Origin of the sequence: Fictibacillus enclensis (assembly GCF_030123385.1) — a bacterium.
GTDB classification, from domain to species: domain Bacteria; phylum Bacillota; class Bacilli; order Bacillales; family Fictibacillaceae; genus Fictibacillus_C; species Fictibacillus_C enclensis.
Genome location: NZ_CP126109.1, coordinates 1,836,682 through 2,298,054, shown reverse-complemented (window position 1 = coordinate 2,298,054; position 461,373 = coordinate 1,836,682). Strand labels below are relative to the sequence as shown.

The window sequence follows — 461,373 nt, the reverse complement described above, 5'->3', positions numbered from 1 at the left end:
TCAGGAGTCACAGCCAGTCTCATTGCTTCTTTAATTTCTGCAGAAGAAGGCCAGATGTCTTTGAAGTATACATCATTGCCTTCGCTGTCTTTTCCAAAGGAATCCGTTTGCAGGTCAATATCAACCGTTCCTGCAAGCGCGTAAGCAACAACAAGCGGAGGAGAAGCAAGGTAGTTTGCTTTCACTAACGGGTGAATACGTCCTTCAAAGTTACGGTTACCAGAAAGTACAGAAGTGACAGTCAAGTCATTTTTAGCAATCGCTTGTTCTACTTCAAGTGACAAAGGACCGGAGTTACCGATACAAGTCGTACAGCCGTATCCAACAAGGTTGAAGCCAAGTTGATCAAGATACGACATAAGTCCTGCATTTTCAAGGTAGCCTGTAACAACCTTGGATCCTGGCGCAAGTGAAGTTTTCACATATCCAGGTACCTTTAATCCTTTTTCAACCGCTTTCTTCGCCAAGAGACCAGCACCAACCATTACATAAGGGTTGGAAGTATTGGTACAGCTTGTGATCGCCGCAATCGCAACAGCTCCGGTTTTCATCACGGATTTTTCGCCGTTTGGATGCTTAATGGTTGCTTCTTTATTGATTTCTTTTTCAGTCAGACCAAAGCCTGCATTTCCTTGTGGAGAAACAAGCGCTTTATTGAAGGCTTCTTTCATTTTAGAAAGAGGAATCAAATCTTGCGGACGTTTTGGTCCGGAAAGGTTGGACTCGATTTCAGCAAGATCGATTTCCACCACGTCAGTGAAAATTGGATCTTCAGAAATACCTGCAGTGTAGAACAAGCCGTTCGCTTTGCTGTATTCTTCAACAAGCTTGATTTGATCTTCAGTTCTTCCAGTCAGGCGAAGATAGTTAAGCGCCTCTTCATCAACCGGGAAGAATCCGCAAGTAGCACCATATTCAGGAGCCATGTTGGAGATGGTCGCACGGTCAGCCAAAGGCATTTCCGCAAGTCCAGGACCAAAGAATTCAACAAACTTGCCAACTACTTTTTTCTCACGAAGCACTTGGGTAACTTTAAGCGCAAGGTCAGTAGCTGTTGCGCCGTCAGGAAGTTCACCAACAAGCTTTACACCAATAACTTCAGGCACAGGGAAATAAGACGGCTGTCCGAGCATTCCAGCTTCCGCCTCGATTCCACCAACACCCCATCCAAGTACGCCAAGACCGTTGATCATGGTCGTATGGGAATCAGTTCCTACCAATGAATCAGGGAAGGCTTCAAGTTCTCCGTCAATTTCATGGCTTTGAACCACGGATGCAAGATACTCAAGGTTTACCTGGTGAACGATTCCTGTTGCAGGTGGAACAGCACGGTAGTTGTCAAACGCGGATTGTGCCCAGCTGAGCAGCTTGTAACGTTCTTCGTTTCGTTCAAATTCAAGATTCATGTTTACATTTAAAGAGTCAGCTGTACCAAATTTATCAACTTGGACAGAGTGGTCAACGACAAGGTCAACCGGAATATCAGGATTGATTTGTGCAGGGTCTCCACCCATATCTTTCATGGCTTTTCTTAGGGAAGCCAAGTCAACCACTGCCGGAACACCTGTAAAGTCCTGCAGGATAACGCGGGACGGTTTGAAAGGAACATCGATATTTTTTACGTCTGCAGTTCCCCATTTAGAGAGGTTCTCAATATGTTCTTTCAAAATTACTCGGCCGTCATATTGACGCAAGACAGACTCAAGCAAGATTTTAATGGAATAAGGCAATTTGGAAACTTTGCCCACACCCGCTTCTTCGAGTGCCTTTAGACGATAATAGTTGTAGGTTTTTCCATTGACGCTGAATGATGAACGCGCCTTGAAAACATCATTTTGTTGTTTACTCATTACTCCACTCTCCTCCTTCAAAAAAACCATCATACCCATCATACACTAATTCAGAGAAAAATTGTCGAAAAATTGCTAAATCCCCTGCAAAATTCGGTCTATCTATTCTACAATCATTTCCCTTTCTTATCATACGAAAGTGCTTTCAATAAGTAAAGTACAGAAAAGTTATTAAACAATATAAGTAAATCTTATAAGGTTAAATAATCACCAAACCGTTAGGTCTTCGTATGATATAAAGACTTCAATATGAAAAAGAAAGGAGTGTCGACGGCATGGCGATCTTAAAACATTTGGCCACATTGCTTGCGATTATCGGAGCATTGAACTGGGGATTAATCGGATTATTTGATACTAATGTAGTCAGCGCTATTTTTGGAAGCGGTTCCACGACCGGGCAGGTCATTTATGTCCTCGTAGGTTTGAGCGGAATCTGGCTCCTGATCGACTGGTTCAGGAAAAAATAGTTGAATTACCACTTTTAAAAAAGCACTCCAGAAATAGGGAGTGCTTTTTTTCGTGCTACTGCGCAGACTAACAGACAAGGGGGTGGAATACAAATGTCCAAGCCTAAAGGAAAAGCCAATCATGTCCGTCCGGGCATGAACGCAGCAAAAGCACAAGGCGGCGGTGCTGGTTATGATACAGAGTTCGGCAATGAACAGCTGCAGGCACAGAATGAACCGTTAACCGAAGCCCAAAAGCAAAACAATAAGAAGACGAAAAAACGTCATTAATTCGGGTACTGGTTTATGTAGCCCTGAAGCTGCGCACGGTATTGCTCAAGCTGCTGTCTTTGATGTTCGGAAGACACTTCAAGTGCATTATCGATCTGCTGCAGAGCTTCCTCTGCCTCTTTTCTCAGTTCTTTAACCCTTGTGCCATAGTCCTCAGCATCTGACTGAATCAGCTGATGGGCTTCAACGGCCTGCGAATACCCTTTTTCTGCATCCTGAAACGCTTGTTGCTTGTCTTTATGATACGGCATTGTTGTTCTCCTTTTTGATTGAGATGCCTTTACTATGCCAAAACAAGCGGAAAATTATTCAATTTCGGAGGTCACCTATGACAGAGCACAACCGGTTTAAAGATATTCGAAAAAATGCCCCGAAAGGTGAAAACCCCGGGCAGCCGGAACCGTTAAGCGGTTCAAAGAAAGTGAAAAACCGAAATCATACGCGCCAAAATCACGGCGGAAAAATGTAAGCCAGCCAAAAAGCTGGCTTTTTTTAAAGGGAAAGAAAAGCAGAAAGCAGTGCAGCCTCATCCGCTTCATCTACGGTCCTTGGATCGATGTGGCAACAGTCATTTTTGACGGTGACAATCACTGGTACAGATTGTTCCCTGAGCCTCCTTGAAAGCTCGGGAGCAGAGAAAGCGGGATGAGTTACTTCTATAATATAGGTGGACAGCACAACGTCAGGCATTGTTCCTCCGCCTACCATGGAATGTCCCTTCCTGATATGGCATTCATACACTGATTCGAGCTTCTCTTTAATCCGTTCGGCTTGAACCCTTATTTCTTCTTCTGCCCTAATTATGTCGCGAATAACAGGAATTTCTCTGGCCGCCTCTTCCTGGTGGTAGGAAAGCAGGGTGGCTTCAAGGGCCGCCAATGTCAGTTTGTCGACACGAAGCACCCTTGCCAGCTGATGTTTCTTAAGTTGATTGATCCATTTACTCTTCCCTGCAATGATGCCTGCCTGCGGTCCCCCGATCAGTTTGTCCCCGGAGAACGAAATAAGATCAAGCCCAGCAGCTATACTTCTTTTTATTTCTGGCTCTTCTCCAATTCCGTATCGGGCAAAAGGAAATAATGAACCGCTGCCCAGGTCTTCGTATACGATCAGCTCTGGGTGCTGTTCTTTTAAAGCAAGCAGTTCCTGTGAGAAAACTGTTTTGGTAAATCCTGTAATCTTAAAGTTGCTTGTATGTACTTTCATCAGTATGGCCGTTTCCTCATCGATCGCTGAAGCGTAATCATGAAGGTGTGTCCGGTTAGTTGTTCCCACCTCTTTCAAAATTGCACCGCTTTCTTCCATAATTGAAGAAATGCGAAAGGAACCGCCGATCTCCACCAGTTCTCCCCTCGAAACGATTACTTCTTTTTGTTTGGCCAATGCCGATAAAACCATATATACAGCAGCGGCATTATTGTTGACCACCATCGCCGCCTCACAGCCTGTAATATCGCAAATTTGATTTTCGATAATGTCATGGCGCGATCCGCGTGTTCCTTGTTCGAGGCTGTATTCCAAATTGGTATAAGAAGAGGCAGCCTCAAGCACATGTGCCATTGCAGCCGAACTTAAGCGTGCCCGTCCAAGATTTGTATGTAGGACTACCCCTGTTGCATTAACAACTTTTTTTAAAGTATAAGCCCCATTGATCTCCATCTTTTTACGGACACCAGCACTTACAGCAGCCAAAAACCGTTTCCTCTCCCAACCATCCTTATAACTTCCATTCATCAAGGAAAGGCGCAGGACATCTAATTCTTCTTGCACCCATTTTTTTATAACAGAGGCGGGAATGCCCTTTTCCCCGCCTTCCCAATCGTTCTGTTGCAAAACGGCATGAACAGAAGGCAGTAATCGTAACTCTTCCATAAAGCTTACTTCCTTTCATTTATACATCATTGTAATTTTTCCTCAGGTCATGTGTTTCGCACTTTCGCCCGAAAATGATTATACTAATTGTTAAGGGGGTGCAGCACATGACAAGCCAGGATAAAATTCGATTAACCCAGCTTTCCACAAAAGGCGGCTGAGGCTGCAAAATTGGTCCAGAGGACCTGGCACAAGTTTTGTGTCATTTACCAGAACGAGAACCGGATCCCAACCTGATCGTGGGACTCGAAACATCCGATGATGCCGGGGTTTATAAAGTAAGCGATGAACTTGCTTTGATCCAGACGGTGGACTTCTTTACTCCAATCGTCGATGATCCTTATATGTTTGGCCAAATCGCGGCTGCCAATTCGTTAAGTGATGTATATGCGATGGGCGGCACGCCAAAGACCGTTCTTAATATTGTCGGGTTTCCATTAAAGAAACTTGGACATGACGTATTGGCTCAAATCATGAAAGGCGCTGCCGATAAGGTAAAAGAATCAGGTGCAGCCATCGTCGGGGGACATTCCATTGACGACCAGGAGCCGAAATTCGGACTCTCCGTTACAGGATTTGTCCATCCTGACCGCATTTATAAAAATGTCGGTGCCAAGCCCGGTGATGTGCTTATTTTGACCAAGCCCATTGGCATTGGTATTCAGACGACCGCCATTAAACAGGGACGGTTGAATGACGCACAAATTCAAGAGGTTTCTGAAATCATGGCCAGTCTTAACAAAAAAGCGGCCGAAACCTTGGGTTCTTATCATCCAAATGCCGTGACAGATGTTACAGGATTCGGGCTGCTCGGGCATGCAAGCGAAATGGCCAAAGGCAGTCAGAAGGTTTCAATGAACATCACGTATTCTGCTGTTCCGGTCGTAGAGGGAACAAAAGAGCTCGCTCATGATGGCGTGGTTCCCGGGGGAACCAAAGCAAATCACCGGTGGATAAAAGATGTGATCACCTATCACAGCGATTTGCAGGAAAGTGATCAATGGATCTTATGTGATGCCGTTACATCAGGCGGGCTACTGATCAGCATACCTGCAAAGGAAGCGGATGACTGTCTCGCTGATCTTCACAGAGCCGGCGTGGTTCATGCCGCCAAAATCGGAACGGTATCCGAACGCAGCGAAAAACTGATTCATGTCATTTACTAAAAAAACTCCGTTATTTCGGAGTTTTTTTATTTTTCCACCGTCGTTTCCCCTCATCGCGTACGGTGTACCCCATCCTGTCTAATAGTTCGAGATATGGTATCAAAAACTTTCGTGAAACCCCAAGCACCACTTTGGCGTCTTGAACAGAAAAGGATTCAGGGAATGTGTTCTCCAATACTTCCATTTGTTTATGAACCACAAGGGCATGGATCAGCCTGTCATCATCAAGTTTATAAGCGGCATCCGAGTTGGTCATAAACCGGACAACCTCCTGATAAAGGTCAGATGGAAGCTGCCCTTCCTGGTAAAGCTCCTTAAACGGCTGAGCTTCCAATCCCTGACTGAGCATTGTTTTCTCAAGCTTCTCAAAGCGTTTTTCCCACCCTGCCGGCACATGGGGTGCGAATGAATAATGACGGATAAACTGGTTCTCCTGTACAAGAACCTCCTCGGCAAGCACTTCTTTTAGGCCATACTGCATTAATTCTTCCTTTTCATCCCGGAAGCTGTGAAGCAGTTCCGCTTTGTCCATCCCCTGGCGAAGAGTATGCCCCTGTTGGTATTCTGTTACACGACGGGTCAGCGCTTCTTTTATTTCATTCACTTTTTCAGTGAGCGCATAAACACCCTTTTGAATTTCTGTGATGAAAGAGGTTAATAGTAGCTCTTTTATGGTATCTGAAAAATCATCATTCATGCCGAGTACTGTGTAAAGTTCTTCTTCTGATAAAGCGCCGCTGCGTTTTAGTTCCCTCGCTGCCCACTCCACCGGTGTTCCTTCCTTTTTTTCCTTTAGACGATTGACGGTAGACATGCCAAATCGATATTTCCCTCCCATAGGATCGATGATTTCGCCACCACCTATGGTTTCTTCAGGGGAAGGCCGCCTGAGAATAAACCGATCGCCTTTTCTGGCAACTACCGTTTGCACCAATCTCACCTGGCAATAGATTTCATTCTCTTTTTCCCTGGTTTCATTCCGGTCGAAGAAAACAATTTTCCCCATTACTTCAGACGTTCCTATGTAAAACTTTATGAGCTGGCGCTGCTTCAAATTTTTTGCGTTTTTCGAGAGATTCAGCAGAACGTCCAAACAATCACTTACCGGATACTGACCTGGAGAAACGAGCACATGTCCCCGTTTAAGCTCTTCCCTGCTTACACCCGCCAGGTTCAAGGCTGCTCGCTGGCCGGCACCGGCCGTCTCAACCACTTTATTGTGTACCTGCAGCTGCCGAATCCGCACGTGTTCCTCCCCCGGCTCCAATGCGACCAGGTCACCGGTCGTGACAGATCCTTCAACAATTGTTCCCCGCACCACTGTTCCCTGTCCTTTAACGGTAAAGGCTTGGTCGATAGGCAGCCGGAACGGACCGGAACGGCTTTTTGATGGAACGGTTTTCGCCAGCTGAACCAGCTGATTTTTTAAAGATGCGATTCCCTTCCCGCTCAGGCTGTCGACAAAGTGAATGGGAATCTCCTCGAGAGCCATCCCTTTTGTGAGCCCTTCAATCTCGTCTCTCAGCAATTCCCTCCATTCGGGATCGACTTTATCACTCTTGGTTACGGCACAAACCGTTTGTGTAACACCGAGGAACTGCAAAATTTCAAGGTGCTCAAGAGTTTGCGGCATGATGCCTTCGTCAGCCGCGATGACAAGGATCACCAAGTCAATTCCGGCGACACCGGCAATCATCTGGCGGATAAATCTTTCATGCCCCGGCACATCGATGATGGCGGCGGAAATACTTTCGCTTAACGAAAAAGGGGCGATCCCCGGTTCAATCGTAATGCCTCGTTCTTTTTCCTCTTTCAGCGTATCGGTATCCACCTGGCTGAGTGCTTTCGTCAAAGCGGTTTTTCCGTGATCAATATGGCCGGCAATGCCGATCGTGACATGTTTTGTTGCCAAAGTTCCCGCCTCCCTTTTTGTTTTCATTTGGGTTCATTTTATCATGCCGTACAGTGATCATGTTATCAAAACTATCTATCCTGCCTGCATTGTGCTATACTTAATAAAAGTGAGGTGGCGTTTTGAGCAATTATAAGCCGAAGAAAAGCAACCTGAAATCATTGATCGCGAAGAAAAAAATGAAGATTGAAGTTCTTTCTAAAAGTACGAATATTTCAGTGGATCAATTAAACGATTATCAATCTAAAAAAGTTATGAGCTTGAGCAATGCAATGGCCATCGCAAAAGAACTTGACTGCCAGGTTGAAGATTTATATGACTGGAAAGTAGTAAAAGAGTGAATTCTTCACTCTTTTTTCACGTCAAGAATAATTAATTTTTATAATGAACAAAGGAGAGAGCGAAACTGAAAACAAACCTGTATACCGCGGGAGAATCCGTTAAAATCAAAGCAACCGATGAGATGGTTACAGTATTACGCTGCAAATTTATCAAAAATATGAAACGCTATTCTTATGTGGTAAAAGAAAACCCATCCACTTTTTATTTTGAAGAAGAACTGATCAAAAAATAAAGTTACTATCTCGGGGCCAGAAGCGCAGCTGGTGCTCGCCTGAGTCTTCAAAACTTTTTGGGAGGCGCGTGCCGTCTCCGGTGGGTTCGATTCCCACATGGTCCCGCCAATATAAATGATTAGATCATAAATAAAAAGATAAAAAGAAGACGGCAGCGCCGCCTTCTTTTTTTATTGTCTCTCGTAATCCCCTGCAATCACATCGGCAAATGCTTTCACATATGGCGGCAGGTCCGGCGGACGGCGGCTTGAAACCAAATGACCGTCAACCACTACGGCTTCATCGAGCCACTCCGCACCTGCATTCTCCATATCATCCTTAATTCCAGGTGTGCTTGTTACCTTTTTGCCTTTAAGAATTTTAGCGGAAATCAGCACCCACCCCGCGTGACAAATCTGTCCGATCGGCTTGTGGTGTTCTTCCATGTGCCTCACGATTTCGATCACTTTCGGAAAACGCCTCAGCTTGTCCGGCGCCCAGCCTCCCGGAACGAGCAGCGCATCATAATTTGACGGATCAACGTCATCAAACGAAAGCTGAGCAGTGGCTGGCACTCCGTATTTTCCTTTATATACTTCTCCTGCTTTTTCCCCAGCAAGTTCCACGGAAGCTCCTTCTTCCTGCAAACGCAAAATCGGATACCATAATTCCAGATCTTCAAAGTCATGGTGCACAAAACTTAAAACTCGTTTGTTATTCAACCGCACGCTTAAAAGCACCTCCATAAAAATGATTGCTTGTATGGACAGCGTACCCTTGCTGATGGATAGAAGTCAAGCCGAGGACCTACTATTTCCCAAACACAATACACAGTAGGGGGGTATCGTTCCCTTTCCTCCGGAACAAAACCAATTTTATGCATCAATGTATATTTATTTTATGCAGCGGTGAATATTTATGCATACCGAGTTTTCCCCATGTTTATCCACAGTTTCGGTTATTCACACTTATCCACATCTCACCCTGTATCATTGTTTATAACCTTCTGTACCAACCTGCAAACTGTTATAGTTTGAATTTCTTATCTGTTATAGTCTAAAAACCATGTCGTTTGCTGTCGTTTTGAATTATTTCCCGAGCCCCTCCCCTCTCTACACTCACTGACAGATGGATATTGATTTAATGCACTTTCCCCCTATATAATGAAGAAAGGATACATAATGTGGTTTCTGGCAACCATATCGATCGGGGTGACAAACATGTCTACAGGCTTTTTTTTGTTCATCGCACTTTGGACCGTTTTTTTAATCTCCATGTTTGCGATCGGCGGATATTTTATGTTTCGGAAGTTTTTAAAACGCCTTCCGAAAGAAGACGGCAGGTCCATACTTGATTGGCAGGAGTATTACATCTCCCAAACGAAACACCTATGGACACCAAAACAAAAGGAATTTTTGGAAGAACTCGTCTCACCGGTACCCGAATTGTTTCGGGACGTGGCACGCGAAAAGATAGCGGGGAAAATCGGGGAACTTGCCATGACCGAAAAAGCTTCGGTGATGACTCAGGATTTGATTGTTCGCGGTTACATTATTGCAACTCCCAAACGCGACCACAAATGGCTGGTTAAAAAACTAAACGAAAAGCAGATCGACCTCTCCCCTTATCAAAGCTTACTGGGATAATAAAAAACTCGACCACCAATTGGTGATCGAGTTTTTTATGATTGCAGCACTTTTTTGTAGCCAAAATACATGGCAACCCTCCAGGGGAGGATCATGCCAAACGCCACGATAAAAAACAACCCGCTTGTTTCCGGATAAGAGATCTGATGTCCAAGGTAGGTTTTCATCGCCATACGGACCAAAAACAAAATGATCAAAATCGCGGCAAACGCCTTGGACCGGATCAGGTAGACTTCCCCTCCCCTCTTCTCAAACTTACTCGTTTTGATAAGGAATATGGAAAAAAGACAGCCTACCAGAAAGGCCTCCCCTGCTTCCATCCATGTGACCCGAAACACGGGAACCACAAACATCAGAAAGCCGGTCGACATGAAAAACGGAGGCAGGATAATTTTTTTTAAAGATGCCGGTTTTTTCGTAGCTTTTAAACGAACAAAAATAACAGTTACAGCCATGACAGCTGCCAAAATACTGCTCGCAATGAAGAACAACATTCTTTCCTTCTTTCTTAATCGGATGTATCCCCATCATCCTCTGCGATCGATAAGATAATTGTCATGGTTACGCCAAGGACCGTCAGATAAACGCCAAGATCAAACAGCATGGCTGTGGCAAGCTCAGTATCACCGAGCAGCGGCAGGTGAAAGTGTCCAAATGAATGGCTTAAAAACGGAACGCCAAACACAAACGAGCCCATGCCTGTCAAAAAAGCAATTAAAAGGCCCGCTGCGAGCACAATTCGATAATTCACCGGAATCACACGATTGATCGGCCCGATACCGTATGCCAGATATAAAAGAACAATCGCTCCCGCTCCCATCAATCCTCCAATAAATCCCCCACCCGGCGCGTTATGGCCGGAGAAAAAAGAATTGACCGAAAAAGCAAGAATGATAAACACGATAATATTTGTGGTGGTTTTTAAAATAAGATCGTTACTGCTTCTCTCCAAGCTGTACCTCCCTAAAATCCTTGAAAGCCGCCAAACACCCGGTTCACAAGAAATGATGTAAATTTCGTCATCCAATCAAAGTATAACACGACCCCCATGGCAACCATAAGAAAACCGCCTGATTTCATGATCTGCACATTGTACCGTTTAATACTGCTTAGTTTATCCAAAAAGAAGCTTAAAAAGAAAAACGGAACAGCAAAACCGAGCACATAGCAGCCCATATACAGCATCCCAGCTCCCGGGTTGGAGACCGCGAGTGCAATCACCGCACCGAGGATGGGTCCGGTACACGGTGTCCATCCGGCAGAGAATCCAATTCCGATCAACACTGAACCCAGATATCCCGTCGGCCGGTTTCTAAATGTGAGCTTCCTGTCTTTCATTAAAAAAGCAGGCTTAAATACACCAAGCACCAGAAGTCCAAAAACGACGATGATAATAGCGCCAAACTGACGGAGGAAATCTTTGTATTGCGCAAACAAACCGCCGATGTACGATGACGATAGTCCAAGCACGAAGAATATAATCGAAAATCCGAGCAGGAAATAAAACGTGTGCAGCAGCGCCTGCTTCTTTTTCATCCCATGTTCTTCTTTCAGATCCCGGACCGAGATACCGGTGATGTAGGAAAGAAAGGCTGGATAAAGCGGCAGACAGCAGGGTGAAATAAAGGAAAGCAATCCTGCTCCGAAAGCGAGCCAAATATTTAAGTCCATTGTGTCGACTCCTCTATATGTAATACTTTAAGTTTAAATGAAAGTGGACCTGTTCTTCAATGAAAAAAGGATTTTCTAACCCACCTCTTCCGAAAGTTTGTCTTTTTGTTGAAGAGCATACATTTTATAATAAAGCCCTTTCATTTGAATCAATTGCTGGTGAGTTCCCCGTTCCACAATTTCTCCTTTGTGAAGGACAAGAATCAGGTCGGCATCCTGAATGGTTGACAGCCGGTGGGCAATGGCGATGGTGGTTCTTCCTGCCCTCATTTTTTGCAGGGCATGCTGAATCGCATTTTCTGTTTGCGTATCGATATTCGCGGTGGCTTCATCCAGAATAAGGATCTTAGGCTCAAAAGCCATCGTACGGGCAAATGTAATGAGCTGGCGCTGACCAGTAGAGAAGGTCGACCCCCTCTCGCCGATTTCCTGATCATAACCTTCTTGCAATTTTTCGATAAATTCGGAAGCCTGTACGAAAGCCGCTGCCTCCTTCACCCGCTCCCTTGTAATGTTCGTATTGAATAAGGAGATGTTATGAGAGATAGTACCGGCAAAAAGAAATGAGTCTTGCAGTACCAGTCCCATTTTGCTTCTTAATTCATGATTATCGTAAAATGACAGCGGAACCGAATCGATTGTAATCTCTCCCTGCCCCAGTTCATAAAACCTCATCAACAAATTGGTGATCGAGCTTTTGCCGCTGCCGGTATGCCCGACAAGTGCCACCGTTTCACCGGGGCGGACATGAAACGAAATATTTTTTAGAACAGGGTGCTTGCCATCATAGGAGAACGTAACATTTTTAAACTCAATGTCCCCCTCGGTAATGACAGGATGACAGTCGCCCTCTGCCCCTGGAGCTTCATCATTTTCGTCCAGCAGTTCAAACATCCTGACTCCGGCAATAATCGCCTGCTGAAACATCGACAGCCTCATCATGAGCATGTTGACGGGTTCAAAAAAGCGGTCCATATAATTGACGAACGCATAAATGACGCCAATTTCAACCGGGCTCGAAAATGATTTGATACCAAAAAATGAAAGAACAATCATGATGGCGAGAACATACACAAGATCCACCGCGGGCCTAAGCAATAGGCCATTGTATTTAATATTTTTCATCCATGCTTCATTATGTTCCCTGTTCACATCCGCAAACTCTTTTTTGAGCCGCTTCTGCTGGTTAAAGACTTGGACAATGCTCATTCCCTGCAGAGACTCATTAAGCTTGGCATTCAGTTCACTGAGTTTTTCGCGCATATGCAAAAACGATTGGGAGCTGAATTTTCGGTACAAGACCATGATGAAAGCAATCACCGGCAACAGCACCAGGCAGAACAATCCCAATTTTACGTTCAAGTAAAACATCGCGATAAATATGCCTGCTAAATATACGATATTCTGGACAAACGCGGAAAGAACACTCACATAAAAATCCTTGATCGCTTCTGTGTCGTTCGTTATTTTTGAAACAAGACTCCCCACAGGTGTACGGTCAAAAAAACGAAGCCCCAGGCTGTGCACCTTGGTAAACACATCGATTCTCATGCGCTGAATAATGTTCATAGCGGCCGTTTGGAACAAAACAAGCTGAATGTAATTCAAAATACATGACAATATGATAATACTGATGTATCCCAATGCCAAAAGAAGTATCACGGTATGATCAAAATGGCGCGGTGTCAGGTGATCATCGATAAATATTTTAATAAGTATCGGACCAAGAAGATCGGTTCCCGTCGCAATAATCAACAGTACAAAAGCTGCAATAAGCCTTTTCTGATCGCACTTTAAATAAGAGAGAAGCCGGTTGAACACAGCCCGCTGCTTGATTTCTTTCGTATTTGCCCGGTCCATGTTCATCCTCCTTTGGCGATCAATGATTCCAATGCCTGGCTTTCGTACGTATCCCTGTACCAGCCCGGTACCGCAATCAGTTCTTCATGTGTTCCTTTTTGGATTATCCTGCCCTCATCCAGCACAATGATCAGATCGGCATGGTCCACACTAGACAGTCTGTGAGCGGTAATGATCGTCGTTTTATCTTTCCGCTTGCCTTTCAGGTTTTTCAGAATGTTTTCTTCTGTCCTGGCATCAACGGCCGACAGGGAATCATCAAGAATAAGCAGCTCGGGATCGGTTAGCAGGGCACGCGCGATGGAAATCCGCTGTTTCTGCCCGCCGGAGAGAGTCACGCCGCGCTCGCCCACGACCGTTTCAAACCCGTCTTTAAATTGAACGATATCCTCGTAAACGGCCGCATCCTTTGAAGCCTGTTTGATTTCTTGAAATGAAGCATGATATTTTCCAAAGGCAATATTCTCCGCAACGGTTGCAGAAAAGAGAAAATGGTCCTGCGGCACATACCCGATGGCTTCTCTTACCGCATGAAGACGATAATCGTTTATATCATGTCCGGCCAGTATGATCTGATAATCTCCCACTTGAAACTCTTTGAGCAATAGCCGGCAGAGGGTTGTTTTTCCGCTGCCTGTCTTGCCCACAATCCCCATGGTTTTCCCTTCCGCCAGTTCAAAGTAAATGTCCTTTAGAGCCGCTGGACCATTTTCATCATATGAAAAAGATGTCAGCTTCATCTCAATCGATCCGGCAGGCGGCTCCTGTAATCCATCCTCTTTTTCAGAGATCACGTCATTGACTTTTAATAGAGCTGTCACGCGGTCATAGGAAGCTCTTCCTCTTTCAACAATATTAAACAACCAGCCAAATGCCAGCATTGGCCAGATCAGGAGACCAAGGTAGCTTGTAAAAGAGACAAGCTGTCCGATCGTGAGCTCTCCGTTTAAAACAAGGGAAGAGCCATAGGAAACCGCAAGAAAAAAAGAAACGCCGACAACGAGAGATATCGTCGGATCAAATAAAGCATCCACCTTGGCCACGGAAATATTTTTTTGGACCACATCCTTCGATAATGCTTTGAAGGCATCCACGTCCTGCTCTTCCTGTCCAAACGCTTTGATGACCCGTGCTCCCGAAATGCTTTCCTGCACTTTATCGTTCATCTCAGAGAAAGCTTCCTGCGCTTTATGGAAGCGCTCGTGCAGCATGGTACCATACCGGCTGGTTGACCAGGCCATGAACGGAAGCGGGAGCAGACTGATGAGCGTCAACTTCCAGCTGATGGTAGCAGCCATCGTAATCAGCGTAAAACCACCCATCATCGAGGAATCAACGAGCGTCAGCACCCCGTCCCCTGCTGTTTGCTGAATCGCCTGGAGATCATTGGTGGAGTGGGCCATCAAATCTCCTACTCTCTTTTTTTGATAAAAGCGGGGGGACATGTTCGTAAAATGGGTATAAAGCCGGTTCCTCAGCAGCAAAGCCAGTTGAATGGAGGCTCCGTAAATCAGAACTCTCCAGAAAAAACGCAATAAGTATACAATAACCGCGACCAACGCCAGAATCAGCATGTAACTCCCCAGCTGTTTTCCGGTCAACGAATTACTTTTTATATGATCAACCGTATAGCCAATGATTTTTGGCGGAACCAGAAGGCACAGCGACACAAGCGCAAGCAAAGCAATTCCGGTCAGGTACCTTCTTTTTTCCTGTTTAAAGTACCACATCAAATCCATAAACACATTCAAGCCCAACATCCCCTTCCCCCAAAAACACCCTCTTTATTTTACCAAATAATGAAAATTTTAAAAATCATTTCTGCAATAAAAAAAGCCACCCTACAGTCCACATGGACCATAAGGCGGCTTATTACGAGATCTAAGAAGAACAAATCCGGTATCAAGGATAAAGATGAACTTAACCAGTGACGTAAGAAATGATCAACTCTCTATCGTCGTTGAAGATAAATCAGCTTGTCACTGATTTATTACTTCATTTGTTTGTTCATTGCCTGCATCATTTGGTTAATTTTCTTTTGGGGAGTTTGCATCAAAGTTGACCCAAATCCCTTGGTATTATTGGCTTTTTCTAACCCTGTCCGAAGCCTATTTCCTATGAGAAAACTGTACCATTTTACATAAAGCTTGTCTACATTTATTCCCTTATGGCTAAAAGCATTGGTGTATCTTTCGTTAGTTGGTTGATGAATCTTCCCCAAAATCTTTCTTTTAGAAAAATCACCCTATGGAAAATTAACCTTGTGTAATTGTTTTGTGTAAATCATGACATAAAAAAAGAAGCCCGTTAAGAATTCGTAGCAGCCAGTAGGTATAAGCTAGAATAAGGTGGACATAACTTTAGAAGTAGTCCTCCTACCTCTTCTTTGGATAAGCAAAAAATACTTCCTAAATTCTTTAAGTAAACTTGTTTGAAAACTCCTTGCCCCCGTAAGGCTTTTCAAGCGGTTTGTTCAAAGAAATAAACGGAAGTATTTTTTGTTATGGATGGATTTATGGTTGGCTGTAGCAAGGGATTGTTTCGGGAAACCTTTTTCGATTTTTTCTTACTTGTTGATGCCCCCACCTATGCCTTTTGAGGGTAATCTTTATCATTAGTTAAGGTGACATAACCTGCTTTGTCTCCTTTACTTTGTATACTTTTTAAAAAGATAAACTTTCTTACTCTAGTTGTTTCGTAAAAATGGGACTCCTCATTTACTTTAAATGTATTTTGAATAAATTGGAACTTTTCACCTACTTGTGTTTCATAGTCAATCTTAACGTGTCTTACAAAATACCCTGAACCCTTCATTTCTAAGCTATCGAGGGGTATGTATACTTCTTCTTCCTTATTGAGTATAGGTAAAGAAATATCCAATAACCATATTTGCGTTCCATTTTTAGCCTCTTTTAAAACCACCTTAACACGACAACTTGTAATTATACTCTTCCCGAACGGTTTAATCTGAAGATAGGTTATAGGTACGGGAGGTAAAGTATTGTCTAATAATCCCTCTTCTAATGTTGCAAACTGTTTAGGTGTAATCATTTTACTGCCCGTCTTTAATGTTGGACAGCCTTTCAGCCTATAGTTATGAACTATTGTACCAACGTCAAGGAAAGTACGATACTCTAACTTCTTGTCCCAATTACTTCCTAGCCTTGCGAAGAAAAATGCCAGTACGGGAACAATGAATACTGACCAATCTTTTATCCAACCCCATACCCCTTGTAATGTCACCGTTAACCAACCCGCTTCCATCATAATAATTCACTGTCCTCTTTTGATTACAATTGTCCAAAGCGAGGAAATATCCGACTTATATCTAATTTTTTGCCGTCAGATTTCAGACCACCCTTTACTCTTTCCTGATTCAACTTCCTGCCCTTGGTTGAAACTAAGTTAATAAATACAGTCTCTTTCAAAATTTTTTTATCGTTAAAATCAGCAGATATTAACAATGCATTATTATCAGTAAACTTCTTAACTAGGACATATTTTTGACTTTTCAAATTAATCGTTAAATAATCCTCTTTATGTTTTGCTTGCGTATACCCTAAATATGGACATAACCACATAAGCCCTGTTATAAATACAGGAATAATAAATGCCATTAAAAAGATTAATTTATTTATTTTTATCGTACTTTTAAAGTTCCAAAAATCACTCTTCTTAACTTCAAATTCTAATCTCTCTAATTCCAGTTCCTTTAAAGCAACTATTATAACTAGAATGGCACATATAAAAGAAATAAATGGTATAGAGGAACCTATCACATCGCTTACCCCTACTTCTATAAAATCAGCATTATAAATGCCGTAATAACTTAAATATCCAAATTGACTGAGAAACGAACTCACATATGATATGAGGGTTATAACTGCTAAAATAATGCCCGAATCCGTAACCATTTTTTGTAGAGATTCCACTTAATTTACCTTCTTTCAAATTCAATTTATCCTAATTTAATTCTACATGATAAACCCACATTTTTACATTTATTTTTTTACATAAAAAAGGGAAGCTACCAGTTTTAGGTAACCTCCCGTTAAATCATACTTCAATAAATTCAGCGTCAATAATCGTTCTATAGTCTTTTTCGTCTTCTTCAATGATGTCAATAACAAAATGTGTTTGCTGAACTTCAACCTTGTTAACAAATGCCCCTTGGAATTTACCAAGCAACTCTACTGCCCTGACTCTATCCCTTAACGGTGGTTTAACCTTTCGTATGTTCCCCTTAAGGTCTATCATCTCGTCCTTATAATCGGGGTCAAGCATGAAATTCAATTCTTCCTGAAGCTGTACGGCACTTCGTATCTTCTCCACTGGAACAATGGACATAAGGTGGTTTACCTCTTGCTGTACAAGTTCATTTTGAAGATAGCCATAACAAGTTTTATTGGATAAGCCTATTTGTTTCGCTGTTTCTGCTACGTTTCCCCTATTCGCTATATAACTAACGGCAAACTTTCTCATATTTTCGGTTAATGTTTTCTTTCTAGCCATGATTAGAATCTCCCTACATAAGTTTTTATACCGTTATCCTCAAGGCTGTATACGTATCCTGAAGCACATTCCTTAGAATAGTACGATTGATTAAAACGTCTGTTTGCTTCAATAATGACTTCCTGAAGCGTTCCTTCTATATAGTAATGCAGTAGGCACTGCCCATTAAGCTTGAATTGTATCTGAAACATTGTCTTTTACTTCCTTTCCTAGATACTTCCAGTCAAATTTAAACGGTTCGGGTTTAGGCATTGGTTTAGGCTTCCGTTGTCTGTCACCTGTTTGAATAAGCTGTTCCTGAAGTTCCTGGGTGTATCGAATCCATCGTTTTGGACAGCCTTTCTTGTCATTAATAATTACTGAATACCAGTTTAAAGAATCAATGTTCGTGTATTTCTGAAGCTTAGAATAATATCTAAGGTAAACATCATCATTCGGGTATACCGTTACTGATTGGAAATGTAGTCCTCTTTTTTTGTCTACCCTTGAAGCAAGCCGTATCTTTTTAAATGTGTGAATCATCATGCTGTCCGTTCCCCCTAAAATTAAAATAAGGCTGCCCGAAGGCAACCTGTCTTTATTCGATTCCTGTATCAAGATAGCTTGCTGACATTCCAACTTCAGTTTCAAGTTCTGATATTTCAGCATTAAGCTGTTCTAGTTCACGACCAATTGCCATTTTACCTTCTGTAGAAGTTGCATGCTGATATTCCTTCATCTCTCTGGTTAAACCCTTTTTGTAATCATCGAATGAGTCATAAGCATTACTTACTTCAGGTGTAGCATGATACTCCGCTTCATATTCCACTGTGGGCCTGTTTAGTCCCATTTCAAACAGTTTTGAGTCCATTCCATTAGCTATAACTGCACCGTCAAAGTAACTTTGTGTCATTGTCGGATTGTATGCACCATGTTCAATAGCCATTGAGATAGACGGGAACTCACTGTCAAAGGCTTTTCTTTCTGCATCACCCATAGCTGAATACGTCATAGCGGTAACAGGCTTCATTTTGGTTACCTTGCCATTGTCAGATACTTCATACATTGAAACAACATCGTATAGCTTAACGAACTTAGTTTGACCACGTTCACTTGAGAAGGTTGTCCTATGGTTCATGGCTTCAAGTTGTTGTTTACGTGCCTGTTTTTCCATCAAGCTAGTCTTAAGGGTGTTCATTTGAATTTCTGCTTGTTTTCTAATTTGTCTTCCTAGTGGAGTATTATCCCGTTGCTGTTGCAACTGTACCATTTTTGTCAGGCTTGCAATTTGTGCTTCCATTTGTTTCATGTTCATAATTATTCAATCCCCTTTTATATTAGTTTTTAGCGGTTAAACCTCTATCAAATCGTTTTAAGATTCTTGTCAATATTTTGACTTCTTTTTCTAAATTAGTGTTTTCTTTAGTGAGTCGCTTGTTATCTTCAATTAATTTACCCATATACCGGAAATCCTCATTGTTCAATGTCTCTGACCTCCTATCGGTTAAAAGTGTAGCTATTGGGCAGTTTTTTAACTTTAATACGGTAAGCAATAGTAACACCCTCGGAGTCTTTTTCATCCTGTAAAAGTGAAGCTATAGCAACGTTTTTTAGACGTTTGATATGTTTTGGTACTGTGCTATAAATAACAAATTGTTTGGTAACCGGTTCATACAAGATAACCGTTTCCTGTTCCTCTAAGCTGTAGTAACTCATGTTTCTTCCCCCGTTAAACTCATATTGTTTATTCAACCCATGCCGAAGAATGGGCTGTAAAGTGATACGAATCATGTTCATACCGGGAAGGTGCTTAAGGTGTTAACAGAAGTGCTTTGTCCCACTCCAAAACACTCCATAGAAGAACCAACCGTTTGCTTAAGGTGACTCTACGTACTGTTCACCACAGTTGGTTATTTTAGCAATGCTTAGAAATAGAATGGCTTGGATTTCATCCAGAAAGAAGTCTTATTACAACTCCTTTGTAATGTTATTTAAAGGTATTTAAACCTCCATAGAAGGAACCTTATGCAACTAAGATTCCCTCTAGCAAGTCTAAAAAGGGTAACATCCTATGGCTGTAGGAAGTATGCAGAAAAGATTATTTCTAACCTCTCCAGTGAAGCATTTAGGAAAAGGGAAAAACCTAAATACTTCTAGCAAAGGAGGAATAATCATGACTGAGTTTCAACCGTATTTCTACGGCCTTTGAGAAGTCCGTTATTTAAACAGGCTTCCTAAGACTTTAGAAATGTTAGTACATCCAGTCCTTCCGTAACTCTTTACACAAGGAATAAGCATTTGACTCCCTGCTATCGATACCGTTACGGGACTTGATAAGGATTCCTTTCTCACATAAGCTTGCTACCTGCTTACGAACGTTACGGACATTGTATCCAGTTAACTCTGCTAGGTCTGAATAGGAAGCACATACTGTACTGCATTGTTCCTGCTTCATAATTGCCATGATAGTTGAAACTGTTTCCGCTTCACCTTTACTGATTCTTAAAATTTCCATAATAATATCGAACTCCTTCTTAAAATACTTCTGCATAGTCAGTTAGTTCCTTGCCATCAACTGTGACACCCAGAACCTCTTTTCTAGGTTTAACGGTGTACCGTAACGGCTTTTTAGGTGCTTGGGATGGAATAATTTCATTAACGAATATCTTTGTAGGTTTGTTAGCACCTTGTGACTTCATTTCCCACAAGCCATACTTTTCTAATTCCTTACGAATATTGATAGCCTTTTGCTTACCACATTCCATATCTTCCATCACCTGAACAACGGAATAGAATATAAAATGCTGTTTATGTTCATAATCAAACCATGTTCCATCTGAAGCATGATTTAATTTAGAAAGTTGTAATGTATCCAGTGAGTAAGAATATACAATCTTCGCATCTGAAGATAATCCTTTATAATGTTTGTTGCCTTTGAATACTTTCGGTAATTTTACAAATGATTGTGTTACGGATAGCGATTTATCCATGAGACATTCTCCTTAGTTTTATTTAGGGTTTAAATAACCCTTATACTTATTAATCAAGTGGACTACCTCATTTTGCACAATGAAATTGAAAAAAAGTTTGAATTTTTTTTATCCTCATTGCCCCTACTATATAAACGAGTGAGACCGTCAGCTATACACAATGAAATCAGGATATTTTTTATCCCTATACTTATATAACGAGTGGTGACTCTACTTCTGTACCCCTGTTAGGAAAAATAAGTTAGGATATTTTTTATCCATACTAGTTAATAAAGTGAGACCGTCATCTTTGCACAATTTTTCAGACAATTTGTTAGGATTTTTTTTATCCCATACTATATAAGCAAGTGAGACTGTCAGCTATACACAATGAAATTGAAAAAAAGTTTTATTTATTTTGGGAAAATAAAAAAGGCAGCCGTTCCGGGCTACGCTGTGTTTTCTCTCTTATATAAACCTTTATTCTTATTCTCTTCTTTACCGTCTAACGGTGTATTATCTATAAAGCATTATTTCTTAATCCATATATAGTCCGTTAGGACAGTCACTTATTATTTAAGTCTTGTTTATTAAGTCTTATTAATTAAGTCTTATTCGGGTATGAAAATCGTACCTCAGGGGTATGAAAACCGTACCTCAAGGGTATGAAAATCGTACCTCAGGAAATTTCCCAATAAAAAAGAGACTGCCGTCAGGCAACCTCTTTTATGTCTTTTATTCATTTTTCCCTGCTTCAATAAGAAGAAAAGTAGCTGTAATTATGTGAAGAATCATTCCCACAACGGGGATAAAACCAACACCTGAAGCAATAATACCTAGAATGTGTCCTGTTCTTTTTCTGCCATCCTTTATTGTCAGTATTAACGACACAATATGTAAAGCTAACATTATTACTAACGGTGTCCAATAAAGACTGACGATAAACATTCCACCAAGGATTGGTATTCCCCAAAAGGCTTCTAAGCCACCTGCTACCCATTTTAAAATTCTAGTTGCACCCATCCTGTTCACTCCCCCATTTATAATAAAAAGACTGACTTTCTAACAGCCAGCCTTTCACACACTTATTTCAGTTTAATTTGCTTATATTCTCCACCTGACCAACCAAAGCCGGAAGATACTTCAAGGTTGTACTTCTTAGCTTCTGTTGGTAGTTCAAATACTACTTTACCCTTTTTTGTCAGGTTTGGATTAATATCCTGTAAGAAGAAACCAATATCCCCATCATTTACATACATGTCTAGTTCAGCATCTGCTTCATATTCGGTATCATCAGCAGTTTTGATTTTGAACATGTTAGAATCAGCCATACGTGCCTTCTTGTCACCGTTCTTAATGGATAGTTCTACTACTGTATACTTGCCTTCAGTTGTTTTATTGCCTAATGGTGAAGTAAGCTTATTTGTCTCGTTTACACCTAGAACCTTATATGTAAACTTACCTACTTTTACATCCTGACCAACCGCAAAAGATTTCTTAGCAGGTGCTTTCTTAACTTCCTTCTTCTCAGCAGGTTTAGCACTTGCAGTTTCTGTTGTACCAGAAGTTGAAGCACTATCATCTCCACCGCCCATATTAGCAGCGATGATTACTACAAAGATAACTAATACCCAAAACCAAACCCTTTTGAAAATTGGCTTTTTAACTTTTTCCTTTTTTGCCATTATCCCTATAATCCCCCTATAAATTGTTTTTGTTCCCAAAGTGAATTGTAACACGTAAGAAACATTATTGGAATATATTTTTATAAGCCTTTAGTACTAAAATTATATTTTAAGGGCATGAAATTATGTCTATTTAATGAAATGGTTTTGTAAAATAGACGGTATTAATTACATAGAGAACTATTGTTTACCAAGTTCTATAGTTTCATTTTACCAAGTTCTATAGTATTTGAATGAAATGAATCACCAATTTATATTTTGGGAAAATAATTCCCAGCCCCGATTTAGAAAATGAGAATATTATATACATTGATACCCACACCCAATTTAATTCGATTTTTTAAAGCACCCCCTACCGGTAGTCGGACTGTTCAAATAACAAAACTTAAGGCAAGGTGTTAGTGTTAATGATTAGTTAAATGCCTTAGTGTTATGTGTTGTTATAAGACTTGTATGAAGGTGGTATATGAATAGACATGTTATATTCATACAGGGTTATGCGTGCAACAATAGTATTGTCTTATGTAGCAAGGATGTCGGTATTCCCTTTATATGTAAGTGGTTCTAAGGTTGCAGAATGATAACTTTATTTTCAGAAGTTACGGTTACGCATATGGCAATAACCCTAGTCATATCAAGGGTTCTATAAATTCCATACATAAAATCTTAAGGGTAATTCCCTTCAATATTTTTACCCATAAAAAAGAGGAACCCGTCAAAGGTTCCTTGTCTTACGACTTTTCAGTTTCAGCTGAACGGCTTGGAATAACTCTTCATCAATAATAGCAGTATGTGCTTTATAATTAATAAAGGTTTCCTCAAGATACTTAGATGTATAGGCAGCTTCCCCCAAGTATGTCCTGTTCCTCAATATCCGAGATACCTTGGATGAAGTAAACCCAGGCAACTCCCCTGCTATTCCCCTTGTAGTATAGCCTTCCTTGTATTTCTGGAAGACATAACCCACTGTGTTAGCATCCTTATTCGGTACAAGCTTCTTAGTAGCTAAATCGCGGGTATATCCAAAAGGTACTTTACCGATGAATGCCCCTGAATTTATAGCCCTTCTCTTTCCATACTCAATTTTTGTGACGGTGTTATCATACTCAAAGTCATTGAAGATTGCCTTAATTTTGCTGACTAACATGGATTGTTTGTCCAAAAGGTTTATCTCACCATTCAATAGCGTTATAAGACGTACTTTCTTCTTCTTAAGAAAACTATAGAACTGCAAGGCTTCAGAATCGGTACGTGTTAAACGAGAATCATCTATAATATAGACTACCTTTATCTTCCCTGCTTCAATGTCCTGCTTCATTCTGACATACTCTTCCCTTAATTTATTCCGGGAACTGGCTTCATTATCGTTGTAGACCTCATAAGGTTCATCTAAAGCCTTTACAGTATCAACTAATTCCTTGACCTGTCTCTCAAATTTATTCATTTCCTTGATGGATGATTTACGTAAGTATACGGCATTAGTCTTCATACTATCTGTTCCTACCCATGTTCATTAATGGACTTGAAGCAATGGCTTTATCGAATAATTGTTCTTTACTCATGGACTGTAAATATCGTTGTGTTACGGTAATATCTGAATGTCCCATGATTTGGCTTAAGCTATATACATCGACCCCATTAGTTAAAGCTTGGACAGCATAGAAATGACGGAAAGTATGTGGACTGACTCTTTTGTTTTGAACTCCTGCCCGTTCCCCTGCTACCTTTACCACTTTGTGAAGCCCTGTATGAGAGATTTCCCTGCCTTGATAAGATAAGAAGTACCTATCATCATAAGCAATGTGTTCTTTGAAATACTGGCTTTTAAGCCGTTCATACTTAATCAAGATTCTCTTAAGAGTAGGGCTGACAAATACCATTCTTTGTTTGTTACCCTTCCCGTCTACAAGAAGAGAAGTATCCTTAACATTCTTTGACTTCAGTCCTCTTATTTCCATAGCCCTTAAACCACAATCAGCCATTATAGCAATCATTGCTTTGTTTCTTGCTTCAATGTAATCCTTATAAGAAAAGGCATCAATCATCGTCTGAACTTCTTTCTCGGTAAATCCATTCAGAACTTTCTTAGGAACTCTTGGCAGTTCTACCCTTCGAGAGATGTTTTCTCTCAAGTATTCCTCTTTGTAACACCAATTGAAGAATGCCTTAATCATTTTGAACATGGTAACTATGCTTTGTGGCTGTAGTCCGTCCTGCTGCTGTTTGTATCTCATGTATGCCCTTAAATCATGGACGGTGATGCTTTCCAGTTCGGTAAGACCTCTCTTCTCCTTAAGGAAAAGATTTAACTGCTTATACTCCTGACGTTTGTTTATCATCGTCTTTTTCGTAAATCCTTTGGCAAGACAGTGATACAAGTATTCTTCTAAAACTTCTTCGAACAACATAAAAAAACCACTTCCTTTTGGTTAAGTTTCCATAGGAAAAGTGGTTTCGGACTAGTTAAAATGTAAGCTTAACCAAACTGAAGTAAAATCCTGATGTAAGATTCACTACTACGGATAATTTGGTGTAAACCGTAGTGTAAATTTCACATCAAGCTTTACAAAACCCTTGATGTATAAGGATTTCTTACTTCATTTGTTTGTTCATTGCCTGCATCATTTGGTTAATCTTCTTCTGGGACGGTTTCTGGCCCATTTGCATCATCATGACCCGAAGCATGTTTTCATTAATTGGCGGATTTTTTTGCAGATAACTCATCATGTATTTGCGGGCAATGAAAAAGCCGATAGCTACGCCTGCAAGAAGCGCTAGAATACCCACAAGGATATAATAAAACATAGTAAAACTTCCTCCTTCATGTTGTCTAGCACTAGTTTACTATAAAGTGATAAACATATACAAGATGGACACTAAAATATTTATGAGCCGTACCCTGTCCTCGGTTTCAACGGATTCAGCCACCCATAACGGTAATATTTAAAATCCATGGCAAAAAAACAGCGCTCGTATTTGCGCATCGTTTCAAAAATGATCGTTTCCGCCTCAAAACCACCCACACTCTGAAGAATGAGGTAGCGTTCTGAGAAGCTGAGCCGGGCAGAACTATTGTCACTTTCCAGTAAAAAGGAATGAATCTCTGTGTGAAACCCCTTCTTCGAGAGGAGCATTTGCTTTAAAAAGGTTTGTAAAGGATCAACATGTAGCGGAGACGTGATGTACTCGATTTGCTTTTGCAGGACATCCTTCTGAGCGGTAAAGGTTTTGTATTCCTCTAAAAAGAGCTGAAAAAGCTTTGACTCTTTTCCAAAGTATCGTTCAGCAACTTCATCTTTTAGCTTATAAATGAAATACTCTCTCAAGCCCCCGCCACCTACTCTCTCTTTTTTCCCCAGTATAAAGCATGTCCTAAAAAAAAGTTGTCTGATGTTGAAGATTGAAATCACTACTTTTGTCGAACGCAAAAAGACCCGGAGGATTTCCTCCGGGCCATTTTTTATTATTTCAACAATGCTTTAACTTTGTTAGAAACATTTTCAACAGTGAAGCCGTACTCTTCGATGATTTTGTTTCCTGGTGCAGAAGCGCCAAACTTATCAATCGCTAATACGTCTCCTTCAAGTCCAACATATTTATGAAGGCCTTGAGAAGCAGCCATTTCAATGCCAAGGCGTGCACGCACAGAAGAAGGGAATACACTTTCTTTGTATTCAGCAGATTGCTGTTCAAATCGGTCCCAAGAAGGCATGGAAACGACAGAAACGTTGATTCCTTCTTCTTTCAGTGATTTCTGAGCTTCAACTGCAAGGCTGACCTCAGATCCGGAAGCAAGAAGAATCGCTTGTGGAGTTCCTTCCGCTTCTGAAATGATATAAGCACCTTTTTTAACGTTCTCATATGCATTTTCTTTTGTTCCAGGCAAAATCGGAAGAGCTTGCCTTGTAAGCACAAGAGCCGTTGGTGTATCTGTGCTTTCAAGAGCCAATTTCCATGCTGCCACAGATTCATATGCATCCGCAGGACGGATGACAGACAATCCAGGCATCGCACGAAGTGACGCAAGCTGTTCAACCGGTTCATGAGTAGGTCCGTCTTCCCCAACAGCCACACTGTCATGTGTGAATACGAAGGTTACAGGAAGCCCCATGATGGACGCAAGGCGAATGGCCGGACGCAAGTAATCGGAGAATACGAAGAATGTTGCGCCAAAAACTTTTAATCCGCCATGGAGCGCCATACCGTTGACCGCAGCACCCATTGCGAATTCACGAACACCAAACCAGATGTTGCGTCCGCTGTAATCTTCGCGGCTGAAATTGGTTTCACCTTTTAGCATGGTGTTGTTGGATCCCGCAAGGTCAGCAGAACCACCAAACAGCCAAGGAATGTTTTGAGCAAAAGCATTTAATGCATTCCCTGATGAAGCACGTGTTGCGATCGCTTTATCAAACTCAGGAAGGTTTGCATCAAAGTTTTCTGGAAGCTTGTTGTCAATTGCCAACTTTAATTGAGCAGCTGCTTCGCTGTGCTCTTTTTCATAGCGGGCAAACAAGTCATTCCATTCTGCTTCTTTCTTTTGGTTTTCTTCTTTTACTGAAGCAAAATGATCTCTCACTTCGTCCGGAACGTAAAAGTCTTCTTCAAATACCCAGTCATACGCTGCTTTCGTCAGTTTAACTTCATCTGATCCAAGCGGTGCACCGTGGGAAGCTGATTTACCGGATTTGTTTGGAGATCCAAAACCAATAACGGTTTTAACTTCAATAAGTGTTGGATGTTTTGTATCTTTTTTCGCTTCAGCGATCGCATTTTCGATCTCTTTCAGATCAGTGCCGTCTTCGACACGAATCACTTGCCAGCCATAGGCTTTAAAACGATCCTGCACGCTTTCAGAGAAAGAAAGGTCCAAATCACCATCAAGTGAAATATCGTTGGAATCATACATAACAACCAGTTTACCAAGACCAAGGTGTCCTGCAAGAGAAGCTGCTTCAGCAGATACACCTTCCATTAGGTCTCCATCACCACAGATAGCGTAAGTATGGTGGTCAACCACTTCAAAGCCATTCTTGTTGTAAGTCGCAGCGAGGTGGCGTTCAGCCATTGCCATACCAACAGCCATCGCAATACCTTGTCCGAGTGGTCCGGTTGTGGCATCAACACCAGCAGTGTGACGGTATTCCGGATGTCCAGGGGTCTTGCTTCCCCACTGTCGGAATTCTTTAAGGTCATCCATGGAAAGATCATAGCCGGATAAGTGAAGCAGGCTGTATAAAAGCATGGAACCGTGTCCTGCAGACAGTACAAAACGGTCACGGTTGAACCATTGCGGGTTCTCAGGATTGTGGTTCATGAACTTTGTCCAAAGGCTGTAAGCCATAGGTGCGGCACCCATAGGCATTCCCGGGTGACCCGATTTGGCTTTTTCGATGCTATCTATAGCCAAAGTTCGAATTGTGTTAATTGATAATTGATCAATTGAAGCAGTAGACATTAATTTCATCATCCCTTCATCTACATATGAACATATGTAAAAGATTTGTCGATTCAATCATAAACATTTTGGCCTGTTTATACAAGCACAATGCCCTTCATTAGTTTCCCTTAAAGTATTCCCTTCATACAAATAAAAAAGCCCGCATTATAACTTTTGTTATAATACAGGCAATATCACTTACGCCAGTGCGGGAAGGTCACAGTAAAAGATGTCTTCGGTTTCATCATAATCCAGCTTCATTTCCTCAAGAATCCATTCATCATCCGGTCTAAAAAAAAACGTCAGTCCGCTCACTTCATGGATTTGATCACCATCACCAGGCATTGCGGGAATTACGCCTACAGAGTATCCGCCATGGCTAGTGCTTCCTGCATACCTTGCGAAAAGCCGAATGGCTTCACCTTCGTTCAAATCAATTTCACGATACAATTTTACAACAGAATCCGTTATTGAAAAAGCCACTTTGATCTCCCCTTCCAGAGTTGTTATAGTACAGTATATAGGAAATTCAGAATTTTGCAACAAGAAAAAAGCCTGATTTCATTTGAAATCAGGCTTCCTTTTAATGCTTTATATTTTTTTGGCTTTTTTTGCTTTCTTTCAGCTTCTCCGGTGTCACATCATTGCCTTCAGGGTCAATGATGGTCAATGAATGCAATCTATTTTGAAAAGAAGTTCTGACATTCTTCAGATATTCTTCTCGTAATTCTTTTTGCTCTGCAGCTTCTTCAGTGGATAAACCTTCTTGTTTCGACTTCTTTGCAAGAAAGTTGAGCCGTTCCAATTTGTCTGGTGTAAGCATGAACACCTCTCCTTTTATATTCGATATGCCTATCATAAACGAATATCAGGTAGGGTTTCCAGTCACAGCACTTTCTATATACTCTTTATACCGCCGGTGAACCGTTGCTTTCGATGCTTCATATCCAAATCCCCGGAGGGTTCCTGCAATCTCAGCGAACGTAAGATCCATCCTGCGAAGACGAATGATTTCTTCAATCGGCAATTCTTTGCGCTCCCTGCCGCCATTGTGGATATTCTTTAAATTTTTCTGCGGCTTGTACCCTTTTTGAACTGCTTTTTTCATTCCACGTTTAATTTTCAAATTATGGAGCTTTCTTTGGTACTCCTCTACCACCGCCACAATTTCAAGCACCATCGATTCTGCCTCGGAAAGATGATACTCTCCCTGGCTGCTGAAGGTATACACTTTAATTTCACGTTTCAGCAGTTCATGAAGCAGTACAATTTTGGCATTCCCCCTGCCCAGCCGGGTATCATCTGATACCAAAAGAACTTCAAATTCACCGCTCTGGGCCATTTCAATGATGCACAGCAAGCCTTCTCGTTCGAGGCTGTACCCGCTTTCCCGTTCCTTGATGACAGAAACGATCGTAAAATCATGCTCTTTAGCCAATCTTGTTAATTCTTCTTCCTGCCGGGAAAGAGAAGCGGCCTGCTCCTCCTTCTCTGTGCTTACCCTGCAATAAATAATGGCGTTCAAGTAACATCACCTGTCTTTTTCTGCTTTGATTGGAATGATGAGCTTCTGGCCCGGTGTAATGGCCCCTGCCTGTATTCCGTTGTTCTTCTCCACCCAGTCTACAAATGCCCAATTGCTTTTATGGTCCTTAGTATATTCTTCTGCAATTTTCCAGAGTGAATCTCCCTTATTAACTGTTATCTCCATATATTCCTTCGAGCCTTCAACATGTGTCTGGTGGGCAAACATAAAAAACCCTGCTGCAACAATAGATATTAGCATAACTACCGGTGAAAATCCCTTCATTTCCTATCACCCCTGCGAATGTTTGTTCTTATTTGTTCTCATTATAATGGGAACAGCTGTTCTTTTCAAGGGTTTTTTTCGAACTTATGTTTGTATATCTTGCTTTTAAATGCTATACTTTTTTCAAGAGTATTCAGTGAATGAGGTGCGAATATAATGACAAAGTTATCCAGAAGACAGATTGATATCCTGGAATTTATTAAAGAGGAAGTTAATGCAAAGGGATACCCTCCTTCCGTTCGGGAAATCGGGGAAGCCGTCGGGCTGGCGTCCAGCTCTACCGTTCATGGCCATCTTTCTCGTCTGGAGAAAAAAGGGCTGATTCGCCGTGACCCTACCAAACCAAGGGCCATTGAAGTATTGGGGCTTGAATCCGACCAGATCATCACAAAATCACGATCCGTCAATGTGCCGATCATCGGTAAGGTTACTGCTGGATCTCCGATTACTGCCATTGAAAATGTGGATGAGTACTTCTCTCTTCCAGAGCATGTAGTAGGAGACGATAATGTTTTTATGTTAACTGTAGAAGGAGACAGTATGATTGAAGCAGGCATTTACGACCGGGACTTGGTTGTCGTAAAGCAGCAGCCTACAGCGGAAAATGGTGATATCATCGTAGCGATGACAGACGAGAATGAAGCAACCGTCAAACGGTTCTTTAAAGAGAAAGACCATATCCGTCTGCAGCCTGAAAATTCTTCGTTATCACCCATCCTTCTTCCAAACGTGACCATCCTCGGAAAAGTAATTGGTGTGTACCGCACCTTACATTAAAAATAAGCAAACAGCGGCCCGGCATAACTGCCGGGCCGCTGTTTTTAGGATTAAAAATGAAAATTGGTGCCATCTGTTGTGGCTTTAATAACTCCGCTTCGAATGACAAAGTCTCCAAAGTGTTCGCCTTCAAGACGCTCTTTCGCATATTTCGGGAAAAGAACTTTTAATTCCTTTAGTATTTCTTCCTCCCCTATGTTCTCGCGGTACATTTTGCTCAAACGGCTGCCATCAAAAGCCGCACCCAAATACATATTGTATTTGCCCGGTGCCTTGCCGATAAAGCCAATTTCACCGAGTGCATGCCGTGCACATCCATTAGGGCAGCCGGTCATCCGAACGGTTATTTCCTTGTTGCGCAACCCGTTTTCATCCGCAATCTGATCAATTTTGTCCATCAGCACCGGCAGATAGCGCTCCGCTTCAGCCATAGCAAGGCCGCACGTCGGAAGTGCTACACAAGCCATAGAATTTCGGCGGATAGCAGAAACGTTCTGGCTGTTGAGCATTCCATATTGATCGAGAAGATTCGTGATCTCCTGCTTCTTTTCCTCGGACACATTAGCAATGATCAAGTTCTGGTTCGCAGTTAAACGGAACTCCCCAGTGTGAACCTTGGCTATTTCACGCAGGCCGGTCATCAGCTTGTAGTTTTCAAAGTCTGTAATACGACCACCTTCAACAAACAGCGTAAAATGCCATTGATCTTGAAGACCCTGAACCCAGCCATATCTGTCTCCATTATCCTCAAAGGAAAAGTCTCTAGCTTCGGGCAGGCTCCAACCGAGTCGGTTTTCCAATTCTTCTTTTACGGTTTCAACCCCCAGGCGGTCAACTGTATATTTAAAACGGGCGTTTTTTCGCTTGGAACGGTTTCCGTAGTCTCGTTGAATGGTAATGGTTTTTTCCGCCACCTCAAGAATCTGGTCAGGCGTGCAAAAACCAATCACTTTGGACAGCTGCGGGTAGGTTTCCTTATCTCCGTGGCTCATACCCATGCCGCCGCCAATTGCAATATTAAAACCAGTCAACTTACCATCTTCAATAACCGCAATGAATCCGAGATCCTGTGAAAAGACATCAATATCATTTGATGGAGGAACAGCAATGCCGATTTTAAATTTACGCGGCAGGTAAAGCGGCCCGTACATCGGTTCCACTTCATCTGCATCCGGTGTGCCTGCCACCTTTTCTTCGTCCAGCCAGATTTCGTGGTACGCTCTAGTTCTTGGCAAGAGGTATTCGCTCAGTTTCTTGGACCATTCGTATACTTCTGAATGAATTTCGGATTGGTAAGGGTTTGAAATGCACATCACATTCCGGTTTACGTCTCCGCATGCGGCAATCGTATCCATAAGTGAAGCATGGATGGCCTGGATCGTACTTTTCATGTTCCACTTCAAAATGCCATGCATCTGGAAGGTCTGCCTTGTGGTCAATTTCAGTGTTCCATTTCCATACTGATTTCCCAGCTGGTCCATGGTGAGCCATTGTGATGGTGTGGCAACACCACCCGGGAGTCTCACGCGCAGCATGAATTGATAAGCAGGCTCAAGCTTTTGTTTCTGCCGCTCAGTGCGAAGATCACGGTCATCCTGAAGATAGCTGCCGTGATGCTTCATGAGACGGTTGTCATCGTCCGGGATACCTGAACTGATCCTGTCAAGCATCACTTCCTTCAGCGTACCCCTCAAATAATTACTTTCTTCTTTTATACGTTCAACATCACTCGGCTTGCCGTCAGGGGCTTTTAATTTAGGATTTGACATCTTTAAAACTCCTTTCTGTTCCCGCTTAATACACATCACGCTGATATCGTTTTTCCTGCTGCATACGGGCCACATAGTCTTCAGCTTGTTCGCGTGTCATGTTTCCTTCTTTCTCAATGATGTCGATCAATGTTTCATGTACATCATGGGCCATGTTTTTCTCATCTCCACAAATATAGAGAACCGCTCCATCTTCAAGCCACTGGAAGAATTCCTTGCTCTGTTCAAGCATGCGGTGCTGAACGTATACCTTTTCCTCAGTATCACGGGAGAAGGCCACATCCATCTTCGTCAAAACACCGCCTTTAAGCCATTTTTGCCATTCTGTCTGATAGAGAAAATCGGTGACGAAATGCTGATCGCCAAAGAACATCCAGGATTCCCCCTCTGCTCCCCGCTCCTCACGCTCTTGCATAAAGGCTCTAAATGGTGCCACCCCAGTTCCGGGGCCAACCATAATGATCGGTGTTTCGCCATTTTCAGGCAACTTGAAATTCTGGTTATGCTGGATGTAAACCGGAAGCGTGTGACCAGGCTCCAGCCGCTCCGCACAAAGAATGGAGCATACACCGTTCCGGTTTCGTCCAAACGATTCATACCTTAAAGCGCCAATGGTAAGATGAACTTCATCCGGATTGGCTTCAAGGCTTGAGGCAATGGAATACAAACGGGCAGGCATCTTTCTCAGCATGCTGACAAAGTCCTGCGGTGAAGCTGCCCACGGACCAAAGTCCTGAATCAGATCCAGCAGATCGCGGCCGGAAAGGTAGTTTTTCAATTCTTCTTCATGTCCAGCCGACAACATTTCATGAAGTTTTTCATTTTCGGTAAATTGCGCTGCCTGCTGAAGAAGCGGCTTGGTGAGAACCGTAATTTCAAAATTGGTAATCAGCGCCTGTTTCAAAGGTGCTACATCGCCCTGCTTGTTTACAGTAACGATTTCTTCTGGATTCCATTTGAGCTCATCCAGAAGCATATCGACCAAAACGGCGTCGTTCTCCGGATAAATGCCCAGGCTGTCTCCCGGTTCATAGGATAAATTGGAGCCTTCAAGAGAGATTTCGAGATGCCGTGTTTCTTTATTCGATCCACGGCCATTCAAGTTGATGTTTTCAAGTACCTCAGCTTGAAATGGATTGGTTCGAGAGTATTGCGATTCCCCGGAGGTTGCAGGAACATTCGCTGATGAAACACTGCTGACCGCTTCGTCCTGTGTATCATTTAATGATTCCACCACGTTCGAAATCCACTCAGCCGCCGGCTCATCATAATCAAGGTCACAATCCACACGAGGCGTCAGGCGAGTTCCGCCAAGATCTTCGAGCACTTTATCGAACTCTTTTCCTGTCTGGCAGAAAAACTCGTAAGAGCTGTCGCCAAGAGACAATACGGAAAAATGAAGGTCTTCAAGCTTTGGAGCACGTTTGCCATGGACAAATTCATGAAAAGAAATTGCATTGTCCGGAGGATCTCCTTCTCCATGGGTACTGACGATGATTAAAAGGTTTTTAAGCTTTTTCAATTGATTGGGTTTAAAATCACTCATGGATGAAACAGTCACATCATACCCTTTTTCCTTCAAGGTTTTGCTGCTGCTTTCAGCAATACCTTGGGCATTTCCGGTCTGTGATCCGTAAAGAATGGTAATTTCTTTTGATACCGGTTGAGATACTGGTGCAGGAACCGCTTGCAAAGTTTCGCCGCTTGCTGAAGGCATCGCCTGGGATGCAGCAAGAAAGCCGGATAGCCATACTTTTTGAGCTTCTGTCAGGTTCGGCAAAAGCTGGTTAAGCAGCTCTGCCTGCTCCTGGGTAAATGGACTGTTTGTTGCCAGAAGTTGCAATGATAACACCTCACATTTAAATTTCCCGTCATTTTATGAATTAAGGTTTCACCCTACTAAGACTAAATTAAATCGATCTATTAAGTCGGTTTTAATCTTAAAAATAGTCAGAACCCTTAAAAAAATTTACAGTATCTACTTTACCGCAGACCATAACATTAGTAAAATACATATTAATTATTATTACTATTAAAAATCCTAATCGATGAGGACGTTTTTCATTATGTATTATGATGCCTTAAAAACATTTGTTACCCTGGCAGAAGTAAAAAACTTTACGAAGACCGCCGAACGGCTCAGGATGTCACAACCGAGCGTCAGCCTGCACATTAAAAACCTGGAAAAGGAATTTCGAACCCAGCTGTTCATCCGGTCTCCGAAGTTTCTTCAGATCACGCCAACCGGTGAACTTTTATACGACCGTGCAAAACAGATTTTGACCATTTATGAACAAGCGAGGCAGCAAATCCTTGAGCACCACACAACCATAAAGGGAGAACTGAAGATTGGAGCCAGTTTTACCATTGGTGAATATATTCTCCCTGCGCTCTTGTATCAGCTGCAAAAAAACCACGCTGAGCTGGAGCTTCAGGTGCTGATCGGGAACACGGAAGAAATTGTGTCCTCTGTCCGAAACTATAAGGTGGATTTCGGATTAATCGAAGGACAGACGAATGAAAAAGAAGTTTCCGTCCACCCTTTCATGAAGGACGAACTCTTTATCGTTTCCTCTCCAATTCACCCGCTTGCCTCCAAAGAAAGTGTCACCATGGATGATCTGCAAAACCAGGCATGGGTATCTAGGGAAGCGGGTTCGGGGACACGCGATTATTTAAATCATGTGATCCGCTCCAACGGTTTGAAGACAAAATCGCTTCTTACAATCAGCTCCAATCAAGGCATTAAAGAGTCAGTGATCCACGGCCTTGGGCTTTCTCTTCTATCAAAAAGTGTGATTGAGAGGGACCTGCAATCTGGCAATCTATCCATCATCAAAATTGACCAGCACTCCTTTCACCGTAAGCTTTCCTATATTTTTGCCCCGCTGGCCCAAGAAAACAGAAACGTCTCCGCTTTTTTGCAGGTCATTCATCAAGCGTACCCTTCTGCAATTTAATAGAAGATACACGAAAAAGACACAGCGTAATCTGTGTCTTTTTTTACAGTAATAACACTTGACTATCCTTTCATTTAAGTTTAGAGACCGCGTTGTTTAATTTAAATCTATTGCAATTCTAACCTGAATGTCAGAGAATAAGATTATATTTTACATACTTAAATGTTTTTCTAAAATGGGAGAGAGCGCTCTATGAAAAAAACGTCTCCATGGTTAAATGCATTTTTTATTGCTGTTCTGGTCATGACCTGGGGGGTCACATGGCCGATTTCAAAGGTCGCTTTGAATGACTGTCCTCCCATCCTTTTATCCGGCTTTCGCTCGCTCGGTGCAGGCATTTTGCTGTTTCTTTTTTCTTTGAATCGTTTGGACAAGCTGCACTTTAGTGAAAAGTGGAAAATGTACTTTATTTCTGGTCTGTTTAACTCTGTGCTTTTTTATGGTCTTCAAACGATTGGCCTTCTTTTCGTTCCTGCGGGACTGTTCAGTGTGATCGTCTACCTGCAACCTGTACTGATCGGCATTATCGCCTGGCTTTGGATCGGGGAAGCGATGACCGCCCTCAAGTTAACCGGGCTGTTGCTCGGCTTTGCAGGTGTAGCAACAATCAGTCTTGGAGGTCTGTCTTCTCATATATCCTCCATCGGAATTGTATTGGGAATTCTCACTGCCTTAAGCTGGGCGGTTGGCACGGTTTATATGAAGAGAATCAGTGTGAAGGTCGATGGCATCTGGCTGATCACCATCCAAAGCATCTTTGGCGGTTTGATCATGACGGGAGTTGGAAGCGGATATGAAGGCTTCTCTAGCATCGTCTGGAGCACACCATTGCTGCTGACGCTATTGTTTCTGGCATTATTTTCAGTCGCCATCGCGTGGCTCATTTATTACCACTTGATCTCTAATGGAAATGCCAGCAAGATCGCCTCCTTTAATTTTCTCGTTCCCTTGATTTCCATTTTGATTGGTATTTTGTTTTTGGATGAACCCTTTACCTATTACCTGCTGGCTGGCCTGTTTCTTATCATTGCAAGCATCTATCTAGTAAATCGTAAATCCATCATGGTCACAAAGAGAGCAAGAGCAAACCTTCATGCTCATAAATAGGAAAAAGGTGATTCCTACACAGAAAGGAATCACCCTTTTTCTAACCCACTACCCATTTTTGGTATATGAGCAACTTGTCCCTTTCAAAATCCCTACTACCTGCATTTACCAGAGTAGGAGCTGGTTTTCAATGGGTAAAAGGAAGAAAATGAAAAGATCTTCCTCTTCCTCTCACTTAAAACATGCTCCATTTTAAAATCTAACGATAACCTTTACAAGGTTGATGGTACTTCCATCCTTTGCCCTTAAGCTATAGACTTACAAAACACCTGTGTCTGCAGTTGGTACAGCAGAGTTAACGTAAACTGTTAAACATCATGATATTTATGTAAAATGTTCGTTTAACCATAACGTCGATGCGGCAATAAATTTTTCGGCAGCCGGTGGAAGACTTTTAAAGGATAAGGAACCAATCCCAATCGAGGAAATGGCACGATCTTCTGAGAGAGGTATTTTTTTTACACCTTCTGGAAGGTGATGCAAAGCGATCTCCGGAAGGATGGCAACACCAAGTGAATGTTTCACCATTGCGATCACAGCCTGTTCATCATCTAATTGAAACGAAATTTCAGGGAAAAGTTTATTTGTTTTAAACAGGTTGCGGATGGTTTTAAGAGTAGAATTTTGGAGAACCAGCTTCTCTTCTATGAGTGCATTTGGCTTAATAGATTTTTCAGCTCCAAGATGATGGGTTTCCGGAACAACACAGTATAACGGCTCTTTTTTTAAATGGAAAATCTCCAAATCCGCTGCAGGCAGCATCAAAAAACCAAAATCTATGATCCCCTGAGAAATCCATCGAGAAATTTCCTCCTGTTTCCCTTCCGCAATGTCTACTTTGATATGAGGATATTGATCGGTAAACTTTTTTATTATTCCAGGAAGCCATACGGCAGAAACAGATGAAAATGTACCAATCCTCACCGTCCCAATTTCAAGTCCTTTTATTTCCCCGGCCTCCTGAAGCATTTTTTCATTTAATTGCAGAATCTCCCTGATATACTCCAGCATGCGCTCACCGTTTACGGTTAGCCTGATGCCTGCTTTGTTTCGGGTTAACAAGGAAAACCCCAAATCCTTTTCCAGGCTGGAAATGGCATGACTTACCCCGGATTGGGAGATATTTAACGATTCACTTGCTTTTGTTAAGCTGCCTAGTTCGATTACTGTTTGAAAGATCTCGTATTTTGCTATCGACAAATTAATCCCTCTTTATATTAGTTATTCTCATAATATAACACATTAAATGAATTATTTTCATCAAACTTCGACAAAAAAGACTGCAGACCGCAGTCTCATTATTATCGCAATGTTTCTTGAATGGTTTCTTTCCACCTTGTAAGTACCGCCGACGGATCCTTTAAAGAGATTTGTATTCCCGAAGTGATGTCTGCATATTTCGCCTGATCCTCTTTATAAAACTCTAGCTTGCCTGAAAAACGCTCCAGCGGATGCTTTGTGCCTTCGAGTATACCCAATGGGGATAATGCAAGGCGGGTATAATGAACCCTACCCTTATAGACCACTACTAATGTAGCCTTTCTCGTTCTGATGCAATTTTTGGTTGTCGTGGTTCCTGGCCATAGTGCCAGTCGCAAATTTTCTTTGTCGAGGGCAACAACCTCTCCTGCACTGACCATCGCATTATGCGGCCAGCCATCCTCCGTTACTGTCATTAAAAGCATCGCCTCATGCTGTTTATTCTCTAGATTCTCTCCATTCAGTAGTTCAAACAATTCATCCGATAGTTCCAAAGGTCTGCACGTCCTTTCAAAAAAATCAATAGATTTAAGGATAGGGCTAGTCTGAAAACAGACTAGCCCTGCTGGTTTACTACATTTATTATTTTATATACTTTGCCGGAAGAGCAGGCACATTTTCTGCAAATGGAATGTCAGCCGGGTTCACCTTAAACGCACGATTATATTTTTCAGGATTCGTGATGGTTTCAGGCTCAATGGAACGCCATGTAAAAATACAAACCGGACACATATAAACCTCCCATGCACCTTCCACCGGTGACTTTGATACAACTTCGGCTTTCTTTGATTCACATCGCGGACAAGTATGCATATCCAACACTCCTTTTATCGTAATAATTCCCGTAAACGTTGTTCCCACTTCTCAACATTAAGCGGAGAATCAAGTGGCTGTGAGTAGTGGCCTCTTGTTTCAGGCGCCACTGGCGTAGTGGCATCGAGGACCATCTTGTGAGTGATCCCTGAAGGTGATGAACCTGGATCCAGAGCAAGGACGGAAAGGTCTGGAATGATTACCGCATCGTGTTTTGGATGCATCTTGGTCGAAAGGGCCCACATGACCTGAGGAAGGTTAAACGGATCTACATCCTCATCAACAACAATCACCAGTTTACAATACCCCAAGCCGTGCGGCGTGGTTAAGGCGCGCATTCCCACTGCCTTCGCAAACCCGCCGTAGCGGCGTTTGGTGGAAATAATCGCGACCAGTCCATGAGTGTACATGGCATTTACCGCCTGGATTTCATTAGGAAATGCTTCTTTTAATTGCTGGTATAAAGGCACGCTTGTATTAATACCAATCATATAATCTGTTTCTGTCCAAGGCATTCCAATATAAAGGTGTTCAAATATCGGATTCTGACGGTGATAAACACGGTTAATCTTTATAACCGGCATGCTTCTTCCTCCTGAATAGTGGCCGGTGAATTCACCAAACGGCCCTTCAAATTCACGGACACCTGCCAAAAGCTCTCCTTCAAGAACAACCTCTGCTCCCCAAGGAATATCGAGATCTGAATCTCTCGCTTTTACAATACGGTATGGCTCTCCCTGAATCGCACCGGCCATCTCGTATTCAGATTGATCGTAATGTAACGGCGTAGCCGCTGCTGTTGTAATGGCGGGTTCGTTGCCAAGCGCAATCACAACAGGCAGGTTTTCACCGCGTTCTTCAGCCTGGCGCAGGTGAATGGCAATATCATGCTGAGGAACCGGCTGGATTCCCAATCGGTCTTTCCCTTTAACCTGCATGCGGTAAATACCTACATTTTGCTTTCCGAAGTGCTCCGGATCATCAAGGTCACGTGAGATTACACACGCTTTATCAATATAAAACCCTCCGTCTCCCTGGTTTAAACGGAACAACGGCAAAATATCAAAAAGGTTAATGTTTTCTGTAATTTCGACTTCATGAAATGGTGCGGTTTCCTCTCGCTGAGCAGGCATTGGAAACTGATCATAACGACGGGCAAATTCAAAGAATTGATCTTTTAACGGTGTATTTTTAGGCAAACTCATCATCAGGGCATGGTTTGGCCAAGAGCCCATTACATTCATGGCTACTTTAGCATCGTTATAGCCATAAATGTTGTCAAACAGCATAGCCGGAGTTTCTGCGCCAAGCTTGCTCATCGCTTTGGTTGCTGCAGCAATATCCGGTTCAGGCTTCACTTCATCATTGATGGTAAGAAGCTGCCCTTCTTTTTCTAATGTCGCAAGAAAATCACGAAAATCTTTATAGGCCATTATTAGTCCTCCTGTTTCTTAGGTTTCATACCTTCCCAGCGTTTTGTTTCAGATAAATGAATATCGAACTGGTCCAACGCCCGAAAAGCAATATGATCTACCATATCTCCAAGATCTTGTGGATGATTGTAGAATGCAGGCATGGGTGGAAAAATGATTGTGCCCATGCGGGAAAGTTCCAGCATATTTTCAAGATGAATGGTATTCAACGGAGTCTCCCTAGTCATTAAAAGAAGTTTTTTTCTTTCTTTCATCATGACATCCGCTGCACGTGTCAGTAGATTATCCGCAAGCCCCATGCGAATCGAAGCCAGTGATTTCATACTGCATGGTGCCACAATCATGCCATCAACCCGGAAGGAGCCGCTGGAAATCCTGGCTGCCTGATCTTTGTAGGAATAGCTGAAATCAGCCATTGCTTCTACTTCCTTCACGGTATAGGATGTTTCAAAAGGAATGTTAGCTGTTGCCCACGGGGACATCACCAGGTGGGTTTCTACATTCGCCTGCTTAAACAGCTGAAGAATGCGAATGCCAAAAACGACGCCCGTCGAACCAGTAATACCAACTATAATTCTCATTTGTTCCCACCTTTCTCGCTCTTAACGTATCGCGTGTTCTACAGAAATAAGTATACTCTCCCCATTTTAATAAAAAAAATATATATATTTTATGCAATGCATATGTTTTACTTATGGATGTGGAATACTAAAGTTAGAATTCCATTGTTCAAAAATAAGAATCCGGGGTACTTCAGGACTCCTATTTCTGGTGATCGCAAATTAAATGGCGTCTGCTCAATCTGAATATGATAAATGCATTTTAGCCCGCAATGATAAAGTTAAAGGAGAACTTATGGATATTCGTCAGCTCCGCTATTTTCAAACCATCATAGAAGAAAAACAGATAACAAAAGCTGCTAGGATCCTGCATATTGCCCAACCGGCATTAAGTCTGCAGCTCAAACAGTTGGAGGAAGAGCTCGGGGTACCCTTAATTATTCGAGAAGGAAAACAGTGGCAAGTAACAGAAGCCGGACAGAAACTTTATGAGCGGTCCAAACAGCTGCTTCAGTCGATCGATTCCATTAAAGGAGAATTATCGGAAATAAAAGAAGGCATTACAGGCACGGTCACCATTGGCACTTCAACCATTTGTGTTTCACACCTTGCCCCCCATTTAACTCAGTTTCATAATGAATTTCCGAAAGTGTATGTGAAGATTTTCAATGGCGATACTTATTATCTCGAAGAACTTCTGCAGCAGAATATGATTGATATTGCGCTCCTTTTACTTCCAGTCGAAGGACGCGATTATGAAATCGTTCCGCTGGAGGAAGACCCGTTTGTAGCGGTTATCCCAAGACAATGGGAGAATCTCTTTCCTAAAGACTCTATCAGCCTGAAAGATGTAGCCCAACAGGATCTCCTCTTGGGAAAAAGAAGATCCGGAATAGGAATTTACGAAAATATTCTCTCCCATTTTCATCACTATGATCTTCAACCTCAGGTGGTTTTGGACGGACCGGATATCACGACCATCCTGACCTTTGTGGCCACCGGCATGGGGATGACCATCATTCCCCGCTCAGAAATCCATCAGGCATATGATGGAAAATTCAAGGTGCTCACCATTGAAGAACCTTTTCTGCAGGCAAAGCCGGCGATTGTCTGGATGAAGGACAAATACATGTCAAAGGCAGCCAGGAAGCTGATTGAGTATCTGGTACCCGAAAGATCAAAAATAGACCAAAACAGAAAAAACCCCTGATACCAAAGGCATCAGGAGTTTTCGGATTTTAATACATGCTCATGTATTGTTCGCGTTCCCAAGGGTGAACTTGTGTACGGAACATATACTGCGTGTTTTTCTATGCTTGATGATGACTAAAACCCGCATGAAATCAGCACTATTGCAAAGTAAGCACATATTTAAATACATTAAAGTTGAAGTTCAGGTGGTCAAAAAGTGGTCAGTTTGGTGGTCAATTTTTCGCTCTTTAATTCCGCGATAGCTCCACGCATACTATAGAAAAGGTTACCTTTAGGAGTCTTCGTGTACTCCCCATTTACAAAAACGAGCTGTACACCCCGTTTTTCAATTTCATCAGTAATGATCAGCTGATTCATCAACTTTCTGGATAGTCTGTCTGGATCTAAACATATGACTTTAGTGTTCAGCCCATCTTTAACATCATTGCGTAATTTAGTCAGTGCATGACGATTAAGTATTTCCCCTGGAACTCCTCAATGTACATACTCCATCATTTTATCCGTCTTTGCTTTCTTCCGACATTCCTTGATCTGATCTTCCAAGCTGAAGCCTTTCTTTGCCTACTCCTCCGTGCTCACCCTTGCAGATCGCGATCATTGAGCTTCTCCCTTCTGTACTTATCTTTAAGATAAGAGTAGCAAGAAAACCTTATTTTATCAGTAGAAGTTCCTTCAATGATTTTGATATGCACCTTGCATCACCTCAATTAAAGGTATGCAGTTATGGCTTGGGCACTTTTATGTAGTCTGTAGGACAAAACTTACAAAAAATCGGCACATCAAAAGAGGCGCATAAAAATTTGGTAGTTAAGTATAACGCCTGCGATTAACAAGCAAATATGTTATGTAATTAACTTTCTTTCGAGTCTAGTAGCTTTTTTGGGGATATTGATAATGTCCCAAGTAGTAATAATACCAAGTAATTTTTCATTTGATTTTCCACTGTGTGTAATTAGTATGGCGTCCAATCTTGTTCCCTGTTTTATTGATTCTTTAAATTTCTCCTCAGCAATATAAATAGATTCATTTCTACCTATAAACTGATAATTACCTACTTCTCCTATATGGGGCAAGATATCATATAATCGGGTATCTGAAAATTGGATTATATCTTCGTCTACATGCTTTGCCATCCAGTTGGTGATACCATGTTCTGTTATCAACCCTCTAAAAGTATTACCTTCATAAATTGGAAACTGGGAAAATTCTTTCTCACGTATCACAGACAACATATCTGCAAGAGAGTTAGCAGCTCCAAATATCGTAACTTCAGTTTGGAAGAATGGTATAACTGTGTTAGGTTTAGACAACTCTGATTCAATCGATTGAATATTTTCAACTGCCCAATCATTAGGTTCCGCTATTACGAAAGCTGGGTTTACTAATTCATGTACTATCGCATTTCGTAAGTCAGCAAATTCGAGAAGTATATCTTTGTACCGACGAACTACTGCATCTTGCTTTTGAGCTATTTTTATTTTTTGAGAAAATGCAGTGTTTCCATTTCCAGTTGTGAAATTGCCCAGAATTTTATCAATTTTATTAAAGGATGAAAGAAACTTGTCTGAGTTTTTAATAATTCATCAAATCCTTTGCTTATTTTTTCTTTTTATTCTCTCGGGCACTTTCAATAAATTGCATTATTAAAATGTGTAAAAATTTGTTCCTCTAATTTAAATATACTATAAACGAGGTTATCCCAATCAGATAAACTAACTTCATTTTCAACTGCTTTAGGAAAATCATTAATTTGCCAAGCGACTAAAATCCCCATCCCTTTTTTAGTATTTTCTAAAGGCAATTGAAAATCTTTTGTATAACCCAAAAGTTTATATAATCCGTCAGTAATGTAGCCTTTATTTTTAGATCTTTTAACTTCAATAATTGTATATTTTTTGGTCTTTTCTTTTACTATCCATTCAAGTATGATGTCGGGCCGTCTGTTTTGGATACCCAAATTATAATCATTCATTAGGTTCATATATACGCTATTTTGAGCAAACTCATTTGGCAATTTCTGATAGAAAATACGAATTTTGAAATTCCCTTTACTTAATATACTTATTGTATCTTGTTTTTCACCAATTAAGCTGACGTCAGTTTCTTTCCATCCATTCCCTTTAAGACATTCAATCACTCGAAATAAAACTGCAATCTCGTATAATGTATCCTTGCTAAGAGGCCGTAATATTTGTTTAGAGAATCGTTCATATAAGAATTTTAGAGGATTGTTTTTTTGCCGCATTATTAACTCAGATAGCTGTGCAACCTTATAATAATTTTCCCCTCTGCTTAATTTAGTGCTTTGTATTAACTTTTCATTTATGTCGTGTAAATCACTTATTTCTCGAAATAGTGGTTTTTTTAATAGACCTTGGCTTTTAAGGATTATATCTTGTATTTGAGTTAACCACTTTACATTATCTGATCCCACAAGTTCAAGAGATGAATTCTCAGAAGTTTTAAATCCCTTACTTAAAAGCAATTGGCCAGTTTGATAAATGTATTTTATGCAGTAAAGTAAGACTTTGTTTTGGATTAAATCAAAAATATTCGTGTTTTGTTTGCAGACAAAAATTGAGGGATCCCTAGTAACTGTCTGAATTAAAGCTGTTCTTGGCCAATTTACTGTCCCTTTGATTTTTCCTTTTTCAGTTTTAACTTTAGTATAAGAAGTTTTTGATAACCTTTTTATAATATTAGGGGCGATGATACTAATAAAGTTGGATACTTCTTTCGTAAGTAAAAAATGTATATTTGAAAGTGTCTGGATTTGATTAGCATTTAAGCCTGTCAGGTTCTCTACAACTTGCTGCTGATTATGAACGGTTCCAAATCGTTGGATGAATCTCCATAATTCTTTACTGGAGTAATTAATAATTCTTGCATGGTCACTGTCATTCCAGCAATCATTTTGGAATTCAAGCATTTTTTATACCTAATTCAATTTCGAAAAAATCAAAAACGCTGTTTGAAACGATGTTAAATTGTGATTCAATAAGGGTCAAAAGGAAACCGCCTTCCTGAGAAGGCGGTTAATTTAACCTATCGTTTCCAGTTAGGAATATGAGGACTATAACATTTTCTTAGGCAAGTTAAGTTCAATTCAGGTTTATTATTGCATAAGTTTATTAGGTATAAAAATATAATGGAGGGATACTCTTGATTATTTGGAAAAGGAGGTAGACATATGTCTTTAGAGAAGTTTGTAGACGCATTACCTATCCCGCCTGTCTTAAAAGAAAAAGGTAAGCGTAAAGGCATCCCCTTTTATGAGGTAACTATGAAGCAAATCCGTCAAAAGTTACATCGCGATTTGCCGCCAACGACTGTCTGGGGTTACAACGGTATGTATCCTGGCCCTACATTCGAAGTACGACGGAATCAACCTATTTTTGTCCAGTGGGAAAATAAATTGCCCTTTGAACATCTGTTGCCTGTGGATCGAACCATTCACGGTGCAGAACCCGATCAGCCTTCTGTTAGGACTGTTGTACATTTGCATGAAGGTCGCGTGCAGCCGCAAAGTGACGGACAGCCAGAGGCATGGTTTACGCGAAATTTTGAAAATGTTGGGCCGAAATTTGAGCGTAAAGTCTACTATTATCCAAATTGTCAACGCCCAGCAACGCTATGGTATCATGACCACGCTATTGGAATCACTCGTTTGAACGTTTATGCCGGCCTTGCAGGCTTCTATCTCCTCAGAGATGAAGAAGAGGAAAGTTTGAATCTTCCTAGTGGAAAATATGAAATTCCGCTGGTCATCCAAGATCGTTCGTTTTATCCTAATGGTGAATTGTTCTATCCAACCCAGCCAGGCCATGAGCCACCCCCAGCTCCACAGCCACCTCCACCAGTAGATCCAGCATTACCATATCCATCCGTTGTCCCGGAGTTTTTCGGTAACACAATCTTAGTCAATGGAAAAGTATGGCCCCATCTTGAGGTTGAGCCACGGAAATATCGGTTCCGCATCCTTAATGGCTCCAATGCTCGTTTTTACCGTATACGGCTGAGTTCTGGCCAAAATTTTATCCAAATCGGCACGGAAGGAGGCCTTTTGGATAAACCAATCAAAGTATCCCAAATCATTCTTGCACCGGCTGAACGTGCCGATGTCATTATCGATTTTTCAAACCTTAAAGGTCGAAGTATCATCTTAACAAATGATGCACCAGCCCCATTCCCAAGCGGCCCCCCACCTTCTCGAGACCTTACACAGATTATGAGATTTCGTGTCAAACCATATCTCTTACAACGTGACAAAAGTGAAATTCCAAAAAAGTTGAGTTGCTTGGAACAACTTAATCCTAAAGATGCTGTAATAGTACGAAAAAACCTGTTAGTTGAAACAACCGATGAATTCGGGCGTTTAAAACTTTTATTAAACAACATGGAGTGGGATCAATTGCCACTTACAGAAACCCCTTGTAATGGGGCCATCGAGATTTGGGAGCTGTTCAATACTACACCGGACACCCATCCGATTCACTTGCACCTTGTGACGTTTCAAATTTTGAATCGTGCTGCATTTACTGGCGATCCAAATGGTCCCACCCTCAAAGTCAGGCCTTCACAACCACCCGATCCAAACGAGAGGGGTTGGAAAGATACCGTCCGTGCCAATCCCGGGCAGGTTACCCGTATCATTGCACGTTTTGGGCCATTTACAGGAATCTACCCGTGGCACTGCCACATCCTTGAACATGAAGACCATGAAATGATGAGACCATACGAAGTTCGCGATAATCACAAGTTTAACCCATGTAAACCGATTCCTGAGCAGTGTCCTGATGATTCGTTCGCTCAATGTTTTGACTGTGGTCAAATTCCAAAACGGAAATAAAATCAAAAATACATGAAAAAGATGACAAGCGTCCGGTACTACAAAAATTGAAAGTTTGCTACTCCACAATCTGGCCCGATTGCTTAATAAGGTTGTAAAAATAAGAGACCAAAAAATTGATCTCTTGCATGACTTATTCTCTTAACACATCTGTTAGCATTCCTAAAGTGAATTATGTTTGGGCTTGTTAAATAAAATAACATCCATTAAATTTTGGTGGTCAAAATGTGGTCAATGAGCATTTTGACTAATAAAACTGACCACAAAACAACAAACAAAAACCCCCTAACACCAATGGTGTCAAGGGGTTTGGGTTTTAATACATGCTCATGTATTGTTCGCGTTCCCAAGGGTGAACTTGTGTACGGAGCGGTCTCCCAATCTACGATAGGAGCCTTATTTTTATCGTAACGAGTAGGCGGATCATCTGGTTCCGATGTGGTAATTACGGCAAAGGTATAAAATGTATTACCGCTTATGTTTTGAATGTTTGTAACAAGTACCGGCCTAAAAACCCCCGGACCTTTTGTTTTTTTAAACCGAGCATAGGCGGTGTAAACGTCCCCGATAGATGGATGCAACTTAATTATCTCCCCTGATATTTTCTATTAAAATCCAATCTTTATGTTGCTGGTTTTCCGGATCTAACTCTATTACGTCTTCTTCGTTATTTAAGATTGGCAATCGATTGCTTTTTCTGAACACTCATCTTAGCGAATGTATGGCGCATAGTATGGCATGAACACCTAACGTCATCTATCTTCGTGTTACGCCCATATTGCGTTATCCTGCCTTGCAATTGGCGTTTGGTAAGAGGTGTATGTATGATTAGCGATGCCTCCGTCACAGCAGAATTGGATGTGCATGTTAGTTTAATCCTCCAATTTAGATAAGTTAAGGCGGTAATCCAACTGCATGAAAAGCAGATTCTACTGTTTTTGTAGCCGTTTGGGGAATTTTTCCGCTATCAGCAAGTTTTTGTGTTGCTTTTAATACGAGTTGGACAAATTGATTGAAATTTGTCGCGGCAAACAAGTTTTGCATGGCATGGTACCATATCTAAGCTGCCTTGTCAGTGTCAATCTCCATAGACACCAGGTAAAATACTTTATTTGGTATACCGCTATTGATATGGACACCATAGTTATCTTGCGACCCTTCAAAGTAGTTTCTCATATGATCTGGCTGCAAATCCTTGCCTATTAATTTATTGTCGAAAGCTGTTCCAGGTGCTTACATAGAACGAAGTGCTTGCCCTTTTAATGAGGGTCCCATTATCTCAGCACCGATTAACCAGTCTGCATCCTGTGCTGATTGTTTTAATGATATTGCTTTATAGCAATCATAAAAACATCAGAGAGATGTTCGTTTAAAGCTCCAGGCTGCTTTTCATATTCTAGCCCGCTTGTGAACTGGGTAACTCCATGTGTAAGTTCGTGCCCAATCACATCTAGTGAGTTTGTAAAACCCAACAAAAATAGTTCGCTGATTAATATATGATATTAATGATCACTGGTCATGACTCATGCCTCATAAATTGGATCTCCGTGAACTGATATTCTGCCTTTTGCTCATACTATTCCTTTACAGGGACACTCTATAATCAAAATAAACTTCTATAGGTTGGAGGCTGTCAGAATGAAGGTTTTATCAATGATCCAGCCGTGGGCAAGCCTTTTTGTCCTTAGAGAGGCAACATATGAAACAAGGTCATGGAGAACGAATTATCGGGGGCCACTTGCCATTCACACAAGTAAAAAAATAGATAAAGACGTCTCTAACCATATAGCCATAAAGTCGTTGCTTGGTAAGCACGGATACACACCAGAGAATCTTCCAACTGGCCAGATCATTGCTGTATGCAAACTTGTAGATTGTTTGAAGGTAACTGAAAACAATGAGACATGGGCCATTCTGGAGGATGGTCGAATCGTATCAGGGAATGACTATTTTATGGGTGACTTTATAGTGGGAGGTTATGCTTGGGTAGTTGAGGATATGCAGATGCTGGATGAATTTATTCCAGCAAAGGGAAAGCTAGGATTATGGGAGCATGTTTTAATTTTATAGGAGCTGATAGCCCCCGAAGACACCAACCGGAGGTTCACATGGGTAAGAAGGACGGCAAGCCGAACCAGAACGACGTCGGCAGCAACATGAATTTTTTTACTAACCTTTTCTATATTACAAAGTGACTTACCTTTTATTTATTAGAAATAAGTGCGATTCCTATTTTCTTATTGATTCCTGTTCTGTATCATCGGGAAAGCTTTGTCGATGATACAAAGTCATATGTTACGCATGGGCAAATTAAAATAGGCCCGGGTTTAAGCATACCACCCAGGCGATCATACTTTAGCTTTGTTATTTTTCTCGCAGAGATTAAGCTTCTACAATCCAAGCTTGCCTTTCGCCGGGATCAAATCACGCCGCCTCGGAAAATACAAGCCGAAACCGGATACTTACTGGCCGAAATGAAAGATTTACTGGCCATCCTCCCTGTATTTGGAAAATAAAGTAGCAGTCTACTTGATTTTGATCAGAGCCCCGTCAAACTTAGTGAATGAAAAACCAGAGAATTTCTCATGGTAAGTCGCACTGTAGTCTCTAAGAATGCTTATTGCGACAGCTTCACCGAGCTTCATCCCTTCAATCCCATCAGAACGCCAATGAACGCCGGCTGTGTTGCGGCCCAGCGAGATATTGGCGGCAAGTTTATTCAATTCCCCGCCTATGGTCAATGATTTTCCCGAATAAGGAAGCAAGGAGATCCCGTCAGAACTGGCGGTGACTGGATCTGGAATTTTAAACGATTCTTTGAAGAAGGCTTTAAGAACAGTGGCACCAGCCCCAACGATGGCTGCGTGGCCAGCCGGATAAGCCGGATGGATTGGGCAGCCTTCCGGATAAGACATAGGAAGCAAGTAGCTGCGGTACTCGCTGAACACTTTTGAAAGGACATTCGAATGGAGCAGTTCGGAGTTTATCGGATAGCTTGCAGCACCTGTCATATGGTTGTGAACCCGGCCGCCGAACTCCTCGGGGCGGAGTCTCCGGTGGACAAGATATTTTTGGAACCAGGCGGCCTCCAGTGCTGCACGCCCCACTTTCGTAACAAAATCCAGAATATGCGGGGCACCAAAGGTAATAAAACCATCCTGGGTTTCTGATTTAAGATAAGGGTTGTATATATCCAATGCTTCTCTGCCGAAACTGGACAGAATTAAACAAGCGGAGAGAGGACTCTGGAAGGAAAAGTCCTGATGAACATATTCACCCAGATCCCTACCATTGCGGATATATCGGGCTTCAGGGTCGAATAACGGTGCCGCAGAAGCTGAGCCGTTCTGAATATCCAGCCATTTTTTATAAGACGTCATATGATCAGAACCAGCCAAAGTTGTACGATAACGTTGAATGATCGTTGTCCCGCCATATGGGATGTTTTTCCAAAGGAATTGTGAGATATAGGGTCCGGTCAGGTCGCCAGGTGTATTCCCCCGGAATAGCGTAGCCGTTGTGACTTTGCCGCCGGCTTTCGGCCCGCGAAAATCAGAGAATGACGATAACTCTGAAGCGGCCTCCCTGATCAGTGAATTGGTGCGGTACTCATGAAAAGGCACATCTCGGGTCAGCGCCTGCCAATATAATTCAGCCATTTCACCGGCCGCCCAAGCACTATTGAAAGATGGAGGCGCAGAAATTTTTAATTTATGACAATCCGTTCCAGCAAGATCAAAGGCATAAGCGGCTTGAGAATTTGCAAGCTTGGCGTTACCGCCGAGAGGAATGGATTCAAAATGGTCTTTATCACCGGTTTTTAGAGCTTTAATAAATTGGCTATAGGCCTGAAGATCAACCTCACCAAGGGAATTATGTGGCAGCCCCTTAGAAAAGCTGGCAATTTTAGTTGTATACAATTGTTCGTCACCATTACATGGCTGATCAAGAAGGGGAAGTTCCATCTCGGAAGATGCCGCCTTAAGACGAACACGAAATGCTTTCTCAATCCGCTTGTGTTTATTTAAAGGTCCGATTAAACACTTTTTTTTATTATCAGACTTGTATTTTTTCGCCATATTATCACCTTTTTTAGTTATCATATATAACCATCCTGATTTCTAACTTCAATTGATTCATACTATTCATTTTTCTTTAATCAGCATAGGTTGTACACCAGTATGAATGACCCGTTTGCTATTATTTGGCTGGTTTTGATTTTATGAGCATAAGGTGACAGACATTATACGAAGGAAATTCGTTACAAAGAATACAAAAGAATTCACAGATGCAGAAATACTAAACCATCTTACCGGTAAGAAAAGGCTGAATGATCAAGATGTAGAGGACTTGAAGAGCTCTGCGAAATACAGAAAAAATTTGTAAGTAACGAAAAACAAACCGATTCCCTTCAGGGTGATCGGTTTGTTTGGTTTTAGTTGAATTATTGTCGGCCGTTGTGTTTTATACCAGTGGATGCGGGACATAAAGTTCTTCAAACTCTTAATTTCTTGGGTATCAATTTGTCAGACAACGCCGACAACGCATCTTCAGGTTATTTTGTTAATCTACTGCTGCACGATCTGAATATAGTTGCCGCAAGTGTCGTCCAAGACAGCTAGTGTGACTTCACCCATTTTTGTCGGCTCGATGGTAAACTTCACGCCTTTTTCCAGCAATCGTTCGTACTCTTTGTTAATATCTGCAACGCCAAACATGGTGGCTGGTATTCCCTCGGCAAATATTTTCTGTTGATACTCTTTGGCGGCAGGGTGTTCATTTGGTTCGAGTAAAAGCTCGGTACCGTCTTGTTCATCAGGGGAAACAAGCGCAATCCATCGAAATTCTCCTATGGGAATGTCGTGCTTTTTTACAAAGCCCAGCGTTTCTGTATAAAACTCCAATGCCTTGTCTTGATCTTGAACGAAGATGCTGTTAACAATGATTTTCATCATAGTTTTGCCTCCTTTGATATTTGTGATGTATGGTCCTTTATTTTTCAACCAGAAAAGCCTTAAAAAACTACTCTATCCATCCTTTCAACAAATTTTTCAGTGGTTCGTTGTTGAATATAATGACTCGGTATTTTCCTTTTCTTTTAGATATTACGAGCCCGGCAGCTTCCAATGCCGAAAGATGTTTCGCTATCGCTTGTCGTGAAATGGAAAGTTCGTGCTTCATAATAAGACGTGCTGAAAGTTCATACAACGTCATCTCATTACGTTCGGATAGTTCGTCTAAAATAAGCTGCCGGAAATATGTACAAGACCGCCTTGGACACGGCAGCATACAAAATACATCTGATATTTATGCTCATATAAGTAAAAAAATAGATCAATCATCAAAGGAAAAATTTGAATCCTACACTAATAAATTGCTAGATAAATGATTATTAAGTTTTTGAAATAAAAATTTTACCATTTTATCCCTTTTGCTTAACAATCGCGCCCGATTGTTTAATAATTTTGCTTTACTTACTTTCCTTAATATTGGAGATATTAATAGAAAACTCCTCAAAACTCAATTGTCCTAAGGCAAACTTCGTACTTTGAACAAATATACGTTCATTTTTAGTTAGTTCACGTTTTGCTACCCTTTCAATCCATTCATGCTCTATGTCTAAAATATCTAAAACATGCTTTTGTTTTGAAAAAGCTTCATAGTATCTTAATCCAAATTTCCTTTGAGAGGTACCATCAATATGAATGCCATCTGGATTTGCTGTTAAGCCTTTTGAAGTTACAAAATAGCAATTTTTTTCGTTATGAGCAACTTTAGATAATATCTGGTTTATTTGTTTATATTCTACAGCGCTTTTTCCAAATCCGACCTCTCCAAGGTACTGTCCCAACTCACCGATAATAATCGGGATATCTGGTGCATTCAAATCTTCTCTCAAGTGTTTAAATAACGAGAGTAATTTATCTTCATACGTCTTATAACGTTCTCCGTAACTGTCGCTTTCTCCTTGATGCCACAGAATTCCCACTATTTCACTTGTTTCCATAGCGAATTTTGCTTCTGAAATCGCATGTCTTGTTAATAGTCCATCAATTGCCCAATCATCAATAGAGCTTCCTCCCTCAGCACAGGGTATGACCCCAATGGACTCGCCCGGATGATCCTCTGTCCAAGCCTGAGCAAAAGAGGCTGCCGGCCCAACACCAGATACGTGACGATCAAAATTCAGAGGCTCTGCCATCATTTGCCATCTACCGTTTCGCAACATATTTATGTGCTCATTATAAATTGGAGGTACATCCTCAATAAATCCTCTGCCTGCCATATTTGATTGTCCGATTAATAATATAGATTTCATACAAAAACCTCTTTGTTTGTTTAAAGGTCTAATTAGACTAAATAAGATTAAAAACATAGCTTATTTAGACTTTTTTTGTCAAATCGATACCATATTGACACAACATAAAATATCCCACTCTATATAGACTAATTTACCTAATCAAACTAATTCAAACCTTAGTCTGTTTAAAATGTAAGATAGCTTACATACTCGGTTACAAATCACTTAAAAAATAAAAAAGTAATTCACATTACATATTTTTTATCAGGAGTAAGATAATATTGTGGTCAACACTTGCAAAGTGAATTAAGATATTGGAGGTACCAAAATGACTCAATTAAAATTGAATGAAAACATCCCTAACTTTAATCTCCCTTCCACTACAGGTGAAACATTTTCATATGAGACTCATCAAAAAGAACATCAAAGCTGGCACTTAATTATTTTCTTCAGAGGGGCGTGGTGTCCAGTCTGTGTCCAAGATTTAAAAGACTTAGAAGAAAATAAGAGTTATTTTGAAAGTAAGAATGTGCATTTAATCACTATCTCTACGGATGAACTTGATAATTTAAAGAAAATGGCAGCTGAAAACAACCTTTCATATCCTGTCTTATCAGATCAAAATTTAGAGGCTTTAAAAGCTTTTGACGTATTCTTTCATGGTGAAGACGCTCCATATGAAGACCATGGAGCTCACGGGGAACCTGCCTATTTCCTTGTAGATGAGAAAGGACGTCTTCTTTATCAACAAAAGCAAACAAGCCCTTTTGGTCGCCCTACAAGTACAGAGCTAAGAAAAATAGTACAATATATAAGTAAAAATCTTAAATAGTCTTTCCGTACATTAAAGAGTCGGCATTTTGTGCTGACTCTTTACCTTTACGGCAATGTAATATGTATTACAGAATGTTTTTGAACGATAAATTATTCTATAAATAATTACGAATGTAAGGAGGAAAAAGATGAAGAAGATTCAAACAGACTAAATGGTGTAGACGTCAAGTAGATTTTTACACTTTTTGCTCGTTTCCCTTTTACACTTTTGCTGAAAATACGCTTTTCCGGTTCTTCATACGAAGACTTTCCTCATTCTCTCCGCCATGTATGACTTCCACACGATGAAGTAATAACAATTAAAACGGACCAATTTTGTTCCATCTTATATGTTAAAAATTAACCCAACAATAAAGCAAATAAAAATAAAAGGACATAATATATTTTTTTAAACCTTACAGATTGGTAGAACCTTTTATTGGTAAATCTTATAATTGCAAGTCACCAAACTGTTACAGTAGAACATGAAACTAAGATTATTAGTATGAAATAAAATTTGAAAACTTGCACCAATTTAACATTTGACTACCAGAATTTTAACACTCATTTAACAATCAAATTCTATATTTAATGTAGTACTAAGTAAGTATCATGGAGGTTAAAGAAAATGTTGAAGAAATGGAAGCAAATGAAATCCAAGAAACCCATTCTTAGACTTGCTGCTGGTGCCGTTGCATTGAGCGGTCTACTTGCAACACCGAGTTTTGCAGAAACACCAAAATCTACTTCTTATAAGATTATCAAAAGTACCAAGGTTTCTAATGCAGTGCCAAGTATTGATAAAGAGGCAGAAATGGTAAAGCTATATGTACAGAATGCCTGGAATGCCCGTATGTTCCAGTTATACGATAAGATTCCAATTGGAAAATCAGTCGATGATGAAATAAAATCCGTCCCCTCTATACATACAGGCGATGAATTATATTTAGGCGGATTTTCAGGACTGGTTCATTTGCCAAAAGATCCAGAGAATGTTTTTTATACCATCACTGACCGAGGACCTAACGGAGATTCTAAATACGGCAAGTTTTTTCCGGTCCCAGCCTTTTCTCCTCAGATCGTTAAAATTGAATTGGGTAACGGGGCAGTTCATGTACTGAAGCAGATTCCGCTAAAACTGCCTAAGGGATATACAGATCCAATTACCAACTCCAGAAACATTTCCGGTATTTCTAATTTTCCTGGTGAGAATACTACTAAGCTTGCAGGCTTTGGTACGATGGATGAAATTTCTTACGGTGCTGCCGGCCAGGTCCTCCCCGCTGATCCTTATGGTCTTGATACAGAAGCCATCAGCTATAATCCCAATGATGATACTTTTTGGGTGAGTGAAGAATACAGACCGAGTCTTGTTCAGGTAAAAAGAGACGGGACAATCATTCAGCGGCTTGTTCCAAAAGGGGAAAAAGATTTATTTGCCTCTTCTCCAGTTGTTCCGGTCCATGACACTCTTCCAGCTGTTTTTGCTATGCGCAATCCAAACAAGGGACTGGAAGGAACGACTGTTACACCTAATGGTAGATATCTGTATACCGCACTACAAGGACCCATCATTAATCCTTACAGTGATGGTTCTGCCCCGCCAAAAGGATCAACTGCCATCCGTGTCCTTCGCTATGATCTGAAACACATGGATAAAGATCCAAAGGAATTTTTATATGTATTGGACGGTAAACACTTGATCTCCGATATTACTGCTGTAGATAATGATCATGTACTTTTTGATGAAAGAGACAGCGACTACAGCTATAAAAGTATTTTCAAAGTTGATTTTTCAACAGCGGCCAATCCTACCAATATTTTTGGTCTCCTGGACGGCGAAAGCTTAGACAAAACAGATGTAACACTTGAAAACACCGTCACGACTCCCTACGCTCCAGATAAAACCTATACTGTTACGCCAACAGGGGGTACTACGGTAACTGTAAAACCTTTACAAAAAACGCTATTTGTAGATGCCAAAGAGCGCGGATACAATAACTCCAAGCTTGAAGGGATCGCGATGCCAAATGACCATACCCTGGCACTAGCAAATGATAATGACTTTGGTGTTCAGGACCCGGACCCTGAACAAGTGTGGCTATATAATCTGACGGGCACCGCTCAAGAGCATAAGCCGTTTTCCAAGCCAAGTAAAGCCGGCAAGGTTTATGTTACGCGCTCTGCAAACAACCAAGATATCACAATCACTGATGTACTAGGTGAAAAGAGTCTGCTTGGCACTGTGACATTCGTACTTCCTGAAGGAGTTAAGGCTGCACCCGGAGATGCTGTTATCTACGGAAATAGAGATCCTATTCCATTAACGGCTTCACAGCTTTCCGATACAGCAGGTGGCGGTCAATTCATTACAGTGGATGGAGTCTGCCTTCACAAGGGAGAATCAGTAAAATTGCTGTTGAAAGGTAAAAGTGTTTCGCCACAGACGTTTTCACCAAAGGTTTATGTCGACTCTGACGGTCCTGAGAATGAAAAAGGACTGAGCGCAGGCTTTACAATCCACTCTCAACAGCCTAAGGGTTCAAAGATGAATGATTGAAGAAAGCATATCAACTTGCAAATAAACTTGAAATAATAATTATATAGTCTGGCACAAAAACTCACAGTTCTTAAATAAAAGATCATACGCCCTGACTCCGTTACTTTTATCTGAGTTCAGGGCACTGTTTATTATGAAAATAGTAACTCAACCTTATTACATTTCCATCAGTTAAAAAGCTCCCTATCCCCCGTATCAATTGCTTAATACAGATTCATTCTTATCCCTTTATAGGGGTACCACCACATGCCCATCAAGCTAAGGCAAATCATTCCCCCCATAACGAAAAAAATGCTATTCAAAATAGGCATGATACGACCACTGTAAAACATTTTGAATCTTTTTTGCAAGCTACTCCATAACTTAAAATGGAATTAAAACACAACTGAATTTTAAATGAACACTAACTGTCTATTCGCATATTTTTACGGTTTATTTTCACAATCTACTAAATTTCTACATACTATATTAAGAGATTAAGAGATGCTCTCTTATTCTCAAATTGATATGCGAGGAGGTGAAAAATAATGTCATCTTCTCATAAAAAGAGAAATAGATGTAAATTCAAATGTAAATGTAAATGTAGACGCCTACGTTCATCTTCAAGCTCATCTTCAAGTTTCATTTGTAAAAGAAAGAAAAAGTGTCGTTGTCAACATCATAACTAATGGTTTAAAAGCTGAGTGTTAGTAAAAGTCTATCTCTTCGGAGGTAGACTTTTCGAACTTCTAAAAGAATGATGTTTTTGTACATAAAATGTTAAAAAGAGAGGATATCTATCCTGGCCCCCTAAAACAATTATCTACTGTTTTTCTGTTTCACCACTAATGAAAAATTTCATAGAACTCTTTCTCCACCTAAAAATTCAATTCAAATAATCCTTATTCAACAATCCTGCTACGTTTGTTTAATAAGTTCCATAAAAAAGAGCATTTCTCCTTTTTAAAGAAATGCACTCGATTGTGGAAGACTATAACATAAATTTAAGCTTATTTTAATTAGTTCTATTATGACTTGTTTATCTCCGCTTAATCACTTTTAATATTTGTCGAATTGCTCCAAGATGATATGTTGAATGAGCCAAAGAACCTATAATCTCATTTGCAAGATATTCGTTCCAACTAATAAATTCAAATGCTTCCACGATCCTAAAATATTCATCTCGTAATTCTTGTTGAATTCGATTCCATTGCAGTTCATTTACTACATTAATTTCCCAACTTTTTCCCCAATTCATTTTAGGATAGGTGCCAGTTGTTAATAACTCATTAGTTCCCCACATGTGATATCGGAGGTGGTCTACATGTGCTGCTAAAGTAACTTCGTAAACAGAAATTGAAGCTTCTTCAACACTAACTCCATTTAAGGCACCAAAAATTCCTGAATTCGGTTCAGTATTTGTAAACCAACTTTCTTTTATCGGTATGGGTGGCCCTTCAAATGCTTCTTTTATTAGTTTCTTTACTGATGCTTCCAGAGGATTGAGCATTTTATCCCTCATCTCTTACTATCATTTTAAACTTCAAAAAGTAACTAAAATTTGCGGATCTCATAATGTTAAAGCACCCGATAACGGAAAACGAGCGAAATCCAATACCTTAGAATTGCCTCCGATTGCTGAGAATATAAATTCACTTGAAGAGGATCCGTGCATGGAGTACCTCCTTAATTTTGTTACCAGAAACGACAGTGCATCGTCAGAGATTTTTCACAATCTGAATTGGATTCCCGTCCGGATCTGCTACCCAAGCAATGAGTAGTCGGCCGAGCCATTCGTACGGTGAAACGAGGACTTTGGCACCCTTCGAGATGATGGTTTTAAAAGCCGCGTCAGTGTCATCGGTCCACAAAATCACTGCAGCACGCTGCCCATGGGACAAGGGGTCGAGGCCGTGATCATCTCGCGTAGAGGAAACAGATGCGATGCCGATTCTGTAGCCATCGAGAACCAAATCAATATGAATCGGTTCGCCATCATTTGGTACTCGAAAGGTCTCGGTAAAACCCAGACCCTGATAGAACGCAGCTGCTCTAACTACATCCGAACTGAACAGAACAACTTGAGGATTACGAAAAATCGACACTTTGATACACCTCCTTTACAAGTTGAACGTGAGCCATTAATCATTGGTTCAATGTATGTTTCTTGAAAAATCCTTTTTCATTTAATTAGTTGGCCATTTTATAATATAGGAACCTCTTTCCACAATTCTGCACGTTTGTTCAATAGATTCAATAAAAAAGCGCAGATCTCCTTCTTGAAGAAATGCACCCGATTGCAGAAGATATTGAAAAAAACTTCGAATCAGAAAAACATAGGGAGAATTTAATCTTCCTATGTTTTCATTCCTTTTATTTATCTGTTTGTTTTTGCTTCTTTTTCAAATACTCCGCACGTATTTTTTCAAGGTGCTTCTTTTTATCAAATTTGGCAGGCGTCTGTTTTTCATGAAACTTTGTCACAGCTACCTGACTTTTGTAATCCAATTGATATTTTCCCACTTTGTTCACCTACTTTTCTTATCTTTAAAGAGAATCTATTCAACAAATATAATATACCTTATTTTACTGAAGTAAATTTTATTACTTTATTAGTACTTCTTCTAGTTGTTCAGCCTTTGATTGGTCAAATCCAATTCCCTTCATTTTGGATCTTAATTTATCACCTTTGCTTTTGAACACATTTTTCGTCGCAGTGCCCAACCCAGTTAAGATTGTTTATATACCTAAGGATAAAATAGAGGCTCAGTCCCAATTGCACGGTCTACGTCATAATTTTCTAGATAAAAATGAAATTATTACAATATGTATTCTTGTTTTCGTCGAGGTGCAACTCATCTCCTTTATTTAGCGTTGTAGTAATAAACCATTAAACCATAGACAAAAATAAAGAGGCTGACTAAAAAGGATTTACTATGATATTAGAGATTAATGACAACTGGACTCCTCCTTCTTTTTTAAAATAGGTATTTATATATGTCCACTCCGATTTTGGATACATATCTTAGTAAGGGAGTTTATTTTGAGAATTTTGAAAGGAGAGGTTATTTATTTATCAATACGGTTCTCAACCATATGTCCAGCAGCAATACGGTGCTTATCAACCATACGTCCAGCAACAGCAATACGACCCTTATTCACAACAGTCGAATGATTATTATCCCCATCAGCAACATGACCCAGATAGACAGCCTCCAATAAGGCAGCTTGAAAGACGGGTTAATCAGCTGGAAAACCGAGTCGACCAGCTTAATCGGGAAGTTAACCAACTTGAAAACACTGTTGAACGCCATTCACGCCAGTTAAACCGATTAAACCAACGCCTGCGCATAGTGGAAGAAAGATTGCGAATTCCTTTTCATCCTTTAGAAGGCGGCTTTTAATTAATTGGGGCTGTCTAAAAAGTCCATTTTAGGATGAAATTTGCCCAAACTAAAAACCCAAGAATGTTGATACAACAGCATCCTTGGGTTTTACTTTTTCCAATTTGAGCTTAAAAAACTACTTTCCGGACAGCCCCGTATTACTCATTTTTGTATTTTTTACTCCTATTATTTCTTTCTCGATTAGTAAAACCCTTTTAAGTTTTATTTATCTACTAGCTGTTTAAGCTTCTTGTACTCCTCTTCTTTAATATCCCCTGAAGCAAGACGGCGTTTCAGTATAACGGAAGCGTCGTTTTGACTGTTCATATAGGAATGGCACCTCCGAAATGCTATCATTTTAAAAATGATCAGTACGGTTACTAGACTCAAAAAAATTAAGCCGAAGAATGGAAATGGAAATCCGTGATGTTCCCAGCCCATACACTTTCCTCCTTTTATGTGATCATGGTTAACTGCTGCCAGTCCGGCGTCCCAATGGTTTAAATACTGACAGGATGAACATCGTCCCAAGGGAAAGGATCTGAAAAATAATACCTATGAACAACTGCAGCCGGTTCACAAGGAACCCCTGATCATGCAGCGCACGAAGACCTTCCGTTGCCGTTATAGAAGAGGCATCGAGCGTCCAGTAGTACATCCCGAAGATTCCTAGCCCTATAGAAAGAAGCGTTAAGACTTCCTTCACGATGATCCAGTGGAACTTGAACAGCCCCCATTTCGTCCAAACCGACAGAAAGATTCCCGTTACGACTACACCGATCGTTGATGCACGTACTGACGAAGCTGCAAGAATGTACATGACCTTATAACAGCTCTTCAGTATGGTCACGTCATCCGTAGCAGCTGCGGTAACACTTAGTACAAGAAAGGATACAGTGACTCCAAATAAAATAGCAGCAAATAAAAGATGGAGGATTACCAGTCATTTTTTTGCCCTGCCTGTCAACTGCTTCATCATAAACACCTCCTTTTCGTCACTAATCCCTTTCACCTCATGGTATCCATGATTTCTAAACCTCTTCTAAACAAAATCTTAAATTTCAATAAACTTGCTGTTGCATTCTAACGAAAAAAACCCGGACTATACCGGGATTAACCTCTGAATCGATAGCCGGCCCCCCAGATTGTCTCAATGTACTGTGGATTGGAGGGATCAATCTCTATTTTTTCACGTAGCTTCCGGATATGTACCGTAACCGTCGCAATGTCACCCATCGAATCAAGGCCCCAGATTCTTTCGAAAAGATGTTCTTTGCTGAACACATGATTCGGATTCATCGCCAGAAAGAAAAGCAGATCAAATTCTTTTGCCGTAAAGATCACTTCACGCTCATTCATAAGCACCTGACGGGAAGCTTTCTTTATGTGAAGGCCGCGAATATGGATCTCATCAGCCGGATTTTCCCGTTTACTCAACCGATCATATCTTGCCAGGTGTGCCTTCACTCTCGCCACGAGTTCGCCCGGACTGAACGGTTTTACAATAAAGTCATCCGCCCCAAGCCCAAATCCCCGTATTTTATCAATGTCATCTTTTTTGGCTGATACCATTAATATCGGGATATCTTTTTCCTGCCGCAGCTTTTTGCATAGTTCAAATCCATCCATGTGTGGCAGCATTAGGTCTAGGAGAACGAGGTCAAACGGTTCAGAACATGCTTTTTGTAGGCCTGTATCCCCTGTTAAAGCGATTTCGGCCGCTAGCCCATTGATCTCCAGATAGTCACGCTCCAATTCGGCAATACTCACATCATCTTCAATAATTAACACCTTTTTCATGGGCTTGCCTCCTCATTCACGGCTTTTTTCAGCGTGAAAAAGATACTGGTCCCTTCATTCTCATGGCTTTCCGCCCATATTTCACCGCCATGATCTTCGATGATCCGTTTTGCAATAGCCAGTCCCAGTCCCGACCCGATTGTATTCCTGGATGGATCCGCCCGGTAAAAACGATCAAAGAGGTGCGGTAAAGAAGATTCCTCGATCCCAGGGCCGTTGTCATGCACTTCAACCAACACGGTTTCTTCATTGGAGGATAACACGATATCAATCGACTTTTCTTTTTTATCCATGTATTTGAGGCTGTTCTCTATAATATTGGTGAAAACACGTTTTAGTTTATCCCGGTCAGCAATCACTTCGAATTCTTTTCCCTCCTTAATCGTAAGGGACAACTTGACCTGACCAACTGTATCATCCATTCTTAATTCTTCGATATAATTCTTGATATACTCGCTGGTTTCCATTTTTTCAAAATGAAATGGGACTTTTTTTAAATCCAGTTTGGAATACAAAAACAGTTCATCAATGAGATGGTCGAGTTCGTTTGCCTTTTTGTAAATCGTCTGTGTATACCGATCCATTTTTTCTTTGGTATTTGCCACGCCGTCACGGATACCTTCCACATATCCTTTAATGGCGGTTAATGGCGTTTTTAGATCATGGGATATGTTGGAGATCAGTTCTTTCCGGTTTTCCTCGTACTGCAGCTGGATTTCCGTTGAAACTTTTAGCTTTTTTCTCATCGTCTCAAATGCTTGGCAGAGCTGGCCAAGTTCATCGTTTCTTTTTGATACTAATTGAAAGTCCAGATTTCCCTCACTGATCTTCCTGGCCCCTGCCCTTAGTTCGTTCACAGGATATAGGATGCTTTTGGATACAAAATAGGTGAGCAGCCCATTTGTAATGAGCATGATGAACAGGAAACTACCAAAAAGAAGGGGGAAGATCCGTTTTACAAAATCAGCATCTCGAATAAAAAACAACGTCCCTGTTGATCCATTTGAGAAGTAAAAATCATACTTTTGCATGGAATAAAGCTTATTGCCCAATCGCGAGACCGGGCGGTTCGATCCCTCGAATCCAAAAGGTGGAAGATCCTTGATTTCCAAGGATTTGTCTTTTACGGGACGGTAAATGACTTTGTCCCCTCTTCTTACGACTAAAGCTGCACCCTGTCCATTTAATTCCTTATCTGCCCGGATTAAATACCGGACGTTCAATAGTTTTTCCGGTGCTAAGGCTGCTGTCTTCTTTAATTCCATGACTTGCTTGTCCGCCGGCCGGGCACCTTCCGTCGAACCCAACGAGCCAAAAATGGAGCGGTGATCCTCGTGGTCGACAAAGACGAACGAGAAGAGCAAAAAAGCAGCCAGAACGAACAAAATGACGGGCATTATGATCATGGCAAGATTGGATAAAAGCAAACGTACTCGTATAGACATAATACTTCCTTCCTGTTCCCTAATGATTAAAAATGTCCATTTAAGTATATCCTTCAAATCTAAAATTTTTCTAAACTCGAATGAAATAAATGTATAACACTTGAAAAAAATGCGGTTTCGGTTAGAAAATGTTCTGTGAATCTTAGTTCTCCTACTTGTACCTAGCAACTGTCCCCGCGATAGAGTCATAAACAGTTTGTTTATTTTTGCTTTTCAAGGGACTAATCAAGTAAATAAAATAAGGCCTCTGAGCTGGATGAAATTCGCCAACTGGGCTATCAAGGAGGAAAAACAATCCTGAAAGATTACTTAAAGGCTTTTCGGGACAATGCGAGAAAAAAATACACCATTAGATATGAAACTCTGCCAGGCCTTCAGGCCATTTCTCAAGGGTATAAAACCTATTTTGTATCTGCTCACGACCTAATTATTCAGCTGAGAAAAGCCGATTCCGATGGTAAATTGGAAAAGAAATTACGTTCTTTTGTATAACCTAGGCTTTTAATTAATCGATGAGATGGGCTATATGAAACTGGATATCGGAGATGCCCACTACCTTAACAGACTGCTCCTATCTTCAGCTAACGCACCCGTTTGTGGAAGATCCAATCTTAACGACACGATCACCCGACAAACTGAATTAGACTGACTCGTAAAAAAAGCAGTGACGGACTAGGAACTCGAAAGACCTAGACTGCCGCTGTTTTTATTGTGCTAACGTAATCCGGCTAGCGTAATCTACTTTAGGAGACAAGTTCATCTAACCGTCTGGTAAACGAGGCCTATGGCTCCAGAATCAAATGTCTTGTTTTCGATAAGTTTAAGATTGATCTTCTCCTTGAGACCTTTGAATAACGGCAACCCGCTGCCAATCAGGACGGGTGAAACCGTAATTTTATACTCATCTATTAAATCAAGCTGCATAAGGTAGTGTGCGAACCTAGGACTTCCGAGGATGACCATATCCTTGCCTGGCTGCTCTTTGAGGTTCTTGATCTCTTTCTCGACATCTTCTTTCACCAGTCTGGAATTGTTCCATTCGACTTTCTCCAGCGTCGTGGAAAAAACGATTTTGGATGTCTTTTCGATCCACTCGGCATGATCCCGTTCATGCTGCGAAGCTGATGGGTTCGAAGGCACAGATGGCCAGTAATTGTGCATCATCTGATAAGTCCCACGTCCCCAAATAACAGTGTCGGCAGTACTCAGAATTTCTTTCGCGTGTTTCTCCAATTCAGCATCGTAGGAAACCCAGCCAATGTCCATTTCACCGTTCGGCCCTTCTACAAAACCGTCAAGCGATGCGTGCAGAAATAGAACGAGCTTTCTCATTTTCAGTTCTCCTTTGTTCATAATATTTTTGAATTAGATATTGAAGAGGGTGCATATGACGTTGTTTATGATTTGGGTTGCTTTCACCATATTGCTCCTCACCGTAGAATGAACTACATAGGTCTAATCAAGAAAGCTTTAAAACCGAATGGCTTCTTTGCAATCACCTGTTTTCTACAAGGTGGAGACTTAGGCGTAGCAGACATATACGATTGGAAAGTCTTGCAACAAAGAATCCAACATTGTTAAAACATCTTCATACCCATAAATTGTCTCGTCCAAAAATAACCCTTCCATCATATCCACACCCCACTGACCCTAATGTCTTAATATTAGATCTATTCTAACTTAATTTTTTTTAATTAACAGAGATATCCAGTGTCCGTTATTCCATAATCCTGCCCGTTTGTTAATTAAGAAAAAGCTGCCTGATTCAGAAGCTAATCTTGAATATAAGCACCCTTTAGCTAAATAAAGCAGTTAATACTTTTTGATTTAAATAGTTATACTGTTCGGCATTAGTAGCAGCAAATGCTTCTTCTCTATTTGAAAGTAAATCTTGATTTGTAATGTTCTCTAAAAATTGAGTTTTATCGTATTCTAATTCAGGGAGACAAGATAGTCGGCAAGTTTATCGAAAGTACCCTCAAGATCTTGTTGAAGCTTTGGAGCCATACCTTTGTAGGTTTCTTGTTCCTCAGCTGAAGCGTTCACAGGGCAACTTTTCAGTTTTAAAACAGTTTTACCTTCGTCATCTTCTAGCGTTATGATATTCATAATTTCAAGAGGCCAGCTCAAGCTAAAAGGCGCTCGGACCGTATTGCCTTGCTCATCGGAAAAGGATCGGATATAAGCCACTTTCTCAGGTTCGACAACCTCCTGGTATGCCAATTTCCCCCACATAACCCGATTTCCGTCAGGAGACGTCTGAATACCTAAAAACTCGCCACCTGATCGAGCGTCCATTTTAATGATTTCGAGGGTGACCCCCTTTGGTCCCCACCATTTCGCGAAATGCCCGAGCTCTGTCCATGCTTTAAATACGAGTTCGCGACGGACATCGAATACACGCGTAATTGCAATTTCGAACGATTGATTCAGATTGTTATCCATGAAAATCCTCCTTGTTTCTTGAAGGAACTATTCCCCTACTTTGCTACAGAGTGCTTGAATCCTGAACCAGAAGATCGGCCAGGAGATCGTAATCGGGTTATATCTTCGTCTGGCCCGCCTGGGGCTTGTATGAAACCATCAAGAGATACATGTTCAAGCACAATAATTTTTCTCATAATTGATCTCCTCCTAAATCTGGATTACTAACTGACTTAATGTACAGCATTATCTGGACATCCCAAACTAAGCAAGCCTATTGGGTTCCATTCAACAATCATTTCTTTTACAAGAATATATATATTCACAAAATTACCACCTTAAAAGTGCATTTTTAGATAATAATATTCGTCTTTCTTGTTCAACTATCCTTCCCCGTTAGCGGAATAAGAAAAGCGATTGCTCTTATTGAACAATCGCCCCGGTTAGCTTAAAAACCGTTTTAATAATCATTATCTAACGCATCTCAAGAAAAGACTTTTTAAATTACCTGTCACTTCATATTATGAGACAAGTATTTTATTCGGTGACTAACACCTTACTCAAACTGGCCCGATTGTTTAATAAGGTAGTAAAAATAAGAGACCAAAAAATTGATCTCTTGTATGACTTATCCTCTTAACATATCTGTTAGCATTCTTAAAGTGAATTATGTTTAGGATAGTTAAATAAATTATATCCATTAAATTTTGGTGGTCAAAATGTGGTCAATGAGCATTTTGACTAATAAAACTGACCACAAAAACAACAAACAAAAATCCCTTAACACCAATGGTGTCAAAGGGTTTGGGTTTTAATACATGCTCATGTATTGTTCGCGTTCCCAAGGGTGAACTTGCGTACGGAACATATCTCACCCTTTTTTTCTTTTTCAAATATGGCTTAAAATGCTGTAATATCAGCAGATTACTTTTTTGGGTTTTCAAAATATATCTTATCTTTTTAAATAATTTTGGTCATTTTTTGGTCGAGATTTTGGTCAATCATTCTACCTTATTGATTGTTCAGGTAAGGTAATGATCGAGAATAACCATACTTATGCTGTATGAGACTCGAGGATTGTATTGTGTCTTATCAATTTAATCGTGAACAGCATCAACTGAATACACCTATTCGATGCTTTAAACTAACAGTATGCAATGTTGGTTAGCTCTACTTGTAAGGTTTTACTTATTTTGTTTCAAGATCAGTTTTATCTCTTCCACTATGCCATAAAGACCAACAGAAATAGCAGAGTTTCTTATACATTTAAGATCCTCAAGCTGAACCATCATGTTCCTTGCTTCTGCCAAATAACAGATAGCTTCCTTCATTTTATCTTTGTAAACCTTGGTTGTTCTTTCGATTTCTGCAGCGAACTTTTCATCCGTACCGGGTGTAATACAAGTTTCGTACATATCAATGATTTCATCTGTTTGTCGTTCAGGCTCATATTCATGAGGTGCTGTACTATCAAATATTGCGATGCCCTTTTCACGAAGGATGACCATGTCTATACTGTTTGGATCAAATCCGCAGTAGTAAATCTCAACGTCGTATCCTTTTTCCTGTCCAGCAGCTGCAATCTTCTTCAGCATTGTTGATTTCCCTGATCCCGCTCTGCCTTTAATCAAATAACGTTTCGATATATCTTCTGTTAGATTTTGAATATAGTCAACTGCGCCATTTGGAGTTGCAGCACCTAGGAAACGATGTTTTACATTTGAAGTTTTTTCAGCTGTCTCCTCTCCAAAGAAAAGGTCAATCAGCTCATTTGTCAATTGATTGGCTTTAGCAAAACTCATGTTAGAGATATAGATTTCTTCTATGTCATCATGTGCTTTAAGTGATTCTGCAAATGTAGTATATGCTTTTTGAAATTTTGCAAAAATGTCCATATTAAGCTGATGCATTTTATCATGATGTTCAAAAAGATATTTAGTGGTCTTTAGACTTTCAAGAATGGTTATTTGCAGATTTTCGCTTGCTATCTCATTGCCAATATCAGGCACTGCATCGTCAATAATTCCAATACCGGCATCAGGAACGATTAACCCTTCTATCCATTCATTATTATATGCACAATGCAAATATTCAATAGGATGTCCTTCTGCTCTTAATGTTTCACCTATTGTATTCATGAATGCAGATTTATCTGATCGTAAACCCCCTTGAAGCAAAAACACACGATTTAAACCCCTTAATGCAGAGTGATAAAGACTAATATATCCTTTAGCTGTATTTCCACCTGCATAATAATGAAGTACTTTTCCGCTCATACAATCACCCTTTCCCTTTTTTGCTAACATATGTTCACCATGAATAAGGGTGTATGCTTACCGTTAAAAGATAAAAAGCGAATTTGCAAGCTTTTCTCTAGACCAATACTTCACTTTCCAATGTCTTATGTTTTTTACAAAAAAGAAGAGCAGCTAACGTGTTCTCTTCTGGGGATTTTGGTTATGCAAAGGGACTTAATAAATTAGGTAGGTGGGATAGAGTCCGGAACAGATAAGCTTGCAAGTTTGAAAGGTAATTTTACAGTTACAATTGAAAAAATTGATTAATAAAAAAAGGAATCATCTTCTTTGTAAAAAGGAAGACAAAAGAGACAATGAACTTCTGGAAAGGCTGAAGTGGAAAATACCACTTTTCAGCAAACTTAATGAAGTTCTCAATTAGTTCCTCATCAAAATAAAGGTCATCCCTGGAGAGAACATGTTTCTCCAAGTGACGGATCAGTAGCTTCCGCTCTTTATTGAGCTTTATCTTTTTTGATTTGTATAACTGGATATATTCATCAACGTATCGAACAGACTTCATATAAGATCACTCGCATCACGCTTGCTTGTTTTTGGCTTTTTTTCCTCTTTCTTATTATTCCAGCCAAACGACTTTTCTAAATTCAGCAAGGAAGCGCTGATCTTGTTCCGCTCGCTTAAGTGATCGGTGCCAGAAGCGATTCAGAGAGGATTCATCAGGTTCATCAAGGTGCCATCGAAGTATGGAAATGATGAAATCGGAACGTTTGATCTATCTTTCTGAATTTGTATCGATCGGGATAATGGTTCCTTTTATGTATCCTTATTTGACTCTTGATCATAGCAAAGAAATAAAACCTCTAAAGTAAACTAATCTTTACCCTGTTTCAAAGGGCAGGTTTAGTTTTTTGTCTACTTTAGAGGCACTTTATCCAGATTTTTTCTTGTTATTTATTGAGTCTAGTAATCTTTTAGTTCTATCTTCAATCGTTACGAGGTTTTACAAGAATCTTGACATGGCTCTTATCATTCACTAATGCTTCAAATCCTTCTTTCTCAATATCATCAATCATTATTTTTTTTGTAATCAGATCTTCCGCCTTCATTTGCCCTTCAGAAATCAGCTTAATGACGGACGGAAATATATTACGGTATGCCAATACACCAATCATATCACGCTCTTTGAGTACCAATTCGTTTGGCGGGATAGACGCTGTGTCTTCCCAGATGCTGATGATAACGACTTGCCCATCAAAACGGGTGCTTTGAATGGCGCCATTTAACGTCGGCCCAACACCCGCTGCATCAAAGCTTACTTCGACTCCTAGATCATTAGTTAGATGCTTAATTTCCTGTACAGCGTCCACTTCAGCAGGATTTAGTATAACATCTGCGCCGATTTTCTTAGCCAAATTCCTTCTTTCCTCTGAAAGCTCTACAACAAACACTTTACTTGCTCCAGCAGCTTTCAACGCCTGAATCGTTAATAACCCAATAGGTCCGGTGCCGAATACAGCAGCTGTATCGCCTGGTTTAAATTTGCTTTGTCTTACAGCATGCAGGGCAACTGCTGCCGGTTCCACTAATGCTCCCTGTTCATAGCTCATATTATCCGGTAACTTATGTACCATGTTTTCATTCACTACTGTATATTCCGCAAAACCGCCGCCTCCGCCTGCAAGCCCGTGAAAACCAAGCTGTTCGCAAACATTATAGTGTCCTGCTCTACAAGGCACGCATTCTCCGCATGCATAAATGGGCTCAACGGCAACGCGATCACCAACAGACACCTGGGTAACCCCTTCGCCAATTTCTGTAACCTCACCTGAAAACTCATGCCCAAGAACAATGGGAGCTTTATCCTTTGTAAGAGGATGAGGTTCTTTCACAGGAATGAAAATGGGTCCAACTAAATATTCATGCAAGTCACTTCCACAAATACCTGCCCATTTTACTTTAATTTTAACCGTTCCTTCTTTCACCTGGGGCTCTGGAATTTCTTCTACTCTGACATCTTTGGCTTGATACCACAATACACCTTTCATGATCGTATCAACTCTGGTCACATAGAATGTTTAACATTTGTAGTGTATCACACTATTGCAAACGCTTTCTATTAACCCTATTATCCTTCAGTGGTTTACAATTTACTGTCATCACTAAGAAAAACAGAGAAGAACATAACAATTACAACGCTTCAATTTTAGAATCAAGTCTCTTTATCTCTTCTTGCGATTCTAAAATCTTACTTCTGATCCCGTTTTTTTCGGTATTTAATCCAATTAATCGACTGACCAAAAATCCTCGATAATCGCAACTAAACCCGCACTAAAAACTGTTGCCAATAATTCCTACTTTTATTTTCTCCAATAGTTTCCCTCCTTTATTTAATTGCAACTTACGGAGGTTTATCCCTTTACTGAACCTGCGGTCATTCCCTCAATGAACTTTCGTTGGAAAATAATATATACCACAATAATTGGGACAATCGAAATACTCACCCCTGCTGCGATTAAAGATTGGTTTGCTGTATATTCACCAGAGAAAAACATAAGGCCTAAAGGAAGTGTTCGATATGTATCATCATACACGAACAATAATGGAAGAAGGAAATCATTCCAGGCCCACATAAATTCAAAAACAAATAAGGAGGTAATAGCTGGCACCATTAGCGGCAGATACACGTGAAAAAATGTCTGAAATTCATTACAGCCGTCAATCTTCGCCGAATCCATTAATTCGTCAGGTAAGTCCCTAAAGAAAGCTCTCATCATAAAGATCGCAAACGGCATGGAAAGGCCGAAGTTAGGAATAATCATCGCCCAGTAGGTGTTAATTAGACCCATACTTTGGATGTTGTAATAAAGGGGAATGATCATTGCTTGAATTGGTACCATTAAACCCAACAAGAAAAAATAAAACAAAGCATTCCTGCCTGGAAACTTGAGCTTGCCGAAAGCATAACCTGCTAAAGATGATAAGATTAAGATCACAATAACCCTCGGAAAAGCGACAATGATACTGTTTATGAAATATTTCCCCATATTTCCTACGGTCCAAGCCTCCACAATATTTTTCAATGTAAGGGAGTGAGGAATGGCGAAGGGGTTTCCGTTAAGTTCGTTTGAATCCTTTAAAGCAGCCAGAACCATATATAATACCGGCATAATCGAGATGAAAAAAAATGTCATTAAAATGAAGTAAATCATGAGTTTACTCATTTTAAATTTTTTAAGGACCCTGGGCATTAGTAATGTCCTCGGCTTTTGGCTTTCCATCTGGCCGCTGTATTCCTGTTCGGTATTCATTGTACTCATCCCTCCTAATCCTCCTTTTCTACAAATCTCAAATAAATAATGGAACAAACCCCTATAAGCAATGCGAGAGCAATTGAGATTGCTGCCCCATACCCAACATCGTTCATCGAAAAAGCTTCGTTAAACATATAGGTTCCGATTACTTCTGAAGAATGATAAGGCCCGCCCTTTGTCATTAAAAAGATCAGGTCAAATACTTTAAAAGAGCCTATCAAGGAATTAAGAACCAAAAGCGTAATGGTTCCCTTCAAAAGAGGTACAGTTACGTAGAAAAAGGTTTGGAATGCGGTCGCCCCTTCAATCTTTGCTGCTTCATAGTATGTTTTATCAACTCCCTGTAAGGCGGCTAAAAATACCACCATGCAGAAACCATAATACGTCCAGCTTCCCGCAATCAATAAAGCCGGCAGCACTGTTTTTTCATTCCCTAACCAGGGTTGTGTTAACGGGTCTAACCCAATTGATCTTAGGATGCTATTGACGATCCCAAAATCCGGATGATAGATCCAATTCCAAATAATCCCAACGGCTACCAATGAAATGATAACAGGAAGGAAAAAGGATACTCTGAATATTAGTTTGCCTTTAACTACTTTATTCGATAATAGAATGGCCAACAAAAGTCCTACTCCTAGCGGCAGGATTATGGTCGCGAGGATCCAAAAAATGTTATGCCCAAGCGCACTCCAAAATATTGGATCATGGATCAAACGGTTATAGTTCCTGAGTCCAACAAATATCATAAAGGGACTTGCGCCATCCCATTGATAAAAACTGTATTGAACAGTTCTGATAATTGGGATGACCAAGAAAATGACATAACAAACCAATGCAGGAAGGATGAAAACTATTGGCCTGAATTCCTTAAGCTTTTTTATGGCTAGATTCACTACTTTCCCCTCCATATTATCAAATAAGTGATAAGGCTTAAAAATCAACCTTATCACTCCTCACTGTTAATCAATTAGTAATTTCCCGCCTTTATTTCTTCATCCAATGCACGCTGTTTTTCCTTTACAACCACTTTGCCAGTCACCTTGCCTGCAATTAACTGCTGCATAATATTCTTTGTTACATCATTTACTTTTTGTGGCATCAACACATCGATGTTATAAGAAAGCCCGGCTGGCGAATTTGCCATTTTAATAATGTCCTTTGATAAGGCGGGAATATTTAAAGCATCGGGATCGATTTTCACAGGTGCAATTTTGCTGTGTTCATACCATACCTTCGCAGATTCCTTATTGAACATATAATTCAAAAATTTTGCAGCCTCTTCAGGATATTTTGTTTTTGATGAAATGACCATTGCTGACCCAATTCCGCCAGGTGCTGATAGCGGTAGATTCGGCTTTACGGAAGGCAGTAGGAAAAATCCAACATTGTCCTTCATTTGTTCAATCGCACCTGAAGCTAACCAGGTACCTGTGATCCGCATGGCCGCTTTTCCTGAAAACAATTCTTTATTCCCATCATCATAAGATACAGACAGCGGGCTTTTTGAGGTGTAACCATTCTTTATCAGCTTTTGGAACGTATCCAACGCATTTGCAAATACCGGCTGGTCAAAACCTTCTTCTTTATTTAAAACCTTTTCAATCTTTTGTTTTCCTGCTACTGCCGTATAGAATACACTTTCTAGATGGAAGGCTGGCCATTGTTCTTTATCATCAAATGAAAGAGGTATAAGTCCCTTAGCCTTAGCTTTTTCACATATTTGTAGGAATTCCTCATATGTTTTGGGAACCTCAACACCCAGATCATTAAAAATCTGCTTATTATAATAAACGCCAATCAACTCGATTTCGTTGCCGATTCCAAAACGTTTGCCATTAATTGTTACCAAATCATTTACCCACTTCGGGAAATTGCTGCTCCACCTATATTGTTGGTCATATTTTGTTAAATCCAAAGCAAGTCCGGATTTTGCAAGAACCCCCAAATATCCCGGCCCAGAGTCATACATGAATAAGTCGGGACCTTTGTTACTGGTAAGCGCTGGCTTTATAGTATTTCTGATATCTTCATTTTTCATAGAGTTTCTTTTAATGCTTACGTTCGGATTATCTTTTTCATAATTTTTAATGATAGTATCCATAATGATTCCTGAATCCGGTTCTGTATAGGGATCCCAAACCGTCAGGGTGATCTTTTCATTTTTTCCTACTTTTTTGTCACCCGTTTTCGTTTGGGAGTTTGGTGCGCTCATGGAAGAAGAACAAGCTGTCATTAAGGTACTTATCAGAAACACCAATAAAATGGATAATACAGATTTTCTCTTTTTCATGATTCCCCCCTAAATATTGACCTTATGCAAGCCTTTTAGATATCCAAGTGTTTCAACTAAAGCTTTGGATCCCTGTTTTTCGCTTAGATCACATTCCAGAGATAAAAAGCCTTTGTACTGTAATTTCTCCAGTTGTGAAAACGGACCAACAAAATCGGTATGTCCTTTTCCCGGTTCCAAACGGTTGCTATCTGCTAGATGGAAATAACCGATCACATCACGAAAATCTTTGATGGTTTTTTCAATATTGGCCTCTTCAATAGACATATGAAAAAAATCCGCCATTACTTTTATATGGTTACTTCCAGTTTCTCTTATTAGAGAAGCTGCATCAGAAACCGTATTCAGCATATGGTCCTCATAGCGGTTTAAGGGTTCCAAATACAGATAGACATTATATTTTTCAGCATCCTCTGCGATCCGCAACAATGAATCAGTCAGCGCCTTCCGATCCTCTTCCTCACTACGTGCTGGATTAAAAGGAGGCAGCCGTTTTGAAAACATGCCATATGCGGCAGGTGCAATCAAACCTTCAGCTCCAAATTCAGCAAGATATCGGAGTGATGTTTTAATGTCCCCGATCGCTTTTAATCGATTGGATTCATTAAAGTCTCCAATCCAGTGCTTATACCCTCCACAAACCGCACTTACGGGAATACCGGTTGACTGGGAAGCTTTCAGGATTGATAGAGACGTGTCCTTGGAAATAGCCCCTTCAAAATGAGTAATTTCTACCCCATCAAAGCCCAGGTGTTTTGCTGATTCAAATATTTCTTTACATTCCTTTAATCCTGTTAATTTATCTTGTAAAGCAAATCTCATTTTCCTCACCCTCTTTCTTAAAATTGAATTCCTAGCTTAACACTTTGCTCAGGATGCTGATCTACATAGCTTTCATATCCAGCTGCTGATTCTTTGAAAGGCACGACCGGATTGATAATACCACCACAATCAAGTAGCCCTTCCGAAAGCATTTTCCAGCAGGTTTCTTCAATGCGCCTCCAGCTCCAGCGGGGATAATCGGGATTTGGTTCACTGCATGCCCTGGAAAATACGATTTTTGCATTGTTAAAGTGTGCTTCCCTGCCAAAATCCAGTCCGCCTTTAAATGGTCTTGCCCAGCCTACGTACGCAATAGTCCCACCATATGCCAGGCCTCTTAACGCCTGCTGAAGAGCAATTTCATTTGCGCTGGTTTCAATTACAACATCCACACCCAGTTTATTTGTTGATTTTTTAAGCTCCAGACCAACATCCTGGTTTATAGGATCGAAGGCTTCCTCTGCCCCAGCCCGTAAGGCAACTTGCCGGCGTATCTCAATTGGATCCACTACCGCTACATAGCTTGCCCCAGCTAATTTGGCCATCTGCGCAACAAGCTGACCTATGGCACCTAATCCAATTACTGCGACACGGTCACCCGCCCGAACATGAGCATCCCTAATTCCCCCTAAAGCAAACTGTGCCGGGTCAAAGCAGACCGCACTTTTCCATGACATGCTTTCTGGCATTTTTAATAAATAGAAGTTATTCGATGCGTTTACTATATGCGTCTCCCGGATTCCACCATATCCGCATACCCTATCCCCAAGCTGGTATTCCGTCACATCCGTGCCCATTTCTGTGATTACTCCTACCCACTGGTTTCCTAGATTCCAAGACCCAAACTCCACACCTTTCTTATTTTGTTCTGCCCTCGCCAGGAAGGTGTGCCATTCCTCATCATAATAATCATCCATATGTGGGCTTTCCCCTCGAAATCCTGCTAGTTCTGAACCGTGCTTGGGGGAAGCAAACTCCACCTGAACCTTTACTTCATTTGCTTTTATGGGCCGGTCTTCATAATCTAGAATTTCAGCCTTGTGCGGAGCAGCTGCAATCAATTGTTTTAACATTCTGTATATCACCTCGAAAAATATTCTTATATGGTCATTCAGCTTCCATATCCCTTAGTAATTACATAGCGGTATACTTGTCATTCCATTTCGCATTTAAATTGCGGAATTGGCTGGGAGCAATCCCTACATAGTTCTTAAACAACCTTGTAAAGTTGGGAACTGTCGGAATCCCGACTTCCTTGGCTATTTCAGAAACGGATAATTCCGTCGATTTAAGTAATTTCTTTGCCCGGTCGATTTTCAATTCCCTCTGGACCTGGATCGGCGATTTCCCAAATAGCTCCTTAAATCGGTTGCTGATATATGTAGGATGCAGATGAAACTTTTTAGAAAGTTCTTTTAAAGATAGTTCGCTCTCTGGGTTCTTCACAATCTGATTCAGCATGCAGATAAAACCTTTGGAATGTTCTTGTTCATAAACCTCTTCTTGAGCACTCATGATGTTATTCATCAATAAATAGAGGAGTTCATAAGATTTAGCTCTTTTTAGTATGGTTTTAATTAAAAAGTTTTCCGAGGAGGTCAGGTTCTTAAACTCTATAAATACTCTCTCGAATATTTCAGAGTTTTGGAGTTTAAACGTGATGGGAAAATTAATAATCTTCATTACATCAATGGCATTCCCGATTTTATAGGTGAAATGGCACCATAAAAATGTGGTTTCCTCCTTGTTAGCCATATAGTGATCATGTTGTACATTTGGAGGTATGATCACTGCAGTACCTGGTGTGAGATTGTAGACTTCACTGCGGACCCGCAGCTTAGCTTCACCCTTCTTAACATAAGACATCACATAGTTAGGAAGAATACGGTTATAAGTCTGCATTTCATTCCTAATATGAATATCAAAATCTTCTATCAGAAGTTCAGCACTCTGCAATAAAGCGTCCATTCTTTCATGCAATGTATGACCCCCTTTCCACCTTTAAATTTGAAGGTTAAGATTTATTTCAAGTTATTAAAGCGCTTACAATGTAATTATATCGATAATTCAGAAAATTAATAGTTCACTTTTACAGTGATATTTATCACTGATACAGGGGTTGCGTCAACAGCTACAATCCGATGGAGTTATTGGTGTTTTAATAACGGACTCCAGAACCATTGATCCGGCAATTGTGCTCATACACTTGATTTACAATATCCATATTAAAGTTGCCTAATATGAGAAATTCTCTTACTTGGCGATTGATTTAATAGATTCCAAGTATATGGGTACATTAATTCGAACGACTGTCCCTTCGCTTTCCCTATTTTTAACCTCTATTCCATAACTCTCTCCAAAAAAGAGCTTGATTCTGTGATGAACATTGATTAATCCTAACTCTTCTTGATGCTTATGTTTTTTTGTTTCACTTATTCTATCAACTAAAGTTCGAACTGGTTGATTTAGTTTGCGGTCAATTTCTGATAAGGTTTCTTGCGATATACCTTTTCCGTTATCTTCAATATCAATGATAACGATATTATCTGTTTTAAACGCTGAGACCTTAATCCATTTATTGGTCACATTATCTTCAAATGCGTGCTTGATAACATTTTCTACAATTGGCTGAAGTGTTAAGCGCGGGATAACGGTATTTGCTACTGAATTATCCATATTGAAAATTATTTCAATATCTCCGTCGTAGCGGAAATCGATTATTTCTCCATACAACATCAAATAATCAAATTCGTCTTTAAGAGTTACTAATTTAGAGGGATCTCCCAGACTGTAACGAAGTAAGCTGCTAAGCGAACTAACAACAACCTCTATTTCTCGGATGCCCTTACGGTTTGCGACCCAGCTGATTGAATTGAGTGTATTATATAAGAAGTGAGGAGTAATTTTTTCCTGCAAAGCATCTAATTCCGCTTGTTTTTGAAATAGCAACGCCCTTGATTCATTCAATTCAACTTGGTAGACGCGTTCTATAAGATCCTCAATTTTTGTGACCATACCATTAAAGTTATGTCCCAGTCGGCCGATCTCGTCGTTTCTTTTAAAGTTGACCCTCGCACTAAAATCTCCTTTTTGCACCCTGCTCATCATCAATTGCAGTTTACGAATAGGCTTAACAAATAACTTTTGCAAGAAAACAGCGACAAAAAAAATGGCGACAAGCATGAGTGCGATAAAAATAAAAAATTTATTAAAAATGGATAGCAGCTTTTCTAATACCTCATCGTATGGTAGCACTCCAATAAAGGTCCAATGTGGACTGGACATAGTGGTTTTTATATAAAGGGATTTCTTTCCTTTTTCATTTTCCTTTAATAGGTAAGGTTCGGGAAATTGTAACGGAATATCTTTTTCCAAAATGGATTTTCCTATTTTCATATTGGGATGGTAAATAACCTGATGGTTCTGATCTACGACCATGACATGTCCTGACTTTAAAAACTTTATCTTCTTTATTTCTTCATTCAGATATTTTAAGTCAAAATCCACTACTGCTAATCCTATTGGCTTGCCTGTTTTGAGGTCCGTAATTTGTCTTCCAAACGAAATGAATGGCTGCCCTAACACACCCTTTTGGATGGAACTTGTTGCGATGAGCCTATTTTTTAACTGTTCTTTTAACTCCTGAACAACTTTGTCCTCTTTTCTCAGAGGGATAAATCTCCCTAGACTATCCACTCGTTTGTTCTTAAAATTATATACCGTGACCCTGATAATCTCCGGGTGCCCCACTAGCAATAGGCTCGAAAAATCAGAGAAGAAACGAGCGTCATTGTATGCCTGCCAGCCATTAACCGGGTCTTCCTTGATAATCCTCTGGACTTCAGGATGGATAGACACAATTGTTAGGATATTTGATAAATCATCGTACACATCCTCTGAATCCGCACGTACCTGCTTCAATGTTTGCAAGTTAGAATCGGCAATCATCTCAATGAGAACTTTCGAAAATGAATGGTATCCAAAAACGCTAAATAACATAAGCGGTACTAATGTGAAGCTAAACAAGATGATAAGCAGTTTTTGATATAATGTAAGTTTACTGTATCGCTTCTTCATCCCTTCTGTACTCTCTGCAAACGATAATTATTTGGAGTCATGCCGGTCACCTTCTTGAACATTTTTGAGAAATACTCCGCATTATTAAAACCTACTTTACTGGCGATTTCTAAAATTTTTATGTGAGGTATTTCCAGCAATTCTATAGCCTTTTCGATTCGAAGCTGATTGAGATAATCGGTAAAATTTATTTCTAGCTCCTTTTTAAAGAGACGGCTCAAATAAGACGGAGTTACACCAACCATCCCCGCAAGACCCATTAATGTTATATCCTGATTATAATGTTCATTCAAGATTTCTTTACAACGGAAAAGAATGTCCGGACATGGTTGTTTCCTGCACATGATAACCGTGTTGGTACAGAACATAACAAATTGTTCTACTTGAGAGCGAATTGATTGAATAGAATCATGGGGATGAAATCCGCTTATCAGCCTTTTTAACTCCTGGTCATAAAAAAGATGTACATTATCGATGGATGACAAGCGTTTCCTAAGAGATGCAAGCGTGTCAGTTATAAAAGGAATGAAACGCAGATTATCATTTCCCACTCTCTTACAAAAACCGTCTAAAAGAGATTGCAACGTTTCCATAACAGCTTGAATATTCCCTAATTCAATTGCGTCAAATAGCTTTGTTTCCAAACGAATCAGCTTCATGTCCCACTTGTCCTGGTTTATGAGAAATGAAAGGTTATCCTTGGAATTAAGTAAAGAAGAAGTCACCTTCATAATGGCAGCATTTAGTTCTTGCATGCTGACTGGCTTCAATAAATACTCCTTAATTCCATATTGCATGGCCCGGCGAGCATATGAAAACTCATCATAGCCACTTAAAATGATGGTTTGTGTATCAGGCCATCTTTCATAGACTGAATGAATCAGTTCAAAACCATCAACCTTTGGCATTCTTATATCTGTTAATAAAATGTGTACAGTATTTCTCGTGAAAAAATCAATCGCTTCACTGCCGTCGCGAGCGCTTCCAAGCAACCGATATTGATTACCAAGATCGTTAATAAAACCTGAGATGCTTTGCCTCACGCTTTTTTCATCTTCTGCAATTAAGACATTAAGCTGCATATATGGCCACCCCCTAAAATAATTATAGGAAGTATTTAATAAGTCGGCTATAAAAATTCTGAAAATTAAAAGAGAGCCTTCCTCACAAGGAATGGCTCCGACTTTATACTAGGCTAGATGCCTTTTACCTTAAAGCCAGCATAATGGGTATGACTGCCTTTGAAATTAGAAAATCCGACCTGTCCTGTTAAATAAGGTGAATCCTCATCCTTATAACTTAAAATTAGCTCGTCATCAATGAAAATTCGATAGTTGTTATCAACTGCTTCGACTTTAATATTGTAAGAGTTGCCTCGCTTCCAATTATAGTCGGCTGAAACCAATTGTCTGTACCCGTTGACGTTTTTATAAAGAGTTACCTTGTCGTCATGTGCAAAACCCACGGCATATGAGCGGATTCCTCCCTGAACCCTGAAATTAATATGATGCTCATTGCCCAGCTTCGGAATGACAGTTGATTCAAAATGGTAGTTTTTCCATGTTAGATCGCCAGTATATGCCTCAGCTGGTTCCCCATAAAAGCTTCCACTTAGTTCACCGTTCTCTAATGACCACAGTCCTCTCAGATACGTTAATTGACTCACTTCAATGTGAAGCTCATTCCACTTTTCCAGTCTCTCTTTGGAAAAATCAACTTCATAATCAGGGTTTCCGCTGAAATTGAATTGGTCGATATATACGATTAATGAAGGCAAATTACCTACTCTACGTTCCTCTTGAACAGGAATGAATTCCACCCCTGCTTCCTCAATACAAACACCGCTAAAATGAGGAATGGTAAACGTAAGGTTTTCCCAATTACCAATCGTAAGCTTAACTTTCTCACCGTAGTGTCGCGTTCCCTCATTCCGGTCTTTCACATACAAACGGGCAAGGACGTCCTGTACTCTACCCTCTGGCAACAACACCTGACAATCAATCGTCTGTCCAGGATACAATGTCGGTGAAAAGCTTGGATCATATCGGCTGTCGTTAAAGTCTTCTGGGGTATAATAGGTTTTAACAAAGGTCCGGTAACCATTCCCGCCATTCACATAATCAAAGACGACTTTTAAAGAACGTTCCCCTTCAAATGAAACTTCCTCAGTGTTTTGCACGTAACCCTTGATATTTTCTACATCACTATTTACTCGGAAAGCATGAGTTGAACCTGCATATTCAAAATGGTACTTTGCGCTTTCTCCCTTTAATATAGCTGCCCATTTTCGCGGTACTTCCACACCGGCTATTTTATAACCCAAATTTGATATATAAGACGCACACCAAGGAATATCCAAGATGTTTAGTGAACCGATTACACTTGAGCAGCATAAGAAGTCATTGATCGGCTTTCTCCAGGAAACATCAATTCCTTCCAAGCCATTACGAACCCCTAAAACAGTTCCAACATTCCCAACATTACAATCGGTATCCCAGCCACACATGTTACAAATATTGATCGTCTTGGAAAAGTTTCCTTCTCCATAAAGAAGGGATAATACCATCACTGCCGCATTAGGGATGATGTGGCAATTTCCAGGATAACGATCATATCCATAGTTTTCAAACACATATTGGAAACAATCTCTCCAATTGTCAGGATGTTCATCGTAAAAGCGGATTAAGTCTTTAGTCACCTTGGCATATTCGCAATCAGAAGGGATCACATTTAAACCCGCTTCGATGATTTTTTTCATGTCTTTCATTGTAAAAGCGGCGGCAATACTGGCTGCAAGGAACATCCCACCGTATTTTCCGTTACCATCATGGGATACACTGGCAATCTTCTCAGCATATTCAGCTGCAAGTTTCGGCTGTCCTGGTGCAATAAGTCCCCAAACATCGATAAAAATTTGTCCGCCAATTTGTTCAGCTACCGTCGTTCCATTTTGTTCAATTGAGCCGGATCGAGGAGCACTTATTCCGTTTTTAAGATTTAAGTAAGCTGTGTGTTCACTAGATTTACCATAACCGCCCCACCAATAGAATCCATGTCCATCTGGAGCATAGTTCAACCAGGTAAGTCCCATCTGTTCAGGTGTAATGTCACTTGTATGAGTATAATCCTCTAAGGCCCTTAAGAAGAACATCGGACCATTTGTATCATCATCTGCCGCAAAGTTTTTGAATTCATGAAGGTAGCCAGTGATTTCCCCAAAAGCTTTTTCAATACGATCATGTGTCCACTGCTCAATATTCCCGCCGTGACGGACTCCGATCACTTTACCGAGCCAACCAGCGTAAACGCGTTCTACATAATCTGTGGGGATGACCTTAACCGCATCCGTGTTTTGCAAAACATTGGTCACACTTGAGTTCATATTATCTACTCCCATAGTCTTATTTTCATCCCTTGACACTGCCTTCTGTAATTCCTTCGATGAATTGTCTTTGTAGTATCATGAAAATTAACATAATTGGCAGGATCGTAATAACACCAGCCGCTGAAATCATCGTCCAATCAGAGCTAAAGCGGCCAGTAAACACGAGGTAGCGCGTAGCTACAGTTTTTATTTCTTCTGACTGTAAAAATGCATTTGCGAAGAAAAATTCATTCCAGGTCCATAAACCAACTAACAATACAACGGTTAAAAACGCTGGACTGGCCAGGGGCAAAATGATTCGGTATATAACTTGCAGTTCATTGCATCCATCGACCCTTGCACTGTCCAGCAGCTCATTTGGAATGGATACGAAAAACGATCGTAGAAGAAAGATATTAAAGGGCAAAAAGATAGCTGAATAAATCAGTATCAAACCCATTAATGAGTCCATTAAATTTAGATTTTTCCAGATAAAGAACAAAGGAACTAGAAACAATCCTATTGGAACTGACAAAGTAAAAAGCAGGAATCCCATGATTGCATTTGAACCTTTGAATTCTAACTTAGATAACGCATAAGCGGCTAATCCAGCGGAAATACAGATAATGACAATACATGCTACTCCCACAATCGCACTGTTTAAGAATGCCTGCCCGTACGCCCCCTTTTCCCACGCATCTATCAAATTCTGAAACTCAAGACGGGACGGGAATCCTAACGGGTTTTTCTGAAATTCCTCACGGGGTTTCAAGGCATTGCTGAACAACAGAACAAGTGGTCCGATCGAAATGGCTACAGTTGCAATCAATGGAATGTGTCGCCAATCCAACAGTTTTTTCATTACACATCCCATCCTTTTTTCTTTAAGGATCCAAATCCAAGAATGACAAGTAAACTAAAGATTCCCATTGTTAACGCTACCGCACTTGCATAACCAGGCTGTTGTCCATAGATTGCTAGTTTATACATATATGTCGCTAACAGCTCTGATGCATCTCCAGGTCCTCCTTGGGTCATGACAAACACATAATCGAATGCAGCAAATGACCAGATAATCAACAGCATGTACACGAGTGCCAGGGTCGGGCGCAGCTGAGGAAGTGTCACATGCCAAAATATTTGAATCTTATTCGCGCCTTCAACTTTCGCAGCTTCTTCCAGACTTTTGTCCAACTGTTGAAGCGCGATAAGAAAAAGTACAACAAGAAATCCGAAGAAATGCCATCCATCCGCAACCGCTACGGCTAAAAGCGCAATTTTACCATCTCCCAGCCATGACAGTGCAAGAGATTCTAAACCCCAGTTTTTTAATAGGACATTTATACCGACGTAAGGATTATAAATTCCTAACCAAATCTTTGCGGTAACCACTGTCGCTATAATATAAGGAAGAAACACCATGACACGGTAAAATGTTTGGCCAAACTTCACTTTACTGACTAGAAGAGCAATTCCTAATCCGATAAAAACTGGGACTGTAAGGAAAAAGACCATCCATTTTGCGTTATTGAACATCGCCGCATAAAACCTCTTGTCCTGAATCAACTGAACAAAGTTTTGCAAACCTATAAAATCAGCTGATCCGATGCCATCCCAGTTCGTAAAGGAAAGCAATAAGGTACCAGCAATCGGACCTCCCACAACAAGCAGTAGTAATAGCAGTGCAGGAGTAAGCATCAACCACGGTAGCAAGGTCTTCTTCCACGGCTTCTTATTCTTGGCAACCGCTGGCGTATAGGATGATGATGTAGTTGTTGTTACCTCCATCTCGAGCACACTCCTTTCTAGGAAGGGAGATTTATTCTCCCTTCCCCTTAATCCTTAAATGGGAACAATAATCCGTCTTTTTTATCTTTTTTAGCGTTTTCATCTGCCTTTTTCAAGTATTCATCAACTGAAAGCTGCCCCAGGAATACCTTGTCAATGTTTTCCCATATCGACTGTTCTACGTTGGGTCCCCAATATGTCCATGAAGCATATCCAGTGTTTCCTTTTTCAATAGCTTTGTTTAATTCTTGATAAACTTTAAGTACCAGAGGATCCAAGTCCTTTACTGAATCTACTTTAATATTTTTATTAGGATAGAAGATTCCTTCCTTAACCTTCAAAGTTCCAACTTCATCACTGAACAGCCAGTCAAGGAATTTTGCTGATTCCTTAGGATGTTTTGTTTTCGCATTGATTCCTCCTGATTCGCCAAGTGCCATCGGAAAGTTTGCTTGAACTCCGTCTCTCCATGAGGGCATCGGGAAGAAATCAACTTCAAACGGCGGGCGTTCGGTGGTTATATTACTTGTTGCCCATGTACCCTCCATTTTCATCGCCGCTTCTTGATTTCTAAATAATAACCATGCATCATCTAAAGAAATGGCATGCGACTGTTTGTCGTTAATATAGCCTTTCTGCCAAATGTCCTTCCATTTTTCTGTAGCCTCTTTTACTAAAGGACTGTTCCATGGAACTTCATTTGTTAATACTTTCTTCATTTCTTCTGGTCCCAAGTAAGAGTTGTAAACCAATGTCAGCCACCACTCGTTTGAAGGTCTAAAGTCTGTAGTTCCAAAGGCAAAAGGCATTTTACCTGCTTTTTTAATTTTTTTATTCAAATCCATGAATTCATCAAACGTCTTAGGCTCTTGCCATCCATTTTTTTTAAACATATCTTTGTTATACCAGACGGCTAACGATTCATATTGGCCTGGAAGACCGTATAACTTGTCATTTACAAAACCAGTTTCGTAAGCCCAATCAAAATAGCGGTCATTCCAGCCATATTTATCTGCGTAATCATCTAACGGCTTTAAATAATCAGACTTAGCAAATTGCACGAGGGTTGTGGGTCCATCTACAAGCACAACATCCGGACCTGCTCCAGCTGCCATCTGTTGGCGAATAAGTGTAACCGGATCCTGGCTTTGAACCCATTTGACTTTAATATCTGGATTTTTCTTCTCGAAGGCACCGATGATATCTTCCTCAATGACTCTCTTTTGTTCTTCCGTATCCGGAGTATGGGTCATATATACGATCTCCACTTGATCATCTTTTGCGTCCCCACCGGATTTTGAATTGCAAGCCGAAATGATTAAGAACAACGATAGAATAAGTATAAAAATTTTAACCCTCTTCATACTAACCCCCCTGAAATATTTAATTTTGACAGCGCTTTCTTTCATTCATTATCTTTCTTTTCATAGGTCTTGTACACCATACAAAATTGCACAATTCCTAGTACAAAATTGACATTACGTTCTGGTAATCATCCAAGGAAAAACAGACAAATTTGTTTCAACGACTAAAACCTCTGTTAAATAAAAGAGTGATTTTGGTACTAGTAAACACCTATTCTTCAGTGCTCTTATCAAAAAACAATGCTGTTTCTTGCTCTTCTCGGCGATATCCTATTAGGACATTTCTACCCCTCTTTCCATTAGTTCCCAGTATCTTTTTGCTATCTATAACAAAACCAGTAATGCACGCTTTATCTGAGGTGTTCTATATGTTAGTTAGTCCAATGCTTCTACAAAAGATCGAGAAGCCGTTTAATGATGACAATTACATTGCAGAGTTAAAACTCGATGGATCCGTGCAATCTTTTCACAGTAGGTAACAAACCTAAGCTTTACACTAGGCACAGTAATGATATTTCGGCTCGATTTGCTGAGCTTCTTTCTTATCCGTTACCAGATGGCACTATTTTGGATGGTGAGCTTGTTGTAACAGATGAGACCGGCAAGCCGGACTTTGAATCCTGCATGCAAAGGTTCTTTCGTTCTAAAGGTCATACTTACTGCGTTTTTGATATTCTCTATTACAAGGGCAGGGATGTTACCTCGCTGCCTTTAGAAGAACGGAAACTGCTGCTGTTTGATGTGCTGCCGGATGATTCATCTCTTATGGCTAAGGTAAAGACACTTTCTGGATTGAATGGTGAGCAGCTTTTCTCTTTATGCTGCAGTCAATCTTTAGAGGGGATAGTCCTCAAAAGGAAGGACTCTGCTTATACTGTCGGCCAACGCTCTAAACACTGGCTGAAGGTAATCAATTTACTCATTTGAGGATGTACTGATCACCGGATACCGCAAGTCAGAATTTGGTTGGATACTTAATTTTGACGATGGCTCCCAAGCCGGTACTTTGGAACCGCATCACGCACGCAATTCAGTGTATAGGATGGCTGAGAAATTCAACTATGAAGAGTTCGGTGATTTTGTTCTTTTTCCGGCAAATCCTATAAAAGCAAAGATGAAATTCCGAAACTATACAAAAGCTGGTTATTTGAGAATCCCTTCATTTGTGGAATTTCTCTAATCTGTTTCTTCACTCCGATCCAACAGCTTGGAATATTAAAGCTCCAGTTCATCATCTTCAACTCCCTAAGTGAATCGATGGGTACAAAAGTCGAAAATAAAAACAGCATTGGAGTGAATTCCAATGCTATTTTCGCTTGCCCAGGCTAGTTTGGAGAAGAACGATTGTCATTCTTAATTTATTTTTACATCGATTAACTCTTCTAGACTGATTTTATGTATATCAGCGTGGAAATCTACAATCCGCAATTCTTTTTAAACGAATCGACATAATGAACCTTCCCAATCAACAAATGAAAATCCCCGTCTCTAAAATAGGAAAAGGAAAAATCCAAGTTTTCAGCCATGGCTTCGCAGATGGTTTCCTCCATAATCTCCAGTTGCTGCTCTTCCAATTCAGGCTTCTTTTTTCTTTTATTGTCCCAATCAAATTCTCGCAAGCTTTTTACATGTTCAGGCATAAACATCCCTTGCCATTTCATCTTCCCTCGGTCACGAAGCATATTCATCACCTTCCTGATTTTATTATATACGAATATATGTTCGTTTGAGGAGAAAAAGATTGAAGTACTTGAATATGGAACTCAAGAAGGATACAATGGCCTTAAATATACCTGGAAACTTAAATAATCAGGTTCATCTTTTGCGTAAGCTGTTAACTGCTTCAGGTTGTCCTCTGTAATCGTAACACCATCCTTGCTCTCTACAATGTCCTTTAACGAATCAATATCCCCTTGCTTTACAGCAGTCTCAAACTTTTTTACCAATTCATCCCCACGGACGCGAAAAATTAAAAATGATGACAGCGATCAGCCCTACCAAGAATAGGCTTAAAACGATGAGACTAATCTTCTTTCCTTTCTTAGGTACTTTCTCCGTTTCCATTTTAATCCTCCTTTGGATTTTAAAACCTTTTTGTTAAAAATATCTAATAAAAGAAAGAGAAAAAAGAAACAAAAGTCCCTGTTCTTGCGAGGTTTTAGTAGTCTTACAAAAGGCTGACCGGTTCAGTTATCCTTAGATCTAACCTAGAAAGATCGATCCTATTTAAGCGATTTAATCTTCCTCCACCATATCCGAGTTCATTACCTTTTTCATCCAATAATTGAATCCCTAGAGCTTGTGCCTTTCCAGCACCACCATCGTTGGTATGTTCTCAATTGCTTGTGATGTTGATAATCCTCTATACGGCCCAAACGGCGCAAGTTACATATTCGGACCACAAAAAGGAGCAACTCCAAAAATCGTTCTCGAATTGGACCGGAATCTGGATCATTTTTCAAATATCATACAGCAAGAATTGGGCATAAATGTTAAGTATTTAGCCGGTTCTGGTGCTGCGGGTGGTTTAGGCGCTTTTTTAGGCCGATGACGGTCTCTTTACTTATGGTTTTGGTTTTAGTTGTTTGTGTATGTGTGTTTAAACATTGAGTTTCTGGTTCAATTTTGGAAAATTTTTCCCTAGAGCTGGCAGGAGTTTCAAGGCTTGGACAGCCTGTCAGATTTTCGTCTAGCGGTCTGTCAAAACGATGAAAAACAAAAACGTTATGCCGCGTATCCTCCCTTGCTGCGTAGAGTGTGATGGACGGAGATGATCCCAAGCCTTTTCGCTTTGCGAAACATACGCTCTATCGTGGAACGGGAAATAACGCCTTTTTTGTAACAGGCAGAAACCAGTGTACAAATCTTTGCGTTGCACACCCCGATGACTTTAACGCAATATCGTGTTAATTGCTGAAACGCGATCAGTTCCCCTTTCGTAAACCTCTTTATGTACCTCCAAAAATCGTTTGTTCGATTCATTGAACTCCTTCACGGGTGTGAAACTCACTTAACTCTTTAAAGTTCGTAATCTTTCCACGCACCATTTTGATCTTCCTCTCTCTATATCGTTCTTCTCTCTTACTTAAATAGAGAAAAGAGGAGAAAAAGAGGCATGGATCTTTCAGTTTTATATCTATTTTATAAAAAATCTATTTTACTAAGCAAACCGGTACGGTTCTTGACATCCAGCTTACTAAATATATTTTGAATGTGTCGTTTTACAGTATTAATGCTGATACATGACTGTTCGGCAATTTCCAAGTTTGTATATCCCTTTCGAATAAGATGACAAATTTCCATTTCTCGTGGTGTTAAGAGGGAGAGTGTATGATCAATCGTTGGTGTGGAGGTGTTGTTATTTGTGTTTGGTATAAGATGGACAATATAGACGGGTTCCTTTTGAAAGTCGGATTTCGGATCAAATTGAATGGTGTATTGTTGAAATGAAGGAGAAGAAACGAATCTTACAAATCCCAATTGTACATAGCTTTGGCTCAAAAGGTACTTTTGCACAAAGATATCTATTGTTTTTTCACTCTTGTTGGCCAATAGATCTGACGTGATGTCCCTAGCAGAACTATTGTAATAAAGGGGACGGAAGGTCAAATCTAAAATGATAAGACCATGAGGAGATCGATCTGCATGCGCTTCGAAAATTCTTTTTTGATATTCGGCTTTCTCCAACATTATTTGGCTGGAAATTTTTAGAGAAATAAATGTGGATATCGCTTCAAATCGCTTCACATCTTGCTTGTCAAAAGGACGATCACCTTTCGATCTTAACAACCCTAGCGTTCCTACTAATTTGTTTTGGTAGGTAAAGTTGACTACCATTTCATCATGATAATGGTGCTTTTTCATAAAGCCTGTATAAAATTCACTTTTCTCAAATTTAGCATTTGGAACGATATCGCTGATGCGAAAAATCGTTTGCTCAGAGATATTGTTTAAGTGCTTTTTGGGATGAAGAAAGTCTAGTTCATCATAATTGGCTAAATAATCAAAAATCACCTTATCTTGAATTTGATATAAATGTGGATGGGAAATATTCCCCGATTCGTCCGTGAACCATAAAACAGAATGATGATACCCCCACATTTTACATAGGAAATGTTGAATCTGCTGCCGGAAATGTTCAGGGGAATGTTCCAGATGTTTTAAAAATTCCATTATTCCGTGATAGTCTTTTGTAGATAACTGGTAATCTTTAATAAGGTTCCACCCCTCTAATAGTAAAATTATTATGAATATTATAACATTAATTTTTAATAGTTATCACTCGAAAGTACTAGTTATGGAATCAAAAATTTAGAGGATGGGTTAGTTCTTTCATTTAAGTTTCTATACTTTAGTTTTATAATCAATTCCCTACACCTGTTTATTAGACTCGAAACTATAAGATCAATCTATTACAGGCGTGACTCAAAAGTGTTACTATTGGTCAAAAAAATCCCCCTTTTTAGTAATAGGTCTAGTAGTTAAACTCTGAGATAATGCAGATGAGAAGGTCAATAAATCATAAGGAGGAAAAAAAATGAGGTTTTCTGAGTATTCTCGCTATGATGCAACAGGTTTGGCAGAACTAGTTAGAAATAATGAAGTTACTCCCAAGGAATTGAAAGATACGGCTGTTGAAGCAATTCGAGAATTGAATCCAAAATTAAACGCTGTTAATAATGTTTTGGCAGAGTCAGGTCAAGAAATTGAAGGATCACAGGAAGGGCCGTTCGCAGGAGTCCCATTTCTGATTAAAGAGGCTTTATTACATGCTGAGAATGTGCCGTCAAATCTTGGAAGCCGATTAGCTGAAGGTTTAGTTTATTCGGATGATACTGAATTGATGACCAGATTCAAAAAGGCGGGATTAGTAACTGTAGGAACAACTACGACTCCTGAATGGGCTTATAACGCGACAACAGAATCCATTTTTTATGGGCCGACCCGAAACCCATGGAATATGGATCATAGCCCAGGAGGATCTAGCGGCGGGGCAGGTGCAGCTGTAGCGGCAGGTATTGTACCTATAGCACATGCTAATGACGGAGGAGGTTCCATCCGTATTCCAGCCTCATGTAATGGATTGATAGGGTTGAAACCAACTCGAGGACGCACTCCAACAGGGCCTTTCGGAGAACTGCTTAGCGGTATCGGAGTGGAATTTGCTGTTTCTCGGAGTGTCCGTGATACAGCGGCACTGTTGGATGCTGTCTCCGGTCCTGATATTGGTGCTTACTCGTTTGCTCCGCCTCCCAACAGGTCATTTTTGGAAGCGGTTACAGAACCACCTAAACGGCTTCGTATTGCATTCATGGAAAAGCCGCTTACTGGAGTTCCGGTGAATCAAGAGTGCATAAATGCATTACGTGAAACAGCAGCACTTTGTCAGGAACTGGGACATGAAGTGGTAGAAGCTTCCCCGCAGATAGATGTTGAATTGCATAATCTTGCTACACTTCGAATTTGGACCGCGCACGTGGCCCATATGGTGAACGGAGTAGCTAAAGCCTTAAATCGTGTTCCGTCAGAGGAAAACCTGGAAACAGCAAGCTTCGCATGTTATCAATATGGTCAGGCAATCACAGCTCCACAGTTACTTGAAGCAACCGACATCATGGCAGCTGTTACTAGGTCGGTAGGCCGCTTTTTCACGGAATACGATATTTTATTATCACCGACAACAGCCCAGCCTCCTCTCCCTCTTGGTGAATTAAATCAAAATGCTCTAGGAATTAATGCAGAACAATGGACTGAACAAATATTTACTTATGCCCCATTCACTAATCTATTTAATACAACGGGTCAACCCGCGATATCTCTTCCGCTTGCCTGGAGCAGCAATGGCCTTCCGATCGGAATGCAGTTTGGCGGACGATTTGCTGATGAGTCAACTCTCATTAATCTAGCAAGTCAACTAGAACAAGCACGTCCGTGGAAAGATAAACGCCCACCTGCACTTGTTAATGCTTCATTAAATTAAAAAAAAGCACCTATCTAAGAAAGACTAAAATTACAGTCGTTAATGGAGGGAAGAACAATGTCTCAAGAAACGAGAGATAAAGCAGTCTATTTGGATATAGACAGGCGGATTTTTGAAACGAAAATCAAGCCTCTCATTACAAAACAGTTATTGGACGAATACAAATTAAATCCTATTGGCAAACATAGCGAACAGCTTGATGTCGTATTAAATTACCTGCGAAGACATCATGAACAAATGGAAGGGAAATATGTCATCGTATGTACCGAGCCACATAAGGAGTGGCATATAGGAGAACACCCAGGCGTTCGAGGAAAACATCCTAAAATTTTCTGGGAGGAAAGTTTTGATTCAAGAGAAGCAGCTGAATACGGCCTTTTTCTTAAGAGATTACAAAAATATGGTGTGGAAGTATAATTCAAAAAAAGGAGAGAGTCATAGTGACAATTCATGGATATCCAGACAAACTAAGCGTAGAACCAGGACAAAATGTTAAATTTATGATCAATAGTGAGGGGAATGAAAGCTATCAGGCCGAAATCGTTCGACTAATACATGGGGATACTAATCCTGATGGACCAGGATGGAAAGTTGAATTGATTGATACTGACCTTAAAAAACAATACAGGGGGAGAGAACAGAAAATTTATAGCGGCTCGTATGTCGCCGTACCGGATAACTCCTTGTTAAGGGACATTGAAAGTTTTTCATTACAGGCGATGATTTGGCCAACTACTCCTGATAAGGGTGCTCAAGGTCTACTCACAAAGTGGTCTGACTCGAAAAAAACTGGATATGGTTTATTTATCGATGAAAGCGGTTTCCTTTCATTATGGATTGGTGATGGCAGCGGTAAAGTGGAGAGAGTAAACACGGGGAAAAAATTAGTAGAGAGATGTTGGTTTTTTGTAGGGGCGTCTTTTGATGCAACTAATGGTACAGTTGAAGTATTTCAGCAACCTTTAGTAGATAAAACTAATGGGAGATTCTCACTTGCATATTCGTTAGAGACAATGACAGCACATGTTAAGCAAGTAATTAAATCAAAACCTGATACTGATCATGAAGCCCCTTTTATTATGGCTGGCTATTTAGAAACTATCGTTGAAGGCAAGAACATTGTTAGAGGCCTTTATAATGGAAAAATAGATAGGCCTCGCATGGCTGACCGTGTGCTTACTCGACAAGAGATGGAACAATGTATAGAAAATCCCTTTGTGGATTTGCTAGCAGCATGGGATTTTGCAGCGAATATTGGCCCTAAAGGTTTGGAAATTCCCAGCCAGATTATAGACAAATCGCAAAGTGAACTTCATGGAAAGGCTACTAATCTTCCAACTCGGGCGATGACAGGTTATAACTGGACATCTAATGAACAAAATTTTATCCATGCTCCAGAGCAGTATGGCGCTATTCATTTTCATGATGACGATCTTTCTGATGCCGACTGGAAAGTAGATTTTGAATTTACCATCCCAGATGATCTAAGAAGCGGTGTGTATGCAGCACATGTAAAAGCTGGAGAAGATGAAGACTACGTTACATTTTTCGTAAGACCTAAAAAGGGAACTGCAACGGCTAATATTGCATTATTAATCCCCACAGCAAGTTATTTAGCGTATGCTAACACTAGATTTCAAGATGTCCCCCTTGCTCAATTGATGTTTGGCCGGGCGCCGGTTATACAAGCAGAAGATTTATATCTTATGGAACATAAGGAATATGGTCTTTCCACATACGATGTGCATTCCGATGGCAGTGGTGTCTGTTATTCATCAGGACTTCGGCCGATACTTAATATGAGACCCAAGTACAGGCATAATCTGTCGCCTTCATTATGGCAATTTAATGCCGATCTTCATTTAGTAGATTGGTTGACTGAAAAGGGATATACATTTGATGTAATTACCGATCACGACCTCAACGAAGAAGGGGTCGACCTTTTAAAACCATACAACGTTGTACTTACCGGATCTCACCCGGAATATTATTCAGGGGCTATGTTAGATGCAGTTGAGGATTACCAACAACTGGGTGGAAGATTTATGTATATGGGAGCTAATGGCTTTTACTGGATCATTCAATTTAATCCAGAAAACCCTAATATCATCGAAGTGCGAAAGCAATTTGGTTCAAATGCATGGAAAGCAAACCCCGGCGAATTACATTTAAGCTTTAGTGGGGAACAAGGTGGACTATGGAGAAACAGAGGCAGAGCACCACAAAAAATTGCCGGAACAGGATTTATTGCCGAAGGATTTGATGTGTCTTCCTACTACCGTCGGAACCCAGTTAGCTTTGATCCAAGAGTCTCCTGGATTTTTGAGGGAATTGGTGAAGACGAGCTAATTGGCAATTTTGGCTTAGTTGGCGGTGGTGCAGCAGGACTTGAAGTGGATACTTATGATCTTGAATTGGGGACACCACCGGAAACACTTATTCTTGCATCTTCGGAAGGCCATTCTAATGCGTACATGCAGGTTGTTGAGGAACTGTATTTTAACGTTCCAAGTATGGGAGGTGCGGAGAATCCTAGGGTTCGGGCAGATATGGTATATTACCCGACTCCAAAGGGAGGAGCAGTTTTCTCGGTGAGTTCTATTGCTTATTGTGGAAGTTTATCCCATAACAATTACGATAATAATATATCCCAACTAACGGACAACGTACTTCAAAAATTCATGTCAGACGAACCGTTGCATTGGGAAGAACAATCACCTCAAATTGCAGGTGCTAAAAGTATTAAAAACTAACTGGGTCACTATTGTGAAACGAAAAGCCGGTATACACATGGTGGGTGAATATCAGCTTTTACGCTTTTAAAAAAAGTAGATAAATAGCGACCAAGGATTATTTCTTGGTGTTTTGCTTCACGATAAATCCAGATAAAGACTTATCCGGATAAATCATGACATGTCCTGATTTATCCCCCAACTTCGTCAAGGGATAAATCGAACATGTCGTCCGTCGTCGGACCCGTTCCCTCCAGCGGACCGTCGTGGTGCCCCGTCTGTGGCATGGTTGGCTGCAAGTGCGGTGAGTAACTCTAAGTAGAAGAGGGCAGCCCATCATGGGGGCTGCCCTCTTCTATATTTTTGATACACTACAAAGAAGAAATTACTATAAGAAAAAGAAAAATGGGACGTGACTACATCGCTTTTGATTTACCTACAACAAAGGAAAGCCCCCCACCCTCCTCTTCTGGCTTTGGCCAAGGCAACTACGTTCTTTATATAGTTATTTATTATGGTAAATTACATTGTCGTTAAATTGGATTCCTATATCAATAACTAGACAAATTTATCTGGTTCCCTTTTTCAGTAAGGTATGAAATCCATTGGGTTAGCACATGTAGTGGACATGCCTCCTCTTGATTTTTTGTATAAAGTAGTTTTTCTTGGATTAGTTATATAAACAAAAACACATACGCGTATATGTATGTGTTTTTGTTGTAGGATAGATAAAACCATTCTCATATGAACTTCTTGTTGTGAATGTGAGGAGTATAGAGTCTGCATCCTATAATATGGCACAATAGGTGTCTTTATCTCTCACTCTTCTATTTCAAGGACCAGCTCAATTTCAACTGGTAAATTTAAGGGAAGGACATTTGTTCCAATCGCAGACCTTGCGTGTTTACCATTTTCTCCATAAACTTCTACCAAAAGATCTGACGCACCATTGATTACTTGTGGATGATCATAAAAGTCATTTGTACAACTTACAAATGCAAGTAGTTTCACTACTTTTTTGACTTTATTTAAATCTCCGACTTCTTTCTTTACTATACTGAGTAAATTTAAAGCCGTAATTCGAGCAGCATCATACCCTTGCTCGATAGAAATATCTTCACCAAGTCTTCCTTGATAAAGGGGCTTTCCGTCTTTAAAGCAACCGGAGCCAGAAGTAAAAAGAAGGTTTCTAGTACGATTAATGGTAACATAATTTGCAAGTGGTGCTGGTGCTTCAGGTAACTCATATCCAAGTTCTTTTATTTTAGACTCTACCATTCTTATACTCCTTTCATTTACTACATTTTTATTTGTTTATTATTGTAATATTTCTGTTATTTTATATAGAAGGATCTGTTCTCTCCGCTGCCTTTTCAAATAACTTGATGACGGAAGCTGCTAAAATCGCTACACCATTCCCCATCGCCGTTAAGTCAAATTTCATATTTGGGTGATGTAGACCTGGTTCTAAGTCTGTACCTAAACCCACCATCGTGGCTTGAATATGAGGTCTTTCCTTTGTATAGAAATGAAAGTCTTCGCCGCCTGGCGTAACCGGAGGACTGACGAGTGACGTTTCACCAAGCATCTGTCGAACCGCATCTCCCACTATTTCTTCCATAAAGGGGCTTTTCTCTGCTGCTACCATCTGTGCCCGAATTTCAAGTTGCACTTCGGCACCATTGGCTTCTCCTGCATATTGAACCGCTCTCATTATACTGTCTGTTAAACTTTCCATGGCCCTATTCGTTTGTGCTCTAAGATCGATACTAAACTCGGCTTCATCTGGAATAATATTGATGTTTTCGCCTCCAGCTTTCACTTGTGTCACCTTAGCTGAGGCTGGTAAGGTTGGATCCACTTTCACCGAATTCACAGCACTTATGATCGCACCAAGGGAATCTACTACATTAATGCCCATGTTTGGTCTTGAGCCATGGGCTTGTATCCCTTTAATTTTCCCTTTTAATAGAGTGGTAGCTCCATGATAAATCGCGGAAGAGGCCTGCCCCATTCCAATTTCGAATGCCGGTCTCACATGGATACCGAGCAAGTAATCCACGTCATCCACTACGCCATCTTTAATGATGGCTTGAGCACCTTTCCCCGTCTCTTCAGCTGGTTGGAAAATAATTTTGAGACATCCATAATTCGGGTGAAAATTGGACTCCTTTAAACAACGAAGTGTATTAAGCACCATCGTCATATGTGAATCATGTCCGCACGAATGGTTTGCTTTCCATACACCTTCAACATTTTGCCATAATGCATCCATATCCGTCCGTAACCCGATCGTTGGGCCGTCTGAATCACTGTTCCATGTGACGACAATCCCATAGTGATCGGGAAACGTTTTATAAGAGAGACCGAGTTTATTGAGTTCATTACAAAGGAAATCCCTTGTAGTTTTTTCCTTCCAACTGACTTCAGCCAAGTCATGTAAGTGGTTGTAAGTATCTAGCAGAAGAGTATGGTTGTTCTTCACCCATTCTTCGATGCTATTTAGATTGGTATTTCTCTGTGTATTATGCAGGAGGATCACTTCTTTCTAGTACGTAATAGGCAATATCGTCTTCCGGGATCACCCCTGTCACGTGGTAGCCGTTTAGGAGGGCTTCGTTTAGTTTATTGCGAGTGCGTAATCGCCACTCTTGGACCAGATCAGGGGTATCTTTCTTCATTTGTTGTACCTCTTTTGGAATAGGCAACAGATAGCCAGAAATATAATACTCCACACTTTTATCCTCACAAGGAATCGGATGTTTACCGTCAAATCGAATATCAAATAGTTTTTCATACTTCTTCCATCTGGCCTGATTTCGGTTTCCTCTAAGCGCATAGTTAACCTTTTCAGATAGAAGATCCCATTCCACTAAGAATCGGTCGGAGGGTGTGTCTTTGTTCAATTTATCATTCATGTAACCATAATAAGCTTCAATATACGTTTTTACATAGCCACCGAGTTTCGAGAGATTAAGATACCCATTTTTAACTTCCAGAGGGTCAAATGTCCAAATGATTTTTTCATAACCATATCCGATGGCCCACTCTCGTTGTTTTAATTTCAAATGTTCACCGATTCCTTGATTTCGATAGTCTGGATGTATGGCCATCATATGTGAACACAAATAGGGCTTTTTACTAAGCTGACTGTAACCTGCAAATCCATAACAAAATCCCACCAGTCGATGACTATCCTTATCAAATGCACCAATGACGACCCCGCCGTTGTGAATGGCAGCCACCATTTGCGGAAGGGAGGTGACTACCTCTTCTCCCCACACCATTTTTTGTAAATCAACAATGTCTGAAAGGGGTTCGAGTTCGGTTACAATCTTATAAGTAAACCTTTGCATAACTGTTCTCCTGTCGCAACACTTTGCCTGCCGTAGTGCCGGTATACTTGCCCTCTTTTACGGCCAACTGCCCGTTTACAAGAACATATTTAATTCCAACCGGCTTTTCTAGTGGGTTTTCGTACGTTGATTTATCATTGACCGTTTTGGGATCAAACACCACAATATCCGCGGCATAACCTTCTCGGATGAATCCTCTGTCTTTTAAACGAAGCAACTGCGCAGGTGCTCCTGTCATCTTACGCACTGCCTGTTCAAGGGTAAGTGCCTGTTTTTCGCGCACATATCGTCCTAATACACGTGGATATGTTCCGTAAAGTCGAGGATGGGGCTTTCCGCCAAAAATACCGTCCGACCCCACGATCTGTAGGGGGTGTCTCATTCCATAAATGACATCCTCTTCATCGCCCCAATGAATGACCATCGTAATACCTGCATTTTCCTCTATAAGTAAATCAAAGGCTGCGTCTGCAGGATCTGCTGCTTCTAATAATTCAGCTACTTCATTCATGTTTTTGCCTTCGGCCCAGCGATTTTTTTCTGTGGAAACAGCCGTAATAATAATGTTTTCCCAACCACAGGTAAGGACCCAGTTTTCGTAGTCCTCATTATTCTTAAACTCTTGTTTTATTTTTTCTCTGATTTCCGGTTCCTTTAATTTTTCTAACAGAGCAGAGGTTCCTCCAGAATGCATCCAAGGAGGTAAAATAGCGTGAAAAACGGTTGATCCGGCGGTATACGGGTATTGATCAAAAGTAATTTCAATTCCTTCGTTACGGCCATCGTCCATTTTTTCAAGAGCTTTTTCAAACTTATCGCGATTCGTTTTACCTGCGACTTTGAAATGAGAAACATGAAGACGAACGCCTGATTGACGGGCGACATCAATGACCTCATCCAATGCTTCTAAGGAGTGGTTGCTTTCGTTTCGAATATGGACCACAAAGCAGCCGTCATATTTAGCTGCCCCTTTGCAGATTGCAATTAATTCTTCTTTATTGGAAAACACATTGGGAGGATAGACCAAACCCGAAGAAACCCCTACGGCCCCCTGCTTCATTCCCTCTTCAACAAGGAATTGCATTTGCTCCATTTCCTCTTGTGTCGCGTGACGACCATCAAAGCCCATGACAAGAGTCCGTACAGCCCCATGGGGTACAAGGTAGGTCGCATTCCCTGTTATATCAGAATCTTCCAAAAACTGAAGATATTCATCGATGGAGTTCCATGGCCAATCACCAATATCTCCGTTAAGTCCTTTTAACTGTTTTTGCCATAACGGCTTGGTTTCTTCCGAAACCGGAGCAACCGAAATACCATCCTGGCCAAATAATTCAGTCGTAACACCTTGTAATACTTTTATATGGTGGATCTCTGGTTTTGTACAAAGCAAATCCGAGTGGACATGCGTATCAATAAATCCGGGTGAAACCGCCAAGCCCTTAGCCTCTATTTCCGTAGTAGCCTTTTCGTTACTCAGGTTCCCTATTTTACGAATGACCCCATTTTTAATTCCAACATCAGTTTTAGTCCACGGATTTTCTGTTCCATCATAAACGTGGCCACCTCTTATAATAAAATCAAACAATCTAATCCCTCCTATTAGTTGTTCTACTGAAACTACTGCAGTATCAATTCGTTTGTAAATGTCTCTTTATTGATCAAATATTGATCAAATATAGTCTTGTTAATTTCATAGCCAATTCCATGAGATGTTGGAACCTCCAGCTTGCCCGGTTTTGATAATATGATCTCTGGTTGAACGATATCATAAGCCCAATAACGATCAGAGGCGGATGTATCCCCAGGGATGCTAAAGTTGTTAAGCGACGAAAGTGCAATATTGTGTGCACGACCGATCCCTGCTTCCAGCATCCCTCCACACCAAACAGGAATATGATTTGATTTACATAGATCATGTATTTTTTTGGCTTCCGTTAGTCCGCCTACACGGCCAACCTTAATATTGATGATTTTGCAGCTTCCTAATTCGATTGCTTTCCTAGCGTCTTCGGCCGTATGAATGCTTTCATCCAAGCAAATGGGCGTAACTAGCTGTTTTTGAAGTTTAGCATGATCAATAATGTCATCGTGAGCCAAGGGCTGCTCAATCATTATAAGGTTATACTGGTCCAATTCTTTAAGGATATGAATGTCATTTAAGGTGTAGGCTGAATTTGCATCAGCCATTAAAGGTAGATCAGGGCCATATTCTTCCCGAATGGCACGAATCACTTTGACATCATGGCCGGGTTTAATTTTCACTTTAATTTTCTTGTAGCCTTCTTCCGTAAACTTCCCCACTTTTTCAAGCACTTCTTCCACAGTATCTTCAATACCGATACTGACCCCTACTTCAATCTCTCTTTTTTCACCTCCGAGAGCTCTTGCAAGTGACACACCTTGATGTCTAGCATATAAATCCCAAATCGCTCCTTCAAGCACAGCTTTAGCCATGTTGTGCCGTCGGATTGGCTTGAAAAGTTCATGAATTTCACTGGGATGGGTGATGCTTTCAGAAGAGAACAATTTAGGTATGAGAAATTCCTTAAGGATATAGCTGATGGTTCCTGTAGTTTCTTCATTATAAACAGGGTATGGAAGAGAAGCACTCTCAGCATAACCTGTTAAGTTTCCACTATGAACACTTACGACGAGAAAATCTTTAAACGGAATGAGGCCGAAGCTGGTTTCAAACCGTATTTTTAGTGGCATACGAAGTCTAGACAATTCCACTTTATCTATTTTCATATCAAAGTCCCTTTCTCTATCTCTATTTGCTGTTAGCGGATCAATCGGTTTCCTGCTTAAAAAACGGAAAAAACTGTTCGCTCGTTTGTTCGTAGTCATTGATACGGTTATGTACCTCTTCCCACTTCGATGAGGCAACGCCAGATACTATGACATTAAGCAACGAAAACATGGTCGCCATCCCATTCAGACCGGTAGGCGAAGGGGTGTACACTTTAATCAACAAATCTGCAAATGATCCTAGGGGAGATAATTCGTTATCGGTGATGGCGATGATTTTTGCTCCCTTTTTCTTCGCGGCCTTTACAAACGATATAGTCTCCTGAGCATAACGCGGGAATGAAAACGCGATGACCAGGCTTTCTTTATCCATGTCTGAAATCAAAGAAATCGCGTCGTCAATTTCTCCTCGATACAGATGGGTATTGCCTTTTACAATGTTTAAACTAAACGCCAGCCAATTGGCTGCTGCATATGAGCTCCTTAAGCCCACAATGCATCTTTTTTTGGAATACAGAATCGCCTCAATAACTTTTTGGACTAAATTCGGGTCCAACGCGTCCAGGTTTTTTTCAATAAAAGCAATCTCCTGCTCCTTAATATGGTGAATAAGATCTACGCTGTTTTGACTGAGGGCTCCAGTAGATACTCTATATTTTTCTAATGGATCAGTTTGTCCATTATCTAATAAATTGGACTGAATCTCCTTTTGCAAATGAGTAAAGCCTTTATATCCAAGCGCATAGCATAAACGGATCACTGTTGTCTCACTAGTTTTGGTCAACTCTCCGACTTCTTTTGCCTTTTGAAAAGCGATATGTTGGGGATGCTCCAGAATAAATTGGGCTACCATTTTTTGACGATTCGTTAGCGTATTGAAATTCTTTCGAATGACTTCGTTGATAGGTTCCATCCGTGATCTTCCTTTCTAGATGTTAGGGTGCTAGGATTGGCACCTACTGTTACATCTCTCACTTCGAATAGGGTTATGCCTTTGTTGTCTGCTTTCTATATTCTTGAACGGAGTCTAAAGGAAAGATCGGCCGATTGATTCGTTCATAATCAAATGACGAAAAAACACAAGTGCTTAAACCAGGTGAATCGACAGTAATAATTTCCTTTGCGATGGACTGGAAGGCAGCTCGAAAGTGCTGACTTGATTTTAAGGCTACAATTTTGTAATTGGCTACATCGATTCCATGAAGCAAGAAAACCTGCTCATCAAAGGTTTGGGCTCTGACGGAGCACACAATAATATCCACATTGCCGGTTTTTAATCTCGCGGATTTTCCAAGATTTACTTTTAATCCTCGCCACATGGGAGAAGATTGAAAAAACTGGCCATCCGATAAACTCTTAACATAAACTTTTAGAGGCAAAGGTTCTCCATGTAATAAATCGGTTTTGCCTCCTAATTCTACATCGATATATGACCCTACCCCAACTTGATGGGCCAACTCTGCTACTTCAGGATCATAAATAAATCCAAAGCACGTATTGGGAGCATTCGCTTCAACCATCGCTTTTAATAAAAATGTTCCATCTCCTGGTGTCCCTCCACCTGGATTATCGGACGTTTCGTTGATAACGATGGGGTAGTCGGCTTTATATAAAGCCTGTTGAATTCCTTCCTCAGGATTGGGGAGATCTGTTTGAAACTCCATTCTCTTCTCCCAGATCATTTTGGCTACCTCGTTCCCCACTTGTTGGGCTAATGAAGGTTTTCCGTTGGTAATGGTGACTACGGAAACGCCAACATCAGGAATATCGGTATAAGGGAACCCGTGGAAGAACGTGCAATCCACCACATCCTGTTTCTTTTCCCATTCCCAGCAAATCTCATTGAGATCCTTGGCTGGAGAATGATAGGTTGTGGAGGTGGGAATCATAAGCGGCAGCTGTTCTAGATGCATAACAGGTTCTATTTCGCCTTGAATAATTTGTTCTAATAACTCAATGGCTTCCCTTCCTCTTTCATGAGAATCCGTATGGGGATAAAAATGAACGCCTAAAAGGGCATTGGCTTCTTGTACCATTAATTCTGTTACGTTAGCATGCAAATCTAATGTTACAACAATAGGAATCTCATATCCTATGGAACGCCTAAGAGCCTTTAGCAAAGACCCCTCTAAGTCGTCCACTCCTTCAGCAACGCCAGCCCCATGTAAAGCAAGACAGATTCCGTCTACGTCTCCTGCATTTTGGATGCTGGTGATTAACTCGTTCTCTAATGTTTCATAGGTTTCTTTCGTGATCATGCCTGACGGCCCTGTAAAGGTAGAAAAGGCAGGTGCGATTTCGATACCAAGCTGGTTGCATTTATCAATAATGCCCCCCACGTAGTCATCAACCCCTAAATGTCTTTCAATAATTTTTTCCTTATAATCCCATTCCCAGCTTTTAAAACGTTCTACTGTCGTTGCCACATTAGAGAATGTATTGGTTTCATGAGCAATCTGCCCTATCGCAATTCTCATACAGTAACTCCTCCTATATAAAATTTTGTACAGTATAAATCAACCTTTTTTCCACGAACGAAGTAACGGTCGAAATAAAATGTTTGTATTCATCTTTAATGACGTTATGGCTGCTTTTTTCGAATATCACTAACTCGTTATCTGGAATTTTTTCGGCAAGTACAAAAGACTCTTCTACTGGCGTAATCCAATCATGACGGCCTGCTATTATCAAAGTAGGACATTTAATAGATTTTAGTTGTCCGATGACATTATACGTTTTTAAGAATCCTTTAAATCCTGCATTTAAAGCTTTAAAAGACCGATTCGATCTTTGATAAGCTTCTGTTCTTTTTTGTAGTTCTAGTTGAGTTGGTTTTGGATTAAATGAAAATGAATATAAAGGTTCCATTACTTTGTAGTATTCCGTTAACTGTTCTTGGGATTCAAATTCTCCGTTCCAGAGGATTTGTGCCATTTTTTGCTGTTCGTTGGTCCCTTTTTCCGATACAATTTTCTTTGCCTTTTCAATAAAATTGAAACTAGGTGATGTTGTGATCAATAGAAGACTGGAAACGTTTTGAGGATATGCAACGGCATAGCTTAGTGCAACCATTCCTCCATAAGATTGTCCCATAAGAACAATCGTCTTTAACCCTAAATATTTTCTTAATGCTTCTAAATCCTCTACATTTTGGTTCAAAGTATAGGTCGATGAAGATTGGCTTTCTGAAAAACCACTTCCCCGATTATCGTATAGACGAGTTGCATCAAATCGGATAATGGGGTTAAATGTGGTTTGTACACCGTGTGATCTCCTCCTGGACCGCCATGGAGGACAAAACAAGTTGGTTTCTCCCTTAATTTCCGCCCTTCGGGGACGAATCCTGAACCTTCAATATCAAAAAATAGACGTGTATCATTTACAATTGCGTACATTTAGTACACCTCCAAACCGATTACTGTTCACTGTGTTGAATTCTCCCCCTTCTTAAATGTTTACTGCTCTTGTTTCTAAGGAATTTTTTGCGTCACCTAAAGTTAAGCAAGCAATAATGGAAATAAGTGAGGAAAAAATTAAAAAGAAAAAGGCCGCATCATAGGATCCATTAAAAGCAGTGATTAAATAGCCCATAACCAATGGAGAGACAAAGCCAGCTAACTGACCACCGAAATTGACCATTCCTGCTGCTGATCCCATTACTGCTGTAGGAAGAATTTTTAGAGGTAATGACCAAATCCCTGCGAACCCTGCATATAAGAAAAAAGCTGAGAGTACTTGATAGGTAATAGCTAATTCAATTGAAGGTGTTTTAAACATTAAGTAAAGGAATAATGCTCCGAGTACTTCTACAATAATCGCAAAATATTTTTCTCGGTTAATAAAATACTTATCTACTAACCAACCTCCTAAAATCATCGCTATTCCTCCAGCAAAGAATGGTAATGAGGCAACGAATCCGGCCTGAAGTAAATCTAAATGACGAACTTTTAACAAGTAAGAAGGTAGCCAGGACGCAAATCCCCATATAACCACATCCAATCCAAACCAGGCTATGACAAGTTTCCACATCGTTGGTGTTGTCAATAAATCTTTTATGGAAATTTTTTTCCCCAGACTTTGACTCTTATCGTTTTCTGGTTGATTTGGCTTCTTTAGAACCAAACCATATACAACCACAAGGACCAATCCAACTAATGCAATGACAATAAACATGTGTCGCCACCCCAGCCACAGCATCATTGGTGCTGCAACCAAAGGAGCTACGGCAGCGCCAAATGCGTTGGAAGATAACATACCCGACTGAGCCTTCGCTCGTTCAGCTTTTGGAAAATATTCGGCAACTGCTTTTGAACTGGCTGCAGGGAATCCGCTTTCACCAACTCCGAAGAAAAAGCGGATGACGAGCAAAGAAGCCAATGACCATGCAAAGCCCGTAAACGCCGTAAACAATGACCATGCAATAAGTGATACAATCATGACTCTTTTTGAACCGTACTTGTCTGCCAAAAAACCTCCTGGAATTTGCATTAAGGCATAACCCGCAAAAAAACTGCTAAGAACAATCCCTAACGATGCAGCACTTAGATGAAGGTCATCACCTATGGCTGTTAGAGCAACACTCATTACCATACGGTCTAAATAAGCAACCATCCATCCTGCAAAAAGAATAAAAAGGATAAAAAACTTATTCTGAGAGAACTCTTGCAAACGCCCCATAATATACCTCCCTAATGATTTTTAAATTAACACGCGGTTTGACTTAAACAATAACTATGGAGTTCATATTCTTTTTTAAAAAGTTTGAACCGAATTTGTGTTTCGGCAGGAGAAGAGTAAATCTAACTTCTGTAGGATACTTGCTGAAGGTCTAAGGGGCGATTCTTACAAATGTCATAGATATGATTCCAGGGTTTTAGTTTTTCAAATACAGCACTAGCTGTTATGACATCGGTATCTGCGTAACGTTTTCCAATGATTTGCATTCCGACGGGAAGTTGGTCTGCAAGCCCTGCAGGTATGGATGCACATGGATGACCCGTAAAATTAGTGAGGTATGTCATACACCATCCAATTAATGAGTCGATATCCTCACCGTTAATTTGACTCGGCCCGACCGTGTTTCCACCATGGCCGTTCTCCGTTGGGAGGGATGCTACAGTTGGTGTGATTAATAAATCATACTTTTTAAAAACGTTTTGAATCTTGTCATAAATGGTAGTACGCATAATTTGATCTTGGTTAACATCAAGCATGTTCATCTGGTAAGCCTTCTCAATCCATTCAAGATACTGAGGAGGTAAATCTTCTCGATGATCCTTTAATAAATCAATTCCCTTACTTTTATAATTTTCGAATATTGAAATGGACCCTCTCATTACGATCCGATTAAAGAGTTCGCTTAACTCACGTTGATCGTAAGGAATACCAATATCCACTTCTTCAACTGTAGCTCCAGCCTGCTCGAATAATTTTACGGATTGGGCAACGGTTTGTGCAACACGACTATCAACCGGGTAAACGTCAAAATTTGGACTGTAGGCAATTCGCCAATCTTTGATAGAACCCTTTAATGCCGAGAGGAAGTCCACTTTTTGATTTAGACAATAAGGATCCCGATCGTCATATCCAGTTAACATGTCAAGACTTAGTGCGCCGTCTTCGACAGTCCGCGTGAGGGTTCCCTCTGATGAGAAAATGTACGTTCTAAAACCATCAGGTCGTCCTAGGAAAGGAACGCGTCCTCCAGAAGGCTTAAAACCATAAATTCCACACCATGCGGCTGGGATTCGAGTGGATCCACCGGTATCCGATCCTTGAGCAATGGGAACAAGGCCATCAGCCACTGCAGCGGCGCTGCCACCAGATGATCCTCCTGGATTTCTTCTTAAATCGAATGGATTTCGTGTAGGTCCAAACAAGTAATTATCTGTCACCCCACGAAAACCTAAAACGGGACTATTCGTTTTACCTAGTAAAATACCACCTGCCTTTTCAAAACGTTCCCCATAAGCACAATAGTGGTTTACTACATTATCTTTAAATGCTCTGACGCCTCCAAAGGTAGAAATCCAGCCGGGCTTCGCACCGAACAAATCTTTTAAAGCAGAGGGCACACCATGAAAAATGCCAACATCTTCTCCGGCTAGTAAAGAACGTTCTGCCTCCTTTGCTTTGTTCAACGCGTCATTATAACCAAAGTAGACAAAGGCATTTAAACTTTTATTTCTTTCCTCAATACGACTGATAAAGGCTTCTGTCACTTCTACAGGAGAAAATTCACGGTCTTTGATTTTAGAAGCTATCTCACTTGCAGACATAAAGGCCACTTCATTATGAGAAATCATATAAAACCTCCAACTAATGACTTTAAATCATACTGGATATCCAATCCACTATAACCCCCTTTTTGAAGTCTAAACTTCAATAAAATTAATAATTTGAAGTTTAAACTTTATGCATTAAAGTTTAAACAATTTAGAAGATTTAGTCAATTACTATTTTATTTTGTAGAACGTTATAACGAATTGTACATTTTTGGTGAACCAAAAAAAAAAGGCGAGATTGGAATGGATTCTTCCAAGACTCGCCTCTTTCTATAATTTGAACCAAATATAATTGAATATGTAACTTTCTCCTTTTGATCAACATGCCAGTGCATATAATAATTATTGATTTTGACAAGCATATTCTTGTTGATACAGTATCTTAAATTTCTTGATACCCTATTATTAGAAAAGATTAGGAAATCTTAAATCGCTAGTTATACTATAAGGAGCTAAAGATTTAGTAAAGAACTTTTTTAGGCGGTATTGGTCTGCCGTAGTTAACTTTTGAATTTCAATGATAATGTCCTTCAATGCAGTACTAAACAACTCTCTCTCGTAATATTTTCATCCATTATAGAACAAGTGTTCGTTTTATTCAAATAGAGTTATTTAACATAGCTTTAAACATAAAAAGAGATCCTTTTAAAAAGGACCCCAGCTTGTAGACAAAGTATATGTCTACAAGCTGAAAGACCCCCAAAAGGGGTCTTTTTTGACTTGTATTGAATTCTATATACAGTATATATCGTTGCATGAAACCATAAATAAAATTTTTAATCTATAGAAAAAACCTTCTAGTCCTTTGGTGAGAATTACTTATATGAGTCCTCATTAATTTCTCTGCCATTTGATGATTTCGTTCTTTAAGGGCCATAATAATTTCTTGATGCTCGGACCATTCCTTCTTTACCGTTTCAATATCTAAATCCCGACGTGCATAAATCAAGTACCTTTCTATTCTTTGCAAAAACTGTTCAATAAGTTTTCGTAAATTTTCATTGTGAGCATACTTTAAAATCGTACCGTGAAGCTCTACATTCATCTGCATGACCGTTTCCAAGTTACCTTTACAGCTTTCAATTGAGAAATAGCGCTGCTTCATTTCTTCATGTAGCCAGTTTATTTCGGCTTCAGGGATTAGCAGTGTGGCCTTCCGCGCGGCAAAGCCTTCCAACTCAATCCGTAGCTCATATAATTCATCGAGCTCTTGCAAACTCATTTCTGCAACGGTAACCCCTTTATATGGGATAATGTGTACGAGTCCTTCTGAAGCCAATCGGGTTAGTGCCTCGCGTATCGGGATATTGCTGACATTTAAATCCCGTGCCATTTGGTCAATATTAATCTTTTGTCCTGGTGAAAGACTGTAAGAGTAAATTTGGTCTTTTATTACTGTGTATATGTCTTCAGTAATTAATTTTCGTTTTGTTGGTCCATTCTTTTTCATATACAGTCACCTTGCAATTTTTTGATGTTATTCCCATTATTACTTAAGCCAGATATGGTCGGGCTCATCATATGGTTTCAAGTTTCTCCCTGTATCTCCGGCCATGAACCACAGATAATACAAACGATATCCGCCGGCAGCGCTAATAGGATGATATCCCTTATCAATGGCATAACTATCTCCATTTCTTATGATATATGCCTGATCGATGCTTTGGTCCTTAGTGTAGTGCATCTGTATACCAAAACCTTGTTCCGGTTGAAATTGATAATGATACACCTCTTCAAAATCCGGCTCTTCTGGATAAAATTCCCCATCGTGCTTATGTGGAGGATAACTTGACCAATTGCCAGTTTCATTGTAGGTCTCACCTAATACCATACGATGTACCCTACCATCCCCATTTTCAGTAATGATATCATGTACTTCGCGTATCCAGGTATCTTTTCCCCTAAGATTAACAGTAATATCATTAGGTCTAATGACAAAAGGGGAGAATTTGTTTTCTGCTTTTACTTTGCATACTGCGATTTGTAGAAACTTAGTCTCAGCAATTACTAGATATTCCGATTGGTAAGGTATATAAACTACGGTAGCTTTCCCATCAAATACGTCGCTTCTCCCACCTAAATTTCCCCATTTCTCTTGTTCACTGGAAATGGTCGCCATGCCTGATAGAATTACTAAAGCCGTTTCATAATTGCCCGTTTGGGTTGTAAACGTTTCGCCTTCCGTTAAAACTATTTTTCCTAATGCAAGAAAATTTAATATGTCATTATCTTCCTTGATAATATCTTGATAACCTGTTACTTCCGATGATTTAAATAAACACGACATATCCGCTCTCCTATCATAACAAAAAGTTAGAAGAAATAAAGCGGTCAAAACTTGACCGGTTATCTCAAAATATATACTCTTACCAATGATTTCGATAAGGAAAATTGGTCATTGATTCTGCCCCATCTTTACGGATGACAACGCTATCCTCAATTCTTAATCCACCAACTCCAGGGATCAGTAATGTAATGACATAAGCTAAAGTCTGATTTTCCTTGAGTACTGATTTCATTCCAGGTGCCAAAATAGGGAGCTCTTCTTCGGGATCCATACCTAGTCCATGACCCACACCTCTCCCTTCGCCAGGTGAATGAATATAACCGTATTTAGCTAAAACTTCATTGGCGGGATAGCTAGCTTCTTCCCCAGTTAAACCAGGGCGTAAGTACTTAAATCCAGTTTCATACGCTTCTAAAGCTGCATCGAACATAGCTTGCGCCTCTTTAGATACACTTCCAAAGGTAGCACCACGTGCCATGTCAGATGCGTAACCATTATATCTGCAGCCCATATCTATTAGAAGGGTATCCCCATCCTTAAGCTTCCGATCAGTTGGTCTGGCTAAATAATAATCGGATGAGTTCTCACCAGTTTGTACCATAATATCAAATGCGACGGTATCTGAACCATTGGCAAACATGGCAAGATACGCTTCCTTTGTCAGTTCTTTTTCAGTTGCCCCTTCCCTGGCAGCATCTTTGATTGCTTCAATCCCCAAATCCGCTAAATATCCGGCAACTTTCATGTTTCGAATTTCATTTTCACTTTTAATCGATTTTAATACATCAATGATCACAGTCGGTTCAATTAGAATATCAGGCAATGATTTTTGAACCACATTCCAGAATTCCAATGCCATATACTTGTACCCGGCAATACCGACTCTTTTTACATTACCCGATGCAGCGTACTCATCAAGTACGGGACCCAGATCCTGTCTGATTCCACGGACGTCCTTCACCACCGAAGCTGCTCCGATGGAAGTCAAGCTACTTTCGACAAAAAGAATAGGGTCTCCCTTTAACGGCACTAATACAATTGCAGGGTACGGAAATATCCCATCAAATGCTCGATAATTGGATAACCAGCGAACATTGCTCATTCGATAACTATCGGACCACGCGATAATGAGATCATATCCTTCTCTGGCCATTTCAGCTTGGGTACTGCGGACACGATCCATGTATTCTTCTTCAGGGATTTCATGGAATTTACTATTTAATTCAATGCTTGGGTGCATGTTAACCATCCTTTTTTTCTTTAGTTAGTTTTTGTCTTTAAAGTATTAGGTTCGTTATTTTGTGATGAAACTTTATTCAGATCTTTTCGATAAGTTTCGCTCGCAACAAAGATGGACACAAAACTTATGACGCCTAATATAATCATAAACAATGCGATTGGCCAATAGTGTCCTGACCAAGATAGTAGGGCTGTGGCAATAAAAGGTGTTGGACCGCCTATTAACATACCTGAAAGTTGATAACTGATAGAAGAACCAGTGTATCTTGTTTTTGTGTCAAAACGTTCCGCTATGAAAGCTGACATTGGCGCAAATGTTGCTCCATGTCCGACAGCAATCCATAAAACTAGAGCGATCCATATCAACAGCATATTTTGGGTCTCTACCAACCAGAAAAATGGGAATGAGAATAATACAAAAAATAGAGATCCAGCCATAAATACAGGTCTTCGACCGACTTTATCAGACAGGGCACCGAACAGAGGAATTGTAAAGAGTTCGACTGCTGCCCCTACAGACACACCTGTTAAAAACAAGGTTTTATCCAAAGACAAATATTGAGTAGCGTATAATAGAACAAAAACATTTGAAATATAATAACTTGCGTCGTTGGCGAAGCGGGATCCCAAGGCGATAAATATATCTTTTTTGGAGGTCTTCCATACTTCTTTTAACGGATTCTTAATTTGATTTCCCGCCTCTTTGGCCTGAAGGAAAGCAGGTGTCTCCATAACTTTTAAACGGATAAACAATCCAGTAGCTACCAAAAGTATACTTAGCAAAAAGGGAATTCTCCATCCCCATGCCAAGAATTGATCCCGTGGAAGAGCTGAAAACGCAGAGAAAACCACAGTTGAAAGTAGTAGTCCTACAGGAACACCCATTTGAGGAAAACTACCGTAAAAACCTCGTTTGTTTTCAGGCGCATGTTCAATTGCCAACAGTACAGCCCCACCCCATTCTCCACCTACGGCTATTCCTTGCACGACTCTAAGGAATAAAAGTAAAATTGGTGCCCATACTCCTATTTGTTCGTAGGAGGGTAAAAAGCCAATAAAGAAGGTACCGAATCCCATTAACAATAAGCAAATAATCAGTGTGGTTTTACGCCCTAATTTATCCCCATAATACCCAAAAATAATCCCTCCAAGCGGTCTCGCAAAAAAACCAGCCCCGAAGGTCGCAAACGCTAACAAAGTACCGACTAGCGGATCATAGTCAGGGAAAAATAGAGTATTAAACACCAAAGCTGCTGCAGTTCCGTAAAGGAACCAATCGTACCATTCAATTGCTGAGCCAATTAAACTTGCCGTGGCAACTTGTCTCATCTCTTTTTTCGAAAGAGCCATATTTCACCATCTCCCAAGCTAAAATAAATTTAAAAAATCGTAAATCATGTACGATTTACGATAATCATACATTAAAAGCGCTTTCAAAACAATATATAATTTATAATTTTCTAACTTTTTTGTTAACGTCCGATTATCATTCCACGGAATTAGGTGTTATTGCTGTTTGAATCGTCCGATTGCTGACTGCATTTCATTTCTATATTATTACATTAATAATATCCATCGAGCATCTGAAGACAGGAAAAGACGCCTTCCAAGTATACCTTTTTCAGCTTCGGCCAATTTATCTACACCACGAAGCATGGCCCGGCAGGAATCCTCGAGTAAAAAAACAGCAGCCTGTTTTAATAGGGTCGAATGGCCAAGAAAGATCTCGGTGAGACTAAATATTTAGTCTTGTTAAATAAATTAAATCCATTAAAATTCGGTGGCCAAAATGTGGTCAATGCTCTTTTTACTAATAAAACTGACCACCAAAAGAATAAACAAAAGCCCCCTAATACCTATGGTATCAAGGGGTTCAAGGTTTCATCGGTGAGTTTATACACATAGACTTGCTCTTCTTTTCTCTGCTTTCTTCCTCTCCTTCCAAGAAGCGAAAGGTCTTTCGCTTGATCGAATGTCATTTCTAAATACTTATAGACAATCGATCTTGAGATCTTAAGCTCTTTAGCGATTTGCGCTACTTTAAACTAAACTTTCTCTTCTTTTTTCATCAGGACAAGTTTGACAGTATTACTTGTTTATACAAAAAGCATTGGCTTAAAGGGCCAATGCTTTTAACTTATATTGTAATCACTTTAAATAGTTATTTACTTAGTTATCAATTACTCTAAACGCTGCAGAAGTTGGCGTGCCTCGTAAAGGGCCCAAACAATACGATTTTGCCCTCTGGTTAAATGGGTTTTTAACACTTTGTATTGATGTGAGCCATCCGTTAATTGATTAAAGCCTGTTGCCGGCGCGATATCAGGAAGAGCTGGAACATTCAGTGCTGGATCATGACGAAACTTTCCTTTTCTTGAGAAATTTATTGGCACAAGAATACGTGCTAATTTCTCTATGACCTCATTCGCTTTCTTATCTTTAGGGTCAGTGACATCTAATCCTTTTAGCTTTTCTACTTTTTCATAAAACGCGACTAAATCCTGCTGAAGGCTGTCGACTTCATCTTGTGCGGGACTAAAATCAAAGTGTGAACCGGCTTGTTGCTGTTTACCATACTCCTCGTTTCTTTTCAGTTTATTAGAGGCGGAAGTCGTTGAAAAACAAGTTCGATCAACAACCACCCTTCTTAAACTGTCGAGGCTGCCGTTTAGAAAAACAATCGATGAGTTTAATTTTTCTATCCAGCCCACGATTGATGAGCGAAGAATTCGAGAACTAATGACTCTTTCTTTCTTGAAAGAACATGAAAATCCTATCTTTCTGGGACCGCCTGGCATTGGAAAAACACACTTAGCTGTGTCCATTGGCCTTCAGGCCATTTCTCAAGGGTATAAAACCTATTTTGTATCTGCTCACGACCTAATTATTCAGCTGAGAAAAGCCGATTCCGATGGTAAATTGGAAAAGAAATTACGTTCTTTTGTAAAACCTAGGCTTTTAATTATCGATGAGATGGGCTATATGAAACTGGATATCGGAGATGCCCACTACCTGTTCCAGGTCATCGCCCGACGTTATGAGAAGGGATCCATTATCTTAACGTCCAATAAATCATTCGGTGAATGGGGAGAAATGGTCGGCGATCCGGTTATCGCAACAGCCATATTTGACCGACTGCTTCACCATTCACGCATCTTTAACCTGAATGGTGAAAGCTATCGGCTGAAGGAAAAACGCAACAAGGATAAGCTCGAAAAATAGAAAACTGGGGATTTTTATACCGGACATTTTGGGGAAGTTATAACCGGCCTTGATCCACCCATACGATTTATTGTTATTTATATTGTACAGCACTCGTTTTGCATTAATTAATAACCACATCATTTTTGCATAAGGTAACAAAAGCATTCATTGCTCCCGTATCTAATATAACAACATACTTAGTTTAAACATCGGTTAAATTCGTCCGAATTTCTTTAACAGTTCCTCAATACTAGCGCCTTTTAAAATTTCTTCACGGGTGGCGGTTTCTTTATCCGCTTGCTCACGAGCCTTAATATAGACGGCTTCTAAATCCTGATATGGCACTACAGCAACACCAATTTCATCTGCAACGATTAAATCACCAGGATTCACAATAACTCCACCACAATTAACCGGTACATTAATTTCAAGTGGTTCCTTACGCCCCGAATAGGCGGTATGTGCAGCACGAGGGCCGCATACCTTTGCAGTTATAGGAAAATCAAGCATTCTAGCTTCATCTGTGTCACGGCAACTTCCGTCAATAACAGCACCAACTACCCCAGCATTTCTTGCTAAACCAGACATTAAACCTCCCCAGATAGAAGTTTCTGTTTCACCAAACGCATCAATAACTATTACATCACCAGCCTTAGCAATCTGAAAAACATCTAAACAATCAACGATATCTCCTGCAGTTAACTTGACAGTGATAGCAGGACCAATGATTTTCTTATCTGCTGCTTTCGGTTTCATATCATGACGCATCACATTAGCGCGTTCCATCGCATCGCTTACGACGCAAGATAACGATAATACATCTTTCATTTCGCGAAATGGATTAATCAGATTTCCATTAATTTCTGGTCTTGCATTGATAATTTTTTTCATAGGAATTTAACCCCATTCAAATTTTTGTATTGTTTAGCTTTATTTGTGATTTTCTCGAAATTATGAGCATTGATTTTCCCAGCCTTCTTTTTAGCATCGTTACTCTTTTTATCGTTCCTATGCAACCTCAAATTTTATAAGAAAAATCAACTACTTTGTTTATATTGCCTTCAAAATTACCATGATACGCATTTTCAATAATAGATTTTATATCGTTTGCTTTGGTAATTCTAGGGTTAATAAGTACATTGCCACTTCTCATTGAATCCTCTACTAATTTGGGCAATAAATCCAGTGAGACTCCCAACTCTTTTATATTAAGGGGAATATTCATCGCTCTGTTCATTTCAATAACAGTGCCAATCGCTTTTTTAGCTGCCTCTAAACTAGATAATCCAGTCACGTCTTGTCCTAAGGCGATGGCTATATCTTTAAATTTCTCAGGACATGCTGGGAGATTAAATTCCATAACAAATGGTAAAAGTGCTGCGTTTGCTATTCCGTGTGGAATATCAAAAACACCTCCAAACGTATGAGAAATAGCATGTACATTTCCTAAGCGAGACTGTGAAAATGCAGCCCCTGCGATCATAGAGGACACAAGCATTTTTTCCCTGCTTTCTATATCAGTTCCTACAAAGTAAGCTTTCATTAAATTTTCTCCAATTATTTTAACTGCATAAATGGCTAAAGCCTGGCTAACGAGATTTGAAGTTTTTGATGTGTAAGATTCAATGGCGTGAGTTAATGCATCCATACCCGTCGAAGCTGTAATGTCTTGGGGTAAATGCAGAGTGAGGGTTGGATCTAGTATAGCTAAAGTCGGAAATAAGTAGGGGCTAATCACTGCAGCTTTAAATAATGAATGTTTATCAGTTACAATAGTCGAAGCCGTTACTTCACTCCCTGTCCCTGCTGTAGTTGGTATGGCTATGATTGGTAGTGAGGGATTGGTAAGATTGCCAACCCCTTCATAATCCAAAATATCGCCTGGGTTGGTAGCCATCACTGCTATTCCCTTCGCAGAGTCAATACTACTTCCACCACCTATTGCTAATACAGCTTCACTTTTATGGTGCTTAAGATACTCGGTTCCCCTATGAATCGTTTCAGCTGATGGATTAGGTTCTACCTCATCATAAATTTCATAATCTATGTTGACAGCAAAGAGTGATTTCTCAATTCCTTCAAGCAGATTAGCTGATCTTACTCCTTTATCCGTGATGATCAATACTCTGGTAACTCCTAATTCTTTAATCATTTCACCGGTTTTATTGGATAGTCCATTTCCGCATTCCACTCGTGTCGGCAAAAAGTATTTATATAGAAATAAAGACATGACTTTTGTCGTCCTTTCTGTTCTCGAAATTTAATAAAGTCGATTTTCCCCATATCGTAGGAAGAACCGACTCTCTAATCCATCTTATAGGTTTACAACAATTCTGTTATTTTCAACCTCTACATCGTAAACCTTTACTTTATATTTATTGGGGTCAACAAGTGACTGACCTGTCTTAACGTTGAATTCCCATCCGTGCCAAGGACACACCAAGATTTCTCCATCCATTCCATAAATATATTCATGTGGTTTTGACGCCAATGTTGTTCCTGTAAATGTACCTTTACACAACTCCGCTTGTTCATGGGGACATACATTACGAATAGCAAAATAATTCTCACCATCGTAGTAAATACCTATGCTTCGCCCCTCTATATTTAATATTTTGCAATCTCCAACTTCTATCTCTCCAACTTCAGCAGCATTGTATTTTCTCATCTAGAGACACCCTCTTTTTCAAGATGACTATGGTTAAGTTCGTACAGTTCCGCTGCGTTTTCATAAGCTATACGTCGACGCAACTCGCCTGGTAGCTTATTGAGCACAAATGTCGGACTATCATTGTCCCAATGTGGGTAATCTGTAGCGAACAAGACGGTTTTTTCAGCTCTCATCATGCTGAGCATTTGTATAAGTTCATGATTTTCAGGCTCTTCAATCGGTTGTGTAGTGAAACGACAATGTTCAATAATATATTCACTCGGTTTTTTCTTTAACCATGGGACTTCATTCCTCATACCCCGAAAATTCTTATCCATTCTCCACATCAAATGAGGGACCCATGCTAAACCTCCTTCTATAAAAATCACTTTTAATGTTGGAAATGTTTCAAATACGCCTTCACAAACGATACTGTTCAATTGTGACATGTGGTGGATCGCCAAAATATTGTGTCGTTCAAAATTGGTCGTTGGTTGGCCAACTGCTGAAATTGGAGGATTAATGCCGTCCCCTTCACCGCCACCATGAATAGCGACAACCAAATTATTACGTACAGCCGCTTCATAAATCGGGTAAAATCTTCGTTGTCCAAAAGGTTCTCGAGATCCTACAGGCAGAAGTACCTGAACCACTTTAGGATGGGAACCAAGACGATCAATCTCACGCGCAGCCAAGACCGGATCCTGCGTCGCTACTAGAATAGAAGCTAAAAATCGATCATCTGTTGGTATCCAATGATCAAGCGTATAGTCATTGAAAGCTGAGGCAATTGCCGCAGCATAATCCGGATTATTATGTGCTGAAACGGTGAGGAGACTACCTGTTAGAACAGCTTTTGAAATATTATAACGATTTAGTGCATCTTCTATAGCGTATTGTGGATCTGAGCCTGGTGGTAGACCCTTACCAGGTGATGCATCCCTTCGTGATAATGGAATAGGTTTAAAGATAGTGATGGGTAATGTTGCTTCCGGGGCACATAATCTAGGCCACCATACCCTGGGAAGATAAGGTTTTAAATCTTCAAAGCTTTTTAATGTTTGATGAAAGTCGCAATCGATAATACTTGATGATTTCGATTTTGTAGGGGCTAAATCCATACAAACCACCCTTTTATTTAAATTTGTGATGTATTTCAATCCTATAGAACTAATTTTAAATATTATCCGACAGTTTTTGAACTACCTGAATCTAATTTTGATCCCGTTAATTTTACTCCTCGGTGCCCTTTCCACAATGGGATGACTGCGATTGCCGTTAAAATGAGCCAGATGTCTAGCAAATAAAAACCAATGTTAAATGAGTTGGTTTTATCCACAATCATTCCAAACAATGCGGGTCCAAAGCTTCCAACGATGTAAGTTAAACCATTAAAGACTCCGAAAGAGATTCCCGCTACATTATGCGGCACCATTTCCTGAATAACTGCATACATAGGCCCTAACGTGAATGCCAATAATCCCACAGCCAATGAAATTAACAGGACTGACATGCCAACGTAGCTTGTAAGTATACCCATATATGAGAGAGCTGCCGCCAGCACATATCCGATTGACCAAAGGAGGGCTCTAATCCGAACTTTCCTGTCACCGATCAATCCACCAAGTATCGTTAAGATGGTCGCCGCTATCCACGGTAGGACTGCTATTAAGCTTGCTAATTCAAAACCTAGATGACGCTGTTCTTTAAGATAGGATGGCATAAAAGTACCAATGCCCCAGAATCCTACAGTGTACCCACAATATGAAAACACACAAAGCCAATACCTGTAGTTTTTGAAGACTACACCGGCTTGCTTCCAAAACCCGTCCTCCTGGATAAATTGCTTTGCCACAATCTGTCCAGAACGGATATACAGAAGCTCATTTTGAGTGATGTAGGGATCCTGTTCAGGAGTGTCTCTAGTCCAGAACCACATAAGGGGAAGAGCAATAAATAAACCAATCGCCCCCAGGACATAGAAACTCATTCTCCATCCGAACGCAGAGATGATCCATGCTATCACTGGATAAGAAAAGACCGGAGCCAGATATAACCCTGCCAACCATGCAGAGTTGGCTCGCGCTCGCTCTTTGTCCGGAAACCATTTGGCAACAATCATATTGCAGGCAGGTGTCATAATAGATTCACCAATACCAAGAAGGATTCGAAGAACAATTAAAAAGAAATAATTACTCGTTGAACCCATTAATACCATTAAGACCGTCCAAATTACGATAGATATTGAAACAGCTTTGCGACCACCTATTTTATCGCCCAATGGCCCTGTCGCAAAATTAGCAAGCCCATACGGAAATAAAAACGCGGTCAATAATAATCCCTGTGAAGCTTTATTTCCGTCAATGCCAAAAGTCTGATTGAAATCTTGATTTGCAATAAGCACAGCCACGTTCGTACGGTCAAAATACGCGACAAAAAATGCAAAGGAGATCGCAATTGCCACTCTGAATCTGATTTTTGTCGGAAATAGTATAGGTACGTTCCTATTAACTTCCATCACTATCCTCCCTTAAGTCCCTACACCCCTGTTTGAAGTGTAGGGTAGATATTAAGCGCTATACAAATCCCTATAAGTGATCTTTAGGCTTATCAGTATATCAACTCTTTCATTTCAATATTGTTTTCTTTACAATAATCCTGATACAGTTTAAGCTTCCTAAACACATCATCCTGATAGGTAATCTTATCTTCATCATCTAAGTATTGTACGGTCCCCTCGAGTATAAAGAGAGTAATCATTTCTTCTACGCCATCTACAACCAAAGTATGGATATCACCCGGTGGTTCATAAACAAATGTACCCGGCTTCGCTACCCATTCTCTTTCCAGATACCGCCATTCTCCCTGAATGGTATATGCCAGTACTTGTCCACCCGTATGACGGTGACGGTTGACTTGACCTCCTGGTTTAACTTTAAGTAGGTTAATCCATCGGCCTGTGGCAATATCAAAGCGAACTGGTTTAAACCACGCACGTTCTGTCTGGGGAATCCAGGGGATTTCGTTTAAATCAATCGCCCTATCATTTAATTGAATTAATTCGGTAAATTGATCAAGTGTTTGTTCCATCGGTCTTTCCTCCTACAGTTATTTTGTCTTTTTCATAAGAACTCGTTGGCGGAAACAAGACTGGATCTCCAGCCAACAAACCACCATCCACCGGAAGATCAACTCCTGTAATAAAACTTGCATCCTGTGAACAGAGGAAATCAATTACTGAAGCCACTTCATCAGGGGTGCCAAATCGTCGTTGAGGTGTTCGTGATAATATCCGTTCACGAAATACACTATCTTTAGTTGCCCCGGAGGATAATGGTGTCTCTATATAGCCTGGGCTAACTGCATTGACTCTGATGTTGTATTCTGCCCAATCTACGGCAAGGCATTTAGTGACTTGTACCACACCTCCTTTGGAAGCAGCATAAGACAATAAGTTTTTACTTCCATAATGGGCTAGCATGGAACCGAAGTTCACAATAGCTCCGCCACCTGCTTCAATCATAAATGGCTGAACAGCCTGACACATGAAAACGGTTCCAATTAAATTGGTATCTAAAACAGCACCTATTTCATCTTCACTTACATGGATGGATGGACTTCGACGGATAATTCCCGCCGCGTTAACCAAATAATCAATGCGTCCAAAATCTTTTGCAACATCTGATGCAACCTTCTTAGCAGTCTCTTGGTCAGTAACATCTGCCTCATAAAAACGAACTGTTTTTCCCTGTTCTAAAAAAGAGGCCTCCAAACACTTCCCATTTTGCGCTGAAATATCTACTACTGCCACAGGAAATCCCTTATGGGCAAACCTCTCTGTCACGGCCTTTCCTAAACCAGAAGAGCCTCCTGTTACCATAATCACTGGTCTCTCATTCATTTCTTTACCTCACAATCAAAATAAAAAATTTAATGTAAGCGGTTTCAAATAAGTTATCATTCAACTTATCGTTCATTGACCACATGATCACATACTCGAAGACTGTAAAAACGATTCATTTACTACTTCTTAGTCCCTATTAATCATCTCCTTCACAATATCTGATATCTAATATATTAGTTATTATATCATTTTAGATTAGTCTGTCAATTATGTTATTTTCAAAATAAAATTTTTTTTTTGCTCATTTCTTGATATATTAGAGATTACCACTAATTTAATGATCTATAATGTTGAAAGGATACCTACTATGGAGTTTGATAACAGTAACTTATATGATCGTGTTTATATATATCTTCGTGATAAAATTCTTTATTCTCAACTTAAGCCCGGTTCAAGGATTGATTATCATCAAATTACCGATGAACTAAAGGTCAGCAGAACACCTGTACGCGATGCATTAAACCGTCTTCAACAAGATGGATTGGTCGAAGTTAAACCTCGATCGGGATCCTATGTTAGTACACCTCATGTTAAAGATATTGTTGATATCTACGACTTAAGAAAAGCACTAGAGCGCCAGGCGGTTGAGCTAGCTGCATTAAATATCTCTAAAGATACATTAACCTCATTGCTTGAAGAGGCAAATCAAGTAGAGTCTGCCATCAAAGGTGGAGAAACTAATTCATTTTTTCAAGCGGATAGAAATCTTCACCGGACGATAATTCGGCATTCTAACAATCAAAGATTAATTTCAATCATGGATAATTTAGAGATGCAAATTAAATGGTTTGGAATTATTATGACCAGAAATTTGGACAGACCATTACAAGCAAACGAAATGCATAAAAAGATACTACATGCGCTTCTTCATTCGAAAATAAATAAAGCGCAGCTTTTAATGGAAGAGCACATAGAAGAGATTAAGCAATCTATTCTCAGTGATTATTCATAATGTTCTTTAACAGCCATGTGATGATTAAAGTCGTTAGTCATCTTATCGCCCCCTTTACGTTGAAGTTCCTAAAAAGATATATCTAAATACATCATAGGGACCTATATCGACAAACAACCATCCTTCTGAGCTAGCAGATACCATTTGCTTCTTTGTTTCACCTTGGGGAAGAGCAGTATCTGGGCAGAATCTTATTGTAGATGTTATGTCGGTAGTAACATTTAAAACAATACATACTAAATTTACTTTCACACTTTGTCACCAAGGTGAGTATCTGCCTTAACTACATCTTCTTACATTCACTTTATGGAACATAAAAAGGCAACTTTGCCAAAGGGGCAGTTGCCTTTATTTTCTATTAACTTTACCACGATCTCTACGTGTCAGGTCTGTATATGTGGCAACACATGTGACGTCAGTGAGACTAAATGTTTAGGCTTGTTAAATAAATTAAATCCATTAAACTTCGGTGGTCAAAATGTGGTCAATGAGCATTCCACTAATAAAACTGACCACCAAAAGAACAAACCAAAACCCCTTAACTCCAATGGTGTCAAGGGGTTAGATCTTAATACATGCTCATTTATTGTTTAAGTTCCCAAGGCGTCTCTCTAGGTTTGATAATGACTAAATCCACATAAAACCAACACTTTCGACAGGTAAGTGTTCATATACGCCGACCACATATCGGACAGGGGATAATAAATCCTTATTTCTTTTCTTCACTTTCTTTTCCTCCTGATGTATGTATTTTAAATCTATAGTATAATTTCATTATACTTACTAAAAATCACAAATTTTTAATATTTAAGGAAGTGGACGTTTGAGCAAGAAACTTAGATTCAGAATAAGTCTAGTCCTTACAGTCATTTGCTTTTTTATTCCTGCACCTAATACTGAACAATACCCGGGAGCAAGCTACTATGGATGGCCATTGACATCTTTTGTCCATCACACGTGGGGAATGAATTTATATACCCCTTATGGATTGAATCCATTTGGTAACTTTATATTCTTTTATTTTTCACTATGGCTACTCATTAAGATAGTCTCATCCATTTCCCATTTCCATTCAGACAGGAAAAGTAGTTCCTAAGACACAAATGCACAGAATTGGGACAATGTAATTCAGCAGTATGGGACTGTTAAACATATTTAATCTCCGCCTTTTTTTTAAGCTCCTCTTAAATCATTATATATATCGCGAGCGTCATCAACAGGAACATAAATATTATTGTAGATATGATATGCAACGTGCGTTCCATACCCAAGACCAGCAACAATAGCTACAATTATAAATCCCGTCCCCCCTGTAACTGCACCTACTGCAGCAGTATGCGCAGTAGCCTGTTCTAAAGGAACAAGTATTGTTAGATTAATATATCCTCGTTAACTTGATTTCCTTCTGATTTTGGCTTCCAGAGCAAAAAAACCGATGAGGATAATTACACTAGCGACCATACCGGTATTTGCAGGAATTACCTTCCCATTTGACAGGCCGAACATTAAAATTAATAAAAGAGTAGCAATAATTCTTAAATACAAAAGCGAATTATTCATTAATAATTCTTCCACCTCCTTCTAAACAAGTAAAACATTAAGGAACCAATAGTAGAATTAACATATATAAACCAATGAAAATCATAATCACCTTCAGGGGAAGGATCTATGTATCCAAGCAAGACAAATATACTCCCATAGAAGTACTTCACCAATTAAACAACCTGGTAGAAAATAAACGAACCAAATGTGATAATCGATGGTATCTCCATGGCAGAAAGACCTGCCTTGAAGTTATCAAGTGACTGCCTTCGATAAGGACTAAGTAAGACGCCCACTAATTGATAAATGATCACCACAAAGTATGCAGCAATACACCCTCTTAGAAAAAATAACCACTCTCCCAAAAATTCTTTTTTCTCCATTTTGACTCCTTCCCATATACCGTACGATACATTTAATTTTACCATTCTACCTTACCTTTTGTTAAAATTTACCATTATGTATTGGTGAGTAATCTTCGGTTCCAATAAATTGGTTCCAATAAATCGATTATGGTAAACTTCTTGTTGGTGATGAACATGTTTATTAAACCAATGTTATTGCATACTTCCCCTGTCCCCTTCTCAGATCAGGATTATATATTTGAACCAAAGTATGATGGAATCCGAGGATTCCTGTATTTGTTGACAATATATAAAAAGACGAGGGTTTTAGACTGCCATATTGAAATGAGACAAGAATAAAACACCTTTATTAGGCTGCCATTTGACCAAATTCTATGGGTGAATGGTAGCCTGATTTTTCTTGTATTCTTTCTTCATTGTAGTATTTGATATAGTGATCAATTTGTTCTCGCACCTTATCTAAAGATAAAGAATTGAATTTTACATACTGAAATTGTTCCGATTTTAAATTAGAATGAAACGACTCAATAACGGCGTTATCCCAACAGTTTCCTCTCCTCGACATGCTGCTGACGATCTTTTCCTCTTTCACGAAGTTCTGATAGGCATAGGAAGTATACACACTGCCCTGATCAGAATGGAGAATCACCCCTTGCGGGTTCCCTCTGTGGGCCAATGCCTCTTTTAGTGTATCCATGACTAAAGGGGTTTGCTGATGCGTATAGAGCTTATACGCCACAATTTCGTTATTATATAAATCCATAACCGTTGATAAATAAAGCGTAGACGATCATATTGTATGTAAGTAATATCCGTCACCCATTTCTGATTGGGAGCACTGGCCCAAAAATTGCGCTCTAATAAGTTGGGGGCAATCACAATCGTTTCACCTTGGGATTTCCATCGTTTTTTTGGCTTTACCCTGCATTGGATGATGTTTCTGCATCAGGCGCTGAACGGTATTTCGATTGAGCTTTACTTGATGCTGACGCCATAATAAAGCCTTGATTTTGCGGTGGCCATACCGATATTTTGTTTCCTTGCACAAGGAAATAATGATCGTTTCTTCTCGGCTTAATGATTTCCACGGAAGCGTCTTGACCCAGCGATAGTAATTCGCCCGAGGGACATTTAATACAGATAAGATGGCAGAAACCGTAAACTTTTTCCGCAGCTTTTCTACAAGCTGCAGGACTATTTCTCTTTCAACTCCTTTACCATCTCCAAGTACTTTTTTAGGATTTCGTTCTCCTGTTTTAAATGGGCATATTTTTTCTCTTTTTTCTCTTCTTCACTGAGGATATCTGGACCAAGCCCATACGTGTATTGCTTTCCAATCGGTTGATCCAACCGATGAATCTCATTATTTTTATACCATTTCATCCAGGTCTTAATTTGCGTTTTATTCTTAATCCCGTGCTTATCCATAATCTCCTGGTTGGTCAATTGGCCGCTCATTTTATCTTTAATCACAGCCCATTTTACTTCACTTGAATATACGTTTTTGCCCATGCAAAAACACCTCCGAATTCTCACTTGGTTAAAAAGAAATTAACCTTTATGACCAAAAAGCAAAAACCCCTTGATACCATTGGTATCAAGGGGTTTGGAGTTTTAATACATGCTCATGTATTGTTCGCGTTCCCAAGGGTGAACCTGTGTACGGAACATATCCCACTCAATTTCTTTTGCTTCCACAAAGTGTTCAGCCGCATGCTCGCCAAGCGCTTTAATCAGCACTTCGCTCTTCTTCAAGCGGTCGAGCGCTTCTTTAAGCGTTGCAGGAAGATCTTTGATTCCTTCTGCTTCACGCTCATCTTTATCCATAACATAAATGTTGCGGTCAATTGGTTCTGGAGTTTGCAATTGGTTCTTGATTCCGTCAAGACCGGATGCCAGCAATACCGCCATAGCAAGATATGGGTTTGCTGTTGGGTCAACACTGCGAACTTCAACACGAGTGCTCAGTCCGCGGGAAGCCGGGATACGGATCAGCGGGCTGCGGTTTTGCATGGACCATGCCACATAACAAGGAGCTTCATAGCCAGGAACCAAACGCTTGTAGGAGTTTACAGTCGGGTTGGTTACAGCAGTAAAGTCTTGAGCATGCTTCAGGATTCCAGCAAGGAACTGCATCGCTGTTTCGCTAAGTCCAGTTTCAGTGGACGCGTTGTAAAATGAGTTCTCTCCGTCTTTAAATAATGACATGTTGGCGTGCATTCCGGAACCGTTCACACCAAACAGCGGCTTCGCCATAAAGGTAGCGTGAAGTCCATGCTTGCGGGCGATGGTCTTAACTACAAGCTTAAATGTTTGGATGTTATCACAAGTTGTTATAGCATCCGCATATTTAAAGTCAATTTCATGCTGTCCAGGAGCTACTTCATGGTGAGATGCTTCGATTTCAAAGCCCATGTCTTCCAGCTCGAGAACGATGTCACGGCGGCAGTTTTCGCCAAGATCTGTCGGCGCAAGGTCAAAATATCCGCCCTTGTCGTTAAGCTCAAGTGTCGGCTCGCCTTTTTCATCATTTTTAAAGAGGAAGAATTCCGGTTCTGGTCCAATGTTGAAGTCCGTGAAGCCCAAATCTTCCATTTCTTTCAGTACTCGTTTCAAAATTCCGCGAGGGTCGCCGGCAAATGGTGTGCCATCCGGATTGTAGATATCACAGATCAGACGGGCTACTTTTCCTTTTTCAGAAGTCCAAGGGAATACAACCCATGTGTCTAAATCAGGGTAAAGAAGCATATCGGATTCCTCGATGCGCACAAATCCTTCGATAGAAGAACCGTCAAACATCATCTTATTATCCAATGCCTTTTCCAATTGTCCGATAGGAATTTCTACGTTTTTGATTACGCCCAAAAGATCGGTAAACTGAAGGCGAATGAAACGTACATTTTCATCTTTTGCAATTTGCATGATGTCTTCTCTTGTAAATTTAGCCAATTGTTACTCCTCCTTAGAAATTGAATACAGCATTCGTTGGTAAGATTAGTGGAAAAAGCGGGATAGTTCCCCCTGGATCAAGGACGTCTTCCCTAGTCTGCCCGCATGCATCAAATCACGCTTTAATCGGCGGTGTATGGCAGCGTCAGACACTTGCTCGTTCTTAACCTCATTTTTCAAAAGGCTAACCGCTTGCTGGTTCAGCTCAAACACACGCTTGATCCCTGCAAGATTGACGCCTTGTTCAATCAGAGACTTGATTTCCAGCAATTTATCCACATCGTTGAAAGAGAACATTCTCCGGTTGCCGTCTGTACGAGCCGGGTTAATCAGTTCATGTTCTTCATAATATCGAATTTGCCGGGCAGATAATTCAGTTAGCTTCATAACAATACTGATCGGAAATAAAGGTTGATTCCGTCGTGTATCATCATTCATCATCGTAAGCCCTCCTTCCAACTACTTTTATCTTATGTCACATAACCTAACATGTCAATACAATGTGAGAAGAAATAACATAAAATTATCAAAAAATATTTTATATTCGTTTAATGGAGTAGATTTTGTTCCATTAATTGGTCGAGCGCAGTCAAAATCGCGATTTTGACATGCTCATAGGTAAGGCCACCCTGAACATAGGCGATGTATGGCGGACGGATCGGTCCATCAGCCGTGAGTTCAATACTCGCTCCCTGGATAAAGGTTCCTGCGGCCATGATCACATCATGTTCATAGCCGGGCATATATCCGGGATAAGGAACGGCATGGGCATTAACCGGTGAAACAAGTTGAATCGCCTGGCAAAACGCCACCATTCGTTTTTCATCATTGAATTTAACAGACTGAATCAAGTCAGTACGCTTCGCATTCCATGCCGGATTGGTCTCCATTCCGAGAATTTCAAGAAGAGCTGCTGTAAAGACCGCTCCTTTTAAAGCCTGTGCGGTAACGTGCGGTGCCAAAAAGAACCCTTGGTACATTTCAAGCAGGCTGTATAAAGAAGCGCCTGCTTCCGCTCCTATTCCTGGTGATGTGAGCCGGTATGAACACCGTTCCACCAGTTCTTTCTTTCCTGCTATGTATCCGCCGGTCTTGGCAAGCCCGCCGCCCGGGTTCTTGATCAGTGAACCCGCAATGAGATCCGCTCCAACTTCGCATGGCTCCTTTTCTTCCACAAACTCTCCATAGCAATTATCCACAAACACCACTACATCGGGCTTGATTTCCTTTACAAATGAAATCATCTCCCGGATTTCTTCAATTGTAAAAGATGGCCGGTCCGCATATCCTTTTGATCGCTGGATACCGATCATGCGCGTTTTGCCATGAATAGCATTTCGAATCACTTCAAAATCCGGACGTCCCGATGGAGTCAGTTCGGTATGCTGGTAGGTAATACCATACTCTTTTAACGAACCGGTCCCTTTTCCGCGGATCCCCACAATTTCTTCAAGTGTGTCATACGGCTTTCCGGTGATATAGAGAAGCTCGTCCCCCGGCAGTAAAACACCGAATAAGGACAGGGAAATGGCGTGAGTGCCCGAGATGATCTGCGGCCGTACGAGCGCTGCTTCGCCTCCGAATACCTGGGCATACACCTTTTCGAGCGTATCCCGGCCGGCATCGTCATATCCATACCCGGTGGAGGGAGTGAAATGAAAATCACTCACCTTTTGTTCTCTGAAGCTTTTTAACACTTTTAACTGATTGAATTCGGCGGTCTGCTGAATCCTCTCGTGCTGATCGCAAATTTTTTCTTCTGTGGCTTTTGTTAAGCTTTGTAATCTTTCTCCGTTTTGGAACTGTGAAAACATGTGGTGCTCCTTTTATTGTAATTTCGTGGATGGCAAGGCATAGCCTTTACATTCATACGCTTGATTTTCTTCTTGAAACTTTTGCTCCATTAATATGGTCGTTGTTTTCAGCATGGACAGTGTTTTGCCTTCTGAAGCCGGAACAAAAATATGATAGTAATCCATTTGCTTTTTCATTTCTGTTTCGATGACTTCTTTTAAGCGCTGCAAATCCTCGGTCTCAAAGGCAGAGATGGATATGGATGTTGAAGCAGCCGGAATAAAGCCTTCATTAAATTGATCCTTCTTATTAAATACGGTCACCATGGGAATCGATGCGGCGCCCAGTTCCTTTAAGATCGACAGCACCGTTTCTTCATGCTGCCCGCGGTCTTCGCTCGACCCGTCGATAACATGAATGAGCACATCCGCTTCTTTTACTTCTTCAAGTGTCGAACGAAACGCAGCAATCAGCGAAGTGGGCAAGTCCTGAATGAATCCTACGGTGTCAGTGACAAGCACCTGCAATCCCGAAGGAAGACGCATTTTTCTCGTTAATGGATCAAGAGTGGCAAACAGCAGGTTTTCTTCATAGCTGTCTGCCCGCGTCAATCCGTTGAAAAGCGTGGATTTACCCGCGTTAGTATAGCCGACCAGAGCTGCTTGTATGGCCTGGTTTTCCTTCCGCCTTTCTCTGTACCGTTCCCGGTGGTGAACGATATCTTCCAGCTGGCGTTTAATATCGGTAATCTTCGTGCGGATATGCCGCCTGTCCTGTTCAAGCTTGGTTTCCCCGGGACCTCTGGTGCCGATACCGCCCCCAAGACGCGACAAAGACGCACCAATACCGGCAAGCCTTGGCAGGATGTATTGCAGCTGGGCCAGTTCGACCTGCAGCTTACCTTCCCTGGAGCGTGCACGGGTGGCGAAAATGTCGAGGATCAGCTGTGTGCGGTCAATGATCCGTGCTTCAAAGTAACGGGACAAATTCCGGTTTTGCGCCGGTGTAAGCTCATCATTGAAAATAATAAGATCGGCCTCCAGCTCTTCTTCAAGAGCTACAATCTCTTCAATCTTCCCTTTCCCGATGAAGGTGGACGCGTCGTATCTTTCCCTTTTTTGGGTAACCGTGGCCACAGCTTGTCCCTGAGCTGTTTTGGTCAACGACTCCAGCTCTTCCATGGAATAAAAAAATCGCTCGTCGGTTTGCCCTGGCAGCTGGCAGCCAACGAGGATGGCTTTCTCTTGTTGAGAATGCGTAGTATCTTCCAAAAAATCGACCTGCTTTCGTTTTTTATGATACGTTCATCATATCAAATTCCTTGTTTCTCTTCCAGATGCAGGTCATCTGCCATGAGTGTCATCAATGATTTTTTGTCCGTCCGTTCCTCTTTTAACAACCGGACCGATTGTTTTCTCACCGCTTTTTCAATAATGTTGCGGATGTACCTTCCATTTGAAAAGGACTTTTCACCGGCCGCACACACGCGCTGCAGGTGCTGCCGCAGCTTCCACTCCGAATCTTTGGCCATGATATACTGCCGTTCGGCAACCATTTTCCGGGAGATTTCCATGAGTTCATCAACCGAGTAATCGGGAAACGTGACCATGATTGGAAATCGTGACGGCAAACCTGGATTCAGTTTCAGGAATCGGTCCATCTCTCCCGAATAACCGGCAAGAATCAGAATAAAATCATGCTGCTGGTCTTCCATCGCTTTTACAAGGGTATCAATCGCTTCTTTCCCAAAATCCTTTTCGCCGCCGCGGGCGAGCGAATAGGCTTCATCAATAAACAAAATCCCGCCCATCGCCTTTTTTAGCAGATCTCTTGTTTTCTGGGCGGTATGACCGATATATTCTCCGACTAGATCGGCACGCTCCACTTCAATCAGATGCCCCTTTGAAAGAACATTCATTTCCAGAAACAGGTTTCCAAGCAAACGGGCTACCGTCGTCTTTCCTGTTCCCGGATTTCCCTTAAACATCATGTGAAGCACTTGTTTTTCAACCTTCAGCCCTTGATTTTCTCTGCATTTATTCACATAAAGCCACGCATAGATTTCCTTAATGAAATTCTTCAGTTCCTCCATGCCAACCAACGACGACATTTCCTGTTCCATTTTTTTTAACGGAAGATGCTTTTCAAGCTGCCGCCCTTCCTTTGGTGCAGAAACAGGCGCGTCTTCCACTTTCTCTCTTTCTGTATTCTGATTCAGGATAATGTTGATCTGGGTCTTCTTTTTAAATGTCATGGAATCATGCAAGAGATTCACCTCTCTTTAGCTGTCTAGAATTAATATACGCATGACATTGTTTATGGGTGACAAATGCCTATCTTTTCCTGCCCTCATTCTAATGTATTCTTGAGAGTGGCAATTATACGGGCTTGGAGAACAACTCGGAATCCCTTAATCTTTATAATTAATTTCGTATTTTTATACAACAAACACGCTATAAATGTTCAGATAAACAGTATTTTCAGAAATTTCAATGTATATTTAAACGAAAAATTGTATTGACTAATATTTCTAGCTATCTTATTGTTGAAATTAGTTGCGAATAAAGGAACGATGAAAATGTATTTTATCAAAAAGGCTTTACTAGTGATTACCGGATTGTTTTTAACCGCTTTCGGGACAAAGCTGCTGACCATTTCCCATCTCACGTTTGGGGGCACAGCTGGCATCTCTACTTTATTAACCTTTTCAACGGGGATTTCCTGGGGCGTTTGGTTTTTTATGATTAACCTTCCCTTCTTTATTTTATCGGTAAAAAGATTGGGAATATTGTTTTCTGTTTACACATTGCTTTGCATCTCTCTGATTTCCATCCTCAGCGGCTTTTTGAAGATTGCTCCGACAAATGGTGTCCATCCGATATTTATTGCTGTTGCAGCTGGATTGATCATTGGAAGCGGAGTGGTGCTCGTCCTCAATAACGGAGCTTCTCTTGGAGGCATCCACATTTTGGCCGTTTATATGGATCAGCATCTTTCCATCAATCGCGGAAAGACACTGTTCATTACCGATTTTCTTATTGTTTTGTCCGCCTCATTGATGGTCGGAATAGTGAACGCACTCTATTCCGTGATCACCATAACGATTGCAAGTTTCCTTGCCGGTAAGTTCAAACCGCAGCAGGGGGCTAAATCGGACGAAAATAATATTCCGGTCGAAGCTTCTCTTTAATCGAAAAATCCCTAAAGTTTTTCTAAAATTGACAAAAACCCCTCAAACTTTTTTGAAAAAGTTTAGGGGTTTTTGTCATTTTCTGCGCTTCTCCGGGAAATAGTTTTATTCGTACACTTGCCTCCCCTGATTGTTGCGCTTCATCCGGTCCATGTCTTTTTGTTCGTTTTTCTTTGCCTGATTGGACGGCGGGACTATTTTGCCGATTAAAATCCCCAGCCTATTGTAAACATCATCCGTATTTAGCGTATCGCCATCATCAATTTTGCGCTGAATCCCCCTCATTTCCTTAATAAGTGCGGGATCAGCTGTAATCGCAGCATTCTTTCCGTGCTCATTGCCTTTTATGTTCTGGTAGACCTTCAACCGCAACCGGTCCTTTTGTTTCTGAGAAAGTTGTTTGTCGGGTGTAATTCCCACGAGCGTATAAATGCCGCTCACAATGACATCTGCTTGTTTCACCCCTGGTACGGTTACTGCCAGATCATGAATTTCCTTCGCATTTTTCGCCTCATAGTTTTTTTCATTCACATTGGGAGCATCATTTTGGGAGTTCGGCAATTTCTTCATGTTGACCTTCGTTGGTGCCTTGTAGTTTTTATCTTGGTCCAGATCCAGTTCTTGTTCTGAACAGCCCGAAATCATGATTACCGCTCCAATGACTAGCAAATAGTTTCGCATGGAATAACCCTCTCTTTTTCATTGTTATGGTTAGTGTTCAATCTTCCACACGCAAATATTCATTTTGTTAATATGTGCCCTTGGAGGTACATATTGGTATAATGAAAAAAACGCCATACGGAGGTTGCTATGTTTCCGCTTATCGATTCCTTGCCGAACTATTCGGCTGTTTATTTAGAAGCATTGGAGAAGAAAGGCAGACAGGAAAGTACCATCAGGCGATATTTTTATGATGTGAATGACTTTTTGGCATGGATGCGTGTCGTCAAAAAAGAGGACAGCTTTTCAGCCTTTCAGTCACTGCAAACCAGAGACTTTCAATTGTATTTTGATTTTTTAATGAACGAGCGCCACTATTCGCTTCGCACACTTCAGCGTGTACTGACAGTGCTCAAGCAGCTCGTCCAGTTTCAGATCGGTTTAGGGAACCTTTCTTTCAATCCGGTAAACGGCGTTGAAATCGGTCCTAAGGATGATCCTTTTTTTACGGAAGAGGACTTTATCACAAATGAAGAGCTCCAGCGGCTGTTTGAAACCGTGCGTTCGTATGAGGGCTTAACGGAAAATCAGCAAAAATACCGTCACATGCTGATCGACCGCAACCAGTCGATTATTACGTTGCTTGCCTGCTATGGATTAACGCTGCATGAGCTCACATCACTCAGAATGAAACATATCAACTTCACAAAAGGGTATGTTCATGTTCCGTCAGAAACGAGCCTTACCCGAGACATACCATTAGAGAAAAATGACCAGATGTTGCTTTATTCTTATTATGAGACCATTCCACAGGCCGTTCGTCCGGCATGGTATTCCAACGACCACTTCCTGGCCGCTTTTGACTATCAGCGGGGAACCTACCGCTGGGTATACAAAACACGTTCCCCAAAACCGCTCACCGAGATTGCGGTACAAAAAATGATCCGGCTTGAAATCCAAAGATCCGGTTTGCGCAAGGGGATATCGGCGCAGCATCTGAGGAGAACGTGCATTCTGAATGATGTAAAGGCAGGACTTGATTTTGAAATCATGAAAACCAAATACGGATTCAAATCTCCCCTAAGCCTCCGCCGATACTATGATTATCTTCAGGCCATACCAACATAAAAAAAACCTTGCTGAACGTTCAGCAAGGTTTTTTTTCAGTTCCCAACGTACCTATGTATCAATTTTCAGCCGGCAGCTCCACCGGACGATGAGGTGTGAAAGTTGAGATGGCATGTTTGTATATTAAGTGTTGTTTTCCTTCTGATTCCAGGATGACCGTAAAGTTATCGAACCCTTTCACCAGCCCTTTAAGTTGAAAACCATTTAGTAAATATACAGTCACATAGATATTTTCTCGTCGTAATTGGTTCAAATACTGATCCTGGATATTGATCGCTTGCTTCATGTATACAGTCCTCCTCATTTGCCATTAGAATAGTCATTCGACAAGTTCTTTTCTTTTCCTTCTACAAATAATCTGATTTCATTAAATTTCTCGTAAAAGTTTAAAGCGGACATATCAAACCATTGAACATCCATTTGATTTCTGAACCAGGTGTACTGGCGCTTGGCATATCGTCTAGAATTCCGCTTCAAAAGTTCGACAGCTTCTTCTAACGTCATACGCCCATCAAGATATTCATAGATCTCTTTATAGCCGATTGCCTGAACCGATTGGCAGTCCCGGACCCCTTCTCGATATAAACGCTCCGCTTCTGCCAAGAGTCCCTGGGACATCATTTGATCCACACGTTCATTGATTCGTTCATACAACAGGCTGCGTTCCATCGAAAGTCCGATTAAGCGTAAATCGTAAGGACTCTCTTGAGATTGTTCCTGCTCCTTGAGTGTCTCTGTCATCGTTTTTCCTGTTACATGATAGATTTCAAGCGCACGGATTACCCTTCTCACATTGTTTGGATGGATGCGAGTTGCACTCTCCGGATCTTTTTCCTGCAAAATGGCGTATAGCCAGTCCGCGCCTTTTTCTGAAAGCAGATCCTCAAGCTTTTCGCGGTAATGTTCATCGCCGGATGCGGTTGAAAACATATATTTATGGGTGACCGAACGGATATACAACCCGGTGCCCCCGACAATAATGGGCAATTTACCGCGCTTGTTGATATCCGTAATACAGGTTTTAGCCAGTTCCTGGAATTCTGCCGCAGAAAAAGAATCACATGGATCTTTTATATCAATCAAGTGATGCGGAATACCTTCCATCTCATCTTTTGAAATTTTCGCCGTCCCGATGTCCATGCCCCTGTAGATCTGCATGGAATCCCCGCTGATCACCTCACCGTTCAACGCTTTAGCCAGTTCTATTCCGGTTTTTGTTTTACCGACCGCCGTGGGACCGACAATTACAATCAATCGTTCTTTCATAAAAACTCCTATCAATCGTCAATTGATTTTAACTCTGTTTCTTCCTATCATATACGAAAACTCTCAAAAAACCAAAAGGGTAAAAAACCGGTGCCTTTATAAATGAAGCACCGGTTTTTGGGATTACATGACGCGCTTAAACATCTTTTCCATTTCATAGGTTGAAAAGTGCACGATGATTGGCCGGCCATGTGGACATGTATAAGGATCTTCACTCTTTCGGAGTGTCTCAAGCAGCGAGAATATTTCATCATTGCGCAGATGATGATTGGCTTTAATGGAGCCTTTGCACGACATCATAATCGCTGCTTTTTCACGTAATTTTTTAATATCCGCCTTTTTATCTTTTAATACCTGACCGATAAGGTCTTCAATGCTTTCCTGTTCATAGCCTGACGGAAACCATTGAGGGTGAGCTTTAACAATGAATGTACCCGATCCAAAGGGTTCAAGAAAAACCCCCACCTGCTCAAGAGCTTCAAGGTTGTCATTAATCGTCAGCGCTTCTTTGCTTGTAAACTGAAAGGTGAGCGGGATCATCAGCTCCTGCAGCTCTGATGCGACCTGTCCTACTTTTTCTCTGAAAAATTCATATTTGATCCGTTCCTGTGCCGCATGCTGGTCGATAAGATACATGCCTTCTTCATTCTGAGCAATGATATAGGTTCCATGCATTTGCCCGATCGGATACATGACAGGGATTTTTTCATTCTTTTCCTCCGGTTGTTCATTTGGCTTTACCACCGGTTCCGGTTCAAATGAGGGTGCTTCTTCCTGTATAAATGGTTCTTCAAGGATGTCTGCTTCGGAAGCCTTTTCCACCTTAGAAATGGAGTCGAATGCCGGGATTGTGGCCGGCTGGACCGGGCTGAAACCTGCTGGTTCTTCCTGCAGCTTTGCTGTTCCGTTCCATACTTGAGCCTTTTCAGGAGTATCTGCTTCTTCAATGATGGTGTTCGTGTTCCCCGGAGAAGATAACCGGTGTTCAAACGAAAAGGATCCTTGTTCTGAGTAATCCTTTTGCGGTTTCCGTTCAATCCCAACCGGTTCGGGAATCAGCCTGAGGGACCGAAGTACGTTTCTCACTTCTTCTTCAATGAGACCGGTGAGCTCCGGTTCTTTGCTCAACCTGGCTTCCAGCTTGGAAGGATGAACGTTTACATCAATAATGGACGGGTCCATTGTGATGGACAGAGAAACAACCGGATGCCTGCCAATCGGCAAGAGTGTATGATACGCCTGCTGGATGGCACGCTGGACATTGTAATTTTTGATATATCGGCCGTTCATGAACAAGGAAACATAATTTCTTGAAGCTCTTGTTATTTCCGGTTTTGCAATATAACCATTGATTTCATAGTCCAGGGATTTGGCGGACACCGGGACCATGTTTCTGGCAACGTTCATTCCGTAAACGGCTGCGATGACATTTAACACATTCCCGTTGCCATTCGTGTTTAATATATCGCGTCCATTATGGCGCAGTCGGAATGAGATTTCCGGATGGCCCATCGCCAGCCGGTTGATCACATCTGAAATGTTTCCAAGCTCTGTATTGATCGTCTTCATGTGCTTCAGTCTGGCCGGTGTATTATAAAATAAATGGCGGACGGTAATGTCAGTTCCTTTTCTCGCGTTAGTGGAAGAAAGAGACTGAACCTCTCCATTTACCAGCACAAGTGTTGTCCCCGGTCCATTTCCTGTTCCTGTACTCATTTCCATATGGGAAACAGAAGCGATGGAGGGCAACGCTTCTCCACGAAAGCCCATTGTGCGGATCTGAAACAGGTCCTGCTCTTCTTTTATTTTACTCGTGGCGTGCCGGCTGAAGGCAAGCTTGCAGTCCTCGGGTTCAATGCCGTCCCCATTGTCAATGATCCGAATGAGAGAGAGTCCTCCCTCTTCCAGTTCGATTTCAATGCGGGTAGAGTGGGCATCGATTGAATTTTCCACAAGTTCCTTCACGACTGATGCAGGGCGCTCAACGACCTCACCCGCCGCAATTTTATTGGATAGGTGATCGTCCAGTTGGATAATTTTTCCCACTTGATCGTCTCCTTTATTTCACTTTCTTTTGCAGTTTAAACAACGCATTCATTGCATCGAGAGGTGTCATCTCCAAGAGATTCAGAGATTTCAACTCTTGCTCCACCACTGAAGTTTCCCTCTTTTTGCTGGAATGGGTTTCTTCAGCAAACAGACTTAGCTGGGTGTCCTCTTCCGCTACCTTATCAATCTCTTTTACTGCTTTTTTAGGAGAATGGTCGAAGGATTCGAAATCCAGCAAAATTTCTTTCGCCCGTTCGATGACGCCTGTTGGCAATTCTGCCAGCTGCGCGACATGAATACCAAAGCTTTTGTCGGCTTGGCCATCGATAACTTTATGAAGGAACACCAAATTCCCTTGCTCCTCAATCGCTGACACATACACGTTTTTCAATGAATCAAGTTCGGATTCCAGTACGGTCAATTCATGATAATGGGTGGAAAACAGCGTCTTGGCTCCGATATGGTGATGAATGTATTCAACGATGGACTGTGCCAAGGCCATTCCGTCATAGGTAGATGTTCCTCTTCCGATTTCATCCAGCAGAATGAGGCTTTCGCTCGTTGCTTTTTTCAAGGCGTACCGCGTTTCAAGCATTTCCACCATAAATGTACTTTGCCCGCCTACCAGGTCATCCGCCGCTCCAATCCGGGTGAAAATTTGGTCGAAAAGCGGGAGCTCTGCCTGATCGGCTGGTACGAAGCAGCCGATCTGCATCATGATGGCGGTCAGTGCCAGTTGTCTCATGTACGTGCTTTTTCCGGCCATGTTCGGTCCTGTTATCAGCAGCATGGACCGATCGGAGTTTAAACTAATATCATTGGGCACGTACTCTTGGGCGTCCATCACCTTTTCCACCACCGGATGGCGGCCGTTGATGATTTCCACGTGGTTGGAATCTGAAATAACCGGCTTCACATAGCGCTGCTCCTCACTGACTGTGGCAAACGCCTGAAGGACGTCAATTTCACTAAGCTGTTTGGCCAGCTCCTGAAGGGACTGGATATAGCTTTTTACGTGTTCTCTTACCTGTAAAAACAAATCATATTCGAGCGCAATCATCTTTTCCTCAGCTTCAAGAATAAGACGCTCTTTTTCTTTAAGATCCGGTGTAACAAACCGCTCAGCATTGGCAAGCGTCTGCTTTCGCTCATAGCGGCCTTCCGGGATCAGCGAAAGGTTGGACCGGGTAACTTCTATAAAATATCCAAAGATCCGGTTGTAGCCGATCTTTAGAGATTTGATTCCCGTTTCATTTCGTTCTCTTTGTTCAAGGGAAGCAATCCATGCTTTTCCGTTCACACTGGCATCCCGATATGTATCCAGTTCTTCATGGTAACCATCTTTAATGATTCCTCCTTCTTTGATAGAAAGAGGGGGATCGTCATGCAGCGAACGCTCAAGATAGTCAAATAAATCTTCGTGCAAATCCATCTTATATGAAATCTCGAGGCTGTATGGATTTTTCAGCTGTGAGAGACTCTGTTTGATTCCCGGCACGCTTCCAAGAGTATGCTTTAATTGAATCAGGTCGCGTGCTGTAATGTTCCCGAACGACACTTTTCCTGCCAGCCGCTCCAGGTCATACACTTTTTTTAGCTGGTCGCGAAGCTCCTGCCGGACGAAAAACTCCTGCATCAGTTCTTCCACTACCCCAAGCCGCTGTTTGATCCGTTCTGGTATAAGCAGAGGCTGTTCAATCCATTGTTTCAGTCTTCGGCTTCCCATCCCTGTTACTGTACGGTCAAGAAGCCATAACAAAGAACCTTTCTTGCCTTTTGCCCTGTTCGTTTCCACCAGCTCCAGGTTTCGTTTCGAGAAGCTGTCTAGCTTCATGTATTCATTGAGATGCTGAACACTGACCGGCTGAATATGATCCAATGCCCGTTTTTGGGTGTGCAGCAAATAGTGAAACAAACGTCCGCATGCTTCCTTCAGTAGCGGACTTTCATTTTCCCCGAGTAAATGCGCAAAGGGATCGGGTACTTCCCCCTCATCCTGAATGGAGCTTGTGATCTGATAACGAAGCCGGAGTGGTTCGGCAATCTCTTCAAAAACCGGAGCAGACAATATAACTTCCCGTGCATGAAGGGCCTGTACCTCCTGAAGCAGCGTGGTGGAGTCTCCCCTGAACTGATAGCCTTTCAGTTCACCGGTGGACAAGTCATTCAACACAATGCTGTATTCTTCCTCGCCGCAGGCAACCGCGGCGATAAAATTATTTTCCGTTTCTTTGAGAAGGTTGTGATCCATGACCGTTCCCGGTGTAATGATTTGTATCACTTCCCGTTTCACGACTCCTTTTGCCGCTTTCGGGTCTTCCACCTGCTCGCAGATGGCCACTTTATGGCCTGCTTCCACGAGCTGTTTAATATAGTTGGCGGCAGAATGGTGGGGCACGCCACACATTGGAATGCGGTCGGACGTTCCGCCGTCTCTGCTTGTCAGTGTAATTTCAAGGAACTGAGATGCCTTCACCGCATCCTCAAAAAACATTTCATAAAAATCACCGAGCCTGAAAAATAAAAAAGCGTCCCGGTGCGACGATTTGATTTTTAAATACTGCTGCATCATGGGAGTATATTGGGCCATGCTTTCACCTAACTTCTAAGTACTTTTTTCAATAGTTCATTATAGCATAGTACGATTGCGAAGACTCAAGAAAACAAATCCTTTCCCACAATAAAAAAGCAAGGAAGAAGGCCCCTTCTTCCTTGTGCTTTTATTCCTCCAGTTCGCCCATGAAGAACTGGTCGATATCTTCAACATCCTCATCGTCGAGCCCGTAATCCCAATCCTTATCTTCCCACTCATCTGGCTTGGCATCGGAGTTGACATAAACACATACCTTCGTTTCGCCAATCACATCACACACAAATTCCCGTTCACACTGAATGACCACACGGCTGCCGTTCGGTGAAATGGTGCATTCGAGCGTGTTCGGGGCCTGAATGCAGCGTGCAGATACCTCAAGTTCCTTGCCCGTGGCATGTTCATCTTTTGTACTCAGAATAATTTCATCCTTATAGCCCACGGTTTCCGTGCATACTTCCGTTTTGGTGTTATTGTTGTATGAATACCAAATGTTTACATCATATCTGCCTTCCACTGTCACGCTGTCATCCGCCGACCTGGTAGCTTTATAGGTATGATTGATGATCCAGCTTCCCAGAATGCTCGTCGGTTTATGACTCGGAGTGATCGTATGTGTCGACTGAGAGAATTTCCGTCCCTTGCCGCATACAGCTTTGCAGATTATCTCTCTGTAATTCAGATCTTGATCTATGTTGGCCATAGACTTAACCCCTCCTCTTCCAATCTTCATTTCATCCTATGCAGGGCGAATGACTAGTGTGCTAACTATTTTTTTTATGAATCCCGTTAATACAGTTTATGTAAGATGCCCAGATGGTGACCTGTTTTTTAAAATTTTTATATTAATAATACGGTACGTGAAATTTAAAAAAGCATAAAAAAAGACCAAGAGAATGTTAGCTTCTCCTGGTCTTGCGCCTTAATGGCATCCGCAGTTGCCGCTTGCGCAGCTTTCAGCTGATCCGGTGGTTCCTTTTAACTGGTCTCCGCCGGTCGATTCGATGATCTCGTCGGTAACTGTATTGGAAATCGTATGAGACACCATCTGTAATATGTCATTCACATCCGCTTGTGACTGCTTGAATTCCTGAACAACCGGAATGCTGTCCATTTCTGCCATAAGGGAGTCAATCTTGGCTTCCATATCTTTATGTGCTTCATGCTTGCCATAATGCTGAAGATTGACGGCTTCTTTTTGTAATTGCTTAATCCGGGCAACCAATGTAGATACATTGCTGTTTTCATTAATTTGCTGTTCCGCCCTTTTGAAAAAATCCACTTCTTCGGTTTGAGCAATCATTTCCGCCAATTCTTTTGCTTTGTCTAAAATATCACTTTTTGTATAGCTCATCCTTAAACCACTCCCGCCTTTTCGTCTGCTAGATCACCGCTTAATGTCCACGTTTTTGCATCCGTAATATGGACTTTAACAATCTTTCCAATCAAATGCTTCGGCCCTCTGAAGTTTACTACTTTATTGGAGGCCGTATGACCGGACAGGACATCCGGATTCTTCTTGCTTTCCCCTTCAACGAGTACCTCGACCACCGTGTCAAGATAAGCCTGGTTCTTGCGGAGGGAAATTTCATTCAGGACGGCATTCAAACGCTGCAGTCTGTCCTTTTTCACTTCATGCGGCACATTATCCTTCATCTTCGCTGCAGGTGTCCCCTCCCTTGGTGAGTAGATGAACGAATAGGCTGCGTCAAATTCCACTTCTTTTACAAGAGATAAGGTGTCCTGAAACTGTTCTTCAGTTTCGTTTGGAAACCCGACAATAATGTCTGTCGTAAATGAAGCATTCGGGATCGCATTCTTGATTTTGCCCGCCAGCTCAAGGAAATGTTCACGGGTGTATTTTCTGGCCATGAGCTTTAAAATATCACTGTTCCCGTGCTGGACTGGCAGGTGAATATGTTCTACAAGGTTTCCTCCCTTGGCGAGCACTTCGATCAGATGGTCATCAAAGTCACGGGGATGACTGGTAGTAAACCGGACTCTCGGGATATCGATTTTACGGATTTCATCCATAAGATCACCGAGGCCGTATTCTATGTCCTCAAAGTCTTTACCGTACGCATTGACGTTCTGCCCGAGCAGTGTGACTTCCTGATAGCCGTTCCGGGCCAGGTGCCTTACTTCCTCGATAATATCCTCCGGACGGCGGCTTCGTTCCTTTCCACGGGTATACGGAACGATGCAGTACGTACAGAACTTGTCACAGCCGTACATGATGTTGACCCAGCCCTGAATGTTGCCTTTGCGCACACGCGGGAGGTTCTCTACGATATCTCCCTCTTTGGACCACACTTCCACGACACGCTCTTTGGAAAAGTAGGCTTCTTTTACAATTTGAGGCAGTCTGTGGATGTTATGGGTACCGAAGATCATGTCCACCTGATCATACGTTTTAAGAAGCTTGTTCACGACTGATTCTTCCTGGGACATGCAGCCGCACACCCCGATTAAAAGATCGGGATTTTCAACCTTCATCGGTTTTAAGTGGCCCAGTTCACCAAACACTTTGTTTTCCGCATTTTCCCGGATGGCACAGGTGTTCAGCAAAATCAAGTCAGCTTCCCTCATGTCTGTTGTTGCTTCATAACTCATATCGGACAGGATGCCGGCCATGACCTCGGTGTCATGTTCATTCATCTGGCAGCCGTATGTTCTGATATAGAATTTTTTTCCGGCACCGATTTTTTTCAAGTCTTCATCCACGGCAAAATCTTTTACGATGTTAATTTGTTCTTTTCCGCGTTTCTTCGCGTCCTTCAATGACGGAGGCTGATAGGTTGTCTGAAAATAGCTCGCATAATCCTTCGTCGTTTTTTCTTTATCTTTCGCAGGTGTTGATCCTGGTTGATTCACTGCAATTCCTCCCTAAACGTTCTGGGGCCGTTTCTTTCATAACTTCAATATTATAACAGACTTCCTGCTCAAAAGGAATGTTTGCCATGGTAATGCTCTTGTATTTAACCATACTTATATTTCACTTTATTAATAAACAGGAGTAAAATAGAATCAGATACTTTGCAAACGAAAGAGATGATGGTTTTATGTACTGGAAACGCTCCCTACGGATCCTCTGGCCGGCCAATTTTCTCATTGCGGCCGGCATGAGTCTGATCATCCCCTTCTTACCCCTTTATATCGAAAAGCTTGGCGTTCATAACCTCCAGCAGGTGGAGCATTGGACCGGCTGGATTTTTTCAGCCCAATTTATTACCTCTTTCTTGTTTCAGCCGCTCTGGGGCTCGCTTGCCGACCGCTACGGACGAAAAGCCATGCTCATCCGCTCTGCGATCGGAATGGGAGCTATTACTGCATTGATGGGCTTTGCCACCGGGCCGGGCCAGCTGTTGATTCTGCGCCTGATCAACGGTTTGTTTTCGGGCTTTATTTCCATGAGCATCTCCCTTCAAGCCTCCGTTACGCCTGATGAGCACGCCGGCAAATCGCTGGGCACCCTGCAAACGGGCCAGATCGTCGGAACCCTTGTCGGTCCTTTAATCGGTGGCTTTTTATCGGAAGTGTTCGGCTTTGAAGGCGTCTTTTTCGTAACGGGCGGGCTCACTTTGATCGCCGGCCTGGTCGTTCTGTTTCTCATTCATGAAGATGTAACCGTGAAAACGAAAAAGGGTCAAAAGCAGAAAAAGGAATACAAAGCATTGCGACCGCTTTTTCCTGTTTTTATTGCGGCTGCCATTACTCAGCTCGCCATGATGAGCATTCAGCCGATTATCACACTTTACACGAGAACGATTTATCACGGCCAGCATTTAACCCTGATTGTTGGTTTGATCAGTGCGGTAACCGGGATCGCCAACCTCATTGGTTCACCCATACTGGGAAGGATCGGTGATAAAATCGGCCAGCGAAAGGTGCTCATTTTCTCCCTGATCATGGCCGCCCTCGCTTTTCTGCCGCAAGTCCTGGCCACCAACGTCAAGGTGCTTCTTGCAGGAAGGTTTCTGCTCGGCCTCTTTATCGGTGGGATGATTCCTTCGTTAAATGTACTTGTAAAAAAACTCGCTCCCGCTCATCTTCAGGCGACAGCATTCGGTCTCAGTTCATCGGCACGCTTTCTCGGAAATCTGCTGGGCCCGCTGCTCGGCACCTTTATTGCAGCCACCTATAATATTAAAGACATCTTTTACATTACGATGATCTTTCTCTTGATCAACATGGTTTCCATCGCAAGAAACAAAAAGCTCCGTCTGGCGCTTTCACAGCAAAAAAAGGCATCCTGAACATTGTTCAGGATGCCTTTTCTTTTTTTACATAAATTCCGCGAGCAACTCATTGAATTTCTGCTCATCCATTTTGAGGTCAGCATGAGCGAGTGCGTCCTGGCTGTAGCCGTGAGCCAATTCCTGGTAGGATGGCTTCTGTGTGTTTTGATAGATGATTCCCTTGACCAGTCCGTCATGCTCCATTAAGGTTTGCATGGCCTGCATACGGTTGGAAGAATCATATCCTTCGATCGTATCAAGACTGGTTAAGTGCTCTTTAAACCAGTCATACGTGTTCACTTTATTGTATGTCACACAAGGCGAGAATACATTAATCAGGGAGAACCCTTTGTGCTCGATACCTTTTTGAATGATCGCAGTCAATTCTTTTAAATCACTGGAAAAGCTCTGTGCAACAAAAGTGGCGCCTGCGGTAAGGGCAAGCTCCATGATTCCGATGGCTGATTCCACAGAACCTTCTGGTGTACTTTTCGTCTTAAAGCCTTCAGCAGATCGCGGAGACGTTTGCCCTTTGGTTAATCCGTAAATTTGATTGTCCATAACGATGTACGTGACATCAATGTTTCGGCGGATCGCATGAACGGTATGGCCCATACCGATGGCAAATCCATCGCCGTCACCACCGGAAGCAATAACGGTCAGGTCACGGTTTGCCATTTTAACGCCCTGAGCAATCGGCAGCACGCGTCCATGGATGCCATGGAAGCCATAGGATTTGATATAACCGGAAATACGTCCGGAACAGCCGATACCGGAAATGACAGCGAGATCATCCGGCTCAAGACCGACGTTGGCTGCTGCCCGCTGTATGGATGCCTGAACGGAGAAATCTCCGCAGCCGGGACACCAATTCGGTTTTACTGAGTTTCTGAATTCTTTAAACGTCGCCACTTAAACCAGCTCCTTGCATTTATTGAAAACTTCCGATGGAAGGAAAGGATTACCATCATATTTCAAGATGCTTTCAATCTTTTCGTGTGATCCAAGGTTCATCTTGAGAATGTTGGCAAGCTGACCTGTTGCGTTATTTTCGATAACAGCTACTTTTTTCGCTGAATCCACCAATTCTTTCATTTCTTTAAGCGGGAACGGATGAATCAGGCGAAGGTGTGCATGGTTCACCTTAAGTCCTTCTGCTTCCAGAAGAGGAATGATTTCTTCAATCACACCCCGGGTGGAATTAAAACCAACGAGCAGCAGGTCCGCTTCCTCATTCGGCGTGTATTTAACGACTGGTGTATTGAATGTTAAATTCTTAAGCTTTCTCAAGCGTTTATCCATTTGCTTCAGGCGGTTGGCTGCCACCTCGGAAGGCTTGCCCGTCTCATCGTGCTCTACCCCGGTTACGTGATGAATACCGTTTTTCATCCCAGGGATGACACGCGGCGAAACGCCTGATTCTGTTACTTCATATCGTTTGAAATAACCGCCTTCCACTTCAGGAAGCTCAGCGTTCAGGTCCAGTGCGCCGCGGCGAATTTCCACTTTTCCAAAGTCAAGCGGTTCAACGGACTGCTTGCCGAGTGAAAGCTGAAGATCGGTCAAAAGAATAACAGGACATTGATATTCTTCGGCAATATTTAGTGCTTCCACTGCATCATAAAAGGCTTCCTCTGCGGTACTTGGCGCCATAACGACCTTTGGAATTTCACCATGAGTACCGTAAATCATAGCCATCAAGTCGGACTGTTCCTGTTTGGTAGGAAGTCCTGTACTCGGGCCTCCGCGCTGCGTATCGACGATTACGAGCGGCGTTTCGGTCATGCCAGCAAGACCGATAGATTCCATCATGAGGGACAAGCCCGGTCCTGCAGAAGAAGTAACTGTACGAACACCGGCATAGTTCGCGCCGATTGCCATTGTGGCTGCCGCAATCTCATCCTCTGTCTGAATAACAGTTCCGCCAAACTGGGGAAGCTTTTTAATCAGGTATTCCATAATTTCAGACGCCGGTGTAATCGGATAAGCAGACATGAAACGCACGCCACCTGCCACAAAACCAAGAGCGATCGCATCATTGCCAATCATAAACATCCGTTTTTGACCATCCGCCTTGTTCAACTGGAAGCCTGCAAGAGGTCCGCCGGCTGCCTCCATAAAGTAAGCCGCACCCCTTCGGATGGCTTCCATGTTCTTTTCAACGACTTTAGCGCCTTTTCGTAAAAAGATTTCTTCCACTACTTCGGTATAAGCTTCAGCGGGAAGATCAAGAACCGCACTGGTTGCCCCGATGGCTACCATGTTTTTCATGAGCGATGTTCCGAGCTCATTGGCAATCTCCGTAAACGGCACGGAAAAAAGCCTGACCTTTGATCCTTCTGGTACGACCGGATTGAATTTAGCATCACCGATGACGACACCGCCGTCCCGCATTTCATGTATATTAACATCGATCGTTTCCTGGTCAAATGCGACAAGAATATCCAGATCATCGGAAATCGATCTGGTTTGCTTTGTGCTGACGCGGATTTTATTATTCGTATGGCCGCCTTTAATTCGAGAAGAAAAGTGCCGGTAGCTGTAGAGATAGTATCCAAGCCGGTTTAAGGCCATGGCAAAAATTTCACCGGTACTGTCGATTCCTTCCCCTTGCTGTCCGCCAACTTTCCAGGAAAGTTGATCAATCATGTACTCCACCCCTTCTATTCTTTTCATCCGTATACTCATCCACAGCTTCATTGGAGAAATAAAAATAAATCTCAATGTATAAAAATACGCTCTTTTCCTGTCGAAAATAAGCGCGCTGATTCTTGAGATGGGTATCAGTTTGTGTGTTTAAATATGTACTAAACGCTTACAATTCTAGCTCTATCTTCGGAAAAAAGCAAGTATTCTTGGAAATAAATCCAGGACCCATCCGTGAAAAAGGCCTGTTCACATGAATTCATGCAAACAGGCCAGTCCATGGTTTTTTCAATTATCGAGGTTCCACGATCAACTTGATCGCAGTCCGTTCCTCTCCATCGATCAGAATATCCGTAAAAGCAGGAATACAAATGAGGTCGACTCCGCTGGGTGCTACAAATCCTCGTGCAATGGCTACTGCCTTAACGGCTTGGTTTAATGCACCTGCCCCAATTGCCTGTATTTCAGCCCCTCCACGTTCACGAAGGACTCCGGCAAGCGCACCAGCTACAGAATTAGGGTTGGATTTTGCTGAAACTTTTAATATTTCCATTAATTTGTACCTCCTTAGAGATCTGATACCAATTCTACTATATTCATTGGTAAGAGCCCGTATTCCTGCAGATGGAAAAGTTTCATTCAGATCAATGAGCCTGAGCGTGTATATACGGCATGACGATTCGCCTCTTATTCAAAAAACGGATGGTCATCGTTAATAAGAATGGTCTTGATACTTTTGGCTTTTCCAGTTGCAGGATCACACTCTATTAATACGCCACTTAACTGTTCCCGTCCGGAAGATACTTCAAACCTTACCGGTAAACTGGTAACAAACTTTTTTATCACCGCTTCCCGGTCCATACCAAGGATTCCGTCATAGGGGCCGGTCATGCCGACATCGGTCAAATAAGCCGTTCCTTCCGGCAAGATCCGCTGATCGGCGGTTTGAACGTGTGTGTGGGTTCCGACAACCGCCGTCACCTTGCCATCCAAAAACCATCCCATTGCTTGTTTTTCACTGGTTGCCTCTGCATGGAAGTCCACAAAGATAATAGGCGTCCGTTTGCGCATATCGCGGATCAGCTCTTCGGCTGTTTCAAACGGGCAATCGAGGGGTGGCAGGAAGGTTCTTCCCTGCAGATTGATTATACCAACCTCAAGCTGGTTCATCTTTAAAATTGCGGAACCACTGCCCGGTGTCCCCTCCGGAAAGTTGGCCGGACGGACAAGCTGGGGAGTCGTATCAATAATTTCAAAGATCTCTTTATTGTCCCACGCATGGTTGCCAAGGGTAATCGCCTGGGCTCCCGCTTCAAATATTCCTTTTACGATTTTGCCGGTAATTCCTCTGCCATGGGCCGCGTTTTCACCATTTACAATGGTGACAAGCGGCTGGTACTTACGTTTCAGCTTCGGCAGGTACATATCGATCATCTTTCTTCCCGGGGCCCCTACAACATCCCCTATGAATAAAATCTTCATCAGGCTCTCCTTTTTCATTCAACCTCTGCATAAAAACAAAATAAAGTGGTTTTCACCACTTTATTTTGCGTACTCAACTGCTCTTGTTTCCCGAATGACTGTAACTTTAATATGTCCCGGATAATCCAGTTCATTTTCAATTTTTTTCGTAATATCGCGTGCCAGACGGTAAGAAGCCACATCATCGATTAAATCAGGTTTAACCATGATTCGGATTTCTCTTCCTGCCTGAATGGCGAAAGATTTTTCCACGCCGTCGAAGGATTCGGAGATCTCTTCGAGTTTTTCCAAACGGCGAATGTACGTTTCAAGCGTTTCACGGCGTGCGCCCGGCCTTGCTGCCGATAATGCATCAGCTGCGGCTACAAGCGTCGCAATGATGGACGTTGGTTCTGTATCACCATGGTGGGATGCAATTGAATTGATCACCACTGGATGTTCTTTGTACTTTGTCGCCAATTCCACGCCGATATCCACGTGGCTGCCTTCCACCTCATGGTCAATGGCTTTTCCGATGTCATGAAGCAAGCCTGCACGGCGTGCCAAATGAACATCTTCTCCAATTTCTGCAGCCATCAGCCCGGTAAGGTAGGCCACTTCCGTTGAATGCTTCAACACGTTCTGACCATAGCTTGTACGATATTTCAATCGGCCTAAAATCTTTATCAAGTCAGGGTGAAGGCCATGAACACCTACTTCAAATGTAGTCTGTTCACCGACTTCACGGATGTATTCATCCACTTCACGGCGGGATTTCTCCACCATTTCTTCAATGCGCGCCGGGTGAATCCTTCCATCCTGGACCAGCTTATCAAGCGCCAGACGGGCAATTTCCCGACGGATCGGGTCGAATCCTGAAAGAATTACCGCTTCAGGTGTATCATCGATGATCAAATCAATACCTGTGAGCGTTTCCAGTGTTCGTATGTTTCGCCCTTCACGCCCGATGATCCGTCCCTTCATCTCATCATTTGGCAGGTTAACGACGGAAACCGTCGTTTCAGCAACGTGGTCAGCCGCACAGCGTTGGATCGCCAGAGAAAGAATTTCTTTCGCTTTCTTGTCTCCTTCTTCCTTGGCACGGTTTTCCATATCTTTCACCATCATAGCCATTTCGTGTGAAACTTCGTTTTCCACTTCTCCCATGATGATCAGCTTTGCTTCTTCACGTGTAAAGCCGGATATGCGTTCCAATTCTTTTTGCTGCTCTCTGAGCAGCTCCTCCACTTTGCTTTCAATCTCTTCAATTTGTCGTTGTTTTTTGGTGAGAGACTCCTCGCGTTTTTCCAATGATTCCTCTTTTTTATCAAGAGTCTCACTTTTTCTGTCCAGAATCTCTTCTTTTTGAACCAATCGTTGTTCTTGTCTTTGAAGCTCATTTCTGCGATCTCGAATTTCGCGCTCTGCTTCTGTTCTGAGCTTATGGATTTCATCTTTTGCTTCAAGCAGCGCTTCCTTCTTGCTGGCTTCACCGTCTCGTTTTGCATCTTCGACGATTTGGGCTGCAGCATTTTCAGCGCTCGAAATTTTCGCTTCGGCGATCTTTTTCCTAACAAGATATCCGACAACTGCACCGACACCTGCTGAGACAAGCAAACTGGAGATGAAGACAATAAATGTTGTTTCCATGTTTCCACCTCCTCTTGCTATCTACTTTTTGTACTGGGTCATAAGCATCATTCGTGTAACAAAGTGTTGTGCACTAGTCATGCCATTCTCAATTTAAGCTCATATCATTTAATTTCGAGTGAAATCAAAGTATATCTCCATTTTATAAACTACAGCCCGTTATGTCAAGAGATGTCAAATCACCTATAATAAATCTTCCTTATGAAATTCGCAAGTTTTAATTCCTTCCAATCTGCAAAATCTGCACACGACCGTTTTTAACATACTGCAAAAAAAGGCCGTACATTCGGGATGTACGGCCTTCGGGTGCTATTCGGTTAGCTCAAATTCCTCTTTTTCTTCCGGCCGGGCAGCAGCATCAACGGTGTTGACTTCCCCACCCAATTGATAATAGCTTCTGATTTGGGTGATGATTTCTTCAGCCACTTCTTCATTTTCCTTTAAGAATTGCTTGGAGTTCTCTCTGCCCTGGCCGAGACGGTCTCCATCAAAGGAGTACCAGGCGCCACTCTTTTGAACCACGTCAATATCGGAACCAATATCAAGGATTTCCCCTTCTCTTGAAATCCCTTCGCCGTACATAATGTCCACCTCTGCCTGTTTAAACGGAGGTGCAACCTTGTTTTTAACCACTTTGATTCTTGTTTTGTTTCCTACCATATCGGTTCCCTGCTTGAGGGTTTCCGCACGGCGGACTTCAAGACGGACAGAAGAATAAAACTTAAGGGCACGTCCACCCGGAGTGGTTTCAGGGTTTCCAAACATAACGCCCACTTTTTCACGAATCTGGTTGATAAACACCGCGATGGTTTTGGATTTGCTGATTGCTCCGGAAAGCTTACGCAAAGCCTGGGACATCAATCTTGCCTGAAGACCCACATGGGAATCTCCCATTTCGCCTTCAATCTCTGCTTTTGGCACAAGAGCCGCAACAGAGTCAATGATCAGAATATCCACTGCACCGCTTCGGACTAGGGCTTCAGCAATTTCAAGCGCCTGTTCGCCTGTATCCGGCTGTGACAGCAGAAGCTCGTCGATGTTTACGCCAAGTTTTTGGGCATACACCGGGTCAAGGGCATGCTCCGCATCAATAAAAGCAGCTTGTCCGCCGTTTTTCTGGACTTCAGCTATCGCATGAAGCGCAACGGTTGTTTTACCGGAAGATTCAGGTCCGTAAACTTCAATGATTCTTCCCCGTGGATATCCGCCTACACCAAGCGCGATATCAAGCGCCAAAGATCCGCTCGAGATGGTGGAGACTCTCTGTTCAGCCTGCTCGCCAAGTTTCATGATGGAACCTTTTCCGAATTGCTTTTCGATCTGGCGCAAGGCCATGTCAAGTGCCGCTTTGCGGTCGCTCATGTAATCACTCCTCAAATTTATATCATTGCACATGTAAGTACAAAATGATGTCATATCCTATAGTTCTATTTTACTTCTTTTTTGCTCATTTGCCAATCTTTTTGCGAACATTTATTCGATTTTTTATTGACCTTTTTTGACCTTTGTCAACAAAAAGAACAATCCGTGCTTTACCGACCGCTCTCTTATGCTTGCCCGTGACCCGGAGAGGCTGAGCGAAAATACCTCTGTTCCGTTCTTGTCCGACAAACCGATAAAAACGGTTCCCGGCTCCTTGCCTTCACTTTTATCCGGTCCTGCCACCCCGGTAAAACTGATGCCGATATCCGAACCAGTCAGTTTTCGGACGTTGTCCGCCATTTGTTTAGCCGTGTCAGGACTTACAGCTCCATGGGATGCGAGAACGTCCGGGCTGACATCGAGCAGCTTTTCTTTCATCTCATTGCTGTAGCAAACCACAGAACCTTTGTAGAATGCTGAACTGCCGGGCAGCTCGGTCATCTGCTGCCCGAACCAACCGCCAGTAAGGCTCTCGGCAGAAGAAACGGTCAGTTTGCTGCTTTTTAAATATTCTGCTGTTGTTTCTGTCAGACTTGTTTCACCATATCCGTACAAAAATTCACCAACCCGCTCGTTAATGCGTTCTTCAAGCAGGTCCAGCTGAATGTGTGCCATATGTATATCTTTGAATTTGGCAGACAGTCTCAGGGTGACTTCATGACTGCCGGCGAGCGGCGCTACGGTCGGGTTGGTCTGCTCATCGATAATGTCCTGCAGTGTGGCTTCTAGGAGCGACTCACCAATGCCAAAAAAACGAAGGACTCTCGATACGATCGGTTCCACGCCGGGAAGCTTGGCGGTGAGATAGGTGATACCGAAATTCCCGAACATCGGGCGCATTTCCTTTGGCGGTCCCGGAAGAAGCATATACGTTATTCCACCCGCTTCAAGGGCCATGCCCGGCGCCATTCCGTTTTTGTTGGACAGCACATCTGCCCCTTCAAGCACAAGCGCCTGTTTTCTGTTATTTTCGGTCATCGTTCTTCCTGTTCTCTTGTAATAGAGCTCGATTCCTTCCATTGCTTCCTCATCATACACCAGTTGTTTTCCCAAAACCGCGGCAATGGTTTCTTTGGTTAAATCATCTTTTGTCGGTCCGAGACCGCCGGTGAAAATGATCAGATTGGACCTCGTCTGAGCGTTCTGGATGACCGTTTCCAAACGTCCCGGATTATCACCCACTACGGAATGGTAAAAAACATTGATTCCGGCCTCAGCCAGTTCCGATGAAATAAATTGGGCATTGGTGTTTGCGATCTGTCCTAAAAGAAGCTCGCTTCCGACAGCAATAATTTCTGCATTCATTCGCGTATTCCCCCGTATTAATGTGTTATAAACTTTCGGTCTAATAAAAAAAACAGGAGAATGATATGGTTCTCCTGTTCATGCTGTTATTTTGATTTTAGCATAACTTCTTTGTTTTGAATAAAATATTCCCACCCTGAATAAAGGGTAATCAGTGTAGCAGCCCACATGCTGATTTGGGCGAAAGGTATCCCGATCCATGCAAACGGAATATTGTGCAATAGCAAGGCAGATATGGCAATAATCTGGATCCATGTCTTCAGTTTCCCCATCTGGCTTGCTGCGATGACGGCCCCTTCTGCCGCTGCCACAAGACGGATGCCGGTGACGGCGAATTCACGGCTGAGGATAATGATGACCATCCAGGCGGGTGCGTAACCAAGCTGGACAAGCGCCACAAACGCAGCAGTTACGAGCAATTTATCCGCCAGAGGATCCAAAAATTTTCCGAAATTGGTCACCAGGCCGAGCTTGCGGGCGTAGTAGCCGTCCACCCAATCGGTACAGGAGGCAACAATAAAGATCAGAGCAGCCACCAAATGAGTGACCGGTAGATCCACGCCCATCCATGTGACGGTTCCCCATTCGAAACCGGTTAGTAGCACAATCATGAAGACTGGGATTAAAAAAATACGTGAAATAGTAATTTTATTTGGCAAATTCATTTTCTTTCCTCCAATTTTGACAGCGCGTACACGGCGTTACCTGTAGATTATTGTTTGCTGAAAGCCGTGTTTTTAATGACAATTCTCTGGTGGATCCCACGTTTTTCGGTAGGAATCGGGTAGGAGAACGGTTTACCATTAATCGTTAACTTCGCAAAATTGGCGGCTCCGATATTCAGTTCAACCTCTTTTTTACCGGTTAAATCATACTTGGCGGTATCTCCTTTTTTAAACATCTTGCTTGCCAGTTGTTTTGAATCTGCTTTTACATCCATATATACAGGTCCGTTCATTTTAAAGGCAATCTCGAATGCATCCGCTTCCTTGAGTTCGTATGTAGTGGTAATTCCCTGAGTGCCTTTTTTTACCAGAACCGCTTCTTTCTTTTCAGGTTGCTTTTGCTCTTTCGGTTTTTCCGGTGTTTTCTTTACCGGTTCTTTCTTTTCTTCCTTTGCCTTTTCCGCACTGTCTTTTTCTGCGTTTTTGCTATTATCGATCTCTACAGACGCGGGATTCGAGCCATTAGAATTGCCGTTGGCTCCTGAGTCACGATTGGCAAGATATGCCCAAACGCCGACAAGGACAGCAAGAATTACGACAGAAACCAGCACTATGGGAAGCCAGGTTTTAAAAACAGATTCTCCGCCATCAAGCGGCTGCTTGTTTCGTTCCGAGCGGGGAATAAACTCCGTTGGCTCCTTTTCGGCTTTTGGGATTTCAGATTCAAACCGCTCGAATACTTCTTCATAATTCAACCCGACGGTTTCGCTGTAATTTTTTATAAACGCTCTGGCATAGAAGGAACCTGGCAGGACTTCATACCGCCCTTCCTCAATCGCCTGCAGGTAACGTTTTTGAATTTTAGTTTCCGTTTGGAGCTGTTCAAGGGAAAATCCTTTTTCCTCCCTTTTCTCTCGCAAAAAATTTCCTAGTTCAGTCAAGTTTACCACCTTCCACTAATTGAAGTCATTCAAATGCGGAAAATCCTACATCTGTTTCGATTACTTCGTATGTGATTGCTTCATTGGGATCGTTTCGCAATTCAATGATGTAATCAAAATCACCCATGCTGTATTCCGTCTGTTGAACAAAAACATCAGGATGCTCAATTACTTTTGCTGTAGGCATGCGCATAATTTCCCGGATAAGCTGCCAGTGCCGCTCATTGGAACGGCGTGATGATACAATGCCATCAATAATATAAACATTGTTTGTACTATATTCATCATCAGCCAGCTGAACACGCATGGTTTGTTTAAGAAGCGTAGAAGATATAAATACCCATTTCTTGCTCGCACAAACACTCGAAGCAACAATGGACTCAGTTTTGCCTACGCGCGGCATGCCCCGGATTCCAATCAGCTTATGGCCTTCCACTTTATAAAGCTCGGCCAGAAAATCGACAAGCAGGCCCAATTCATCCCTGACAAACCGGAATGTTTTTTTATCGTCCGCATCACGTTGTATGTATCGTCCATGCCGCACAGCCAAAATATCGCGCAGCTTTGGCTTCCGGAATTTTGTAACCGTAATATTATCCATGGATTGAAGGATTGAGCGAAGTCGTTCCACCTTCTCCTGCTTGTCTACCAAGAGAAGAAGTCCCCGTCTTCCATTGTCCACGCCATTGATCGTCACGATATTGATTCCAAGCATTCCCAAAAGAGATGATATATCACCAAGGAGCCCAGGACGATTCTTATTGATTTCATATTCAAGGTACCATTCCTGTTCGCCCATTCTTCAGCTCCCTTTCATTTTTCCGTATTGATTGCCACTTCATTACTTAATAATATCTGATTTCAAATTATTATGAAAGAAAAAATAAAAGGATGTTAAGAAAAATTCTTAACATCCTTTAAAGTCAGCTATCCTTCTGAACCATTTTCACCATCATGTTGGCGATGGCGTGTTTTTCCTCGTCGCTTGCCACACTCCAAAGATCAGCAAGAACTTTTTCCTCAGCATTTTTAGGGTCAACATGGGATGCAAGGTATCCACCGATCTCTGTAGCGAGGTTGGAAACGGTTGATTGATCCATCCCTTGCCCTTCAGCATGTTCAAGGCGGTCAGAAAGAAAACTCTTCCATTGTCCAAAGTTATCTAATACAGACATGTTTGTTCCTCCTTAAAATATGGTACATCCCTTAATATTTCAAGAAGAAAGGTGAATTATGCATGCCCTAGGACAAATTTTAAGTATGCCATCCTCCACTCGCCGTAATCACATGGCCATTGATATAGGAGGATTTATCGGAAAGCAAAAACAGCGCAATTTCGGCGATCTCTTCCGGTTTTCCGAGCCGTCCTGCGGGGATCTCATCGTTCAGGTCCTGAAGCTCCTCTTCAGAAAACCCGCTCATCATTTTCGTTTCCACAGCTCCTGGCGCAATACCGTTCACCCGGATACCGCTTGGGGCGGCTTCTTTCGCCATCGCTTTCACAAAGGTATTCAATCCGCCTTTCAAGGTGGAATAAAGCACTTCGCAAGAAGCACCAGCAGCTCCCCAAACCGATGAAACAGCGATGATATTCCCTCTTCCTCTTTTGACCATTTGCGGCAGCACATGCTTCGTGATCATAATGGGGCTGGTCAAATTAAGCTGGATCATCCTTTCCATCGTTTCCTGCTTCATATCGGTCAACAGCCCGTAATAAGAGGAGGCACTATTATGGATCACGGCATCCACTGGAACAAACAGGGAGGAAAGCAGTTTTTCTGTGCCTTCCTTCAGCGATAAATCTGCTTGCAGTAGTAAAATTTCGATCTGGTATCGATCAACAAGCTCTTTTTCAAGCAGTTTTGCCTGCTCTGCCCCCTGATTGTAATGAAGAATGAGGGAGTAGCCGGCCCCTGCCAGCATGCGGGAAATGCTGGAGCCAATTCCGCCGCTCGCCCCGGTCACAAGAACCCATTTTGACATTTATTGTTCACCTGCTTAAAAAACATCCCTGCTCGGCGCAGGGATGTTTGTTTTACTTTCATTATGACTGTTTCTTCTTTACCTGGCAAACGGTCAGCTGACTTTCCTCGAAATGGTCGTTTAACGCGTCCTGAAGCTGTTTGACGGTCAGTTCCTCAAAAGTAGGAATCACATCAAAAAGGTTCATCTCATTAAATTCATACCGGGTAAACTGGTTGGCAATAAATTCAGGAGAATTCAGCGCTCTCAGAAACGAACCAATTTTCTTTTTCCTCGCCCTTTCAAGATCTTCTTCATTCAGCGTCTTCTGTTTGAATTCATTCACCATTTCGGAAATACGCTGCGCAAACGTATCCGGATCGGTTGTATCCCCGCCTATCATGGAAAAACCAAATCCCATCTCTTCGGTATAATCAAACGAAAAGGAAGGATCAATCAGGCCTTCTTCATACAGCTTCTCGTAATTTTTGGTGCTTTTGCCAAACATTATCTCCAATAAAAGGTTAATGGACAATTCACGGACAAGAAGGTCCTTCCCGCTTCGCTGCGGGCGCTTCTCCTTATAGCCCATATAGCACTTTGGTGTTTGCACTGGCATGTGGAGCACTTCTTTTCTGTTGGCGGGTTCAGCCGGTTCCTCATCAAAAAATCGCTCGATCGGCGGCTGATCATTATAATCCTTGCCCGCCTGGTTTTTTTCGACAAGACCCATAATTTTTTCTGCATCAATCGGGCCGACAATAAAGAGGAGCATGTTGCTCGGATGATAAAAGGTATTGTAGCATTCGTACAGATTATCCTTCGTGATTTTCGCAATGGATTCCACCGTTCCTGCGATATCAATAGCCACAGGATGATTTTTGTACATATTGGCGATCAGGCCAAAGTACACGCGCCAGTCCGGATTATCATCATACATCCTGATTTCCTGGCCGATTATGCCTTTTTCCTTTTCCACCGTTTTTTCTGTAAAATACGGAGCCTGAACAAAATCAATAAGGGTGGTCAGGTTTTTCTCCACGTCGCCGGTGGTTGAAAATAAGTAGGCGGTGCGGTTAAACGTGGTAAACGCGTTCGCGGATGCTCCCTGCTTACTAAAGTCCTGAAAAACGTCTCCATGTTCCTTCTCAAAAAGCTTATGCTCAAGAAAATGGGCAATACCATCCGGAACTTTCACTTTTTCCTCTTTCCCAAGCGGGACAAAGTGGTTGTCCACTGAACCATAGTGGGTCGTAAAAGTGGCATAAGTTTTGTTAAAATCCTTTTTCTCAAGGATATATACTTTCAGGCCGTTCGGAAGCGTTTTGTGGTTCAATGTTTCTTTAAGCTGGTTAAAATGGATTTGTTCCATCATTCTCCCCTCCCTTTTAAGAAATAAATGGTATCGAGCTGAATCTTTTGGGATACATCCCTGACTTGTTCCTTTGTGACATTCTGGATGCCTTCGAGCCATTCCTCAATGGTTCGTTTGTGGCGGGAAACCACTTCATGATAAAGAACCTCCACCAGGCCTGTTGAATCATCAACGGTTTCAAGGATTTGGTTTCTGATCATGGCTTTCGTCTGTTCGAGTTCCCCATCGGTAATGTTGCCGTTTCGGATTTCCTCGAGCTGTTCATTGATGATCTTCACGGTTTTTTCATAATTTTTGGTCTCAATGCCGGACATCACAAAAATGATGCCTTTATGGCTTTCAAAGCGCGAAGCAGCATAATACGCCAGGCTCTCTTTTTCACGCACGTTCATAAACAGCTTGGAATGTGAAAATCCGCCGAACACCCCGTTGAATACCTGAAGGGCAAGGTATTCCGGATCGCTGTAAGTAATATATGTTCTATAACCCATATGCAGCTTTCCTTGCTGCACTTCCTGTTCTTCGAAAACTTCCTTTACTTCGTCCACCCTTTGCTTGCCTGTTGGAGATGTTCGTTTCGGTTCCATTCTGTCTTGCGGAAACACAAAATGTTTTTTGGCCAATTCCTGCAGTGCATTCCTTGAAACATCACCGACCGCAAAAAGATGAATTTCATCTTCTTTCATGACTTTTTGATAATAGTCATACAGTGTTTCGGGCGTAATCGAATCCACTTCCTGCTCATTGCCGTACACATTGAAGCGGTACGGTTCCTCATCAAACATTTCTTCAATCAGGCGCTTGTTGGCATACCTCATTTTATCGTCATAAATCGATTCAATCTGCTGTTTTAACGACCGCTTTTCCTTTTGAACAATCCTGGGCAGGAACCCTTCACCTTGTTTGGCCGGCTTCAGAAGAACCTGGGAAAGCAATTCAAACGCCCGGTCAAGCAAAGGCGTGTTGTCACTCAAAAACTTTTCATTCGCCACATCCATTCTCAGGGTGATGATCTGGTATTCACCTTTTTTAGAAAGATCCACCCCGAGAGTTGCCCCGTAAAGGCCATCAAGTGCCCCACGAAGCTCTTTGCTGCTCGGATAGCGTTCTGTGCCGCTTTGCAGCACATAGGGAAGCAAGGCCCTTTTGGTTACTTCTTCTTCTGTAATCGGGCTTTTAATTTGCAGGATTAAAGAAGTGGTTTTATATTTGGTAGTTTCGATCGTATGTAAGGTCATTCCGGGCATATCCGCCACGTGATGGTCTACAAGTGTCATTTCGGTTCCTCCCTTTTATGAATATGAATCATACGTTCTAGTGTACCCACTTTCCATAGCAAACATGACTTTTCCTGCCTGAAGAAGAAATAAAGAGCCTGATCCCCGAGGGGAAACAGGCTCTGGTTCTTATCGTTTGCCTTTTTCGTAAGGCTGTCCGGATGCTTTTGGTGCATCCGCTCTGCCGACAAACCCGGCAAGGGCAAGAATGGTCAGTACATAAGGCAAAATCAGAAGATACACATCAGGGATATCTTTCAGGAGCGGGATTTGTTCTCCTGTAATACTCAAGCTTTGGGCAAGACCGAAAAAGAGAGCCGCACCCATAGCACCCAGCGGATGCCATTTCCCAAAAATCATGGCGGCAAGAGCCATGAAACCTTGGCCGGAAATGGTTGAACCTGTGAAGTTCCCTGCGATGGAAGCCACATAAATGGCTCCTCCGAGTCCTGCAAAGGCTCCTCCCATGATTACTGAAATGTAACGCGTTTTGATCACGTTGATCCCCATAGTGTCTGCAGCCATAGGGTGCTCCCCGACAGACCGGAGGCGAAGCCCGAACGGTGTTTTATATATGATATACCACACAACAAAAGCAAGGAATACGGCAACAAATGATGTTGAGTATGCGTTGGAGAAAAACAGGTCTCCGATCACCGGGATCTTGGACAGCACCGGAACATCACCTTTTCCGATCCGTTCCTGTATATCCGGCGTCTGGCCAGCTCCAAACAGCTTCTTTGTCAAAAAGATGGAGAGTCCAGCAGCCAAAAAGTTAAGCGCCACACCGCTGACCACCTGGTCGGCTTTCAGCGAGATGCTGGCCACCGCGTGCGGAACAGCAAAAAGAGCTCCGGCGACAATAGCTACCACAAAACTCATCCATGGAGAACCACCGCCAAGTCCCCACTGTTCCCCATAATGGGTAAAAATAGCTCCGATAAAGGCACCGAACATCATCAGCCCTTCAAGTCCAATGTTTACCACGCCTGAACGTTCACTGAGCACTCCGCCAAGCGCTGTAAGAATAAGTGGTGCTGCCGATACGATCGCGGCCGGAACGATAAGGGCAAGAATTTGAAAGAAATCCATCAGATTTTACCCCCTTTTGTAAATCGGTTGGTCAGCCATCGAATCAGGTAGCTTGACGCCACAAAGAAAATGATAAGTGCGATGACAATTCCTACGAGTTCGGTTGGCACGCCTGCAGCGGATTGCATGGTAAGCGATCCAATCTTTAGCCCTCCAAACAACAAGGCAGCAATAATAATTCCGACAGAGCCATTGGCACCAAGCAGGGAGACCGCAATACCGTCAAAACCAACCCCTGTAAACGCATTATTAATGGTCATGTATTGATAGGTTCCAAGTCCTTCCATCGTTCCTGCCGCACCTGCAAATGCACCGGAAATCGCCATGGCGAGCACGATGTTCTTGGACACATTGATTCCTGCATATTGTGAAGCATGCTGGTTGAAGCCCACGGCCCTTAATTCATATCCGGTCGTAGTCTTCCATAAAATGAACCACATGATAACAGCAGCCAGAATGGCTACCACAATACCATAGTGAAGACGTGAAAACTCGGTAAGCTGCTGCAGCCACGGTGAAGCCAGGGATGCGGATTCTTTAATGTCCTTTGTCCGCTCGCCGGGCGCCAGCATGTAGGCGCGAATGATACCGTTGGTTGTATAGAGCGCAATATAGTTCATCATGATCGTTGTGATAACTTCATGAACTTTAAACTTCGCTTTCAAAAAACCAGGAATGACTCCCCATAGTGCACCCGCCGCTGCACCTGCCAAAATGGCAAAAGGAAGATGAATCACCTTGGGAAGATCAAAATGAATGCCTACATAAACCGAAGCGAGCCAGCCGACAAGCAGTTGCCCTTCAACCCCAATGTTAAAAAGGCCGGTTCTGAACGCAAACGCAACGGCTAGACCCGATAAAATGAGCGGAGATGCCGCACGAATGGTTTCACCCAGGTTGTAGCCATTTCCAAATATGCCGTCGATCAGCGCCGCATAGGCGGAAATGGGGTTGTAATTGCTGACAAGCATGATTATGCCGCCGATCAAAAGCCCCAATAAAACTGAAACAACGGGTACAAGAATATGAAATAAACGGCCTTTAATGAGATTCACTACGATCACCTGCTTTTTGTTTCTTCCCGCCTGCCATAAGCAGTCCGAGCTCTTGTTCCGTCGTTTCCTTCGGATCAACGATGGCTACAATTTTTCCTTCATAAATAACAGCGATCCGGTCACTGACATTCATGACTTCATCAAGTTCAAAGGAGAGCAGAAGCACCGCTTTTCCTTTATCTCGTTCCTGTATGAGTTTTGAGTGGATAAATTCGATGGCCCCGACGTCAAGGCCCCGGGTCGGCTGGGCAGCAATCAAAAAGGCGGGGCTTCTGTCCACTTCCCTGGCAATGATCGCTTTTTGCTGATTGCCTCCCGATAACGCTCTGGCCAATGTGTGCTCACTTGGCGTTCGCACGTCAAACTCTTTGATGAGTTGATTGGCCTTCTCAAAAATCACCGGAAATTTAAGAATTTTATGTTTGGAAAAAGGCTGCTGATAGTACGTTTGCAGAACCATATTTGTTCCAATGGAAAAATCCAGAACGAGACCGTGTTTATGCCGGTCCTGCGGGATATGGCCAACTCCTTCTTCTGTAACCTTTCTTGGCTTATGGTTGGTAATGCTTTTACCGTTGAGCTCAACGGTTCCCCTGACAGCTTTTCTTAGGCCTGTAATGGCTTCTAACAACTCCGTCTGACCATTGCCATCAACCCCTGCAATACCGAGGATTTCACCCGCTTTAATCTCCAGGTTAAGGCCATCGACAACCGGTACTTTTCTCGCATCCTCTACAACGAGGTTCTGGATCTTAAGAACGGTTTGCTTCGGTGAAGCGTCCGTTTTGTCCACTTTAAAATTGACTTCGCGTCCTACCATCATAGCCGCAAGCTTATCTGGATTCGTCTCTGCCACATCGACGGTGCCGATGCCGCGTCCCCTTCTGATGACGGTGCATCTGTCGCATGCCTCCATAATTTCTTTAAGCTTATGCGTGATAAGGATGATGGATTTCCCTTCGGCCACGAGTTTTTTCATGATTTCCATCAATTCATGAATTTCCTGCGGCGTGAGTACAGCTGTCGGCTCGTCAAAGATTAGAATTTCAGCTCCGCGATACAACGTTTTCAAAATTTCCACCCGCTGCTGCATACCCACCGAAATATTTTCAATCTTTGCGTTTGGATCTACCGATAAACCATAACGGTCAGAAAGCGCCTTGACTTCCTTGGCGGCCTTTTTCAAATCCACACGGCCTCCGGTAGTGATTTCTTTGCCTAGTATAATATTTTCTGTTACAGTAAAGTTTTCAACGAGCATAAAGTGCTGATGCACCATGCCGATTCCAAGCCGGTTGGCGACATTCGGATCGGTAATGGAAATGGGTTTTCCTTTTACATAAATTTCACCCTGCTCTGGCTGATACAAACCGAAGAGCACGTTCATCAAGGTTGATTTTCCAGCTCCGTTTTCGCCCAAAAGCGCATGAATCTCACCTTTTTTTACCTGCAATGTGACATTGTCGTTGGCAACAATTCCAGGAAATTCTTTGCGTATGTTTCTCATTTCAATAACATATTCCACCGAGTTCACCCCTCAATGACTTTTATTCTTGGTCTCTCTAGGAGTCAGAAGTCTAACCTTTTATGGCGTAAATAAAGGCCAGTAAACGAATACCAGCCTTTACTTTTTAGCATTTACTTTTTCATGTTAGCTTCAAATGTCTTATACTCTTTGTCTGTCTTAGGGACCGTGATGTCACCGTCCTGTATTTTCTTTTTATACTCATCGACTTTGGCAAGAGCGTCTTTTGAAACATTCTCTTTATGAGGGGCGATTCCCACACCGTCTTGATCGAGTCCGAATTCAACTGTTTTTCCGCCAGGAAACTTTCCGTCCATCGTTTGCTTGGAAACTTCTTCAACCGCCTTGTCCACACGCTTAACCATGGAAGTCAGTGTTACATTTTCTGGCATTCCTTCTTCGTGCTGGTCACGGTCAACTCCGATAACCCAAACCTTTTCGCCATTTTTGGAACGGTTCTTTGCTTCTGTAAATACGCCTTTTCCGGTTCCGCCAGCTGCATGATAGATGATATCAGCGCCTTTTCCATAGAAGGTGTTGGCAATGGCTTGCCCTTTTTCTGCTTTGTTGAAGTCACCGGCGTATTGAACAAAAATCTCAGCCTTTGGATTCGCTGTTTTTACACCGGCTTTAAATCCATTTTCAAACTTTTTGATCAATTCACTGTCCACGCCGCCGACGAATCCGACTTTGTTGGTTTTAGTCTGCATACCGGCAATCAGACCTACAAGGAATGAACCTTCATGCTCTTTGAATGTGATACTGGCCACGTTCTTTTCCGGAACAACAGAGTCAACAAGAGCAAGCTGTGCTTTTGGCTGTTGTTTGGCCACTTTTTGAATATCCTGCTGCATCAGGAATCCGATTCCGTATACAAGCTTGTAGTTATCGCGAACTAATGAGTTAAGGTTGGGAGCGTAATCACTAGCAGCCGTGGATTGAAGATATTTAAAGTCTGTCCCTTTTTTCATTTTGTTGTCTTTGCCGAATTTTTGGAGCCCTTCCCAAGCGGATTGGTTAAAGGACTTATCGTCTACACCGCCAGTGTCGGTGACCATGGCCACCTTAAATGCATCCTTCTTACCGTCGGCATTTGATCCCCCGCCGTCATCTTTCCCACAGGCAGAAAGCAGTGTACCAGCTGCTAAAGCAAGACTTAATAAAACCCCGGTTCTCTTTTTCAATTGTTTTTCCCCCTAATTTTTTATACGGATAACACTCTTAACACATCAAGCAAACGGTGTAGCACATCACCCCCAATATAGGATAAACCTACTATAATCGTTTTCTGACTACTGTGAAATTAAATTTATCGGCTCTAAAATAATTGCAGGAATATAAAACCGGCTCGTCATTCTGGTCGTAATGCATCTGCTTTAAAACAAGAAGCGAGGCTTCTTCGGGACATTCCAGGATTTCAGAAATTCGTTCATGAAATCCGAGGGGTTCAATCGTTGTAACAGCATACATAACACGCTTGCCGGCTTCTCTTTCAAGCATTTCGAGCATGGAAAGGTACTTATGCTGTGATTCGGCAGGCATAAACGTTGCCGGCATTTGGTCAATGCAGTAAACAACAGGCTCGCTGTCAGCGGTTCTTACCCGTTCCACTACATTGATTTCGCCGTCCGGCGGAAGTTTAAACTGATGTTTCAGGTCATCCACAGCAGGGACCACCACCGACGAAATAAAAACGGTGTCAGCCTTTTTGCCTGCCCGTTCAATCATTTCAGTCACACTGAAGAGTTCTTCAATTCCGGAAGAAAATAGGGCTCTGGTCCTAACAAAGGTTCCTACACCATGTTTTCTGATCAGAATATTTTCGTCTTCAAGGATGCGCAGCGCTTCTCGTAATGTTGCCCTGCTAATGCCCAACTGCTTTGACAGCTCAAATTCGGATGGAAGCTTTTCTCCTTCCTCATAAGTGCCATTTTCGATGTCGGCTTTCAATTTCTCAATGACTTTTAAATACAGCAGACGATGATCCGTCTTAATGGACACGTTTTTACTCACCTCAATAGACAATCAAAACCATTAATAATATAGTGTTTTTCAAGTGTAAAATTTTTTTGACAAATAAATAAAATAATCGACATTAATATATCATTTTTATCATGAGAAATAAATACTATTTTTTGAGATTTTTTTAAAACGGGAATATACACATTATTCAGAAAAAGCAGGTTAAAAAATAGAACCCCGCGTTCTGGGGTTCCGTTTTTTAGCTTGATGCCTGGTTTTGTTCCGGTAGAGACGTAAGCAGCACTTCTCTTGGCTTGCTGCCCTCATAAGGACCGATAACTCCCTTTGCTTCCATGGCATCCACCAGCCTGGCTGCCCGTGAATAGCCGATTCGAAAGCGCCGCTGGAGCATGGAAACCGAGGCCGTCTGCATGTCCACCACAAGTTTTACCGCTTCAGGGAACAAGTCATCCTCCACTTCCATCGTCACCTGCGCTTCTTCCGTTGGAATCATGTCTTTCTGGTATTGCGCTTTCTGCTGCCCGATCACGAATTCCACAATTTTTTCCACTTCCTGATCCGATAGAAATGCTCCCTGCACCCTTGTAGGTTTAGATGTTCCTGAAGGGAAAAAGAGCATATCGCCGCGGCCCAGCAGCTTTTCTGCGCCGCCCATATCAAGAATGGTACGCGAATCTGTCTGGGAAGAAACACTGAACGCAATCCTGGATGGGATATTGGCTTTAATAATCCCCGTAATAACATCCACCGAAGGCCGCTGGGTTGCGATAATCAGATGAATTCCTGCCGCTCGTGCCATCTGGGCAAGACGGATAATGGCATCTTCTACATCTCCTGAAGCCACCATCATCAAATCTGCCAGCTCATCCACAATCACGACAATATAAGGCAGGGTCGGCTGTTTCGCATCACTTTCATTGTTTGCTCTGCGTATGCCTTCATTGTACCCCTCAATATTCCGGGTCCCTGTGTGGGAAAACAATTCATACCGGCGTTCCATTTCGCTGACCACCCGTTTCAGGGCCTGAGCTGCCTTTTTCGGCTCCGTTACGACCGGAGCCAGGAGATGAGGAACCCCGTTATACACGTTCAGTTCAACCATTTTCGGGTCAATCATCATCATCTTCACTTCATGTGGTTTGGCTCTCATCAATATGCTTGTAATGATGCCATTGATACAAACGCTTTTCCCGCTTCCTGTTGCCCCGGCTACCAGAAGGTGAGGCATTCTGGAAAGTTCGGCAAAAATAGGTTCCCCCGAGATATCCCGCCCGAGCCCAATCGCAAGTTTGGAGGTTTGTTTCTGATATTGACTGGATTCAAGGACTTCACGTAGCGTAACCGTAGCTACCTCCTGGTTAGGAACCTCAATACCGACCGCTGATTTGCCGGGAATAGGAGCTTCAATCCGGATATCTTTGGCGGCAAGTGCCAGGGCGATATCATCGGCGAGGTTGACGATTTTGCTTACCTTTACTCCTACATCGGGATACACTTCATATTTCGTTACTGCCGGGCCAAGATGAACCTTCAGCACTCTTGCTTTTACCCCAAAGCTTTCAAAGGTTTTCTCCAGTTTTTTTGCGTTGCTTTTGCTCGCCGAATATTGCCGTTCCTTATGCTGGCCAGTGGAAGTCGGTCTGACTAGCAAATCCATGGAAGGGAGCAAATAGTTTTCGTTATGTTCTTCTTCTGTCTGTTCAAAGCTTGCAGGAAGTCCGTCCTGCTTATCTTCCGTTGTGGCATGGCTGGTTTCCGTTTGAGTCTCCGGTTCTTCGTGAAAGCCTTTGGAACCAAATTTCAGTTGGACCGCTGGACTTTCATCACCATGAACGTTCCTTGTGAAGTCTTCGATAATGGGTTCGTATTCTTCATCCATTGTCCGGGTTTCATGATGGGCTTCAGCCGGCTCTTGTGATCTTGTGGGCGCTTGTCTCTGTACCTTTTTTCGGTTTTCTTTCAGTTCCTGCCGTTTGTTTTGAAACGATTCATAGGCCGTTGAAGAAAGGCTGCCGGCTGCTTCGGCCAATTTGGCGATGACACCTGACAATGACTTTCCGGTAATTAATATAATGGCAATGATCATAACAAAAACGAGGATGACTGCAGAACCTTGCACACCAAACAGAAAATGAAACATTGCAAAACCCACTGCTCCAATCATGCCCCCGCCAAGATCTCCCTGCGGGATACTTCCCGACAGCTGAGACCAATATATCTCCCAGGTGTTTCGGATGACGGAAGGATCCGACCATTTTCCCTGCTTGGAAAGAAGAGAAAACAATTTCAGATGACTGAGAATCAGCATGGATATGTAAAATAAATAAAAGCCTGCCAAGCGTTTTCCCCAAACGGGCGGTGATTTTCGCTTCCAAATCAGATAGATGGCAATAACAAGGGTTCCGATCAGCAGTACACCGTACCATTCTCCGCTGAAAAATTTTAAAAACTGCACAAACGCCTGCCCGACTTTCCCCATTTTGGCAAGGGCAAGCAATGTTAAAGCAAGCAAAAGAAGGCCAGCGAGCTCAAAGCTCAGCTGTTCTTTCCAGGCTGATGTCTTTTTCGATGTTTTTTTATTGCGTTTTGCCATTCTTTCACCTCTTTTTCCTTAAACCAACTAAAGCAGCCGCTAAAGGGCTGCTTCTTTGTCCATTATTATATCACAGGGGCACACTTGTTTTCTATGGGTTTACAAATGTGTTCATCGACAGAATCTGCCCGGGTCCGCACGATTCGTCCATAAAATGCGCCGGATCTGTGCTGATGACGCGTACTACTTTATATTCCATCGGTGAAACTTGCTCCACAAGAATCGGAATGTTGTTATAAAGAACGGTCATCGGCTGGGTTTGTTCTTCTGCTGTTGCGTCCTGTGGAAACATCAATTCAAAGGGCATGAGTGTATACCATATCATTGGATCACCTCTAATCCATCCTCGGGTTTGGATTTCCGGTTCTGTTCCATTAGTTCATTCAGCTTCGAGATGGCCTGACCCACGCCACCAACTTCGTTGATCAGTCCGTCGTTGACGGCATCCTTTCCTATCACGTTTGTTCCGATGTCGCGCGTTAAATTGCCTTTGGAAAACATCAATTCCTTAAACTTTTCCTCTGTGATATCCGAATGTGAGGTCACAAAATTGATGACCCTGTCCTGCATTTTATCCATATATTCAAACGTCTGTGGAACACCAATCACAAGTCCGGTCAGCCTTACGGGATGAATGGTCATTGTTGCGGTTTCCGCTATGAAAGAATAATCGGCGCTCACGGCTATCGGCACACCAATGGAATGGCCGCCACCAAGTACAAGAGATACGGAAGGCTTTGAGAGGGAGGCAATCATTTCTGAAATCGCAAGTCCTGCTTCCACATCACCACCAACCGTATTCAAAATAATGAGAAGCCCTTCAATTTTCGGATTTTGTTCGATTGCCACCAGCTGTGGGATTAGGTGTTCATATTTGGTTGTCTTGTTGTTGGGAGGCAGTTGGACATGTCCTTCAATTTGGCCAACAATGGTCAGGCAATGAATGCTTGAGCCTTCCATTTGTGGAACGTTGGTTTGGCCAAGAGACTGGAGCTTGTTAATCAGACTGCTTTGTTCGTTATTTTCTTCGCGCTTTGGTTCTTGTTCTTCATTTATGTCATTCGTCATGTGGTTCATACAACAACCCCCTCGGATGATATCCATTTTCTTTTAGTATGAACGCAAGGGTTATTTTCATTCGGACGAAAAAAAGCCTGCGGTATCGCAGGCTTAAATTTCCATAATAATGGGCATAATCATTGGACGGCGCCGTGTTTTATCAAACAAATATTGACTTAATGAATCACGCATATTGGATTTTAAGGAAGACCAATCTTTTACTTTTTCCTGCATGCATCGGTCGAGGACCTCCGTTACAAGTGAATTGGCTTCCTGAAGAAGCTCTTCGCTTTCGCGTACATACACAAAGCCGCGAGAGATAATTTCCGGTCCGGAGATGATCTGGTTGGAAGCTTTGCTGATCGTAACGACAACGACTAGTATGCCATCCTGGGATAGCAGTTTCCGGTCGCGGAGAACGATGTTGCCAATATCCCCTACTCCAAGGCCATCAACCAGTACATTTCCGGCTGGTACTTTTCCAGTTCGTTTGGCCAATCCATCCGTGAATTCAACCACTTCGCCTTTTTCGAGAATAAATATATTTTCCGGGACCACACCTACCTGAAGTGCCAGGTTTTGGTGGGCTTTCTGCATTTTATATTCACCGTGAACGGGGATGAAATATTTAGGCTTCATCAAGCTTAGCATCAATTTTAATTCTTCCTGGCTTCCGTGACCGGAAACGTGAACTTTGCGTTGTCCGAAAACAACATCTGCTCCCGTCCGCATAAGAAGATCCACAATGCGTGCCACAGATCGCTCGTTCCCCGGGATCGGAGTGGCGGCAATGACTACAGTATCAGTATGTCTGATCGCAATTTGTTTGTGGGCTTTATGGGCCATGCGTGAAAGAGCGGCCATTTGCTCTCCCTGGCTGCCGGTTGTAAGTATAACAATCCGGTCTTCGGCGTAATTGTTTATCTGATCCATGGAGATAATACTGTCTTTCTCAATGTTCAGGTAACCTAACTCTGATGCGATATCCACGACCTTCACCATGCTTCGGCCGGTAATAACGATCTTTCGGTTGGTTTTCGCAGCCGCAGTGAAAATCTGTTGGATTCGATGGACGTTGGAAGCAAATGAAGCAATAATTACACGGCCCTTTGCTTCCTCGAACACATTGTCAATTTCGTAGCCCACAGATTTTTCCGACCCTGTCATCCCTGGTCTTTCAGCATTCGTGCTGTCGGAGAGAAGACAAAGCACCCCTTTTTGGCTCAGCTCTGAAATTTTGGCAAATTCCGTATGCTTACCATCAATCGGAGACTGGTCAATCTTGAAGTCCCCTGTATTCACAATGACTCCCTGCGGCGTGTGAACGGCAATGCCGACGGAATCAGGAATACTGTGATTGGTTCCAAAAAAAGTGACTTTATGTTCGCCAAAGTCAAGGACGGAATCAGAATTCACCAAAAGGGTCTTGGTGCTCCGTTGAAGCCCAGCTTCTTTAAGCTTTGCGTCTACAAGCCCAAGGGTGAGCTTCGTTCCATAAACCGGAACAGGAAGCTGCTTTAAAATAAAAGGAAGGCCGCCGATATGGTCCTCGTGTGCGTGAGTTAGAAAGATCCCCTTTACTCTGTCCTTGTTTTGCACAAGGTAAGTAATGTCAGGAATCACAATATCGATGCCCAGCATCTCTTCCTGCGGAAACATGAGCCCCGCATCCAGGACAAAGATATCTTCCCCCGCTTCGACCACATACATGTTTTTGCCTATTTCCCCTATACCGCCCAGGGCAAAAACTCTTACTTTATCGCTATTTTGTTGTTTTGTTGTCAATGTAATAATCCTCCTAGTTGTTGGTTATGTATTTCTCCGTTCACGTCACTTGCATTTATTATAGCTTATGTTCGAAAGCGAATACAAGGAGAACTGTTTTTTTCTTTTTTGCATTTCCTGTCTCGATGACTTAGAGGGTTGCGAGCAGAGTTATAAAAAAAAAAGCGGCTCGATGGCCGCTTTTTTACAATGAAATATTCATAACTTGAGATAGTGATTCCCGCTGCTGATGGTTTAGAGGCAATAAAGGAAGTCTCACACTGCCAACATCAAGCCCTTTAAACTGGAGGGCCGTTTTTACCGGAGCAGGACTCGGTGCCTTGAACAGCTCATCCATAACGGGAAGAAGCTTCCGGTGAAGTCTTGCTGCTTCTGTTACTCTTCCTTGTTTATAGGCTGTAACCATTTGTTGCATTTCGTTTCCGATCACATGGGAGGCAACCGATACTATACCAGTACCGCCGATGGATAATACGGGCAGTGTCATGCCGTCATCACCGCTGTAGAGTTGAAAATCCTCTGTCTCTTCAATGATCCGGCTCATATCTCCTAGATTACCTCCTGCATCCTTAATCGCGATGACATTCGGGATTTTGGACAGCTCGATCACTGTATCTGCCGTAAAATGAACAACCGTACGGCCGGGAACATTATACGCCATGATCGGCAGGGAGGTTACTTCTGCAATCGCCTTGAAATGGGCAAGGATTCCTTCCTGGCTCGGTTTATTATAGTACGGAGCAACGATCATGATCGCGTCGACGCCTGTTTCTTCCGCCTTTTTTGTTAAATCGATGGAAGCTCTTGTGTTGTTGCTGCCTGTACCGGCAATTACCGGCACTCTCTTGTCTACCACTTTTACAACATGGCGGAACAGGGCAAGTTTTTCTTCTGTGGACAATGTTGGAGATTCACCGGTTGTCCCTGCGACCACAAGGCTGTCACTGCCGTTTTCAATCAAATAATTGACCAGCTTTGTTGTTTTGGTCAAATCAATGTTTCCTTTACTGTCAAAGGGTGTAACCATGGCAGTACTTACATTTCCAAAATGCATGAATATCAGCTCCTTAAATCTTGCAATCAACATCCGTTTTTCGTACTTATTCTGACAGCTGCCGGCCTTTTGAATGGATGTTGTGCAGCTCAAAAGCTCTGTGCAGAGCATTCACCGCTTTGACCATATCATCCTGTCTGACAAGCACCCAAATGGTAGTATGCGAATCTGCGGATTGCAGTATCTGTATGTTTTCATTGACCAGCGCTTCAACGATCCTTGCGGTTACACCAGGAACGCCTGACATACCGGCACCCACTGCCGACACTTTGGCACAGTTTCTGGTGATTTCTGGTGAGTAGCCGTGTTCGCGCAACACCTTTTCAGCATACTCGGCCATATTTTCCATTACCGTATACACGACGCCTTTTGGACTAATGTTAAAAAAGTCCACAGATATCTGCTCTTTCGCCATTGCCTTAAAGACGTTCGTGTGCAAATCATATTGGGCATCCTTGGCGAACACCTTAATCTGAGTCACCTTTGGAACATGGGCAATGCCGGTTATGACATGATCCTGGACATCTCTTCCTGCGCCCTTGGACGTGGCTGAAGTCACGAGTGTTCCCGGAAGTTCTGAATAAGTGGACCGGATTCTGAGCGGAACCTTCGCCTGCATGGCAATCTCAACTGCTCTCGGGTGTATCACTTTTGCTCCCTGATAGGCCATGTTGCAGATTTCATTATACGTGACAACAGAAAGCGGCTGCGCGTCCTCTACAATCCGCGGATCCGCCGTCATGACCCCTTCTACATCTGTAAATATATCAATATATTCAGCGTCAAGGGCAGCACCTAAAGCAGAAGCAGAGGTGTCGCTGCCGCCACGGCCGAGCGTAGTGACATCACCGTTGGCAGCTTCTCCCTGAAATCCTGCAACAACCACCGCATCATAAGTTTCAAGCATGGATTGCAGACGTTCACACTGCATATCGGTAATTCTGGCATTTTTGTGCTCATCATTGGTCCGGAATCCCGCTTGTGAACCTGTAAGCGCAGAAGCCGAAATCTCTTTTGATTTCAGAAGGTTGGAAAACACGACAGAAGAGATAATCTCTCCACAGGAAAGAAGCAGATCATATTCTCTGCTCTCCACATGCTGATTATTTTCCCCTAGTAGCCGAAGCAATGTATCGGTGGCATACGGATCGCCCGAACGTCCCATGGCCGATACCACACAGACTACCTTGTAGCCTTCACTTATCGCCCGTCTCACATGCTGTGCAGCCAGTTCTCTTCCATTTTCATCTTTTAAAGATGTGCCGCCAAATTTTTGTATGATTATTTTCATGAAGTTAGCACCTTCTTTAATTAGTTCAGCAATCCGAGTTTAATGAGGCTTTCTGCAATCTGAACCGAATTCCAGGCAGCACCTTTTAACAGATTGTCGGATACAATCCACATATGAAAACCATTTTCGCGGTCCAAGTCTTTTCTGACGCGTCCCACGAAGACATCATTTTTGCCAACACAGTGAGCAGGCATCGGGTAGACTTGATGATCCGGATCATCCTGGAGAGTAATGCCGGCAGATGCAGAAAGAAGCTCCTTAATTTCATGGACAGAAGAAACATCTTCTCCAAGCTCCACATAAACAGATTCGGAATGGCCCGTCTCTACCGGAAGCCGGACACAGGTAGCCGCCACTGCGAGTGATGGCATATGCATGATTTTTTTCGTCTCATTAATCATTTTCATTTCTTCAAATGTATAGCCATTATCCTGGAATTTATCGATTTGCGGTACGGCGTTGAACGCAATCTGATAATGCTTCTTGTCACCGGCACATGGCAGGATTTCTGGTGTAAATTCTTCTCCGTCCAAAATCGCTTGAGATTGGGTTCTAAGCTCCTGGATGGCTTTCGCGCCTGCTCCTGAAACTGCCTGATAGGTGGATACAATCACTTTATTCAATCCGTACTTCTCTTGCAGAGGCTTTAGTGCAACGACCATTTGAATGGTTGAGCAGTTCGGATTGGCGATAATACCCTGGTGTTTGGCAATATCTTCTTCGTTTACTTCAGGTACCACCAAAGGCACATTTTCGTCCATACGGTACGCACTGGTGTTGTCGATTACCACAGCTCCGCGTTTTACCGCTTCCGGGGCAAGTTCCTTTGAAATGGATCCGCCCGCAGAGAACAAGGCAATATCAACCCCTTCAAATGCGTCCGGAGCTGCTTCCTGAATGACAACTTCCTCCCCTTTATACTCAACACTTCTTCCGGCAGACCTGCTGCTCGCAAGAAGAGACAACTTTGCGATTGGAAAGTTTCTTTCTTCAAGTGTTTTAAGCATTTGTTGTCCGACTGCGCCTGTTGCTCCGACTACAGCTACATGAAATCCTTTTTGAGTCATTTTAACACTATCTCCTTTTTGTTCTCCATACTTGACTTTAAAACAGAAAGGGAGAAACAACGAGTGTTTCTCCCCTTATGAAACATCATTGTTCCCTTCACTGCTTCAAATGAGAGATTACTTCTTCCAATAAACATTTTATTTCACATTTTATCATAATTCGCGCCATTGGTAAGCTATTTTTCACATTTATTGCGATTGCGACATCCTGAGAACCGGCTGCAGCTGTTTTCCATCAAGTGCAGCCTCAACCGTTTCAAGGAGATATTCCATATGGGCGACCAGTGAATTTTGTTTGTTTACCGGATCATCCTGGCCGTAGGGCACAAAATAAATGTTTTTGGCAGCCATTAACTTCATAATATTAACTCCGTTCAATCCTAGACCGTCATTGGTCGATATTCCGAGAACGACCGGTGACTGGTTCCTCATGGTGGCTTTTGCCGCCATTAAAACGGGTGAATCTGTCATGGCATTGGCAAACTTGCTGATAGAGTTACCCGTCAGCGGTGCGATGATCATGCAGTCCAGAGGAGTCCTCGGCCCGAACGGCTCCGCTTTGACAATCGAATTAACAGGTTCAGTTCCTGTAAGTTGTGTTATCTTTTCAAGCCACTCTTCTCCATCGCCGAACCGTGTATTTGTGTTTTGCACGGTATGTGTAACGAACGGAGTGACCTTCGCCCCCTCTTTTACCAGCCGTTTGATTTCGGGGTATACAGCATCATACGTGCAGTGTGAACCGGTTAAACCAAATCCTATATGTTTACCATGGACCTTCATTCCACTTTCCCCTTTCGAGTACTCATTTGTTCACCTATTAATTGGGAAAGAACATTGCCAAGGATCTGCCCTGCTGTCTTCGGTGCGACGATGCCCGGCAATCCTGGGGCCAGCAATGCCTTAATGCCTCTTTTTTCAGCATACTTAAAATCAGTACCGCCTGGCTTGGAAGCCAGATCTATGATCAATGTCTGAGTTGGCATTTTAGAAATCACACCGGAGGTTACAATTTGAAACGGAATTGTATTGATGCATACATCCGTGTTGGTCACTTCTTTCTGCAGATGATCAAGATGAAAAGGTATAAAGCCCATTTCGCTGATTCTTGCCAAATGTTCAGGTTTTCTTGCTCCAACTTTCACATTGGCACCAAGCGCATCAAACGCTCTTGCCACACTCATGCCCACCCGGCCAAAACCGAGGACAACGGTGTTTGAATTATGAATGGTCGTATCCGTGTTCTGAATCACCATCATTAACGTACCTTCGACTGTCGGAATGCTGTTATAAATGGCAACGTCATCCCGGTCAAAAAGCTGGGTATGCCCTTTGCCGCTTTGTGAGACAATTTTATCCAAATAGGCATTCGTGATACCCGAATACACATGGCAATGCTTCGGGGTTCTTTTTAAATGCTCAGCAGTAAGTATGATGCGTTTATTTGAGAAAATGGTATCAATTTCTCCATTCGGACCCGTTCCATTCACCGGAAGAATGATGACATCCAATTTGGAAAAGACGACTTCACCAATATCCATTTTCGAAGCTCCTGTAAATCCGTGGTCGAGCTGGTCAAATCCCACAAGCACAAGATTTGCCCCTTGTTCAGCCAACTTACGAATTACTTCCAGCTGTCTGGCATCACCGCCAAATATGGCAACTTGCAAGTCAGTTAACATGCTTCCTCCCCTTTCTCTGTCGCTCCGTTATAAACAGGGGAAATCCTTGTTCATGTTCGCAAAACCATCATATGAACACTTTGCCTAGATGGTTACAGTGCCAATCCGGAGTCAACAGGAATAAAATCGGTTATTCGTTCTCATTTGCTCTATCATTATATTCAGGAAAAAGATTGGGGATTGAGTAGACAACCTAGGTCCAAGCCTGAATTTTACTGTCTCTCCCACCATAATAAAAAACCTCCAGCTATTGTCAGCTGCACCCTGACATTGAGGGTGCAGCGACATGCTGCAGGCTTTATTGCAATCCTTTTGGAAGTTGACCGGTCGGGCTGACAAGGGAAGCGGAGCATTCCTTGCTGAATATCTTTTCAATCAGAGAATCGACCTTTTCTTTTGTTACCCCGTCGATCAATTGAACCATTTCATCAAGTGAACGATGGTAATTCAAAATGAGCTCATTCTTTCCGTTTCTGCTCATTCTGCTGTTGGTGCTTTCGAGACTGAGCATCAAGCTGCCTTTGATTTGTTCCTTGGAGTTGACCAGCTCTTTATCAGTGATTCCGTTATCTTGAAGATCGTTGACGATCATCGTCACGGTATCATACAGCTCATCAAGTTGATTGGGAGCCGTTCCTCCATAAATCGTAAACAAACCATTGTCCTTATATGCCGAATGGTAGGAGAACACGGAGTAGGCCAGACCGCGCTGCTCACGGACCTCCTGGAACAACCGGCTGCTCATGCTTGATCCAAAAATATTATTCAGCACAATCAGAGAGTAGGTATCCGGATCTTTCAGGGACAGCCCTGGGAAACCGAGACAAAGGTGAGCTTGTTCTGTTTCCTTCTTGCGGGCAATCTTTTGACTGTGAAAGACTGGCGCCTGCAGGCTTGAAGCCATCCGGCTCCCTGAATAGCTTCCAAACAGATCCTCTATTTCCTTAATAAAGCTCTCTTCTACATTCCCGGCCACTGAAATAACCACATTTTCTGGTGTATAGTAGTCTTTCATATAATTGCGAAGGGTTTGCCCTGTAAATGTATTCAGAGTATTTTCCGTACCAAGAATCGGATAGCCGAGAGAATGCTGATGAAAGCTGGCCCTGCTGAGAAGATCATGAACAATATCATCTGGTGTATCTTCATACATTTTGATCTCTTCAAGCACCACATTCTTTTCTTTTAACAGCTCCTGCTCATCAAACGCGGAGTTAAAAAACATATCGGACAGTACATTTAGCGCTCTCGGTGCATGAGTATCCAGCACCTTGGCATAGTAGCATGTATATTCTTTGGAAGTAAACGCATTGACTTGGCCGCCAATGCTGTCAAATGATTCAGCGATTTCCCTTGCACTGCGGGTTTCTGTCCCTTTAAAGAACATGTGCTCCAAAAAGTGAGAAACCCCATTATTTTCGGGAACTTCAAACCGTGAACCTGTGCCGATCCATACCCCGATCGCAACGGAACGGACGGTTGGAATCTTTTCCAAAACGACCCTCACGCCGTTTGGACACGTATGTCTAGTAATCAAACCTGTTTCCCCCTAGCTGTAATTCCATCTCTAGGAACAATATATCATTAACATACCTATCATACAACAATGTTATTCAGCGGATGACTTGAGGTGCAGGCGTTTTTCATCCATCAGGTCGCTCACCGTTCCAATAGCGTATCCTTTTGCTTTTATGCCGTCGATGATTTGCTGTAAGCCATCAGCGGTTGATGACGTGGGATGCATGAGAATCATCGCTCCCGGATGCAGTTTTCTTATCACCGACTGGGCCATTACCGCCGGGTTCGGCTTCCTCCAGTCTACCGTATCCACCGACCACATGATGGTTCTCATTTTTTCTTCGGCAGCAATTTTAACGACATCATCACGATAGGACCCGCTTGGCGGTGCAAACCATTTTACAGGAACTTTCTTCCTGTCTCCAAGCGTCGCCTGGATCACTTGATTGGTACTCGAAAGCTCTTCCCTGATTCGCTTGTTCGTCAATTGCTTCATATCAGGATGGGTATATGCATGATTTCCGATTTCATGCCCTTCATCCAGAATCATCTTTGCGAGACTTGGATTCTTCTTGACCCACGACCCGTCAAGAAAAAAAGTGGTATGAACATGGGCATTTTTCATGATCTTTAAAAGTTTAGGCAAGTATTCATTCCCCCATGCCACATTCACAAGCAGCGTTACCATGGGTTTTTCCGGGTTTCCTTTATAGATTGGTGATGGCGGCAGATCCTGCAGCTTCACTTTTGGCGGAATTTGTTTAAACACCAGTTTTTTCTTGTCGATCGTTTTGCTTCCTTTTAATTTTTTGTACGAAGCATCAATATCCAGTTCCATGCCGTTATAACCGGGAATCGCCTTCCACACCCTGTCAATTTTCGCATCGATCGGTGCTTTATGGTAGGATGGCGCTTTTTGCTGAAGCTCTTCGTACAGGCTGTTTTCCTGCATTTTGGACACTGTCGCTGTCTGGTCCTTCATCTTTTCGATATACGTGGAGGTAAACGGGTTTTGCACCATACCGACAGCAAACGCAAGAATCAGGGCAGCCATGCTCATATGCAGCAGATTTCTCTTCATGTCACTTCCCTCCCATTAAAAAGGTATGTCCAATCTGGAAGGGTTAGAACATGGAGCCCCGCTCTATAAATGGTATTTTCAAGCTTCAAAACAAACAAAAAAAACCGTAGTAATGAACGGCACCCCTATTATTGGAATAGGGGTTACAGTCCAAAACCGGTTTTGATTATTGTTCGCTATTCTTTTGTTCCTGTTCTTTCTTTTCCTCTTTCAAAACAACTTTTCTTGAAAGGTTTACACGTCCCTGGTTGTCAATCTCAGTAACCTTGACACGAATGATATCTCCGAGTTTGAGTACATCCTCGACTTTGCCGATTCGCTCTTCGGCAATTTCAGAGATGTGAACAAGCCCGTCTTTTCCAGCGAAGAGTTCAACGAATGCACCGAACTTTTCAATGCGTTTCACTTTTCCATCATAGTATTCGCCCACTTGCACTTCACGAACAAGATCAGCAATGATTTTTTGCGCTTTTTCGTTCATCGCCTGGTCGGCAGATGCGATAAATACAGTGCCGTCCTGTTCGATGTCGATTTTCACGCCGGTTTCTTCAATAATTTTATTGATGATTTTTCCGCTTGGCCCGATGACGTCTCTGATTTTATCCGGATTGATTTTCATCGTGATAATTTTCGGAGCATAAGTAGACAGTTGTTTTCTAGGTTCAGACAGTGTGTCAAGCATTGAGGAAAGAATGTGCATTCGGCCTTCTTTTGCCTGTGTCAGCGCCTGTTCCAAGATCTCACGGTTGATCCCGGAGATTTTAATATCCATCTGCAATGCTGTAACGCCTTTTTCAGTACCGGCAACTTTAAAGTCCATATCTCCCAGATGGTCTTCCATGCCCTGGATATCAGTAAGAACCGTTACATCTTCGCCGTCGCTTACTAAGCCCATCGCAATACCGGCTACAGGAGCTTTGATTGGAACACCTGCATCCATCATAGCAAGTGTGCTTGCGCAAATACTCGCCTGAGAAGTTGAACCGTTGGATTCAAGGACTTCAGATACAAGTCGGATGGTGTAAGGGAAGCTTTCTTCTGACGGGATAACCGCTTCAAGAGCACGTTCTCCGAGTGCACCATGTCCGATTTCACGGCGTCCAGGTCCTCTCATAAAGCCGGTTTCGCCGACGCTGAATGGAGGGAAGTTATATTGATGCATGAAACGCTTGGATTCTTCCACACCCAAACCGTCAAGAACCTGTACATCTCCCAAAGCTCCCAGCGTACAAACGCTCAATGCCTGAGTTTGACCGCGCGTAAACAGCCCGGATCCGTGCGTACGGGCCAGCAGGCTGACATCAGAGGAGAGTGGACGGATCTCATTGATCTTTCTTCCATCCGGACGAACTTTTTCCTTGAGAATAAGTCGTCTAACTTCGCCTTTGATCAGAAGCTGAAGCACTTCTTTGGCTTCATCCACCTTTTCTTCATCGGTTTCTTCATAATGAGCAACCACTCGTTCTTTTAACTCATCAAGCGCACTTTGTCTTTCCTGCTTATCAAAAACGGAAACAGCTGCTGCCAAATCCGAACCGATAAAGCTGCGCACTTCCTCCACAAACTCCTGATCAACTTCGTGCAGCACGACTTCCATTTTTTCTTTTCCGAGCTCTTCCACAATCTTATCCTGGAAAGCAATCAATTTCTTGATTTCCTCGTGGGCGAACATGATCGCTTCTAGCATGACTTCTTCAGGAACTTCCTTTGCTCCCGCCTCTACCATATTAATGGCATCCTTTGTGCCTGCTACAATAAGATTAATGTCGCTTTTCTCGTTCTGTTCGACCGTTGGATTCACGATAAATTCGCCATCGATACGGCCAATGGTGACCCCGGCAATCGGTCCTTCAAACGGGATGTTTGAAATGGACAATGAAAGAGATGATCCAATCATCGCAGCCATTTCTGAAGAACAATCTTGGTCTACACTCATCACTGTGCTGACAACCTGAACTTCATTTCGGAAGCCATCAGCAAAAAGCGGACGGATTGGACGGTCAATGAGACGGCTGGCGAGAATAGCCTTCTCGCTCGGGCGGCCTTCCCTCTTGATAAATCCGCCAGGAATTTTACCGACCGCGTACAGACGCTCTTCATAGTTTACTGTAAGCGGGAAAAAGCTTAAGTTCTTTGGCTCCTTTGAAGCCACAGCTGTAGAAAGAACGGCAGTATCACCATATCTGACAAATACAGCTCCGTTCGCTTGCTTTGCAAGATTTCCAATTTCAAAAGACAGTTCTCTGCCTGCCCAGTCCATAGAAAAAATACGTTTCTCTTGTTCCATTTCTATTGGTACTCCTCTCGACAATAAACGAAAATATTTATGTCTCTATTATATCCTAAACTGAACGTTCCTAAAAAGAAAAACTAGGCCAGCTCTTTTAAGTATACAGTTAATCTGCTATGTACGCTTTTTTTAATCGAAAGAACTTTATCTAAAAAATTGTTGCTTTGGAAACAATCCTGCAATTTACATCATTGACAGGTTGATTGTAGTGCAAGGTGCGAGACTCCAGCAGGAAATGCGGGACAGGTAAGACCGAGAAGGCGCTTGCGCCTGATGGGCTTAGCGCCCGCCCTGCGGAAAGCGAGCATCCTGGAACGGAAATCAACAGCTTTCAAGGGCAACAATGTTCAAGCATAAAGTTTTTTCTACAGAAAAAAAGCGGGAATTTATTCCCGCTTTTCCGATTAACGACGCAATCCAAGCTTTTTGATAAGCTCACGATAACGTGTAACATCTTTGTTACGAAGATACGTTAGCAAGTTACGGCGTTTACCTACCATTTTCAAAAGGCCACGACGTGAGTGGTGATCCTTTTTATGAGTACGCAAATGGTCATTAAGAGTGTTGATCTGCTCTGTAAGGATAGCGATCTGAACTTCTGGAGATCCAGTATCAAGATCATGCGTTTTGTACTCGCTGATCAGTTCATTTTTACGTTCTTGAGAAATTGCCATCCTGTTCACCTCCTTTAAAATATAAACCCCGTCTACCGAGCAAGCGTCGGTGAATCGCCCTGCCAAGCAGCGGTTGTTTGTACTTGACGTACAGGTAATAGATTACCTCTTTTTTAAGAATAATGCAAGAGCAAGCCTACTTTTCATAAAAATAATTTATGCCTGCCTGTTTGTCTGCGCCAATTTGTTCAATAAGGGCATCCACGGATTCAAACTTCTTCTCGTCCCGGATTCTGGAGAGCCAGTAAACTTCCACATCTTTACCATAGATATTAGAGGAAAAATCAAAAAGATGCACCTCGATCGATGCCTCCCGTTCTTCATGAAAGGTCGGTTTGGTGCCGATGTTGGCTACTCCATTCAACAGACGACCATCCACTTCGGCCTGTACAATGTACACCCCGTTGGCGGGAATCAAATAATCAGGAACAGGATCAATATTGGCCGTTGGAAAGCCAATGGAGGTTCCTCTGCTCTCCCCGTGAACCACCTTGCCGGTAATGCTGTACGGCCTTCCCAGATATTCAGGAATGTCGTCAACATTTCCCTCCTTTAGCAGGTTACGAATAAGAGTGGAACTGATTTTCTGTCCATTTTTCTCCAATTTTTCAATTACCGTTTGAGAAAATACACCCCTGGCACTTTCCTCCATCATCGCCATGTTTCCTTTGCCAAATTTACCGTACGTATAGTCAAATCCTGCAACAACATGCTGTACATGGAGGCCAATAAGATATTCCTCAATAAACCTCATCGGTGAGAGAGAGGCAAACTCTTCATTGAACTCTACAAGATAGAAGATATCAATCCCGAGTTCACGCAAAAGTTCCTCTTTCTTTTCAATTGGCGTCAAATATGAGACGTAGGCTTCCTTTTTCCCAAGCACAACGGACGGATGCGGATGAAAGGACATCACTGCCGATGCCATGTTTCCCTGCCGGGCAATGGCGGCTGCCGTCCCGATTACCTTCTGGTGCCCCAGATGCAGGCCGTCAAAATACCCCAGGGCCATGACGGTTGGGGGAAGGTCATTCTTATTGAATTGATGCGGATGTGTAAGCGTTATTGTTTTCAAAATTCCACCTTCTAACTCTATGCGTTACTCAACGGCTAAAATTTTTTCCGGTTTCATCATACCTGGTTTCTCCGGATGTTGTTTATAAAGAGCGATACACTTTCCATTTTTATTATAAACGGCAAACGGGCTGCCTTGCACCTCAGACGCCATGGGGAGGACAGCACCATTCTTTATGCGCGCTTCCATCTCCTCATCACAGGTGATCGCGTCAAAATGAGCGATGGCCTTTTCGATGGGAAGAAAAAGGTCGTTCGTATTGCCATCCTGTATGGCCTGCTCAATCTGTTCAAAGGTAAAGCAGTCCCCTATCTCAAAAGGACCGGAGCTGGTGCGGACCAGGTGAGACATGTGAGCGGGATACCCCAGTTTTTTCCCGATGTCTACAGCCAGTGTTCTTACATAGGTTCCTTTGCTGCATCTGACAAAGAAGGGGAAAACGGGGTAAGGGCCGGAAAAGTATGTTTCCTCTGAAAGCAGGTTCAACTCGTAGATCGTCGTTTCCCTTGCCGGCCGTTCTACTTCAATTCCCTCTCTTGCATATTGGTACAGCTTTTTCCCATTCACTTTGACAGCAGAAAACATGGGTGGAACCTGCATGATTCTTCCTGTCAGCGAAACCAGTGCATCTTTTACCGCTTCAGCCGACAACCCCTCAGGTACAGGCTGGTCTTCCACCACATCGCCATGGGCATCCTCTGTGGTTGTCGCTTTTCCGATCATGGCTTCCGCCTGATAGGATTTTGGATAGTCGGACATATACTGTGCAATTTTTGTTGCTCTTCCGACACAGACGGGAAGCACGCCCGTCACCTCGGGATCGAGCGTGCCCGTATGCCCCACTTTTTTTGTTTTCAGCATTTTTCTTAACTTTGCCACGCAGTCATGGGATGTCATTCCCGCCGGCTTCAATAAAGGCAAAATGCCTTCTGGCTGTATACCTGCCATTTGTTGATACCCACCTTTATTTACATCAAAAAAGAAGAGACAGACAAACCAAGGCCTGCCTATCTCTTATTGTAATCACTATCTTCATCTGAACTTTTGATATCAGTCAGCAATGTTTCAATTCGGCTTCCATATTCGATGGATTCATCAAATTTGAAAGAAATTTCCGGTGTTTTGCGCAACCGGATTCGCTTGCCGATTTCAGTCCGGATAAAACCGGAAGCCTTGGCCAGACCCCGCAGCGTCTGTTCCTTTTGCTCATCATCGCCAAAAACAGAAATAAATACAGTCGCCTGCTGCAGATCGCCCGTTACCTCGACACCGGTAACGGTCACAAACCCGATGCGGGGATCTTTCAGCTTTCGGCCAATGATATCTCCCATTTCTTTTTTCATTTGTTCTCCAATGCGATTGGATCGGATTTCACTCATTCTTACACCCCGTTTCTATCTAGCCATTATAACCATTCGATAACCGAGGACGTAACTTCAAGCTCAGGTATACTGCTGATCAGCTTTATAGCCTTTTGAAGTTCCTGTTCCACGATTAGTTTGTCCTTTGAAATGGTTACAATTCCAAGTTCTGCTCTCTGCCATAAATCATGAAAGTCGGTCTCGGAGACAGCAAGATTAAATTGCTGTCTTAACCGGGTAACGACCTTTTTCACAACGGAGCGTTTATCCTTCAGGGAATGGGACTCATAAATGAAGCATTCCACAGTCAGGAAACCAATCATGCCCGTTTAATTTCTTCCATGATGTACGCTTCGATGACATCTCCTTCTTTGATGTCATTGAACTTTTCTAATGTTATACCACATTCGTAGCCTGCACTAACTTCTTTTGCATCATCTTTAAAGCGTTTGAGGGCATCTATTTTCCCTTCATAGATAACAACGCCATCACGGATCAGGCGAACGGTCGAATCACGGGTAACTTTACCATCAGTTACATAACAGCCGGCAATTGTCCCCACTTTTGATACTTTAAACGTCGTACGGATTTCCACCTGTCCAATAACCTTCTCTTCGAACTCTGGGTCTAGCATACCTTTCATTGCTGACTCAATTTCTTCGATCACGTTATAAATAATTCTGTGCAGACGCACATCCACTTTTTCAGCATCTGCTGTACGTTTCGCATTGTTGTCAGGGCGTACGTTAAATCCGATAATAATCGCATTGGAGGCAGAAGCAAGAATGATATCCGATTCAGTGATCGCTCCTACTCCCGTATGAATGATCTTTACCTTGACGCCTTCCACATCAATTTTTTGAAGGGAACCGGCCAGCGCCTCGGCGGAGCCTTGAACGTCGGCTTTAATAATCACATTGATTTCTTTAATATCGCCTTCTTTGATCTGATTGAACAGATCTTCAAGGTTCAACTTGGAAGATTCCTTACGTTGGGCTTCCAATTGCTTTTTGGAGCGTGCTTCACCGATCTGGCGTGCTTTCTTTTCATCGGTAAATACCATGAATTGATCGCCGGCCTGAGGAACATCATTTAATCCAGTAATCTCAACTGGAGTAGATGGACCGGCTACTTTTACACGTCGGCCGATATCGTTGACCATGGCACGGACACGTCCGAAGGTATTTCCGACAACAATTGGATCCCCCACATTCAGTGTTCCGTTTTGAACGAGAAGCGTAGCTACTGATCCACGGCCTTTATCAAGCTGTGCCTCGATAACTGTACCCTGTGCTGCACGGTTTGGATTGGCTTTCAGTTCTTCGACTTCCGCCACCAACTGAATCATTTCGATCAAGTCGTCGATTCCTTCCCCATTGATCGCAGAAACATTAACAAAAATCGTATCGCCGCCCCAGTCTTCCGGAATCAGAGCATGCTCGGTCAGTTCCTGCATAACCCGGTCAGGATTGGCTGCTTCCTTATCCATTTTGTTCACTGCAACAATAATAGGCACTTCTGCAGCTTTTGCATGGTTGATGGCTTCAACGGTTTGCGGCATAACACCGTCATCGGCGGCAACCACAAGAATCGTGATATCCGTTACTTGAGCTCCTCTTGCACGCATCGTTGTAAACGCAGCATGCCCCGGTGTATCAAGGAACGTAATTTTCTTGCCTTTGTCTTCGATCTGGTACGCACCAATATGCTGAGTGATTCCGCCTGCTTCACTTGCGGTTACTTTTGTGTTTCGTATGGAGTCCAGCAAGGTCGTTTTCCCGTGGTCAACGTGACCCATGATGGTAACCACCGGTGGACGAATGGAAAGATCCTCTTCTTTATCGTTATTTTCATAATTTTCGAATTCGGTTACGTCGATGATAATTTCCTCTTCGACTTCCACATTGTAATCTGATGCAATGAGCTCAATGGTTTCTTTATCAAGCTCTTGGTTGATTGTTGCCATAACACCAAGAGTCATCAATTTTTTAATGATTTCAGATGGTTCTTTTGCCAGTTTCTTCGCCAGTTCACTTACAGTAAGTGATTCGGAGAAAGTAATCTTATCCGGTGTTACCGGAGTCGGCTTCGGCTGAGGAGCCGGTGCTGATTTTCCTCTGTTGTTGTTTTTGTTGTTTCGGTTTTTATTATTATGATTGCTGTTGTTGTTTCTGTTCCCCGGTCGGTTTCCGCCCTTTTGGCCGGGTTTAGCGTTTTGCCCGGGTTTAGCGTTTTGCCCAGGTTTAGCGTTTTGTTGACCACTGTTATTTTTTTGACCCGGTTTTGAGTTATTGCTGCCATTATTCTTCTTGGGTGCTTCGTCTTTTTTAATTTTCATAGTGTTCTCTTTTTTACTCTCATTTCTATTTTCGACTTTGTTTACATTGGTTGGGTTCTTTTTATGTTCTATTTTATGTTTCTCCTCTGTATTCTTATTTTTGGGTTGATAGGCATCATTTAATTTACGGATCGCTTCTTCATCGATCATCGACATATGATTGGATACATCCACATTCATGTTTTTCAGTTTATCAATGATATCCTTGCTTTGAACATTTTGTTTTTTCGCATATTCATATACACGCATCTTACTCATATGTTCACCCCCGAATGATTTAATCAAGTAAAGCTGTTAACTTTTTGGCAAATCCTTGATCGGTTACGGCAACAACCACGCGCTGGTCTTTGCCAATCGCATTTCCGAGAGAATAGCGGTTCTCTATCCATTTTACCTCTACCCGGTAAAACGAGCATTTATCGGTTATTTTTTTCTTCGTATTGTCCGACGCATCCATGGAAAGAAGAACGCATTTCGCCTGTTGCTTCTGTACCGCTTTAACAACAAGCTCTTCCCCAGAAATACATTTTCCTGCCCTGTTGGCCAATCCAAGCAATGAAGCCCATGGTGATATATTCAATGAGTCATACTCCCTTTTCCAGTTCAGCAAACACTTCATCCGGAACCCGAGCTTTCAGTTGATTGTTGAGGCTGCCTTTTTTCTTCGCCAGAGCAAAACAGGACGCCTGATTGCACAGATACGCGCCTCTTCCTGATTTCTTTCCCGTTGGGTCAACGAAAACTTCGCCTTCAGGAGAGCGGACAATCCGGATCAATTGCTTTTTTTCTTTCATTTCCTGGCAGGCTACACATTTCCTCATCGGAATTTTCCGTGTTTTCATCCGGCTCACCCCCATGTATCTTACAGTTCTTCTTCAGTAGATTCAAACTCTTCTTGTGCAGCTTCACCAACATAAAGTCCCGATTCTTCTGCATCGGACTGACTTTTAATATCAATTTTCCAGCCTGTCAGTTTAGCTGCAAGTCTTGCATTCTGTCCTCGTTTCCCGATGGCAAGTGAAAGCTGGTAATCGGGAACGATAACGGTCGTCATTTTTTCATCTTCATTCACTAGCACTTCAAGCACCTTGGCAGGGCTGAGCGCGTTCGCTACATACACAACCGGGTCTTCAGACCATCGGACAATATCAATTTTCTCGCCATTGAGCTCGTTGACGATCGTTTGAACGCGTCCGCCTTTTTGACCGACACAAGATCCTACTGGATCCACTTCCGGGTCTGCTGCATGAACAGCAATCTTGGAACGGTCTCCCGCTTCTCTGGCAATTGATTTTACTTCAACCGTACCATCATAGATTTCCGGCACTTCAAGTTCGAAAAGGCGCTTTAATAAACCAGGGTGTGTTCTTGATACAAGAATTTGCGGGCCCTTCGTTGTTTTTTCAACCTTGGTGATGAATACTTTAATACGGTCGTTTGTTGTATATTTCTCACCCGGCATTTGTTCGGCGGCTGGAAGCAATGCTTCAACACGTCCAAGGTTAACATAGATGTAACGATGGTCCTGACGCTGGACCACACCTGTAATGATATCTTCCTCTCGGTCGATAAATTCGGAAAAAATAATGCCGCGTTCCGCTTCTCTTACCCTTTGAGTCACAACCTGTTTTGCGGTTTGGGCCGCAATCCGGCCGAAATCACGTGGAGTTACCTCCAGTTCCACAACATCTTCTAATTCATATTGCGGGTTAATCTTGTGCGCCTCTTCAAGTGAAAGCTCCTGCCTTGAATCGGTTACTTCTTCAACAACGTTTTTTCGGGCGAATACTTTGATGCTTCCTGTTGTTGTATTAAAATCCACTCTCACATTTTGTGCCTGGTGGAAGTTCCGTTTGTACGCAGAAATCAAAGCGGCTTCAATCGCTTCAATTAAAATATCTTTGCTGATTCCTTTTTCTTTCTCCAAAAAAGTAAGTGCATCTAATAGCTCGCTACTCATCCATCTTCTCCCCTTTGTTAATTGAACACAACCGCAAGTCTGGCACTTGCTATCTTGTTGTATGGCAGTTCCACTTCCGTACTGCGTGTTTTCACTTTCATTTGCAGTTTGACCGTTTCACCATCGAATTCCAGCAGTTTGCCTTCAAATTCTTTTGAGCCATCAATCTGTTCATACATTTTGATGTGGACATTTTTCCCTACGGCCTTAGCCATGTCCTCCGGTTTTTTCAATGGGCGTTCAACACCGGGTGAAGAAACTTCAAGAAAGTATGCCTGTTCAATCGGATCGATAGCATCCAACTTTTCACTGAGGCGTTCACTTACCGTTCCGCAGTCTTCAATGTCTACACCAGTTTCATTATCAATAAATACGCGAAGGAACCAGTTTTTCCCTTCTTTTACAAACTCGATATCTACCAGCTCAAGGTTTAATTCTTCCAAAATCGGGGTTACGATCTCTTCGGTAGTTTCCGTGATTTTCTTGCTCATAAACATCCTCCCTTCAACCAAAAAATCCTTTGCCAAAACGAAACGAAAGAGTGGGTTTCCCCACTCTTTTCCCGAAAGGTATTCATAAGTATTTCCAAATTTACTATATCATAATCTTCGGCTTTGTGCAACTTGCCAGCCGTCTGTCTGTCCCCTTCAGTCTTTAGAAAAGAGAGAGCTGGTTGGCTTCCGGCATACCGGCAAGACAGCCTTGCTCATCCAGATAATCGATGATGGTTTTAGACAGGCGAGCACGCTGCTGAAGATCCTCTTTTGAAAGGAACTCTCCATCTTCACGCGCCTTCACAATATTGATGGCAGCATTTGTGCCAAGTCCCGCAATAGAATTGAAAGGCGGAATCAGTTGGTCGCCTTCTACTAAAAATTCAGTGGCGCTCGATCGGTAGAGGTCTACCTTGCCAAATGAAAAACCGCGTTCGCACATTTCAAGAGCAAGCTCCAGCACTGTTTGCAGGTTCTTCTCCTTGGTGGAAGCATCCAGCCCTTTGCCCGAGATTTCTTCAATCTTTGCGCGGATAGCGGCAGATCCCTTTACCATGGCGGTAATATCAAAATCATCAGCGCGGACAGTAAAGTAGGCTGCGTAAAAAAGAATAGGATAATGCACCTTAAAGTAGGCGATGCGGACTGCCATCAATACATAGGCAGCAGCATGGGCCTTCGGGAACATGTACTTGATCTTCAAGCACGACCCGATATACCAGTCTGGTACGTCGTTCTTTTTCATTTCTTCTACCCATTCAGGGATCAGACCTTTACCTTTACGCACGCTTTCCATGATTTTGAAGGCAAGGGACGGTTCAAGGCCTTTATAGATCAGATACACCATGATATCGTCACGGCAGCCGATCACGTCTTTCAGCTCGCATGTTCCATCGGCGATCAGCTCATTGGCATTGTTCAGCCACACGTCTGTCCCATGGGAAAGACCGGAAATCTGCACTAACTCGGAGAAAGTACTTGGTTTGGTTTCCTCAAGCATCTGCCGAACAAACTTCGTTCCAAATTCCGGAATGCCAAGCGTACCCGTTTTGCACATCACTTGGTCTTCGGTCACCCCGAGCACTTCGGGACCGGAAAAGATTTTCATAACTTCCTGGTCGGAAGCCGGAATCGTTTTTGGATCAATGCCGCTCAAATCCTGCAGCATACGAATCACGGTTGGATCATCGTGCCCGAGAATATCGAGTTTCAGCAGGTTATCATGGATGGAATGGAAATCAAAATGTGTCGTTTTCCATTCAGAATTTTTATCATCGGCAGGAAACTGGATAGGACAAAAATCATAAATATCCATGTAATCCGGAACAACAATAATCCCGCCCGGATGCTGTCCTGTGGTCCGTTTCACACCGGTACAGCCCGATACAAGCCGGTCGACCTCGGCAGAGCGGAAGGTCAGGTTATGGTCGGAGGCATACCCTTTTACATAGCCATACGCCGTTTTCTCAGCCACAGTTCCTATCGTTCCTGCACGGTAGACATAATCTTCACCGAACAGTTCCTTTGTGTAATTATGGGCACGCGGCTGGTATTCACCCGAGAAGTTAAGGTCAATATCAGGTACCTTGTCCCCTTTAAAGCCAAGGAATGTTTCAAACGGGATATCCTGGCCATCCTTTTTATAGAGCACATGACAATTCGTGCACTCTTTATCCGGAAGGTCAAACCCGGAACCGACAGATCCATCATCAAAAAAGATGGATTCCTTGCACTCAGGACACACATAGTGCGGAGGAAGCGGATTAACCTCAGTAATCTCTGTCATGGTGGCAACAAAGGAAGATCCAACGGATCCACGTGAACCTACCAGATAGCCATCCACCAGGGACTTTTTAACAAGTTTATGCGAGATTAGGTAGATAACGGCAAATCCATGACCGATAATGCTGTTCAATTCCTTTTCCAGCCGCTTTTCTACAATATCGGGGAGGTTTTCCCCATAAATACTGCGAGCCATGGAATAACTCATATTCCGTATATCATCTTCCGCCCCCGGAATCTTCGGGGTAAACAGATCGTCAGGAATCGGTTTGATCTCCTCAATCATGTCTGCGACCTTTTGGGTATTATCGACAACCACTTCCCTGGCCTTTTCGTCACCCAGGAATGAAAAGCATTCCAGCATTTCATCTGTGGTACGGAAATAAACATCCGGAAGTGTCTGTCGGTTCAACGGATTGGCTCCGCCCTGGCTTGAAACCAAAATCTTGCGGTAAATGCCGTCATTGGGATCCAGGTAATGTACATTTCCCGTGGCAACAACCGGTTTACCTAGCTTTTCACCGAGCTTCACAATGTTGGCAATGATTTCACGCAGCGCCATTTCATCCTGTATTAGTTCTTTTTCAATCAGATGATAGTAGTTTGATGGCGGCTGGATTTCAAGATAATCATAAAATTTCGCGATTTCTTCCACTTCCGAAGGCGCTTTTTGCATCATTCCTTCAAATACTTCGCCTTTATCACACCCGGACCCGATCAGTAAACCTTCACGATGTTTGGAAAGCCTCGAACGCGGAATTCTGGGCGTTCGGTAAAAATAGTTCAATTGCGATTCTGAAACCAATTTGTACAGATTCTTCAAGCCTTGTTGTGTTTGGGCAAATAGTATGCAATGGGATGGACGGCTTCTCATATATCCACCCTGGCCCATGTTTTCGTTCAGCTGGTCATGGAATTCTATTTCTTTCTCGAACGCTTGTTTTAATAGTTTCCAAAGCAGGTAGCCTGTCGCTTCTGCATCATAGATTGCCCGGTGGTGCTGGGTCAGCTCGATATCAAACTTTTTACAGAGCGTGTTCAATCTGTGGTTTTTCAGTTCCGGAAGGAGAAAACGGGCAAGTTCGAGGGTGTCAACCACCGGATTTTGGGCAGCCCCTCTCCCTATCTTGCGGAATCCTTCGTTCAAGAATCCCATATCAAAACTGGCATTATGGGCAACAAGAATGTCGTCTCCCATAAATTTTTCAAAATCCCGCAACACGTCCTCTATTTCAGGAGCATCCTGTACCATATCATCGGTGATGCCCGTCAGATTGATCGTTGTATCCGAAAGAGGCTCATGCGGATTGGCAAACCGTTCAAATTTATCGATGATTTCACCGTTATGCACTTTGACCGCCGCAAGTTCGATGATTTTGTTGTACACGGCGGACAATCCCGTTGTTTCCACGTCAAATACAATATAGGTATCATCCGATAGCTTCCTGTGCTGTTCGTTATAAGCGATAGGAACTCCGTCATCCACCAGATTGGCCTCCACGCCATACAAAACTTTGATACCATTCTTTTTCCCTGCTGAATATGCTTCCGGGAAGGACTGAACGGCAGCATGGTCGGTCACCGCTACAGCAGGATGGCCCCATTTGCTGGCCTGGCTGATCAGGCTGGAAGCAGAAGTTACGGCATCCATCTGGCTCATCGGAGTATGTAGATGAAGTTCCACTCTTTTCTTTCCTTCTTCGGCAAGATCATTTCTGGTTTCAGGCGTAATTTGATTGATATCATTCGCAATCATGACCAGGTCACGAACGAAGGTATCGTTTTGTATACCACCCCGTACTTTGACCCAGATGCCTTTTTTCACGGCGTTCAGAATCGGTACATCTTCTTTGTCGCGGGAGAAGATTTTAACCATGATGGAATCGGTATAATCGGTAATCTTAAAGGTCAGCAGCGTTCTTCCGCTCCTGAGTTCTCTAGTTTCCGCATCAAATACATATCCCTGAAGCGTTACTCTGCGTTCCTCGTCCTGAATGGTTTCAATCGGAACGGGTTCATCCGGAATCTTGTAACCTATTGTAACTTCAGAAGGCACAGCAGCTGCTTCCCGCTTGTCCGCTTTTTCTTTTTCGATCAATGCAGCGAGTACTTTATCCGCATCTTCTTGCTTTTTCTGCTCCACAAATTTCTGGAATTCTTCCTCACTGTGTTTGACTTCAATTTCAAGTGAGACGGAGTCCATGCCAAACGAACGGTAGACCTCCGTCATTGCCGAAGATAATTTACGTTTGATCAAGAGCCCTTCCGCTTCATTCCGGACGGTGACTTTAATTTTATTCCCGGTTACCTCAGGAACCTGTCCCATCAATCCGGACACAAGTGAGCTTGCCGTTCCTTTCAGCTGTTCACAGCATATGCTCCAATACTCGCCGAGTAATGCTTCCTCGCATTCCCTGCTCTCACATTGAATAGTAAATGTTACTTTCGCTATATGTTCAAATGCCTGTGTAATTCTCGCCTGAAAAAAGGTATACACATTGGCAGGCATTGGTTTCGGCAGGGAAAAATAAAAATGCCAGCTTCTGTTATTTTTATCGATCGCCAGTTTCTGAACACGGCCATCACCCAGATGCGGGCGCAGCTCACCGGGTATGCCGATCTGGTCGAGCAACAAGAGAAACCGCTCTTTTCTTACCTGGTCGTCACTGTTCATGATGCCCTCCTTCCACAAATAAAGGGATGACTTGGGTTAGTGAGCCTGACGGTCAGGCTCATAAGTCATCCCCTGGATGCTAGCGCGCTAATAATTCTCGTTGGCTTTTAATCGCCTCAATTAATTCTGAAACATGGATTTCATTCATTTCACCGGTTTTTCTGACTTTCAATTCCACAATGCCCTCAGCAGCTTTTTTCCCAACCGTTACTCGGACAGGAACCCCAAAAAGGTCTGCATCGGCGAACTTTACACCGGCGCGTTCTTTACGGTCATCGTATAAGCAATCATAACCTGCACCCTTAAGTTCATCATACAGCTTTTCACTTAAATCTGCCTGTATTTCGTCTTTGCTGTTGGCTGCAATAATGTGCACATCAAAAGGTGCCAGGGATAACGGCCAGATCAAGCCTCTTTCATCATTGTTTTCTTCTGCAACTGCGGCAAGCGTACGGGAAACACCGATTCCGTAACAGCCCATCGTCATTGTCTGGCTTTTTCCATTCTCATCGAGAAAGGTTGCATTCAATGGCTCGCTGTAAACTTGTCCAAGTTTAAACACATGCCCGACTTCAATTCCTTTGGCGAAGCGGATAACCCCTTTGCCATCAGGAGAAGCATCTCCCTCCTGGATAAAACGAAGATCAGCAAAATCAGAGACCTCAAAATCGATGCCAGGATTCACATGCTGATAATGATGACTTGCTTCATTTGCTCCGGCTACGGCATTCACCATGTATTCCACCGCATGGTCAGCAATGATCTTCACGTTTTCTGGAACAGACACAGGCCCAATGTTTCCAGGTTTGCAGGAAAGCACTTTTTCCGTTTCCTCAGGTGTGGCCAGTTCGGCAGAAGCTGCTCCGAGAATGTTCTTCACTTTAATGTCATTTACATCATGATCACCGCGGACAAGCACCAGAACCGGCTCTTCATCAGCAATAAACAGAACCGACTTGATGACTTTGGCGGCATCAATGGTAAGGAGTGAAGAAACCTCTGCAATGGTTTTTGCTTCTCCCGTATGGATTTTCTCCATTTCCTTTTTGGATTCGGTGGAAGCTTCATAGGTTACGTTCACTGGTGCCATCTCAATGTTGGCAGCAAAATCAGATTCTGAAGAATAAGCAATCAAATCTTCACCGATCTCGGAAAGTACCATGAACTCATGATTATCCTTTCCTCCGATTGCCCCGGAATCAGCCAGGACCGCTCTGAAGTTCAGACCACAGCGTGAAAAGATATTATTGTATGCTGCTTTCATATCTTCATAGGTAACATCAAGGCTCTCCTGGGAGGAATGGAACGAGTACGCATCTTTCATAATAAATTCCCGGCCTCTAAGAAGACCAAATCGAGGTCTTTTTTCATCCCTGAACTTCGTTTGAATTTGGAATAGATTAAGAGGCAGTTTTTTATATGATTTTACTTCATCGCGAATGAGACTGGTAATGACTTCCTCATGAGTTGGCCCGAGCGCAAATTCACGGCCATGGCGGTCTTTTAAACGCATAAGTTCCGGTCCGTAGGAATACCATCTTCCCGATTCTTGCCAGAGTTCCGCAAGCTGCAGGGAAGGCATGGTCATCTCGTTGGATCCTGCGTTTTCCATCTCTTCACGAATAATCGCTTCTACTTTGTGAAGAACCTTTTTCCCCAGCGGCAAAAAAGAATAAATACCAGCTGCATTCTGCCGGATAAATCCTGCTCTGAGCAGAAGCTGGTGGCTGACGACATCCGCGTCAGCCGGAACTTCTCTTAATGTTGGTGCAAACAACCTGCTTTGCTTCATTTCTCCACCTCAGTTAATCACTTATTGGTCAATTTTGTCTAAAAAGAATTTATGAATGTCATTCCATGTTACGACGAGCATCAGGAGCATCAGAAATGCAAAACCGATAAAATGTACAAGCCCTTCTTTTTGCGGATCAATCGGTTTGCCCCGCAGCGCTTCAATCAGTAAAAACAACAGCCGCCCGCCATCCAGTGCCGGTAGCGGCAGCAAGTTAAAGATCGCCAGGTTAATACTCAGGACAGCGGCCCATTGCATCAGCATTGGAATACCGCCTTCTGTCGCTTTGTTTGTGTATTCGTAAATTCCAACTGGTCCTGAAAGCTGATCGAATCCGTGCTTCCCGGTAATGAGCTCACCAAGTCCCACGAAAATCATTTTTGTCATGAACCATGTTTGCTTTGCTCCATAGGACAGGGAGCCCAGTAAAGAAAACTCTGTGGAAGGATAGGCTCCAATAAATCCTTCTTTGGTGCCTTTGTTAATCTCCCGTTCACCCGGCGTTACTTCTTTTTTAAGAATTTTGCCGTTCCGGTCAACTTCAAACACAAGTTTTTCTCCAGGGTTTTGCTGGATAAAGGAAACAAGCTCTTCCCAATTGCTGACTTTATCGCCATTTACGGAAACGATCCTGTCCCCTTTTTGCAGCCCAGATTTCACCGCAGCTTCACCCGGTGCCAGATTGCCAAGTCGTGCTTCCTTTGTAGGAATGCCCTGGAACAAAGAAAAACTCATTAATACGATGAACGCCAGCAGCACATTCATGAACGGGCCTGCAAAAATGGCAAGCGTCCGCTGCATGAGAGTTTTTGAGCCAAACTGCCTGTTATACGGAGCAATTTGCATTTCCTGATGATCGGCCACATACATTGCCTGCGGGTCTACGCTGTAGCTTTGGCGTTCTCCCTCTTCATTTTCATATCCGGTAATCACCAAACGGTGCTCCAAGTCAGCGTTTTCCACAGTAATGACTTTTTGGATGTCATATTTTTCTTTATGGTTGACAATAATCTTTTGGACGCTGCCTTCCGGGTTAAAAATCAGTCCTACCCTGTAACCTGGTTTCAGTTCGATCCCTTCCGGATCCTCTCCGGCCATCCTTACAAACCCGCCCAACGGCAATAGCCGTACGGTGTATGTTGTCTCACTCTTTTTAAACGCGAAGAGCTTTGGACCGAAGCCAATGGCAAATTCCCGGCACAAAATGCCGGCTCGTTTGGCGAGCATCAAATGGCCAAGTTCATGAAAGAAAACAAGAGCACCCAAAATAATTACGATGGAAATGACTGTATTCATAACCTTTTACCCACCTTTAATTTAATAATGACTGAACATATTGCCGTGTGTGTGTATCAATGGCCTGTATTTCTTCCAGTGTCGGCTGTTCAATAAATTCATGGTGCTCCAGTGCTTTTTCAATGTATTCTTCGATCGCCAGGAACGATATTTTACGTTCAAGGAACAATCCGACCGCAGCTTCGTTTGCTGCGTTCAGCGCGGTTGTCATTGTTCCGCCTTTCTCTCCTGCGAGATAAGCCAGTTTCAGGCAGCGGAACCGTTCCATGTCCATTTTTTTAAAATGAAGCTTTCCAATCTCCCATAAGTTTAACCTTTTGGAAGGCGGAAGTTCAAGTCTGTCAGGATAGGTCAGCGCATACTGAATGGGAACCCGCATGTCGGGGTTTCCCAGGTGTGCCAGCGTGCTGCCGTCCTTATACTCTACCATAGAGTGTATGATGCTTTCTTTATGAAGAATGACGTCTATTTTTGAATAGGGCATATTAAAGAGCCAATGCGCTTCTATCACTTCCAGGCCTTTGTTCATCATCGTTGCCGAATCGATGGTGATTTTGGCTCCCATGGACCAGTTCGGATGATTCAATGCCTCGTCAACAGTAACATCAGCCAGCTGTTCCCGCGTATAATCCCGGAAACTTCCTCCAGACGCGGTAAGAATGAGCCGGTCAACCTGTTGGGCATTTTCTCCGTTAAGACATTGGAAGATGGCTGAATGCTCGCTGTCCACCGGCAGGAGGCTGACGTTATGTTTTTCAGCCAGCTCCATAATGATATGTCCGGCAGTAACCAGTGTTTCTTTATTGGCGATGGCTATATCCTTGCCGGCCTGAATGGCGTTGATGGTGGGCACCAAGCCTACACTTCCCATGACCGCATTCACCAGAATATGAGCTTCCCGAGCGACAGCTGCTTCAATCAGGCCTTCTTGTCCATAATAAACAAGTGATTGGTCCCCCAGACGCAAACGCAGGTCATCAGCGTCTTTTTTATCTTGAACCGCAATGATCCGCGGTTTAAATTTCTCTATTATCTCCATCCCTTTTTCTACATTCTTTCCAAAAGAAATGGCCGTTAATCGAAATAGCTCAGGGTGTTGTGCGATTACATCAAGCGTTTGTATACCGATGGAACCTGTCGCACCCAACAAACTGATATTTTTCATAGAGCACTCCTTGTTTTTTCGCTACGACAGCAAGCTCAGGATATGGAGGAGCGGAAGCACGAAAAGCCAGCTGTCCGTACGGTCCAATATTCCGCCATGTCCCGGCAGCAGATTGCCAGAATCCTTCACCCCGTAATGCCGCTTAAAGGCGGATTGTGCAAGATCGCCAATCTGTCCGAAGATCCCCACAATCAAAGCCATGAACAGCACCTGGTTCAGAGTAAAAGGCACAAAATCTGTAAAGTAGCAGATTACGCCAACCACAATGCTCGTAACGATGCCCCCGATTGCTCCTTCGATGGTTTTGTTCGGACTGATCACCGGCCACAGTTTTGTTTTTCCGATGGATTTCCCGGTAAAATACGCACCCGAATCAGCTCCCCAAATCATGAAAAGGACAAAGAATAAAATCGGAAGGCCATGTTCAAGCATTCTCGTTTCGTATATATAGTGGAATCCGTAACCCACATACAGAGAGGAGAGGATAACAAATCCCGCATCATCAAATGTAAAGCGGTTCTTTGTGATGACGGTAACCACCAGGATCAGGAGCATCGCAAGTACAATGGGTTGCGAGCCTGTGAAACTTCCAAGGTACTGCTCTTTCCAATCCTGCGGGATGACTGTTGCCAGTGTCAGCAATAGAGCGATGATGCCCTCAGCCGACAAAAGCGGAATATGCTTCATTTTCAGCAATTCGTGGATCCCGATCACTGCCAAAGCGATGATAACGAGGGTAAAAGGCAAATGGCCGTAAACCGTAACTCCTATAAATAGAAGAGCGGCTATTACTCCCGTAATGATGCGTTCCTTCATAAATCCTCCTTCTTATTATACACCGCCATAACGGCGACCGCGATTCTGATAGTCGTAAATGGCTTTTTTTAAGTGTTCTTCTTTAAAATCAGGCCAGTTCACCTCGGTAAACCAAAATTCACTGTAGGCGAGCTGCCAGAGCATAAAGTTGCTGAGGCGCACTTCACCGCTCGTCCGGATCAACAGATCAGGATCCGGAAGGCTGGATGTCATTAAATACCGGCTTACCAAATCTTCATTAATCGCATCACGCCCGATGGTTCCGGCTTCAACATCGCGGATAATTTCGGTTAACGCTGTTGTTATCTCGTTCCGACTGCCATAATTCAGGGCAAAATTCAAAATAAGGCCAGTATTGTTTTTGGTTTTTTCTATTGCCTCGTCAACAGCCTGAATGGTATGTACCGGCAATACTTCCTTATGGCCCATGATGGTCACACGAACATTCTGTTCAATCAATTCAGGCAGAAAGCTGTTTAAAAATTCCCCAGGAAGTCTCATGAGAAAGTCCACTTCTTCACGGGGTCGCTTCCAGTTTTCCGTTGAAAAGGCATAGAGTGTCAGCACCTTAACGCCGAGATTGTTGGCATACTTCACCACTTTTTTTACTACTTTCATGCCTTCATGGTGTCCTGCCACCCTGGGAAGCCCGCGTCTTTTTGCCCAGCGTCCGTTCCCGTCCATGATGATGGCCACATGAGCCGGTATTGTATCCTGTCTTATGTTCAGCTCTGTTTTCTCTTCTTTTTTCCAGAATGAAATTCTGTCAAGCATGGCAAAGCCCCCATTATCGTCCAGACTTAACAAAAAAACCCCCTGTATAAAGAGGGCTTTTCTTATTTTATTTTACATGGAAATCAATTATACTTCCATGATTTCTTTCTCTTTACTTGAAGCGATTGTATCTACTTCGCTAATATATTTGTCTGTAAGCTTCTGAACATCATCATTGTAGCGGCGGAGTTCATCTTCAGTGATCTCCCCATCCTTCTCAGCTTTCTTCAGCTCATCGTTGGCATCACGGCGAACATTGCGAAGAGCAACCTTGGCTTCCTCTCCATATTTCTTAACAAGTTTGACAAGCTCTTTACGTCTTTCTTCTGTTAGAGGAGGAATCGCAATGCGGATCACTTGCCCATCATTGGAAGTTGTTAAGCCAAGATCGGATTTTTGGATCGCCTTTTCTACATCGTTCAGGGCCGATTTATCATACGGCTGGATGACAAGCAGGCGTGCTTCAGGCACTGAAATCCCGGCAAGCTGGTTGATTGGTGTCTGAGCTCCGTAATAATCCACTTGAACACGATCTAAAAGTGCAGGGTTTGCACGGCCGGCGCGGATGGTCGAAAGCTCACGCTGAAAAGATGAAATGCCTTTTTTCATTCGGTCTTCTGCGTTTGTTAAAATTTCCTTTGCCATTAATTATTCCCCCTAATCGTAGTTCCAATTTCCTCACCAAGAACTGCACGCTTAATGTTGCCTTCTTCCATAATGGAAAACACGATAAGCGGAATATCATTGTCCATACATAATGAAGATGCCGTCGTATCCATGACAGCCAGGCCTTCTTTAAGCAAGTCAAGGTAGGATAAGGTATTGTATTTCACAGCATTCTGATCGATCGTCGGATCGGCTGAGTATACGCCGTCCACATTATTTTTCGCCATCAGGATCACTTCGGCTTCGATTTCCGCCGCGCGAAGAGCAGCTGTTGTATCCGTTGAAAAGTAAGGATTTCCTGTTCCCGCAGCAAAAATAACAACACGTTTCTTTTCAAGGTGACGAATAGCTTTTCTGCGAATGTACGGTTCAGCAACCTGGCGCATCTCGATTGACGTTTGTACCCTAGTCTGCACACCGATATTTTCCAGGCTGTCCTGTAAAGCCAGGGAATTCATAACAGTCGCCAGCATCCCCATGTAATCAGCGGATGCGCGATCCATTCCCATCTCGCTTCCCGCTTTGCCTCTCCAGAGATTACCGCCGCCGACAACAACGGCCACTTCCACTCCGAGCTCGACAATGTCTTTCACCTGATGGGCAATCGATTGAATGACACCAGGATCTATTCCGCTTCCTTTACCGGCCGCAAGAGCTTCCCCGCTTAGTTTAAGAACTACTCGTTTATATTTTGAAGTGCTCATAATTCCCTCCGTATCCATCACCTGTAATTGCTTTTTTTAATCCTAAGCTCTTTTAAAAAAAGGGAACACACTGTGCTCCCTTTTTTTACTTTTTACACCATTACTTTTTAACTTGAGACATTACTTCTTCTGCAAAGTTGTCTTCGCGCTTTTCCATACCTTCGCCAACTTCGTAACGTACGAATGCGATAACCTTACCGCCTTTAGAAGCTACGTACTTACCAACTTTTTGGTCTGGATCTTTAACGAAAGACTGATCGTTCAAGCAGATTTCTTCAAAGAATTTGCCAAGGCGGCCTTCCACCATTTTAGCAACGATGTTTTCAGGCTTTCCTTCGTTAAGCGCTTGTTGAGTAAGCACTTCACGTTCATGAGCCACTTCTTCTTCGCTTACAGCGTCACGAGAGATGTAACGAGGGTTAACCGCAGCAACGTGCATTGCCACATCTTTTGCAACCGCTTCGTCTGTTGTACCTTCCACTACAGAAAGCACTCCGATGCGTCCACCCATGTGAAGGTATGCGCCAAACGCTGCATTTTCGCCTTTTTCAACGATTTGGAAACGACGAAGTGAGATTTTTTCACCAATCTTAGCAATTGCGTTGTTCAAATACTCAGCAACTGTTGTGTTTTCACTTTTAAGTGTAGAAGCAAGCGCCTCATCAACAGTAGATACATTGGATTCAAGAAGGTGCTTACCAAGTACAGAAATAAGCGCGGTAAAGCTTTCGTTTTTTGCCACGAAGTCAGTTTCAGAGTTCACTTCAAGGATAACAGCTTTGTTGCCTTCTACAACAACAGAAGTAAGACCTTCTGCTGCGATGCGGTCCGCTTTTTTAGCAGCTTTCGCAATTCCTTTTTCACGAAGGAAATCGATCGCTTTGTCCATGTCCCCGTTCGTTTCTGTCAATGCTTTTTTACAGTCCATCATTCCTGCGCCTGTTTTTTCGCGCAATTCTTTTACCATTTGAGCTGTTACTGCCATAATGAAATTCCTCCTTTGGTTTATGTAAAGCTAAGGTTGGCATTAAAAAAGGGTGTGAAAGGGCATATCCCCTCCATCACCCTTTTAGTTTATATTACTTATGCAGATGTTTCTTCTTCGTTTTGAGCTTCTTGCTCTTCTCCACCCTGGTTGGCTTCGATGATCGCATCAGCCATTTTACCTGTAAGAAGTTTAACCGCACGGATCGCATCATCGTTACCTGGGATAACGTGGTCAACTTCATCAGGATCACAGTTAGTATCCACGATAGCGATAATTGGAATGTTCAGCTTGCGTGCTTCAGCAACCGCGATGCGTTCTTTGCGTGGATCTACGATGAATAGCGCATCTGGAAGGCCGTTCATTTCTTTAATTCCACCCAAGAACTTTTCAAGACGATCCATTTCCTTTTTAAGAAGGATAACTTCTTTCTTAGGAAGAACATCGAAAGTTCCGTCTTCTTGCATTCTTTCAAGCTCTTTCAAACGGTTAATACGCTTACGGATGGTTCCGAAGTTTGTTAGCGTACCGCCCAGCCAGCGTTGGTTGATGAAGTACATGCCGGAACGTTCTGCTTCTTCTTTTACAGAGTCTTGAGCTTGTTTTTTTGTACCAACGAAAAGGATTTTACCGCCGTTTCCTGCGATATCTTTCATTACGTTGTAGCACTCTTCAACTTTCTTTACTGTCTTTTGAAGATCGATGATGTAAATACCGTTACGCTCAGTGAAGATGTAACGGGACATTTTCGGATTCCAGCGACGTGTTTGATGTCCAAAGTGTACGCCGGCTTCCAATAGTTGTTTCATTGAAATTACTGCCATGATGGCACCTCCTGGTTTTGTTTTCCTCCGCCTGCTTCCACTTTAATCAAAACTGCAAATGCAGCACCAATGATTAAATCCACAAACGTGTGTGATTAACACCGAAAGTAACTATACCATACTTAGTCAGAATGTAGCAAGAAAAATGTTGCCGTTTTGAATATTTCTCATGAAAGGCTGTTCATTTTTAAAATCAGGCCGACTTCACCCTTGCCTCTTTCGAGTTTTTTGGCAATTTCTTCAGAAGTATAACCTTTTTTGGCATAAGTTAATACCTTTTGATGCAAAATGTTTTCTTCCTCTTCTTGATCATCATGCCCATCCGCTTTTTTGTCGGATGATTTCACATCTTGCTCCTGTCCGTCATGTTTCGTTTCGTATAGTATTTCTCTGATTTCTTCGTTCTGTTCCTTCATTTCACTGACAAACGCCAAAAGCATCTCCTCCAGCTCCTGGGTCTCCCCGTCATCGAAAGCACCGGCAGCCGTTGTTTTGAGCTTCATCCACAGAACAGCAACAAGAAACAGGCAAAGGGTGTTCAGCAATAAACTTAAAACCGCTATAAAGTAAAGCAAGTGATCCCCACTCTTTCTTCCGTTCCCGGTTACATATATCGCGCAAGAACCAGTCTCAGGCGAGATAACGCTTTGGAATGGATCTGCGAAATTCTTGAGGTGGAAAGCTCCAGAACATGACCAATTTCAGTAAAGGTCAGTTCCTCATAATAAAACAGAGAAATCACCAGCTGTTCTTTTTCATTCAGCTCCCTGATCACCTGTGCAAGTTCCTTATGCAGCTCGGCCTTAACCACTTCCGCCTCAGGAGACAATCCATTTTTATCTTCTATTGTATATCCGAGCTTTTCTTTGCTTTCACTTTCTCTTTGGTCTTCATCGATTGAAAGAACATTGGCAAAAAAGCTTTCGGACAGGGCAGAAACCACTTCCGTTTCAGGCATACCCAGTTCTGCTCCTATTTCATAGGTTGTTACCCGGCGGAGTTTTTCCTGTTCGAGCTTTTCAATCGTACTTTCAATCTTTTTTGTTTTTTCACGCAGAGACCGTGGCAGCCAGTCCACTTTACGCAGTCCATCGAGAATCGCTCCCCGGATCCGGAATGTGGCATACGTATCAAATTTAAGGTCCCGTTCGGGCTGGAATTTTTCAAGCGCATCAAACAGGCCCAGCATTCCCAAGCTTTTTAATTCATCACGATTAACGTTTTTCGGCAAACCTGCCGCAATCCGCTGAACATGATACTGAACAAGCGGCATGTATTGTTTGAGCAGAGAATCACCTGCATAACGGTCACGGCATTCATGCCACCTTTTCCATATTTCCAGTTCATCCGCTGCTGCTGTAGATGAAGATATCATGCTACTCCCCCTGAAATCATTATTAAATCACTAACTCTCCCTGACGTACTATTTTTATTTGAAGTTCACATGTGTCTGTAACAAATTCAATGGTCCTCCCTTTGCTGCCGCCTGTATGTTCCGCGATCAGGGGGATTTCCCACTCTTTCAATCCGCTTTTTATCGCTTCCACGTTTCTCGGGCCAATGCGCATGGCATACGCCTGGTCAACCATTTGAAACATCTCGGCTCCTCCGGCTAGCTTTGCCTTCAGCGCTCTTCTCCTGGCTCCCCTCTCCTCCAGGCCAAGGACGAGCCTTTTGATGGCGGTGTCAGCATATTTTGCTTCGTTTATTTCCCTTGATCGTGCCAAAGAAGAATGTGGAAGCATAATATGCGCCATTCCGGACAGCTTCTTATCTGCATCATACAGCACAAGACCGACACAGGAGCCGAGGCCAGCTGTGCGAAGGACAGTGGAACCCGCTCCGAATCCCAACTCGGACAAGCCGATTTTTACCATTTTAACGTCCAACCGAAACCGCACCTCTATGATTCATCAGCCGCTCCCTGAAGCTCCATTATTTCATCCTTGTCGAGCACCTTGTCCAAACGGAGCAGAATGAATAGCCTTCCATCCATTTTGGCCACTCCATCGAGATACCGGGCGTTTATGCCACCCGCCACTTCCGGTGTAGGCTCAATGTCAGAAAGAGACAGATCCAGCACGTCGTTCGCTGCATCCACCATCAGTCCCACATCCATTCCTTCCGTATTCACGATGATAATCCGGGTGTCGTCATCCGCATCCTTCTCTTCCATGCCAAACCGGCTCCGCAAATCAATAACCGGTGTTACCGCCCCGCGCAGGTTCATCACCCCTTTAACAAATGAAGGTGTTTTCGGAACCCGCGTGATTGGTGAAACACGTTCGATGGATAGGACATTAAGGACATTCATGCCATATTCTTCATCCTTTAACCGGAACACGACTATTTTTAATTCCTGCTCACTCATACTCATTCTCCTCTCTGTCACCGTTATATAAATAGCGAATTGCAATCGATAATGAGGGCAACCTGGCCGTCTCCCAATATTGCCGCTCCTGAAACAAAAGGAGCATCGAGATAGCTTCCAAGCGGCTTCAGGACAATCTCCTGCTGCCCGATCAGCCCGTCTACGATCAAACCGGCCAATTTGTTTTCTTTTTTAACAATAACAACCGCTCGTTTGGTCTCTCCTTTTTTGGCCTCCTGCGGCACTTCGAGCCAATCATTTAATGAAACCAGCGGTATAACCTTTCCGCGGAAATCCATCATGGGCTGCTTATGGACCATGATGATATCCTGAGGATCGACCAATGCGGTTTCAATGATCGATGGAAGCGGAACAGCATATGTTTCTGTTCCCGCTTCGACCAGCAGAGACGGTATGATGGAAAGGTTCAGAGGAAGCTGGATGGTAAAGGTTGAACCTTGTCCGGCGGTGGAATCCACAGAAACCGACCCTCCGAGCGATTCTATTTTATTTTTAACCGCATCCAGGCCGACGCCGCGGCCGGAAATATCGGAAATCACTTCAGCTGTAGAAAAACCAGGGGCGAACAGCAGCTCATAAACGTGCCTGCCAGTCAATGTACGGGCTGAATTCTCACTGATAATCCCCTTTTGAACAGCCCGATTAAGCACCTTGTCGGCATCAATGCCTGCCCCGTCATCCTGAATCTCGATAAATACACGGTTGCCGCTGTGGTACGCCTTCAAGGTTATTGTGCCTTTTTCGCTTTTCCTTGAACGGATTCTCTGCTCCGGATCTTCAATACCATGATCCAATGAATTACGCAGCAAATGAACAAGCGGATCTCCGATTTCATCGGCAACCAGACGATCCAGTTCGGTTTCTGCTCCCTCTACCTGCAATTCCACCTTTTTATGCAGATCTTTGGCCAATCCGCGTACCATTCTCGGAAACCGGTTGAATACCTGGTCAATGGGAACCATCCGCATATTAAGAATTAATTCCTGCAAATCCGATGAAACCCGTGAAACCCGTTCTACCGTTTCCTGAAGTGCAGCATCCTTCATCTCGCTTGAAATCCTTTCAAGACGGCCTCTGTCAATCACCAGCTCTTCAAAAAGACTCATCAGAAGATCCAGCCTCTCAATGCTTACCCTGATCGTCTTTGCAGATTTTGGCGGGGAATTCTTTTTAGGTCCTGTTGTGGTGCCTTTTTGATCATCCACCTGCTCTGCCACAGCTTCCTTTTGTTCGCTGCCCACCGGCTGAAGCGGCGTTAGTGCCACTTTTTCGATTTCTGAGATTGATAACAATTCCGACTCAATTGTCGCCGCTTCTTGTTGTGTTATGAGCGTAACGAAAAAGCTTTGATTGAATTGTTCCTGTTCAATCAGGTCGGCTGAAGGTTCTGACTTTATGATGTCGCCGAGGTTTTCCAGCGCATTGAAAACCATATAGGCCCGCACTGCTTTCAGCAGGCACTCTTTATCGAGCTCAACTTCAATCCTGTACACCAGAAAACCTTGCTCAAGGGATTGATGGATCGCCGACCGCTCAAATTCATCATAACTGCTGAAATCTTCATTACTTGTATCTGTCTGGGCCTTATCCTGGGTATCCTCCCCCAGTATCCCGTTCAAAAGGCGTATCAGTTCTTTCGTATCTTTTTTTCCATCGCCGCCAGCTGCTATCGACATGACCATTTCTTCCAAATGGTCAAGCGAAACAAACAGCGAATCCAGCAGTTTCTGTGTCACGTGCAGTTTACCATTTCTGATTCCATCCAGAACGTTTTCCATCGCATGCGTAAGATTTGCAAGATCGTCGTAACCCATGGAAGCTGACATGCCTTTTAATGTATGAGCAGAACGAAAAATTTCCTGAATGGTTGCCAGCTCTTCCGGTTGTTTCTCCAAAAGAAGCACATGTTCATTTATCGACTGGAGATGTTCTTTACTTTCTTCAATAAAAATATCCAAATATTCACTTGTGTCCATCTTTTTCCCCCTCGTGCACAACGCTAGCTTTTACTCAAAAAACTTAAAAGTTTACTAATAAAAGATTGGTCAACTGCTCCCTTTTGGACCTTGGCGTTCCCCAATAGACAATGAGCTGCCTTTTGAATTTGTCCGCTCGCTTCACAGCGCGGACTTTCCAGCACAAACGGCGATTGCTCCATAACAGCCCGCCGCACGGCCGGGTCGAAAGAAACTTGCCCCAAGTTGGCCAGTTGCTTTCCAAGAAACCGGGAGCTCACCTCGTTCAAGCGGTCATGTACTGCCCTGCCTTCCCGTTGGTTTTCACATTGATTAATCATGGTCCAGACAGGGAGTTCAGGCCGTTCAGCATGAAGCAGCTTAATCATGGAATACGCATCAGTAAGCGATGTAATTTCCGGGGTAGCAACCAGGATGGCTTCATGACCGGCCAATACAAACTTCAAGCTCGCTTCTGACAAACCGGCACCAATATCGAATACGATATAATCATAGGCTGACGATAATTTCTCAAGCTCTCTCACAAAATGAACCTGACTGTTGCGGTCAAGCTCTAACAAAGAGAGAAGACCGTTATCACCACCAAGATAATCAAGGCTGCCTGGGCCTTTTTCAATGATCTCCCTGACGGAAAGATGATGTTCAAACAGATCGGCGATCGTGTGGCGCGGGGTCAGTCCAAGCAGCAGATGAACGTTGCCCATGCCGATATCCAGATCAACCAGCACCACTTTTTTCCCAAGTCCTGAAAGGGCAAGGGATAAGTTCACCGCTACATTTGTTTTCCCAACCCCGCCTTTTCCGCTGAGCACCGAAACGACCTTCGCTTTTTTCGCATGTAATGACGTCTCTTGTACTCGTAAACGAAGTTGTTCTGCCTGATCACGCATCTCTTTTCTCCTGCAGGAACATGCTGACGATCGCTTTCGGTGTAACGGTTGAAATGTCATCTGGAACATTTTGTCCGTTTGTGATATAAACCGGGATGGTGTTTTCTATCAGCAATAAATTGATTAACGCTCCCAAAGAAGCTGTCTCATCCTTTTTAGTCAGAATCAGCCGGTTGACTCCAGCCCGGCTGAAATGCTGGATTACGTGTTTGAGATCCTCGTATTTTGAAGTTAACGATAAAACCAAATACTTTGTGTGATCCATCTGATCTTGCAGCAGGCCGCCCAGTTCATCCATGGATTCCGGATTCAGAAAGTTTCTGCCCGCCGTGTCGGTCAACACCAAGTCATAGGAAGAGAGTTCTTGCTTGGCCTTCTCGTAGTCTTCGGTGTTGTACACCACTTTTAGCGGCATTTTCAGAATTTCAGCATAGGTTTTTAGTTGTTCCACCGCACCGATCCGGTAGGTGTCCATCGTGATGAAAGCGACACTTTTGCCATCTTCGAGCTTCGCCTTTGCAGCCAGTTTCGCGAGCGTAGTCGTTTTCCCTACACCCGTCGGGCCTACCACCGTTAAAAATTGTGTGTCATACAATGAGCCTGGAGATGAGGGAGTAGATGCACGACCAAGCAGCCAGTGTTCCAGCCAGCGTTTTGTGTCCCCGTTTTTAGCGGTTCCCTGCATATTGGCGATAATTTCTTCTATTAATAGATGCGATACACCCTGGTCGTTAAAGTAGGATTGCCACGACGGAATATCTTCCTTGTTGATGCTTTTTTTTACAAGTGAAGAGCTCTGCGCTTTTTCTGCTTTGTGAGCGGACTCTGCTCCCTCTTCAACATCCAGCAACGCGATAACCTCAACGCTCTGCTTGGTGAAAAAGCCAAAAAAGCCACCCGTCCGCACCTGTCTTGACTGAAGGATAAAAGCTTCGCTTCCCAGATCATTGCGTATCTTTCCCATTGCTTCTTGTATAGTGGGTGCTATATACTTCTTCACCTTCATAGATTGACGACTCCTACACTTTGTACTTCGAGATCAGGCTCCAGTTCGTTATAAGATAATATCACCAGGTCAGGCAGGTGGCGCTCAAGCAGCTGCCTCACGTACATGCGCACGGCAGGCGAGCATAAAAGGACAGGCAGCTGTCCAAAATTCCTGCTTTGATCCATTTCTTTCATCACCTGGCTGTATATTTCCTGAGCATCTGCCGGATCAAGGGACAAATAATTTCCGTGTTCCGTTTGCTGCACATGGTCCGCAATTCTTTTTTCAACTCCGGCTCCAAGCGTGATTACATTCAATGGCTCATTTTCTGTTCCATATTGCTTTGAAATTTGCCGTGATAATGCCTGCCGGACATACTCTGTCAATAGATCCACATCACGTGACATCTTTCCGAAGTCCGCCAGCGTTTCAAAAATTACCAGCAAATTGCGTATGGATATTTTTTCTTTTAACAATTTGGACAACACTTTCTGGATTTCTCCGACAGATAATGGATCAGGAGTTACCTCTTCGACGAGGCTCGGATAGTTTTCTCTCATATGGTCCACCAGTTGTTTCGTTTCCTGTCGGCCGATCAGTTCATGTGCATATTTCTTTAATATTTCTGTCAAATGAGTGGAAACGACCGATGGAGGATCTACAACCGTATAGCCTGACATTTCCGCACGGTCCTTCATGTCTTCCCCAATCCAGAGGGCAGGCAGACCAAATGCCGGCTCCACCGTTTCCTTGCCCTGCACTGCTTCATCGTCAATACCTGGGCTCATTGCCAAGTAATGATCGAGCAGCAGCTCTCCTTTTGTGACTTCGTTTCCTTTGATTTTAATGCGGTATTCATTGGGCGGCAGCTGAATATTATCCCGGATGCGGACCACCGGCAAAATGATGCCGAGCTCCAGTGCCAGCTGCCTGCGGATCATCACTACCCGGTCGAGTAGGTCTCCTCCCTGGTTGGTATCAGCCAGTGGAATCAGACTATACCCAAACTCGAATTCAACAGGATCCACCTGCAGCAGGTTCATCACGCTTTCAGGTGTTTTCAACTGTTCGGTCTGGATGTCTTCTTCCATGATTTCGTCCTGCTCTTTTTTCTCTTTATCTGCTTTTAACAGAAGGTATCCCCCGAGCGAAATAAGTCCGCCAACAGAGAGGGTGACCAAATCGTTGATCGGCGTAAACAGACCCAGAACGATGATGGTTCCACCTGCAACAATGAGCATTTGCGGATAGGCAAGAATCTGGCGTGAGATGTCGTAGCCCAGATTTCCTTCCGATGCTGCTCTTGTTACAATAATCCCTGTTGCCGTCGATATAATCAGAGCGGGAATCTGGCTCACCAGGCCGTCACCGACCGTAAGCAGTGTGAATGTATGGGCGCTTTCGGCAAATCCCAGCCCCATCTGTGTCATGCCGATAATAATGCCAAACAGCATGTTGATGAGAACGATAATGATCCCGGCAATCGCATCTCCTTTTACAAACTTGCTGGCCCCATCCATCGCTCCGTAAAAATCGGATTCTCTTTCCACTTTTTCACGGCGTTCCTTCGCTTCCCTGTCAGAAATCATTCCGGCATTCAAATCCGCGTCGATGCTCATTTGTTTTCCAGGCATGGCATCGAGTGTAAAACGGGCTGCTACCTCGGAAACCCTCTCTGATCCTTTGGTGATGACAATAAACTGAATGACGACAAGGATAAAAAAGACGACGATTCCGACCAGAATGTTACCGCCAACTACAAATTCTCCGAATGTATGGACCACGTTCCCTGCTTTTCCGGAACCCAGGATGGATCGGGTCGTCGAAACATTCAATCCCAGCCTGAAGAGGGTGACAAGCAGTAAGAGAGACGGAAAAATGGAAAACTGCAATGGTTCCTGCATATTCATTGAAATTAAAATGATCACGAGTGCCAGTGTAATATTAATAATGATGAAAAAGTCGAGCAGCCAGGGCGGCAAAGGGATAATCAGCATGGCGATGATCATGATAACCCCGACTAGAACACTCATATCTCTTGCTTTCATCAATTCCTTCTCTCCTTACCGATGCACCTTATTCTTTAAGTGGTAAACATAGGCCAAAATCTCTGCCACTGCCTTAAACAGATCTTCAGGAATGGCATCCCCAATTTCGGCTCTGCTGTACAAAGTTCTTGCAAGCGGACGGTTTTCTACCATCGTCACTTTATTTTCACGAGCAATTTTTTTAATCTTCAGGGCCATTAGGTCAGCCCCCTTGGCCACCACTACCGGTGCTTCCATTTTTTGATCATCGTATTGCAAAGCTATGGCAAAGTGGGTGGGATTCGTAATGATCACGTCGGCGTTCGGGACGCTCTGCATCATTCTCCGGTTGGCCATCTGGCGCTGCTTTTCTTTAATTTTTCCTTTAATTTTTGGATCACCTTCGGATTTTTTGTATTCATCTTTAATATCCTGTTTCGACATTCGGATGCTTTTTTCAAAATCGTATTTCTGATACAAATAATCCAGCAGGGAGAATAGAAGCAGCACCAGAGCCGCATAGAACCCCATCTGAAACGCCATCTTTCCATACATGCCAAGAGCAGACTCAACGCTGACCTGAGATACTTTCAACAGCTGGTCCTTCTTGCTCCATATGACAAAGAAGGTAACACAGCCAACAACGGCAATTTTCAAAACCGACTTGGTCAGCTCAACGAGCGCCCGGAGGGAATAGATCCGTTTAAATCCTTGTAACGGATTGATCCGTTCAAATTTCATCCGGACAGCTTCACCTGAAAACAAAAAGCCGACTTGGATAAAATTAGAAAAGATGCCCGCTGCCAGCACCGTCAGCAGCACCGGAAGAAGAATTCCTGCGGTTTCCTTTACCAGCTCGACAAACAGCAGCTGAATGTTCTGCTCCGTCAGGTCAACGGTCAGATTGCGCTGAAATGTGAATTCCATCAGATGAAACAATTTTTGCGCAGCGGCACTTCCGGTAAACCAGAGCATCAAAAATGCAGCAAACAGTGTAACCGCGGTATTTACATCGGCACTCTTGGCCACCTGTCCCCTTTTTTTGCTTTCCTCGCGTTTCTTTGGTGTGGCCTTTTCTGTTTTTTCACCCGAAAAATATTGCAAATCCAGCCTTCGCGGCATGCGATCACTCTCCAAGCAGCAATAGAAGCTTTCTCATGGCCTGTGCAGTCTCATCACTCAAATGCTGGATACTCATAAAAAACACAGGCAGGATAATCAGCAGAATACCGAAAGCCACTATGATTTTCAAAGGGAGGCCTACGGCAAAGATATTGATTTGAGGGACCGTCCGGGCAACAATGCCCAGAGCCAGGTCCACCAAAAAAAGAGTTCCCACGATGGGAAGTGCCATCTGAAAGGCAATAACAAACATGGCAGTCACGACAGATACCGCATGCCTTGCCGTTTCTGCATCCCCCAAACCAAAATGAACGTCAGTAAGCGGCACAAAGGAATAACTGTAAAACAGGCCATCAAGAAGAAGATAATGGCCGTTCAGTGCCAAAAGGAATAAGAGTGCAAGCTGATACAAGAATTTCCCGAGCAACGGTGTCTGCACACCCGTCTGGGGATCGAAAACACCGGCGATCGCAAATCCCATCTGAAGATCGATAAAGCCTCCTGCCACCTGAATGGAATAGAACAGGATGGAGGCAATCAGGCCCAGCGATAAACCAACGAGCGCTTCTTTAAAGACCAGCAGGATAAACTCACCGTTCACGGCCACCTCTGGAGCTCCCAAGGCAAACAGCATAATCCATGACAAAAAGGCAGCCAGCCCGATCTTATGGACATTAGGAATATTCCGGTAAGAAAAAATCGGAACCGTTGCGAAAAAAGCGCCCACTCTCATGAAGATCAATAAAAAGGCTGGAAAAGAATTTATAGCATCCATGAATTACAGTCCTACAAAATGATTCAAATTGTTAAAAATGTCATACGTAAATGAAACGAGCTGTGAAAGCATCCAGGGTCCAAAAAAGATTAATGCCAGTAACACAGCCGCAATCTTTGGAATAAACGCAAGCGTCTGTTCCTGAATTTGTGTGGTCGCCTGAAAAATACTGACAATCAGGCCAACAGCCAAAGCGATTGCAAGCAAAGGTCCGCAAAGGAGGAGAGTCATATAAACACCTTTTTCTGCAATGGATATAACGACTTCAGGATTCAACGAAAACACCTACTTGTTTAATAGCTTGATAACAGTGACTTGACAATCAAATACCACCCGTCCACAAGAATAAAGAGCAATATCTTAAACGGAAGAGAGATCATGACGGGCGGCAGCATCATCATTCCCATCGCCATCAGCACAGAAGCGACCACCATATCAATAACAAGAAAAGGAACAAAGATCATAAAACCCATTTGAAACGCGGATTTCAATTCACTAATCGAATAGGCCGGTACAAGCGCAATAAGGGAAATATCCTCTATCTTCTCAGGGCGTTTGGCTCCGGAATAATTTAGAAAAAGCTCCAGATCCTTCTCACGCGTATGCTTTGTCATAAACTCCTTTAAAGGAAGCGTCCCTTTATCAAAAGCCTCTTCCTGGGTGATTTTCCCTTTGATAAGTGGACCAATTGCCTCCTTGTTGATTTCCTGAAAAGTAGGAGCCATTACAAAAAAGGTAAGAAACAGCGCAAGACCGATCAACACCTGGTTCGGGGGCATTTGCTGCGTGGCCAGTGACGTTCGTACAAACGACAGAACGATTACAATTCTCGTAAAACAGGTCATCAAAATGAGAATGCTTGGCGCCAGTGAGAGAACGGTAAGAAGGAGCAGCAGCTGTATCGTTGTTTCCATTCCGCCTGTTTGGTTAGTAAGATTTGGAAGTAAATCAGTCATCAGCTTTTCCTTTCCGCACGAAACGCTTCAGCAAATCTCCACGTTCACCTGAAAGTTCACCAAGCTTAGCCTTAAAAACATCGGAAAAACCAGATGTTTTTTTCAAACGGCTGCCCGTTTCCTGTTGAGACGAAGAAAGCAGCTGCTTCACTTCCTCTTCTTCATTAATTTCTTTTAGCAAGGTCACCGTTTCCCCCACACCGATAACAAGGACACTTGAACCGGCCTTGATTATCTGGACAGAACGGTTCGACCCCACACTCAATCCCCCGATAGATTGCAATACTTTGCCTTCTTGATAGTTTTTTGTCCGCTTTTGTATCATTTTCAGAAGAAAGAAGAGCAGGAACAAAACCAATCCCAATGAGAACAGCACTTTAATAAATGTGACCACACCGCTTCCCCCTGTGGCAGAACTCTCCGCTTTGGTTTCCTGCTGCTGCTTCGCCTGGTCTTCTTTCCCTGCTTTTGTATCCAGACACTCAAATACCGTTTTGCATGCTGCAGGCGCTTTGGTCTCCTTGTTTTCTGCTGCCGCTGCCTCAGTTTGTACAAAACAATTGAGGAGGACAGCGACAACAAGAACAGCGATGCATCTAGTAAACTTCCTCAATTGCTGCACCACCTGTTATTAATTCAACGCTTTGTTGATCGCATCAATGACGCGGTCAGCCTGAAATGGCTTTACAATAAAATCCTTGGCTCCAGCCTGGATCGCATCAATAACCATTCCTTGTTGTCCCATCGCGGAACACATGATGACCTTTGCACCGGAATCCACCTTTTTAATTGCTTTTAAAGCAGTGATTCCGTCCATCTCCGGCATCGTGATGTCGAGCGTAACAAGGTCCGGTGAAAGCTCTTTGTACATTTCAACCGCCTGTTCTCCGTCTCCGGCTTCCCCGCAGACCTCAAATCCATTTTTGTTCAGAATATCTTTTACCATCATTCTCATAAATGCTGCATCATCTACTACTAAAATACGTTTGGCCATTTGTTCTCACTCTTTCATTTATAAATTTTTAAGTCTGTCTTTTCTGCTGACAATCTCTGTTACCCTGACACCAAAGTTTTCATCGATAACAACGACCTCCCCTTTGGCAATCAGCCTTTCATTCACCAGGATGTCCACCGGTTCTCCTGCCAGCTTGTCCAGTTCCAAAATGGACCCCGGCGACAATTCCAAAATCTCTTTAATGCTCTTTTTCGTCCGTCCCAGTTCAACCGTTACCTGAAGCGGAATATCCAGCAGCATATCAAGGTTCTTTGTTTCATGATACACACCAGAACTCTCTTCAAAATCGGAAAAGACAGCGGGCTGAACAGATACTGCTGTATCAGGTTCCACACTTTGCGGGCGAGCTGCGTTTGAAGGAATGTCATCCAACACCAATGGCTCTTTGCCTGCAGAGATTTCGCTCTGTAATTGATCTTCATAAGTTGCAGCAGCCTGCTCCATGGGAGGGGACATAAGCTCGGAAACCAGGTTTTGAGAAAAATCCGTTTGCATCAGCTGCATAATGCTGGAGTCAATCAGTTCCCCGACCTTCAGCCGGAAGGACACTTTGATAAGAATATCCTGATCGGCAATCATGTCTGAAGAGTCATTAAAATCCAGTACATCAATAACAGGTGGTGAAATATCCACTCGTTTATTAAATATGGAAGAAAGAGAGGTTGAGGCAGAGCCCATCATCTGATTCATCGCTTCTCCAACGGCACTTAGCTGCATTTCTCCAAAATCTGCAGAAGGGCTCGTCCCGTCACCGCCGAGCATCAAATCAGCAATAATCTGGGCATCGGTTGTTTTAATCACAAGCAGGTTTGTGCCTTGTATTCCTTCTACATATTCCACTTTTACTGCTACATGCGGAATGGGAAACTCACCCTGCAATTCTTCTTTTTTGATTACTGAGACCGTCGGCGTTGTAATCTGGACTTTTTGATTCAGCAAGGTTGATAAAGCGGTTGAGGCACTGCCGAATGAAATGTTGCCGACTTCTCCAAGTGCGTCTTGTTCCATTGAATTCAGAAAATCTTCGATGATTGGATCATCATCAGATGTCACGCTGCCTCCACTCAGCAACGCATCAATCTCATCCTGAGAGAGCATATTTCCGCTATTCATTTACTCGTCCCCCTCTATTTGTTCTAAAATCTGGACTGCCATTCTGTTTTTTGCTTTTCCAGGCTGGGCCATAAATTTTTTATTGTTCTCCACATACACAGCCAACGGCTGATTGATCTTTTTGTTCAACTGAATGATATCGCCCGCATTCAACTGCAGAAACTCTTCTACATTCATACTGGCCGAACCCAGCTGAACGGACACGGGAAGCGGGGTTTTCCGGATCTTTTGTTCGATCAGTGCCGCTTCTTCGGGCAACAATTCCTTTTGGCTGTTTTGCATCCAATTATGCACCGAAAGCTTGGAAATGATTGGATCCAACAGAACCTGCGGAAGACAAACGTTCATCATGCCGCTCGTTTCACCCACCGTTGTGGAAAGTGAGATAACAACCACTGTTTCATTCGGCGACACCATTTGCAGAAATTGGGGATTCACCTCAAAATCTATTACCGCAAAATCGAGTTCAACCACATTGCTCCAGGCTTCCTTGTAGGTGGATAATGCATTTTTAAACAGACGGGAAAGGATTCTCGTTTCGATTTCGGTTAAATTAGTCACCTTGTTTACACTTGCTCCCCATCCTCCCATCAGCCGGTCCATCATGGAATAGGCGATATTTGGATTGACTTCAACGAGAAGGCTCCCATCAAGCGGCTTTGCATCTACAATGTTCAAAATGGTCATTCGCGGTATGGAGCGTATGAATTCCTCATATGGCAGCTGGTCAACCGATACGACGGAAATTTCCACATATGTTCTCAACTGTGCCGCAAAAAAAGTGGTTAACAAGCGTGCGAAATTCTCATGTACCCTTGTAAGACTTCTGATCTGATCTTTCGAAAACCGCAGAGCCCGTTTAAAATCATAGGTTTTTATTCTTTGTTCTTTTTCTTCTCTTCTCAATTCTTCAGCATCCATTTCCCCCGTGGAAATGGCAGAGAGGAGCGCGTCTATTTCATTTTGGGAAAGTACTTCCGACAATCGCCTCACCCTTTATATATGATGAATTCCTTATTGAATAATTTTCTCGGTCGTATAAACTTTTTTGATGCTTCCTTCCTGCATCAGTTTATTGATCCTTCCTTTTAAAAGGTCTTCCAGATGGCGGATACCTTTTTGGCCTTGCAAATCCCCGGTTTTCATGCCGGACAATTCATAGATAATAATATTATTGACTTGAAACAGCCTCTTTTCGAGTTCGGTCTTGCCGTCATCCCCGTCGGCCTGGATTTTAAATTTGATCTTGATAAACGATCGATCTGCCAGATTAGTTGTAATTTCCTCGGTTTCTACTGTTATTTTTTCCAGCTCTTCCGCCGAAGGTTCTGCGGCCTCCGTTTTAGGAGCCAGCTCTTTAATGACAAAGTAGGCTGCAATTCCGCATACGACCAGGACAGAGAATATAATAAGGATCGCCCAGTTCTTCGGAGACTTTTTGACTTCGTTTTCCATTCAATCCTCCTCCCTTTCTGTTGGTGATAGAGAAAAAAGGGAAATACTCTGATAAAAGGCTGCTGCTTTTTGGACAACTTCACATTCTGCTTCTTTAACAACAAATTTCGTTCCCGAAGTCAGCGTAACCGTTGTATCCGGAAAGGATTGAACCTGTTCAATATAAATCGCATTCAGGGTAAAGGTGTCACCGTTTAATTTAGTTAACATAATCATATTATGGTTTATTAATAAGGCTCCCCTTATTTTTCCTCCATTCTTGCCTATCGTTTAAGATTCACAAGCTCCTGCAATATTTCATCCGAGGTTGTAATGATTTTCGTGTTGGCTTGAAACCCTCTTTGCGCCACAATCATGTCTGTAAATTCTTCAGAGAGGTCGACATTGGACATTTCCAGAGCGCCGGATACCAAATCTCCAGCCCCACCTGTACCAGGAGAATTATTGGAGACAACCTGTGAATTGGCGGTTGGACGGTAAAGATTGCTTCCTGCCTTTTCAAGTCCCCCGGGATTCGTTACCTTCGTAATCCCTATAGGCGCACCCGGACTGGCAGCACCCACGACCGTAATCTTTCCGTCCGGTCCAACGCTGAAGCTGCTGGCGTTTTGCGGTATGTTAATCGGGTTGTTTCCTGAATCGAGCAGCTCGTATCCGTCTCCATTTACGATCGTACCGTCATTGTTTAAATAAAAATACCCTGCACGTGTGAGCAGATCTCCATTTGAAGTTCTCACCTTGAAATACCCGTCACCTGAAATCGCTAGGTCGAGGGCTCTTCCTGTGGTCTGAGTGCTTCCCTGAGTATCGATCGTATCGATGGTTGCCAGCTGGGAGCCAAGTCCTATCTGTTTAGGATTCGTTCCGTTGGATGCTCCCGCAACTTGCTGGCTGACAAGATCCTTAAACGTTGCCCTCCCTTTTTTAAAGCCATAGGTGTTCACATTGGCAATATTGTTTCCAATCACATCCAGCTTGGTTTGAAAGTTCTTCATCCCGCTGATTCCAGAATACATTGAACGTAGCATTTGAAATCCCCCTATTTTGTTAAGTGAATATTAACTGTTCTTGTTTTCGAACTTCGTAATGGATGACGGATCAACCACATTTCCATCCTCCAATTGGAATTTGGAGGCACCATTTTCAAATAAAACCGCTTTAACTGTGCCTGTTTTTCTCTCTTGTTGTGTTCCAGCATCTGTCGTTTCCACTGTATAGGACACGCTTTTGCCGATCATTCCGCTCTGCAGCATGAACGTCTGTGCCGATTGTTTTGAAATCATTTGATCGATGCTGCTGTTCATATTGGTCAATTGCTCCAAGGAAGAGAAAGTTGCCATCTGGGAGATAAATTCTTTATCTTCCATGGGGCTTGCCGGGTCCTGGTTTTGCAGCTGGGTCATCAATATTTTCAAAAAATCGTCTTTGCCCAAAATAGATGATCCACCAGACTGTGTGTCCCTTTTTTGAAGCGAAGATAAATACAAATCATTGTTTATCGTTGAAGACATCTTTATCCCTCCTTCACCATGTCTTGAAGCAAGTCGTCAAATTCCTCTTCTGTCCGCCTCTCCTGCAGTGGCGGCCGGCCACGGTCCTGCTGCTGTCCGGAATTTGATCCCTGCTGCGTGAACCCCTGTTCAGGTGACTGGTCTACTACAACCACGCGGTCAAGCTGAATATGGCTGGTGCTCAAGTTATTCTTCAGCAGATGAATATGGGACTCCATCATTTCCTTTGCACCCAGTGAGCTTGTCATGATTTTTGCTGACAGTTCACCATTTTTGGAGATCAGTTCAATATTCAAAGTTCCAAGATGTTCAGGCGTCAGCCGGATGTTTAGTTTTGCCATTCCATTTGTACTTGCTGAAAATTTGCCGCCAAGAATAATTTTTTCAATCTCTTGGACAAATGTTTTTGTACTGTCTCCTTCTATTTCGGGTTGAACATGAAGTTCAAATTGCTTCAGTACTGGAATAAAGCCGCCCTGCCCAATAAAAGATACCGGCCGGTTGGTATGCTGCTGAACATCCGTCTCACTTGTCTTTTGAGATATTGCAGGTACTATGTTTTTCTGATTATTTGCTATGACAACAGGTTCAAGAAAAGGTTTTGCGTTCAAAGTTGCACCAGGTTTTGTTTCATGACCTGCCAATCGCTGCTCCAGCTGTTCGGCCAGCATCTTCACAGAGACATGTTGCTGCTCTTTTAAAAAGGGAAACAATTGTTTGATTCCTTTATGAATGCCGGATATGAAGTCATCCGTTGCTTTTATAGCAGTGAGCGTTGAATGTTTTCCTTCTACCGACTCCAGAAGAATGAATGCCGTGATCATTTGTGCAGGTGGCGATGATCGTTCCTTTTCCAAGGAAACGGGCAATTGAACATTTTGGACGAGATTGGTAATTTCGGAGATCCATTCAGCAGGCAAATGCTGCAACAGACTTTTGACCTCCGTCCTATCCAGCACTTCTTCTTTATGAGATTGACCTTCTTCTCCCAGTAATGCGACCCATCCTTTAATCAGGCCTTTGAGCTCCTCACTGATTGTCCCGGAAGGTAATTCGGCATGTTTAGGCGATTGTATATTTTTTTGGGACTGTGCAAGCTCTTCGGAAAAAAGGGAAGAACCGGGAGACGCGCAGCCAGGTAAAGCACACCTTTGTACCATAACCGGCAAGCGATCCATCCCTACGATTTCAGCCATTTTCACTCTGCTTTCCCTCCGTTAGTTTGATTGCATTTTTAACGTCAGATCTGCCGCCTTGCCGGGATCCATCTTGGCCAGGATGCTGCTCGTCACTTCTTCATCCAGCTCTTTCATGATGTCGGCCGCATCTTTTATATCCATCTTAGACAAGATGGCCGCGGCATTTTTAGAAGACATCGCATTATACCAGGCGGTAATTTTCTTTTGCTTCTCATGTCCATCGTCTTTGGTGACAGAACCGTCGGTTTCGGTTGTATTTTCTTCCGGCTGGTTTTGTGCTGCGGTCAAATCCGCTTTCAGGCTCTGCACTTCTTTCTCTTTTTTATCCACATCGCTTTGAAGAAGCTTGATCATTTGATCGCGTTCCTTAACTTTCTTTTCCCAGTATGTCTTTTCTGATTGAACGGTATTTTCGCTAACGGATGCAGAATTTTGATCCTGTTGCGCCAATGACGACAGGCCAGGAAGATGGCTGCCAATATCCTTTGCCTTTCCAGCAATGTCAACGCCAAGAAACATAAGGATCATTCCCATGATGACGACAACGAAAAGGGCGGGCATGACGATCACAAACAAAAACCAGGAAAACTTTTTCGTTTTTTCTTTTCCTTCCAACCTCTCCACCTAATTTCAATGGTTTATATAGCGCAAAACAGAGTATTCATCATTCTGCTTGTTTTCAATGGCTGTCAGCGTTTGCTGATAGACGGAAAACTGCCGTTCCTTCATCTTTTCAATTTTTTTGACTTCCATTGTTTTTTCGAGCAGCTGAATATGCACATGATTCATCTTCTCTCTCGCTCTTTGCACTTGTGTTTGGATACTGCCGATCTGCTGTGTAAGAGAAAGCAGGAACCGCTGAGTTTGCTGAATCTCATTAATAACCATTTTTGTTTTAAACTGATTGCCGGAATGCTGCTCGATTTCTTCCTTTTTTTTCAGCAATTCGTAAAGCGACTGAGCCAGCTGTTCAAACTTTTTTACACTTTCTCCGTATTCGGATTGAACAACTTCTTTTTCCTTTGTTTTAATGGATAATATTTTTTCCATTTTAAATTGAAATGCCATAGTTACTGTTCTCCTCCAAACTCGCTCATCAGTCTGTAGATCGAATCATAAAAAGAAACCTTTTCATCTACATCCTGTTTTAAAAAGGCCAGGATGCCAGGATGGAAATCAATCGCCTCATCAATTTTCCTTGAAGAACCCCTCTTATAGGCACCGATGGCTATAAGATCTTCTGCATCGGTATAAACAGCGAGCAGATCCCGAAACTTTTGGGCTGCCTTTTTATGGCTGTCATCCACGATGTCATTCATGACCCGGCTAACACTTTTCAGCACATTGATAGCGGGAAATTGGCCTTTGTTTGCAAGATTCCGGTCAAGAACAAAATGACCATCCAAAATCCCCCGTACAGTGTCGGATATAGGTTCATTCATATCATCACCATCCACTAGCACAGTGTAGAAGGCCGTAATCGAACCTTGCACATCGGTGCCCGACCGTTCAAGCAATTTGGGCAATAGTGCAAAAACGGAAGGCGTATAGCCTTTTGTGGTCGGCGGTTCACCGACAGCCAGGCCGATTTCACGCTGGGCCATCGCAAAACGGGTAACAGAATCCATCATCAGCATGACATCTTTCCCCTGGTTTCTGAAATATTCGGCGATCGCAGTGGCGGTGAGCGCCCCTTTGATCCGCATCAGGGCCGGCTGGTCCGAGGTCGCGACCACAACAACCGATTTTCTCAATCCCTCTTCTCCCAGGTCCTTTTCAATAAAGTCCATCACCTCACGGCCCCGCTCACCAATCAAAGCAATAACGTTTAAATCTGCTGTTGAGTTTCGCGCGACCATGCCCATCAGGGTGGATTTACCCACACCGCTTCCGGCAAAAATCCCTACTCTCTGTCCTTTTCCTACAGTCAGCAGACTGTCAATCGAGCGGATGCCAAGGTCGATGCTTTCCTTGATTCTCGGCCGTTTCATGGGATTGGGCGGTTCATTTTCTGTCGGAAAATGGCTCAGCCCCTTTGGAGCGGGACTGCCGTCAAGCGGATTGCCCAGTCCATCAAGCACCTGGCCAATAAGAGCGTGTCCGGCTTTAATCTGCATTGGCCGGTGGGTGGCTTCCACCAGGCTCCCTGCACAAATCGATTGTATTGCCGTGAAGGGCATTAACAGTACGTTTTCTTCCTTGAATCCCACGACTTCGGCTTTGATCTTCTGGCCGTTTCCTGCATGGATATAGCACATGTCTCCAATCGATGCCTGCGGTCCCCTTGATTCAATCATCAGTCCAACCACCTGTGTTACTTTTCCATATCGTTTATAGGTATCCAGCCGGTCGATGGCCTGGTGCAGTTTATTCATGTTCAGCATGATGCTCACCCAACGTTTCGATCAGTTTTTTCTTTAGTTCATTCAATTGGCTGTCCAGTCCGGCTTCTATTTTGCCGAACGGAAATTCCACCACACAATTATTTTCGTTTAGCTTAACGTCAGGATAAATGAACAAAGTGGCCGAATGCATCAAAACCTGCTGAATCTCTTGTTTGGCATTTTGCGTGGTTTCATACCATTTAGGGTGGACATAAAGTTTAACGTCTGGATGTTCCCTTATTTCATTCAGCAATCTTCTGACGAGTTCTTTCCAGGCTTCAGGATTTTCTGTCAGCACATCTCCCACGAGTTTCCTAGCCATTTTGCTGGCCAATTCAATAATCATCGGTTCCGCACTTTCCAAATAGCGGAGATAGTCCTCTTTGGATCGGTCGACCGTTGCTTTTGCCATGGTCAACAAATTTTCATAAGTTGTCCGGCCTTCCATTTCACCGGCCGAAAATCCTTCCTGATACCCTGTTTGACGGGCGTTTTCCCTCTCAGCAATTACCTGCTGCTGCCATTCCTCTTTACTTCTTAAAAGAAATTCTTCATGCTGAAGCCGTTCCTGCTCCATTTTTTGCTTGGCTTCCTGATACTCTCTTTCAATTTCTTTTAAAAGAGCATCCGCTTCGTTGCGGGAGTGGTCACCGTCAGACAGGCAAGAACGGTCATCAAGCTTGCCTGTTTTTGGCATCACACGTTGAATTTCTATTTTGCGGTTGATATCCTCTTGTAAAGCAAGGGAAGACTTTATGATCCTAGACAACGATATCATCTCCCCCACCTCTTGCTATCACAATCTCACCCGCATCTTCAAGTTTGCGGATCAGACCGACAATTCTCGACTGGGCGTCTTCCACATCACGAAGCCTCACTGGCCCCATAAATTCCATTTCTTCTTTATAATTTTCAGCCATTCTCTGCGACATATTGTTAAATAGGACTTCTTTCACTTCTTCACTGGCCGCTTTCAAGGCGAGCAGCATGTCTTCATTAGGCACTTCTCTGATGATTCGCTGAATGGCCCGATTGTCGAGACTGACGACATCTTCAAACACAAACATTCGTTTCTTGATTTCCTCAGCCAGTTCTGGATCCTGTATTTCGAGGGCATCGAGGATGGTTTTCTCTGTTGCCCTGTCCACGCCGTTAAGCACATCAACCACCGATTCCACCCCGCCAGCCTGTGTGAAATCATTGCTTACGGTTGCAGACAGCTTTTGTTCGAGGATTTGCTCCACCTCGCTGATAATCTCCGGAGATGTACGGTCCATCACCGCAATCCTTCTTGCGACATCGCCCTGCATGGCCTGAGGCAATTCGGAAAGAATTTGTCCGGCCTGACCTGCGTCAAGGTAAGAAAGGATCAGAGCGATCGTTTGCGGATGTTCATTTTGAATAAAATTTAAAATCTGGCCCGGATCGGCTCTTCGTGCAAAGTCAAAGGGCCTGACTTGAAGAGTGGAGGTGAGCCTGTTAATAATATCCATCGCTTCTGATTTTCCCACCGCTTTTTCCAACACTGTTTTGGCATAGCCGATCCCGCCCTGTGAAATATAATTCTGAGCAAGAGCCAGGTGATGAAACTGTTCCAGAATGACTTCCTTCACCTCTGCATCCACTTTTCTGATCTGAGAGATTTGAAGAGTCAGACGCTCAATTTCATCTTCATGCAGGTGTTTATAAATTTGCGCTGCTGCATCTGGCCCCATAGAAATCATCAGCATGGCCGCTTTTTCTTTTCCACTTAATTCTTTAACACTTTTAGCCACAGCCATCCTCCTATTCTTCTGAAAGCCATGTGCGGAGCAGTTTTGCAAATTCCTCCGGCTTGTCTTTTGCCATTTTTTCGATTTGCTCTTTTCTTGTATTCTCTTCAGCTTCGAGAGCCATTTTCACTTCCGGCACGCTATAGAATGTTTTATCGGTGAGGTAATCCCCCACATCCAACTCTTCATTCGTATTTCTTCTCCGCATGAGTTGGATGGCCAGAACAAGAATCACCGCGACCAATAATCCTCCAGCTATATAGATCCACATTGGAAGGCCTGCCTTTGCCGGTGCTGTGGTTTGCTGCTTTCCATTGAACGGCTTGGCGGAAACAAAAATTTTGTTGTCAATTTGCTGCTGAGTAAGATTCGGAGAAGTCTCTTTCGAAATGCTTGTGCGCACGATATTTCCAAGCATCTTTTCTATATCGTCCAGCGTTCCCTGCGGAAGAGAAGATGGATCATCCGGTTTTGGAGGTTCAACCATCACTTGAATGCCGAGGTCTTTTACTTCATACGGACTTTTTACAATTTCATTTTTGATTCTGTTGACTTCGTAATTGATCCGGTCTTCCGTTTTTTCATAGTCTCCATGGCCATTCCCATCGCTGCCCTGATACGTGGGGATGTCACTTTCTCCAGTGTTATCCACACCGCCGGCCTGGGCACCATTTCCGCTATAAGTCTCTTTTACCTTTTCAGCACTTATCTTGATGCCTTCCATTTTTTCTTTGTCCACCGGCTCGACAAGTTTTTCTTCTGATTTTTCTTTTGTAAAATCAATATCAGCTGTCACCGTGGATACCACTTTGTCAGGTCCCACGATCGCTCCTAACATCTGCTGGACCCTTTGCTGCAGGTCTTTTTCTATATCCTGCTTGATTTGTCGCTGCTCTTCATAGGCGGTCATGTTTGAATTTGTCCCCGCCTGGTCCAAAGAAAAAGTATTCGAGTACTGGTCGGAAATCACAATATTTTCAACCGGCAGATCAGGCACACTTTTGGAAACCAAATGATAAAGGGACTGCACTTGGCTTTGGTCCAGTTTATAGCCCGGCTTTAGGGTAAGAACGACTGATGCAGAAGAGGAGGCTTTTTCATCTGCTACCCATATGCTTTTGTCAGGAGTGGTAATCATTACGCTTGCCTCTTGGATGCCGTTGATGCTTTTGATCAGCTTCTCAATTTCGGTTTGTGTAGCTTCTTTTTCGATCACATTAAACTCATTGTCTGTCATGCCAAAGCCTTTATTTTCACCGAAATAGGAGTAATCGATGCTTCCGCTTTTCGGAATACCTTCAGCGGCAAGGTCCACTTTCAACTGATCCACCACACCCTCTGGCACAGAAATGACCTGGCCTCCGTTGGAAAGCTCAGAAGTGATTCCTTTCGAATCCAGACTTTCTTTTATCTGCCCCGCTTCTTCAGGGGAAAGATTCGAATACAAAGGAACCAGCCGTGGCTTTAACAGAAAGGTGGCTAAAAATGAAGCTACTAGAATAACAAACACTATCGAACCAATAAGAATCACTTTTTGTTTTTTCGGTTTCTCTTTAAACGTTGTATACATGCTCGTCATGGCGTGTTTCAATTTATCAATCATACTTTCCCCCGATTAACTTCTATGAAGGACCCTCTATGCTTTTCAAATAAAACGATCAACCTACCCCTACAAACAAGGATAGCTTTTCGAAATAGTTTAATAATGAATGCTATAGTTGTGTTCTCATTACTTCCTGATAAGCTTCAACTACTTTGTTTCTGATTTCCAATGTCGTTTGCAAGGTAAGACTGGCTTTTTCTGCAGCAATCATTACTTGATGCAGGTCGGTGGTTTTTCCTGTTACCAGCTGCTCTGTTGCCTGGTTTGAGGCACGCTGTGAATCATTAACATTCTTAAGCATTTCCCCGAGCATCGATGAAAACGACTGCTCTGCTGCTGAGGGACTCTGTTTTTGTGCCGGATAGGCGGCTTTTGGCAAATGGGCAGCTGAAGAAATAGTAAATGAGCTCATATGTATCTCCTATCTTCCGATTTCCAGTGATTTTAAATAGATTCCTTTTGCCGCATTAAGAGCGGTCACATTCGCTTCATAAGAGCGCGTGGTGCTGACCAAGTCGACCATTTCTTTTAAAGGGTCCACGTTTGGCAGCCGAACATACCCATCGGCATCGGCATCTGGATGATCCGGCTGGTAGACCGTTTTAAACGGAGTTTTATCTTCGACGATGCCATTAACCTTCACACCCCCAACCCCTTTTGCCGATTGAAACAGGGAGTTGAATGAGTTTTCATTCGGGCTGGTGACCACCATTTTTCTTCGGTACGGCTCCCACTTGCCGTTTACCATGGTTCCGTGTGTAGAATCCGCATTCGCGATATTCGAAGACGTCACATCCATTTTCAAGCGCTGTGCCGTCAAGGCTGAGGCTGAACTATTTAATGCCGTAAACATCCCCATCTTACGCTCTTCCTCCTTTAATCACCATTTGAATTGAATTGAATTTCCCGTTCAGCTGCTGTACAAGCGCCTGATTCATGATTTGATTTTTTGCAAGTTCGGACATTTGTTCATCTAAATCCACATTATTGCCATTGTTATTGATCTCAGTACTATTGCTTGTTGTCACAGAATAACCGGACATCGGTGCTGAACTGAAGTCGAGATGTCTGCTTTCGGTACGATAGGCCTGCAAGCTCTCCTGGAGCTTGGAATGAAATTCGACATTTTTCGCTTTATAGTTGGGTGTGTTGATATTGGCTATATTATCTGATATCGCTTTTTGCTTTAATGCTGTGCCATCCAGGCTTCGTTCCAGCATTTGAAAAACAGGACTTGAAAACATTTAAATCCCCTCTTTTTTACTACTATTATTTTAAAAGAGTGCCAAATCTTACCGTTCTTACATATTCTAAGGGATAAAACCAAAAAGTGTCTATGTATTTTTTCCTAAATCGACTTTTTTCGATAAAAAGGCCTAATTAAATAATAGGTCTTTCTTCCTGATGTTTTTTTACTAAAACCCTTTCATAGAGTGAATGGACTATACCTTTTTACCTGTTATCGTTCTTCAAAATTCGACAAAATCCTTTATTATCCACAAAAAAAGGCCATCCTGCCTATCAGGCAGAATGACCTATTCATTTGAGCTTATTAGCTCGTTTTTAATTTGGATAGTTCAAGCAGGAATTTATCGTTAAGCACTTTAATATACGTACCCTTCATTCCAAGTGAGCGGGATTCGATGACACCGGCACTTTCAAGCTTACGGAGAGCATTGACGATTACCGAACGGGTAATCCCTACTCTGTCCGCGATTTTACTTGCTACCAGCAGGCCTTCATTCCCCTCGAGTTCTTCAAAAATATGCTCGATCGCTTCAAGCTCACTGTAAGAAAGGGAGCTGATCGCCATTTGCACGACGGCTTTATTTCTCGCTTCTTCTTCAATCTCTTCCGCTTTTTCACGCAGAATTTCCATTCCTACAACCGTTGCACCGTATTCGGCCAACAGAAGATCATCATCGTTGAACGAGTCCGTAAGGCGGGAAAGAATTAAAGTCCCAAGACGTTCTCCCCCTCCAATGATCGGTACGATAGTTGTCAGGCCAGAAGAAAACAATTCTTTGTTTTCAACTGGAAATGCTGTATATTCACTGGCAATATCCAGATTGGACGATGTTTCAGTCACATTAAATAGTCCTTTGGTATACTCGGAAGGAAATTGTCGTTCCTCCAGCATTTTTTTCATACGCTCGTTTTCTATTTCCTGTTTCAAGGAAATACCAAGAAGCTTACCTCTTCTGCTGACAACAAAAATATTTGCTTCAATCACATCTCTTAGCGTTTCTGCCATTTCTTTAAAGTTAACGGGCTTTCCGCCAGATTGTTGCAGCATCGCGTTCAGCTTTCTTGTTTTTTCTAATAAGTTCATTTCATTTTCCTCCTACAGAATGTACTGGCTTAAATCCTTATTCTTTGCGATAGACGCAAGTTTTTCTTCTACATACTCTGGTGTGATTTTTATCGCATTCATCGTAACATCCGGTGCCTCAAAGGACAAGTCTTCAAGCAAGCGCTCTAAGATTGTGTGAAGTCTCCGTGCTCCAATGTTATCCGTTTCCTGGTTGACCTGAAAGGCTATACTTGCAATCTTAGAAATAGCTTCGTCAGAAAATTCAAGATTTATACCTTCTGTCGCAAGCAACGCCTTATATTGTTTTAAAAGGGCGTTATCCGGCTCTATAAGAATTCGTGTAAAATCTTCTACCGAAAGTTTCTCGAGTTCTACTCGGATGGGAAAACGGCCCTGCAGCTCGGGGATCAGATCAGATGGTTTCGCCATATGAAACGCACCTGCTGAGATGAAAAGAATATGATCCGTTTTGATGGAACCATATTTGGTCATCACAGTTGACCCTTCCACAATGGGAAGGATGTCACGCTGCACACCTTCCCTGGATACATCGGCGGTATTTTGATTTTTTCCTGCGATTTTATCAATCTCATCTATGAATATAATACCTGTTTGCTCCGTTTTGTAAACCGCATCACTTGTTACTTCATCCATATCTATCAATTTTGCCGCTTCATCCTGGGTAAGAACCTTTCTGGCCTCGGAAACCGGCAACTTGCGCTTTTTCTTTTTCTTGGGCACAAGACCGCCTAGCATATCCTGCATGTTCAAACCGAGCTGGTCAAGTCCTGCGCCCTGGAACATATCCATCATGGAATGATTTTGTTCTTCGACTTCTACGGTTACCAGATGATTTTCAAGTTCGCCCATCGCCAGCTTATGGGCCATTTGCCGCCGCTGCTGGGTGATGGATTGGTCCTCTTCGCTATCATTGGATGTTTGTGATGGGCCATTTCCTGAACCAAAAAACATTTCAAGCGGATTTTTGTAGCTGCTGTCTTTTTGTTTCCCGGGAACGAGCAGTTCAACAAGCCTTTTGTTGGCGTTTTCCTCGGCTTTGTCTTTCACTTCAAGCATTCTTTGTTCTTTAACGAGGCGGATGGATGTTTCGACCAGATCCCTGACCATGGATTCAACATCCCTGCCCACATAGCCCACTTCGGTGAACTTGGTGGCCTCCACCTTGATGAACGGTGCATTCACAAGCTTTGCGAGCCTTCGGGCAATCTCGGTTTTCCCAACACCAGTCGGGCCGATCATGAGGATATTTTTAGGCGAAATTTCATCTCTCAGTTTTTCGTCAAGCAGCGCTCTGCGGTACCGGTTTCTAAGCGCAACGGCGACCGCTTTTTTGGCATCCTTCTGACCGACAATGTATTGATCCAGCTTTTCGACGATTTGCCTTGGAGTTAACTGAGTATTCATCTCTTCCCACGCCCCTTCTACAGCTCTTCAAGAATAATTTGGTTATTAGTATAAACACAGATCTCTCCGGCAATTTCCAGAGCTGCTCTGGCAATCTCAGCAGCGGAAAGATGGGGAGCATTCCTTTTTAACGCTCTTCCTGCAGCAAGCGCATAATTTCCGCCCGAACCGATAGCCAGAATGCCATCATCCGGCTCAATCACTTCGCCGGTGCCTGAAATGAGCAGGAGGCTTTCGTTGTTCATCACAATCAGCATGGCTTCAAGTTTTCTAAGCACCTGATCCGTGCGCCATTCTTTGGCAAGCTCTACACTGGCACGGGCCAGGTTTCCGCTGAATTCCTCAAGCTTAGCTTCGAATTTTTCGTATAATGTAAAGGCATCCGCCACCGATCCGGCAAATCCGGCGAGCACTTTTCCACCAAAAAGCCTGCGGACCTTTTTAGCAGTATGCTTCATCACTACTGCATTTCCCATTGTTACCTGCCCGTCTCCCGACATGGCAAATTTCCCATTGTGATGGACGGCAAAAATCGTCGTTGCATGGAATGTTTGTGTCATAAGAAAAATCCCTCCTTATTCTCATTTATGCACGAGGATGCGTGTTATTATAAATTTTTTTTAAATGATCTTTTGTGACATGAGTATAAATCTGTGTGGATGACAGATGCGAATGCCCAAGCAGCTCCTGGACGGCCCTCATATCGGCGCCTTCGTTCAGCAGGTGGGTGGCAAACGTATGGCGCAGTACATGGGGGCTGATATGTACGGTCAATGTGGTCTGCTCAATAAGGCGGTTTAAAATCGTTCTTACACCACGGGGGGTTAAGGGGCCTCCTTTGTAATTAAGAAAAAGCGTTTTTGCGGGATGGCCTGCTTTCTCGGACAATTCCTTTCTGCCTTCTTCTATATACCGGCTGAGTGCTTCAATCGCATAACTGCCCAACGGCACATACCGTTCTTTTCTGCCTTTTCCTTTGATAAGAACCGTTTCAATATAAAAATCAATGTCCTCAAGCTGGATCTGGCAGCATTCGCTGACCCGGATTCCTGTGCCATACAAGAGTTCCAGTATCGCCTGGTTTCGCTGGCCAAGCGGAGTGGACAGATCGCTCACATGAAAAAGCTCCGCCAACTCTTCCTCGTAGATAAAATGCGGAATGCTCTGGCCCTTTTTTGGGAGGGAAGCCAAAGCAAACGGGTTATGTTCAACAATCTTTTCCCGGTTTAGAAAACGATAAAAGCTTCGGAGAGACGATATTTTCTTGGCAACAGTCCTCCTGGAGTACGACTGTTCATGAAGCCACGTCAAATAATGTCTCACCAAAAGATAAGAAACAGCAGCGAATCCTTCGATTGCTTGCTGTTTCATAAACGACTTAAAATGCAAAATAGCTTTTTCGTAGTTTTCCGTTGTATGATGTGAACTATTTTTTTCTATTTGCAAATACTCGATAAACATCTTCAAATAGCGGTCATTTAAATCCACTTATCACACCTCACAAAGCCCCTAAATCTTATCACAGATCAGGGGCAATAACAAGCAAGTTCACAATTTTGTTATAAAATTCTGAATTGTTTCCAGCGCTCTGCCAGCTAATGCTTCATAACGTTCCTTTTTATTCCTAATTCGCGTTTCAAGCGCAGGCAGCAGGCCAAAGTTGGCATTCATCGGCTGGAAGTTCTTTGAATTGGCAGTCGTAATGTAGTGTGCCATGCTTCCAATCGCCGTTTCCTGAGGAAACTCCAGCAGTTCCTTGTCTTCCATCAGCCGGGAAGCATTAATCCCTGCAATCAGACCGGAGGCCGCACTTTCCACATACCCTTCCACACCAGTCATTTGACCAGCAAAGAACAAGTCTTCTCTGTCTTTAAACTGATACGTCTTTTTCAGGAGATTCGGAGAGTTGATGAACGTATTTCTGTGCATCACTCCATACCGGACGATTTCTGCTTTTTCCAGCCCCGGAATAAGCTGAATCACTTCTTTTTGCGGTCCCCATTTCAAATGCGTTTGAAAACCTACTATATTATATAACGTACCCGCACTGTTATCCTGTCTCAGCTGGACAACCGCATATGGCTGTTTCCCAGTTTTCGGGTCTTCAAGACCTACCGGTTTGAGCGGGCCAAACAACATGGTTTTTTTCCCTCTCGATGCCATGACCTCGATCGGCATGCAGCCCTCAAAGAAAATTTCCTTCTCAAATTCCTTGAGAGGCACCGTTTCAGCAGCAATGAGCGCTTCATAAAAACGGTCAAACTCTTCTTCTGTCATCGGACAGTTCAGGTAAGCCGCCTCCCCTTTGTCATAGCGGGACTTTAAATAAACCTTGTCCATGTCTATGCTCTCCACATCAAGGATAGGAGCAGCTGCGTCATAGAAATACAGGTAATCTTCCGAGGTGAGTGCTTTCAGGGAATCCGAAAGCCCTTTCGAAGTCAGAGGGCCTGTGGCAATGATGGTCGGACCATCTGGAATGTTTGTTACTTCCTCTTCAAACACCGTTACGTTCGGATGATTTTTTACCCGTTCTGTAACAAGAGCCGCGAATTCATGGCGGTCAACGGCAAGAGCACCGCCTGCCGGTACCGAACAGTCATCTGCTGACGCAATGATGACTGAGTCCAGTTTTCTCATCTCTTCCTTCAGCACACCTACCGCATTGGTCAATGTGTTGGAACGGAGTGAATTGCTGCACACCAGTTCCGCAAATTTATCCGTATGATGTGCCGGGGTTTGTTTTTTGGGTCTCATCTCATACAGATGAACCTTTATTCCCCGCTTGGCGATCTGCCAGGCTGCTTCACTTCCTGCAAGCCCGGCGCCGATTACGTTCACATAATCTTTCATACTGCTTAATACTCCCCTTTAACCTTGCTCCTCAGCGTAATCACAAGAAATACACTGCACCACTTTTCCTTTTTTCGTTTTCTTTTCCACAAGCATCTTGCCGCATTTCGGACACGTTCTTCCCACCGGTTTATCCCATGATACAAATTCGCAATCCGGATAGCGGCTGCATCCATAAAAAATACGGCGTTTCTTGCTTTTTCTCTCCACGATTGTTCCCTTGTGGCATTCCGGGCATTCGACACCCGTATCTTTTACAATCGGCTTGGTGTTTCGGCATTCCGGAAAGTTGGAACAAGCCATAAATTTACCATACCGGCCCATTTTATAGACCATTTCATGTCCGCACAATTCACAGTCCTCACCGGCTGGCTCATCTTTTATTTCTACTTCCTTCATTTCCTCTTCTGCAACAACAAGCTGTTTTTCAAAGCTTTTATAAAATTCATCGATGACTTCGTTCCAATGCTTTTCCCCGTCTTCGATTTCATCCAGATCGTTTTCCATTTGCGCGGTAAATTCGACGTTAAAGACTTGCGAAAAGAACTCAAGCGTCAGCTCAAGAACTACTTCACCAAGTTCTGTCGGCTGGAACTTCTTGTCGTCGAGCATGACATACCCGCGTTTTTGAATGGTATCGAGTGTCGGTGCATAAGTGGACGGACGCCCGATTCCGAGTTCCTCCATCGTCCGGACAAGCCTCGCCTCACTGTATCTTGGAGGCGGCTGCGTAAAATGCTGGGTAGGCTCTATTTCTTTCTTTTTAACGGTTTTGCCTTCCTCCAGGTCTGGCAGCAGACGATCTTCATCTTTCTTTCCGTCATCGTTTCCTTCGATGTACACTTTCATGAATCCCGGAAACTTTACTTTAGATCCGTTTGCACGGAAGATTACACCTTCATTTTCAAGGTCCACGGTCATCGTATCAAGAACAGCGGAGGACATTTGACTTGCGATAAAACGCTCCCATATCAAACGGTACAAGCGAAGCTGGTCACGGCTCAAGTATTCCTTCAGCTCTTTCGGATGTTTCGAGGCAGAAGATGGCCGGATGGCTTCATGGGCATCCTGGGCATTTTTCCCCGGCTTCTTTTCCCCGCGGTTCACCCGGTTAACAAATTCCTTGCCATATTCTTCGGTAATGAAGGCTTGTGCTTCTTCTTTTGCCAGATCGGAAATACGGGTGGAATCCGTTCTCATGTAAGTGATCAAACCTACAGTGCCTTCCTTGCCAAGGTCGATTCCTTCATAGAGCTGCTGTGCGAGCATCATCGTTTTCTTCGCCCTGAAATTCAGTTTTCGGGCAGCTTCCTGCTGCAGGGATGACGTGATGAAAGGAGGAGCAGGGTTCCGTTTTCGTTCCTTCTTTTGAACAGAAGCAATGGAAAACGTATTTCCTTTCAACTTGCTGAGAACTTCCTTTACTCCCTCTTCATTCGCCAGTTCCCTTTTCTTGCCGTCAACTCCATAAAAACCGGCTTCGAATTCTTCTTTACCATAAGAAAATGATGCCTTGATTTTCCAGTATTCCTCAGGAACAAATGCTTTGATTTCTTTTTCACGTTCCACAATGAGCCTCAGTGCTACCGTTTGGACACGGCCGGCGCTTAAGCCTTTTTTCACTTTCTTCCATAATAAAGGGCTGATTTTGTAACCGACAAGACGGTCCAAAACGCGGCGGGCCTGCTGAGCATCCACCAGATCCATATTAATCTTTCTAGGCCGTTTAAAAGAGTCTTTTATCGCATTCTTCGTAATTTCGTTAAATACCACACGGCACTCTGAATTCAGATCAATGTCGAGGCTGTGGGCCAGATGCCAGGCAATTGCTTCTCCTTCTCTGTCGGGGTCAGACGCGAGAAAGATTTTTTTTACCTTTTTGGCCGCAGTCTTCAATTCTTTTAAAACCGGTCCTTTGCCCCGGATGGTTATATATTTTGGATTAAAATTATCATTTATCTCTACTCCCATTTGGCTGCGGGGTAAATCCCTCACATGTCCCATCGAAGCCTTTACGATATATTTGCTTCCCAAATATTTTTTTATCGTCTTTGCTTTGGCGGGAGATTCAACGATTACTAAATACTCTTCCATTTACAGTGCATCCCCCTTTAAGGGTATATTCAAATCTTCCCTATTATTAAATAGACTTTCATCATTTGTCAAACGGTTTTCAGTTATTGCCATTGAAACTCATTCAATAAACAGGGATTAATATTTCATTCTGACCTAATAAACCAAACTTAATTCATGAAGGATGTCTTCAGCCTCCATCACAAGTTTGGCGCCTTGCTGAATCAGGCGGTTTGTGCCTGCCGCACACTCATCCAGAATGGATCCGGGTACGGCAAATACCTCTCTGCCCTGTTCCATGGCCTGATCAGCAGTAATGAGCGAACCGCTTCTCTCTCGGGCTTCCACCACAAGTGTTCCCCTTGTAAGCCCGCTTATAATCCGGTTTCGTTCTGGAAACTGCCACCTTCTCGGTGGAGTCTCATATGGATATTCTGACAAAAGCAGTCCGCTCTTGGTAATCCGGCGGGCGAGAGCCATATTGGACTTAGGATAGACCTGGCCGATCCCTGAGCCAAGTACTGCAATGGTACTTCCTGAGTGCGTTAATGTCAATTCATGGGCATGTGTGTCAATCCCGGCCGCCAGCCCGCTGACGGTCATCCATCCCTTTTGAAGCAGCGGATTCAAGATCTTTTCAAGACTTTTTAATCCGCCGCCTGTGGGGTGCCGCGTTCCTACTATACTTATGGAAAGAGGCACCGATAACGCTTCCATGTTCCCTTTGCTGTATAACACCCAGGGCGGATCAAAAATATACCGGAGAGCACCGGGATAATGACTATCAAAATATGTAAGTATTTTTATATTATGCTTCTCGTATGTTTGTTTGATTGAACGATACGACAGATTTCGGATATCCTCCCAAAAATCATTGCTGTTCCGCTGGTTCATCCGTAACTGCTCCCGGAGTTCAGCCTTTGTCAGCTGAAAAATGCTTTTTAAGTCGGGATCGACTGCTAAAATTGACTGGATGGTCTTCCATCCGGCGCCGCGGCAATGATGAAGAAGAATTAACCGTTCTCTGTCCATACGTCTCCTCCAATAACTGTTTTTTTATATCGTTGCTCTTGTGAGTGGTTGATTTCCGTTTCAGGGTGCGCGCTTTCCGCAGGGCATTCGGTGAGCCTTTTTAATAAAGTATTTTTTAAAAAAAGCTCCCTGAAATCAGGGAGCTTTTTTGATTAAACATTCGCTTTGTGTGTTGTGCAGGATTCGAGGAGACCTTTTTCTTCAAGAACGGAAACAAGTGTCTCACCCATAACAGATGGTGTCTCAGCGACTTTAATACCGCACTCCTGCATTGTTTTGATCTTTTCGGCAGCTGTGCCTTTCCCGCCGGAAATAATTGCTCCAGCATGGCCCATACGCTTTCCTGGAGGAGCTGTTTGTCCGCCAATGAATCCGACAACTGGTTTTGTCATGTTGGCTTTTACCCATTCAGCTGCCTCTTCTTCAGCTGTTCCGCCAATTTCACCAATCATGATAACCGCATACGTATCTTCATCTTCGTTAAATGCCTTAAGAACATCGATGAAATCAGTACCGTTAACCGGGTCTCCGCCGATACCAACAGCTGTTGACTGGCCGATTCCGCGCTGAGTTAACTGATGCACAGCTTCGTATGTCAAAGTTCCGGAACGGGATACTACACCAACATGTCCTTTTTTATGGATGTATCCTGGCATAATACCGATTTTGCATTCTTCCGGTGTAATAACACCCGGGCAGTTCGGGCCAACAAGACGTGTTTTCTTGCCTTGCATGTAGCGCTTTACATTTACCATGTCAAGAACAGGAATACCTTCTGTGATACAGATAGCAAGGTCAAGTTCTGCATCTACCGCTTCGATAATAGAATCAGCAGCAAATGCCGGTGGAACGTAAATTACAGAAGCGGTTGCTCCAGTAGCTTCAACAGCTTCTGCCACTGTGTTGAATACTGGGAGTCCTTCTACCTCAGTACCGCCTTTTCCTGGTGTTACACCGCCGACAATTTTAGTTCCATACTCAAGCATTTGCTGGGTATGGAATAGGCCTACAGATCCTGTAATCCCCTGCACGATGACCTTTGTGTCTTTATTGATAAAAATACTCATCTAATTCTCCACCCTTCTTCTTTATTTCCGGGAATTATTTTACTAGTGAAACGATTTTTTCTGCACCGTCTGCCATGGAATCTGCAGAAGTAATATTCAATCCTGATTCGTTAAGGATTTTCTTTCCTAGATCTACGTTTGTTCCTTCAAGACGAACAACAAGCGGAAGGTTCAATCCTACTTGCTTGGTTGCTTCTACAACACCGTTGGCAATAACATCACACTTCATGATGCCGCCAAAAATGTTAACGAAAATACCTTTTACATTTTTGTCGGAAAGGATAATCTTGAACGCTTCTGTTACTTTTTCAGCTGTTGCGCCGCCCCCAACGTCAAGGAAGTTGGCAGGATCACCATTGTAGTGTTTGATGATGTCCATGGTCGCCATCGCAAGTCCTGCACCGTTAACCATGCAGCCAATATTTCCATCAAGGGAAATGTAGCTCAGGTCATATTTGGAAGCTTCGATTTCTTTTTGATCTTCTTCTTCCAGGTCGCGGTATGCCAGAATGTCTTTTTGGCGGTAAAGCGCATTGGAATCAAAGTTTAATTTCGCATCAAGCGCCATTACATTACCGTCGCCAGTTACAACAAGCGGGTTGATTTCTGCAATAGAGCAGTCTTTTTCAACAAAAGCCTTATAAAGGCCAAGCATGAACTTTGCAGCCTTGTTTACAAGCTCTTTCGGAATATTGATGTTGAATGCCAAGCGGCGTGCCTGGAACGCTTGAAGACCGATTGCCGGGTCAATGACTTCCTTGAAAATTTTCTCAGGTGTCTTTTCAGCTACCTCTTCAATTTCAGTACCGCCCTCTTCAGAACCCATCATAACAACGCTTGAAGTTGCGCGGTCAAGAACAAGGCCGATGTAATATTCTTTTTTAATATCGCAGCCTTCTTCGATAAGCAAGCGCTTAACTTCTTTGCCTTCAGGACCAGTTTGGTGTGTAACAAGCACTTTCCCCAAAATTTCATCCGCATATGTACGAACTTCATCAAGGTTTTTAGCTACTTTAACACCGCCAGCTTTTCCTCGTCCGCCAGCATGGATTTGTGCTTTAACAACAGTTACAGCGCTTCCTAATTCTTTCGCAGCTTCTACTGCTTCTTCTACGGAATACGCTACTTTACCGTTTGGAACAGCCACACCGTACTTTCTTAGTACCTCTTTACCTTGATACTCGTGGATATTCATTCTCCATCCTCCTATCATCTTTAAAACTAAACTACCGTTTACCATTTTATATAATAGAAGCCGAACTGTCCACTCTTCTTCGAAAGAAATGCAAACGTATTCACCTAATTTCGACAGAAAACCGCACAATTTCCTACACAATATGTACTATTTCCGACATCTAAGAAAATTTTACGGCACGCAAAAAGCAGGCTATTTACGCCTGCTTTTTTCCTTTGTGTCTTTATCATCCGTTTTGCTTTTTTTCACCGACTCTTTCACCATTGCATCACGCTCAGAAACGGGACGGTAGATTCCAAATTCTTCTCCGATTTCCTCGCGGTATTGATCAAGCATCGGTTCTACCCCGGGAACAAGCAATTTTCTTCTTGGCATCACAATCGCCTCCTTTTCTTGTAGGATATCCAATCCTTCAAAAAATAGGCAATTGCGCCTCTACAGCAACGTACCCTGCTGAACAGGCGAAAAGGAGCGCCGGTGTTCTTCCACCGGGCCATGTTCGTCAAGTGCTTGCAAATGGTCCTTCGTTCCGTAGCCCATATTCTTATGAAACAGATACTGCGGATACTTGCCATGCAACTCTTTCATGTACCGATCTCTGGTTACTTTAGCCACAATCGACGCTGCAGCAATGGATACACTTTTGGCATCTCCCTTGATTATTTTCGTTTGAGTGATAGGAAGGGGAAGCTCCATGGCATCGATGAGCAGGTGGTCAGGCTCCTTCTTTAATGCCCTTACTGCTTTCACCATTGCTTTTTTTGAAGCCTGATAAATGTTGATTCGATCGATTTCAGGCGCCGATACCAGCCCCAATCCAACTGCAATCGCCTGATTCAATATCTTTTCGTACAACTCTTCACGTCGCTGTTCACTAAGCATTTTGGAATCATTGATTCCTGGTATGTAGGTTCCGGGAGCCAGAATAACGGCGGCGGCAACGACAGGGCCGGCAAGCGGCCCCCTGCCGACTTCATCTATACCGGCGATTAAGGATTTACCCTGATTGGTCCATTCACGTTCAAAGATCAGCATCTCCTCATACTTCTCTTTAAGCAAACGCGCAGACTTCAACTCTTTTTCGTGCCTGCTAATGATCTTCTGCACACCTGCCCTGCCGTCTTTTCCGAGTTCCTCCAAAAATTCCTGCAATCGTTCCCCGCTCTCCTTCAGTTCGAGCAGCTTATTTTCGATCTCTTTTATTGTAAGCTTCATCATCAACCTTCACTTTCTATGTAGTTGAACGCCGTGCTGGTTCTCATTACAAAAAAAGGCACGCGGATGCGCACCTTTACCATTAAACTTGATCAGGCCGCTCGTAGGAGAGCCTTCCCAATTTCTCGGCCCGGATATCGCGCAGGACGATTTCCGCCGTTTTTTCATAATCAATGAATCCGCCGCTCATCAAACAACCACGCTTCTTGCCGATTGCATCAAAAAGCTGGATAGCTTCGTCCGGAATATCCTCGAGGTTATATCGTTCCTGAAGTCTTTCCGGATAGTGATCCTTATAATAATTCAAAGCGAATAAGACAATCTCCGAAAAGTCGAGCAGCGTTTCTTTTATCGCTCCGGTAACCGCCAATTTAAGTCCGATCGACTGATCTTCAAATTTTGGCCAGAGAATACCTGGCGTATCCAGCAGCTCCAGGGAAGAACCTACCTTGATCCACTGCTGTTTTTTTGTCACACCAGGTTTATCCCCTGTTACGGCAATATTCTTTCCTGCCATGCGGTTGATCAGGGTGGATTTCCCTACGTTCGGAATACCAAGAATTAATGCCCGCACAGCTCTCGGCTTAATAATACCTTTTGCCTTCATTTTATCAAACTTTTCTTTCACCAGCTCTTTTGCCGCGGCTTCAATCTTGTTGATGCCCTGTCCGGTTTTGGAGTTGAGCACAAGGACAGGAAGGCCTTTCCCTTGAAAATATTCAACCCAAAGCCTGGTTACTTCGGGATCCGCCATGTCTGCTTTATTGAGCAGCAAAAGACGTGGTTTCCCGGCAGTAATTTCATCGATCATTGGATTACGCGAGGCCAGAGGCACCCGTGCATCCACCAATTCAAATACAACATCAATCAGTTTTAGTTTTTCTGTTATTTCGCGCCTGGCTTTTGCCATATGGCCCGGAAACCATTGAATGGTCATTGCTACACCTACTTTACTACTTTACAACACCGATATCGTTAAGCGGCCAAAATCGCACCGTGGCTTTTCCGATGATATTATCCATGTCTACAGTGCCGATATTCCGGCTGTCACTGCTGTGCCGGCGATTGTCGCCCAATACGAAAACCTGGCCTTTAGGAACGGTTTGCTTGCCTGTTACTTCAAACAAAGTGAAATCATAGGTTAAGTCTCCGTCTTTTGTTTGCTCTTTATACGGTTTGAGGTACTTTTCGTTCATCGGCTTGCCGTTGACATACAGCGTGTCATGCTTATACTCAATCGTATCTCCCGGCAACCCAATCACACGCTTAATGTAATCTTTTGTTTCTGTCGCCTTAAACACCACAATGTCAAAGCGTTCCGGTTTATCAAGCTTGTTTACTACCAGCCTGTCCCGGTTATGTAGCGTAGGCATCATGGACTCGCCATCGACAACAATGGGAGCAAACAGAAAATAACGGACGACGCCGGCAAGAAGCAAAGCCACGACCAGCGCTTTTACCCATTCCCAAGATTCTTTTTTCTTACTTGCCATACTTCATCCTCACATTCAGGTTTTATTTAGATATATAAAAAGGAGCTTGAGATGAGTCAAGCTCCTTTTTAGTGCAATTAGCGAATCTCTTTGATACGCGCTGCTTTACCGCGAAGTGCACGCAAGTAGTAAAGCTTAGCACGACGAACTTTACCGCGTCGAACGACTTCAAGGTTCGCGATCTTAGGAGAATGTAAAGGGAATACACGCTCTACACCCACACCGTAAGAAATTTTACGAACAGTGAAAGTTTCGCTGATTCCAGTTCCGCGCTTCTTGATTACAACACCTTCAAAAAGCTGGATACGTTCACGAGTTCCCTCGACAACTTTTACGTGTACACGAACAGTATCACCAGAACGGAACTTAGGAAGATCCGATTTTAGTTGTTCTTTAGCTAGATCTGCAATAATCTGTTGCATAGTTATTGCCTCCTTCCGACAGATGTTCTTGCCGCGCTTTCATCAGCAGCGGAACACCTTAATACTGGCCTAAGCCACGAAATATATCTTATCACATGAAAGAAATGAAAAGCAAGTGGTTATGCTAAAATTCACTTCTCTTTTTTAACCTCTTCCAGCCACTTTTTTTCCTGTTCTGTCAGGTCTGCAGACTCCAGGAGATCAGGTCTTCGTTTCCATGTACGGCGCAGCGATTCCTTTGTCCGCCACTCTTCAATATGCTTATGGTTGCCTGAAAGAAGGACATCCGGAACCTTCATGCCTCTGAAGTCGGCAGGCCGGGTATAATGCGGGTGTTCAAGCAATCCCGAACTGTACGAGTCTCGGACGGACGACTCTTCATTTCCGAGCGCGCCGGGTAAAAGGCGGGTCACGCTGTCAATGATGACCATCGCCCCCAGTTCGCCACCGGTGAGTACAAAATCGCCGATGGAGATCTCGTCGGTGACCAGGTTCTCCCGAATGCGTTCATCATAGCCTTCATAATGGCCGCAAACGAAAATCAAGTGCTGTTCTTCGGAAAGTTCTTCGGCTTTTTTTTGCGTAAAGCGTTCTCCCTGAGGACAGAGAAGGACCACCCTTGGCTTGGCCTCGCTTTTGTGGGTCAGATCTTCCACCGCGTCAAAAAGCGGCTGGGGAGTCAGCACCATGCCTGCTCCGCCGCCATACGGATAATCATCGACCCGGCGGTGCTTATTTTCCGTGTACTCCCTGAAATCGGTAACATGGTATTCCACAAGCCCTTTTTCCTGTGTCTTTTTTAAAATGGACGAACCAAACACACCGGCAAACATTTCAGGAAAAAGCGACAACACATCAATTCTCATCTAAATCAAGCCTTCCATCAGATGAATGATGACCTGCTTGTTTTCAACGTCCACCGATTTAACCACCGGAGGGATATACGGAATCAAGAGGTCCGGACCAAAATCCTTCTGTTTGATGACCCAGACATCATTTGCTCCCGGAGAAAGAATTTCCTTCACCTTGCCTAGTTCTTTTCCATCATCCGTAATCACGGTACAACCGATGATATCACGATAGAAAAACTCGCCTTCTTCCATTTCTACGGAATCGTCCGCAGATACCTTTAAAAGGTGTCCTTTATATTTTTCCACATCATTGATATTCGAGTGACCTTCAAATTGCAGGAGATCAAACTGCTTGTGAACACGGTGAGCCGCAATGGTCACAGGCACCATGTCGCCGTCCCCTTGTTCCACAAAAAGTGTGTTGCCTAATTTGTACCGTTCTTCCGGGAAGTCCGTCCTGGAAATGACCCGGACTTCACCGCGTATTCCATGCGTATTGACGATTTTTCCGACATTTAACCATTTCGTCATCTCTATCCACCCTTGCCGCCCTTCTCTTTTTTAACAGTGTGGGCTGAATGATCGCAATCTATAATCATTTTTTTTGAAAGTGAAAAAAAGGGTGAGGCTACCCCCATCCCTTTTTAGCTTAAGAAGTTTATACTGCATTCCCAAATCTATACGATTTCAAGTGAAATGCGCTTGTTCTGACTCGTTCCTGCAGCGTTGACAACAGTTCGGATGGCTTTTGCCACCCTGCCCTGTTTACCGATGACCTTGCCCATGTCTGAGCTGTGGACGGTCAATTGGTAAACGAGCTTTTCCCCGTCTTCTACTTCTTTTACGCTGACTTCTTCTGGATGATCAACAAGAGCCTTAACAATCGTTTCGATCAACTCTGTCATCATATCATCACCCATTATTTTTGTAGTTTAGCGTTGTGATACTTTTCCATTAGTCCAGCGTTAGAGAAAAGGTTGCGTACAGTGTCTGAAGGCTTCGCGCCATCAAGCATCCATTTAAGAGCCTGCTCTTCGTTGATTTTAACTTCTGCAGGGTTTGCAACCGGATTGTAGGTACCAATCTCTTCAATAAAGCGGCCATCACGCGGTGCGCGGGAATCTGCTACTACTACACGATAAAATGGAGCTTTCTTTTGCCCCATGCGTTTTAAACGAATTTTTACTGCCATTGTAAAAATACACCTCCGAAAATTGTTCACACAAATCAATATAATATAATAAACTTCCAGCTTTGTAAACCAGAAAATTCATCCAATCTTACATAAACGGAAATTTCATTCCGCCTTTCTTCTTGCCTTTCATCATGCCGGACATCTGCTTCATCATCTTTTTCATTTCATCGAACTGCTTGATCAGCCGGTTGACCTCCTGTACAGTGCGACCGCTGCCCTTGGCAATCCTTCTTCTTCTTGAAGCGTTAATGATTTCTGGCTGCTCTCTTTCAAGCTTGGTCATCGATTTGATAATCGCTTCGACATGGCCGATTTGTTTATCATCGATCGAAACATTCTTTAAGCCCTTCATCTTGTTGGCGCCCGGCATCATGCTGAGCAGCTCATCAAGTGGACCCAGGCTTTTGACCTGCCCCATCTGATCAAGAAAATCATCAAAGGTAAAGGACATGTCCCGCATTTTTTTCTGCAGTTCTTTTGCCTTTTCCTCATCCACATTTGTTTGTGCTTTTTCAATCAGCGTCAGCACATCACCCATGCCGAGGATTCTCGACGACATTCTGTCTGGATGGAACGGCTCGAGAGCGTCCATTTTTTCTCCCATACCGACAAATTTAATCGGAAGGTCAGTAACCGCTTTAATGGAAAGTGCGGCACCGCCCCGGGTATCGCCATCGAGTTTGGTCAGCACAACGCCCGTCAGCCCAAGCTGCTCATTAAAGCTCTCGGCTACGTTCACTGCGTCCTGCCCTGTCATGGCATCCACCACCAGGAAAATTTCATTCGGGTTTGAAATTTCTTTGACCTTTTGAAGCTCATCCATCAGTTCTTCATCGATATGCAGGCGTCCTGCCGTATCTATGATTACATAATCATGATGCTCTTCCTTCGCCTTGGCGATGGCCTGTTTGGCAATCTCCACAGGGCTTACCTGATCCCCAAGTGAAAAAACAGGAAGATTCAGCTGCCCGCCCACGGTTTCCAGCTGTTTAATCGCAGCTGGACGATAAATATCGGCAGCGACCAAAAGCGGGTTGCGGTTATGCTTCTTGCGAAGGTGGTTCGCAAGCTTTCCGGTTGTGGTCGTTTTACCCGCTCCTTGCAGACCCACCATCATAATGACGGTCGGCGGCCGGTTGTTCACTGCAATCTTGCTTTGCTCGCCGCCCAACAAGGTGGTAAGCTCATCATGAACAACTTTCACAACCTGCTGCCCGGGAGTCAGGCTCTTCAGCACTTCCTGCCCCACAGAGCGTTCGGTCACCCGTTTAATAAAATCTTTGACAACCCGGAAGTTAACATCGGCTTCAAGGAGCGCAAGACGGACTTCGCGCATCATTTCTTTTACATCTGCTTCCGTCACCTTGCCCTTGCCCCTGATTTTCTGCAGGGTGTTCTGAAGCCGGTCGGCCAATCCTTCAAATGCCATAGTATTGTCGCCTCCTATTCCATGTTTTCAAGGCGATCAATGATCTCAAGAACTTTATCAGACGAATTTCCGAGCAGTTCTTTTAATCTGGAAAGTAACTGATCGCGTTCCTGAAATTTCGCAAATAAACCGAGCTTTTCCTCGTACTCTTCAAGCATCGCCTCTGTCCGTTTAATATTATCATAAACGGCCTGGCGGCTTACATTATATTGTTCAGCGATTTCTCCAAGAGAAAAGTCATCCAGATAATAAAGAGCCATGTAATTCTTTTGCTTCGGGGTCAGCAATGACTGATAAAAGTCAAACAAATAATTAATTCTCGTTGTCTTATCCAGCATTTCAACACCCCTTGTTAAGTGAAAAGCCTTTACGTTAAATTATAGTACACTGGACATAGCCCAATGTCAAGTTTTTTTCTTGATAGCAAAGAAAAGCTGAAGGGACCGTTTAGAGACGAAAGGCGTTGGAACTTTAACACAGCAACACGCTCTTTGTGTTGGGGTGGTAAAGTGAAACGACAGAGTCTCTGGTCCCTGAAGCTGGATCATAAAGAAAAGCTGAGGCGGCCGTCTAGAGATGAAAGGCACTGGAACTCTTGAACTAAAACACGCTCTTTGTGTTGTGGTGAAAGAGTGAAGTGACCGAATCTCTGGCCGTCGAAGCTGGATCACATAAGAAAAGCTGAGGTGCCCCGTTCAGGGACGAAAAACATTGGAGGGCTTTGGCATAAAACGCTTTTTGTTTTCTGACAAAGACCGAAATGATCGAGTCCCTGGGCGCCGAAGCAAGATCATTACGAAAAGCTGAGATTAACCCATAACAAAGTGGTTTACTTAGTTCGTTTTGGACATTTTGCACACAAAAAAAGCGGAATTACTCCGCTTTTTCTTCATCCTCCAGGCCGGAAAACAAGCCGTAAACAAATTGATCGGGATCAAACGCCTGCAGATCATCAATTTTTTCTCCCAAGCCGACAAATTTCACAGGAATATCCAGTTCATTTCGGATGCCCAGAACAATGCCACCCTTCGCCGTGCCGTCCAGCTTGGTTAGGACAAGCCCTGTCACATTGGTCGACTGGCTGAACGTTTTCGCCTGGTTCATGGCATTTTGTCCGGTGGTTGCATCCACAACAAGCAAGACTTCATGAGGTGCTCCCGGCACTTCACGTTCGATGACGCGTTTTACTTTTTCAAGTTCGTTCATCAGGTTTACTTTGTTTTGGAGCCTCCCTGCCGTATCGCAGAGAAGAACGTCGGCATTTCTCGATTTTGCTGCCTTTAAACTGTCATAGATCACCGCTGCAGGATCAGAACCTTCCTGGTGCTTGATTACATCTACACCAGCACGCTGCCCCCAGACCTCTAGCTGCTCGATCGCTCCTGCCCTAAACGTATCTCCCGCTGCAAGCAGAACCGATTTCCCCTCCTGCTTCAACTGGTGGGCGAGCTTTCCGATGGTGGTCGTTTTTCCGACACCATTAACACCGACAAACAGGATGACGGACATCCCTTCGGTTTGCAGATTCAGTTTACCCTCCTGATCACCTTTGTGCAGCATACCGGCGAGCGTTTCAGAAATCGCCGATTTTAAATCCTCCGTATTTTGGATGTTTCTTGTTCTGGAAACATCTTTGAGCTGATCTATGAGTTCCATGACCGTATGAACACCAACATCAGCAGAAATCAAGATTTCCTCCAGTTCTTCAAAAAATTCCTCATCTACTTTTCTGTAGCGTTTCACCAGGTCATTGACTCGTGTTGAAAATGAAGTTCTTGTTTTTTCCAGTCCGCTTTTGAATTTTTCGGATACCGAATCGGATTGTGTCGTAAATTTTTCTTTTAATCGTTTTAAAAAGCTCATGCTTTCCTCCTATGTTCTCTATTGGTCAGTTTGTACCGACAAGTTCCTTTGATTCCTCAAGTTTCACAGAAACCAGCTTGGATACACCAGATTCCTGCATGGTCACACCGTACAGAACATCTGCTTCTTCCATCGTACCCTTTCTGTGGGTTACCACGATAAATTGCGTCCCTTTGCTGAATGTTCTTAAATAGCTGGCATACCGGCCAACGTTGGCATCATCAAGCGCAGCCTCTACCTCGTCAAGAATGCAAAAAGGGACGGGACGCACTTTCAGGATGGCAAACAGCAGGGCGATCGCTGTCAGCGCCCGCTCTCCTCCAGACAACAACGCAAGATGCTGCAGTTTTTTTCCTGGAGGCTGGGCTAGAATGTCCACTCCTGTTGTCAGCAGGTTTTCCGGATTGGTAAGAGAGAGATCGGCTCTGCCTCCCCCGAACAGCTCCTTGAAAATCTGTCCAAAATGAGAGCGTATGCCGGTAAACGTTTCTTCAAATCTTTTTTTCATTTCGATGTCCATTTCATCAATGACCCCATGTAGGGTTTCCTTTGCTTCCACCAAATCCTGTTTTTGTTCGGTAAGGAAATTGAACCGCTGGGACACACGTTCATATTCTTCAATGGCTCCAATGTTGACCAGACCCAGTTCTTCAATGGCCAATTTGATCAATTTTACTTTTTTCCTTGCTTCGTCTGCTTCTATGGAAAGCGCAAACTTTTCCTTGGCGCCTTCAAATGACAGTTCATATTCTTCGCGCAAATGGGTGAGGCGGTTATCAAGTTCAACATCCAGCCGGTTTATGCTTACTTCTTCGGTGCGGAGTGCATCATTGAGCTGTTTAAGAATTCGTTTCGATTCTTTAAGCTCCCTGTCACGGTCCTCCGACTTCTGGTAAAGTTCAAGCCTCTCCCGCCTGCGCTGTGAGATCAAATGGAGAACCGCGTTTTTATCCTGCCGTTTGGACGCAATATGCCCGTCCAGTACTTCTTCACCGGATGAATTACTGTTCATTTCTTCCTCAAGCATCCAGAAGTCCTGATCGGTTTCCTCAAGCTGGGCCGTTACATCCTTTAATTCCGACCGGAGTCGGACCAGCTTTTCCTGCTGATTGGCGGTCTGCTGCTCCTTTTCGGCAATTTTGATTTTTATTGCGGTGGCAGACTGCTGAATTTCTTCCTTGGATGTTTGCTGATCTTTTTTGCGAATCGTAAGCTCCTCGATTTTCTGCTCGAGCATTTCAGCCTCTATCTTGTTGTCTTCAAGGGAGGCTTCAAGCTCGGTAATTCGTTCAGCAATGGAATTTTGCTCCGTATGATAGCTATTTTTTTCGCGGTCATAAAGAGATAGCCTGTCATTCAGATTTTTCTCTTCTATCTCAATTTCCCGCAATTTGCTTTTGAGCGATTGTTCTTCCAGGCGGCTGTTTTCCCCCTCCTGCCTGAACGCATCCAGCTGTTCACGCAATTGGAGAATCGCCGCTTTGGAATCTTTCACCTGGGCCTCGGCAAAAGCCGTCTGGTGTTCCATCTTTTCCAGCTTTTCGGTCACCTGGTCCAGTTCACGCTGCCGTCCCAGAAGTGAGGAGTTCTTTTGTTTAACACTTCCTCCTGTCATCGAGCCGCCGGCACTTACGACATCTCCTTCGAGCGTGACAATACGATACTTGTACCTAAAGATTTTGGCGATTTCATTGGCGCCTTCTATTGTTTTGGCAATAACAATGTTCCCCAAAAGGTTGGCGATAATTTTTTCATAGCTGGAATCGGCAGCCACCAATTGGCTCGCCACTCCAACAAAAGCGGGGTGGGACGCAGCAAGACTGAGATCAGAAGGCTGAATATACCGTCCTTTGATCACCGACATCGGCAAAAAGGTTGCCCGCCCATACCTTTTCTTCTTCAGGAATGAAATGGCGGCGACGGCATCCTTTTCACTCTGTGTCACGATGTGCTGCATGGACCCGCCGAGCGCCGTTTCAATAGCGGTTTCCACTTCGGCCGGTACACTGATTAATTCAGCAACCGCTCCTTCAATGCCGGTAAGGGTGCTTTTGGCCTTTAGCACCTCTTTTACGCCCTGCATAAAGCCCTGGTATTCGTCCTGCATGGATTCAAGCCATTCTTTTTTCGATTTGAACTGCTGAATAAACTGATACGCTTGATACAGTTTATCTTGTTTTTCCTCATTTTCATTTTCTTTTTGTTCGAGTTGTTTTTTCAGTTTGGCATACTGCTCGAGGTGGCCCGATATTTTTGTCTCGGCCGCTTTGACCTGTTCAAGGAGCGCAAGCTTTTCCGTGTGGACGTTTTCCCGCTGTTCAATATAACCTTCATGTTCTTTGTCCAGACGGGTGGATTTAAACTGCTGCTGACTCTTCTGGTCTGTTAAATATCGCATCTCATTTTTGATCGATGCTGAGCTGTTCAGAGCCTCAAAGTATTCACTTTTCAGCCGTTCGATCTCAGCTTCAAGATCCAGCTCCATAACAGACAACCGGCTTTCTTCTTCTTTCAGCTGATTCCTAAGTGTTCGGAGTTGTTTCTTTTGCTCGCCGAATAAACGTTCCCCTTCCGCTGAAGCATGCTCCAGCTCCTCCTTTTTTTTCTTGAGGTTCTGAATCTGCTGTTTCAGGGATTCTTTATTCTGATGATAGTTTTTCTTTCTTTCCTTTAAAACCTCACGTTTTCCTTCGAGTTTTTCCAGTTCCTCGCTCGCCACCAGCAAAGACTGCTGCAGCTCGTCGATCGATTCGTCAAGCGCCTGGATATCCGAACGCATGCGTTCAAGCGATGCCTCTTCATTTTTCACCTTGGCCGCAAGTGCAGAATCCTTTGTTTTCAGCTCATCCACAAGTTTGGACTGTTTTTCCCATTTCCCGTGCAGTTCTTCAATCTCATACACCGTTAATGCGACTTCAATTTGCTCGAGTTCCTCTTTCTTCTCCAGAAAATCCTTGGCAATGGAAGCCTGGATCTCGAGCGGCTCAACCTGTCCTTCCAATTCATAAATAATGTCTTCAACGCGATTCAGGTTCTCTTGTGTTTCATACAGCTTGGCTTCTGCTTTTTGTTTTCGTGTTTTATATTTCAAAACACCGGCCGCTTCTTCGAAAATCTTCCGCCGGTCCTCGGCCTTGCTGCTTAAAATTTCTTCAATTTTCCCCTGGCCGATAATGGAATATGCTTCACGGCCAAGTCCCGAATCCATAAACAAATCCACAATGTCCTTCAGCCGGCATTGCTGTTTATTCAGCAGGTATTCACTGTCACCTGAACGGTAAACTCTTCGGGTTACACTGATTTCATTATATTCAAGCGGAAGGTGCTGATCCTCATTGTCCAGCGTGAGGGTCACCTCAGCCACATTGAGCGGCTTTCGGTTGTCGCTTCCCGCAAAGATGATATCTTCCATTTTCGATCCGCGAAGTGATTTGGCCGACTGCTCCCCGAGCACCCAGCGGACAGCATCTGAAATATTACTTTTCCCGCTGCCGTTCGGGCCAACCACTGCCGTCACTCCCGGCACAAATTCAATATTGATTCGATCCGCAAAAGACTTAAAACCTACAACATCTAATCGTTTGAGGAACATCTTAATCCCCCTTATGTATTCTTAACTAATTTATTTTACCATAGATCAACATACAAATAGATTCATTTATGCTACAATTAACAAGAAAGAGGAAAGAAAGGGTGCTATGATGAATTTAACCACTCCCAGCCAGGAAAATATAGAGTTCATGATTGAAGCCGTAAAAAGAAAGCTGCAGCTCGTAAATTCCGGCTTGATTCAGGGTGACGATTACACCGTTGACCAATATGAAGACATTAAAGACCTCTATGAAATGGTCATGAAAATGCCCGGTTTCAGTGTTCGTGATATGGAAGGCATTGTGTCCGAGCTTGGTTCACTGAAAAAGAAATAATGACTACATAATGAAAAAACACCCTCATGCAGGGTGTTTTTTAATGTTTCATTATTTTCTCCAGCGCTTCCTGTGCAGCATGCTGCTCCGCTTCCTTTTTTGAGCGGCCATAGCCTACGCCAAAAGGGTCTTCGTTCAGCTTGACCTCTGAAACAAATTCACGGTTATGCGCCGGCCCTTTTTCCTGAATGATCTTATAATCGATCGTACCAAGGCCTTCCCGCTGTACATACTCCTGAAGCTGGCTCTTAAAATCCATCACATGAGAAAAAGCACCTTCATTGATTCGGGGAAATACATGAATTTCCAAAAATTCCCTGACGGCTTCGAGTCCTTTATCCAGATACAGTGCACCAATAAAGGCTTCAAAGACATCAGCGAGCAGTGCAGGCCTTGTACGCCCGCCTGTATTTTCCTCACCCTTGCCGAGCTGCACATAATCCCCAAAATGAAGCTCATTGGCCAAAATAACAAGAGAAGGCTCGCATACGATTGCTGCTCTCAGTTTTGTCAGTTCACCTTCACTCATGGTGGAAAATTTGGAGTAAAGAAACTGAGAAATGGTTAATTCCAGCACGGCGTCCCCCAGAAACTCAAGCCGTTCGTTGTCTTCATACGGACGTCCCCGATGCTCATTCACATATGATGAATGTGTAAATGCCTGTACCAGCAGTTTTTCATTGTCAAAAAAAAGATTAATTCGTTCCTGCAAAGGAGCTACCTTTTGTTTTCGTACTTTTTCGTCCATTAATTTTCTCGACGGGTGTTTAAACCGTTGTCGGGAACCTTTTTTATTGTTTGGCGTTTGTTTCTTTGAACCTTTCATCATTGCCTCCTGCATAACACTTAGAGGGTACCTGCTCATTCTTCTGCGAATAGGTTAAAGTCCCGCACGAGTCGTTACGGGACTTTTTAAAACATGATTAGTTGTTGTTGCTGTTTATGTAATTAACAACGTCTCCAACCGTTGTAATTTTTTCAGCATCTTCGTCAGAAATTTCCAAATCAAATTCGTCCTCTAGTTCCATTACTAGTTCAACAACATCCAAGGAATCCGCACCAAGATCTTCTTTAAAAGAAGCCTCAGGCTTAACCTCTGCAGCGTCTACACCAAGACGATCTACGATAATCTTCGAAACTCTTTCAATTACGTCTGCCATGTGTATTCACCTCCTTTCAATACTATATACCATTTAAGAAAAAAAAACTAGATAGAATAAGCGGTTCAGTTACATTACCATTCCGCCGTCCACATTGATGGTCTGTCCGGTAATATAAGAACTGCTGTCGCCTGCTAAAAACGTCACAAGCGAAGCAATATCATCTGTGCTGCCAAAACGCGCTAGCGGAATAGCTTTCAGCATTTCACCTTTAACATTTTCCTCAAGCACTTCAGTCATTTCCGTATCAATGAAACCTGGTGCAATGGCATTGACCGTAATGTTGCGGCTCGCCAGTTCCTTTGCCGTCGTTTTTGTCAGTCCGATCACACCAGCTTTGGCTGCAACATAGTTGGCCTGTCCAGGATTTCCTGAAACACCAACAATGGATGAAATGTTAATGATTCTTCCTTTTCTCTGCTTCATCATCTGGCGGGTGACCGCTTTTGTGCACAAAAACACACCTTTTAAGTTCGTATTGAGCACAGAATCCCATTCTTCTTCCTTCATGCGCATGAGCAGATTATCCTTGGTAATCCCTGCATTGTTAACAAGAATATCAAGTGAACCAAACTCTTCGATTACCCGTTTGACCATTCCGGTTACGGATTCACTGTCAGCAACATTCGCCTGAACAGCAATGGCTTCCTGCCCCATGGCGATAATTTCTTCCACGACTTCTTTTGCCTTCGCTTCACTGCCCGCATAGTTGACAGCGACTTTTGCTCCGTTTTTCGCCAATTCAAGTGCGATGGCTCTTCCGATTCCTCTTGATGCTCCTGTAACCAGAGCTGTTTTTCCGTTTAGCATGGAGTTACTCCCCCTTCAGCTTTTCAATTGCGGCATTCATACTTGCTTCGTCACTGATCGCGATGGTTGTTGCCCTGCGGTTGACCTTTTTCACAAGCCCTGAAAGAACTTTTCCCGGCCCGATTTCAATGAATGTATCCACTCCGAGCGCCATCAATTCATTCACTGTTTCTTCCCAGCGGACAGGAGAGTATATTTGTTTTACCAAGTTTTCTTTAATGACCGATGCTTCTTCTACAGGCTTGGCAGAAACGTTGGCAATGACCGGAACTTCAGCATTGCGAATCTCGATCTTATCAAGCACTTCCTTCATTTTTTGAGCAGCAGGTTCCATCAGCGATGAATGGAACGGACCGCTTACTTGCAGTGGAATGACCTTGGCTCCATTTTCCTTGGCAAGACTGGCGGCATCTGCCACTCCTTGTGCCGTTCCAGAAATCACAATCTGACCTGGGCAGTTTAAATTCGCCACTTGAACCGCATGGCCATTTTGAGATACTTTTTGCGTAATATCCTCCAAATCAGCCTGTTTCATTCCCAGTACTGCAGACATGGCGCCAACACCGGCGGGTACGGCTTCTTCCATAAAAAGCCCCCTCTGTCTTACTGCATACACAGCATCCTCGAATGACAGGCTTCCCGCTGCCACTAATGCCGAATACTCACCCAGGCTGTGGCCCGCAGTGTAATCGGCCTGGATGCCTTGCTTTTTAAATACAGCAAGCACAGCTGTGCTTGCTGTAAGCAATGCAGGCTGCGTATTTTCCGTACGTTTCAAGTCCTCTTCCGGTCCTTCAAAGATCACAGAAGAGAGGGAAAAGCCGAGCCTGTTGTCCGCTGATTCAAAAATAGTTCGGGCTTCCTCGAAATTTTGTGCCAGTTCCTGTGCCATTCCCACGCTTTGGGATCCCTGGCCAGGGAATAAAAAAGCAATTTTACTCATTATTCTTCCCCCTTTTTCTCGTTTTCTACTTCTTTCATTTTTTCGGCGATGATGGAAACGACCTTTTTCTCCACCATGGTTCGTGTTTGTCGAACGGCATTAAAAATGGCGTTCTCATCGGATGATCCGTGTGCTTTCACGACAGGAGCAGCAAGACCAAACAGTCCCGCGCCGCCATACTCCGAATAATCAAGTTTGCTTTTCAGGCCTTTCAGCCTTGGCTTCAAGAGACCCGCTGCCAGTTTGCTGACCGTTGTGGCCGTCAGTTCCTGCTTGAGCATGGAAAACATCATCAATGCCGTGCCTTCGATCGTTTTGAGGACGACATTTCCTGAAAAGCCGTCACACACCACCACATCCGCTGCTCCGTTCAGCAGATCTCGCGCTTCCACATTTCCGATAAAATGAACGGGCGCGTCCTTCAGGAGGGAAAAAGCAGCCTTACTTAAGGCATTTCCTTTTTCATCCTCTGTGCCTACGTTCAACAGTCCGACTTTTGGATGTTTGATTCCGCGGACCTGCTCCGCATAGGTGCTGCCCATAATGGCATATTGAAGCAGATGCTCCGGCTTAGCGTCCATATTGGCGCCAACATCCAGGAGCAAAAACCCTTTGCCATCCATGGTGGGCAATGTCGGAGACAGTGCCGGGCGGTCAATTCCACTGATCCTGCCGACGTTGAACAGACCGGATGCCATAAGCGCCCCCGTATTTCCCGCTGAAATGCAGGCATCTGCCCGCCCCTCCTTCACTTCTTTGGCGGCGAGAACCATGGAAGCATTCTTTTTCTTTCGCACGGCACGAACCGGCTCTTCATCGCTTCCAATTTTCTCCTCGGTATGCATGACCTCCACCCTATCTGAAGAAGTCAGATAGGGTGAGATTTTATTTTCATCCCCAATTAAAACAATGTTCAAATCCTCAAATGCAGAGAGTGCCTTTAATGCTCCCTTCACTTGAGCTTCAGGAGCGTTGTCTCCGCCCATTGCATCGATCGCAATTCTCATGTTGCACTTCCTTCCCTTCCTTCTCCAGTCGAACGGAACATAATGAATTGACCGGAAAAGACCGCTTCCTTTTCTACGTAGCTCGTAACCTCAACCGTAGTACGGTAGCCTTCTATTCTGTTTACTTTCGCTTTTGCCACCACCCGTTCCCCTTCTTTTACCTGCCGGGTAAAACGGATATTGGCTTTTGAGGTGAGCGCCAGTTCATCATTGATGATCGCTACAGCGAGCGAATTCGCCTGCGCAAAAAGATGGTGCCCCCTCGCTATTTTTGTTCGGGAAAACACATGTTCACTTTTAATATCCAATATGGAAATAGCCGCTTCATCCAGCTGAAGATCAATAATTTCCCCAATCACTTCTTCCAGCGGAAGCGCTTTGACCGTATCAAGCTGCTGCTGCGCTACATTTTTTATCCGTTCCCTGAGTTCGGGAATGGAAAGTTCCAACCGGTCCAGCCGGATCGTCTGCACACTGACCCGGAACTTTTCGGCCAGTTCTTCATCAGTTATGAAGGGCGTAGCCTCAATTGTGCTTTTCAGCAATGCCTGTCTTTCCTTTTTTGTTCTCTTCATGTATCCACACCATCCAGATATGCCAGTTCAGCATCAGCACGGCTAACCATTTTTTAAGAGCTGGTACTAATAGTAGTATATAATAGCAGCTATACCATTTCAAGAAAGGATAAAAGGGAAACCGCTGAGCTTCCGTGCTCAAAAGCGGGTCAGTCCAGGCGTTCGGAAGAAAAGGCTCCGGTCTGTTTCAGATAATCCCTTAGCGGTGCATAGGTGTCCTCTGTATAGAAAGCATTGGAGTTTACGAGCTTGGAAGCATCGTTTCTCGCCACTTCAAGCACCCGGTAATCATGAACGATATCGGCAATTTTGAAATCAGGAAGCCCGCTTTGTTTGTTTCCGAAAAAATCGCCTGGACCCCGAAGTTCAAGGTCCTTTTCTGATAAAACAAATCCATCGGATGTTTCCGTCATGATTCTCATTCTTTCTTTTCCTTCTTCCGATTTCGGGTCAGCAATCAGTATGCAGTAGGATTGGTCGCTCCCGCGCCCTACCCTGCCCCTGAGCTGATGAAGCTGCGAGAGGCCAAAACGCTCAGCGTCATAGATGACCATAATGGTCGCATTGGGTACATTAACCCCTACTTCCACCACTGTTGTGGATACGAGCACATGGCAGCGATTCTCCGCAAATTCCCTCATCACTTCTTCTTTTTCCGATGAGTGAAGCCTTCCGTGCATTAAGCCAACGTTATATTGTTGAAAATACTGCTGCAGCTGGGCATGTACATCGATGGCATTTTGAACATCCAGTTTGTCCGATTCCTCGATTAAAGGGCAGATGACATAAGCCTGTCTCCCCTCATCGAGCTCTTTTTGTACAAACCCAAGCACACGGTCCAGCATGTGGTGTTTTGCCCAATACGTTTCAATGGCTTTTCTGCCGGCAGGCATTTCATCAATGACCGATACATCCATATCTCCGAACACGGAAATGGCCAATGTTCTGGGAATCGGGGTAGCCGTCATGAACAGGACATCGGGGCTTTGTCCCTTTTCCCGCAGCACCCGGCGCTGTTTGACTCCAAACCGGTGCTGTTCATCGGTAATTACCAATCCCAGCTTCAAAAATTCCACTTCATCCTGTATCAATGCATGAGTTCCGATTAACACATCAACCTCTCCTGAAGCAAGTCTTGAGAGGATATCCGCTCTTCTTTTGCCTTTTACCGAGCTGGTCAGCAATTCAACGGTCAGATCATGGAGGCCAAGCAACTCACCGAGGGATTGAAAATGTTGTTCGGCCAGTATCTCGGTCGGCACCATCAGTGCTCCCTGTGTGCCCGATGCTATAGCTGCATACAGTGCGATTGCTGCCACAACCGTTTTCCCGGAGCCCACATCTCCTTGCAACAGCCGGTTCATTCTATAGGGAGAGGACATGTCGTTCAGTATTTCCTGGGTTACCCTGCCTTGAGCTCCTGTCAGCGGAAAGGGTAAAGAGGAGATAAACTTCTGCACATCTTCCTCCTTGAAATGCAAAGTTTCTCCGGCAGATTGTTCCCTGTTAATCTTTCGGAACATTTGCATCTTCAGCTGAAAAAGCAGAAATTCCTCATACACCATCCGTCTTCTTGCCTGCTTTAGATGTTCAAAAGTTTGAGGAAAATGGAGGCTATACAGTGCTTTGCTCCGCGCCCACAATTTGTAGGCGTCCCGTGTGGATGCCGGGAGCACTTCTTCCACTTGATCGCCATATTGGCTGAATCCCATTTTAATGAGCCTTCTAACCTGTTTGACGCTCATTTCTCCTTTTACCGGATACACCGGATCAATGCTTTCGTCCTGAGCTTGTATACCAAACTTGATGTCATTCACCGTCAACGTCATTTTATGAGCATCCCATTTTCCCGTAAGTGTTACCGTCTGGCCCGGTGTCAGCTGTTTTTTTAAATATGGCTGATTAAAAAAGACCGCTGTGATCAAATAACGGCCGATCAGCACACGGATACTCAGTTTTGATTTTTTCCTTGGAAAATAACGGAGAGAAGGTTCACTGTGAACCTTCCCTTCAATGGTTGCTCTTTCTTCATGTTTAACGTCCGCCAGATCCTTAAGCTGGTGATTATCATAACGGAACGGCAAGTATTCAAGCAGGTCCATAACTGAGACGATGCCAAGCTCCTGCAAAACCTCACGCTTGCTCTCCCCGATTCCGCTGACTTCTGTTACGTTCAGCTGATTCAGATTCATTTTTTGTTAAGGGCTATACCAAAAATCTTAGCTTCAAGCTCCCGGCCTGTTGGTGTAGCCGCCAGCCCTCCTTGTGCCGTTTCTTTTAAGGCCGTGGGCATGGTTTGTCCAATTTTATACATGGCATCAATGACTTCGTCGCAGGGAATTCTGCTTTTTATTCCGGCGAGTGCCATATCCGCTGCAACAATCGCATTGCTTGCACCCATTGCGTTACGCTTCACACAAGGAACTTCCACAAGTCCGGCCACGGGATCGCAAACAAGACCAAGCATGTTCTTTAAGGCAATGGCCATGGCTTCAGCCGACTGGGAAGGCGTGCCCCCTGCCAGTTCAACAACCGCGGCAGCGGCCATACCTGTGGCAGAACCTACTTCCGCCTGACAGCCCCCGGCTGCGCCTGAAATAGAGGCATTGTTGGCTACTACAAAACCAAAGGCTCCTGATGCAAACAAAAAGGCAACCATCTGTTCTCTCGTAGGATTTAATTTTTCCTTTAAGGCAAAAAGTACTCCTGGCACGACACCTGCCGAGCCTGCGGTTGGAGTGGCGCAGATGGTTCCCATCGCCGCATTCACTTCATTGGTGGCAATGGCTTTACTTACAGCATCGAGCATAAATTCACCGGACAGGCTTTTACCGCTTTTCATATAGTTTTGAAGGAGAAGAGCATCTCCGCCTGTCAAACCGGAGTGTGATTTAACATCCTGGGTGATACCCCGCTCTACTGCTTCCTCCATCACTTTAAGATTACGGTCCATCTGACTGATGATTTCATCTTTTGTCCGTCCCGTAATTTCCATTTCCTGTTCTATCATAATATCCGAGATTTTGCAGTTTTTCGCTTCGGCAAGTTCCACTAACTCGGCTACATTTCGAAACATACGACGTTCTTCCTTTCAAGGTTACTCGTTTATTTTTACTACTTGCTGAACAATGGGAAGAGCTTCGATCTCTTCAACAAGTACTTGATGCACGTTCTGGTCCACTTCAATAATCATTAGCGCTTCCTGCCCCTTTTCCTTTCGCGAGACACGCATATGTCCAATATTGATCTGATGCTTGGCCAGAACATTTGCCACACCTGCAATGGCGCCATAACGGTCATTATGGACAATAAGAAGGGCGGGGTGTTCACCGCTCAGCTGCAGATCGAATCCATTCAGTTCTGTTATTTCTATTTTTCCACCGCCGATTGAAATTCCAACCAGCTCAATTTTACCATGCTCATCTCCGAGAACAATCCTGGCTGTATTCGGGTGATCGGTAATCGCATCTTCTTCCGTCATTTTGATCTCAATGTTCTGCTCCTTTGCCAATGAAAGCGCATCCACAATCCGAGTGTCAAAAGTATCAAAATCCAGGATGCCTCCCACGATCGCAACATCGGTTCCATGACCCCGGTATGTTTTGGCGAACGATCCATAAAAAGAAATATGCGCATAGTCCGGTTTCCGTCCGAACAAGTCGCGGGCTACTCTTCCGATTCGTGCGGCACCCGCTGTATGAGAGCTTGAAGGTCCTATCATTACCGGACCAATAATATCAAAAACACTTTTGTACTTCATCTTTGTCCCTCCGAAAAAGAATATTACACATAAAAATATTCCCTTCATTACTGTATCATATCTGAACAATAATGAAGAGAACATCTTTCTTACTCAACCGAGATAATATACGGATAAATAGGCTGATTTCCGAGATGAACTTCCACTTCAACAGAGGGGTATGTTTCTTCAATGTACTGTACCAGTGATTTTGTTTCTTCCTCAGTTGCATCTTCTCCGGTGATCAACGTAAGAATCTCTGAATCCTCATCAACCATTTCTTTGATGAGCTGATGAAGAGCTTCTGTTTGATCAGGCATGGAAGCCACGATTTTTCCGTTCATAATTCCCATAAAATCACCTTTTTTGATCTCTATTCCGTCAATGGATGTGTCCCTGACAGCATGGGTCAATTGTCCGGATGTTACATGGTTCAGTGCCTCTGTCATCCTGCCCTGGTTTTCCTTCAGATTTACTGCCGGGTTGAAAGCAAGCAAGGCGGCCATTCCCTGAGGAACGTTTTTCGAGCGGACAATGGCAACATCCTGGTCGGCGACCGTGGCTGCCTGTTCGGCGGCCATGACAATATTGCCGTTATTCGGAAGAACGATGACCTTCTCTGCGTTCACTTCCTCAATGGCTTTCACGATGTCTTCCGTACTTGGGTTCATGGTCTGTCCGCCTTCAATGACATAACCTGCTCCAAGCGAAGTAAAGAGCTCCTTAATTCCGCTTCCCATGGCAACCGTTACGATTCCATATTCCTTTTTCTCGCTTTTGGCTGCCGGGCTGGCGGCCGGTTCGTGCATCGCCCGGTCGGATTCCAGGATGGCTGAATGCTGTTCTCTCATGTTTTCAATTTTTATGTTAATCAGGCTTCCGAAGCGCTGTGCCAGTGACAGCATGTCTCCAGGCTGTTCGGTATGAATATGAACCTTCACGAGCTCCTCATCAGCAACAACAAGCAATGAGTCGCCGTGCTGATTCAGCTCGTTTCGAAATTCATCTTCACTGAATGGTGCTTTTTTTATTTTATCATCTTCGAATCTCACCATAAATTCGGTGCAGTATCCGTAATGAATATCTTCGGTCTTCATATGGATCTGAGCTTTATGATGCTCGGCATTGACCATATCCTTCATGGAAGGTGCCTGCTGGGAAATTTCAGACAGTTCCTTTCCTTCAAGGGCAGAAAGAAATCCTTCATACACCGTCAGAAGCCCCTGTCCGCCGGAGTCCACCACCCCTACTTCCTTCAGTACAGGAAGCAAATCAGGAGTGCGATCAAGAGAAACTTTGGCTTCTTCAACAATCTCATACATGACGAGAAGAAGATCATCATTTTTCTTTGCTGACTTTACGGCTCGTCTGGCCGCATCTTTCGCCACTGTCAAAATGGTTCCTTCGATCGGTTTCATCACAGCTTTGTATGCTGTTTCCACTCCGTTCTCAAATGCTTTTGCAAAGTCAACCGAAGTAATCGTTGCCTTCCCTTCGATTGATTTTGAAAAACCACGGAAAAGCTGGGATAGTATTACCCCAGAGTTGCCTCTTGCTCCCATCAGCAGGCCGCGTGAAAAGACTTGAGCAACCTTGCCGATATCGGCGCTGGTATTTTGCTGAACTTCTTTTGCCCCGGAAGTGATGGTAAGGTTCATATTGGTCCCTGTATCTCCATCTGGAACAGGAAAGACATTGAGTGCATCAATCATTGCTGCATTTTTTGATAAGTTTGCGGCACCGAGTGCAACCATGGCCGCAAACTTATTACCGTCTAAAACTGTTAAAGACACAAACTTTCCTCCTAACTAAGGGGTTGTAACCCTGACACCTTGAACAAAGATGTTAACCGAATCCACAGACAGACCCAGCATTTGATCAAGTGTATACTTCACTTTGGTTTGAACATTATGGGCTACTTCTGAAATCTTCGTTCCGTAGCTTACGATAATATACATATCAATATGTACTTCTTCTTCTTCCTGTCGAACCACAATTCCCCGAGAGAAGTTGTCACGCCCTAAAAGCTCGGTAATGCCATCCTTAAGCTGCTTTCTTGACGCCATGCCAATAATTCCGTAACAGTCAATTGCGGCTCCTCCAGCAATGGTTGCGATGACTTCCGTAGAAATGTCAATCTGGCCGTATTTGTTCTTCATTTCAATGGACATGATGAATCCCCCTTTTTATGAATCAATTATGGCTAACCCTCATTTTACTATATAACTAAGTTTTTTAAAAGGACATCTCCATTTGACAATAGCATCAAAGTTATGTCAAGCATTTTTACTTGAAATGCATAAATTCATTTGTTGCTTTTCTTTAGTGGTCATGCTACTATAGGTTAGTATTTAACATACGACTGATATGATACAGTTTTACTGTTATAAAGGAGGTACACAATATGTCACGCAAATGCTACGTTACTGGAAAAGGCCCTAAAACAGGAAACAAGCGTTCACACGCCTTGAACAAAACCAAAAAGAGCTGGGGAGTTAACGTTCAAAAAGTCCGCATTTTGGTTGACGGCAAGCCGAAACGTGTATATGTTTCTGCACGTGCCCTTAAATCCGGAAAAATTGAACGTGTGTAAATGCTCATAAAACAACGGGTTCCCCGTTGTTTTTTATTTTGCAAAAAAAAGGAAAGGCACCCTCTTTGACAGGGTGCCTTTCCTTTTTTAATAAATGTTGTACATAAAATAAGGTGCCGGTCGTCCTCTTTTATCCTTTTCTAAACGAACCTAAAACCGCACGTACAAATCCTCCTAAAAACCTAGGCAGTTTAATGGTGTAAAATTTCATCATACCCCTCCTCCAGGCCCTTAAAAAATAAGACATTCCTTGTAAATATATTCATCATATAAAAAATAGTACCATGCGGCCTGACGTTAAAGATTAATTTAATCATGGCTCTTTATGAACATTAATATGCCGCCAGAGAAGGAATAAGTACCATTTTTATTTACAAGCTCATTGGATATGCAAAGGGTGGAACCCATTGGCAAATATTGCTGTTTCAATGGGTATTTAAATCCGGAAAGCGAGAGGCCATTCACCGGCCCGTTAAAGGGAAGAAAGGAATGATAGGGGTACTCCGGTTCATTCACGGCCTCATATGTCCCGGGTGCTTTCAGGCTGATTGAATTTTGACTGTCGCGGATCTCGATCGGCACACTCTGTTCAAGGCCCAAAAGCAGAAGCTGGATATTGGCCAGTTCATGATCGAGCCTGCCGCCAGTCGCACCAAGCAATATGATTCCCTCCGGCTGTTCGGCAACCGCCCATTCGAGGGCCAGTTCCAGGTCGGTTTTGTCCTTTTCTCTGTCATATTCAAATAACGGGAGTTCATAAGAGGACATCCATTCCCTTTCCCTGCTGTCCAGTGAGTCAAAGTCACCAAAGGCATAATGAGGCTTGATGCCTTTTTTCAGCAGATGGTACACGCCACGATCAACTCCTACCCAGACGGAGTCATTTACAGGAAAACAAGAAAAGTCCGGATGCTTCTCTTCCGGACCTCCTGCTACAATGATGATATTCATGCTGCCTGTGTTACTCCGCGGCCCGTGTGATGAAGAAGGCGAGGCGCGGTTTTCGTTAAGAAAAGGAACGCCGCAATGGTGATAAGAGCAACCGGAATCATGTAGGAAACATTATAGATTACTGAATACACAAAAGGATTCATTCCTTTCGGAGCGTATGCTGCAAAGAAAATGACACCGGAAACCACGTGAGAAGCAAGACGGAGCACGCTTCCAAACAAGATTCCAGCCACAATGGCTGACATTCTTCTTTTTGGCGAAGATACGGCATTGACTCTGAAAACTCCTGCAAAACCAGCAAGCAAAAAGGCCAGCGGATAATCAAGAATCAAGGAAGCCGGATGAATGCCCGCTGTTCCGTCAATCAGCATTTTGACCATTCCTACGATCAGGCCTGTGGCGACCCCCCCGGATACTCCTCTGCGGAACGCCATTAGAAAAATCGGCAGCATTTCCAGAGAAACCGATCCCCCATAGGCCCAAATCCCTTTAAATTGTACAAAGCTTAAAATGATGGCCAGTGCGGACATCATTGCGATTTCGGTTAAAAACCCAATCCGTTTTGTCATATTGTTCTCCCCCTAACATGGTTAAGAAAAGAAAAAAGCAACCGGCATGTGAATGACGGTTGCTTTTTAATGAAACAACAGCGACTCCACATTCCTACGCAAGCATGATCTTGCTTCAGGTTCTAAGGGTCGGGAACTTACTCCCCTCTCAGCCCCTGTATGGGACTCCCCCTGTGGTTACTTCTCTCAGTTCTTTATACCCATCTATTATACACCACGAATGGCCTGAATTGCACCTTTTATGTCCTTTTTCCCATAAATGGCCGATCCCGCAACAAGGACAGTCGCTCCCGCTTTTTCACAAAGGCGTGCGGTCTCTGCATTTACGCCCCCGTCAACCTCGATCTCGACATCAAGACCCTTTTCGTCGATCAGTGTTCTGAGTTCCTTGATTTTTGATAAAGATTCTTGGATAAAAGACTGTCCTCCAAAGCCCGGATTGACCGACATGATTAAAACAAGGTCCAATTCAGGAAGAACATGCTTAATCGTATCGATCGGAGTGGCAGGGTTCAGTACAACCCCCGCTTTTTTTCCATGCTCTTTAATCAGCTGGATGGTCCGGTGCAGATGGGGGCACGCTTCTACATGAACCGTAATGATGTCGGCTCCTGCCTCTGCAAAATTAGGAATATATTGATCCGGATTTTCAATCATCAAATGGACATCAAATGTCAGATCTGTGAACGGGCGTATCGCGTTTACCACAAGCGGGCCCATCGTAATGTTTGGTACAAAATGACCGTCCATCACATCTATATGGATGTAATCGGCCCCGCTCTCATCAGCTGCCCTGACTTCTTCGCCCAGCTTCGAAAAGTCAGCGGAAAGTATGGATGGCGCAACTTTTATCATGTTAGTACCTCCGTTTTTGTTCCTTGATTTCCTGTAAAAATTCCAAGTAGTGGTCATAGCGGAAGCGAGGAATATCCCCTTCTTCCACGGCTTCTTTTACCGCACATTTCGGCTCCGAGCTGTGTGTGCAGCCCCGAAACTTGCAATCCGATACTCTTTCTTTCATCTCCGGAAAATTATAAGAGAGCTCTTCGGTTTCGATTTCAACAAAATCCAGCGAACTGAATCCCGGTGTATCGGCAATCAGTCCTTCACCATATGGAAGGAGTTCTACATGCCTGGTCGTATGCTTTCCCCTGCCCAAATGGTCGGATATATCATTGGTCTCCAGCATAAGCTCAGGCATCAGTGCATTCAATAGAGACGACTTTCCAACTCCCGACTGTCCGGCAAACACACTGGTTTTGCCTTTAAAAATGGGTTTGATGGCTTCCATTCCAGCGAGCGACATGGCAGAGGTTGGAAGGACATCATATCCCAGCTTGCGGTAGGCTGTGATATAATTTTCAATCTCCTGCTGGTACTCGTTACTCTCGATCAAATCCATCTTTGTAATGCATATAACCGGCTGTATGCCATTATCCTCGATGTGGACAAGAAAACGGTCGAGCAACGCTGTTGAAAATTCGGGCCGCACCGCAGAAAACACTAAAATAGCCTGATCGACATTCGAGATGGGCGGCCGGTTCAATTCATTCTTTCTCTCTTTTACATCGAGTATATACCCATCCGTAGGGTTGGTAGATTCAAACACAACCCAGTCCCCCACCACAGGAGTAATTTTTTTCTTTCTGAAATTCCCCCGTCCTCTGCATTGAAAGACCTCGTCATTGAAAAGCACATAATAAAAACCAGCGACTGATTTTATAATTCTTCCTTCAGTCTTATTATTCATTATTCTCTCCTTTGAAATTTCCTTCCTTTGCATCTTTATAGTTAAATGTTTTGGCCGCTTGCTCTTTTCCGTTTAAATATACCGTATAGGACGCATCCTTTTCTGGTGAAACCGTGAGCGGCACCATATATTCTTTCGTTTTCGAAATTTGTTCTTCCACAAATACAGCATTATCCTTTTTGGCATCACTGTAAACAATTCTTACCTGAAATTGTTGGTCCTCATCTTCTTTGGACACTTCCACGGTAATTTTGTTGTTAAACGTGATTTCCTGGTCCTGTGGTTCTTCGCCCGAATCTGGCTTTTCCGGTTTATCTTCCGGCTTTTCTTCTGGCTTCTCTTCAGGCGGTTTAGGTTCAGGCTTCTTTCCCTTGGAAATGACGACATTTACTGTTGATCCCTTTTTTACAGTGGTATACGGAGAAGGCTTTTGTGAAATGACTTTTCCTTCCTCGACCGAATCCGAATATTCTTCTGAGAAATCAACATTTAGTCCTTCCTGGGAGATGTAATTTTGCACATCTTCTTTGGATGAATTCGCCAAATTTTCAAGCTGAACGGTTGGCGGCCCTGTGCTTACCCGAAGGATGACCTGAATTTCACTCGGATTGACCTTTTCGCCTTTTTCGGGACTCTGGGATACTACTTCCCCTTCTGGTGTTTCTTCTGACTCTACTGGTATCGTTTCAATATTTTTCGTATTATATCCTTTTTCATTCAGCAAATCTCTTGCTTCTTCTTCCTTCATGCCAGTCAAATCTTCCATGTCTACCTTTTTAAATCCTTTAGAGACATAGAGCGTGACCGTGCTCCCCTCTTTTACCATGGACTGGGCTTCAGGGTCCTGTTTGATGATTTTGCCTTGTTCAACTTCATCGTCATACAGGTCTTTGCGCTCCACTTTAAGTTTCAGGTTAACAAGCTTGTCATAGCCGTCGGCGTAGTCTTTATGAACTACATTGGGGACTGACACGTCTTTAACTTTAAACATCCCTGGCATGACAAAAGCGGCAACCCCCGCAACAGCAAGCAAAAGTATAAGAATGAGCAGAATCATTCGCCACTTTTTCTTCTTTTTCTTTGGTGCCGGAGGCTGATCCGGTTTAGGCTCAGGTTCTTTTGCTTCCGCCTCTTTTGTCATGGAAACCGGAGCCATAATCCTTGTCGCATCGGCAGATTCATCAAAATCACTCCACCGGTCCTCATTCAGCCGGTGAGGTGACAACGCCGTGTCAAGGTCATCCATCATCTCAAGGGCACTGTCATACCGGTAGACCGGGTTTTTGGTCAGGGCTTTAAGGATAATGTTTTCCACGCTTTGCGGAATTTCCGGATTAATTTTCCTCGGTTCCGGAACATCTTCCTGCAAATGTTTTAATGCGACAGATACAGGCGACTCTCCAGTAAACGGGACTCGGCCGGTCAGCATTTCAAATAGTACGACTCCCAGTGAATAAATATCCGATTTTGCGTTGGCTACGCCTCCGCGGGCCTGTTCGGGTGAAAAATAGTGAACCGAGCCCAAAACCGAATTGGTGTGTGTGATGGTCGCCGATGTGATGGCAAGTGCGATGCCAAAATCGGTAACTTTGGCCACTCCGTTTTCATCAATGAGAATATTATGTGGTTTAATGTCTCTGTGAATGATTCCATGTTCATGGGCAGCTACCATACCCGAAGCGATCTGCTTAATAATCTGGATGGACTCCTCCACAGACAGCCGCCCTTTTTCACGTATATATTGCTTTAACGTTTTCCCCTTTACGTACTCCATCACAATGAAATAGACATTGTTTTCTTCACCCACATCAAAGATGCTCACAATATGGGGGTGATCCAGGCTGGTTGCAGCTTCTGCCTCTCTTTTAAACCGCTTGATAAACTCCTCGTCGTCCGAAAACTCCGATCGAAGGATTTTCACGGCCACATCACGGTCCAAAATAAGATCTTTGGCCCGGTAAACAATGGCCATTCCGCCATCTCCTATGACTTCGAGCAGTTTATAGCGGCCGCTGATTCGTTTGCCAATCATGCTAATTTACTCCCTTTTGCTGTTCATCGGGAGGGTAACGGACAAGCCCAATCGTAATATTGTCTTCTCCTCCGGCTTCATTTGCCAGGTTTACGAGGCGGTCCGCTTTTTGATCCAGCGAGAGGCTGTCATCACTTACAATGGATTCCATCATATCCCGGGATACTTTATTCGATAATCCGTCCGAACATAGAAGCACAAGGTCGCCTTCGCCCCATGAAATGGTCTGGATATCCACCTCAATGACATCGTCTGTTCCCAATGCCCGGAGGATGACGTTTTTTCTGGGATGGTTTTCTGCTTCCGTTTCGGACAACTGTCCTGAACGGACGAGTTCATTGACAAGCGTATGGTCCTCCGTTTTTTGAATAAGCTTGTTTTCGGAAAAATAATAAACACGGCTGTCGCCTATATGTAATATCGTTAAATAAGAAGGGGTGCACAGCGTTCCGACAAGAGTCGTACCCATTCCATTGCAATCGGCATTGCTGTTGGCATACTGAAAAAGCTCTAAATTCGTATTGGTTACCGTCTTTAAAAGCCATTCTTCTGCTTTTACCGGGGTTTCAATTTCATCTTCTGATATCGAATTCCACGCCTTTTCAAAAAGCTGAATCGTTTTGGAACTTGCCACATCTCCGGCCTTATGGCCACCCATCCCATCGGCAATAAGGGCAAGAAAGTGTTCACCTTTTGTGAACACTCCCCCGCTGTCTTCATTATGCTGACGAACTTTACCTGTATCTGTCTTAAATGCGTACTGCAAAATACGTCACCTCGTCTCTTCCTGACGCTCCTTTGCCCGTAACTGCCCGCAAGCTGCGTCAATATCATGCCCCTGCTCTCTTCGAAGAGTCGCATTGACACCACGTTTTTTTAAGGTTTCCAAAAACTTAAAGATCTGGTTCTTTGGCGTGCGGACATAATCACGCTCCGGTACATAATTCACTGGAATCAAGTTTACATGGCATTTTACACTTTTAATGAGGTCTGCCAGTTCCTCGGCATGTTCTACCTGGTCATTCACGCCGCCGAATAATCCATATTCAAATGAAACCCTGCGTCCGGTTTTTTTAATGTAATAACGGATGGAATCCATGAGCTCATTCATCGGATACATCCGGTTCACAGGCATGAGTTTGCTTCTGATTTCCGTATTTGGAGCATGGAGTGACACCGCAAAATTGATCTGCATGCCTTCATCGGCAAATTTATAAATATAAGGCACGATTCCACTCGTTGAAACCGTAATATGACGGGCTCCGATATTGAGGCCCTTATCATGGTTGACGACTTTCAAAAATTTAATAAGGCCGTCATAGTTATCAAAAGGTTCTCCGATTCCCATGATGACAATCGAACTTACCCGCTCCTCTGTGGCATCAAGGGCACGCTGCACCTGAAGCACCTGGGAGACAATTTCACCAGCCAGCAGGTTCCGTTTTAACCCGCCGAGCGTTGACGCACAGAACGTACATCCCAGACGACAGCCTACCTGTGTGGTCACACAGACGCTGTTGCCATAATCATGGCGCATCAAAACAGTTTCGATGGAATAGCCATCCTGCAGCTCAAACAAAAATTTGATTGTGCCATCGGAGGATTCCTGGCGGGCCACTTCTTTCATCGGATGAATATGATAGGTTTCTTCCAATTTCTCACGAAGCCCTTTTGGCAGGTTTGTCATTTCTTCAAAGCTTGTTACCCGTTTCTCATAAAGCCAATTGTATATCTGTGCTGCCCGGAATTTCGGTTCTTTAATTTCAGATAGCCAGTTTTCCAGATCACTTAACTCAAGTGAAAAGATGGACGGCATAATCGCCGGGTTCTGCTGTTTTTCACTTAACGGTTTTAACATTGGGTTTCACCACCAGTTGTAGTCTTTTTCTTAAAGCATGCAAGGTAAAAACCATCACTGTTAAAATATTGAGGAAGGATCTGTACTTGGGCTTGTGCAGGCATCACAAATGGTTTTAATGGTTCAGGCAGCCTCTCACTGAACTGGCTGTCCCATTCAAAATCCGGATGCTTATCCAGGAACGCTTCGGCAATCTCATGATTTTCCTCTTTATCGACGGTACATGTACTGTAAAGCAAAGTCCCGCCTGGTTTTAACAGTTTTGCTACTTTAGCTAAAATTTGCTGCTGTATCTCAGCAATTCGATGTATATCTTCTTCTTTTTTGGACCATTTAATGTCCGGTTTTTTCCGGATGACACCAAATCCGCTGCACGGTGCATCCACGAGTATTCTGTCAAACGAGCAGGAAGCAAATTTTTCTCCTGCTTTACGGCTGTCCAGCGCCTCTGTTGCTATGTTGCCCAAATGAAGGCGCCTCGCCTGCTCGTCAACCAGTTTTACCTTGTGCGGATGGAGGTCAAGCGCCGTCACCGCGCCCGTATTGTTTAACAGTTCGGCGATATGCGTTGTTTTTCCTCCAGGAGCCGCACAGGCATCCAGTATTTTTTCACCTGGCAACGGACCAAGCGCCCGTGCCACAAGCATTGAGCTTTCGTCTTGTATTGTAACATATCCTTCCTTAAATAAAGAAGAATGTGAAAGGCCGCCTTTATTTATCCGGACGGCATCAGGAGAAAGTTCCCCCTTGCTTCCCGCAATGCCTTCCTTTTCAAGGGACTTAAGCACCTGGTCACGGTTCGTCTTCATCACATTGACTCTTCCTGTAACAGGAGATGGCTTTGTATTGGCCATACACATTTTCTCTGTTTCATGAAGTCCGTATTGTTCAATCCACCGGTGAACAAGCCACTGGGGCATGCTGTATTGAAGGGACAGCCGTTCCTCATCGTTTTCAATGACTGAGATATCTCTTGTTCCCTCCCGCTGTATTTTTCTCAATACACCGTTAACCATGCCAGAGATCCCTTTATGGCCCCGCGCTTTTGCGATTTCCACGGCTTCATTGATAATGGCATGATCCGGAATCCGGTCAAGATACACCATCTGATACAGGGACATGCGGAGAAGAACAAGCACCCATTTGTCCAGTTTTTGAAGGCCTTTTGCGACAAAAGGCGCCAATAGATAATCCAGCGTGTTTTTCCGTTGAACGGTTCCGTATACCAGTTCGGTTAAAAGGCCTGTATCCTGCTGACTCAGTTTTGCTTTCTGGATCGACTGGTTGAGCAAAAGATTGCTGTAAGCCTGGTTCTGTTCAATCTTTAACAGCACATCCACTGCTGTATTCCTCACATTTTGTTTCAAGCGTCTTCACCCAGCCTTATCCCGGGCTGAAGCTTAGCACCCTGTAAAAACTGGGTGGCAGCCATGCGTTTTTTTCCGGCAGGCTGCAGGTCAGTAATGAGTATCCCTGTGGAATTCCCGGTGTTGACAACGAACCCTTCTTTGTTCGTTTCAAGAACTGTACCGGGTTCAGCTTCTGCACCTGTTCTTACTTTTTTTCCCCACCATACTTTCAAGGGTTGTCCGTTTAGTTTCGTAAAGGCGACCGGCCAGGGATGCATGCCCCTGATCTGGTTGTAAATGGCTTCACCGCTTTTGGACCAGTCAATCTCTTCCTGCTCTCTTGAAATATTATAAGCATACGTTACTTTTGATTCGTCCTGCTTGATGGGTCTCAGTCTGCCCTCAATCAAATCAGGCAATGTTTTGGAAAGCAGCTCTGCACCGGCAATGCTTAATTTTCGGAACATGCTATCCACATGGTCCTCTTCTTCGATCGGAACCTTGACCTGTGTCAGGATATCTCCTGCGTCAAGCTTATCGACCATGTACATAATGGTAACACCGGTTTCTGTTTTTCCATCAATGATACTTTGGTGAATCGGTGCTCCACCGCGGTATTCAGGCAAAAGCGAAGCATGGACATTAACACAGCCGTATTGAGGTGCCTGCAAAATTTCAGAAGGAAGAATTTGTCCATAAGCAGCCGTAACAATCAAGTCCGGCTTATACTCTAGTACTTCTTCATATTCAGCTCTCAGTTTTTTCGGCTGCAGCACGGGGATTCCGTGTTTCATGGCCTCTTCTTTTACCGGAGTCGGCTTAATTTCTTTTTTTCTGCCTTGAGGCTTGTCCGGCTGCGTTACCACTGCGGCAACCTCATAGCCATCTTCTACAAGTCTTCTTAAAACACCGACCGAAAAATCCGGGGTTCCCATAAAAACAATTTTCATTTGTAACTCCTACCTTTCAAACTCTCCAGGTTCGTAGTACGAACTGACCTTGGAGGTGAACAATATGCCGTTCAGGTGGTCAATTTCATGCTGCAAGGCGCGCGCAAGAAAGTCTTCCGCCACTATGGTAAATGTTCTTCCGTTTCTGTCCTGTGCCCGTACGGTTACTTTTTTGGATCGTTTCACATCACCGAAGATACCGGGAAAGCTAAGACAGCCTTCCGGTCCATCCTGTTCGCCTTCGCCATGCTCGATGATTGGGTTCACCAATTCTATCTTGCCGGTTTCATCACCTACATCTACAACAGCAACCCGCAGATCGATACCAATCTGAGGTGCGGCAAGCCCAACACCTTCTGCTTCATACATGGTGTCGAACATATCGTCGATCAGCTGGTGAAGTTCATGATGAAAAGATGTGACTGGTTCACAATTTTTTTCAAGAATTGCATCAGGGTAGCAGACAATCTCCCTAACTCCCATCTTCTTTCTCTCCTTCTGTACAACTTACATTATATTTTGGGCATTCATATCCACCGAGATCTGGAGGCCGTTGGCGTCCATTTCAGGCTGAAAATGCTGAAGTAATTCAGAGATCATTTCGCTCAATCCAGGTTCATTTTTGTATTTTATCATGACCTGGTAGCGATATCTATCTTTGATGCGGGCGATCGGCGATACGACCGGCCCAAGAATGATAGTTCCCCGTGAAACCCTCTGTGAAAGGTAGGATGCTGATTTCTCACTCGCATCCACCACCTTCATCAATTCCGGATGCGAGAAGGACAGCAGCGTCAAATAATAATAAGGGGGATATTTATGGTCCCTTCTGATTTTCATCTCATCGTCATAAAATGCAAGATAATCGTGCTGAGAGGCAAGATCAATGCTGTAATGACCGATCGTATAGCTCTGGACCACCACTTCTCCGGTTAACTCATGCCTGCCGGCTCTTCCGCTCACCTGGGTCAGAAGCTGAAAGGTTTTTTCGGACGCTCTGAAATCCGGAAGATGAAGCATCGTATCCGCGGCAAGAACACCGACAAGCGTAACTTTTGGAAAATCCAATCCCTTGGCGATCATTTGTGTGCCCAGCAAGATATCTGCCTTTCCCTGTCCGAATTCATTCAGCAACCTCTCATGGCTTCCTTTCCTTCCTGTTGTGTCAACATCCATCCGGATCACCCTGGCCTCCGGGAGAAGTCTGGCAAGCTCTTCTTCCACCTTTTGTGTACCGGTACCGAAAAAGCGGATGTATTGGCTCTCGCACATCGGACAGCGCGAAGGCATCGGCTCCTGATGCCCGCAATAATGGCATTTCAGCAAATGCTGCCGCTTATGGTACGTTAGCGAGATATCGCAATGCGGACACTCACCAACATAGCCGCAGTCACGGCACAGAATAAATGATGAATAGCCTCTGCGGTTTAAAAAGAGTACCGCCTGCTCCTTCCGGCTGAGCACTTCCTTGAGCTTGGTGAACAAATCCCGTGAAAACATGGAGCGGTTACCGGCACGCAGCTCCTCTCTCATATCAACAACCGACACGGATGGGAGTTCACGCTGATTGACCCTGTCGCTCAATTCACAAAGGGTGTAAACCCCTTTTTGTGCTCTGGCATACGATTCAAGCGAAGGAGTCGCACTTCCCAGTATGACAGGACACCGGTGGTATTCTCCCCGATGAACGGCTACCTCTCTGGCGTGATAGCGGGGATTTTCCTCCTGCTTATAACTGGATTCATGCTCCTCGTCTATTATGATCAAACCGAGGTTTTCAAAAGGGGCAAACACTGCGGAACGGGCTCCGACAACTACAGATACCTCTTTCCGTTGAATTTTCCGCCATTCATCATATTTTTCTCCCGCGGACAAGGCGCTATGCAGCACAGCAACGCGCGAGCCAAATCGTGCTTTAAACCGGTTAACCATCTGAGGTGTCAACGATATTTCAGGAACAAGGACAATCGCCTCCTGCCCTTTTTTTATCACCTTGTCGATGGATTGAAGATAAATTTCTGTTTTGCCGCTTCCTGTTACACCGTGAATCAAAATTGTTTCATGCCGTTCTTCCTCAAGTGCTGACAATACCGGCCGGATACATTGCTCCTGCTGCATGGTAAGCGGCAGTGGCTCCGTTGGCTTGATATCCCGGTTGGCATATGGATCACGGTAAATTTCTTTTTCGATTGTTTGTACATACCCTTTTTGTTCCAGCGACTGTATCGCCGAACGTGTGGTCTCCAGGATCTCAAGCAGATCCCTTTGCACGACCGGTTCCCCGGACTCCAGTAAAAACGAAAGGATTTCGCGTTGTTTTACCGCCTGTTTGGAAAGGGACGCCATGTGTTCCAGGATCTCTTCTTTCGTTCCTGAGGCCTGCACAAGCTTGATTTTTTTCTTGGTAACCTTATCTGCCATCTGATAGATGACTTCCAGATGATTTTTTTGAACCAACCGCTGAAACAAGCCAAGCGGTGTGGGTGTGACCTTCAACAAATCCTCCATGGGTATGCGGTCACGATGCCTGAACCACTCCGCTGCCCCGGCTGGCAAATCTTCCAAAGAAATGCCATCCACCATTTTGAATTCTTTATTATAGGTCGCTTTCAACGCAGCAGGGATCATCGCCTGATAGGCGGTAATCAAAAAGCACAACGTCTTTTGGGAAACCCACTGGCCGAGCTGTAAAAGCTCCTCTGTTAATACGGGTACAGGATCAAGCAGTTCATTGATTTTTTTCAGCTTTTTTACGGATGGCTCGTCAGCCAGTCCCATGACAAACCCCTGAAGCTTACGGGGGCCAAACGGAACAGAAACCCTCATTCCCGGTTTTACCGTATCCTCCAGCTCTTGGGGAACAAGGTAATCGAAGGTGCGGTTCACATTGCTGGCCGGCACATCCACGATCACTTTGGCTATCATAAAGCCATCAATTCCATCGCCTGAAGAAGCACTTCCTCGGCAACTTTTTCTTTCGACTGCAGCGGATATTCAATCGATGACCCATCCTTCTTATAAATAATGACTCGGTTGGTGTCCACACTAAACCCTGCGTCTTCCTGTGCCACGTTGTTGGCGACAATCATATCGAGATTTTTACGCTTCAGCTTATCCAGTGCGTACTTTTCCAAATTGCCGGTTTCCGCGGCAAACCCTACAAGAATTTGCCGTTCCTTTTTCTGGCCGAGCACGGAAAGAATATCTGTTGTTTTTTCCATTTCCACCGACCAGTTTTCCTTGTTTTTCTTCATTTTTTCATCATATTTAATACGCGGGGTATAGTCGGCGACTGCTGCCGACTTAATGACAAGATCCTGCTCAGGATATTCCTTCATAACCGCCTGATACATATCCTCGGTGGATATGACTTCGATAACATGTACACCTGCCGGTTTTTCCAGAGCTGTCGGACCGCTTACCAGCGTTACAGAAGCACCCATTCTGGCTGCCGCTTCTGCAATGGCATACCCCATCTTTCCCGAAGAATAATTGGTAAAATAACGCACAGGGTCGACCTGTTCCCTTGTCGGGCCTGCGGTTACCAGCACATTTTTCCCCTGAAGAGGCAAATCTGCAACGGGTTCCGCTCCCGAAAAATGTTCCTCTATACAGGCGATGATTTCTTCGGGTTCGGCTAGCCTTCCTTTCCCGACATACCCGCAGGCAAGCAAGCCCTCCCCCGGCTCCACAAATCGATAGCCAAAGTCTGCAAGCTTTTGCATGTTTTGCAATACAGCCGGATGCTGATACATATGCACATTCATGGCCGGGGCAATCATTATGGGTGCCTGTGCAGCCAATAATGTCGTTGTGATCATATCATCTGCAATGCCATTGGCCAGCTTGCCAATGAAGTTGGCCGTTGCAGGTGCCACCACAACAAGATCTGCCCAGTCAGCAAGGTCAATATGGGCAACTACATGTGGATCGCGTTCTTCAAACGTGTCTGTGTATACTACATTTCTGGACAAGGTCTGCAGAGTCAGCGGGGTAATAAATTTTTGAGCGGAATCTGACATAATCACTTTGACATGAAACCCTTTTTGAAACAGTTGGCTCGCAATTGTCGCTGCCTTATAAGCCGCAATTCCGCCTGTCACACAAAGGAGTACATTTTTTTGAGATGGAGTCAAGGTTTGTTCCTCCCGTCTTTGTTTACATAATATATTTATAATCGATCTATTTGTTATTCTGCAAAAACTGAAAAAAATAACAACCTATTCTCATAGGTTGTTATTGTTCTCATTCCGAGTCAGTCTTTTTGGACGTTAGATAACCAGCGTAAATTTCTTCAAGCGCTTTTCCAACATATTTATGGGAAACCGGCTTTTCAACAATTCCGTTATTGCTTCTTTGGATCTCTCTTGCCCGTTTCGAAGAAAGAGTGACCAGTGAGTATTTTGAATCGATTATGTCCATGAGGGCATCAATTGAAGGATAAAGCATAGTTATTCATCTCCCAGTAATTTTTTATAGCGGTTCGTGACCCGGTCCACTTTACAGTGTTCGGACGTAATGATGGACTGGATCCTGCTGCAGGCACTGCTTATTTCATCATTGACTACCGAATAATCGTAGTGCTGCATCATTTCGATTTCTTCCCTTGCAACGGTCATCCGGTTGTTAATAAGGTCCTCGGTTTCTGTGCCCCTGCCCACAATGCGGCTTCGCAATTCTTCAAGGCTTGGCGGTGTCAGGAAGATAAATACACCCTCAGGGAACGTCTTTCTCACCTGCAGTGCCCCCTGGACTTCAATTTCCAAAATAACATCCCGGCCCTCATCAAGTGTCTGATTCACATACTCGATTGGTGTACCGTAAAAATTGCCAACATATTCTGCCCACTCAAGAAGCTCATTATTTTCAATCATGTGTTGAAATTCTTCTTTAGTTTTGAAAAAATAATCTACCCCGTGAACTTCTCCGGCGCGCGGAGTGCGGGTAGTCGCTGAAACCGAATATTGGATATCCAGTTTTTGCGCACGCAATGCTTTGCAAACAGTTCCCTTGCCGACACCGGAAGGTCCTGAGAGCACAAACAAAATGCCCCGTTCTGTATCCATACTTACCTCCACCTAATTTTCTTCCGTTCCCTCTTCAATTGAGAGCAGCCGCTGTGCCACTGTTTCAGGCTGGACAGCAGAAAGGACAACGTGATCACTGTCGGTAATGATAACTGCTCTCGTCCGCCTGCCGTAAGTGGCGTCAATAAGCATGTTTCCGTCCCTCGCCATCGTAATAAGGCGCTTGATCGGTGCTGATTCCGGACTGACAACGGATATGATTCGGTGTGCTGCAACAATGTTTCCATAACCAATATTTATTAACTTCATGTATATAACCGCTCCTAACGTTGGTAGTTCTATTCTAGCCAGAACGAGCAAGATCATAATCATTTATGTACAAATTAATTACATGTATGGATATGTCCGTACCCAGCACATTTATATCATTTTAACATATTCCTTCGTTATTCTAAACAATTTTAGCTTTGTATACAAGCCAGAACCAAAAAAAGTGATAAAAACAGGTTTACTGTTCTTATCACTTTCAGCTCTTTGCCTACAGTTTTTTGAAAGCTTGAAACCCTGTAAGGGCAAAAGTCGGTATGGCCGCCATTCCCATGACAAGAAGCCAATCACGGAACGACAGTGGTACCGTGTGAAAAATTCCCTGCAGCGGCCCGATATACATGACGACAAGAAGAAGGGCGACAGAGGACAGCACAGCCAGTACAAGGGCGATGTTGCCAAACGGATTCCGGTGAAGCACCGACCGCTCGCTCCGGCAGTCAAACACATGAATGAGCTGGGCCATAACGAGCGTACAAAAAGCCACGGTCTGGGCTTTCATAAGCTGATCGGGATGCTCGTTCAACGCCGTCCAAAATGCCAGTATGGTGACTGCGCCAATCATGAACCCACGGGAAATAATCTTCCAGCCCAAGCCCCTTGAAAAAATCCCTTCGTTTGGTTTTCTTGGCGCCCGCTTCATGACATTATCCTCCGCCGGATCAATGCCGAGTGCCATCGCAGGCAAGCCGTCTGTCACGAGATTGACCCAAAGGATCTGAATGGGAACGAGCGGCATTGGCATGGAAAGTATCATGGCAAACAGCATCACAAGAATTTCTCCGACATTGGAAGCCAGGAGGTAGCGGATGAACTTCCTGATATTTTCATAGATGTTTCTGCCTTCTTCGATCGCTGCCCGGATCGTTGCAAAATTGTCATCGCTCAACACAAGAGAGGATGCTTCTTTGGCCACGTCAGTTCCGGTGATTCCCATCGCGATGCCGATATTGGCAGATTTAATCGCAGGTGCATCATTTACTCCATCGCCGGTCATTGCCACAATGTGCCCTCTTTTTTGGAGTGCTTTCACGATTTTGAGCTTGTGTTCCGGAGAAACGCGGGCGTAAACATAAATATTTTCTGCTTCCCGGACGAGATCATCCTCAGACATGAGCGACAGTGCCGCACCGTCAACGACTTTTCCTCCGGAGGGAAGAATGTTAAGCTGTCTGGCAATGGCACTCGCCGTCACCGCGTGATCTCCTGTAATCATGACCGTCTTGATACCCGCCTCATGGCACCGTTCAATGCTCTCTTTCACTTCCTCTCTCGGCGGGTCAATCATTCCTTGCAGCCCGACAAATGTCAGATGATTTTCATAGGATGAACCGGACACGGGGCCGTCCTTGCCCAGGATCGGTTTATAAGCAACCGCGATGGTCCGGAGCGCCTGGCTGCCAAGGCCCATGATCGCTTCTTTAACCTGTTCGGTATGATTTTGTTTCAGTAGCTGGCGCCGGCCATCCCAAAGCACATAGTCACTTTTCTCGAGCAATACATCAGGTGCTCCTTTAGCGATTAAAAACGTTTCCCCGTTAGTATTCCTCACAATCACACTCATCATTTTTCTTGTGGAATCAAAGGGAACTTCGTCTATTATTTCAAGTGCATCGAGCATCGTTTCTTTGGCCAATCCGGCCTTGGCCGCACTGATCAGTAAAGCAGCTTCTGTTGGGTCACCCATGATTCTCCCGCTGTCCTGTAGCTCCGCGTTGTTGCAGATGACCCCGTATGAAAGCAGCTGAAGCAGCCCATCATGCTGATCCACTCTTGTTTTTTGTCCGTTTCTTAAAAAATCTCCTTCTGTATCATAGCCGCTTCCTGTTACGTTCCATGTTATACCCTCACTCCACAAATGAGTAACTGTCATCTTGTTTTGTGTAAGTGTACCGGTTTTATCCGAGCAGATTACCGTTGCGCAGCCCAATGTTTCCACGGATGGAAGCTTGCGGACAATGGCTCTCCGCTTGATCATTTTCTGTACGCCAAGGGCAAGCGCAATAGTGACGATGGCTGGCAAGCCTTCGGGAATAGCGGCAACGGCCAGTGATACTCCTGCAAGCACCATGCTGTATAAATCATGTCCTCTGTAAACACCGGTCAAGACAACCAGAACTGTCAGAAGCAGGGCAAGTCCGATCAAAACTTTTCCAAGCTGCTCGAGCTTCAATTGCAAAGGGGTGGCAAGCGCATCTGCATTTTGAATCAAATGGGCGATTTTCCCCATTTCCGTGTTCATGCCTGTTGCAATCACAATGCCTGTCCCGCTGCCGCGTGTAGCCATGGTGCCCATAAAAGCCATATTGCTTTGGTCGCCAAGCGCGAGACCGGTGCCCCGGATGGCTTCCGGTTTTTTTTGAACTGGAATAGACTCACCTGTCAGCGCCGATTCCTCAATATATAATCCTTTGGCTGAAATCATCCGGATGTCCGCACCCACCCTGTCTCCCGCTGACAATCTCACGAGATCTCCAGGCACCAGTTCTTTCGCCGAAATTGGGCTCCAACTGCCGTTCCTCATAACCATGGCGGAAGGTGCCGATAATTCCCGAAGAGCACTGAGCGACTTTTCCGCCTTCCGTTCCTGAATGAATCCCAAAATCCCGTTCATGATAACAATGAGGATAATCGCGATGGCATCCAAATACTCCCCAAGCAATCCGGAAAGGAGCGTGGCTGCCAGCAGCACAAGAACCATAAAATCTTTAAACTGAGCAAAGAAAACGAGAAGTGCGGACGGCTTTTTCCCTTCCTGCAACTGATTATAGCCTGCCGTCTTGAGCTTCTTCTGACTATCCTTTTCGCTCAGCCCGGTCTCCAGATTGCTCCCGGTCAACCGTTCAACCTCTTCCTTCGAAAGTTCATACCAATTCATTTCTCCACCTCTGCCTTGTAACGTATATAGCCATTTATATGCAGGCATGTCCGCAATAATGCTATACTATTATGGAGAGAAACAGAGGTGAGATTATGAGTTTTGACGGAATTGCAACACGCGCAGTTTCCCACGAAATCAAGAATAAACTTCAATCCGGTAAAATCACAAAAATCTATCAGCCTGATAAAACCGATTTGCTGTTTACCGTAAGAGCCGGCGGAAGAAATCATAAGCTGCTGGTCTCCGCCAATCCCTCCTTCAGCAGGGTTCAATTGACGGAACAATCCTATGACAATCCCGCCATCCCTCCTATGTTCTGCATGCTGCTTAGAAAGCATATGGAAGGATCAGTGATCGAATCGATCGAACAGGTGGATCTGGAACGGATTATTCATATTAAAGTAAAAAACAGGGACGAAATTGGTGATATCGCCTATAAAACACTCATTATTGAAATCATGGGCAGGCACAGCAACATCATTCTTGTAGATGACAAAACAGGATTGATTTCGGACTGCATCAAGCATATACCGCCTTCTCTGAACCGGTACCGCACTCTGCTGCCCGGGCAGAAATATATTGCCCCGCCCCCACAGGAAAAACATTCTCCTCTCACGGAAACATCCGAGGGTTTCACCCGGAAAATCCAGTGGAACGAAGGCAAAATTGACCGGCAGATCGTCCAGCTGTACAGCGGACTGTCCCCCCTTCTTGGCAAGGAAATCATTCACCGTGCGGGATTATCAACAAAAGAAGCTCTTTCCGATGCCTTTATCAAGATGATGGAGGAAGTGAATCACCACAACTACTCTCCGCAAATGGTTGTTTCACTGGGAAAAGAGTATTTTTCCGTGGTGGCCCTTACCCATCTGGATGGCGAGAAAAAGGAATTTTCATCCACAGGAGAGCTGCTCGACCGTTTTTATTATGGCAAAGCCGAGCGGGACAGAGTGAAACAACAGGCTGCCGATCTTGAAAAGCTTCTGCACAACGAATATAACAAGCTCGGCAAAAAGGTGAAGAAGCTCAACGCCTCGCTTGCGGATACCGAGAAAGCGGACAGGTTCAAGGTTCTGGGTGAACTGTTGACCGCCCATCTTTATATGGTAAAAAAAGGCCAAAAGGAGATTGAAGTCGCCAACTATTACGAAGAAGATCAGCCGATGATTACCATTCCGCTGGATCCGCAAAAAGGCCCGTCGGAAAATGCTCAACAGTATTTTAAAAAATATAACAAACTCAAAAGCTCTGTAGCTTATATTGAGGAGCAGTTGGAGAAGACGTATGAAGAGCTGGCCTATTTTGAAAGTCTGATCCAGCAAATGGAATCAGCCTCCGTAAGGGACGTGGCCGGCATTCGTGAGGAACTTGAGGAACAGGGATATGTTAGAAGAAGAAAAGTTCAAAAATCCAAAAAAAACGACAAGCCAGTCCTTGAAACCTATCAATCTTCGGATGGAACAACCATTCTTGTTGGCAAGAATAATAAGCAAAATGATTATTTGACATTTAAAGCCTCCCGCCAGAATGAAACATGGCTCCACACGAAGGATATTCCAGGATCCCATGTGGTCATAAAGGGTGAGGATGTAAGTGAGACGACTCTTCTTGAAGCTGCCGGACTCGCTGCTTATTTCAGCAAAGCCAAACATTCCGGTTCTGTCCCTGTTGATTACACGCTCATACGGCATGTGAAAAAGCCGTCAGGCGCCAAGCCGGGCTTTGTCATTTATGATCAGCAGCAAACGTTATATGTGACACCGGATCAGGATCAACTAATGAAATTAAAAAAATAGCCGGGAGCATAAGCTCCCGGCTATTTTTTTGCGATGGTGACGATAGCCAGACCGGCCAGCACTTCATGATGCTCCACATCAGAAAGGCCATTCTTCTCCAGGAGAGCAGTGAGCTCACGGGAGGAGTAACGGTGCCTTCTTGTTGATACATTGGCCCATTTCAGCATAGCTGTTTGTTCAAACCCGCTGATCTGGTGGTCTTTGCAATACTGGAACGCTTCTTTTTGGTTCATCTTTTCTGACGGATTCAGCATCCCGATCGTCCCACCGGACTTCAGAACACGAATCATTTCTTTGATTCCCAGTTCAGGTTCAGGAAGCAAAAACATGACACAGGTCGATAGCGTCAAATCGAAGGAGGCATCATCAAAGGGCAGATCACAGGCATCCCCCACCACAAATTCGCTCTTTTCGCTTCGATTGTGAAAAAAGAAATTCTGAATACTGGCTTTTACCATTTCGGAGGAAAGGTCGATTCCCGTCAGCTTGGCGGCTTCATCTGCTCCCCGGAGCAGCAGTCTTCCCGTTCCGCAGCCCACATCTAGCACGTTTTTTCTCTGCCAGGAACCTGTTTTTTCTTTAAGTGTATCGTGAACCCCTGAAAGCCACTCCGTTCTGGCCATACTGTCAAAAAAAGAGACCAGTTCATCAAATTCTTCCCCATTCATTTTTCTCAATCAGAAGCGCTCCTTCCATTTTACCGTTACGCCTTCTGCAGCCAGTTTTCCGGATCTTCTTTCCACTGCAGCAAGTGCGATAGGTTATCCTTTGTAATATAGCCTTCTTGTGAGGCCGTTTCTATTAATGTACTAAAATCGGTTAGAGTTTGCACCCTTATTTCGTGCTCTTTCAGATTGGCGGCGCCTTTTGAAAGTTCATAGGAGAACACGGCGACCACTCCGAGGACGTTGCAGCCTGCTTCTCTTAACGCGTTTACCGCCGTAATGACGCTTCCACCGGTTGAAATCAAATCTTCCACAACTACCACATTCATTCCCGGCTCCGCTTTTCCTTCAATTTGTTTGCCTTTACCATGGGATTTTGCACTGCTTCTTACATAGCTCATCGGAAGATTCAGCCTGTCTGCAAGCAATGCCGCATGCGGAATGCCAGCGGTTGCCGTTCCAGAAATCATTTCCGCCTGTGGAAAGTGTTCAAGTACGAGGTTTTCCAGTCCTTCTGCAATATGATTGCGGACTTCCGGGTGAGACAAGGTTAAACGGTTATCGCAATAAATGGGAGACCGAAGTCCTGACGACCAGGTATACGGCTCTTCGACAGAAAGTGTGACCGCTTTGATGGAAAGCAAGTCTTTAGCAATTTGTTGTTTCATGAAAAATCCCCCATTCTTTTTGTATCGTCATGTAAGTTTCTAATGGATTGGCTGATCCGGTAATGCTTCTGCCGACCACAATAAAATCTGATCCCAGCTTTTTTGCTCCAGCAGGATCAGCCGTTCTGATCTGATCATTCTTATTGTCGCCTGAGAGACGGATTCCCGGTGTTACCGCTAAAAAGTCTTCACCGCAGACAGCCTTCATGTGAGGCACTTCCAGCGGCGAACAAACGACTCCGTCAAGCCCGCTTTCTTTAGCCAGATAAGCATAATGGCTTACCGTGGATTCCATCGATTCCTTGATCAAAAGCTCACTTTGCAGCATTTCCTGTGAGGTGCTGGTCAACTGAGTGACCGCGATGCACAATGGCCGCCTAGCCCCAGGGCTTCCCGAATTAAGCCCCTCAATGGCCCGTTTCATCATTTCGGTACCTCCTGCCGCATGCACATTGACCATATCCACACCAAGCCCTGCAATGCGGTTCATCGCTTTTTGAACAGTCGTCGGGATGTCATGAAGCTTTAGATCAAGGAAAATACGGAAACCTTTTTCTTTTAAAAAGGAGATGAGCTGAGGGCCTTCCTGGTAGTACAATTCCATTCCAACTTTAACCCATATTTGTTGTTGTTCTACCGTTTCCTTCAAAAAAGGATCGACCTTTTCTTTCACAAAAGGATCAACCTTTTGTTTTACAAAAGGATCAATAAATGCTTTGACTTCCTTTTTGCCGGGAAAATCTAGCGCGATAATGACGGGGTTCCGCATTCCTTCCAGCTCCCTCCAATAAGTTCAGTGATATGGTTAACGTTCATTCTTTCCAATAGCTCCGGCAACCGGGAAATGATTTCCGGGCAAATATAAGGGTCAACAAAGTTTGCAGTACCGATGGCCACCGCAGAAGCGCCGGCAAGCATAAATTCAATCACATCTTCAGCCGAGCTTACTCCCCCCATGCCAATGATGGGAATGGAGACCGCCTGGCTGACTTCATGGATCATGCGGATGGCTACCGGTTTGATGGCAGGGCCGGACAGGCCGCCGGTTTTATTGGCAATCACCGGTTTGCGTGTTTTTAAGTCAATTCGCATGCCGAGCAATGTATTAATCATGGAAAGGCCATCTGCACCAGCCTCTTCTACCGCAAGCGCCATCTCCGTAATATTTGAAACGTTTGGTGACAGCTTTACATAAACCGGCTTGGCTGAAACAGCTTTTACTTTCTTTGTAAGCGCGGCTGCCGTCGCCGCGTCTGTTCCAAACTGAATTCCGCCTTCTTTTACGTTCGGACAAGAGATGTTCAGCTCCAGAACTGAAACCTGGGGATGCAGAGAAATCTTGCGGGCGACTTCACAATAATCTTCTTCGGTTGATCCCGCGATATTGGCGACAATCGGCAGGTCATACGATTGAAGATGCGGAAGTTCGTTTTCCATGATCTGGTCCACACCAGGATTTTGCAGACCGATGGCGTTGAGCATTCCGCTGTGGGTTTCTGCCACCCTTGGTGTGGGATTGCCAAACCTGGGTTCCCGTGTTGCCGCTTTGATAGCCGCTGCCCCGAGCACTGACAGATCATAAAACTCCGCATATTCTTTTCCAAAACCGAAACAGCCGGATGCGGGCATGATTGGATTTTTCATCTCTAATCCCGGCAAGCTTACAGACAGTTTGTTCATAGTGCCACCCTCCCGATCGGAAATACCGGTCCATTGCTGCAGATTTTCACATAGTCCGAAGGTGCTCCGCCATTTACATGGCAGACGCAGGCAAAACATGCCCCAATGCCACAGCCCATTCGTTCTTCCAGAGAAAAGAATCCCTTCGCATCCGGAATCTGCGCTTCCAGGGCTTTCAGCATAACCGTCGGCCCACATGAGTACAGCAGGTCATAATTTATATCCTCATTTTTCAGTACATCAGTGACAAACCCATTGGTTCCAAGTGATCCATCGACTGTGGAAATAAAAACTTCCCCCAGCTCAGCGAACTTTTCATTGTAGAACGCGTCTTGCTCCGACTGAAATCCTAATACCGATACAATATTCATACCGCGTCTCTTAAGCTGTTTTGCCAGATAGTACAACGGAGGAACGCCGATTCCTCCGCCAACAAGCAGTGCCGTTTGTCCAGCAGACAATGTATCCAGAGGAAAACCGTTTCCAAGCGGTCCGAGAAGATCGACCGTTTCTCCCTCTCTTTTTTGGCTGAGCAGCGCTGTACCTGCCCCTTCTTTGCGGTACAGCATCGTTAATGTCTTGCTTCCCACATCAACATCACAGATGGAAATCGGCCTTCGCAGGAGCGGCTGAAAACTGTCACTGACCCGTAGGTGGACAAACTGACCGGGAGAGGTCATTTCGGCAATGACTTCCCCCTGCACTTTCAGTTCAAAAATTTGATGTGCGATTTCCTTTTGAGAAATCACCTGTACGAATTCTTTTTTCATACAAGAACACGATCCTTTTCAAAAGCCGGCATTTGTCTCGCTGTAAAGGTAAGAGACTCCAGCACCCCAAGCAGTGCTTCAGCGGTGTCAAGACTTGTCAGGCAAACAACTCCGTTTTCAGAGGATTCCCTTCGGATGCGGAAACCGTCGCGCGCCGGTACTTTTCCTTTTGTTAATGTGTTTACCACAAATTGTGCTTCTCCCTGGCGGATGACATCCAGGAGGTTTCGTTCCTTGCTGCCAATCTTATGAACGACTGTGACCGGGATCTGTTGTTCTTTCAGGTAGTTGGCAGTACCTTCTGTGGCCATAATCGTATAGCCAATCTCATAGAAACGCTTCATGAGACGCAGCGCCTCCGGCTTGTCCTTGTCAGCAACTGTGAACAACACCGTTCCATAGGTTGGTATTTTCATTCCCGAAGCCACAAGCCCCTTGTAAAGCGCTTTTTGCAGCGTTGTATCTCTTCCCATTACCTCTCCGGTTGATTTCATTTCCGGGCTCAGGTAGGTATCCACTCTGCGCAGCTTCGCAAAGGAGAAAACCGGCACCTTAACGAATACTTCCTCTTGTTCTGGTGCATATCCAGTAGAATAGCCCATTTCACTCAGTGGAGTTCCCAGGATCACTTTAGTCGCAAGATTAGCCATCGGAATTCCTGTGATTTTGCTTAAGAATGGCACAGTTCGGCTCGAACGAGGGTTTACTTCTAATACGTACACTTCATCTTTGTGCAGAACAAACTGAATGTTCAACAATCCGACAATGCCCAGTCCGCGTGCCATTGAAATGGTACGGTCAATGATCTTTTCTTTTTGCCCGGATGTAAGACGCTGTGGCGGATAGACGGCAATCGAGTCGCCGGAGTGGACGCCAGCTCGCTCAATGTGCTCCATGATGCCAGGAATAAACACATCTTTACCATCAGAAATCGCGTCAACTTCCACTTCTTTTCCTTCAATATACCGGTCGATCAGTACCGGATGCTCCGGATTCACCCTGACCGCATTTTCCATGTACTGAAGAAGTTCCTTTTCTTTATAAACGATTTCCATGGCTCTTCCACCCAGTACATACGAAGGACGCACCAGAACCGGATAGCCGATCCTTTCTGCAATCAGCTGGGCCTCTTTCACCGAGAAGGCCGTAGCTCCGTCTGGCTGAGGAATATTCAGCGACTGCATCGCCTGTTCAAACCGGTCACGGTCTTCTGCACGGTCCATGCTGTCGAGGGATGTTCCTAAAATGACCACTCCGCGGTCATGAAGAGCTTCTGCCAGGTTAATCGCCGTTTGCCCGCCAAATTGCACGATGACCCCTTTAGGTTTTTCCTGGTCAATCACATGCATGACATCTTCAACCGTCAGCGGTTCAAAATACAGTTTGTCTGATGTGCTAAAATCCGTAGAAACGGTTTCCGGGTTATTGTTGATAATAATCGCTTCATAGCCTGCTTCTTTAATCGCCCATACCGTATGCACCGTTGCATAGTCAAACTCAATTCCCTGTCCGATGCGGATCGGGCCGGAACCGAGTACCAGCACACTTTCTCTTTCCGTCAGAAGGGATTCATTTTCCTCGGCATAGGTGCCGTAGTAGTATGGTGTTTCCGATTCAAACTCGGCAGCGCACGTGTCCACCATTTTATAAACCGGCCGGATTCCTTCATTTGTACGAAGGGTATACATTTCTTTCTCGGACATGTTCCACGCCTTGGCAAGCCAAATATCGCTGAACCCTTTTTCTTTTGCAGTTTTGAGCAGCTTTATGTCTCCTACATTGTTGCGCAGATTTTGTTCGAGATCGATGATTCCCTTGATCTTTTCAAGGAAGAATACATCAATTTTGGTTAGTTCCCAGATTTCCTGTACGGTCATTCCAATTCTGAACGCCTGTGCCACATGATAGATTCTTTCATCATCTGCATCCGTGAGAGCTGGAATCAGCTCTTCTCGTGATTGCTTTGGCCGGTCAAGTTCAAGATGATAGCATTTGGTTTCAAGTGACCGGACCGCCTTTAAAAGGGATTCTTCCAGATTTCGTCCAATCGCCATCACTTCGCCTGTGGCTTTCATTTGCGTGCCAAGTTTGCGGTTGGCTCCTTCGAATTTGTCAAATGGCCAGCGCGGAATTTTGGTTACGATATAATCAAGCGTCGGTTCAAAGCTAGCATAAGTGGAACCTGTTACCGGATTTTTAATTTCATCCAGTGTATAGCCCACCGCAATTTTTGCGGCAATCTTGGCGATTGGATACCCGGTTGCTTTGGAAGCAAGCGCAGATGACCGGCTCACCCTTGGATTTACTTCAATGATGTAATAGTTGCTGCTGTCCGGATCAAGCGCCAATTGAACGTTACAGCCACCTTCAATCTTCAGGGCGCGGATGATTTTAAGGGAAGCGTTTCTCAGAAGCTGATAATCTCTGTCGCTCAGTGTCTGGCTTGGTGCCACAACAATCGAATCACCTGTATGGATGCCAACAGGATCGATGTTTTCCATGTTACAAACCACGATGGAAGTGTCATTGCTGTCACGCATCACTTCATATTCAATTTCTTTAAAGCCGGCAATGCTCTTTTCGAGCAGCACTTGGTGCACCGGGCTTGCATGCAAACCGCTTGTAACGATTTCGTTCAGCTCTTCTTCATTGCTGGCAATTCCTCCGCCCGTTCCACCAAGAGTGAACGCCGGGCGGATGATGACCGGATATCCGATTTCTGCGGTAAAGGCTTTTGCTTCATCCAGGTTACGAATGATTTCACTTTCAGGAACCGGCTCATTCAATTCATTCATCAGCCCTCTGAAAAGTTCACGATCCTCTGCCTGCTGTATGCTGGCAAGAGTGGTTCCCAGCAATTCCACGCCGCATTCTTCAAGAATGCCGCTTTCGGATAGTTCCACGGCAAGGTTAAGTCCTGTCTGCCCGCCAAGCGTGGCAAGAACACCGTCCGGGCGCTCCTGGCGGATGATTCGGCTGACAAATGGTACCGTAAGCGGTTCGATAAACACTTTATCAGCCATCGTAGTATCCGTCATGATAGTAGCGGGGTTGGAGTTGACCAGAATCACCTCATAGCCTTCTTCCTTCAGTGCCTGGCATGCCTGAGTACCGGCATAATCAAATTCTGCTGCTTGTCCGATCACGATAGGACCGGATCCGATGACTAGTATTTTTTTAATATCTAAGCGTTTAGGCATAGTTGATTCCCCTTTTCCTTGGCAGTTTCCATCATATTCATGAACTTTTCAAACAGCGGATTTGCGTCCATTGGCCCAGGTGATGCTTCCGGATGGTATTGGACAGAGAACGCAGGCTTTGTTTTATGCCCGAGCCCTTCAGCCGTTCCGTCATTCACAGCGACATGTGTCAGTTCAAGCTCTGTATGCGCAAGAGATTCCGTCCGCACGGTATACCCATGGTTCTGGGCCGTCATTGTTATTTTTCCGGTTGCAAGATCCTTGACCGGGTGGTTGGACCCTCTGTGTCCGAACTTCAGTTTTTCCGTATTCGCACCGTGTGCCAGTGCAAACAGCTGGTGCCCCAGGCAGATTCCAAACAGCGGAATATTTTCCTCCAGCATAGTTTTGATCATTGGAAGTGCTTCGGGAACATCCTTTGGATCCCCAGGTCCATTGCTTAACAAGATGCCGTCCGGATTTAAAAGCAGAATTTCCGAAGCTGTGGTGTTGTGGGGTACCACAATGACATCGCAGTTCCGGCGGGACAATTCCCGCAAAATGCCGCTTTTTGCGCCATAATCTACAACCACCACTCGTTTTCCTGTATTCGGCAAATGATAAGGCGTTTGTGTGGATACTGTTTTCACCTGGTCCATACGAAGCGGTGAAGACTTTAGTTCTTCTACTACAGCTGTAATGTCAGCATCTCCTGCAACCAGCTTGCCCTTCAGTGTTCCATGCTTACGGATGAGACGTGTCAGTTTTCTTGTATCAATCCCTTTGAGTCCGGGAATGTTCTTTGCTTTCAGCAGTTCATCCAGCGTTCCGAGCGACTGATAGTGGCTTGGCATTGAGCACGCCTCATGCACAATCAATCCGTGGACAGCGGGAGAAATCGATTCAAAATCCTGGCGGTTTACGCCATAGTTACCGATGAGGGGATAGGTCAGAGTTACGATTTGGCCGCAGTAAGACGGGTCGGATAAAATTTCCTGATAGCCTGTCATTCCGGTATTGAATACAACCTCGCCATCTCTTTCTTCTTCGCTGCCAAAGCCTGTCCCGGCAAATACAGTACCGTCTTCTAAAACAAGATTCCTTTTCATGCGTGAACACTCTCCTTCTCATACTTGATGCTGCCTTCCACTATTGTAAGAACCGGCCAGCCTTTGCAGTTCCAACCGCCAAACGGGGTATTTTTTCCTTTTGAAAGGAAGTTATCAGGATTGATTTTTTCTTCATGCTCAAGATCAATGACGGTCAGATCGGCAATTCCGCCAATTTCAATTTTTCCAAAGGAAAGTTCAAAGGCTTCAGACGGTTTGCTTGTAAATCCGTCTACCAATTCCTGCAGGGTTAAAATTCCCTTTTGAACAAGGTGGGTGTACAGAAGCGGGAATGCTGTTTCAAGTCCCACGATGCCAAACGGCGCAAATTCCATCCCCTGGTCTTTATCCTCCTTTGTGTGCGGTGCATGATCCGTTGCTAGGAAATCTATGACACCGGTTCGGTAGGCCTCAATCAATGCCTGCCGGTCCTCCTTGCTTCTGAGCGGAGGATTCATTTTGTAATTGGTATCGAGCCCGGGAATGTCTTCATCACAAAGCAACAGATGATGGGGCGTAACTTCTGCTGTCACTTTGATACCCGCCGCTTTTGCATCTTTTATCACTCGTACCGATTCCTTGGTGCTGACATGGCAGACATGATATCGTGCGCCTGCCGCTTCTGCCAGAAGCACATCACGCGCAATCTGAACCGCCTCACATATCGACGGGATGCCATTTAAACCGTGCTTTTCTGAAAAGACACCTTCATGCACAGAGCCTTTATGGATGAGCGTATTTTCCTCACAGTGAGCCACAATGACCGCATCATTCTGCTTTGCCAGATGCATGGCCTGCAGCATCATATCTGCTGACTGTACGCCCACTCCATCATCAGTAAACGCAAAAGCTCCTGCATTTTTTAATCCTTCAAAGTCAGTCAGTTCTTTTCCAGCCTGTCTTACAGTAATCGAAGCATACGGAAGCACCCGGACATCTCCAGTTTCCTTGATCCGCTCGTTGACCCATTGAAGCTGTTCAACGTTATCGGGCACCGGCTTCGTATTGGGCATTGCTGCGACTGTTGTAAACCCGCCTCTTGCGGCTGCTTTGGTTCCTGTTTCAATCGTTTCCTTTTGTTCACCACCAGGCTCCCGCAAATGAATATGTAGATCAACAAGTCCGGGAGTAATGAGTTTGCCGGCCACATCGATGACGGTATGGCCTTCTTCCCGCAGGCCGTTCCCCAACTCTGCAATGTTTGTGCCTTCTACCAAAATATCAAGGTCCTTCTGTTCATTTGCACCGGTTAAAACCTTACCACCCTTTAACAAGATACCCATTTGCTGTTTCCTCCTTTAAATTTGCTTCAAGCGCCCATTTCAAAACGGCCATTCTTACGTTTACACCATTGTTCATCTGCTTGAAGATTCTTGATCTCTCGCATTCCACCAGTTCGTCTGCAATCTCTACGCCCCGGTTCACAGGGGCTGGATGCATGATGATTGCCTGATCCTTCATTCTTTTTTCACGAGCCGGAGTTAAACCATAGGCCTCATGATACTGCCCGGATGTCATTCCGCTTTTACATTCGTGTCTTTCATGCTGGATGCGGAGCATCATCAGCACATCTGCCATCTCGCAAGCTTCATCCATTGAGAGGTACTGGTCTTCTGCAAGCGATGTATCGTACCACTCTCTTGGCCCTGAAAAATAGACCTTTGCGCCAAGCCTATGCAGGATTTCTGCGTTGGACCTTGCCACCCGGCTGTGCCGGATGTCGCCAACGATGACTACTTTCAAACCCTGAAGAACGATAAATTCCTGTTGGATGGTGAGCAAATCAAGTAACGACTGTGTCGGATGGTTCCCACATCCGTCTCCTGCATTAATGATCGGAATGTTTACTTTTCCAGCCAGTTCCTCAAAATACCGGTCTTTGCTGTGGCGGATCACGGCAGCCTTTGCTCCTATTTCCTCCATTGTCCTGACCGTGTCATACAAGGTTTCACCTTTTTGAGTGCTGGAAAAGCCGCAGTCGAGGTTTAATACCTCAAATCCCAATTTCTTTTGTGCCACTTCAAAGCTCATTCGCGTTCTTGTGCTCGGTTCAAAAAACAAGTTAGCGGCAAAGGTTTTTTCAGCCGGGTTCCATTTTTCGCCCTTGGAAAAACCTTGGGCATCATGCAATATTTGTTCAATTTCCATTAAAGAAAGGTCATTCATTGTAAGCAAATGTTTCATGAGATCAGCTCCAATCTTCATTTTTTTATAAAAAAACACCCTGACTTGAGTTGTCAGGGTGCAGCCGGACAGAAAGAAGCTTACATTGCCTCTTCCTAACCGGATTCACCCTTTCAAGTCTCTCGTACTTAGTTAAAAGGTGACCATTATGCAGCTGGATCGTTATCTGAAACGCCAAACATTTTATTAAGCAGTTCTGAGTCGTTTTCCCTGCCTGGCAGCACCAGATTCAAAAACACTCCAATCAGCGTCGCAAGCGCCATGCCGGCAAGCTGAAGAGTTTCGGTGAACTGCAGGACAGCTCCGCCGATTCCGGTTACCAGGATAACGGATGCAATGATCAGATTTCGCTTGTTTCCAAAATCAATCTGATTGTCAATCAGCATTCTCAAACCGCTGGAAGCGATAATCCCAAACAGCAGGATGGATACTCCGCCCATGACCGGGGATGGCACTGAGCTGATCAGCGCTGTCACCTTGCCGGAGAAACCGAAGCAGATGGCAGCCACTGCCGCACCGCCTATAACAAACACCGAGAATACCCTTGTAATGGCCAGTACTCCGATGTTTTCCCCGTACGTTGTAACCGGAGGCCCTCCGATAAGGGAACCAATCATGACCCCGATACCGTCTCCCAGGATGGAACGATGCAGACCCGGCTTCTCCAAAAAGTTCCGCCCTACCACTTTGCTCAGAACAAGCTGGTGGCCGATATGCTCGGCAATCGTTACGGTTGCCACCGGCATCATGATCAGGGCGATGGACCAAGTAAAATGCGGTGTGTAGGAGACAAATGGGAACATGAATTCCGGCGTATCAAACCAGCTTGCGGCTTTGACACCGGAAAGGTCCACCATTCCTCTGGATAGAGCAAACAGATAGCCTGAGATGATGCCGATGAGGATCGGGATAATTCCCAGAATCCCTTTAAAGTACATGGAACATACGATGGTTACTGCGAGAGTAAACAATGCCACCGTAAAGTGTGACAGGCTGTATGCTTTAGTTGCCGGATCATTCATGGCCATGCCCACCGCTGTGTTCGCAAGGCCCAGCCCAATAACGATGATTACTGGCCCAACAACGACTGGCGGCATAATCCTCATAAGCCATTTCAGCCCGCTCGTCTTGATAATCAAAGCAACCGCTCCGTAAACCAGACCCGCAAGAAAGCTGCCGAGCATTGCAGCTTCCGGGCCTCCGAGTGCTTTTACAGCGATGATCGGGGAGATAAAGGCAAAGGATGACCCCAAGTACGCCGGTATTTGGCCTTTCGTTACGAGAAGGTAGGCCAGTGTTGCCAATCCGCTCGATACCAGAGCAACCCCGGGATCGAGCTTTACAAGGAAAGGCACAAGCACTGTGGCCCCGAACATTGCAAACAAATGCTGCAGGCTCAAGGTCAGCCACTGATGAATCTTCGGGACATCCCGGACGTCAAGCACAGCCGTTTGGTTATTTTTTTCATGGTTCTCTTGTTGTTTGTGCATGTTTTTTTGCATAAAAAATACCTCCTATGCCAGATAAGGAGGTGGGTTGAAGACACAGTCATGAAGAATCACCTGTGTTTCGGTCCTCCCTTGCTGGTCTCTCTGGACTCGTTTTTAAAGGGATGTGCATGATTTATTTTTCGTTGATGGATACTTCGTCCGTGCCATCCACTTCCGCCAATGAAGCGGTGATGATTTCAGTATTAGAAGTTGGAACATTTTTTCCGACAAAGTCTGCCCGTATCGGCAGCTCCCTGTGCCCTCTGTCGATAAGGACAGCCAGTTGAATGGAAGCTGGCCGGCCAAGGTCCATAACGGCATCCATAGCTGCTCTCACGGTTCTGCCCGTATAAAGAACATCATCCACCAGGATGACTTTCTGATTGGTTATATCCGGGATGTCTGTTCCTTTTAGTTCCGGTTCAAGATTTTCCGTCTTTACTTTCAGGTCATCACGATACAATGTGATATCAATGTCCCCAACCTTTACGGCCTTGCCTTCGATGTTCTCGATCCGTTCGGCCAGCCGCTTGGCCAAAAACTCTCCCCGCGTTTTGATTCCGACCAATACGACATCATCGATTCCTTTATTCCTTTCGATAATCTCGTGGGCGATCCTCGTTAATCCCCTGCGGATGGCCTGATCGTCCATAATGACGGCTTTTTGCATGTTCTGCTCACCTACTCTGTAATTGGTTATGGCTTATCTTGCGCGAATGTCCTTTTGTTTACACAAAAAAGTCCTCTCGCCGTATAGACGAGAGGACATAGTTAGGCCTATAGCCTAATTCCGTTTTCCTTCTCAGCCTCACGGGACTGTCGTTAAAGGATCATTCAGTTGTTTATATTATTGCAGACCCAATGGGTCCTGTCAACCCATTTTTCGTCGAAGCTTGTCGAGCAGGGCTTCCATGTCTTTTGGAAGTGGTGCTTCAAATTCCATATAAGTGTCACGTCTTGGATGCTGGAAACCGAGAACTCCGGCATGAAGAGCCTGACCGTTGATGTCCAGTGTTTTTTTCGGACCGTATTTCGGATCTCCTGCCAAAGGAAAACCGATATATTTCATATGCACACGGATTTGATGGGTTCTTCCCGTTTCCAGCTGACATTCAACAAGGGTAAATCCGTCATACCGTTCCAGGACGTTAAAATGAGTGACGGCGTCTCTGCTGTTTTCATCTGTAACGGTCATTTTCTGACGGTCGGTCTTATCGCGGCCAATCGGTGCATCAATGGTTCCGCGATCATGAGGCATGACACCATGTACGATCGCTTTGTATTTCCTTTTCGTTGTTTTTGCTTTCAACTGATTTACCAGTGATTCATGGGCCATATCGTTTTTGGCGACCATAAGGAGTCCTGTCGTATCCTTATCAATACGGTGAACGATTCCAGGACGGAGTACGCCATTAATACCCGAGAGGTCTTTGCAGTGAGCCATAAGACCATTTACGAGCGTACCTGTATAGTTCCCGGCGGCCGGATGGACAACCATTCCTCTTGGTTTGTTCACGACGAGTACATCGTGATCTTCATATACAATATCAAGATCCATTTCTTCCGGTACCACATCAAGTGGCGATGGATCAGGAATCGTAATGGAAACCACATCTCCTGTGCTGACCTTGTAATTGGTTTTGATTTGCTTTCCGTTGACGGTGACATTTCCGTCTTTTACCCAGTTCTGAACCTGTGAACGCGACCAGCCCGGATCAACGGACGCAATGACTTTGTCAATCCGTTCGGATTGATGCTCTTCTTCAATGTTAACTTCTATGTGCTCCATTCATGTTCTCCTTTTTACTCTTGCTTTCCATTAGGGTTTGTATAAATATCAGAATCACCCCAATGACGAGGGCGGAATCTGCTACATTAAAAATCGGATAGTTATAGCTGCCTATTTTAACATCCAGAAAGTCCACCACTTCCTTGCGGATGATGCGGTCCAAAAAGTTCCCTGTGGCTCCGCCAAGGACCAGTCCCAAAGCGAGACGCAAGAGCGGCTGGTGTTTGGCATGCTTTTGCATGTAGTAGATCACTGCAAAAATCACGGCGATGGTAATGATGATAAAAAACCACATCTGATTTTGCAGGATACCGAAGGCTGCCCCTCTGTTCCGGTGGGAGGTAATGTAAAAAACATTTTCAATCACAGTGATGCTTTCTCCAAAATGCATGTTCTTCACGATCATCCATTTTGTAACCTGATCCAGGCCAAGTACGAAAAGGGCCAGTATATAATAGAACACTCGATTTCCTCCGATTCCTTAGTATGTTTCTTTCAAATTTTAGCACATGCAGAAGGATCCGCACAATGTAAAGGACAAAAATCTGCAAGCTTCGCTGAAGCCAAAAGAAAAAACTCCCTCCAAAGCCGCAAGCACGGCCGCAAGGAAGGAGCTTCTGTTCAAACTATTCTTTATCGTAATGGTTCGCTACAATCTCTGCACAAGACGGGCAAAGTGTAGGATACTTTTCATTTGTGCCGACTTCTGGAGATACGACCCAGCAGCGTTCACATGTTTCACCTTCAGCGGGCTTAACGGAGACAGCAAGCTGATCATACTGAACCGCTTCTTCTGGTGCTTCGTCCTTTGTTCCTCCAATGCGCGCTTCTGAAACGATGAATAATTTATTGAGGTCTTCCACGTTCTCAAGCCAGGATTTCACGTCTGCTGATGGATAAAGGGTAATCGAAGCGGTTAACGATTTACCGATCACTTTCTCATTACGTGCTACTTCAAGGGCTTTTAGCACTTCATCCCGAAGATCCATGAAACGATCCCACTCCTTGACGAGCTCTTCTTCACCAGGATAGGAAACTGATTCCGGCATACTTGTTAATTGTACGCTTTCCTCTGTTACACCCGGGATATATTTCCAAACTTCATCTGCTGTGTGAGTAAGGATTGGAGCCGTAAGCTTCGTGATGGCCATAAGAGCTTCATACAGAACCGTTTGAATGCTTCTGCGTTTGATGTCATCTTCAGCCTGGATGTACAAGGTGTCTTTTGCAATATCCAGATAGAATGATGAAAGATCGATGGTACAGAAGTTATGGATCGCATTGTATACGGCCAGGAACTGATACTCATCATACGATTTTTTGACGCGGTCGATCAGTTTGTTTAGCTTCACAAGCATGTACTGATCAATTTGTCCCAGCTCTTCAAATGGAACCGCGTTGGTTTTTGGATCAAAACCATTAAGGTTGCCAAGCAGGAAGCGCATTGTGTTACGGATTTTTCTGTAGACTTCCGCCACTTGCTTCAGAATTTCGTCGGATACCCTGACATCTGCCTGGTAATCAACGGATGAAACCCAAAGACGGAGAATATCCGCACCCAGCTGGTTCATCACTTTGATCGGATCCATTACATTACCAATGGACTTACTCATTTTCCGTCCTTCACCATCGAGTACAAATCCATGGCTCAATACCGATTTATACGGTGCCTTGCCAGTAATCGCCACTGAGGTGGAAAGGGAGGAGTTAAACCATCCGCGATATTGGTCAGATCCTTCAAGGTAAAGATCAGCAGGACGGGTAAGATCGCTGCGTTCCTCAAGTACGCTCCAATGAGAAGAACCAGAATCAAACCATACATCCATAATATCTGTTTCTTTCGTAAATCGGCCATTCGGACTGTGCGGAGAAGTAAAGCCTTCCGGCAGAAGATCTTTTGCATCTCGCTCAAACCACACATTGGAACCATGCTCACGGAACAAGCCCACCACATGATTGATCGTTTCTTCGGTCATAATCGGTTCGCCGTCTTCACCGTAAAACACAGGAATCGGAACGCCCCATGCACGCTGTCTGGAGATACACCAGTCTTCACGGTCTTTGATCATGTTGAACAGTCTTGTTTCTCCCCAGTTCGGAATCCAGTTTACTTCTTTTACCGCATTCAGCATATCTTCTCGCATTCCTTTGATGGAAGCAAACCATTGAGCAGTTGCCCGGAAAATAACCGGTTTCTTTGTTCTCCAGTCATGCGGATAGGAGTGGGTAATGAACGATAATTTCAACAGTGCCCCTGCTTCTTCAAGCTTTTGGGTGATGTTTTTGTTCGCTTCATCATAAAACAGGCCTTCAAAACCAGGCGCTTCTTTTGTCATGACTCCGCGGTCATCCACAGGGCAAAGGACGTCCAGGTTGTATCGTTTTCCGACAAGGAAGTCATCCTCCCCGTGTCCTGGTGCAGTATGAACAGCTCCGGTACCCGCATCCGTGGTTACATGCTCTCCGCACATCACCAGTGAATCACGGTCATAGAATGGATGCTTTGCCACCACATATTCAAGCTCTTTTCCTTTTACCGTTTGGAGAACAGAAACCTCGTTCCACTCCAATTCTTTTTGCAGCTGTTCCAGAAGTGCCTGGGCGACAAGAAGCTTTCTTCCTGCTGCCTCTACAACTACATAATCCAGATCAGGGTGAACAGAAATCCCAAGGTTTGCAGGAATTGTCCACGGTGTTGTGGTCCAGATCACGATGCTCACATCCTGATCCAGTACGCCTTTGCCGTCTTTTACCGGAAATGCCACATAAATGGAGGCAGACCGTTTGTCGTAATATTCGATCTCAGCTTCAGCCAAAGCAGATTCTGAGGATGGTGACCAATACACCGGTTTTAAGCCTTTGTAGATAAATCCTCTCTTTACCATCTCGCCAAAAACCTCGATCTGGCGGGCTTCATAGGCTTTGTTCAGTGTGATATACGGGTTTTCCCAATCACCGCGCACGCCAAGGCGTTTGAACTGCCCGCGCTGGCGGTCAACTTGTGTCAGAGCATACTCCTCACATTTTTTGCGGAACTCCGCGACCGACATTTCTTTCCTTTTGACTTTACCGCTTTTAGTTAAAGCCGTTTCAATCGGAAGTCCATGGGTATCCCAGCCCGGAACATAAGGTGCATTATATCCATTCATTGATTTGTAGCGGACGATGATGTCCTTTAAGATTTTATTTTCCGCATGGCCAACGTGGATATCGCCGTTTGCATATGGAGGTCCGTCATGAAGAATAAACGAAGGACGCCCTTTTGTATGTTCCTGAACCTTTTGATAGATGTTCAGTTCTTCCCACTTCTCTTGTACCTGCGGCTCCCTTTGAGGCAGGTTTCCCCGCATCGGAAATTCCGTTTTTGGCATCAATAATGTGTCTTTGTAATTCATTGTCATCCTCCTGTATCAATAAAAAAATCATTTCAAGCATACAAAAAGGCCTTCTCGTCACATAAAGGGACGAGAAGGCCACCCGCGGTACCACCCTAATAGGTTTTCAAACCATATTGAAAACCCGCTTTGTCGTCGTATCGTGAAGTAACGCCAGGCTTACTTTAATCCGTTCAGCTTGGAAACTCCGGGGTGATCTTCTGTACAGGCCATTTACCGGTCTTCCACCATCACCGGCTCGCTTTCTTCAAAATGGGTGCTGTTCGTACTTTCCCCTTCATCGTTTGCTCTATATGATAATCTTTTAAAAATTATATGCGCAGGAAGCTTAAACGTCAAGCGTTCTACTTCATCTCCAGTTCATATTCTTCCGCCGGGTCAGCCGGCTGAAGGGCATCCCAGTCCTCATTCTTCAGCATTTCCAGCTGTGCTTCAATCAGCATGCGAAACCGTGTACGGTAGACCGAAGACTGTTTTTTCAATTCTTCAATTTCCATGGCGACTTTTCTGGATTTTGCCAGAGATTCATTGATGATGCGGTCCGCGTTCTTTTCCGCTTCCTTTACAATCAGCCTGGCTTCCTTGGTCGCACTTCGCTTAACTTCCTCGCCTGTTTCCTGAGCAACCAGAATGGATTTGTTGAGTGTCTCTTCGATATTTTTAAAATAGGAAAGCTTCTCTTCCAATTTTTCGACTGTCTCTTCAAGGTGTCTTTTCTCACGGATCACGAGCTCATAATCCTTAATCACCTGATCAAGAAAATCATTTACCTCATCTTCATTATATCCGCGAAATCCCCTTGTAAACTCTTTATTGTGTATATCCAACGGTGTTAAAGGCATTTAAGCCACCTCCACTAATGATGCTTTCTCTTACCTACCTAGTTTCGACAATCGCAATGCCATTCCTTCTATTGGGAATAAATTATTGTAAAATTCCATATTGAATACGCCATTTATCTTTTTTTGTTTTTCCTTCGATGGCCATAAGCTTGCTGCGCCCAAATCCTCTCACAGATAAATAGTCACCCGCTTCGACCGGGAAAGACACCTCTTCGGTCAATCGCCAGTTCACTTTTACTTTAGAACTCTGAATGAGCGGGTTAACTTTGGAACGGGACAGATTGTAGATTTCCGACAAGACAACATCAAGCCTGAGGGACGATACGGTGCCCTCCCTTATTTCATAAGACTCTGTTGATTTCATCAAATCGCCTTCTGAAACTCTTTCAAGCTTTACGCCCGCTTTGCCGATGCGATCCACATTCAGCAGTACATAATCACTGATTTCTTCCGCTGCAATGAGCTGGAGCTTGTCCCCATTTTGGATGATGTCACCAAATTTTCCCCGCTTGATTCCGAGGTTCATGAGAGAACCAAGAACATCACGGTGTTCAATGCTGACGAATTTGGATGGATAGCGGACTTCCAGGATCGACACCTCAAAATCTTTGGGCTCGGGCTGGAAATAGGAAGGATAGATGAGGGCTCTTTTTCTCTCTGAAAAAGAAGAGCCTCCCCAAAACGAAAGAGAGGCTTCTGAATCCTTCCCGATGATGCTTTGGGCGATATCCTGCTCCCTCGGATCAAGAAAATCCGTCAGCTTGACCGAATACCGCTCCTCAGCTTCATCTTTCCATTGCAATACCTGATCAATAAAAGGATATTCTTCTTTGCGAAAATGTTGATATATACTCATTTTTCCACGCTGCCTTTAATAAACGGACTGGGCGATCCAATTAAATACAATTCGAACACCGGCAGAGGCAAACGTTAACGCGAATAAGGCCACAATCGGCGAAATGTCGATCATGCCAAGCGGCGGAATGATCCTTCTGAAGGGAGCCAGATAGGGTTCTACAATTCTTGCTATGAATTGTCCGATCGATGATTCCCTTGCGCTCGGGAACCAGGACATTAATATGTACGCGATAATAACATACCGATAGATGCCGATAAGTTCAGTAATTAAATTTCCAATCTGGTAAACAACCAATAAATGCCACCGTCCTCGTTCTTTTTATTCGCCTTCAAGCATTTCTGAAATCGAGCCGGATACATCTACGTTTTCCGGTGTGCATAGAAATGTATTCGGACCTAACTTTTGAATGTCTCCTCCAATGGCGTACACGGTCCCACTTAAAAAGTCAACGATCCGCTTCGCCTGGTCATGGGGAATGCGCTGCAGGTTCATAACAACCGCACGCCTGTTTTTCAGCTGATCTGCAATATCCTGCGCCTCGGCATATACTCTCGGCTCAAGCAGCACCACCTTGGACTGCTGGTGAACACTTTGCAGACTGACAACATTCTGCTTGTTTTTTTTGCTGTGGGCAGGCATGGTTTCACCTTCTTCCATTTCCGCCCCGTTTTCTTCTACAACCTCTTCATATACATATTCGTCTTCTTCAAGATCAAAGAACCGCTTGAATTTGTTTTTTATACTCATGGATTGGCACCTCCTAAAATTCTTTGCCGACCAGGCTGGTCCCAATTCTGACGAAGGTTGCTCCTTCCTGGACAGCTATTTCGTAATCATTGGACATTCCCATGGATAATTCCGTGCATGGCGCATGCTCGTATTGCTTTGACTGGATGTCCTGCTGCAGCTGTTTAAGTGTTGAGAATACAGAACGAAGGATCTCTTCATCTCCGGTATGCGGCGCCATGGTCATCAGCCCGACAATCCGGATGTGAGGATACTCTTTTATTTTATCGACAAAACTGACAATATCTTCAGCCGGCAATCCGTGTTTTGATTCTTCTTTGGATACATTAACCTGAATAAAACAGTTAATGGTCCGGTCTGCTCTTTTTTCAATTTCCTTGGCCAGGGAAAGCCTGTCCAGGGAATGGATATAATCGACATACGGAAGGATTTCCTTCACCTTTCTGGACTGAAGTGAACCGATAAAGTGCCAGGTGGCATCTCTGCCGAGGGCATTATGCTTTTCCAAAAGCCCTTCCTGGCGGTTTTCACCAATGTGTTCCACTCCGGAGGAGACTGCCTCCTGTGCTGTTTCTGTACTCACATATTTCGTAACTGCAATGATTTTAACGTCCTGTGGATTTCTGTTTTTTTTCTTGCAAGCTTCAGATATATTGTTTTGAATGACTGACAGATTCTGCTGGATATTCACTTTCTGCTCCTTTCAAACGACCGATGTAGCTCATGATTCTGCCTGCTTTTCCATTTTCCCTGCGGTGGGAAAAGAAGTGATGGTTGCTGCAGCTCGTACAATAGGAAGTTTCGATGATTCTGCTTTCATGAATTCCGGACTGAATCAGGATTTGCTTGTTGACTTCCCTGAGATTGAGCATGTAATGACCAGCACCATTTGACTCATAGACAAGTGCCACCTTGTCTTTTGGCAGGACTTGCTGCACTCTTTCCATCACATAATCATCTACCTCGTAACAGCAGCTGCCAATGGATGGGCCCATTGCAGCAAAAATGTCATCAGACGGAACCCCTTCATTCTTTACCCATAAATCAACCATTTTAGCCCCGATTCTCCCTACTGTACCTTTCCAGCCTGCATGAGCAAGACCGACAAGCTGTCGGGAGGGACTCATAAAGAAAAGCGGCACACAGTCGGCGTATAAGGAAGTTAATAGCACGTCTTGTTCTGCTGTATATATTCCATCGGTGCCTTTTATTGCGCTTTCCAAGTCTTTTGCGCCTTTTCCGATATCCTTTTTGGTCACTTTTTGGATCACCGAATCATGAACCTGTTCTGTCCCCACCCAACACTCTAGCGGGACATGAATGGCCTTACTCGCGCTTTGTCGGTTTTTCAGAACATTTGATGGATCGTCTCCAACATGGAACCCCATATTCAGGGAGGAATACGGAGTCTGGCTAAAACCATCATGCCGTGATGTAATTCCTGCTGTTAAACCGGGCAGCTGACTCATCCAGTCATCCAGTTTGAACAAGCTATCTTGCTGTACAAATGGTTCAGCTTTCAACACACACACTTCCTTCTGAAAATTTTCTCCTTTTACAAGGAATATTGGGTTATTATGCTATTTATTTTATCACAGAACGGCCATGTGCGTATAATGCTATTTATTTTTTCAGCTGGTCAAAAGGCTCTTTAATATACTCTGTCGCTTCCTGGGCATCCATATAGCGAACAAGTATGACATCTGTTCCAATCTTCACGATATTTCGCCAAGGAATGACAATGTCGCTCTCCCTTGCGAAAAAGCCTAGCATCTTTCCCGGCCCCGGGATGATCAGTGCTTCTATTTTGCCTGTATTTAAATTTATTTCCAAGTCTGCAATGTGTCCAAGCTTTTTGCCGTTTGACATGTTCACAACGTCTTTGACCTGAAAATCAGAAATTTTGATCATGATATCCCCGCCCTTCTGTTACCACTATATGAGCGCGCAGTCCTTTTCATGTACAACAAACAGCCCGCTTGTATAAGCGGGCTGCGATTAACTGCTTTGAATATTTTTGTTCATTTGAGAGATGGCCGCTTTTTCAAGCCTTGATACCTGAGCTTGGGAGATTCCAATCTCATCTGCTACTTCCATTTGTGTCTTGCCCTGGAAGAATCTCATGGTCAGAATCATTTTTTCACGTTCATTCAGCCGGCGCATGGCCTCTTTCAGTGCGATTTCCTCAATCCATTGAAAGTCTTTCGCTTTATCATCAGAAATCTGATCCATTACATAAATCGGATCTCCGCCATCATTATAGATCGGTTCGAAAAGGGAAACGGGATCCTGGATGGCATCCAGGGCAAAAACCACTTCCTCCTTCGGCACATCAAGCACCTCGGCGATCTGCTGTGCTGTTGGTTCCCTGGAAAGCTTGTTCATTAACTGATCCCTTACCTGCAATGCTTTATAAGCAATATCACGAAGTGAACGGGATACCCGAATGGGATTGTTATCCCGCAAATATCTGCGAATTTCTCCGATGATCATTGGAACAGCGTAAGTGGAGAACTTTACATTCTGTCCAAGGTCAAAATTATCAATGGATTTCATGAGGCCGATGCATCCTACCTGGAACAAATCGTCTACAAACTCCCCGCGGTTGTTAAATCGCTGTATAACGCTCAACACTAAGCGAAGGTTGCCGTTTACAAGCGTTTCGCGGGCAGTAGGATCCCCATTCTGCATCTTGGTGAACAGTTCACGCATCTCGGGGTTCTTTAATACTGGAAGTTTGGATGTGTCCACTCCGCAGATCTCTACTTTGTTTCGGGTCAATGGATTTCCCTCCTACCGGGAGTTTTTAAGTCAAAATCAGTATCTCCCCGGCAGGAATTTTTATGCAGCGGCACTGCATCGCCTCCAGTTAAAAAAACAGCAGCAATTCATGTATCTGTAAGGCGGATCAATATGGAAATATATTTCAAAATAAAAAAAGAGGCGGCTGCCCCTTTTTAAACCATTTTGTTAAATTCCTTTTGAAGCCGTTTGATGATCCGCTTTTCCAGTCTGGAAATATAGGATTGCGAAATTCCGAGCATATCGGCGACGTCTTTTTGAGTTTTTTCTTCTCCTCCGGAAAGCCCAAACCGGAGCTCCATGATCTGTTTTTCCCGGTCATTCAGAGTAAACAAGGCTTTTAGCAGCAATTTGCGATCCACATTGGCCTCTAGTCTCCTCGTAATAATATCCTCTTCCGTGCCAAGCACATCGGACAGCAACAGCTCGTTTCCGTCCCAGTCTACATTCAGAGGTTCATCAAATGACACTTCAGACCTCGTTTTATTGTTTCTGCGCAAATACATCAGAATTTCATTTTCTATGCATCGGGATGCATATGTAGCCAGTTTTATTTTTTTCTCGGGATTAAACGTGTTGACGGCTTTGATCAAACCGATGGTCCCTATGCTGATCAAATCTTCAATGTTGATTCCTGTATTTTCAAACTTTCTTGCAATATAAACCACCAACCGTAAATTCCGCTCAATCAGCAAGGATTTTGCTGCTTTATCCCCAGTAGGCAGCTTTTCCAGCAGAACGGCTTCTTCTTCCTTGCTAAGTGGCGGCGGAAGTGCCTCGTGGCCGCCAATATAGTGGATTTCCTCTGTTTTGATCCCCAGTTTCATTAACAGTTTGTACCACAATAGTGTCAGTCTCAGCCGTATTTTTTTCATGTTGCTCTTCTCCCTTCTCCCTAAAATCGTAAGCGTTTGTCCACCATGACTGCTCTATGATGCAGCAATTTGTTCCATTCCGTTTGACATCACCTCAGGATGAACAATACAACTGAAATTGTTCTCACTGGACAGGCTTGTATAGCTAAGGCCAATCAGCACTTTTGTGCATGAAAACTCTCCTGCTCTACTGTTGATCCTCACTTCATCAGGCTTTATGGCCGGAAGAAATTCATTGTCTTTCCCCACCGCACGAAACGGAACAATTCTCAACCGGGCTTCCCAAGGATGGGCACAGGCTTCACCGTCAGGAAATGCATGAATATCCTTTGAGAAAGAAATGATTTCCTCTGGAAAGTGCTTATCATGCTGATTCATATCCAGAATCATGACAGGGACCTTGGTGATCGGGTCATGAAGTTTATTTCCGCTGTCGATCAGGCCTGTCGCATGTATGGTGGTGTCATCCATGCGAATCTCCACCTGGACCAATTCGGTATAATGGAGTTTTTGTACCTTGATATCATCAACCCTCTTTTTTGAAAACAACCAGACTGCCGGAAATCCAATGCAGACAAACGTCCAGCTTAGCACGTCCCCCATTCCAGTCCCCTTCGTGGCCAGCATCCCATGCATAATGGATAAATCACTCTGCAAAAAATAATGTGCGGCAAACAATCCCCCTCCGGTTACAAAGCTTACAAAGTAAAACATGGCAACATTTTTAAAAAAGTATGAGAACTTTTGAAACCCGAATGAAACGGCCATGATGAGGAGCGAAAAACCAAATTTAATCAATGGATGGTACATGCTGATTTCACTTGGAACGAAAAGCAGCAATACATACAAAGAACCGATCAAGGAACCTGTAATCAGTCTCCATTTTTGCATTTTTCGTTTTAACACCATCCCAGTAAGAACAATCAGCAGAAAATCAATGCAAAAATTAAGAAACCAAATGACATCGAGGTATAGTGCCATTTGTTTTCTCCTTTCCTATGAGATGAACCTAGTATAAAACAGGCATAACAGGAAGTCTGTCAATTCATGAGACAAGATTTCTTGTAATTTTAAGAGATTTTGTCACAATTTTTTTATTCATAACAGCAAAAAAACACCTTACTCATGGAGTAAGGTGTTCTTTAATCGTTCTCTTGCCTGTTATCTTCTGCGATTTCGGTTACGGTTGCGCAGGAATGTAGGAATATCAAGCGTGTCCGCTTCATGCTGGGAAGGCGGAGCCTGTCTGCTTTCGTTAGTTACTTCCTCGCGCTGGCCGTTCTGGCTTGCCGGTGCTTTCGGAGGCTGCTGCTGAAATTTAGGGCGTTGAGCCTGTGCCTGCATAGCCTGCATGTTTTCTCTTTCATCAAATCCGGTAGCAATTACCGTAACCAGGATCTCATCTTTTAAATCCTCGTTAATCACTGAACCAAAGATCATGTTGACTTCAGGATCGGATGCTGTAGAAACAATATCCGCCGCTTCGTTGACTTCATAAAGGCTGAGGTTCGCCCCGCCAGTAATATTCATCAGCACGCCTTTTGCACCGTCGATCGATGTCTCAAGCAATGGTGAAGAAATGGCTTTACGCGCCGCTTCAGCTGCACGATTTTCACCTGTCGCAATCCCGATACCCATCAGTGCGGAACCTTTTTCCGTCATGATGGTTTTAACATCGGCAAAGTCAAGGTTGATTAGTCCAGGAACGGCAATCAGGTCGGAAATCCCCTGAACACCTTGGCGCAATACATTATCTGCTTCACGAAATGCTTCAAGCATCGGTGTGTTTTTATCCACAATCTCTAGCAATCTGTCATTTGGAATCACAATCAATGTATCTACTTTTTCTTTAAAAACGCTGATTCCCCCAATGGCTTGAGTGGAACGCTTGCGTCCTTCAAAAGTAAACGGGCGTGTTACTACGCCTACCGTCAATGCGCCCATTTCCTTGGCGATTTCAGCAATAACCGGAGCTGCGCCTGTTCCGGTTCCGCCTCCCATTCCTGCTGTAACAAAGACCATATCGGCTCCACGCAAGGCCTCTTCAACCTGTTCCCTGCTCTCTTCCGCCGCTTTTTTCCCGATGTCAGGATTTGCCCCGGCTCCCAATCCTCTTGTCAATTTGGAACCGATTTGCATTTTGATCTGAGCTTTAGAAAGATTAAGCGCCTGTGCGTCCGTATTGACGCAAATAAATTCTACACCCTGTACTCCATGCTCAATCATACGGTTAACAGCGTTGCTTCCGCCGCCGCCAACTCCGATTACTTTAATTGTCGCTAATGAATCCATGTTCATATCAAACTCTAACATGAGCGTTCCTCCTAATGACTAGTTAACCCTGTCTCTTATTCGAAAAATAAACCAAACCAGTTTTTCACTTTGGATTTCATGCCGCCTCCAGCTTTTTCGCTTTGCTTGGCGGGCTGTGGCTGTTTCTTGCGGTGCTGCTGGATTTCTGCACCTTCTGTAAGAGCAGAAGCGACCTCTTTACCCTGTACCTTAATATTTCGGTACGTAAACTGTATGAGACCGATTCCTGTAGTATATTGCGGCTCTCTCACCCCAATATAATCCGGCAAGGAAACTCTGACATTATTCTGGAAGATTTCCTGTGCCAGCTCAAGCAGGCCAGGCATGGCTGCTACGCCTCCGGTGATAACAAATCCTCCCGGAAGATCGCCATAACCTTGCCGAATCAGCTCTTCATCCGCCAATTCAAGCATTTCAGCGATACGTGCTTCAATAATTAAAGCCAAATCATACTGGCTGATTTCCTGTTCTGATGATGATCCGATTTGAGCTACTGAAAACGTTTCATCCTTGGACGCATGGTCCACAAATGCATGTCCATGTTTCAGTTTGATTTTTTCTGCATCTTCTGCCGTCGTCCTGAGGCCGATCGAAATATCTTTGGAAATGAATTCGCCGCCAAAAGGAAGGACAGTGGTCATCTGCATGGTGCCTTGATCGAAGACCGAGACCGTAGTGGAACCGCCTCCGATATCAATTAACGCCGTACCCAAATCCATTTCATCTCGTGTCAGGGCAATGGATGCAGTCGCCAGCGGTTCAAGGCAGATATCCGCCACCTGCAACCCGGCTCTTTCCACACACCTTAATAAATTATGTAATATGGTCTTGGATCCTGTTACAATTGTACCTTCCATTTCAAGCCTGACTCCAAGCATTCCGCGTGGATCAATAATTTCATCTGTACCATCTACAATAAACTGCCCAGGTATGACATCAATAATTTCCCGTTCAGGAGGAATTGAAACCACTTGCGCTGCATCAATCACACGTGCAATGTCTTCATCTCCGATCTCCCGGTCCTCGCTGGAAACGGCGACAACACCATGGCATGGCTGAAGCTGGATGTGGTTTCCTTTTACACCTACTATTACTGCATTAATCGGTATACCAAGCATTCGCTCTGCTTGATCTACCGCTTTTTTTATGGAACGAACTGTTTCATCGATATCAACAATAGATCCCTTTTTTATTCCTGCTGATTTTGAGTGACCTACACCAATTACATTAAAGGATTCACTGGTCATTTCTCCAATGATAACTTTAATATTGGATGTACCGATGTCTAAACTAACATAAATCTCATTGCTGTTCATTCTTTGGCACCTCCCTAAGTTTAAAATGTCCGTTATACACTATTCGTTTATCCGTTATGTAATTATATCGGTATACGAGTGGGTTAATTAAGAAATAAATTCCACAAACAAGGAATATTCCCTCTTTTTTTTCTTAAGTTTTTAAGAAAAGTTAACTCTTTTTTCTTGAATCGCTCCATTTCGAAATAACAAGCCGCCGAATGACAGCTATATTATTAAACAATCTCACGCCAAATGCAAATATAGCAGCTAAATATAAATCAATTCCAAGATGCACACCAAGATAAGCCAGTGCGGCAGCAAGCAAAATATTGAAGAAAAATCCGCTGATAAATACTTTATCTTCAAAGTTCCCCTGCAAATGGGCACGGATACCGCCGAACAATGTGTCCAGGGCTGCCAGTACTGCAATGGACAGGTAATTGGAATATTCGAGGGGAATACGTATCTCTGATAAAAACCCCAAAACCAAACCAATGATTAAAGCCAAGACCGGCAGCCACATTTACAATTCCTCCTTTGCCTGCTTCATGTATTTCACACGAATGGGTTTGTCATAAGCGGGCAGTGTCAGCTGGTTTTCAGGCTTTGAATCAATATAGAGGTTTTCCCTAACAAAGTCTTCGGCAGATTCTGAGGCAATAATCTTATTCTGAAGTTTCTGTGCATCATCGGACAGCACTTTTATCTCAATTGGGAAGGATGAAATGGGCTGGTTGTTAATATACGTTTCCCCATTTACCTCCCGGATGGGCGTGGTCGTGATGATCCGCTGTCCATCGACTGAAATATCTCTAGCATCATATCTGTTCAACTCATTGATTAACCTTCTGATTAATTCTGGATACACTTTAGGCATTTCACCCTCATTAAAGGGTTCGATGGTGATTACAATTCCTTGTCCGCTCACTTCTGTCAAACCTGCTTCTTCTTTTAAATCATCGAGGGCTTTTTGCATGGCCTCTATTTTTTCTTTCTTCCGTGATTGCTCATAATTGTCGAGCAGGGCCTGGTATTTCTTGATTTCATTATTCAAATCCTGCTGCCGCTGTTTTTCCTTTTCCAAATCCGCACGAAGCTCCCAGGTGTCTCTGGTGTCCCGTGTGACCGGATTGTTGGTTGTCTGAAACTGAACAGCAAGCATCAGGCCGAGCACACAGGCAACACCAGAAAACACTGCCCTTCTTTTTCTGTTCAATTTACTCATCCTTCTTTGCTTAAATAAGGATCCATTGTAATTTCATCCTTCTTTGCGATTCGAACCTCTACCCCATCATTGACCAGCTCATTGACGACAGAAAGGTTCAGGGATTTTTCAAGGACAGTTTTGTCGCCAATCGCCGTAATCGTAAACGGTGCCGGATACTGGTTTCCGTCCACACTGACTACAGGTCCGATGCAGCTGATATAGCTGGTATGGGATATTCTCTGCCCGTTGACCGCTACCGCTTCGGCACCAGACACGAGCATTTCATAAATGACGCTTCGAATATGTTCTTCATGAACGATATAATTGTTTGGATTTTCTCCTTCCGGAACATAGGAAGCATCCGATAAGGTCACTTCAATTCCAGGACCTTTAACTTTTATTCCGCCGGTTACTTCTCTCAGTTTCTTCAAATCCTCCACAAGGTTAAACGATTTTTTCTCCTGATCGGCCAATTTGTTTTCCCGGTTTTGAATCTGAAGCTGGATTTTTTTTAATTCATTGTTTAACTCTCTGTTCGTTTTCTGGGTTTTCAAGATTTCACTGCGTAAGCTGTCTTCCTGTTTCCACTCGCTGCTGGTCTCATGTGTACCCGCTTCTTTCTTCGTCGTCTGGTAAGAATACGATAAAAAAAAGCCGGTCACGAGCATGATGATCGAAAAAAAAACGTACTTGCCAGTCGGTCTCACTCTTTCGGTGCCTCCTCATCGCCGTATTCGCGGAAGTACGTACTAATATCCATATTGATGACCCCTTTCCGATGCGGGCCAAGCTGCTGGACAATCGAAGGGTATTCCTCCATTTTTCGTGAGAAATGGCTGATGGAAGAACGGACCACGTAGCCATCCGTCATGTATAAAATGACTTTTTTGCCAGCCTTATCCTTGCTGTCCAAATGAATCTCGGAAATACGGTGTGCGACCCCCTGTGATAGTTTTGCCAGCTCCTTTGCCATTGATTTCAGCTGGCCTTTATCCTTCCAGTCCGCAATGATCGGTGCGTTTACAGGCATGAATTTCTTACCCATGGGAGCAAGTGCTTTACCGCTCTCCAACACAGGATAATATTTGCTTTTCTCCTCCAGGTAAGCCACTCTATGATATTCCTTCACTTGAATTTGGAGATGATTATAAAACGATTTATGTACTGCAACAGAGGAAATTTCCTGCAGTTTGCCAATATTTTTTTCGATATCTTTATCCGAAAGATTCAGGAAACTGGTATGGGGTTCGATTTTTCCGGCCTTGATAATCGCCTCGTCGCTAATATTTTCATTTCCGGTTACCGTTATTTTTTTTACATCACTGAAACTGGATTGAAAATAAACAAAAATCATGATCAGCAAAAAGAAAAGGGACAAGTAAATAACCATTCTTCTGTTCGTTTTTTGTTTCCGCTGTGTCTTTAATTTGGGAATACGGTCTTCAATCGGCACAACCTTATGCTTGTCCATGTCCTTCCCCCATGTAAATGCAAATAACTGAACACTTTCCTTCTTATGGAAAGAGGAAGAAAAACAGCGTTTTGTCAGCTGTTCTTCTTCTTCTTCAAAGGTCAACATCCAGTTTGAGTCAAGTCTATTAAATTATAACATAATTCGAAGGGCTCAATGTGGCATTTTTTAGCTTTTCCTGCCGATTATCTCCACTTCGGTTTCGATATCAATATTATGCAGCTCTTTGATTTTTTTCTTAATGAGAGAAATCAGCCCCAGCACATCTGCGGCCTTAGCATCCCCTGTGTTCACAATAAAGTTGGCATGCATATCCGAGATTTGTGCACCTCCCACTGAGGTTCCTTTTAATCCCGAAGATTCGATCAGCTGGCCGGCATAATTAGGGAGCGGATTTCGAAACACACTTCCACAGCAAGGGTAATTCCAAGGCTGTGTATTTCTGCGGTAATCCTTGTTCTTTTTCAGCTCTGCCATAATGGTTTCACGGTCGCCTTTTTCCAATACCAGCACCGCTTCCACACAGATTCCTCCTGTTTTTTGAAGGATGGAGGTTCGGTATGAAAATTTCATTTCTTCGTTCGTATACCACTTTAAATCTCCATCAGGCAAGAGTACGAGAGCTTTCTTCAGAATTTTTGACATATCGGAGCCGTGGGCACCGGCATTCATGAAGACCGCCCCACCGACTGAGCCAGGGATTCCTGCGGAAAATTCAAGACCGGAGTATCCCTCTCTGGACAATACAGTTGCCAGTTTTACGATGGAATATCCGCCACCAACTGTAAATTCATCCCCATTTCGTTCAAGTCCGTCCAGCCCGTCCCCGAGCTTAATGACAACTCCCTCGATTCCTTCATCGGAAACGAGCAGGTTAGATCCTCTCCCAATCGCCCGGAAAGGAACGCCTGAATCCTTAATATAGTTCATTGCTTTTTTCAGAGAATTTGTGCTGTTTGGTTCAAAAAACAGATCGGCAGGTCCTCCGATTTTTAATGTTGTATGATGTTTCAGCGGTTCGTTTTCCAGAACTTTTCCCAAGTTCTCGCCCCGCAGCTGTTCTGCAAGTGTCGTCAAAAAAATCCCCCCTATATTCTTTTATATCAACGCTTTAGCGTTTTATGTTTTCCATAAGTTTAACCACGTTGGCTGCCGCCTGTGGCATTCCAAGCTCTTTGGATGCCTGGTGCATATGGCTCCAGTTTTCCTGGTTATCCAAAATACGGTCTACTTCTTCAAGCAGACGGGAACCGTTCATATCCTTTTCAAGCACGACAACCGCTGCCCCATTTTTTTCCAGAGCACGCGCATTCTTTTCCTGATGGTTGTTGGTTACATAAGGACTCGGTATTAAAATACTAGGAATTCCGAGCGCCGTCAATTCCGCGATGGAGGTTGCGCCGGCACGGGCCACCACCAGGTCCACCCCTGCAAGAAGTTCCGGCATATTGTGAACGAAAGGAACAATGGTCACGTTCGCCGGACTGCCTGACTCGTTCACGGCTTTAAGTACATTTTCGTAATGGACATCTCCTGTCACATAAACGAACTGGTAGCTTTTTTGGCCTGCTTCCGAGAGCACATCAAGAAAGGCTTCGTTGATCGGCCGTGCCCCGCGGCTTCCTCCGACAATCAATACCGTCTTTTTCCCGGGATCAAGGTTTAAAGAACGTTTCCCTTTTGCGCCGTCCGTGCCCATCACTTCAGATGCACGAGGATTACCGGTAAATACCACCTTTTCCTGTGGAAAGAATGATGCACTCTCTTCGAACGAAATCGCAATCTTCTTCACATAACGGCTCAAGAATTTATTCGTAAGACCCGGCACACTGTTTTGTTCGTGGATCAAGGAAGGGATGTTCAGACTGCTTGCTGCATATACAACCGGTCCGCACACATATCCCCCTGTTCCTACTACCACATCCGGCTTAAATTCCTTCATAATTTTCTTGCACTTTGAAACTCCTTTTAAAAACCGCATCACAGTTTTGGCGTTTTCCATTGAAAGGCTTCTCTTGAAGCCGGTAATGTGAATGCTATTAAAAGGGATGTTCTCCCTGGGCACAAGCTTGCTCTCCAAGCCTTTTTCCGTGCCGATATATAAGATCTCCGCATCCGGATGAATTTTTTTAATTTCCTTGGCCAGTGCAAGTGCAGGATATATATGTCCCCCTGTACCACCGCCGCTCAATACAATTCTCATAAAGCACCTCCGTTACCGTATATAAAAACAAGACAGCCCTGTCATCACAATGACAGGGCATGTGAAAGACAAATAAGTTATAGCCGCTAACACCGTTGACCCTGAAACTGCAGCTGTTTCACTTCTTTGTCCATAAAATTCCGGCACTACTTGTTGCATTTAATGCTTGGCGTACCGACTGATGTTCAGCAAAACACCGATGGAGGCAAGCATCAATGTCAACGACGATCCTCCATAGCTGATCAGCGGGAGCGTAATCCCTGTTACTGGTATCAAGCCTGTAACAACCCCTATATTGATCATTACCTGAATGGCAACCATTCCGATGATCCCAATCGCCAAAAAACTGCCGAACAAATCCGGAGCCCCAAGAGCAATACGTACACCACGCCACAGCAAAATGCTGAACAAAAGAAGGACGAGTGCCCCGCCGATGAAGCCTAATTCTTCTGATAGAATCGCAAAAATAAAATCAGTCTGCGGCTCGGGCAAATAGCCAAACTTCTGCCGGCTTTGTCCGAGTCCAAGCCCCATCAAACCGCCCGGTCCCAATGAATAAAGCGACTGGATAATCTGAAAACCGCTGCCCAGTTCATCGCTCCATGGATCCAGAAAGGACGTGATCCTTTTAATGCGGTAAGGAGCTGAGATAATCAGGCCGGCAAATCCAACCAGCCCTACAAATCCCAAGCCAACAAAATGGGAGATTCTTGCTCCTGCTACAAAAATCATGACAATGCTCGTACCGACCATCACCGAGCCTGTTCCGAGGTCAGGCTGCAGCATGATCATGGCGAAAGCAATCATGACGAGTCCAAGAGTTGGAATCAGCCCTTTCTTAAAGGATGTAATCTTTTTCTGGTGTTCTGCCAGATATTTAGCCAAAAAAGTGATCATTGCAAGTTTCATAAATTCTGAAGGCTGAATGGAAAATGCGCCAACGCCAATCCAGCTTCTTGCGCCTCCGCGCACCATTCCCACACCGGGAATCAACACACCAATGAGCAAGACAAAACAAATAATTAAAAGGATCTTGGCCCAGGTGCGCCAGGTCATATAATTCACATTCATGATGAAAAACATAGCAGCCACCCCTACCCCGGCAAAAAGCAACTGCCGTTTGGCAAAGAAGAACGGATCATTGAACTTTACTAAAGCCCAGTCCGCACTGGCGCTGTATACCATTACGATACCTATAGATAACAAAAGCAAGGTGGTGCCAATTAAAATAATATCCGGTGTGCTTCGTGTCGCAGGCAAAAGAAACACCTCAACTCTACTGTATTTGCTCGTTCCAAAACCAGCATGTACAAACTCTATTTAAGTTTATGCACAGAGTTGATAAAGATGTCCCCTCTTTGTTCAAAAGTTTTAAACTGGTCCCAGCTTGCACAAGCCGGTGAAAGAAGGATAACGTCGCCTTCAGTAGAGCTCTGATAAGCGGCAGGAACGGCTTCCTCCACATTATCAACCAGTTTGATGTCTTCTATTCCCGCAGCTTTGGCTGCACGCTCAAGCTTTGGAGCAGTCTGGCCGAACAAAACGATCGTCTTGACCTGCTTCAGCTGCGGAACGAGATCGTCAAATTCATTTCCTCTGTCCAGCCCGCCGGCAAGCAGGATGATTTTTTGGCCAAATGCCGAAATCGCTTTTTGTGTAGCCAGAATGTTTGTGGCCTTAGAGTCGTTATAGAACTTTCGTCCCTGAATGGTATCCACATATTGAAGGCGGTGTTTAACTCCGGTAAAGGTTTTTAATGTCTTTTGGATCTGCTCATTTTTCGCACCCGCCAGCTTGGAAGCTGCAACCGCTGCAAGAATGTTCTCCAAATTGTGCTGACCTGGCAGCACGATCTCTTTCAATGAAATGATTTCTTCACCTTTAAAGTAAAGGCTTCCTGCTTTTATGTATGCCCCTTCCGGACATTCCGACTTCACAGAAAACGGTACTTTTGTTCCTTTTGACTGAAGAACAAGATTTAACACCGCTTCATCGTCCTGGTTATAAACGGCAAAATCGCTTTCCTGCTGGTTGCCGAAAATTTTCCCTTTGGCAGCTGCATAGTCTTCAAAAGACCCATGATAGTCAAGGTGGGCCTCAAACAGATTAAGAAGCACCGCAATTTTTGGTGCAAAGGCTTGGGTGCCCATCAATTGAAAACTGGACAGCTCTGCCACAATAATTTCCGATGCCTTGGAACGATCCGCCACCTCACTAAGAACGGTGCCAATATTCCCGGCAACAACCGGTTCTCGACCGCTGTTTTTCAGCATTTCTCCAATAAGGGTTGTCGTCGTTGTCTTGCCATTTGATCCTGTAATGCCGATCATTTCCGCGCGCGACACCAGCCCTGCGATTTCTACCTCAGTGATCACAGGAATCTCCCGCTTTACGGCTTCACTCACAATTGGATTGCTATAAGGGATTCCAGGATTCTTAACCACAAAATCAGTAGGACGGTCCAATAAGGAAAGAGGATGTTCTCCGCAAATCACCTCATATCCTTCATTGGACAAAACCTTAGCCTGCTCATTTTCTTCGAATGGAGTTCGGTCATTAACAACGACTTGAGCTCCATAAGACTTAAGAAGTTTGGCTGCAGCAAAACCGCTTTTAGCCAACCCGAGAACCAGCACATGTTTCCCTTGAAAAGCATTCATTTCATTCATTTTATACCCACACCTCTAAATAGATTCCAAGGGCTGCAAACAGCAGACCAACGCTCCAGAACGTTACTACAATTCTCCACTCCGACCAGCCGCTAAGTTCATAATGGTGGTGAAGAGGACTCATTTTAAAGATTCGTTTTCCTCTCGTCTTAAATGACGCAACCTGAAGCATAACCGACAAGGTTTCAATGACAAATACCCCTCCGATAATCACCAAGAGCAGCTCCAGCTTTAAAATAATGGCGATGGCACTAATCGCTCCGCCAAGCGCGAGCGACCCGGTGTCTCCCATAAATACTTTTGCAGGATGTGCATTAAATACAAGGAAGCCCAAAACGCCACCAACCACTGCCACAGAAAACAGAGCAGTTTCATAATGATGAAGGTTCGATGCAAGCACTGCAAAAGCGCCAAAGGCAATTGCAGCTGTACCGGAAAGAAGCCCGTCAAGTCCGTCGGTCAAATTGACAGCGTTGCTAGCCCCAATCAGCATAACGACAACGAGAACAGGATAAAACCAGCCGACATCAAAAGAAAAATCGGTTCCCGGTACATTAATTTCAGTTGAAAAGCCGGTTTTGATCAAGCCAATGTAGAAGATGGCTGCAATAACCAGCTGGCCCACCAGCTTTTGCTTGGAGGTAAGCCCCAGATTTCTTTTCTTGGCCACTTTAATAAAATCATCAAGAAAACCGACAATGCCATACCCGATGGTCACCAGCAGAAGGAGGTATGTTTCTGTTTTCAATCCGAAGAACTTCCATGTCATGATATAAGTGGCAAGCGCGAGCGCGACAATGATAATAATGCCGCCCATTGTTGGCGTACCTGACTTTTTTTGATGCGATTTCGGCCCCTCTTCACGAATGCTTTGCCCGAATTTCAATTTTCGCAAGAAAGGAATAAAAAATGGCGAGCTTAATACAGCAATGAGAAAAGAAGCAAGAAGTGTAAATAATAATACTTGTTCAATCATTTTCCTGCCTCCTGGACATCATCAATAAATGGTTTCACAATGGATTCAAGCGCCATACCGCGTGATGCTTTAAACAAAACAACCGTGTCTTCTGATAAAAGAGAGGAAATGGCCCCGGCTGCTTCTTCTTTGGTAAGGAAAACAGAAACATTCTGGCCCGGAATATTTTTTTTCTTAATCTCTTCGCCAATCCATTTGCCTTTTTCCCCTACCGTTATGACCTCTGAAATGGTTTCGTCAATATGGGCAGCGACTCCCCGGTGCATCTCTTCCTCGGAAGGGCCAAGCTCATACATGTCCCCAAGCACCAATACTTTTTTCTTGTAATTTGGCAAGTCTTTAACAGCCTGGATCGCAGCTATCATACTGGTCGGGCTCGCATTGTAAGCATCATTGATTAAAAGTGCTCCGTGCTGCCCGCGATATTTTTCCAGACGCATGTTCGTGAGGGTAATATTTTTCAGTCCTTCATTAATCGCGCTGTCTTCGATATTCAAATAGTGACCGACCGCAATGGCATAGGCAGCATTCTTCACATTATGTGTACCTAAAAGCGGCAAGGAATAGATCGTTGATTCTCCCTCAAGGCCAAACGTGAATCCATCTTCGTCGCCTTCCTGATTCACAATTTTCACCGTGCAGTCTTCATCATATCCGCATTTGAGAACGTTCGGTGAGGAAAGATGGGAAAGCAAAGGCTCATCTCCATCTACGATTAAAAGGCCGCCTTCTTTCAAACCATCTTTAATCTCGAGCTTCGCTTTTGCGATACCTTCCCTGCTCCCCAAATATTCAATATGCGACTCACCGATGTTGGTCACAATCGCCAAGTCGGGCTGTGACAGCTTGCTGAGCAGTGATATTTCTCCGAAGTTGCTCATTCCCATTTCAAGAATGATCACTTGCGTATCATTGTCCATGGATAGAATCGTAAGTGGCAGACCAATATGATTGTTATAATTGCCTTTGGTTTTGTGTGTCTTAAAGGAGGTGGAAACTACCGCTTCAAGCAGATCTTTTGTTGTTGTTTTCCCATTGGAGCCTGTTACACCAATCACAACTGGTTTGACCTTTTTCAAAAATACCCTGGCCGCCTGCTGAAGCGCTTCAATGGTGTCCTTCACAATGAGAAGAGGAAACGCTGGGTCCAGCTCTTGGGGAATCGGCGTACCTTCCTGCCAAAGTGAGGCTACCGCTCCCTGCTCAATCGCCTGTAATAAGAAGTTATGCCCATCAAATTTCTCTCCTGCAATCGGAATGTACAGCGACTGAGGGGAGTTCTCCCTTGAATCCTTGGTTACTTCCTGAATCACTGTACTCTCAATATTTCCGCGTGTGGACGCAGCTATCCCTATCAATTCTTTTAAATCGAGTTTCATTACTATTTCGCTCCAATCGCTTCTGCAGCTACTTTCCGGTCATCAAAATCCAGCACATCTTTTCCGATGATCTGGTAGGTTTCATGTCCTTTTCCGGCAATTAAGATAATATCATTTTCTTCTGCCAGGTTAACTGCATAGTTGATCGCATCTCTGCGGTCCAGTATGACTTTATATTCTCTGTCTTCCACTCCGGCTTGCATATCCTGCAATATGGCTTCTGGATCTTCTGTCCGTGGATTATCTGAAGTAAAGATGGCGATGTCGGAATACTCCGCCGCAATCTTTGCCATCAGCGGCCGTTTGGTGCGGTCACGGTCTCCGCCGCAGCCTACTACTGAAATCACTTTTCCGACCGCAAACTCCTTCACGGTAACGAGAGCATTCTCCAGGCTGTCGGGTGTATGGGCATAATCCACAATAACCGTGAAACATTGGCCTTCATCCACCGTTTCAAACCGCCCCGGTACTCCCTTAACATTTTCCATGGTTCTGATGATGGAGTCAATCGGAATTCCGGATAAAAGCGTGGCCGAAACAGCAGCCAGAACATTGTATACTGAAAATTTGCCAACAAGCTTCAGTGAGACCTGTTTTTCTTCAAAAGGTGTAACCAGCGTAAAGGTCGTGCCTTTTCCGGTCACCTTAATATCCTTCGCCATAATATCACTTTTTTGTTCAATACCGTAGGTTAAAATTTGAGCGGCTGTCATTTTCTCAAATTCTTTGGATGCTTTGTCATCTCGGTTTAGAATCGCGATTTTTTCCTTCTTCCCGGCGTATGTATTGCCAAGCTGTGCGAACAGAAGGCCTTTTGCCCTCAAGTAGGTTTCCATATCCTTGTGATAGTCCAGGTGATCCTGTGTTAAATTGGTAAATACCGCAATATCGTAATCACAGCCCCGCACACGGCCCATATCAAGAGCATGGGATGAAACTTCCATAACGGCGGCTTCCACTTTCTGGTCATTCATTTCTTTGAATGCCTTTTGCAGAAAAAGAGATTCGGGTGTGGTATTGGCGACTTTATGGCTCACACCGTTTATTTTCATGTCGATGGTACCGATCATTCCTGTTCTTTTGCCCGAATCTGCAAATATCTGCTCAATCAGATGGGAGGTTGTTGTTTTCCCATTTGTGCCCGTCACGCCGATCAAATGAAGTTTCGTAGTGGGATGATCATAGAAGACATTGGCCAGAACCGCCAGAGACCTTTTGGTATCATTAACAATAACGACCGGCACAGAATCAATTTCCTCAAGCGGTTTTTCAGCAAGAATCGCTGAAGCACCGTTTTCTACCGCCTGCCTGGCATAGTTATGCCCATCTACGGTGTAGCCCTCAATGCATACAAACAGACTTCCTGGCCCTGCTGTTCTTGAATCCATTTCAATCGATGTAATTTCCACGTTCATTTCATCATCTGTTTTATAGTTTATTAAATGATTTACTAGTGTTTTAAGTTCCACGTTATCAAGACCTTTCTAAAAGTGTTCTCATCAGAAAAAGAAGCCATGGCTTGCGCCCGGCTATTTTGCATTCTTATCTATTTTAATCCTCCGAACCCGGTTTGTCACCCATAAACAGGCGAATAACCGATCCGGGTTTCAGTTTTACGCCAGGAGCAGGTGCCTGTTTAACAACATACTTTCCGCTACCCGAACTCTGGATTTTCAAATCATACAATGAACCCTTTATTTCTTTGGCTGTTTTTCCAACCAGGTTTGGAACCTTGATCAGCTCCTGATCCAGCCAGGATTTTTTCTTTTCGATCTGATTCTTTCTTTTTTCAACCCCCATGGCGCGCAGGCTGTCATCGATGATTTTCCCTACAATTGGAGCAGCCACTGTTCCACCGAACTGTATGGTGTCTTTCGGGTTATCGACCGCTACATACACAACCAGCTGTGGGTCATCCGCCGGCGCCATACCGATAAACGATACAATATGGTTGTTTTGAAGATATTTCCCGTCTTTGGCTTTCTGTGCTGTTCCTGTTTTGCCTCCAACCCTGTAGCCATCGACAAAGGCATTGCCACCAGTTCCTTGGGCAACTACTGTCTCCAGTGCATGGCGGACTTCTTCGGATGTTTTTTCCGAGATAACCCGCCTCTTCAGTTTAGGCGTTTGCTTCATCACGGTTTTCCCTGTTGCCGGGTCGACGAGTTCTTTGGCAATATAGGGTTCATACAGAAAGCCGCCATTTATGGCTGCAGATACCGCAGTGACCTGTTGAATCGGTGTCACCGACACCCCCTGGCCAAAAGCTGTGGTCGCGAGTTCAAGGGGTCCAACATTTTTTAAATTAAACAAAATCCCGGTTCCTTCTCCCTGAAGATCGATGCCCGTTTTCTGGCCGAAGCCAAAATTTTTGATATAGGAAAACAGCTTTTCCTTGCCCAGCCGCTGTCCGAGAATGACGAAGCCGGGGTTGCATGAATTCTGTACACCTTCTAAAAATGACTGGCTGCCGTGTCCTCCTCTTTTCCAGCAGCGCAGCTTTCTGCCTCCCACCTCAATGGAACCGGGATCATGAAAGTGATCCTTTTCAAGGTCGACCTTATTTTCTTCAATGGCCGCTGCCAAAGTTATAATTTTAAACGTAGATCCTGGCTCATAGTTCGCCCAAACCGGCAAATTCCGGTTATAAACCTCCGGTGATACTTTCCGGTATTCTTCAGGATTAAAATCCGGCCGGCTCGTCATGCCCAGAATTTCCCCTGTATTCGGGTTCATCGCAATCGCTACAGCGCCGTCTGGATTATATTTTGCCTGTGCAATGTCCAGCTCCCGTTCAATGATCGTTTGTACTTTGGAATCAATGGTCAATTTAAGGTTGTATCCATCTTTCGGGCGTTCATAATCATCGGAAAGCGAAGGCATTCGGCGTCCCCTTGCATCAGAGAAAAACGAGACATGCCCCTTTGTGCCTTTTAGTTCTTTGTCATAGTATGCTTCAAGCCCCATAAGCCCCTGATTGTCGATCCCGGCAAATCCGAGAACATGGGACAGATAGCTGCCAAAAGGATAATGTCTTTTGCTGTCTTCTGCAATAAAGACGCCGGAGAGGTTAAGCTCCCTCACTTGGTTTGCCTTTTCATTGCTGATTTTTCTCCCACCCTGATCCATGCGGATGATGGAAGACTTTTTTGTTATTTTTTTATATACATCAAGCTGGGAAATATCCAGCGCAGCAGCCATTTTTTTTGATGTTTCCACAGGGTCCGAAATCTGTTTGGGGATGACAAAAACGGTGGGGGCACTGACATTGGTCGCCAGCGGTACATCATTCCTGTCCAAAATTTCACCCCGCTGCGGTTCAAACGGGATGTTCCGGCTCCATGAGTCCAAGGCTTTTCCCGTAAGCCAGTCACCAATCACAAATTGCACATATCCCAGGCGGACACCGATGATAAAAAAGATACAAAGACCGAAAGTTAACACCAAAATTAATCGCCTACGCACCGTCACATTTGAAACACGCACATGATTACCTCCTCCACATGGCTCGTTCCAATATATGCTTGTACATAGGCGATTAGAACGAAGGACAGTGTTGTTCAGTCCTTCATCGTTGCTATTGAGATGTTCCGCTTTCCTCTTCGTCACTCAAATTGACAGACGGCATTTCCGGTTTTTGAAAATCAACAGTGAGATAATCCTTCTCTTTGACGATTGAACCCTTTTTCAGGCTTTGGCTAACGGCGTAGCCTGTTCCTTTAACCGATGCATCCAGATCCATCATCTTGGAAAATTTCAAAACGTCGGAGAGTGACCAGCCCGTAAGATCCGGCATTTGCACATTACCATCCGTGCGCAAAATAACCCTCTCTCCAGGAAGCAGGCGCGACCCTGCGGCAGGCTGTTGGGAAACCACTTCTGAACCACTTCCCAGCGTCACAGGTTTCATCCCTGAGCTCCTCAGTTCACTTTCAGCAGCGGATGCCGCTTTACTCGTATAATCATTTATTTTGACAGAGCTGTCAGATACCGTTTTTTTCTCTTTCTTTTCTTCTTCCGGCTCAATATTCATATATTGCAGACTGTTTTTCATAACGGTCGTAAAAATATCGGCAACAGGGTAGGAACCCAGCTCCGTCGGCTTAAGATGAGGCCGATCTACCGCCACATAAACAAGCAATTTAGGATCATCTTTCGGGGCCATGCCCATGAAGGAGAATATGTTTTGTCCCCACCCATGTGCATATTGACCCGTCTCTTTATCTACCACCTGTGCGGTTCCCGTTTTTCCGGCGATGGAATACCCCTTAATTTGGTAGGGCTTTCCGGTCCCTTTTGTTACAACCGTTTCCAGGATATCTCTTTCTTCTTTTGCTGTTTCTGCCGAAATAGGATTTCCAACAACTTCCGGTTTATGCTGCAGCAGGACTTTTTTGGTTGCCGGATCTACCACCTTGTCGATTACAAACGGCTTCATCATCTTGCCTCCGTTGGCAATCGCAGTGGCCGCCTGGATCTGTTGGATCGGCGTAACCGTGGTACCTTGTCCGAAGGCGGTTGTCAGCTTTTCAATTTCATAATTATATAGAATTCTTCCGGATTTTTCGTTCGGCAAATCAATTCCTGTCGGCTTGTCGAGTCCGAACTTTTTCAAATAGTTCAACAGCCGGTCATAGCCCAGCTTCTCCCTTGCAAGTTTGGAGAACAGAACATTGGAAGAGTTTTGGACCCCTTCATTGAAGGTTATGGTTCCCCAGCCCACCTTATTATGGTCACTGATCGGGCGGTTGTGAGGAATTTTATATTGCCCGGATTTGTAGGTTTCGTTACCGTTGTAAACGCCCTCTTCAATCGCTGCGGCCAGTGTAAAGATTTTCATTGTGGAGCCGGGTTCATATGGATCCGAAATGGCACGGTTTGTAAAATCTTTAATATCCCGCTTGTTCGGATTAAATGCAGGCCTGTTGCTCATGGCAAGAATCTTCCCAGTTTTTGGATCTGCCACGATGCCGATGATCTTCTCTGGGTTGTATTTCTTATCAGCCTTCGTCATGGCCTGTTCCAGGACAAGCTGTATTTTTTCATCCAGCGTCAGGTATACATTTGATCCATTTTTAGGCTTTTTCACTTTTTCTTTCGGATCTGGAAGCTTCACTCCTTTTGTATCGCTTTTAAACGACAGGCTTCCATTGGTTTCTTTTAAATATTTATCGAGCGTCTTTTCGAGCCCCAATGCCCCTGTGATCTCATTCTGCCCGGTTTCATTGGTATAACCGAGGACATAAGGAGCAAACGTTTGATTCGGGTAATATCTCTTGGTTTCTTCTTTGAACTCAAGGCCGTCAATTTTCAGTTTGTCGATTTTCTCCTTTTTGCTGTGGCTTAACTGTCTTCCTCCTGGTACCTGTACTTCAAACCGTTTCGGTTTGGAAAGTGTTTCTTCAATTTCATCCGGCTCCCGATCCAGAATGGGAGCTAACTGCTCCGCCGTTTTTTCTGGATCTTTAATATGCGGAAACTTTTTATCCAAAACGGCATAGAGCGTATAAGAAGGAATGTCCTCAGCAAGCGGCTGTCCGCGGTGGTCGTAGATTGTCCCGCGGTTTGCATCCAGTGTCTGATACCGTGTCCACTTTTTTTCTGCATAGGCGACCAAATCGACATTCTCTATATTCTTTGTATAGGCAATATAGAAAAACCTTCCCATCAACACAAAAAAGAGCAGGATAAAAACAGCTAATATCGCCCCTGCTCCCCAATTGAATTTGAATTTTTTCTCCATTTTCAACACCTGAATCCCGCTTAGTTTTCCAGCACTTTTACGTTTTTATCGTTAAGAGTCATCCCCAGCTTTTCTTTAGCGATTTTTAGAATGCGGTCTGGTGCACTGAGTTCAGTAACCTGGAGCTTTAGGTCGTCCACCACTTTGTTTTCGTAAGAAATTGAACGTTCAACCGATTGAATGCTGGAGTTCACTTTGTAGATGGAGGCATAGTTGGAAACCATAAAGATCGCACCGGCAATCAATAATAGGGAGGCAAAACTCCATAGAATTTTTTCCCCTTTTGTTACACGTGAGGTTCTGACTCTCGGCTGTGCCTGAGGCTGTTGCACGTAAGTTTGTTTCGGTTCTTGTTGTTGTCTCTGTGTTTGATACGCTAAATTACTCACCCATAACTCTCCTTTATTTTTGTTTTTCTGCGATTCGCAGTTTGGCCGAACGTGAACGTCTGTTGACATCAATTTCTTCTTCACGTGGTAGTATCGGCTTTCTCGTGATGTTCTTTAACACCGGTTGGTATTCCTCCGGTATGATGGGTAGCCCCGGCGGTAATGCTGGGCCTGTGCTGTGTTTTTTGATAATCGTTTTGCAGGCTCTGTCTTCAAGTGAATGGAAGGTGATGACACTGAGCCTGCCTCCCACCGACAGCAGTTCAACAGAATTTTCAAGTGCTTCTTCGAATGCCTTCAATTCATCATTTACCGCTATCCGGATGGCTTGAAAGGTTCGCTTTGCCGGATGTCCTCCCGTCCTTCTGGCCGGTGCAGGTATTGCATCTTTAATCAATTCAACCAGCTCACCGGTCGTCTCAATCACATGACTTTTGCGGGCAGCCTCAATTTTCCTTGCGATTTGCTTTGCGAACTTCTCTTCGCCATATTGAAAAATAATCTTAACAAGCTTTTCATACGGCCATTCATTTACGACTTCATGAGCTGATAAGGCTGCGCTTTGATCCATTCTCATATCTAGCGGCGCATCATACTGATAGCTGAACCCCCTGTCTGCTTCATCCAATTGAGGAGAAGAGACGCCAAGATCAAACAAAATTCCATCCACTTTTGTAACTCCACGTTCCTGCAGTTCTTCTTTAATGTAGCGGAAATTGCTTTTGATGATGGTGAAGTTTCCTTCATATTCTTGAAGTGCAGCTTTTGCATGGTCAATGGCCGTGTCATCCTGGTCGAAAGCAAACAAGTGGCCTGATGTCAGTTTTGAGAGTATTAATGCGCTGTGGCCTGCTCCTCCAAGAGTGCAATCAACATAAACTCCGTCTGGTTTCACATTCAATGCGTCAACGGCTTCTTCTTTCAGTACAGTTATATGGTCAAACATGTTGTTATCCTTCCTTGTATGTAGTCAGAGAGCTTGGGAACTGTTACAGGTCAAAGTCCATAAGGCTCTCGGCAATTTCACCAAAAGATTCCTCGGAAGCTGCAAAATAGTTCTCCCAAATTGGTTTGCTCCAAATCTCAATTCTATTCGATACACCTATCACTACGCAATCTTTTTCTAGTTTGGCGTATTCTCTGAGCTGTGGAGCTACATTTACTCTCCCCTGTTTGTCCAACTGGCATTCTGCTGCACCGGAAAAGAAGAAGCGGGTGAAAGCTCGTGCATCTTTTTTGGTAAAGGGCAGACTTTTCAGCTTTTCTTCAATAACCTGCCATTCTTCCAGGGGGTAGCCGAAGATACACTGATCCATACCTCGTGTAAGAATAAAGGTTGAGCCCAGGCTCTCACGGAACTTAGCAGGAATGATCATACGTCCTTTTTCATCGATGTTATGTTGATATTCACCCATGAACATAGGACATCCCCCACTTTCTCCCCTAACTCTACCACAATACCCCACTTTCCACCACTACCAAATTATTCGCCGACAAAAAAAAGAATCCTGCTGTCGCAGCAGGATTTTTTTACAGGATAATTATGTTTCATTTTGAACTGCCAAACTATGGCAGGTACACCAGCTTATGCATGCCGTTAAACGCCAGGTTTTCGTTTGCGAGCCGTCCGATCCAGCCGCTCCCATACTGGTTGATATAAAGGAAGGCATTCCAAACTCTTTCCTGGAGCACACCGGATGGAGCAAGGTCATTTTGAAGCTGATCAAAAACCGAGAGAGGCTCCACAAATTGCTTTCGAACCGCATGGTCCATCTTGGTGTGTAAATACGCGATTTCTTTTTTAATGCGGTTCAAATTGACTTCCGACACCTTTTGAAGGGAAGGGCTGATCTCAGTTGCCAATGTTCTCATGCGTTCATGCGCCCTTTCCATTTCGGCAATCGTCTCCGCATACACCTTTTCCGTTTCATACGGCTTGTGGGTTTCGTACCACTCCTGTTTACTGGAATCTGTTCCTTGCTGAAGAACTTTTCTTGGAGTTAAACCCGTTTCTTGCATCTGTTTCTCGTTTTTCTCGGTTATAAGTGTAATGGACAGCCTTGGAACGAGCGGAGGCATTTTAAAGCCAAAAAGATGAAATACTTCTTTCAGCGCCGACCAATAGGCAATTTCACCAGAACCGGCTATGAAAGCCAAGGTTGGAAACAAGCTTTCCTGCATGACGGGACGTGTAACCACATTGTTGCTGAACAGTTCTGGCTTATCTTTCGTACAGGACAAAAGCTCCTGGGCACTATACGAAACTTCATTGCTTTTCGTGTGAAAATCTCCGTTTTCGTTCCGGAACAACAGCTGCCTCTCCTGATTATGATAAATAAACAGATGGGCATTATTTTCCTGAAGCTCCACCGGTGCTGGCAGCCCTTGTTCTGCGAGTTTTTCCATCCCTTTTACAAATGCCTGATCAAGGTCCTTGTTCCGGGACACCATTTTTTCCAGCATGCCAGTTTGAAGCCGCTTGAAATGAGGTTCACCGGAATCCACTACAATTAAGCCGAACTCCCCAAACAGTTCTGAAATTAATTGAGCAAAGGAATGAACGACAGTTTTTGAAGAGGCAAAGGTTTCTTTTACCTTTGAAAGAAGCGTTTTGGTTTCAGCCGTCTCTCCGAATTCCCTAAACACCGTTTCTGCCCACTCGGCCGCTTTCCCGCTGTCCCATTCCATTAATGTGGCAGACGTTTTCAACGAATTTAGAGGAGGCAATGAAATTTTTTCCGGATGCCCATTTTTCAGGACATTCACATGGTTAATTTCATCATAATCATGATCTTCCCCCGCAATCCAGAACACAGGGACAACAGGAACTCCGAGCTGACGTTCCTGCCATCTGGCAAACTGGATGATACTGATGCACTTATGAACAGTAAGAAGAGGCCCGGTCAATAGGCCGGCCTGCTGCCCGCCGATAACCGCTACTGTTTTAGGATCTTTCAGTTTATCAATATTTTGCAGAGTTTGTTTTGAGCAGGAAAATTGAAAATTATAATCAGAAAGATAATTCGCCAATTTTTCACGCTCAAACTCACGGCTGCTGAGATCCCGCATTCTTTGTTCCATGATATCCTGGGAAAACCGAGGATAGTCATAGAGGTGCTCAACTGTAGGGGCAGCAGCTGAATAAGTTGATGCTATTTGATTTTTATCTTGCAGAGGGAATTCATCGATCCTCATAAAAGTACGTCCTTTCTCTATGTATGCAACTGCTTATAGAGTATAGCAAACTACAGTATCTCCACCAAAATGAAATGCTCGCGTTTTCAGCACACGTTATTTTCTTACTGTCACTGTATGCAAAAGAAGGGGCAGCAATCACCCGATTACTCTTTGTTCTTCTGCTCAAGTGCTTTTATCCCGTAATAAACAAATGAGGTATACGGGAGATCAAAACCTTGCTTTTTGCCCTGCGACATCAGGTAACCGCTGATTGCGTCTATCTCTGTCTCACGTCCATTATCTATGTCCCTGAGCATGGATGACCGGTTTTCTCCTGTTTTTGTGCAGATTTTCAGAACATACGACCAGAGAGACTGCCGATCGGTTCTTCCTAGAGAGATATAAGCTTCATCAAAAAGCCTTTCTGCCAGTATTTTTAAATGAGGGTTGGTCAACACTTCGCCATTCTTTACGCCGAACAAGGCAGTGATCGGGTTAATCACACTGTTTACGACCAGCTTTTCCTGCATGATTCCAGACAATTGCTCTGCCAGTGCCACTTCGAAGCCATACTTTTTCATTCTTTCCCAAAACAGCAACTCGATGCTTCCTCTGAAGGAAGATGCCCTCACTTTCCCCCATCCGGTATGGTTTACCTTGCTTTCAGTCATTTTGCTCACCCCGTGCTCCACTACAGCTGCGATGATGTTATCCTGTGGCAAGGTTTGCAGCTTTTCAAGATGACTCATTCCGTTCTGGATAAAAACCAGGGTGCTTCTCTGAAATTCCTGCCTTTGGCGCAAATCACAAATAACAGTTTCCAATCCATTCTGCTTCACACAAACAACCGCATAATCCGGGAGTTCATGGTACTCGGGCAGAACAGCTGCACAAATTTTGTAATTCTCCTCTTCCTCTGTTCCCGTTTTTACGCTAATCCCGTCTTTATTTAGAAGATCTGCTTGATCTTTTGTTCTTGTACATACTGTTACGTCAAATCCCTCTTGACTGAAAAAGGACGCAAAAAGAAGTCCAATAGCTCCCCCTCCTATGACCGCAACCTTCATTTTGTTCGTCCCCTGTCTTTTTGTATTATTCTTCATCTTATCACAAAGAAAGATTTCAGTTAGTGTGCTAAATCTTTCAAAGGGATATTCCCGCCATCAACGAAAAAAGCCCCGCTGCTTACCAGCAGCGGGGCAACATTTATGTTATACAGGGTAAACAGGATGCTTTCTTTCGCTGAATACCATTTCTTTTGAAGCAAAGAAAACAAGTCGTTGATAAAGCGTTTCTCTTAAATGAGACGGCTCAACAATATCATCGATGATCAGCTCGGATGCGAGCTTATAAACGTCAATATGTTCTTTGTACTCCTGCTGCTTTTGCTGAACATACATCACGCGTTCTTTCGGATCTTCAATTTCATTGATCTTGTTGGAGTATACGGCATTAACAGCTGCCTCCGGTCCCATTACAGCAATCTGTGCAGTAGGCAGGGCAATACAGCAGTCCGGTTCAAACGCCGGACCGGCCATCGCATAAAGGCCTGCTCCATAGGCCTTCCGCACAATAACGGAAATTTTAGGCACAGTCACATCACTCATCGCGGCAATAAGCTTCGCTCCGTGGCGGATAATTCCTGCACGCTCCACTTTTGTACCAATCATGAAGCCTGGTACATCCGCGAGAAAGAGGACCGGAATGTTAAACGCGTCGCATAGCGTGATAAATTTAGCTGCTTTATCAGCAGAGTCAACAAACAGCACGCCGCCTTTTACTTTCGGCTGGTTGGCGATCAATCCTACCGGCCGACCTTTGATCCTTGCAAAGCCGGTGACAAGTTCGGCCGCAAAAAGTTTCTTGATTTCAAAAAAGCTGCCTTCATCCGCTACCCTGTTGATAAACTCGTACATATCAAAAGGAACGTTCTGGTTTTTGGGTACGATCTCGCCAATTTCCCTTCCGGGCGCAGGTGGTTTTTCCTCCGTAATTTCCGGCTTGTGCTTATAATTGGCTGGAAAATACGATAAATAGGTTCTTGCATGAGCGATGGCTTCCTTTTCATCCGCTGCGAGAATATCTCCGCACCCGCTTACTGTACAATGCATTCTTGCTCCGCCCATTTCTTCCAGCGTCACTTTTTCACCAATGACTTTTTCCGCCATTCTCGGTGATCCAAGATACATGGAAGCATTTTGATCCACCATGATGACCACGTCACAAAACGCAGGGATATAAGCCCCTCCTGCTGCTGAAGGTCCAAATAACAGGCAGACCTGCGGAACCATGCCGGACATTTTCACCTGGTTGTAAAATATTCTTCCTGCCCCCCGGCGGTTGGGAAACATATCAATTTGGTCTGTAATCCGTGCACCGGCCGAGTCGACCAAATAGAGCATCGGAACCTTCAGGCGCTGTGCCGTTTCCTGAATGCGGATAATTTTTTCAACTGTCCGCGCTCCCCATGACCCCGCTTTGACAGTCGAATCGTTAGCCATGGCACAAACGGTCTGACCGTTTATTTTTCCTGTTATCGTAATGACTCCGTCTGCCGGAAGATCGCCAGCCTGATTATTCGCGAACAATCCATCTTCCTCATAAAATTCCCCTTCATCAAATAATAGCGAAAGGCGCTCTCTGGCAAATAGTTTATTTTGAGAAGCATTTTTGGCGTGATACTTTTGTGCCCCGCCTTCCTTAATCTTGCTGACTAGTGTTTCGTACGACACATCTGTTTTTGTAGAATCCATGGTATCCCTCCGTTTGCATTAAAGAGTGAGCGCTCGTTCAGCCCATATACATCAGGCCAGAGTGACCAGCACATCTCCTTCATTTACGAAATCCCCAACGGCTACTTTTATTTCTTCTACCGTACCTGCTGCTTCCGCTTCAATAGGAATTTCCATTTTCATGGATTCAAGAACAACCACACTTTGCCCGGCAGTGACTTGTTCCCCCTCTGAAACCGCGATATTCCATACTGTTCCTGCCATAGATGCTGTTACCTGTTTCATGTTCAAACACTCCACTCTTATTGGTTTTGTTCAATCAGCTTGGGCTTTTCCATTAAAAAACCCGTTGTATAGTTTCCTTGTTGAAAATCGATATCTTCCAGTATTTTTTTGAACAGCGGGGCGTTGGTTTTGATTCCTTCCAAATAAAATGAATCAAAGAATTCAGAGGCTTTTTTGAGACAATCCGCCCTGTTGGAATCGCTTACAATAATTTTCGCAATCATTGGATCGTAGAAAGGCGAAACCGTATTTCCTTTTTCATATCCAGCGTCGATCCGGATTCCTTCTCCTTCCGGAAGGCGCAGATCCTTAATCTTTCCTGGTGATGGCAGGAACTTTGCCGGATCTTCGGCATACAGACGGAATTCGATACTGTGGCCTTGCTGCTGCACTTCATTCTGCAGGAGTGCCAGTGGTTTTCCTTCAGCGACTTCGATCTGCCACCTCACCAGGTCAAGACCTGTTGTCATTTCGGTAACCGGATGCTCCACCTGCAGCCGGGTATTCATCTCCAGAAAAAAGAAATTTGCGTTCTCGTCGACAATGAATTCGACAGTCCCGGCATTGGTGTAAGATACCGACTGAGCTGCCCTTACTGCGGCTCTTCCCATCTTCACGCGCAATTCCTCTGTTAAATACGGGGATGGCGATTCTTCAATAACTTTTTGATGACGCCTTTGAATGGAACAATCTCTCTCGAACAAATGGATGACATTGCCCTGTTGATCACCAAACACCTGAACTTCAATATGCCGTGCCGGACTGATGTATTTTTCAATAAACATGCGGTCATTGCCAAAATACATCTTGGCCCTTTGCTGGCTGGATACAAATTGTTTTTTTAATGTTTCTTCATTGTCACACTTTACCATTCCGATTCCGCCGCCACCTGCGCTTGCCTTCAGCATCACTGGGTAGCCTATTTGACTGGCAATGGTCAGTGCTTCTTCTGCATCATTAATTGGATCGATCGTTCCCGGCACTACCGGAACCCCCGCTTTTTCCATCGTTCGTCTTGCCTCTACCTTATCTCCCATAGCTTCTACTACTTGCCATGACGGACCGATAAACGTGATTCCGAGCTCTTCTATTTGTTTAACAAATGTTCCATTTTCAGAGAGGAAGCCGTAGCCCGGGTGGATAGCGTCCACATTTTCCTTTTTGGCAATTTCAATGATTTTGTCCTGATTCAAATAGGATTTTACAACCGGAGGCTCCCCAAGATGATAGGAGCGTGTGGCCTGCTGTACATAAGGCAAATCTTTGTCAGCATCCGAATATACCACTATGGATTCTATCCCCATCTCTTGACAGGTGCGTACAATCCTGGCCGCTATTTCTCCCCTGTTTGCAATTAGTATTTTTTTCACTATATATCCTCCCTTCGCTGCCTAAATAAGCTATTTCGACAAAACCAACCAAAATTCCTTTTGCGGAAACGCCAACAAAACGAATATTTCTTTTTTAAAGAATTTTTAGCATAATTAGTATATACTAAAAGTGAGATCTTCAACAGAGTCATTAGAGGGGGAACTGAAAATGAACACCAAAGAAAAGTACGCCGTAAAACGCCTGGTAGTCAACTATAAAACACTTGAAGAGTTCAAGCAGTTCAAGGAATATGGCATACAGGAATTGTCGATGCTCGAAGACCTTCAGGACAACATTATTGAAAATGACAGTGAGTCTCCATTTTACGGTATTTATTTTGGCGACAAATTGGTTGCCCGAATGAGTTTATATCGAATTGAGGCTGCTTACGACCGTTATTTTAGCCCTCCGCAGGATTATTTCGAATTGTGGAAGCTTGAAGTACTGCCTCAATTCCACGGCAAAGGCTATGGAAGAGCGCTCGTTCAATTTGCGCAGTCATTTAACCTTCCTGTCAAAACGAATGGCAGACAGCAATCAAGCGGTTTTTGGGAGAAGATGGGCTTCGAAGCGGTAACGTATAATGAAGAACGAGACCGTGGGGAAAATCCATATGTCTATTTTCCAAAGGGTGTTACAGAACAAACACATTAAAACCGATCTCATGACAGCAAAAAGATGGCGGGTTCGCCATCTTTTTTATTTTTCCAGTTTCTGAAGTCCTTCCACCTGAAACATGAGAGAACCGGATTCTTCCTCTGTCCCGACAATTTTTCTGGCCCGGTCCATAATTTCAATGAGCGCCTTATAGTCCTCACATACCAGTTTGTATTCATGATTCAGTTTTTGAAGGTGGGTCTGGTATTGGGCATTTTGGGACTTTAGCTCTTCCACCTGGTTCCGGAGTTTAATCATTTCTTGATCGGAACGCCTTTCTTCGGAAGATTTGAAATTTTTCAGGAAGACAATAACATCATCCAACGACAAAACCTTTTCTTTTGCAACCCTATAATCTTCCTGTTTTGCAGCCTGATCTACCATGTGGTCATTGCTTTCCTCGGACGTACTTTTGCCTTTGCTTCTTTCTTTTCTTTGCCTTTTGGCAATGGCAATTGCAGATTCATACCGTTTGCGAATCAGTGAGTTCCATCGGAACCCACAGGCAGCAGATGTTCTTGAAAGCTTTTCTCCCACTTCTTCAAATGCTGCAAGCTGTGTGCTCCCTTCTCTGATATGGTGAAGAACAACTTCTGCTAGCAATACATCCTCTTCCTGGTTCCAAGCATCCTGGCGAACTACAGTCAACCTAATCCCTCCATTGTTTATGTCGTTTTTACATAGATATGCTATTACTAGATAAGATAGACTTTAGTTCTAGTAAGATGAACGTCTCCATCGTACGTTTTCCCATTCGCCAGGATACTATACTTAGCAATTTGACCGTATTATCCGCTTAAATATTGTTATTAAAGAAGGCTGAAACCGCATGGTGATGAACATCCGATTCCCACAGTTGGGCACACGCTTTTATTTCATCCTCCACCCTTTTGTCGACGTTTCTTCCTTGCAGGCTGTCCAGATATACTTTTTTATAGGCCTCAAGTACTTCAACTGCGTGTTCTGTATATCTGTTCAAATAGCTGCAGCATTCTTCAACCAGGCTTCCATTTTTGATTAAATGCTGCAAAAATCCTTTTTCTGCTGCTTGTTTGGCCGTGATTTTTCCGGCTGACCACAACAAATCAAGAGCTTGCAGTTTTGGGATTCTTTCCATCAGATAAGTGCCTCCGCCCCATCCTGTTGTAATCCCCAGTGTTCCTTGAATGAAGCCCACCTTGGCATTTGCCGAGGCAATTCGCAGATCACAGGCCGCGGCAATCTCACACCCTCCTCCAACTGCTGTTCCATTCAAAAGTGCCACAGTCGGCTTTGGAAAGTAAAATAGCTTTTTTAAAACCTTTCCCATCTTGGATAACATGCTATATGCCTCATCTGAGGTTTTTAGACCGGAAAATGCTTTCAAATCACCGCCCGCGCAGAATACATCATGACCTGCTCCCCTGATGACCAGGATTTTAATATCGCCATTATGGCGTGCTTGGTCTATGTAATTCTCCAATAGCTGGATGACTTCAAAATCCACGGCATTTCTCACGTGGGGCCGGTTGATTGTAATCCAGCCTATGTTTTGCTTAATTTCATACAAGACTTTTACCATAAAAATTCCCCCTTCGCTTCATCCATATAGTTCGTTTTTCAACTGAAAAACTCCTTTAAACAAGCAAAGAGTTCACCACTGTGTAAAAAAAAATAAAAAAACAGGAAACCTCATAGGGCTTCCTGTTCTTCATTATTTGCTGATTACTTCTTTTCCTTTGTAAGAACCGCATTCACGGCATACTCGGTGAGATAGTTTGTATTCTCCACATTGTGGACATTTTACCATACCAGGCATTTCAAGCTTGTAGTGTGTACGGCGCTTGGCTTGGCGGGTTTGGGAAGTTCTGCGAAAAGGTACTGCCATGTTATCCACCTCCTTAAAATAGGTATGGGTCCGAATCATTCAGATCACCAATTTTTTACGATTTGTCTTTGTCAAAAAACTTCGCAAGATCGGCAAGTCTCGGGTCAATCCGGTTCTTGCGGTCTTCCTCGGTAACGACCTGCCATCCTTCTCCCTCAGGCGGTGCTTTTTTATCCGGCGCATCAGCCCCGGCAACCACCTTGATCGGCTTTTCAAGCAGAATTTGCTCTTGTATATATGGCATCAGATCGAGAAAGTGACCTTCTACAGTATGAAGGTTCTCCTCATCCACCGGTACCGTATAGGAAGGATCAAGAAGAAAGATTTCGGTTGTTTTTATCGAAAATGGAAAATGGACATCCGCTAATGTATTCGCACAAGGAAGCGTCATTTCTCCCTGAATGTTCAGGTAAAAGGTAGCTCTTTGCTGTGTTACATCAGCATGTCCGCTAACATGAACAGGTGGTATATCGCGTATTTCTTTATCAAGCGACTTAAGTTCACTTGCATCAACATACTCATCAAATTCAAGCGGTTTTCGATAAAAGTTTTTTAATTCCTGTAGTGACCATTTCATATCGTTTCACCTCAAGGCAACAGTAATAATTATATCGGCCATAAAGAGAAATGTCAACATAATATCTTTACAGCATATTCTTTCAAGCTTAGGCATTTAAAGTTAAAATAAAAGTACCATTACAGCAATCAACAAGGAGGCAGATCATGAAAGCCTGTGGCATCATCGTTGAGTACAATCCATTTCATAACGGTCATTCTTATCATTTACAACTATCAAAAAAACAAACAGAAAGCGATTGTATAATCGCAGTCATGAGCGGCAACTTTCTTCAGCGTGGAGAACCTGCCATTATGTCTAAATGGGAAAGAGCAAAGACAGCCCTTATGGGCGGCGCGGATCTTATTATAGAACTTCCCTATTTGTACGCGGTGTCGCCTGCTCCGGTTTTCGCACAAGCGGGGGTCAGACTGCTTCAGGCCTTAAGAGCAAAGACTCTTTGTTTTGGAAGCGAGTCCGGAAATATTGATTTATTTTACCATACGATCTCCCAATTGGAGAAGCAAAAGGATTTATATGATGAAGCGTTCCATTCATACAGCAAACAAGGATACTCCTTTCCTAAAGCTTCCTCTCTTGCCGCGGATTCCCTATCATGGGATTCCGCTGCCCTGGATTTATCACAACCAAACAATATATTGGGAATGGAATATGTAAAAGCCATCGTTAACAGCCATGTACCAATGGAGGCACATACCATCAAACGCATTGGTGCGTCTTTCCATGAAGAACGCATGGACGCCCATAAGATTGCCAGTGCAACTGCCATTCGAAAAACCTTGAACAGCTCCAAGAAGCCTTGCGTTTCTTCCATTGAACAAGCTGTTCCTTCCGATACATCCTTGATCCTTTCACACTACCTGAAGGAAAATGGACAGTTCACGACATGGGATTCCCTGTTTCCCCTCTTGCGTTACAAGCTGCTGGCTACATCTGCAGAAGAACTGCGAAACCTTTATGAGGTTGAAGAAGGTTTGGAATACCGGCTGAAGGAGACCATCCGGCACGCTGATTCTTTTCATTCTTTCATGGCTGCTTTAAAAACCAAACGATACACATGGACAAGGCTGCAGCGAATGTGTCTTCACATCCTGAATCATATCTCAAGACCCGATGCAGAGGCGGCTTTAAAGGAAGGTCCCCCTTACCTCCGGATACTGGGGATGAGCGATGTAGGACAATGCTATTTAAATGCCGTTAAAAAGCAGGCGGATCTTCCCGTTCTTACGACTCTTTCCAAAATGCAGCACCCGTTGATCGACCTGGAAAAGCGTGTATCGGCGGTTTACTTCGGCGGTTATCCGCAAACCATTCTTACAAAAAAAATAAAGGAGGAATACAGTACCCCTCCTTTACGCTTTCAAAAAGATAAGGGTCTATTCATTTGACCCTTATTTTTTAGTTTTTAATTTTTTTAAATAATCCAGAGCATCATCCATTTTCTTAACCGGAACAATTTTCATGGAGGTGTCAATATCCTTGGCGGCCTTTACGGCATCTTTATAATTATTGTCGCTTACAGGTGCGAAGAAGATTTCAGCTCCCGCTTTGTCAGCAGCAACAATTTTTTGCTGGATGCCGCCAATTGGACCAACCTCCTCATTGATGTTGATGGTACCGGTACCCGCAATTTTATGGCCCTTTGTCATGTCTCCCTCAGTTAACTGGTTCAAAATTTCAAGAGAGAACATAAGTCCGGCTGATGGTCCTCCAATTTCGCTCGTTTTTATGTTGATTGGTGGGTCTACCTTGATTTCTACGTCTGTCACAGGATATGTAATACCAATTCCCGCCCGTTTTTCGTTATTCTGGCTCAGCTTTTTCGGGAATTTTTCAAGCGCCACCGTCCGGTTCAGCGTTTTCTTGCCTCTTAGCACCTTCAGTTTTACTTTGTCTCCCGCTTTCTTATCGGCCAACCGTTTCAAAAGCTCCTCTGTTGTTTTAACCGGCTTTCCTTCGAGCTCCACAATTTCGTCTCCGACCTTCAGTTTCCCTTCGGCAGGCATGCCGGAAATGATGCCGGTAACGTAGACACCTTTGCTGATGATATCCACTTTCTTACCGGCCTTCCTGTAGGCAACAACAGTAGCAGCGTGCTGGGAGTCCTGCATCATTTGCAGCTGGCGCTGATTGTATTCTTCGTCAGTTTCGTCTTCTGCTCTTACATTATCAGCGGGAAGCAGTTCCCTGTAATCACTTACTTTTGCATACAAATACTGCGGAATATTGGCTTTGCCAATTCGGACAGTCGTCAGCATAAAGCTTCCTTGTTCTTTATCCCCGCCTTTGACATGGATAATCGGTGCCAGTTCATTGGCACTGCCAGGTGATGTTACGTAGTAGGGCAATGGGTACAAGCCAATCACTAGGGCAATTACGATAATGCCAATCAGTGAAAGTCTATTGACCCATCCCATCTTCCGGGGATTCTGTGTATCTTTCATGATTGTTCTCCTTCCAGGTCTCAATTTTATGCTTAATGCTCTCAATTTTGCTTTTTCCGGCCTCTTCCCCGATTGATATGATTTCGTTCACATTTTTAAAAGCGGTGGAACTGAATTGTTCAACCATGGGCCGCACCATAATATCAGCAGAGATTTCATGATACCGCACAATCTCTCTTTGCATAATATCAATGCTTTGAACAATCACGTCCAAAATGGAAGCCATCTCAGGCTGAGCTTTAAAATGGGAAATGTCCACAGCAACCACGATATCCGCACCCATTTCCCTGACGACTGCAGCTGGTACCCTTTCAATGACTCCCCCGTCGACCAGCAGCCTTCCATCTATCTTTTCGGGAACAAAGATACCCGGTATAGAGATGCTGGCCCGGACTGCTTCAGCAATCGGTCCATTTCGAAAGACGATTTTTTCGCCCTTGATCAGGTCCGTAGCTACTATGGAAATCGGAATAATGGTATCTTCTATCCTTTTATTTTGTGTAAGGAGCCGGATCAATTCCTTTATTTTTTTGCCAGAAACAAAACCCATTTTTGGAACTGTATAATCCATATAATACTTTCTTTTAAACAAAGTTGCCATTTTTATGAGATTTTCATTATTATGGCCCATTCCCACCATCGCTCCCACAAGTGCACCCATGCTGCTTCCCGCGATCATGTCAATGGGAATTCCCGCCTCACGGAGCGCTTTGATCACACCGATATGTGCAAAGCCCCGTGCTCCTCCTGAACCTAGTGCCAAACCGACAATTGGCCTGTGCATTGGGGTTACCTCCTAACTGTTGTCCTTTTTAAGATATGGTCTAAAAACCTAAGCTATACGTATAAATATATGGATGGACAAGGGATGTATGGTCAGAGCTTGTTCTTTATGATCGGGGGGATCAAAGTGAAATGGAATTTTTTTAAATCGATCGCTCTTTCGGTCGCGGCGATTATCCTTGCAGGTGCAGTCATGATATTTCCCAAAGAGGCTTTCGGCGCCTCACTTGACGGACTAAAATTGTGGTGGGATGTAGTTTTCCCTTCTCTTTTACCCTTTTTTATTTTATCTGAAATCCTCATCGGATTTGGAGTGGTTCATTTTTTTGGTGTGCTGTTCGAACCTCTTATGCGTCCTTTATTCAGAGTGCCGGGATCCGGAGGGTTTGTATGGGCGATGGGACTTTCATCCGGCTTCCCGGCAGGTGCCAAACTGACCGCAAGATTATGGCAGGAAAAGCAAATTACAACCATTGAAGCAGAGCGTCTCGTCTCGTTTACGAACTGTTCAAATCCCCTCTTTATTTTTGGCGCGGTTGCGGTTGGGTTTTTCAATAATCCTTCCCTTGGAATTGTTCTTGCTTTGAGCCACTATGTGGGAAATATACTTGTCGGGCTTGCCATGAGATTTCATGGCAGGCGACGTTTAAAAGAAAAGAATACTTCCACCCCATTGCACAGGGTTCAGCCACTTCGCGCCTTACAAAAAATGCACGAGGCCAGGCTTTCTGACGGCCGTCCAATCGGCAAGCTTTTGGGAGATGCGGTTCAGTCATCCATTTCTACCCTCTTGATGATCGGTGGATTTGTTATATTATTTTCAGTAATCAACCGGGTACTGAGCCTCCTGTCGATCACCCCGCTTTTTTCCAATATCCTTGAGAAAGGTCTTTCTGTCTTTTCTATTTCGGGCTCTCTCAGTTATCCATTCATCTCAGGATTATTTGAAATCACAATGGGAAGCAAGCTGGCGAGTCAAAGTCCGTCCTTATTGATGCAGCAATGTATCGTCGTGAGTTTTATCCTGGCATTCAGCGGATTTTCGGTTCAGGCTCAGGTGGCAAGTATACTATCGGAGACCGATATCTCGTTTCGGCCTTTCTTTCTTGCCAGACTGCTGCATGGTGTGTTTGCTGCGGCTCTTTCCGCCATTCTGTTTCCGGTGTTTCTCTCCCCACATTCAAAATCAGCCATCGCTGTCTGGGCGGATGGACATCTAAAGCAGTATCCCTGGTCTCATTATTACCATTACTTCTTGCAAATAGGTTCCTTGCTGACACTTACTGCTCTTATCCTCTCCATATTCCTGTGGGGCCTCAAACACTCAAAAGAGAAAAAACACCCCCGTTTTCATTAACGGGGGGTGCCAAATTTTTCTTTCAATGCATCTTGGACAACAGGTGGAACAAGGTCGGCTACAGAGGCATGATATTTTGCCGCTTCTTTTACTATACTGGAGCTTAAAAAGGAATATTGATTGTTTGTCATCATAAAAAAAGTTTCAATTTCTTCATTTAGTTTTTTGTTGATCGAAGCAATCTGCATTTCATATTCAAAATCCGAAACCGCCCGGAGTCCCCGCAAAATAACATTGGCCCCTATACTTTTGACATAATCAATCAAAAGTCCGCTGAACGAGTCCACCCTCACGTTAGGAAGGTCTCTCGTTACTTCTTGCAGCAGAGAAATTCTCTCTTCCACAGAAAACAGCGGCTTTTTGCCCTGATTGTTAGCAACCACGACGATTACTTCATCAAATACGTTGGCTCCCCGTTTGATAATGTCCAAATGTCCGAGGGTAACAGGATCAAAACTTCCCGAACACACCGCTTTTTTATTCAATGCAACCACCTCATGCTCTCTTCATAACTTCTCTGTATTCACTGACCTTGCAGCCGGTATAACGATATCGTCGTACTGCCGTAGTTTTCTTCTCTGACTTTCTTTAAATTTCCGATCGCTTGTGGCAAGCGGACAGAAGGATCATGCTCAGCCACCACCTGCACATCACGATTCAATAAACCGTATTCATCGAGTTTTTTGATATCCTCAGTGATACGCTGTCTCGCATAGGGCGGATCAAGCAAAACCAGATCAAAGGCGAACTCCCTTTTTTTCAGGGCCTTCAATGCACGATGTGACTCTATTTTATAAACCTCGCTTTGTTCTTCATAACCGCATGCTTTCAAATTACTTTTCATAACTTCTGTTGCTTTGGCATCACGGTCGACAAATATAATCTTGTCCATTCCCCTGCTTAGCGCTTCAATTCCGAGACCGCCGCTTCCACCATACAAATCCAGTCCGAGACCGCCCTCAAAATAAGGGCCAATAATATTAAAAAGGGATTCTTTGATTTTATCAGTTGTAGGCCGCGTTCCTTGCCCCGGTACTGCCTTCAAAGGCCGCCCTTTGCATTCACCTGAAATGACTCTCATTTTTCCACACCTTACCGTTCATAATTACTTGTCTGTAGTTCTTCATTATCCTATCACAAATTTTTCAGAATAAACACTGCAACCCGTATAGAAAATGCCCGCCCGGTCATACTAAAGATAACAACATCCCTAAGATGTTGTTGCCAACCGCGGAGAAGACTTACTTCCCCATAAGTTCTTCCTCCGGTTTCTCCTCTCCCATCGCCTTAACGATAGTGATTGTTTACTAATCCTAAAGGCACCCCGCAGATCGTCTGCGGGGTTTTTTTTATCTTTATATGTCCCGTTTTCATACCCTTTTCAGCCTGTACCTTCTGTGATACAGTTTTAACATGAAGGAGGCTTTATTTACTTATGATCCAGCGATTTATTGAACTTGGTGAAGGATATTCCGATATTTACGAACTGTTGGAAATTGCACGTTCCAACCAAAATAGAATCAGCCAATTACTCTGCCTTAAAACTGATATAAACGGACGATCTCAAGCATCCCTACTCGTTGTTCTTCACCCTGCCCCAGAAGGTAACTTCCAGCCGCTTTACCTCTGCCGTGAAGGCGTTCCTGTTCCATCCAAACGCTATGAGCTTTTTGAAGATCTGGCCAGAGCCGTAGAAAAGGACATTATCACCTTTGATGTTAAGTCTTCCGGCGAATTTCAGGAAAAGGAGCTTTATTACCATTACCTTACGGGCATCTTGCGTTTGAATTACTTGATTCCCCCGTTAATTTAAGAATCTCTCATGTAAAAAAGATGACCCCTTCCAAAACACGTGGGTCATCACTTTTTATAATCCCATTTTATAATCGTATTCCTTGGCTTTATCCGGGATTTTGCTTTCATATTCTGTTTTAATTTCATGCTTATGGGATCTCTTTACTTCTTTAACGAAATGGAGGGATTCCAGTTTGTTGGCTACTTCTTCAATTTTTGCAGCATCACAATAAATGACGGCATATTTCATTCGTTTTGAAATGTAATGGACATTTCCATAGCGCCTTAGCTGCTTGGAAAATTTCAGAGAATGCAAATAGACCGCAAGACCCATTCGATTACCTATCATAATGTACTCCTTTAACACCATCTTTTCATTCAGTCTAGCATGATTATGAGCGTCCTGCAATTTAATCCCAGATTGGAAAGGAGAAAGCAAAAATGAACCTGGATGACATATGGACCCGTTTTCTCACCGCATTTCGCCAGGCAGATTTTATCATGTCCATTGAAAAAAAGCTGGTTGCCGGCCTCCCATTCCTTTATATCCTGACCAGTGGCACTGTCTCAAAAGAGATGATTGAAGAAACGATCAAACAGGAAGCCATCCGTGCCATGAAAGGAATGCGGCTCAATGCGGAAATCATTTACGTACGAAAAGAGGCTTTACTATATGTTTACCGTTTTCGCTTTCTTGTTCCTCAGGAAAAAATGTTTTGCTGCGGCAACCTCTGTGAAGATTGTATACGCTACCAATCCGCCACATGAAATAAGAGCTCGGTTTGAGCTCTTATCCGCAGCTGCATGCGCCTCCGCTTCCGCATCCGCCAGAACAGCTTCTTGAATCAAAAAAGGGATTCCCGGTGGGAACTTTAATTTGTTCAGATACACTGCCCGCAATGAGCGAGCTGCATTCGTTTAACAGATTTTCCAGCTCCTTTTCAGCTTTTTTAAAGCTGGAGATGGTCTCATTAAAGTCAAGCTCCCGTTTTAACACTCTCACATTCGTGGAAACCGTTTTATAGTCTGGATGATATTTTCCAAACCGCTGAACTTCTTCATACAATTCTTTCACCTTGTTGAATTCTTTGATCAGGTTTTGTGCTTCTGTATCTTGTTCCAGTTTATATTTAGTTCCCCGGTATTGAATAGCGGCCTCTGATTCGGCTATCATTTTCCCGAGAAAATAAGATTCATCCAAAAGACTTACGTCTAATACTGTTCCCAGCATCCTCTCACTCCTTGATGGGTTTACTCAACTATAAATATTTCTATCATTATAACTGAATATGAAACGAGTTAAAAGGAAAATGACATTCAGGATTGACTCTGATCTCAAAAAAAACGTATAATACTCTCGTTTGTATGATATTGAGAGTGAGGACAAGAATGAAACTTGTAACGTTTAACCCATTCCGGACGATTGGCATTCCCAACGTCCAATATGTAAAACCCGATCATATGTTCAAAGAACTTGAAAAGATAAAACAAGCGGATGTTCTTTTATTTCCTGAAAACTGGCAAGTCAACTCCCTGGTCTATGGAATGAAAAAAAGAATTTTCCCAAGCATTGAAAGCATCCAGCTGGGCTACAGCAAAATGGAAATGACGAGGGCTCTGTGGACAGTGTGTCCAGAGAATGTACCTTATACTGAGATACTTGGCAATTCAAAAGATAGCAGACAAAAAGTCCTGGAAACCTTCTCTTTCCCATTTGTTGCCAAAGAAATCAGAAACTCCATGGGCAAAGGCGTTTTTCTTGTTAACAATGAAGAGGACTTCTACAATTATGCAGAAGCGAACGATGTACTGTATGTTCAGGAATATTTGCCGATCGACCGTGATCTTCGTGTGTGTGTCGTAGGAGATGAAATCATTGGCAGCTATTGGCGTATCGGAAGCAACGGCTTTCACAACAATGTCAGCCAGGGAGGGTCTATTTCTTTTGACCAGATTCCGGAAGAGGCACTGGAGCTTGTCCGGCAGACAGCCAAAGCGCTAAATGTCAATCATGCGGGATTCGATATTGTAGCCGCCAATGGCAAGTACTATATCCTTGAATTCAATGTCCTTTTTGGGAACCATGCATTTAACCACCTTGAAGTTTCTCCCGAGAAAAAAATATATGAATACCTGGTAAAGGCAGAAGCCTGACAGTAAGCATGCTTTTATGTTTGAGGAGAAGCCTATTCCTTTATAGGTCTTCTCCTTTTCCCATCATGCTTAAAAAATCCATCATAAGTCCGACAGTTTTTACCTGATTGTGAAACTTATCGACGCGCTGGCCAAAGGTCCTTCCAAAGAAAACATCCGCTTCCTTTACCATTACTTCCAAAAGCATGGGATTCCTTGAAAGATCCCTGTACCATTTGGGCTGCTCCCTCATAAAAAACTTCAAGTCCGGCCGGCTGTGCAGATAATCAATGATCTCTCTTCTCATTGGTCACACTCCCCATTAGTCTTTATACGATGAAAAATAATTGTCTTTGGATGTGGATGACGGACTATCATACGTTTTGGAACCTTGAAATTGTTTTAATAACTGGTGAATCCCTTCGATTGCACCGCTGAACTGCGCTAAATGCTGGCCGATCTCACTTACATTGATATCCCGGAACATGCTAAAAAGGTCCCCGACGGTGATTTCTTTTTTTGTTTCTGAAGCGTCAGGCTCCTGCTTCTGTTTTCGTTCCTTCAGTCCTCTAAAATGAGTATACTCTTCCTGGCTTTTTTGTTTAGGTTTATATTCGTTCCAGATGTCATGGTGTTCTCCAAGGACTACCCAATCTTCGTACACATCCCTCCACGAACGCGTATTTGAACGGACTTCTCTAATCAGCTTAGGATGCTTCTGAACAAATATTCGAAATGCCTCAACGTCTTTTTTCATCTTCTCACCCCCGGCTGTCCTTCAACGACTCCAATTCACCTATTACATGATACAGTTCCGCCTATAAAAAGGTGCGCCTATTTTTTTGCAGAGTCCCTCATTGTGAAGCGATTCCATTTATGTCAATATAAAAGAGCAACAGTTCGCTGCAAGGCAGAGAGAGAGGGTTAGAACATGGATTTGAAGAACGAAATGGAAGCCTATTGGAATGAAGCATCAGAGGAAGAAAAAATGGTGCTTACCGGGATTATGAAAGGCCTGAAAAGGAAAAGAGAAAATACATATTCAACGTATATTTCCAGCCTGATGGATATGCAGCTGAGAAAGCTGAACGAAAGCACAGTGGAAATCACTATACCTGTTACTCCTTTTTTAGATAATACAATGGGAATTGTTCATGGCGGCTTAACCGCTACGTTAATGGACACGGCGATGGGAACAGCTGCCAACCTTTCACTGCCCGAAAATTCAGCAGCCGTCACCTCGGAAATGAAAATCAATTACACATCCCCCGGAACAGGAAAATTCCTGCGCTGTATTGCCCAGGTGCTTCACCATGGCAAAAATGTGATCGTGACAGAAGCGAAGGTATACGGCGATCAAGAACAGCTCATATCCTTATCAACAGGCACATTCTTCATCATAAAAAAGTAAGGAAAAGCCAAATGGCTTTTCCTTACTTTATGGTTTTATAAAATTTTGCGTGTAGTAGCTGTCATAAACACCTACACCGAGTTCTGTATAGTTCTCATTTAACAGTGCTTCACGATGCCCCTGGCTGTTGAGCCAGCCACCTACTGCTGCAAGTCCATCCGTATACTGGGCTGCGATGTTTTCCCCGGCCTCGTTGTAACTTACACCACCATCTTTCAGCCTGTCAGACAAGTCTCCTGCCTTTGGGGATGTATGGGAAAAATAATCAAGCCTCGCCATTTCCCTGCTGTGAAGATAGGCGACTTTGGCTGTTTTGGCATCCCATTTCAAAGGGGTAAGCCCATGGTCTTTCCTGATCACATTGGTAAGATCAAGAATTTGCTTTTCCTGCCCTTTTTCGATTTTGCGCTTCATGCTTCCCTTAAACTCAGGCTGTGGCTTCAAGCTGCCTCTGTAAACAACAGAGTACGGTCTTTGTGCCAGTAGCGTTTCTTTATCCATATATCGGATACTGAACAACTTCTGAGAAAATTTATCAAAATAAAGCTGGGCAAAAATATCATTTAACGGAATGAGCGGGCGGGTGTTCATTTCTTCTTCCGACAGTTCAAAACGATAAAAATCATCACCCTGCTTTACGGTTATCTCACTTTTAACTTGTAACTTTTTAAGGATGGAAGTGACAGACTGGCCGATTTTGAAAGGTTTTACCGGAACTCCTTTACCTGCGGCAAAAACCGTGACCACTTTATTGTTTTTAACACCGGCCTGCAGATAGCCATCTGTGTTGGAGTAAACATACCAGTCATAGCCATAGCCTGAAGGTTCTACTCTGTCGGCCGGGCCAAGACGGTCGTTTAAGTAATCCTTGCTCTTGCCCATAAAGTTGGCGACAGTGGATTTTTCAACTCGTAATGTTTGGATACTTTCCTTTGGGATCTTCTGTTTGGTTTCCTCAGGTGAATGATTGGGATGCTGTTCACGGGTATCCAAAAAGAAAAAAATTGCAAGCAAACCCAAAAGCGTCAGAATTGCTGTTTTCTTCAAAAGCTGTACTCCCTTCAAAATACATACCTTTCCTAACTGTACTGTACTTTAAGGGATTTTGTCCATTAAAGCGAAAAAACACCCATTTTCCAGGGTGTTTTTTCAAGTTCATGGGTTATTGAAGCTGGTCTCTCTGCTCGGAAATTTCACTCAGAGCAACACCGGCTTTGGAATCGGTTTGTTTATGCACCGCGATGTCCCCCAGAGACACAATTCCTACCAAATCGCTGTTTTCAACGATCGGAAGACGGCGAATTTGATCACGTGACATCAACTCGGATGCTTCTTCCACGCTCATATCGGGAGATCCGGTTATGAGGCGGCTGCTCATTACATCGGTGACCTTCGTTGATCCCTGTTTCTTTTCAGCCACTGCGCGAATAACAATATCGCGGTCGGTAATGACGCCAAGAAGCTTTTTCCCTTCACATACTGGAATCACTCCTACATCGTCCTGCTTCATTTTAACCGCAGTTTCATAAATGTTGTCTTGTGGCGAACAAGTATCCACATTAGTGGTCATTATATCTCTTAAAGTTTTCAAAAGGATATCCTCCCATTCAATTTTTCACATTTAGTATGATCTGCTGATGAAAAATTATACAAGGATGGATAAAGGGGAAATATTTTGACAACGATTGCATCTTCAAGATTTTCATACTATCATAGAAAAGTGAAGGTTTACATGAACATTGGGAGGTAGTGTAATGGTATTTGAAGAAAGCGGCCTAAAAGGGCAAGTTGTCCAATTTTCAATCCTGGAGCATATCATGAACAACCACGGAATCGTCCGGGCAGGACAATGGGATTATGAAAGAATTACATACGATTATAAATTTGAAGACATGACAAATGGAGACGTTTACTACTTGCGCTTCCCTTGCATCGTGGCCGAAGGTGAGATTGAACGTCCCTTTGCAAAAATTGAACTTGGCGACCCATACCTTGGAAAACACTATTACCCGCACGGTGTGGAATATGACGAGGAGTTCCCAAAGAACATCGTAGACCACTGTAAAAAAACCATTAACCTGGTTGCTGAAGAGATCAAATAAGCTTCTTCCCAGCAACTCGGTTACTGAAGAGATTAAGTAAGCTTTCTTGCAGCAAAGTACAACCGAAGGATGCAAACAGAAAAAGAGTAACCCTTCCCGGCTGGGAGGGGTTACTCTTTTGGTCTGCTTTTTCCGATCGAGTAGCCTTCAAACAGCCGGCCGCCATACGGCTTCAGAACATTGTCGGCAAATCCGATCACCCGCTGTTTTTGGCGGGTCTTGTAATATTCATCAAAGATAGAGACAAAGCACTCCGCAAACTCTTCATTAAATTCCTTGAGCGCCCTGACAATCCATTTCCCTTCTCCAATCCAGCAGCCGTTGACGCGGAGAACAAACTCATGAATTTTGGCAGCGAGCCGGGATACTGTAAATAAATCTTCTGCCGGGTTGGTTGAACCTTCTAGATCATCGAGCAAGTTGGTGATTTCATACCGCGCCGAATCCACTTCCTTTGATTTCCAAGGCAGTGGACCTCTCTTCAAGAGGGCAAGTGCTTCATTTTTAATGGATGCCGCCTGACCGTTATCCTTAAGTATGATACCTTCTGCACACATTTGAGGAAGCGAGGGGCGTGCACGGTCCCTGTTTTCCTTAAAGAAGTCTTTATACGTATGAAAGCTGTGGACAAACACTTCGATAGGCCAGCCGAATTCGACAAATGACTTTCGATAAGAATGGTCCAGGGATCCGTCAAACACGATAATGTCCAAGTCCGAGCTTTCAGTTGCTTCACCTCTCACAATGCTTCCGGCTAAAAATACAACCTCAGCCACTGGAAAATATTGCTCAATAAATTTCTTTGCAGCATGGACTGCACTGTCTCTTATTGTCATTGGAATAATCTCCTTAAAAAAAGTCGTATATAAAAGGGGTCCCTGCCGGCATAATGGATTGCAGCAGCTTGATGTCTTCGTCTTTTCCTGAAATTCTCCCAAAGCGGTGCAACTGATCCGGTGTTTTATAATTGAACAGAATAGCGCTCAGTTCCTGTATGTTTAGGGATATGCCTCTTTGAGGTGTCATCGTGCAGGAAGAATTTCCTGTTTTCGCCGGGAAAAAGTTAATCGATTTTTCTCCTTTCTGAAAAGAAATGGAATACGATCCTTCATTCCAATCGGCAACCGGGTCTTTTACATGAAGAAACAAGGTTGCATTGCTCTTGCACGTAAAAGGATAATCCTTCAATGCTTCGAGAACGTTCACAATTCGCCCCATAAAATAGCTGCCCTGTTCTTGATGAATCTTCGGGTCCCCCAAGAAATACCCCATTTCATCGTCAGGAGGAACCACAATGGTCACATTCTCAATCATCGAATCATGGTTACCTATAAAGTTCCACAACCCGGTAAACCCTTCTTTGTCCAGGAAGACAAATTCTTTAATTTCCATTTCATCTTCTTTAATGGAATAAACAATATAGCCGAGCGCCTCACTTCTGCTGTTTTTATAAACCGCTATCCGTTTTTTGTTTAATATGTTGTTCTTCCACCAGACTTCGGTGCGTTTCAGCGTGCCATTATATCGAGCTGCAAATTTCTCATAGATGGGCTTTAGTGTCATCCAATCCTCAGAACCATGCCTCACCACCTTGCCTTCCACTCTTTCAAAAGGAGGGAACTGCTTTTTATGTATGTTGTACGTTTTGTAATCACAGGTGAGTTCCCACCCAAAGCCCCGGTAGAAAGGGACCGAGAACGGATGAAGCATGGAAAGGTAGATTCCTGATTGGTTCATTGTCTGTAAAGCATGCATCAGCAGCTTTCTGACCAGTCCCGTTCTTCTATTTTCCGGCCAGGTGGCAACCCCTGCCAACCCACCCATTTTTACTGCTTTACCAGAAAAATAGGCGTCAAATGGCAGCAGATGATATTTTGCCAGCAATCTCTGTTCTTGATCAAAAGCACCATAAATCGTCATCGGGTCAGTATTTGACAGACGTTTTTCAACCTCCTCAGGGGTTAAGGAATACCTGAATGCATATTGTGAAAGCTCAATCGATTCCAGTAATTCGTCGCGTTGAAGATTCCTGATCAATGCTTCTCCTCCTGTTCTCATTACCAACTACTTCGACATCATGACGTTTAATCATCTATTTTTCCAAAAAAAGATAACCGGTTGCCCGGTTACCCTTCAGGAATTCTTGGCTGCAGCAGTCAACTTGATCTTAACCAAGTCTTCCTTGTCTTTTGCCCGCTCTTTTTTCACCCATTTGTAAAAAATATGGCCAAGCACGGTACCGTATACCGCTTCCTGCAATACCTTCATTAAGATTCCGCCAGAATTTTGGTCTTCAAGCGGCGGCAGGAATGAAAAAAGCAGAGGCGCATGAGCGTAAGTGTCATACAGCACATGGCTTGAAAACATAATGAGAGCACAGGCAGGTGTCAACAGGACGCCGCTGGCAAACACATACCCTACTTTTTTCAGTTCGGACAGAGTGGTTAGTTCTTCCACCGGACAAAGTACCGGCCACCACATCGTAAATGCGGTGATGAACAATAGTGAGTGGCTGAAAAACATTAATAGGCCGTTTGCCATGATGGCATCAAAGATCACCGGCATATGATAAATAGAAAACAACGCGATAAAAACCAGAATGGCAATAAGCGGTTGGATCAGGAAATGAATAAGTCTGATCAGACCTTTGTCCCTCTTCATCCATTTCAAATAAAAATCATGAGGCATTCCCAGGATAAGAAATGGGGGTACAACAAGATAGCTGATGGCCATTTCCAGCATGTGCACACTAAATAAATAATGATGGCCAATCACATTCAGCGGACTTCCTTTGGAAATATAAAGAAAAACAAGTCCTACAGTGAAAAATATTTTTTGAAGCAGGGTCGCTTTTATCTTGCTGCTTTGGACTCCGTAAAACCGGTAATACAAAATGCCAATGACGAGGATAATCAAAAAAATATCCGGCCGGTACAGACTGTAAAAACTGAAATCGCTCAGTTTTTCAGGTGCCATCATATGATGGTTCATTATAGCAACTCCTTTCCCATGGAAAGCAGGGATATTCGATAGTTATGAAAAATGGCTGCCGATACAGCAGCCATTTTTCGTTTTAAGACGTCCAGATCAATCCTGCAATGCCAACCACGGTAATGGCAGCGAATAATATACCGCTGATCATTCCCCAAAGAGGAAAATCGTGGCCTTTATGGCTCAAATGCATCCAGATATACAATTGGAAGAAAACTTGAACAACAGCGAGCACCAGAATAAACAGTACAGCGAACGAATCCGCTACCTTATCACTCCAGATGGCGTAAAAAGCAACCAGTGTCAAAAGAATCATCATAATGAATGAAACGTTGTGATGTTTTCTTTCTTCCTTGAATGCAAGCTTCCGCTGCAGTGCTTCATTGCGGTGAATATTGGTTTCAGTGTTGTTATGATCAGCCATAGGTTAACCCACCTTCCCCATAAGATACACTACCGTAAAGATGAACACCCACACGACATCAACAAAGTGCCAGTATAAGGCGAACAAATAATACTTTGGTGCATTAACAAGGGTAATTCCACGGTTCCAGTTCCGGATAAGCAATGTGATGATCCAGAGACATCCGAACGCCACGTGTCCGCCATGGAACCCGACCAGCGTGTAAAAGGCAGAACCAAAGGCACTGCTCGTAAAAGTATGCCCTTCATGCACATATTCCATAAATTCATATACTTCAAGTCCAAGGAAACCAAGCCCCAGGATGAGCGTGATTATAAACCATTTTTGCAGCGTGCGCACGCGATTTTGCTTTAAGGCAAGCACAGCATACACACTGGTTAATGAACTCGTTAAAAGAAGCATGGTTGCCAGGAACACGGTAGGGAGCTTGAACAGCTCCTCCGTGGATGGCCCATCCATATTCATATGGCGCAGACCCAGGTACGTACCAAACAATGTGGCAAATAATACGGTTTCACCACCGAGGAACAGCCAGAATCCCAGAAACTTGTTTTTTCCTTCAAGGGTGGCTTTTTCGGGATGTTCCGGAAAATTAGCATCCGTTAAACGTTGTCCAGCATCCATTATAGCTTAACCCCCTTAAGATCTTCTTCCACTTCTTCTTTATGAATATGAAAGCCATGATCATCAATAACAGAACGAAAGAACATGCTGATAAAGGTTATTGCCATCCCAATTACAACGACTGTCATTGTGTCATAAATTAAACCGAATGCAGCTACAAATAATCCGATGGACATGATTAGCGGAAGAATTGATGGGTTCGGCATATGAATGTCTCCCACTGGTTCTGCCGGTGTCATGCCTTTATTACCTGCTGCTTTTTCAATCCAGAATGCATCCAGACCACGCACAAGAGGAGTTTGGGCAAAGTTGTATTCAGGTGTTGGATACGGGATCGCCCACTCCAATGTGCGGCCATGCCATGGATCAGAAGATGGTGCATACTTTTTAGAAGTTGAGATGATAACATTGACAAACAAAACAATGGTTCCAATTGCCATCAGGAATGCACCAATCGTACTGATAAAGTTTAACTGGTCAAGATCCTGTCCGGAAAGATATGTAAATACCCGGCGCGGCATACCCATTAATCCTAAGAAATGCTGAGGGAAGAAAGTTAGGTGGAAGCCGATAAAAAACGTCCAGAAGTGAATTTTTCCCAAGGTTTCATTAAGAACACGGTTGAACATTCTTGGATACCAGTAATACAATCCGGCAAACAGACCCAGAATTACCCCACCGACAATAACGTAGTGAAAGTGGGCAACAACAAAGTAGCTGTCATGGAACTGGTAGTCTGCAGAAGGAATCGCAAGCATAACTCCTGTTACTCCACCCATAACAAAGGTAGGAATAAATCCAACCGCCCATAACATAGCAGTCGAGAAAACGATTTTTCCTCCCCACATGGTGAAGAGCCAGTTGAAGATTTTAACACCCGTCGGTACTGCAATCGCCATCGTTGCTACGGCGAAAATGGAGTTGGCTACCGGTCCAAGACCTACAGTAAACATATGGTGAACCCATACCATGAAACCTAGGAAACCGATGAGCACCGTCGCAAATACCATTGCACTGTATCCAAAAAGGCGCTTTCTTGAAAAGGTTGCCACCACTTCACTGATCGCTCCAAAGGACGGAAGAATCAGGATATAAACCTCGGGGTGGCCGAAAATCCAGAAAATATGCTCCCAGATCAGAATGTTACCGCCATTGTCAGGGTTAAAGAAATTGGCATCAAAAACCCTTTCAAACATAAGCATGAACAATCCAATGGTTAGTGGAGGAAACGCGAACAAAATCAAACCAGAAGTTACAAATGCTGTCCAGGTGAACAACGGCATACGCATGAAGGTCATCCCTGGTGCGCGCATGTTGATAATGGTAACGAGGAAGTTAATCCCCCCTACTAACGTACCCGCTCCGGAAATCTGCAAACCAAGCACGTAGAAATCCACACCGGACCCTTCGGACGTGGTAGAAAGAGGCGCATACGCTGTCCATCCTGCATCAGGCGCGCCGCCTAACAGCCAGCTCAGGTTGAGGAGAACTCCCCCAAAAAAGAACAGCCAGAAACCGAGCGCATTAACGAACGGGAACGCTACGTCCCTTGCTCCGATTTGTAACGGAACAACAGCGTTCATAAAGGCAAATATAAGTGGCATGGCCGCAAAGAAAATCATTGTGGTTCCATGCATGGTAAGCAATTGGTTAAAAGTTTCAGCTGCTACGAAATCATTCTCCGGTTTAAACAGCTGAATTCGCATGAACATGGCTTCAAGTCCACCGATGATGAAGAAGAATCCCCCGGCAATTAGGTAAAGTATACCTATTTTCTTGTGATCGACAGTAGTGAGCCAGTCCATCAGCCCGCTTCTCTTTTTGTGACTTGCATGAGTAGACACCTTTTTACCTCCCTTTTTACAAACAGCTCCTAATGTCTATTGAAGTTTTAGACTAAGAAGATAGTCAGCAACTGCATCAACTTCTTCATCGTTAAGGGGCACGTTCGGCATGTTGTTGCCTGGTTTTACTTTTTGAGGATCTTTAATCCACTTTTTAACATTATCTTTGTCGTGCTCGAGAACACCCGCTACTCGCTGCTTGTCACCAAACCCTGTCAGGTTAGGACCGGTGTTTCCGCCTTCTTTTCCAACAGCATGGCAGGACAGGCAGTTCTTTTCAAAGATCTTTTGTCCTTCAGCAGCATTGCCTGTTGCTTTTCCGCTTGCTTTTTTGAAAGAGCTTACCCAGGCCTGATACTTATCCTTGGACACGACCTTTACTTTAAAGTCCATCAAAGCATGTGAAGCTCCGCAAAGCTCGGCACATTTACCCTTGTAAACTTGTTCCTTGCTTCCTGTCTCGATCCACATGTAGTTTTTGCTGCCGTCACCAGGATTGGTGTCCGTTTTCCCGGCAAGTGAAGGAATCCAGAATGAATGGATAACATCAGCAGACGATAATTCTACATGGACTTTTGTATTAACCGGAAGCACAAGTTCCTGGGAAGTGATAATTTCCTCTTTAGGATACTCAAACTCCCACCAATACTGATGGCCCGTTACTTTTAGCGCCAATTCGCCCTTTTTCGGCTTATCCTTCGCTGATAGATCAAAGGTTTGCATAACCGTTGGCACTGCAAGTATGATCAACAGCAAAATTGGAATTGCTGTCCATAGAATTTCAAGCAAATGATTCCCTTCCACTTGCTCAGGGATAGTGTCATCACCTTTGCGTTTTCTGAACTTAATAATGACAAATACATAAATTACAAATACGACCAACAAAACAAAGATCATGATTGCCAAGCTGAGAACCATTAATGAATATTGCTTGTCGGCAACTTCACCCTGCGGCATAAGCGCAGAAAGCGTTGGATCACCGCAACCCATCAAGAGAAGCGCCAACATTGCAAACAAAGGAACCAGCCGCCCTTTACGCAGCAATTTTCTCATCACTTCATAAAACCCCACTTTCTCGTTGTAGTTCAGCTGTTATTATCTATTACCTGCTTAGCATAAACGTCGAATGTCTCATTTACATTAAGCAGCAAATAGCTAGAAAAATGTAAGCCCTTTTATGTAAAAGGTCTTCAAGATCTGGATTTTTCCAACAAGGGCTTCCTCATTAAAATCCAGTATCATATGTTCACGAGAATCATAGCCACGAAGAGAATCGTCAAATAGTTGAGCGAGTAGACAAACATCTGTCTTGCCCATTTGATGTCATTCGTTGACCTGAGTCCGGATAAACCAAGGGCCAGCCAGCATAAACCCATGATGGCAGCTAAGATGGTGTACACTTTGCCAAATGGATAAAGATAGAGAGAGACTGGAATTAAAGCGGATACATACCAGATCATCTGGCGTTTTGTCATTTTAAATCCCGACACTACAGGAAGCATCGGAATGCCTGCATTTCTGTATTCTTCGCAACGCTTCATGGCGAGGGCAAGAAAATGAGGAGGCTGCCATAAGAACATGATCAAGAACAGGATCCAGGCCGTATGAGCAAGACCCGGGTCCACTGCCGCCCACCCGATCAGCGGAGGCATTGCACCGGAAATTCCTCCAATCACCGTGTTGATAGAATGGGTTCTCTTCAGCCACATCGTATATACAGCCACGTAAACAAAAAGTCCAATCAGTCCAAAAACAGCAGCTGTTAGCGTTGTCATTGCAAGAAAGATAACGCCCAGGGCAGATAATATAATTCCCATCCACAGCGCCTGGTTTGCTTCTATTTTCCCGGTTACTGTCGGTCTTTCCTTTGTTCGTTCCATCAGGCCGTCGATATCACGGTCTATGTAATTGTTGAGACAGCAGCCCCCGGCAATGACAAGTGCGGAACCCAATACAGCCAATGATAGAACTGCAAGCTTATCCATAAACAGGAGATGGTTGTACTTGATTGCAAGGAAGGATCCTGCAAAGACGGTAATAAGGTTGGAGATTACAATTCCCATTTTCGCAAGGGTTAGATAGTCTCTCCACGTACCTGCCGGATTTGCTTCGGTTAAAGAGTTCGACTTCACCACTTTATCAGCTGCACCAAGAGTTGTTTCCGTTTTGCTCACCGCATACACCTCCTTTACAGGTAAGTTTCCATCCATTTCAAAATTATCCATTTAAAATGCCATATTTTATTCTAAATAGTAATGAAACGGAAATCAATATGTAAAATGCCTATCTTTTTTCACATAATGTCGAAATTTATCACATAATGATGTGATATGATAGACAGGTTTCAAAATCATTATAAAACAATTTAGAAGGTTTGTATACTTCATCCCAGACACCTTAGGCTCCCTACCATATCTATGATTTGGGAGCCATTGGCATATGTTTAAATTTTAACAAATTTGTGAATTTTCTTGTCGATCTCTCACTCCAACAAAAAAGAAGCTGATGAGAAGAAGGATAACATTCTCTTCATCAGCTTCTTTTAGGGAGTCTGAACTACTTTTCCAGCTCGATCAATAAATCTCCCGGACTTATTGGTTCACTGTTGCTTGCATAAATCTCTTTTACAACACCGTCAAATGGAGCTTGTACCGTGGTTTCCATCTTCATGGCTTCAGTGATCATTAAGTGATCTCCCTTTTTAACCCTTTCCCCTTTTTCAACCAGTACCTTTACGACAGTCCCAGGCATTCCTGCACCAATATGGGCCGGATTCGCCGGATCGACTTTTTGCTTGGCTGCAACTGAAGACTTTATGCTTTCATCTTTAATTACCACTTCCCGGGGCTGGCCGTTTAGTTCAAAATAAACGACTCGTGTACCGTCAAGCTGTGGCTCTCCAATAGAAACAAGACGGACGATCAGTGTTTTACCCTGTTCAATCTCCACATTAAGTTCTTCACCCAGACTCATTCCATAGAAGAAGGTCGGAGTGTCAAGGACGGAAAGGTCACCGAATTGGTCGAACATTTTTTCCCGATCCAAAAACACCTTTGGATACAGCGCATAGGATATTGCGTCGAAGCTCGTGACCTGCCGGTTAAGTTTATGGAACAGGGTTTCCTTAATATCCAAAAAGTCGGCCGCTTCAAGTAATTCTCCAGGGCGCTTGGTGATGTGCTCCCTTCCTTTTAAGATCAGCTGCTGAAGCTCTTTAGGAAAGCCTTGGTACGGCTGTCCGATGTACCCTTGGAAGAACTCCACAACAGAATCCGGAAAGTCAAGCTTCTCTCCTTGTTCATACACATCATCCTCGCTCAATTGGTTTTGAACCATAAACAAGGCCATGTCACCCACAATTTTAGATGAAGGTGTCACTTTAACCACATCACCAAACATATCGTTTACACGACGGTACATTTGCTTGACAAGGTCCCATTTCTCTTCCAGTCCGACTGCTTTGGCTTGCTGCTTCAAATTGCTGAATTGTCCGCCCGGCATTTCATGTTCATATACTTCCGGATCCGGAGCGTTCATGCCGCTTTCAAACCCTTGATAGTAATGGCGGACATCCTCCCAATAGGAACTTAAGCGCTGCAAGTTATTGATGTTAACTTCCGGCTGGCGTTCATGGCCGGACAACGCATAATATAATGAATTAGCTGAAGGCTGGGAAGTGCCTCCTGCCATGGAACTGACCGCAACATCCACAATGTCAACGCCTGCATCTATAGCCTTGGAATACGTAAAAATACCATTTCCGCTCGTATCATGGGTATGGAGGTGAATAGGAATCCCCACATTATCCTTTAATCGTGAAACAAGTTCATAGGCAGCCTGTGGCTTAAGCAGCCCTGCCATATCTTTTATGCCGAGAATATGGGCGCCAGATGCCTCCAGCTCCTTCGCCATATCAATATAATATTGTGCATTATATTTGGTACGGCCGGGATCGAGAATATCTCCGGTATAGCATACGGCTGCCTCTGCAACCTTTCCGCTTTTTCTCACCGAATCGATGGCAACTGTCATGCCTTCGATCCAGTTCAGGCTGTCAAATATCCTGAAAACATCAATACCGGCTTCACTTGATTTTTCAACAAATTCTTCGATGACATTATCGGGATAGTTTTTATAACCAACTGCATTGGATGCCCTGAGAAGCATCTGAAACAAAATATTGGGAACTCTTTCACGAAGCTTCAATAGCCTTTCCCATGGATCTTCATTTAAAAAACGGTAGGCAACATCAAACGTTGCTCCTCCCCACATCTCCATGGAAAACATAGCGGGCCACAGTTTTGCCGTCGGCTCTGCCGCTTGAAGAAGGTCGTGCGTTCTTACTCTTGTAGCCAGGAGAGATTGATGGCTGTCCCGAAATGTCGTATCGGTAAGTAGAACGTTCTTTTGTTCCTGAATCCATTGAGCCAGCCCTTCGGCACCTTTGTGTTCAAGAATTTGCTTCGTCCCATCAGGGAACGAGTCTGATATGGAATCAGATAGCGCACTGGGCTTTTGAAATGCTTTTACTTGCACTTTCTCAATGCCCGGAAAACCATTAATGGTCGTAGAACCTATGTAACTGAGCATCTTCGTTCCGCGGTCTTTTTTCTTTGGAAAAATAAACAGCTCGCTCGACGTGTCAATAAAAGAAGTGTCATAATCGCCTGAAAGGAATGACTCGTGTTTTACCACATTTTCAAGAAATTCAATGTTGGTTTTAATCCCCCTGATCCGGAACTCCTTTAAATTCCTCAGCATTTTGGCTGCAGCCTGTTCAAAGGTAAGCGCCCATGTTGAGAGTTTAACCAGCAATGAGTCATAGTGTGGGGTAATCACAGCCCCCTGGAATCCGTTTCCTGCATCAAGCCTGACCCCAAATCCGCCCCCTGACCGATACACATTGATTCTCCCTGTATCGGGCATAAATTGATTGGACGGATCTTCAGTTGTCACCCTGCACTGGATGGCATAGCCATGACAAGCGATCTCTTCCTGCCTTGGAACACCGATCACGTCACCATGCAGTTCATTCCCTTGGGCAATCAAGATTTGTGATTGAACAATGTCGACACCTGTAATCATTTCGGTAATCGTATGTTCTACCTGCACTCTTGGATTCACTTCAATAAAATAAAATTCACCGCTGCCGGTTACCAAAAACTCCACCGTTCCTGCATTCAAATAGCTGATATGCGACATTAGCTGAACAGCCGCCCGGCAGATCTCATCGCGCAAGCCGGTAACAAGACCTACACTCGGCGCAACTTCAACCACCTTTTGATGTCTTCTCTGTACGGAACAGTCCCTTTCAAAGAGGTGAACAATATTGCCTGATGAATCCGCCAGTATTTGAACCTCGATATGTTTTGGCTTTTCAATAAACCTTTCAACATATACCTGATCCTCCCCAAATGCTGCTTTTGCTTCAGATTTCGCACGTTCATAGCCCTCGGCGAGTGAATTTTCGCTTCGGACAATTCTCATGCCTCTTCCGCCGCCTCCGAGCGAGGCTTTAATAATAACAGGATATCCATGGGCTTGGGCAAAAGCTTTTACTTCTTCCAGGCTGCCTACCGGGCCATCGCTGCCCGGTATAACCGGCAGCCCGGCACTGACCGCCACTTCTCTTGCTTTCACCTTGTCACCAAACATGATCAGATGCTCTTCTTTGGGCCCAATGAAAACAATGTTTTCCTCGGCGCAGCGTTTTGCAAAATGAATATTCTCAGATAAGAAGCCGTACCCGGGATGGATCGCATCAATCCCGTTCTTTTTGGCAATGCCGATAATGCCTTCTATATCCAGATAAGCATCAATTGGCTTTTTTCCTTCTCCGACCAAGTAAGCTTCATCTGCTTTGTAGCGATGATATGACCCAGAATCTTCCTTTGAATATACCGCTACAGTCCGTATCCCCAATTCCGTGCAGGCACGGAAAATACGAATGGCAATTTCACCGCGGTTGGCCACGAGTATTTTTCTGATCTGCTTTTGTGACATCTGTATCTCTCCCTCTTTTTACCGGAATCAGACCGCTCGCAAATTTTCCTTTACGGATGCTTGTTCCGGGTTTTGATGCTTTCTTTTATAATTCACATGACAGGATATATTGACGAGAATCCCCATGGAAATTAACAGCAAAACTAGAGATGAACCACCATATGAAATAAACGGCAGCGGTACACCGGTAACCGGAAGAAGGCCGATTGCAGCCCCCAGGTTTACAGTCGCCTGAATGCCGACCATTCCCGAGATGCCAAACGCCAGCAGGCTGCCGTATGTATCCCTGCTGCGTAAACCAGTAATAAACCCTTTGATCACAACAAAAGCAATTAACCCAACTACAATCGCCACACCCCAAAAGCCAAGTTCTTCGGCAATGACAGCAATAATAAAGTCAGTTTGCGGTTCAGGCAAAAACCCATACTTCTGTATGCTTTGCCCTAATCCAGTACCAGTTATTCCGCCATGGCCGATGGCCAGATAGGAGTTTACAAGCTGAAATCCTTTTCCTTCTGGATCTGAAAAAGGTGCATAGGCTGCAGTAAACCTGGATTTTTGTTCATCAGATATGAATTGCGATCCTAATCCCATTATGAACACTGCTGCAACAATAAGCATTAGTTTATGAACTGGCTTCATTCCAGAACTTAGGATGATAATTCCTGTAGTGGCGGCAATAATCATACCGGTCCCCAAGTCAGGCTGCTTCATAATCAGTATAAAAATAATACCGAATATACTGATAGGCGGAGCACTGGCTGCAAAATTTTCGAGCTTGTCCTTTTTCTTTGAAAAAATGGCTGCCAGATAGATCGTCAGTCCAAGTTTGACAAATTCCGAAGGCTGGAATCCGATGCTTCCGATATAAATCCAACTCTGCGCATTGTTGGTTGTACGTCCGATAAAAAGAACAGCTACCAATAGCACGATTGACCCAAAAACAATAGGAATGATCAATTTCTTATATAGATGGTAGGGTATGATCATTGCGATCAAGAAGCAAAACAGACCAGCAACGAGAAAGACAAGCTGCCGAATAAAAAAGAAGTTGCTTTCATAGCCAAAGCGGTTAATCGACACAATAATACTTGCACTGTACACCATGACAAGCCCGATTGCACACAACACTAAAATAGCAATGACGAGTGAATAGTCATAGTGGCGAAACATTTTCTTTAACATGCTCTTACATCCTTTATGTAGTCTTTTCCCTAACAGTTTTCGTACCTGCTCTACGCTTTTCCACTGTATGATGAAGTTAAAAATAGTTTAACACAGATTACGACAACAAAAAAAAACTCAAACCAGTCGCCGACGGTTTGAGTCATTTATTATTTCCGCATGGATGCTTCATGCAAAGCGGTTAGCTGGCGTTCAAGTGATTCTAGCAAACCTTTTCCATCTTCTTCATCCACCAGGTTCAGCCTTACTGCAAAATCAATCTCCCGGGAGAGTCCGAACATCTGGGTATCCAGCACTTCCTCATAGAGGGGACATTGCGGCATTGTCAGGTTTTCCATCTGCACTTCGATTAATTTCAGAATCTTCGCTGCATCTGCCTGTAACAGTTCAAATGCCTTTTCACGATGTCCTGTTGCCATCTCAGGTGACAATATAATCCCTCCGTTCTACTCTGGCTTTCTACTCTTTAATATAGCGCGACACAGGCAAAAAATCAACAAATTACCGTATTATGCTTATTCATGTTAGAATGAATGAGGATATAACATAACTATACAACATATAGGAGCTTGGTACTATGGATTTTGTTCTGGAAATGACGGGAAACGTAAAATACAAACTTGCCATCGATCCGGGTGTTTTTATTTTTGATGAGAGAAAATTTGATTTGACCACTTATTTTGACCGCGACGAAGATCTGGAAAGCGAAGAGGAAAAATATTTAAAAGCAGTATCCTCCCATTGGGACAGAGAATTGATAGAAGGCTCTGCTCCTCCGGAAAAGAAAAGCAAACCCAATAAATCGTTAAAAGAAACGATTTCAACCGGTACGTTTGCTATTGCCCTGTCCCATTTTATTAAAAATGCCGTACCTGATGCCAATGCGTCTGTCCTTGAAGTGCAGTCAGAAGATGGCTATGTGGAACTGTCGTTGGAAGATGGAATGAAGGCTATATTGGGATTCTCTTTAAAAGGAAAACCGCTTAGAGAAGACGGTCCTGTCCATTTTTATTATGGAGACGGAAGAAACAAGGATAACCCAATAAAAAACATTCGAAAATTCATTATTAAATAAACCTGATGCACCTGCATCAGGTTTATTTAATATCCCGATTAAAGCAAATCGGCTGCCAGCTGCGCCAGGCTTGATCGTTCACCCTTCTCGAGCCTCACATGACCGCTGATGCTTTGGTCCTTGAATTTTTCAACCACATACGTGAGTCCGTTCGTAAACTCATCCAGATACGGATGATCAATTTGCTTTGGATCTCCCAATAGGATGACTTTGCTTCCTTCTCCCACCCTTGTCAGGATGGTCTTGACCTCATGCTTGGTCAGGTTTTGTGCTTCATCGATGATGATAAATTGATCCGGAAGGCTTCTCCCCCGTATATAGGTTAACGCCTCGACATGAATGGAGCCGATTCCTGCCAATATTTTTTCAAGCTCACCCTGTTTTTTTGCATTAAACAAATACTCCAGATTATCGTAGATGGGCTGCATCCACGGCTTCAGCTTCTCATCCTTTTCCCCAGGCAGATATCCAATATCTTTCCCCACCGGAACGATGGGCCTTGCAATAAAAAGTTTAATATAATTCTTCAGGTCTTCAGTTTGAAGCAAGCCCGCAGCCAGAGTTAGAAGGGTTTTTCCCGTTCCCGCCTTACCGATCAGCGTCACCAGGTGCACATCATTTCTCAACAGCAATTCGATCGCCATCTTTTGCTGGACATTCCGTGGCTTGATCCCCCAGACCGAATCCCCGTCAAACAGAAGGGGCTTGATTTTCTTTCCGTTATCCTCCACTCTTGCCAGTGCTGAAACTGAGCTTCTGTACAGATCTTTCATAATCAGAAACTGGTGAGGATAGAAGGAATGATTGGCAATTTCGATCGTAGCCAGTTCATGCTTTTCATAGAATTTATCGAGCACTTCGCTCGCTACATAAATTTCTTTGTACCCCAGGTAGGTTTGTTCATCCCTGTCCACCACGCGATCACTTAAAAAATCTTCTGCCTGAATGCCGAGGGCGTCAGCTTTTACTCTTACAAGAACGTCTTTACTGACCAGAATAACCTCTTTCCCATTTTCCTTTCCTTTTTCTTCGACTGCCAGGTTCAGCGTAACAGCAAGGATTCTGTTATCATTTGTATGTTCCGAGAAAGTTTCCTGAAGCCTCTGGAACGATTTATGATTTAGTTCCACGCGCAAAGTACCACCATTCTCGAGCGGAACATTTTCATGAAGCTTCCCCTTAATTCTTAGCTTGTCGATCAGCCTTGATACTTCACGTGCATTTCTTCCGATTTCATCCATGTATCTTTTTTTCGAATCCACTTCCTCAAGTACAATTGCCGGGATTACCACTTCCTGATTGCCAAATGAAAATATAGAATGGGGATCCTGTAAAAGAACGTTAGTATCAAGGACACATATTTTATCCAATCCTACACAGCCTCCTGACATTATTTGTTAAGAATGGGCAGTGTTAATAAATAAAAGGAAATGTAATGCATATTGCATGGACCGGGGGCCGGATGGATCCGCCCGGACGGACTATAGTCTAATGTATGAACACAGCAATAAAGTTAGAAGAAATCAAGGGAAATTACAGGAAAAAGAAACGATAGCATTTGGTAACCCTTGTTTTCGGACCATTCAGAGAATGATTGGTGCTTAGCGCCCATTATTTGCTATAATAATAACAGCACCAAAAAATAGAGGTGATTTAATTATGCGCGTAAAATGTGTATTGTGTGATACGATTCAATCCATTGAAGATCAATCCTCACTGGCCAAGCGGCTGAGAAACCGGCCGATCCATACCTTTATGTGTGAAAAGTGTGAGGAACGGATTACTGATAAAACCAATAAAAGAATATCGACCGGAAATTTTCTTTTGTACCGGACACCTGCCAAAGAAAATGAATGGTAAATCAGTTGCTGCCGGCCTGTGGGCCGGCTTTCTTTCGGGCTGTGTGTTGGGGCTTTTTCTCCTGGGTGTACAGCTGTTAACGGGTATACGTGTTTACACGCTTCTCATCAATATTGATTTCCTTCCATTCCTTCTTCCTGTATTCTCTTCAGAATGGTCCCAGTTTTTATTGCGTTTGCTGGTCTCATGTGTGATCGGGATAACTGCCCTTTTTCTCGGATGTCACCTTGCATTGGGAGCCTTTCGGGTTGCCTTTTTGCTCAGCCTATTCGCTGCCTTTTTATACTTTCCCCTGACGAAGTTATCTGTTATGCCCCCTGCGGGAATGACTGGTTGGCTATTCTGTTTTGGTTTTCGGGGCATATGCTGTATGCCCTCGTTTTGGGACGAATGATTCAAGAGTGAAAGCTGCTTGCTCCAGGAAGTGATTGATTTCCGTTTCAGGAGGTTCGCCCCTTCCCCTACAAGCAACAGGCCAGGTTGAAAAAAGAGCTCAAAGTAAAAACGCCCTGACATGGATCGTTTTCCATGATCAGGGCGTTTTTTCATTTAATTATATTTGGGTTCTGCCTCAATGGATTCCCATAAAGCATCAATGTAGTCACGGGGGAATGACGTTTTGAAGTGGGTGGTTTCAATCATGTATCCCACCTCATAATTCTCTTCCTGCAGATTAACTGAAGGGTTTGACACATGGTGATCTTCACGCAAAATCTCATCAAAAAACTGAAGGGTATCTTTTGCAGCTTGATCTTCCGGTCGTTCTTCTGACACTTTTTTAATACTCAGCCAGTTGTAAAGCGCGTCCTGTAAGGTCATTATTTTTCTCCTTAAAGGTTTTCAGCTTTGTTTCGTTTGCTTTGATGCAGACGGATTTTATAGATGATAAGCACCGCTGCTGCACATAACAGCCCTTCGGCAACCGGAAGTCCGATTCCAAAAAACGTAAGCGGAAAACATCCAAGAACCAATAGAACATAAATGATTGCTGACTTTAATGGAGGAAGCTTTTTTGCAAACCCAAGCTTATAGACGAGAATCGTCAATAGTGTGATCACCAAATATAACAAAAAGAATCCTGCTACTGGATGTTCATTGATTCCTAAGAGAAGAGCGATGGGTGAAGAATCTTCACCCGTCGCAGACATGACTTTTTTATCATTCATCACTTACACCCCACCCGGCACATCATTAGTTTTGACTGGCTAGTTTGTTCTTCTTGGCCATTCGTTCACGTTCATTTTTATCAAGGATTTTTTTACGAAGACGGATGCTCTCCGGTGTTACCTCACAGTATTCATCTTCGTTCAGGTATTCCAGTGATTCTTCAAGGGACATAACACGCGGTTTTTTCATACTGACGGTTTGGTCTTTGTTGGCAGAACGCATGTTGGTCATTTGTTTCACTTTTGTAATGTTAACCGTAATATCATTTTCACGAGTGTGTTCCCCGACGATCATTCCTTCATAAACCTCAGTTCCCGGTTCCACGAAGATCGTTCCGCGGTCCTCCACATTAAGAATGCCGTACTGGCTTGCTTTACCATGTTCCATTGATACAAGAACACCCTGTCGGCGTCCTCCAACCTGTCCCTGGTGAATCGGCTGGTAGCTGTCGAATGTATGGTTCAGGATTCCGTATCCACGGGTTTGAGAAAGGAACTCTGTTGAATAACCAATCAATCCACGAGCTGGAACCATAAATTCAAGTCTTACTTGACCCGATCCGTTATTGATCATATTTAACATTTCGCCTTTTCGTGCACCCAGGGATTCCATAACCGCTCCGGTGTATTCTTCAGGCACATCAATTTGTACACGTTCTACCGGTTCAGACTGAACACCATCAATCATTCGTACGATAACTTCCGGCTTTGAAACTTGAAGTTCATAGCCTTCACGTCTCATATTTTCAATCAGGATGGAAAGGTGCAATTCACCACGTCCGGAGACAATCCATGCATCCGGGGAATCTGTGTTATCCACTCGTAAAGATACATCAGTTTCCAACTGGGAACGAAGACGTTCTTCAATTTTTCGAGCTGTTACATATTTCCCTTCACGTCCAGCAAATGGGGAGTTGTTCACCAAGAACGTCATTTTCAATGTAGGCTCATCAATACGAAGAACCGGAAGTGCCTCCTCCTGGCCTTCGGGACAAACGGTTTCTCCGACATTGATTTCTTCCATTCCCGAAACAGCAACAAGGTCGCCCGCTTTGGCTTCCTGAATTTCTACACGCTTTAGCCCTAGGAAACCAAATATTTTGGTTACACGGAATTTTTTCAGCGATCCATCCAGCTTCATAAGTGATACCGACTGGCCGACATGCATGGTTCCTCTAAATACGCGGCCGATTCCAATACGACCAAGGTAATCATTATAATCCAGCAGTGCAACTTGGAATTGTAGCGGTTCAGCACTGTTATCCACTGGAGAAGGGATGTTCTCAATGATGGAATCAAAGAGAGCTTTCATGTTTTCATCCTGCTGACCCGGGTCATTGCTTGCGGTACCGTTAATGGCTGAAGCATACACAACCGGGAATTCCAGCTGGTCTTCGTCAGCACCCAGCTCGATAAACAAGTCGATCACTTCATCAACCACTTCTTCAGGACGTGCAAATTCACGGTCAATTTTATTCACGACAACAATAGGAGTAAGTTTTTGCTCAAGCGCTTTTTTCAAAACAAAGCGGGTTTGCGGCATGCATCCTTCATAGGCATCAACCACTAAAAGCACACCATCCACCATTTTCATAATACGTTCAACTTCTCCACCGAAATCGGCGTGTCCTGGTGTATCCATGATATTGATTCGTGTACCTTCATAATTGATGGCTGTATTTTTAGCCAGGATGGTAATCCCGCGTTCTTTCTCAATATCATTGGAGTCCATAGCCCGTTCATTTACATGTTCATTCGAACGGAATGTTCCTGACTGATGAAGCATTTGGTCCACGAGTGTTGTTTTCCCATGGTCAACGTGCGCGATAATCGCGATGTTCTTAATGTCTGTTCTTAAATCCAAAGTAATCTCTCCTTAAAAATCCTATCTTTTTATTTATAAAATTCCCAGTACCAGTCTGGATATTTTTTCTCAATTTGGTTATTGGTTTTCAACTTTACTATTATACCACAAAGTACAACAGTCTTTTTCTTTTTTGAAAAATTAGTTACACTATACTTATAATGCGGAAGATTGGAGGGTTTATCATGAAAGCTGAAAATATCATTTTTTTAGTGATCGCCGTATTAACGACGTTCAGTATTGCGCTTATCGGTGTTGCCATAGGACAACACAGCTGGCTCATCGCCATTATTGCCATTGTCGCTGTCTTCTTCCTAATGGGCTTTGGCTTTTCTTTGAAAAAGAAGTTCAGAGAAAGAAACAATAATGCTTAAGCCAGAGAAACAGCTTTAGCGAACTTTATATATTCTTTTCCTTTTTCATCTTTTTCCAGACCTATTTGCTCAAAACCGTTCCTGTTTAAAAATAGGATCCAATCGTGGTTTAAGACAGGTGCGGCAGAAAATAGAACAGAGCTGAGGGTTTCCACTTTTCTGCAGCAATCAGCCACAATTTCCCGGGCGTGACCCTGATTTCTCTGTTCCGGATCAACAAGAATGGTACCAAGCCATGGCTTTCCATTAGAAGGAGCAGCGTATACAAGATACGTTGCTCCTATTTTTTGTCCGTTTATACTCCAGATCAGCCATTCTCCACCCGTCTTATCGTACGTTTTCATATAGGTTTCAAGCTCAGCTTCACTTTCGTTACCTGTCAGCCCTTCCTCCTCCAGCCAGCGCGGAGAGGAGAGAATCATTTTCTTTAAAAAAGGAAGATCTTCTGTTACAAACAGTCTACTGTCCATTGGCACTTGTTCCTGGTGAAATGAGGCCAAGGATTTCCTGATGCAAGGAAGGCTTTGCTGCGAAAATGCTTGTTTTATCGAGTACATTGACTGCCTTCCCATTCACGTCCGAGATAATCCCGCCAGCTTCTTTAATTAAAATATAGCCAGCAGCAAAATCCCAAGGCGACAGTCTCAATGTCACATACGCATCCAGGCGTCCGCATGCCACATATGCAAGCTCGATGGCTGCTGTGCCATACGATCGTGTTCCCCGTGACTTTCTCACCAGAGGCAAAAGAAGCTGATGGTCAATTTTCGGGTTCGGTGTAATCCATGTTGCATTCAGGCCAATTACCGACTTATCAAGTGTGGTATCTTCCAGCCTCGGCAATTTTTCTTCATTGAGATACAGTCCTTCCCCAGCCTTGCAGTGAAACAGCTCATTGCGAACCACATCATAAATGAAAGCCAGCTTTTCTTCTCCGTCATGAAACACGCCGACCGAAATGGCAAAGTTCAATTGCTGGTGAACAAAATTCGTTGTACCGTCAATCGGATCAATGATCCATACTGTGCCATCAAGGTTTTTAACCTTGTCTCCATATCCCTCTTCACCCAAAATTTCATGATCCGGGTATTTATTTTTGATTTTATCAATAAAAAACTGTTCAATTCCCTTATCCATATCCGTCACAAGATCCGCAGCATGTGATTTGTATGTAATGTTCAATTCGTCTGAAAACGAACGTTTAATGACTTCACCAGCTTCAAACACCCAGCTTTTTGCCGTCTCATAAAGTTCCGTGAGCTTTGCGCTATCCATTTTTATATCCACTCCTTGTCTCGTGATTCCTTTACTATATGTTACCACTACTTGCCCCCAACATAACCATACAATGCTTATTGAAAAAAAGGAGGTTCCCCCCTTACACCAAAAAAAACGACCCTGCATAAGATCAGGTTCGTTTTTTTTACCCTGTGTCAGTTGTGATCATGCCTCTAGTCTCACTAGCTCTTGACGTAATTTCTCCAGCTTACGCTTCGACTCATTGATTTGTTTTGTGTTTTTATTTTGTAGCGCATCGAAAAGGGTGGACAATTCATAGTCGATTTCAAGTTTTAATACAGGGATTCTGCGTTCTGCATCCGTTCGTTTTAGGGTTTGAATGACTTGTTTCATACACTTTACACATCCTTTCTCTCTTTTGTAAGAATACTAAATATTCTGATTTCGGATATTGTCTTCTATCATATGATTGACTTTGGCTTAATGCAACCTTATTCTCTTTTTTTCATAAAATTATATAAAAGTAGCATATATTGCGAACTGTGGTAAACTACTAACCTGAACGACAATTACGTTTTTTAGCAGGAGGAAAGACAATGCAATTTGATGGATTTAACGAGAAAGATTTTTCTGTATTTACCATTGATGGCCTAGAGGCGAGAATGGAGAAACTGATCGAACAGGTCAGACCGAAATTGGAGGAGTTGGGAAAACATTTTGCTGCGGAACTTTCATCATCCACTGGAGAAGAAATGTTTTATCATGTGGCCAAACATGCCCGCAGAACCGTCAATCCTCCCAATGATACATGGGTGGCCTTCTCAAGCAGCAACCGCGGCTATAAAAAGCTCCCTCATTTCCAGATCGGGCTTTTTGAAACCCATATTTTCATCTGGTTTGCTGTCATTTATGAATCTCCCGTAAAAAAAGAATTTGCAGCGTTATTAAAAGAAAAGCTGGATTCAATCAATAAGAATATCCCTGATAACTTTGTCTGGTCGCAAGATCACATGAAGCCATATGCCCTTCCACACCTCGATGTGAAAAACGGCAAACTTTCTGATTTTATCAATTCCTTGGCAAATGTAAAAAAAGCTGAACTTCTGTGTGGAATACATATTCCAAAAGAGGAAGCCATACAGATGGATGGAGACACGTTTATACATAAAGCGGATTCTGTTTTTCAAACCCTTATGCCTCTGTATGAGCTGAAAAAGAAGATATATTCCGAATAAGTTTGATTAGGCAAGAAGTGGAGAAGGTTTCTCCTCTTCTTACCACCATTATATTGTTGGCTAAAAAAAAGGTTTGGGTAGATTGTTTTTTATTTTTCCAATCCCACCTTAGCCCATTTACTGCGTATTTCGATTGCCTCATCAATGATGCGGTCCATCAGTTCCCCGACCGAAGGAACATCATGAATTCTTCCCATCACCTGGCCGGCCCAACCAAATCCTTCATCTGCTTTTCCTTCATAGATATAATTTTTATTCCGCTCTCCACTAATCAGGTCTTTCAAGTCTTCATACGCTGCACCCTCTTCCTCCCGTGAGAGAATGAGGTTGGTCCAACTGTTGGCGACAGCCCTTCCAGGAGCCCCGAGTGTTCGTTTTATAACGGCCGTATCCGTTTCTAGGCCGTTAACAAGTGCCTCTTTATAAGATGGATGGGCGTGCTCACATTCCTTTGTGGCAATAAACCTTGTACCCATTTCAATGCCTTCAGCTCCAAGAGCCAACGCTGCCATCAATCCTCTGCCATCCCCTATTCCTCCTGATGCAATAACCGGAATGGACACCGCATCGACAATTTGCGGTATGAGGACCATCGTTCCTATATCGTCTCTGCCAATATGCCCTCCTCCTTCTTGGCCAACTGCCATTACTGCATCCGCACCAAGCTGTTCTGCTTTTATAGCCTGCCTGGCCGATGCCACAAGAACGAGTTTTTTGACGGGTATTCCTTCAAGCATCCGAAAAATTCCCGCAGGGTTTCCACCTGTCATACTGATAACCGGGACACTTTCTTCAACCGCCGCTTCCACCATATGCTCGTAGGGGCGGCCGTGCTGTCCGATGGCAAAATTCACCCCGAAAGGAAACGGCGTCATTTCTTTTGTTTTTCTGATTTCTTCTTTTAAATGAATCGGAGTTTCAAGCGACATGGCGGTGATTTGACCGAGGCCGCCGGCATTCGATACCGCAGAAGCTAGTCTTGAATAAGCAAGATAGGCCAAGCCTCCTTGTACAATTGGATATCGTGTGCCCAGCATTTTCGTAATTCTCGTATTCATCCTCTTTTCTCCCCTATCCTTCTTTTTTGGTTTTCTTTGCATACAAAACTGTTAGAATCTGATATACTGTCTTTTGTTTTACTATGTACAAATATACAAAGAAACGAATTAAGTTCATTATAGATGAGGTGTCTGAATTGTCACAACATGAAACCCCTTTATTTACCGGCTTGAAAGAACATGCCAAACGTAACCCTTACCAATTCCATATTCCCGGTCATAAGAAAGGCCAGGGAATGGATCCTGAGTTCAGGGATTTTATCGGCGAAAACGCATTATCGATTGATTTGATTAATATTGCACCACTTGATGACCTTCATCAGCCCAAAGGGATGATTAAAAAGGCGCAGGATCTTGCCGCCCAGGCATTCGGAGCAGATCACACGTTTTTTTCTGTCCAGGGGACAAGCGGAGCCATCATGACCATGATTATGTCCGTTGTTTCGCCGGGAGATAAAATTATCGTCCCGCGCAATGTGCATAAATCCATCATGACGGCGATCGTCTTTTCCGGAGCCACCCCTGTTTTCATTCATCCGGAAATTGACCGGGATTTGGGGATCTCTCATGGCATTACACCTCAGAGCGTGAAAAGGGCGCTCGAGCAAAACCCGGATGCCAAAGCGGTCCTTGTCATTAATCCAACGTATTATGGCATTTCAGCCAACTTAAGCGAGATTGTGGACATTGCCCATAGCTATCATGTTCCTGTTCTCGTGGATGAAGCTCATGGCGTACTCATTCATTTCCATGATAAAATGCCTCTGTCAGCCATGCAGGCTGGAGCAGACATGGCCGCGACCTCTGTTCATAAATTGGGCGGATCCTTGACCGGTAGTTCAATACTGAATATAAAAGAAGGGCTTGTTTCAGCAAAACGCGTGCAAACCATTTTAAGTATGCTAACCACCACATCCACTTCTTATATTCTGCTGGCATCACTCGATACAGCCCGCAAGCGTCTTGCTACTGAAGGATACAGCATCATTGAAAAAACCATTAAATTAGCCAATGAGGCAAGAGAGAAGATCAACCAGATTCCCCTGCTGTACTGCGTGGGTGAGGAAATACTGGGAAAAGAAGCAACCTATGATCTTGATCCTACAAAACTGCTGATTTCAGTAAAAGATCTTGGCATCACAGGTTACGATGCAGAAGTATGGCTCCGCGAGGAAAATAACATCGAAGTAGAGCTTTCCGATCTGTATAATATCCTCTGTTTGATTACTACTGCAGACCACGAAAAAAATATTATGGTCCTTGTTCAGGCATTAAAAAAAATGGCTGAGCACTTCGGAAAAAATCCTGGCGGCAAACCGGTTCAGCCACTCCCGGTACACGTTCCGGATATTCCGGTTCTTGCTTTGTCACCGCGCGATGCGTTTTATGCCGATACGGAAAGTATTCCATTTGAAGAATCCGCCGGAAGAATCATTGCGGAGTTTCTGATGGTGTATCCTCCTGGTATTCCAATTTTCATTCCAGGAGAAATTATTACTCAAGAGAACCTGAATTATGTTAAAGAAACGATTGAAGCTGGTCTTCCAGTTCAAGGACCTGAAGATCCGGATTTGAAAATGATCAAAGTCATTAAAGAGCATATCGCAATCCGTTAAGAACAGACGCCTGGATAAACTTCCAGGCGTTTTTCAATATAAAAGGACCCGGCTTTTAGTATGCCGGGTCCTTTAACTTCCCTATTTTTTTTCGTTTTTGCTTGAGCAGTTCGGGCATTTATTGGAATATAACTTCGTTACTTTTTCATCTTCAAAATGTTCAATAGTGTTGTCACATGTTTGGCAAATGATTTCTCCCATCACAAAACATCTCCTTTTCATGTAAGCGCTTTTATTCTTATCTCTATAATATTATGTCACATTCATTTTGTCAACCTTTAATTAGTGTGTCATATTTATTGAATTAGGATAATTAATCATATTGTTCAGAAGCAGGTATATGGGGAACCGACTCTTCAAAAAATAAGGACAAATCTTTCGCTTCCTTTAAAGAATGAATTTGGAATACCCGTTGCAAGTACTCATAATTTTGCAAGTCATTGGCATCTAAAAGTGCAGAACGCCCTGTCTGCATACAGATGACCAGCGGCTTTCCGAAAAACATATTAGTGTGAACAATTCCAAAATCATAACGAACATCTTCCGTTGTAAAACCAACGAACCTGACCCCCACATTTTCTTGTTCATCGTATAGCTTTTCAAAAATTTCCACAGTAACCCCTCCTTTAAATTCATTCGTAAAACGGGCTGCTATGCTTGCAATATATCACAACTATATTCGCTGAAATGTGTTTTATAACATCTTGCAATTTATATCTTTTTCCCCTCTGACTCCACACATAAACCTTTATTGTCAAAATATTTTAAATAATGATAAACTTAAAGGTATATTATATAATGGATGATTTTAAAGAAAGCGGGGATTCGCCTTGCAGGAAAATGCTTATATTAAGTTAGTGCCGGCTTCAAAGCAACAAACCATTTCAATCGATGAAGTAAAGGATCTCTTCCATTATTACAAGGACATCACCAGCAAAACCGGTTCCCAGCTGGGTTGGCAATACGGGGAATCAGCTTTCCCCTACACCATTGAAGAGAAGAGCCATGCAAAAGGCCAATGGTTTTATTTAAACAGCAATGATAAAATGCGGTTTAAATACATTATGGTTGGGGTAGATAATGAAGCAGGATCCCGTTCGTCCATCCCCTATATTCAAGTTACCCTTCCTGAAGGATTTACCCATGGTGATAAAGGAAAAGCAAATGAATTCTGCAAGTTCCTGGCTAAGCATCTGGATGCCGAGCTTCATTTATTTAATGGAAGGATTATGTACTACTATAAAAGAAAATAAAACGGGTTAACATCACAGGTGTAATTTTAATGGGCGAAGTCCTACCTTTTGGTTAGACTTCTTTTTTTATGTTCGATATCCTATTAACTTGGGGGATGAAGGCAATACTATGAATGGACCTGAAACTAAAAAAAATTTCTTTAGTAAAGGTGTGAAACATTATCAAAAAATCGAACACAGTTTTTATCGTATCCTTAATCATATCATTAATATTTATTGCTCCAGGCATAATTGCTCCTAAACAATTTGCCGAGAAAGCAACTGCGGTTCAAAATTTCCTTCAGGATAAATTCGGCTGGTTTTATCTTTTGTCTGCAACCGCCTTCCTCGTTTTCGTCCTTTTCCTTGCATTCAGCAAGTTTGGAAGAATTCGTTTAGGAGATCCTGATGACCGTCCAGAATACAGTACGATTACCTGGTTTGCCATGCTGTTCAGTGCAGGGATGGGTATTGGTCTTGTTTTCTGGGGAGTGGCGGAGCCGATCAGCCATTATTTTACTCCGCCAAGTGGCGAGGCTGCCAGCCCGCAGGCTGCACAAAATGCTCTTCGCTACAGCTTTTTCCATTGGGGACTCCATCCGTGGGGAATTTATACCTTAATTGGATTATCACTGGCCTACTTTAAATTCCGAAAAAATGCGCCTGGATTAATTTCCGCCATTTTCACCCCGCTTATTGGAGACCGGGTCAATGGGCCAATCGGAAAAACTATAGATGTAATTGCCGTTTTCGCCACTGTCTTTGGTGTGGCCACTTCGCTTGGTCTTGGAGCTATTCAGATCAGTGGAGGGATATCTTACTTAACAGACGTCTCAAATAACTTTCAAACACAGTTTATCATTATTATCATCGTTACTTTCCTATTTATGTTCTCCGCTCAGACGGGCCTGGATAAGGGTATTAAATATTTAAGTAACACGAACATCATATTAGCTATCCTTTTAATGGTTGCATTGCTCTTTGCAGGCCCAACCAATTTCATTATGGATGCTTTTGTCCAGTCTCTAGGGAGCTACCTTCAATTCCTTCCAAGCATGAGCTTTAACCTTAGTACATTCAATCCAGAAAATTCTTCCTGGATTCAAAGCTGGACCGTCTTTTACTGGGCATGGTGGATTGCATGGGCACCATTTGTTGGTACCTTTATTGCACGAGTTTCAAAAGGAAGAACAATCCGGGAGTTTATCATTGGAGTCCTTTTGGTTCCGACCATTTTTGGCGCACTTTGGTTTTCTGTCTTCGGCGGAACAGCGATCAACCTGGAAATGTTTCATGATTTCCATATTAATGACATCATTAACAAAGAAGGATCTGAAGTTGCTCTGTTTGCAATGCTTGGCCATTTGCCATTGGGTAATGTCATGTCGGTGATTGCAATCCTGTTAATCGCCACATTCTTTATTACATCTGCGGACTCAGCAACATTTGTTCTTGGCATGCAGACCTCCAACGGCAGCCTTTATCCGCCAAATAAAATCAAATTTGTCTGGGGAATCGTTCAGGCAGCCACAGCTGCTGTTCTTCTCTGGTCAGGAGGACTACAGGGACTTCAGACCGCTGCAATTATCGCTGCCTTCCCCTTTGCCTTTATCCTTATTGCAATGATGTTCTCAATGGTAAAAACATTGCGTGAAGAACTCGCCAGCATAAGAAAATCAGAGCAAAAAAGGTAAAGACAGCATTGTCAATTTTGTTAAAAGAAATAAAACGGATGAACATAACGTACTTTTTAAAGCAGAAAATGTTGACTGACACACCCTTACAGATACCAAATAGGAAAAGTACAAAAACATGAAAAACAACATCACTTCAAAAAATGACCTGTCGTTTTGAGAAAGTTCAATGACTGTAAAATAACCTGCCCATAAAAGTACATGAAGCAGCGTCAATAAGCTAAAGGTTCTCATAGACATCCCCCTTTCCTACTTTATGCTTCATGGTGGCAGTCAACCCATAAATAGGATAAATAGCGGCTCCTGTTTCCCAAGGACCGCTTTTTTCATGTGAATTATGCAACAAAAAAACCTTCCCAGCCGGAAGGTTTTTTCTATAATAACTATTATTTAACGATGTGAATTGGAGAACCAAGAGCAACTTCGGCTGCCTCCATGGAAATCTCACCGAATGTTGGGTGAGCATGGATGGTCATTGCAATGTCTTCAGCTGTCATTCCAGCTTCAATCGCAAGTCCAAGTTCAGCGATCATATCAGAGGCGTTACCACCTGCAATTTGAGCACCAAGAAGTAAACCATCTTCAGCACGAGTGATCAGTTTCATGAAACCGTCAGTTTCGTTCATGGAAAGAGCACGTCCATTTGCAGCAAACGGGAACTTGGAAGCTTTCACTTCAAATCCAGCTTCTTTTGCGCTCTTTTCATCATAACCGACAGTAGCCAATTCAGGATCTGTAAATACTACAGCTGGAATGGCAAGATAGTCGATTTCAGAAGGATGGCCGCTAATCGCCTCAGCCGCAATCTTACCTTCATAAGAAGCCTTATGAGCAAGAGCAGGTCCTTCAACGATATCGCCGATTGCATAAATGCCTTTAACATTTGTTTGGCATTGCTTATCAATCTTGATCAATCCACGCTCAGTCATTTCAATTCCCACTTGTTCAAGACCGAGTTCTTCAGTGTTTGGACGGCGTCCCACAGTAACCAATACATAATCTGCTTCAAAGGTTTTTGTTTCACCCTTGATTTCAGCCGTTACTGTAACTCCATCTTTGGTTTCTTCTACGCCTTTGGCAAGAGCTTGTGTAAACACTTCTACATTGCCTTTTTTCTTCAGACGCTTGGAAACCACTTGGCTCATTTGCTTTTCGAAGCCAGGAAGGATTTGTTTGCTTCCTTCAAGCACTGTTATTTCAGTGCCAAAGTTTGCAAATGCAGTTCCAAGCTCCATACCAATGTATCCACCGCCGATGACTACCATCTTTTTAGGAACTTCCTGAAGAGCAAGTGCTCCTGTTGAGGAAATAACACGGTCACTCCATTTAAATCCAGGAATTTCAATCGGACGGGAACCTGTTGCAATGATGCAATTTTTGAAAGTATATGTTTGAGATGATTTTTCATCCATGATGCGTACTGTGTTTTCGTTAACGAAGTAAGCTTCCCCGCGAATGATTTCCGCTTTATTCCCTTTAAGCAAACCTTGAACTCCAGAAGTCAACTTTTTCACAATACCGGATTTCCATTCTTGAACCTTGCCAAAATCAACAGTTACGTTCTCTGCTGAAATTCCCATATCATCGGAATGCTTAGCATGTTCTACACGGTGTCCAGCATTGATCAAAGCTTTTGAAGGAATACATCCAACGTTCAAGCATACGCCGCCCATTTCACCTTTTTCGGCAACAGCAACCTTTTGGCCAAGCTGTGCAGCACGGATTCCAGCCACATATCCCCCAGGGCCGGAACCAATTACGAGTGTGTCTAATTCAATCGGAAAATCACCTACAACCATTTCTCTACGCCTCCATTACTAGTAGTTGTGGATCGTTCAATAAACGCTTAATATGATTCATTGCATTTTGAGCCGTTACACCATCGATCAAACGGTGGTCAAAGCTTAATGATAACGCAAGAACAGGTGCTACGACAATTTCCCCGTTTTTCACCACTGCTTTTTCTGCAATGCGGCCAATTCCAAGGATGGCAACTTCCGGATGATTGATTACCGGAGTGAACCATTGTCCGCCTGCTGAACCAATGTTGGAGATCGTTACAGATCCGCCTTTCATCTCATCAGCAGAAAGTTTTCCGTCACGCGCTTTAACCGCAAGCTCGTTGATTTCCGCAGAAATTTTAAAGATGGATTTACGGTCAGCATCTTTTACGACAGGAACCATTAGACCGTTGTCTGTATCAGCAGCGATTCCGATGTTGTAATAGTTCTTCCAAACGATTTCTTCATTGGCATCATCAATGGATGCATTAATTGCCGGGAATTCCCGAGCAGCAGAAACCAATGCTTTTACAACATATGGAAGGTAAGTAAGCTTGATTCCTTTATCAGCTGCAACCTGCTTAAACTTCTTACGGTGTGCCACAAGCTCAGTTACATCGATTTCATCCATCAATGTCACATGAGGAGCTGTGTGCTTGGAGTTCACCATCGCTTTGGCAATGACTTTACGTACACCTTTAATTTTTTCACGTGTTTCGTTTTGGCCCGCAGGAATTGCTTTTGGTGCTTCTTTCGCAGCAGGCGCTTCAGCAGGAGCCGTTACAGCTTCCTGATCTTGACTAGTTGTATCACCGCTCAAGAATTTTTCGATGTCTTCTTTCATAACACGGCCATTGTCTCCAGAACCGGAAACTTTGCGGATATCTACGCCTTTTTCACGTGCATATTTACGAACAGAAGGCATAGCGATTACACGCTTGTTTTCATCCACAAACTCATCAGCAGATGGTTCTGTTTTTGCCGCTTCTGTTTTTTGCTCAGGCTCAGCAGCAGGTTTTTGCTCTTCGTCTGCTTTAGGCTGTTCTGGTGCTTCTTCTGTTTCTTCAGATTCAGGCGCACTGTCGGATTCGATGGTTACAAGCACGTCACCAACAACAGATACTGTTCCTTCGTCTACTTTTACTTCAAGAATTTTCCCATCTACTGGAGAAGGAATTTCAACTACTGCTTTATCATTTTGTACTTCAAGAAGAATGTCGTCTTCCTTGACTTCATCTCCTGCTTTTACAAACCATTTAACAATTTCGCCTTCGTGGATACCTTCACCGATATCGGGAAGCTTAAATTCAAATGCCACTAACAACGCCTCCTATAGTAAAAAATTAATCATGCTTTAATGGATAAAAAGCCGAAAAAGAAATCAGAAAGATTTCTTTTTCAGACCTGTTGTTTAGCATTAGAAGTTATAAACTGTCTTCGCCTTTTCAACGATATCCTTATAATCAGGAAGCCAAACGTCCTCTGCTGCTGCAAACGGGAATACAGTATCAGGAGCAGCGACACGAAGTACAGGAGCTTCAAGGCTTAGGATGGCACGGTCATTGATTTCAGCAACAACAGTTGCACCTACACCTGCTTGTTTCTGTGCTTCTTGAACAACAATGGCACGTCCTGTTTTCTCAACAGAAGCAATGATTGTATCAATGTCAAGAGGGCTCACTGTACGAAGGTCAACCACTTCTGCGGAGATTCCTTCTTTTTCAAGCTCTTCTGCTGCCTTTAGAGAAGAGTGAACCATTGCACCGTAAGTGATGATGGAAACATCTTTTCCTTCACGTTTTACATCAGCTTTTCCGATTTCAATTGTATATTCTTCTTCCGGAACTTCGCCACGGAAAGAACGGTACAATTTCATGTGCTCAAGGTATACAACCGGATCATTGTCACGGATTGCAGAAATTAACAAACCTTTTGCATCGTATGGTGTAGAAGGAATAACGACCTTAATACCAGGAGCCTGAGCCACAAGACCTTCGAGGTTGTCCGCATGAAGCTCAGGAGTTTTTACGCCGCCGCCAAATGGTGAACGGATCGTGATTGGAGAGTGGTATACTCCTCCAGAACGGTAACGCATACGTGCAGCCTGAGCCACCACGGAATCCATTACCTCAAAAACAAAACCGAAAAACTGAATTTCCATAACTGGGCGGAAACCAGTTAGTCCAAGTCCGATCGCCAGACCGCCGATTCCGGACTCTGCAAGCGGAGTATCGAATACACGATCTTCGCCAAACTCGGATTGAAGGCCTTCTGTCGCACGGAAAACTCCGCCGTTTTGACCAACATCCTCACCGAATACAACAACATTTTCGTTGTTTTTCAATTCAGTGCGCATTGCATCTGTGATTGCTTGAATCATGGTCATTTGAGCCATATTACTTCGACTCCTTTGCTTTGTATTCTTCAAGTTGCTCTTTAAGATTGTGAGGAAGCTCTTCGAACATAAAGCCGATTAGATCAGTTACTTTCTGTTTTGGAGCTGCATCGGCTTTTTTGATCGCAGCTTTAATATCATCCTTCGCCTGATCAATTACTTTATTCTCTTGCTCTTCAGACCAAAGTCCTTTTCCTTCAAGGAAGGTGCGGAAACGAACAAGAGGATCTTTCTTCGTCCATTCACTGTCAAGGTCTTCTGTACGGTACCGTGTAGGATCGTCTCCAGCCATAGTATGCGGACCATAACGGTAAGTAAGAGTTTCGATTAATGTTGGACCGTCTCCGTTTAATGCGCGCTCACGTGCCTGCTTGACTGCAGAATAAACAGCGAGTACGTCCATTCCATCCACTTGGATTCCTTCGATACCTGCTGCAACCGCTTTTTGAGCAATTGTTTTTGCTGCGGACTGCTTTTCTACTGGAACAGAGATCGCGAAACGGTTATTTTGCACAACAAAAATCGTCTGTGCATTATATGCTCCAGCAAAGTTCAAACCTTCATAGAAGTCACCCTGGGAAGCTCCGCCATCACCTGTGTAAGTAATAGCAACATTCTTTTTGCCTTTTTTCTTAAGTCCGACACCGACACCAGCTGCTTGAATAATTTGTGCACCGATGATGATTTGCGGCATAAGAACATTTACGCCTTCCGGAATTTGGCCGCCTCCGAAATGTCCACGGGAGTATAGAAAAGCTTGATATAACGGCAGTCCGTGGAACACGATTTGCGGGATATCACGATATCCTGGAAGAATCCAGTCTTCTTTATCCAGCGCATATTGAGATCCAAGCATGGAAGCCTCTTGACCTGCAACCGGCGCATAAAATCCTAACCGTCCCTGACGGTTTAGGGAGATTGCTCTTTGGTCCCAAATGCGCGTATATACCATACGTGTCATTAATTCCTGTAATTCTTCATCTGAAAGTTCAGGCATAGCAGATTCATTAACTACTTTCCCGTCTTCTGATAAGATTTTAAAGGTTTCAAATTGTTTTTCAACCTGTTCAATCAAACTCATTAACCTTCACCTCTTCCTTCCTTACACCAATGTTATCCGCCATGTATGTAATAGGCGCTTCTATTAGATTGCCCAAAATTTACCGTATACATGACATGGTTTATAAAAAAGCCTTGAAGGGTCCCGATGCACAAATCATTATTGCTGTTTCCCTATTTAACCCAGGGTAAACATTAAGCTTGTACACCCTTCCTTTATATAAGGGCTTTCATAAACTGTATTACTATTTTTTTGAATATAGAGTAATACAATCATCTTAAACACATCATTAGTTTACACCTTCGTATATTGACCGTCAATTGTTTAATACCAATAAGTTATTGAATTATTTTTCCCTGGACTATTGCTGTTGCACCTTTATCACAAAGCGCTGTATCACTATCTGTATTCATCTGTTTCAAAACACGTTTTTTTCAGGAAATGAGCGATCTCACCTCCTTTTTCTAGCGTTTCGGACTCATAAATATGGTAGAATACAGAAAAAGCGATTGTCATATGAATAAGAGAAATCACCATAATGGGAGGAAAACCTATGCTAACCATGAAAGATATTGTCCGAGAAGGCAACCCCATTCTTCGCGAGAGGGCAACAAACGTTGAACTTCCTCCTCAGCAAGAGGATATTCAAATTGCGAAAGAAATGCTTAAGTTTTTAAAAAACAGTCAAAATCCCGAGCTGGCACAAAAATACAACCTTCGGCCTGGAGTAGGTCTCGCATGCCCACAGATCGGAATTCCCAAACGGATCATCGCAGTACATACCGAGGATGATCAAGGTGAATTATACAGTTATGCTCTTTTCAATCCGAAAATTGTCAGCCACTCCGTTAAAGTCACCTATCTCGAAGGTGGCGAAGGTTGCCTTTCAGTTGACCGAGATGTTCCCGGGTATGTTCCGCGCTACGCGAAAGTTACCGTCAGGGGAACTACAATAAAAGGCGAACAAGTCGATTTAAAATTAAAAGGCATGCCCGCCATTGTGTTTCAACATGAGATTGATCATCTTGACGGCATTATGTTCTATGACCGCATTAATAAAGAGAATCCTTTTACACCCCCTTCCACTGTAATCCTGAACCGAGCATAAAGAAAATCCCTGTCCATGTGACAGGGATTTTTTTGTCTATTCCACTATTTTCCTCGCAATCTGAAAAAAACAGGCGGCATACTATAACCAATTATAAAAAAAGGACGGTTATGACCACATGAAAAGGAAACGACGAATCATCAACAGATTAAAAAAACTCATTCATGAATATCCTTGCCTTAATCCAAAAAAAACGCGCATTTTGCTTTCGATCATCGATAAAATTCCCTGTATTTCCGCCTGTCATCGTGCCAATAATGAAAAAAACATGAAAAACATGCTTATTTCATTTATAATAGAACGAAGATATTGTTAATACTAGCACGGTAAGGAGACGAAAAAATGATTTTTAAAGTTTATTATCAAGAAAACAAAAATGAGGTACCTATTCGGGAGAACACTAAATCTCTATATATGGAGTCAACCTCCATTGAGGAAGTACGAAAAAATCTTGCGAGTTCAAATTTTAATATTGAGTTTGTTCAGGAGATTAAAGGGAAATTCTTAGAATATGAGCAACAATCAGACTCTTTTGAAGTGGAGAAAAGATAATTTATGAAATTTGTTAAAAACCATCAAACTGCAGTCTTTGCCCTCGGCGGCATGGGTGAGATTGGAAAGAATACGTACGGTATTCAATTTCAAGACGAAATCATCCTCATCGACGCAGGAATTAAATTCCCGGAGGACGAGCTGCTTGGCATTGACTACGTGATCCCGGATTATACGTACCTGGTGAAAAATGAAGACAAGATCAAAGGGCTTTTCATTACCCACGGCCATGAAGACCACATCGGAGGAATTCCCTACCTGCTTCGTCAGGTTAATATTCCGATTTATGGCGGAAAGCTTGCCATTGCACTGATTAAAAACAAACTTGAAGAACATGGTTTGCTAAGACGGGCAAAATTATATGAAATTACCGAGGACCAGGTAATTAAATTCAGAAAAACATCCGTTTCGTTTTTCCGAACCACTCACAGCATACCGGAATCGTTCGGAATTGTTGTGAAGACACCTCCCGGGAATATTGTACATACCGGCGACTTCAAGTTTGATTTTACCCCGGTCGGCGAACCGGCAGATTTAACAAAAATGGCCGAGATCGGAAAAGAGGGTGTTTTGTGCCTTCTTTCCGACAGCACCAATGCTGAAGTTCCGGGCTTTACAATGTCCGAACGCCGCGTGGGTGACAGCATCAATGATATTTTCCGAAAAGTGAACGGCCGGGTGATTTTCGCTACGTTTGCTTCTAACATCTACCGCCTGCAGCAGGTAGTGGAAGCTTCTGTACAAAATAACAGAAAGATCGCTGTCTTTGGCCGGAGCATGGATTCAGCCATTACCATCGGGCAGGAACTTGGATTTATAAAGGCTCCAAAAGGCACCTTTATCGAGTCTTCTCAAATTAACAGGTTACCAGATAACCAAGTCACGATTCTGTGTACAGGAAGCCAGGGAGAGCCGATGGCGGCACTTTCCAGAATTGCTAACGGGACCCACCGTCAAATTCAAATTATCCCTGGGGATACGGTCGTATTCTCTTCTTCTCCAATCCCAGGAAATGCATTAAGCGTAAACAAGACAATCAACCAGCTGTTCCGTGCAGGCGCTGAGGTGATTCATGGATCCCTCAATGATATCCATACCTCCGGTCATGGGGGCCAACAGGAACAGAAGCTGATGCTCCGATTAATGAAGCCGAAGTATTTCCTTCCGATTCACGGAGAATACAGAATGTTAAAGATGCACATTAATCTTGCCACGTCTTGTGATGTTCTGCCTGAGAATTGCTTTACGATGGATAATGGCGAGGTTTTGGCCTTATCGAGCAATGAAGCATCCGTCGCAGGAAAGATCCCTTCTGGATCTGTTTATGTAGACGGAAGCGGTATTGGAGATATTGGAAACATTGTTCTCCGAGACCGTAAGATTCTTTCCGAAGAAGGTTTAGTTGTTGTTGTTGTCAGCCTCAATATGAAAGAATTTAAAATTGAAGCTGGCCCTGATATTATTTCCAGAGGGTTCGTCTACATGAGAGAATCCGGCGATTTGATCAATGATGCACAAAACCTTTTGAATCAGCACCTGAATGGTCTTATGGAAGAAAAACGAACAAGACAATGGTCTGAAATTAAAAATGAAATCACCGATGTCCTTTCACCATTTCTTTACGAAAAAACCAGAAGGCGTCCGATGATCCTACCGATTATTATGGAAATCTAATGAATAAAAGCATGAGAGGAAAATTCCCCTCATGCTTTTTTTGATCGATTGATCATGCCATCAAATTATCTTCGAGCCGGTTGATATCCTTTTCTGCACCAATGACAATCAAAACATCGCCTTCCTGAACAGGCTGGTTGGCATGCGGTGAAACAATGACTTCATGGTCTCTTTTGATAGCGACCACATTGCAGCCGTACTTTGCCCGAATATCCATTTCTAACAGGGATTTTCCTTCTATCTTGCTTCCGGCCACCATTTCAACGATACTGTACTCATCCGATAATTCCAGATAGTCAAGAACACTTTTTGAAACCACCTGATGGGCAATTCGTATACCCATATCACGTTCAGGATGAATAATGCGGTCCGCACCAATTTTTAATAACACCCGTTCATGATAATCATTCTGTGCCTTCACCGTAATTTTATCAATACCCATGTCTTTAAGAATGAGCGTGGTCAAGATACTGGATTGAAGGTTCTCCCCGATCGCTACAATGACATGCTCAAAGTTTCGAACTCCCAAACTCTTGAGCACCCCTTCATCCGTTGAGTCCGCGACCACAGCATGAGTAGCGATTGAAGAATACTCATTTACCCGGTCTTCATCCATATCGATCCCGAGCACTTCCATCCCCTGCTCAACCAATGCCCGGACAACCCCTCCACCAAACCGGCCTAGCCCTATTACGGCATACTGCCGTTTCACCTGTCGTTTTGCCACATTAATTCCTCCAGCATATCATGTACTATTTTTTATTTAGCATATCACATTGTCCCCTCTTCACAAAACTACCATTCTCAATGCATTGAGAATAAACAAAAAAAAATGGCCAAGATAAATCTTGGCCATTTCCTTATGAAACAGGTCTTATACGTTAAGTGTTTCTTGTCCTGGTTTCCAGTTTGCCGGGCAAAGTCCGCCAGTTTGAAGTGCTTGAAGTACACGCAATGTCTCGTCCACATCACGGCCGATATTGTTGTGGTTAACTACTGCATACATTAATTCACCTTCAGGAGAAATAATGAACAGTCCACGAAGGGCAACGCCTTCTTCTTCAATCAATACGCCATAGTCACGTGCTACAACATGATTTGTGTCTGCAGCAAGTGCATAGTTAACATCACCAAGACCATTTGAATCACGTGGAGTATTGATCCACGCTTTGTGCGTATGAATAGTGTCTGTAGAAACACCAATTACTTCTGCATCCAAATCTTCGAACTCGTCAAAACGATCGCTCAAAGAAGTGATTTCAGTAGGACATACGAATGTGAAGTCCATTGGATAGAAGAATAGTACTGTCCATTTATCATTCTTCATGTTTTCTTCAAGACTTACTTTGCCAAATTCTTTGTTTGGCATTACAGCGTCCATTTCAAAGCGCGGAGCTTGTTTTGCTACCATGCGTTCTGCCATGTTAAAATCCCTCCAACTAATTAAGTTATTGCTTCACTATTATTATAATGCACCCTTACTTTTTAGTCAATGTTAAATAATAATTAATTTAAATAAGGGCCTTATAAATGACAACCATATTTACTTTCCCCCATATCATAACAAGTTAATCAAAAGAAGTGAAATAATTGGATTGCGGCGTTTACTCGGTTATACTGTTATGCATACTAAACATGTTAACAACAGAAGGAGGAGCAAGTATTAATGCCAGATTACAGAAAATTTACTGAGGTGGACTGGGCAGCTATGGCGATCAGCGCCGGAATTTTAGTGCTAAAACTCATTGCAATCTATATTATTTATATAGTCATCCGCAATATTGGAAAGAAAATCATCCGAACAGCCTTTGAACGAATGATGCATCGAAAAAACATGTCCAATTTCAGGGCAAAAACTTTGGAGACACTGGTTATCAGCATTTATACATATGCCTTAATCTTTATGGCTTTTGTCACCGTTTTTGGTCTGTTCAACATTGATATCCGAGGGCTGCTTGCAGGCGCGGGGATCGTTGGACTTGCCATCGGCTTCGGAGCACAGGGACTTGTCAGTGATATTGTTACAGGGTTCTTTATTCTCCTGGAAAAACAAATTGATGTTGGTGACTACATCACAACCGGCGTATTTAACGGGATCGTAGAGGATGTAGAATTGAGAACAACCAAAGTAAGAGGCTTTGACGGTACGCTTCATTATATACCGAACCGGTTAATCACAAGTGTAAGCAACCATTCCAGAGGCAATATGAGGGCTCTCGTTGATTTTAAAATCCCCACCACACCCCAGGTTGAAAAAGCATTGAGAATTATTAAAGAAGAAAGTCTTGTACTTCAGCAGGAGGAGCCCGCCATCCTTGAAGGGCCGAATGTTCTTCCAGTGATCGAAGAAGAAACTGGCCTAACTGTATTGCGCATTCTTGCAAGAACCGAAAACCTCAAGCAATGGAGCATGGAGCAAAAAATCAAAGACCGCCTTCATCAGAAGTTTAATGAAGCAGGTATTCAGTTGCCTTCCCCGGAAGAAGATAAAGCCGGCGAGCCTGGTACCGAATGATTATTAAAAGGGATCAAAGGGTATTCATGATATAGAATCCCATACAAAGGAGGTTTCGTATCATGCCTTATGATTCTCTTAAAGAACTGCCAGATTCAGTAAAAGACAATCTTCCGCACCACGCACAGGAAATCTTCAAAGAAGCCTTCAATTCTGCTTCTGAAGAATACAAAGAAGAAGAAACGGCTTTCAAGGTTGCATGGAGTGCGGTAAAAAACAAGTACGAAAAAAACGATAACGATGAGTGGGTAAAAAAAGAAGAGTAATAAAAAAAGGCAACAACATGTGATATCATGTTGTTGCCTCTTCTTTTTCTCTTTTTATCACTTTTAACTTTTTGATTTGATGTCCGTCCATTTCAATCACTTTGAATGTATAACCTTCGTGTTCTACTTCTTTATCAAGGTCCACATCAATTCCCTGGCTTAAAAACCAGCCTCCGATTGTATCAAGATCCGAATCATCAAGATCCAGATGGAACATTTCATTCACTTCGGAAATAAGTACCTTTCCTTCAAGAATGGTCACTTGATCATTTACTTTTTTGATTCTCGGCTCTTCATCTTCATCAAACTCATCCCGAATTTCACCTACGATTTCTTCAATAATGTCCTCAACGGTAACAATGCCCGAGGTTCCTCCATACTCATCCATTAATACTGCCATATGCACCCGGTCTTTTTGCATTTTTACGAGCAGCTTCTGTATCGGAAACGATTCATGGACAGAGATGATGGGCCGTATGTATCGTTCCAGCTCCTCTTCTTCATTGGTTACATGTTCATTAAAGAATTCCTTTATGTTCACCAAACCAATAATATGGTCTTTATCCTCATCGGCAACCGGATATCGCGTAAACTTTTCCCCTCTCATGATATCAAGGTTTTCCCAAAAGGTATTTTCTTTATATAAACAGACAATCTCGGTACGGGGAACCATAATTTCCTTCGCCAGTCTGTCATCAAACTCAAATATCCGGTTTACATAACGGTATTCGGATTGGTTGATTTCCCCGCCCTCAAAGCTTTCGGATAGCAGGTGGCGCAATTCCTCTTCATTGTGGGCCATTTCGTGTTCTTCCCCGCGCTTCAGTCCCATTATTCTGGTAAGGATCGCAGCGGAACGGTTTAAAAGGAAGATAAACGGAAACATAATAACGCTGAAGGCAATTAAGGGCCTTGCAACCGCCAAGGCAATAGCCTCAGACTTTCTGATTGCAAATGACTTTGGAGCCAATTCGCCAAGTACAACCTCAAAATACGTAATAACTGTAAATGCAATGATAAAAGAAATGGTGTGGATTAATTGCGCTGGCAGATCTACATGCTGAAAAACGGGATGAAGCAGCGTTTCCACTGTCGGTTCTCCCATTCCACCCAGTGCCAGTGATGTTATCGTAATTCCCAGTTGTGTAGAGGAAAGATAACCATCGATATTGGCCAGAATTTTTTTAACAGCTTTTGCATTTCCGTTTCCCTGTTCTGCCAGAAAATCTATTCGGGTTGATCGGACTTTTACGATGGCAAATTCAGTAGCCACGAAGAATGCGGTTATTAATATTAGGATGATAATAATGATGATATTGAATAATGCCATGTGGTTATCCCAGATCACTTATGTGACCAAGGAACGTCACCTCCTGCTGAAAAATAAGAGTAAAGATAATAAAGATTACCCTCTCCACCTAGCAGATAAACAAAGACAAATGAGGAAGGAACAGCTTAATCGCTGTTCCCCTCTGTTTTTTATTGCTGAAGCTTGCTTTGTACTGCCTGACAAACATCATCAGCACTCATACCGTCTGCGTTAATGACAGAGCCCTGCACAACTGCATTTTGCATGCCCATCACATTTTCATCCTGACCAGAGATCACACAGCAATCACAGCCGTTTGCGTCATTTTCCTGACGAAGCATAACCACATCAAAACCTTTAGCTTTTAAAGCATCGGAAACATTAGTTAAGGATTCCTCCACACCAATTCTTGCCATCGTTTCCACCTCCTTAGCATTTTTAATTTTTCCTAGGAGAAGGCGACTTATTCCTCTGACAACGAAAAAAGGACTACTCATTACGAGCAGCCCCTTATTTAATATGTTTTCTAATTTCATTTTGCTTTCCATTCGATATAAGAAACAAGCGTACGGAGAGCGACAGGAATCGCTTCTTCTTTCGGCTCGATCCTGGAATGGTGAAGACCGAACTCGCTGTCTGCTCCTAGCCAAAACATAAACCCTGGAATTTCTTTTAGAAAATAGCCAAAGTCTTCTCCTGTCATGGCTTCTTTGCAATGGTAAAATTCAGCTGTTTTTTCTCGCTCGAGGAAGGCAATGAATTCCCTCGTCAGTTCTTCATGATTGTACACCTGATAATAATTGGCGCCATAATCAATCTCGGCCTGGCAATCAAAAGACATTTCGAGACCCCTCACAAGGGATTCGATCCTTCCTTTGACCTTTTTCATGGAGTCGGAGGAAAGAGTACGGATGGTCCCCTCCAAACGGGCGGTTTCCGCAATGATATTTTGCTTTGTCCCGCCGGTAATTTTACCAACCGTCACGACGGCTGAATCAAGAGGATCAATGTTTCGTGCCACAATCGACTGAAGCTGGGTCACCAAATGGCTGGCCGCAACGACCATGTCATTGGCAAGGTGAGGATAAGCAGCATGTCCGCCTTTCCCTTTAATATCAATAAACAGCTCAGACGTGTTGGCGAACAAAAGCCCTTCTTTGACCGCAATTGTGCCAACCGGATATTCCGGAGCGATATGCAATCCGAGGATCATATCGGGTTTTTCGGACTGAAACTCTTCGCTTTGAAGCAAAGGAAGTGCCCCCCCTGGTCCTTCTTCTGCCGGCTGAAACACAAACAGCAAATCATCCTTCACCGGGTGATTGACAAAATAATCGAGCAACCCCAATGCGACGGACATATGGATATCATGTCCGCAGGCATGCATGAATCCTTTATGAAGAGAAGAAAATTCATAGGTGGTTTCTTCCTTAATCGGCAATCCATCCATATCCGTGCGATAAGCAATTGTTTTTGAAGGATGGGTACCTGACACCTTAGCAAGTAAACCAGTCTTCCATTTTTTTACGCTCAGGCGTTCTTGTGGCAGCTGAGTTATGAAATCTAGAATAAACTGCTGTGTTTTGAATTCCATAAAACCCGGTTCAGGAATTTGGTGCAGCTGTCTTCTAATGTCAATGAAACGTTGAGCTTCCATTCAATATCATTCCTGTCCAGACAAGATTAATCGTTCAGTTGACGCAATTCATGCTTAATTTCTGTTTTGGATTTTGTTTTTTCATCGATTTCTTTAATCACACGTGCAGGTGTGCCGGCTACCACCGTGTATGGAGGTACATCTTCGATGACGATGGCACCTGCTGCAACAACAGCTCCTTGTCCAACTGTAACTCCTTCAAGAATCACCGCGTTCGCCCCAACAACGACATCATCTTCAACAACAACAGGTTTTGCAGATGGCGGTTCGATCACACCAGCCAAGACGGAACCTGCTCCGATATGACAGTTTTTCCCGACAGTTGCACGTCCGCCAAGAACCACATTCATGTCGATCATAGTACCTTCACCAATTACTGAACCGATATTGATGGAAGCGCCCATCATGATTACAGCGTTGTTTCCGATTTCAACCTGGTCACGGATAATCGCACCTGGTTCAATACGCGCGTTAATATTTTTCATATCAAGCAACGGGATGGCTGAATTGCGGCGATCATTTTCCACCACAAAATCTTCAATTTTGCTTTCATTGGTTTTCAGTACGTCCTGGATTTCTTTCCACTCCCCAAATAGTACCCCGGTGTTCCCATTGATGAACGATTGAGTGTTTTCACCGAATTGGAGCCCCTCCAGATCCCCTTTTACATATACTTTTACAGGTGTTGATTTTTTACTGTTACTAATAAAAGAAATAATTTCATTTGCATCCATCATTTTCATGGTGTGTGCTCCTCCTTTAATACGTTCTGTATTGTATTAAACCACTAATTCAGCCAACATTCAAACCAAATTGTTTCAATCTTCCTTCACCAATTTCACGAAAGCTTCGACCTGTTTCAATTCAAGTGAAGCACCATGGCAGATCATCCATGTGTCACGCTTCATCTGCTCGCCATTCTTATTATGCAGCGGAACCTGATGAAAGGCATCCGCTTCACGTAAGGAGATGGAAGGCAGAATGGCATATCCAATCCCGTGAAGAGCCATCTGTTTGCATGTTTCGATCTGATCAACAATGATGGTTTTTTTCGGAGGAATGGAAAAGTGGTCCTGCCACCACTCCTGGATATCCTGATAATAGGTGGAATGGCTTTTAAACTGGATGAAAGGCTTTTCTGTTTTCTGTAACTCTTCAATAGAAGAAATATCCGTATCCACAAGGTACAGACTGTCAGAAAATAAGTGTATTTTTTCTCCCCGCCATTCCGGATTCCCTCGAACGATCCCAATATGAATCTGATCTTCATACAGATGCTTGATGATTTCACTGCTCCAGCCCGTAATGAGAGAGATATTGACCTGCGGATACAGGTTCACATATTTTTTTAACGTGTTTGGAAGCCAGTACTGCCCTATGATGGATGCCACCGCAAGCCTGAGTGTCCCAAACACTTCTTTGGAAAGGGATTGCAGTTCCTCTCTTACACGGCCTTCGTCTTTCAGCGTCTCATTAACATGGGATATAATTTTTTCTCCTGCTGCCGTGATTGCCAGCCCTTTTTGCGATCGTAGGAATATTTTTGTCCCCCAGCTGTTTTCAATGCTCTGCAAGCGCTGGCTCAGGGCTGGCTGAGAAACATACAGGCGCTCGGATGCTTTTCTCATATTTAATTCCTGAGCGAGCACTTGAAGGATTTTAAATTCAGATAGCTGCATGCTGCTCCCCCCTTCGGCTAAACTTCATAAGCAAAACTTATAAGTCTAACCTATTATATTCTATTTTTCATCTCTGCACGAAATATTTAAGATAAAAAGTAGAGATGAATCATAATGAGAGGATGAAAACCATGAAAGTAGAAGTAAAAAGCATTCACCATGTACAGCTTTGCATTCCCCCTGGTACTGAAGATCAGGCTCGATCCTTCTTTTCGGGAATCCTGGGATTTCAGGAGATTGAAAAACCCGAGAGTTTAAAACCAAATGGTGGATTATGGTATCAAATGGGAGAACAGGAACTGCATCTTGGCATTGAAAACATTCGTCTCCAAAAAGGAAAAAGCCACCCCGCATTCGAAGTGGCCCAGCTTAACACTGTAAAAAAATATCTTCTTTCCCATGGAATAGCCGTAAAAGAGGAAACTGAAATTCCGGGGTTATCAAGGTTTTCATTTCGCGACCCCTTCGGCAACCGTATTGAGTTTCTTGAAAAAACGACATAACCATAGAAATCAGTACCAGGAATTATCAACTTCTTTTTTTGGATTTTCTGTTTTGGGAAGCAGAATGGAAAACAACAAACTTAAAAACGACAGGATAAGAACACCTTTATAAACATCCGCAAGGGAAAACGAAAGGCCATTTTGCAGCAGCTCCAGAACCGAACTGCTCAGTTTGCTTCTTTTTTCTTCATCCAGCAAAATGTTAGCCGCATCAAGTGTGACCTTCTCATTTTCATTTCCATGACGGTCAAAATACGTACTCAGCCTGGTGTTCAGAATACCGCCAAGAACGGCAGCTCCCAGTGCGCTTCCTACGATTCTCATAAACATATTGGATGCCGTGGCAATCCCCCTCGTTTTCCAGTCCACTGTATTTTGAATGGCAACAATATAGGTGGTATTCGTCAGCCCCATGCCGCACCCAATAAGAAAGGAACCAGCACCAGCCCAAACCGGGCCTTTGGCAGGGTCCATAAAGATAAATACTAGCGAACCAAGAAGCAAGGCAATACCGCCTGCAACTGCTACGGGGCGGAATCCTATTTTCAATAGCAGCTTTCCGGCAATCGTTGAACAAATTGGCCATCCAACCGACATGGCAGTCAATGTAAAACCAGCCACAACGGGTGGCTGTTCCATCACCCCTTGAATATACGTGGGAAGGAAACTGGAAATCCCGATCAACACAGCACCGTTCGTTAGCGATGCGGCATTTGAAAGCGAGATTAGGCGGTTGTTCCATAAAGAAATCGGCATCAAGGGTTCAGGAATCCTTGACTCATGCTTGAAGAAACCGAACAGAATGAGCACCGAACCGATTCCGAGAACGTAGGTTTCCCATGAATTCCATGGCCACGCTGTCCCTCCCTGTATAAGAAGAACCATCAGGGAACTTACCCCAATCAAAACAAGGAGCGAACCAAGGTAATCGATATGTACTTTTTTCCGCTCTACGTTCTCATGCAGGAATTTTCCAACTCCCGCCATAGCTAGAATTCCGAGCGGGATATTCATCCAAAATACTAATGACCAATGGGAGTATGTAACAAAGAAACCTCCAAGCAACGGACCGACAATCGCTGAGATTCCCCAAACACTTGCAAGGTAGCCCTGAATTTTCGCCCGCTCTTCAATCGTGTACATATCCCCAACAATTGTAGTTGCGATTGGCTGCACGGCTCCTGCTCCAAGACCCTGAATCAAACGGTAAATGATCAGCTGTTTCATAGAGCCTGCCAGCCCGCACATAACCGATCCTATTAAAAAAATGATAATACCAATCATGAAAACCGGCTTACGGCCGAATAAATCGGACAACTTCCCATAAATAAGAATAGTGACCGCCTGCATGAGCAGATATGCGGAAAATACCCAGCTGTACAAAGCAAATCCACCCAAATCCCCAACAATGCCAGGCATGGCTGTAGAAACAATCGTTCCTTCGATGGCTGCCATAAACATGGCAATAATCACCGATGCAAGAACATACGGCCGTTTTGTCTGCGGTTCTTCTCGGCTTGCGGGCTCTTTCCTTTGGAAACTCTCATTCATTTGTCTCAACCTCTTTTCGTATCTCATGCGGCTCTACATGAACAGAAATACTTTCTACTTTATATTTACGCCTGAGTTCGGCTTCAAGCTTTTCCGTAATCGAGTGGCTTTCAATCACATTCAGATCCGGGTGAACATGGATGGTTACATCAAGAATCACCGAATTCCCGTGTTTTCTGGCTTTTAAATCCGTTACTTGCTTCACCCCTTGCACGTTCAAAATTTGCTTTTCTATCCTTTTCCCCTCTTCATAATCAAACCCGTCGGAGAGATTATGTGAAGTTTCGTAAAAGATATCCCAGCCGGTTTTGATGATCATGATGGCAACAAGGATTGCCGCCAATGGATCCAGCCAAACTACACCGAGCTGTGCTCCAAAGATTCCCACAGCCGCACCAATGCTGACAAACGCATCGGACCGGTTATCTAAAGCCGCTGCTTTTAAACCCTGGCTTTCTGTTTGGCGGGCAAGCCTAATATTGTACCGATAAACTCCCAGCATAACCAAGGCAGAAAAAATGGCCGTCATTCCTGCAATCATGGATGGAGGCTCGATTTCAAAAACCACAATACTTTTGATGGCAGAAATCAATACCTCGAGCCCAATTACTACCATTATAAAAGAAGCGACCATGGATGCAATGGTTTCCGCTCTGAGATGGCCATAGGGATGGTCTAAATCCGCAGGTTTTTTTGAAATTTTCAACCCGATCAGAACAGCCAAAGAGGCCAGAATATCCGTTGAGTTGTTTAATCCGTCTGCTACCAGAGCTTCGGAGGAATAAAGCCAGCCTATGCCCAGTTTTAGAAAGGATAAAACGATATAGGCTGCCAAACTAAGATAAACGCCTCTCTCCACTTTTGCCTGCACCTTCTGCTCTGCCATGTCCTAATCTCCCTTTAACCATACTCCTGTATTTGCAGTTAGGATGTCTAAACTTACTAAAAAACATCCCTGTTCAAGATCATTAATGGTGATAAATCATTTTCCGTGTCATTCCGCCATCAATAACAAGATTTTCACCGTTGATGAAGTTATTCTCCGGATTCGTTAAATACAAGCAAGCTCTTGATATGTCAGAAACGGTTCCAACGCGTTTTGACCAGTGCTGTTCATGGTCCACATCACGCAGGCCCTCATAGTCCTTTGTTTCAATCCAGCCAGGACTAATGGAATTAACTGTAATTCCCTCTTCGCTCAAGGAAGCGGCCAGCGCATGGGTTAAAGCCACAATGCCTCCTTTGGTGGCAGCATATGCTTCACTGTTGGGTTCTGACATGGAAGCACGAGTCGATGCAATATTCACAATCGATCCCCCTCCCTTTTGCTTCATTTGTTTTGCCGCTTCTCTGGAACATAAGAAAACGCTGCGGAGATTTGTTTGAATGACATCATCCCATTCATCCACACTTAGTTCGAGTGGTGATTTCCAAATCCCCTTTCCAGCATTGTTAATCAGAATATCAACTGGTCCAAAAATAGTCTGTGTCCTTTCCATTAATGCGACGATATCCTCCGGTTTCCGGACATCGGTTTCGATAAATTCAGCCTTTCCATTTGCTGAAGAAATCTCTTTCAGCGTTCCCGCCGCTTCTGCCTCCTTCACATCCGCAATAACCACACGAGCACCCGCATGCGCGTAATCAATCGCAATTTGCCTTCCAATCCCCTGCCCTGCACCCGTTACAATCACTACCTTGCCTTTAAACATATGTGGAACATCTCCTTTTACATGGATTTAGCTTCATTCGATTCCTGAAATATTCCCTTAAATTCTATACCAATAACAGGAATGATCTAAAAAAAACAGCAGCTGGCTGCTGTTTTTAAAGGTAGAAACTACTTTTATTTATTTGTTATTACTTACAACTACTTTTCCAATCGTTTTACCTGATTCCAGCTTGGAATGCGCCTCTCTCATGGTTTCTGCATTGAAAGGTCTCAATGTTTCCGTTAATGTGGCTATAATCTTTCCATCGTCGAACATTTTACTCATTTTTGAGAGAATCTCATGCTGTTTTATCATATCTTCCGTTTCGAATAGAGAGCGGGTAAACATAAATTCCATAATAAATGTTACACTTTTCTGCTGCAGTAAACTGATATTCAGCGGAGTTGATGTTTCTACGATGGAACAAACCTTACCTTGGGGTGATATAGCTTCCATCATTCTTTCCCAGTGCTGATCGGTACTGTTCAGACAAAATATATAGTCCGCCTCATAGAGACCTAATTGCTTCAACTGCGGCAAAAAATCCTCATAGTGGCTGATCGCATAGTCTGCACCATGTTTTTTCGCCCAACCCTTTGTTTCAGGCCGAGACGCTGTGCCAATCACCGTTAATCCCGACCATTTTGCAAGCTGAAGTGCAATTGATCCTACTCCCCCTGCCGCACCTATGATCAGTATCGATTTTCCCTCATTTACCTCAGGCTGCAAAGAGATTCCCAATCGGTCAAATAACCCTTCCCAGGCTGTCAGGCTTGTGAGTGGCATTGCGGCAGCTTCTTCATAACTTAGCGTTTTTGGTTTATGGGCGGCAATTCGTTCATCCACGAGATGAAATTCACTGTTCCCTCCTGGCCTATTAATGGAACCTGCATAATAAACTTCGTCACCCTCTTTGAACATCGTTACATCAGATCCTGTCTCAGCCACAACCCCTGAAACATCCCAGCCTAGGATTTTCGGCTCCTTTTCCACCCTGTCTTTTGGTCCCCTTACTTTCGTGTCCACAGGGTTTACAGAAACGGCTTTTACTTTTATGAGAAGATCTTTTTTTCCTGGAACCGGCTTATCAATTTCAACATCCACCAAACTCTCTGGATGGTCGATTGGGAGATACTTGTACAAACCCACTGCCTTCATTTTCTGACTCATCAACATTCATCCTTTCTTTTTTGTTACGTTACCCCAACATGCCAGAGAAAAACATAGGTCCAAAAATTCGCTGCCCGTCCAAACCAACATCGGACGAGATGCATAAGCTATCACAAGTACAAGTTCTAATCCTAAAAAAGGTGGTTGGCAAATGAAGTTCCCCCAAAAACATTCACAGGTTTGCATGCGGTTTAAACACCTGAAACCTGGAAATGTGGTGCGTATTCATTTACATGGTACGTCCGTTCAAGTGACCTTCAGACAATATGATCCTACTACAGGGATTGTTATAGCAGCAATTTCTGATGGCAGTCTTGTTAAATTCAAATGCTGTGACGTAAATAACGTTGAAAAGAACCCGACCCAAAATTGGTTGCTAGAAGGGCGAAGCTAATTGGATCCAAATAAATAGGGACAGCCGAGCTGGCTGTCCTTTTTAGCATATACCTTATTTACGTTTCGTATATCATACAATCTGCTTTCGCTGTTTTTTCTCATAAATTAATTTATGGGATATTTGTTGTATAACGATGTTGACGTCGTTGTTTTGTACTTAAACATGATATCTCAGAAACAAGTTACTAATAAGGATTACTATAAAATGAAAGTAAGAGAAAACAACAGACTTCATCAAGGACTAACAGGCTGATCTATTGTATAAGTTATGGTGATTTAAAAGAGTACTAAAAAAGCCAATGTTAACATCTAACATACTTTCTTTTAAAACCAAGTTTCCCTCTTTCCATTTGTTTTTGAATACTTTCGTAAGCGTTTAGGAAGCTGCTTTTCTTCTTATCCCGTTTTACTTCTACGATACCCACTTCCTTCGCGGTCTCGACCGCCTTTTCATGCAGCGGCAAAAATGAAACCCCCACCGTGTTTAAAAAATTATTCATTGCAGATTTTGTTCGTTCTGGCGAAGCATGAATAGAACCTTTCAAAATATCTAGCATATTTGAAATCTTACTTTCTGAAAACTCATGGTCTTTGCGATTCCCTAACAGCCAGCAGTAACAACTCCAGCCGGCAGACATTTTAAGTTCTTCGTCGCTTGCAATCCATTGATCAGCAACGTCTTGTGCAATTTCTGACTCTGATAAAGTTACTGCCACTACATAATCAGAAAGCATATAAAAATATGCTTCATCCAACCATCGGTTATAGTCAGCCTCAGTCATGCCATTTGGGTTTGCAATGATGCCTGCAAAATACATGGCATCGTAGTTACCTGTGGCATAAAGCTCTTCAGCTAAACGTTGATTTATTTTTATTATCTTTGCGAGTGGTTTCATAGCACCTGTAGCCACACCAAAAAGCGGCTCGTGCGCACCATTTGATAAGTAGATTTTTTTTGTTCGTTCCTTACCGAGCACTTCAAGTTCCTGCATAACTGTTTCAAAGTCCATTGTGCAATTCCTCCCTTACTATTTTTCTCGTTTCATTGTAACCGAATCGATTATTTTTTTATCAAGTCTTTTATTCCACACAATTTTAGCACTACCCTTTTGCCTTCACGAATCCGTCATACGCAATCCTCCAATCTGATTGCTCAAGGTGCCTCAGGATCACTTAGTACTTAAGATTGATCAGGTCATAAACTTTGATTTTATTTATGATGCCATTGAACATACCTATTCTCTGGACAATGGACGACCGAGAGAAATTGTTTGCCTATTCTTTTCACACTGCTAGTGACTCCAAAGGATTTATACTCGGCAGTTTAGTTACCGGAGCCAATGTACACGACAGTAGAATGCTTGAGCCACTAGTGAATCAATTAATTGAAAAGGTCGGAAAGCCTACCGCCTTAGCTGTAGATGCCGGCTATAAAACACCACCGATTGCCAAGTTCTTGATTGACCAGAATGTTCGTCCCGTTATGCCTTACACCCGTCCCAAAAACAAAAGAGGGCTTCTTTAAGAAATATGACTCAGAATATTTGCCCGGAAGGGGAAACTTTGCCTTATCGAACGACGAACCGCGGAGGCTATCGTCAGTTTGCTTCCGATCCTAGAGTAAAGACCCTAATTCATCAAGAGCTGCCAGTGTAATTTGGTGACGTCCATCAGTAGAATGTTTCGATAACATCTAAATTCTCCCCTCAAACCGTATCTGGTTTCATTCTACAATAAAAAAAACTTGTAGACATGAGACTTTGTCTACAAGCTGAACCGATCTTTTTAGTAAGATCGGTTTTTGCTCTTCAATGATGACTTTCTGCTAGTGAACAGAGCTTCAAAAAGAAGAAATTCATTGTTATGAGTACGTATTTTTTCTGCTTTATTTAATTTGTTTTAAAATAGGTGGTTAATGTTTGCTGAAGAGTACCTTTAGTTGATGCATACTGATCAAATGATATATCTAAATGAATCATTTTTCTAACTAGTTCGGCACGTAGACCAGTAATGACCGCCTCACATCCCATCAAGGAAACGCCGCTCAATACTTTTTGAAAATGATGAATGACCTCAATATCCATATCCGTAATGCCTGATAGGTCAATAATCAACGTTCGAATTTTCATCTTGGAAATCTCCGTTAAGACTTTTTCTTCAATCGTATCTATACGGTATACATCAATAACGCCAATTAAAGGAAGAACCGCAACAAAAGGACTGATTGGTATGATAGGAACGGACAAATGCTCAACCATTTTTCGCTGAGCGCTGATCAATTCATCTTTATAAGTAGAATAGCTTATAAAGAAACTATTGAGAAATTCATCGATGCCGTCATTGACCAGCTGCTCCATTTGAAAGATCGTTTCTCTATAGTCTGAAATGCTGCGTTCATTGGTGTTATTAAGATCAAATTCATACAAATAATGCCATATCGTTCTTCTAATGGCATGCACCCACTCCAACTTAAGAGTAAGGGTTAAAGCATGCTTCGCCCAGGCTACACCTTCTTGTTGAGCAAAGGATATAAGTTCGTTGTCTTTCTTTTCCACAACAAACATGATCATCTTCTCTGCGTTTTTCAAAAGATCGATATTTCCAGATTGTAAAATATCATTTATTTTACCCGCGACATTACCAGCCTCAGATAAAAGTTTGGTTTGAAACTCTTCCCTGTGGTATTTAATAAAATCCGTAATCTGTTTTTGCTGAAGCTTTTCCATTTGGTTTTACTCCTCCCAGCAGTTTAGAAATAGTCTCTTCTCAATATAAAAACTTTCTTGATTCCCGAAATCCTCTATTACATTCTTTATGAAGGCCACTTATTGCTATTTAACATTTTTACCACAGAAGTTATATATCCTATAAAGGATAATCAAACTTCATTATACGGTATAATCATATTTTAATTGTAGCAAATGAATAGCAAACAACTTCTTTAAATGCTCAAGTAAATATTGGTAAATAACAAAATAAACCGTATATCAAACATTCCAAAATCTTCAAATCATAATGTTAGAGATAACTTGAACCTTACTTATCACTCCTGACAACGCAATCACAAATAGCGACAGTACCATATGTAATGACTAAACGACTTCCTTTTTCAGTCCCATACGCCAATGGCGGAGAACAACTTTTTTCATTTTTTCGTATTGCATATCGTATAAAAATTTGAAGGATTATTTTTGGTATTTCCTGGTTCGAGTAATTAAGATACATAAGGTTCCTGTCCCCTAACGATAAACTGGTTGCAGTTAGGAAGTTGCTGTACATTCTTCTGGCTTGCAACAAATAGCGGAGGGTCATGGTAATACATAGTGGAAATGCCTCTATTCTACCTATTTAAATGCCCAATCTGTAAAAACATGCAGACAAAACGCCCATAAGAAGATATCATTAAAGTTAAGAATCATCGGCATTAGGAGGTATGAATAGATGTCATCTGAAAAAAAACTAAACTTTCAAGAGGCGGTTAAGCAAAGACTGGCTGAAAAAAAACAGCAGCAGGCAAACGGGAAATTTTCTACGAATCCTGTAAAATCTACAAAGCAAATGAAGAGCCAGCAGACGAAGAAGGCAAACAACCAACACCGTCGCACCGGCGTTTAATAATCATTTAAAACCCTTTCTAAAGGGTTTTTTTCTTTGTCTCTTTTCGTATAGATTGTTGCTATTTTGACCATCCCATTAGCTCAATTAGCAATATAAGTTAATCCATACTCTATTTAGACTTATCGTATTATTTTTTTAAATTTGCGACAATATTATTAAATTGATTAATGTAGTCAAAGAGTTTATTTACCCAGTCTTCCTCTATTTGTCTGTTCTTAAAAAATAATAAACTCATCGATAAGGGGAAAAACTTCTGCTTATGAAGTGATCGCTCCTCCCTTCAAATGAAGGAAGGAGCGCATCAAAAAACAAAAAAGCCCGTAATCCTTGATATACAAGGCGTTACAGACTGTTAATATGTATAAGTAATGGTGACCCGAGAGGGGCTCGAACCCACGACCTCTACCCTGTCAAGGTAGCGCTCTCCCAGCTGAGCTATCGGATCAATAATTATGTATCGGACAAATAGAATTATATCTCATAACAAGCTATCTTGACAACCCTTTTTATCAAAAATATTTAAAAAGAAATAGACCCTGAAAACAGGGCCCTTTTGATTCCATTATTTTTCTTCCCATTCAAAGGAAACTACGGATTTTAAGTTACAGTCGTTGCAGTGAGCGGTCAGATAGACCATGACGTTCGTACCCTGACCGATCACCCACAGGCCATCGAGATCAACCGTAATGGAAGTATTTGCTGGAATTACGCGTGTGGCGGCAATTGTCCCATTGACTGGGGAATTGGGAAGAATTCCGTACTGGATTTGCCCTTTTGGCCGTTCAGGCGGATTTTTTGAAAGATCTGCCGGTGTTACATTTGAGGACATTTTCCCGTTAAACGGAAGCGTTGGCTTGAAATAGATTTTAGCAACCATGGGATTGCAGGTCATGTTCGAGATGGTGATCCGCTGCAAGGAAACATCCACGTTAGAGCTTGCCGGATTGACAAGCGATGCCCATACATTCTCACCTGGCGGGCATGGACAGACCGAAAGCGTATCGGTAGACCCGAGAAAGTTGTTGGCCTTCGTTTCTTCTGCAGGACTGACCTCCGTTTTTTTCTCCTCTTTTGGATACTTGCCAAAACCCATATTTGGCATCTTGGGCTGTACCGGGATATTTACATTCATATTAGGACTTACCGGATAGTTCATGTTGGGACTGACCGGATAGTTCATATTCGGGCTAATGTTGGGATTCGGATAGTTCATGTTCGGATTCATATTCGGATTCATGTTTGGATTCATATTTGGATTCATGTTTGGATTGCTTCCCTGACCATAACCATATCCTGCCCCCTGGCCATACGGGTACATTCTATTTAGCATATGCATTTTCCCTTCTTTAAAGTTTACACATTATTACCATATGTAGATAAGCTATACTTGGTCAGTCTATTTGGAAAAATGGGTAAAAGAAAAAGCTGTCCCATAAGGACAGCTTAGTTAGCCTATTTTTTCTTCTTGGTCGTTCATGGCGATTTCTTCCTTGGACAATCGTTCTTCCTGGTCTCTGAGGCGATGAGCAAGACGGCTGGAAGCATTGGCGGCAATGCTTGCCACCAGATCGTCAAGAAATGTATGAACACCTTCGTTTGTTTTCGTATCCAGCTTGCGAATGATTCCCAGTTTGTACTTGTCGAGATGACCGAATGTCGTTACCGCAATACTTCCATAGCCGAAAACCGCACCAAGCGCAATCGTTTCGTCCACGCCAAAAAGACCTTCATCCATTTCAACAATGGCCTGCAGTGGTTCCGACAGCATTTTTTTCTCTGCCAGTTTATCCAGTTCGATTCCAACGAGCAGGGCGTGCTGCATTTCCCGTTTTGTCAGTACTTTATCTACACTTTCAATGCATTCAGTCATCGTTAATTGAGGAGAGAACGGAGACTGCATTTCAAATACAATTTCAGCTATATCGGGTATTGTGACACCGCGCTCAGCCAGCAATGTCCTCGCCGCTGCCTCTACATCCCGGCTGTGTACTCTCTTTGTCATTATGTTCACCTCATGTGCTTTCCTTGGATTTTTGCACAATAATCATAAATGTTGATTACATTATACCACTGTATGATAAAATAAAACGAATACTATGAAAGCGCTCTTTTCAAGATAGGAGAATTAGATATGCCCTTTAAAGGTACCATCGATGAACAAACCCTACATAGCAAGGAGCTGAACGAACAGGTTCCTTTACTGGTCTATTACCCGCCAGCATTTACCACTTTAAAAAAATACCCGGTGCTGATCGCGCAAGATGGTCCCGATTATTTTCAATTGGGAAGACTTGCCTCAACAGCGGACGAATTGATTCAATCTCAGGACATTGAGCCCATGATCATTATTGGAATTGCCCATCATCGTGGAGATGACAGATATCAAAAATACCACCCCAACGGCTTAAAACATTCCTCCTATCTGAGGTTTATGTCAAATGAACTGCCAACCTACATTAACCTTGAATTCAATACGTATCTCCTGGGTTCCGGTATGTGCTTGATTGGAGATTCACTGGGTGGGTATGTTTCGCTTGTTTGCGGATTAACTTTTCCTCGTACATTTGGCCAGTTGATTTTGCAGTCGCCTTATATTGATGCAAATGTGCTGGACATTCTGTATTCCTTTTCGGGATATGAATTACTAAAGTTTTACCACGCTGTGGGAACGAAAGAAAACGAATATGCATCGCCTAGCGGTGTAAAAGATTTTCTGACTCCCAACCGGCAATTGGCCAGCGAACTGAAAACCAAGAATTTCGAGTATCGATATGAAGAATTTGATGGAAATCACCTTTGGTCGGATTGGCAGAAGAACTTGATTCCTGCATTAAAGTTTATTTACGGGAAATAATCAATTTGTGAAGTTATAAGAATTTTTGATATACTAATCCAAAAGATAAGGGAGGAAAATTAAATGAACTATGGTATTGCCATTTTCCCATCTACAGACCTGAAAGATAAAATAAATTCATACCGCAAACGTTATGATCCTCATTATTCCATTATCGATCCTCACATTACCCTGAAGGATCCGTTTGTCGCGAGTGATTCTGAAATTGATGAAATTGTAAGTTATATTGAAAATGTGGCCAAGACTGTTCCTCCTATCAAGATTCATATTTCTCGGGTAAGTTCATTTCATCCGGTTAACAATGTTATCTATTTAAAAGTAAACAATACCGAAGAGCTTATCTCTCTGCATGAAAAGCTTTACGAGGGGCCGCTTCAGCATGAGCATCCTTATAATTTCGTCCCCCATCTGACGCTGGCTCAAAAGCTTTCTGATGTAGAGCATGCCGATGTTCTTGAACGTCTTAAAATGGTGGAAGCAGAATATGAAGAAACCGTAAATGAATTTCACCTTCTCAAACGGGATGAAGAATCAGACCGCTGGAACGTATACAAAACATTCACACTGGGGAAGGAAGCATAAACTTGAAAATCAAAGTCATTACTTCGAAAGATGAAGCATACAAGGATGCTTTATTTGTTCGAAAAGAGGTATTCGTTAACGAACAAAACGTATCAGAAGAACTCGAAGTGGATCATCTTGAGGATACGGCTACTCACTTTGTACTCTATGATGCCGAAGATCAACCGATTGGTGCTGGACGAATGCGTCCCATTGCAGATGGTGGAAAAGTGGAAAGGGTTTGCATTCTCTCCAGCCGGCGCAAGCAAGGTCTTGGTGATTTACTGATGAAGAGCATGGAACAGGAAGCCTCCCGGCTGAACTATCCCGCGTTAACATTATATGCGCAGGTACAGGCAGAGGATTTTTATAAAAAGCTGGGATACACCACAACATCAAAACAACCCTTTATCGACGCTAACATTCTCCATGTGGCGATGAAAAAAGCATTGAACAGATGACCATTGGTTCAATGCTTTTTTCTGTTTAATTATGAGTAATTTACAGTCCAATAGTGAACACTATCGGTAATTTCGCATCTTTTGGGGGATATCATGAACCTTGGTACAATTACAATTGAAATGGTCGTAGGCTTTTTCGCACTATTTTTCCTGACGAAAATTCTTGGAAAAACGCAATTGTCCCAATTGACACCCTTTGATTTTATTTCTGCACTCATTCTTGGAGAACTTGTTGGTAACGCCATGTATGATCCCGATGTCCATATCTGGATGATATTGTTCGCAATCAGTGTTTGGGGAATTCTCATGTACTCATTGGAAATCCTCACTCAAAAATCCATGAAATTTCGAAAGATTTTGGAGGGTTCCCCTTCGATTGTCATTCGAAATGGGACAATGGACCGGAAACAAATGAAAAAAAACAAAATTGATATCAACCAGTTGCAAAACCTGATCCGGCAAAAGGGATATTTCAGTATAAGAGAAATCGATTATGCCATTCTTGAGACGAACGGTTCGATCTCTGTTCTTCCCAAAAGCGATAATCAGCCAGTCACACGCCAGGACATAAAGCTGTCACAAGAAGAAACCACCCTCCCAGTGACTTTAATCATGGATGGAACCATTCTAACTGATAACCTCCCTACAGCTGGTGTTAACGAAGAATGGCTGTTAAAACAGCTTAAACAGCAAAACATTCACTCAGCTAAAGAAGTATTTTATGCAGAATGGAAAAAAGACGAGGGTCTGTTTGTGATGAAGGAAAATTAAAAAAGAACACGACATGTGTTCTTTTTAGGTTTTGGATATGATCAGAAATTGATAGCGATATGATTTAAGGCCTTTACCTTGTATTGCTGTTTGTTGAAAAATACAAAAGCTTCAATGGTCAGATTTCCGATTGCTTCTTTTTTAAACGGAATAAGATAATCTTGAATGACAGCTTTTTCCCCAGGATCGATGGAAAGGTCGCGAATGGGGCATATCCACAGTTCTCCTCTTTCCTTTGCCTCTTTTGACCAATCATTATCAATAAACATCCACTGATAGTTTGCTAGATTATCCTGATTCGTTTCATTGTTTTCGGTGGAGTAGATTTTTCCTTTTAGGACATTGGCTTCGTTTGGCTGGAACCTGAAGCAAATGGACGGGTTATGCAAAGATACAATCCCCGTATTTTCGATCAAAAATGACCCTTTGATCAAACCGCTTAGATCTTCCTTCATGATCATGGAATAATCAAACAAGCAAAGACATTCATAATCCCGTTTTACAAAGATGCTGTCTTCTTCATCTTCCGCTTTTTTCAGGAATGGATCGGGACGTCCATGAAGAGACAGCTTTTTTTCCAGAGCCTTGATTTTTTGCATGCTGTTTTCCAGTTTGACTTCCTTCTCATTAATTTCTTTCTGAACTGCAGTCAACAAATTTTCATAATCGGCAACTCTTTTTTCATAATCTACACTTTGGGCATGTGCCAACTGTTCCCTCAGCTGGATGACCTCTTCTTCAAGTCTTGCCCTGTGAGCGTCAAGTGCCTGAAATTCAGCCTCTCTTGCCGCATTGTTCACTTCTTTCTCAAGGGTCTCAATTTGTTCTTCGGCAAAAACCAGTTTTTTTTCAAGAGCTAACGATTTTTCCTGATAAAATTCAGCACGGGCAATCAGACGGTCATAGCTCAACCGCTCTTTTTGAGAATGCATTTGCGTCCCTCCCTAAATAGGCTCCCATCTCTATCTTATGTAATATGGGGTGATTCGTTCACTGAAATACAAAAAAAGAGCAGGCGATCCCTGCTCTCTAGACAGTTCATGAGATTATTTCATCTTGATGTCGTCAAAGGACACGCAATTTTCCACTTCAAGGGTGCCTTCTTCGACTTTTACAATGCCTGATTCAAATACCGTTACACCGCGTTCATTCACTAGCTGCAACTGGAATAAGGTTCCGGAATGTTTGCTGACGGTTGCAAAATTAAAGTCAAACTCCTCACCTTCATCGGTTGTACCTGTACCTGATACTGTAAATTTAAGCCCTTTTCCTTCAGAAGGTTCGCAAACCAGACTATCCTGATCGAAGCTGTCTGCCGTGAAGCTAAAGTTGTTCATATCGCCGTCTTCTTGATCAAACGTAAATTGTAATGAGCTGTCACTCAAGCTGCAGTTCTGGCAGATTTCTGCAAGGACGCCAAGACGACCTTTTTCCGTGGCATTACTGCCTGTATAACCACTTGCTTCACCAGATACACTGCAGTCGCAGCTCGGTCTAGGAAAGATATCCGGACATTGCGCCGGGAATACAATTTCAGGACAAGCGAACATTTCATCTTCTTCAGCTGAAAGATCATTGTTACGAGGTGCGCAGAATTTAGCAAGCACTTCAAGTTTGACTTCTGCTTCAATTTGGATATCGACACAGAAGGTGATGGTTATGGTGAAAGATCTTGGAGCCGGACTGTTTAGAATGACTGTTCCTGTTGGAATTTTGCAAAGAATGCGTGTGATGCGGCAGAATAGATCCGTTCCATCAGGATAACATAACACGAATGGTTCAAGGACAGATGCATCGGTCCTTACACAAGTAACAACCTTTCCGTTTCTGTCGACGACTGCAACTTCCACTTCGGAAGTAAACAAAAGCTCTACGAGCTGTGCTTCCACGAAGCTGCCATTCAGTGAAACGGTAACATCTCTCTTGTCTCCCACCTGCTCACACATAAATGTTTCAGTCGCCGCCATGGTTTCATCCCCATTAAGCGGAAAAACAGGAGGAGTAACCGGTGTCTGGCAGGTCAGACGCAGAGGACGGCGAGCCGGATCCGCTAAAGCTTCTTCTATCCTTCTTATCTGCTCTGGATTGAAACTAACTTGTTTGGTTACAGAAAATGTGTCTGTTAACCAATCGTACACCTTCTGCACCCTTATGCATTCTTCTTGGAGACTATTGGTAGCCTTCGGTATCGATTTCTTGTGATTTAAACCCATAGTTTCCCTTCCTTTCCTTATCATGTTCTGAAGATTCCATACATACTATGGGAGTACGATAGGTTATGACACAAGAATGAATGCCTATTTTTCGGGCGGTTAGGAGGATAGACAATATGATTCTTACATTTGAAGGCAAACAGATCGGACAGGTGGACACCAATTTTTTTCAACATATAAAACCCTTATTAAATTACTGGGGATTGCAATGGAATGAGAACTATGATGAAATCGAACCGGCTTTGTATGGCCAGTGTTATGTGATCTCAGGTCTTGAGCAAAGGGACCTGGAAAGTGTTAAAAAACTACTTAAGCATACGGATGTTATTATAGAAGAAAACCCCTCGGGAGTGAACATAACAGCCACAATATCGGTTTCGTTTGTTGCAGATCAGCCTGTACCCATCATCGTTCAAACAGAAAATTCCAAACTCCTCTATATTACTCCAGCCGAGAATACCGAAAACGCTGTTCAAAACATTATCCATAAGAACATCCTATGTAAAAGAAAATCAAATCACTATTCTTTTTCCTTCAGATGGAGGGAGAAAGAATATATTCCTGAATGGATTAGCTACCTCATCCTACAGATTGGACTCTCCAAGACATTTTCTTCCCTCGCCTCCATCTCTTTTGGAGAATTCCAAACAGGTATAAACCACATCTTAAGATCGATAAATCCCATGCTCGCTGATCTGCAATGCGAAAGAGAAACGAAAAAAATGAAAAACCCAAAAATCGAGCCTGAATTGAAGGTGCCTGACACCTTCATCGCTCCTCAACAGCTTATACCTATCCGAAGCAGTCCCGCAACAGTGTCACGAAATAAAAATCTTCATAACGGGCCAGCCATTAACCCATTTAAAAACATACAAATCCCAGAATCGACTATCAATCCGTTTAAACAAAAACAAGGCAAAACTTCAACCGCCATTAATCCCTTTCAGCCAAATACCTATACCACTCGGAGCAGTAAAGAATAGTATAAAATCAACTTACTGAAAAGGTGTTGGTGGAATGGATAAATCTCAAATGCGCAGCAGGCTATATCGTGATCGCCAGCAGAAAAAGTCAAAAAAATCACAAAGCAAACCGTCATTGTTTGACCCTGTGAAAAAAAAGAAGGGCTGCAAAACGTGCGGAAAAGTAACGTGGAAGCCTAAGAAAAATCAATGATGGCCACTAAAAAAGAAGGATCCCCCCCTTCTTTTTTTCTATTTCTGGTAGATAAACCTATTTTTTGTACAAGTAGGTACTTATCTATGCAAATTTTAAAAAACTCAATATATTATATTACCCCCTGATTTAACAGGAGTGAGGGAAAACAATTGAGGAGGAAAAGTAATGGGTTCATTATTTAATAACCACGGGTGCAGCTGCAACGAAGAAAGTTCCAGCTCCAGCTCCAGCTCCAGTTCCAGCTCCAGCTTTATACACAAGAAAAGAAAAAAAGAAAGCTCTAGTTCTAGCTCAAGTTCAAGCTTTATACAAAAAAAGAAAAAACGACAAGAAAGCTCTAACATCTGTAAAGGCTGTGCATGTAATCAGATTAGAAAGTTAACACCTGGTGCATTGGTACAAATCGTGCTAAGAGGCGGAGAAGACTTCTTTGATGGCGAGATCACATTCGCATGTTTCGATCATAAGACTTGCTGTGCGACTTTCATCTTGGATGGATATCCGATCATCATTGACTGCCGTCAAATCGTTGCAATCCAGCTATTCACGTAATAATTGATTACGAAAAAATCAGGCCATTTGAGCCTGATTTTTTTCCATTTAGAGAATAGGTTTTTTCGTAATATAAGGCCTATAATCATCGGTTTTAGCAATCACAGTGCAGAATTTCAAGATCGTATCATTTTTAATCCTCCATGTATGGCTATCCGGTTCATAGCTTCTTAAATAAACATAGTTATCTTTCGTTGCTGAGTATACACGGATTCCATTCTCTATACATAATTTACAAAAAGCTGCATCCTCAGCAATATTGGTGGAACTGAATTTTACCGTATTAAAAATTTCTTTTTTAAAAACCAACGTCCCTCCCATTAATAAATGATTATTGTATGTCCCCTCATTTTTCGCAACTGCCCCCCCAAACTTATTCGGATTAAATTCGGTAAGCAGACTCTGATCTTTAAAATACATAAAAATGGAGGTTTTTCCCACCACGGACGCTTGAGAATCCCTTAAAGCCTGAAGGGAGTGCGTCAAGTAATAAGGCGAATAGTAATCATCATCATCAAATTTAGCGATATTGCTGTATTTTGCTTTTTCCACACCAAAGTTTAAACATTCCCCCAATGTAATATTAGAAGGCAATTGATAAATAGAAATTCCAGAAGAATCAACAGCTCTTCTTTTCCATTTTTCAGCATCCATATTATCTTTATTTAAAATGATAATCAATTCTTTTTCTACATCTTGCTGACGATCAAAATTAAGGAAAACCTCTTCCATACAACTATCCCTGATTGTGCAAGTGATGACGGAAACCATACAAGCCTCCTCTATTCCTATGACATCAATGCTTCGATACAAACGGTTTGAAATCATCTGTCTTTGTAATAAATTGGCTTATACTTAAAATAACATCCACCGGCACCTTCCATGTGTGCTGTTCCTGGTCATCATCCCTTAAGTATGTGAAATTTTCTTTTGTTGTTGAGTAAACCCTCAACCCCGCCTTTACACAGTCTCTACAAAAAATCCGGTCTACTTCTTTGATCTGATCTGGAAACCTTACTTGATCCAAAATTGCTTTATAAAATACTAACGTTCCTCCTTGTAAATATTGCTTTGCAAAGCTGGTTTGATGATTGACATATTGATTTTCATTGCCTGGATTGAAAACAGCCAATACTTGCTTATTTTTCAAGTATATATATACCGATGTCTTTCCAATCACATCCGCTTTCATAGCATTCAATGCTGAAAGAGAATGTTCGAGATAAGCCGGTGAATAATAATCGTCATCCTCAAAATTTGCAATAATATCATATTTTGCGTGCCCCACAGCGAAATTGATGCAATTACCTAAAGAAGTATGTTGCGGGACTTGATAAACAGACACATTCTCATAATTCTTTGCTTTTTCACGCCATTTTTGTAAACACATACTATCTTGATTTAGTACAATGATTAATTCTTTTTGATCGTAATTTTGATTCTTGTAATTATCAAATATATTTTCCATGCAAGAGTCCCTAATTGTACAGGTAATAACAGATACCATATTATCTCCTTTTTATCTATGGCTTTTTATAACCGCTTGGATGATTTAAAAACCACTGCCATGCGGATTCAATCATATCTTTCAGGTCAAACTGTGCCTTCCAGTTAAACTCTTTTTTCAACAAATCTGCACTGGCAATGAGTGCGGGAGGATCTCCATCACGCCTTTTTGCATATTCCACAATGGCTTTTCTGCCGGTAATCTTTTCGCACATTTTTATGATTTCATTCACACTTATTCCTTTTTCATTCCCTACGTTATAAACTCTGTTGGCAACCCTGTTATCCAGCAATGCTTCAAGTGCAAGGAGGTGGGCATTACTTAAGTCTGTAACATGGATATAATCTCTAATGCAGGTTCCGTCTTTTGTCTCATAATCATTGCCAAACACAAAAATTTTTTTCGTCTCGCCTAGTAAATGTTTTAATATATTTGGAATCAAATGGGTCTCAGGTGTATGGTCCTCTCCCAATTCTCCCGATTCAATGGCACCTGCTACATTAAAATACCGCAGAGCAATATATTTTAGCGAATAGGCTGATGAAAAGTCTCTTAAAAGCTGCTCGCCAATTAATTTGGTCCAACCATAAGGATTAATAGGAATTGCAGGAGTAGTTTCATTTATTATCTTGCACGGTGGTTTCCCGTAAACTGCACATGAAGAAGAGAAAACCATTTTCTTAACATGATATTGCTCCATCATTTTCAATAGGGTTATCATTCCATTGACGTTGTTGCTATAATATACTGCGGGTTTTTCAACCGACTCTCCTACGTATGCATTTGCTGCAAAATGCATAACTGCACGAACAGGGTATTTTGAAAAGATTTCCCCTAAGTCTTTAGGGTTTCTTACATCCCCTTTTACAAATATTGCTTTAGGATCAATCGCTTCCTGATTGCCTGTTGACAAATTATCAATTACAACAACCTGATAACTTTTCATGATTAAAGCTTTGACTACGTGACTCCCAATGTATCCTGCTCCTCCAGTCACAAGAATCATGGCATCTCTCCTATTCTCCTCATTTATTATCCTATCCTAATTTCTTTTTCGAATAAGTGCAGAGCCCTGCCTACGATTTGGTCCATATTATAATACTTGTATTCTGCCAATCTTCCGGCAAAAATCACTTTGTCTTTAATCGTTTGCGCTTCCGTTTCATATAACCTATATTGCTCCCTGTATTCTTTTTTGGGAACCGGATAATATGGGTCATTAATGCCTATTTTATAGGCTTCCGGATATTCTCTTGCAATCGTTGTTCCCAGGATGTTCTTTTGGTGTGTTAATTTTTTAAATTCCGTAATGCGCGTAAATTCATACTCATTTGGATAATTGATCTGGCCTGCTTCTTGAAATTCCTCCTTATTGTGGAATTCAAATTCGAACCGTAAGCTTCTGTAGGGCAGTTGGCCAAATTTATAGTCAAAATACATATCGATAGGGCCGGTAAAAATTAGTTTGTTATAATGAACATCTGTTATGATTTCTTTGTAGTCGGTATTTAACAATACTTTGATGTTTGGGCTGTTTATCATTCTCCTAAACATTTCAGTATATCCATGCTTTGGAAGTGCTTGATATTTATCTTGAAAGTACCGATTGTCTCTGGAAATGATAATAGGTACCCTTCCTGTTACAGACGCATCCAGCTCTTCGGGCCTTACCCCCCATTGTTTTACCGTATATCCATGAAATACCTTTTCATAAATGTAATCTGCGAGAGTTTTCAGCTGTTTATTTTTGTTATTTTGAAGCTGTTGAATCGTTATCTTTTCGCCAAACTTATATTGTTCCAACAAGGCGTCTTCAATTGCTTTAGCGTTTGATGAAGGAAATAGTTGATTTAGGGAGTTGAGGTTAAAGGGAATGGGTACCATTACTCCATCAAGCATACCAAGCACTCTGTGATAATATGGAGTCCATTCCGTATAGGTTGAAAGATAATCCCATACTTTCTTCGAATTCGTGTGAAAAATATGCGGACCAAATTTATGAACGAGTACTCCATGTTCATCAAAATGATCATAGGCATTACCTGCAATATGGTTTCTTTGTTCCACAATGAGGACCCTTTTTCCCAAAATGCTGGAAATTCTTTCAGCCATTACACAACCCGAGAAACCCGCTCCTACAATTAAATAATCGAATTTCATCTTTTCCTCCCCAGAATTGGGATTATATGCTTTATGTATGCAGTAAAGGAGTTTCCTATGTATTTTCCAAGGAAATAAAAGAAAAAAATCCTGTTTTTTATACAGGATTTTGATTTGGCAGCAGTTGTGCCAGCTGCTGCCAGCCACAATATTTTCTAAAAACTGGACGATATAAATCACCCCATTTTTTTAACGTATGATAGATGTGCCATTCAAAAACTTCATTATAAAGATCTATTTTTTTTGTGGCATTATTTGCATGCTGCCTGTAATTATAGAGCATCTCATCGATCCAGTGAATAGTAAAATGTTCAATAAGCAAGGCATCCATTCGTTTATCTTCAAGATGACGTCCATCCCATGGATCATCGGTCGGCCATCCACCTACTTGTTTCAGAGCTGACGTTCTGTAAAAACGGGGAAAAGGTACATCGTTAGATAATAAAAATTCATACCTATCACTATAGGAACGTCCACCAATGCGAGGTACTTCCAATAATTTATTCCCTTCTCGATCTTCATAAACATCTGTTTTATTGCCCCAAATCAGTGCCACTTGCTCTGAAACCTTTTCTGCTTCATTTCTTAGTTTTTCAATGGTATCAAAAAAAAGCCAATCATCTGCATCAAGCTTCATTATATAAGGCGTATCAATAACGGCTAGACCCTCGTTTTGTGCTTTTGACTGACCGACATTTTCTTTCAAACGGATTAATGTAACCCTGGGATCATTTAAATAGTGCTCGACAGAAGCAAGGCTTTTATCTGTGGAGGCATCATCCACCAAGACAATTTTCCATTTATTGTACGTTTGTCTGAACACACTTTCCAGCGCATCCTTTAAAAACATTCCAGGATTATAGGAAGGGATCAAAACGGTAACATCATAATTTTTCATAAATCGCTCCATGTTCTTCATTATTCTTATCTAATCTCATAAAGACGATAACTGGTTATTGGGGTGTACTTTATTTAATAATACCGGATTTACATCTTCATAAAGAGACAACAGAACCGGGTGGTTAAATAAATATGCCCTATTTACGAATAAAAACATATTTTGAGCATACCACCATCCAACTGTATCACTGTTCCACACCTTATCCCTTATACAGTCAATGACCAGGAAATCGTGTTTTTTAAATTTTTCTATCCAATAATCAGGCCACTGTTCGTTTACATGGTGATCACCGCCCTGATCAGGTATAGCTGCTGAAAATAATACAATTGAACCGTGATTCACAAGGGATTGCACAAAGGTATCAGCACAATGCTCAGGTAGATGTTCCGCTACTTCAAGCGACATGACCAAATCAAATGATCTTCCTAAATCAAGAAGATTCTCCAAGTTATACGGGAAGAACTTTCTTCTCGGTATATCCAGCTGCCTCCTGTCCACATAATCACCATCAACACCAAGAATATCTCTTATTCTATATTTCTTCTTAAAAACCGTTAACCACGTTCCCGTCCCACATCCAACATCTAAAACTGATTTTGGCTGGATTAATTCCATTACGATGGGGACAACCCCATGTGCGGATGATAATGAATCTTGCCTTTTGCTTTTAAAGAACTCTTTCGAATACATTTATTTGCTCTCACCTCAAATAAAAATCCTCTTTCTCTTTTAAATTATTCCAAAAACAATAAATTGGTTGGGCATTAAATAGTTTTATATCCTTCAGACATCACCTATTTATGTAACGTTTTTCAGTATAAATGCATAATGTAACATATATTTTTATGATAGATAAAATACTAATTTGTGAGTCTGGTGGTGTTTTTTATTGAAAGGAATAATTTTAGTAGCCGGAAAAGGTACAAGACTTCAGCCTTTTTCGTTATCAAGGGCCAAAACCTTAATCCCAGTTGCTAATAAGCCCTTACTAGAATATTGTATTGAAAGCCTGAAAAAAATAGGCATAAACGAAATTGGCATTGTATTAAACCCTGCACAAACAGATATTTGTGAGTATATAGATCATCGACCGACCGACAATACTTCGATTACACTGATTTACCAGCCGAAAGCAAATGGAATCGGAGATGCGGTGAAGCAAGCAGCGGATTTTTTGAAGACGGAGCCATTTATTCTTTTATTGGGAGATAACTTAATCAATGAATCGCTTTTATCCCTTAAAGAAGCTATCCTGTCAAGTTCAATCAACGGTGCTGTACTGATTACAAGGGTCTTTAATCCTAGTGATTATGGAATCGCCCACGTAGAAAACAACAAAATCATTAAAGTGGAAGAAAAACCAATAAATTCAACCTCAAATCTTGCCATAATTGGAGCATATGCGTTTGACTCCAATGTGCTCACTGCCATTAACCATATACAGCCCTCCTCAAGGGGAGAGTACGAAATTACTGACGCCATTCAATGGTTAATTAATCATCAATATAATATCTCTTATCAAATTACTAATAAGGAATACTCCGATGTAGGCACAATAGAACGATGGTTTGAAGCAAACCGCTGGGTTTTAGATTCCCTGAATCGATCAGAGGAGACAACAGACCCTTCAACCATCATCAAAAACTGCAAGTTGATTCCGCCCGTTCATATTGATAAAAACTGTGTGCTAACAAATTCGACCATAGGTCCGTATGTATCTGTTTCACAGGGTGCCGTTATAGATAACTGCAGGATTCAAGACAGTATAGTTTTGGAAAATGTTTATGTGAGTGATGTCTCTTCTTTAATTACTCATAGTATTTTCGGAAAAGGGACAAAAATCGATAAACTGCACATAGAAACTGCTTCCGTTGAATGTATTTTTTTTGATGACACTAAAATAATATCCAAGTAAGGTGATGTGAAATATGATTTTTTGTACATCTGTCTGTTTAAATCATTTGGCAAAGGCAAAAATATTGGCCAATTCACTAAAAAAGCATATGCCGGAAAGTAAATTGGTTATTTGTTTACTCGAAAAAAGCTTGCCTGCCCATTTATTGGACGACCAAGATTTTCATGAAGTGGTATTGGCTAAGGATATGGGCTTTACAAACTTCGAATCCACTATATTTAAATATAATCAATACGAAGCGGCATGTGCTTGTAAAGGACAACTTATAAAATATGTCTACAGCAAGTATAAAGATGTGGAATTTTTTAGTTATATTGATTCAGATACTCAAGTGTTTTCCCGTTTTGATGAAGTATTTGCTGCCTTTAAAACGCATTCTATTGTATTGACTCCCCATTATAATGAACCGCCAAAAAACACATACACCATTTGGGGGGAAAATGCAGAAATTCTGATTCTAAGAGTCGGTATCATTAACGGCGGGTACATTGGAGTTAAACGTTCAATGGAAGCAGAAGCAATGCTGGATTGGTGGACAGCAAGACTTGAACACTATGCTTTTAATGATGCGGAACAAGGACTGTTTACCGACCAGAGATGGCTAACAGCAGCCTTAATATTGTTTGATAAGATTTATGTACTGAAACATGACGGTTATAATGTGGCATTCTGGAATATAAACCAGCGCAGCATCAGCATGAAAGATGGCGTAAATTATGCTAATGGTAAACCTTTTCGATTTTTTCATTTTTCAAACATACATTATCTCCGGGATAACCTTCCAGACAATCCGTCTATATATAAAGTAGTACATCATTACATTACTCTAATAGAGGAGAATGAAAAACTCTATCCTGCCCATTTTGAATGGAGTTATGATTTTTTTGATCATGGTGAACGGATAGAAGATAACTCACGATCAGTGTTTAAATATAATACTAAATTTAATGCACATAATACAAATCCCTATTCTCTTACCAATAAAGCCATTAAACGGTTAAAACGTAAGAGGCAGGTGAGAAAACATTGATTTTCTGTACTTCTGTTTGCATGAACCACCTGGCAATGGCCAAGGCACTGGCACAATCCATTAAAAAGCACCATCCAGAATCAAAAATCGTTGTCTGTCTGATTGAAAAACACCTTCCTGTTTCTGTAGATGGATTAGACCTGTTTGATGAAATCGTTTTGGCGAAGGATATGGGATACCTTCATTTTGAACAAACCATATTTAAATATAATCAATATGAAACAGCAGGGTTCAGCAAAGGACAGCTATTTCGGTATATTTTTCAAAAGTATCCAAATGAAGAACATGTCGTTTTCCTGGATGGAGATACCCTAGTTTTTGGACCTTTCATAGAGATTGAGGATGCCTTGCGCTTACATTCGATTGTTTTAACACCACATATTTTAAACCCCGTAACAAACCAAGCCTATTTATCTTCGGAATTAGCACTCTTGTACACCGGAAATTTTAATACAGGTTTAATTGCACTTAAACGATCCAACGAGTCTTTGGAATTTTTGGATTGGTTCTGCTCCCGGTTGAACCACTACTGTTATACCAATCCTCCAAGAGGATTATACAATGAACAAAAGTGGATGGAACTTGTCCCTGTTTTTTTTGATAAAGTCATGAATGTAAAACACCCCGGATACAATGTAGCGAATTGGAATCTATTTGAAAGAAATATTACACAAAAAAGCGGCAACTATATAGTAAATGATCACCCTTTACGATTTTTTCATTTTTCTGGGCTGGATTTTATAACTGACACCCTGTATTTAATAAACAATGAAACAACAACCCACGGTATTGACATTCTGAATGAATATCAAAGATTGTTAAAGCATCATGGCCACCTGGATTTATTAAACATTCCGTGGAGTTATGATTACTTTGATAACGGCAGGATGATAAGTGATCAAATACGTACTATTTATAAAAATAATGTTTTAGTACAATCAGAAATCATCAATCCCTTTAGTGAAGACCGGCGTGCTTTTAAAAAATATACAAACTAATTAAAAGGTTGAAAGCAGGAACCGCGTTAAATTTTAGCTATAGCCGTTTCCTTTTATTGGGTATATTCATATTTTATAATAGTTAAAATTAACGGGGGTGTTTTATTGAATGTTTTAATTATCGGGGCAGGTTATGTAGGAACAACTACCGGTTTAATATTTGCTGAATTGGGACATTCGGTAACAGTGATAGATGTTGATCAAAAGAAAATAAATGATTTGCAGAAAGGCATCCTATTTTTTTACGAACCCGGTTTAGATACGCTACTTACTAAGCACTTAGCTTCGGGAAACATCACCTTTGAAATGGATCATCAAAAAGCTATAAAAGATAATCCCCTTATTTTCATCTGTGTCGGTACTCCGCAAAATCAAGATGGAAGTGCCAATTTGGAATTTTTACGAGAAGCTTCTGAATTCATTGGTTCAAACCTGTATGAATACAAAACTATCGTCATCAAAAGCACTGTACCTGCGGGAACCTCTAAACAAGTAAAGCGGTGGATCGAATATACAAAGAAAGATCCTGTCTCTTTTGACGTATTATCCAATCCGGAGTTTTTAAGAGAAGGCAGTGCTTTACATGATGCCCTTTATCCAGACCGAATCATTCTTGGAAGTGAAAATGATAAAGGAACCGCACTCCTCCAAGAGCTATATAAGGGAATAAAGGCACCATTTATAGTTACTTCACCAAGTGCTGCAGAATTAATTAAATATACGGCTAATTCATTTTTGGCAACTAAAATTTCATTCATTAACGAAATAGCCATACTTTGTGACAAATTGCATATTAATGTGCAGGATGTCGCTAAAGGGGTTGGATTGGATTTAAGAATTGGCCAATTATTTTTAGATGCTGGTATTGGCTATGGAGGATCTTGTTTTCCAAAAGATGTGCTGGCCTTGATCGATACTGCAAAGAAAAATAATATCGACCTTTCGATTCTGAAGAAAGTTCATGCTGTTAATGAGAATCAGCCGGGCTATCTCTTTAAAAAAATAAAAACAAGATTAATCAGCTTGTCAGCAAAAAAAATGGCTGTATTGGGTCTTTCCTTTAAGGCTCAAACAGATGATATAAGACAGTCGCCATCCTTGAAGATCATACAAGACTTAATAAATGAAGGAGCAATGGTAGAAGTCCACGATCCCGTCGCCAGACTCCCTGGCGATCTAATAGATAAGGTTTTTCAAAAAGATTCTCCAGAAGAAGCAATGACAAATGCAGATGCCATCTTAATCTGTACGGACTGGCCTCATTATAAAAATATAGATTGGCCTGATATAAAAAATAAAATGAAGTCCCCTATTGTTTTTGACGGGAGAAACATGCTCGATGCAGCTGAGATGAGATCCATTGGCTATATTTATGAAGGAATAGGCTACGAATAATCACATGAGAGGTGATGGTGCATTGGAGAAAATAATAATTACCGGGGTAGCTGGTTTCTTGGGATATCAGCTGGCAGAAACACTTTTATCTGAAGGCTGCTGCATTTTAGGAATTGATAATCTTTCTACTGGCAGGATGCAAAATATTGATAAGTTAAGTATTCATCCAAACTTCAGCTTTATAAAACATGATGTTTGCTCAGAAAACCTCTTTCAACTAAAAGAAATAACAGGCATAGACCAAATTTATCACCTCGCTTCTCCCGCATCCCCCAAATACTATCAAAAATTCCCTTTTGAAACCATAGAAATTAATACCCTTGGAACTAAAAACATGTTAGAACTGAGTAAAATTCACAATGCCAAAATGGTATTTTTAAGTACAAGTGAAGTATATGGGGACCCAGAAATCCATCCTCAGATTGAAGATTACAGGGGCAATGTTAATACCTGGGGACCGAGGGCCTGCTATGATGAAGGAAAACGGCTTGGTGAAGTGTTCTGTTATTTATACCACAGACTCTTCGGGGTGCAAATTAAGATTGCCCGGATATTTAACACGTATTCTGCTGGTTTGAGAAATGACGATGGTCGTGTAATTTCTAATTTTGTAAATCAGGCTTTAAAGGGAGAGGAAATTACGGTCTATGGAGACGGCTCACAGTCAAGGTCATTTTGCTATGTCGATGACACCATCCGTGCCATTAGGTTAATGATGAAAAATGATGCCGCAAACGGTGAAATTATAAATATAGGCAATCCAAATGAGATTACCGTTTTAAATCTGGCTAAATTAATAAAAGAACTCACCAATTCCCCCAGTGATATCGTATTTCTGCCTCTGCCAAAAGATGACCCCAAACAAAGACGGCCAAACATTGACAAAGCAAAAAAAATACTTGACTGGGAACCTAAGGTAAGTCTGGATGAAGGATTACGAAAAACAATAAATGTTTATCGATCCTCATCTCCCAACTAAATGAATCAAGACAGGGTCTTCAGAAACAACCAAATAATAAACAGAAAGCTGTCTCATTCAGATCGTTTTGAAACGAACCTCTTGAGACAGTCTTTTTTTAGGGGTCAGAGTCAATTTTTTTTCTTAGGTATAAGTGAGCTTAATTCAACCCAGCCGTATTTATTTATTGAGAACTGAGGCTCAAACTTATTCCCCCATTTATTCAGCGCATAATGAATATTCCATTTAATCATTTCATTTAAAATAGCTTTCTTATTAACTGTCACATTGTTGATATGTTTTCTATAATTATAGAGCATCTTATCAATCCATTGAATTTTATAGTCTTTGATCAATAGAACATCCATGCGGCGGTCCTCCAGATAACGCCCCTCGTATGGGTCATCCGTTGGCCAGCCTCCTACTTTTATAAGCGCAGATGTCCGGTAAAAACGGGGATATGGAATGAAATTTTCCAGCAAGAATTCATAAGGATCGTCAAATGAACGACCCTTAATATCCAGTATCTTATATAGCACTTCACCATCCTCATTTTCTATTACGATTGTTTTTTTTCCGCAGATCAAACCTACCTCATCAGGCACACTTTCTGCCTCATTCATCAGAATTTCAAGGGTGTCAGGAAAAAACCAGTCATCACTGTCCAGCATCATAGTAAAACGAGTATCTATTTGCTCTAAACCAACGTTTTGAGTTTTGGACTGACCTAAATTCTGTTTGTTTTTTATAAGGATTATACGGGGATCGGATAGATAGTCTTGTATCGTTGATAAACTATCATCAGTCGAAGCATCGTCTACGATGACCATTTTCCAGCCTTGATATGTCTGGTTCATTACACTCTCTACTGCATTTCTTAAATACTTGCCAGGGTTATACGAGGGGATTAAAACCGTTACTTTTTCGTCCATTTTCACCGACCCTCCCTATTCAATCCGCTTTAACTTTTTAACTACTCTCCAACCGCCCCTGATTGTCTTAAATACTGGTTCATATTCATTTCCCCACCTATGAAGAGCATCGCGAACGATCCACTCTACAGCCTCTTTGTAAACGTCTTTTTGATGGGTGGAATTTGTGGCATGTATTCTATAGTTTAATATGGTTTGCGGTATATAATAAAAACGGTATTCTCCGATTAGCCGTAAAAACATACGAAGATCTTCTGCATGCCTGCCATTAAACGGGTCATTGGTTGCCCATCCACCCATCTTCTTTATTAATGCTGTCCGGTAAAACTTTGGCCAAGGAATATAGTTTGAAAGCAACAGGTCATATTTATCCTGCTTGATATTGTCCCATTCATTAGAAACATATCTGTATCTTTTTCTATTTCTGATTTCAGTCACTTCTATAACATCGCCAACGATCAATGCTACGTCTTCGGGTAAATTCCTTGCTGCATCCATTAAAACATCCAATGTGTTTTCTGGAAGCCAGTCATCAGCGTCTAATTGCAAAAAGAATTCTGTATTTATTTTTTCAAGCCCAATATTTTGTGACATCGATTGGCCTGCGTTTTTTTTATTCTGGATAAGTGTAATTCTTTGATCTTCCAACAGATCCGCAGCATAGGACAAGCTATCATCTGTTGATGCGTCATCTACTAAAATGATTTTCCAATTGGGATACGTTTGATTAAACACACTCTCTAAAGCTTCTCTTAAATAGATTCCTGAATTAAATGAAGGTATTAAAACGGTCACTTCTTTATCCAACTACTTAAACACCTCCTAAAATTTATAATATCCTGTAAATAAAAATATTCTTGTTATTTTATATGCACTTTATCCAGGCCTGATTGTACTGATGTTTGTATCAAATAAAAAAAGAGCAATTCATCATTTGCTCTTTTAATCGTTATTTTTTAACTTTTGCAGTTAAAATTACCTGGTAATGGTCATCCTTAATGCCTAAAATGGCTTCAGGGATTTCATGAATGGCCAAACCGTCAAGAAATGCTTTTGCTACAGCAACATTGCCAAATACATCGATTTCTATCCTTTCTTCATCAACAAATTCATTCAACAGCATCCTTAATGAAGTATCCGTAAATCTCCAATAGTCTCCATGAAAATCTGTTCGACAGCTTGAGCTTAAACCAGAAGTCGTTAACAGCAATGTCCCGCCTGGTTTTAACGCGTTGAATGTATGGTTTAATGCCATTTTAATATCATAAATGACATGAATGACCTGGGTAAGAATAATACAGTCAAAAACCCCATGAGGAATATTTTCTCCTGTTGCTAAGTCACCAACAATGGTTGCTTCATTTGAAGAAATAAGGTTCAGCACATCGCTTTTCGTAACGTTATCTCCATAGGTCCTCGTATAAAAGTTATCTCCTACTTCAAGAACATGTCCTGTTATCTCTGCACGGTTATTCTCTAAAAATTTCTCGATGTAAAATCTATCAATAGGTTTTCCCCGGTCGAAACCAAAATTTCTGCTTTTGGGTCTTATTGAAAAGTTATTCAGCAAAAGCTCCTCCTTAATGACTTTTTTAATCCTGGAATGATGCTAGAAAAGCTGTGCACGTAAAATATAATATTTCTCAGCATATTGGCACCCGTTCTCCATCCCTCTTTTTTCTGCCCATTTCTTTATGCTTTCTGGTGAAATAAGATGTTGGGACTCACGGATTTGGGAAACATGCATTTTCATTGCTTTTACCTTCATTTCTATTTTTTCACTAAGATCCAAGAATAGCTCACCAGCATTGTTAATTCGAGGATACTGCCAGACGATTAAAGGGTATTCATACATAGCAATCAACTTATAATTTTGATGCGGCTGCGGCCTTAGGCTGGCCATGCAGGCATGAAAAAGCGCCTTATGATCCTGATGAAAACTCGGATAGGGTATGAAAACCATTGAGGGTTTAAAATTCATCAAGATGTCATCAATTTTTGAGACTAATTGTTTTTGCGGAATGGTGTCCAATATCCCTTCTTTATCTTCAAACATTACTTCATAATCTTCACAACCCAGAAACGATAAGGCATCGGATAGTTCCTTTTTTCTAATATCGGCCGTCACTTTCATTCCAGAATGGATGAATGTAGTTTCTCCTAGTGCTGCAATGACAACTTTCACTTGATTTCCTAACCTGCATGCTCTCTCAATCAATCCTCCACAACCCAATACTTCATCATCGGAGTGTGGCGCTATGATTAATATCCGTTCCTTCCCAGTGTTAAGCATCGTACACCCCCGAAACCTAAATACGTCGTATTAGTTTAATCTATTCGCCAACCACGGGGATGTATAGGCAAAAACCACGATTATACACTACAAATTGCATTTTAGTAAGAAGATATCAAACCATGATCCTGAACAAATTATGGTTAAAAATCAATCCCTGTTGTTTTAACTCCTCATAAACTCCTAATAATTTATAACAATTAAGAAAAATTACTGCATCCCTCTTACAGGTGCAATCGCAATCCAACTACCATTAGCCTGCTTAACCCTTAAATTTAAGCAATAAGCTGCCCCCTGATTTTATCTAAATGAATAATTTCACCTTGGCATCTTTTATTGACTCACGAATTTCATAAGACCGAGCAGTAAAATACTTACTTTTTATAGCCTCTTCAACATAGTCTTCAGCATTGTAAACTGCCATTACAATTGAAACTAGCATTCATACTCTCCTTTGTTTTTTATTATTGAAGCCAGGAAAAATTGTTCTTCTGCCATTTCCAAGCATCAGCACACATTTCATCAAGACCCTTTTGTGCTTCCCAACCGAGTACTCTCCTGGCTTTAGCAGGGTCTGCATAACTAACAGCAACGTCACCAGGACGGCGGTCCACCACTTTATAAGGTATCTTTTGTCCTGTTACTTTTTCAAACGCTGCAATCATTTCCATCACACTATACCCTTTTCCAGTCCCAAGGTTATAAGCTTCTATACCACTGCCTGCCAACACTTTATCTAGCGCCTTCAGGTGTCCTTTTGCAAGGTCAGTGATATGGATATAATCCCTTACTCCTGTACCATCTTTGGTAGGATAATCATTTCCAAAGATGTTAACTTCCTTCAATCTCCCGATAGCGACCTGTAAGATATACGGTGTTAAGTTGTTAGGTATTCCGTTCAGATCCTCCCCAATCCGGCCGCTTTCATGTGCTCCTACGGGATTGAAATATCGCATGAGAGCAATGCTCCATTCATTATCTGAAACATACAGATCTCGAAGTATTTCTTCGATCATCAGCTTCGTCCGGCCATACGGGTTGTTGGGACCAAGCGGTGCATCTTCTGCTATTGGCATTTGTTGGGTTGTACCATAGACTGCGGCAGAAGAACTAATCACCATATTTTTAACACCAAACTGCTGCATTGCCTCACAAAGAACAATCGTACCCATGACATTATTTCGATAATAATCAAGAGGCTTTTCCACTGACTCCCCAACTGCTTTTAATCCGGCAAAGTGAACCACAGCTTCAATCTTATTCTCAGTAAAGACTCTTTCAAGTTCCTTTTTCTCTACAAGATCCACATGCTCAAATTTAAAATTTCTGCAGGCGATCTCCATTACTCGGTTGACTGATTCTCTTTTTCTATTAGACAATTTATCTAACACGACAATGTCATAGCCTTTTTTTAAAAGATCCACACACGTATGTGTGCCAATATAACCTGCGCCTCCCGTAACTAAAATGGCCATGCTGCTGCCTCCAATCCAAAACGATTTTTAATTTCTCATCCTTGCACGAGTGTTATTTATAATATCCTGCCCAAATTTTATACAGGTTTTTATTCAGCTCTAGCCCTTTTTCCTGCAGTTTATAAAACAAGCTTATCAGGCTAATATCTTCCAAAAAAATAATCCCATCAATGTACCTCTCTTTATAAAGCTGTAGCATATCATCATCGTCAAAATCTTTATGAAAATATCCTGATACATCTATCCTGTTAATTAAACTGACTTGTTTAAAATCCTCGCACGCCTCTTCTATGCCAAATACTATAAAACTTGGCTCTCTTTTATACTTATCCTGTAATCGTTTTTTTATATGTTTAGATGCTACTAGCCAATCTTCATTCAACGTTACCTGATTGTTCCGGCTGATCGAATCAGAATGCACACGATACTGATACAACACAATGGGTATTTTATGAATAGAGGTTCTCTCAAGCATCCTTAACCATAAATCATAGTCATAACATATTTTATATTGAAGGTCATAGCCGCCTATTTGATCAAAGATTGATTTAGAAAATAAAACGGATCCGTGGCAAAAGGGGTTTAAATAGAAACGATAAGCGTTTATATGCTCTTTAGAAGATAGATGATTTCTAGTGGCTTCTATTTGCAGATTTCTCCTAGAAACTTCAGCATGACCAGAAATACATTCTATAAGAGAACCTACAGCGGTTACATCCTTATGTTCACGGATATAACGTATCTGTTCCTCTAACTTGTTTGGTAAACAGATGTCATCAGCATCCTGAATAGCGATCCACTCCCCTTTCGCTTCTTTAATGCCAATATTTAATGCATTTGCGGCTCCACCGTTGTTTTCAAGATGAATAATCTTTATTCGATCATCATTCAATGAATTCAAAATATCTTTCGTACGGTCTGTGGATCCATCGTTTACAACGATTAATTCGAAATGTTTATAGGTTTGATTTAGGACACTATCAACAGATTCCCTTAAATAAACTTCACCATTATAAACAGGCATTACAACAGATACTAGCATAATACACCTCTCATTCTCTTCAACAAAACCATCCCTCTTTCCAGATGCATTACCCTACAATCACTTTATGCTATCCGCTTGTCTTCGGTTATTTATTCGGCCATTTTTCTGCATCGAAACCTTTTTATAAACAAGTCCCTATACAATTCTTCTTACAGTTTCATATGATATAGTATGCAAAACGCTGGAAAAAATCTTTGAGGAAGGAAGGTTTAATGGACGGCCATACACAATTCAATTATAAAATGGATCAATCCCTCATTGAGCACCTGTTGACCTTGACAGATTCAAACGATGAATCAGTTCCAGTCATTATAAAAATTAAAAACCTCCAATCACCAGATAAATTGCATCTTCTTCTATCTCCTACCCATGACGTTATAAAATACCAATACGCCAACTTACCTTTTATTAGCGGTCAACTATCTTTAGAGACAATACGTATTATTTCATCCCTTTCTGAAGTGGAAGGTCTCTATCTAGATCGTCTTTTATATGCCTTCTGTAACAAAGCTAAAGTAACAATGAACGCAGATTATATCTATAAAGAACATGGTTTGACAGGTGAAGGAGTTACCATTGCTGTTCTGGACACAGGCATTTTCCCCCATCCAGATTTTACAAATCCTTTAAACCGTATAAAAGAATTTAAAGACTTTGTCAATGGCATTTCTCAGCCGTATGATGATAACGGGCATGGGACGCACATTTCCGGGTGTATAGCCGGGAATGGTTTTGCTTCAAAGGGGAATTATGCTGGCCTTGCTCCTAAAGCTAATCTTTTGGGCATCAAAGTGTTGGATAAAAACGGAGTTGGTTTTATGTCATCTGTTATGGCAGGAATCGATTATTGCATTCAGCATCAACAAAAGCATAATATCAGAGTTATAAATCTTTCATTAGGACTTGCCCTCCAGCAGAAAGCTCGCCACTATGACCCTTTAAGTCTTTCTGCAGCTCTTGCCGTTGAATCAGGTATAGTAGTTTCTACTGCAGTGGATAATGTTTCCTCTGGTGGAACTATTATTTCCCCCGCTCACCATCCTTATGTAATTGCTGCTGGTGCAGTAAATGACAGAGAAACATCTGAAATAAGCCCAGTGGTTAGCAGTATTTTCACAAGTGTCCTCCCCAATATTTCAGAGTTTAAAAAACCGGATTTCCTATTCCCTGGTCTTAGCATCGCAGGGCCCCTATCGCCGAATTCCATCCTTGCAAAACAGCTTGAACCCTTTGTTCTAAACTCAGATTATATTTCACTCTCCGGTTCTTCCATCGCTGCCGGATTCTGTTCCGGAACCGCTGCCCTATTATTACAGGCGTATCCGCCGTTAAAACCCGAGGCTGTTCAAAAATATATGCGTTTGGCAATGGTTGGAGCGAAAAGAGGAGATTGCTTTAACCTGAAACATTTATTTCCAATAAAAGTTAAGGAGTAATATACATTTATGACCAATACGTCTTTACCTCCGTTTCTAATGACCTCAGTTCCGAAAAGCGGGACTCATATGCTTCATCAAATTTTAAATGGAATTCCAGGGATCTCCATGGATATCCAAAACGGGAAAAAGAAATTTTTTTTTGATACCATCACCCAGGAACCTGAATTTTTTCTGGAATTGTATAAAGACCACCATTTGCGCTTAACCAAGCTTAAAGCAAATGAGTTTGGGCTTGGCCATGTGTTTTATACAAAGGAATATGTTAATATTCTTCAATCTTTAAAAATAAAACATATCTTCCTATATAGGGATCCAAGAGATGTACTGGTCTCACTAGCATATTTCATTGGGAAGAACTGGTCTGAACATCCTTTGCATACCCTTTTTAACTCCCCTGAAATGACTGTAAAACTGAAATTGATTACTTTATTATATGGAACTCCACGTTGGCCCGATTTTCAAACGTATATGTCACGGTTCTATCGTTGGCTTGAAGATGAAAACACTTTACATGTATGCTTTGAGGACTTAATCAGAAACGAAGAGGATCGAAAAGAAACTCTATCGAGAATTGTTAACTATTTATACGGGGATTTAGTTTCACTAGTTTCCAAGGAAGAAATGCTAGAGTATATGATCGGAAATATTAATCCCCAATCCTCGGCAACCTTCCGTTCAGGAAAAATCGGCTCGTGGCATAATGAATTTGATGGATTGATTAAACAAATCTTCAAAGAAAAAGCAGGTGATTTACTTATTCGTTCCGGCTATGAACATGATTACAATTGGTAATTTTTAAAGGAGCATCCCTGACCAAGCGATGCCCCTTTAGAATGCGATTAGGTACCTCTATCGCTCCATTCATTGTTTTTAATAGCATAGAGTCACCTCTGATTTTCCGATTTATTTACTCTGTTAACTTTATGATGATTAGAGAAGAATGTGAAGGCGAATTCAAGACTTTTATTCAGAAGGGAGTACATGATGAAAATATTATTTATTTATTATTACCCGAGTGGTGGAGTGGAAACGCTTGCCAGACAGCGGAGCATAGCCTTGCAGCGATATGGAATATCCTTTCATTTCCTTTACTTTTGGGAAGGTCCCGGGCTGCAAAATATTAAAGATGAAACAACTTTTCTCACTGAAGAAGAAGACGAGATTCAGCGAATTATTTTTGAAAATGAATATGATGCCGTTTTAATCTGTTCGCACTTTCCTCTTGTCTCAAAGCTGAAACAATGGGGATATAAAGGCAAAGTTATTTATGAAATTCAGGGGCTTGGAGATTTTGCTGCTGCTGAACAATGGTTCCTAGGAAGTCTCCCTTATGTATTAAATCATGCAGACGCAATTCTCATCCCCAGAACTCCCCATATTATCGAGTTATCTAATAAATATTATCCAGATATACTTCATTACTGCTTTCATAATTGCATTGATACCCAAACCTTCCGCCACCATAAAATGCCGAAGGTTTCCTATCCGGTCATTGGCTGGGTCGGCAGGATTGAAGAAAACAAAAATTGGAAAGATTGCCTTGCTATCGTCCATGATCTTAAAAAAGCCTATACGAATCTGCAATTATGGATGTTTTTAGACCTTTCTGTAGTAAAAAAGGAGGAACAAGAAAACTTTACCACGCGCATTCGCAATTTGGGACTGCAGGATTCTCTTACAGTTTTTGAGAATATTCCCCATGGAAAAATGCCTGAGTATTATTCACAAATTGGGGATTCTGGAGGTTTTTTGCTGTCAACATCGAAAGTAGAAGGATTCGGTTATGCTGTTCTAGAGGCCATGTGCTGCCGATGTCCGGTATTATGTACAGATTCAGACGGTACAAAAAGTTTTATCATCCATGACCGTACAGGCAAACATTACCCTGTTCATGACGTTCATGCAGGAATTAAGGAAGCTTTGGAACTTCTCGAAAATCCTGTGATAAGCAACCGTATAAAAAGAAACGCCTATGAACATGTACAGCAGAATTTTTTACCGTCGCAATACGCCATGCGCTTTATTGCGATGCTGCGTTCTCTCGGATTATATTAAAAAATATTTTTTAATAGAGTTAAACACAATCACCTCTTAATCTATTATATAAACTAATAGAAAGGAGGTGATTGGTATGCCAACCTATCTAGGATCTGGTTCAAGCGTTCCCACTGCTTCCAGTGGTTCTTTGAATATTAACGTTCCTTCCACTCCTATTAAACTGGCAGCATTCGGTATAGGGATTCCTGTTCCCGACAACAGAGTAATCTTGAATGCAACGGTTGGTATCAGTGCTTCGTTAGGAAATCCTTCTGTGCTATTTAAAATATACCGAGATACAGGCATCATTTTTTCCACGGTAACTGAACTCCAGCTCACTGTCGCCCAAAATGAAACCGTAACTTTTCAAGCGATTGATCTAAATGTTCCGGTCGGAAGCAACTATGCCTATTCAATGACCGCAGAGCTTGTAAACTCTAATCTGCTGAATAATGCCTTAATTACAGGCCCTATCACTTTTTCTGGCATTGCGACTTCCAGGTTCTAATACTTTTGCTATCAGTAGAAAACGGGCTCTGATTGGAGGCTTTTAAATAAAAAAGGGGCTGTTCAGAAAGTCTGTGTAAACTGACTTTCTGGCAGCCTTTTTTTAAAAGTATTAAAAAAACAAACGAACAGTTCGGAGATCGGAACAGTTACTCAAAAACAGACACCGACGCGACTTTTATGCGAATAAAGAAGATCACATGAAGAACGGCCAGCTGAAACCAGGGTATAACGTACAGATGGCGACCGAGAACCAATTTGTTTTGTTTTATTGAATTCACCGAAGCGCGACGGACACGCGGAAAGAATTCTTAAATACATATATTACACTCTAACTAACGATTACGTTAGGTTGTAGTAACTTCTCTTTAATGTTCCGTTCTATAATAGTGAAATACATCGGATATAGACTTAGAAAATGAAAGGGCAGGTTCCCATCCTAAGTCTTTTATGGGTTTAAGATCCTGTGTAAAAAAGTGATCTACAGCTGAAAGGGGATGAGGTATTATATTCAACTTGATGGCAGTATGGTTTTGGAGCTCTTCTAGAACCTCGCCTAATGAACGTGTGATCCCTGATCCAATTTCATAACTGCTCCCTTTTTGACCTTTTTCAAACAAAACCTCATAGGCAGAAACAGCATCTCTAACATCCAGAAATTCACGAGTGCTGTCAGGATTATTAAGGAGTAACTGATTTTCAGCTTTTTTTTGCTCGATGTCTATAATTTTCTTTACTAACAGGGAACAAATTCCCGTGGAGGAGCCCGGTCCAATCAAATTACATGGCTTAGCCACGATGATATCCATATCATAAAAAGATGTCCATGATCTTGATAACAGGGTCTGAAATGATTTGCTCAGGCTATATGGATGAGGCGGGAGCTCTTCTGATTGAAGGCTTTTTTCGAGAATGGAGCCAGTAACGACAATTCTGCAACCAGGGGCAAATTTTCTTATGGCTTCAAATAAATGAAGAGTCCCCATCACATTTACGGCTATTGAGGTTTGAGGAGAAGTCCAGGATACAGGAACTGAATTAACGGCTGCCAAATGCAGGCAATAATCAGGGCAGTAATCAGAAACCAGTGTTTCCAGTTTTCCGGCATCAGTTACATCGCATGACACCCCCGCGGAACGTGATACACACAAGATATCCCATCCCTTGTATGAAAAGTAACGGCTTGCGTGCAATCCTGTATATCCACCTGCTCCGGTAATCAGCAATTTTTTTTTAGTCTGCACGATATGAGATCCAGCCTTTTAATTCTTCAAGCATCTCAATATATGAAGGCACGTTATAGGTAAAATCTTTTCGAGTGCATTTTAATGTCCGGTCAATCTCAAATTCATCGCAAGGCAATATTTCTGTATCATATTTAGAAAAGACATTCTGAAAGAGGTGAAGGAGTTCATACTTGGAGATTTTAGAAGGAGCTGTCAGATGGTATAATCCTGAAATCCTTTGTTCAATAGCAATTTCAACGGCTTTTGCCAGTTCAAGGGTAGTGACCCCATTCCAATACACTTTTTTGTAACCTATTACTTTTCCTTTTTGAGCCATAAACCATTGGAAAAGGCCAATACCTTCTTTGAGTTCAGGTCCTATAATTGAGGTTCGTATTGTAAGATGATTCGGAGAGTTGATCTCACCAAGTATTTTTGTTCGCGCATAAATAGAGGTGCCATCGGGAATATCTTTTTCACTGTAGTCGCCCTTCTCACCCGAAAAAACACAGTCTGTACTGATATGAATTAATTTGCCACCTGTTTTTTCTAATATAGACACAATTTTGTGAGGGAGCAAACTATTTACCTGTATAGCTTCTAATGGATGCTTTGCAGCTTGATCGTTCAATATCCCAATGCAATTAATAACAATATCAGGCTTAATGGAGAAAAGCATCTGTTCGAGCTGCGATTCAATTTTTGCATCGAAAAAAAGTGAGTCGTCAGTTCCCCTCCTTGTTGTAGAGAACACCGTGTATTGTTTTATCTGTTTGAAGTAGTGATAAATTACATGGCCTGCCATCCCTGCGCCTCCCAAGACTAAGAGTTTCATTCAATGAATCCGCCCTTTTTGAGCATTTCACGAATATCTTCTTGGGACATCAAATCTTCGCTGGAACTGTAGCTCTCCAACTCTACTTTTTTGTAGTCTGCATAATATTCATTTAACCCTTTAATTTCGATGGTTGGCAAAATAACAAAATACTCTTCATCAAAATAAACAGTCGTAATGCTTTCATATTCCGAAAGAAGGATTTCATGCATCTTCTCGCCTGGACGGATCCCGAGTTCATGAATTCCCACGGCTTTTTTTCCTGAATGCGAGATGAGTACTTTAGCAAGATCAAGGATTTTGCAGGTAGGCATTTTCATCACGAAAATTTCCCCACCCTGGCTTTCATACGTTGCCTTAAACAGAAGCTTAATGGCATCTTGCAGGGTTAAAAAGAAACGAGTCATTCCGCGGTCAGTTATCCCAATCATACCCTTTTTTTCAATATGGTCCTTGAACACATGAATGACACTTCCATTCGTCCCCAGCACATTCCCGCCTCTGACACAAACGAACTTTGTATCTTCGCTCAATAGATTAGCGTGAATGATGAGCTTTTCTCCGATTGCCTTCGTCATTCCATAAAAGTTGGCAGGATTTGCAGATTTATCAGTGGAGATATAGATTACTTTTTTTACTTTATTGGCAATTGCGGCCTCGATCACATTCTGGGTTCCATATACATTGGTCTTTAACGCTTCATATGGCTGGTGTTCACATATGGGAACATGTTTTAATGCTGCAAGATGATATACGTAATCTACATTTGCGCTTGCTTTGTCAATGGCCTGACGGTCCCTGATGTCACCAATCATGAACACAAGCCTTGGATCATGGTCAAATTGCCGTTGCATGGCAACTTGGCTGGCTTCATTTCTCGATAATATCCTTATTTCTCTTGGCTGCTTCTGCAACAATTGTTTTACGAGTTCATAACCCCATGAACCTGTACCTCCAGTAATTAAGATCCTCTTGTTAAACAATTTTACTTTCCTCCTAATAGGTATTTCACAACTTTATCTGATACGAGCGGATCATCATAGCCTTCAGGAATTACCCAGGTTGTAGGCTGTCCGGCCATTACTTTTACTGCACTTAAAATGGGTTCGGATTGAATCCCTGACACTATATTACTTCCGCATTCTACTGTTTCCGGCCTTTCAGTTGTTTTCCGGACGGTTACGGTTGGAACATGAAAAATACAACATTCCTCTTGAACGGTTCCGCTGTCTGTCAGCACACAGAAGGCGTTCTTCTCCAGGTTGACAAAGTCAAAAAAGCCAAATGGTTCATAAAACTCTAGCTTTGAACTCATCCGAATGTCTGTTCTATTTTCAAGTTTGGACTTGGTTCGTGGATGAATACTGACGATCATTCTCTTGCCAAATGTATCCGCGACCCGGTTTAGCCCTTCGAATATTTCTTTTAAATGATAAGGATCATCCACATTTTCCGCTCTGTGAATCGTGGCTAAAAAATAATTATTTTTTTCCAGAGAACATGTGTTCAGAATGTTGCTGTTATCAATGGACTCTTTGTAAAAAGAAAGAACCTCATAAATTGGGTTACCGGAAACAAAAATACGCTGAACAGGAACGCCTTCCCTCATCAAGTTCTCCCTGCTCTTTGGAGTATAAGGTAGATTAAAACTGGAAACTGCGTCAATGATCTTCCTGTTCTTTTCTTCAGGCACCTTCCAATCGAAGCATCGGTTGCCTGCCTCCATGTGATAAACCGGGATATCCAGTCTTTCAGCGATCACTGCTCCTAGCGCACTGTTGGTATCACCCAGCACCAAAACCTTATCAGGCTTTTCTTTTATTAATACTTTTTCAATCTCCCTAAACATTACAGAGAGCTGCTCGCCGACCGTTTGTTTTTTTTCACTGATCACATAATCTGGATTCCTTATGCCAAGCTCCTTGAAAAAAACATCACTTAATGAATACGTAAAGTTCTGTCCTGTATGAACAAAGATATGCTTGCCTGCCAAAAGATCAAGTTTTTTAATAATAAGGCTTAATCTTATAATTTCTGGCCGTGTTCCAAGAATAGTAAGAATTTTCATAGACTTCTCCTTTCTTTAGTAAATTTGCTCTAATACTCTATGAAAATCAAATGAAGATGAATAGACAAGTCTCATGGAAGTTTAAAAATCTGCTAAATATTTTTTTTAATCATTTTTTCTATGTTTGAAATGAGCTCCTGAGCCCGCATTTGAGTTGTGTGGGCGGCCATAACCAATTGATAACCGTTATTTATAATGTGTTCACGTTCTACATCGTTAGCTAAATAATATTGAGCTTTTTCCAAAAAATTATAGCGGTCGACAGCTACAAAATGAACACCATTAATCATTCCAAGGTCGATGGTTTCCTTGCTCTCAGGTGCTAGTAGCAATGCTTTGCACGCCATGACTTCAAAATATTTCATTAACGTATACTCGTAAACTGAATTACAAGTTAAAAAGATTTTCGAACGGTTGATTTCCTTCGCATACTCTTCTCCAATTAATGTTCCATTAGCTATATTTTGCACTGTGGTATAACCAGGATGGCCATGATGGACGAAACCGGGATAGTTTTTCAGCGTATTTAGCATTATGACTCTTAGAGGATAGATGTGGGGCACTAACGCTCCCATCATCAGCCAGTCAATCGTTTTTGGCAGATGATAGTCTTTGTACACATCCGGGTTGGCATGATGAGGAAGCCAAATCATCCGCTCGGATAACTCAGGATACCATTTGAGAAAGGCGTCACGGTAGTGAGTAAAAATGCAGTCAATTCTTTCTGTTATTGCGTATCGTTTTCGGATGTCCAACTCATATGAAATATCATGGTAAATCATGCCTTTAGGGATATCTACAGTGTTTAAACCGTGTATAGAAGGACACAATCGGGGATCGAGAAAGTCATTCATCAATATAAAATCAGGGGTAATTGAAAGGTGTGATAAAATCCTTTGAATATGGCCGTTTTCTGTCCACATAACAAGGTTACAATGTTTTTTTAACTCTTCCATTAGATAATAGCTGCTTTTTTCCATTTGCTGTGAACGATCCCGGGTAATGCATAAAATAGTTAATTTACAATTGCCAGGAGTTTTTTGATATTGATGACGTCTAATCAACAAGGGTGAACAGCTCTCTTTTTTTCAGATATTCAATGATTTTCTCTACCGCTTCATCCAGTTTTTCACGGGAGGTATCCACTACAATTTCTGGATTTTCCGGCTGTTCATAAGGGGATGATATGCCTGTAAATTCTTGAATCTCTCCGTTGCGTGCTTTCTTATATAAACCTTTGGGATTCCGCTGTTCGCAAATATCCAAAGAGCATCTCAGATATATTTCGATAAACTCTCCTGGATTTACAAGCTCTCTCACCATTTGACGATCCACTTTAAATCGTGAAATAAAGGCTGTTGAACAACTAAACCGCTGTCCATAAAAAGTTTAGCCACTTCAACGATTCTTCGAATGTTTTCTTTGCGGTCAGCCGGATTAAAGCCTAGATCCTTGTTAAGTCCCAGCCGGACATTATCTCCATCAAAGATGTAAGTGCTAACGCTCATTTCATACAGTTTTTTTTCCAGAGCATTGGCAATGGTGGATTTCCCTGATCCTGAAAGCCCCGTCATCCATAAGATAACTGAGCGGTGTCCATGAAACTTGCGACGCTCTTTTTTCGTGATCAATGTTTCATGAAAGACTAGATTTTTCTTTTTCAATGGAAGCGCTCCTTCGTGTTAATAGATCCGCCTATTAATCGGCTGTGGACGTATTTTAATCGCTCCTGAATATCTTTCTTCCAGTGAAAATAAGAGTTTCATCGATGCGGCATGCCGCTGCTGTACTTTTCTTATTTCTGCACTGATCTCATGTGCATGCTTTTTAGTACCCATCTCCTGATGTACCCTATAATTTAATAATGGGTCTGGTATATAAAGGAATTCATACTTATGCAAGATTCGCAGCCAGAGATCATAATCGTGTGTAAATGGAAGACTCTCATCAAATATACCCATTTCTTTAAAAATATTTCGGTCAATCATGACGGAACAGCCGTTAATGATATTTCCAATTTGCATCCTTTGAAGAAAGGGAATACGTCCTTCAACATAAACCCCTTGAAGAGGAGCGAATATTTCTCCATTTTCGTCTATTGGATAGTAATTGGTATAGCTTACGGGTGAGTTCATCTCATCCATTCTCTTTAATTGAACTTCTGCTTTTTCGGCATAAAAGACATCATCCGAGCTCAACCAGCAGAAATAGTCACCCGTCATGTTTTGAATCCCTTTGTTTAAAGCGCTTGCTGTACCTCCGTTTGGTTTTTCGATATAAATAATCCGATTTAGATAAGGTGATATCTCTTCTGTATATTTTGTTGAACCATCATTCACCACGATCACTTCTACCGACTGGTGTGTTTGGTTCATTGCACTTTCTATAGCCTGGCCAACGTATGGGCAGTTATAAAAAGGGATAATAATTGAAATCTTTTTAACCATTGGATCGCCTCACAATTTCCTCAATATGTGTTAATAATTGGTGGACACGAACTTCTGTTGAGTGCCTTTCTCTTACCATGTTGTATGCTTTCTCGGCAATGCTTTCTCTTGCTTCCTTATCGTTAAGATAATACATGGCCTTTTCTTTAAAATCATGTTCTGATACTGAAATGAACGTCTGTCGGTCAATAAAACCAAGAGCTTCAAGTTCTTTTGAGGAAGGACCAAGAATTAACGTTTTGCATGCCGCTGCCTCAAAGTACTTCAAAACTGGAAATCGATAAACAGAATCACAGGTAAGTAGCATCTTTGAACGGTTAATTTCCTTCGCGTAACGTTCACCAAGCAGCCAGCCATTCTCATCCATAATATTACGGTATCCAGGATGGGCATAACTGACAAACGCTTTCTCATTCTTTAACAAATGATGCATCCGGGTGCGAAAAGGATATAGATGAGGATTTAATGATCCTGCCATAAGCCAGGAAATTTCTTTAGGCAGTTGATAATCTTTATAAATGTTTATATTTACATGATGCGGGAGCCAGATCAACCGATCCGTGTATTCCGGATACCATTTTTTGAACGTATCACGGTATACTGAAAAAAGGGTTTGAATGTTTTCCTTTTCAATAAATTGTTTTCTGCGGTAGATCTTGTATTGCAAATCATGGATGATGATTCCATACGGTACAGGTGATTCTTTTAATCCCCATATGAGCGGACTATAATCCGGCTTTAGATCATTGACAAGAATAAAATCAGGCTGAAATGGAAGCTGAGGGAGAATGTCTGATAATTTACCATCAAATTCCCAGACAGCCAGATGGCACTTCCTGGCCAGTTCTTCTTGTAAGTAGAAGCTGCTTTTTTCAATATAATGTTCATGATTCTTGGTAATAAACAATACCTTTAGCGTTTTAATTCCTCCTCATTCTTTAATCCGTACAAAGACTCCAACAGTGTTGGAGTCTTTTGGTCACATATTTGCCGCAACAACATTATCAATGTTAACGACAAAGGTACCAGCACCACCGGAACCTTCCTGCGTGACAACAATGTATTGTCTTCCGACTTCTGTAATGACCACATTTAAAAACGAAACGCCAGACGTACAAATAAGCTCAGTTAGGAGAACTCCTTTTAACTGTCTAAAACGTGCCATTCGTGTGCTTGCTGCCATTTCCCTACCTCTTTTCCTTTATAATGAGAGCTTTAAATCTCTCTTTTATTTATGTATGAAGAAAATGGGATTTGGTTTGGACGAACCGTTAATACTCCCAGAAAAACTAGGTGTTACAGCCCCATTTTACAAAAAATAGGGGATAACATATACAAAAGTTTGTCCACTTCAATATAGTATAGAAACTTGAATTCTTACAGAGTAATCTATTTAAGGAGGAGTAAATATGGGAAAGAATCATTGTGACAGTTGCATATGCCAGCGGCTTCGCAAACTAAAAAGTGGTACAACAGTTGATGTAATATTAAGTGGCTTGGAATTTGCTAATTTAGTTTTTATCGCTTGTGATGACTCAGAAAATTGTTGTGTAGAATTTGCTGACGGAAACAATCCATTAATTTTGGACTGCCGAAAAATCGAAGGCTTCCGAGTGGTAGTAGTTTAATACAACCAGAAACTGATTTGACTAGTCAAATCAGTTTCTTTTATTAGTACAGAGAAAAACAAATCAAAACCAAAGCTTTCTATGCCTGTCGGATTCTTTGCCTGTTTATTGGATGCTATAGGTGGAGGAGGATAGGAACCGATCATAACCCCGGACCTGCTATTGGAGGAAATGGAGCCAGGAAAATCCATCGGCTCTGTAAATTTCAGTGAATTTGCCATTTGATGATCGGCTACGATAGGTTTTCTATTCTGCATTAGGTTCCGATTATGAACTATCCATTGTATTGCCTATTATGATAGGTGGTTTGCTCATCGCTCCTTTTGCAAGATTCATCGTAAAAAAATACCAGCCAATATACTGGCTGGCGGATTAATTATTATCACTAATGTGAAGGATATTTCTGCATCTGTACCGATTTTATCGCTTATTTATTCTGTCATTTAGAAAAATAAAAAATTAAGATATGACAAGGATTAGTTTCCTAAAATGCTGTACCCACTGTCCACATGAATCGTTTCCCCTGTGATGCCTCTTGAAAGATGACTCATTAGGAAGAGTGCGGTATCGCCGACTTCTTCTGGTGTTGTGTTGCGGCGGAGTGGCGCTTTTTCTTCTATTTGTTTCAAAATACTGTTGAAGTCGCCGATTCCTTTTGCCGCGAGTGTACGGATTGGTCCTGCAGAAATGGCATTTACTCGAATATTATCTTTGCCCAGGTCATTGGCAAGGTATTTCACGCTGGCATCAAGGGACGCTTTGGCCACACCCATAACGTTGTAATTTTGGAGAACACGTTCTCCTCCAAGATACGTAAGAGTTACGATGCTTCCTCCTTCTGTCATCAGTCCTCGTGCTTCCTTTGCGACAGCAGTCAACGAATAAGATGAGATGTTGTGTGCAAGAAGGAACCCATCACGTGTAGTGTTCAAATACTCGCCTTTTAGTTCATCCGTATTGGCAAACGCAATACAGTGGGCCAATCCATGGATAACGCCAACTTCGCTTTTGATCTGTTCAAATGTCGATTTGATTTCATCATCATTTGTAATGTCACATGGCAGCACGATAGAATCTTTGCGTTCCAAGCTTTCGGCAAGATCTCTTACATTCTTCTCCAGGCGTTCTCCCGCATACGTGAAGATCAGGCGGGCACCTGCATTGGATAGAGCTTGGGCGATTCCCCAGGCGATGCTGCGTTTATTGGCCACACCCATGACCACATATGTACGATTTTCAAGTGAAAGGTTCATATTGTATTTCCTCCTTAGACCTTTTTTTAGCATTTGTTATTAGTACCTAGTCCTAATATTAGTATAACAGATTTTAAAAGAAAGGAAATACCGATCCTCTTTCATTACGTTTTAGCCTTTGCTGGTTTCAATGTTTCTTGCTTCATACCCGCATCCGGAACAATGAAAAATCACATTTTGATTGGACTGAGCAGTCAGAACGGTGTCGATTTCTGCCTCTCTGTGGCAACGGGGACAGCGAACGGTAGGCATGGTCATGTATATCACTCCTTTTTCAATAGTATGAACAGATTTCCAAAGAAAAAACGCAGAAAAATGGCTTAAGTCAATACCTAAGCTTTTTCTGCGTTTAGTTTTATCGCAATACTCTTTTTAATTGCTTGATATGATCCCGGCTTCCAGTCACAATCAATTTATCGCCGAAAAGGATCTCTGTGTCACCGTGTGGCACGATAGAGTCCTTGCCCCGGAAAATGCGCACAATAATAGCATCACCGAAATGCGGGAAATTTCGAAGGGCTGTTTTATGATAATCCATATTTTTAACCGGTATATCATAAAGCGAGTTGTCATTGCGTGACAGAAAGCTCGCGACCGAAGGATTTTCGATCATCATTTTCAATAAGACCTGCGAACTGAAGAAAGCGGAATAAACTTCGATGTTTTTATTGGATAGCTCTTCCCTTTTGACTGAATCCTCTATTCGGGTAATTACCCTCCTGATCCCATGGTCTCTCGCTTCCTGGGCGATCGCTTCGTTTACGCCGTCTTCCCCTGTTGCCACAACGAGAATCTCGGACTCAAACACGCCGCATTCTTTTAATGTTTCTATTGAATAATTGTCCAGCTCTATGATATCAAAGGTCTCAAGCTGTTTCGGATCTTTCTCTACCTGCTTGGTATGATAGATCTTTTTTTCATAACGGCTGCTGTCCAGCTCTTTGGTCACTGGAAGCGTAAATTGGTTGGCACCTATAATAGCAATAACTTCTTTCGGTGTTTCATTGTTCTTCCGTGGAAGCAGTTTTTTAAAGAACACCGGAGTTATAATACAGCTGATCACTGCCGTCAGGATAAGCGCGGATGATGTTCTAGTATCAATAACCTTGATCCGTTCACCGATTTTAGCAGCGGCAATAACCAATGATAGGGTTGAGGTCAAAAGGAAACCGGATGCAAGTACCGTCTTCCAGTCATACCATTTTCTGAGCACCAGGATCGGGATAAATTTTGATATCAATAAACCAATCAATAGCAACGGAATGAGAATCAGCGCTTTAGGATCTTTAAGGATCGAAATTAAATCCAGGTCCACACCGACCATAACAAAAAAGATCGGAATCAAAAACCCATAGCCAAAAGAGTCCAGTTTATGGACCATGTGCTGGTTCGGTGAAAGCAGGGAAACCAAGACTCCTGCTAAAAAGGCGCCTAAAATATTTTCCGCTCCCACCGATTCGGATACCCCAACGAGTACGATAATGAGTGTAAAAACAGCTCTTGTGTCAATTTGCACCGTACCTTTGGACAGCGTCTCAAGGAACGTATGATGACGCATGTATTTTCCGACAAAATAGAGAATAATCCCTGCTCCAAACAGGATAAGCAGCAGCCACATCTGAGCGCTGTTCCCTGATTGAAGGGAAACAAAGACCGCAAGCAGAATCATAGTCACCAAATCGGCAATAACAGCAATTAGCAGAATGATTTGGCCAATGCCAGTGCGTGACAATTCTTCTTCTTTAAGTGTCGGCACAACCACTCCCAGTGATATCGTGGAGATGATCAGCGTCATGAAAAACGCATCGTCCGTAAACCCTGTCCAGACAAAAATTAAGGACAAACCAAATGAGACGATAAAAATCAAGGCAAATATAATCGTAGATATCTTGAGCCGGTTCGGTTCACGTTTGCCGTTTGGCAGCTTATTCTTTTCTGAGCTTGGCGCGAATACGGAGAAATCAATTTCAAGTCCGCTTAAGAACATTAAAAAGATGAAGCCGAGCACAGAAAGAATATCGAGCCATGTTCCAGCATGAACGATGTCAAATCCGCTTTTTCCGATAATGATCCCGGCAATAATCTCCGCTACCACAACCGGTAAAAACTTGATCCTCAGTTTGCTGAGAATGATTGGTATGAAAAATGCCGTTAAAATAACAATTACGAGTGATGTGATTGAAGCATGGCCTCCCATAGCTACCTCCTTTTTTACATTAATTCTTATTACCCAAGATAAATTTTATGAAAACCCTTCTTACTTTAGTATGCACCATTTGATTTTGTCCACTATAATGAAGAAGTAAAGGAATTGTCAAATTAAATCTCTCCTTATTAGTAGGCAAACCTGAAAAATTTCGGTAAGATAGAACATGTTATCGAAATAAGGAGTATGAATGCAATGGAAACTAACAGGCAGTCCCCGCTGCAGCAGCTTGATTATAATTTAATATTTTTGTTGTTTTTGTTGATGTGTGTGAGCTGCTTGGGTATTTACAGTGCTCAGCAGGTTGCTCAATATGATTCGAACTTTGTGATCAAACAAATCATGTGGTATGCCATCGGCGGTTTCGCCGTCGTTGGGGTCATGATTCTTGATTTTGATCAGTTTAGAAAACTTTCATGGTATTTATATGGACTGGGTATCGTGCTCTTAATTGGTATTATCGTCGCTCCCGAATCCATTGTTCCGAACATTAATGGTGCACGGGCATGGTTCCGCTTTGGCCCTTTTGCCCTTCAGCCTTCAGAGTTGATGAAAGTAGCATTGATCATTTCGATCAGTAATTGCATCGCTACACACAATGAAAAATATATTGTGCGTACCCTACGTGAGGATTTACTTCTGATAGGAAAAATCGCAATGATTGTCATGCCCCCCATGCTGCTCATTTTAATGCAGCCCGATTTGGGCACAGGATTGGTATTTGTTGCAATCACGCTAAGCTTGATGCTCGTTTCAGGAATTAGATGGAGGCTTTTATCTATTATCGCCCTGATTGGAATTCTTTTTATCAGCCTGCTGGTATGGCTTTACTTTACGTTTCCTCAGTTCTTTCTTGATTATATTTTGGATGAATACCAGCTTCAGCGATTCTACGCTTGGCTGGATCCTTACGGTCATAAGGACACAGGATATCAAATTCGTAACGCACTAATGGCTGTTGGATCTGGCCAGCTTTTTGGTAAAGGTTTTACTAATGGTTCCGTTTATTTTCCAGAAGCACATACCGACTTTATTTTTTCCATGATCGGTGAAGAATGGGGCTTTATCGGTACAAGCGTCCTGATCTCCTTGTTCTTTTTATTCGTCTACCGAATGATCAATACAGCCTTGGAAAGCAATGAAGCGTTCGGCAGCTACCTTTGTGCGGGTGTCATCGGCATGATCACCTTCCAGGTATTCCAGAACATCGGAATGAACATTCAGGTCATGCCGATTACCGGGATCCCCCTCCCCTTCATTAGTTATGGAGGAAGCTCGGTTCTCGCCCAGATGATTGCCTTTGGTCTCGTCCTCAATGTAAGGTCAAGAACAAGAAAATACATGTTCGAATAAACACCTGCCTTGCAGGTGTTTTTTTTAATGATTTGGGGTTATAGTAATAACCATCAAGGACGGTGAATGAAATGAAGTATGACATTATAGGCGATATCCACGGCTGCTGGGATGAATACAGGCAGCTGACGGAAAAGCTTGGATATGAATGGAACGAAGGTGTGCCGGTTCATTCTGGCCGTCAGCTTGTCTTCCTTGGGGATTTGACAGACCGCGGCCCAGAATCGGTGAAAATGATGGAACACGTATATGAACTGGTGTCGGTGAATAAAGCGTTATATGTGCCTGGTAATCACTGCAACAAGCTTTATCGTTACTTGATTGGCCGCAACGTGACGATTAATTACGGACTGGAAACGACGGTAGCTGAGATACAGAATCTCCGCCGTCCTCTTTACAAAAAGGTCAAAGAGCATTTTATCTCACTGTATGAAAAAGCTCCGCTCTACCTCGTTCTTGATGGCGGCAAACTTGTGGTTTCTCATGCCGGGATTCGAGAGGACCTGATCGGCAAACAAGGAAAACAGGTAAAAACCTTTGTCCTTTACGGCGATATAACCGGAAAACACAACCCGGACGGCACACCGGAGCGCCGTGACTGGGCCGCAAAATATTCCGGAAAAGCGTATATTGTCTATGGACATACTCCCGTTCAGGAACCGAGGGAGCTAAATAACACCATCAATATTGATACCGGCTGCGTATTCGGCAACCGCCTTACCGCATTGAGATATCCAGAAAAGGAACTCATCTCAGTCTCTTCTTCCATGCCTTATGCCGAGGAAAAGTTCCGCAGTTTCTCAAGGTAAGGGACAGAAACAGTAAGCTCTTTGTTTTGGCCGGTAAGTATCGAAATCCCGCCAGCAAATCTTCCATTCCAGCCAGTAAGTTTTCGATTTCGGCTCGTATTTTCATCGTAAGCCTTATCTTAACCGTAAATTAGGAGCATGTGTCCTTCCAGAATCCCTTTTTCGTAAAAAGACAGAAAAAAAACAGCCTTCTGGCTGTTTTTTTCACTAATTATATTCGTTTTTTCATCAATCCTCAGCTTCAATATGACCAAATAAACGATTTAAATCTTCGGGCAACGGAGCGATTAACGCCATTTCTTTTTCCTCAAACGGATGATAAAAAGATACCTTCCAGCTGTGAAGCGCTTGCCTGCCGATTACATCTATTGGGCCTCCGTATAAGTCATCTCCAAGTAATGGATGACCGATATGTGACATATGCACACGGATTTGATGGGTCCTTCCGGTTTCGAGTTGAAGAGCAACCAGACTATTCTGCCCCAATTCCTTCAATAGCTCAAAGTGGGTAACTGCCACTTGTCCGTGCTCACTGATAATCCGTTCAACAAGGCTTTCCGGATTTCTTGCGATATTAGCGGATATGGTGCCTTTTTTTTCGTTGAACGTTCCGCTTACACCGGCAAGATAGGTCCGTTTGATTTCTTTGTTTCTTTGCTGTATTGAGAATAACGAATGAGCAAAGCGGTGCTTCGCAATCATCACCAGCCCCGAAGTATCTTTATCGAGACGGTTGATGGCATGAAACGTGCTTTGAATTTCTTTTTCTTCATAATAGTAAAGAACGGCCTGTGCAAGTGATCCATACGATTGATAACGAGACGGGATCGTTGGCAGGCCTGGTGGCTTGTTCACGATCAAAAGGTGGTCATCTTCAAAAAGGATATCAAGCGGGATCAGCAATGGAGTCATCGAGGAACTGATTTCTTCCGGAGGAAAACGGACCGAAATTTCGTCACCTGTTACAACTGATTTTCTTACCGTCGACGGCTCCCCATTCACAAGGAGTTCACCGCCGGCAAATTTGATGTCAGCTAACGCACTCTTGGAAATTTTTTTATGGACCCGTAAAAACTCACGAAGCAAGCCGGCTTCGTGTTCCTTTACCATCCACTTGATTACAAATGTTGTCATACGTTCTCCTGTTAGTCCGTAACAAATGCTTCTTTAACCCGTTTCCAAAATGGGAATGGGCGAAACCGGGCAAAACGGATTTTTTCCTCTGCAACGCGGCATTGTATGGATTTAACTTTCTTTTGCAGCAAAAACAGGTGATCAATTGTAATATGAAAATCAACATCATTCACCGGTTTAAGCATGCAGGTGTGGTGCTGTGGAAGCACAAGGGGTGAACCGATGGTACGGAACACACGGTTGTTGATGGACGCCATCTCTGAAAGCTGGATGGATGGCAGCGAAGGATGAATGATCGCCCCGCCAAGAGCCTTATTGTAGGCGGTACTGCCAGATGGAGTGGAAATGCAAAGGCCATCTCCCCTGAACGTTTCAAACAGATCACCTTTAATCTCTACATCCATCACCAGTGAGCCTTCGCCGCTTTTCACAGTACATTCATTTAATGCAAGATAGCTTTTTTCGTCCACATCGTCCAAATATCGGACAGTTACCTCCAATAGCGGATACTCCACGATTTGATAAGGTGTTTTTGCAATATGAATCACCAGTTTTTCAACTTCATCCGGCACCCAGTCCGCGAAAAAACCCAAGTGACCAGTATGGATACCCACGAATGCTGTATCATTAATCCGGTGTACATAATGATGAAAGGCATGGAGGAGGGTTCCGTCCCCTCCTACCGTTATGACAATATCCGGTTCTGTTTCATTGTATTGCAATTCAAATTCCTGAAGATAGGTTTTGATCTTTTGCTTCAGTGTATTCGATTTTTGGTCGCCTTTTGAAATAATGGCAAACTTCACGTGTGAGTCACCTGCTTTCAAAGAAGTTATGTAGTTGGAGCCGATCCAGGTCCGTCGTCCGTCCGTTCTGAAAAAACGATCTGGGCTTCCTGAACTTCCCCTCTGATTTCAGCCATTTCCTCATCCAGCCGGCCAGCTGCCTCAGCGGCGCGCTGAAGACGAAGCTGAATATCCTTTGGGATCTGGCCCTGGTATTTATAGTTTAATGAATGTTCAATTGTAGCCCAAAAATTCATCGCGAGGGTCCGGATTTGCACTTCTACAAGAAGGGGCTTTTCTCCATCCAGGGTTTGTACAGGATAGCGGATCACCAGGTGATAGGATCGGTAACCGCTTGGTTTTTTATTGGTAATGTAATCGCGCTCCTCTACAATCTCAAAATCCTTCCGATTTCTGAGCATGTCGATTACTTTTTTAATATCATCCGTAAACTGGCACATGATGCGCAATCCCGCCAGATCCTGAATTTCTTCCTCAATTTTATCCAGCGGAATATTCTTTTGCCAGGCTTTATTGAGGATCGAATTAATAGGCTTTACCCTTCCAGTCACAAATTCAATCGGAGATTGCTTGATCGTTTTTTGATATTGTTCGCGAATGCCCCTGAACTTCACTTTTAATTCATCAACAGCTTGTTTATAGGGTGCGAGAAGGGTTTCCCAGTCCATACTCTCATTCACCTTCCTGTCTTTACTTAATATGAGCCGAAAACGCTTTTTCTACTGCTTCCAGCATCTCTTCTCCATAATTACTGTTATCTTTAATGTTCTCTATCAGATAAGACAGTTCAGAATGAAGAGCTCCGAGCGGTAAGGCTTCCTCTCCTCCGGCTACCTGCAGTACTACAGGAAGTCTGGCTGTTAAGGCTTCGCTTAACTTGCCCCAGAATGGTTCTGTCAGCCCGATATAAACCAGGTCATCCTCCGTTTCCAGAACATAGATAAAGGACAGCTGATCGGAATCCACCAGCATCCTTTCCCCATCCTTCCATTGGGAAATACCGTTCTGATCAATCTGAAGAATAAGCTGATCACCCGTTTCTGCGTGTTGTATGTCATGTCTGATTGCCATGTGTACCTCCTAAAAAAACAAATATTCTACACCCTAGTTTAACATAAGTATGTGTACATTTTGTCATTTGAGAATCAAAATGACCTGTGTCATAATGAGATTCGTGCATAACAACCAAAAAGGAGTGCTGGCCATGGAGCAAGAAGTTGAAATTGAATTTAAGAATTTACTGACTCCTGATGAATTTTTTCGAATCTCGAACGATCTGTCCCTTAAGGAAGAATCTTTTATCACTCAGATCAACCACTATTTCGATACCCCCTCTTTCTCATTAAAGCATCATAAATGTGCTCTTCGTATCCGCGAAAAGAACGGCAGCCGCATACTTACCCTGAAGCAGCCCCATCCCGACGGCCTTCTTGAGACCCATCAATCCCTGACAGATTCAGAATTTGATCAAATCATGAAGGAAAACTCTTTGGTGAATGGCGATATCCCCTCCATTCTGATGGAGTTGGAAATTCAGCCCAAAGACATTGCTTACCTCGGCACACTAACCACCAGGCGGGCGGAATTGCCTTATCGAAACGGAATCCTGGTTCTGGATGAAAATCAGTATCTTTCAAATACAGATTTTGAACTTGAATACGAGGCAAAAGAAAGACTGCAGGGTGAGAAGGATTTTAAGGATCTTTTGATATGCTACGGAATTCCTGAACGGACCACATTAAACAAAATTCAGCGCTTTTTTGAAGCAAAAAACCACTAAGAGCCAATTGTTTATATCTTCCTCATTTGGTATGATTAGTTCTATAAGATGAGGAGAGAAATCAATGGAAATTAATGCGATAAAAATGATGCTGCAGCTTCAATCCCTAAAGCAAGTGAGTGCTGCTGGCATCCAATCCCCTTTTGCATCTTCACCGTTTGCCATGATTCTTGAACAGCTTTTTGAGGCTGCGGGCATAATGCCCGAGCAGACAACGGCGGGATCCCAGGAGAGATTGAATGTACCTGCTTTTTCCCAGCAGGAGCAGTTGCCTGTAATGCGAACTACAGCACCCCTTGCTTCCAAACCGCATCAGGATATACACCAGCTGATTGATCAAATCAGTTCCAAATACAATATGAATCCCGCACTCATTACATCGATTGTACAGCATGAATCAGGGTTTAACCCCATGAGCAAAAGCCCTGCAGGAGCAATGGGACTTATGCAGCTTATGCCTGAAACCGCCAGAGGCCTGGGGGTCAGAAATCCATATCATGCTGAAGACAACCTTGAAGGCGGAATCAAATACATCAAACAGTTGCTCGACAAGTACCACGGTGATGAAAAATTGGCTCTGGCGGCATACAATGCCGGCCCGGGAAACGTAGCCAAATACGGAGGCATTCCTCCCTTTAAAGAAACCCAAAGTTATGTAGCCAAAGTATTACATACTTATCAAAGCCTCAACGCATAAACGCCCTTAAAAAAGGGTGTTTTTTTTGATGTAGTACAGTCCACAGACCTATTGTTTGCTAAGACTGCCATACCCTTGCTACAATAAGTTTACACAAATGAAAAATGGGAATACTATTCTTCCGGTTTTTCCAGGATGGATGAGTAGTCTGAACAGAAGCATCCCTATTATTTTTCTTATTTTGATATAAGCTTGAAGGAGTTTTCACCATGAATGATATGGACATGACCCCTTATGAACATTTGGGTGGAGAAGCCGTTTTAAAGGAAATGGTTACAAACTTTTATGGTTTTGTGAAGCAAGATGAGGTTTTGGCTCCGCTTTTTCCAGATGATCTGACTGAAACCGCACGTAAACAAACACAATTTTTAACTCAGTTTCTTGGAGGTCCCTCTTTATACACGATGGAGCATGGGCATCCTATGCTTAGAGCAAGACATATGCCTTTTCCCATTACAAACCGCCATGCCAAAGCCTGGCTCGGCTGTATGGAAAAAGCGATGGACTCTGTATCCCTGCAAGGCCCTTTACGGGATTTTATTATCAGCCGTCTAACCATGACTGCTTATCATATGGTAAATACGTCCGATGATAGCCATGGAAAGGAGAATAACTATTGACATTTTCTGAAGCCGGGTATCCTTTTGAAGCGAAGCAGAAGGGGAATATCGCTGCTTCCAACTGTCATAAACCATTGGAACTCTATTCTGTTATTGATCCTTTGAGCCCCGAATGCTGGGCACTTGAACCTATATTAAAAAAGCTGCAAGTAGAATACGGCCAATATTTCACATTAAGGCATATCCTCGGCGGCCGGTTGGATTCCCTGAACTCTTTTAGAAAAAAGGGGTATACATCTGCAAAACGTATTGCAGAGAGGTGGGATAAGACTGCCAACATGACAGGCATGAGCTGTGACGGCGATTTATGGCGGGAAGATCCAATACTCGCACCTTATCTGGTTTTTCTTGCCATCAAGGCAGCCGAGCTTCAAGGCAAACAGTCAGGAAACAAATTTTTGCGAACACTGAGAGAACATTTATTTTTACAAAAGCAAAATATCTCAAAAGAAGACGTTCTTTATTCCATTGCCGAAATGGTTGGATTGGACGCCTGTGAGTTTATGAAAGATATTCATTCACAATCTGCCATCAAAGCATTGCATTGTGACTGGAAGTTTGCCCACGAGATGGAAATTGACCAGATACCAACACTGATCATGTTTAACGATAAAGCTGAAGAAGAAGGCTTAAAAATTGCAGGAAGCTATCATTATTCCATTTATGTGACCATCATAGAAGAAATGCTCGGTTTTCGGCCGGAGCCCAGTGCCCCTCCTGCGATAGAAGAATTTATGAAAACTTATCGCTTTGTGGCAACCAAAGAACTCGCAGTCGTCTACAATATGACGGAAAGCGAAGTCGAAACAATAATGAAGAAACTGGTTTTGCAGCAAGTTGTGAAAAAGGTGCCTGTTAAACACGGTACTTTTTGGAAATATACCCATTCTTAAAAAAGACGAACCCTATATGGTTCGTCTTTTTTGTGCTTTAAGCAAATAGAATAATGCCAAGGAGGTTGTTCATTGTGTTTCTCATTTTATTCCTCTTATGTGCATTCATGCTTGCTGGCGGTTTTTATTTCTTTCTTTTATCGTTGTTGAAGATGATATCCTTTGCTCTTTCAGTCCCCATTCTGTTTGTGACCATCCTGTTATTAATGTTATGCCTGAACTATCGTTATAAACTTAATAAGCTTTTTCATCAATGAAAGAAAGCTCCCGGCCGGGGAACGGCAAGGAGCTTCTTTTTATTGTTCAAACAGCAAGCTTTCCATCTCATCCAATATTTCTTCAAAAACTTTCAAAGCATCTTCCACCGGCTTGGAAGTTGTCATATCCACTCCTGCTTTTTTCAGTACCTCAATCGGATAATCAGAGGACCCTGCTTTCAGAAAGTCAATATACCGGGAAACCGAACTCTCGCCCTCTTCCAGGATTTGCTTGGAAAGTGAGGCTGCCGCACTGAAGCCTGTGGAATATTGATACACATAGAAATTGTAATAAAAATGCGGGATTCTGGACCACTCCAGACCAATCTCCTTGTCAATCACCACATTCTCGCCAAAGTACTTTACATTCAAATCGTAATAGATCTGAGTCAGTAGTTCTGGCGTTAACGGTTCCCCATTCGCCGCACGTACATGGATTGCCTGCTCGAACTCCGCAAACATGGTTTGCCTGAAAACGGTCCCCCGGAACCCTTCAAGATGGTGATTCAACAAATACAATTTCTCCTGCTTATCCTTTGTTTTGTTCAGCATATAGTGATTTAGTAAGGCTTCATTGCACGTAGATGCCACTTCCGCTACAAAGATGGAATAATCGGCGTACGGATAAGGCTGAGATTCCCTAGTATAATAGCTGTGAACAGAATGTCCGATTTCATGAGTCAATGTAAAAAGATTATTGACATTGTCCTGCCAGTTAAGAAGAATGTATGGCATTGTTCCGTATGCTCCGGAAGAATAGGCACCGCTCCTCTTTCCAGCGTTTTCATGAACATCAATCCACCGTTTTTCAAAGCCTTCTTTTACGATGTTCTTATATTCTTCACCCATCGGATCCAGGCTCTCCAGTACGAGCTTCTTGGCTTCTTCATAGGTTACTTCCATTTTCACATCCTGTACAAGCGGTGTATACAGATCATACATATGCAATTCATCCAGATTAAGAGCTCGCTTCCGTATATCCACATACCGGTGAAGCAAATGAAGATGATCATTTACGGTTTTAACCAGATTCTCATAAACCTCTTCCGGAATGTTGTTATCATTCAATGCCGCTTGTCTGGCTGAATCAAACTTTCTCGTTCTGGCAAAAAAGTTATCTTTTTTCACAGTACCCGCCAAGGTGCTTGCGAAGGTATTCTTAAACTTGTCATACGTGCCGTACACTGCTTTAAAGGCATCTTCCCTTACGCGGCGGTCGCTGCTTTCAAGAAAGCGAATATATCTTCCGTGGGTTACCTCGATTTCTTCGCCATTTTCATCTTTAATCACAGGAAACTTTAAATCTGCATTGTTCAGCATGCCAAAGGTTGTACTCGGGCTTGCCGTTACTTCGCTGACATCAGCCAGCAATGCTTCCTCCTCTTTAGAAAGAACATGCGGTCTTTGGCGGTTAATTTCATCAAGGACATGCTTGTACAACCCAAGATCCTTGTTATCCTTGATATAGGAGTCAATCGTTTCTTCCGGGAGTAACAATATTTCCGGCACGGCAAATGATAATGAACTGCCCACTTGTGTGGCAAGGTTAGATGCCCTGTCGTTCAGTCCCTGATAAAGTGAGTTTGTTGTATCCTGATCATATCTCATATGGGCGTATGTATACAGCTTCCCAAGCTTTTTTGTCAGCTCATCCTGTTTTTGAAAAAACTGAAACAGCGTATCTGCTGATTCACCCAGTTTTCCTTGGAACTGCTTCACTTCCGGCAATAAGCGTTTAACTTCACTAAATTCTTCTTCCCATTTGTCATTGGTTGCATAAATCGCTTCAAGATCCCATGTATCCTGCAATGGCAGCTCTTCTCTTTTTGGAAGAGACTTGGATTTGGTTTGAGCCATTTGGCTGCACCTCCATCTGTAGTATTGTGCATAACTACATTTTACCAGAAAACAGTGGATTCAAACCATGTTTTACACTGAACTGCATGATATGGAAATCATTTTTTAACGCCTTATCCATTGTGCTCGGGAACACAGGCTGGCGAATTTTAATAAATTGATGTTTCCCTGCCGGCTTTAATACACCGTAAGCACATAAAAGATCGAGATAGTTCAAAACAGCATGCGAATAGTGGGTTTCAATCAGGGGCAGCTGCCTTGTTGTCAGCAGTTTTTTCTCAACCAGCCATTGCATGGATTTATAGGCACGTGAAAAACTGATGGGCTCTCCCATTTTTAAAGGAATGATGCTTAAAAGCAGAAGGTAGGATTGCCAGACATAAGAGGGCTCGGTCAACGTGTAGGAACCCAATACAGGCATACCGGCTTCAGAAGGGAAATAGGCTATGGAGGATCCATTTTGAAGAAAAAGCTTTTTTAAGTAGTAAAAGGTTGGGTGATTTTGTTTAAAGGCGTAGAGTCTCCACTGTTTTTTCATGTGAAGCCAGGAGGTAACAGGAAATAAGGAGTTGGTGTTTTTTTCTGATGGCGGGGTTTGTAATTCTTGAAAGGAATACTCTTTTAGTGGAGTTTGAAAAAAGGTTCCGTAAACACGGGTTGAGGTAACAGGAATGATCGAAGTTAAATGAAGCACTTTTGCCTCTTCCGGGCAAAAATAAGTGAGGGATGGAAGTTGAGATGATGAAAGTTTCGCAGTAAGCCAATCAAATGAGGAAAGCTGAAACATAAAGGGGCTCAGTATCTTCAGTCTTTTTTTGCCCAAAATCCATTTTGGTGACATTCCCTTGCCGATATAACCTTTCGTCCGTTTCATAAAAAGGGATGGAGACATGGTCGAGCATTGAAACTCAATGGGAGAGTTGGTGGGGATAAAAAAATCAGGCCGCTGGGAGATATCCGGAAAGAACGGTTCCAAAAGCACATCAGAATATTGCCTGGTGGCCTGTTCATACAGAAGTTTTTTGCCGAGAAGGTGATACATGGACTCCCCTTTTAACATGGAGCAATCACTGACGCCGGGAAGGTGGGAAAAATGCCACACTTTCATCGTACCTGCTTTAATCTGCATCCTGCTGCGGCATTCCGGACAGTAAAAACCGTTTTTGCGCTGCATTTCTCTTAGCTCATCTTTCGTATAACCGGTTAACAGATTAACCCGGGTCCCGTTGTCCAAATAAGCAACGAGCATGACATCACTCCTTTTTCTTTTAGTTTAGGTTACCTCTCCAAAGTTTTCAATAACAAAAAAACCGATTCCAGTTATGAAATCGGTTTTTGCTTAAAGGTTAAAGTGAGTAGAGACCTCTTCGAGCGCGTGCTCTGCAATGATTTGCTTTCCGTATTCTTGAATCCGGTGGATCGAAGCATCCGAATCAGCACCATATTCAAGCAATTGAGACAATAAGTCATCTTGTTCCCGATCTGTCGTCTCTGGATTGAAAGTCACATACAAGTAATACTTATTTTCAAAGTGGTACAGGGAGTTTGCAAACAGGGTGCTGTCAACATTATGAGAGAGCATGATCATGTCCTCGAAATCCTTAAACGCCAGCAGGAATGAGAGATAATCTTCATCTGCGAGCTCAATATCTTCTGCTATATCTGAATCATCTGTAGCAAATTGCTGATCCAGTATTTTTTCGATATTTTTATCCACAGGAAGATCAATTTTTTCATCACCTAACGGCAGCTCCAGTTTCGTGCCATCCTTGGACATTTGGGCTCTGGTTACAATGATTTCAAGTCCTTTATCCAATGCTTGAACCTGAATCCATAACGGTCCTTCAAGCGGAAATTGTTCTTGTTGATGGGCTTCGTCCATCATTTCCCAGAACAGCTCTTCCCCCCGTTCACGATCTGACCATATTTCTTCTCGGTCAAAACCGCGGTCTTCTATATCTCTGTACGTAATGAAAAACTTTATGGTAAATTCATTTACTCTTTCGATTTCCATTTCGTTCTCTCCCTTCTTTCCGTATTGTATCCTATGAAGGGATATTTTCCCCTGAGTATGATGTATAGTCACTTTTCCCTAAAATAAGAAAATTCAATCCAAAGTTGCTTCATTCTTGTACTCTTATTCTATGACAAAAGTTCAAAGTTGGAAATAAAAATGCTGACCCATTTTTCTGCCCTTTTTTTCATCTAAAAGAGCTTTTCTTGACGCCCTATATCTGCTGTCATATAATTCAATGGTCTTTATTAAAACATTTCGTATATATTAACACACATGATGGGGTTTATCACCTGAAAGGGGTTTTAGATTCGTGGAAGCCGATTTTTTGATCGCACTGTTGCAAATTATCGCGATAGATATTCTTCTTGGAGGAGATAATGCCATTGTCATTGCCTTAGCCAGCAGAAATCTTCCGGAGCAGCAACGCAATAAAGCGATCTTAATTGGGACAGGCCTTGCCATCGTTGTAAGGGTAATCTTAACTGTACTCGTTGTTTATTTGCTGAAGGTACCATTTCTTTATCTGATTGGCGGATTGCTTCTTATTTACATTGCTTTTCAGCTGCTTGTTGACGATGATGAGGAAAACGATATCAAACCTGGAATGTCACTGATTGGGGCTATACGCACGATTGTTGTGGCCGATGTTGCCATGGGCCTGGATAATGTGTTGGCAGTTGCCGGAGCGTCACACGGCTCCATTCCGCTCGTTATTATTGGACTGCTTGTTTCTGTGCCGATCATTATTTGGGGAAGTAAAGCCATTCTTCACTTAATGGAACGATTTCCTTTTTTGATTTATATCGGTTCGGCCATTCTTGCTTATACAGCGGCTGGCATGATTATATCCGAAAAGGAACTGCAGCCCTTCTTCAGATCAAATCCCGCTTTGGAATACGGCGTAATCATCTTTGTCGTCCTCGGCGTCATGCTTGCAGGTGTATTCATTAAAAAAGCAAAAAAATCCAAATAAAAAAGCTTCTACAGAACTTAATCTGTAGAAGTTTTTTTAGTTAACCATACGCTGTGCTTCAAGAAGCTGGTACGTACGGACTTTTCTAGGTAAAAACCTTCTGATTTCATCTTCATTGTAGCCTACCTGGAGTCGTTTTTCATCCATGATAATTGGCCTTCTTAATAGCCCTGGATTGTCAGCAATTAACTGATACAAATCCTGAAGAGGCATAGTTTCAACGTTCAAGTTCAATTCCTGAAACGTCTTTGAACGGGTAGAAATGATTTCATCCGTTCCGTCCTCTGTCATGCGAAGAATCTGTTTAACTTCCTCTATGCTTAAAGGCTCTGAAAAAATATTTCTTTCTTGGTATGGAATTTCATTTTCTTTTAACCACGCTTTTGCCTTACGACAAGATGTACAACTCGGCGAAGTAAATAGAGTAACCATATGGATCTTCTCCTTCCCCATACTCCTGATTTAGTATCTACTTTAAAATAGTTATTAAATCATATTTTTTATTATACTACATTTTCTTTAAACAAGAAAGGTCTTCACAAAAATGTAATAAAACTTATACACCATAATCGAAATTATGTAATTCAATTATATAGACGTATTACCCTGTAAAAAGTTTCACAAAACATAAAAAAAGAAATAGGATGAAGAAATTTTCATCCTATATACTTGATTATGCAATTGATTTGACTTGCGAAGCAGGACCTTTTTTGGGAACATTTGATAAGCCTCTAAGATTCTTTTTCAGCATCTCTTTAAGCATTTCCCGTTTGGTCTGTTTTTTCTTTTCCTTGGCTTTCATGCAGATACCTCCTTGCCATAGAAATTACTCGGTTATGGCGTCTTTATCGTGCTGAAAGGTTAATACATCGGATACATCCTCATATGCTTTACCGTACAATTCTTTATCTTTGTACGTGTGTATTTCATTATACGTCTTTTTCATGTTTTCATAAACACTTTCTTCACTTTCTCCTTCGGGAGCCCAGTAAAGAATCTCCATTTCGTTCACTTTGTCGGTTGCAAGGGATTTTCGTCTGTACCCGATTTTTGAAGCATGGGTAAAGTCTTCCCTGCGATAGAAACGCTGCCTTTTTTCTGTATCTGTGTCTTCATAATCGATGGGTTCGACTTCAAGAATGATCGGCTTTCGCTTTTCTTTCAGCTGCTGCAGCAGTTTTTTTCCAAGCCCCTGACCTCTTGACTCTCTTGCTACAAATAAATAATCAATAAAGATAAAGTCGTCCAGTTCAACATACATTAATACATGATGAGGACCTTCATCTTTATGGTAGATGTCTCCTTTATCCTTCAAAAGGAGTTCCATGTGTTCTTTTGATTTCATTTCCTCAATCGGAAAGTATTGATTCAATTTGTCATACCAGTTCATAATAATAAGCCAGCTCCTAACGCAGTTATTTAGTTATAGAGTTAGTAAATTCACCACCAACTAGTTTTCCCTCTTTCCAAAGGGATAAACATCTTATACAATGAAGAGGAATGAATGCCTTTTCACTGGAGGGGATTTGATGGCCTTGTTTTTCCGGGATTTGCTTCTGCTCGCCGTTTTTGTCATCGGTTTAACCGCTTTCATGGGGATCATTTCACATTGGTTTTCACTTAAGTTGTTTGGCGGAAAGTCGGTTTTAAAATTTGTGGATCGTACCAAATCGTTTCAGTCCAGCTGGAGAAATGTAAAAAGAAGAGACCTTTGAACAGCTTCTACTTTACGGGAAGTTGTTTTTTTGTGAAGATAAAGATATTACTTACATACTAGAGGTGGATACATGCATATTAACATACGTACCTTTATACAACAACTTCGACAAGAAAATGAACTAATTGAAATAAATGCACCGGTTGACCCTTATCTTGAAATCCCCGAAATTCATCGGAGAGTGATTGACGAGCAGGGTCCTGCTTTGCTGTTTACCAATGTAAAAGGCTCAGATATCCCTGTGGTAACCAATTTATTCGGCACAATCCGGCGCGTGGAGCTCGCATTCGGTCCCAAACCAGAAGTTCTCGTGCAGCAGCTGGTTGACTCAATCGATGATCTCCTCCCTCCTTCCCCGTCAAAATTATGGGGAAAAAGAGGAATGATAAAAGATGTTTTGAAAATAGGAACACGAGCAGTTAAACCTTCTAAAGCTCCTGTTATGGAGCACTATACAACAGACGTTAATATGAAGAAGCTGCCTGCCTTGACAGGATGGCATCTGGACAGCAATCCTTTTATTACGCTTCCTCTTGTGTATACGGAGCATCCCGGAAAACATGAACACAATCTTGGTATGTACCGCATTGAAATTAAAGAAGAAAAGAAAACCGGGATTCACTGGCAGATTCATAAGGGCGGCGGCTTTCACCACTATGAAGCAGAGCAGATGAATCAAAAGCTGCCTGTGACCTTATTCCTTGGAGGTCCACCAGCGCTTACCATCAGTGCCATCGCCCCGCTTCCTGAAGCTGTCCCTGAGCTTATGTTCACTTCCATGCTCATGGGTGACAAGCTGAATCTTACTCACGCTCCCGGGTATCCACATCCATTGATCGCAGAAGCGGAGTTCGCGTTTGGCGGTTATGTGCCTCCGCATGTTAGAGAACCAGAAGGACCGTTTGGAGACCATTATGGCTATTATTCATGGGCACACGATTTCCCTGTTTTTGAAGTTGGCCGGATGTGGAAGCGTAAGGATGCCATCTACCCTGCTACAGTCGTGGGAAAACCAAGACAGGAAGATTACTTTATCGGAGAATACCTGCAGCGCCTTATGAGCCCCCTTTTCCCAGTGGTAATGAACGGGGTTAAACAATTGTGGACATACGCTGAAACAGGCTTCCATGCCCTTGCTGGTGCAGTTGTCCGTGAATCCTATTATAAAGAAGGACTTGCCCATGCGCTGCGTATTATGGGTGAAGGCCAGCTGACGTTAACTAAGTTCTTGATGGTGACGAATAAAGATGTGGATTTGCAGGATTTTTCTCAGTTGCTCGAAGCTGTGCTTGAGCGCTTTTTGCCTGAGCGTGATCTCCTCATCCTTAACGATACCTCGATGGACACCTTGGACTATACGGGGCGAAAATTCAACACCGGCAGCAAAGCGGTCATGACAGGCCTTGGTGAGCCTGTCAGAGAACTGGGGAGGACCTATGATGGTGGAACCATTCCGGGTATTCATGATGTCCAGCTGTACTGTGGAGGGTGTATATGCCTTTCCGGTCCATCTTTTGAAGACGATCCTGATTTTGCTGAAAAACTGCTGGAAACTGCAGCTCGGCAGCTTAGCGACTGGCAGCTTGTTTTCCTGGTGGATGATGCCTCCATTGCAGCTTCTCAATCACAATTTTTATGGACCACCTTTACCCGGTTTGATCCTGCCTTTGATCTGTATGCGAAACATGAGGTGGATCGGAATAAATTAAAATACAGCGGCCCTATCATTATTGATGCACGAATGAAACCTTTTTATCCTGAAACGGTTGAAACACGGCCAGATATCAATGAATTGGTAACCAAGCGCTGGAAGGAATATTTTTAATAAAGAAGGGAGAAATCCCTTCTTTAATTTTTGATTCAAATGAGAGCGCTGCCAATTATTTTACATTTTTATTTGTTGATACACCTCCATTTTGGTGGTATAGTATATAACAATATACATTTCTGGAGAAACAAGCCCTCTCAATAAGGTGGGGTTTTTTAAAAAAGAAAAAAGGAAGGAGAAATTGCGATGAGAAATGTAACGTTAACGGATATTTTTCAGCAACCATCCGCCCAAAAGTACTTGAACAGGTCTGGTGTTGTTCATGCGATTGCTACCGCCTATCATGCCTTATCGTTTGCAAAAGAGTATGGAGTCGATCCAGATCTTGCCACAAAAGCGGCATTGTTGCATGATGTCGGACACTATACCTGGTATACGAATGGCCAATGGGACTACTCGCTTTACAAAGAGAATGATATCCATGCCATAAAAGGAGCGGAACGAGCACATAAGCTGCTGATCCGGCTTGGAGAAGATCCTCGTAAAGCCAAAGAAATTGCTTTAGCCATCTTACTTCACACCGATTCCTATCTTCCAAAAGGACAGTTGGACCTGCTGCCTCTTCAACGGGTAGTAGCATTGGCAGATGAAGCAGACGAAGAGCCAGGCGGAATGCATCATTATCGAAGTCTGGATATGAAGACCGCACTTTCCCGCATTAAAAAATTGGACCGATTGGTGGATGCTCAATATGAGACTGAAAATCTAAAACACTCCGTATAATTAAATCATACGGAGTGTTTTTTATATTTAATGAAGGATAAATCCTATCGCGTTTTCACTGGCATAAGTTCCAATGGTACTTCCAAAGCGTGTAAATGTAACCGATTTAAATTTGGAGAATGAGAAAAATTCGCCAAACTCTTTGATTACTTCCTGCTTTGACGGAAGGCTGTGAATGATAAAGAGTTCTTTCTCAGGATGCTGATGGTGCCAATCCTGCAGGATCTCTTTCAGCTTGCAAAGTCCCTTTTTCTTTCCCCTAAACTTCCCCACTGTTTCAACGATTCCATTTTGTACTGATAGGAGCGGTTTAATATTTAAAAATTCCGCAATAGCACCTTGAACTGCTGAAATACGCCCGCCTTTTTTAACATTCTCCAATGTCTCCAGGAGCACGTAAGCAATAATGGTTTCCTTTTGTTGTTCAATCTCCTCAACAACCTGCTTTGCATTTTTGCCTTGGCGGACCAGAGAGTCTGCAAGTTTAATCAACACTTGAACCCCTGCAGAAGCAGTACCTGAATCGATAATGTGGACGCTGTTCTGGATCTTTTCATCAAGCATCCCTTTAGCAATGGACGCGCTTTGCACAGTTCCGCTCAAATTCGATGAAAGCCCTACATATATAAGCTCATTCCCTTTTTCAATCTCTTTTTGGAATACATTCAAAAAGGCTTGCGGGGATGGCTGGCTGGTTTTTGGAAGGTGTTCTTCTTTTGCCATTCTCTCATAAAACATATCCGTGCTGATCGTTTCGCCATCTAAGAAATGGTCGCCGCCAAACGTAATATTAAGAGGAACGACGGCTAAAGGAACGGATAACACATGATGCTCTGCACAATAATCGCTGGCACTATCCAGTACAAACGTAATATTCATTCAATGACCTCACTAGAAAAGATTCCTTGCTTCCTTAACATAACACAAAACGATCTCCCGATATACAGGAGATCGCTGTATTTACTGCTGTTTATTCTCAGTGTTCAACTCATTGTCATAAAGATGGCAAGATACCCAGTGGCCTTCCCGCGCTTCCAACCATTTCGGTTCTTTGCTGGCACACACATCCATTGCGTGCGGGCACCTTGTACGGAACCGGCAGCCGCTTGGAGGGCTGATCGGGCTAGGGAGATCGCCTTCAAGAATGATACGCTCCCTGCTGCGTTCCACTTCCGGATCAGGAACAGGAATAGCGGAGAGAAGAGCCTGGGTGTAAGGATGCAATGGTTCTTCGTAAAGCTCATCACTTTCTGCCAGTTCTACAATGTTACCAAGATACATCACACCTACACGGTCAGAAATATGCTTAACCATGGAAAGGTCATGCGCGATAAACAAATACGTCAGACCGCGCTCTTTCTGAAGTTTCATCATCAGGTTGACCACTTGAGCCTGAATGGAAACATCCAGCGCAGAAATTGGTTCATCCGCAATAATGAAATCCGGGTCTACAGCAAGCGCACGGGCAATACCGATACGCTGGCGTTGTCCGCCGGAAAACTCGTGCGGATAACGGCTCGCATGTGCACGGTTCAAGCCTACTGTTTCAAGAAGCTCATAGACTCTTTCCATACGTTCTTTATCGTTTTTTGCCAGACCGTGTATGTCTATTCCCTCGGCAATAATATCCTTGATTGTCATCCTTGGGTTCAATGAAGCATACGGATCCTGGAAAATCATTTGCATCCGGCGGTTAAACGACTTTAAATCTTTTCTGGACTTTTTGCCATGAACATCATTGCCTTCAAAGGTTACATTCCCGCCTGTTGCTTCATAAAGGCGAATGATAGTCCGTCCTGTCGTCGATTTTCCGCATCCGGATTCTCCAACCAGTCCGAGAGTCTCTCCTTTATATATATCAAAGCTGACATTATCAACCGCTTTTAAGACAGCATTTTTCCCAACATTGAAGTGCTTTTTGAGATTTTTTACTTCCAATAATTTTTCTCGTTCAACGACTGCCATTAACGGGCACCTCCTACTAATGCGGCTTCAGGCGGTTCAACCTGAGGCGCGCGCTCATCCAGAAGCCAGCATGCCGTTTTATGCGTGGAAGTAACATCGGTCACATCCGGCATGTTGTCTACACACACCTGCATTGCATAAGGGCAACGGGCAGCAAAAGGGCAGCCTTTTGGAGGATTAAGCAAGTTCGGTGGTGTACCTGGAATGGCCATTAATTCTTTATCCGCAGAATTCAACTTCGGCATGGAAGATAATAACCCCCATGTATACGGATGCTTTGGATTATAAAAAACTTCATCGGTTGTTCCTGTTTCAACAATGGTGCCGCCATACATAACGGCTACCCGCTGAGACAGATTCGCCACTACGCCAAGATCATGCGTGATTAAAATAATGGCAGTTCCTGTCTTTTGCTGCAAATCTCTCATTAAGTCGAGAATCTGTGCCTGAATGGTTACATCAAGAGCTGTTGTTGGCTCGTCGGCAATCAATACCTTAGGGTTACATGCCAGCGCAATGGCAATCACCACACGCTGTCTCATCCCACCTGAAAATTGGTGAGGATATTCATTAATACGAAGCTCGGGATTTGGAATACCAACCAATTTCAACAGATTGATCGCACGTTCCTTCGCTTCATTTTTGGATAAATTCTGATGTTTTCGAAGGCCTTCCATGATCTGCTTCCCAACTGTCATCGTCGGGTTAAGAGAAGTCATCGGGTCCTGAAAGATCATTGAAATTTCAGAACCGCGAATTTTTTCCATCTCACGGTTGGAAAGCTTGGTAAGATCTCTTCCTTCAAAAAGGATTTCTCCTTCTTTAATTTCACTCGTTTTTTCAGGCAGCAATCTCATGATGGATTTTGAAGTAACGGATTTTCCGGAACCTGATTCTCCTACAATTGCAAGAGATTCCCCTTTTTCAAGATGAAGATTGACCCCCCTGACAGCTTTTACTTCGCCTGCAAACGTATGAAAGGAGACATTGACATTATTTAGTTCTAGAATATTTTTCATCTATTTCTCCCCCTATTTACGCATCTTAGGATCTAGTGCATCACGCAAGCCGTCACCGAGAAGGTTAAAGCTGATCATGATTAAAGAAATAATTACAGCCGGGTACAATACAAGGTGCGGATAAATTTGCAATGATTTAAACCCTTCGTTTACCAATGATCCAAGAGACGCAGTCGGCGGTGAAATCCCGAGACCAATGAAGCTTAGGAACGCCTCTGTAAAGATTGCACTCGGAATGGTAAACATAGATGTAATGATGATGGACCCTAAAATATTTGGAAACATGTGCTTGGTAAGGATTCTTGAACTCTTCGCACCAAGCGTAACAGATGCAAGAACATACTCCTGAGTTTTCAACTTTAAAATCTGTCCTCGTACGATACGTGCCATCGTCGTCCAACCCGTAATAACCATAGCGAAAGTAATGGAGAGGATACCCGGATCAAGAATCAGAATCATCAGAATAACAACAATCAGGTTAGGGATACCAATAAGAATCTCGATAATCCTTTGCATGATATTATCCGTTTTTCCGCCATAGTAACCTGAAATAGCACCGTAGGCGACACCAATCACCATGTCAATGGCAGCCGCCAAAAACGCGATGTATAACGAGATCTGTGTTCCTTTCCATACCCTGACGAACTGGTCTCTTCCCAGAGCATCTGTACCAAACCAATAGTAATTATCTTTTTGGTTTTTCATTTTGTACTGATCTACACCGCGGATGTCTACTCCATCGAGACCGAGGAAGCCTACCTTTTCAAGAACAGGAACTCTTGGAGGCAGGTTGGTACGGCTTGTATCCTGGTCATCAAAGCCGTTATGGCTGAATAGCGGTCCAAGAAATGCAAGGAGCAAGATCGCCACAATGATGATCAGCCCTGCAACGGCTCCTTTGTTTTCAAACAATCTCCGTCTGGCGTCCTGCCAGAAGGAGGTACTTTCTTTTGTAATTTTTTCGGCATCGTCAGAAGACCTGACCGCAGGTTGGAATAAGTCGTTGTTTAGTTGTTTTTCATGCATGCTCATTATCCCTTGCCTCCTGCAACCCTGATTCTAGGGTCAATTACTCCATATAAAATATCCACAATCAATATGACGATGATAAAACACACACTGTAAAAAATGGTCGTCGCCATAATGACTGGATAGTCATTCAGTTGGATGGATGATACGAACTGAAAACCAAGACCCGGCACGGCAAAGATTTTTTCGATAATGAGTGTTCCTGTAATCAAGTTGATCGCCAACGGCCCCAAAATTGTAACAACAGGAATCAATGCGTTCCGGATGGTATGTTTCCAAATTACGACCAAGTTAGAAAGTCCTTTGGATTTAGCAGTTGTAATATAATCTTGTCCCAACACTTCAAGCATTTCCGTTCTCATGAACCTGGCCACAGTTGCTATTACAAAAACAGATAACGAAAGTGCTGGCAGAACATGATATTTCGGACCGTCCCAAAGGGCAACGGGCAGCCATTCTAACTTAACCCCTACGTAATATTGTAAAACTCCTGCAAAAACGAAGGATGGAATGGATATTCCCAAAACCGCAATCAGTGATGACAAATAATCAATTGACGAATTGTGTTTTAAAGCTGCAGCAATTCCCAAAATTAAGCCAATGATCGTTCCTATAATCGTTGCTTCAACACCAAGAACAGCGGAAGGCCCGATTCTTTCAGCAATCATAGTAGAAACAGGACGGTTGTCATATTGGAAAGATACACCCAAGTCTCCTTTAACCAGATTACCCATGTAGTTGAAATACTGAACAGGTACGGGATCATTCAATCCATACTTTTCATTCAAAATAAATTTTTGTTGATCTGTCAGTTTCTCCTCATTGTTAAACGGAGAACCTGGCAGCAGTTTCATAAGGAAAAACGTAAATGAAGTAATAATAAATAGTGTGATCAGCATGTAAAGCAATCGTTTTAGTACGAAACGAGCCACTATTGCACCTCCTAAAAAAATAAACCCCTGCTTAATACCTATATCTCTATATTAAGTGACAAAACAATATCCTACAATAGTTTCGTTGGAATTTTCGACAAATTTTTACTAATAAGTCATTGGCAGTTAAAAGGAGAGTATATGGCTTACTGACATATACTCTCCTGGTACCGCTATAAAACAATTTGTTTTTTACTCAACGTCCCAATATTTGTAGCTATAATCCCCACCAAATGAGTGGTTGTGGATGTTTTTAATATTAGATTTTGTGATAAAGGCATATCCACGTTGGTACATTGGGCTGATTGCCGCATCGTCTTCGATTAGGATTTTTTCAGCTTGCTGCATCATTTCCCAACGTTTTTTAAGATCTGTTTCAGATGAAGCCTTTTTAATTAGCTCATCATACTTTTTGTTGGAGTAGTTCATTTCGTTGTGAGAACCACCAGTTACAAACATGTCAACGAATGTCATTGGATCTGGATAGTCAGGTCCCCAACCAGCGTATGAAATGTCATAATCCATGTTTTCTTCAAGCTTAAGCTTTTGCTTGAATGGTTGAGCTTTGATTTTCAGAGATAGACCAGGAAGGTTTTTCTCCAATTGGTTTTTGATGAACTGTGCATCTTTTTGAGCCGTATCAGTGTCATAGTTCAAAAGAGTAAGGTCTAATTTCTTAACTCCAAGCTCTTTCAAACCTTTTTCCCAATATTCTTTTGCTTTCTTAGCGTCACCTTTGTTCATGTCGCCGTTCTTTTCACGGAAGTCAGCTCCGTCTGGACCGTTAACAAACTTGGAAGGCACCAAGAAATATGCAGGAACAGATCCGTTATTCAACAATACGTCTGTTAATTGCTTCTTATCCCAGCCCATGTCAAGCGCATGGCGGATGTTATTGTTTGCTAGTGCTTTGTTCTTTTGGTTCATACGAAGGAAGAACACAGAAGATTCAGGCACTGTGCTGAAAACGTCTTTTTTATCTTTATATTGGTCAACATATTCCGCAGAAATCGTGGTGCGGTCTAGTTTTCCAGTTTCAAACAAGTTAATACGAGTTGCTTCGTCTTTAAGAATGTTCACGTTGATTTTGTCAACTTTTACGTTCTTCTTGTCCCAATATTTATCGTTCTTTTCCAATACCCATCCTTTTTCATGCTCCCATTTTGTAAGAGCGAAAGGACCGTTGTAAAGAGCTTTGTCAGCTTCTAAAGCGTATTGTTTCCCTTGTTCTTTAACAAACTTTTCAGGTTGTGGATAGAAAGTCGGGAATGAAAGAACCGCTTTTAAGTAAGGTTTTGCACTGGTTGGACCAGCGAACTTCACTTCAATTGTATGTTCGTCAATAGCTTTGATACCAAGCTTATCAGTTTTGTTATACATTGGATCTTCAGGGTTTAGAATTTTGTCAGCATTCAGGATGCCTGCAACTTGATAGATGAAAGAGTATTGAGTAGCTGTGTCTTTGCTTACAGCTTTTCTCCAGGCAAAAACATAATCGTTTGCTGTTACAGGATCACCATTGCTCCACACAGCATCATCGCGAAGTTTAAATACCCAAGTCTTGCCGCCATCTTTCTCTTCTGGTTCTTCAGCAGCACCGGATAGAACTGGCTCATCCTTGTCGTTCAAGGTATAAAGACCTTCGTATACATTGTTTGCCAAGTTTAGAGAAACTTGATCGTCTGCCATGATGTTGTCAAGATACGGGATTTCGGAAGTTTCCATAAGGTTTAGGACCTTTTCTTTAGAACCCCCACCGTTACTTGAACCGTCCCCGCTCGCTTTTTCCTCTTTTTTACCGCTGCACGCAGAAAGGAAAACGCTCAAAACGAGCACGATCGTTAGTAATAACGACCATTTTGACTTCTTCATTGATTGACCTCCCCTTTTTCTGTTTACCTAATTAGTGAGCCAAAGCTTCGTGAATTATCAGACATTTTGCCCACATTCGTATTATACAAGTTTTCATACTATTATGCATATACTTTTTTTTACGACTTTTACAAAAAGCCCAATTTATTTACGTTTCTTTAACAAAAAATAAGACTAAATACCTATGATTGTTCAGCGTTTCCATCCCTTCTGTTATCCAATAAATTCCATAAAAATTAGCAAAATATCCTCCTTTCTTACCCTTCATTATTTATATTTTCTAACAACTCTGAACCTATATGCACTCTCCTTCCGTAAACGTTCGGATAATTGATAGGTATAAAGGAGTATGCTCGCATCTTATGTTCATGGTAAAATGAATAATACAGCTATGAATTTGAAAATGATGGGAGTAAATCGATGTCACGTTTTTCGGCTTCAGCACTATTGACCGCAGGGTCTGTTTTACTATCACTTATCATTGAATTTTTGTCGGATAAAAAGCTTCATCTCATTCATGTGGTGGACAACCTTTTTATGGTGGGGCTTGCTCTGGTCCTGATCGGCTTAGTGTTATTTGTTGTTAGGGGCGGATTCTTCGATCTTTTTTCAAAGACAGTCAAAAAAGTGATGAAATCATTCTCGAAGTCAGCCGAGTACGCAGAGAGCCAGGGAGAAGCCTCAAACTTCAGCCTGTCCGAACGGGTATCTGGCAATTTTGTCTTTCCTCTGCTTTGTTCCGGAGCTGTGTTGTTTGTTTTTTCTAGTCTGGTTGCAATTCTATTGTAACTTTTATATACTATTTTTAACTTAATGAATAATATTTAAAGGCGATGATAAAGAAAAGTACATGTTTTTGAAGCTCCCAGAGAGCCTGTGGCCGGTGGAAACAGGCAGTGAATGAACATGGAATGGGCTTTTGAGCTCCTGTCTGAACATTGTTTAGTAGGAACAGGCGTGTGTGTCCGCACGATAGAAAGGGCGCCGTATGACAGTACGGGTTAGAGATATTCTTTTTTTATGGAATAACAAGGGTGGCACCACGGTCCATTCGTCCCTTTTCACGGGATGAATGGGCCTTTTTTGTATGTATATAATTTATTAAAAGGAGAAATTTTATTATGGCAACTATTTTTTCAGGTATCCAGCCAAGCGGTACGATAACATTGGGGAATTATTTGGGGGCCCTGCAGCATTTTGTGGACTATCAAGAGGATAATCACTGTTATTTCTGTGTGGTGAATCAGCATGCCATCACTGTTCCGCAGGATCCGGTTCAGTTGAAAAAGAACAGCCGCAGCCTTGCTGCCATGTACCTCGCTGTCGGCATCGATCCCGAGAAATCCACTCTTTTCATCCAATCGGAGGTTCCTGCCCACACCAAAATGGGATGGGTTCTGCAATGTGTCGCGTACATCGGAGAACTGGAGCGTATGACGCAATTTAAGGATAAATCCAAAGGCAAGGATGCCGTTTCTGCAGGGTTACTGACCTACCCGCCGCTCATGGCTGCCGATATTCTCCTTTATGGTACGGAGCTTGTTCCTGTCGGAGATGATCAAAAGCAGCACATTGAGCTGACACGTGACCTAGCCGAACGATTCAATCATAAATACCGTGAAATCTTTACCATTCCGGAGCCGCGCATTCCTAAAGTGGGAGCAAGGATTATGTCTCTTGTTGATCCTACAAAAAAAATGAGCAAATCTGATGCAAATGTGAATGCGTTTATTTCTATTTTGGATGATGAAACGGTCATCACGAAAAAAATCAAACGTGCCACTACGGATTCCGATGGTGTTGTAAAATATGATAAAGAAAACAAACCCGGCATTTCCAACCTATTAACCATCTACTCACTATGCTCAGGCGAATCCATCGAGGAACTGGAAAGAAAGTATGAAGGGAAAGGTTACGGA

General features: G+C 43.0%; 462 protein-coding genes, 2 tRNA genes, 9 pseudogenes, 1 riboswitch and 2 other annotated features (2 of these 476 cut by a window edge). Of the genes and pseudogenes, 85 read left to right on the top strand and 388 right to left on the bottom strand.

Annotated features, from left to right (window positions below):
- Positions 1–1,850: the 5' portion of an aconitate hydratase AcnA gene (gene acnA, locus QNH15_RS12190; protein WP_283894960.1), read on the bottom strand. 883 nt of this gene lie to the left of the window's left edge; 1,850 of the gene's 2,733 nt are visible here — the first part of the coding sequence; its start codon is at positions 1,848–1,850; the stop codon falls past the left edge of the window.
- Positions 1,851–2,125: 275 nt separating this feature from the next.
- Between acnA and QNH15_RS12185 the strand changes: the two genes are divergently transcribed.
- Positions 2,126–2,317: a DUF378 domain-containing protein gene (locus QNH15_RS12185; protein WP_129475798.1), complete on the top strand. Its 192-nt coding sequence runs from the start codon at positions 2,126–2,128 to the stop codon at positions 2,315–2,317.
- A gap of 93 nt (positions 2,318–2,410) precedes the next feature.
- Positions 2,411–2,587, top strand: a complete 177-nt coding sequence (sspO, locus tag QNH15_RS12180; RefSeq protein WP_061969792.1) for a small acid-soluble spore protein SspO — start codon at positions 2,411–2,413, stop codon at positions 2,585–2,587.
- Here sspO and QNH15_RS12175 read toward each other — a convergent pair.
- Complete coding sequence (locus tag QNH15_RS12175; protein WP_061969790.1) at positions 2,584–2,838, bottom strand: hypothetical protein; 255 nt, start codon at positions 2,836–2,838, stop codon at positions 2,584–2,586. The two genes, sspO and QNH15_RS12175, sit on opposite strands and share 4 nt — an antisense overlap.
- Before the next feature lie 77 nt (positions 2,839–2,915).
- Between QNH15_RS12175 and QNH15_RS12170 the strand changes: the two genes are divergently transcribed.
- Positions 2,916–3,056 (top strand): small acid-soluble spore protein P, encoded by a 141-nt coding sequence (locus QNH15_RS12170; RefSeq protein ID WP_061969788.1) that lies wholly within the window; start codon positions 2,916–2,918, stop codon positions 3,054–3,056.
- 23 nt (positions 3,057–3,079) lie between these two features.
- On the opposite strand, the gene selA is transcribed toward QNH15_RS12170, so the two are convergent.
- Positions 3,080–4,459 carry an L-seryl-tRNA(Sec) selenium transferase gene (selA, locus tag QNH15_RS12165; RefSeq protein WP_283894956.1) on the bottom strand — a complete coding sequence of 460 codons (1,380 nt, stop codon included), beginning with the start codon at positions 4,457–4,459 and terminating at the stop codon, positions 3,080–3,082.
- A 107-nt stretch (positions 4,460–4,566) separates the two neighbouring features.
- Between selA and selD the strand changes: the two genes are divergently transcribed.
- Positions 4,567–5,625: a selenide, water dikinase SelD gene (gene selD / locus QNH15_RS12160; RefSeq protein ID WP_129475802.1), complete on the top strand. Its 1,059-nt coding sequence runs from the start codon at positions 4,567–4,569 to the stop codon at positions 5,623–5,625.
- A gap of 10 nt (positions 5,626–5,635) precedes the next feature.
- On the opposite strand, the gene selB is transcribed toward selD, so the two are convergent.
- Positions 5,636–7,537, bottom strand: a complete 1,902-nt coding sequence (gene selB / locus QNH15_RS12155; protein ID WP_283894953.1) for a selenocysteine-specific translation elongation factor — start codon at positions 7,535–7,537, stop codon at positions 5,636–5,638.
- A 122-nt stretch (positions 7,538–7,659) separates the two neighbouring features.
- Between selB and QNH15_RS12150 the strand changes: the two genes are divergently transcribed.
- Entirely contained in the window at positions 7,660–7,878 is a 219-nt protein-coding gene (locus tag QNH15_RS12150; protein WP_283894952.1) for a helix-turn-helix domain-containing protein, read from the top strand.
- 245 nt (positions 7,879–8,123) lie between these two features.
- Positions 8,124–8,220, top strand: a tRNA-Sec gene (locus tag QNH15_RS12145).
- A 62-nt stretch (positions 8,221–8,282) separates the two neighbouring features.
- On the opposite strand, the gene QNH15_RS12140 is transcribed toward QNH15_RS12145, so the two are convergent.
- Positions 8,283–8,819, bottom strand: coding sequence for a type 1 glutamine amidotransferase domain-containing protein (locus tag QNH15_RS12140; RefSeq protein ID WP_283894951.1), 537 nt, complete (start codon positions 8,817–8,819; stop codon positions 8,283–8,285).
- A gap of 492 nt (positions 8,820–9,311) precedes the next feature.
- Here QNH15_RS12140 and QNH15_RS12135 point away from each other — a divergent pair, with 492 nt between their 5' ends.
- Positions 9,312–9,737, top strand: a complete 426-nt coding sequence (locus QNH15_RS12135; RefSeq protein ID WP_283894949.1) for a DUF2621 domain-containing protein — start codon at positions 9,312–9,314, stop codon at positions 9,735–9,737.
- Between the two features lie 35 nt (positions 9,738–9,772).
- Here the strand turns inward: QNH15_RS12135 and QNH15_RS12130 are convergent, their stop codons facing one another.
- The 25 genes from QNH15_RS12130 to yneA all read right to left on the bottom strand — a co-directional run bounded on the left by QNH15_RS12130 (position 9,773) and on the right by yneA (position 29,663).
- Entirely contained in the window at positions 9,773–10,231 is a 459-nt protein-coding gene (locus QNH15_RS12130; RefSeq protein WP_061969777.1) for a CcdC family protein, read from the bottom strand.
- A gap of 14 nt (positions 10,232–10,245) precedes the next feature.
- On the bottom strand, positions 10,246–10,689 hold the full coding sequence (locus tag QNH15_RS12125; RefSeq protein ID WP_061969775.1) for a Na(+)/H(+) antiporter subunit B: 444 nt from the start codon (positions 10,687–10,689) through the stop codon (positions 10,246–10,248).
- A gap of 11 nt (positions 10,690–10,700) precedes the next feature.
- Complete coding sequence (locus QNH15_RS12120) at positions 10,701–11,408, bottom strand: cytochrome c biogenesis CcdA family protein (protein ID WP_090233442.1); 708 nt, start codon at positions 11,406–11,408, stop codon at positions 10,701–10,703.
- A gap of 75 nt (positions 11,409–11,483) precedes the next feature.
- Positions 11,484–13,274 (bottom strand): ABC transporter ATP-binding protein, encoded by a 1,791-nt coding sequence (locus tag QNH15_RS12115; protein WP_430667144.1) that lies wholly within the window; start codon positions 13,272–13,274, stop codon positions 11,484–11,486.
- Positions 13,271–15,019, bottom strand: a complete 1,749-nt coding sequence (locus tag QNH15_RS12110) for an ABC transporter transmembrane domain-containing protein (RefSeq protein ID WP_283894941.1) — start codon at positions 15,017–15,019, stop codon at positions 13,271–13,273. The genes QNH15_RS12115 and QNH15_RS12110 overlap by 4 nt, the downstream gene beginning before the upstream one ends.
- Positions 15,020–15,854: 835 nt before the next feature.
- Positions 15,855–16,535, bottom strand: coding sequence for a hypothetical protein (locus QNH15_RS12105; protein WP_283894939.1), 681 nt, complete (start codon positions 16,533–16,535; stop codon positions 15,855–15,857).
- A 23-nt stretch (positions 16,536–16,558) separates the two neighbouring features.
- Positions 16,559–17,200 (bottom strand): hypothetical protein, encoded by a 642-nt coding sequence (locus tag QNH15_RS12100; protein WP_283894937.1) that lies wholly within the window; start codon positions 17,198–17,200, stop codon positions 16,559–16,561.
- Positions 17,201–17,324: 124 nt separating this feature from the next.
- Positions 17,325–17,780: a terminase small subunit gene (locus QNH15_RS12095; protein ID WP_283894935.1), complete on the bottom strand. Its 456-nt coding sequence runs from the start codon at positions 17,778–17,780 to the stop codon at positions 17,325–17,327.
- Positions 17,781–17,945: 165 nt separating this feature from the next.
- Positions 17,946–18,305 (bottom strand): hypothetical protein, encoded by a 360-nt coding sequence (locus QNH15_RS12090; protein ID WP_283894933.1) that lies wholly within the window; start codon positions 18,303–18,305, stop codon positions 17,946–17,948.
- 52 nt (positions 18,306–18,357) lie between these two features.
- A complete protein-coding gene (locus QNH15_RS12085) occupies positions 18,358–19,074 on the bottom strand; it encodes a hypothetical protein (RefSeq protein WP_283894931.1) in 717 nt (238 codons plus the stop codon).
- Between the two features lie 22 nt (positions 19,075–19,096).
- On the bottom strand, positions 19,097–19,243 hold the full coding sequence (locus tag QNH15_RS12080) for a hypothetical protein (protein WP_283894929.1): 147 nt from the start codon (positions 19,241–19,243) through the stop codon (positions 19,097–19,099).
- Positions 19,244–19,256: 13 nt separating this feature from the next.
- Positions 19,257–19,475 (bottom strand): hypothetical protein, encoded by a 219-nt coding sequence (locus QNH15_RS12075; RefSeq protein ID WP_283894928.1) that lies wholly within the window; start codon positions 19,473–19,475, stop codon positions 19,257–19,259.
- A 535-nt stretch (positions 19,476–20,010) separates the two neighbouring features.
- Positions 20,011–20,214 (bottom strand): helix-turn-helix domain-containing protein, encoded by a 204-nt coding sequence (locus tag QNH15_RS26320; RefSeq protein ID WP_488259975.1) that lies wholly within the window; start codon positions 20,212–20,214, stop codon positions 20,011–20,013.
- Positions 20,215–20,293: 79 nt separating this feature from the next.
- Positions 20,294–20,749 (bottom strand): replication initiator protein A, encoded by a 456-nt coding sequence (locus tag QNH15_RS12070; RefSeq protein ID WP_283894927.1) that lies wholly within the window; start codon positions 20,747–20,749, stop codon positions 20,294–20,296.
- A gap of 714 nt (positions 20,750–21,463) precedes the next feature.
- Positions 21,464–21,751, bottom strand: a complete 288-nt coding sequence (locus tag QNH15_RS12065) for a hypothetical protein (protein WP_283894925.1) — start codon at positions 21,749–21,751, stop codon at positions 21,464–21,466.
- Positions 21,752–21,813: 62 nt separating this feature from the next.
- The gene (locus QNH15_RS12060; protein ID WP_283894924.1) at positions 21,814–22,413 is read right to left on the bottom strand and encodes a DUF4352 domain-containing protein; all 600 of its coding nucleotides are present in this window, start codon (positions 22,411–22,413) and stop codon (positions 21,814–21,816) included.
- Between the two features lie 715 nt (positions 22,414–23,128).
- Positions 23,129–23,902: a recombinase family protein gene (locus QNH15_RS12055; protein ID WP_283894922.1), complete on the bottom strand. Its 774-nt coding sequence runs from the start codon at positions 23,900–23,902 to the stop codon at positions 23,129–23,131.
- 1 nt (position 23,903) lies between these two features.
- Positions 23,904–24,821, bottom strand: a complete 918-nt coding sequence (locus tag QNH15_RS12050; protein ID WP_283894920.1) for a tyrosine-type recombinase/integrase — start codon at positions 24,819–24,821, stop codon at positions 23,904–23,906.
- A 184-nt stretch (positions 24,822–25,005) separates the two neighbouring features.
- A complete protein-coding gene (locus tag QNH15_RS12045; RefSeq protein WP_061969769.1) occupies positions 25,006–25,218 on the bottom strand; it encodes a YneF family protein in 213 nt (70 codons plus the stop codon).
- Positions 25,219–25,298: 80 nt separating this feature from the next.
- On the bottom strand, positions 25,299–25,739 hold the full coding sequence (gene sirA, locus QNH15_RS12040) for a sporulation inhibitor of replication protein SirA (RefSeq protein ID WP_061969767.1): 441 nt from the start codon (positions 25,737–25,739) through the stop codon (positions 25,299–25,301).
- 137 nt (positions 25,740–25,876) lie between these two features.
- Positions 25,877–27,871, bottom strand: a complete 1,995-nt coding sequence (gene tkt, locus QNH15_RS12035; protein ID WP_283894917.1) for a transketolase — start codon at positions 27,869–27,871, stop codon at positions 25,877–25,879.
- Positions 27,872–28,051: 180 nt separating this feature from the next.
- Positions 28,052–28,336 carry a HesB/YadR/YfhF family protein gene (locus tag QNH15_RS12030; protein ID WP_283894916.1) on the bottom strand — a complete coding sequence of 95 codons (285 nt, stop codon included), beginning with the start codon at positions 28,334–28,336 and terminating at the stop codon, positions 28,052–28,054.
- Positions 28,337–28,436: 100 nt separating this feature from the next.
- A complete protein-coding gene (locus QNH15_RS12025) occupies positions 28,437–28,676 on the bottom strand; it encodes a DUF896 domain-containing protein (protein ID WP_129475816.1) in 240 nt (79 codons plus the stop codon).
- A 45-nt stretch (positions 28,677–28,721) separates the two neighbouring features.
- Positions 28,722–29,378 carry a YneB family resolvase-like protein gene (locus QNH15_RS12020; protein ID WP_283894912.1) on the bottom strand — a complete coding sequence of 219 codons (657 nt, stop codon included), beginning with the start codon at positions 29,376–29,378 and terminating at the stop codon, positions 28,722–28,724.
- 6 nt (positions 29,379–29,384) lie between these two features.
- Complete coding sequence (yneA, locus tag QNH15_RS12015) at positions 29,385–29,663, bottom strand: cell division suppressor protein YneA (protein WP_283894910.1); 279 nt, start codon at positions 29,661–29,663, stop codon at positions 29,385–29,387.
- Positions 29,664–29,819: 156 nt separating this feature from the next.
- Here yneA and lexA point away from each other — a divergent pair, with 156 nt between their 5' ends.
- The gene (gene lexA, locus QNH15_RS12010) at positions 29,820–30,440 is read left to right on the top strand and encodes a transcriptional repressor LexA (RefSeq protein WP_061969754.1); all 621 of its coding nucleotides are present in this window, start codon (positions 29,820–29,822) and stop codon (positions 30,438–30,440) included.
- Positions 30,441–30,490: 50 nt separating this feature from the next.
- Here lexA and cysI read toward each other — a convergent pair whose 3' ends face one another.
- Together cysI and QNH15_RS12000 are read right to left on the bottom strand one after the other, a co-directional pair.
- Positions 30,491–32,209: an assimilatory sulfite reductase (NADPH) hemoprotein subunit gene (gene cysI / locus QNH15_RS12005; protein ID WP_283894906.1), complete on the bottom strand. Its 1,719-nt coding sequence runs from the start codon at positions 32,207–32,209 to the stop codon at positions 30,491–30,493.
- Between the two features lie 25 nt (positions 32,210–32,234).
- Entirely contained in the window at positions 32,235–34,052 is a 1,818-nt protein-coding gene (locus QNH15_RS12000) for an assimilatory sulfite reductase (NADPH) flavoprotein subunit (protein WP_283894904.1), read from the bottom strand.
- A gap of 223 nt (positions 34,053–34,275) precedes the next feature.
- On the opposite strand from QNH15_RS12000, the gene QNH15_RS11995 reads away from it, so the two are divergent.
- Positions 34,276–35,169 carry a LysR family transcriptional regulator gene (locus QNH15_RS11995; RefSeq protein ID WP_283894903.1) on the top strand — a complete coding sequence of 298 codons (894 nt, stop codon included), beginning with the start codon at positions 34,276–34,278 and terminating at the stop codon, positions 35,167–35,169.
- A 192-nt stretch (positions 35,170–35,361) separates the two neighbouring features.
- The gene (locus QNH15_RS11990; RefSeq protein WP_283894902.1) at positions 35,362–36,276 is read left to right on the top strand and encodes a DMT family transporter; all 915 of its coding nucleotides are present in this window, start codon (positions 35,362–35,364) and stop codon (positions 36,274–36,276) included.
- 324 nt (positions 36,277–36,600) lie between these two features.
- Here QNH15_RS11990 and QNH15_RS11985 read toward each other — a convergent pair whose 3' ends face one another.
- The 5 genes from QNH15_RS11985 to QNH15_RS11965 all read right to left on the bottom strand — a co-directional run bounded on the left by QNH15_RS11985 (position 36,601) and on the right by QNH15_RS11965 (position 40,363).
- Positions 36,601–37,476, bottom strand: coding sequence for a LysR family transcriptional regulator (locus QNH15_RS11985; RefSeq protein WP_283894901.1), 876 nt, complete (start codon positions 37,474–37,476; stop codon positions 36,601–36,603).
- A 101-nt stretch (positions 37,477–37,577) separates the two neighbouring features.
- On the bottom strand, positions 37,578–38,030 hold the full coding sequence (locus QNH15_RS11980; RefSeq protein ID WP_283894900.1) for a pyridoxamine 5'-phosphate oxidase family protein: 453 nt from the start codon (positions 38,028–38,030) through the stop codon (positions 37,578–37,580).
- Positions 38,031–38,118: 88 nt separating this feature from the next.
- Complete coding sequence (locus QNH15_RS11975) at positions 38,119–38,349, bottom strand: non-oxidative hydroxyarylic acid decarboxylases subunit D (RefSeq protein WP_061969738.1); 231 nt, start codon at positions 38,347–38,349, stop codon at positions 38,119–38,121.
- Positions 38,350–38,363: 14 nt separating this feature from the next.
- The gene (locus tag QNH15_RS11970; protein WP_283894899.1) at positions 38,364–39,782 is read right to left on the bottom strand and encodes a non-oxidative hydroxyarylic acid decarboxylases subunit C; all 1,419 of its coding nucleotides are present in this window, start codon (positions 39,780–39,782) and stop codon (positions 38,364–38,366) included.
- 2 nt (positions 39,783–39,784) lie between these two features.
- Entirely contained in the window at positions 39,785–40,363 is a 579-nt protein-coding gene (locus QNH15_RS11965; protein WP_283894898.1) for a UbiX family flavin prenyltransferase, read from the bottom strand.
- A gap of 274 nt (positions 40,364–40,637) precedes the next feature.
- Between QNH15_RS11965 and QNH15_RS11960 the strand changes: the two genes are divergently transcribed.
- Entirely contained in the window at positions 40,638–41,552 is a 915-nt protein-coding gene (locus QNH15_RS11960) for a LysR family transcriptional regulator (RefSeq protein WP_283894897.1), read from the top strand.
- A 191-nt stretch (positions 41,553–41,743) separates the two neighbouring features.
- On the opposite strand, the gene QNH15_RS11955 is transcribed toward QNH15_RS11960, so the two are convergent.
- The 3 genes from QNH15_RS11955 to QNH15_RS11945 all read right to left on the bottom strand — a co-directional run bounded on the left by QNH15_RS11955 (position 41,744) and on the right by QNH15_RS11945 (position 44,483).
- Positions 41,744–42,013 carry a recombinase family protein gene (locus QNH15_RS11955; RefSeq protein ID WP_283895541.1) on the bottom strand — a complete coding sequence of 90 codons (270 nt, stop codon included), beginning with the start codon at positions 42,011–42,013 and terminating at the stop codon, positions 41,744–41,746.
- Between the two features lie 383 nt (positions 42,014–42,396).
- The gene (locus QNH15_RS11950) at positions 42,397–42,864 is read right to left on the bottom strand and encodes a hypothetical protein (RefSeq protein WP_283894896.1); all 468 of its coding nucleotides are present in this window, start codon (positions 42,862–42,864) and stop codon (positions 42,397–42,399) included.
- A 317-nt stretch (positions 42,865–43,181) separates the two neighbouring features.
- Positions 43,182–44,483: a hypothetical protein gene (locus tag QNH15_RS11945; RefSeq protein ID WP_283894895.1), complete on the bottom strand. Its 1,302-nt coding sequence runs from the start codon at positions 44,481–44,483 to the stop codon at positions 43,182–43,184.
- A gap of 261 nt (positions 44,484–44,744) precedes the next feature.
- Here QNH15_RS11945 and QNH15_RS11940 point away from each other — a divergent pair, with 261 nt between their 5' ends.
- Positions 44,745–46,403 (top strand): multicopper oxidase family protein, encoded by a 1,659-nt coding sequence (locus QNH15_RS11940; RefSeq protein WP_283894894.1) that lies wholly within the window; start codon positions 44,745–44,747, stop codon positions 46,401–46,403.
- Between the two features lie 1,059 nt (positions 46,404–47,462).
- Here QNH15_RS11940 and QNH15_RS26190 read toward each other — a convergent pair.
- Together QNH15_RS26190 and QNH15_RS26185 are read right to left on the bottom strand one after the other, a co-directional pair.
- Positions 47,463–47,579, bottom strand: coding sequence for a M4 family metallopeptidase (locus QNH15_RS26190; RefSeq protein WP_283894893.1), 117 nt, complete (start codon positions 47,577–47,579; stop codon positions 47,463–47,465).
- A gap of 143 nt (positions 47,580–47,722) precedes the next feature.
- Positions 47,723–47,851, bottom strand: a complete 129-nt coding sequence (locus QNH15_RS26185) for a M4 family metallopeptidase (RefSeq protein WP_283895539.1) — start codon at positions 47,849–47,851, stop codon at positions 47,723–47,725.
- Positions 47,852–48,041: 190 nt separating this feature from the next.
- On the opposite strand from QNH15_RS26185, the gene QNH15_RS11925 reads away from it, so the two are divergent.
- Positions 48,042–48,473: an ASCH domain-containing protein gene (locus QNH15_RS11925; protein ID WP_211079357.1), complete on the top strand. Its 432-nt coding sequence runs from the start codon at positions 48,042–48,044 to the stop codon at positions 48,471–48,473.
- A gap of 455 nt (positions 48,474–48,928) precedes the next feature.
- Here the strand turns inward: QNH15_RS11925 and QNH15_RS11920 are convergent, their stop codons facing one another.
- The 4 genes from QNH15_RS11920 to QNH15_RS11905 form a co-directional block, all read right to left on the bottom strand.
- Positions 48,929–50,506 (bottom strand): vanadium-dependent haloperoxidase, encoded by a 1,578-nt coding sequence (locus QNH15_RS11920; RefSeq protein ID WP_283894889.1) that lies wholly within the window; start codon positions 50,504–50,506, stop codon positions 48,929–48,931.
- A gap of 465 nt (positions 50,507–50,971) precedes the next feature.
- Positions 50,972–51,355, bottom strand: coding sequence for a VOC family protein (locus tag QNH15_RS11915; protein WP_283895538.1), 384 nt, complete (start codon positions 51,353–51,355; stop codon positions 50,972–50,974).
- A 70-nt stretch (positions 51,356–51,425) separates the two neighbouring features.
- Positions 51,426–51,692: an ArsR/SmtB family transcription factor gene (locus QNH15_RS11910; protein WP_283894887.1), complete on the bottom strand. Its 267-nt coding sequence runs from the start codon at positions 51,690–51,692 to the stop codon at positions 51,426–51,428.
- Between the two features lie 181 nt (positions 51,693–51,873).
- A complete protein-coding gene (locus tag QNH15_RS11905) occupies positions 51,874–52,722 on the bottom strand; it encodes a sialate O-acetylesterase (RefSeq protein WP_283894885.1) in 849 nt (282 codons plus the stop codon).
- A gap of 310 nt (positions 52,723–53,032) precedes the next feature.
- Between QNH15_RS11905 and QNH15_RS11900 the strand changes: the two genes are divergently transcribed.
- Positions 53,033–53,536: a peroxiredoxin family protein gene (locus QNH15_RS11900; protein WP_283894883.1), complete on the top strand. Its 504-nt coding sequence runs from the start codon at positions 53,033–53,035 to the stop codon at positions 53,534–53,536.
- Between the two features lie 202 nt (positions 53,537–53,738).
- Here QNH15_RS11900 and QNH15_RS11895 read toward each other — a convergent pair.
- Positions 53,739–53,831: pseudogene (locus tag QNH15_RS11895) on the bottom strand (ATP-binding protein); the annotation flags it as partial.
- Positions 53,832–54,145: 314 nt separating this feature from the next.
- Here QNH15_RS11895 and QNH15_RS11890 point away from each other — a divergent pair.
- Entirely contained in the window at positions 54,146–56,077 is a 1,932-nt protein-coding gene (locus QNH15_RS11890) for an esterase-like activity of phytase family protein (protein WP_283894881.1), read from the top strand.
- A 1,018-nt stretch (positions 56,078–57,095) separates the two neighbouring features.
- Here the strand turns inward: QNH15_RS11890 and QNH15_RS11885 are convergent.
- The 3 genes from QNH15_RS11885 to QNH15_RS11875 form a co-directional block, all read right to left on the bottom strand.
- Positions 57,096–57,566 carry a hypothetical protein gene (locus QNH15_RS11885; RefSeq protein ID WP_283894879.1) on the bottom strand — a complete coding sequence of 157 codons (471 nt, stop codon included), beginning with the start codon at positions 57,564–57,566 and terminating at the stop codon, positions 57,096–57,098.
- Positions 57,567–57,774: 208 nt separating this feature from the next.
- A complete protein-coding gene (locus tag QNH15_RS11880; RefSeq protein WP_283894877.1) occupies positions 57,775–58,161 on the bottom strand; it encodes a VOC family protein in 387 nt (128 codons plus the stop codon).
- Positions 58,162–58,429: 268 nt separating this feature from the next.
- Complete coding sequence (locus QNH15_RS11875; protein ID WP_061969706.1) at positions 58,430–58,579, bottom strand: hypothetical protein; 150 nt, start codon at positions 58,577–58,579, stop codon at positions 58,430–58,432.
- Positions 58,580–59,127: 548 nt separating this feature from the next.
- Between QNH15_RS11875 and QNH15_RS11865 the strand changes: the two genes are divergently transcribed.
- Positions 59,128–59,460 carry a hypothetical protein gene (locus tag QNH15_RS11865; RefSeq protein WP_074440525.1) on the top strand — a complete coding sequence of 111 codons (333 nt, stop codon included), beginning with the start codon at positions 59,128–59,130 and terminating at the stop codon, positions 59,458–59,460.
- A 204-nt stretch (positions 59,461–59,664) separates the two neighbouring features.
- Here the strand turns inward: QNH15_RS11865 and QNH15_RS11860 are convergent, their stop codons facing one another.
- The 4 genes from QNH15_RS11860 to QNH15_RS11845 form a co-directional block, all read right to left on the bottom strand.
- Entirely contained in the window at positions 59,665–59,883 is a 219-nt protein-coding gene (locus QNH15_RS11860; protein WP_061969704.1) for an SHOCT domain-containing protein, read from the bottom strand.
- Between the two features lie 28 nt (positions 59,884–59,911).
- On the bottom strand, positions 59,912–60,262 hold the full coding sequence (locus tag QNH15_RS11855; protein ID WP_283894870.1) for a hypothetical protein: 351 nt from the start codon (positions 60,260–60,262) through the stop codon (positions 59,912–59,914).
- A 293-nt stretch (positions 60,263–60,555) separates the two neighbouring features.
- Positions 60,556–61,242 carry a response regulator transcription factor gene (locus tag QNH15_RS11850; RefSeq protein ID WP_283894868.1) on the bottom strand — a complete coding sequence of 229 codons (687 nt, stop codon included), beginning with the start codon at positions 61,240–61,242 and terminating at the stop codon, positions 60,556–60,558.
- Positions 61,239–62,687, bottom strand: a complete 1,449-nt coding sequence (locus QNH15_RS11845; RefSeq protein WP_283894866.1) for a sensor histidine kinase — start codon at positions 62,685–62,687, stop codon at positions 61,239–61,241. Before QNH15_RS11845 ends, QNH15_RS11850 begins: the two co-directional genes overlap by 4 nt.
- A gap of 258 nt (positions 62,688–62,945) precedes the next feature.
- On the opposite strand from QNH15_RS11845, the pseudogene QNH15_RS11840 reads away from it, so the two are divergent.
- Positions 62,946–63,065: pseudogene (locus tag QNH15_RS11840) on the top strand (IS21-like element IS5376 family transposase); the annotation flags it as partial.
- Positions 63,051–63,179 (top strand): ATP-binding protein, encoded by a 129-nt coding sequence (locus tag QNH15_RS26180; RefSeq protein ID WP_430667163.1) that lies wholly within the window; start codon positions 63,051–63,053, stop codon positions 63,177–63,179. The pseudogene QNH15_RS11840 and the gene QNH15_RS26180, both read left to right, overlap by 15 nt.
- Positions 63,180–63,443: 264 nt before the next feature.
- Here QNH15_RS26180 and QNH15_RS11835 read toward each other — a convergent pair whose 3' ends face one another.
- Positions 63,444–64,019 (bottom strand): dihydrofolate reductase family protein, encoded by a 576-nt coding sequence (locus tag QNH15_RS11835; protein WP_283889321.1) that lies wholly within the window; start codon positions 64,017–64,019, stop codon positions 63,444–63,446.
- An 18-nt stretch (positions 64,020–64,037) separates the two neighbouring features.
- Here QNH15_RS11835 and QNH15_RS11830 point away from each other — a divergent pair.
- Positions 64,038–64,241, top strand: a pseudogene (locus QNH15_RS11830) (methyltransferase domain-containing protein); the annotation flags it as partial.
- 378 nt (positions 64,242–64,619) lie between these two features.
- On the opposite strand, the gene QNH15_RS11825 reads toward QNH15_RS11830, so the two are convergent.
- From QNH15_RS11825 to QNH15_RS11750, 16 genes and pseudogenes are all read right to left on the bottom strand, one after another.
- Entirely contained in the window at positions 64,620–65,132 is a 513-nt protein-coding gene (locus tag QNH15_RS11825; RefSeq protein ID WP_283894864.1) for an SRPBCC family protein, read from the bottom strand.
- A gap of 1,163 nt (positions 65,133–66,295) precedes the next feature.
- Positions 66,296–67,387 carry a hypothetical protein gene (locus QNH15_RS11820; protein WP_283894863.1) on the bottom strand — a complete coding sequence of 364 codons (1,092 nt, stop codon included), beginning with the start codon at positions 67,385–67,387 and terminating at the stop codon, positions 66,296–66,298.
- Positions 67,388–67,664: 277 nt separating this feature from the next.
- A pseudogene (locus tag QNH15_RS11815) lies at positions 67,665–67,931 on the bottom strand (terminase large subunit); the annotation flags it as partial.
- Between the two features lie 421 nt (positions 67,932–68,352).
- Positions 68,353–69,414 carry a 2,3-butanediol dehydrogenase gene (locus QNH15_RS11810; protein ID WP_283894861.1) on the bottom strand — a complete coding sequence of 354 codons (1,062 nt, stop codon included), beginning with the start codon at positions 69,412–69,414 and terminating at the stop codon, positions 68,353–68,355.
- Positions 69,415–69,777: 363 nt separating this feature from the next.
- Positions 69,778–70,647, bottom strand: coding sequence for a carbohydrate ABC transporter permease (locus QNH15_RS11805; protein ID WP_283894859.1), 870 nt, complete (start codon positions 70,645–70,647; stop codon positions 69,778–69,780).
- A gap of 44 nt (positions 70,648–70,691) precedes the next feature.
- On the bottom strand, positions 70,692–71,576 hold the full coding sequence (locus QNH15_RS11800; protein ID WP_283894858.1) for a carbohydrate ABC transporter permease: 885 nt from the start codon (positions 71,574–71,576) through the stop codon (positions 70,692–70,694).
- A 74-nt stretch (positions 71,577–71,650) separates the two neighbouring features.
- On the bottom strand, positions 71,651–72,973 hold the full coding sequence (locus QNH15_RS11795; RefSeq protein ID WP_283894857.1) for an ABC transporter substrate-binding protein: 1,323 nt from the start codon (positions 72,971–72,973) through the stop codon (positions 71,651–71,653).
- Positions 72,974–72,982: 9 nt separating this feature from the next.
- Positions 72,983–73,795 carry a sugar phosphate isomerase/epimerase family protein gene (locus QNH15_RS11790; RefSeq protein WP_283894856.1) on the bottom strand — a complete coding sequence of 271 codons (813 nt, stop codon included), beginning with the start codon at positions 73,793–73,795 and terminating at the stop codon, positions 72,983–72,985.
- Between the two features lie 17 nt (positions 73,796–73,812).
- Entirely contained in the window at positions 73,813–74,868 is a 1,056-nt protein-coding gene (locus QNH15_RS11785; RefSeq protein WP_283894855.1) for a zinc-dependent alcohol dehydrogenase, read from the bottom strand.
- 61 nt (positions 74,869–74,929) lie between these two features.
- Positions 74,930–75,775, bottom strand: a complete 846-nt coding sequence (locus QNH15_RS11780; RefSeq protein ID WP_283894854.1) for an AraC family transcriptional regulator — start codon at positions 75,773–75,775, stop codon at positions 74,930–74,932.
- 273 nt (positions 75,776–76,048) lie between these two features.
- Positions 76,049–77,872: a cache domain-containing sensor histidine kinase gene (locus QNH15_RS11775; RefSeq protein WP_283894853.1), complete on the bottom strand. Its 1,824-nt coding sequence runs from the start codon at positions 77,870–77,872 to the stop codon at positions 76,049–76,051.
- Positions 77,869–78,954 (bottom strand): response regulator transcription factor, encoded by a 1,086-nt coding sequence (locus tag QNH15_RS11770; RefSeq protein WP_283894852.1) that lies wholly within the window; start codon positions 78,952–78,954, stop codon positions 77,869–77,871. The genes QNH15_RS11775 and QNH15_RS11770 overlap by 4 nt, the downstream gene beginning before the upstream one ends.
- A gap of 113 nt (positions 78,955–79,067) precedes the next feature.
- Entirely contained in the window at positions 79,068–81,293 is a 2,226-nt protein-coding gene (locus QNH15_RS11765) for an ADP-ribosylglycohydrolase family protein (RefSeq protein ID WP_283894851.1), read from the bottom strand.
- A complete protein-coding gene (locus tag QNH15_RS11760; RefSeq protein WP_283894850.1) occupies positions 81,280–82,098 on the bottom strand; it encodes a carbohydrate ABC transporter permease in 819 nt (272 codons plus the stop codon). Before QNH15_RS11760 ends, QNH15_RS11765 begins: the two co-directional genes overlap by 14 nt.
- Positions 82,098–83,024 (bottom strand): carbohydrate ABC transporter permease, encoded by a 927-nt coding sequence (locus tag QNH15_RS11755; RefSeq protein WP_283894848.1) that lies wholly within the window; start codon positions 83,022–83,024, stop codon positions 82,098–82,100. Before QNH15_RS11755 ends, QNH15_RS11760 begins: the two co-directional genes overlap by 1 nt.
- Positions 83,025–83,071: 47 nt before the next feature.
- Positions 83,072–84,388, bottom strand: coding sequence for an ABC transporter substrate-binding protein (locus tag QNH15_RS11750; RefSeq protein WP_283894846.1), 1,317 nt, complete (start codon positions 84,386–84,388; stop codon positions 83,072–83,074).
- A gap of 447 nt (positions 84,389–84,835) precedes the next feature.
- On the opposite strand from QNH15_RS11750, the gene QNH15_RS11745 reads away from it, so the two are divergent.
- A complete protein-coding gene (locus QNH15_RS11745; protein WP_283894844.1) occupies positions 84,836–85,315 on the top strand; it encodes an ATP-dependent DNA ligase in 480 nt (159 codons plus the stop codon).
- Positions 85,316–85,803: 488 nt separating this feature from the next.
- Here the strand turns inward: QNH15_RS11745 and QNH15_RS11740 are convergent, their stop codons facing one another.
- From QNH15_RS11740 to QNH15_RS11730, 3 genes and pseudogenes are all read right to left on the bottom strand, one after another.
- On the bottom strand, positions 85,804–86,070 hold the full coding sequence (locus QNH15_RS11740; RefSeq protein WP_283894842.1) for a YolD-like family protein: 267 nt from the start codon (positions 86,068–86,070) through the stop codon (positions 85,804–85,806).
- Positions 86,071–86,151: 81 nt separating this feature from the next.
- Entirely contained in the window at positions 86,152–86,334 is a 183-nt protein-coding gene (locus QNH15_RS11735; RefSeq protein WP_283894840.1) for a TcaA second domain-containing protein, read from the bottom strand.
- Between the two features lie 239 nt (positions 86,335–86,573).
- Positions 86,574–86,717 (bottom strand): annotated as a pseudogene (locus tag QNH15_RS11730) (glycerate kinase); the annotation flags it as partial.
- 9 nt (positions 86,718–86,726) lie between these two features.
- On the opposite strand from QNH15_RS11730, the pseudogene QNH15_RS11725 reads away from it, so the two are divergent.
- Positions 86,727–86,930: pseudogene (locus QNH15_RS11725) on the top strand (glycerate kinase); the annotation flags it as partial.
- Between the two features lie 182 nt (positions 86,931–87,112).
- On the opposite strand, the gene QNH15_RS11720 reads toward QNH15_RS11725, so the two are convergent.
- Positions 87,113–87,370, bottom strand: coding sequence for a hypothetical protein (locus tag QNH15_RS11720; protein ID WP_283894838.1), 258 nt, complete (start codon positions 87,368–87,370; stop codon positions 87,113–87,115).
- Positions 87,371–87,529: 159 nt separating this feature from the next.
- Entirely contained in the window at positions 87,530–88,561 is a 1,032-nt protein-coding gene (locus tag QNH15_RS26175) for a response regulator transcription factor (protein WP_430667143.1), read from the bottom strand.
- A gap of 364 nt (positions 88,562–88,925) precedes the next feature.
- On the opposite strand from QNH15_RS26175, the gene QNH15_RS11710 reads away from it, so the two are divergent.
- Genes QNH15_RS11710 through QNH15_RS11700 form a run of 3 tightly spaced genes read left to right on the top strand, consistent with a single transcriptional unit; the run spans position 88,926 to position 93,121 of the window.
- On the top strand, positions 88,926–90,368 hold the full coding sequence (locus QNH15_RS11710; RefSeq protein ID WP_283894836.1) for an amidase: 1,443 nt from the start codon (positions 88,926–88,928) through the stop codon (positions 90,366–90,368).
- A gap of 57 nt (positions 90,369–90,425) precedes the next feature.
- The gene (locus tag QNH15_RS11705; RefSeq protein WP_129479418.1) at positions 90,426–90,785 is read left to right on the top strand and encodes a N,N-dimethylformamidase alpha subunit family protein; all 360 of its coding nucleotides are present in this window, start codon (positions 90,426–90,428) and stop codon (positions 90,783–90,785) included.
- A gap of 23 nt (positions 90,786–90,808) precedes the next feature.
- Positions 90,809–93,121 carry a N,N-dimethylformamidase beta subunit family domain-containing protein gene (locus tag QNH15_RS11700; RefSeq protein WP_283894832.1) on the top strand — a complete coding sequence of 771 codons (2,313 nt, stop codon included), beginning with the start codon at positions 90,809–90,811 and terminating at the stop codon, positions 93,119–93,121.
- A gap of 798 nt (positions 93,122–93,919) precedes the next feature.
- On the opposite strand, the gene QNH15_RS11695 is transcribed toward QNH15_RS11700, so the two are convergent.
- The 14 genes from QNH15_RS11695 to QNH15_RS11630 all read right to left on the bottom strand — a co-directional run bounded on the left by QNH15_RS11695 (position 93,920) and on the right by QNH15_RS11630 (position 110,367).
- Entirely contained in the window at positions 93,920–94,378 is a 459-nt protein-coding gene (locus QNH15_RS11695; protein ID WP_283894830.1) for a RidA family protein, read from the bottom strand.
- A gap of 61 nt (positions 94,379–94,439) precedes the next feature.
- Entirely contained in the window at positions 94,440–95,585 is a 1,146-nt protein-coding gene (locus QNH15_RS11690) for a M20 peptidase aminoacylase family protein (protein ID WP_283894828.1), read from the bottom strand.
- Between the two features lie 40 nt (positions 95,586–95,625).
- Positions 95,626–96,456 carry a GNAT family N-acetyltransferase gene (locus QNH15_RS11685; RefSeq protein ID WP_283894827.1) on the bottom strand — a complete coding sequence of 277 codons (831 nt, stop codon included), beginning with the start codon at positions 96,454–96,456 and terminating at the stop codon, positions 95,626–95,628.
- Complete coding sequence (locus tag QNH15_RS11680; protein ID WP_283894826.1) at positions 96,437–98,044, bottom strand: N-acyl-D-amino-acid deacylase family protein; 1,608 nt, start codon at positions 98,042–98,044, stop codon at positions 96,437–96,439. Before QNH15_RS11680 ends, QNH15_RS11685 begins: the two co-directional genes overlap by 20 nt.
- Positions 98,045–98,076: 32 nt before the next feature.
- A complete protein-coding gene (menC, locus tag QNH15_RS11675) occupies positions 98,077–99,207 on the bottom strand; it encodes an o-succinylbenzoate synthase (protein WP_283894824.1) in 1,131 nt (376 codons plus the stop codon).
- 40 nt (positions 99,208–99,247) lie between these two features.
- Complete coding sequence (locus QNH15_RS11670) at positions 99,248–100,120, bottom strand: MurR/RpiR family transcriptional regulator (protein ID WP_283894822.1); 873 nt, start codon at positions 100,118–100,120, stop codon at positions 99,248–99,250.
- A 73-nt stretch (positions 100,121–100,193) separates the two neighbouring features.
- Positions 100,194–101,684, bottom strand: a complete 1,491-nt coding sequence (locus QNH15_RS11665) for a M81 family metallopeptidase (RefSeq protein WP_283894820.1) — start codon at positions 101,682–101,684, stop codon at positions 100,194–100,196.
- A 13-nt stretch (positions 101,685–101,697) separates the two neighbouring features.
- Positions 101,698–102,510, bottom strand: a complete 813-nt coding sequence (locus QNH15_RS11660) for an alpha/beta fold hydrolase (protein WP_283894818.1) — start codon at positions 102,508–102,510, stop codon at positions 101,698–101,700.
- 144 nt (positions 102,511–102,654) lie between these two features.
- Positions 102,655–103,884, bottom strand: coding sequence for an MFS transporter (locus tag QNH15_RS11655; RefSeq protein WP_283894816.1), 1,230 nt, complete (start codon positions 103,882–103,884; stop codon positions 102,655–102,657).
- A 122-nt stretch (positions 103,885–104,006) separates the two neighbouring features.
- A complete protein-coding gene (locus QNH15_RS11650) occupies positions 104,007–105,512 on the bottom strand; it encodes an amidase (RefSeq protein WP_283894814.1) in 1,506 nt (501 codons plus the stop codon).
- A gap of 760 nt (positions 105,513–106,272) precedes the next feature.
- On the bottom strand, positions 106,273–106,941 hold the full coding sequence (locus tag QNH15_RS11645; RefSeq protein WP_283894813.1) for a GntR family transcriptional regulator: 669 nt from the start codon (positions 106,939–106,941) through the stop codon (positions 106,273–106,275).
- Positions 106,942–106,980: 39 nt separating this feature from the next.
- The gene (iolB, locus tag QNH15_RS11640; protein ID WP_283894811.1) at positions 106,981–107,778 is read right to left on the bottom strand and encodes a 5-deoxy-glucuronate isomerase; all 798 of its coding nucleotides are present in this window, start codon (positions 107,776–107,778) and stop codon (positions 106,981–106,983) included.
- 79 nt (positions 107,779–107,857) lie between these two features.
- Complete coding sequence (locus tag QNH15_RS11635) at positions 107,858–109,018, bottom strand: M24 family metallopeptidase (protein WP_283894810.1); 1,161 nt, start codon at positions 109,016–109,018, stop codon at positions 107,858–107,860.
- Positions 109,019–109,038: 20 nt separating this feature from the next.
- Entirely contained in the window at positions 109,039–110,367 is a 1,329-nt protein-coding gene (locus tag QNH15_RS11630) for an MFS transporter (RefSeq protein WP_283894808.1), read from the bottom strand.
- A 1,161-nt stretch (positions 110,368–111,528) separates the two neighbouring features.
- Between QNH15_RS11630 and istB the strand changes: the two genes are divergently transcribed.
- Positions 111,529–112,239, top strand: a complete 711-nt coding sequence (gene istB / locus QNH15_RS11625; protein ID WP_283895537.1) for an IS21-like element helper ATPase IstB — start codon at positions 111,529–111,531, stop codon at positions 112,237–112,239.
- A 195-nt stretch (positions 112,240–112,434) separates the two neighbouring features.
- Here the strand turns inward: istB and QNH15_RS11620 are convergent, their stop codons facing one another.
- The 7 genes from QNH15_RS11620 to QNH15_RS11590 all read right to left on the bottom strand — a co-directional run bounded on the left by QNH15_RS11620 (position 112,435) and on the right by QNH15_RS11590 (position 118,772).
- A complete protein-coding gene (locus QNH15_RS11620; RefSeq protein WP_283894806.1) occupies positions 112,435–113,112 on the bottom strand; it encodes an RraA family protein in 678 nt (225 codons plus the stop codon).
- Between the two features lie 127 nt (positions 113,113–113,239).
- Positions 113,240–114,451, bottom strand: coding sequence for an iron-containing alcohol dehydrogenase (locus tag QNH15_RS11615; RefSeq protein WP_283894805.1), 1,212 nt, complete (start codon positions 114,449–114,451; stop codon positions 113,240–113,242).
- Between the two features lie 84 nt (positions 114,452–114,535).
- Positions 114,536–114,889: a Rieske (2Fe-2S) protein gene (locus tag QNH15_RS11610; protein WP_061971317.1), complete on the bottom strand. Its 354-nt coding sequence runs from the start codon at positions 114,887–114,889 to the stop codon at positions 114,536–114,538.
- Positions 114,886–115,992, bottom strand: a complete 1,107-nt coding sequence (locus QNH15_RS11605; RefSeq protein WP_283894803.1) for an amidohydrolase family protein — start codon at positions 115,990–115,992, stop codon at positions 114,886–114,888. The genes QNH15_RS11610 and QNH15_RS11605 overlap by 4 nt, the downstream gene beginning before the upstream one ends.
- A gap of 62 nt (positions 115,993–116,054) precedes the next feature.
- Positions 116,055–117,389 (bottom strand): MFS transporter, encoded by a 1,335-nt coding sequence (locus QNH15_RS11600; protein ID WP_283894801.1) that lies wholly within the window; start codon positions 117,387–117,389, stop codon positions 116,055–116,057.
- 92 nt (positions 117,390–117,481) lie between these two features.
- Complete coding sequence (locus tag QNH15_RS11595) at positions 117,482–117,961, bottom strand: 2,4'-dihydroxyacetophenone dioxygenase family protein (RefSeq protein ID WP_061971325.1); 480 nt, start codon at positions 117,959–117,961, stop codon at positions 117,482–117,484.
- The gene (locus QNH15_RS11590) at positions 117,945–118,772 is read right to left on the bottom strand and encodes an SDR family NAD(P)-dependent oxidoreductase (protein ID WP_283894799.1); all 828 of its coding nucleotides are present in this window, start codon (positions 118,770–118,772) and stop codon (positions 117,945–117,947) included. Before QNH15_RS11590 ends, QNH15_RS11595 begins: the two co-directional genes overlap by 17 nt.
- Positions 118,773–119,082: 310 nt before the next feature.
- Here QNH15_RS11590 and QNH15_RS11585 point away from each other — a divergent pair, with 310 nt between their 5' ends.
- Positions 119,083–119,727, top strand: a complete 645-nt coding sequence (locus tag QNH15_RS11585; RefSeq protein WP_283894798.1) for a GntR family transcriptional regulator — start codon at positions 119,083–119,085, stop codon at positions 119,725–119,727.
- 1,715 nt (positions 119,728–121,442) lie between these two features.
- Here QNH15_RS11585 and QNH15_RS11580 read toward each other — a convergent pair.
- The 7 genes and pseudogenes from QNH15_RS11580 to spoVK form a co-directional block, all read right to left on the bottom strand.
- Entirely contained in the window at positions 121,443–121,652 is a 210-nt protein-coding gene (locus QNH15_RS11580) for a hypothetical protein (protein ID WP_283894796.1), read from the bottom strand.
- 331 nt (positions 121,653–121,983) lie between these two features.
- Positions 121,984–123,146, bottom strand: a pseudogene (locus tag QNH15_RS11570) (IS3 family transposase).
- 102 nt (positions 123,147–123,248) lie between these two features.
- The gene (gene glnA, locus QNH15_RS11565; protein WP_283894795.1) at positions 123,249–124,583 is read right to left on the bottom strand and encodes a type I glutamate--ammonia ligase; all 1,335 of its coding nucleotides are present in this window, start codon (positions 124,581–124,583) and stop codon (positions 123,249–123,251) included.
- A 45-nt stretch (positions 124,584–124,628) separates the two neighbouring features.
- Positions 124,629–125,021, bottom strand: a complete 393-nt coding sequence (locus QNH15_RS11560; RefSeq protein ID WP_090236721.1) for a MerR family transcriptional regulator — start codon at positions 125,019–125,021, stop codon at positions 124,629–124,631.
- A gap of 110 nt (positions 125,022–125,131) precedes the next feature.
- Complete coding sequence (locus QNH15_RS11555; protein WP_283894794.1) at positions 125,132–126,397, bottom strand: methionine gamma-lyase family protein; 1,266 nt, start codon at positions 126,395–126,397, stop codon at positions 125,132–125,134.
- Between the two features lie 12 nt (positions 126,398–126,409).
- On the bottom strand, positions 126,410–127,648 hold the full coding sequence (gene hflX, locus QNH15_RS11550; RefSeq protein WP_283894793.1) for a GTPase HflX: 1,239 nt from the start codon (positions 127,646–127,648) through the stop codon (positions 126,410–126,412).
- Positions 127,649–127,689: 41 nt separating this feature from the next.
- Positions 127,690–128,643: a stage V sporulation protein K gene (gene spoVK / locus QNH15_RS11545; RefSeq protein WP_129475906.1), complete on the bottom strand. Its 954-nt coding sequence runs from the start codon at positions 128,641–128,643 to the stop codon at positions 127,690–127,692.
- A 312-nt stretch (positions 128,644–128,955) separates the two neighbouring features.
- Between spoVK and QNH15_RS11540 the strand changes: the two genes are divergently transcribed.
- A complete protein-coding gene (locus QNH15_RS11540) occupies positions 128,956–129,567 on the top strand; it encodes a YitT family protein (RefSeq protein WP_164988864.1) in 612 nt (203 codons plus the stop codon).
- 105 nt (positions 129,568–129,672) lie between these two features.
- Here QNH15_RS11540 and QNH15_RS11535 read toward each other — a convergent pair whose 3' ends face one another.
- Positions 129,673–130,248, bottom strand: a complete 576-nt coding sequence (locus tag QNH15_RS11535; protein ID WP_283894790.1) for a YhcN/YlaJ family sporulation lipoprotein — start codon at positions 130,246–130,248, stop codon at positions 129,673–129,675.
- A gap of 129 nt (positions 130,249–130,377) precedes the next feature.
- Between QNH15_RS11535 and QNH15_RS11530 the strand changes: the two genes are divergently transcribed.
- Positions 130,378–131,355, top strand: a complete 978-nt coding sequence (locus QNH15_RS11530) for a tyrosine-type recombinase/integrase (protein ID WP_283894789.1) — start codon at positions 130,378–130,380, stop codon at positions 131,353–131,355.
- Positions 131,356–131,413: 58 nt separating this feature from the next.
- Here QNH15_RS11530 and hfq read toward each other — a convergent pair whose 3' ends face one another.
- The 7 genes from hfq to miaB form a co-directional block, all read right to left on the bottom strand.
- Entirely contained in the window at positions 131,414–131,641 is a 228-nt protein-coding gene (gene hfq, locus QNH15_RS11525; protein WP_061969616.1) for an RNA chaperone Hfq, read from the bottom strand.
- Between the two features lie 14 nt (positions 131,642–131,655).
- Positions 131,656–132,621: a tRNA (adenosine(37)-N6)-dimethylallyltransferase MiaA gene (gene miaA / locus QNH15_RS11520; RefSeq protein WP_283894788.1), complete on the bottom strand. Its 966-nt coding sequence runs from the start codon at positions 132,619–132,621 to the stop codon at positions 131,656–131,658.
- Positions 132,622–132,744: 123 nt separating this feature from the next.
- Complete coding sequence (gene mutL, locus QNH15_RS11515) at positions 132,745–134,667, bottom strand: DNA mismatch repair endonuclease MutL (protein WP_283894786.1); 1,923 nt, start codon at positions 134,665–134,667, stop codon at positions 132,745–132,747.
- Positions 134,668–134,680: 13 nt separating this feature from the next.
- Entirely contained in the window at positions 134,681–137,260 is a 2,580-nt protein-coding gene (mutS, locus tag QNH15_RS11510; protein WP_283894785.1) for a DNA mismatch repair protein MutS, read from the bottom strand.
- Positions 137,261–137,390: 130 nt separating this feature from the next.
- Positions 137,391–137,963: an outer spore coat protein CotE gene (cotE, locus tag QNH15_RS11505; protein ID WP_283894784.1), complete on the bottom strand. Its 573-nt coding sequence runs from the start codon at positions 137,961–137,963 to the stop codon at positions 137,391–137,393.
- 219 nt (positions 137,964–138,182) lie between these two features.
- Positions 138,183–138,614, bottom strand: a complete 432-nt coding sequence (locus QNH15_RS11500) for a YlbF/YmcA family competence regulator (protein WP_283894783.1) — start codon at positions 138,612–138,614, stop codon at positions 138,183–138,185.
- A 2-nt stretch (positions 138,615–138,616) separates the two neighbouring features.
- On the bottom strand, positions 138,617–140,134 hold the full coding sequence (gene miaB / locus QNH15_RS11495; RefSeq protein WP_283894781.1) for a tRNA (N6-isopentenyl adenosine(37)-C2)-methylthiotransferase MiaB: 1,518 nt from the start codon (positions 140,132–140,134) through the stop codon (positions 138,617–138,619).
- A 188-nt stretch (positions 140,135–140,322) separates the two neighbouring features.
- On the opposite strand from miaB, the gene QNH15_RS11490 reads away from it, so the two are divergent.
- Entirely contained in the window at positions 140,323–141,516 is a 1,194-nt protein-coding gene (locus QNH15_RS11490; protein WP_283894779.1) for an MFS transporter, read from the top strand.
- Between the two features lie 27 nt (positions 141,517–141,543).
- Here the strand turns inward: QNH15_RS11490 and QNH15_RS11485 are convergent, their stop codons facing one another.
- The 103 genes from QNH15_RS11485 to smc form a co-directional block, all read right to left on the bottom strand.
- The gene (locus QNH15_RS11485) at positions 141,544–142,410 is read right to left on the bottom strand and encodes a 2-oxoacid:ferredoxin oxidoreductase subunit beta (RefSeq protein WP_283894777.1); all 867 of its coding nucleotides are present in this window, start codon (positions 142,408–142,410) and stop codon (positions 141,544–141,546) included.
- The gene (locus tag QNH15_RS11480; RefSeq protein WP_283894776.1) at positions 142,411–144,147 is read right to left on the bottom strand and encodes a 2-oxoacid:acceptor oxidoreductase subunit alpha; all 1,737 of its coding nucleotides are present in this window, start codon (positions 144,145–144,147) and stop codon (positions 142,411–142,413) included.
- 289 nt (positions 144,148–144,436) lie between these two features.
- The gene (spoVS, locus tag QNH15_RS11475; RefSeq protein WP_010193268.1) at positions 144,437–144,697 is read right to left on the bottom strand and encodes a stage V sporulation protein SpoVS; all 261 of its coding nucleotides are present in this window, start codon (positions 144,695–144,697) and stop codon (positions 144,437–144,439) included.
- Between the two features lie 134 nt (positions 144,698–144,831).
- On the bottom strand, positions 144,832–145,626 hold the full coding sequence (locus QNH15_RS11470; protein ID WP_283894756.1) for a TIGR00282 family metallophosphoesterase: 795 nt from the start codon (positions 145,624–145,626) through the stop codon (positions 144,832–144,834).
- A 60-nt stretch (positions 145,627–145,686) separates the two neighbouring features.
- Complete coding sequence (rny, locus tag QNH15_RS11465) at positions 145,687–147,255, bottom strand: ribonuclease Y (RefSeq protein WP_283894755.1); 1,569 nt, start codon at positions 147,253–147,255, stop codon at positions 145,687–145,689.
- A 309-nt stretch (positions 147,256–147,564) separates the two neighbouring features.
- Positions 147,565–148,617: a recombinase RecA gene (gene recA, locus QNH15_RS11460; RefSeq protein ID WP_283894754.1), complete on the bottom strand. Its 1,053-nt coding sequence runs from the start codon at positions 148,615–148,617 to the stop codon at positions 147,565–147,567.
- Positions 148,618–148,740: 123 nt separating this feature from the next.
- Positions 148,741–149,982, bottom strand: coding sequence for a competence/damage-inducible protein A (locus tag QNH15_RS11455; RefSeq protein ID WP_283894753.1), 1,242 nt, complete (start codon positions 149,980–149,982; stop codon positions 148,741–148,743).
- Positions 149,983–150,068: 86 nt separating this feature from the next.
- Positions 150,069–150,647, bottom strand: a complete 579-nt coding sequence (pgsA, locus tag QNH15_RS11450) for a CDP-diacylglycerol--glycerol-3-phosphate 3-phosphatidyltransferase (protein WP_129475933.1) — start codon at positions 150,645–150,647, stop codon at positions 150,069–150,071.
- Positions 150,648–150,694: 47 nt separating this feature from the next.
- Entirely contained in the window at positions 150,695–151,588 is an 894-nt protein-coding gene (locus tag QNH15_RS11445) for a helix-turn-helix domain-containing protein (RefSeq protein ID WP_283894752.1), read from the bottom strand.
- A 25-nt stretch (positions 151,589–151,613) separates the two neighbouring features.
- The gene (locus tag QNH15_RS11440; protein ID WP_283894751.1) at positions 151,614–152,387 is read right to left on the bottom strand and encodes a DUF3388 domain-containing protein; all 774 of its coding nucleotides are present in this window, start codon (positions 152,385–152,387) and stop codon (positions 151,614–151,616) included.
- A gap of 124 nt (positions 152,388–152,511) precedes the next feature.
- Complete coding sequence (locus QNH15_RS11435; RefSeq protein WP_283894750.1) at positions 152,512–152,763, bottom strand: DUF3243 domain-containing protein; 252 nt, start codon at positions 152,761–152,763, stop codon at positions 152,512–152,514.
- Between the two features lie 79 nt (positions 152,764–152,842).
- Positions 152,843–153,571, bottom strand: coding sequence for an elongation factor P 5-aminopentanone reductase (gene ymfI / locus QNH15_RS11430; protein WP_283894749.1), 729 nt, complete (start codon positions 153,569–153,571; stop codon positions 152,843–152,845).
- A 61-nt stretch (positions 153,572–153,632) separates the two neighbouring features.
- Entirely contained in the window at positions 153,633–154,922 is a 1,290-nt protein-coding gene (yfmH, locus tag QNH15_RS11425) for an EF-P 5-aminopentanol modification-associated protein YfmH (RefSeq protein ID WP_283895535.1), read from the bottom strand.
- Positions 154,922–156,202, bottom strand: a complete 1,281-nt coding sequence (gene yfmF / locus QNH15_RS11420; RefSeq protein ID WP_283894748.1) for an EF-P 5-aminopentanol modification-associated protein YfmF — start codon at positions 156,200–156,202, stop codon at positions 154,922–154,924. The genes yfmH and yfmF overlap by 1 nt, the downstream gene beginning before the upstream one ends.
- A 129-nt stretch (positions 156,203–156,331) precedes the next feature.
- Positions 156,332–157,294 (bottom strand): ABC transporter permease, encoded by a 963-nt coding sequence (locus tag QNH15_RS11415; RefSeq protein WP_283894747.1) that lies wholly within the window; start codon positions 157,292–157,294, stop codon positions 156,332–156,334.
- Positions 157,294–158,340, bottom strand: a complete 1,047-nt coding sequence (locus QNH15_RS11410; protein ID WP_420889645.1) for an ABC transporter permease — start codon at positions 158,338–158,340, stop codon at positions 157,294–157,296. Before QNH15_RS11410 ends, QNH15_RS11415 begins: the two co-directional genes overlap by 1 nt.
- Positions 158,336–159,874 (bottom strand): ABC transporter ATP-binding protein, encoded by a 1,539-nt coding sequence (locus tag QNH15_RS11405; protein ID WP_283894746.1) that lies wholly within the window; start codon positions 159,872–159,874, stop codon positions 158,336–158,338. The genes QNH15_RS11410 and QNH15_RS11405 overlap by 5 nt, the downstream gene beginning before the upstream one ends.
- A 113-nt stretch (positions 159,875–159,987) precedes the next feature.
- Positions 159,988–161,058, bottom strand: coding sequence for a BMP family lipoprotein (locus tag QNH15_RS11400; protein WP_283894745.1), 1,071 nt, complete (start codon positions 161,056–161,058; stop codon positions 159,988–159,990).
- A 91-nt stretch (positions 161,059–161,149) separates the two neighbouring features.
- Positions 161,150–161,875, bottom strand: a complete 726-nt coding sequence (locus tag QNH15_RS11395) for a GntR family transcriptional regulator (RefSeq protein ID WP_283894744.1) — start codon at positions 161,873–161,875, stop codon at positions 161,150–161,152.
- A 220-nt stretch (positions 161,876–162,095) separates the two neighbouring features.
- Positions 162,096–164,450 (bottom strand): FtsK/SpoIIIE family DNA translocase, encoded by a 2,355-nt coding sequence (locus tag QNH15_RS11390; protein ID WP_283894743.1) that lies wholly within the window; start codon positions 164,448–164,450, stop codon positions 162,096–162,098.
- A 91-nt stretch (positions 164,451–164,541) separates the two neighbouring features.
- On the bottom strand, positions 164,542–164,775 hold the full coding sequence (locus tag QNH15_RS11385) for a YlzJ-like family protein (RefSeq protein WP_283894742.1): 234 nt from the start codon (positions 164,773–164,775) through the stop codon (positions 164,542–164,544).
- Complete coding sequence (locus tag QNH15_RS11380; RefSeq protein ID WP_283895534.1) at positions 164,772–165,518, bottom strand: ClpP family protease; 747 nt, start codon at positions 165,516–165,518, stop codon at positions 164,772–164,774. The genes QNH15_RS11385 and QNH15_RS11380 overlap by 4 nt, the downstream gene beginning before the upstream one ends.
- A 102-nt stretch (positions 165,519–165,620) precedes the next feature.
- Positions 165,621–167,294, bottom strand: coding sequence for a ribonuclease J (locus QNH15_RS11375; RefSeq protein ID WP_283894741.1), 1,674 nt, complete (start codon positions 167,292–167,294; stop codon positions 165,621–165,623).
- A gap of 184 nt (positions 167,295–167,478) precedes the next feature.
- Positions 167,479–168,348, bottom strand: coding sequence for a 4-hydroxy-tetrahydrodipicolinate synthase (dapA, locus tag QNH15_RS11370; protein WP_129475945.1), 870 nt, complete (start codon positions 168,346–168,348; stop codon positions 167,479–167,481).
- A gap of 46 nt (positions 168,349–168,394) precedes the next feature.
- A complete protein-coding gene (dapG, locus tag QNH15_RS11365; RefSeq protein ID WP_283894740.1) occupies positions 168,395–169,639 on the bottom strand; it encodes an aspartate kinase in 1,245 nt (414 codons plus the stop codon).
- 20 nt (positions 169,640–169,659) lie between these two features.
- Positions 169,660–170,706, bottom strand: a complete 1,047-nt coding sequence (gene asd / locus QNH15_RS11360; protein WP_283894739.1) for an aspartate-semialdehyde dehydrogenase — start codon at positions 170,704–170,706, stop codon at positions 169,660–169,662.
- Between the two features lie 189 nt (positions 170,707–170,895).
- Positions 170,896–171,489, bottom strand: a complete 594-nt coding sequence (gene dpaB, locus QNH15_RS11355) for a dipicolinate synthase subunit B (protein WP_283894738.1) — start codon at positions 171,487–171,489, stop codon at positions 170,896–170,898.
- Entirely contained in the window at positions 171,486–172,388 is a 903-nt protein-coding gene (gene dpaA / locus QNH15_RS11350; protein WP_283894737.1) for a dipicolinic acid synthetase subunit A, read from the bottom strand. Before dpaA ends, dpaB begins: the two co-directional genes overlap by 4 nt.
- Before the next feature lie 298 nt (positions 172,389–172,686).
- The gene (locus QNH15_RS11345; protein ID WP_283894736.1) at positions 172,687–173,925 is read right to left on the bottom strand and encodes a M16 family metallopeptidase; all 1,239 of its coding nucleotides are present in this window, start codon (positions 173,923–173,925) and stop codon (positions 172,687–172,689) included.
- Between the two features lie 72 nt (positions 173,926–173,997).
- Positions 173,998–174,987: a polysaccharide deacetylase family protein gene (locus QNH15_RS11340; RefSeq protein WP_283894735.1), complete on the bottom strand. Its 990-nt coding sequence runs from the start codon at positions 174,985–174,987 to the stop codon at positions 173,998–174,000.
- Between the two features lie 166 nt (positions 174,988–175,153).
- Positions 175,154–177,274 (bottom strand): polyribonucleotide nucleotidyltransferase, encoded by a 2,121-nt coding sequence (pnp, locus tag QNH15_RS11335; protein WP_283894734.1) that lies wholly within the window; start codon positions 177,272–177,274, stop codon positions 175,154–175,156.
- A 407-nt stretch (positions 177,275–177,681) separates the two neighbouring features.
- Positions 177,682–177,951, bottom strand: coding sequence for a 30S ribosomal protein S15 (gene rpsO, locus QNH15_RS11330; RefSeq protein WP_061969515.1), 270 nt, complete (start codon positions 177,949–177,951; stop codon positions 177,682–177,684).
- 136 nt (positions 177,952–178,087) lie between these two features.
- Positions 178,088–179,026, bottom strand: a complete 939-nt coding sequence (ribF, locus tag QNH15_RS11325; RefSeq protein ID WP_283894733.1) for a bifunctional riboflavin kinase/FAD synthetase — start codon at positions 179,024–179,026, stop codon at positions 178,088–178,090.
- Between the two features lie 24 nt (positions 179,027–179,050).
- Positions 179,051–179,974 carry a tRNA pseudouridine(55) synthase TruB gene (truB, locus tag QNH15_RS11320; RefSeq protein ID WP_283894732.1) on the bottom strand — a complete coding sequence of 308 codons (924 nt, stop codon included), beginning with the start codon at positions 179,972–179,974 and terminating at the stop codon, positions 179,051–179,053.
- Positions 179,975–180,033: 59 nt separating this feature from the next.
- Positions 180,034–180,405: a 30S ribosome-binding factor RbfA gene (gene rbfA / locus QNH15_RS11315; RefSeq protein ID WP_061969507.1), complete on the bottom strand. Its 372-nt coding sequence runs from the start codon at positions 180,403–180,405 to the stop codon at positions 180,034–180,036.
- Positions 180,406–180,431: 26 nt separating this feature from the next.
- Complete coding sequence (locus QNH15_RS11310) at positions 180,432–180,710, bottom strand: DUF503 domain-containing protein (protein ID WP_061969504.1); 279 nt, start codon at positions 180,708–180,710, stop codon at positions 180,432–180,434.
- A complete protein-coding gene (gene infB, locus QNH15_RS11305; RefSeq protein ID WP_283894731.1) occupies positions 180,707–182,983 on the bottom strand; it encodes a translation initiation factor IF-2 in 2,277 nt (758 codons plus the stop codon). Before infB ends, QNH15_RS11310 begins: the two co-directional genes overlap by 4 nt.
- Positions 182,984–183,002: 19 nt before the next feature.
- The gene (locus QNH15_RS11300; RefSeq protein ID WP_061969499.1) at positions 183,003–183,305 is read right to left on the bottom strand and encodes a YlxQ family RNA-binding protein; all 303 of its coding nucleotides are present in this window, start codon (positions 183,303–183,305) and stop codon (positions 183,003–183,005) included.
- Between the two features lie 4 nt (positions 183,306–183,309).
- Positions 183,310–183,567: an RNase P modulator RnpM gene (rnpM, locus tag QNH15_RS11295; protein WP_061969496.1), complete on the bottom strand. Its 258-nt coding sequence runs from the start codon at positions 183,565–183,567 to the stop codon at positions 183,310–183,312.
- 20 nt (positions 183,568–183,587) lie between these two features.
- Positions 183,588–184,685 (bottom strand): transcription termination factor NusA, encoded by a 1,098-nt coding sequence (nusA, locus tag QNH15_RS11290; protein WP_061969494.1) that lies wholly within the window; start codon positions 184,683–184,685, stop codon positions 183,588–183,590.
- A gap of 17 nt (positions 184,686–184,702) precedes the next feature.
- Complete coding sequence (gene rimP / locus QNH15_RS11285) at positions 184,703–185,176, bottom strand: ribosome maturation factor RimP (protein ID WP_061969492.1); 474 nt, start codon at positions 185,174–185,176, stop codon at positions 184,703–184,705.
- Between the two features lie 163 nt (positions 185,177–185,339).
- Positions 185,340–189,635, bottom strand: coding sequence for a PolC-type DNA polymerase III (locus QNH15_RS11280; RefSeq protein ID WP_283894730.1), 4,296 nt, complete (start codon positions 189,633–189,635; stop codon positions 185,340–185,342).
- A gap of 79 nt (positions 189,636–189,714) precedes the next feature.
- Positions 189,715–191,427 carry a proline--tRNA ligase gene (locus tag QNH15_RS11275; protein ID WP_283894729.1) on the bottom strand — a complete coding sequence of 571 codons (1,713 nt, stop codon included), beginning with the start codon at positions 191,425–191,427 and terminating at the stop codon, positions 189,715–189,717.
- A 21-nt stretch (positions 191,428–191,448) separates the two neighbouring features.
- On the bottom strand, positions 191,449–192,723 hold the full coding sequence (gene rseP / locus QNH15_RS11270; protein ID WP_283894728.1) for an RIP metalloprotease RseP: 1,275 nt from the start codon (positions 192,721–192,723) through the stop codon (positions 191,449–191,451).
- Positions 192,724–192,739: 16 nt separating this feature from the next.
- A complete protein-coding gene (gene dxr, locus QNH15_RS11265; protein WP_283894727.1) occupies positions 192,740–193,888 on the bottom strand; it encodes a 1-deoxy-D-xylulose-5-phosphate reductoisomerase in 1,149 nt (382 codons plus the stop codon).
- A 21-nt stretch (positions 193,889–193,909) separates the two neighbouring features.
- Positions 193,910–194,704 carry a phosphatidate cytidylyltransferase gene (locus QNH15_RS11260; protein WP_283894726.1) on the bottom strand — a complete coding sequence of 265 codons (795 nt, stop codon included), beginning with the start codon at positions 194,702–194,704 and terminating at the stop codon, positions 193,910–193,912.
- Positions 194,705–194,719: 15 nt separating this feature from the next.
- Positions 194,720–195,478 (bottom strand): undecaprenyl pyrophosphate synthase, encoded by a 759-nt coding sequence (uppS, locus tag QNH15_RS11255; RefSeq protein ID WP_283895533.1) that lies wholly within the window; start codon positions 195,476–195,478, stop codon positions 194,720–194,722.
- 87 nt (positions 195,479–195,565) lie between these two features.
- A complete protein-coding gene (gene frr, locus QNH15_RS11250; protein WP_061969479.1) occupies positions 195,566–196,123 on the bottom strand; it encodes a ribosome recycling factor in 558 nt (185 codons plus the stop codon).
- Entirely contained in the window at positions 196,123–196,848 is a 726-nt protein-coding gene (gene pyrH / locus QNH15_RS11245) for a UMP kinase (RefSeq protein ID WP_061969477.1), read from the bottom strand. The genes frr and pyrH overlap by 1 nt, the downstream gene beginning before the upstream one ends.
- Before the next feature lie 100 nt (positions 196,849–196,948).
- Positions 196,949–197,833 carry a translation elongation factor Ts gene (gene tsf / locus QNH15_RS11240; RefSeq protein ID WP_283894725.1) on the bottom strand — a complete coding sequence of 295 codons (885 nt, stop codon included), beginning with the start codon at positions 197,831–197,833 and terminating at the stop codon, positions 196,949–196,951.
- A 98-nt stretch (positions 197,834–197,931) separates the two neighbouring features.
- Complete coding sequence (gene rpsB, locus QNH15_RS11235; protein ID WP_283894724.1) at positions 197,932–198,657, bottom strand: 30S ribosomal protein S2; 726 nt, start codon at positions 198,655–198,657, stop codon at positions 197,932–197,934.
- Between the two features lie 167 nt (positions 198,658–198,824).
- Positions 198,825–199,232 carry a DUF6115 domain-containing protein gene (locus QNH15_RS11230; protein WP_283894723.1) on the bottom strand — a complete coding sequence of 136 codons (408 nt, stop codon included), beginning with the start codon at positions 199,230–199,232 and terminating at the stop codon, positions 198,825–198,827.
- Positions 199,233–199,261: 29 nt separating this feature from the next.
- Entirely contained in the window at positions 199,262–200,032 is a 771-nt protein-coding gene (locus QNH15_RS11225; protein WP_283894722.1) for a FliA/WhiG family RNA polymerase sigma factor, read from the bottom strand.
- Between the two features lie 22 nt (positions 200,033–200,054).
- Positions 200,055–200,534, bottom strand: coding sequence for a chemotaxis protein CheD (locus tag QNH15_RS11220; RefSeq protein ID WP_283895531.1), 480 nt, complete (start codon positions 200,532–200,534; stop codon positions 200,055–200,057).
- A 26-nt stretch (positions 200,535–200,560) separates the two neighbouring features.
- Positions 200,561–201,028, bottom strand: coding sequence for a chemotaxis protein CheW (locus QNH15_RS11215; RefSeq protein WP_283894721.1), 468 nt, complete (start codon positions 201,026–201,028; stop codon positions 200,561–200,563).
- Between the two features lie 23 nt (positions 201,029–201,051).
- Positions 201,052–203,025, bottom strand: coding sequence for a chemotaxis protein CheA (locus tag QNH15_RS11210; protein ID WP_283894720.1), 1,974 nt, complete (start codon positions 203,023–203,025; stop codon positions 201,052–201,054).
- 23 nt (positions 203,026–203,048) lie between these two features.
- A complete protein-coding gene (locus tag QNH15_RS11205) occupies positions 203,049–203,915 on the bottom strand; it encodes a MinD/ParA family protein (RefSeq protein ID WP_283894719.1) in 867 nt (288 codons plus the stop codon).
- Complete coding sequence (locus QNH15_RS11200) at positions 203,908–204,921, bottom strand: flagellar biosynthesis protein FlhF (protein WP_283894717.1); 1,014 nt, start codon at positions 204,919–204,921, stop codon at positions 203,908–203,910. The genes QNH15_RS11205 and QNH15_RS11200 overlap by 8 nt, the downstream gene beginning before the upstream one ends.
- A complete protein-coding gene (gene flhA, locus QNH15_RS11195; protein WP_283895530.1) occupies positions 204,918–206,951 on the bottom strand; it encodes a flagellar biosynthesis protein FlhA in 2,034 nt (677 codons plus the stop codon). Before flhA ends, QNH15_RS11200 begins: the two co-directional genes overlap by 4 nt.
- Positions 206,952–206,966: 15 nt before the next feature.
- Positions 206,967–208,052, bottom strand: coding sequence for a flagellar biosynthesis protein FlhB (gene flhB / locus QNH15_RS11190; protein WP_283894715.1), 1,086 nt, complete (start codon positions 208,050–208,052; stop codon positions 206,967–206,969).
- A 4-nt stretch (positions 208,053–208,056) separates the two neighbouring features.
- Positions 208,057–208,827, bottom strand: coding sequence for a flagellar biosynthetic protein FliR (fliR, locus tag QNH15_RS11185; protein WP_283894714.1), 771 nt, complete (start codon positions 208,825–208,827; stop codon positions 208,057–208,059).
- Positions 208,828–208,830: 3 nt separating this feature from the next.
- On the bottom strand, positions 208,831–209,103 hold the full coding sequence (fliQ, locus tag QNH15_RS11180) for a flagellar biosynthesis protein FliQ (RefSeq protein WP_061969454.1): 273 nt from the start codon (positions 209,101–209,103) through the stop codon (positions 208,831–208,833).
- 17 nt (positions 209,104–209,120) lie between these two features.
- Complete coding sequence (gene fliP, locus QNH15_RS11175) at positions 209,121–209,783, bottom strand: flagellar type III secretion system pore protein FliP (RefSeq protein ID WP_283894711.1); 663 nt, start codon at positions 209,781–209,783, stop codon at positions 209,121–209,123.
- On the bottom strand, positions 209,776–210,396 hold the full coding sequence (locus tag QNH15_RS11170) for a flagellar biosynthetic protein FliO (protein ID WP_283894709.1): 621 nt from the start codon (positions 210,394–210,396) through the stop codon (positions 209,776–209,778). Before QNH15_RS11170 ends, fliP begins: the two co-directional genes overlap by 8 nt.
- Positions 210,397–210,414: 18 nt before the next feature.
- A complete protein-coding gene (locus QNH15_RS11165; RefSeq protein ID WP_283894707.1) occupies positions 210,415–210,777 on the bottom strand; it encodes a response regulator in 363 nt (120 codons plus the stop codon).
- A gap of 18 nt (positions 210,778–210,795) precedes the next feature.
- The gene (fliY, locus tag QNH15_RS11160; RefSeq protein ID WP_283894705.1) at positions 210,796–211,911 is read right to left on the bottom strand and encodes a flagellar motor switch phosphatase FliY; all 1,116 of its coding nucleotides are present in this window, start codon (positions 211,909–211,911) and stop codon (positions 210,796–210,798) included.
- Positions 211,912–212,895, bottom strand: coding sequence for a flagellar motor switch protein FliM (gene fliM, locus QNH15_RS11155; RefSeq protein ID WP_283894703.1), 984 nt, complete (start codon positions 212,893–212,895; stop codon positions 211,912–211,914). It lies immediately after the preceding gene.
- Positions 212,896–212,925: 30 nt separating this feature from the next.
- Positions 212,926–213,366, bottom strand: a complete 441-nt coding sequence (gene fliL / locus QNH15_RS11150; RefSeq protein ID WP_283894701.1) for a flagellar basal body-associated protein FliL — start codon at positions 213,364–213,366, stop codon at positions 212,926–212,928.
- The gene (locus QNH15_RS11145) at positions 213,367–213,582 is read right to left on the bottom strand and encodes a flagellar FlbD family protein (RefSeq protein ID WP_283894699.1); all 216 of its coding nucleotides are present in this window, start codon (positions 213,580–213,582) and stop codon (positions 213,367–213,369) included.
- A gap of 47 nt (positions 213,583–213,629) precedes the next feature.
- Positions 213,630–214,394, bottom strand: coding sequence for a flagellar basal body rod protein FlgG (flgG, locus tag QNH15_RS11140; protein ID WP_283894697.1), 765 nt, complete (start codon positions 214,392–214,394; stop codon positions 213,630–213,632).
- A gap of 30 nt (positions 214,395–214,424) precedes the next feature.
- Complete coding sequence (flgD, locus tag QNH15_RS11135) at positions 214,425–214,877, bottom strand: flagellar hook assembly protein FlgD (RefSeq protein ID WP_283894695.1); 453 nt, start codon at positions 214,875–214,877, stop codon at positions 214,425–214,427.
- Positions 214,878–214,879: 2 nt separating this feature from the next.
- The gene (locus QNH15_RS11130) at positions 214,880–216,073 is read right to left on the bottom strand and encodes a flagellar hook-length control protein FliK (RefSeq protein WP_283894693.1); all 1,194 of its coding nucleotides are present in this window, start codon (positions 216,071–216,073) and stop codon (positions 214,880–214,882) included.
- A gap of 21 nt (positions 216,074–216,094) precedes the next feature.
- A complete protein-coding gene (locus QNH15_RS11125) occupies positions 216,095–216,691 on the bottom strand; it encodes a MotE family protein (protein WP_283894692.1) in 597 nt (198 codons plus the stop codon).
- A gap of 15 nt (positions 216,692–216,706) precedes the next feature.
- Positions 216,707–217,144 carry a flagellar export protein FliJ gene (fliJ, locus tag QNH15_RS11120; protein ID WP_283894691.1) on the bottom strand — a complete coding sequence of 146 codons (438 nt, stop codon included), beginning with the start codon at positions 217,142–217,144 and terminating at the stop codon, positions 216,707–216,709.
- Positions 217,145–217,146: 2 nt separating this feature from the next.
- Positions 217,147–218,460: a flagellar protein export ATPase FliI gene (fliI, locus tag QNH15_RS11115; RefSeq protein WP_283894690.1), complete on the bottom strand. Its 1,314-nt coding sequence runs from the start codon at positions 218,458–218,460 to the stop codon at positions 217,147–217,149.
- The gene (gene fliH, locus QNH15_RS11110) at positions 218,444–219,229 is read right to left on the bottom strand and encodes a flagellar assembly protein FliH (protein ID WP_283894689.1); all 786 of its coding nucleotides are present in this window, start codon (positions 219,227–219,229) and stop codon (positions 218,444–218,446) included. The genes fliI and fliH overlap by 17 nt, the downstream gene beginning before the upstream one ends.
- Complete coding sequence (gene fliG / locus QNH15_RS11105; RefSeq protein ID WP_061969427.1) at positions 219,222–220,241, bottom strand: flagellar motor switch protein FliG; 1,020 nt, start codon at positions 220,239–220,241, stop codon at positions 219,222–219,224. Before fliG ends, fliH begins: the two co-directional genes overlap by 8 nt.
- A 4-nt stretch (positions 220,242–220,245) precedes the next feature.
- Complete coding sequence (gene fliF, locus QNH15_RS11100; RefSeq protein ID WP_283894688.1) at positions 220,246–221,835, bottom strand: flagellar basal-body MS-ring/collar protein FliF; 1,590 nt, start codon at positions 221,833–221,835, stop codon at positions 220,246–220,248.
- Between the two features lie 109 nt (positions 221,836–221,944).
- Positions 221,945–222,247, bottom strand: coding sequence for a flagellar hook-basal body complex protein FliE (gene fliE / locus QNH15_RS11095; protein WP_283894686.1), 303 nt, complete (start codon positions 222,245–222,247; stop codon positions 221,945–221,947).
- A 9-nt stretch (positions 222,248–222,256) separates the two neighbouring features.
- A complete protein-coding gene (flgC, locus tag QNH15_RS11090; protein WP_283894684.1) occupies positions 222,257–222,694 on the bottom strand; it encodes a flagellar basal body rod protein FlgC in 438 nt (145 codons plus the stop codon).
- 1 nt (position 222,695) lies between these two features.
- Positions 222,696–223,079: a flagellar basal body rod protein FlgB gene (flgB, locus tag QNH15_RS11085; RefSeq protein ID WP_283894682.1), complete on the bottom strand. Its 384-nt coding sequence runs from the start codon at positions 223,077–223,079 to the stop codon at positions 222,696–222,698.
- A gap of 308 nt (positions 223,080–223,387) precedes the next feature.
- Entirely contained in the window at positions 223,388–224,167 is a 780-nt protein-coding gene (gene codY / locus QNH15_RS11080) for a GTP-sensing pleiotropic transcriptional regulator CodY (RefSeq protein WP_061969417.1), read from the bottom strand.
- 12 nt (positions 224,168–224,179) lie between these two features.
- Positions 224,180–225,574 carry an ATP-dependent protease ATPase subunit HslU gene (hslU, locus tag QNH15_RS11075; protein ID WP_283894680.1) on the bottom strand — a complete coding sequence of 465 codons (1,395 nt, stop codon included), beginning with the start codon at positions 225,572–225,574 and terminating at the stop codon, positions 224,180–224,182.
- Between the two features lie 17 nt (positions 225,575–225,591).
- Positions 225,592–226,134 carry an ATP-dependent protease subunit HslV gene (hslV, locus tag QNH15_RS11070; RefSeq protein ID WP_061969414.1) on the bottom strand — a complete coding sequence of 181 codons (543 nt, stop codon included), beginning with the start codon at positions 226,132–226,134 and terminating at the stop codon, positions 225,592–225,594.
- 25 nt (positions 226,135–226,159) lie between these two features.
- A complete protein-coding gene (gene xerC / locus QNH15_RS11065; RefSeq protein WP_283894679.1) occupies positions 226,160–227,062 on the bottom strand; it encodes a tyrosine recombinase XerC in 903 nt (300 codons plus the stop codon).
- Positions 227,063–227,122: 60 nt separating this feature from the next.
- Positions 227,123–228,427 carry an FADH(2)-oxidizing methylenetetrahydrofolate--tRNA-(uracil(54)-C(5))-methyltransferase TrmFO gene (gene trmFO / locus QNH15_RS11060; RefSeq protein ID WP_283894677.1) on the bottom strand — a complete coding sequence of 435 codons (1,305 nt, stop codon included), beginning with the start codon at positions 228,425–228,427 and terminating at the stop codon, positions 227,123–227,125.
- An 18-nt stretch (positions 228,428–228,445) separates the two neighbouring features.
- Complete coding sequence (gene topA, locus QNH15_RS11055) at positions 228,446–230,521, bottom strand: type I DNA topoisomerase (RefSeq protein ID WP_283894675.1); 2,076 nt, start codon at positions 230,519–230,521, stop codon at positions 228,446–228,448.
- Positions 230,522–230,656: 135 nt separating this feature from the next.
- On the bottom strand, positions 230,657–231,532 hold the full coding sequence (gene dprA, locus QNH15_RS11050) for a DNA-processing protein DprA (RefSeq protein ID WP_283894673.1): 876 nt from the start codon (positions 231,530–231,532) through the stop codon (positions 230,657–230,659).
- Between the two features lie 152 nt (positions 231,533–231,684).
- Complete coding sequence (gene sucD / locus QNH15_RS11045; protein WP_061969406.1) at positions 231,685–232,599, bottom strand: succinate--CoA ligase subunit alpha; 915 nt, start codon at positions 232,597–232,599, stop codon at positions 231,685–231,687.
- A 34-nt stretch (positions 232,600–232,633) separates the two neighbouring features.
- Positions 232,634–233,794, bottom strand: coding sequence for an ADP-forming succinate--CoA ligase subunit beta (gene sucC, locus QNH15_RS11040; protein ID WP_090233241.1), 1,161 nt, complete (start codon positions 233,792–233,794; stop codon positions 232,634–232,636).
- A gap of 192 nt (positions 233,795–233,986) precedes the next feature.
- Positions 233,987–234,169, bottom strand: a complete 183-nt coding sequence (locus QNH15_RS11035; RefSeq protein ID WP_283894669.1) for an alpha/beta-type small acid-soluble spore protein — start codon at positions 234,167–234,169, stop codon at positions 233,987–233,989.
- A 60-nt stretch (positions 234,170–234,229) separates the two neighbouring features.
- Entirely contained in the window at positions 234,230–235,012 is a 783-nt protein-coding gene (rnhB, locus tag QNH15_RS11030) for a ribonuclease HII (RefSeq protein WP_283894667.1), read from the bottom strand.
- A 79-nt stretch (positions 235,013–235,091) separates the two neighbouring features.
- Positions 235,092–235,946, bottom strand: coding sequence for a ribosome biogenesis GTPase YlqF (gene ylqF, locus QNH15_RS11025; protein WP_061969398.1), 855 nt, complete (start codon positions 235,944–235,946; stop codon positions 235,092–235,094).
- A 16-nt stretch (positions 235,947–235,962) separates the two neighbouring features.
- Positions 235,963–236,502 carry a signal peptidase I gene (gene lepB / locus QNH15_RS11020; RefSeq protein WP_283894665.1) on the bottom strand — a complete coding sequence of 180 codons (540 nt, stop codon included), beginning with the start codon at positions 236,500–236,502 and terminating at the stop codon, positions 235,963–235,965.
- 77 nt (positions 236,503–236,579) lie between these two features.
- Entirely contained in the window at positions 236,580–236,924 is a 345-nt protein-coding gene (gene rplS, locus QNH15_RS11015) for a 50S ribosomal protein L19 (RefSeq protein WP_061969393.1), read from the bottom strand.
- 131 nt (positions 236,925–237,055) lie between these two features.
- Positions 237,056–237,790 (bottom strand): tRNA (guanosine(37)-N1)-methyltransferase TrmD, encoded by a 735-nt coding sequence (gene trmD, locus QNH15_RS11010; RefSeq protein ID WP_061969391.1) that lies wholly within the window; start codon positions 237,788–237,790, stop codon positions 237,056–237,058.
- Positions 237,791–238,306 carry a ribosome maturation factor RimM gene (gene rimM / locus QNH15_RS11005; RefSeq protein ID WP_283894662.1) on the bottom strand — a complete coding sequence of 172 codons (516 nt, stop codon included), beginning with the start codon at positions 238,304–238,306 and terminating at the stop codon, positions 237,791–237,793.
- A gap of 146 nt (positions 238,307–238,452) precedes the next feature.
- Positions 238,453–238,680 carry a KH domain-containing protein gene (locus tag QNH15_RS11000; protein ID WP_061969387.1) on the bottom strand — a complete coding sequence of 76 codons (228 nt, stop codon included), beginning with the start codon at positions 238,678–238,680 and terminating at the stop codon, positions 238,453–238,455.
- Positions 238,681–238,694: 14 nt separating this feature from the next.
- On the bottom strand, positions 238,695–238,967 hold the full coding sequence (gene rpsP / locus QNH15_RS10995; protein ID WP_061969385.1) for a 30S ribosomal protein S16: 273 nt from the start codon (positions 238,965–238,967) through the stop codon (positions 238,695–238,697).
- Positions 238,968–239,055: 88 nt separating this feature from the next.
- Positions 239,056–240,399 carry a signal recognition particle protein gene (ffh, locus tag QNH15_RS10990; RefSeq protein WP_061969383.1) on the bottom strand — a complete coding sequence of 448 codons (1,344 nt, stop codon included), beginning with the start codon at positions 240,397–240,399 and terminating at the stop codon, positions 239,056–239,058.
- A gap of 14 nt (positions 240,400–240,413) precedes the next feature.
- Positions 240,414–240,737, bottom strand: coding sequence for a putative DNA-binding protein (locus QNH15_RS10985; protein ID WP_061969381.1), 324 nt, complete (start codon positions 240,735–240,737; stop codon positions 240,414–240,416).
- A 535-nt stretch (positions 240,738–241,272) separates the two neighbouring features.
- Positions 241,273–242,262 carry a signal recognition particle-docking protein FtsY gene (gene ftsY / locus QNH15_RS10980; protein WP_283894661.1) on the bottom strand — a complete coding sequence of 330 codons (990 nt, stop codon included), beginning with the start codon at positions 242,260–242,262 and terminating at the stop codon, positions 241,273–241,275.
- A gap of 25 nt (positions 242,263–242,287) precedes the next feature.
- Positions 242,288–245,854, bottom strand: coding sequence for a chromosome segregation protein SMC (smc, locus tag QNH15_RS10975; protein ID WP_283894659.1), 3,567 nt, complete (start codon positions 245,852–245,854; stop codon positions 242,288–242,290).
- A gap of 106 nt (positions 245,855–245,960) precedes the next feature.
- On the opposite strand from smc, the gene QNH15_RS10970 reads away from it, so the two are divergent.
- Positions 245,961–246,188 (top strand): DUF1128 domain-containing protein, encoded by a 228-nt coding sequence (locus tag QNH15_RS10970; protein ID WP_240482212.1) that lies wholly within the window; start codon positions 245,961–245,963, stop codon positions 246,186–246,188.
- A 40-nt stretch (positions 246,189–246,228) separates the two neighbouring features.
- Here the strand turns inward: QNH15_RS10970 and rnc are convergent, their stop codons facing one another.
- The 11 genes from rnc to QNH15_RS10915 all read right to left on the bottom strand — a co-directional run bounded on the left by rnc (position 246,229) and on the right by QNH15_RS10915 (position 256,593).
- Positions 246,229–246,936 carry a ribonuclease III gene (gene rnc / locus QNH15_RS10965; RefSeq protein ID WP_061971572.1) on the bottom strand — a complete coding sequence of 236 codons (708 nt, stop codon included), beginning with the start codon at positions 246,934–246,936 and terminating at the stop codon, positions 246,229–246,231.
- Between the two features lie 175 nt (positions 246,937–247,111).
- Positions 247,112–247,348 carry an acyl carrier protein gene (gene acpP, locus QNH15_RS10960; RefSeq protein ID WP_061969375.1) on the bottom strand — a complete coding sequence of 79 codons (237 nt, stop codon included), beginning with the start codon at positions 247,346–247,348 and terminating at the stop codon, positions 247,112–247,114.
- 69 nt (positions 247,349–247,417) lie between these two features.
- A complete protein-coding gene (fabG, locus tag QNH15_RS10955) occupies positions 247,418–248,158 on the bottom strand; it encodes a 3-oxoacyl-[acyl-carrier-protein] reductase (RefSeq protein ID WP_283894656.1) in 741 nt (246 codons plus the stop codon).
- Between the two features lie 4 nt (positions 248,159–248,162).
- The gene (gene fabD, locus QNH15_RS10950) at positions 248,163–249,101 is read right to left on the bottom strand and encodes an ACP S-malonyltransferase (RefSeq protein WP_283894655.1); all 939 of its coding nucleotides are present in this window, start codon (positions 249,099–249,101) and stop codon (positions 248,163–248,165) included.
- Positions 249,101–250,108 (bottom strand): phosphate acyltransferase PlsX, encoded by a 1,008-nt coding sequence (gene plsX, locus QNH15_RS10945; protein WP_283894653.1) that lies wholly within the window; start codon positions 250,106–250,108, stop codon positions 249,101–249,103. The genes fabD and plsX overlap by 1 nt, the downstream gene beginning before the upstream one ends.
- On the bottom strand, positions 250,105–250,683 hold the full coding sequence (fapR, locus tag QNH15_RS10940) for a transcription factor FapR (RefSeq protein WP_283894651.1): 579 nt from the start codon (positions 250,681–250,683) through the stop codon (positions 250,105–250,107). The genes plsX and fapR overlap by 4 nt, the downstream gene beginning before the upstream one ends.
- Positions 250,684–250,832: 149 nt before the next feature.
- Positions 250,833–252,875: an ATP-dependent DNA helicase RecG gene (gene recG / locus QNH15_RS10935; protein WP_283894649.1), complete on the bottom strand. Its 2,043-nt coding sequence runs from the start codon at positions 252,873–252,875 to the stop codon at positions 250,833–250,835.
- Complete coding sequence (sdaAA, locus tag QNH15_RS10930; protein ID WP_283894647.1) at positions 252,872–253,759, bottom strand: L-serine ammonia-lyase, iron-sulfur-dependent, subunit alpha; 888 nt, start codon at positions 253,757–253,759, stop codon at positions 252,872–252,874. Before sdaAA ends, recG begins: the two co-directional genes overlap by 4 nt.
- 21 nt (positions 253,760–253,780) lie before the next feature.
- Entirely contained in the window at positions 253,781–254,443 is a 663-nt protein-coding gene (gene sdaAB / locus QNH15_RS10925) for an L-serine ammonia-lyase, iron-sulfur-dependent subunit beta (protein ID WP_129476040.1), read from the bottom strand.
- A gap of 89 nt (positions 254,444–254,532) precedes the next feature.
- Complete coding sequence (locus QNH15_RS10920; RefSeq protein ID WP_283894644.1) at positions 254,533–256,215, bottom strand: DAK2 domain-containing protein; 1,683 nt, start codon at positions 256,213–256,215, stop codon at positions 254,533–254,535.
- 15 nt (positions 256,216–256,230) lie between these two features.
- A complete protein-coding gene (locus QNH15_RS10915; RefSeq protein ID WP_061969356.1) occupies positions 256,231–256,593 on the bottom strand; it encodes an Asp23/Gls24 family envelope stress response protein in 363 nt (120 codons plus the stop codon).
- Between the two features lie 233 nt (positions 256,594–256,826).
- Between QNH15_RS10915 and rpmB the strand changes: the two genes are divergently transcribed.
- On the top strand, positions 256,827–257,015 hold the full coding sequence (gene rpmB / locus QNH15_RS10910) for a 50S ribosomal protein L28 (RefSeq protein WP_061969354.1): 189 nt from the start codon (positions 256,827–256,829) through the stop codon (positions 257,013–257,015).
- A gap of 130 nt (positions 257,016–257,145) precedes the next feature.
- On the opposite strand, the gene spoVM is transcribed toward rpmB, so the two are convergent.
- From spoVM to QNH15_RS10825, 17 genes are all read right to left on the bottom strand, one after another.
- Positions 257,146–257,226 (bottom strand): stage V sporulation protein SpoVM, encoded by an 81-nt coding sequence (gene spoVM / locus QNH15_RS10905; protein WP_061969353.1) that lies wholly within the window; start codon positions 257,224–257,226, stop codon positions 257,146–257,148.
- Between the two features lie 98 nt (positions 257,227–257,324).
- Positions 257,325–257,966: a thiamine diphosphokinase gene (locus tag QNH15_RS10900; RefSeq protein WP_283894642.1), complete on the bottom strand. Its 642-nt coding sequence runs from the start codon at positions 257,964–257,966 to the stop codon at positions 257,325–257,327.
- The gene (gene thiT / locus QNH15_RS10895) at positions 257,963–258,535 is read right to left on the bottom strand and encodes an energy-coupled thiamine transporter ThiT (protein ID WP_283894641.1); all 573 of its coding nucleotides are present in this window, start codon (positions 258,533–258,535) and stop codon (positions 257,963–257,965) included. The genes QNH15_RS10900 and thiT overlap by 4 nt, the downstream gene beginning before the upstream one ends.
- Positions 258,536–258,609: 74 nt before the next feature.
- Positions 258,610–258,717, bottom strand: a riboswitch (TPP riboswitch).
- 25 nt (positions 258,718–258,742) lie between these two features.
- Positions 258,743–259,390 (bottom strand): ribulose-phosphate 3-epimerase, encoded by a 648-nt coding sequence (gene rpe, locus QNH15_RS10890; RefSeq protein WP_283894640.1) that lies wholly within the window; start codon positions 259,388–259,390, stop codon positions 258,743–258,745.
- A gap of 1 nt (position 259,391) precedes the next feature.
- On the bottom strand, positions 259,392–260,285 hold the full coding sequence (gene rsgA, locus QNH15_RS10885) for a ribosome small subunit-dependent GTPase A (protein ID WP_283894639.1): 894 nt from the start codon (positions 260,283–260,285) through the stop codon (positions 259,392–259,394).
- Positions 260,278–262,317 (bottom strand): Stk1 family PASTA domain-containing Ser/Thr kinase, encoded by a 2,040-nt coding sequence (gene pknB, locus QNH15_RS10880; RefSeq protein ID WP_283894637.1) that lies wholly within the window; start codon positions 262,315–262,317, stop codon positions 260,278–260,280. Before pknB ends, rsgA begins: the two co-directional genes overlap by 8 nt.
- 1 nt (position 262,318) lies before the next feature.
- Complete coding sequence (locus QNH15_RS10875; protein WP_283894636.1) at positions 262,319–263,083, bottom strand: Stp1/IreP family PP2C-type Ser/Thr phosphatase; 765 nt, start codon at positions 263,081–263,083, stop codon at positions 262,319–262,321.
- A 6-nt stretch (positions 263,084–263,089) separates the two neighbouring features.
- Positions 263,090–264,175: a dual-specificity RNA methyltransferase RlmN gene (rlmN, locus tag QNH15_RS10870; RefSeq protein WP_283894635.1), complete on the bottom strand. Its 1,086-nt coding sequence runs from the start codon at positions 264,173–264,175 to the stop codon at positions 263,090–263,092.
- Positions 264,169–265,542, bottom strand: a complete 1,374-nt coding sequence (gene rsmB, locus QNH15_RS10865) for a 16S rRNA (cytosine(967)-C(5))-methyltransferase RsmB (RefSeq protein WP_283894633.1) — start codon at positions 265,540–265,542, stop codon at positions 264,169–264,171. Before rsmB ends, rlmN begins: the two co-directional genes overlap by 7 nt.
- Positions 265,539–266,474: a methionyl-tRNA formyltransferase gene (fmt, locus tag QNH15_RS10860; RefSeq protein ID WP_283894631.1), complete on the bottom strand. Its 936-nt coding sequence runs from the start codon at positions 266,472–266,474 to the stop codon at positions 265,539–265,541. Before fmt ends, rsmB begins: the two co-directional genes overlap by 4 nt.
- Before the next feature lie 9 nt (positions 266,475–266,483).
- Positions 266,484–266,957: a peptide deformylase gene (gene def, locus QNH15_RS10855; protein WP_283894629.1), complete on the bottom strand. Its 474-nt coding sequence runs from the start codon at positions 266,955–266,957 to the stop codon at positions 266,484–266,486.
- A gap of 24 nt (positions 266,958–266,981) precedes the next feature.
- Complete coding sequence (priA, locus tag QNH15_RS10850; RefSeq protein ID WP_283894628.1) at positions 266,982–269,399, bottom strand: primosomal protein N'; 2,418 nt, start codon at positions 269,397–269,399, stop codon at positions 266,982–266,984.
- Complete coding sequence (coaBC, locus tag QNH15_RS10845; RefSeq protein WP_283894627.1) at positions 269,396–270,610, bottom strand: bifunctional phosphopantothenoylcysteine decarboxylase/phosphopantothenate--cysteine ligase CoaBC; 1,215 nt, start codon at positions 270,608–270,610, stop codon at positions 269,396–269,398. Before coaBC ends, priA begins: the two co-directional genes overlap by 4 nt.
- 109 nt (positions 270,611–270,719) lie before the next feature.
- Positions 270,720–270,923: a DNA-directed RNA polymerase subunit omega gene (gene rpoZ, locus QNH15_RS10840; RefSeq protein WP_283894625.1), complete on the bottom strand. Its 204-nt coding sequence runs from the start codon at positions 270,921–270,923 to the stop codon at positions 270,720–270,722.
- 2 nt (positions 270,924–270,925) lie between these two features.
- The gene (gene gmk / locus QNH15_RS10835) at positions 270,926–271,540 is read right to left on the bottom strand and encodes a guanylate kinase (protein WP_283894623.1); all 615 of its coding nucleotides are present in this window, start codon (positions 271,538–271,540) and stop codon (positions 270,926–270,928) included.
- A gap of 12 nt (positions 271,541–271,552) precedes the next feature.
- Complete coding sequence (remA, locus tag QNH15_RS10830) at positions 271,553–271,816, bottom strand: extracellular matrix/biofilm regulator RemA (RefSeq protein WP_061971570.1); 264 nt, start codon at positions 271,814–271,816, stop codon at positions 271,553–271,555.
- A 223-nt stretch (positions 271,817–272,039) separates the two neighbouring features.
- Positions 272,040–274,706, bottom strand: coding sequence for a calcium-translocating P-type ATPase, SERCA-type (locus QNH15_RS10825; protein ID WP_283894622.1), 2,667 nt, complete (start codon positions 274,704–274,706; stop codon positions 272,040–272,042).
- A gap of 95 nt (positions 274,707–274,801) precedes the next feature.
- On the opposite strand from QNH15_RS10825, the gene QNH15_RS10820 reads away from it, so the two are divergent.
- Positions 274,802–276,505: an Rqc2 family fibronectin-binding protein gene (locus tag QNH15_RS10820; protein ID WP_283894621.1), complete on the top strand. Its 1,704-nt coding sequence runs from the start codon at positions 274,802–274,804 to the stop codon at positions 276,503–276,505.
- A gap of 20 nt (positions 276,506–276,525) precedes the next feature.
- On the opposite strand, the gene QNH15_RS10815 is transcribed toward QNH15_RS10820, so the two are convergent.
- The 47 genes from QNH15_RS10815 to QNH15_RS10585 form a co-directional block, all read right to left on the bottom strand.
- A complete protein-coding gene (locus tag QNH15_RS10815) occupies positions 276,526–277,173 on the bottom strand; it encodes a class I SAM-dependent methyltransferase (RefSeq protein ID WP_283895529.1) in 648 nt (215 codons plus the stop codon).
- A gap of 35 nt (positions 277,174–277,208) precedes the next feature.
- Positions 277,209–277,838 carry an orotate phosphoribosyltransferase gene (gene pyrE, locus QNH15_RS10810; protein ID WP_061969316.1) on the bottom strand — a complete coding sequence of 210 codons (630 nt, stop codon included), beginning with the start codon at positions 277,836–277,838 and terminating at the stop codon, positions 277,209–277,211.
- A complete protein-coding gene (pyrF, locus tag QNH15_RS10805; protein ID WP_283894618.1) occupies positions 277,819–278,607 on the bottom strand; it encodes an orotidine-5'-phosphate decarboxylase in 789 nt (262 codons plus the stop codon). Before pyrF ends, pyrE begins: the two co-directional genes overlap by 20 nt.
- Positions 278,580–279,518, bottom strand: coding sequence for a dihydroorotate dehydrogenase (locus QNH15_RS10800; RefSeq protein ID WP_283894617.1), 939 nt, complete (start codon positions 279,516–279,518; stop codon positions 278,580–278,582). The genes pyrF and QNH15_RS10800 overlap by 28 nt, the downstream gene beginning before the upstream one ends.
- Positions 279,515–280,288 (bottom strand): dihydroorotate dehydrogenase electron transfer subunit, encoded by a 774-nt coding sequence (locus QNH15_RS10795; protein WP_283894616.1) that lies wholly within the window; start codon positions 280,286–280,288, stop codon positions 279,515–279,517. Before QNH15_RS10795 ends, QNH15_RS10800 begins: the two co-directional genes overlap by 4 nt.
- Positions 280,285–283,488: a carbamoyl-phosphate synthase large subunit gene (gene carB / locus QNH15_RS10790; protein ID WP_283894614.1), complete on the bottom strand. Its 3,204-nt coding sequence runs from the start codon at positions 283,486–283,488 to the stop codon at positions 280,285–280,287. Before carB ends, QNH15_RS10795 begins: the two co-directional genes overlap by 4 nt.
- Entirely contained in the window at positions 283,473–284,576 is a 1,104-nt protein-coding gene (locus tag QNH15_RS10785) for a carbamoyl phosphate synthase small subunit (protein ID WP_283894612.1), read from the bottom strand. Before QNH15_RS10785 ends, carB begins: the two co-directional genes overlap by 16 nt.
- Positions 284,573–285,859: a dihydroorotase gene (gene pyrC / locus QNH15_RS10780; RefSeq protein WP_283894610.1), complete on the bottom strand. Its 1,287-nt coding sequence runs from the start codon at positions 285,857–285,859 to the stop codon at positions 284,573–284,575. The genes QNH15_RS10785 and pyrC overlap by 4 nt, the downstream gene beginning before the upstream one ends.
- Complete coding sequence (locus tag QNH15_RS10775) at positions 285,834–286,760, bottom strand: aspartate carbamoyltransferase catalytic subunit (protein WP_283894608.1); 927 nt, start codon at positions 286,758–286,760, stop codon at positions 285,834–285,836. Before QNH15_RS10775 ends, pyrC begins: the two co-directional genes overlap by 26 nt.
- A gap of 146 nt (positions 286,761–286,906) precedes the next feature.
- Positions 286,907–288,250, bottom strand: a complete 1,344-nt coding sequence (locus QNH15_RS10770) for a solute carrier family 23 protein (RefSeq protein ID WP_425590596.1) — start codon at positions 288,248–288,250, stop codon at positions 286,907–286,909.
- Positions 288,251–288,383: 133 nt separating this feature from the next.
- Positions 288,384–288,920, bottom strand: coding sequence for a bifunctional pyr operon transcriptional regulator/uracil phosphoribosyltransferase PyrR (gene pyrR / locus QNH15_RS10765; RefSeq protein WP_283894604.1), 537 nt, complete (start codon positions 288,918–288,920; stop codon positions 288,384–288,386).
- Between the two features lie 201 nt (positions 288,921–289,121).
- Positions 289,122–290,039, bottom strand: a complete 918-nt coding sequence (locus QNH15_RS10760; protein WP_061969297.1) for an RluA family pseudouridine synthase — start codon at positions 290,037–290,039, stop codon at positions 289,122–289,124.
- Positions 290,020–290,502 (bottom strand): signal peptidase II, encoded by a 483-nt coding sequence (gene lspA, locus QNH15_RS10755; RefSeq protein ID WP_061969295.1) that lies wholly within the window; start codon positions 290,500–290,502, stop codon positions 290,020–290,022. Before lspA ends, QNH15_RS10760 begins: the two co-directional genes overlap by 20 nt.
- Before the next feature lie 163 nt (positions 290,503–290,665).
- Positions 290,666–293,434, bottom strand: a complete 2,769-nt coding sequence (ileS, locus tag QNH15_RS10750) for an isoleucine--tRNA ligase (protein WP_283894603.1) — start codon at positions 293,432–293,434, stop codon at positions 290,666–290,668.
- Positions 293,435–293,496: 62 nt separating this feature from the next.
- Positions 293,497–293,724: a binding site (T-box leader), on the bottom strand.
- Between the two features lie 54 nt (positions 293,725–293,778).
- On the bottom strand, positions 293,779–294,276 hold the full coding sequence (locus QNH15_RS10745) for a DivIVA domain-containing protein (RefSeq protein WP_283894602.1): 498 nt from the start codon (positions 294,274–294,276) through the stop codon (positions 293,779–293,781).
- An 82-nt stretch (positions 294,277–294,358) separates the two neighbouring features.
- Positions 294,359–295,132: a YlmH family RNA-binding protein gene (locus QNH15_RS10740; RefSeq protein ID WP_283894601.1), complete on the bottom strand. Its 774-nt coding sequence runs from the start codon at positions 295,130–295,132 to the stop codon at positions 294,359–294,361.
- 15 nt (positions 295,133–295,147) lie between these two features.
- Complete coding sequence (locus tag QNH15_RS10735; protein ID WP_061969288.1) at positions 295,148–295,429, bottom strand: YggT family protein; 282 nt, start codon at positions 295,427–295,429, stop codon at positions 295,148–295,150.
- A gap of 24 nt (positions 295,430–295,453) precedes the next feature.
- The gene (locus QNH15_RS10730; RefSeq protein ID WP_090233172.1) at positions 295,454–295,882 is read right to left on the bottom strand and encodes a cell division protein SepF; all 429 of its coding nucleotides are present in this window, start codon (positions 295,880–295,882) and stop codon (positions 295,454–295,456) included.
- Positions 295,883–295,895: 13 nt separating this feature from the next.
- Entirely contained in the window at positions 295,896–296,573 is a 678-nt protein-coding gene (locus tag QNH15_RS10725; protein WP_283894599.1) for a YggS family pyridoxal phosphate-dependent enzyme, read from the bottom strand.
- Positions 296,527–297,405: a peptidoglycan editing factor PgeF gene (pgeF, locus tag QNH15_RS10720; protein ID WP_283894598.1), complete on the bottom strand. Its 879-nt coding sequence runs from the start codon at positions 297,403–297,405 to the stop codon at positions 296,527–296,529. Before pgeF ends, QNH15_RS10725 begins: the two co-directional genes overlap by 47 nt.
- Before the next feature lie 100 nt (positions 297,406–297,505).
- The gene (locus QNH15_RS10715; RefSeq protein WP_061969283.1) at positions 297,506–297,793 is read right to left on the bottom strand and encodes a YlmC/YmxH family sporulation protein; all 288 of its coding nucleotides are present in this window, start codon (positions 297,791–297,793) and stop codon (positions 297,506–297,508) included.
- Between the two features lie 87 nt (positions 297,794–297,880).
- A complete protein-coding gene (gene sigG / locus QNH15_RS10710) occupies positions 297,881–298,663 on the bottom strand; it encodes an RNA polymerase sporulation sigma factor SigG (protein ID WP_061969281.1) in 783 nt (260 codons plus the stop codon).
- A 176-nt stretch (positions 298,664–298,839) separates the two neighbouring features.
- On the bottom strand, positions 298,840–299,559 hold the full coding sequence (gene sigE / locus QNH15_RS10705) for an RNA polymerase sporulation sigma factor SigE (RefSeq protein WP_061969279.1): 720 nt from the start codon (positions 299,557–299,559) through the stop codon (positions 298,840–298,842).
- 54 nt (positions 299,560–299,613) lie between these two features.
- Positions 299,614–300,540, bottom strand: coding sequence for a sigma-E processing peptidase SpoIIGA (spoIIGA, locus tag QNH15_RS10700; RefSeq protein WP_283894595.1), 927 nt, complete (start codon positions 300,538–300,540; stop codon positions 299,614–299,616).
- A gap of 180 nt (positions 300,541–300,720) precedes the next feature.
- Positions 300,721–301,872: a cell division protein FtsZ gene (ftsZ, locus tag QNH15_RS10695; RefSeq protein WP_283894593.1), complete on the bottom strand. Its 1,152-nt coding sequence runs from the start codon at positions 301,870–301,872 to the stop codon at positions 300,721–300,723.
- Positions 301,873–301,907: 35 nt separating this feature from the next.
- On the bottom strand, positions 301,908–303,188 hold the full coding sequence (gene ftsA / locus QNH15_RS10690) for a cell division protein FtsA (protein ID WP_061969273.1): 1,281 nt from the start codon (positions 303,186–303,188) through the stop codon (positions 301,908–301,910).
- Positions 303,189–303,339: 151 nt separating this feature from the next.
- Entirely contained in the window at positions 303,340–303,693 is a 354-nt protein-coding gene (locus QNH15_RS10685; RefSeq protein ID WP_061969271.1) for a small basic family protein, read from the bottom strand.
- Positions 303,694–304,386 (bottom strand): DUF881 domain-containing protein, encoded by a 693-nt coding sequence (locus QNH15_RS10680; RefSeq protein ID WP_283894590.1) that lies wholly within the window; start codon positions 304,384–304,386, stop codon positions 303,694–303,696.
- A 5-nt stretch (positions 304,387–304,391) separates the two neighbouring features.
- A complete protein-coding gene (locus QNH15_RS10675; protein ID WP_241840472.1) occupies positions 304,392–305,084 on the bottom strand; it encodes a DUF881 domain-containing protein in 693 nt (230 codons plus the stop codon).
- Positions 305,081–305,848, bottom strand: coding sequence for a cell division protein FtsQ/DivIB (locus QNH15_RS10670; RefSeq protein WP_164988868.1), 768 nt, complete (start codon positions 305,846–305,848; stop codon positions 305,081–305,083). Before QNH15_RS10670 ends, QNH15_RS10675 begins: the two co-directional genes overlap by 4 nt.
- 168 nt (positions 305,849–306,016) lie before the next feature.
- The gene (gene murB / locus QNH15_RS10665) at positions 306,017–306,925 is read right to left on the bottom strand and encodes a UDP-N-acetylmuramate dehydrogenase (protein ID WP_283894588.1); all 909 of its coding nucleotides are present in this window, start codon (positions 306,923–306,925) and stop codon (positions 306,017–306,019) included.
- A 34-nt stretch (positions 306,926–306,959) separates the two neighbouring features.
- Complete coding sequence (gene murG / locus QNH15_RS10660) at positions 306,960–308,051, bottom strand: undecaprenyldiphospho-muramoylpentapeptide beta-N-acetylglucosaminyltransferase (protein ID WP_061969266.1); 1,092 nt, start codon at positions 308,049–308,051, stop codon at positions 306,960–306,962.
- Between the two features lie 159 nt (positions 308,052–308,210).
- Entirely contained in the window at positions 308,211–309,311 is a 1,101-nt protein-coding gene (gene spoVE / locus QNH15_RS10655) for a stage V sporulation protein E (protein ID WP_061969264.1), read from the bottom strand.
- Between the two features lie 56 nt (positions 309,312–309,367).
- Entirely contained in the window at positions 309,368–310,720 is a 1,353-nt protein-coding gene (gene murD, locus QNH15_RS10650; protein ID WP_283894584.1) for a UDP-N-acetylmuramoyl-L-alanine--D-glutamate ligase, read from the bottom strand.
- A gap of 1 nt (position 310,721) precedes the next feature.
- On the bottom strand, positions 310,722–311,696 hold the full coding sequence (gene mraY / locus QNH15_RS10645) for a phospho-N-acetylmuramoyl-pentapeptide-transferase (protein ID WP_061969260.1): 975 nt from the start codon (positions 311,694–311,696) through the stop codon (positions 310,722–310,724).
- Positions 311,693–313,075 (bottom strand): UDP-N-acetylmuramoyl-tripeptide--D-alanyl-D-alanine ligase, encoded by a 1,383-nt coding sequence (locus tag QNH15_RS10640; protein ID WP_283894581.1) that lies wholly within the window; start codon positions 313,073–313,075, stop codon positions 311,693–311,695. Before QNH15_RS10640 ends, mraY begins: the two co-directional genes overlap by 4 nt.
- Before the next feature lie 2 nt (positions 313,076–313,077).
- On the bottom strand, positions 313,078–314,544 hold the full coding sequence (locus QNH15_RS10635) for a UDP-N-acetylmuramoyl-L-alanyl-D-glutamate--2,6-diaminopimelate ligase (RefSeq protein WP_283894580.1): 1,467 nt from the start codon (positions 314,542–314,544) through the stop codon (positions 313,078–313,080).
- Positions 314,545–314,626: 82 nt separating this feature from the next.
- A complete protein-coding gene (locus tag QNH15_RS10630) occupies positions 314,627–316,561 on the bottom strand; it encodes a stage V sporulation protein D (RefSeq protein ID WP_283894579.1) in 1,935 nt (644 codons plus the stop codon).
- 91 nt (positions 316,562–316,652) lie between these two features.
- The gene (locus QNH15_RS10625) at positions 316,653–318,818 is read right to left on the bottom strand and encodes a penicillin-binding protein (RefSeq protein ID WP_283894578.1); all 2,166 of its coding nucleotides are present in this window, start codon (positions 318,816–318,818) and stop codon (positions 316,653–316,655) included.
- A 20-nt stretch (positions 318,819–318,838) separates the two neighbouring features.
- The gene (gene ftsL, locus QNH15_RS10620; RefSeq protein ID WP_283894577.1) at positions 318,839–319,207 is read right to left on the bottom strand and encodes a cell division protein FtsL; all 369 of its coding nucleotides are present in this window, start codon (positions 319,205–319,207) and stop codon (positions 318,839–318,841) included.
- A gap of 13 nt (positions 319,208–319,220) precedes the next feature.
- A complete protein-coding gene (gene rsmH, locus QNH15_RS10615) occupies positions 319,221–320,153 on the bottom strand; it encodes a 16S rRNA (cytosine(1402)-N(4))-methyltransferase RsmH (RefSeq protein WP_283894576.1) in 933 nt (310 codons plus the stop codon).
- Between the two features lie 43 nt (positions 320,154–320,196).
- A complete protein-coding gene (gene mraZ / locus QNH15_RS10610) occupies positions 320,197–320,628 on the bottom strand; it encodes a division/cell wall cluster transcriptional repressor MraZ (protein ID WP_090233143.1) in 432 nt (143 codons plus the stop codon).
- 145 nt (positions 320,629–320,773) lie between these two features.
- Positions 320,774–322,402: a bacillithiol biosynthesis cysteine-adding enzyme BshC gene (bshC, locus tag QNH15_RS10605; RefSeq protein WP_283894573.1), complete on the bottom strand. Its 1,629-nt coding sequence runs from the start codon at positions 322,400–322,402 to the stop codon at positions 320,774–320,776.
- A gap of 146 nt (positions 322,403–322,548) precedes the next feature.
- A complete protein-coding gene (locus QNH15_RS10600) occupies positions 322,549–323,451 on the bottom strand; it encodes a 2-dehydropantoate 2-reductase (RefSeq protein ID WP_283894571.1) in 903 nt (300 codons plus the stop codon).
- 144 nt (positions 323,452–323,595) lie between these two features.
- Positions 323,596–325,137 carry an acyl-CoA carboxylase subunit beta gene (locus QNH15_RS10595; protein ID WP_283894569.1) on the bottom strand — a complete coding sequence of 514 codons (1,542 nt, stop codon included), beginning with the start codon at positions 325,135–325,137 and terminating at the stop codon, positions 323,596–323,598.
- A 51-nt stretch (positions 325,138–325,188) separates the two neighbouring features.
- Positions 325,189–325,401, bottom strand: a complete 213-nt coding sequence (locus QNH15_RS10590) for an acetyl-CoA carboxylase biotin carboxyl carrier protein subunit (RefSeq protein ID WP_283894567.1) — start codon at positions 325,399–325,401, stop codon at positions 325,189–325,191.
- Between the two features lie 17 nt (positions 325,402–325,418).
- On the bottom strand, positions 325,419–326,771 hold the full coding sequence (locus tag QNH15_RS10585; protein WP_283894566.1) for an acetyl-CoA carboxylase biotin carboxylase subunit: 1,353 nt from the start codon (positions 326,769–326,771) through the stop codon (positions 325,419–325,421).
- Positions 326,772–326,940: 169 nt separating this feature from the next.
- Here QNH15_RS10585 and QNH15_RS10580 point away from each other — a divergent pair, with 169 nt between their 5' ends.
- Complete coding sequence (locus tag QNH15_RS10580; protein ID WP_283894565.1) at positions 326,941–327,426, top strand: N-acetyltransferase; 486 nt, start codon at positions 326,941–326,943, stop codon at positions 327,424–327,426.
- A 45-nt stretch (positions 327,427–327,471) separates the two neighbouring features.
- Here the strand turns inward: QNH15_RS10580 and QNH15_RS10575 are convergent, their stop codons facing one another.
- From QNH15_RS10575 to QNH15_RS10560, 4 genes are all read right to left on the bottom strand, one after another.
- Positions 327,472–328,077 carry an RsfA family transcriptional regulator gene (locus QNH15_RS10575; RefSeq protein WP_283894564.1) on the bottom strand — a complete coding sequence of 202 codons (606 nt, stop codon included), beginning with the start codon at positions 328,075–328,077 and terminating at the stop codon, positions 327,472–327,474.
- 148 nt (positions 328,078–328,225) lie between these two features.
- On the bottom strand, positions 328,226–328,990 hold the full coding sequence (locus tag QNH15_RS10570) for an enoyl-CoA hydratase/isomerase family protein (protein WP_283894562.1): 765 nt from the start codon (positions 328,988–328,990) through the stop codon (positions 328,226–328,228).
- 132 nt (positions 328,991–329,122) lie between these two features.
- A complete protein-coding gene (gene rpmF / locus QNH15_RS10565; RefSeq protein ID WP_007202619.1) occupies positions 329,123–329,296 on the bottom strand; it encodes a 50S ribosomal protein L32 in 174 nt (57 codons plus the stop codon).
- Between the two features lie 55 nt (positions 329,297–329,351).
- Complete coding sequence (locus QNH15_RS10560) at positions 329,352–329,873, bottom strand: YceD family protein (protein ID WP_283894558.1); 522 nt, start codon at positions 329,871–329,873, stop codon at positions 329,352–329,354.
- A gap of 146 nt (positions 329,874–330,019) precedes the next feature.
- Here QNH15_RS10560 and QNH15_RS10555 point away from each other — a divergent pair, with 146 nt between their 5' ends.
- The gene (locus QNH15_RS10555) at positions 330,020–331,261 is read left to right on the top strand and encodes a nucleotidyltransferase (RefSeq protein WP_283894557.1); all 1,242 of its coding nucleotides are present in this window, start codon (positions 330,020–330,022) and stop codon (positions 331,259–331,261) included.
- 3 nt (positions 331,262–331,264) lie between these two features.
- Here the strand turns inward: QNH15_RS10555 and QNH15_RS10550 are convergent, their stop codons facing one another.
- Both QNH15_RS10550 and QNH15_RS10545 read right to left on the bottom strand, forming a co-directional pair.
- Positions 331,265–332,317: a SepM family pheromone-processing serine protease gene (locus QNH15_RS10550; RefSeq protein WP_283894556.1), complete on the bottom strand. Its 1,053-nt coding sequence runs from the start codon at positions 332,315–332,317 to the stop codon at positions 331,265–331,267.
- A complete protein-coding gene (locus QNH15_RS10545; protein WP_061969223.1) occupies positions 332,274–333,101 on the bottom strand; it encodes a patatin-like phospholipase family protein in 828 nt (275 codons plus the stop codon). The genes QNH15_RS10550 and QNH15_RS10545 overlap by 44 nt, the downstream gene beginning before the upstream one ends.
- A 120-nt stretch (positions 333,102–333,221) precedes the next feature.
- On the opposite strand from QNH15_RS10545, the gene ylbJ reads away from it, so the two are divergent.
- Complete coding sequence (gene ylbJ / locus QNH15_RS10540) at positions 333,222–334,457, top strand: sporulation integral membrane protein YlbJ (protein ID WP_240482282.1); 1,236 nt, start codon at positions 333,222–333,224, stop codon at positions 334,455–334,457.
- Here the strand turns inward: ylbJ and coaD are convergent.
- Positions 334,454–334,942: a pantetheine-phosphate adenylyltransferase gene (coaD, locus tag QNH15_RS10535; protein ID WP_283894553.1), complete on the bottom strand. Its 489-nt coding sequence runs from the start codon at positions 334,940–334,942 to the stop codon at positions 334,454–334,456. The genes ylbJ and coaD overlap by 4 nt on opposite strands.
- A 38-nt stretch (positions 334,943–334,980) precedes the next feature.
- The gene (gene rsmD / locus QNH15_RS10530) at positions 334,981–335,538 is read right to left on the bottom strand and encodes a 16S rRNA (guanine(966)-N(2))-methyltransferase RsmD (RefSeq protein WP_283894551.1); all 558 of its coding nucleotides are present in this window, start codon (positions 335,536–335,538) and stop codon (positions 334,981–334,983) included.
- Positions 335,539–335,892: 354 nt separating this feature from the next.
- Here rsmD and QNH15_RS10525 point away from each other — a divergent pair, with 354 nt between their 5' ends.
- Positions 335,893–336,270 (top strand): DUF7147 family protein, encoded by a 378-nt coding sequence (locus tag QNH15_RS10525; RefSeq protein ID WP_061969218.1) that lies wholly within the window; start codon positions 335,893–335,895, stop codon positions 336,268–336,270.
- 54 nt (positions 336,271–336,324) lie between these two features.
- Here QNH15_RS10525 and QNH15_RS10520 read toward each other — a convergent pair whose 3' ends face one another.
- Positions 336,325–336,600: a YlbG family protein gene (locus QNH15_RS10520; RefSeq protein WP_061969216.1), complete on the bottom strand. Its 276-nt coding sequence runs from the start codon at positions 336,598–336,600 to the stop codon at positions 336,325–336,327.
- A gap of 92 nt (positions 336,601–336,692) precedes the next feature.
- Between QNH15_RS10520 and QNH15_RS10515 the strand changes: the two genes are divergently transcribed.
- Positions 336,693–337,019: a hypothetical protein gene (locus QNH15_RS10515; protein WP_283894549.1), complete on the top strand. Its 327-nt coding sequence runs from the start codon at positions 336,693–336,695 to the stop codon at positions 337,017–337,019.
- 22 nt (positions 337,020–337,041) lie between these two features.
- Here the strand turns inward: QNH15_RS10515 and QNH15_RS10510 are convergent, their stop codons facing one another.
- Complete coding sequence (locus QNH15_RS10510; RefSeq protein WP_061969212.1) at positions 337,042–337,482, bottom strand: YlbF/YmcA family competence regulator; 441 nt, start codon at positions 337,480–337,482, stop codon at positions 337,042–337,044.
- Positions 337,483–337,640: 158 nt separating this feature from the next.
- On the opposite strand from QNH15_RS10510, the gene QNH15_RS10505 reads away from it, so the two are divergent.
- Positions 337,641–338,405 carry an ATP-grasp domain-containing protein gene (locus QNH15_RS10505; RefSeq protein ID WP_283894548.1) on the top strand — a complete coding sequence of 255 codons (765 nt, stop codon included), beginning with the start codon at positions 337,641–337,643 and terminating at the stop codon, positions 338,403–338,405.
- 40 nt (positions 338,406–338,445) lie between these two features.
- Here QNH15_RS10505 and QNH15_RS10500 read toward each other — a convergent pair whose 3' ends face one another.
- Both QNH15_RS10500 and ylbD read right to left on the bottom strand, forming a co-directional pair.
- Complete coding sequence (locus QNH15_RS10500; RefSeq protein ID WP_283894547.1) at positions 338,446–338,691, bottom strand: YlbE-like family protein; 246 nt, start codon at positions 338,689–338,691, stop codon at positions 338,446–338,448.
- 15 nt (positions 338,692–338,706) lie between these two features.
- A complete protein-coding gene (ylbD, locus tag QNH15_RS10495; protein ID WP_283894545.1) occupies positions 338,707–339,141 on the bottom strand; it encodes a spore coat protein YlbD in 435 nt (144 codons plus the stop codon).
- A gap of 174 nt (positions 339,142–339,315) precedes the next feature.
- Between ylbD and QNH15_RS10490 the strand changes: the two genes are divergently transcribed.
- Positions 339,316–339,795 carry a PaaI family thioesterase gene (locus tag QNH15_RS10490; RefSeq protein ID WP_129476126.1) on the top strand — a complete coding sequence of 160 codons (480 nt, stop codon included), beginning with the start codon at positions 339,316–339,318 and terminating at the stop codon, positions 339,793–339,795.
- A gap of 27 nt (positions 339,796–339,822) precedes the next feature.
- Here the strand turns inward: QNH15_RS10490 and QNH15_RS10485 are convergent, their stop codons facing one another.
- Positions 339,823–340,842, bottom strand: coding sequence for a CAP domain-containing protein (locus QNH15_RS10485; protein WP_141687027.1), 1,020 nt, complete (start codon positions 340,840–340,842; stop codon positions 339,823–339,825).
- Positions 340,843–340,957: 115 nt separating this feature from the next.
- Positions 340,958–341,386 carry a CBS domain-containing protein gene (locus QNH15_RS10480; protein ID WP_283894540.1) on the bottom strand — a complete coding sequence of 143 codons (429 nt, stop codon included), beginning with the start codon at positions 341,384–341,386 and terminating at the stop codon, positions 340,958–340,960.
- A gap of 163 nt (positions 341,387–341,549) precedes the next feature.
- Here QNH15_RS10480 and QNH15_RS10475 point away from each other — a divergent pair, with 163 nt between their 5' ends.
- Positions 341,550–341,897 carry a YugN family protein gene (locus tag QNH15_RS10475; protein WP_283894539.1) on the top strand — a complete coding sequence of 116 codons (348 nt, stop codon included), beginning with the start codon at positions 341,550–341,552 and terminating at the stop codon, positions 341,895–341,897.
- 110 nt (positions 341,898–342,007) lie between these two features.
- On the opposite strand, the gene QNH15_RS10470 is transcribed toward QNH15_RS10475, so the two are convergent.
- The 11 genes from QNH15_RS10470 to QNH15_RS10420 all read right to left on the bottom strand — a co-directional run bounded on the left by QNH15_RS10470 (position 342,008) and on the right by QNH15_RS10420 (position 355,399).
- Entirely contained in the window at positions 342,008–342,733 is a 726-nt protein-coding gene (locus QNH15_RS10470; RefSeq protein WP_283894537.1) for a nucleotidyltransferase domain-containing protein, read from the bottom strand.
- A gap of 13 nt (positions 342,734–342,746) precedes the next feature.
- Entirely contained in the window at positions 342,747–343,934 is a 1,188-nt protein-coding gene (locus QNH15_RS10465; protein ID WP_283894535.1) for a GNAT family N-acetyltransferase, read from the bottom strand.
- A 96-nt stretch (positions 343,935–344,030) separates the two neighbouring features.
- A complete protein-coding gene (locus tag QNH15_RS10460) occupies positions 344,031–344,888 on the bottom strand; it encodes a cytochrome c oxidase assembly protein (RefSeq protein ID WP_283894533.1) in 858 nt (285 codons plus the stop codon).
- A gap of 82 nt (positions 344,889–344,970) precedes the next feature.
- Positions 344,971–345,312, bottom strand: a complete 342-nt coding sequence (locus QNH15_RS10455; RefSeq protein WP_061969190.1) for a cytochrome C oxidase subunit IV family protein — start codon at positions 345,310–345,312, stop codon at positions 344,971–344,973.
- Positions 345,313–345,315: 3 nt separating this feature from the next.
- A complete protein-coding gene (locus QNH15_RS10450) occupies positions 345,316–345,936 on the bottom strand; it encodes a cytochrome c oxidase subunit 3 (RefSeq protein WP_061969188.1) in 621 nt (206 codons plus the stop codon).
- Complete coding sequence (gene ctaD, locus QNH15_RS10445) at positions 345,936–347,780, bottom strand: cytochrome c oxidase subunit I (protein ID WP_061969186.1); 1,845 nt, start codon at positions 347,778–347,780, stop codon at positions 345,936–345,938. The genes QNH15_RS10450 and ctaD overlap by 1 nt, the downstream gene beginning before the upstream one ends.
- Before the next feature lie 36 nt (positions 347,781–347,816).
- A complete protein-coding gene (gene coxB, locus QNH15_RS10440; protein ID WP_283895528.1) occupies positions 347,817–348,833 on the bottom strand; it encodes a cytochrome c oxidase subunit II in 1,017 nt (338 codons plus the stop codon).
- Positions 348,834–349,018: 185 nt separating this feature from the next.
- The gene (gene cyoE / locus QNH15_RS10435; RefSeq protein WP_283894530.1) at positions 349,019–349,954 is read right to left on the bottom strand and encodes a heme o synthase; all 936 of its coding nucleotides are present in this window, start codon (positions 349,952–349,954) and stop codon (positions 349,019–349,021) included.
- A gap of 382 nt (positions 349,955–350,336) precedes the next feature.
- Positions 350,337–353,783 carry a pyruvate carboxylase gene (gene pyc, locus QNH15_RS10430; protein ID WP_283894529.1) on the bottom strand — a complete coding sequence of 1,149 codons (3,447 nt, stop codon included), beginning with the start codon at positions 353,781–353,783 and terminating at the stop codon, positions 350,337–350,339.
- Between the two features lie 27 nt (positions 353,784–353,810).
- Positions 353,811–354,968, bottom strand: a complete 1,158-nt coding sequence (gene ftsW / locus QNH15_RS10425; protein ID WP_283894528.1) for a putative lipid II flippase FtsW — start codon at positions 354,966–354,968, stop codon at positions 353,811–353,813.
- A 149-nt stretch (positions 354,969–355,117) separates the two neighbouring features.
- Complete coding sequence (locus QNH15_RS10420; RefSeq protein WP_061969177.1) at positions 355,118–355,399, bottom strand: Fpa/YlaN family protein; 282 nt, start codon at positions 355,397–355,399, stop codon at positions 355,118–355,120.
- Between the two features lie 146 nt (positions 355,400–355,545).
- On the opposite strand from QNH15_RS10420, the gene QNH15_RS10415 reads away from it, so the two are divergent.
- Positions 355,546–356,043: a molybdopterin-binding protein gene (locus tag QNH15_RS10415; protein ID WP_283894526.1), complete on the top strand. Its 498-nt coding sequence runs from the start codon at positions 355,546–355,548 to the stop codon at positions 356,041–356,043.
- Positions 356,044–356,081: 38 nt separating this feature from the next.
- On the opposite strand, the gene QNH15_RS10410 is transcribed toward QNH15_RS10415, so the two are convergent.
- A complete protein-coding gene (locus tag QNH15_RS10410) occupies positions 356,082–357,434 on the bottom strand; it encodes a PhoH family protein (protein ID WP_283894523.1) in 1,353 nt (450 codons plus the stop codon).
- A gap of 268 nt (positions 357,435–357,702) precedes the next feature.
- Here QNH15_RS10410 and QNH15_RS10405 point away from each other — a divergent pair, with 268 nt between their 5' ends.
- Positions 357,703–357,903: a YlaI family protein gene (locus tag QNH15_RS10405; RefSeq protein WP_061969171.1), complete on the top strand. Its 201-nt coding sequence runs from the start codon at positions 357,703–357,705 to the stop codon at positions 357,901–357,903.
- A gap of 549 nt (positions 357,904–358,452) precedes the next feature.
- Here QNH15_RS10405 and QNH15_RS10400 read toward each other — a convergent pair.
- From QNH15_RS10400 to typA, 3 genes are read right to left on the bottom strand one after another with little or no spacing between them, the layout of a single operon-like run.
- Positions 358,453–358,722, bottom strand: coding sequence for a hypothetical protein (locus QNH15_RS10400; RefSeq protein ID WP_061969168.1), 270 nt, complete (start codon positions 358,720–358,722; stop codon positions 358,453–358,455).
- 11 nt (positions 358,723–358,733) lie between these two features.
- Positions 358,734–359,051: a YlaH-like family protein gene (locus QNH15_RS10395; protein ID WP_061971561.1), complete on the bottom strand. Its 318-nt coding sequence runs from the start codon at positions 359,049–359,051 to the stop codon at positions 358,734–358,736.
- A gap of 43 nt (positions 359,052–359,094) precedes the next feature.
- Positions 359,095–360,933 (bottom strand): translational GTPase TypA, encoded by a 1,839-nt coding sequence (typA, locus tag QNH15_RS10390; protein WP_129476158.1) that lies wholly within the window; start codon positions 360,931–360,933, stop codon positions 359,095–359,097.
- Between the two features lie 185 nt (positions 360,934–361,118).
- On the opposite strand from typA, the gene QNH15_RS10385 reads away from it, so the two are divergent.
- Positions 361,119–361,307, top strand: coding sequence for a DUF5325 family protein (locus QNH15_RS10385; protein ID WP_061969164.1), 189 nt, complete (start codon positions 361,119–361,121; stop codon positions 361,305–361,307).
- On the opposite strand, the gene QNH15_RS10380 is transcribed toward QNH15_RS10385, so the two are convergent.
- From QNH15_RS10380 to QNH15_RS10370, 3 genes are all read right to left on the bottom strand, one after another.
- The gene (locus QNH15_RS10380) at positions 361,304–361,777 is read right to left on the bottom strand and encodes a GNAT family N-acetyltransferase (RefSeq protein ID WP_283894519.1); all 474 of its coding nucleotides are present in this window, start codon (positions 361,775–361,777) and stop codon (positions 361,304–361,306) included. The two genes, QNH15_RS10385 and QNH15_RS10380, sit on opposite strands and share 4 nt — an antisense overlap.
- The gene (locus QNH15_RS10375) at positions 361,767–362,582 is read right to left on the bottom strand and encodes an inositol monophosphatase family protein (protein WP_283894517.1); all 816 of its coding nucleotides are present in this window, start codon (positions 362,580–362,582) and stop codon (positions 361,767–361,769) included. The genes QNH15_RS10380 and QNH15_RS10375 overlap by 11 nt, the downstream gene beginning before the upstream one ends.
- A 168-nt stretch (positions 362,583–362,750) precedes the next feature.
- Positions 362,751–362,939, bottom strand: coding sequence for a hypothetical protein (locus tag QNH15_RS10370; protein WP_061969159.1), 189 nt, complete (start codon positions 362,937–362,939; stop codon positions 362,751–362,753).
- Positions 362,940–363,142: 203 nt separating this feature from the next.
- Here QNH15_RS10370 and QNH15_RS10365 point away from each other — a divergent pair, with 203 nt between their 5' ends.
- A complete protein-coding gene (locus QNH15_RS10365; protein ID WP_283894515.1) occupies positions 363,143–363,781 on the top strand; it encodes a YktB family protein in 639 nt (212 codons plus the stop codon).
- A gap of 89 nt (positions 363,782–363,870) precedes the next feature.
- Here QNH15_RS10365 and QNH15_RS10360 read toward each other — a convergent pair whose 3' ends face one another.
- Complete coding sequence (locus QNH15_RS10360) at positions 363,871–364,839, bottom strand: NAD(P)H-dependent flavin oxidoreductase (protein ID WP_283894512.1); 969 nt, start codon at positions 364,837–364,839, stop codon at positions 363,871–363,873.
- A 137-nt stretch (positions 364,840–364,976) separates the two neighbouring features.
- Here QNH15_RS10360 and QNH15_RS10355 point away from each other — a divergent pair, with 137 nt between their 5' ends.
- Positions 364,977–366,455, top strand: coding sequence for an aminotransferase class I/II-fold pyridoxal phosphate-dependent enzyme (locus tag QNH15_RS10355; protein WP_283894510.1), 1,479 nt, complete (start codon positions 364,977–364,979; stop codon positions 366,453–366,455).
- An 81-nt stretch (positions 366,456–366,536) separates the two neighbouring features.
- Here the strand turns inward: QNH15_RS10355 and QNH15_RS10350 are convergent, their stop codons facing one another.
- Both QNH15_RS10350 and QNH15_RS10345 read right to left on the bottom strand, forming a co-directional pair.
- On the bottom strand, positions 366,537–366,656 hold the full coding sequence (locus tag QNH15_RS10350; RefSeq protein ID WP_283894508.1) for a GapA-binding peptide SR1P: 120 nt from the start codon (positions 366,654–366,656) through the stop codon (positions 366,537–366,539).
- Positions 366,657–366,768: 112 nt separating this feature from the next.
- The gene (locus QNH15_RS10345; RefSeq protein WP_090233082.1) at positions 366,769–367,068 is read right to left on the bottom strand and encodes a DUF3055 domain-containing protein; all 300 of its coding nucleotides are present in this window, start codon (positions 367,066–367,068) and stop codon (positions 366,769–366,771) included.
- Between the two features lie 217 nt (positions 367,069–367,285).
- Between QNH15_RS10345 and QNH15_RS10340 the strand changes: the two genes are divergently transcribed.
- Positions 367,286–367,708 carry a DUF1885 family protein gene (locus QNH15_RS10340; RefSeq protein WP_283894505.1) on the top strand — a complete coding sequence of 141 codons (423 nt, stop codon included), beginning with the start codon at positions 367,286–367,288 and terminating at the stop codon, positions 367,706–367,708.
- Positions 367,709–367,869: 161 nt separating this feature from the next.
- Positions 367,870–369,381, top strand: a complete 1,512-nt coding sequence (locus QNH15_RS10335) for a glycine betaine uptake BCCT transporter (RefSeq protein WP_283895527.1) — start codon at positions 367,870–367,872, stop codon at positions 369,379–369,381.
- 386 nt (positions 369,382–369,767) lie between these two features.
- On the opposite strand, the gene lpdA is transcribed toward QNH15_RS10335, so the two are convergent.
- From lpdA to pdhA, 4 genes are all read right to left on the bottom strand, one after another.
- Positions 369,768–371,180, bottom strand: a complete 1,413-nt coding sequence (gene lpdA, locus QNH15_RS10330; protein ID WP_129476176.1) for a dihydrolipoyl dehydrogenase — start codon at positions 371,178–371,180, stop codon at positions 369,768–369,770.
- A gap of 4 nt (positions 371,181–371,184) precedes the next feature.
- Positions 371,185–372,480 (bottom strand): dihydrolipoamide acetyltransferase family protein, encoded by a 1,296-nt coding sequence (locus QNH15_RS10325; RefSeq protein WP_283894502.1) that lies wholly within the window; start codon positions 372,478–372,480, stop codon positions 371,185–371,187.
- Between the two features lie 99 nt (positions 372,481–372,579).
- Positions 372,580–373,557: an alpha-ketoacid dehydrogenase subunit beta gene (locus QNH15_RS10320; RefSeq protein WP_061969138.1), complete on the bottom strand. Its 978-nt coding sequence runs from the start codon at positions 373,555–373,557 to the stop codon at positions 372,580–372,582.
- 1 nt (position 373,558) lies between these two features.
- On the bottom strand, positions 373,559–374,638 hold the full coding sequence (pdhA, locus tag QNH15_RS10315) for a pyruvate dehydrogenase (acetyl-transferring) E1 component subunit alpha (protein WP_283894500.1): 1,080 nt from the start codon (positions 374,636–374,638) through the stop codon (positions 373,559–373,561).
- 532 nt (positions 374,639–375,170) lie between these two features.
- On the opposite strand from pdhA, the gene def (QNH15_RS10310) reads away from it, so the two are divergent.
- The 3 genes from def (QNH15_RS10310) (at position 375,171) to rnjA (ending at position 377,951) form a co-directional block, all read left to right on the top strand.
- Complete coding sequence (def, locus tag QNH15_RS10310) at positions 375,171–375,725, top strand: peptide deformylase (RefSeq protein ID WP_283894499.1); 555 nt, start codon at positions 375,171–375,173, stop codon at positions 375,723–375,725.
- Positions 375,726–376,067: 342 nt separating this feature from the next.
- A complete protein-coding gene (locus QNH15_RS10305; protein WP_283894498.1) occupies positions 376,068–376,277 on the top strand; it encodes a DNA-dependent RNA polymerase subunit epsilon in 210 nt (69 codons plus the stop codon).
- A 3-nt stretch (positions 376,278–376,280) separates the two neighbouring features.
- Positions 376,281–377,951, top strand: a complete 1,671-nt coding sequence (gene rnjA, locus QNH15_RS10300) for a ribonuclease J1 (protein WP_283894496.1) — start codon at positions 376,281–376,283, stop codon at positions 377,949–377,951.
- Between the two features lie 52 nt (positions 377,952–378,003).
- On the opposite strand, the gene QNH15_RS10295 is transcribed toward rnjA, so the two are convergent.
- Both QNH15_RS10295 and QNH15_RS10290 read right to left on the bottom strand, forming a co-directional pair.
- On the bottom strand, positions 378,004–378,663 hold the full coding sequence (locus QNH15_RS10295; protein ID WP_061971558.1) for a potassium channel family protein: 660 nt from the start codon (positions 378,661–378,663) through the stop codon (positions 378,004–378,006).
- Between the two features lie 162 nt (positions 378,664–378,825).
- Complete coding sequence (locus tag QNH15_RS10290; RefSeq protein ID WP_129476188.1) at positions 378,826–379,374, bottom strand: peroxiredoxin; 549 nt, start codon at positions 379,372–379,374, stop codon at positions 378,826–378,828.
- A 243-nt stretch (positions 379,375–379,617) separates the two neighbouring features.
- Here QNH15_RS10290 and QNH15_RS10285 point away from each other — a divergent pair, with 243 nt between their 5' ends.
- Both QNH15_RS10285 and QNH15_RS10280 read left to right on the top strand, forming a co-directional pair.
- Positions 379,618–380,466: a mechanosensitive ion channel family protein gene (locus QNH15_RS10285; RefSeq protein ID WP_283894492.1), complete on the top strand. Its 849-nt coding sequence runs from the start codon at positions 379,618–379,620 to the stop codon at positions 380,464–380,466.
- 62 nt (positions 380,467–380,528) lie between these two features.
- A complete protein-coding gene (locus tag QNH15_RS10280) occupies positions 380,529–380,732 on the top strand; it encodes a ChaB family protein (protein WP_129476193.1) in 204 nt (67 codons plus the stop codon).
- 25 nt (positions 380,733–380,757) lie between these two features.
- Here the strand turns inward: QNH15_RS10280 and QNH15_RS10275 are convergent, their stop codons facing one another.
- The 5 genes from QNH15_RS10275 to ccpC form a co-directional block, all read right to left on the bottom strand.
- Positions 380,758–382,062: a hemolysin family protein gene (locus QNH15_RS10275; RefSeq protein ID WP_283894491.1), complete on the bottom strand. Its 1,305-nt coding sequence runs from the start codon at positions 382,060–382,062 to the stop codon at positions 380,758–380,760.
- A gap of 149 nt (positions 382,063–382,211) precedes the next feature.
- Positions 382,212–382,457, bottom strand: a complete 246-nt coding sequence (locus tag QNH15_RS10270) for a YkuS family protein (RefSeq protein ID WP_061969120.1) — start codon at positions 382,455–382,457, stop codon at positions 382,212–382,214.
- Positions 382,458–382,573: 116 nt separating this feature from the next.
- A complete protein-coding gene (locus tag QNH15_RS10265) occupies positions 382,574–383,698 on the bottom strand; it encodes an N-acetyldiaminopimelate deacetylase (RefSeq protein ID WP_061969118.1) in 1,125 nt (374 codons plus the stop codon).
- Positions 383,699–383,724: 26 nt separating this feature from the next.
- On the bottom strand, positions 383,725–384,441 hold the full coding sequence (gene dapD, locus QNH15_RS10260; RefSeq protein ID WP_283894490.1) for a 2,3,4,5-tetrahydropyridine-2,6-dicarboxylate N-acetyltransferase: 717 nt from the start codon (positions 384,439–384,441) through the stop codon (positions 383,725–383,727).
- Positions 384,442–384,516: 75 nt separating this feature from the next.
- Entirely contained in the window at positions 384,517–385,377 is an 861-nt protein-coding gene (gene ccpC / locus QNH15_RS10255) for a transcriptional regulator CcpC (RefSeq protein ID WP_129476199.1), read from the bottom strand.
- 131 nt (positions 385,378–385,508) lie between these two features.
- On the opposite strand from ccpC, the gene QNH15_RS10250 reads away from it, so the two are divergent.
- Positions 385,509–385,880, top strand: coding sequence for a VOC family protein (locus QNH15_RS10250; RefSeq protein WP_283894489.1), 372 nt, complete (start codon positions 385,509–385,511; stop codon positions 385,878–385,880).
- 9 nt (positions 385,881–385,889) lie between these two features.
- Here the strand turns inward: QNH15_RS10250 and QNH15_RS10245 are convergent, their stop codons facing one another.
- From QNH15_RS10245 to QNH15_RS10225, 5 genes are all read right to left on the bottom strand, one after another.
- The gene (locus QNH15_RS10245; RefSeq protein ID WP_283894488.1) at positions 385,890–387,431 is read right to left on the bottom strand and encodes an MDR family MFS transporter; all 1,542 of its coding nucleotides are present in this window, start codon (positions 387,429–387,431) and stop codon (positions 385,890–385,892) included.
- Positions 387,424–388,317 carry a cation diffusion facilitator family transporter gene (locus QNH15_RS10240; protein WP_283894487.1) on the bottom strand — a complete coding sequence of 298 codons (894 nt, stop codon included), beginning with the start codon at positions 388,315–388,317 and terminating at the stop codon, positions 387,424–387,426. The genes QNH15_RS10245 and QNH15_RS10240 overlap by 8 nt, the downstream gene beginning before the upstream one ends.
- An 82-nt stretch (positions 388,318–388,399) precedes the next feature.
- On the bottom strand, positions 388,400–389,143 hold the full coding sequence (locus tag QNH15_RS10235; protein WP_283894486.1) for an SDR family NAD(P)-dependent oxidoreductase: 744 nt from the start codon (positions 389,141–389,143) through the stop codon (positions 388,400–388,402).
- A gap of 138 nt (positions 389,144–389,281) precedes the next feature.
- Positions 389,282–390,319 carry a zinc-binding alcohol dehydrogenase family protein gene (locus tag QNH15_RS10230; RefSeq protein ID WP_430667142.1) on the bottom strand — a complete coding sequence of 346 codons (1,038 nt, stop codon included), beginning with the start codon at positions 390,317–390,319 and terminating at the stop codon, positions 389,282–389,284.
- Between the two features lie 692 nt (positions 390,320–391,011).
- Positions 391,012–391,719 carry a DNA alkylation repair protein gene (locus QNH15_RS10225; protein ID WP_283894483.1) on the bottom strand — a complete coding sequence of 236 codons (708 nt, stop codon included), beginning with the start codon at positions 391,717–391,719 and terminating at the stop codon, positions 391,012–391,014.
- A gap of 148 nt (positions 391,720–391,867) precedes the next feature.
- Between QNH15_RS10225 and QNH15_RS26315 the strand changes: the two genes are divergently transcribed.
- Together QNH15_RS26315 and QNH15_RS10220 are read left to right on the top strand one after the other, a co-directional pair.
- Positions 391,868–392,005 (top strand): transposase, encoded by a 138-nt coding sequence (locus QNH15_RS26315; protein WP_488259973.1) that lies wholly within the window; start codon positions 391,868–391,870, stop codon positions 392,003–392,005.
- Positions 391,953–392,332: pseudogene (locus QNH15_RS10220) on the top strand (transposase); the annotation flags it as partial. The gene QNH15_RS26315 and the pseudogene QNH15_RS10220, both read left to right, overlap by 53 nt.
- A 266-nt stretch (positions 392,333–392,598) precedes the next feature.
- Here the strand turns inward: QNH15_RS10220 and QNH15_RS10215 are convergent.
- A complete protein-coding gene (locus tag QNH15_RS10215) occupies positions 392,599–393,435 on the bottom strand; it encodes an STAS domain-containing protein (protein ID WP_283894481.1) in 837 nt (278 codons plus the stop codon).
- A 715-nt stretch (positions 393,436–394,150) separates the two neighbouring features.
- Between QNH15_RS10215 and QNH15_RS10210 the strand changes: the two genes are divergently transcribed.
- The gene (locus QNH15_RS10210; RefSeq protein ID WP_283894479.1) at positions 394,151–394,324 is read left to right on the top strand and encodes a hypothetical protein; all 174 of its coding nucleotides are present in this window, start codon (positions 394,151–394,153) and stop codon (positions 394,322–394,324) included.
- 372 nt (positions 394,325–394,696) lie between these two features.
- On the opposite strand, the gene QNH15_RS10205 is transcribed toward QNH15_RS10210, so the two are convergent.
- The 3 genes from QNH15_RS10205 to QNH15_RS10195 all read right to left on the bottom strand — a co-directional run bounded on the left by QNH15_RS10205 (position 394,697) and on the right by QNH15_RS10195 (position 396,329).
- A tRNA-Val gene (locus tag QNH15_RS10205) sits at positions 394,697–394,772 on the bottom strand.
- Positions 394,773–394,889: 117 nt separating this feature from the next.
- Positions 394,890–395,657, bottom strand: a complete 768-nt coding sequence (locus tag QNH15_RS10200; protein WP_283894477.1) for a DUF6143 family protein — start codon at positions 395,655–395,657, stop codon at positions 394,890–394,892.
- 117 nt (positions 395,658–395,774) lie between these two features.
- Positions 395,775–396,329, bottom strand: a complete 555-nt coding sequence (locus tag QNH15_RS10195; protein WP_283894475.1) for a phosphatidylglycerophosphatase A family protein — start codon at positions 396,327–396,329, stop codon at positions 395,775–395,777.
- Between the two features lie 129 nt (positions 396,330–396,458).
- On the opposite strand from QNH15_RS10195, the gene QNH15_RS10190 reads away from it, so the two are divergent.
- The 4 genes from QNH15_RS10190 to QNH15_RS10175 all read left to right on the top strand — a co-directional run bounded on the left by QNH15_RS10190 (position 396,459) and on the right by QNH15_RS10175 (position 398,974).
- Complete coding sequence (locus QNH15_RS10190) at positions 396,459–397,181, top strand: alpha/beta hydrolase (protein ID WP_283894473.1); 723 nt, start codon at positions 396,459–396,461, stop codon at positions 397,179–397,181.
- Positions 397,182–397,244: 63 nt separating this feature from the next.
- Positions 397,245–397,763 (top strand): 2'-5' RNA ligase family protein, encoded by a 519-nt coding sequence (locus tag QNH15_RS10185; RefSeq protein WP_283894471.1) that lies wholly within the window; start codon positions 397,245–397,247, stop codon positions 397,761–397,763.
- A gap of 8 nt (positions 397,764–397,771) precedes the next feature.
- Entirely contained in the window at positions 397,772–398,203 is a 432-nt protein-coding gene (locus QNH15_RS10180) for a GNAT family N-acetyltransferase (RefSeq protein WP_430667162.1), read from the top strand.
- A gap of 90 nt (positions 398,204–398,293) precedes the next feature.
- Positions 398,294–398,974 carry a YetF domain-containing protein gene (locus QNH15_RS10175; protein ID WP_283895526.1) on the top strand — a complete coding sequence of 227 codons (681 nt, stop codon included), beginning with the start codon at positions 398,294–398,296 and terminating at the stop codon, positions 398,972–398,974.
- Between the two features lie 41 nt (positions 398,975–399,015).
- Here the strand turns inward: QNH15_RS10175 and QNH15_RS10170 are convergent, their stop codons facing one another.
- Positions 399,016–399,906 carry a hypothetical protein gene (locus QNH15_RS10170; RefSeq protein WP_283894467.1) on the bottom strand — a complete coding sequence of 297 codons (891 nt, stop codon included), beginning with the start codon at positions 399,904–399,906 and terminating at the stop codon, positions 399,016–399,018.
- A 114-nt stretch (positions 399,907–400,020) separates the two neighbouring features.
- Entirely contained in the window at positions 400,021–401,187 is a 1,167-nt protein-coding gene (locus QNH15_RS10165) for a BMQ_0737 family morphogenetic spore coat protein (protein WP_488259972.1), read from the bottom strand.
- Positions 401,188–401,303: 116 nt separating this feature from the next.
- Between QNH15_RS10165 and QNH15_RS10160 the strand changes: the two genes are divergently transcribed.
- From QNH15_RS10160 to QNH15_RS10150, 3 genes are all read left to right on the top strand, one after another.
- Complete coding sequence (locus tag QNH15_RS10160) at positions 401,304–402,170, top strand: hypothetical protein (RefSeq protein ID WP_283894463.1); 867 nt, start codon at positions 401,304–401,306, stop codon at positions 402,168–402,170.
- 34 nt (positions 402,171–402,204) lie between these two features.
- Positions 402,205–402,363, top strand: a complete 159-nt coding sequence (locus QNH15_RS10155; RefSeq protein ID WP_283894461.1) for a hypothetical protein — start codon at positions 402,205–402,207, stop codon at positions 402,361–402,363.
- A gap of 168 nt (positions 402,364–402,531) precedes the next feature.
- Positions 402,532–402,918 carry a hypothetical protein gene (locus QNH15_RS10150; RefSeq protein ID WP_283894459.1) on the top strand — a complete coding sequence of 129 codons (387 nt, stop codon included), beginning with the start codon at positions 402,532–402,534 and terminating at the stop codon, positions 402,916–402,918.
- 48 nt (positions 402,919–402,966) lie between these two features.
- Here the strand turns inward: QNH15_RS10150 and QNH15_RS10145 are convergent, their stop codons facing one another.
- The 6 genes from QNH15_RS10145 to QNH15_RS10120 all read right to left on the bottom strand — a co-directional run bounded on the left by QNH15_RS10145 (position 402,967) and on the right by QNH15_RS10120 (position 408,176).
- Entirely contained in the window at positions 402,967–403,689 is a 723-nt protein-coding gene (locus tag QNH15_RS10145; protein WP_283894457.1) for a glycosyltransferase, read from the bottom strand.
- A gap of 25 nt (positions 403,690–403,714) precedes the next feature.
- Positions 403,715–404,425: a glycosyltransferase family 2 protein gene (locus QNH15_RS10140; protein ID WP_347343378.1), complete on the bottom strand. Its 711-nt coding sequence runs from the start codon at positions 404,423–404,425 to the stop codon at positions 403,715–403,717.
- A 16-nt stretch (positions 404,426–404,441) separates the two neighbouring features.
- On the bottom strand, positions 404,442–405,431 hold the full coding sequence (galE, locus tag QNH15_RS10135; RefSeq protein ID WP_283894453.1) for a UDP-glucose 4-epimerase GalE: 990 nt from the start codon (positions 405,429–405,431) through the stop codon (positions 404,442–404,444).
- A gap of 26 nt (positions 405,432–405,457) precedes the next feature.
- A complete protein-coding gene (glf, locus tag QNH15_RS10130; RefSeq protein ID WP_283894452.1) occupies positions 405,458–406,585 on the bottom strand; it encodes a UDP-galactopyranose mutase in 1,128 nt (375 codons plus the stop codon).
- A 97-nt stretch (positions 406,586–406,682) separates the two neighbouring features.
- Positions 406,683–407,483: a glycosyltransferase family 2 protein gene (locus tag QNH15_RS10125; protein WP_283894450.1), complete on the bottom strand. Its 801-nt coding sequence runs from the start codon at positions 407,481–407,483 to the stop codon at positions 406,683–406,685.
- Between the two features lie 36 nt (positions 407,484–407,519).
- Positions 407,520–408,176 (bottom strand): class I SAM-dependent methyltransferase, encoded by a 657-nt coding sequence (locus QNH15_RS10120; protein WP_283894448.1) that lies wholly within the window; start codon positions 408,174–408,176, stop codon positions 407,520–407,522.
- A 199-nt stretch (positions 408,177–408,375) separates the two neighbouring features.
- Here QNH15_RS10120 and QNH15_RS10115 point away from each other — a divergent pair, with 199 nt between their 5' ends.
- The 5 genes from QNH15_RS10115 to QNH15_RS10095 all read left to right on the top strand — a co-directional run bounded on the left by QNH15_RS10115 (position 408,376) and on the right by QNH15_RS10095 (position 413,803).
- Positions 408,376–409,401 (top strand): sugar phosphate nucleotidyltransferase, encoded by a 1,026-nt coding sequence (locus tag QNH15_RS10115; protein WP_283894446.1) that lies wholly within the window; start codon positions 408,376–408,378, stop codon positions 409,399–409,401.
- A gap of 13 nt (positions 409,402–409,414) precedes the next feature.
- Positions 409,415–410,431, top strand: a complete 1,017-nt coding sequence (locus tag QNH15_RS10110) for a hypothetical protein (protein WP_283894445.1) — start codon at positions 409,415–409,417, stop codon at positions 410,429–410,431.
- Positions 410,428–411,429 carry a glycosyltransferase family protein gene (locus tag QNH15_RS10105; protein ID WP_283894444.1) on the top strand — a complete coding sequence of 334 codons (1,002 nt, stop codon included), beginning with the start codon at positions 410,428–410,430 and terminating at the stop codon, positions 411,427–411,429. The genes QNH15_RS10110 and QNH15_RS10105 overlap by 4 nt, the downstream gene beginning before the upstream one ends.
- Positions 411,430–411,534: 105 nt before the next feature.
- Positions 411,535–412,824 (top strand): UDP-glucose dehydrogenase family protein, encoded by a 1,290-nt coding sequence (locus tag QNH15_RS10100; RefSeq protein WP_283894443.1) that lies wholly within the window; start codon positions 411,535–411,537, stop codon positions 412,822–412,824.
- 22 nt (positions 412,825–412,846) lie between these two features.
- On the top strand, positions 412,847–413,803 hold the full coding sequence (locus QNH15_RS10095) for a UDP-glucuronic acid decarboxylase family protein (protein ID WP_283894442.1): 957 nt from the start codon (positions 412,847–412,849) through the stop codon (positions 413,801–413,803).
- Between the two features lie 110 nt (positions 413,804–413,913).
- Here the strand turns inward: QNH15_RS10095 and QNH15_RS10090 are convergent, their stop codons facing one another.
- The 7 genes from QNH15_RS10090 to QNH15_RS10060 form a co-directional block, all read right to left on the bottom strand.
- Entirely contained in the window at positions 413,914–414,714 is an 801-nt protein-coding gene (locus QNH15_RS10090; RefSeq protein ID WP_283894441.1) for a glycosyltransferase family 2 protein, read from the bottom strand.
- A gap of 15 nt (positions 414,715–414,729) precedes the next feature.
- Entirely contained in the window at positions 414,730–415,521 is a 792-nt protein-coding gene (locus QNH15_RS10085) for a glycosyltransferase family 2 protein (RefSeq protein ID WP_283894440.1), read from the bottom strand.
- A 142-nt stretch (positions 415,522–415,663) separates the two neighbouring features.
- Complete coding sequence (locus QNH15_RS10080) at positions 415,664–416,284, bottom strand: methyltransferase domain-containing protein (protein WP_283894439.1); 621 nt, start codon at positions 416,282–416,284, stop codon at positions 415,664–415,666.
- A gap of 39 nt (positions 416,285–416,323) precedes the next feature.
- On the bottom strand, positions 416,324–417,007 hold the full coding sequence (locus tag QNH15_RS10075; RefSeq protein ID WP_283894438.1) for a PIG-L deacetylase family protein: 684 nt from the start codon (positions 417,005–417,007) through the stop codon (positions 416,324–416,326).
- Positions 417,008–417,311: 304 nt separating this feature from the next.
- Complete coding sequence (locus QNH15_RS10070; RefSeq protein WP_283894436.1) at positions 417,312–417,449, bottom strand: hypothetical protein; 138 nt, start codon at positions 417,447–417,449, stop codon at positions 417,312–417,314.
- Positions 417,450–417,471: 22 nt separating this feature from the next.
- Complete coding sequence (gene galE, locus QNH15_RS10065) at positions 417,472–418,482, bottom strand: UDP-glucose 4-epimerase GalE (protein WP_283894434.1); 1,011 nt, start codon at positions 418,480–418,482, stop codon at positions 417,472–417,474.
- Positions 418,483–418,534: 52 nt separating this feature from the next.
- Positions 418,535–419,524: a glycosyltransferase gene (locus tag QNH15_RS10060; protein WP_283894432.1), complete on the bottom strand. Its 990-nt coding sequence runs from the start codon at positions 419,522–419,524 to the stop codon at positions 418,535–418,537.
- Between the two features lie 215 nt (positions 419,525–419,739).
- Here QNH15_RS10060 and QNH15_RS10055 point away from each other — a divergent pair, with 215 nt between their 5' ends.
- From QNH15_RS10055 to QNH15_RS10040, 4 genes are all read left to right on the top strand, one after another.
- Entirely contained in the window at positions 419,740–420,963 is a 1,224-nt protein-coding gene (locus QNH15_RS10055) for a S8 family peptidase (protein WP_283894431.1), read from the top strand.
- Positions 420,964–420,972: 9 nt separating this feature from the next.
- On the top strand, positions 420,973–421,758 hold the full coding sequence (locus tag QNH15_RS10050; RefSeq protein WP_347343377.1) for a sulfotransferase domain-containing protein: 786 nt from the start codon (positions 420,973–420,975) through the stop codon (positions 421,756–421,758).
- A gap of 189 nt (positions 421,759–421,947) precedes the next feature.
- A complete protein-coding gene (locus QNH15_RS10045; protein ID WP_283894430.1) occupies positions 421,948–423,021 on the top strand; it encodes a glycosyltransferase family 4 protein in 1,074 nt (357 codons plus the stop codon).
- A 76-nt stretch (positions 423,022–423,097) separates the two neighbouring features.
- The gene (locus QNH15_RS10040; protein WP_283894429.1) at positions 423,098–423,511 is read left to right on the top strand and encodes an exosporium protein C; all 414 of its coding nucleotides are present in this window, start codon (positions 423,098–423,100) and stop codon (positions 423,509–423,511) included.
- Positions 423,512–423,878: 367 nt separating this feature from the next.
- On the opposite strand, the gene QNH15_RS10035 is transcribed toward QNH15_RS10040, so the two are convergent.
- The 9 genes and pseudogenes from QNH15_RS10035 to QNH15_RS09995 form a co-directional block, all read right to left on the bottom strand.
- Positions 423,879–424,754 carry an NAD-dependent epimerase/dehydratase family protein gene (locus QNH15_RS10035; RefSeq protein WP_283894427.1) on the bottom strand — a complete coding sequence of 292 codons (876 nt, stop codon included), beginning with the start codon at positions 424,752–424,754 and terminating at the stop codon, positions 423,879–423,881.
- Positions 424,744–425,571, bottom strand: coding sequence for a dTDP-4-dehydrorhamnose reductase family protein (locus QNH15_RS10030; RefSeq protein ID WP_283894425.1), 828 nt, complete (start codon positions 425,569–425,571; stop codon positions 424,744–424,746). Before QNH15_RS10030 ends, QNH15_RS10035 begins: the two co-directional genes overlap by 11 nt.
- Positions 425,568–426,554 (bottom strand): polysaccharide biosynthesis protein, encoded by a 987-nt coding sequence (locus QNH15_RS10025; protein ID WP_283894423.1) that lies wholly within the window; start codon positions 426,552–426,554, stop codon positions 425,568–425,570. The genes QNH15_RS10030 and QNH15_RS10025 overlap by 4 nt, the downstream gene beginning before the upstream one ends.
- Before the next feature lie 2 nt (positions 426,555–426,556).
- On the bottom strand, positions 426,557–427,639 hold the full coding sequence (wecB, locus tag QNH15_RS10020; protein ID WP_283894422.1) for a non-hydrolyzing UDP-N-acetylglucosamine 2-epimerase: 1,083 nt from the start codon (positions 427,637–427,639) through the stop codon (positions 426,557–426,559).
- A gap of 92 nt (positions 427,640–427,731) precedes the next feature.
- The gene (locus QNH15_RS10015; RefSeq protein WP_283894420.1) at positions 427,732–428,595 is read right to left on the bottom strand and encodes a glycosyltransferase family protein; all 864 of its coding nucleotides are present in this window, start codon (positions 428,593–428,595) and stop codon (positions 427,732–427,734) included.
- 100 nt (positions 428,596–428,695) lie between these two features.
- Positions 428,696–429,303: pseudogene (gene cysC, locus QNH15_RS10010) on the bottom strand (adenylyl-sulfate kinase).
- An 18-nt stretch (positions 429,304–429,321) separates the two neighbouring features.
- Positions 429,322–430,086, bottom strand: a complete 765-nt coding sequence (locus tag QNH15_RS10005; RefSeq protein WP_283894419.1) for a glycosyltransferase — start codon at positions 430,084–430,086, stop codon at positions 429,322–429,324.
- Positions 430,079–430,993 carry a glycosyltransferase family protein gene (locus QNH15_RS10000; protein ID WP_283894418.1) on the bottom strand — a complete coding sequence of 305 codons (915 nt, stop codon included), beginning with the start codon at positions 430,991–430,993 and terminating at the stop codon, positions 430,079–430,081. The genes QNH15_RS10005 and QNH15_RS10000 overlap by 8 nt, the downstream gene beginning before the upstream one ends.
- Positions 430,994–431,065: 72 nt before the next feature.
- On the bottom strand, positions 431,066–431,269 hold the full coding sequence (locus QNH15_RS09995) for a hypothetical protein (protein ID WP_283894417.1): 204 nt from the start codon (positions 431,267–431,269) through the stop codon (positions 431,066–431,068).
- A gap of 226 nt (positions 431,270–431,495) precedes the next feature.
- Between QNH15_RS09995 and QNH15_RS09990 the strand changes: the two genes are divergently transcribed.
- Complete coding sequence (locus tag QNH15_RS09990; protein ID WP_283894416.1) at positions 431,496–431,714, top strand: hypothetical protein; 219 nt, start codon at positions 431,496–431,498, stop codon at positions 431,712–431,714.
- 476 nt (positions 431,715–432,190) lie between these two features.
- On the opposite strand, the gene fabI is transcribed toward QNH15_RS09990, so the two are convergent.
- The 3 genes from fabI to QNH15_RS09975 all read right to left on the bottom strand — a co-directional run bounded on the left by fabI (position 432,191) and on the right by QNH15_RS09975 (position 435,164).
- Positions 432,191–432,967 (bottom strand): enoyl-ACP reductase FabI, encoded by a 777-nt coding sequence (gene fabI, locus QNH15_RS09985; protein WP_061969041.1) that lies wholly within the window; start codon positions 432,965–432,967, stop codon positions 432,191–432,193.
- A gap of 111 nt (positions 432,968–433,078) precedes the next feature.
- Positions 433,079–433,225, bottom strand: coding sequence for a hypothetical protein (locus tag QNH15_RS09980; protein ID WP_090232940.1), 147 nt, complete (start codon positions 433,223–433,225; stop codon positions 433,079–433,081).
- Positions 433,226–433,322: 97 nt separating this feature from the next.
- Entirely contained in the window at positions 433,323–435,164 is a 1,842-nt protein-coding gene (locus QNH15_RS09975; protein WP_283894414.1) for a monovalent cation:proton antiporter family protein, read from the bottom strand.
- Between the two features lie 204 nt (positions 435,165–435,368).
- Here QNH15_RS09975 and QNH15_RS09970 point away from each other — a divergent pair, with 204 nt between their 5' ends.
- Positions 435,369–436,526, top strand: coding sequence for an FtsW/RodA/SpoVE family cell cycle protein (locus tag QNH15_RS09970; RefSeq protein ID WP_061969037.1), 1,158 nt, complete (start codon positions 435,369–435,371; stop codon positions 436,524–436,526).
- A 71-nt stretch (positions 436,527–436,597) separates the two neighbouring features.
- Entirely contained in the window at positions 436,598–437,335 is a 738-nt protein-coding gene (prpE, locus tag QNH15_RS09965; RefSeq protein WP_283894411.1) for a bis(5'-nucleosyl)-tetraphosphatase PrpE, read from the top strand.
- A gap of 228 nt (positions 437,336–437,563) precedes the next feature.
- Here the strand turns inward: prpE and QNH15_RS09960 are convergent, their stop codons facing one another.
- The 4 genes from QNH15_RS09960 to QNH15_RS09945 are packed head-to-tail and all read right to left on the bottom strand — an operon-like array spanning position 437,564 to position 440,346.
- The gene (locus tag QNH15_RS09960) at positions 437,564–438,469 is read right to left on the bottom strand and encodes an RluA family pseudouridine synthase (protein WP_283894410.1); all 906 of its coding nucleotides are present in this window, start codon (positions 438,467–438,469) and stop codon (positions 437,564–437,566) included.
- Between the two features lie 11 nt (positions 438,470–438,480).
- The gene (locus tag QNH15_RS09955) at positions 438,481–439,275 is read right to left on the bottom strand and encodes an NAD kinase (protein ID WP_176716375.1); all 795 of its coding nucleotides are present in this window, start codon (positions 439,273–439,275) and stop codon (positions 438,481–438,483) included.
- 26 nt (positions 439,276–439,301) lie between these two features.
- Positions 439,302–439,943 carry a GTP diphosphokinase gene (yjbM, locus tag QNH15_RS09950; protein WP_061969028.1) on the bottom strand — a complete coding sequence of 214 codons (642 nt, stop codon included), beginning with the start codon at positions 439,941–439,943 and terminating at the stop codon, positions 439,302–439,304.
- A 22-nt stretch (positions 439,944–439,965) separates the two neighbouring features.
- On the bottom strand, positions 439,966–440,346 hold the full coding sequence (locus tag QNH15_RS09945) for a UPF0738 family protein (RefSeq protein ID WP_283894409.1): 381 nt from the start codon (positions 440,344–440,346) through the stop codon (positions 439,966–439,968).
- A gap of 133 nt (positions 440,347–440,479) precedes the next feature.
- Here QNH15_RS09945 and QNH15_RS09940 point away from each other — a divergent pair, with 133 nt between their 5' ends.
- From QNH15_RS09940 to QNH15_RS09925, 4 genes are all read left to right on the top strand, one after another.
- Positions 440,480–441,055, top strand: a complete 576-nt coding sequence (locus tag QNH15_RS09940; RefSeq protein ID WP_283894408.1) for a CYTH domain-containing protein — start codon at positions 440,480–440,482, stop codon at positions 441,053–441,055.
- Between the two features lie 64 nt (positions 441,056–441,119).
- The gene (locus QNH15_RS09935; protein WP_283894407.1) at positions 441,120–441,752 is read left to right on the top strand and encodes a lytic transglycosylase domain-containing protein; all 633 of its coding nucleotides are present in this window, start codon (positions 441,120–441,122) and stop codon (positions 441,750–441,752) included.
- 209 nt (positions 441,753–441,961) lie between these two features.
- Complete coding sequence (locus tag QNH15_RS09930) at positions 441,962–442,372, top strand: globin domain-containing protein (RefSeq protein WP_170834222.1); 411 nt, start codon at positions 441,962–441,964, stop codon at positions 442,370–442,372.
- Positions 442,369–443,265: a ClpXP adapter SpxH family protein gene (locus tag QNH15_RS09925; RefSeq protein WP_430667140.1), complete on the top strand. Its 897-nt coding sequence runs from the start codon at positions 442,369–442,371 to the stop codon at positions 443,263–443,265. Before QNH15_RS09930 ends, QNH15_RS09925 begins: the two co-directional genes overlap by 4 nt.
- A 296-nt stretch (positions 443,266–443,561) precedes the next feature.
- Here QNH15_RS09925 and pepF read toward each other — a convergent pair whose 3' ends face one another.
- From pepF to mecA, 3 genes are all read right to left on the bottom strand, one after another.
- Positions 443,562–445,379 carry an oligoendopeptidase F gene (gene pepF / locus QNH15_RS09920; protein ID WP_283894406.1) on the bottom strand — a complete coding sequence of 606 codons (1,818 nt, stop codon included), beginning with the start codon at positions 445,377–445,379 and terminating at the stop codon, positions 443,562–443,564.
- A 34-nt stretch (positions 445,380–445,413) separates the two neighbouring features.
- Positions 445,414–446,628 (bottom strand): competence protein CoiA, encoded by a 1,215-nt coding sequence (locus QNH15_RS09915; RefSeq protein WP_283894405.1) that lies wholly within the window; start codon positions 446,626–446,628, stop codon positions 445,414–445,416.
- A 90-nt stretch (positions 446,629–446,718) separates the two neighbouring features.
- Complete coding sequence (mecA, locus tag QNH15_RS09910) at positions 446,719–447,393, bottom strand: adaptor protein MecA (RefSeq protein WP_061969008.1); 675 nt, start codon at positions 447,391–447,393, stop codon at positions 446,719–446,721.
- 313 nt (positions 447,394–447,706) lie between these two features.
- Here mecA and QNH15_RS09905 point away from each other — a divergent pair, with 313 nt between their 5' ends.
- Positions 447,707–448,369, top strand: a complete 663-nt coding sequence (locus QNH15_RS09905; RefSeq protein WP_283894404.1) for a TerC family protein — start codon at positions 447,707–447,709, stop codon at positions 448,367–448,369.
- 36 nt (positions 448,370–448,405) lie between these two features.
- Here the strand turns inward: QNH15_RS09905 and spxA are convergent, their stop codons facing one another.
- From spxA to QNH15_RS09890, 3 genes are all read right to left on the bottom strand, one after another.
- Positions 448,406–448,801, bottom strand: coding sequence for a transcriptional regulator SpxA (gene spxA, locus QNH15_RS09900; RefSeq protein WP_061969003.1), 396 nt, complete (start codon positions 448,799–448,801; stop codon positions 448,406–448,408).
- A gap of 241 nt (positions 448,802–449,042) precedes the next feature.
- A complete protein-coding gene (locus QNH15_RS09895) occupies positions 449,043–449,171 on the bottom strand; it encodes a hypothetical protein (RefSeq protein ID WP_276203841.1) in 129 nt (42 codons plus the stop codon).
- 24 nt (positions 449,172–449,195) lie between these two features.
- Entirely contained in the window at positions 449,196–449,759 is a 564-nt protein-coding gene (locus QNH15_RS09890) for a GNAT family N-acetyltransferase (RefSeq protein WP_283894403.1), read from the bottom strand.
- Between the two features lie 139 nt (positions 449,760–449,898).
- Here QNH15_RS09890 and QNH15_RS09885 point away from each other — a divergent pair, with 139 nt between their 5' ends.
- The 3 genes from QNH15_RS09885 to QNH15_RS09875 all read left to right on the top strand — a co-directional run bounded on the left by QNH15_RS09885 (position 449,899) and on the right by QNH15_RS09875 (position 452,637).
- Positions 449,899–450,084, top strand: coding sequence for a hypothetical protein (locus QNH15_RS09885; protein WP_061968999.1), 186 nt, complete (start codon positions 449,899–449,901; stop codon positions 450,082–450,084).
- Positions 450,085–450,156: 72 nt separating this feature from the next.
- Positions 450,157–451,911, top strand: a complete 1,755-nt coding sequence (locus tag QNH15_RS09880; protein ID WP_283894402.1) for a UbiD family decarboxylase — start codon at positions 450,157–450,159, stop codon at positions 451,909–451,911.
- Between the two features lie 189 nt (positions 451,912–452,100).
- Positions 452,101–452,637 (top strand): HD domain-containing protein, encoded by a 537-nt coding sequence (locus QNH15_RS09875; protein WP_283894401.1) that lies wholly within the window; start codon positions 452,101–452,103, stop codon positions 452,635–452,637.
- 27 nt (positions 452,638–452,664) lie between these two features.
- Here QNH15_RS09875 and QNH15_RS09870 read toward each other — a convergent pair whose 3' ends face one another.
- From QNH15_RS09870 to QNH15_RS09845, 6 genes are all read right to left on the bottom strand, one after another.
- Positions 452,665–453,516: a DegV family protein gene (locus tag QNH15_RS09870; protein WP_283894400.1), complete on the bottom strand. Its 852-nt coding sequence runs from the start codon at positions 453,514–453,516 to the stop codon at positions 452,665–452,667.
- An 81-nt stretch (positions 453,517–453,597) separates the two neighbouring features.
- Complete coding sequence (locus QNH15_RS09865; RefSeq protein ID WP_283894399.1) at positions 453,598–454,602, bottom strand: ABC transporter ATP-binding protein; 1,005 nt, start codon at positions 454,600–454,602, stop codon at positions 453,598–453,600.
- Entirely contained in the window at positions 454,602–455,621 is a 1,020-nt protein-coding gene (locus QNH15_RS09860) for an ABC transporter ATP-binding protein (protein WP_061968988.1), read from the bottom strand. The genes QNH15_RS09865 and QNH15_RS09860 overlap by 1 nt, the downstream gene beginning before the upstream one ends.
- Before the next feature lie 12 nt (positions 455,622–455,633).
- Positions 455,634–456,647, bottom strand: a complete 1,014-nt coding sequence (gene opp3C, locus QNH15_RS09855; protein WP_129480326.1) for an oligopeptide ABC transporter permease — start codon at positions 456,645–456,647, stop codon at positions 455,634–455,636.
- Between the two features lie 5 nt (positions 456,648–456,652).
- Positions 456,653–457,582, bottom strand: a complete 930-nt coding sequence (opp3b, locus tag QNH15_RS09850) for an oligopeptide ABC transporter permease (protein ID WP_283894398.1) — start codon at positions 457,580–457,582, stop codon at positions 456,653–456,655.
- 192 nt (positions 457,583–457,774) lie between these two features.
- The gene (locus QNH15_RS09845) at positions 457,775–459,454 is read right to left on the bottom strand and encodes a peptide ABC transporter substrate-binding protein (RefSeq protein WP_283894397.1); all 1,680 of its coding nucleotides are present in this window, start codon (positions 459,452–459,454) and stop codon (positions 457,775–457,777) included.
- Positions 459,455–459,874: 420 nt separating this feature from the next.
- Between QNH15_RS09845 and QNH15_RS09840 the strand changes: the two genes are divergently transcribed.
- Together QNH15_RS09840 and trpS are read left to right on the top strand one after the other, a co-directional pair.
- A complete protein-coding gene (locus QNH15_RS09840) occupies positions 459,875–460,243 on the top strand; it encodes a DUF3899 domain-containing protein (RefSeq protein WP_283894396.1) in 369 nt (122 codons plus the stop codon).
- Between the two features lie 35 nt (positions 460,244–460,278).
- Positions 460,279–460,516 (top strand) — a binding site (T-box leader).
- 59 nt (positions 460,517–460,575) lie between these two features.
- Positions 460,576–461,373, top strand: partial view of a tryptophan--tRNA ligase gene (gene trpS, locus QNH15_RS09835; RefSeq protein WP_283894395.1) — the 5' portion only. 192 nt of this gene lie beyond the right edge of the window; the window shows 798 of its 990 coding nt (coding positions 1–798); the start codon lies at positions 460,576–460,578; the stop codon falls past the right edge of the window.

Bases quoted from the DNA above. Each gene is read 5' to 3' on its own strand.
- yfmF (WP_283894748.1), bottom strand. From the start codon at position 156,202: ATGACACTTGTAGACCATCACGTGGCGGATATGCCCGGAATGACCTTA.
- QNH15_RS11530 (WP_283894789.1), top strand. From the start codon at position 130,378: ATGTTTCCGCTTATCGATTCCTTGCCGAACTATTCGGCTGTTTATTTA.
- QNH15_RS10075 (WP_283894438.1), bottom strand. From the start codon at position 417,007: ATGCTTAACACTGGGAAGGAACGGATATTAATCATAGCGCCACACTCC.
- QNH15_RS11940 (WP_283894894.1), top strand. From the start codon at position 44,745: ATGTCTTTAGAGAAGTTTGTAGACGCATTACCTATCCCGCCTGTCTTA.
- QNH15_RS10275 (WP_283894491.1), bottom strand. From the start codon at position 382,062: ATGGCATTATTCAATATCATCATTATTATCATCCTAATATTAATAACC.
- rpsP (WP_061969385.1), bottom strand. From the start codon at position 238,967: ATGGCAGTAAAAATTCGTTTAAAACGCATGGGGCAAAAGAAAGCTCCA.
- QNH15_RS11665 (WP_283894820.1), bottom strand. From the start codon at position 101,684: ATGAGAATTGCGATAGGGCAGATTGCTCATGAAACCAATACATTCTCT.
- QNH15_RS12025 (WP_129475816.1), bottom strand. From the start codon at position 28,676: ATGCTTACACCAGACAAATTGGAACGGCTCAACTTTCTTGCAAAGAAG.
- QNH15_RS10785 (WP_283894612.1), bottom strand. From the start codon at position 284,576: ATGAAAAGGAATCTTGTTTTAGAAGACGGTACTGTATTTGCCGGGACA.
- QNH15_RS12065 (WP_283894925.1), bottom strand. From the start codon at position 21,751: ATGGGTGCAACTAGAATTTTAAAATGGGTAGCAGGTGGCTTAGAAGCC.
- QNH15_RS10685 (WP_061969271.1), bottom strand. From the start codon at position 303,693: ATGTGGCTGCCGGTCTTGGCTTTAATCATTGGTTTGGTTTTGGGGTTT.
- QNH15_RS11440 (WP_283894751.1), bottom strand. From the start codon at position 152,387: ATGGGCGAACAGGAATGGTACCTTGAATATGAAATCAATAAGAATCGT.
- glf (WP_283894452.1), bottom strand. From the start codon at position 406,585: ATGAAATTCGATTATTTAATTGTAGGAGCGGGTTTCTCGGGTTGTGTA.
- QNH15_RS12045 (WP_061969769.1), bottom strand. From the start codon at position 25,218: ATGTTTTATTATATCCTTGTGGGTATTCTAGCGCTTCTTGCAGGCGTA.
- pnp (WP_283894734.1), bottom strand. From the start codon at position 177,274: ATGGAACAAGAGAAACGTATTTTTTCTATGGACTGGGCAGGCAGAGAA.
- fabD (WP_283894655.1), bottom strand. From the start codon at position 249,101: ATGAGTAAAATTGCTTTTTTATTCCCTGGCCAGGGATCCCAAAGCGTG.
- QNH15_RS12090 (WP_283894933.1), bottom strand. From the start codon at position 18,305: ATGATGATTCACACATTTAAAAAGATACGGCTTGCTTCAAGGGTAGAC.
- QNH15_RS10195 (WP_283894475.1), bottom strand. From the start codon at position 396,329: ATGACAAAGAGAGTACACAGCCGGGATGTAGAGGCAGCGGCGAGGACA.
- flgB (WP_283894682.1), bottom strand. From the start codon at position 223,079: ATGTTTTCAAGTCCTGTTTTTCAAATGCTGGAACGAAGCCTGGATGGC.
- ffh (WP_061969383.1), bottom strand. From the start codon at position 240,399: ATGGCATTTGAAGGATTGGCCGACCGGCTTCAGAACACCCTGCAGAAA.
- QNH15_RS11770 (WP_283894852.1), bottom strand. From the start codon at position 78,954: ATGCAGCTTAATGTCTTAATTGCAGAAGATGAAAAAAGCGTGAGGCAA.
- QNH15_RS11760 (WP_283894850.1), bottom strand. From the start codon at position 82,098: ATGAAAAAACTGTTGGATTGGCGACACATTCCATTGATTGCAACTGTA.
- spxA (WP_061969003.1), bottom strand. From the start codon at position 448,801: ATGGTTACTCTATTTACTTCGCCGAGTTGTACATCTTGTCGTAAGGCA.
- QNH15_RS10520 (WP_061969216.1), bottom strand. From the start codon at position 336,600: ATGATAGGTAATCGAATGGGTCTTGCGGTCTATTTGCATTCTCTGAAA.
- QNH15_RS10050 (WP_347343377.1), top strand. From the start codon at position 420,973: ATGACCAATACGTCTTTACCTCCGTTTCTAATGACCTCAGTTCCGAAA.
- sspO (WP_061969792.1), top strand. From the start codon at position 2,411: ATGTCCAAGCCTAAAGGAAAAGCCAATCATGTCCGTCCGGGCATGAAC.
- QNH15_RS09945 (WP_283894409.1), bottom strand. From the start codon at position 440,346: ATGGCAATCAGACATGACATACAACACGCAGAAACGGGTGATCAGCTT.
- QNH15_RS11710 (WP_283894836.1), top strand. From the start codon at position 88,926: ATGAGGTTTTCTGAGTATTCTCGCTATGATGCAACAGGTTTGGCAGAA.
- QNH15_RS26190 (WP_283894893.1), bottom strand. From the start codon at position 47,579: ATGAGAAACTACTTTGAAGGGTCGCAAGATAACTATGGTGTCCATATC.
- QNH15_RS10055 (WP_283894431.1), top strand. From the start codon at position 419,740: ATGGACGGCCATACACAATTCAATTATAAAATGGATCAATCCCTCATT.
- ymfI (WP_283894749.1), bottom strand. From the start codon at position 153,571: ATGTCAAAATGGGTTCTTGTGACCGGGGCGAGCGGCGGAATTGGCTCC.
- sigE (WP_061969279.1), bottom strand. From the start codon at position 299,559: ATGAAAAAAATACGGCTGAGACTGACACTATTGTGGTACAAACTGTTA.
- QNH15_RS11960 (WP_283894897.1), top strand. From the start codon at position 40,638: ATGGATATTCGTCAGCTCCGCTATTTTCAAACCATCATAGAAGAAAAA.
- rbfA (WP_061969507.1), bottom strand. From the start codon at position 180,405: ATGAGTGAAATCCGATCCAATCGCATTGGAGAACAAATGAAAAAAGAA.
- QNH15_RS11605 (WP_283894803.1), bottom strand. From the start codon at position 115,992: ATGGATTTAGCCCCTACAAAATCGAAATCATCAAGTATTATCGATTGC.
- QNH15_RS11775 (WP_283894853.1), bottom strand. From the start codon at position 77,872: ATGAAGAAGCGATACAGTAAACTTACATTATATCAAAAACTGCTTATC.
- pyrH (WP_061969477.1), bottom strand. From the start codon at position 196,848: ATGAGCACTTCAAAATATAAACGAGTAGTTCTTAAACTAAGCGGGGAA.
- QNH15_RS10320 (WP_061969138.1), bottom strand. From the start codon at position 373,557: ATGGCTCAAATGACCATGATTCAAGCAATCACAGATGCAATGCGCACT.
- QNH15_RS10670 (WP_164988868.1), bottom strand. From the start codon at position 305,848: ATGGACAAGCATAAGGTTGTGCCGATTGAAGACCGTATTCCCAAATTA.
- QNH15_RS11500 (WP_283894783.1), bottom strand. From the start codon at position 138,614: ATGAGCTATACAAAAAGTGATATTTTAGACAAAGCAAAAGAATTGGCG.
- rnhB (WP_283894667.1), bottom strand. From the start codon at position 235,012: ATGATGAAGCTTACAATAAAAGAGATCGAAAATAAGCTGCTCGAACTG.
- QNH15_RS12070 (WP_283894927.1), bottom strand. From the start codon at position 20,749: ATGGATAAATCGCTATCCGTAACACAATCATTTGTAAAATTACCGAAA.
- pdhA (WP_283894500.1), bottom strand. From the start codon at position 374,638: ATGAGTTTGATTGAACAGGTTGAAAAACAATTTGAAACCTTTAAAATC.
- QNH15_RS10140 (WP_347343378.1), bottom strand. From the start codon at position 404,425: ATGGTATCTGTTATTACCTGTACAATTAGGGACTCTTGCATGGAAAAT.
- rnpM (WP_061969496.1), bottom strand. From the start codon at position 183,567: ATGAAAACACGGAAAATTCCGATGAGGAAATGTGTAGCCTGCCAGGAA.
- QNH15_RS11705 (WP_129479418.1), top strand. From the start codon at position 90,426: ATGTCTCAAGAAACGAGAGATAAAGCAGTCTATTTGGATATAGACAGG.
- spoVM (WP_061969353.1), bottom strand. From the start codon at position 257,226: ATGAAATTTTACACCATTAAACTGCCTAGGTTTTTAGGAGGATTTGTA.
- sucC (WP_090233241.1), bottom strand. From the start codon at position 233,794: ATGAATATCCACGAGTATCAAGGTAAAGAGGTACTAAGAAAGTACGGT.
- rsmD (WP_283894551.1), bottom strand. From the start codon at position 335,538: ATGAGAGTCATTTCAGGTGAATGCAAAGGGCGGCCTTTGAAGGCAGTA.
- QNH15_RS11810 (WP_283894861.1), bottom strand. From the start codon at position 69,414: ATGAAAGGTGTATTGTGGTATCAAGCCAAAGATGTCAGAGTAGAAGAA.
- QNH15_RS10185 (WP_283894471.1), top strand. From the start codon at position 397,245: ATGAACTATGGTATTGCCATTTTCCCATCTACAGACCTGAAAGATAAA.
- QNH15_RS10410 (WP_283894523.1), bottom strand. From the start codon at position 357,434: ATGTCAGGAGGCTGTGTAGGATTGGATAAAATATGTGTCCTTGATACT.
- pyc (WP_283894529.1), bottom strand. From the start codon at position 353,783: ATGTCACAAAAGCAGATCAGAAAAATACTCGTGGCCAACCGCGGTGAA.
- fliR (WP_283894714.1), bottom strand. From the start codon at position 208,827: ATGGATGCTATAAATTCTTTTCCAGCCTTTTTATTGATCTTCATGAGA.
- dxr (WP_283894727.1), bottom strand. From the start codon at position 193,888: ATGAAAAATATCAGTTTGTTGGGTGCGACAGGTTCCATCGGTATACAA.
- fmt (WP_283894631.1), bottom strand. From the start codon at position 266,474: ATGAAAATTGTTTTTATGGGAACCCCGGATTTTTCGGTCGGTGTTTTA.
- QNH15_RS11900 (WP_283894883.1), top strand. From the start codon at position 53,033: ATGACTCAATTAAAATTGAATGAAAACATCCCTAACTTTAATCTCCCT.
- rpmB (WP_061969354.1), top strand. From the start codon at position 256,827: ATGTCACGCAAATGCTACGTTACTGGAAAAGGCCCTAAAACAGGAAAC.
- dapA (WP_129475945.1), bottom strand. From the start codon at position 168,348: ATGCATTTTGGAAATGTAAGTACTGCCATGGTTACACCCTTTGACAGT.
- lpdA (WP_129476176.1), bottom strand. From the start codon at position 371,180: ATGGTTGTAGGTGATTTTCCGATTGAATTAGACACACTCGTAATTGGT.
- yfmH (WP_283895535.1), bottom strand. From the start codon at position 154,922: ATGGAACAAATCCATTTTAACCAGCTTAAAGAAACATTGAACCACAAA.
- QNH15_RS10475 (WP_283894539.1), top strand. From the start codon at position 341,550: ATGGTATTTGAAGAAAGCGGCCTAAAAGGGCAAGTTGTCCAATTTTCA.
- rpmF (WP_007202619.1), bottom strand. From the start codon at position 329,296: ATGGCAGTACCTTTTCGCAGAACTTCCCAAACCCGCCAAGCCAAGCGC.
- QNH15_RS10405 (WP_061969171.1), top strand. From the start codon at position 357,703: ATGCGCGTAAAATGTGTATTGTGTGATACGATTCAATCCATTGAAGAT.
- QNH15_RS10470 (WP_283894537.1), bottom strand. From the start codon at position 342,733: ATGACAATAAGAGACAGTGCAGTCCATGCTGCAAAGAAATTTATTGAG.
- flgD (WP_283894695.1), bottom strand. From the start codon at position 214,877: ATGTCTTCAACGATAAACAATGATTTGTATTTATCTTCGCTTCAAAAA.
- def (WP_283894629.1), bottom strand. From the start codon at position 266,957: ATGGGAGTTAGGGAGATTGTCTGCTACCCTGATGCAATTCTTGAAAAA.
- QNH15_RS12115 (WP_430667144.1), bottom strand. From the start codon at position 13,274: ATGAACATGGACCGGGCAAATACGAAAGAAATCAAGCAGCGGGCTGTG.
- QNH15_RS11620 (WP_283894806.1), bottom strand. From the start codon at position 113,112: ATGAAAAAAATTATCAATGCAAGACCAGAAATTAATGGAAATCTGATT.
- QNH15_RS11000 (WP_061969387.1), bottom strand. From the start codon at position 238,680: ATGACAGAGTTGATCGAAACGATTGTTAAGGCTCTTGTTGATCATCCA.
- rsgA (WP_283894639.1), bottom strand. From the start codon at position 260,285: ATGAATAATAAGACTGAAGGAAGAATTATAAAATCAGTCGCTGGTTTT.
- QNH15_RS10265 (WP_061969118.1), bottom strand. From the start codon at position 383,698: ATGGAAGCTCAACGTTTCATTGACATTAGAAGACAGCTGCACCAAATT.
- QNH15_RS11655 (WP_283894816.1), bottom strand. From the start codon at position 103,884: ATGGGGCGTTTGCAAGAGTTCTCTCAGAATAAGTTTTTTATCCTTTTT.
- QNH15_RS09915 (WP_283894405.1), bottom strand. From the start codon at position 446,628: ATGCTCGTTGCTTATTTGGACAACGGGACCCGGGTTAATCTGTTAACC.
- ccpC (WP_129476199.1), bottom strand. From the start codon at position 385,377: ATGCAGCTATCTGAATTTAAAATCCTTCAAGTGCTCGCTCAGGAATTA.
- QNH15_RS10400 (WP_061969168.1), bottom strand. From the start codon at position 358,722: ATGACCTTACAGGACGCGCTTTACAACTGGCTGAGTATTAAAAAAGTG.
- fliL (WP_283894701.1), bottom strand. From the start codon at position 213,366: ATGGAAAACGAAGTCAAAAAGTCTCCGAAGAACTGGGCGATCCTTATT.
- spoVS (WP_010193268.1), bottom strand. From the start codon at position 144,697: ATGGAAATATTAAAAGTTTCAGCAAAATCCAACCCTAATTCTGTAGCT.
- QNH15_RS10450 (WP_061969188.1), bottom strand. From the start codon at position 345,936: ATGGATGCTGGACAACGTTTAACGGATGCTAATTTTCCGGAACATCCC.
- fabI (WP_061969041.1), bottom strand. From the start codon at position 432,967: ATGAACCTTTCACTTGAAAATCGTACATATGTGGTCATGGGTGTGGCC.
- rpsO (WP_061969515.1), bottom strand. From the start codon at position 177,951: ATGGCAATTTCTCAAGAACGTAAAAATGAACTGATCAGCGAGTACAAA.
- QNH15_RS12085 (WP_283894931.1), bottom strand. From the start codon at position 19,074: ATGAACATGAAACAAATGGAAGCACAAATTGCAAGCCTGACAAAAATG.
- QNH15_RS10415 (WP_283894526.1), top strand. From the start codon at position 355,546: ATGGATTTTGTTCTGGAAATGACGGGAAACGTAAAATACAAACTTGCC.
- QNH15_RS10060 (WP_283894432.1), bottom strand. From the start codon at position 419,524: ATGCTAGTATCTGTTGTAATGCCTGTTTATAATGGTGAAGTTTATTTA.
- flgG (WP_283894697.1), bottom strand. From the start codon at position 214,394: ATGCTACGTTCAATGTATTCTGGAATCAGCGGGATGAAGAACTTTCAA.
- QNH15_RS09865 (WP_283894399.1), bottom strand. From the start codon at position 454,602: ATGGCAGTCGTTGAACGAGAAAAATTATTGGAAGTAAAAAATCTCAAA.
- QNH15_RS12075 (WP_283894928.1), bottom strand. From the start codon at position 19,475: ATGAGTTACTACAGCTTAGAGGAACAGGAAACGGTTATCTTGTATGAA.
- QNH15_RS09840 (WP_283894396.1), top strand. From the start codon at position 459,875: ATGTCACGTTTTTCGGCTTCAGCACTATTGACCGCAGGGTCTGTTTTA.
- trmD (WP_061969391.1), bottom strand. From the start codon at position 237,790: ATGAGAATTGATGTGTTGTCGCTTTTTCCTGAAATGTTTGCCGGTGTG.
- fliI (WP_283894690.1), bottom strand. From the start codon at position 218,460: ATGCTGAACATGAATAAACTGCACCAGGCCATCGACCGGCTGGATACC.
- QNH15_RS11670 (WP_283894822.1), bottom strand. From the start codon at position 100,120: ATGGAACCTATCAACGAAGTCATTCGAAAGAATTTCAATACGCTAACG.
- QNH15_RS11390 (WP_283894743.1), bottom strand. From the start codon at position 164,450: ATGGCAAAACGCAATAAAAAAACATCGAAAAAGACATCAGCCTGGAAA.
- cotE (WP_283894784.1), bottom strand. From the start codon at position 137,963: ATGGCCAACATAGATCAAGATCTGAATTACAGAGAGATAATCTGCAAA.
- QNH15_RS10280 (WP_129476193.1), top strand. From the start codon at position 380,529: ATGCCTTATGATTCTCTTAAAGAACTGCCAGATTCAGTAAAAGACAAT.
- rseP (WP_283894728.1), bottom strand. From the start codon at position 192,723: ATGAATACAGTCATTTCCATCGTAATTATTTTGGGTGCTCTTGTTTTC.
- QNH15_RS10125 (WP_283894450.1), bottom strand. From the start codon at position 407,483: ATGAAAAATTATGATGTTACCGTTTTGATCCCTTCCTATAATCCTGGA.
- flhA (WP_283895530.1), bottom strand. From the start codon at position 206,951: ATGAAAGCAAGAGATATGAGTGTTCTAGTCGGGGTTATCATGATCATC.
- fapR (WP_283894651.1), bottom strand. From the start codon at position 250,683: ATGAAGAGAACAAAAAAGGAAAGACAGGCATTGCTGAAAAGCACAATT.
- QNH15_RS09975 (WP_283894414.1), bottom strand. From the start codon at position 435,164: ATGGGAGGCCATGCTTCAATCACATCACTCGTAATTGTTATTTTAACG.
- QNH15_RS11915 (WP_283895538.1), bottom strand. From the start codon at position 51,355: ATGAAAATCATTGTTAACAGCATCTTCGTTCAAGATCAAGACAAGGCA.
- QNH15_RS11905 (WP_283894885.1), bottom strand. From the start codon at position 52,722: ATGAAATCTATATTATTAATCGGACAATCAAATATGGCAGGCAGAGGA.
- QNH15_RS11695 (WP_283894830.1), bottom strand. From the start codon at position 94,378: ATGGTAGAGTCTAAAATAAAAGAACTTGGATATGAGTTACCTGAAGCA.
- QNH15_RS11975 (WP_061969738.1), bottom strand. From the start codon at position 38,349: ATGCATACTTGTCCGCGATGTGAATCAAAGAAAGCCGAAGTTGTATCA.
- QNH15_RS10795 (WP_283894616.1), bottom strand. From the start codon at position 280,288: ATGAAAAAAGAATTCGTACAGGTGATTTCTCAAAAGGAAATCGCACAT.
- QNH15_RS09935 (WP_283894407.1), top strand. From the start codon at position 441,120: ATGGAAATTAATGCGATAAAAATGATGCTGCAGCTTCAATCCCTAAAG.
- QNH15_RS10770 (WP_425590596.1), bottom strand. From the start codon at position 288,250: ATGCACAAACAACAAGAGAACCATGAAAAAAATAACCAAACGGCTGTG.
- truB (WP_283894732.1), bottom strand. From the start codon at position 179,974: ATGGCAGGTATACAGCCAGAAGGCATTTTGCCTTTATTGAAGCCGGCG.
- QNH15_RS10560 (WP_283894558.1), bottom strand. From the start codon at position 329,873: ATGAAATGGTCACTACAGGAATTAAAAAACTTTTATCGAAAACCGCTT.
- QNH15_RS10760 (WP_061969297.1), bottom strand. From the start codon at position 290,039: ATGGAGCACATAGAAGTTAACATTGAAGAAGAGCATCAATCCGAACGG.
- QNH15_RS11280 (WP_283894730.1), bottom strand. From the start codon at position 189,635: ATGAACAGTGACGACCAGGTAAGAAAAGAGCGGTTTCTCTTGTTGCTC.
- flgC (WP_283894684.1), bottom strand. From the start codon at position 222,694: ATGGGGATGTTTACGGCATTAAATAGTTCAGCCTCAGCCTTGACGGCA.
- QNH15_RS11470 (WP_283894756.1), bottom strand. From the start codon at position 145,626: ATGAAGATTTTATTCATAGGGGATGTTGTAGGGGCCCCGGGAAGAAAG.
- rny (WP_283894755.1), bottom strand. From the start codon at position 147,255: ATGGAAACAACATTTATTGTCTTCATCTCCAGTTTGCTTGTCTCAGCA.
- QNH15_RS11600 (WP_283894801.1), bottom strand. From the start codon at position 117,389: ATGGAAGTTAATAGGAACGTACCTATACTATTTCCGACAAAAATCAGA.
- pknB (WP_283894637.1), bottom strand. From the start codon at position 262,317: ATGATTGGCAAACGAATCAGCGGCCGCTATAAACTGCTCGAAGTCATA.
- yneA (WP_283894910.1), bottom strand. From the start codon at position 29,663: ATGAAGGGATTTTCACCGGTAGTTATGCTAATATCTATTGTTGCAGCA.
- QNH15_RS11855 (WP_283894870.1), bottom strand. From the start codon at position 60,262: ATGTACATTCTTGCAGCTTCGTCAGTACGTGCATCAACGATCGGTGTA.
- QNH15_RS10505 (WP_283894548.1), top strand. From the start codon at position 337,641: ATGAAACTTGTAACGTTTAACCCATTCCGGACGATTGGCATTCCCAAC.
- QNH15_RS10070 (WP_283894436.1), bottom strand. From the start codon at position 417,449: ATGCTAGTTTCAATTGTAATGGCAGTTTACAATGCTGAAGACTATGTT.
- QNH15_RS09860 (WP_061968988.1), bottom strand. From the start codon at position 455,621: ATGAAAAATATTCTAGAACTAAATAATGTCAATGTCTCCTTTCATACG.
- QNH15_RS11200 (WP_283894717.1), bottom strand. From the start codon at position 204,921: ATGAAGGTGAAGAAGTATATAGCACCCACTATACAAGAAGCAATGGGA.
- QNH15_RS09995 (WP_283894417.1), bottom strand. From the start codon at position 431,269: ATGGCAGCAAGCACACGAATGGCACGTTTTAGACAGTTAAAAGGAGTT.
- thiT (WP_283894641.1), bottom strand. From the start codon at position 258,535: ATGACAAAACGGATTGGGTTTTTAACCGAAATCGCAATGATGTCCGCA.
- QNH15_RS11835 (WP_283889321.1), bottom strand. From the start codon at position 64,019: ATGAGAAAGCTCGTTCTATTTCTGCACGCATCGCTTGACGGTTTTGTA.
- QNH15_RS10365 (WP_283894515.1), top strand. From the start codon at position 363,143: ATGCAATTTGATGGATTTAACGAGAAAGATTTTTCTGTATTTACCATT.
- QNH15_RS09990 (WP_283894416.1), top strand. From the start codon at position 431,496: ATGGGAAAGAATCATTGTGACAGTTGCATATGCCAGCGGCTTCGCAAA.
- QNH15_RS09870 (WP_283894400.1), bottom strand. From the start codon at position 453,516: ATGAATATTACGTTTGTACTGGATAGTGCCAGCGATTATTGTGCAGAG.
- QNH15_RS10555 (WP_283894557.1), top strand. From the start codon at position 330,020: ATGAAAGCCTGTGGCATCATCGTTGAGTACAATCCATTTCATAACGGT.
- QNH15_RS10550 (WP_283894556.1), bottom strand. From the start codon at position 332,317: ATGAAAGATACACAGAATCCCCGGAAGATGGGATGGGTCAATAGACTT.
- galE (WP_283894453.1), bottom strand. From the start codon at position 405,431: ATGATTCTTGTGACTGGAGGAGCAGGATACATTGGGAGTCACGTAGTC.
- rplS (WP_061969393.1), bottom strand. From the start codon at position 236,924: ATGCAACAGATTATTGCAGATCTAGCTAAAGAACAACTAAAATCGGAT.
- QNH15_RS11910 (WP_283894887.1), bottom strand. From the start codon at position 51,692: ATGCTGCCGTGTCCAAGGCGGTCTTGTACATATTTCCGGCAGCTTATT.
- QNH15_RS10360 (WP_283894512.1), bottom strand. From the start codon at position 364,839: ATGAATACGAGAATTACGAAAATGCTGGGCACACGATATCCAATTGTA.
- QNH15_RS11685 (WP_283894827.1), bottom strand. From the start codon at position 96,456: ATGCAAAGGTTTACTTATAAGATTGTAACCGAACTCGAACCCCTTTCA.
- QNH15_RS10290 (WP_129476188.1), bottom strand. From the start codon at position 379,374: ATGGCAGAACGCATGGTAGCAAAACAAGCTCCGCGCTTTGAAATGGAC.
- QNH15_RS10510 (WP_061969212.1), bottom strand. From the start codon at position 337,482: ATGCTGGGAACAGTATTAGACGTAAGTCTTTTGGATGAATCTTATTTT.
- QNH15_RS11925 (WP_211079357.1), top strand. From the start codon at position 48,042: ATGAAGGTTTTATCAATGATCCAGCCGTGGGCAAGCCTTTTTGTCCTT.
- pepF (WP_283894406.1), bottom strand. From the start codon at position 445,379: ATGGCTCAAACCAAATCCAAGTCTCTTCCAAAAAGAGAAGAGCTGCCA.
- QNH15_RS10230 (WP_430667142.1), bottom strand. From the start codon at position 390,319: ATGTTGATGAGTCAGAAAATGAAGGCAGTGGGTTTGTACAAGTATCTC.
- QNH15_RS10915 (WP_061969356.1), bottom strand. From the start codon at position 256,593: ATGTCCATTGAAATGAAGAACAAATACGGCCAGATTGACATTTCTACG.
- dapD (WP_283894490.1), bottom strand. From the start codon at position 384,441: ATGAAAATGATGGATGCAAATGAAATTATTTCTTTTATTAGTAACAGT.
- QNH15_RS11215 (WP_283894721.1), bottom strand. From the start codon at position 201,028: ATGAGTGAGCAGGAATTAAAAATAGTCGTGTTCCGGTTAAAGGATGAA.
- mraY (WP_061969260.1), bottom strand. From the start codon at position 311,696: ATGATTGAACAAGTATTATTATTTACACTTCTTGCTTCTTTTCTCATT.
- QNH15_RS10775 (WP_283894608.1), bottom strand. From the start codon at position 286,760: ATGAAACATTTGCTTACAATGAATGACCTTTCTTTAATGGAAATTGAA.
- rsmH (WP_283894576.1), bottom strand. From the start codon at position 320,153: ATGTTTGACCATATAACTGTACTGAAAGAAGAAGCCGTTGACGCATTG.
- QNH15_RS11225 (WP_283894722.1), bottom strand. From the start codon at position 200,032: ATGATATCTTCATCTACAGCAGCAGCGGATGAACTGGAAATATGGAAA.
- mecA (WP_061969008.1), bottom strand. From the start codon at position 447,393: ATGGAAATCGAAAGAGTAAATGAATTTACCATAAAGTTTTTCATTACG.
- QNH15_RS10820 (WP_283894621.1), top strand. From the start codon at position 274,802: ATGAGTTTTGACGGAATTGCAACACGCGCAGTTTCCCACGAAATCAAG.
- rnc (WP_061971572.1), bottom strand. From the start codon at position 246,936: ATGGACGAAAAAGTACGAAAACAAAAGGTAGCTCCTTTGCAGGAACGA.
- QNH15_RS10225 (WP_283894483.1), bottom strand. From the start codon at position 391,719: ATGGACTTTGAAACAGTTATGCAGGAACTTGAAGTGCTCGGTAAGGAA.
- QNH15_RS11645 (WP_283894813.1), bottom strand. From the start codon at position 106,941: ATGAAAAAGAATGGACCAACAAAACGAAAATTAATTACTGAAGACATA.
- fliJ (WP_283894691.1), bottom strand. From the start codon at position 217,144: ATGGCATTTCAATTTAAAATGGAAAAAATATTATCCATTAAAACAAAG.
- dapG (WP_283894740.1), bottom strand. From the start codon at position 169,639: ATGAAAATAATCATACAAAAATTTGGCGGCACATCTTTAAAAGATGAA.
- ftsY (WP_283894661.1), bottom strand. From the start codon at position 242,262: ATGAGCTTTTTAAAACGATTAAAAGAAAAATTTACGACACAATCCGAT.
- QNH15_RS11435 (WP_283894750.1), bottom strand. From the start codon at position 152,763: ATGTCTGTATTAGATAACTTTGGACAATGGAAGAGTTTTCTTTCTGAC.
- QNH15_RS11555 (WP_283894794.1), bottom strand. From the start codon at position 126,397: ATGTTTTCACAGTTCCAAAACGGAGAAAGATTACAAAGCTTAACAAAA.
- sucD (WP_061969406.1), bottom strand. From the start codon at position 232,599: ATGAGTATTTTTATCAATAAAGACACAAAGGTCATCGTGCAGGGGATT.
- menC (WP_283894824.1), bottom strand. From the start codon at position 99,207: ATGAAAATAGATAAAGTGGAATTGTCTAGACTTCGTATGCCACTAAAA.
- rimM (WP_283894662.1), bottom strand. From the start codon at position 238,306: ATGACGAAATGGTTAAATGTCGGAAAAATCGTCAATACGCATGGAATA.
- pyrE (WP_061969316.1), bottom strand. From the start codon at position 277,838: ATGAAACAACAAATTGCTAAAGACTTGCTTTCCATCAAAGCGGTCACA.
- QNH15_RS11130 (WP_283894693.1), bottom strand. From the start codon at position 216,073: ATGGCTGAAATCGTAGGGATGGATCGCTTGCCGGTTATGGTACAAAGG.
- QNH15_RS10500 (WP_283894547.1), bottom strand. From the start codon at position 338,691: ATGAGAAGAGAGATCATTGATTATCTGCACAGCCGGCCGGACTTGAAG.
- QNH15_RS11610 (WP_061971317.1), bottom strand. From the start codon at position 114,889: ATGAGAAAATACAATGCTGCTGAAGTTGGAGAGATAGAAGTTGGAGAT.
- QNH15_RS11790 (WP_283894856.1), bottom strand. From the start codon at position 73,795: ATGAGATTTGCTTTACAAGATAAATTAACAGGATTAAAGGAATGTAAA.
- QNH15_RS11965 (WP_283894898.1), bottom strand. From the start codon at position 40,363: ATGAGAATTATAGTTGGTATTACTGGTTCGACGGGCGTCGTTTTTGGC.
- QNH15_RS09895 (WP_276203841.1), bottom strand. From the start codon at position 449,171: ATGAAAGCCAAGGAAAAGAAAAAACAGACCAAACGGGAAATGCTTAAA.
- QNH15_RS11145 (WP_283894699.1), bottom strand. From the start codon at position 213,582: ATGATTATGTTAACTAAATTAAACGGTGACACCTTTACCCTGAATGCG.
- QNH15_RS09970 (WP_061969037.1), top strand. From the start codon at position 435,369: ATGGAAACTAACAGGCAGTCCCCGCTGCAGCAGCTTGATTATAATTTA.
- sdaAA (WP_283894647.1), bottom strand. From the start codon at position 253,759: ATGTTTCGAAATGTAGCCGAGTTAGTGGAACTTGCCGAAGCGAAAAAC.
- pyrF (WP_283894618.1), bottom strand. From the start codon at position 278,607: ATGCGGAACCCCGTCATTATCGCGCTAGATTTTCCCGGCAAAAAGGAA.
- plsX (WP_283894653.1), bottom strand. From the start codon at position 250,108: ATGAGAATTGCGATCGATGCAATGGGCGGAGACAACGCTCCTGAAGCT.
- QNH15_RS10210 (WP_283894479.1), top strand. From the start codon at position 394,151: ATGTCATCTGAAAAAAAACTAAACTTTCAAGAGGCGGTTAAGCAAAGA.
- QNH15_RS10240 (WP_283894487.1), bottom strand. From the start codon at position 388,317: ATGGCAGAGCAGAAGGTGCAGGCAAAAGTGGAGAGAGGCGTTTATCTT.
- iolB (WP_283894811.1), bottom strand. From the start codon at position 107,778: ATGTCGTGTTTATTTAAATCATCGGAAGTAACAGGTTATCAAGATATT.
- pgsA (WP_129475933.1), bottom strand. From the start codon at position 150,647: ATGAATTTGCCAAATAAAATTACTATTTCACGTATTTTTTTAATCCCA.
- QNH15_RS10740 (WP_283894601.1), bottom strand. From the start codon at position 295,132: ATGAGTATATATCAACATTTTCGCAAAGAAGAATATCCTTTTATTGAT.
- QNH15_RS10245 (WP_283894488.1), bottom strand. From the start codon at position 387,431: ATGAATGAGAGTTTCCAAAGGAAAGAGCCCGCAAGCCGAGAAGAACCG.
- QNH15_RS12135 (WP_283894949.1), top strand. From the start codon at position 9,312: ATGTCTACAGGCTTTTTTTTGTTCATCGCACTTTGGACCGTTTTTTTA.
- QNH15_RS10350 (WP_283894508.1), bottom strand. From the start codon at position 366,656: ATGGGAGAAATCATTTGCCAAACATGTGACAACACTATTGAACATTTT.
- QNH15_RS11745 (WP_283894844.1), top strand. From the start codon at position 84,836: ATGGATCCGTGCAATCTTTTCACAGTAGGTAACAAACCTAAGCTTTAC.
- frr (WP_061969479.1), bottom strand. From the start codon at position 196,123: ATGGCAAAGGAAATTTTAACAAACGCAGAAGACCGAATGAAAAAAGGC.
- murG (WP_061969266.1), bottom strand. From the start codon at position 308,051: ATGAGAATTGTATTGAGCGGCGGTGGTACAGGGGGACATATATATCCT.
- QNH15_RS10250 (WP_283894489.1), top strand. From the start codon at position 385,509: ATGAAAGTAGAAGTAAAAAGCATTCACCATGTACAGCTTTGCATTCCC.
- QNH15_RS12050 (WP_283894920.1), bottom strand. From the start codon at position 24,821: ATGTTGTTCGAAGAAGTTTTAGAAGAATACTTGTATCACTGTCTTGCC.
- QNH15_RS10395 (WP_061971561.1), bottom strand. From the start codon at position 359,051: ATGTCTGCGACGGGTGAAGATTCTTCACCCATCGCTCTTCTCTTAGGA.
- QNH15_RS12095 (WP_283894935.1), bottom strand. From the start codon at position 17,780: ATGGCTAGAAAGAAAACATTAACCGAAAATATGAGAAAGTTTGCCGTT.
- QNH15_RS12105 (WP_283894939.1), bottom strand. From the start codon at position 16,535: ATGATGGAAGCGGGTTGGTTAACGGTGACATTACAAGGGGTATGGGGT.
- QNH15_RS10200 (WP_283894477.1), bottom strand. From the start codon at position 395,657: ATGCTAAATAGAATGTACCCGTATGGCCAGGGGGCAGGATATGGTTAT.
- QNH15_RS10580 (WP_283894565.1), top strand. From the start codon at position 326,941: ATGAACACCAAAGAAAAGTACGCCGTAAAACGCCTGGTAGTCAACTAT.
- prpE (WP_283894411.1), top strand. From the start codon at position 436,598: ATGAAGTATGACATTATAGGCGATATCCACGGCTGCTGGGATGAATAC.
- QNH15_RS10385 (WP_061969164.1), top strand. From the start codon at position 361,119: ATGAAAGCTGAAAATATCATTTTTTTAGTGATCGCCGTATTAACGACG.
- ftsW (WP_283894528.1), bottom strand. From the start codon at position 354,968: ATGTTAAAGAAAATGTTTCGCCACTATGACTATTCACTCGTCATTGCT.
- QNH15_RS11275 (WP_283894729.1), bottom strand. From the start codon at position 191,427: ATGAAGCAAAGCAGGTTGTTTGCACCAACATTAAGAGAAGTTCCGGCT.
- QNH15_RS10015 (WP_283894420.1), bottom strand. From the start codon at position 428,595: ATGGAAGAGTTAAAAAAACATTGTAACCTTGTTATGTGGACAGAAAAC.
- QNH15_RS11825 (WP_283894864.1), bottom strand. From the start codon at position 65,132: ATGGATAACAATCTGAATCAATCGTTCGAAATTGCAATTACGCGTGTA.
- QNH15_RS12185 (WP_129475798.1), top strand. From the start codon at position 2,126: ATGGCGATCTTAAAACATTTGGCCACATTGCTTGCGATTATCGGAGCA.
- recG (WP_283894649.1), bottom strand. From the start codon at position 252,875: ATGAATCTGAATCAGCTGAACGTAACAGAAGTCAGCGGAATCGGGGAG.
- QNH15_RS09845 (WP_283894397.1), bottom strand. From the start codon at position 459,454: ATGAAGAAGTCAAAATGGTCGTTATTACTAACGATCGTGCTCGTTTTG.
- QNH15_RS10160 (WP_283894463.1), top strand. From the start codon at position 401,304: ATGATTCTTACATTTGAAGGCAAACAGATCGGACAGGTGGACACCAAT.
- QNH15_RS11490 (WP_283894779.1), top strand. From the start codon at position 140,323: ATGTACTGGAAACGCTCCCTACGGATCCTCTGGCCGGCCAATTTTCTC.
- QNH15_RS10970 (WP_240482212.1), top strand. From the start codon at position 245,961: ATGATGAATTTAACCACTCCCAGCCAGGAAAATATAGAGTTCATGATT.
- fliP (WP_283894711.1), bottom strand. From the start codon at position 209,783: ATGACTGATTTACTTCCAAATCTTACTAACCAAACAGGCGGAATGGAA.
- trmFO (WP_283894677.1), bottom strand. From the start codon at position 228,427: ATGAAAGATTATGTGAACGTAATCGGCGCCGGGCTTGCAGGAAGTGAA.
- tsf (WP_283894725.1), bottom strand. From the start codon at position 197,833: ATGGCAGTAACAGCTCAAATGGTAAAAGAATTGCGCGAAAAAACAGGC.
- rpoZ (WP_283894625.1), bottom strand. From the start codon at position 270,923: ATGCTTTATCCTTCAATTGATGCCCTCATGGACATAATCGATTCAAAA.
- spoIIGA (WP_283894595.1), bottom strand. From the start codon at position 300,540: ATGGCACTATACCTCGATGTCATTTGGTTTCTTAATTTTTGCATTGAT.
- QNH15_RS11885 (WP_283894879.1), bottom strand. From the start codon at position 57,566: ATGCTCAATCCTCTGGAAGCATCAGTAAAGAAACTAATAAAAGAAGCA.
- asd (WP_283894739.1), bottom strand. From the start codon at position 170,706: ATGACTCAAAAAGGATTTCATGTAGCTGTAGTCGGAGCAACAGGCGCA.
- QNH15_RS09880 (WP_283894402.1), top strand. From the start codon at position 450,157: ATGCATATTAACATACGTACCTTTATACAACAACTTCGACAAGAAAAT.
- uppS (WP_283895533.1), bottom strand. From the start codon at position 195,478: ATGCTTGACAGAATTTCATTCTGGAAAAAAGAAGAGAAAACAGAGCTG.
- QNH15_RS10090 (WP_283894441.1), bottom strand. From the start codon at position 414,714: ATGGACGAAAAAGTAACGGTTTTAATCCCCTCGTATAACCCTGGCAAG.
- sdaAB (WP_129476040.1), bottom strand. From the start codon at position 254,443: ATGAAGTACAAAAGTGTTTTTGATATTATTGGTCCGGTAATGATAGGA.
- miaA (WP_283894788.1), bottom strand. From the start codon at position 132,621: ATGAAAGAACGATTGATTGTAATTGTCGGTCCCACGGCGGTCGGTAAA.
- rnjA (WP_283894496.1), top strand. From the start codon at position 376,281: ATGAAATTTGTTAAAAACCATCAAACTGCAGTCTTTGCCCTCGGCGGC.
- QNH15_RS11920 (WP_283894889.1), bottom strand. From the start codon at position 50,506: ATGATAACTAAAAAAGGTGATAATATGGCGAAAAAATACAAGTCTGAT.
- selA (WP_283894956.1), bottom strand. From the start codon at position 4,459: ATGGAAGAGTTACGATTACTGCCTTCTGTTCATGCCGTTTTGCAACAG.
- lepB (WP_283894665.1), bottom strand. From the start codon at position 236,502: ATGGCAAGTAAGAAAAAAGAATCTTGGGAATGGGTAAAAGCGCTGGTC.
- QNH15_RS10005 (WP_283894419.1), bottom strand. From the start codon at position 430,086: ATGGTTAAAAAGATTTCAATTATTATCCCTTTTTATAACTGCCCATAC.
- QNH15_RS11990 (WP_283894902.1), top strand. From the start codon at position 35,362: ATGAAAAAAACGTCTCCATGGTTAAATGCATTTTTTATTGCTGTTCTG.
- hfq (WP_061969616.1), bottom strand. From the start codon at position 131,641: ATGAAGCAAGCGATCAATATCCAGGATCAGTATTTGAACCAATTACGA.
- codY (WP_061969417.1), bottom strand. From the start codon at position 224,167: ATGAACTTATTAGAAAAAACAAGAAAGCTGAACGCGATGCTGCAACAA.
- QNH15_RS11720 (WP_283894838.1), bottom strand. From the start codon at position 87,370: ATGAATCGAACAAACGATTTTTGGAGGTACATAAAGAGGTTTACGAAA.
- QNH15_RS09875 (WP_283894401.1), top strand. From the start codon at position 452,101: ATGAGAAATGTAACGTTAACGGATATTTTTCAGCAACCATCCGCCCAA.
- QNH15_RS11750 (WP_283894846.1), bottom strand. From the start codon at position 84,388: ATGAAGAGGGTTAAAATTTTTATACTTATTCTATCGTTGTTCTTAATC.
- fliF (WP_283894688.1), bottom strand. From the start codon at position 221,835: ATGATTGATAAATTGAAACACGCCATGACGAGCATGTATACAACGTTT.
- QNH15_RS11755 (WP_283894848.1), bottom strand. From the start codon at position 83,024: ATGGAGGTAACAACAACTACATCATCATCCTATACGCCAGCGGTTGCC.
- QNH15_RS10460 (WP_283894533.1), bottom strand. From the start codon at position 344,888: ATGAACCATCATATGATGGCACCTGAAAAACTGAGCGATTTCAGTTTT.
- QNH15_RS11340 (WP_283894735.1), bottom strand. From the start codon at position 174,987: ATGAAGAGAAATCTGCTGCATATGAGCATGGCTGCCCTGATTCTTGCG.
- QNH15_RS10595 (WP_283894569.1), bottom strand. From the start codon at position 325,137: ATGGATTCTACAAAAACAGATGTGTCGTACGAAACACTAGTCAGCAAG.
- QNH15_RS11310 (WP_061969504.1), bottom strand. From the start codon at position 180,710: ATGATTGGTTTCCTGACTGTGGAATGCTTCATTTATGAGTCCCATTCC.
- QNH15_RS11480 (WP_283894776.1), bottom strand. From the start codon at position 144,147: ATGATTGATCAACTTTCCTGGAAAGTTGGCGGACAGCAAGGGGAAGGA.
- mutS (WP_283894785.1), bottom strand. From the start codon at position 137,260: ATGGCCCAATATACTCCCATGATGCAGCAGTATTTAAAAATCAAATCG.
- QNH15_RS10490 (WP_129476126.1), top strand. From the start codon at position 339,316: ATGGATTTGAAGAACGAAATGGAAGCCTATTGGAATGAAGCATCAGAG.
- pyrC (WP_283894610.1), bottom strand. From the start codon at position 285,859: ATGGGTATCTTGTTAAAGGGTGGTAAGGTTTTAACCGGTGCAAATGAA.
- QNH15_RS11785 (WP_283894855.1), bottom strand. From the start codon at position 74,868: ATGTTAAAACAATTGATTGCAGCTGCTCCGCACAAGGCTGAAATTCTA.
- galE (WP_283894434.1), bottom strand. From the start codon at position 418,482: ATGGCCATTTTAGTTACGGGAGGCGCAGGTTATATTGGCACACATACG.
- QNH15_RS11795 (WP_283894857.1), bottom strand. From the start codon at position 72,973: ATGAAAAAGAGAAAATCTGTATTATCCATTTTATTGGTGTTTCTGATA.
- fliE (WP_283894686.1), bottom strand. From the start codon at position 222,247: ATGAGCTCATTTACTATTTCTTCAGCTGCCCATTTGCCAAAAGCCGCC.
- ylqF (WP_061969398.1), bottom strand. From the start codon at position 235,946: ATGACCATTCAATGGTTTCCGGGCCATATGGCAAAAGCCAGGCGCGAA.
- QNH15_RS10285 (WP_283894492.1), top strand. From the start codon at position 379,618: ATGCCAGATTACAGAAAATTTACTGAGGTGGACTGGGCAGCTATGGCG.
- rpsB (WP_283894724.1), bottom strand. From the start codon at position 198,657: ATGGCAGTAATTTCAATGAAACAACTATTGGAAGCCGGCGTACACTTT.
- QNH15_RS11535 (WP_283894790.1), bottom strand. From the start codon at position 130,248: ATGCGAAACTATTTGCTAGTCATTGGAGCGGTAATCATGATTTCGGGC.
- QNH15_RS11035 (WP_283894669.1), bottom strand. From the start codon at position 234,169: ATGCCAAGAAGAAAATTGCTTGTTCCCGGGGTAGAACCGATGCTTGAT.
- QNH15_RS11740 (WP_283894842.1), bottom strand. From the start codon at position 86,070: ATGCTTCGTGACCGAGGGAAGATGAAATGGCAAGGGATGTTTATGCCT.
- QNH15_RS10045 (WP_283894430.1), top strand. From the start codon at position 421,948: ATGATGAAAATATTATTTATTTATTATTACCCGAGTGGTGGAGTGGAA.
- QNH15_RS11650 (WP_283894814.1), bottom strand. From the start codon at position 105,512: ATGATTTCTCATAATGAAGTGGCCTTTATGTCTGCAAGTGAGATAGCT.
- QNH15_RS11385 (WP_283894742.1), bottom strand. From the start codon at position 164,775: ATGATATGGTATACACTCATGCCCTTTGAATTGATGTTTCCACAGGAC.
- QNH15_RS09980 (WP_090232940.1), bottom strand. From the start codon at position 433,225: ATGACCATGCCTACCGTTCGCTGTCCCCGTTGCCACAGAGAGGCAGAA.
- QNH15_RS11635 (WP_283894810.1), bottom strand. From the start codon at position 109,018: ATGCACCCAAGCATTGAATTAAATAGTAAATTCCATGAAATCCCTGAA.
- flhB (WP_283894715.1), bottom strand. From the start codon at position 208,052: ATGCCGCGAAGGCTGGATTTGCAATATTTTTCGGGTGAAAAAACAGAA.
- QNH15_RS10640 (WP_283894581.1), bottom strand. From the start codon at position 313,075: ATGAAACTCGATTTAAAAGAATTGATAGGGATAGCTGCGTCCACACGC.
- QNH15_RS10150 (WP_283894459.1), top strand. From the start codon at position 402,532: ATGGGTTCATTATTTAATAACCACGGGTGCAGCTGCAACGAAGAAAGT.
- QNH15_RS10545 (WP_061969223.1), bottom strand. From the start codon at position 333,101: ATGCACAGGCCAATTGTCGGTTTGGCACTAGGTTCAGGAGGAGCACGG.
- QNH15_RS11615 (WP_283894805.1), bottom strand. From the start codon at position 114,451: ATGTCTTTATTTCTATATAAATACTTTTTGCCGACACGAGTGGAATGC.
- QNH15_RS11415 (WP_283894747.1), bottom strand. From the start codon at position 157,294: ATGGATTTCTTTCAAATTCTTGCCCTTATCGTTCCGGCCGCGATCGTA.
- QNH15_RS10170 (WP_283894467.1), bottom strand. From the start codon at position 399,906: ATGCATTCTCAAAAAGAGCGGTTGAGCTATGACCGTCTGATTGCCCGT.
- QNH15_RS10730 (WP_090233172.1), bottom strand. From the start codon at position 295,882: ATGAGTATAAAAAACAAATTCAAGCGGTTCTTTGATCTTGAAGAAGAC.
- gmk (WP_283894623.1), bottom strand. From the start codon at position 271,540: ATGGATACAGAACGGGGCATTTTGTTTGTGCTCTCAGGACCTTCCGGT.
- tkt (WP_283894917.1), bottom strand. From the start codon at position 27,871: ATGTCTACTGCTTCAATTGATCAATTATCAATTAACACAATTCGAACT.
- hslV (WP_061969414.1), bottom strand. From the start codon at position 226,134: ATGACACAAACATTCCATGCAACGACGATTTTTGCCGTCCATCACAAT.
- QNH15_RS10570 (WP_283894562.1), bottom strand. From the start codon at position 328,990: ATGGTAAAAGTCTTGTATGAAATTAAGCAAAACATAGGCTGGATTACA.
- QNH15_RS10375 (WP_283894517.1), bottom strand. From the start codon at position 362,582: ATGGATAGCGCAAAGCTCACGGAACTTTATGAGACGGCAAAAAGCTGG.
- wecB (WP_283894422.1), bottom strand. From the start codon at position 427,639: ATGAAAATTCTTACTATTCTTGGAACACGGCCAGAAATTATAAGATTA.
- def (WP_283894499.1), top strand. From the start codon at position 375,171: ATGCTAACCATGAAAGATATTGTCCGAGAAGGCAACCCCATTCTTCGC.
- QNH15_RS10040 (WP_283894429.1), top strand. From the start codon at position 423,098: ATGCCAACCTATCTAGGATCTGGTTCAAGCGTTCCCACTGCTTCCAGT.
- QNH15_RS10145 (WP_283894457.1), bottom strand. From the start codon at position 403,689: ATGGTTTCCGTCATCACTTGCACAATCAGGGATAGTTGTATGGAAGAG.
- QNH15_RS10165 (WP_488259972.1), bottom strand. From the start codon at position 401,187: ATGGGTTTAAATCACAAGAAATCGATACCGAAGGCTACCAATAGTCTC.
- QNH15_RS10235 (WP_283894486.1), bottom strand. From the start codon at position 389,143: ATGTTTAAAGGCAAGGTAGTGATTGTAACGGGTGCAGGGCAGGGGATT.
- QNH15_RS26175 (WP_430667143.1), bottom strand. From the start codon at position 88,561: ATGGAATTTTTAAAACATCTGGAACATTCCCCTGAACATTTCCGGCAG.
- pyrR (WP_283894604.1), bottom strand. From the start codon at position 288,920: ATGCAAAAAGCCGTCATTATGGACGATCAGGCCATCCGCAGGGGATTA.
- bshC (WP_283894573.1), bottom strand. From the start codon at position 322,402: ATGAGGATCGATGAATTCCCTCTGCAAGATAAAAATCAAATAGCATCA.
- QNH15_RS12170 (WP_061969788.1), top strand. From the start codon at position 2,916: ATGACAGAGCACAACCGGTTTAAAGATATTCGAAAAAATGCCCCGAAA.
- QNH15_RS11845 (WP_283894866.1), bottom strand. From the start codon at position 62,687: ATGTCTATACGAGTACGTTTGCTTTTATCCAATCTTGCCATGATCATA.
- recA (WP_283894754.1), bottom strand. From the start codon at position 148,617: ATGAGCGACCGCAAAGCGGCACTTGACATGGCCTTGCGCCAGATCGAA.
- QNH15_RS12120 (WP_090233442.1), bottom strand. From the start codon at position 11,408: ATGGACTTAAATATTTGGCTCGCTTTCGGAGCAGGATTGCTTTCCTTT.
- QNH15_RS11165 (WP_283894707.1), bottom strand. From the start codon at position 210,777: ATGGCCAAACGTATTTTAGTAGTAGATGATGCAGCATTTATGAGAATG.
- rpe (WP_283894640.1), bottom strand. From the start codon at position 259,390: ATGATAAAAGTTGCGCCATCCATACTTTCCGCTGACTTTTCGAAGCTG.
- nusA (WP_061969494.1), bottom strand. From the start codon at position 184,685: ATGAGTAGCGAGCTATTAGATGCACTTACTTTTTTGGAGAAAGAAAAA.
- QNH15_RS11220 (WP_283895531.1), bottom strand. From the start codon at position 200,534: ATGGTAAAAATCGGCTTGTCCGAGTTGGGATTCGGAGCGGGTTCCACT.
- dpaB (WP_283894738.1), bottom strand. From the start codon at position 171,489: ATGAAGGTCCATGGTAAACATATAGGATTTGGTTTAACCGGTTCACAC.
- QNH15_RS12055 (WP_283894922.1), bottom strand. From the start codon at position 23,902: ATGAAGACTAATGCCGTATACTTACGTAAATCATCCATCAAGGAAATG.
- QNH15_RS09890 (WP_283894403.1), bottom strand. From the start codon at position 449,759: ATGAACTGGTATGACAAATTGAATCAATACTTTCCGATTGAGGAAATG.
- QNH15_RS10455 (WP_061969190.1), bottom strand. From the start codon at position 345,312: ATGGCTGATCATAACAACACTGAAACCAATATTCACCGCAATGAAGCA.
- QNH15_RS11890 (WP_283894881.1), top strand. From the start codon at position 54,146: ATGTTGAAGAAATGGAAGCAAATGAAATCCAAGAAACCCATTCTTAGA.
- QNH15_RS10745 (WP_283894602.1), bottom strand. From the start codon at position 294,276: ATGCCTTTAACACCGTTGGATATACACAATAAAGAGTTTACAAGGGGA.
- QNH15_RS11970 (WP_283894899.1), bottom strand. From the start codon at position 39,782: ATGGCCTATAAAGATTTTCGTGATTTTCTTGCGACATTAGAAAAAGAA.
- QNH15_RS10900 (WP_283894642.1), bottom strand. From the start codon at position 257,966: ATGAATATCATCATTGTAGCAGGAGGTCCGGAAGAGAAGCATCCGGAC.
- QNH15_RS11540 (WP_164988864.1), top strand. From the start codon at position 128,956: ATGTATTTTATCAAAAAGGCTTTACTAGTGATTACCGGATTGTTTTTA.
- dprA (WP_283894673.1), bottom strand. From the start codon at position 231,532: ATGGACAGAGAACGGTTAATTCTTCTTCATCATTGCCGCGGCGCCGGA.
- QNH15_RS12175 (WP_061969790.1), bottom strand. From the start codon at position 2,838: ATGCCGTATCATAAAGACAAGCAACAAGCGTTTCAGGATGCAGAAAAA.
- QNH15_RS11630 (WP_283894808.1), bottom strand. From the start codon at position 110,367: ATGGCTCTTTCGAAAAAAGAGATGAGACAAGTTGCCACGGCAAGTTTA.
- QNH15_RS10190 (WP_283894473.1), top strand. From the start codon at position 396,459: ATGCCCTTTAAAGGTACCATCGATGAACAAACCCTACATAGCAAGGAG.
- topA (WP_283894675.1), bottom strand. From the start codon at position 230,521: ATGGAAGAGTATTTAGTAATCGTTGAATCTCCCGCCAAAGCAAAGACG.
- QNH15_RS10110 (WP_283894445.1), top strand. From the start codon at position 409,415: ATGATTTTTTGTACATCTGTCTGTTTAAATCATTTGGCAAAGGCAAAA.
- ftsZ (WP_283894593.1), bottom strand. From the start codon at position 301,872: ATGTTAGAGTTTGATATGAACATGGATTCATTAGCGACAATTAAAGTA.
- QNH15_RS11585 (WP_283894798.1), top strand. From the start codon at position 119,083: ATGGAGTTTGATAACAGTAACTTATATGATCGTGTTTATATATATCTT.
- QNH15_RS10215 (WP_283894481.1), bottom strand. From the start codon at position 393,435: ATGGAAAAGCTTCAGCAAAAACAGATTACGGATTTTATTAAATACCAC.
- QNH15_RS11455 (WP_283894753.1), bottom strand. From the start codon at position 149,982: ATGAATGCAGAAATTATTGCTGTCGGAAGCGAGCTTCTTTTAGGACAG.
- QNH15_RS10815 (WP_283895529.1), bottom strand. From the start codon at position 277,173: ATGAATGGGGAAGAATTTGATGAACTGGTCTCTTTTTTTGACAGTATG.
- QNH15_RS10825 (WP_283894622.1), bottom strand. From the start codon at position 274,706: ATGAATTGGTATGAACTTTCGAAGGAAGAGGTTGAACGGTTGACCGGG.
- fabG (WP_283894656.1), bottom strand. From the start codon at position 248,158: ATGCTAAACGGAAAAACAGCTCTGGTTACAGGAGCATCAAGAGGAATC.
- QNH15_RS10305 (WP_283894498.1), top strand. From the start codon at position 376,068: ATGATTTTTAAAGTTTATTATCAAGAAAACAAAAATGAGGTACCTATT.
- rlmN (WP_283894635.1), bottom strand. From the start codon at position 264,175: ATGTTAAAACCGTTAAGTGAAAAACAGCAGAACCCGGCGATTATGCCG.
- QNH15_RS09930 (WP_170834222.1), top strand. From the start codon at position 441,962: ATGAATGATATGGACATGACCCCTTATGAACATTTGGGTGGAGAAGCC.
- QNH15_RS11260 (WP_283894726.1), bottom strand. From the start codon at position 194,704: ATGAAGGAACGCATCATTACGGGAGTAATAGCCGCTCTTCTATTTATA.
- QNH15_RS11850 (WP_283894868.1), bottom strand. From the start codon at position 61,242: ATGAAAAAGGTGTTAATTATTGAAGATGATGTGAGTATTGCCGAATTG.
- QNH15_RS11590 (WP_283894799.1), bottom strand. From the start codon at position 118,772: ATGAATGAGAGACCAGTGATTATGGTAACAGGAGGCTCTTCTGGTTTA.
- QNH15_RS11995 (WP_283894903.1), top strand. From the start codon at position 34,276: ATGTATTATGATGCCTTAAAAACATTTGTTACCCTGGCAGAAGTAAAA.
- fliG (WP_061969427.1), bottom strand. From the start codon at position 220,241: ATGGCTGTGGCTAAAAGTGTTAAAGAATTAAGTGGAAAAGAAAAAGCG.
- QNH15_RS11560 (WP_090236721.1), bottom strand. From the start codon at position 125,021: ATGAATGATGATACACGACGGAATCAACCTTTATTTCCGATCAGTATT.
- QNH15_RS10600 (WP_283894571.1), bottom strand. From the start codon at position 323,451: ATGAAGGTTGCGGTCATAGGAGGGGGAGCTATTGGACTTCTTTTTGCG.
- mraZ (WP_090233143.1), bottom strand. From the start codon at position 320,628: ATGTTCATGGGTGAATATCAACATAACATCGATGAAAAAGGACGTATG.
- lexA (WP_061969754.1), top strand. From the start codon at position 29,820: ATGACAAAGTTATCCAGAAGACAGATTGATATCCTGGAATTTATTAAA.
- QNH15_RS12130 (WP_061969777.1), bottom strand. From the start codon at position 10,231: ATGTTGTTCTTCATTGCGAGCAGTATTTTGGCAGCTGTCATGGCTGTA.
- coxB (WP_283895528.1), bottom strand. From the start codon at position 348,833: ATGAGAAAATTGCTGCGTAAAGGGCGGCTGGTTCCTTTGTTTGCAATG.
- QNH15_RS26320 (WP_488259975.1), bottom strand. From the start codon at position 20,214: ATGAAGCAGGAACAATGCAGTACAGTATGTGCTTCCTATTCAGACCTA.
- priA (WP_283894628.1), bottom strand. From the start codon at position 269,399: ATGATAGCCAAAGTGATCGTGGATGTGCCGGCCAGCAATGTGAACCGC.
- acpP (WP_061969375.1), bottom strand. From the start codon at position 247,348: ATGGCAGACGTAATTGAAAGAGTTTCGAAGATTATCGTAGATCGTCTT.
- QNH15_RS10370 (WP_061969159.1), bottom strand. From the start codon at position 362,939: ATGAAACAAGTCATTCAAACCCTAAAACGAACGGATGCAGAACGCAGA.
- QNH15_RS10985 (WP_061969381.1), bottom strand. From the start codon at position 240,737: ATGCTGGATAAGACAACGAGAATTAATTATTTGTTTGACTTTTATCAG.
- QNH15_RS09960 (WP_283894410.1), bottom strand. From the start codon at position 438,469: ATGACAACATTTGTAATCAAGTGGATGGTAAAGGAACACGAAGCCGGC.
- opp3C (WP_129480326.1), bottom strand. From the start codon at position 456,647: ATGCATGAAAAACAACTAAACAACGACTTATTCCAACCTGCGGTCAGG.
- QNH15_RS11820 (WP_283894863.1), bottom strand. From the start codon at position 67,387: ATGAGCGGAAAAGTACTTCATTATTATGCAGGTGGAAATACAGCTAAA.
- QNH15_RS10525 (WP_061969218.1), top strand. From the start codon at position 335,893: ATGATCCAGCGATTTATTGAACTTGGTGAAGGATATTCCGATATTTAC.
- QNH15_RS10590 (WP_283894567.1), bottom strand. From the start codon at position 325,401: ATGAAACAGGTAACAGCATCTATGGCAGGAACAGTATGGAATATCGCG.
- QNH15_RS09940 (WP_283894408.1), top strand. From the start codon at position 440,480: ATGGAGCAAGAAGTTGAAATTGAATTTAAGAATTTACTGACTCCTGAT.
- QNH15_RS11210 (WP_283894720.1), bottom strand. From the start codon at position 203,025: ATGGACACAAGTGAATATTTGGATATTTTTATTGAAGAAAGTAAAGAA.
- dpaA (WP_283894737.1), bottom strand. From the start codon at position 172,388: ATGTTAACTGACTTGCAAGTTGCCATATTTGGCGGTGATGCCAGACAG.
- QNH15_RS09885 (WP_061968999.1), top strand. From the start codon at position 449,899: ATGGCCTTGTTTTTCCGGGATTTGCTTCTGCTCGCCGTTTTTGTCATC.
- QNH15_RS11595 (WP_061971325.1), bottom strand. From the start codon at position 117,961: ATGGAACAAACACTTGATCAATTTACCGAATTAATTCAATTAAATGAT.
- QNH15_RS10625 (WP_283894578.1), bottom strand. From the start codon at position 318,818: ATGGAGAAAAAATTCAAATTCAATTGGGGAGCAGGGGCGATATTAGCT.
- QNH15_RS11860 (WP_061969704.1), bottom strand. From the start codon at position 59,883: ATGGGCTGGGAACATCACGGATTTCCATTTCCATTCTTCGGCTTAATT.
- ftsA (WP_061969273.1), bottom strand. From the start codon at position 303,188: ATGAACAGCAATGAGATTTATGTTAGTTTAGACATCGGTACATCCAAT.
- QNH15_RS10380 (WP_283894519.1), bottom strand. From the start codon at position 361,777: ATGGACAGTAGACTGTTTGTAACAGAAGATCTTCCTTTTTTAAAGAAA.
- smc (WP_283894659.1), bottom strand. From the start codon at position 245,854: ATGTTCCTCAAACGATTAGATGTTGTAGGTTTTAAGTCTTTTGCGGAT.
- QNH15_RS11580 (WP_283894796.1), bottom strand. From the start codon at position 121,652: ATGGAGAAAAAAGAATTTTTGGGAGAGTGGTTATTTTTTCTAAGAGGG.
- QNH15_RS11945 (WP_283894895.1), bottom strand. From the start codon at position 44,483: ATGCTTGAATTCCAAAATGATTGCTGGAATGACAGTGACCATGCAAGA.
- fliY (WP_283894705.1), bottom strand. From the start codon at position 211,911: ATGAATAGCGGAAATATGCTCTCTCAGGATGAGATTGATGCGTTGCTG.
- QNH15_RS11805 (WP_283894859.1), bottom strand. From the start codon at position 70,647: ATGGAAAGCCAAAAGCCGAGGACATTACTAATGCCCAGGGTCCTTAAA.
- ylbD (WP_283894545.1), bottom strand. From the start codon at position 339,141: ATGAAAAAAGACGTTGAGGCATTTCGAATATTTGTTCAGAAGCATCCT.
- QNH15_RS10515 (WP_283894549.1), top strand. From the start codon at position 336,693: ATGAACCTGGATGACATATGGACCCGTTTTCTCACCGCATTTCGCCAG.
- ileS (WP_283894603.1), bottom strand. From the start codon at position 293,434: ATGAATTACAAAGACACATTATTGATGCCAAAAACGGAATTTCCGATG.
- rimP (WP_061969492.1), bottom strand. From the start codon at position 185,176: ATGAGCAAGAAAATCACGGAAACTACCGAAGAGATCGTAACCCCGATT.
- QNH15_RS10800 (WP_283894617.1), bottom strand. From the start codon at position 279,518: ATGAACAAACTGTCTGTAAGCTTGCCGGGATTAGAGATGAAAAATCCA.
- QNH15_RS10155 (WP_283894461.1), top strand. From the start codon at position 402,205: ATGGATAAATCTCAAATGCGCAGCAGGCTATATCGTGATCGCCAGCAG.
- QNH15_RS10030 (WP_283894425.1), bottom strand. From the start codon at position 425,571: ATGAAACTCTTAGTCTTGGGAGGCGCAGGGATGGCAGGCCATGTAATT.
- QNH15_RS10120 (WP_283894448.1), bottom strand. From the start codon at position 408,176: ATGTATTCGAAAGAGTTCTTTAAAAGCAAAAGGCAAGATTCATTATCA.
- carB (WP_283894614.1), bottom strand. From the start codon at position 283,488: ATGCCTAAACGCTTAGATATTAAAAAAATACTAGTCATCGGATCCGGT.
- QNH15_RS11380 (WP_283895534.1), bottom strand. From the start codon at position 165,518: ATGACGAATGACATAAATGAAGAACAAGAACCAAAGCGCGAAGAAAAT.
- infB (WP_283894731.1), bottom strand. From the start codon at position 182,983: ATGAGTAAGATGCGTGTATATGAATATGCGAAAAAACAAAATGTTCAA.
- QNH15_RS12060 (WP_283894924.1), bottom strand. From the start codon at position 22,413: ATGGCAAAAAAGGAAAAAGTTAAAAAGCCAATTTTCAAAAGGGTTTGG.
- hslU (WP_283894680.1), bottom strand. From the start codon at position 225,574: ATGAATACTCAGTTAACTCCAAGGCAAATCGTCGAAAAGCTGGATCAA.
- cysI (WP_283894906.1), bottom strand. From the start codon at position 32,209: ATGTCAAATCCTAAATTAAAAGCCCCTGACGGCAAGCCGAGTGATGTT.
- murD (WP_283894584.1), bottom strand. From the start codon at position 310,720: ATGAATGAAATGAATGCTTTTCAAGGGAAACATGTGCTGGTTCTCGGG.
- QNH15_RS10270 (WP_061969120.1), bottom strand. From the start codon at position 382,457: ATGGCAAGAATTGGTGTGGAGGAATCCTTAACTAATGTTTCCGATGCT.
- QNH15_RS10715 (WP_061969283.1), bottom strand. From the start codon at position 297,793: ATGATCAAAATTTCTGATTTTCAGGTCAAAGACGTTGTGAACATGTCA.
- QNH15_RS11205 (WP_283894719.1), bottom strand. From the start codon at position 203,915: ATGCGTGATCAGGCAGAACAACTTCGTTTACGAGTACAAGAGACGTCA.
- yjbM (WP_061969028.1), bottom strand. From the start codon at position 439,943: ATGGACTGGGAAACCCTTCTCGCACCCTATAAACAAGCTGTTGATGAA.